Origin of the sequence: Micromonospora sp. NBC_01655 (assembly GCF_026339755.1) — a bacterium.
Lineage (GTDB): Bacteria > Actinomycetota > Actinomycetes > Mycobacteriales > Micromonosporaceae > Micromonospora.
In genome coordinates this window covers 4,468,186-4,929,558 of record NZ_JAPEQF010000001.1, presented here as the reverse complement: position 1 = coordinate 4,929,558, position 461,373 = coordinate 4,468,186, and the positions used below count along the sequence as shown (strand labels likewise).

Below are 461,373 nucleotides of genomic sequence, written 5' to 3'. Positions count from 1 at the left end.
GCTGCTGGAGTGGGTCGTGTTCAACCGTGTCTCCCCGCCCCGCCTCATCGGCATCGTCGCCCTGCTGTTGCTCACCCTGCCGTTGGCCTTCGCCCCACCGCTGGCGGCGGTCGCCACCGCGCCCGTTGTGCTACTCGCCATCGCCATCGCCGACGTGCGCCGCGCCGCTGGGCGGCCCTCTGAAGCACCCGCACCGCCCGGATAACCACGGGCCAGGCCATTCCTGCGAGGCCTCGGGCCAGCATCTTCCAACGGCCGGCAAAGCACGCTCCAGCCGCCGTTATTTGACAAGGGTTGACGGCTACGGGCGGTGCTACGGCGGTCGCCGGGGAACTCAGATGCGGTAGGTGCCGCCGCGGTCGGGGCTGTTGACGGTCTCGATGTAGCGCATGGCTCCGGCGGTGGACAGGCCGAACAGTTCGCAGAGCATGCGGAGGTCGCCGCTGGTGGCGTGGGCTTCGTCTACCCTCAGCCTGGGAACCGCCGGGGAGGCCACACGCGAACCCCATGGGCCCCCAGCAGCGAAAACAATCCCGCGACCGTACCGGACGAGGTGAACACGGGCGAACTGATTTCGGGCCGACCCTGCCCGGGCAGCCGGGCAGGGCCGTTGGCCATGCAGAAGGGAGGCTGACCTTGGGACACGATCTAGAACGCGAATCGGCCGCGGCGGACGTGCCAGTGGCGGCCGGCCTTCAGGTGGTCGACGATCGCGCGCTGGAGCACGGTGCGGCGCGGCAGCTGGTCGAGCGGCGTGGACAGGGTGCGGAACACGAACCGCAGCACCTCGACGTCGGCGTCCAACCCTTCCGGCTCCTCATAGGGCTCCAGCTCGAACCTCCGCTGGAACCGGACGATGTTGGAGTCCCCGGGCAGGTACTCCAGCAGCTGAGGGTCGAGCAGCCACGAGCCGCAGGAGAACGCCGTGTAGCGCTCGTCGGGAAAGTGGCGCGGGAAGAACGCGCGGGCCTCGTCGAGCGACGCCGCGACCGCCTCCGGGGTCATCGGCCCCGACTCGGGGATGTGCAGGTCGATGGCGGTGCCGCCGCGGTGGTGCTGCAGCCGGCCCAGCTCGTAGATGCCGCCGCGCGCGTGCAGCGTCAGCCAGCTCTGCATGACCGGCCAGCCCTCGCGGTGCATCCGCCGGTCGATCGCGAGGTTGCGGCCCAGGTCCGCGAGGGTCACCCACGACACGGCATCGGCGATGCCGTGGTCGCGGTGGTACCCCGTGACGACGTCGACCAGGGCCAGGTACGCGTACACGTAGAGATGACGCCAGGCGGGGCCCCGTTCGCGCGGCAGCGCCGGACCGGGCGGCAGCCAGCCGTGGCCCCCGAGATCGGCGCGGACCAGGGCGATCGAGCGGTCGAGCAGCCAGCGCAGCTCCGCAGTCCACAGTGGAGAGCCCGGGTCGGGCCAGCCCGCCATGATCTCGGCGGCGTCGTCCGGCCGCACCGCGAGCCGGTCGAGGATCGCGGGCGCGTCGGCCTTGGCGGGCAGCGGAGCTGACGGCTGGTCGCCGGCGAGCCGGTGCATGCGGTCGACGTCCTCGACGGGTACCCCGAGCCGGGCGGCGGTGTCGTCCAGATCCACGCGGACGACCCTACCGGCCGGTCGGCGTCTTCCACGGCCCGTACCGCTCGGGCAAATCCCGCCACGGCGACCCGGTCCGCTTCACCCAACAGATCGCATCGATTTCCTGCCGGTGATCACGCCACCGACCGCCCGACGACCCAGCTTGGGCGGCAACGGCGCCGATACCGCCCACTCATGATGTCGCCGGTGAGCTGTGCCGCGAAATGCGCGCTCGCCGCCTCAAGATCTCATTCGCCCGCCGCAGCTCCGCGGAAGCTCAGAGCCGCCCTGACCGCTCAACGGCATGCCGATCCACAGAGGATTTCTAGACCGCGCGGGCCACGCAGATCCTGGCGTCGAGGCGGGGCCCGGCCTCGTAGAGCATGTATTCCACGCCGCCGTCGGTGCCGAACGTCGGTGCCGCCACCCGGCCATTGTCCGACGCGATCGGCCGGTGAAACACTCCGAGGTGGACCTCGCGGTCGAAGTTGTTGCCGATCTCGGTCAGGTACATGTTGCCGCTGTTGCCGTGATACGCGAGGTACGCGGTGCCGTTGCGCTTCAACAGGTGCGGCGCGGAGATGTCGGTGAGCCCGTCGCCCGAAGGTGACACCAGCGGGTCCGGGGCGAACTGCCAGCCGCTCCAGCCATTCGGCGACCAGCCCCAGAAGATCTTCCGGACAGCCGGACGGATCGTGTGGAGGCCCATGAACACCATTACGTAGCGGTTCCCCTTGCCGGCCACCGAGTGCTCGAAGACCCGCGCGTACGAGGTCTCGGTCGTGTTGGGCACCAGCCTCGTCGACAGGATCGGCGTCTCGTCCGTGAAGTGGATGCCGTCGGTCGAGCGGGCGACCCGGGTCGTGTAGTTCTCGCCGTGGAAATACAGGTAGAACTGCCGGGTCGGCGCGTCCCATACAACGTGTGGCGACGACACGTGGCTTACCGTCGTGGTCGGCAGCACCCGGTCGATGATGGGGTTGTTGGCGTACTCGGTGTAAGGGCCCTCAAGCCGGTTGGCGTAGGCGAGGCAGATCCCGCCGGGCGCGTCGTGCGGCGCGTAGTAGAGGTAGTAACGGCCGAGATAGCCGCTGATCTTGTCGTAGACTCCGCGCACGCACGGGAAGATGAACTCGCCGGTCGGGTTGTAGCGCAACGGTCCGGCGAACGCGTCGCGTACGTATCGATAGTCGGGAAAGCCGGCCGGTCCGGCGAGCGCCGGCGTGGGCATCGCGGCAATGCCAGCGGTGGTGGTCGCGACACCGGCGGCCGCCGCACCACGCAGCAGCGTGCGTCGGGAGAAAGAGCCTTCAGGGGTACGCGTCATCGCGTTCCCTCCGTTCGTGAGGCGGGCCTACGGGGGTGGGGGAGCAGGCCGGCCGTGACGAGTCAGCGGGTGTCATTCGACCTCGCTGAGCGGCCGTACGGTGTGGACGCTCGTCGCGGACGGTTTCGTTGGTTGACGAGTCTGCGCGCGCCGTCTCGGCGGCGTCAAGATGCTAATGCGAATTAGCAAGGCGGGTTCGGCGGGCTTCGGCCGGTGCTGCCGCCAGCATCATCGGCCTTTCGGCTGAGCCCGGTTCGCTCGCCGTGAACCGCTACCCGCTTCCCCACGTGCAGGGAGCGTGGCTCGATGACGACGCGCATGTGCGCACAAGGCGGGAGCTGAATGTGGTGTTCGCACGTTCTGGCCGGATCACCCAGCCTCCATCCCGATGGCAGATCTCGCGACGCGGCGCCGCGAGGGTGGCGGCAGTCGCGGTGGTCGCCGCGACCGGTGTCTTTGCGTTCTCGGCGGCGCTAGCTCGCCTGCTGGCCGCGTTCGATCCCGAGGGGAAGCGCGACTTTCCGCAACTGACTCCGGACACGCCGATGTGGTTGGCTGACGTGGTCCGCCTCGCGCTGGTCTGCGGCGACCGTACGACCGCCACCGCCGCGGCCCGGGCAAATGCCGCCCCCCAGGCGTCCACGGCCGCTGCACACCGACGCCCGACTTGCCCGTAGCCAGCTTCACCGCTGGCCATGCATCCCCGGTGAGGTCAGGCAGACCCCTCAGATCCGTGAACGATCGAAATTAGTCCACGGTCGGCTTTCGGCCGACGCCGCCGAGGATCCAGACCTCCTCCGGAGTGATGTCGGTTTCGATGTCGGGGCGCCATTCCGGAACGAACACCAGGCCGGGGTCGATGAGGGGTGCGCCGTCGAAGAAGCGTTCGATTTGGTCGCGCGTGCGGTGTGTGGCCGGATATTTGGTGTTCTTGTAGACCTCTGCGGCGCCACCAGCGTTCTCCGGCCTAGGGTCGACGGTGGCGTGATTGATGACAAGGTAGCTACCCGGGGCCATCGAGTCGCGGAGGCTGGCGACGATCGCGTACGGGTCAGCTTCGTCGTCGATGAAGTGAAGGACGGCCACCAACAGGATGGCCATTGGCTGGTCGAAGTCGATCTGCGCCCGGGTCTCGGGGTGGTTGAGGATGACATCAGGATCGCGCAGGTCCGCCGTGATCACGCTCGTGTTCTTGGCTTCGGCGGTCTTCAAGGCGCGCGAGCGGGCCAGCACCTGCGGATCGTTGTCGACGTAGACCACGCGCGCGTCTGGCGCCTCAGCTTGGGCGATCTCGTGGACGCTGCCCTGGGTGGGCAGGCCACTGCCGATGTCGAGGAACTGGCGGATGCCCGCGTCGCGGGCCAGGAATCGCACCGCACGTTGGATGAACCCTCGGTTCTCCCGTGCCATGAGAATCACTTCGGGAGCCGCTGCGATCACCTTGTTCGCGGCTCGACGATCGGCTGCGAAATTGTTCCGGCCGCCCAGGTAGTAGTCGTACATGCCCGCAGCAGTGGGGACGGAGGGGTCGATGCCGTCCGACTGGACTGAGCTTTCCGTGGTCATCTGTTTCTGAGCCCTTCCCAAGAGCGTCCACATGGTTCGTCCAGATCCGATGTGACCTGGCAGCCCCGCGAAGCAGCCCGGTCCGGTAAGCGACGTTCAGTAACCTTGTGACGGAATCATCATCCGCGAGCGGTTACGAGCGTGATGTAGCCGGTGGAGTACACCGTTGTCGCCGCGTTCGGTCCGAGCGTGACGCGTCCCGCCGGCACCTTTTTGGCGAACACGACGAAGTGGCGCTGGTCCTTGTCGTTGGTCGGGATGATCATGTCAGTGCGTTTGAAGCCCTGCTGGTTCAGCCACGCCGGCCACCAGTTGTCCACCTCCGGTGCTCCGCGTCTGTCGAAGGCGGCGTACACGGTGGCGTCGCGTGCGACATCGAAGACCAGGTAGTCCGCCGGGGAGGTCAGTCGCTTGTCGTCGCTGGCGCCGGGGATCAGCACTGCTCCGGTGAGCGGGTCGGGAACGCTGGTGAAGACGGGCGGCCGGTCGACGAAATGCTTGGTACCTACTACCGCGGGGCGGACCGTAGTCAGCTTCGACGGTTTGTGTACCTGGACGTCCTCCAGTTTGAGCATTGGCCGTTTGCTCGGGGTGCTGGTCCCGGGCGTTGCGCTGGGTGTCTGCGGCCGGCCGCTCGGGGTGTTGGTCCCGGGCGTTGCGCTGGGTGTCTGCGGCCGGCCGCTCGGGGTGTTGGTCCCGGGCGTTGCGTTGGGCGTCTGCGGCCGACCGTCCGGGACGTCGGTCCCGGGCGTTGCGTTGGACATCTGCGGCCGGTCGCTCGGGGCGCCGTTGCCGAACACGATCCCTATGCCCAGCAGGCCGAAGACCACGACCAGCGCGACGACGACGCGCGCGATCGCGAGCCGTGACCACCGCCGCCGCGCCGGGGGCGGCACGGCCGCCCGGGGGGTGCGCCCGGCCGGGCCGCTGACCGGGCGTACCGACGTGGCCGGCGGCTGCGCCCGGTGCTTCGCGCCGCGCCTCGTCTTGGGCGCCGGCGCGTCCACGGCTGTGCCCGCGCCCGCGTCCACGGCTGTGCCCGCGTCCACGGCTGTGCCCGCGTCCACGGCTGTGCCCGCGTCCACGGCTGTGCCCGCGTCCACGGCTGTGCCCGCGTCCACGGCTGTGCCCGCGTCCACGGCCGCGGCTGTGTACGCGCCTGCGGCTGTGCCCGCGCCCGTGGCCGAGGGTGCGCCGCTGTCACCGTCGGCGGCCGTCAGCGGCGCGCCGGTCCGAGCCGCCGTGGTGGCCGGCGCGCCGGGCTTGAGCCGCCGGGGCGCCGGGATGCCGCGCTCCGCGCGGGCGTCGGCGCTGAGCATCGCGGCGCCCAGCGCGACCGCGTGCTTCGGATGGGTGTTGATCATGATTGGGCGCCGCAGTGTGTCCCGCAGCAACTGGGTAACCAGAGGGATCTGGGACGATCCGCCGACCAGAAGCACGGCGGTGAGGTCCTGCAGGGTGATCCCGGCGGCGGTCAGGGTCCGCCGGAACGTCTCGATGGTGGTTTCCACGGGCGGTGTGATCATCTGCTCGAACGTTTCCCGAGTCACGGTCACGTGCCGGACCGCGTCGGGCAGCGGCACCGTGATCTCCGCCTTCTCGCGGGTGGACAGCGCCTCCTTCGCGAGCATGCAGTCGCGATGCACGGTGGCCAGGATGGAAGCGGTACCGGGATCGGTCGGGTCCAGCGCGGTGATCGCACCGCCCAGTTGGCGGTCGACGTGGTCCACGATCGCCTGGTCGAAGTCGGCGCCGCCGAGCCATTCGATGCCCTCGGGCGTACCGATGATCTCCAGCCCGTCTCGGCCGTTGCGTACCACCGCGCTGTCGAATGTGCCCCCGCCCAGGTCGTAGACCGCCAGCAGGCCGTCCGGGGGCAGTGGCTGGGTGGAGCAGTAGTACGTGGCCGCAGCCACCGGCTCCGTGATGGTGACTACGGTCGGGCCGTCCGACCCGGCCACCGACCCCGGCTCGGCCTGCGGGCGGGGCAGGCCGGCCAGGTGCGGGATGGCGGCGAACTGCTCTCGCCGGTACGGGCCCCACACCGCCGGGTGGGTCAGCACGATCCGGTCGGGCGGGCCGCCCCGGGCCTCGCTGACGGTGTCCACCACGGAACGGAGCAGGGCGGCCATCAGGGCGGTGGGGGAGTACGGCGCCCCGTCCAGGATCACCGGGGTGGGATCACCGAGGCGGCGCTTGAACTCCCGCGCCGCCCGACTGGGGTCCTGCAGACCGAGGCGGTCGGCCGCCTCACCCGTCAGCAGCGCGCCCTTCTCGTCAAGGTAGGCGACCGACGGGGTGACGACCGCCTGCCCAGCCAGCGGCACCATGTCCAGGGCCCAGGCGGAGGCGGTCGCTGCGGCGGTGAAGCTGGTGCCCAGGTCGATACCCACCCCGTACATTCGCAGAGTCCCCTCGACGCGCCTACCGCCGCTAACATGCAGAAACGTCATCGTTGGTTAACAGCGCCATCACGATACGCTGCCGTATACGGGGTCACAAGATCGTCAGTGTTGACATCGGGGGGGCGAGCAGTGGACGTTGCGGTGGCCGACGACGGCGCGCTGTTCCGGGAGGGGCTGCAACTGCTGCTGTCCGCCGCGGGGCACGAGGTGGTCGGCTGCGTGGAGGACGGCGACCGACTGCTGGAGTTACTGGCCCGTACCCCCGTCGACGTGGCCATCCTGGACATTCGGATGCCGCCAGGCGCGGACGGCGGACTCCAGACCGCCCAGCGCATACGGGAGAGACACCCCGACGTCGGGCTGCTCCTGCTGTCTCAGCACGCCGAGGCGCACTACCTGTTCCGGCTGCTGGAGATCGGCACCGAACGGATCGGTTACCGGCTCAAGGACCAGGTGGCCGGGGTGTCCGTGCTCGCCGACACGCTGGTGCGCATCGCCGCCGGTGAGATCGTGATCGAGCCGGCGCTGGCCGCCAACCTGGTGGACCGGCCGAGTCCCCCGGTACGCAGTGTGCTGGCCGATCTCACCGAGCAGGAACGCGCCGTGCTGCGACTCATGGCGGAAGGACGGTCGAACTCCGGGATCGCGACGGAGTTGTTCCTGTCGGTCAAAACGGTCGAGAAGCGTATCGCCAGCATTTTCACCAAGCTGAACCTGCCGGCTGAGTCGGCAGCGCACCACCGGCGGGTCCTGGCGGTACTCGCGTACCTGCGCTCGAACCAGATGGCGGGCTAGCACCGTGCCCCGGAACACGGACAGCGAGCCGGGGCACCCACCCCGCCCGACCGGGCCGTTCACCGCCCTGGCCCGGCTGGCGTCCTCGGGTGCGCTGCCCGCTCCGGCCGGGCCGCGGGACCCGCTGGGCGGATACCGGCCGATCCTGCGCACGCTGCTGCGCGAACTCGCCCGGGCCCACGCGGTGCGCTACGCGGCGCTGTGGCTGCCGGCAGAAACGCCACCTGGCACCGGTGCTTCATCATGGACAGCCGAGATCACGTGGCGGCCCCGGCGCTGGATGCTGGGTGCGCTGCCGGACCCGATAGCCGACCCGGACCTGCTGCTCGGCACGGCCGGTGTGGTCGCGACCGCGGACGTGACCGCAAGCGGCGCCCGGTACGGGGTGCTGGTGCTGGCATACCCGGAGAATCCCCGGCACCCGCTGGCCGCGGCGCCGCCGCTGGGCGAGACGGCGGTCTGCGTTGGCCTGCTGCTGCGCCAGGCTGGCCACCGCGCGGCGTGCACCGCCGTGCGGGCCCGGGTCGACCGGGCGGTACGGCGGGTCAGCGCGACCCGGCTGGAACTGCTCACGGTGCAGGCGGTGGAGCGCGACCGGCTCGCCACCGCGGTCACCGCGACGCCCGGCCGGCAGCTACAGGCGATTCTGGACCGCACCGCGGACCTGGAGCGGGCGCTGTGGGCCGGCTCACCGCAGGCCACGGCGATCGCCGGCGACATCCGGGCCGGGCTGGGCGAGATGATCGAGCAGTTCCGGTCCGTTGTCCGCGGGGTGTACCCGCAGGTGCTGCGCAGTACCGGCGTGCGCGCGGCGTTGGAAGAGGTCACCGCGGCGCTGCCGGTACCGGTGGTCCTCCGCGGCGAACTGGGCCGGCGCCAGGGCTGGGAGGTCGAGTCCGGGCTGTACCAGGCCGGTGCGTCCGCGGCGGCTGCGCTAGGCGCCGACGGCGGCGAGCAGCCGGTGCACCTGGAACTGGGCCGGTCCAGCGGCGTGCTGACGATCCGCGCGCAGCGGGCCGGAGCCGAGCCGGCCCGGGTCGCCGCGACGCTGCGGGACGACTCCCGCCGGCTGGCCGCGTTGGGCGGCCGGCTGCGGGTGGAGCGGGCCGGTCGGGGCGCGCCGACCGTGGTGGACATCCTGCTGCCGGAGCGGCTCGGCGGTGACTGGCCGGAGCCCGCGCGTACCGCCGCGCCGGAGCCCGCCCGTACCGCCGCGCCGGAGCCGGCCGGGCCGCAGCCGGGCGAGGCCGACGCCGCGGCACCCGAGCTGTTGGTCGGGGTTTCCGCGCGCCGCCTGCTGACCCTGCTCGTGACCAGCCGGGAGGCGCCCGCGGGCAGCCCGCCGTTACGGGTCGCGGTCGACCGGCAGGACGGTCAGGCCCGGGTGGTGGTGGTCGGGGCCTCGGCACCTGAGCTGGTGTCGGTGCTGTACGGGCCGGCCGGTACCGCCCGATGGGAGCCGTCGGTCGGGGTGGTCCCGCCGACCGGTTACCAGTACCAGCCGTACCCGCGGATCACGCTGGACCCGGCTCGCGGGGCGCCGCCGTGGCGGCCGGTCCGGCTGCCCGGCTGGTCCGGCGCCGCGTGGCCGGGCGCGGCGGCCGGGGTGGACCGGATCCTGGTCGAGGGACCCGTGGACGCGTTGCGCGGGCTGCGGCTGCTGCACCACCGCGATCGGGTCGACGCCGATCTCGCGGCCCGGCTGCGCCGCTGGTCGGGTACTGCCGACGGGCCCCCCGACGCGGTCGTGCTGGTGCTGTCCGGGCCGGCCAGCGCGGCGGAGTCGGAGTTCCTGACCGCCCTGCGGTCGCCGTACGGGGAGGGGTTCTCCCCGGTGGCGATCTGTGCGCTGGAGGAGGGTACCGCCGCGACGGCGGGATCACAGCAGAGGCTGCGGTCGATGTGCGAAACGATCGTGGACTGGCGTGCGGCCCCGGGCGGCGGTACCGCGGTCGAGGCGGCGCTGCACGCCGGGGTACGCGCCTGGGCGGGGGTACTGGCCGCCCGGTGGGCGCTGCGCGCACTGGCGGCCTGCCTGACCGCGGGGCAGCTGGACGACCAGTTCGCCCGGGCGGTGGAGGCGGCCGTCGCGGGCGCGTACGAGGTGGCCGAGCTGGACCTGTTGCAGGCGTTACAGGGCCGGCGGATCCGGCTGCCGCGCGGCCACGACGAGGCGCTGCGCCTGCTCGGCGCGCACGGTCCGGACTCGCGTTCCCGGCTCGGCCTGACCGGCGACGCCGGCTCGGGGGAGGTGACCCGGGCCGCGACCCGGGCGCTGGTGTTCTGGCGGACCCTGTCCATGGCGCCGGACTCGGGACCTGCCGGGCGCGGTGCGTGCGCGCTACTGGTACGGGCGTGCGAGCGGCTGCTCACCGCAGGCGCCGATTGATCGGCGCGAGGAGCAGGCGGGCGGCCCGGCGGGACGGCTCAGATCGCCACGAACCCGCTGACCCGGGTACCGGTGTTCGGGCTCGACCGTACCGTGAGCGTGCCGTCGACCGAGGCCAGACGGGCGGCGAGCTGGCGCAGCGGCATCCGCCCGTCGGTGTCGAAACCCGGCCCGGTGTCGGCCACCTCGAAGCTCAGGCCCCCGGGGGAGGTACGTAGCGTCAGCGTGACCGCGGCGCCCGGGGCGTGCTTGTGCGCGTTGCTGACCGCCTCCAGGCAGGCCAGGTAGACGGCGGCCTCCACCTCGGGCGGGTACCGGTGGCCGGTCAGGCCCGGGTCGATGTCCAGGGTGACCGTGTCGAGCGTGTCCAGCCGGGCCGCCAACGCGGTCACCAGACCGTGGTCGGCCAACGGTGCCAGCAGGCCGGTCGCGGTGGTGTGCAGCACCTCCTCGGTGCTGGCCAGCAGCTCACGCAGCCGGTCGAGGTGCTTGCCCGCCTCGGCGGCGTTGCCGGCGTCCAGCTGGTGCTCCACCATGGCCAGTGACATCTGCAACGCGACCATGTGGTGCTGGGCGCCGTCGTGCAGGTCGCGCTCCAGTTGGTACCGCTGGCGCTCCATCTCGCCCGCGGCCCGCAGCCGGGTGTCGGCCAGCAGCAGGGCGCTCTGACCGATCAGCCGCTCGGCGCCGCCGGTGATGAGCTGGGCCTGGATGTCGCTGACCAGCAGGCGGGTCACCGCGTGTAGCTCGGGCCACCGGCGCAGCCGCTCGGCCGCCGCCGGCGGCTCGATCACGAGGTCGGCCAGGACCTGCTCGCCGTCGCACAGCCGGACCGGCGCCGCCTCGGTCACGGGTACCGCCGCCTCGGTGCCGGTGGCGGTCCACCGGTACTCCTGCACGGTGTGTTCGACCGGCGCGTCGGCGTCGTGGCCCGCCGGCAGGGGCAGCCACAGCGCGATGGTGACCGTGGCGGCCTCCAGGCACCCGCCCAGCGCCCGGGCCAGGGCTTCGGCCTGCACTCCCGGCAGCGGCCGACCCGGCAGTCCGTGCACCGCGTCGACCACCCGGGTCACCTTGTCCGATGGGCCCGGCACCGGGAATGACCCGCCAGGTCGCTGCGTCGAGCGGCGCATGCCCTCACTGTAGGCGACTCCGGTCGGGCCGGGCTGGCCCGGATCGTGGGCCGCGACGGCCTTCCGCCACGGTCGCGTCCAGGGGCTCATGCGGCGCAGAGCAGGTGGCTCTCCGTTGCCTTGCGAGCCGCCCGCAGCGCGTAGTGCAACCGGCTCTTGACCGTGCCGACCGGCACCCCGAGCGTCGCGCTGACCTCAACTGCGGTCCGGCCGTTCAGGTACGTCTCCACCAGCGCGGCCCGGTGCTCCGGCCACAGCCCGCCCAACACCTGCTCGACCAGCAGGGAGTCCACCACGCCGGCCATCGGGTCCGCCGTGGCGACCTCGGCGGCGTTCTCGATGTCCACCTCGGTCGGCCGGGCCTTCTTCATGCGGTACCCATCCATCACCAGGTTGTGCACCACCCGGCGCAGCCAGCCCAGCACCGATCCGCGGTCGGCGGTGAGCTGGTCCAGGTGCCGCCACGCCCGCAGGAACGCCTCCTGCACCACATCCTCGGCGCGCCCGGTGTCGCCGTCGGTCAGCCGCTGCGCGTACCTCAGCAGCGGCTGCTGGTAGGTGTCCATCAGTTCGCGTAGGCGGGAATCGCTCTCCAGCGCGCTGCTGTGTCGCTTGCTCTGCACCTGTTCGGCCATGCCCATGACAGTGCCGCCGCGGGCCGGCCGCCCGACATGGTGCGGCCCCTGCTCCCGCGGGTGCCAACCCGCGAGTTGGAGAGGGTTATCCCTACGCCCCGCGCTGGCACCTGCGGCCCACGCCGCGCCGCCGCTGGTTCCCGTGTCGAGCGGTGAACCCGACGATGCCGCGATGCCGTGACCCACGTGGACGACCTCGCACCCGGCGGCGGTACGGGCAAGGCGGTCGTCCGGACCGCCGCGCCGGCCGGTACCGCGGCCGGGTGGTGGCGGCCCCGAGTGACGGCGCCGTGGCGCCCCGACCGAAGAGGTGGGCATGCAGGAGACGGACCTCCCGACGGTGGGCATCGGGATCACGACGCACAACCGGGGCGTCGTGCTCCGTACCGCGTTGGAGGCGATCCGCAAGTACGCGCCCAGCGGCGCCGCGATCGTCGTGGTCGACGACGCCAGCGACGAGCCGGTGGAGGAGGCGACGTTCCGCTTCGACAGCAACGTCGGTATCGCCCGGGCCAAGAACAAGTGCCTGGAACTGCTGGTCGAGTTGGGCTGTACGCACCTGTTCCTGTTCGACGACGACTGCTGGCCGGTCGTGGACGGCTGGGAGCGGCCATACATCGACAGTCCCGAGCCGCATCTGATGTACATCTTCACCGACACCCCGCGTGGCCGGCTGACCGACTCGATGGAGATCTACCGGGACGGGCAGCTTCGGGCGTACACCCATCCCCGCGGTTGCCTGCTCTACTTCGAGCGGCGGGTGCTGGACCGGGTGGGCGGGTACGACACCCGGTACGGCCGGTGGGGGTACGAGCACCTGGACCTCTCCAACCGGATCTACAACGCCGGCCTGACCTCGTTCCGGTTCGCCGACGTGGTCGGCAGCGGAGACCTCATCTTCAGTTGCGACGAACGCACCAAGGTCGGCTCCAGCGTGTCCGACATCGAGCGCTTCCACCTGGTGCGCAACCTCAAGACCCGGTCGGAGGCCAGCTACACCTCGGCCGAGTACCGCGAGTTCCGCACCGTCCCGGTCGGCGCGGCGGCGGCGCAGAACGTGGTGCTGACCACGTACCTCACCGCGCAGCCCGACCCGCAGCGCGGCGTCACCTGGACACCGAACTACGCCGACCTGGCCGAGTTGCGCCGCTCCGTCGAGCGGCACGGGCAGCGGTTGGTGGTGCTGCACGACTGCCTCGACGAGCCGGACACCGACCTGGTCACGCACGTGCGGGTGGTGCCGGGCGGGGCCGGCGGTTCGCCGTACTTCCACCGCTGGCTGTGCTGGTGGCGGTACCTGCGCGAGCACCCCGAGATCGACCAGGTGTGGTGCGTCGACGGTACCGACGTGGAGATGCTGCGCGATCCGTTCCCGGAGATGGACGACCGGCTGTACGTGGGCGACGAGCCGGCCCCGCTGTGCATCCCGTGGATGGTGTACCAGCACGGCGGCAGCGCCAAGCTGTTGCAGTTCCTGTCCGACAACCGGGGTGCCCCGCTGCTCAACTGCGGGCTCACCGGCGGCCGGCGGGAGACGGTGCTGGAGTTCTGCCGGGACCTGTTCGACTTCTGCGTCACCAACGCCCGGGAGGCCGGCCCGGTCGACATGGGGCCGTTCAACTACGTGGCCCGCACCTGGTACGCGGGAATGATCGTGCACGGCCGCCAGGTCAGCACGGAGTTCCGTAAGGGCGACCGGGCCAGCACCGAGTCGTGGTGGCGACACAAGTAGGCGCATCCGGACCGTGGCAGGAGTGAACCCTGCTGGCGCACCGGGCGTGCCACAGATGAACCCTGGACGCGGTGAAGGAGGGCGGTGACCGTGGACGTGGACACGGACCTGGACGTGGCACCGGAGGTGACACGGGACGACGAACGTGACGAGTCGATGCACGCGTTGCTGCTGCGGTTGGCCGGCTCGCTGCCGGACCGGGTGCTGACCGCCGCGCGGGACGCGCTGGCCGCCGGCCGGCGGCTGGACGTCGTACAGGCGGTCGCCTTCGAGGCGGTCTCCCAGCCGCTGCAACTGGACGCCGACGAGATCGCGGCGATGCGTGAGGAACTGGCCCTCAGCGGCGGGGACATCGACCTCGGCCTGGCGCTGGAGGAGCTGCGCGGGGAACGCCCGCCGGCACCGTGGCAGTTCCTGTCCGACCTGCCGACCAAACAGGAGGACCTGGCGTCGATGGTGCTCCCGCAGGACCGCACCGCCGACCCGGTCGACGTCCTCGACCCGGCGGACCAGGCGCTGGTGGCCGCGGCGTCGGCAGTCCCGACGGTACGCGCGGTGTGGCGGGCGTGGCGGATGCCGTCCACCGCCCGCCCCTGGCAGGACCCGGTACGGGTGGTCGTGGTCAGCGTGGACGGCACCTCGGACTCCCTTCCCGCCACCAGCGCCCAGCTACGACAGGTCATGGTCGAGGCCGGGGACGACGAGGCCCAGGTCGAGGTCTGCTGGGCCGGGGTGGAGGCGCCGTACTATCAGACCCTGGCCCGCTCGTCCGGCTCCCTGCTGTGGGCGGCGCGGCCGGGCGCGCCGGTGGTCACCGCCCGGCTGTTCGACGGCGTCGATCCGGTGCGCGGCCCGTGGTTCGCCAGCAACCGGCCGGTGGTCTCCGATCCCACGGAACGCGACGACCTGCTCGACGCACTGCGCGGGGGGGTGGTCATCGCGTGGAGCAGCGCCGAGATGCCCGACATCCTGGCCCCGGACCGGGGCGACGTGGTGCCGATGCACCTGCGTACCGACGGGACCTGGCTGTGGAGCGAGGCGGTCGGTTACTACCTGGAACACTACGGCCTGGCGCCGGACCCGCAACTGGTCGCGCACCTGACCGGGGACGAGCCCGTCGAGCCCATGGACGAGATCTCCGTGCACCGTGCCCTGGTGCACCTGTGCCGACCGGACGCCGAGGCGGTCGTCTGGTCGCCGTCCGGTGCCGACGACGCCCCGGTCGACGCCCTCTCGTCCGACATCCCGTCGCCCGACGGCCTGGCGCCGGCCCACCTGGAGCTGCCGGACGTGACACCCGAGGCAAGGCCGGACGCCGGTACGCTCCGGCCGGTGTCGCCGTGACCGAAATGCTCGCCCTGCGGCAGCGGGCACCCCTGCCGTCGTCCTGGAAGGTGTCGCAGCCGGCCCAGGGCGAACCGGTCGGGAAGCACGTGGCGCGGTACCTGCGACAGGCGTCGCAGGCGGTGGGCGCCGCCGTGGCGCGCATCCTGCCGGACGCCGGTGCGCGGGTGCCGGTGCTCGGTCCGGGGCCGTGGGAGGCACCGGGATCGGTCACCCCCGGCCCGGCTGGTTGGTTCGCGCTCGCGGTCGAGGCCGGCCGGTCCGGCTTCCGGCTGGACGGCCGGCCGGTGGCCGCCGCCGACCTGGCCCGGGCGATCTGGCACTGCCCCCGCTGGCGGGGCCGGCCGGTGCTGCTGGTCACCCAGCCCTCCGCGTCGGCCGACGGGGTCGGACCGGTGCTGCACCAGCTCGCGGCCGACCTGGGGGCACCGGTCTACGCCTCGGACTCCGGGATCCGCTTCACCTTCGGGCGCGCCTCCGCGAACGGGCTGTTCTGGTGCTGGCGTCCGGGCGGCGGGGACGAACCGGAGCCGGCGGGCAACGTGCTGCCCCCGCTGGGACCGGTACGCGTCCGTCCCACCCCGACCTGCCGGGTGCCCGGCCGCAACCACCAGCCGCCGTCCCCGGTGCCGTCCCCCGCGACCCCCGATCCGGGAACCGCCCCGTCGCCCGCCGACCCGGCAGAGGCCACGTCACCCGCTGCGGCACTGGAATCCGGACCCGAGCTGCCTTCGCCGGTGGAAGCGGCGTTCGAGGTGCACAGCCTGGCGCTTCCGGTGATCGAGCTGCCCCGGCCCGACCTCAGCGTCCAGCGCATGGTGCTGACGGAATTCGACGTGCCCGGGCTGGAGCTGGACACCTGCCGGCCGCTGATCGCCGACCCGGATGCCGCCAGCCCGACCGTGTCCGTCCCGGCTGCGGCCACCCTGACGGCATCCGTGCCGGCTGCGGCCACCCTGACTGCGGTCACGGCGGAAGCCACGGACGCTCCGACGACCGGCCCGGGAAGCACCGATGCCCCGGCGAACGGCGCGGGCGGCGATCCGCCGCCGGTGTCACCCGCCAACCGGGGCGCGGCGTGGTTCGGGGTACGGGCCCGCACCGACGAGGCGGACCGGGAGCGGCTGCGTACCGTGCTGGGCTGGAAGTTCCAGGCCCACTGCCGGACGGTGGCCCGGGCGCTGTCGATGCACCCGGGGCTGCGCAGTGCGGTCGGCGCGCACGACGTGATGGCCGGGCTGGTCACGGTGCTGGCTCTGCTCGACGGGGTGGGCGAGCGGGTCAACGACGCGTTGCGCGGTGGAGGCACGCCCGACGAGGACGTCCAATTGCTGGCCCGGTGCGCCCGCGCCGGTCTGGAGCAACTGCCGGCCGTCGGGGGACCCGTCTTCGCCACGGTGCCCGCCGGACTGGACGTCGGCCGGTACCGGGCCGGGGACCTGGTGGTGGAGCCGGCGTTCACCACGGTGTCTTGTCACGGCGGCACCGAGGGCGACGCGGGCCGGTACGCGATCTGGTCGGCCACCGCGCGGCGGCTGGACCAACTGGGTATCGCCGACGGGCCTGGTGTCCGCGCCGGGCGGGCCATGTTCGCCGCCGGTTCCCGCTTCGCGGTGCTCGGCGTCGACGAGGGGCCGGACGGCGCGCCGTACGTACTGCTGCGGGAGGTCGTCTCCGGGCACCGCGACGGCGCACTCGACGAGCGGGTGGCCGGCAAGCTGCGCGGCGCGCTCGCCGCCCAGCCGCAACGCGCGGCGCCCGCGCCGCTGCCGTGGCCGCTCGGCTTCGCGGCCGGCGACCGCCCGTTCGCGCTCGAACCCGGACCGGGCGGCGCGTGATGTACGAGGAGACGATCCCCGGCTTCCTCCGGTCCGACCCCGGCGGCCCGGCCCGGCCCGGCCCGCCCCACGCCGGCAACACCCCCGGCGGCGACAGTCAGCAAGGAGCGAATCCGTGACCACCAGTGTGCTGTCGGTGTCGGCCAGGGACACCGGATGCCTCACCGACATCTCCCGGGCACTGGAGTCGGCGGCGCCCGGCGACACCGTCGCGGTACGCCCCGGCGTGTACCGCGAGGCGCCGCTGTTCCGCCGGAACGTCGTCCTGGTCGCCGAGGACGGCCCGGGCACCGTCACCATCGAGGTGCCCCCGGGCGGGGCCATCCTGGCGGCCGGGGGCGAGATCCTGATCCAGGACATCGCCATCCGTGGCGGCGACGAGCGGATGCCGCTGCTCCAGGTGGCGGCCGGCCGGGTTCGCCTGGAGGCGTGCACCGTCGACGCCACGGCGGCGGCCGCGATCCACGTGCGCGGGGGCACCGTGGAGATGCGCGGCGGCGCGATCGGCAACTCCGGCGGGGCCGGCGTGGTCCACGAGGCCGGCGCGGGCGAGTACACCCGCGTACGGATGAGCGGCATCGCCAAGTGCGCGATCATGACGGCCGGGTCGAGCGCCCCGGTGTTCCGGGACTGCACGTTCACCGGGGTCGCGGAGGTGGCGCTCCTGGCCGTGGGCGCCAGTGCTCCGCGCCTGGAGGACTGCCGCATCGACGAGGTCGGCCAGTACGCCGTCGTCGCGCAGCAGGCCGCCCGGCCGTACCTGACCGGGACCACGGTGTCCGGCGGCGAGGTCGGGCTGCTCGTCAGCGACCGGGCGACCCCGGTGCTGGAGCGCTGCGAGATCCGGGACGCCCGGGTGCACGCCGTGGTGACCATGGGACAGGCGGCGCCCGCGCTCTCCGACACGCGCGTCACCCGGGCCCGGGGCCACGGCCTCGACTGCCGGGACACCTCCGCGCCGCAGCTGACCAACTGCGAGGTGCGTGACTGCGGCGCGGCCGGGGTGGTGGTCAACGGCACGGCGACGCCGCACCTCACCGGGGGTACCGTGGCGGACTGCGCCGACGCTGGGGTGTTCCTGACCGGCCGGTCGAAGGCGCGGCTGGAAGGGGTCGGGGTCCGCGACGTCCCCATCGGCGTGGCGATCGAGCAGGAAGCCGACCCGCACCTGCACGGCCTGACCATCGAGGGCGTCCGCTACGGCCTGCACGCGACCGGTGGAGCCGGCCGGTTCTCCAACGGCCAGGTCACCGGGGCGCGGACCGCCGGGGCGAAGCTCGCCGACAGCGCGACCACCGTGCTGTCCAACTCCCGGATCACCGGCTGCCGGGTCGGCGTGGAGGTGGCCGGGAACGCCCGGCCCACCCTGTCCTCGATGGCCGTGGAGGAGTCGGGTGGGGCGGGCGTGCGGACCGGCGGCCCCAGCGCGGCCACCCTGTCCCGCAGCCGGATCAGCGGCAGTCGCGGCCCGGGGATCCGGGCCGGCGCCGGCAGCACCGTCACCGCCACGGACTGCGAGATCGTCGGCAACCAGGGGCCGGGTGTCGTGGTGGAGACCGACGCACCGGTGCGGCTCCACGGCGGGGTGGTGCGTGGCAACGGCGGCGTCGCCGTGGACGCGCCGAGCCCGACCGCCGCAGTCGAGTTGTCAGGAGTGGACACCGGCCACAACGGACGCCCGATCTCCCTCCCGCCGCCCGGGGCCGGGCGGCCGGACGCACCGGGGGCCGACGACCCGAAGTCCGCTCCCGCCTTGACCGGAGGCACCGGGTCGGACGTCACCCCGCCCGGGAAGCTGACCGGTGCCCGCCCGTCGGGCCCGCCGTCCGACGTCGGGTCATCCGCTCCGGCGGTGCCCGCCGGCGGCGGTCCCGGTCCCGGTGACGGGCCGCCGAGTGGCGGCGCGACGGGTGGCGGTGGGGAACCGGACGGGCCGGTGGCCGCGCTGCTGCGCGAACTGGACGGACTGGTCGGCCTGGCCGGCGTCAAGCACGAGGTGGCCACCCTGGTCGGGCTCAACCAGATCGCCAAGCGTCGCCGGGAGGCCGGGCTGCACGTACCGCCCATGTCCCGGCACCTGGTCTTCGCCGGGCCGCCCGGCACCGGTAAGACCACCGTGGCCCGCATCTTCGCCCGGATCCTGGCCACCCTCGGGGTGCTCTCCAGCGGGCAACTGGTCGAGGTGTCCCGCAGCGACCTGGTCGCCGAGCACGTCGGCGGCACCGCGGTGAAGACCACGGCCCGGTTCGAGGAGGCCCTGGGCGGGGTGCTGTTCATCGACGAGGCGTACACGCTCTCGACCGGCGGGGGCGGCGGCCACGACTTCGGCCGGGAGGCCATCGACACCCTGGTCAAGCTGATGGAGGACCACCGGGACGAGGTGGTCGTGGTGGTCGCCGGCTACACCCCGAACATGCGTACCTTCCTGGCCGCCAACCCGGGTCTGGAGTCCCGCTTCGCCCGTACCATCCAGTTCGACAGCTACTCCGACGACGAACTGGCCGAGATCGTCGAGCGGCTCTGCCGCGCCCACCACTACGCGCTGGAGTACGAGACGCGGCAGGCCCTGGTGCGTCACTTCAGCGAGATGCCCCGCAACGAGACCTTCGGCAACGCCCGGGTGGGGCGGCAGGTCTTCGAGGACATGCTGGGGCGTCAGGCGTACCGACTGTCGAACAACCCGCAGGCCCCGGACCTCGAACTGGCCCGGCTGCTGCCGGAGGACCTGGGCGACCAGGCGGCTGCGCCGTCGGCGGCGGCCGGCGTGGCGCAGGCCGTCCAGGACCTGCTCGGCAAGCTGAACGCGATGGTCGGCCTGGACGCGGTCAAGCGCGAGGTGACCGACGTCATCGACCTGATCGCCTCCACCGAGGCCCGGACCCGGGCCGGCCTGCCCGCTCCGACGATCTCCCGGCACCTGGTCTTCGCCGGGGCGCCCGGCACCGGCAAGACCAGCGTGGCCCGACTGTACGGGCAGCTGCTCAACGCGATGGGTGTGCTGCGCACCGGGCAGCTCGTCGAGGTCTCCCGGGCCGACCTGGTCGGTGAGTACGTCGGACACACCGCCGTCAAGACCACCGACGTGTTCAACCGGGCGCGCGGCGGCGTGCTGTTCATCGACGAGGCGTACGCGCTGGCCGGCCAGGGCAACGACTTCGGTCGGGAAGCCATCGACACGCTGGTGAAGCTGATGGAGGACCATCGGGACGACATCGTGGTGATCGCGGCCGGGTACACCGGGGACATGCGCCGGTTCCTGGCCAACAACGTCGGGCTGGCCTCCCGGTTCAGCCGGCAGGTCCCGTTCGAGTCTTACACCGCCTCGGAACTGGTGTCCATCGTGCAGACGCTGGCCCGCGACAGCGGCTTCGACTTCAGCAACGACTGCCTCCCGGTGCTGTCGGAGCACTTCGACAGCCTGACCCGGGACGAGACCTTCGGCAACGGCCGGTACGCCCGCCAGTTGCTCGAACGCACCATCACCAAGCAGGCCAACCGGCTGCGCCGCTCGGCCGCACCGACGGTCGACGACATGCGCCAGCTGTACGCGGCCGACGTACGGGCAGCCCTGGCCGCCTGACCCAGTAGCGACGAGAGAAGGTGCCCGGAGATGCCGGCAGTGAGTATGAGCGGTACGTGGCGGATCATCGTGGTGGGCAAGGAGTCCCTCTACGCGCAGCGGCTGGTGTTCTCCGGCGACGTCCAGAAGATCCTCGAACTGGAGGTCGGGACGTCGGCGTCCGCGAGTGGGCGGCGCTGGAGGCTGCGGTTCGAACACCACCGCGGGGACGGCGTCTGGCGGCCGAACGTCTCGGTGGAGGCGGGTGCCATCGTCCGGTGCGGCAACGAATTCCAGCGGCTGATCGCGACGAAGGACGTGTACTGGACCGGTGACCGCGGACACGACGACCTGAAGCTGCTGCTCACCCGGCCGGCGTCGGCGGGTGCCCCGGAGGAGGGAGTGGGCGGGGAGCCCTTCGCCGTCGACGTCAACCTGCACGGGCTGCCGGACATGCCGGTGCTCCCGTCGATAGACGGCGCGGATGTGACGCCGGAGAGGCTGCGGTCGTACAGCGAGCCGGGGTCGGCGGGAACTCCCCTGCGGAGACGGTCCTTCTGATCGCCGCGGGCCCCGGCTCGCCCCGCCCGGCCGACGGCGTTTCCGGAATCGCGCGGTGCGAACAGTATCGATCCCGGTACCGGTCAACCCTTTCCGGCTCGCAGCCGTGTAGTGGATGTGAGCACCAGACCTTTCCGGCGGCCGGCCCGCCGCAACGGACCCGAGCTGCCGCACGGCGAGATCACCCTGCAGGAGCCGCCGGTCGTCCCGGAGGTTCAGCCCGCCGGATTCCGCTCGCTCGGGATGGTCCTGCCGAGCCTGCTGATGACCGGCGGGTTCATGTTCATGATGATGAGCAACTCGCTCAGAGGCCCGATGGGCATGGTCATGCTGGTCATGATGGGCGGCGGCATGCTGGCCATGGCCGTGTTCCAGATGACGATGACCGGCGGCAACCGCAAGCAGCAGATCAACGGCGACCGGCGTGACTACTTCCGCTACCTGTCCCAGACCAGGGCGCAGGTCCGCCAGTACGCGGCGGAACAGCGGGACGCGCTGGCCTGGCGGCACCCCGACCCGGAGTCGCTGTGGTCGCTGGCGATGACCAGCCGGCTGTGGGAGCGCCGACCGACGCATCCGGACTTCGGCGAGATCCGGGTCGGCACCGGCGCCCAGCGGCTCGCGGTGCGTATCACCCCGTTGGACACCAAGCCGGTGGAGGACCTGGAACCGGTGTGCGCCAAGGCGTTGCGCCGGTTCATCAAGGCCTACACGACCGTGCCCGACCAGCCCGTCGCGCTGTGCCTGCCCGGCTTCGCGCACGTGCGGATCAGTGGCGACCGGGACGTGGCGCGGCGCATGGTGCGCGCCATGCTCGCCCAGTTGGCCACCTTCCACGCCCCGGACGAGCTGCGGCTGGCCCTCTGCGTCGGCGCCGAGCAGGCCGAGCAGTGGGAGTGGGCCAAGTGGCTGCCGCACGCCAAGCACGCCACCGACGTCGACGTGGCCGGGCCGGTACGGCTGTTCGGCACCACCCTGGAAGAGGTGGAGCGGCTGCTGGGCGCGGAGTTCGCGGGCCGCTCCCGGTACGACGACGACGCCCAGCCCTCCCGCGAGGAACCGTTCGTCGTGGTGGTCTGCGACGGCGGCGTCATCCCGCCGGGCGCCCGGCTGACCGTCGCCGGGTACCGCAACGCCGTCCTCGTCGACTTCGACGGCCGCGGCCTCGCCGACGGGGACAACGTGCTCAACCTGGAGGTGTCCGCGACCGACGTGGACATGATCGAGAAGGACCACGTGGGCCGGGATGTGCGTACCCGGCTCGCCGCACCCGACCACCTGGACCTGCCCCGGCTGCGGACGCTGGCCCGGATCATGGCCCGGCACGCCACCAAGGTCACCGGTGAGCAGCCGGCCAGCGGGCTCAGCGCCGTCCTCGACCTGCCCGACCTGCTGGACATCCCCGACCTGGACACCTTCGACCCGCGCGCCCGGTGGGAGTCCCGCTCGCCCGCCGACCGGCTGCGGGTGCCCATCGGGGTGGCCGCCGACGGCTCCCCCATCGAGCTGGACATCAAGGAGTCCGCCGAGGGCGGGATGGGGCCGCACGGCATGCTCATCGGCGCCACCGGGTCGGGCAAGAGCGAGCTGCTGCGCACCCTGGTCCTGGCCCTGGCGGCCACGCACTCCTCGGAGACCCTCAACTTCGTGCTGGTGGACTTCAAGGGCGGTGCCACCTTCGTCGGGCTGGACCGGCTGCCGCACGTCTCCGCGCTCATCACCAACCTGGCCGACGAGGCCGCGCTGGTCGACCGGATGCAGACCACCCTCCAGGGCGAACTGGTACGCCGGCAGGAACTGCTGCGCAGCGCCGGCAACTTCACCTCGGCGCGTGACTACGAGAAGGCCCGTGCCCAGGGCGCCGAACTCGACCCGCTGCCCACCCTGTTCGTGGTGGTGGACGAGTTCAGCGAGCTGATCGCGGCCAACCCCGAGTTCATCCAGCTGTTCGTGATGATCGGCCGGCTCGGCCGCTCGCTCGCGGTGCACCTGCTGCTGGCCTCGCAGCGCCTGGAGGACGGGCGCATCCACCAGCTCGAGGGCCACCTGTCGTACCGCATCGGGCTGCGCACCTTCTCCGCGATGGAGTCGCGGGCCGTCATCGGCGTACCCGACGCGTACGAGCTGCCGGGCGATCCGGGCAACGGATACCTGCGCTCCAGTGTCACCAGCATCACCCGGTTCAGGGCCGCGTACGTGTCCGGCCCGCACCGGGTACGCAGCACCGGGCTGCACCGCGAGGTGATCGCCAGCCAGGTGGTCGCGTTCACCGCCGGGGCCGCCGCGCCCGCCGTCCCGGCGCCGCGCCCGCCCTCGGACCCGACACCGGACGAGCCGACCGACACCGGCACCACCGTGCTGCACGCGCTGGTGGACCGGCTGGTCGACCAGGGTCCGCCAGCACACCAGGTGTGGATGTCGCCACTGGAGGACGCGCCGACCCTGGACGACGTGCTGCCGCCGCTGTTGCCCGACCCCGAGCACGGGCTGCGTCCGATCGACACCGGCCAGCAGGGGTACCTGCAGGTGCCGGTCGGTCTCATCGACAAGCCGTTCGAGCAGATGCGCGACCTGCTCGTGGTGGACCTGGCCGGGGTCGGCGGGCACGTGGGTGTGGCCGGCGGACCGCAGAGCGGCAAGAGCACCCTGCTGCGGTCGCTGGTGTGCGGGCTGGCCCTGACCCACTCGCCGCGACAGGTGCAGTTCTACTGCCTCGACTTCGGCGGCGGTTCGCTGGCCGGGCTGACCGGCCTGCCCCACATCGGCGGGGTCGCCGGTCGGCACGAACCGGAGCGGGTGGGCCGCACGGTGGCCGAGGTCCGCTCGATCCTCGTCGAGCGGGAACGGCGCTGCGCGGATCTGGGCATCCACGGCCGGGACGCCTACCGGCAGGCGCAGGCCGACGGTCGCATCCCGGAGGACCGGTTCGGCGACGTGTTCCTGGTCGTGGACGGGTGGTTCGTGCTGCGCCAGGAGTTCGAGCCGGCCGAGGAGATGGCCCGGGACATCGCGGCCCGTGGCCTGAACTACGGGATCCACGTGATGATCACCATGGGCCGCTGGTCGGAGCTGCACATGTCGATGCGGGACAAGATCGGGACCCGTCTCGAACTGCGCCTGGGCGACCCGGTGGAGTCCGGGATCGACCTGCGTGCGGCGGCCCAGGTGCCCCGTCGGCCGGGGCACGGGCTGACCGATGCGAAGCTGCACTTCCTCGGCGCGCTGCCGCGCATCGACGGCGTCCAGTCGGCCGACGGGCTCGCCGCGGCCACCGAGCACCTGGTGTCCGCGGTGGCGGACAACTGGGCCGGGGAACGTGCCGCCGCGGTACGCACCCTGCCGGCCTCGCTGCCGATGGCCGAGCTGCCGGCGCCGCAGGACGCCCGCATCGCGCTCGGCGTGGACGAGGACCAGCTCGCGCCGGTGTGGCACGACTTCCGGGCGATGCCGCACCTGACCGTGCTGGGGGACACCGAGAGCGGCAAGACAAACCTGCTGCGTCTCATCGTCCACGCGATCGTCGCCAGCCACACCCCGGCCCAGGCGCGCATCATGGCCGTCGACTACCGGCGGCAGCTCTTCGATGACGTGCCGGCCGCGTACCGGCTCGGCTACTCGGTCTCGGCGGACAGCACCCGGGACACCGCCGCCGAGGCGCTGGCCGGCCTCCGGCCGCGGGTTCCCGGCCCCGACATCACCCCGGAGCAGCTACGCGCCCGCGACTGGTGGTCCGGCCCCGCTCTGTACGTCCTGGTCGACGACTACGAACTGCTCGCCGGGCCCGACAACCCGTTGGCCCACCTGACCCCGTTGCTGCCCCAGGGCGGCGACATCGGGCTGCACGTGGTCGTCGCGCGGGCCGCGGCCGGGGCGATGCGGCTGTCGATGGACCCGCTGCTGCGGCGCATCCAGGAACTGAACACCCCGGACGTGGCGCTGTCCTGCCCGCCGACGGAAGGCCCGCTGCTGGGTAACACCAGGCCGCGTCCGCTGCCCCCGGGTCGGGCGCTGCTGTGCACCCGGCGTGGCAGCCGGCTGATCCAGACGGCACTGGTACCCGCGCCCGTGCCCACCGGGGCCGGCCGATGACCCGCACCGCCACCCGCCCGCGCCGTACGCCCACCCCACCGGCCCAGCCCGCCGAGCCCGCTGCGCCGGCCGAGCCTGCCGCGCCGGCCGATCCCGTTGCGACGGCCGAGCCCGCCGCGCCGGCCGATCGCGCCGCGGCGTACGCGGCGGCCGAGGAACTGGCCCGGCGGCTGCGGGCCCTGGCCTGCCTGCCCGGACCGTCCGCCGCGCCGACCGCCTGGCCCTGCGACACGGGGCTGCTGGACTGGCTGCGCCGGATGACCTACCCCGCCCTGTACACCTGGGCAGCCGAGGAGAACCTGTCGCGCCGCTGGATCGGCGGCGACATCTTCGGCTCCCGCCGGCTGTCGCGGGCACCGGAGTTCCTCGCCGGCACCGACCTACGCCGTCTCGCCCCGCACCTGGTCGCGCCGCTGTTGCGGCGGGTGAGCATGACGCGTCCGGCGCCGAGCGTTGCCGAGCTGACGCCTGCGGCCCTGGCCGCCGACGCCGGCCGGGTCAGCACGTTCCGGCGCGACGGCGCCGCCCGGCTCTGGGGCCAACCGGAGCACACGCCGCCGCTGCCCGACACCACCACCATCCCGCACGTCGTGCACGGCATCTGGCTCGGCCGGCCGCTGCCCGAGTCGAACGGCTTCTGGACCAACTACGGCGCGGCGGCCGACAGCTACGCCGGCCAGGTCGACTTCGTGCTGTGGACGGACATCCCGCGGGCCCGCTTCGACGCGGCCCGCGCCACCCCGCCCGCCCCGGCCGGCCAACCCGATCCGCTGGCCCCGGTACGCGCCCTGCTGACCTGGGCGAACACCCACGGCATCCACCTGGTGAGCGTGGCCGAACTGTTCCACGCGAACGCGCCGATGACCCTGCACAGCCCGTACGCCCTGGAGCTGAACCGGGGGCTGCCGCAGGGCTTCGCGGCGGCCAGCGACCACCTCCGGGTCGAGGTGGTGCACCGGTTCGGCGGCCTGTACGCCGACGGTGACCTGCACTTCCTCCCGGACGTCGCGCTCCCGCCGGACGAGCGGGCCGACAGCCCGGAGGGTCAGGGTGCCGAAAGCCCGCCGGGCGGTGGGTACCGGCTGTTCCGTGGCCGGTGGCACGGGCCGCCGGAGGCCGACGGGCCGGCCCGGTTGCCGGAGCTGTTCGACCGGGTCGCCGCGTCGACGCACGGGTTCACGCTGCACGCGCTCACCGACGAGATCGTCCTCAACGACGTCATCCTGGCCCCGGCGGGGCATCCCGCGCTGGCGTTGTGGCTGGAGGGCGCGCGGTACAACTACCTACGCGACCCGCGCGACCTGTACGCCGCCGACACCCCCCAGCCGGCCGGGTCGGACGCGCCGGCCGGGTCAGGTCCGCCGCCCCCGCCGGATCCGACGCCTACGTCGCCCCCGCCGCCCACATCGGACCCGCCGGCCGGGTCCGACCCGCCGGTCGCCGGGGCGTCGGAATGGCGGGGGGAGCCGGCCTCCTGGACCTGGGCGGTCACCGCGGTGCGTACCGGGCGGGTGCACCACTGGCTGCTGGCCCGGCTGGGCATCGGCGCGGCCGATCTGGTCAAGTCGGCGCCGGCGGTACGCGGGCACAGCGAGCTGAGCTGGCTGCCGCCGGTCGACGGCCAGCCGCCGGTCGCCTGCCCCGACCCGGACCCGCTGCCGACTCTGGTCGCCTGCGTGGACCTGCTGCGCTGGCAGCACCTGTCGCGCTCCGGGGACCTGTGCCTCACCGCGGTCGCTCCGCTGGTACGCGGGCTGCCCGAGCCGGACACCGCGTGGACCGCGCTGCTGCTCGCGTTCGGGCACCTCTCCACCGACCTCGGCCCGGTCACGTCGGTCACCGACCGGCGACGCAACCAGGACCAGACCCTCGACATCGTGATACTGCCGCCCGAGGCGGAGGCACTGCTGGACCGCACCACGACACCGGCCACCTGGTTCGGTTCCGCCCGCTTCGGCGACGCTGGCGAAGCCGGACCGGAGGCCACCGCCGGCCGGGAGTACTGGTTCCTGAGCGAGCGCACGGCCCCGGCCCGGCTGCTGCCCGCCGCCCCGTAGGCAGCACCCGGGGCGGACGAAAAACTTGTGAACTCCGGTCACCGTGCACACGTGTTCGGGATATGAGCGCCGAGCGCGGGGAACTCTGCCGACTGCTGGTCGTCGGACCGACCAGCCAGGTCGACGTGAGTCTGCCCACCCACATCCCTTTGGCCGACATGATGCCGGCCCTGCTGAGCGCGCTGGGACCGGACCTCGCCGATCGTGGGCTGGAGCACAGCGGCTGGATCGTGCAGCGGTTGGGTGGACCGGCCTTCGACGAGTCGCGCACCGTAGGCGATCTCGACCTGCTCGACGGCGAGGTCGTGCACGTACGCCCGCGTACCGACCAGATCCCGCCGCTGGCCTACGACGACATGGTCGACGGCGTCTCGGCCGGCATCCGCAAGCGGTCCGGGCTGTGGCGTCCGCAGACCACGCGGGTCACCGCCCTGCTGCTGTTGGCCGCCTGGCTGGCCGCCTGGCTGGCCGCCGCGCGGATGTGGCCGGCCGAGTCCCGGAACCCGGTGCTGCTCGCGGCGATGGCGGCGATGTGCTTCGTCGCGGGCTTCGCGGTGGTACGCAAGCTGGCCGACCGGGCCACGGCCGGCATCCTGGGGGCCGCCTGTGTGGTCGGTACGGTGGTCGCCGCGCTGGAGGCGGTCGCCGGTGCCTCCGTACCCTGGTTGATCTTCCTGGGTGCCAGCGCCGGCACCGTCGCCGCGTCGCTGGTGGCCGCGTTCGTCTTCCCGCGCACCGGCTGGCGGCAGGTCACCGTCGGCCTGCTGGCGGAATGGCTGCTGGTCGTCGCCGCGCTCTGGCTGCACACCAGGGCCACGCTGGACTGGACCACGATCGCCGCGATCACGGTCGTCGTCACCACGGCGCTGCGCCCGGCGGTACCGGCGGCCGCCTTCAAGCTCGCCGGGTTCGCCCTGCCGGAGATGCCCGTCGAACCGGCGGACCTGCAGAAGAGCATCGACCCGGAACCGGCCGCCGGGGTGCTCGCCCGGGCCGCCGCCGCCGACCAGTTCATGACCGCCCTGTACGCGGCACTCGGGCTGGTCTCCGGGGCCGCGATGGTGTGGCTGGCGATGGCACCCGGCTGGGCCGCACCGCTGGCCGCCTGGCTGGCCGCCGTCGCCCAGATCCTGGTCACCCGCCCGATGACGAGCATCTGGCACCGGGTGGCGCTGGCCGGTCCGGCGTTGGTCGCCATGGCGACCTGGTGCCTGACCGCGCCCACGGACCGGAGTCCGCTCGCCGCCCAACTGGCCATCGGCTGCTGCGTGCTCCTGGCGGTGGCGTGCGGGTTGGCCGCGCGGATCCCGGTCGGCCGGCGGTTCAACCCGATCTGGGGCCGGATGGGCGACCTGGCGCACACCGCGATGGTGGCCGCCCTCGGGCCGACCGTCGTGGTCATCACCGGCCTGATCGACGTGATCCGGGCGCGGGTGGGTTGACATGTCGTCGCGTCGTGACCAGGTGGACGCCCAGCGGTACATGATGACCCGGGTGACCGGTGCGCTGGTGCGGGCCGAGCCGGAGACCGCCGAGTCACCGACCCGCCGGGACCGCACCGGCACGATCGCCGGTCTCGTGCTCGGAATCCTGCTGCTGGCCGGAGTCGCGATCTGGGCGCTGATGCCGGGATCGGGCTCGACCAGTTGGCAGCAGCCACGGATGCTGGTGGTGGACTCCTCGACCGGAGCGCGGTACGTGCTGGTCGACGGCCACCTGCACCTGGTCAACGACGTGGCGACGGCCACCCTGCTGGCCGGCGGTCGACTCACCCCGGTCACCGTCTCCTCGTCCAAACTCGCCAAGGTGCCCCAGGGCCCGCCGGTGGGTGTCCCGACCGGGCCGCAGGTGCTGCCGGCGGCCAACCGGGTCAACCAGGGCGTGTGGCGGGCCTGTAGCCGGGACACCAGCCGGGTCGTGCTCGACGTCGACGTGCCAGCGGCCCCCGACCAGCTCGGCGACGGGCAGGCGCTGCCGGTCACCGCGGGCGGCAAGACCTACCTGCTGTGGAACGGGCGACGGCTGCTCCTTCCCCAGCCGTGGATGGCCGACGTGCTGGGGCTGGGGCTGCTCGCTCCCGTACCGGTGGCGACCGCCTGGCTGGAGTCGATCCCGCTGGGCGGCACGGTCGGCCCGCCGAAGGTGGCTCGGGCCGGCGGCACAGGCCCGAAAGTGGCCGGCCGGCCGACCTCGATCGGCCAGATGTTCGCCGTGGACATGGGCAACGGCACGGTCAACCACTACCTGATGACCGCCGACGGGCTGGCCCCGCTGACCGAGACCGAGTACCGGTTGCAGCGGGCCACGCCGGGCGCGGCCAGGGAGACCGCCGTCACCGCTGCCGATCTGGTCGCCGCCGGCCAGCGCAGCCCGGTGCGGCCGCTGACCACGCTGCCGGCCACCCCGCCCGCACCACCGTCCATGCCCGAGGACGCCGTGGTCTGCGTGGAGTACGCCGGGCAGGCCGACGAGAAACCCACGGTCGTCCTGGCCGGCGGGACCGGCATGCCGACCGGCGGCAGCGGCGGGAAGACCACCGTGACGGTGCGGGTGCCCTCGGGCGGGGGAGCGCTGCTGATGCCCCCGGCCGACGCCGACACCGACCGGTGGCGGCAGCAGGGCCTGCTCATCAACGAGCGGGGGATCGCCTACCCGATCATGGGCGGCGACGTCACCACCCTGGGCTACTCACTCGACCAGGCGGTGGTCATGCCCACCCCACTGGTCGCCATGCTGCCCCCCGGGCCGGCACTGGTCCGGCCGGAAGGGAGGTGAGGCCGCGGGATACCCGAACGTCCCGCCGCCGTGGCCCGCCCCTCCGGACGGCACGGCAGGCGCGAGCACATGTCCCACCGATCGCAACAACACGACCGATAGAAGACGAGGAGAGTCATGCCAGTCAACCAGCAGGGGATCGTCGCCGATGAGGCGACCATCAAGGGCATGGTCATGGCGTTCGGCCAGGCGCAGGCCGAGGCCAAGAACAGCCAGCAGGCCGTCACGGCCGCCAGCAGCAACCTGTCCGCCCAGTGGCAGAGCGACTCGGCCGCGCCGCGGTTCCTCCAGGCCGTCCAGCAGTGGCTGAACGGCTTCCAGAAGGTCCAGGCGGGCCTGGACATGCTCAACCAGAACATGCAGCAGTACGCGCAACTGACCACCACGACCGAAGACGACAGCGCCATGCGGGCCGGCGGCTGGGCCGTCGGCTGACCGCCGAGCCCTCACCTGTGAAAGCCGGGCCGACGAAACCCGGACCGACGAACGACAAGGAGGCCGGAAATGGCCAACTACAGCATTAACCCCGCTGCGGTTCAGGCGGTCGCCGACGAAATGGCCAGGGAGACCCGCGAACTCGACCAGTCGCTGGCGAACCTCCAGACCTCGGTGGCGAGGTTCACCGCAGCCAACAACGGTCAGGCGCCGGAAGCCTACAAGGCCGCCCAGGCGCTGTGGAACCAGGGGCAGCAGGAGATGAGGGCGGCCCTGGCCCTGGGGCAGCAGCGCCTTCAGGAGATCAACGTGAACTACCAGCACGGCGACAACCGGGGCGCGGCCATCTTCAGTTAGCAGCCCGCCGAACCGACGTCGCGCGAGGTCGGGACGGCAGTTCCGCCGAGCCGCTTCCGGGTCAGACGCGCTGGTCCACCGCACCGCCGGGTGGACCAGTGCGTCTGACCCACCGCTGTCCACGGACTCGCCCGGACTCCGGCTTCCGTCGGTTGAGGACAGCCGAGTCCCGCTGACCCGTCTCCATTCGAGAGGAACACACGATGAAGAACATCGTCATCAACGAGAGCTACCTGCGGAAGCTGCACGGCACCTACACCAAGCAGGTCGACGAGATCGATCTGATGTACGGCAAGAACTACCCGTACGGCTCCCTGCCGGATTCGACTGTCGACATCACCAAGCAGTTCAAGCTGCGCCTCGGCGGTAAGGGCTTCACCGAGGCGGAGGACCTGACGGGGGCGATCGACGTCGTCCGGGCCGGCCTGGCCAACCGGCTCAAGGGCGCGCGGGGCGAGCTCAACAACCTGGAGCACGGCATCAAGTTCCTGCTCGCCGACTCCGACGCTGTCGAGCAGACGAGCACGCTGAGCGCCGAGCAGTTCGAGTACTTCATGCCCAAAGCCGGGGGTTAGTCATGGCGAACACCGCGACGTTCGAGGATGCCCTGGCGAGCATTCTGGGGCTGGTGCTTGGCGGTGGAGAGGGCGGGGAAAAGGCTTCCATCAACGACAACTTCCGACCGCGGACCATCAAGGGGCCCGGTTACTGGCTGATCACCCAGACGAGCACGCTCAAGCACACCGGCAGTTGGATGCCGGAGTACAACAAGGACGCGGTCACCTTCTACCGGTGGAAGCAGAAGGGGGCTACCAAGCACATCACCCGGGTGACGGTGTGGGTGGGCGTGACCAGCAGGGACGACACCCAGGGGCAGAAGGGCAACTCCACCGACCCGGGGAACTCGACCAACGCCGACGGCAACCCGGTCGTCGCGCTCGGCAACGCGTGGGAGCGGATGATCGCCGACCTGCCCAAGGTGGCCGGGCCGAACAAGACGTTCGACCCGGACTCGATCGGGTCGGTCCGGGAGATCCTGGGCAACCTGACCACCCACGCGCTGGGGATCTCGAGCGAGCTGACCGATCAGGTCAAGTCGGTGAACGTGAAGAGCCCCGACTTCAAGGGCTCCGCCGAATCGGCCTGGCGCCACCGGGTGCAGGAGGCGAACAAGTACCTCGCCGACATTTTGCCCCAGTTCAAGCAGTGGGACACCTCGCTGGCCCAGGTCGAGCAGGCCATGAGGGACTTCATCACGGCGGTGGCCGACACCTTCGAGAAGTGGTCCTCGATCCACCCGGCCGGCATCTGGCAGCACCCGTACCGGGTCATCGCCACCATGTTCAACGAGAGCACCCTCCAGTACGGCGACCTGCACGACGGCCAGTCGAACGCCTGGGACCTGGGTCAGCAGTACGCCGACACCGGGGACAAAGAAGGAACCGAATACCGTGGCACCAAGTTCGGTGGATCGGACGCGGGTACCGTCATGTGGACGCCGCCCGCGTGGGTGAAGTACCACTCGTTCGACGCCTTCAGCATCCCCGAGTGGAACAAGCTGGACCAGCATCTGCGCCAGATGTGGGCCGACAACGCCCTCAAGACCTTCGAGCCGGCGGTGCTCGCGGCGAAGAAGTTGGTGTCGGTGTTCGCCGAGGCGCGCAACCCGATGAGCATCACCGACCCGAAGCCGGTGCCACCGAATCCGATGCCCAACGACGTGGGGATGCCCAACGGCGGCTTCCCCAACAACCCGTTCGGGAACATGGGTAACCCCTTCGCCAACTGGGGCGACCCGTTCGCGAACATGGGCAACCCCTTCGCGAACATGGGTAACCCGTTCGCGAACGTGGGCAATCCTTTCGCAAACGTGGGTAACCCCTTCGCGAACATGGGCAACCCGTTCGCGAACGTGGGTAATCCCTTCGCGAACGTGGGAGCGAACTTCGGCAACCCGTTCCCCAACGGCGGCGGCCTGGGTAACCCGTTCGCCAACGGCACCGGTGGCGGTGCCTTCTTCCCCACCAGCCTGGTGCCCAACTCGGGTGCCGGTGGTGGTGCGGGTAATCCGTTCGCCAATGGCTTGGGTGGTTCCTCTGCTGGCGGTGGCCTGGAGAATCCGTTCGGTGGTGGCGCCGGCGGCGGCCTACCCGCCGACCTGAAGGTCAAGTCGGGCATGCCGTCCGAGGGTGGTGGTGCGGGTAATCCGTTCGCCAATGGCGGCTTGGATGCTGTGGTTGGCGGCGGTGGCGCGAACGGTCTTCCTCCCGTTCCGACCCCCGAACCGGTCGTACCGTCTGCCGGCGGTGGCCTGGAGAATCCGTTCACCGGCGGTGGCGGGGGCAGTTCCCTGCCGACCAACAACTTCGGGATCTCCCGCAAGCCGTCCGGGCCGCAGTCGTTGGGTGACCTGACGCCGTCCCAGTTGGAGCAACTGGACAAGGCCGGGCTGCTGGACGATGTGCCGCTGACGGCTGAGCAGGCTGACTACCTGCGGAAGAACGGTCTGTCGCCGGGGGGTGCGACCAACCTCGGTCAGCTCAGTCCGGATCAGCTCGACGCGTTGGAGCGCGGCGGGCTGCTGGACGAGACCCCCCTCACCAACGACCAGCGGGCGAAGCTCGGCCTGAACGGGCCGCAGTCGTTGGGTGACCTGACGCCGTCCCAGTTGCGGCAACTGGACGGGGCCGGGCTGCTGGACGATGTGCCGCTGACGGCTGAGCAGGCTGACTACCTGCGGAAGAACGGTCTGTCGCCGGGGGGTGCGACCAACCTCGGTCAGCTCAGTCCGGATCAGCTCGACGCGCTGCAACGCGGCGGACTGCTGGACGAACTCCCACTGTCGCCCGCCGAGCGGGCGAAACTCGGGCTGCCGCCCAACCCGTCGGGGAGTTCCGGCGGGGCCGGATCAGTGCCGGGTCTGAACACGGGCAGGTTGCCGTGGCCCGACACCGGGCCGACGGCGCCGGTGGACCGGAATCCGTTCCCGACCACGGTCGACGGCAAGAACGTGTCGCCGAAGCCGGGTATGACCGGGAGCATCACCACCCCTCCGGCACTCGGCGACGTCACGAGACCCGGTTCGGCCAGCTTCCCGCACGTTCCCGGGGTGCAGGTCGGCACCGGGGGCCTGTCGGCGGTGCCGGGGGTACCCGGCTCGCCCGGGGCGCTGAACCCGGACAAGCTGGGGGTGCCCGTCGGAGGCCCGGTCGGGGCCAGCCTGACCACAGGTCCGGGTGCCGGCCCTGGTCTACCGCAGCCCGGCGGGGGCGGCATGCCGGGCGGTGGGATGCCGTTCATGCCCCCGATGATGCCGGGCATGGGTGGCGCACCCCAGCCCGGAAAGGACCGTGATCGTCAGCGCAGCACCTGGCTGAAGGAGGACGAGAAGGTCTGGGGTACCGACCCCGACTGTGCGCCCGCGGTGATCGGCCGGCGCGGTCGGGACACCCGGGTCGAGGACGACGAGTTCGGCATGCCGGTCGACGAGCGCCCCGGCAGCCAGGACGAACGCCGCCGGTACCGGGGCCGGTGAACACTGTTTCACCGAAGTGAACCCGGTGCCGCAGGTCAGCCGTGGGATAGCAGAGGAGGTAATCGGGATGAGCATGTTGGGCGACGAGGAACTGTTGGCCGAGATGCGTGCGGCCCTGAAGGACGTCGAGGAGGCGACCGACCGGGTACGCCGGCGTGTGGCTCGGGCGCAGACCACCGTGGAGGACAAGAAGAAGCTGTTGTCGGTGACCGTGGGTGGGCACGGCGAGCTGACCCGGATCACCTTCAACGGGGACGCCTACCGGCGACTCGCGCCAGCCGAGCTGGCCGACCTGATCGTGACGACGACGCGTACCGCTCGCGAGAAGGCCCAGCGTAAGACGATGGCCGGCACCGCCGAGCTGACGCGTCACCTCAGCGGCCTCGACGACGCCGCGCAGTCGGCCGCGAGCATCGAGGAACTCGTCGAGGGCATCGCCAGCATGGTTTCCCGCGGTGCCGACCGGCGGACCGGGTCGGCGGCGTCATGAGCGGATCACGGATCGAGTTCAACGGGGACGCCCTGGCCCAGCAGGTGCCGTTGGTGGGCCAGTTCAAGGAGCACCTGATCGGCACGGTGGACCCGGTGCGCCAGATCGCCGAGTGCCGGTGGGCGGCCGGCGTCCCCGCAAACGACGAACTGAGCCTGCAGGCCCGCGCGGCCGTGCAGCAAGTGCTCGCGGGCATCGTGCTCGCGGCGTACGCCAAGTTGGCAGAGGCGGCCGGATTCCAGGGCGAGAAGTTGGACCTGGTTCGCCGTGTCGGGGAGAACACCGAGGCCACCGGCACCGAACTGGTCCCGGACATGAGCGGTGGCACGCGGGGCTGATCCGCGCAGACGAGACAGCCGAGGGCTGGGGCGGTGTCTGCGCCGCCGAGTGATTCGCACTGAGTGCCCCTGATCGGGGGCGGGGAAGGGACGTTACGCGATGGGTGAGGCCCCCGTTCCTTCCGTTGGGCTCAGTGAGTCGTGGAAGCAGGCCCTGGAGGCGTTCACCGCAATGCGGTTGCACCGGTCGAAGCTGCCGGTGTTGGCGTACGACCTGAACGCGCTGGAGACGCTGGCGGATCGGGTGCGGACCCTGTTGGTTCCCGAGCTCACCCAGGCGATCAAGGCGGTTCGGGCGGCGGGGGAGGGCGAGATCTACGACCGGTTCGTGGCGCAGACCGCTCCGTTCGTGGAAATGCTGGACCGGGTTGCCGGCCTGAAGGTCAACCTCGCCCAGGCGATGCGGGGCTTCCTCAACCAGATGGAGCTCACGGATCGCCAGGCACTGGTCATGTTCATCTTCATGATGACCGAGTTGGCGGTCGCGTTCGCGATGGCGTTCTTCCTGCCGGTGGAGGCGGCGGCGCACATCGTGAAGGTTCGGACGATCATCCAGACGATCCTGCGGTCGTCGATGGTGCGGGCGGCGGCGAGCAGCACGGCGATCCAGATGTTGTTCATGCCGGGGTCGTCGCTGTTGGCGCAGATCAGCATGTTGGCTGACGGTCTGGTGCCGGAGATCGACTGGGGGCAGGTCGGCAAGCAGGCGTTGTACGGGCTGGCGGTGGCGGGTGTCACCACGGCGGCCGCGCCGGCGTTGGGCCGGTTCGCCGGTGCCGTCGGTGGTGGCTTGTCGCACCTCGGGGTCTCGGGTTCCACGCGTGACCTGTTGACCAGGCTGTGGATGGTGCCGGTGTCGGAGGTCGGCATGGAGGTGGTCGGCGGTATCGGCGCCAGCTACCTCGTCGACGGGCACTACGACACGGGCAGTCTCGGGCCGGACGCGGTCTCCGGGGCGCTGTCGGGGTCGGGTGAGCTGGGCGCGGCCGGGGCCGGGATGGGCGCGCGTCGCGGCGCGGTGAACCTGGGGTTCAACCCGACCCGGCCCCGGTGGCGGATGCCCGCCGGTACCGGCTTCACCGCCGACGGCAAGCCGGTCGCGCCGGTGCCGCCGCCCACCCCGGTCGCTCCGGACCCGTCCATGTACCAGCCGGAGGTCGGCGATCCTGCGGGTGCGGGGCCCGGGGGGCAGGCCCCGGTGCCCGTCCCGCCGGTGCCGGCACCGGCGCTGTCGGCACCGGCACCAGCGGCACCTGAACCGGTGCCGCCGGTACCGGCGTGGTCGGCACCGACCCTGTCCACGCCGTCGTGGTCGACGCCGGACCTGCCGGTGCCGTCGTGGTCCGTGCCGAACTTCTCGGTGCCGACGGTGCCGGTGGTGCCCGTGCCGGAGTGGGTAGCGGTCGCCGGTGCGCCGGTGGTGGAGCAGTGGCAGCGGTTCCAGCAGGAACTGGTAAACCACTACGGTGGGCTGCTCGCCGGGACGGGGCAGGCGCGGCAGTTCCTGGCCGCGCTTCCCGTGTCGGTCGAGCAGGTCTTCACCGAGTGGGCCGACGCCCGGCAGAACGACCCGACCGTCCCCGCCTTCCTGTCCCAGATCGGCCTGCCCGCCACCGCGCTCACCGAGGGGTACCTGTTCGGTGTCCGGGACCAGGCCGTCGCCCGGATCACCGAAGCCGTCGCGGCGCAGATTCCGGCGGGCGGGCAGATCCCGGCGGCGGTCCGTCCGGAGCTGGTCGTCGCCGCGCTGCCGGCGGAGTTCGACCGGCAGGCGTTGCGTTCGGCTGTGCATCTGGCCGCCCAGCACCACATCGACCAGTACCTCACCACCGGCACACCGACGCCCGTCACCCTGCAAGGCGGACTGGTCCTGCCAGGGGCCGTTCAGGTGCCGGAGGCGGGTGGCGTGCCGGGCGGTGCTGCCGTGCCGGCGGTCGTCGGTACGCCGGGGACCGCTGGTGTGCCGGGTGGCGCGGGCGTGCCGGGGGCCGCCGGGGCGGCGGCGGTGCCGTCGGACGCCGTGCGTGCGGAGGTCGCGCGTCACGTGGACCGGAGCCTCGACGCGATCCTCGGGACCAACCCGCTACCCACCACCGCACCACTCACCAAGCCGTCCACCATGCCGTCGGCCGTGCCGTCGGCTGCGGTGGCCGGTCCGGACGCCGCGCAGGTCAACGCCGTGGCGGACGTGGTCCGACAGGTGGTCACCGACCTGCCCGCCCGCTTCACGGCCGCGGTCATCCCCGACACCACCGCACCGGAGGCCACCCCAGCCGGCACGGACACCCCGGCACACGGGCGCACCGACGTGCCGACGGTGCCGGTGACCCCGGAGCAGCACACCGCAGCAGCGGCCAGCCTGGCGGAAACCCAGTTCACCGCCCTGGCCAGGAAGCACGGCGTCGAGCCGACCAGTCACGACACCCTCGCCGAATCCTTCCGACAGGACTGGGTCGACGGATACCACCAGGTACTCGCCCAGGCCACCGCCGCCCCCGGCACGGCGGGTATGCCCAGCGCGCCGGCCATGTCCAGCACGCCCGGCGTGCCGGCCACGCCCAGCACGCCCAGCACGCCCGGCGCGCCGGGCACTCCGGGCACGCCGGATGCGGGCGGCGTCCGCAGTACGGTGCCGGCCGGCGCGGCCCCCCGCACCGACGGCACGCCGAACCACCACGACGCCAGCGACCGGATGTCGGTCAGTGAACTCTCCGTCCCCAGCGACGACATCGTCAGCCGCGACAGCAGCTTCAACGACACCACGACGGTCAGTGACCTCTCCTCGCAGGACGAGCTGACCAGCCGCGACGACGCCATGACGGTCAGCGACCTATCCTCGCTGGACGAGCCGATCAGCCGCGACCCGGTCAAACGCGACGTCATCGACGGGGATTCGGTCAGTGGCGTCTCGTCCCTCGACGAGTCGGACAATGGTGAAGCGGCCAGGCGCGAATTCAGGGACACGGATCCGTTCAGGGACGCCTCCTCGCGGGACGGGTTGATCAGCGGCGACCCGGTCACGCGCGATTTCGGCGGCAGGGATTCGTTCAGCAACGTGTCCTCGCTGGACGAGCCGGTCGGTGGGGACCCGGGCGGACGCCGCGAGCCGGCCATCACGGCACCGGAGCCGGCGGTCGCGGCAACCGGGCAGCCCGTCGCGGCGACTGGGCAGCCCGTCTCGGCGGCCGAGGCCGCGCGGCGGGTCGCCGACTGGGTCGATCAGACGCCGGTGGGCTCCGACAACAGCCACGACCCGTGGTGGTGGTGCGTGCAGGCCACCCTCGACGCCTACACCACCGCCTACGGACGGCCGGGCAAACGGGCGGTACTCGACGACCGAATCATCGGACTCGACGGCCGACCCGCACCCACGCGGAGCTGGCCGCAACTCCTGGACATCCTCGGCGCGACAGACGAGAGCGTCGCCCACCCCGGCGGAGTCACCCCGGAGGACGTACTCGCCGCCCTGCGAGCGGCACCGGGCTCGATGGTCGTGGTCAGGATCGCACCACCCAACGAACCACAACACGTGTTCGCCCTCCACAGCCAGCCACAACCATCCGGACCACCGACTATCAAGGTGCGCGACGGCCTGGTGCCCGGCGCCGAGGACCGACCCGAACCGACCGACCCGGTACGCGATCCGTGGCTCCGGCACCTGTTCGCCTCGAGCACCCGACTCGCCGCGTTCGACAGCACCGGGCGACCCACCACGATCGCCGACCTCCTTCCCGACCGCACCACCGCGCACCCGCAACCGACCACCACGACCAGCATCGACCCCAGCGCCATCCTGCTCGCCTCCACCACCCCGCCACGCGGCCCGTCCCAGGCGATGCAGGCGGACGGCACCTCTCCCGAACCGGCCGGCTTCCCCGGGCAGCCGTCCGACCCGGCGGAGATGGACGACGCGCCTGGCACCGGCCCGGCGTTTGTCGAGCAGGGATTCCATGAACTAGACCCGGATCTGAGCGGGCTGAATCTGAACACACCACCGGCGGAACTCCCCTCGGACTGGGAGCCGCCGTGGGATGTCGAACCGGTCGAGTCGGACCTGTCGTCAGGAGGGGAATCACCGGCGTCCGACATGGACGGGGGAACGCCGAGGGGCGCCGAGCCGGTCGACCCCTCGGATCCGCTGGCGGGCGTGGATTCGCCGGCATCGGAGTCCGGCGCCGATTGGCTGGCGGATGCCGACCTGAACAACCCCTGGGAGCCGCTGGAAGGGCTGTCTGGCGTCGATTGGCGGGCGGAGTCCGGCCAGGTCGACTATTGGGATCCGCTGGCGTTGGTCGATTCGCCAGCACCGGTGCCCGACGTCGATCGGCTGGCTGAACCCGAACAGGTCGAGTCGGACCTGCCGGCAGGGGTCGATTCACCGACGTCCGAGGACGGGGAGCCGCCGGCGGGTACCGGCCCGGTCGACTCCGGGAATCCGTGGGCGGAGATTCGTATGCCGGCATCGGTGGCTGACACCCCTTGGCTGGCGGATGCCGACCCGGGCGAAGCCGTGCGGCTGCTGGCAGCGTGGGACCAGCGGGTCTCGGCGCGTGGTTTCGGGATCCTGCCGGAGAACCCCGCACCAATCGGGCCGGACCCGGGGTCGAGTGGGGCACCGGCGGTCGGTGGGGCCGGGGGTGTCCCGCAGGACTGGAAGCGGACTGTGGCTTCGGCGATCGCGCAGTTGTCGGCCGTGGGAACCCGTGGTGGGGCGGGTAGAGTCCCCGATGTCGCGGCGGAGTTCGTGCAGTGGACGCGCGACGTGCTCGGGGTCGATCTCTTGGCTGACCTTCCGAAGCCGGACGACTTCTACCGCGCTGTGGTGCGTCGCTTCGAGGAGAAGTTGAAGGCTGCGGGGGTCGAGCCCAGCGCTTCTGGACTCCGCGCCTGGGTGGCCCGCGAGTTGGCCGCTGACCTTCGCCGGGGTGGCGAGTCGGAGTTCAGCAGGTTGCTTCCGTATCCGGAGGTCATGTCCGAGCAGCGACGGGAGGACCTGCACCGGCAATGGCTCAACAAGATCGCGCGCGACCAGACCGGCGATTTCGACGTTGCGCATGTGGTTCCGCACGTCATCGCTTCGCGGTTGTCCCTGTCGATGCGGATCCACCATTCGTTCGGTGCTCCGCATGACATCGGCTCGGAGCCCCGTGCTGGCATCCGGTATCCGGTCGTGTTCCACAAGGGCGTTTACTACCTCGGCCAGCTACCTGACCCGGTAGATGTCGAACGCGCTCGCCGCATCGCTGAGGGCTTCCCTCGGACAGAGATATCCGAAGACGAGCAGCAGCGACTCGATCGACTGTTCGACGACGCACGCGACCTGCTGCGGGCGACGATCGCGGAGGCGGAGAACAACCCCCATCCGACCAACTCCGACCAGTGGCCCATCCTGCGGGAAACCTTCCACCGCCAACTCGCGGTCATCCGTCAACACCCTGACTCTCCCCACAACAAGAAGGCTCGGGAACTCGCTGACCACGTCCATTACCTTCGGAGACTCCTCACTGCCGGCAGATGGGAGTCCGGGAACCGGCAGGACCTGGAAAGCCAGTTCACCATTCACCTGCCCGTCTCCGTCGGCGCAAGGGGCGCGGGGTACCGGTATTTGCGCGTATGGTTGCGCAACAGCCAGTCGACCGCCGTTGATGTCGATCGGATGGCTGTCCCGGGCGATTCGGTCGCTGTCCATTTCGGCAAGGTCGGTGGAGTGGGCACGGGCTTTGCCGAAGTCTCGTACACCGCGGCTGACGGCACCGAAGTCCACTCTCGCCGAGAAATCGGCCGCAGTCTGAACGACTCGGAGCTGGCCAGGCTGAGGAGCAGGGCGGTCGGCAAGGTGTGGGACCTTGACCGTCCGCCACTGGTGCGCGATTTCTACACGACGACGTCCGTGCAACACAACGGGGAATTGAGCGTGGGGCTCGGCCAAGCTGGCCTCGGCCAGAATGTCCTGAAGCCGAGGATCCCGCCGGCCCCGGTGGCCGGCGGACTCCCGCCCGTTCTCACCAGGGAGCTGAAGGAGGCCCGGCTTCTGCTCGGGTATGCCCGGGACGACGGCCGACCCACTGCCGTAGTGGAAGCACCGGCCGGGAAGAACGTCAAAGGGCTTCCCCTGTATCTGGAATTGTCCAAACCTGCCACCACTCGATACGACGTCGAGCGGCTGCGTAAGAGGGCATTGTGGGAACCGGATGATCGGTGGGCTCTTTCCCAGCAGATGTCCTTCGATGTCGTGTTGCAGCCGGGGGCGTGGAGCCGACAGGGGCCTCTGTCGATTCGCGCTGTGTCGGGTCCACTGTCCATCGAGGTCAGCGGTAGTGGTCGGGCCAGGACCTTGGCTGGGGCGGAGGTGGATCTCTCCCCGGGGACGTCGGTCACTCTGTCGGTGGGGAAGTGGCCGGGGCAGGGGGAGGACGGGGCGGATGTCGCCGGCACCATTCCTGTCGTGGTCCGTGCGCCGTTGGTCGACGGGTCCGGACACGTCTACCGGCTCTTCGACACCGGTGTGGACAACGAGCGCTTCGACGACCTGACAAGAGAGATCAGCACGGCCCCGGCGGAAGTGCGGGAGGTTCCGGGGTCGAGTGGGGCACCGGCGGTCGGTGGGTCCGGGGGTGTCCCGCAGGACTGGAAGCAGGCCGTGGCTTCGGCGATCGCGCAGTTGTCGGCCGTGGGAACCCGTGGTGGGGCGGGTAGAGTCCCCGATGTCGCGGCGGAGTTCGTGCAGTGGGCGCGCGACGTGCTCGGGGTCGATCTCTTGGCTGACGTTCCGAAGCCGAACGACTTCCACGACGCTGTGGTGCGTCGCTTCGAGGAGAAGTTGAAGGCTGCGGGGGTCGAGCCCAGCATTTCTGGACTCCGCGCGTGGGTGGCCCGCGAGTTGGCCGCTGACCTTCGCCGGGGTGGCGAGTCGGAGTTCAGCAGGTTGCTTCCGTATCCGGAGGTCATGTCCGAGCAGCGACGGGAGGATCTGCACCGGCAATGGCTCAACAAGATCGCGTACCACAAGACCGGCGATGACGACGTTGCGCATGTGGTTCCGCGCGTCATCGCTTCGCGGTTGTCCCTGTCGATGCGGGTCCACCATTCGTTCGGCGCTCCGCATGACATCGGCCCGGAGCCCGGTGCTGGTGTCCGGTATCCGGTCGTGTTCCACAAGGGCGCTTACTACCTCGGCCAGCTACCTGACCCGGCCGATGCCGAACGCGCTCGCCGCATCGCTGAGGGCTTCCCTCGGACAGAGATATCCGACGACGAGCAGCAGCGACTCGATCGACTGTTCGTCCACGCACGCGACCTGCTGCTGGCGGCGATCGCGGAGGCGGAGAACAACCCCCATCCGACCAACTCCAAGCACTGGCCCGTCCTGCGGGAAACGCTTCAGCGTGAGCTCGCGGTCATCCGTGAACACCCCGACTCTCCGCACAACAAGAAAGCCCGGGAACTCGCCGCATACCGCCGATACTTCGACGACCTCCGTGCGGATCCCCGATGGGAGGAAGAAACGACGGACTTCCGTTACCACTTTACGCTCGACGTCGGCGTCAAGCGACTTAAGAATGGTAAGTCCATGGAGCTGAGCGTGCCGCTGGACGGCGGGGCCGTACCTCTGAGTATCGGCCGACTGGCCATACGGGGCGACCGGCTTCCTGTTCATTTCCGGGCGATAGGCGAAGAGGGCATCGCTTTTGCGGAATTCCGGTATACCGACGCGACCGACGGCACCGACAGGATCCTCTACCGAAAATTCGAACACAATCTCAGCGACGGTGACCTGCTCGAGTTGAGGGGGAAGGCAGCCGGCCGCGTGTGGGACCTTCACCACCGGCCGCTGTCGAGCGACCACTATCAGGTGGCAGTGCCTCTATCGGGACGCGGGTATTTGGCCGGTTACTACGGCGACCCGGCGGCCCGGAGGAACGACAGACAGATCACGGTCCCACACGTCCCGGTGGTCGGCGGGCTTCCGCCTGTTCTCTTCGCCGAGCTGAACGGCCGTCTCATCCTCGGGTACGCCGAGGACGGTCGACCCACTGCGGTCTTGGTAGCGCAGGCCGAAAAGAACGTCACAGGACTGCCCCTATACCTGGAAGTGGGCAAGCCCGCCCTCGTCGTCGACGACATCAAGCGGCTGCGCAAGGACGCGCTGTGGGAACCGGAGGATCGGTGGGCTCTCTCCGAGCAGATGTCTTTTGAAGTCGTATTGGAGCAGGGGAAATGGACGCCCGGTCCGCTGCCCATCGCGGTCGGCGGTCCTGACCCGGCCAGGACGTTGGCCGGGGCGGAAGTGGACCTCTCTCCGGGGACATCGGTCACCCTGTCGGTGGGGCAGTGGCAGGGGCGGGTCGGGGCGGATGTCGCCGGCACCATTCCTGTCGTGGTGCGTGCGCCGTTGGTCGACGGGTCCGGACACGTCTACCGGCTCCTTGACACGGGTGTGGACAACGAGCGCTTCGACGACCTGAAACGCGACATCACCGAGGCGCTGACAAACCCGGGGTCGGCTGCGGCGATGCTGGCGGGGAGGTCCGGCGATGCGGCGCAGGGCTTGCCGCAGGAGAACCTTGAAACGTCGGGCTCGTTGCCGGCGGTGGTTGCCACGGCGATCGAACAGTTGTCAGCCGTGGGCAACCTCGACGAGCAGAACTTCGTGCGGTGGACGGGCGAGGTGTTCGGAATCGATCTCACGCGAGCGAAACCGGGCAACTTCTACGACTCGGTTTTCCGCACCTTCAAAAAGCAGTTTGCGGACTTGGGGATCAACCGTCAAAGACTGCACGAGTGGACGGCCAGCAGCCTGGCCGCCGATCTCCGTCTGGGTGACGCGTCGGAGTTTCGGCGTTTGCTTCCGTATCCGGAGGGCGTGTCCGAGCAGCGACGAGAGGACCTGCACCGGCAGTGGATCGGCAAAATCGCGTACGGCTACAACAGCGATCACGACGTCGCGCATGTGGCTGTCCATGTCCTGGCCCGGTTGTTACCCCAGTCGGTGCGCATCTACCAACCGTTCGACGCCCCGTACGACATTGGTTCGGGGTCCGATTCCACCAAGCTGCCAGTTGTCTTCTACAAGGGCGCCTACTACCTCGTCCGGCCTGCTGATCCAAACGATGCTGACCTCGCCGCCAGAATCGCCAGGGGTCCCGAGCGGACGCCAATACCGGACGGTGAGAAGCGGCGACTGGATGGACTGTTCGACCAGGCGCTCGGTATGCTGCTGGCGCGAATCGGTGCGGTGGAAGAGAACCTCCGAACGGCCGGCAGCCACTGGCCCGTCCAGCGGGAACACCTTCAGCGTAGGCTCGCGGTCATCCGTCAAGGGGTCGGCGGGGTAGATCTCGCCGAGCGGCAACGCCCCGAATCGCCCCGGCAGCAGGCCGACATCCTGGCGGAATACCGCCGGTACCTCCACAGCATGTTTCAATCCAGCCCCTGGAGAGGAGAGGACCCAAGGCCTCAGGGAGGTCGGGTCACCCTCCACCTCAACGTCGCCTCCCAAGGTGATTCGATGGCAGTGGCGTTTGCCCAAGTGGGTGACAAGCGCCTGCGTATCCGCCATCTGAATGCTGTCGCCATCCCGGGTGACCGGATCGCCGTCGATTTCGGGATGGACGGTGAAAAGGTCTTCGCTGTTGCCAGAATCCCCTACACGGCGCCCGACGGAACCGAGAGATTCATCTACCGGGACTATGATACGGACTTTACTGCGGAAGACCTGAATGCTCTGAATGAGCGGGCAGTGGAGGCCCGGTGGCGGAAAGTGCACTCGGCCATCGACCAGTTGACGGCCAGGAAAACCCACAAAGGGTCGGAATTCAAGCGTTGGGCGTATGAGGTTTTCCGCATCGGTCGCGCGGAGGGCGGCGCGCGGCCGCTCGACGCCTTCTACGGGACGGTGTTGAGCACCCATCAGGACCGGTTGGCGCAGGCGGGCGTCACCACCGTGGCTGAACTGGGCGCATTGGTGGCCCGCCACCTGGACGGCGACCTCCGCCGGGGTGAGCAGTCGATGTTCGGAGCACTTCTCCCCTATCCGGAGAACATGTCCGAACAGCGACGGGAGACCCTGCACCAGCACCTGCTCAACAAACTCGTACACCGCCAGCCCGGCTATCCCGACGTCGTGCACGTGGTTCCCCACATCGTGGCCTGGGGTTTGGGTCTGCCGATGGCGATCCACCATCCGTACGGTGCCCCGTACGTCATCGGTCCGCCAACCGAAGACGGTGAAGTCCCGCAACCAGTCGTCTGGTTGGACGGCGCCTACTACCTCGGCCAGCCTCGTGACCCACACGATGCCCGCATCGTCGAGGGCTTCCCGTCACCGGCAGCCCTCACCGAACTGCGCCGACTGGACGCTGTGTTCGACGAGGCGCTCGAGGTGCTGAAAACCGAAGTCGAAACGGCGGAACAGAACACGGCGATCGGCCACTGGCCGCTCCTGCGGGACACCTTCCACCGGAACGTCGCGGCTATCAGCCAACGCCCCAGCTCCCCCCAGGGGCGCGCCGACGTACTCGAAGAACACCTCCGATACCGCAACGCCCTCCGCGAGGAGAGCAACTGGGAAGACGAGAACCGTTGGAACCTGCAAGACCCGTTCACCATCCCCGTCCTCGTCGAGGACACCGCGGGTCGTCCAACTCTTCGGCTCCGGCTTGACGGGGACGACACGATCCTCGGATATGCCGATCGAGTCGCCGTGCCGGGCGACAGGGTCGCTGTCGATTTCGGAAAGGTTGACGGCGAGGGTGTCGGTATCGCCAGAATCCCGTACACCGCGCCCGGCGGCACCGAGAGTTTCGCCTACAAGGAGATCGCCCGCAGGTTCACCGACAGCGAGCTGGCCGAACTGTGGAGCACGGCAGCCGGCCCGGTGTGGGAGACCGTCGACCGGTGGACTTTCGGCAACTTCTACCACATCACGGCGCCGGTGAGCGAAAGCGGAACATTTGACATCACCTTCGGCGGCCAGCGAGTCACGCTCCCACCGGTCGAGGTGGCCGACGGACTTCCGCCGGTCATCGCCGCCGAACTGAGGGAGGGGCGTTTCCGGCTCGGGTACGGCATGGATAGTCGACCCCTGGCGGTCCTGGAAGCACCGGCCGGAAGGAACGGCACCGGAGCGCCCCTGTACCTGGAGCTGTCCTCGCCGGCCCCCACCGCCTACGACATCGAGCGGCTGCGTTCGATGGCGCTGTGGGAATCGGCCGAGCCAGCGGCGCTCCTCGACGAAGTATCCATCGATCTCGTCATGCAGGAGGACAGGCGCACGCCCCACCCGCTGCCGCTCACGCTCGGCGATGACAACTCGGGCAGGACGTTGGACGGGCAGGAGGTGGATCTCTCTCCTGGGACGGAAGTCGCCCTGCGGGTCGGCCGATTTCTCCGGCTGGAGGAGTCGAACGTCGTCACGAGCATCGTCGCCGTGGTCAAGGCACCGTTGGCCGACCAGTCCGGATACGTCCACCGGCTCATCGACACGAACCTGTCAAGTGAGTGGTTCGACGAGTTCAAGGCGCAGTGGGAGACGACCGACAGCGGCAAACGCCCAGCCGTGCCGGAATGGCCGGCGGGCCCACTCGAGAAGCGTCCGCGCACCGGGGGCGGGCTGCCTGGCAGCCCGGCCGCGTTCGAGTGGGGTCCTGGGAAGGGCTCGTTCTCGGCTGGTGTGGGCGTGGAGACCCTGTCGTCTTCCGGATGGGCGGCTGGGGTGGAGCCGTCGGTGGAGCAGGTTGACGGTGGTTGGCGTGTGTCGTATCGCAGCATGGAAGGTTTGCCCCGCTGGGACGAGATGACGCGGGTGCATTCCGATCGGTTCACGTTCAAGAGCGCGGAGCCGCTGCGGTTTGTGGAGACGCCGGGGGCGGAGCGTCCGTTCCGGGTGGAGACGGCGGGGCAGGACGCGGGGGTACGGGTCCACGTCGATCATTGGGTGCATCGTGAGTCGGGGACGGTGGTGTTCCGTCTTCGGTTGGAGCCCGACGCGGACGTGGCCTCGGAGTCCATTCTGCGCACGCTGGGTGCTGTCGAGCAGTGGGTGGTGCAGACCAACGAGCGGTTGCGGCTGGAGGGTGGGCCGCCGGCGGTGGGGGTGGTGTTCGATCCGACCGCGGAGACGGAGGTTCGGCTCAGCCCTTACGGCAGTGACCTGAAGAACAGTAAGGATGTCTGGGTCAGCGAGGACGGTTCGGCGGGTCGGATCAACCAGTTGCACTGGCTTGCGGATCTTCCGTCCCGCGCTTACGGGCATGAGTTGAAGCATTTCGCCGGGGTGCCGCACGATGGTTCGCCGGATGATCTGCTCAGGACGTCCAGGACCGTCGGTGACGATCATCTCCACGAGCCGGGGTTCACCAAGTGGGAACTCGACCAGATCCGCGATACGGCTGCCTCGTACGTGGCTCCCACAGTCGAGCCCCGGCCGGCTCTGGTCCCGCTCGGCGTGCCCCGCGACGGTCGCGACCTGTTGTCCGCGTTCGTCGCCTCCGAACCGGCCCTGGTCCGCACCGCGCTGGACGCGCGGCTGCCGGCGGACCTGCGGGAGTTCCTCTCCGATCCGGCCGGGGTGCGGGCCGCTGTCGCCGAATCGGTTCGTACCGGAGTAACGCAGGGGTCCGAGCTCGGTCGGGTCACCGAGTTGTTGCGGGACCACGTGTCGGACTATCTGGCGGAGAACGCGGGGCGGTTGCCGGCGGACGTGACCGCGCAGCGGTTCGCCTTCCAGTCGCAACACGCGCGGGACGTGGCGGCGCTGAGCCCCGACCAGGCGCTGCGGCGCGTCGGTGAGCTCGTGGACGCCGGTCGCCTGGACCCGGACACCGCGCGGGCACGTCTCGACGAGACGCGGGCCAATCCGGCGGACGCCGGCCGTCACCTGCTCGAGGTGTTGACCGACCCCGATCGCCAGCTCGACTCCGGGGAACTGGCCGCGGTGAAGGCGGCCGTGAACGACTGGGCGAACCTGTCGGGCAGCCCGGCCGGCCAGTTCCTGGCACCGTTGCTGGCGCACGCGACCGATGCCCGGATGCAGGTTTCCCAGGTCGCCCCGGGCGGGGTGCGGCCGGTGGGCGGGTACGGCCCGGCCGGGGGCACCCCGGTCAACCTGGCCCAATCGGCCGCCGACCCGGAACGACCGGGCGTCCACTTCGACGCGCTCGTGCCGGAAGCCCCTGCGGCGGTCGAGCCGTCGGCCGTACCCCCGCAGCAGCTCGCGCCGACCCCGCAACCGCCGGCCCCGGCCGCCGACGACGGTCAACAGCAGGTCGTTCCGCTGGCCGCGTCCCCGGACGCGCCGCTGGTCGTGATGGCCGAAGGGCTGCCGGAGAACCTGCGGCTCCAGCGCGCGGTGGGCGGTGTGCTGCTGCACGACAGGGACGCCGCACCCGGCCCGATCAGCTCGCGGGTGTTGCCCCCGACCGGCCCCGGCCCGGCCATCCTGCTGCACTCCTCGGTGCTCGACCCGGACCGTCTCGGCACCGCGCTGGCCGGGATGCGGACGCAGGACGCCACCATGGCCGTCCTGCACTGGCCGCAGGACCAGCCGGTCACCGTGGCTCGGGCGCTGGAGGTCACCGCGCAGGCACTGGGACCGCAGTCCCTGGCCATGCTGTCGGTGCCCCGGTCGGCGCTGCGGGACCGGCCGACGCCCAGCCCGCAGATCGTGCCGCTGGACGCCAACGGTGAGGTGACCTTCTTCAGCGGGCGGCCCGAGCGGTACCTCTTCCTGCCCGAGGTCACCGGCGCACCGCGCCGGCCCGCCCCGTACGGCCTGCCCGAGCAGTCGCCCGGCGTGTACGGGCTCGGCGACGGCTGGGTGGTCTGGGACGGCGGTAGCCACCTGTGGATCGGGCCGGCGACCGAGCTGGACGGGGCGCGGCGGTTGCTGCCAAACACCGGTGGTTGGCTGGCCGAGCCGGCGGTGTTCCTGGGCTGGCGGGCGACCCCGCTGCCCGAGCGGGTACGCCACCGGGTCGGTCGGATCTTCGGGGGCATGCCGGCCGCGGCGCCGACGCACCTGATCACCTCCGGGATGGGGCTGGACCGACGCACTCTCGTCCCGTCGGAGGTGTCCGGCCTGCCGGCCGGCGTCCAATTGAGCCACGTTCCGGGTGGGGTGCTCGCCCACGCCGGTCCACGGCCGCCGGCCGGTGCCACGACCCTGCACTGGTCCGACCTGACCAGCCCGGACCGGCCCCGGCTGGTGGTGGACGAGTCGGTCGGCGACCCGGTCGCCGTCGTGGAGGCCGTCCATCGAGGGCTTCCTTCGGGTGCCGGCCCGCTCCAGGTGTTCGTCGCGCCGCTGGCCGCCGGCACCCCGGGCACGCCGTCCGGTGCGGTGGACGCTGCCCGGGTGGCGGAGCTGTTGCGGGAGCGGTTCGGCGGGCGGCTGGAGCTGGTGCTGCCGGTCTCCGTGGTGGGCCGGCAGCCGGCCGGTGCCGACGAGCTGATCCCGGTCGACGCCCGGGGGCAGGAGACCTTCCCGGCCGCCGCGCACGCCTGGCGGGTGCCGCTGCGTCCGGCACCGCCCCGGCAGCCGGGGCCGCTGGACCTGCAACCGGCTGCCGCCGGTGGGTTCGAGGTGTACCGGGGTTGGACGGTCCGGGAGCACACCGGGGTCGTCCTGTTCGCGCAGAACGGCACCAGCCCGAACACGCTGTCCCCCGACGCCCTGGCGGCCCCCGCGAGCGGGGTGGCCGTGGTGATCCAGTCCCGGGGTGGTCCCATCCCGCGCGAGGTGGCCGACGCGGCCGCCCGGCTGCTCTCCGGTGTTCCGGAGGCCGACCGGGATGTCCGGGTCTTCGGTAACGCGGCCAGCGCCGGACCGGCCGCACCCGATCCCGGCGGGTCGTCCGCGTCGGCTCCGGCGCGGCCGGCCACCCCGGACCGGCGGGCGCTGGCGCTCGGCGATCCCAAGGCCAACCTGCCGGACGTCGACCGTATCGAGCAGGGGCTGCGCGCGGAGGTGGCCCGTCGGGGCGTGACCGTGCGGGACAACGAGTGGGAACAGTTGCGTGAGCGGCTGCTCAACAACTACCCGCAGTTGGTCTCCGCGGACGGGCACCTGTTCACGCTGGGTGGCATCGAGGTGCGGGCCCGCCTGCGGCCGGAGGACCCGCAGTTGGTGTCGAACCCGGCCGGCTCGTTCGACACGGAGACGTCCGGTCCGTCGCTGGACGACACCGAGGGCCGGACGAGCGAGGACGGCCGTTTCCACGCCAACCAGTTCACCCAGGGTGTCTTCCAGACCGGTGCGCACAGCCAGTCCGACGGCACCACCACGCGGGCGATGCGGTTGCGGGGTGATTTCAACGTCGACGTGCCGCTCGGCCCGATGACCCACTGGGGGCCCCGCTTCAACGCCACCCTCAACAAGGTCGACCAGAAGTCCGCCTACCTCATCGACGCGGAGAAGGGCCGGGTGTTCGACACCCGCGCGGATTCGACGTTCTACTCGTACGAGCCGGGGTGGTTGATCGAGGCACGCGGCGACGCGCAGCCGTGGCAGGCGGTGGAGGTGCCGGAGCCGCCGGACGGGCAGGAGGCCGCCCGGCTGGTGGTGGCGATCCCCGACCACCTGCTGGAGAGCGCCGGCGAGCAGGTGGTCGCCGACCTGCCCGAGCACCTGCGGGACAACCTGACGCGGGTACCGGAGCTCTTCTCCGCCAGCAACATCACCGGTCTCAACGAGCTGTACGACCTCGTCATCGACCGGCTGCGCGCCGACGGCTTCGACATGTCCATCGAAAGCCCGATGCGCAACGAGTTGCAGCGCAAGCTGTGGAACCTGGAGACGCATTTCGACGAGGCGGTGAACAACCGGCGGACGCCGGAGACGGACGGCGACGCCGGCGCGCTGACCCGGGGCTTCGCGTTCACGTTGCACGACGACGGGCACGCGGCGGCCAGCATCCGGGTGTACGGCCGTCGTCTCGGCGGCTCCGTGCAGGTGGGCCTCGGCGGCGGCTCCACGCGGGTGGGCGCCAGCAGTGACAAGGCCCACATCGAGCAGGTGCGTACCGGCATCGTGGGCCAGGGCGGCGAGTTCACCCTCCAGCAGTCCGCCGGGCTGTCCCTCGGTGGCGCGGTGGATCTGCCCTTGGCCCGGCGTCTCGACGATCCACAGGCGTACAAGGAGAACGCCAAGCTCGGTCTCTCCGCCCGTGCGGGGATGAGCTGGACCAGCAACGACGGTGGTGGCGTCACGGTGGCGTCGCTGAACGTCGTGGTCGGCCGGTACACCGGTCAGACGGTCGGCCACGAGGTGCCCTTCGAGTGGCACGCCGAGGTGGCCACCTCCCGCCGCCCGCGCGAGTGGCCGCATCCGACGCCGGTGGTGAACGGGTCGGCGGTGCTCCGGATGTCCGAGCCGGACGCCTTCGACTACGGGTTCAGCGTCGACGCGGACGCCTTCGCCCCCGATACCGTCCCCGGTCTGGCGGACGGTGACCTGGCGGTGGTGCCCGCAGGCGGACGACCGCGGCCGGTGCCGCACGACCAGTGGCGGCCGAGGTTGCGCAACACCGGCGTGCACCCGGAGGACACCGGCGGCAACCTGCTGCCCCGGCACGTCATCCAGGGGCGGGGTCTGCTGGGTCAGGCCCTGCCGAGGATCGACAAGCCGGCGGTGCGGCGGCTCCGGGCCGGTCTCATGCAGGTGCTGGCCGGTGAGGGGTTCCTTCCGGCGGACGGGGACCGGCCGTGGGCGCACGGGGAGCAGAGCCGGCCGGCGACCCCGGATCCCGGTACGCCCATCGAGGAACGGCCGCTGCTGGGCCGGATGGTCGACGGGGCGCGGGACGCCTACGACGAGGTCGTCCACCGCGACACCGACGCCGCGATCGACAACCTGGACCTGTTCAACAAGATGGTGAGCGGCGACGGCCTGGAGTCGCACTTCGACTCGCTCGCCCAGGACGGCGCCGCGCTCGTCGACGACCCGGACGCGCCCGCCCCGGAGGCGGGCATGTCCTTCACCCTGCACAGTTGGCGCAACGCGGTGATGCGTACCGCCGAGGTGACCCTCTACGCGATCCCCCGGATCACCGCGGACGTGGACGCGGACGGCAACTCGGTGCACTTCGAACGGCTCAGCGACGAGGTGAGCACGGTCACCCTCGGGATGTCGCTCGGCATCGCCGGCCAGGGCGCGAGCGGCAACCAGGGCTGGTCGGTGGAGGGCGGGGTGAACACCGCGCTGCCGCCGAGCGTCAAGGAGCTCCGGTCCGTCGGACTCCTCGGCGGGTCGGTGAGCCGCAACGTCGGCGCCGCCGAGCGGGTGACCCGGGTGGTCAACCGGCCGGAGCTGAAGGAGTACGGCGGCCGGGTGATGTTCGTCAACGCGCCGTACGACCTGGGCTACGTAATCCGGATCAGCGACCGGGTCACCCCGATCGTCTCGCCGGAGCTGATCCCCGCCAAGGTGCACGCCGCGCTGCTGAAGTTCAACACCGACCCGGCCACCTTCAGCGAGGTGGCCCCCGGCGACACCGCACCGTCGGCGCTCAACCAGGGCATCGTGTACTTCGTCGACGCGCACGGCCTGCGCACCGCGGCGCAGAACCAGTTGCCACGGGACCTGACCCTGGCCGGCCGGCCGATGACCGGGCCGGTGGCCAGCCTGACCAACCACGTCACCTTCCAGGCGCGGTTCAAGGAGGCCATGCTCGGCCAGTACGGCGCGACCACCCTGGTCGAGCCCGGCTTCTGGGCGAACACCAACGCCGCGCTCTCGGTCAAGGTGCCCCGGATCCGGGGGGCGCGGTTCGTCGGTGCCACCCCGGACCAGTACGTCACCGGTCTGATCGAGCTGTACCTGGCCGAGACCGTCAACGTCGCCAACCGGTCGTTCGCGAAGGCGTTCAACCTGCCCAACATCGGCCTCGAGCACAAGTTCGGCCCGCTGAACGTCGGCTTCGGCGAGTCGGCGGGCGTGCGGGTCAGCGAGAGCGAGTCGGCGGAGACCAAGCGCGTCGGCGGCCTGGAGATGCTCAAACTGGCCTTCGGCCGGGGGTACGCCTTCGAGGCGGAATTCGACGTCAACGTCCGTGCCGGCGTCCGTACGCAGGTCGGGTTCGTCGTCAGCCGGGTCAACGTGCCACCCGGCGCCGACCTGCGGGGCCGCACGATGCTGTTCATCCTGCCGGAGGCGGAGGCCCTGGCGCAGTACGCGGCCGGGGAACTGCCGGTCAGCGATGTGCAGCTGGTCGACGCGATGGGCCGGTGGTCCCGCGGTGAGCTGGTGCTCAGCGGCAACACCGTGGCGGGGTTGCTCAGCCGGTGGCGTGGCGAGCTGGCCGACCGCGCCGACAGCCGCGCCGTCGCCGGGCTGCCCGACCTCGGCGCGTACCTGATCCAGCACCGGGTCCAGACGTGGGCGCTGACGCTCGCCGACCGGCACGTGGACCTGGCCCAGCGCGGCGCGGTGCTCGACCCGCGCCGCCGCGCGCAGTTCGCCACCGAATTCGGAATCACCCTGGACCCGAACGTCAACCCGTTCAGCGCGTTGACCCTGCCGCCCTACCTGACCCGGACCGGTGACCGGACGCTGGGCCACGCGGGCGTCGACGAGCTGGTGCTGTTCACCGGGCCGGCCCCGGCGGACGGCGGGCCGCGCCCCACCACGACCGTGCTGGACGCCGTTCGGGAACTGGTGGACGCCGGCCGGCCCGGGCTGCTCGGGGCCAGCCACGACAACTGGCCGGGGGCGGGGAACAGCTGGGGCGTGCTGATGGTCTCGCCCGACGAGTCGGTGGTCGGCGCGCTGCCCGGTGGCCTCGAAACGCTCCAGTCCACGCTCGCCGGCCAGCGCGCCAACATCGTGTTCGCCGACATGCTGCACCGCTACAACGGCGTGTCGTTCTACCTGGTCGACCAGCGCAACCCGGTGGCGGTCCAGATGTTCAAGCTGAAGGTCTCGGGCACCCTGGGCGGCCGACCGCGGTACACCGGCTGGCGGGCCGACTACGGCATCGAGAACTACGAGCACGCCTACGGCGCGACCGCTCGCATCATCGGGCAGGCGCTGGGCTGGAACCTCACGCCGGCCCGGATCGGCTTCTCGGTCGACGGCGTCCCGGTGTCCACCGCCGGGTCGCTGTCGTTCGCGCCGGGCGCAGGGCGCGGCGTCAAGGGTGCCGCGCAGGTCGTCCGGGAACGCACCGTCTACGACTGGACGGGGAACTACGAAGCCGAAGACGACATCGGCCTGACCATGGAGCTCAGCCGGGTGCAGATGTACGGCTGGCAGCCGAGCTACCTGGTGAACCACGTGATGACGGGTCTGAACAACGCGGCGGACTGGGCGTTGCACCGCGCGCCCGCCGGTTTCGCCGACTGGATCTCCCTCGCGCCGGTGGAGCCGGTGCTGACCCGTCAATACGAGGGGCGGATCGACTTCAAGGTGCCCCGGGGGCTGGCCGAGGCCACCCCCGTCCCCCGGTCGCCGCAGCTGGACCTGCGCGCGCTGCCGTCGCTGCCCGGCGACGCCTACGTCAGCGGCGCTCTGGTCGACGACCTCTACCCGGCCGCCCGGCACCTCATGGGCAACGTGCTCGGCCCGCAGGCCAACGCCCCGCTGTACCGGGGCAGCGTGGCGCTCGACGGACTGCTGTCCCGCCTCAACGTCGACAACCACCTCTCGGAAGGGCTGGACGACGGCGGATACCTGCTCGGCTCGCACCTCTTCGTCGCCGGCGCGTCCAACAACCGGGTCGCCATGCGGATGTACGTCAAGCTGCACTCGCTGGAGATCATCAGCGAGCTCGCCACCACCGGCACCGGCCGGTACGCCAAGTTCGCGTTCACCACCTCGGCCACCCAGTCGCGCAGCCGGTGGCGGCCCAACGTCGACGCGGGGATGGCCTACGGCGCGCCGATCGGGAAGACGAACATCGGCCCGCAGGAGGACACGACGGCCGCCGGCGGGATCTCCACCGGCGCGAACCGGACCGCGCCGGCCAGCCACAGCGCCACCTTCGACGACACCAAGCGGCTCGAGAACCACCTCAAGATGCAGGGGCGGACGTATCTGGTCCGGATCCGCACCCAGGCGCGTTTCGTCGCGGTCCCGCACCAGCACAGCGCGTACGACCGCGACGCCGGCCTGGCCCCGATGGAGCCGGCGCGGTTCGAGGCCGACGACGCCCCCGGCACCGGTTGGGTGAGCGGCGACGGGTATTACGAGATGTTCGCCGACGAGGTACACGAACTCCAGCGCGGGCTCTCCGAACGGTACGACTGGAAGGCGAACAACCCGGCCGACTGGCCCGCACCAGCGACCGACGCGCCCTCGATCGGTCTGGAGGGTCTGCTGCAACGCGCGACCCCGGCGGGCATGGCCGCCGCCCCGGTGGCCGGCCGGGTCATCGACGCCGGCACCTTCGACCCCGGCCAGGCGCCCCAGCACGTGGCTCTGCTGATCCGTGACCAGCTCGGCAACCACTACGACGCGGTCAGCCCGCTCCGGCTCACCGCCAGCGCCGCCGAGCAGACCCGCCTCCGGTACGAGGTGACCTTGGAGTGGGCGGTGGGTCACCTCCAGCAGCTCAACGCCACGCAGCAGGCCACCGCCGACCTCGCCGAGTTGACCGCCTGGAAGAACCGGGTCGGCAAGCTCGCGGTCGGCGCCGCGCTGTCCGCCGCCGACGTGCGGCAGTTCGCCGAGCGGATCCCCCAGATCGTCGAGCGGGTGCAGGCGGTGCTGCCGCCCGGCTCCGCGCCGATCACCCCACCGGAGGAGGTGCAACTGCTCGCCCAGGACCCGCGCACCGTGGCCCGGGTGGTGGCGTTCGAGCTGAAGACCCACCTCGACCTGACCGTCACCGACGACCAGGGCACGGCCAGCCGGTACCGGATCGACCCGCAGGGCTGGATCGTCGAGCTGCGGGAGGGCCCGGACGGCACGTTCGCCCCGGTCACGGCCCCCGAGGTGATCTTCGACCTGGACCGTGACCTGAAGCTGCGGGCCGACGCGGCCGGGATCCGCCTGCGGCGGCAGATGGCCACCTACCACGAGCTGCTGGGGCGTACCCCGGTGCAGATGGACGCCGCCGCGGAGCTGGGCCCGGAGCTGGAGACGCACATCCGGCAGGCCCGCGCCGACGCCGACGACCGCGCCCGCGAGTGGATCACCGAGGGCCTCCCCGCCCGATCGGCGAACCCCCTCGCGGCCCACGCCGCCCGGCACGACACCGACACCCCGCAGACGCGGGCCGGTCAGGCGCGGCGGCTGCTGGCCCCCGTCCTGCCGCTGGGATGGACCACCACCGGGCCGCTGCCCCAGGCACCGGCCACGCTGCGCCCCGGCACGCGACTGTGGATCACCCGTCCCCAGGGTGCCGCCGCGGTACGTGTCGACGCCGACGGCACGTACCGGCTCTACGACCCGTTCGCCCTCGGGACGGCCGAGCGGACCCTCGACGCCCAGCAGTTCCAGGACGTACTCGCCGGGGCGCCGGCCGTCACCCTGGTCGAGCCCGACGTGCTGACGAGCTGGCTCCTTCAGGACGGCAACTGGGCGGCGTCCCGGCAGTTCGCGGAGGCGAACCTCGGGACGCTGCGCGCCGACCCGAACGCGACGCGGCTGACGCGGGACCAGCAGCAGGCCCGGCAGGCGTCACCTCCGATCCCGCCGGCCCAGCCCGACGCGGCCCGGCCCGGGACGACCCCGGCACCATCCGGCGATCCGGTCCTCGACCGGCACCGTGCCCTGCTCGACGCGATCCGGGCCGGACACCTGGCCGCCGCGTACCGCTACCTCGACGCCGCCGACGCGGCGGCCCGGCACCGTGTGCTCGCCGGCGCGGTGGCCGCGGTGGCACCGACCGCCCCGACCGACTCGATCGACCCGACCGCCCCCGCCGGGCTGCGGGCGCTGGCCGGCCTCGTCGACGCCGACCCCCGGGTCACCCGGCCGGGGCCGGAGCCGGAGGCGGTCTCCGACGCCGGCATCCTGCGGGCCGTGGCCGACATCCTCGACCCGGCCGTCGGCGCACTGGACACCTTCCGGGCCATCGCCTCCGCCGCGTGGACCATCAACCCCCCGCAGAACTGGCCGGAGACCCTGCAAGCCCTGACCGAGCTGCCCACGGCAGCCGGCCGCGACGCGGCGACGCTCCGCGACGCGCTCGACATCATCGAGCGGCAGCGGTTGCACCGCGTCGCCAAGCTGCTCACCGACCTGACCCGGGACGACGCCGGCCGGGTCGCCGCCGGGGTGACCGCGTCCGGGGCGAGCGCGACCGACCTGGCCCACGCGTGGGAGGACGTCTCCACCCCCGCCGACCTGATCCGGGCACTACCCGCACCGGCCGACACCTGGGCCGGAACGGCGGACACCCCACTACCGCCGGCCCACGTCGTGCATCATCCGATGCCCCCGGCATCCGCCTCGCTCGACGAGTGGCTCGCCATCGGCGACTGGGGCGACTCCCGCGCCTTCCTCGACGACCATCGGACGGACCTGCTCTCCGACCGGGCGCACAGCGCGCTTCAGATCCGCCGGGCGGGACAGCCCCACGACGTCGGTCTCGCCGCCCGGGACGCGCTGCTCACCCTGGCCCGCTACGGCCACCTCGACGACGGATACCACTACCTGCTCGGCCCCACCCCACCGGCCTCGGCACCGACAGCGGCCGGGACCCCGGCGCCTGCCCCGGGGATGCCGACCGGGCGGCAGGAGTTGCTGACCAACCTGCTGGCCCGGCCGGATCTGGCCGACCCGGCCGCCGTGTCCGTCCTCGGCTACCTGGCGGCCACCCTCGACGGCCCGGTCGACGCCGTCGACGCGCAGATCCTGCACCTCACCGCCGACGCGCTCGCCGGCCTGAACGTTGCCGATGACGCCGTCACCACACTGGTGCGCAACGCCCGCGACACCCTCTCCGCCCCGCAGCGGCAACAGTGGGCCGAGACGATCGGCCACCTCGCGGACAACGCCACCGGCACCCGTGGGCCGGCACTGCGGCACCTCGCCGACCGGCTGTTCACCACGGCACCGGATCCCGATCCGGCGCCGGCCACCCCGGATGTCGAGGCTGCCCGGGTGCGGCAGGTGACGCGGGAGCGCCTCCAGCAGGCCACCCAGGAACTCCAGCGCGCCGAGGACGACCTCGACCAGGCCCGCCGGGGCGAACGGGTCGCGCAGGGTGCCCGGGAGGCTGCGGAGGAGTCGCTCGACGCCGCCAGGACCGCCGTCACCACCGCCGAGGGTGAACGTGCCCGCCTTGAGGAGAACATCGACCACCTCAAGCGTGCGATGCCGGAACTCGACGCGGAGGTGACCCGGCTACAGGAACGGGAGTCTGCGGCCCGGCAGGCGGTCGACGACCTCGCCACCAGCCAGGACGAGCCACGGCGGGCCGCCGCCCAGGCGCAGCTTGACCAGGCGCGGCGGGAACTGGACGAGGCCCGCACGGTGCTGGAGAAAGCCACCAGCGACCTCCGGGACGCCGGATCGCACCTCGACCGGGTCCGTTCGGAGCTGCCGGACCTGCGCCGGCAGGCCGAGACCGCGAGCGAGGAGTTCCGGGCCCGCGACATCGCCGCGCGGGCGCACACCAACACCGTCCGGGTGCTCGACGAGGCCAGGACCGCCCGCAAGGCCGCCCGGGACGCCGCACAACATCAATTCGACGCGATGGCGTTGCCGGTCCCACCGGTCCCGCGCGGCACCCCGGTCGTGGACGTGGACGTGAAGCTGGCCGAGATCGCCCGCTCCGGCCACGGCCGGTCCGTCGTCCAGGAACTGAAACGCGCGGTACGCACCCGGCACGGCGACGCACTCCCGGCACGCGTGGTGCTGAGCACCGACCCGACCCGGCAGGCCGACAATGCCGCGACCGCCCCGGCGGACGAGTCCGCCGTACACGAACTGGACCGGGTACGACTGGCCCGGGACCTCGCCGCGAGCCTGACGATCCCGGTCGAACTGCGGGTCGGCGACGGCACCACCACCCAACCCCCGTACCTCGCCTACCCGGGTGGAGAAATGGTGCGGCTGGACGTCACCGGCCGCCCGGAGACCCTCGACGACGCCGTGCGGCGGCTGCCGCAGCGCGTCCAGGACGACCTGGCCGCCCACCGGGGCCGGCCCGACGTGGACTCCCGGCTGGAGATCCTGCACGAGGCGGAGATCGGGTCGAGGCAGGACTTCGCCACGGCGGTGACCGGCCTGGTGGAGAACCTGAACCGCCACCAGGGGTACCTGGCCCACCGGTGGGTCACCCAGGCCGTCCCGCCGGTCGACGCCGCCGGCCTACGAGCATTGGCCGATGGCCTGGACACCACGGCCTGGCCGGAGCCCACCAGCACGCCGCCGGCTGGGCCGGTGGAGACCGGCCGCCCCGACGCCGTGGCCGCCGCCTGGTTGGCGTACGCCCCGCAGCACCGCGCCGACATGCTCGCCGACATGCTGGACGCCGTCCCCGGGCTCGGGTTCACCGTGAGCCGGCCGACCCGTGAACTGCCGGCCGATCAGCGCCCCGGTGCCCGGGTGCTGGCCGTGGCCGGGTCCACGGCCGCCGCCGGGGCGGTCCTCCTGGACCCCACGCAACTGCACTGGTACGAACCCGCCCGCAACCAGATCCACACCGGCAGCATGCGGATGCTCGGCACCTGGGCCAACGACCGGGCCGGCGAGGACGCCGGACCGGACGGCATCTGGTACATCGTCCTGACACCGGACGGGACCGACCGCCCCCGTGACCCGTCGCCCCTCGAACACCACGTGGACGTGGCAGCACGGACCACGTCGACGTCGACCCCGCCGGTCGAGGCGGACCCTTCGGCGGACGTGGCCGGTGCGGTACGCGGTGACGTGTCGCTGCCGGGGGGTGCGGCGGCGTCTGCGTGGGGTCCTGCGGGTGGTTCGTCCCAGGGCGGCGTGAAAGAGGTGCCGTCGTCGGGGTGGGCGGCTGGTGTGGAGCCTTCGGTGGAGCCGGTTGATGGTGGTTGGCGGGTGTCGTATCGGAGTTCGGGGGTTTTGCCTGCGTGGGATGAGATGACGCATGTGTTCTCGGATCGGTTTACGTGGCAGGGTCCGGAGCCGTTGCGCGTGGTGCCGACGCCGGGGGAGGCGCGTCCTTTCCGGGTGGAGGATGCGGGAAAGGACGCGGGGGAGCGGGTCTTCGTCGATTACTGGGCGCATCGTGGGTCGGGCGCGGTGGTTTTCCGTCTTCGGTTGGAGCCTGATGCGGACATGGACCGCGCCTCCATCGTGGGGACGTTGCGTGCGGTTGAGGAATGGGTGGTGGAGACCAACCGGGCTGTGAGGTCCGGGGGTGGACCGCGGGTCGAGGTGGTGTTCGACCCGGCGGTGAGTCCGGAGGCGCGGGCGGAGGTGCGGACGAAGGTTCGGCTGAGTCGTTTCGGCAGTGACCTGCGGGACAGCGACAACGTCTATGTGAGTGCTGACGGCACCGAGGGTCGGATCGAGCAGACGCACTGGCTTGCGGGTCTTTCCTCTCGGGCCTACGGGCATGAGTTGAAGCATTTCGCTGGGGTTCCGCATGCTGCTTCGGATCGGGATTTCCTGCGGAGGACCGGTCCGGTGGGTGAGGATCATCTGCACGAGCCCGGGTTCACGGGTTGGGAGATCGATCAGATCCTGGCGGTGGCGGAGTCGTTCGTGGCGCCCACCATCGCGTCCCGGTCGGTGCAGGCGTCCGGGTCGGAGTCGCCGGGGTCGGACTCGGAGGCGTCGGAGTCGTCCGCCGACTCGTTGCCGGGGCGGGCGGCGGCGATGGAATGGCACCCCCCGGACGACTCCGAGGCAGACGGACAGCCGTCCGGCCCAGCGGAAGGTGACCCCTCCGGTCTTGACCCGGAGTTCTTTCCGTTGTGGGATGACCCGCTGGCAGGACTCGATCTGACGACACCGGCGGCCGGCTCGGGATGGTCGCCGTCGGGCGGGCAGAGGTCGGACTGGGAAAAGGAAGTGGCGGAAGCCACCAGCTACTTGAAGCTCGCTGGAGCCGCTGCCGAGGCGGCATTTGGCAAGTGGGCGCGCGAGGTGTTCGAATTCGATCCCGCAAATCTTGACTGGAGACCGAACTACGTCTTTAACGAGTCGGTGTTGAACACCTACCGGGAAGAGTTGGGGAAGGAAGGCATCACCACCCCGACTGGATTGAGCGGATGGCTGGCCCGCCAACTGGCCAAGGAACTCGCCCTGGGTGGATCGTCGAGGTTCAGGGATCTTCTTCCGTATCCGGATCCGGAGAACATGTCCGAGCGGCAACGAGACGCCCTGCACCGGATCTGGCTCGACAAGATCGCAAACTCCCGATCTGTGGGTTACGAAGTCACGCATGTCGCTCTCCATGTGCTGGCCAAGGGGTTGGACCAGCCGATGCGGATCCACCATCCGTTCGGCGACCCGTACGACGACATCGGCCCGCCGCCCGATGACGGTGCCATCCCACACCCCGTCGTGTGGTGGAAGGGTGGTTACGTCATCCTCAAATCTCGTGACCCGACCGATGTCGACATCCTCGCCCGCATCGCCAGCGGCTACCAGCGGAAGTCGATATCCGACCACGAACAGCAGCGGCGGGATAGCCATTTCAGCAGGGCGCTCGGTCTACTGAAAGCCAGGATCGACACGGCGAAAGAGAACTTTCCCGAGCCTCACCGGTCCCTCCTGCAATACAAATTTGACCGCGACCTCGCGGCCATCGGTAAGCGCCCCTTTTCCCCTCGCCGCCAAGCCGAGGAACTGGACGCATACCACCGGTACCTCGCCGGCCTCAGCGGCGACGGTGTCTGGGAAGGTGACTACCGATGGGAACTCCAAGACCCGTTCACCCTCCGTGTCGCCGCCCTCGTCAAAGCCAACAGTGGCGCGTACGCGAGTTTACGCTTCCGGCTGGGCGGCAACGACGTGCAACTCGCTCGCGTCGACCACGTGGTCCTACCGGGCGATATGGTCGCTATCGATTTCGGATCGGTCAACGGGGTGGGTGTCGGTATTATCAAAATCCCGTATATGGCCAACGGCACCGAAAAGTTTGCCTACCGGGAGATCGACCGCGAATTTTCTGACAGCGAGCTGGTCGAACTGAGAGGCAAGGCGCCCGGCCATGTGTGGCAACCCGACGAGCCGACGGTCAGCGCCCTCTATCACATCGCGGCGGGCTTAGACCCCAAAACGGGTGTATTAAGCCGATTCTTCGGCAAGGGCTCCGAAGGTGAAAAAGGCCAGAGAGCCCGTATCCCAGCCGTCAGGGTGGCTGACGGAAGTCCATTTGTCATCCCGAGGAGCATGAAGGAGGTCATTCTCCGACTCGGGTATGGCCGGGATAGTCGACCCCTCGCGGTCGTGGTAATGCCGGCTGAGAAGAGCGGGGCCGGGCAGGACCTGTATCTGCAACTGGTCAATCCTGCCCCCACCATCGACGACATTGAGTTGTTGCGCAAAACGGCGCTGTGGGAGGAACGCGGGCATTGGTGGAGCATTTCCCAGGTGAATTCATTCGATGTCACAATTGGCTCGCATAGCCGATTGCCTAGTCCTCTGGGCTTTTCTCTCGGCAGCAGAACCTCAGCCAAGACGTTAGATGGGCGGAAGGTGAATCTCGCCCCTGGGACGCCGATCACGTTGGAGGTGGGGGAGCGGCGCCGGCCGGTCGGAAAGGATGTCCCTGTCGAGAGCGTCAAGGAGGTTGTCGTCGTGGTCAAGGCGCCGTTGGTCCCAAGACCGAACGCGCCGGCGTCCGAACCCGAATACGTCTTCCGGCTCTTCAGCAGGGATGCGACGGATTACGGTGCTCTCATAAAGCAGCTCGAAGACCGGCAGGCGTTGCTCAAACGGCGCAAAGAGCGAGCTGAGTCGGGAGCTCGGCGGGCCCCGAAGCGTCCGCGCATCCAGGATGGATCGTCCTTGCCCGCAGGGGCGGGCCCGGCGGACGCGGGTTCGAGCGAAACCATGATGGCCGGTGACGCCGGCGGTGTCGCGCCGGACTTGCGGGAGTTGCCCGGCCAGGCGACCCCGCCACACCAGCCGCCACCCCCACCGGATGTGGCTGGTGAGGCGGGACGCGGTGACGTGTTGCTCCCGAGTCAGCTGTCGGAGGATGACGTGTTGGCCCGGTTCGGGTGGCTGGGCAGTGTGAATCCGGGTCGTGGTGACGACCCGGACAGTCCGGATTCGCGGTGGCGGGATTCGGCCACGAACTGTGTGTTGGCGGCGATCGGTACTGACATGTCGTTGGCGGGCGGGGTGGGTTGGCAGGTGCCGCCGGAGGTGCCGTCGCCGGTGGTGTGGTTGCAGCGGTACGCGGGTCGGCCGTTGGTGGAGGTGGCTGACTACGGCGCGGTGGTGGAGGTGATGGCCGGGGCGGAGCCTGGTGCCCGGGGTGTGCTGGTCATGACTGGTGAGGGCGGCGGGATTTCCCATGCCGTCAACGTGGTGCGCACCGATGACGGGAGGGTGGTGTTCCTCGACGGTCAGCGGGGTGGGCTGGGTCGGGGGCCGGTCGAGCCTGGCCGGTTGCGGTTCGTGGCGACCACCGACGGCGTGGGCACCCCACGCCCGCCGGCGAGGGTGGCAGACGACACGACCACCACCCTTTCGGAGCATGAGGATCTGGCCGGGATGGACGGTTCGGGTTCTGTGCCGTTGCCGTCCCTGCCGGCCGGGCTGCTGCGGTCGGACGTGTGGGATCGGTTGTTCACGCAGTTCCTCGACAGGACGGGGGATGGGGTCGCGGCGTCGCTGGGTGAGCGGACACCGGACGCCGTCCGCGACCACCTGCGCGACTCGTTCAACCACTTCGTCGACAGAACCAACGTTCTCGACCAAGGAAGGGCCGGCCTGTCCCCGGGCGACAGGGCGTTGTTGCGGCAGGCCCTGGATGCGCGGGGGACGTCGGTTCCCCGCCTCACGGGGGCGCTACCACACCTGCTGTCCGAGGCGTTCTCCGTCAACGTCACCGTGGCCCCGGCCGGGTCCGGACCTCACGAGAACGGCGGTGTCGCCCCCTGGCATGACCGGACCGTCGCACTGGACCTTCCCGTCGCCCACCTGTCGGGTCGTGGGTGGATGGTGGTGTATCCGGAGGGTTGGGGCGCTGGGGCTGACGTGGAGCGTCTTGCTGCGGTGGCACGGGAGCAGGCGGTGACGGATGCCGAGGCGTGGGTGGCGAGGACGGGGAGGCGTCGGCCTGCGCGTGATGCGGTGTGGCGGGTGGTGGTGGCGTTCGAGGACCGTGCGCATGAGGACGTGCTGGATCTGGCGGAGCGGTTACTTGATGGTGCGGTGGGGGTGGAGGTGCCTGAGGCGGCGGTGATCGAGCTGTCGCCGTACAGTGCCGACCCGTCTGGTGTTCCTGAATTGCAGCCACGGACGTTGGTCGAGGTCGCGGCGTTGCGGGCAGCGCGTGACGAGTCGGGGGCGGTGGCGGTCCTCGGGCGGCATGTGGCGTACCCGGACGCGGGAGTGGTTCCGCGTGGGTTGGTCGCTGTCGATTTCTCGGGTCGGGAGACGTTCGCGACGTGGTTGTGGGAGTTCCAGGCGCGTCCGGACATTCCGGGGGCTGACCTTGAATATCTGACCCGTCGGGCGCTGGTTGGATTGCCTCTTGACCATGGGCCGTACCTCCTGCCTCTCGATGTGGATTGGGCGCGGTTGGGGCAGCGGGCGTTCTCGTATTTCCGGGGTTGGGTGTTCCTTCCGGGCGCGTCGTCGGAGCGTGGTTTGCGGGTGACGCAGTTACGGCAGGCGGAGCTGCTGGTCGGGGAGATCGCGGGGGAGATTCCGGCGGGGGTGCCGGATGTGGGGCCGGTGGGGTGGGTGCCGGCTGGTGCGCGGGTGTTGGTGGTGGGTGTACCGGGGCCGCATCCGGGCGATCCCAAGGCGGTCATGTCGTCGATGTTCGACATCCTGAATGGTGCGTTGCCGCCGGCGGGGTCGGGGTTGCGGGAGCCGGTGTATGTGGTGGTGCACGGGTTCGGTGGGTGGGCGTCGACGGTGGTGTTGACGCACGCGGCCGAGGATGACCTGTGGCCGGTGCGGATGGGTGAGCTGGTCCCGGGCGAGCCGATGGGTGGGGGCCTTCGGGAGGCGCGGGATCTGGTCGAGGCGGACGGGTGGACCCGTGTGCTGGCCGAGGCGGAGGGGATCGCGGAGGCGGTGGGGGCGCCGGGTGGGGCAGCGGCTCGGGGTCGGGTGGGTTGGGCCGGGGAGCTGAGGGCGGCGCTTTCCGACCTGGTGGGTGATCCGGCGGTGGGGGTGGATGGGCAGCGCCGGATGGGTGAGCGGGTGGACCAGTTGGTGGCGTTGGGAGAGCGGCTGGTCGGGCTCACGCGCGGATGGACGGGTGAGGATGCCCTCCCGGTGGGGACGGATCGGCCTGATCTGCGGCTGGAGAGGTGGGTCGGCGACGAGCGCAACCGGCGGCTGGCGGCGGCGTTGGTGGCGACTGACGATGTGGTGGCCGAGGAGGTGGTGGAACGGGTCGAGGAGGAGATCGACCGGGTGTGGACGGCGGTGGCGGAACCGGTGTCGGCGGTCCGGGAGGACGGGAGGGTACCGGAGGCCGCCTCGGACGTGTTGCGGGCGGTGTATCTGGGTGCCTGGGTCTTCTATACGGCACCGGGCCGGCCGGTGGTGACCGAAATATCTAAAGACCCGGACGAGAACCTGCCAGAGGGGGTCCAGAGAGAAGATGGGCGGCGGATCGTCGATCTGTCCGCTGTGCGGGATCTGGGGGTGGCGGACTTCGACCGGTTCCTGACGGATCATGGCCAGGACGTGGCGTCGTTGTGGTCGACGGACGGTGCGGTAGTGCAGGTTTCCGAGCTGCGGGCTGCCCTTGGCGTGTCGCCGCCGGTGCAGGACGTGCATGTGGTGGGGCGGGTGCCGGCGGTGTCCGATCAGTGGCGGGCGGAGCTGTTCTCCGCGGTGAGCGCGTTCGGCCTGGCGCGGCAGTGGTTGGAGGAGCGGATCTCGTCGTTGCCGGTGGGGCCGGCGGTGATGCCGGGGCAGGCCGGGGATGGTGCGGTCGGGTCGGGTGAGCAGGCGGTGCCCGTTTCCGACCTCGGGGTCGCCACTGCGCGTGCGGATCTGATCCGGCGGTGGCGAGATCTTGCCGGCGGCCACGCGACGCGTATGGGCGCCGCTGACCGGGTGTTGCGGCGGATGACCGCTCCCGGGCAGGACGACAGCCCGGAGCGGTCCGTCCTGGCGGAACGGTCCGACCGGTATCTCGGGGCGATGCAGGGCCTCAGTCGTGCGCGGATGCCGCGCACCGTGGACGCCTACGTCGATTCGTTGCCCGCGGGCGACCTCGGAGGGCTGGGGGACCGGCTCGGCCAGGTCGAGACAGCGGCCGCGGAGCTGGACCGGCACCTCGAACAGGTGCGCACCGATGTTGACCCATCATCGGCGGACGTGGTCGACGGTGTGGAGCGCCGGACGTTGGAGGGCCACGTCGGCCCGGTGTGGGCGGTGACGTCGTGGCAGGGGGAGTCGGGCCCACGGGTGGCCTCCGCCAGCGACGACGGGACGGTGCGGGTCTGGGACGCGGTCACCGGTGCGCCGCTCCTGACGTTGGCGGACCACACCGACGGTGTGGTGGCGGTGACGTCGTGGCAGACGGGGTCGGACCGGCGGTTGGCCACTGCCGACATGCAAGGGACGGTGTTGGTCTGGGATGCGGACAGCGGTGCGCGGCTCCGAGCTTTGGAGGGCCACGTCGGCCCGGTGTGGGCGGTGACGTCGTGGCAGGGGGAGTCGGGCCCACGGGTGGCCTCCGCCAGCGACGACGGGACGGTGCGGGTCTGGGACGCGGTCACCGGTGCGCGGCTCCTGACGTTGGGGGGCCACACCGGCGGTGTGGGGGCGATGGCGTCGTGGCAGGCGGGATCGGACCGGCGGTTGGCCACCGCCGACTGGGCGGACGGGACGGTGCAGGTCTGGGACGTGGCCAGCGGTGCGCGGCTCCTGAGGTTGGGGGGCCACACCGGCGGTGTGGTGGCCCTGACGTCGTGGCAGGCGGGGTCGGACTGGCGGTTGGCTTCCGCCAGTTGGGACGGGACGGTGCGGGTCTGGGACGCGGTCACCGGTGCGCCGCTCCTGACGTTGGGGGACCACACCGGCGTGGTGTGGGCGGTGACGTCGTGGCAGGCGGGGTCGGACCAGCGGTTGGCCACCGCCAGCGAGGACGGGACGGTGTTGGTCTGGGATGCGGTCACCGGTGCGCCGCTCCTGACATTGGGGGACCACACCAGCGGGGCGGTGGCGGTGACGCCGTGGCAGGCGGGGTCGGACCGGCTGTTGGCCACCGCTGACGCGCACGGGACGGTGCGGGTCTGGAACGCGGACAGCGGTGCGCTGCTCCTGACGTTGGAGGGCCACACCGGCAGGGTGCGGACGGTGACGTCGCTGCAGGGCGAGCCGGGCCGACGGGTGGTGGTCTCCGCCAGTGACGACCACACGGTGCGGTTGTGGTCCGTGTCCGGTGGTGCTGGCGGGCCGGCGGGGTTGCCCGAGGTGCCGGATGGGCCGGTTGATGCGGGGAACGACTCCGAGGCGGGCGGGTCGGATTCTCCACCGGATGTGGCTGGTGAGGCGGGACGCGGTGACGTGTTGCTCCCGAGTCAGCTGTCGGAGGATGACGTGTTGGCCCGGTTCGGGTGGCTGGGCAGTGTGAATCCGGGTCGTGGTGACGACCCGGACAGTCCGGATTCGCGGTGGCGGGATTCGGCCACGAACTGTGTGTTGGCGGCGATCGGTACTGACATGTCGTTGGCGGGCGGGGTGGGTTGGCAGGTGCCGCCGGAGGTGCCGTCGCCGGTGGTGTGGTTGCAGCGGTACGCGGGTCGGCCGTTGGTGGAGGTGGCTGACTACGGCGCGGTGGTGGAGGTGATGGCCGGGGCGGAGCCTGGTGCCCGGGGTGTGCTGGTCATGACTGGTGAGGGCGGCGGGATTTCCCATGCCGTCAACGTGGTGCGCACCGATGACGGGAGGGTGGTGTTCCTCGACGGTCAGCGGGGTGGGCTGGGTCGGGGGCCGGTCGAGCCTGGCCGGTTGCGGTTCGTGGCGACCACCGACGGCGTGGGCACCCCACGCCCGCCGGCGAGGGTGGCAGACGACACGACCACCACCCTTTCGGAGCATGAGGACCTGGCCGGGATGGACGAAGGTGCCGGGCCCCCGTCGGAGTCGCGGGTGCCGCAGGGCTCGACGATCGACTTCCAGAGGGCCGAGGAAGACTGGCACAAGATCGAGTTCCGCATGTCCCGCTACGACAAACTGTGGAACAACCGCGAGCTGCGAGATGCCTACGAGGACTTCAAGGAACAGATGACGTTCGAGCTCCGGCTGAAAGCTCAGGGTCGGACCAACGACGAGATCGACGCCGAGGTCGTCAACCGGTTCGGCGCCGACAGGGTCGCCCCGTTCGCACAGTTGATGGCGGACAACCACGCTTTCTCCGCTCCGGCCAAGTGGTGGTTCAAGCACCAGCGCGACAGCGACTTCGACGTCCAGTTCCCAGAAGCAGTCCAACAGTTCCGGTCGAAGCTCGCTCTATGGGGCAAGATCGGCCCCGCCGTCGCCGAACGGATCACCGAGCAGAGCGGCAACCGGATGCTCGAGGCGACGCCCGGTGGGCAGATCTTCGACAACATCATGCTCGGCACCGGCAGCTTCTTCAATTACCCGCCCGGGTTCAACCGCATGTGGGAACAGTTCTCCCACCAGCTCGTGGCCGTCACCGACGGTCTGGTCGACGCCCACGTGTACCGGGGGGTGATGATACCGAGCGTCCTGCACAACACCGAGGCGAAGATCCTCTTCGAGAAGGTCGACCGGCGCGAGATCGAGGGCCTCCGTGTCGTCGCGTGGGAGTTCGTCGGCAACAACAAGATCGCGAAGGCGGGCGAATACGTCGTCCGGTCCCAGGGGTCCTACGACGACCGGGTCCCGAAACTCGAAAAGGGCAAGACCTCGAAGACTTTCAACGAGCACCAGCAACAGCTCTACGAGCAGCTCTCCTACCGCCGGGAGGAATACAACCGGATCGGGCTACAGGACTCGCTTCCCGAGCTTCCGCCGCTCGAACGGAAGGACAGCAACTACGTCTTCGTGGTGTCGGACGCGAACCAACCCGAGGTCATGGAGAGCCCGGAGACCCTCACCAGAAAATGGTCGATGGCGCTGGAGAGCCAGACCGCCGACAACCCGTTGGCGCAGCTGGACCAGATGCTGGCCGTACTCGAGTACGCGCAGAGCAGCCAGGAGTGGCCGGGGAGCGAATCCTCGTCCGTCGATCTCACGGGCAGCCTCGCAAACCTGAACACGAGCGCGACCGGCAGCCTGTCCGGCTCGATCGCCAGCATTCTCGTGCCCCCGACCCGGCGCAACACCGCGCTGAACCCGACCGACGCCGAGCTCGGCCCGCTTCCCGAGGACCCGACTTCGAGCCTGTCCGGATCCGACTACTCGCCCACGCTCGATGCCGTACCGGAGGAGTGGCCCCCTCCGGCCGACCCTGACGCTCCGGTCGACGCCGAGGATCTGGCCGGCGCGATTGCGGGGAGCAGCGCCACGTCACCCGCGACGGGCACCGGCGTCGCCGGCGAGGCGGACGCGACGCCGGCCGGAGTCCCGTCTCCGCGTCCCGCGTCCGCCGAGATCGCCGGCCGAGCGGCGGAGGACATGTTGTTGCCGGGTGACCTGTCGCCCGCCGAGGTGTCGGACTGGTTCCCGTGGCTGGGTGGGGTGAACCCGTACCGGGACCGAGGGGAGCAGTTCGCGACGAACTGTGTGTTGGCGGCGATCGGCACCGACATGTCGTTGGTGGACGGGGTCGGGCACCAGGTGCCGCCGGAGGCGTACCTGCCGGTGGCGTGGCTGAAGCAGTACACGGGTCGCCCGTTGGTGGAGGCGGCCGACTACGACTCGGTGGTGGAGGTGATGCGGGCCGCGGAGCCGGGGGCCCGTGGTGTGATGGTGGTGACGCGTGAGGGTGACCGGATCTCACACCCGGTCAACGTGGTGCGGACCGATGACGGGAAGGTGGTGTTCCTCGATGGTCAGCAGGGTGGGTTGGCCCGGGGGCCGGCCCGACCCGGTCGGGTGCGGTTCGTAGCGACGACGGACGGGGTGGGTGTTCCGCGGGCGCCCTCGACGGCGGGAGACGATGCGACCGCGACGGTTCCGGCAGGTGAGGATCTGGCCGGTGCCGGCGGGGAGAGCGCCCCCGCGCCTTCCACGGCGGCCGGCATCCTCGAGGGTGGCGACGTGGCGGCGACGCCGGCCGGCAGCACCCTGGAGGTCGAACGGCTGACCCGGGAACTGGCCGGCATCCGGGACAGGACCACTGCCGTCGAGAGTGACCTCGCCGCAGCCCGGAACGAGCTGTCGTCGGCGCGGGAGGCCGTGGCGCGCCAGGTCGACGCCCGCGCGGCCGTGCCGCCGGCCCTCGCCGCGCAGACGCCGGCCGACACCGCGCAGACGCCGACCCCCGCTGATGGGGCGCCGGCCAGCGGTGATGCCGCGCAGGCGGTGGAGCGTGCGGCGTGGGAACGGCTCACCCGGGCCCAGGACCGGGTCGCCGAGTTGGAACGGCAGCGCGGGACGACGCGACAGCAGTCGGAGCGGGCGGTGCGGGCGGCGGACCGGACGCGGCACGCACTGGAGCAGGACGTCACCGGCCGGGAGGCGGACTGGCGGACGGCGGCACAGCAGTGGACGGACGGCATGCAGGCGGCGCAGGCCGGCGGGGCAGCGGCAGCGGACCGGGCGGCGGAGCGATTCCGGAGCGGAACGCGGCGCGGGCGGCTGCCGAGCAGCTCGCGGCCCACGCGGCCGAGATGAGCGAGGTCAACGAGCGCAACGTGGAGGCGAAGCGGACGTTCCATCAGTACCGCTACGACGTCACTGCTGTCATCTACGGTCCACACGGCACCCTGCTGGTCGACGCGGAGAGGGGCCTCTACGTCATGCGCGAGCAGGCGTCGACGGTTCCGGTGACCACCACCCCGTCGACCCGGCCGGTCGAAGCGGATCAAGTGGGGGATGTGGCCGGTGCGGCACGAGGTTGAACGGGTGTGGGCCGCGGTGGTGACACCGGTGACCGGCTTGGCCGGAGGGGGCGGGACGGTGCCGGACGCCGTCCGGGACGTGTTGCGGGCGGTCTATCTGGGTGCCTGGGTCTTCCATACGGCACCGAACTCGCCGGTCGTGGTCCGGGACGACGGTGGGCGGCAGATCGTTGACCTGTCCGGCGTGCGGTATCGGAGCGCGGCGGAGTTCACCCAGTTCCTGGTTGATCATGGCGGGGATGTGGCGTTGTTGTGGTCGGCGGACGGTCCAGGAGACCCGGTCTCCCGGCTGCGGGGTGCCCTTGGCGTGCCGCTGTCGCCGCGGGACGTGGACGAACTGGGGTGGGTGCCGGAAGTGTCCGAGCAGTGGCGCGCGGAGTTGTTCTCCGCGGTAAGCGCGTTCGGGCTGGCGCGGCAGTGGTTGGAGGATCAGATCGGGTTGTTGCCGGAGCGGGCGGCGGTGTTGCCGGGCCAGCAGCCGGCCGGGCCGGGTCAGCAGACGGTGTGGGATTCCGCCGTCGAGGCCGCTGGGCGCGAGGACCTGATCCGGCGGTGGGAGGCCCTTGTCCGTGACCACGTGACGCGAATGGACAGGCCGGAACACGCTGAGCGAGCGTTGCCGCCTCCGGCCGACCGCGACCAGGACCACAGCCAGGCGCGGTCCGCCCTGGATCGGCTGTCCGACCGGTACGTCAACGAGCTGCGGGTTCTCAGCCGCACGCGGGCGCCGCGTAGCGTGGGCGTCTACGTCCGATCGGTGCCCGCGGCCAACGTCGGGGATCTGATGGTCCGGCTTGACCAGGCCGAGACAGCGGCTGCGGAGCTGGACCAGCACCTCGGACAGGTCGTGCCGGATGGGCGGGTTGCTGCTGGAGACGCCGCAGTTGCCGCCCAACCATGACCCGACCGTCGTCGTTCCGATGGATGCCCCGGTACGGCGCCGCCGACGAGTCGGCGGGGTGATCAACGTGAGGCGGATTGGACCGCGCCGCACGTCGACTCAGCCCTGCCGTCGATCCGGATCCAGTCACCCACCGCCGCGAACGAGCAGCCGGGTGGCGCGGGTGCTTCGGTCGGATCGGTCAACCACCAGCCGGCACTGCCAGTGGCCACCCGGTCCCGGCCGACCTTGCGCCGCAGGCGTGAGATGACGCTGCCCACTGCCACGGCATCCTTCGGGCGCGCCCTGACGCTCATCCCGTCCCGGACCTGTGCACCGCTACGAGGTTCGCCCTGCGCATCGATCAGTACCTGCAACGCCTCGGCCTGCTGGGGGCTCAGCTTGACGGGCGCGTTCCGGCCGGCCAGCCAGGCTTCGCTCGTCGTGCGCTCCAATCGCACGCCGGCCCACTCCGCGGCGCCCGGCCGGGGCCTCGCCGGGCCGGCCAGCCGCCAGCCGCCCCCGCCGGTGACAATCCGGTTACGCCCGAGGCGTTCCCGGAGGTGATGGATGACCACGCCCACCGCGGCGATCGTGGCGGGCCGGTCATCCGGTGGCAACGACGACCAGATCCGACTCCTGCTGCGCGGCACTCCCCGCGCGTCGACGAGTACCCGCAGCACGGCGAACTCCTGCGGGCCGAGCCGGATGGGGCGAGCCGGCCCGTCGAGGACGTACCGATGCTCGACATCGAGTCGCAGGTCGCCGAACGACAGCACGTCGGTGCCGTCGATCGGGTCCGGCGCGATCGGGTCCCGCATCCACCAGCCGTCCGCGCTGGTGAGAATGCGTGCGGCACCGATCTTCTTACGGATGTTGGCGATCACCACGCCGATCTGGGCAGCCGTTGGCGGCCGATACCCGCGGGGCATGGCCGCCCAGATCGCCTCCCGGCTGAGGGGTGCCCCCCGCGCCGTGATCAGGACGGCCAGCACGGCGACCTGCTGACCACTGAGCATGACCGCGCTCGACTCGGCGTGCAGTCGGACCAGGCCGGTGGACGTCTGCAACTCCACCCCGGCGTAGCACAGCGGGACATCCAGCACGGGCATGGACAGCTGGCGCCGACCGGTGCTGGTCCGCAAGCGCCGTCCCTGACGGCACTGAGAGGTCGCCAACGCAGAGCCTGCCGCCGGAGAAGCGTCCTCCGCCGGGCGGCAGCAGACCGACCGGCCGACCATGGACTGATCAATCACCATGACTCACAACCCCGTCTTCCACTGGTACTTGGCGGTGGAGCACAATCCGGGCGACGGCCGGGGCCGTAACGTGGGCATGACCTTCGATGGGCAGCGACCGACCAGACGGCGTAGGACGGAGCCGGGCCCTGCCGCCGCCGGCGGCGGCGGTCCAGGCGGTCCCGGCGTACTTGCTGGCCTACTCAGACGGCTCGGGTGGCTTGCTGCCGACGGTGGAGTTCGAGCTGCGTCGCAGTGTGTCGGTGGGTGGTCAGGCCGCCAACCGGTAGCCACGCTTCATCACGGTCTGGATCAGGTCGACGCCGTCCAGCGGGGTGTCGTCGAAGGCTCGCCGCAGCCGCGACACCGCCATCTCGACGGCGTGGTCGTCGACATCGGCCCAGCTCGGCGCGGCTGCCCGGATCTCGGCCGGGGACAGTACCCGGCCGGGACGGCGGGCCAGCGCCCGTAACACCGAGATCGGGCCGGGCTGGACCGGAATCACCTGGCGGCCGATCACCATCGCCTGGCTGCGAATCTGAACCCGGTGACCCTGCATGTCGAGCTGGAGCGACCGTCCCGGGAGTTGGTTCGCCAGGACCTTGACCAGGTCCGGCAGGGCGGGACTGTTCGCCACGTACGGGCTGAGGCCGAACGCCCGCAGCGGCTCCGCCGCCAGGTAGCCCAGACAGGCCGGCACGATGTCGGCGGTCAGCGCGTTGAGCACCTCGCCGAGGACGCCGTCGGCCTCGGCCTGGCGCAACATGTTCTCGGTGGCGGTCACCCCGGTCAACGCGACGGCGTCGACCTGCCGCCGGACGATGACTCCGCACAGCCGGCGCAGGACGTCGGTCCGCAGCGGCGGGAGAAACCGGTTGGTGATGACCTCGACCACGGCCGCCCCGTTGCGGCGTAGGGCCTCGCAGTACTCCCGGTGTGGCTCCGACTCGATCTGCGCCACCACCCGGCGGCCGATCATCGGCTGGGCGAGGAGATAGCGGAACAGGTCCTCGGTGGTCGCGGAGGCGGTTGCCCATATCTGGCTCAGGCCGAGATCCCGCAGCGTGTCGGCGGCGTGCCCGTCGCGGACCAGCAGGCGGGCGTGCGTCAGCCGGTCGATGAGCGTGTCGAGATGACCGGTCTCCTGGACCACGCGCAGCCAGGCCCGCAGGCCCACGCCCGACGACACGATGACCTCGTGCACCTGTCTCGTGACACTGTCGCGGGTGGCGACCGCAACGGCCTCCGCCACCGGTTGGGCCACCGAGCGGACCGCCTGGACGTTGACCGTCCGTGCCGAGGTGGCCTCCAGCAGGGTGGCGAGGTCGTGTCGACGACGCTCCGACAGGACGGCGATCGTGTATCCCGCCAGGTCCTCCACACTGTCCTCCCCTCAACCCGGCCTACCTCAACAGTGTTTGAACGGTTCCGGACGGCGGTTGGCTCAATCCGGTGAGGATAATCTTCGTCGGAAAGAAGTTTCGCGGTAACAGCGCGGACATAGCAGTGATGTCGAGTTCCAACACCATGACGGTTCGTTCACCGACCCGGTGCTACCGAAATCTGGGACGGCGTGCCGATCCGGACGGTGTTTTCCCAGTCCAGAGCCGACCGTCCAATGGTTACCGGCGAGTCGGGGCCGGATCCTGGAAGTGGATCTTGTGAGGAACTCGTCGGTCCCGTCACGTAGCTCCCAGTTGACTTCCGGGAAACGTGGCGGTGTTGAAGACTCGGCGCAATCGCCGATCGGTTAATGGAATGTGATCGATGAGTGCCGGCCCGGATGGGGACGGATGAGGGTGGGGCGAATGCCGATCCGGAACCTGGGTCGGCGTCCGCCGACCTCGAACGCAGGGCGGGCGGCGGGTCGTCGCCCGCTCCGGTCCAGTCCCGATCCGCAGTTCAAATTCAGGAGGGTCCATGGTCCGACGATGGGTACCGCTCGCCGTGGCGGCGACGGTCCTCGCCGCCGCCGCAGGGTGCGGCGGCGATGCTGGCCCGGAGCCCGGCTCGCCGGACGGGAGCCTTGCCGGCAAGACGGTCGAGGTGGCCGCCACCTGGTCCGGTGCCGAGCAGGCGAACTTCCAGGCGGTGCTGGATGCCTTCGCCGCGAAGACCGGCGCGACGGTGAAGTACACCTCCGGTGGCAACGATCTGCCGGTGCTGCTCAACAGTCGGATCGCTGGGGGTTCGCCGCCGGACGTCGCGTTGATCTCGCAGCCCGGGGTGGTGGCCGAGTTCGTGAAGCGGGGCGCGATCAAGCCGCTGACCGGTGACGCGGCCGCCGCGATCAAGGAGAACTACAGCTCTGCCTGGCAGGAACTGGGCACGGTGAACGGGAAGCTCTACGGCGTCTACTTCAAGGTGGCCAACAAGTCGGTGATCTGGTATCGGGTCGACAGCTTCACCGACGCCGGGGTGCAGCCGCCGAAGACCTGGGACGAGCTCAAGACGGTCTCCGCCGCGCTCGCCGACTCCGGGGTGACGCCCATGGTCGCCGCCGGTGGCGACGGGTGGGTGCTGACCGACTGGTTCGAGAACGGCTACCTCCGGGTCGCCGGCCCGGAGATGTACGACAAGCTGGCCAAGCACGAGATCCCCTGGACCGACCCCAGCGTGGTCAGGACGCTGACCCTGCTGACCGACTACTGGCGTACGCCGCGGTTCCTGGCCGGCAGTCCCACGCAGACCGCCTTCACGCAGGCGATCGCCGACGTGTTCGGCAAGGCGCCGAAGGGGGCGATGCTGTTCGAGGGTGACTTCGTCGCCTCAGAGATCAACAAGCTGGGTGAGTTGAAGGTCGGCGAGTCGGCGAAGTTCTTCGACTGGCCGTCGATCGACGGCTCGAAGCCGGCGGTGGTGACCGCGGGCGACCAGGCGGTCGCCTTCAAGGACACGCCCGAGGCGAACGCACTGATGGCCTTCCTCGCCTCTCCCGAGGCAGCGAAGATCATGGCGGCCAGGGGCGGGTTCATCTCGGCGAACTCGGGACTGGACATCGCGACGTACCCGGACGACACCACCCGGGAACTCGCCGAAGCGGTGGTGAAGGCCGAATCGCTGCGCTTCGACCTGTCGGACCTCACGCCGCAGACGTTCGGCGGCGGGACCAGCGCCCACCTCTGGGTGCTGCTACAGGATCTCCTCGCCAAGCCGATCGCCCCGGAGGCGTTGGCCCAGCAGCTCGAGGCTGCCGCGAAGAAGGACTTCGGAGGCAACTGATGACGATCACGCCCGACCCGGCTGAGGGCATCCGTCCGTCCCCTGCCCAGACAACCATCGGCCGGGCGAGCGTGGCCGATGGTCCCGGCGGTCCACGGACCACCGCCGGGACCACGGGCCGCCGGCGGTCACGGGAGACCCGCCTGATGGTCGCGCTCTTCCTCGGCCCCGCCCTGGTGCTGCTGCTGGTGCTGGTCTGCTATCCCATCGTCTACACGCTGTGGCTCAGCTTTCGCAGCGGTGACGGGTCGAGGTTCGTGGGCTTCGACAACTACGTCACCATGTTCACCTCGCCGAACACCCGGCGATCCATCCTGAACAACCTCATCTGGGTGATCGTGGCACCCACCGTGGTCACCACCCTTGGGCTGATCTTCGCGGTGTTGACCGAGCGGCTGCGCCGGTCGGCCGTGCTCAAGGCCGTCCTGTTCATGCCGATGGCCATCTCCTTCCTGGCCGCCGGCGTCACCTTCCGGCTGGTCTACGACGAGAACCCGGACCGCGGCGTGCTCAACGCGGTCGCCGTGTCGGCGCACGACGCCTTTGTGCCCCCGTCGCGTTACCACGGCGTGGATGCCCGGGAGCAGGGCGAGTTGGTGCCGAAGAACGGTGGCTTCGAGTCCAGCGGGCCGGCGAACCCGGGTGAACCCGTCCACCTCGCCCTCGTGGGTCTGCCGCCGAACCGGATCCCGACCGACGCCAGGCCGGCCACGGCACCCGTCGGCGGCCCCGGACTGCAGGGGGTGGTGTGGCTCGACTTCAGTCGCGGCGGCGGCGGCCGGGCGGGGACCGTCGACCCCGGCGAGGTGGGGTTGCCCCAGATGACCGTCGAGGCGGTGGCCGACGGGGGCAGGGTGGTCGCCACCGCCCGGACCGACGCCGCCGGGCGGTTCGCGTTCCCCGAACTCACCTCAGGGCAATACGTCATCCGGCTGCCCGCCGACAACTTCACCGAGCCGTTCAACGGCATCACCTGGCTTGGGCCTTCACTTGTCACTCCCGCGATCATCGGGGCGTACATCTGGATCTGGGCCGGCTTCGCCATGGTGCTGGTGTCGGCCGGTCTGGCCGCCCTGCCTCGGGAAGCGCTCGAAGCGGCCCGGATGGACGGCGCAAGCGAGTGGCAGACGTTCCGGCACGTGACCGTCCCGCTGGTCCGGCCCGTGCTCGTCGTGGTGCTGGTCACCCTGACCATCAACGTCCTGAAGATCTTCGACCTCGTCTACGTGCTCGCACCCGAGTCGTCCCAGGACGAAGCGACCGTGGTCGCCCTGGAGATGTACCGGGTGTCCTTCGGCGGTGGCCTGGACTACGGGCTCGGCAGCGCCCTGGCGGTCCTGCTGTTCGCCCTGGTGCTCCCCGCGATGCTGTTCAACATCCGGCGCCTGAGGAGGGATAGCTGATGAGCCACGCCATCATCGACGACGGTGTACCGGAACTGGTGCCCGCCGGTACCGCGCGGGGCGGCCCGCCGCGACCGGGACCGTGGACCCGGTTCATGCTGCGGTTCGGTAAGGCGCTGCTGCGGCTGCTGGTGCTCCTGGTCGGCGTCTTCTGGCTGGTGCCGACCTTCGGTCTGGCCGTGGCGAGCCTGCGTAGCAGCGCCGACAACAGCGCCACCGGCTGGTGGACGGTATTCACCACACCGGCCCAACTGACCCTCGACAACTACGTCCAGGTGCTCCAGAACGAGCGGATCGTCGAATCGCTGTGGAACACGGTACTGATCACCGTCCCGTCGACCCTGCTCGTGGTGCTGCTCGGGGCACTCGGTGCGTACGCCCTGGCCTGGATGGACTTTCCCGGCCGGGACTGGCTGTTCGTGCTGGTCGTCTCGCTGATCGTGGTGCCGGTCCAGGTGGCGATCGTGCCGGACGCCCGGATCTTCCGCACCATCGGCATCTACGGTGAAATCTCGGCGGTGGTCGCGTTCCACGTGGCCTTCGGGTTGCCGTTCGCGATCTTCCTGCTGCGGAACTTCTTCCTGAACATCCCGCGCGACCTGCTCGAGGCGGCCCGCCTTGACGGCGCCCGGGAGTTGGTCGTCTTCGCCCGCGTGGTGCTGCCGGTCGGCTGGCCGGCCATCGCTTCGCTGGCCATCTTCCAGTTCCTGTGGGTCTGGAACGACCTGCTGGTCGCGCTCGTCTTCGCCACCTCCGACAATGCCCCGATCACCTACGCCCTGCGGGAGCAGATGCGGTCGTTCTCGTCCAACCTCGACACGATCGGTCCCGGCGCGTTCCTGTCCATGCTCGTGCCGCTCGCGGTCTTCTTCGCCTTCCAGCGCTACTTCGTGCAGGGCGTTCTCGCCGGGTCAGTCAAGTAGCGGGAGGTTGATCATGGACGGCTTCGGCGGGTGGTGCGCCTTGTACCGGATCTGCCCTGCGGGCGTGGCTGGTGCAGGGCCGGGATCACCGTCGCCAGCGAACGTGGCACCTCCGCCGCCTGTCAGGCGGGTTCGGGTCCGGTGAACGGCACAGGGCTCCGGTACGTCGTACGGCTAGAGCGCTCCGGCGTGGGCGGGAGGCAAGGCGAAATGGAACAACACCCGCCATCAGATCTGCCCGCTGGCTGGCGAGGGACCGACCGCGCGGCGGGCAGCGCAGCGGCAATCGCCGACCGGCCCCATGGTGCCGGCGAGCGGTTCCACCGGTTTCGTAGGGGTGCGCGGGTATCCGAGCGTGCCCGGCTGACGCCGGCGCGTTTACTGGCCTACGGCGGCATGAAGCTGAACACGTCGACGGGCAGGGTGCGGCTGTATCCAGAAATGCGCGAGGTGCTACTCAGCGGCCAGCAGGCCGAGGTGCTGGCGGTTTTGATCGAGCGGGCCGGCGAACCATGCCGTCGCGACGAGATCGCGGCTGCCGTGCCCAAAGGCTCCTGCCCGCCTACCATGGCGCAGGTTGGTGTGATCATTGCGAACATTCGCGACAAGCTCGGCACCCACCGCGTTCTCACGGGAGCCGGTGGCTGGTGGCTTGACGCCTCGGATGCTTCCCGCCCTCCGGCCTGGCCCGGCGCAATCTCTTTTGGCGGGATCCATCTGGACCTGCCCCGCCGACAACTGTGGGTGAGCGGGCGACGATCCATGATCCGGCTCGGGTGGCAGGAGTACCTTGTGTTGCGTGCGCTGATCGAGGCACAGGGGATGCCGCGAGGCCGCGACGAGATCTGGCTTTCCATGCCGGCAACGGCTCGTCCCGCAAGGCCCTCCCAGGTTGGCGTGATCGTCTACCGCCTGCGACAGCGCCTCGGTCGGGAGTCCATCCTCACCGATGGCGGTGGCGGTGGCGGTGGGTGGCGGCTGGCTGGCCGAACCGAAGACGCCGTCCTCTCCGCAGCCGCCTCCAACGTGTTGCTGCTGGACCCTGCGACCCGACGAGTAGGGCTACCGAGCAGGGCCACCTCAGTGCCGCTCAGTCCCCAGGAGGCCGCCACGTTGCAGGTTCTTATCGAGGCGCGAGGAGTAGCACTGAGCGCGAGGGACGTCTTCGCCAACACACCCACCACGGTGCGACCGAAGAGCCCATCGGCGGTCAGCACGGTCGTCTCCCGACTACGGCGCAAGCTGGGCCCCGACCACATCTGGACCGGCCGACGGGGCTGGTGGCTCGGCACCCCTGCCCGGGTCGTGGGTCCGATTTGCTGACACGCTCAGACATTGAAGGGCACCACCACGGGCAGTACCGCCCATTTTCCCCTCGCTGTATCAGCAAAGTATCCGGAGGCGATGCCATGTTCTTGTTCCTGGTCACAAGACGTCTACGTCGGGCTGTCGCAGCGCTGTCTCGAGCGGACGCCGGACCGGCATCGCACCTCCTCGCCCGCCGTTGCCATTTCAGCGCTATCGGCGTCGCCGGATTCGCAGCGCCCGTCAACAGTTCCGCTGCCATGCAGCGCCGCCTGCGGGCGGTGCTGACCAATTTCCCCTCGGTCAGGTTCGTTTGCGACCAGGTCGCTGTTCAGGGACCGGCCTGGGCGGCGGTGGTAGCCTGTCACCTGATCATGATTCCGTGCCCCAGCCAACACGAGGCAGCCCGTCGGTTCACCTTGTTGCTGACCTGGCGATGGACCAAAGCCTCCAGTGCCCTGCTTCTTTCCGAACGCACAGATGTCGCCACCGTGCTCCGGATGCTGGCTGCTGAATCGGCGCTTGTAGGTGCCGGTGCCGGACCAGATTCGGTGTAGGCAGTCGTCGCGGACGGTGTCGAGCTGCTCGGCCGCGGTCGGGAACTCGCCTCGATCGTCCGGCATCGCGTAGTTGCCAGGCCGTGCGGGGCAGGGCCGCCATTGGTTGCCCCAGGAGGGGCTGTGCCGGCGACAGCGGCGCCGGCACAGCCTACCCGTGGTTCGTCAGATCTCCTCGTGCCTTACGGGTCTAACGAGCGAGATTCATGATCCGCGCGACAGAATTCTGGGCGAGTGGACGTCGCACCGGTGAGCGGGTGTTACGGCTGGGCCGGCCGCTCTGGAGCGGCGAGCACCGCCACATCGAATGCGCGGTCGTGTGACTGTCGAGCGGGAAGGTGTCGCGGTGGGTGTATCCGTGCCGCTGGAGCAGTTCGCGGTCGACGTCGGTGAATGCCTCGGCGTACGTGGGGAGGCTGAGCGTGTCCATCCAGCGCTGCGCTCCGGCGAGGACCGCCGCGGCCCGGCCGGGCTCTGCGGGGCCGGGCGCGGCGAGCAGCGCCAGGTGGTTGTGCGCCTCGGTGGGCCGCCGGGCGGCGAGGGCCTGGTCGAGCTGAAGGAACCGGTCGCGGTATGCGCTGCACAGGTCGGTGAGCCGATCGGCGTACTGGGCCGGTGGCGGGATCGGCCGGTAGCGGTGGAACCAGACGGTCGCGGCCGTGCCGTCTGGGAGCAGGAACGCGTCGCCGAAGAGCAGCGCGTGTTCGGTCCAGATCTGGGCCACGGCGGCGAGGACGGTCGGCCGGTGTCGCTCGTCGGGGACGAGCCAGGCGCCGAGGTCGGTGGGTGCGAGGGCTTCGGTGACGAGAGCGGCGATCCGGCCGGTGTCGCACCAGCGGGCCCGGATGACGGGCGTGCTCATGTTCATGGGTAACTCCTGGTCACGATCGTGATCGGGTACGTCGGGGAGGATGCCGGCGTCGTCGCGGGACCGCCGCGCGGGCCGGCGCGGGCCACGAGGGGCCGTCAAGGCGTACGGGTACGCAGCGGCCGTCGGTGCCGCGCGGACGGCACGACGGCCCGCCGGTCAGGCGGGCCGGGTGCCTGGGCGGGGCGAGCGGGACGGGAGGGCGCCGCCACCGGTCGGGTGGCAGCGGCGCCTTGCCAGGCCGGGCGACGTCCAAATCGAAGCGGGGGCTTCGGCGGCGTGACCGTGGACGGTGCCGGATGAGCCGGATCCACTCGTGTTGGGAGAGGGCGCGGCTGGCGCGGAGCCGGCGTCCGGTCGGAGCGGGTTCGGCCCGTCCGGCCCGACGAGGCGCGGCGGGGACGAGAGCTCGGTTGCCGTCTGCGGGTGTGCTGAGGTGCTCGTGGGGGCGGGGGCCGAAACGGGCCCGGCCGGTTCGCCGACTGGTCCGGAGCTGGGTCCGGCGCAGCAGCCCGGGCCGGTCTGCGGCGGCGTGAGGAGCGGTGGCGTGGCCAGGGGCGGCGCCGGTAGGGTCGGCGCGGGCGGTGGCGTGGCAGGCGGGCCGGTGGGCGGGTCCAAGAGGTCTGTCACCGGTTCGAGGGGCCTGAGCACGGGGGCCAACGGCTCGAACAGCGGCTCCAGCCCTTGCCAGACGGGCGAGAGAATCGGGGTGAGCGGCTGCGTCACCGGGCTGAGGACGCCGGCCACGGGCACCAGGACCCCGGTGCGTACCGGGTCGGTGACCGGGCGGAGTGCCTCGCTGACCGGGGTGAGCACCCCGGCCCGGACTGGCTTCGTCCCCGGACGGAGAACATCACCCACCGGTTCCAGCACATCCCCGCCGGGTGGCCGGGTGGCCGGTCGGCTCGCACCGCCAGCGGCGGGCTTCGGCGGGCCGACCTGGCCGGGCCGGGCCGGCGGGGCAGTGACTCGGCTGGCCGGCCGGGTTGCCGGTCGGGTGGGCAGCCGGACGGGCGCCGGGGGAGGGGCGGCTCCGCTCGGCGGGGTGCCGGGGGCCGTCCCGGCGGCAGGCACTTCCGGAGCGGGCGGTGGTGGCGCCGTCTCGACGATCGGGCGGAGGACGCCGGTGAGCAGGTCGACGGCCGCGTCCACCGGCGCGGCCAGCGGACGGTCGGTGGCGTAGGCGACCGACGCGGTGGCGCTTTCGTGGACGCCCCACGTCACGACGACACCGCCGAGCAGCAGCGCGAGGCGCAGCGCGACCCGCGCCCACCGCCCGCCCCGTCGAGTCATCCGGCACCCCTCCGACCTTCGGCCATCGCCGACGATCAACGTCCGCACTCTACCGAACGCGGTCGGCCGATCACAGCCGGCCGCTTGTCGAAGTCGGGTGCGTCGACTTTGCAGTCATCGCCAGGCGCTGTGCCTGCGGGGCTATTCCCACGGTTGGCCTGTCGGGTCCCTCTCATGAGCAGCGAGCCGGCGATCGTCGCGGCTCCGGGGTCGCGATTCTCGGGAAGAGTGGTTGCGGGGTGGGCAGCCGTCCAACAGAAGGCGTGCATTGGGCGGCGATCCGGTCCGCAGTGTCGGGAAGGAAGCGTCGGATCTGCTCGGCGAGCGTCTGGCAGGAACGGACGAGGACATCAAGAGCGCTGTCGAGGTCCGTGGCCGCCCGGCTATCGCCGTCGCGTTCCGCTCTGGCGAGGTACCAGGGCCGGACGTGTTCGACGTAGCGGTTGGCCTCATCCACGATGGCCCATACCGCCGCGGTGGCGGTGCGGAAGTCGAAGGCGTCCAGGGCCGCCGCAATGAGGTCTGGCGCTTGCTGACAGGCGGTCGTCAGGCGGTGGGCGTCAGCGGCCGGCGGTGCGGCGCAGTCCGGTAGCTTCCCGTCACGATACCGGTGCACCATGGTGGTGACGCGGTTGATGAGGTTGCCCAGACCGTCGGCGAGGTCGCTGTTGGTGCGGGCGATGAGCCTGTCGATGGTGAAGTCGGCATCGCCGACTCGGGGCACGTCGCGCAGCAGCCACCAGCGCACGGGATCGGTCCCGAACTGCGCGACGAGCTCGACGGGATCAATGGCGACACCCGCCGATTTACTGATCTTCTTGCCGCCGACGGTGAGGTAGTCGTGTACGAAGATGTCGGTGGGCAGGGGCTCGCCAGCTGACAGCAGCATCGCTGGCCAATACACGGCGTGGAAGCGCAGCACACCCTTGCCCAGCAGATGTACCCGGCTGGGGTTGTCCACCCACCAGTGCTGGTAGTCGGGGCCGTGGTTGGCGTAGTCGAGGGCGGTGACGTAGTTGCCCAAGGCGTCCCACCAGACGTAGACGACCTGGTCGGGGTCCTCGGGCACGGGGATGCCCCAGCCACGGGCGCGCGTGTGTGAGCGGGAGATGCTCAGGTCGTGCAGTCCTGCCGCGATGAAGCTGAGCACCTCGTTGCGGCGCACCGCCGGTTCGATGCGCAACTGCCCGCCATCGATCAGATCATGGAGTTGGCCCTGATAACGGGACAGGCGGAAGAACCAGTTCTGTTCGGTGACCAGTTGCGGCGGGGTGCCATGTTCCGGGCAGCGGCCGTCGCGAAGCTCAGCCGCGTTGTAGAACTGTTCGCACCCCACGCAGTACAGCCCCTGATAGTGCTTGCGGTAGAGGTCGCCGGCTGCGGCACAGGCGCGCCAGAGCCGCTCCACTCCGGGGCGGTGACGGGGATCGCGGCTGGTGCGGATGAAGTCATCGGGGGACAGCGCCAGTGGTTGGCGCAGGGCTTCGAAAGCGGCGGCGTTGCGGTCGACGAGCTCCTGGGTCGGTAGGCCCTCGGCGTCGGCGGCCAGCACGTTCTTCAGCGAGTTGTCGTCCGTGCCGCTGAGGAACCGCACCTGGTCACCGCGCTGGCGCCGGTGCCTGGCCAACACATCGGCCTGCACGAGTTCCAGAGCGAAACCCAAGTGCGGACGGGCATTGACGTACGGGATGGTCGTGGTCACGTAGAATCGGGCGGGCATCGGAGCCTCCTGAAGGAACCGGGGCTCCGGCCCGACACGTGAACCGAGGCCCCGCGCTTGGGCCTCGGAACGTCATCCGTTCAGCGTCGACAGCCCCGCTGGCGGGGCATCATCACCTCAACGGAGAACGAACGCATAAGGAAAAGATAGCAGTCGCCAACGGTCACGCTCACTGGCTTTTCGTGCCGGACCCGGGATCGGCGGGTGACGGTCCCGGCAGCGGAGGCGAAGCCGGACATCGACGGGGTCAGCCGGTTCGGGCCCGCCGGGCGGCGAGTTCGGTGCGGTTGCGGACCCCGAGTTTGCGGAACCGCCGCAGGTCGTTCAGCACCAGCGCGAGCATGCCGCCGGCACCGGTTCGGGCGTACCCCGCGCACTGTCTGGGCCTGGTGACGACGGCACGTCGACCGCGTGCCCGGCCCGACCCCGCCGGGGACGGGCCGGGCACGCAATCTCCGGCGTCGGAACTGCTGTCGGCCGGTGACGCCGATCCATCTTGTCAGATATTTACATACCCGTATATTGTGCCGGTGGTTAGTTTCGGATCCGGACGAAGGGCGGTCGGATGGCAGCCAGCGGGGTGCCGGTGACACATCGGGCAATCGACAAAGGTCGGTTCCTGCTCGATGGGTCACTCGACCTGAGCGCACCGTTCACGTCCGTGGCCGATGTGACGATCGGCGGCCGACTGCACGAGTTCACGGCCGGATCGGTCGGGCTCGCGGACGACGTGGCCCGGACGCTCGGCGTCGAGAAGTTCGACGAGGAACTCACCTACCAGGGCGGAACGCTGCTGACCGCGCGCATCCGATCCTACGACCCGCAGATCCAGTTGGCCGAGGATCGGCTCGTGGCGGTCTGGCGGGGGCGGGGACACTGCTTCTTCACCGAGATGTACGGCGCGGCGACCGTCGACCTGCTCGGGGCGTTGCGGACCCTGCGCGTCGAGGAGCACGACGACGGCCTGACCCTGCGCCCGACCGCGAAGACCGGCACCGAGTTCGCCGCACCGGCCACCGTGCTCAAGGAGGTCCCCGGGCTCGGTCTGTTGGAGATCGCACCGCTCACCAGGCAGCGTGTTGGGCAACTGCCCTCCTGGCGGGGCCTGCAGACGCAGGCGGGCGAGCTCTTTCGGGACGTACTCCCCGACGGGACGCCCTACTTCGTGCTGGCCGCGGCGGACGCCTGGCTCAGCCTGGTGCCGTTCGCCGACACGGACCTGGAGCAGGTGCCCGCTCTGGTGAACCGGCTCCGTGTCCAGACGGCCGGGTAGGTCGGGATGTCCGGACTGCTGAGCAGCGTGGCCACGTACACCGTCCTGTTCACCCTGCTCGTCAGCACCGCCGAGCACCTGTCACGACCGGCGGCGCTCGCCGAGGCGTTGGCCGCGCACCGGGTGCTACCGGCTCCGGTCACGGTCGCCGTCCTCGCCATCGCGAGCGAAGGTCTGCTCGCCGGAGCCGGGCTCGCGGCGCTGCTCTATGACGGCGGCGAAGGCCTGCTCATCGCGGTCCTCGTCGGCAGCGGCGCGCTACTCGGCCTGTACGCCGGCTACGGCCGGCACCTGATGTCGACCGGGCGCACCGGGTCGTGCGGGTGTTCCCGGGTGGAACTGCCGATGACCGGTTGGGTGGTGGCACGAGCTTCGATCCTCGCCGGGCTGGCCCTGGTCGCACTGGCCCTGTCCGGCTCGATCATTCCGCTGAATCGAGCCGACGCCGCACTCGCCGTCGTGCTGCTGGCCTCCGCCACGTTCACCGCGCTGCTGTGGCATCTGCCCGCCGCGATGTACGAGCCGGCCACGGCGACAGCCGCGCGGCCCACGAACGGCCGGTCCGTCGGCATGACAGAGGGAGGCATACCCGGATGAGCTTCCAGACCAGCGCACTGATCCTGAGCTGGATCGCGATCCTCCTGTTGGCTCTCACGGTCTCGGGCCTGGTACGCCAGGTGCACGCGCTGTCGAGCGGGGCGGTCCAGCGTCGTCCTGAGTCGGTCGGCCTGCGGCCGGGAGCACCAGCGCCCGGATTCGCCCGGTTGGCGCCGGGGGCACCGGCGGTTCCGCTGGTGCTGCTGTTCCTGGAGCCCGACTGCGGGACCTGCACCGAGGTGCTGGCCGAGGCGAACGGCCACGTCGGCCGCCCTGGCCTGGAGTTCCGGGTCCTCTACCGGGACAACCCCTCGGCGCAGGCAGCGGGCCTGCCGATCACCGTGCTCGGCGGGCAGGCGGAGCTGTTCGAGCGGTACGACGCCCTCGCCACCCCGTTCGCCACCGTTGTCGACCCGGCCGGGCGGGTGCTCCGCGCCGAGCCGCTCGGCTCCCGCGCGGCACTGCGCCGCCTGCTCGACGAGATCGACAGCCAACCCGGCGGCTCCGGACCGGCGGTCGCCACGAATCAGGGAGGTCGGGCATGACCGGTCTCGACACCGTGCCCTGGCTGCGCGGAGCCGACCCAGGTACCGGGGCCGCCGTCCGGCGGGTGCCGGTTCAGCCAGGTGGCCGCAGGCGCGCGGGCTGGGAGCTGTCGCGACGCACCCTGCTCCGGGCGGGCACCGCGGTGGGTATGGCCGCGCTCAGCGTGTTTCCGGCAGCCCGCCGCGCGTACGCCGACGGCTACGAGATCTATGCCGCATGCCCGACGTACGCCAGCGATCACAACTGCTCGCCGGGGTGTGGCCCGAGCACGATCTTCGCCGACTCCTGCAACACCAGCGGGACGTACACCGGATTCCACAAGAACGACGGCGTCACCTGGATCCTGCGGCCGAACCAGTGCTACGGCGGGACGTACGACGGTTGGCTGTGGGCCTACAACGGGGCGTGCGGCGCCTGCGCCTGCTCGGTCGAACGCCGATGCCACGACGGATACAAGAAGACAAGCTCGGGCTGGGTGAAGTCGATCTGCCGGTGGAACACCAAGTGCGGATGCCTGGGCACGGTCGGCTGGCCCACCACCCAGCGGACCAACACCGGGGTGAACGTCTACACCGTGCAGCACCTGCTGACCGCCCGGGGCCACGCGACCGAGATCGACGGGATCTTCGGTGGCGACACCGAGGCGAAGGTGAAGAACTTCCAGGCGGCGGCCGGCATCGGGGCCACCGGTGTCATCGACGCGACCACCTGGCCGGCGCTCGTGATCACGGTCCGCTCCGGGGTCAGCGGCGACGCCGTCAGCGCCGCGCAGCGCCAGCTCAACAGGCGCGGCTACGTGCTGGTGACCGACGGGGTCTTCGGCCCGGCGACCGACAGCGCCGCGCGCGACTTCCAGCGGCAGAACGGGCTGACGGTCGACGGTGTGATCGGGGTCAACTCCTGGCGGACGCTGACCGGCGCCGCCGTATGACCCGAACGCTGCCCGGGCCCGTGCGGGCGGCACGCCGCTGGGGCGCCGATCCGCTCGTACCCCTCCTGCTGCTCACCGTCGGTGCGCTCGCCGCCGCCGCGTACGGGCATGTGCTCACCTGGGCGATGATCGGAGGGCTCGCCGGCTACGCGCTCTCCGGCTCGGTTTGAACGCACAACAGCGCGCACGCGCTGGCCTCGCCCGGGTGGCGAGATCGAGATCGGCAGGGCGTCGTCCTCACGCTGTTCGTCACCGGGTTGATCGTCGGTGGCTCGCTCAGCGGGTTGGTGCTGGGGTTGCTCTCCGGGCTGTCCGCTCCGCTGCCCGGCCCCTGGCGGTACGCGGGCATCGTGGCGGTGGCGGTGCTGGGGCTGCTCCGTGAGCTGGGCCTGGTGCCGATCCGGCTGCCGCAGAACGCCCGGCAGGTGCCGCAGGACGTACTTCAGCGCAGCCTGCGGCGCGGGGCGCTGCAGTTCGGCTTCGAACTCGGCACCGGGGTCCGCACCTACGTCTCGGCGACCGCCCCGTACGTGCTGGCGGTTGCCCTGCTCCTCGGCGGTCAGCGCCTGCACGTCGCGATGCTCGCCGGAATCGGATTCGGTGTCGGGCGCGCGTTGACCCCGCTGGCCCGCCGTGCCGCTGGCACCGGCGACAGGTGGGACACCGACCTCCGGGTCCGGATTCGGATGATCACCGTCGTGGCGGCCGTCGTGCTGGTGGCCGTCCTCAGCTTGCTGGCCGTGCGGCAGATCTGAGTGCGGCGCGGTGCTCTGTGGCCAGAGCCGGCCACTGGGCACCTCCGTCGACGGACCGGCGGGCTCGTGCCCGCCGGTCCGGACGTCAAGAAGGCCGACCGGGCGGTCTCAGACCCGGGTGACCCGCACCGCATCGGCGATCACGTATCCGGTGGCGTTGGTCCAGCGGCTCACGCCCACCAGGTCACGGTCGCCCGCGGCGAGGTTGAAGGTGCCGATCGAACGCCATCCGCCGCCGCCGGTGCGCTGGTCCACATTCACCGTCTGGTTTCCCGAGGCGGTGACGACCACGTGCGGCGCCGCGCTGTTGTACCCGGGGTCAGCCGGATTCCACACGTCGATCCGATAGTTGCCGGCCTGCGGGATGTTCACCTTGAACCAGGCCGCGTCGCTCGCGAGCACCGGGTTGGCGAAGCGGTACTCGGTTCCGTAGCGCTGGGCCGAGTAGGCCGAGGTGGACCAGTTGGTGCTCGCGGTGAAGCGGCCCGCGGTGGCGTTGTCCACAATGGTGCTGTACGCGGGCGGAGTGGTGCCGAGCCCCAGGTAGGCGGCGATGCCCTGGGCGTGCCCACGCGCGACAGCGGTGATGAAGTCGGCGCGCTTGAGCAGGTTCGCGTCGGCGACCGTGTCGATGAACAGGCTCTCGGTCAGCACCGCCGGCATGGTGGTCTCGCGAAGCACATGGAAGTTGGCCGTCTTCTGACCACGGTCGGTGACCGTTCCGATCGAACGCATGCCGGACAGGACCCGTGGATGGAGGGCATTGTGCAGGCTGACGGTCGCCGAGTCCGACGTGGGATACCGGTAGCTCTCGAAGCCGGTGCCGCCACCGGAGTTGATGTGGACGCTCACGAACAGGTTCGCGCCCCAGGCGTTGGCGTCGTCCGTACGGTAGGTGAGGCTGCGGGTGATGTCGGTCGTCCGGGACATCCGCACGTCGACACTCCAGTTGGCCTGCAGGATGTTGCGTAGCTGTAGCGAGATGTCGAGGGTGAGGCTCTTTTCCTGCAGACCGTTGCCGACCGCGCCGGGGTCGGTGCCGCCGTGTCCCGGGTCGATGTAGACGCGGGGGACGGCGGCGTGCGCCCGGCCGGCGAACATGGGCGCGACCAGTGCGCCCGCTGCGGTGGCGAGAAGGGTGCGGCGTCGCACGACGGAGTTACCAAAACTGGACATAGACGCCTCTCGACTACGGGGGATGGGGTGAGGTGGCGGGCTGGACCTCGCGTCGCGGCCGACGATGTGCTCGGCCCCGATCGGCGTCCCCGCTCACCCGTCGCCGCCGCCACGACGGGCCGGGTGTGCGTCCGCCTGGCGTGATCCAGAAGACGTTCCCGACGAGATCGTAACGAGCATCGATGCGTACGTGAAGAATGTTTACAGGAAAATATCTTGATCTTGGAAGTTTCCTACACGCCGAGCCCGCGGCGTCGGTCGAGTTGGTGACCGCATGCTTGCCGTTTGTGATCGGACGGCCGAGGGCGGCCAGTGCGCCGAAGCCGTGGTCGCCGGCGCCCGTGCACGGGTGCCCGTCCGCCGCCCTGGCCGCTGAGCGGCGCTCCGGTCGTCGACCGCTGCTTGCGGTCGGCGGCCCGTCGGTGCCCGCCCCGGGCGGCGCCGGCCCGATCCACCGTCCAGCGTGGCCCCGCCGGCCGTGAGTGACAAACGGGGCAGAAGCCATCAATTCGGGGCCATTTCGGAGGCCGGTCCATATCTGTCGTTAGAAAGTCGTGTCCTTTCAAGACAGGATCGATACCTTGCCGAAATGAGTCCATCTCGCTACAGTGACTCCACTCACGGCCTTGGCCTCGACGCAGCTCCAGGGGTCAGGTCGCATGGCCGATACAGATCAGCGGCAGGGCGTCGCCGCGGTGATGATCACCGCAGCTCGGCGAAGCTCATGGAGACACCCGTTCCCGAAGGGATGGACAGATGTCCGTACCGCAATACCGGAAGGCCGCGGCGTTAGCGCTCGTGGCCGGCGTGGGGCTCAGCCTCACGGCGTGCTCCACGAAGAACGACGACGCAACGACCGATGCAGGCGGCAAGGTCACCATCACCGTCGACTGCCAGCCGGTTGGCTCCCAGAAAGAGCTGTTGAAGAACTGGAACGACGATGTCGCCGAGTTCCAGCGGCAGAACCCTGACATCGTCATCAAGAGCGTGAGCGTCGGCGAGCAGTGCAACAACCCGCCGGACTTCACCGCTCGCCTCGCCGGCGGCACCGTGACCGACGTGTTCTACGGGTACATGACCGATCTCCAGCAGGTGCTCGACTCCGGTCAGGCGATGGACATCACCGAGTTCGCCAACAAGGACACGGTCCCGACCTGGGACAGCGTCGACCCGGCGCTCAAGGAGGTCTTCAGCGACGGTGGCAAGCTCTACGCCGTCCCGGTGAAGAACTACTCGATGGGCCTTGTCTACAACAAGGTCCTGTTCCAGCAGGCGGGGCTCGACGTGAACAGCCCGCCCAAGACGTGGGTCGAGGTCCGCAACGCCGCCAAGAAGATCTCCGCGCTCGGCAACGGGATCGCCGGCTACTCGGAGTACAGCGCCGGCAACACCGGGGGCTGGCACTTCACCTCCCTGCTCTATTCCCAGGGCGGCCAGGTGCTGACCGCCGACGGCAAGAAGGCCGACTTCAACAACGCGACGGGCAAGCAGGTCCTGCAGAACCTCAAGGACATGAGGTACGGCGACAACAGCATGGGCGCCCGTCAGCTGCTGCAGTGGGGTGACCTGCTGACCAACGCCGGCGCGGGCAAGGTCGGCATGTTCGTCGGCGCGCCGGACGCCACCCAGGCGATCGTCAGCCAGTTCCAGGGCAAGTTCCAGGACTGGGCGATGGCCCCGCTGCCCGGCCAGGACGGCGCGGCGAAGGGGACGCTCGGTGGTGGCGAGGGTTACTTCTTCAAGAAGGGCCTCACCCCCGAGCAGGTCAAGGCCGGCCTGAAGTGGGTCGCGTACCAGAAGCTGACGCCGGGCAAGGGCCAGTTCGACTACGTCCGGGCCAAGCCGCAGAACTACCCGGTGGGCCTGCCCCAGCCGTTGCTGTTCGCCAACGGCAGCGACGCGCAGAAGCAGGAGCTTGAGCTGCGCAAGGCGAACGCGAACGTCGACACCGCGAACTTCGCGATCTTCGAGGCGAACCCGGTCCCGATCAAGGGTGAGCCCCGCAACGCACAGGCGATCTACGCGGTGCTCGACGCCGCGATGTCCGGTGTGCTGACGAACCCGAACGCGAACATCGACGCGCTACTCAAGACGGCCGAAGACAAGGTCAACAAGCTCCTCGCCGCCGAGGGCTGATCCGCAGGTGTGGGGGCCGGCGCGCCGGCCCCCACACCCTCCGCGCCGCACCGTCGGCGTCACTGACTCATGCAGGAGTTGCCTTGGTGATCATCACCGCCCCGGGGACCAGGAAGGAACCGGGTCGCCCCGCGTCGCCGTACTCGGCGGGGCCGAAGCGTACGAGCCTCGGCCGCAAGGTACGAGACAACCTCGCCGGGCACGCGTTCCTGATCGGTGCGGTGCTCTGCTTCGCGTTCTTCTCCTGGTACCCGATGATCCGCGGCGTCGTCATGAGCTTCCAGCGCACCCGGCGCGGCGTCACGACCTGGGTCGGCTGGGACAACTACGAACGCATCATCGCCGACCCCAGCTTCTGGGCGGCCTGGAAGAACACGTTGTACTTTACGGTTCTCGCCCTCGTCCTCGGGTACGCGGTGCCGTTCTTCGTGGCGATCCTGCTCAACGAGTTCCGCCACGCCAAGGGGTACCTGCGGATCCTGGTCTACCTGCCGGTGATGCTGCCGCCAGCCTCGGCGCTCTTCCTCTTCAAGTTCTACGCGTACGACCCCAGCGACGCGGGACTGTTCAACTCGATCCTCAAGGCGCTGCACCTGCCCACCTCGCAGTGGATGCAGTCCCCCGAGATGACGATGCCGGCGATGGTGATCGCGTCGACCTGGATGAACATGGGCGGCGCGGTGCTGATCTACCTGGCGGCACTGCAGAGCATCCCCGGCGAACTCTACGAGGCGGCGGAGCTCGACGGCGCCGGGATCTGGCGGCGGATCCGCCACGTGACGATCCCACAGACCCGGCTGATCCTCGCGCTCCTGGCGATGCTGCAGATCGTCGCCACCATGCAGTTCTTCATCGAGCCGCTGATCCTCGCGAACGGCACCGGCGCGGAGGACTCGGCGACCTCGGTGGCGTACCTCATCTACCAGCACGGGTTCTTCCAGAACGACCTCAACGGCGCCGCGGCGCTGGGCGTGATCATGCTCGTCGTGCTGGCCGGCTTCTCCGCCGCCTACGTGCGGCTGAGCGCGAAACAGGACTAGGACGGGACGACCCATGGCACAGGACTCCGGGACCCGGACCCTCATCTCCCACGCCCAGCTCAGGCGGGGGCGCGGCAAGGTCATCTACTGGACGCTGCTCACCGTCGTCGTGCTGGGCTTCACGCTCGTCTTCCTCGGGCCGCTCTACTGGATGGTCACCGGCGCGCTCAAGTCCGGCCAGGAGATCGCGCAGACCCCGCCGTCGCTGTTCCCGAAGGATCCCCAACTGCAGAACTACGCCGACGCGTGGAACAACCTGGACCTCGCCAAGCTGCTGTTCAACACGTTCTACTACGCGGCCGGCGCGCTGCTGTTCCAGCTCGTCCTCGACACCGCCGCGGCGTACTCCCTGTCGAAGCTGCGCCCGATATTCGGCAACGTGATCCTCGGCCTGATGCTGGCGACGCTGATGATCCCGGCGATGGTCCTCATCGTCCCGCAGTACGTGACCGTGATCGACCTGCCGATCCTGCACATCAACCTGCTCGACTCGCCGTTCGCGATCTGGCTGCCCCTGGTCGCGAACGCGTTCAACATCTTCCTGCTGAAACGGTTCTTCGACTCGATTCCCGAGGACCTGATGGCGGCGGCCGTCATGGACGGGGCGACGCCGTTGCGCACGCTGTGGTCGATCATCCTGCCGATGTCGCGCCCCATCCTCGGCGTGGTCTCGATCTTCGCCGTGACGGCGGTCTGGAAGGACTTCCTCTGGCCGAAGCTGGTCATGCCCTCGCCCGAGACCCGGACGGTCAGCGTCGGCATCTACGCCTTCGCGGGTGGTACGCCGATGAACGTGGTGATCGCCGCGTCGGTCATCGCCGCGATCCCGACCGTCATCGTCTTCCTGACCTTCCAGCGGAACATCATGTCCGGTCTGACCACGGGCAGCCTCAAGGGGTAGCCCCGAACCTGCAGGCGCTGCGCGTGGCGGCCTTCAGGCGGGCCCGATGACGGGCCGACCGCACCGACCACCAGCGAAACCCCCTCGCCGCGGACCCGCCCGTTCGCCCGAGACACATCCAGGTCCGGCGAACCCGCCGACGTACTGACCCAGAAAGCAGGTGCTCGTGTCCACAGCAGACAACAGTCCGTGGTGGCGTGGAGCCGTGATCTACCAGGTGTATCCACGCAGCTTCGCCGACGGCAACGGCGACGGCATCGGCGACGTCGCCGGCATCCGGTCCCGGCTCAGTCACCTGTCCGCGCTCGGCATCGACGCCATCTGGTTCAGCCCCTGGTACCCGTCGCCGATGGCGGACGCCGGCTACGACGTGGCCGACTACCGGGACATCGACCCCGTCTTCGGCACCCTGCCGGAGGTGGAGGCGTTGATCGCCGAGGCGCACGCGCTCGGCATCCGGACCATCGTCGACGTGGTGCCCAACCACTGCTCCGACGCGCACCCGTGGTTCCAGGCGGCGATCGCCGGCGGACCGGGCGCCCCCGAGCGGGAACTGTTCTGGTTCCGGCCCGGCCGGGGCCCGAACGGGGACGAGCGGCCCACTGACTGGGTCGGCGAGTTCGGCGGCGAGACCTGGACCCGGACCACCAACCCGGACGGCACCCCCGGCGACTGGTACCTGCACCTGTTCACCGCGCAGCAGCCGGACTTCAACTGGGAACACCCCAGGGTGCGGGCCGAGTTCGAGGACACTCTCCGGTTCTGGTTCGACCGGGGCGTGGACGGCATCCGGATCGACTCGGCCGGACTGCTGGTCAAGGACGGGACGCTACCGGAGACCCTGCCGGACCGGCCGCATCCGTTCCGCGACCTCGACGGGGTGCACGACGTCTACCGCGCCTGGCGGCGGATCGCCGACGAGTACCCCGGCGACCGGGCGCTGATCGGCGAGGTGTGGATGCCCGACCGGCAGCGGTTCGCCAACTACCTGCGCCCGGACGAGTTGCACGCCGCCTTCAACTTCGACTTCCTCGGCTGCGCCTGGGACGCGGCGGCGCTGCGCGAGAGCATCGACGGCACGCTGAGCGCACACGCCCCGGTCGGCGCGCCGGCCACCTGGGTGCTCTCCAACCACGACGTGACCCGACACGTCACCCGGTACGGCCGGGAGGACACCACCTTCAGCTTCGCCAAGAAGCGGGAGGGCATCTTCACCGACCTCGAACTGGGCACCGTACGGGCCCGCGCGGCGGCCCTGCTCTCGCTGGCCCTGCCCGGTGCCGCCTACGTCTACCAGGGCGAGGAACTCGGGCTCTGGGAGGTCGACGTCCCGCCGGATCAGCGTACCGACCCGATGTGGCCGCGCTCCGGCTACATCGACCCGGGCCGGGACGGCTGCCGGGTGCCGTTGCCGTGGTCCGGTGACGCGCCCCCGTTCGGCTTCAGCCCGGACGGCGCGACGGCCGGTCCGTGGTTGCCGCAGCCGGCGGACTGGAAGGGCCGTACCGCGCAGGCGCAGGCTGAGGACCCGTCGTCGATGCTGACGCTCTACCGGGCGGCGATCCGGCTCCGGCGGGCCGAGCCCGGCCTGGGTGACGGTCCGATGAGCTGGTTGGAGGCTCCGGACGAGGTGCTCGCCTTCGCCCGGGGGGACCGGTTCGCCTGCGTGGTGAACCTGTCCGACGTACCGGTGCCGCTGCCGGCGCACCAGCACCGCCTGCTTGCCAGCGGGCCGCTCGACGGGGACCTGCTGCCCCCGGACACCGCGGTCTGGCTGCGGACCGGAACGGCATAGTCATGGCCCGCGGGGAACGCCGTCGAGGACACCACCGGGGTCCGGTGTGCCCGGCACACCGGCAGTCGGCGGCGGCGTACGCGGGCCAGCGGATCGCCGGGTGCGTCCAGCTCGGTCCCGGGCCGAGTGCGACGGCGCGGTGGTGTCCGCCGACGGTGGGGACGCCGACCCCACTGTCGGCGGACACGCCGGCACCCGACGTCTCCGGCGGCGGAGCGGCGCGTCCCCGCCGCCGCCACCGGCCGGTCCACCGACCCGGTTCCGGAACGGGAGGTCCACGCGCTCTGGCGCATTGCTGAACTGCGGCTCCACGCGGCTCCACGCACGGGGGAATTGGTTTTCCTGACGAAAGGGATCCAATGGCCATCCACACCGCCGGCGCGCCCACGCCCGGCACCGCCACCGCACCACGCACCAACCGCGCCCGAGTCGGGCTGGCAGTCATCGCCAGCGCCGCCCTGGCCGCGGCGTCGATCACCGTTCTCACCCTCACGTCGGCGGCACCCGCCCAGGCCGCCGGCCTCTCCCCGTTCGACATCGTCGGTCGCGGCGCGACCGTGCCGTTCGTCGAGCAGGAGGCGGAGAACGTCGCCCACAACGGTTCGAAGATCGGACCGACCCGTTACTACGGTCAACTGCCCTCCGAAGCCTCCGGGCGGGAAGCGGTGACCCTGGACGCGGTCGGTGAGTACGTCGAGTTCACCCTGACCAAGCCGGCCGACGCGGTGACCTTCCGGTACAGCATTCCGGACAGCCCGTCCGGCACCGGCCGGGACGCGAGCATCGACCTGCGGATCAACGGCAACCTGGTCAAGGCGGTCCCGGTGACCTCGAAGTACGGCTGGTACTACGGGGGTTACCCGTTCAACAACAACCCCGGTGACACCAACCCGCACCACTTCTACGACGAGGCCCGGACCCTGTTCGGGTCGACCTACCCGGCCGGCTCCAAGGTCCGGTTGCAGGTCAGCTCCACCGCCCAGTCGCCCACCTTCACCATCGACCTGGCCGACTTCGAACTGGTCGGCGGGCCGATCCCGAAGCCGGCGAACGTGATCGACGTGGTCACCGACTTCGGCGCCGACCCGACCGGCGCGACCGACTCCACCGCCGACTTCCAGGCCGCGGTCGACGCGGGCGCGGCACAGGGCAGGGCGGTCTGGATCCCGGCCGGCAACTTCACCCTCTGGGACCACGTCGTGGTCGACCGGGTGACGCTGCGCGGCGCCGGGCCGTGGTACTCGGTGCTCGGCGGCCGGCACCCGACCCAACGCAACCGGGCCGCGGGCATCTACGGCAAGTACGTCCCGGGCGGCGGCTACACCGGAGGGGTACGGCCGCACGAGGCGAACGGACCCAGCCGGAACGTGACCGTGCGCGACTTCGCCATCATCGGCGACATCCAGGAGCGGATCGACGACGACCAGGTCAACGCGTTCGGTGGGGCGATGACCGACTCGGTCATCGACAACATCTGGATGCAGCACACCAAGGTCGGGGCCTGGATGGACGGCCCGATGGACAACTTCACCATCCGCAACAGCCGGATCCTGGACCAGACCGCGGACGGGGTGAACTTCCACACCGGGGTCACCAACTCCACCGTGACCAACACGTTTGTCCGCAACACCGGCGACGACGCGCTGGCGATGTGGGCCCAGAACGTGCCGAACGTCAACAACTCCTTCACGCACAACACCATCGGTGTGACGTTGCTGGCGAACCACCTGGTCAGCTACGGCGGCCGGGACATCAAGATCACCGACAACGTGACCGCCGACTCGCTGAGCAACGGCGGCGGCATCCACGTCGCCAACCGCTATCCCGGCGTACAGGGAGCGACCTCCGTCCTGGGCACCTGGACGATCGCCCGCAACACCCTGATCCGCAACGGAAACTCCGACTACAACTGGAACTTCGGAGTCGGGGCGATCTGGTTCTCCGCGCTGAACCAGGACTTCCAGAACCCCACCATCAACATCACCGACACCGACATCCTGGACAGCTCCTACGCGGCGCTGCACTGGATCGAGGGTCGGACGAACGGCATCTTCCTCAACAACGTCAACATCGTCGGCGCCGGCACGTACGCGCTCCAGGTGCAGGCGGGCAGCCAGGTCTCCTTCACCAACGTGCGGGCCAGCGGCATCGCCCAGGCGAAGCCGATCCACAACTGCGTCGGCAGCGGTTTCCAGATCACCCAGGGACCGGGCAACTCGGGTTGGTACACCGCCACCCCGGACTGTGGCCCGTGGCCGGCACCGATCTGGGGTGGCGGGCCGACCAGCCCACCGACCGGGACACCGTCCACCCCGCCGACCACCGCCCCGCCGACCACCACGCCACCGACCACCGTCCCGCCGACCACCACCCCGCCGGGCGGCAACCTGGCCCAGGGACGGTCCATCGTGGCGACGAGCACGTCGCAGGGGTTCGTGGCGTCGAACGCCAACGACGGGAACGCCGCCACCTACTGGGAGAGCACGAACGGCGCCTTCCCGCAGTCGTTGACGGTCGACCTCGGCTCGTCGGCCAACACCAACCGGGTGGTGGTGAAGCTGCCACCGGGCTGGGAGACCCGTACCCAGACCTTCTCGGTGCAGGGCTCGACGGACGGCTCGTCGTACTCGACCGCGGTCGGCTCGGCCGGGTACACCTTCAACCCGGCCAGTGGCAACTCGGTGTCGATCAACCTGCCGGCGCAGAACCGCCGCTACCTGCGATTGACCTTCACCGGCAACACGGGTTGGCCGGCCGGCCAGGCGGCCGAGTTCGAGGTGTACGGCAGCGGCACCACGCCGCCGCCCACCACCGCGCCGCCGACCACGCCCCCGCCCACCACCCCTCCGGCGAACGGCAACCTGGCCGCCGGTCGGCCCACGACGGTGACCAGCGTGGCCGACGTCTACGGCGGCGGCAACGCGGTCGACGGCAACCCGAACACCTACTGGGAGAGCGCGAACAACGCGTTCCCGCAGTCGATCACGGTGGATCTGGGATTGGCCCGCTCGGTGTCGCGGGTCGTGCTGAAGCTGCCGCCGGCGGCGGCGTGGCAGACCCGTACCCAGACGCTGTCGATACTCGGGTCGACCGACGGCTTGTCGTACGCGACGGTCAAGGCATCGGCGGGCTACACCTTCAGCCCCGCCTCGGGTAACACCGTCACGGTCACCTTCCCGGCGACCGCGCAGCGCTACCTGCGCCTGACCTTCACCGGCAACACCGGCTGGCCCGCCGCCCAGCTTTCCGAGTACGAGGTCTACGCCTCCTAGGCGCGAGGAACGGCCCCTCCTCCTCAGGCTCGTTCGGAGCGGGGCCCTTCCTCACCACCGGGCTCGGGGTGCGCCCGTCGCCGGAAGATTTGTCCCATGTATCCAGTATCGGCACCAGTCGGGGTCGGGCAACGTCCGCCCGCTCCGTTGCCCTGTCCGGGCTTTCGCACCACCACCCATCTGACGTTCCAGCCCGAGTTGGAGGAACGCAATGAGAACCAACCCCGTCCCCTGGCGCCCGCTGGCGGCGATCCTCGCGACCGGAATGGTCGCGGCGCTCGCGCCGGCCGTCCCAGCCTCAGCCGCGCCCGCGGACCAGCCGCGCGCGACCAACCTCGCCGCCGGCAGGGCCGCCGCGGCGACCAGCTCCAGCACCGGCCACGCCGCCGCCTACATCAAGGACGGCAACCAGGCCAGCTACTGGCAGGGCAGCGGTGCCTTCCCGCAGGCCGCCGCCGTCGACCTCGGCAGCAGCACCACCATCGACCGGGTCACGCTGAAGCTGCCCAAGGGCTGGTCGAAGCGGACCCAGACGCTGGCCATCCAGGGCAGCCCCGACGGTACGTCGTACAGCACCATCGTCGGCTCGGCCAGGTACACCTTCAGCCCGACCTCGAACAACCTGGTGACGGTCAGCTTCCCGGCCACCAACACCCGGTACGTGAAGGCGGAGATCAGCGCCAACAGCGGCGCGTCCGCCGCCCAGCTCGCCGAGCTGGAGGTGCACCCGGCGGCGGTTTCGAAGGTCAACCTCGCCGCGGCGGCCGCGGTGGTGTCGCTGACCGCCAGCAGCACCGCCGACGTCTACGGTGCGGGCAACGCCGGCGACGGCAACGCCAACACCTACTGGGAGAGCGCCAACAACGCCTTCCCGCAGTGGCTCCAGGCCGACCTCGGCTCGGCCGTCGCGGTGAACCGGGTGGTGCTGAAGCTGCCGCCGGCCGCCGCCTGGCAGACCCGTACGCAGACGCTCAGCGTGCAGGGCAGCAACACCAGCGGTGGTCCGTTCTCCACCATCGTCGCGTCGGCCGGATACGTCTTCAACCCGGCCACCGGCAACACCGTGACCATCGACTTCAACCAGACCACGACCCGGTACGTCCGGCTGAACATCACCGGCAACACCGGCTGGCCGGCCGGACAGATATCCGAGTTCGAGGTCTACGGGCCGACCGAGGGCGACACCCAGGCGCCGTCGGCGCCGGGCAACCTGGCGTACACCGAGCCGGGGTCCGGGCAGATCCGGCTGACCTGGAACGCCTCCACCGACAACGTGGGCGTGACCGGGTACGACATCTACGCCAACGGGACGCTGCGCACCAGCGTCGCCGGGAACGTGTTGACGTACACGGACAGCCAGCCGGCGACCGCGACGGTCTCGTACTACGTGCGGGCGAAGGACGCGGCGGGCAACCAGTCGGGCAACAGCAACACGGTCACCCGTACCGGTAGTGGTGGCGGCGGCTCGAACCTCGCGGTGGGCAAGCCGGTCACCGCGTCCGGCTCGATCTTCACCTTCTTTCCCACCAACGCGAACGACAACAACGTCGCGACCTACTGGGAGGCGAACAACTTCCCGAGCGTGCTGACCGTGGCGCTGGGCGCCAACGCGACCATCAACTCGGTCGTGGTGAAGCTCAACCCGGACAGCTCGTGGGGTCCGCGTACCCAGACCATCCAGGTGCTCGGGCGTGAGCAGAGCAGCAGCACGTTCACCAGCCTGGCGGCGGCACAGTCCTACAGCTTCAGCCCGGCGTCCGGCAACACGGTGACCATCCCGGTCAGTGCCACGGTCGCCGACGTCCGGTTGCAGATCACCACGAACTCCGGCGCTCCGGCCGGACAGGTGGCGGAGTTCCAGATCATCGGCGTACCCGCGCCGAACCCGGACCTGACCATCACCGGCATGACGTTCACCCCGGCCTCGCCGGTCGAGACCGACGCGGTCACCCTGTCGGCCACGGTCCGCAACGCCGGGACCGCGGCCTCGGGGGCGACCAACGTCAACTTCTACCTGGGTACGACGCTCGCCGGCACCGCCGCGGTGGGCGGGCTGGCGGCGGGTGCCTCCACCACGGTCACCGCGAACGTCGGCCCGCGCAACGCGGGCACCTACCCGCTGAGCGCCAAGGTCGACGAGGCCAACAAGGTGATCGAGCAGAACGACGCGAACAACAGTTTCACCAACCCGTCGTCGTTGGTCGTCGCGCCGGTGGCCAGCTCCGACCTGGTCGTCTCGCCGGTGAGCTGGTCGCCGAGCAACCCGGCCGCCGGTAACACGGTCACCTTCTCGGTGGCGATCAAGAACCAGGGCACGGTCGCCTCCGCCGGTGGCGCCCACGGCATCACGCTGACCGTGGTCAACCCGGCCGACGGCGCGGTGCTGCGTACCCTGACCGGGTCCTACACCGGTGCGATCGCGGCCGGTGCGACCACGGCCCCGGTCAGCCTGGGCACCTGGACCGCCGTCAACGGCAAGTACGACGTCCGGGTGGTCCTGGCCGACGACGCCAACGAGTTGCCGGTCAAGCGGACCAACAACACCAGCGTCACCCCGTTCTTCGTCGGTCGTGGGGCGAACCTGCCATACGAGATGTACGAGGCCGAGGACGGCCTGGTCGGCGGCGGCGCGCAGGTGGTCGGGCCGAACCGGACCATCGGCGACCTGGCCGGTGAGGCGTCCGGACGTCGGGCGGTCACCCTGAACTCGACCGGCAACTTCGTCGAGTTCACCACCCGGGCGAGCACGAACACGCTGGTCACCCGGTTCTCCATTCCGGACTCGGCCGGCGGCGGCGGGATCGACTCGACGCTGAACGTCTACGTCAACAACGTGTTCCACAAGGCGATCCCGCTGACCTCGAAGTACATGTGGCTCTACGGTGCCGAGGCTGGCCCGGGCAACTCTCCGGGTGCGGGCGCCCCGCGGCACATCTACGACGAGGCGAACATCTTCCTGGACGCCACCATCCCGGCGGGCAGCAAGATCAAGCTCCAGAAGGACGCGGCCAACACCAGCACGTACGCGATCGACTTCATCAACACCGAGCAGGTCGCGCCGATCGCCAACCCGGACCCGACGCGGTACGCGGTGCCGGCCGGTTTCACCCACCAGGACGTGCAGAACGCCCTGGACCGGGCCCGGCAGGACGCCAACCTGGTCGGCGTCTACCTGCCGGCGGGCACCTACCCGACCCAGCAGAAGTTCCAGGTGTACGGCAAGGCGCTCAAGGTCGTCGGCGCCGGTCCCTGGTACACCCGGTTCGCCGCCCCGACCAACCAGGAGAACACCGACATCGGCTTCCGGGCCGAGGCGTCGGCGAACGGCTCGACCTTCGCCGGGTTCTCCTACTTCGGTAACTACACCAGCCGCAACGACGGTCCGGGCAAGGTGTTCGACCTGTCCCGGGTGTCGAACATGACGTTCGACAACATCTGGGTGGAGCACCAGATGTGCATGTTCTGGGGTCTCGGGGTCAGCAACATCACCATCAAGAACTCGCGGATCCGCAACACGTACGCCGACGGCCTGAACATGACCAACGGCAGCACCAACAACCTGATCAGCAACGTCGAGGGCCGGTCCAACGGTGACGACGCGTTCGCGCTCTTCTCCGCGACGGACGGCGGCGGCGGGGCGAACACCGGCAACGTGTTCGAGAACCTCACGGCCACGTTGACTTGGCGTGCGGCGGGCGTCGCAGTGTACGGCGGGCAGAACAACGTCTTCCGCAACCTGTACATCGCGGACATGCTGACCTACTCGGGCATCACCGTCAGCTCGCTGGACTTCGGCTACCCGTTCGCCGGATTCGGTCCAGGACTGACGACGATCGAGAACGCCTCGATCGTCCGGGCCGGCGGCCACTTCTGGGGCTCCCAGACATTCCCGGCGATCTGGATATTCGCCGCGTCCAAGGAGTTCCGCGCCATCCGGGTGAGCAACGTGGACATCGTGGATCCGACCTACCACGGCATCATGTTCCAGTCGAACTACAGCGGTGGCCAGGCGACCCAGGCGGTCACGGACACCGTCTTCACCAACATCTCCATCAGTGGCGCCCAGAAGAGTGGTGACGCCTTCGATACCAAGTCCGGTTTCGGTATCTGGGCCAACGAACTGCCCGAGGCGGGCCAGGGACCGGCGGTCGGCTCGGCCACCTTCAACAATCTCCGGTTCAGCAACAACTTCCAGAACATCCGGAACACCACGTCGACCTTCACCATCAACGTCAACCCATGATGCTCGCGGTAGGACGCGGGTAGGTAGGCGGTAACAGGTGCCGCCGGGAGTTCTCTTCCCGGCGGCACCGTTCGGCCCGCAAACCGGTCGTTCTCCATCGACCGCCCGGACGGCTCAGGCTCAGCACTGGCCCGGACCTGGGTGATCAGCGGGGCCATGAGTCGTACGGTGATCTTGTCGAGCGTGATCCCGGCGAGGTCGCCGGCCCGTTCGACGTGATGCCGGCATGGAAGGCGCAGCCCGACCGGGGCCGCACCCGCCACCGGCAGGTGCCTCACTCCACCTGACCCTTCCGACCCCTGGCCGGCCCGCCAGCCCCGGGGTGCCTGCTCCTCCTGATTCAATGGCTCCGTGTTCGAGCCAGGCTCACGTTCCAGGCAGACCTTGACATTCATGCTGCCTGCGGATGTCGACGCGTTCAGCGACGCGGTGGCGCCGTCGATCGGGGGGCTTGCGCAGTGGGCGACACACGACCGGGAATCGGGCGTCGTCCTGCACGATTCGCTGTCGTCCGCGGTGCGGCAGGCCGGCGTCCAGGCGTTTCTGCATCTCCTCGGCCGGGACGGCGGCGTGGTGGGGCCCGCCATCCAGTATCTGCACACGCGCGTGTGGACGACGGAGGCCGAGGTCCTCGAAGCGACGGGCGGCCGATACCGGCCGGTCACGGACCGGCCCGAGGAGATGCAGCCCGGCCGGCTGGCCTTCAAGTGGTTCCCGGCGGCTGAGGCGGACTCCGTTCACCGGGACTTCGTCGAGTTGGTCGGCCTGGCGTGGAAGGCGCTCAACGGAGTGACCTCCCCGCACCTGGTGACGGCAGCCGGCAAGCCGGTCCGCAACTGGCGTATCGGGCCGGCGGCGAAGGCATGGGCGCGGCGGGACCCGGGGCGCGTCATGCGCGACGGCGCACTGCACCTGCAGCTCAAGGAACCGGGCCGGCGCGGGCCGGCGTGACGACCGCCGGGCCGGCCGGGCCGGACGGGGGGCCGCAGGCGGGCTCGAAGATCACCCGGACCAGCCCGGCGAGGCGGGCCGCCGCCATCGGCGCCTTCATCACGGCGAGCACCTCTGGTCGGCGCCGCCAGTACGTCGGCATGGCGGCGTAGTACCTCTGGGGACCGTCGGCGTAACCGACCTGGCGCAGGTGGGGCAGCGGATCGGGCATGGACTCGAACAGGTTTTCCTCGCCCGCGACGAGCGGACGGATGACCAGATCGGTCATGGTTGGTCCTCCTGATCAGTTCGCGCCGTCGCCGCCCTCCTGTGGGGAGATCCTGGCCGGGTCGCGCCGTTGTCCGTTCCGGGATCCGCCGGTCGAGGGGGGTGCCGGATCGGCGGCGTGGACCTCCCGGGTCACAAGTCCGAAGCGGTGGCAGAACTCGACGCTCTCGTCGAACCTCAGGGTGGTGACCGGTGACTCTGCCAGGGGCGCCGTGTCGAGGCTGAGCGCGTAGCGCGTGTGCACGACGGTGTCGTCCGGGCCCTCGTCGTCGATCTCGACCAGGGTGGGTGGCGTCCCGGGGAACCAGTTGCCCGAGGCTGTCCAGGCGTAGCGCAACTCCACCTCGCCGGCTTGTGGGCAGGCCCAGGTGAGTCGGCTGACGGAGCCGCCGCCGACGTTGGCCCAGGCGGTCCACCCGGTGCCGTCGCGCCGTAGGCAGACCCAACTCGACTCCATCGCCCCGTAGTCGTACGGGCCGCTGTCCCACAGTCCCACGAGGTTCTCGTCTCGCACGCGTCCCATGCTCTCAGGGGGTGGCGTCAGCCGGTGGGTGGCGACAGCCGTATCAGCCGCGGGCTGTTGGGTCGCACCGACGGCGGGTGGCACCGTAGTCGTATCACGTCAACTCGATGACTCTTGACGTCACATCACTGTTTAGTTCTTGCAGCCGCGTGACGTAGCATTGCGGCGTGGCGAAGCGACTGACCGAGGTGGCCCGGAAGGCGGGCGTCAGCGAGGCAACGGTAAGTCGGGTGCTCAACGGTCGCGGCGGCGTCTCCGAGTCCACCCGTACCGCCGTGCTCACCGCGCTCGACGTGCTGGGCTACGAACGGCCCACCAAGCTGCGGGGGGAGCGGGCCCGGCTGGTCGGGTTGGTGTTGCCCGAGTTGCAGAACCCGATCTTCCCGGCGCTCGCCGAGGTGGTCACCGGGACGCTGGCCCAGCGCGGGTACACCCCGGCGCTCTGCGCCCGCACCATCGGCGGCGTGTCCGAGTCGGACTACGTCGAGATGCTGCTCGACCACCAGGTGTCCGGCATCATCTTCGCCGGCGGGTCGTACGCGCTGGCCGGCGCGTCGCACGACCACTATCGGCGGCTGACCGACCGGGGGCTCCCGGTGGTGCTGGTGAACGCCGGCGTCGACGCGCTGGACTTTCCCCGCGTCTCCACCGACGACGCGGTGGCGGTGGAGCAGGCGTACGGGCACCTGCGGTCGCTCGGCCACGAGCGGATCGGCATGGTGCTGGGTCCCGAGGACCATGTGCCGTCGCGGCGCAAGCTGGCCGCGTTGGCCCGGATCGCCGGCTGGGCGGACCCGGACGAGTACGTGGAGCGGTCCAGCTTCTCCATGGAGGGCGCCCGGGTCGCCGCCGCCAAGTTGGTCGACCGGGGTGTCACGGGGGTGATCTGCGCCAGCGACGTGGTGGCGTTGGGCACGATCCGGGCGGTGCGCCGGCTCGGGCTCTCGGTGCCCGACGACGTGTCGGTGGTCGGCTTCGACGACTCCGCGTTCATGACCTGTACCGACCCGCCGCTGACCACCGTGCGGCAGCCGATCGAGACGATGGGCCAGGCCGCGGTGAACCTGCTGGTCACCCAGATCGACGGTGCCGGTGTGCTGCGCGACGAGTTGCTCTTCGAGCCGGAGTTGGTGGTCCGCGGCTCGACCGGTCCCGCGGCCCGGCGCTGACCCGCTGAGCAGCGGGCCGGGGCCTTGCCGCCCCCGTCCCCGACCGCCCCGCCCGACCCCGCCCGGCACCCCCGCGCAAGTTCTGGGAAAGAGTGGCCTCTCGACGGCCGGAGACCACGCTTTCCCAGAAAGTGCGCGGCCGGGGGGCGATGTGCGTCCCCCGGGGGGGCGGTGACGTCTGTCACCTCTGCTACGACGGGGAATCAGATCAGCGGATCCGGGTTTGCAGCCAGGTGTGACTGCTGAACCGTTCCCCGCCCGGCGCTGCGCCCACCGGTCGGAGCCGTCCCGGTGACCGCCACCGGTGTCGACGCCTCGGCGGCGCCGCGCACGCCGGGCACGCCGGGGGACCTGATGAGCCGCCGGCAGCGCCTGCGCCTCGTCCTCGTCCTCGGCTCGCTGATCGCGGTGGGCCCGCTGACCATCGACATGTACCTGCCCGCCCTGCCCTCGATCGTCACCGACTTCGGCACCACGTCGGCGGCGGTCCAGCTGACCCTCACCGGCACGCTGGCGGGCCTCGCCCTCGGCCAACTGGTGATCGGCCCGCTGTCCGACGCCGTCGGGCGGCGTACGCCCCTGATCGCCGGCATCGCGCTGCACGTCGTGGCCTCGCTGCTCTGCGTCGTCGCGCCGAACATCGCGGTCCTCGGCGCGCTGCGGGTGGTGCAGGGCCTCGGCGTCGCCGCCGCGTCCGTGGTCGCGATGGCCGTGGTCCGCGACCTGTTCGACGGCACGGAGTTCGCCCGGCTGCTGTCCCGGCTGCTGCTGGTCATGGGGGCGGCGCCGATCCTCGCGCCGACCCTCGGCAGCGGGCTGCTGCGCTGGACGGACTGGCGTGGCGTGTTCGTCGCCCTGGCCGCCTTCGGCGTGCTGCTCGTCGTCGTCGCCGCGATCGGCCTGCGCGAGACGCTGCCGGCCGAACGGCGCCGGCGCGGCGGGGTGCTCGGGACGGCCCGGGTGTACGCCTCGCTGCTGCGGGACCGTACGTTCGTGGGTCTGGTCCTGGTCGCCGGGCTGGCCATGGCGGCGCTGTTCGCGTACGTGGCCGGGTCGTCGTTCGTCCTACAGGAGCAGTACGGGCTGGACGAGCAGCAGTTCGGGCTGGCCTTCGGCGCGGGAGCGGTCGGCCTGATCGCGGCGACCCAGGGCAACGTACGACTGCTGCGCCGCTACTCGCCGCAGCGGATTCTCGTGGCCGCCCTGGCCGTCGGGACCGTGGCCGGGATGGCGCTGCTCGCCTTCGCCGCGACCGGGCTCGGCGGGCTGCCGAGCCTGCTGGCGTCGCTGTGGGTGGTGCTGGCGGCGGCGGGCCTGGCGATGCCGAACGCGCCGGCCCTGGCCCTGTCCCGGCACGGCGAGGCGGCCGGCACCGCCTCGGCGCTGCTCGGCGCGGTGCAGTTCGGCGTCGGCGCGCTGGCCGCGCCCCTGGTGGGCGTGCTGGGCACCGGCGCGGTGGCGATGGCCCTGGTCGTCGCCGGTGGCATGGTGGCGGCGACGACGGTCCTGTTGCTGGTGGTGCGGCCGGCCCGGCTCGCCGAGCTCGAAGCGGACGCGGTGGTCGTGGCGGCGCACTGAGCCGCCGGGGCGCTCAGCGCAGCGCGGCGTACGCCAGCGGCAGCGCGGGCCGGCCGTCCCACGTCCCGGTCAGCCGGTGCCCGGTCAGCCCGGTGTCGGCACCGGGGCAGCGGACGACGGCCAGCTCGACGTACTCCTTCGGCTGGCCGCCGTCGGTGGGACCGGCGCGCCCGGAAACGGCGTGCTCAGGCCGGCTCGCGCGGCGCGCAGGTCCGTGGTGGCGGCCGGTCGACATACCGCAGTTCGGCGCAGTACCGCAGGACGCGCGCCGGGGAGAGGGTCCACTCGTACCGGGCGGCCTGGAAGCCCATGAAGGTGGTGCGTCCGCAGCACCGGAAGTACCCGGTGCCGTTGCGCAACTCCCGGGTCTGTTCCACCCCGTCGACCTCCATCCGCACCTGGAGGTAGTAGTCGGCGATCCCGGGCGGGAACGCCCGGTCGGGACCGGACGGCGGGTCCAGGTCGACCGGCAGTTCCACGGCCTGCCCGGCGGTGAGGACGTGCCGCTGGGCGCCGACGTACGCGGGACCGTCGTCGGCCGGGGAACTGGTGGCGGCCGGGGAACTGGTGGCGGCTGGGGGGCCGGTGGCGGCCGGGGCGGCGTCGCGGCAGGCCAGCTCGACCCACGGCCCCTGCGTGTCGAGGGAGGGCTGCGCGACCGGCACCGCGACGACGCCGATGAACTGCACGTCCACGCTGCGCCGGGCGTGCAACGACAGGATGTGGACGGGATCCGGGCCGGCCGGGACGCCGCCCTCCCGCTGCGCCCACGCCGCGAACTGGCGGCAGTCCCGCACCTCCGGCGGCGGGCTCACCGCGGCCCGCTCCTGCCGTACCTGGAACGTCGGCTCGCGCTGGTAGCGGGTGCCGACGAGCGTGGCGGTCAGGTCGAGCGCCTCGGCCGGCCCGGTCGCGTCGACGTCCCCGCCGCCGCTCGACCGTCCCCGGTGATCCTCGCCGTCACCCGCCCGCAGGGCGTGGACGACGACGAAGGCCAGCATCGCGGGCAGCACCCCGACGGCGACGAGCCGGACCAGCCGGTTCCGGCCGGCATTCACTTGCGCCACACCGGCGGGCCGGCGCCGTCGGCGCTCCAGCCGCCGGTGAGCCGGGCGTGGTGCCGGTCCTGGTAGCGGGGGGCCAGGCTGCTGCTCCGGAAGGGCCGGCCGTCGTCGTCGACGGTGAGCACCCGCTGCTCGCCACCGAGGTCGAGTTCCACCTCGATGACCCACTCGCAGTACGACCGGTCGGTCTGGGCCTGCACGTCCACGGAGAGCGGCTCGCCCGGCGCCAGGCTCAGCGAGTGCCGGTCCAGGTACGCCGCACCGAGCCGCCCGTCGGGTTCGAGGACCCGCGCGACGGCGTCGGTCGCGTCCAGGTCGAACCCGATCGGCAGCGGCTCCCCGCCACCCTCGCTCCCCTGGAACAGGAACGCGCCGGACAGCGGCGACGAGCGTTGCCGCACCCGGGCCCGGATCCGGGTGACGAAGACGGGACCGGTCCACTGGCCGACCACCGACAGCCGGACCCGGGTGAACGACCGGTACGGGTGCTGCTTGGCAACCCCCACCACCGTTCTGACCCCGCTGGCGGAGGCCAGGGCCGCCGGGGCGAGCAACTCCTCCGGCCGGGTGCGCAGGCGCTCCCGCTGCTCGGCGGTCAACGGCTGGGCGAACAGGTAGGCCACGGCGTCGTCGGACCGGTCGTAGTAGTAGGCGTTGACGGACAGGGGCGGCTTCCGCTGGGCCGTCGCCCGCTTGGCCTCCTCGACCGCGACGTCGTCGCGCACCGCCTGCTCGGACGAGGTGAGCCGGTTGGCAGCCTCGGCGACCACCGCGCCGACGACCGCGCTCACCAGCGCGCCTCCGGCCGCCCACAACACCCCGCGCCGCGAGAGGCGGGCCGGCGGGACGTCCGGCTGCCCGTCCGAGCGGGGCGGCTGCCCGTCCGCGGTGGCCGACCGTTCCTCCCGGCCTGATCGTTTCTCCCGGGGGGCCGGCTGTCCGGCCCCGGCCTGGTCGGCCCGGGGTCCGGCCTGGTCGGCGTGCTGGCCGGCGCGGTGCGGCGACCCCGCGTCGGGTGGCGAGTTCCGGCCGTCGGCCCGGGGCGGCTGCGACCCGCGCCGGCGCTCCGGCTTCCTGGCTGAGGACGGCGGCACGTGGATCACCTCGGGGCAGCGGGTCGGTCGACGTTCCGCATTGTATTGAACGCGGCAACTGGTTCGGCCCGATCGCGGCCGGGGCCGCCGAACCGCCGAACCACCTCTGCGGGTCTTCGTCGTGGTGCCGCCGCCCGGCGCCGGCCGACTGAGGTCGACGGTTCGGACGGGCGGCAGGCGCGGGCCTTGGCGGCGGGCGCGGGCCTTGGCGGCGCGCCCCGGCGGCCACCCCGGCCGGGCGGGACCGCCGACGTCGAAGCTCCGCAGGGCGGCGGGTCACCGCGAGGACGCCGCGACGGTGGCTGCGCCGCTGCCCTGCCGTACCCGGCGTGCCACACTGGGAGACGTCAGCCGCCGGTCGGCGGCGATCCGATGGGCACCGACGAGGACCCCGCGCGCCGCCAGCCATCGCCTCTGGAGCGCCTGTTGCCGCCGGATTCCGCGCTTTCCTCCTCCCACCACTGGCCGTACCTGGCGACCCTGCCCGTCCTGCCCAACGCCGGCACCGCGAGCGCCGAGGGTCGCCGCTTCGTCGCCGAGCACCTGCACCGGTGGCGGGTGCCGGACCAGGTCGCCGACACCGCCGTGCTGCTGACCAGCGAGATCATCACCAACGCCGTGCGATACGCAGCGCCCCCGCTCGGGCTGCGGGTGGGCCTGCGCGCCGGCCAGGTCCGGGTGGAGGTCACCGACTCGAACCCGGAGTTGCCGGTGCTCGCCCGCCCGGACTTCGAGGCGCTCGGCGGGCGGGGCATGTGGCTGATCGACACCCTCGCCGCCGCGTGGGGCTGCCACCCGGATCCCCGGGGCAAGATCGTCTGGTGCGAGGTGCACGTCCCGGCCCCCGACGGGAGCTAGGACCGGGCGCTCCGCCGGCGAGCGGACGAACCGTCCGAGGCACCCCGACGTGGAAGGGCGCCGGTCAGGCGGCGGGGGACCGGTGCCAGCGCACGGTCACCTGGAGCTGGCCCTGCACCCCCGTACGGGCGATCAGCGCGCCCGCCTCGGCGCTGAGCTGGACCCCGAAGCTGATCTCCACCTCGTCCGGCCGGTCGGCCATGGAGCGGAACTCGGTCAACGCGGCGGATGCGGCGTCGCGCGCCTGACCGATCGCCCGGTTGAAGCTCACCCCGGCCTTGCGCAGCACGTCCTCGGCGGCGGAGGCAGGAGCGATCCCCGGGGTGTCGTCCACCGCGACGAGCACGCTGCCGCCGCCGTCCAGGGCGAACTCGACCACCTCGGTCATCGGCCACGTCCTTTCTCGATCGACTGCCGTCAGGCGCTGAGGCAGGACAGCCTCATCCACTGGTCCTTCGGCGTCCGGCCCCGAACGGTATCGAGTTCGGTCAACAGCCTGTCGAGCAGCGCGGGGTCGTCCAGGAATTGCAGCGCCGCCGACTGGAACGCCGCGGTCATCGTCGCCGGCATCATGTCCGAGGCGTCGCGGCAGCGGGTGCCGGTGGTCAGGGTCCGCGCGATCCGGCGCGGCAGGCCGTCCGGGTACGCGGTCGGGTCGGTGCCCGCGTTCAGGGTGAACGCCAGGTGGCCGCTCGCCTCCTGCCACACCGCGCGGGCCGGGTCGCCGGCCAGGTAGCGGATCAGCTCCCGGGCCTCGGGCGTGTCCCGGAACATGCCCATCACGTCCTCGGCGATCTCCCGAACCGGGTCGGCCGCCGCCGGGCCGGCCGACGGGAACGGGAAGAAGTCGAACCCGCGGGGTGGGTCCTGCGACTGGTAGGACCGGACGATGAACGACGCCTGGTGGTCCAGGTGGCACCTCGGCGGCGCGGTGAACATGCCCAGCCCGGCCGCGTCGAAGGTGGTCAGCAGGGCGTTGTCGGTGCGCCGGCCGGCCGCCACCAGCTCGCCCCACGCCTTCCAGGCGGCCCGTACCCGCGCGGACGTCCACGCCTCCTGACCCGCCGCCCAGCTCTCGTAGAAGGCGGGCCCGGACTGGTGCAGCAGGATGTCCTCGATCCAGTCGGTGCCGGGCCACCCGGACACCGGCTGCGCGCCCATCCCGAGGCACCACGGCACGCCCCCGCCGGCCTGGATGTCCCGGGTGAGCCCGACCAGCTCCGCCCAGGTGGCCGGGGGGTTCTGCGCGGTGGGGCCGCCGGGTACCCCCGGGACGTACCAGACCAGGCTCTTGGCGTGGGCGCCGACGGACAGGCCGTAGACCCGGGGGCGCTCGTCGCGCGGGCCCTGGAGGGGGAGCAACTGCGGCGCGAGGTCCGCCCGCTCCTGCGGGTCGAGGACGTCGTCGAGCGCGCGCAGGTCGCCGCTCTGGACGTACGTCTGAAGGTCGTTGAGCCGGGGCAGCACGGCCACGTCCGGCGGCCGGCCCCGGTCGACCCCGGACCGGAGCACCTGGCTGACGTCCCGGGTGCCCTGGTAGATGACCTTGATGCCGGTCTTCTTGGTGAAGGCCTTCAGCACCGCCAGGAAGGGCCCGGCCTCGCTGCCGCTTCTCCGCTCGGCGTCGCCGCTGTCCACGTCGGACTCGTCGTCGTCGCCCGTGGTCCAGGACGCGACGACGTTCAGGGTGCGGGCCTGCGTGCAGGCGACGAGGCCGCCGGCGGCCAGCAGGACCGGGAGCAGGGCGAGGGCTACGCGTCTCATCGCTGTCGAAACCTGTATTCCTCTAGGCGGGGCAGGAGTCCGAGGGCAACCATCGCCAGGGCGAACAGGGCCGCGGCGAGCAGGACGACCTCGCCGGCCCGGCTGTCGGCGGCGCGCTCGGCGGATCGGGCGGCGTCCTCGCCGTGCCGGGCACCGGCCTCGGTGACCTGCGGTGCGGGCGTCGTCGCCGCGCTGCCCGCCGACGGTGCGGGCGCCGGGCTCGCGTCCTGCCTGACCCGCGCGATCGTCTCCGGGCAGCCCGGCGATCCGCAGGCGGCCGTCAGCAGGGCGGACAGGCGGTCGCTGTCGCGGGCGGACAGCGTCGCGAGCTGCGCCTCGCGGTCGTGGGCGGCCTGGCCCGTCTCGGCCCGGGCGTCGGCGAGCTGGTGGCCCGACCACAGGCTCATCGCCGCCGTCGCGCCCATCACCACCACCGCGAGCGTCGCCAGCAGCAGCGGCACGTTCAGCCGGCGCCGGAACCGGCGGCGCAGGAACCGCTGCGCGGCGACCAGCAGCGCGAGCAGGGCCAGCACCGGCACGAGCCAGAGGAGCGTCATCGCCCCGCTGGTCCACAGGCCGTCGGCCTGGCCGTCCAGCGCGTCGATCTGCTTGGCCCCGAGCCGGTCGAGGCGGCGCAGGATCTCCTCCAGCAGGATCGACGCGTCCCACAGCGTGGCGGTGCCCCGCGCGTTGCCGCCGTCCTGCGCGAAGTACGCGTGGGCCCGCTCGACCAGGCCGGTGTACGTCACCACCGACGCCTCGACCACCTGGATGTCCCGGCTGCCGTCCTCCCCGGCGGCGTTGTCCTCGGCGGCCTGGGCGAGCTGCTGGCCGGCGCGGGCGATCTGGTTCCGGTAGTCCTCGCCGGGGTCGGCGAGCAGTCGGGTGCCGCCGGAGAAGCCGGCCAGGGCCGCGCCGTGCGCCTGCCGGAGGGCGAGTTGGGCGTCGTACACGGCCAGCACCGCCGGCACGGACCGGTCGTGGGCGGCAGCGGTGCTCCGGTGCACCCCGACGAAGACCGCGAGGCAGCCGCCCAGCGTGGCCACGATGCCCACGAGCAGCGCGGCGAGGAACCCCAGCAGCGTCCGCCGGGTGGTGCTGGTCGGCCGGTCCGGGCTCACGCCGGCACCGGCCCGGCCTCGTCGCCGGTCGGCAACCGCTCGCCGCAGCGCTCGCAGAACCGGGCCCCGGGCGGCGACCGGTGGCCGCAGGGACAGAGCCGGGGCGGGTCGTCGGGGGCGGGCGTGGGCGGCGGCACCGATCCGGGCTCGCCGTCGTGCACCGTGAACGACGACCGGAGCGCCGCGTTGATCACGTCGAGCCGGGCGAGGTCCTCGCGCAGGCGTACCGTGCCGGTGTCGACGCCGTCGACGAGCAGCCGCAACTGCTCCAGGTGCAGGGCGTCCCCGGCGGCGGTGGCCACCTCGACCGCGCGGGCGAGCAGGCCGACGGCGGCCTCCCGGTCGCCCGTGTCGTACGCGTCGCACCCGTCGGCGATGAGCTGGCTGAGCTGCTCCTGCCCGGTGTAGTGGGCGACCCGGGGATCGATCCGGCTGGACAGCAGCAGGTCGTCGGTCCAGTGCGCCAGGACGTTCTCCGGCCGGGCGGCCGGAGTGTCGCCCACCCGCAGGTCGATCCGGGCGACCCGGACGTCCTCGCCCCTCGGCCGGTTCGTCCCGTCCACCTCCAGGCAGAGGTGGTACTCCCGGCTCTCCTCGGCCCAGGACCCGGTCGGGCACTCGACGGTCCGGGCGTCGACCGGGGCCACCGGCAGGTCCGTCACCGTGGGGTACACCTGCCGGCAGTACAGCACCCGGGCCGGCGGCACCAGGGCGATCCGCAGCCGGGCTTGGGCCACCTGCTTGGCCATCGCCGCCCGCATGGTTTCCCGGAAGTCGGACTCCAGTTCGGCGGGCTGGCGTACCGCGTCGGCGGTGCCGTGCAGCGCCCCGGCGACGCGCATCAGCTCGCGGGGCTCCCAGCCGTCGCCGATGCCCCGGGCGTCGCAGACGAACTGCCCCGCGCAGCCGGCCAGCACCTCCGCCAGCCGCTGCGGCGTCTCGTGCTGGTTGCGACCGTCGGTGAGCAGCAGCGTGTGCCGGATCGCCTCGGGGTGCGCGGCCAGCAGCTCCCGGGCCAGCTCCAGCCAGGTGCCGATCGCCGTGCCGCCGATCGCGACCAGCTTGCTCACCGCCTGCCGCGCCTCGCGGCGGGTCGCGGGAGAGGAACTGGCCAGGCCACGGTGCCGGGGGTAGACCACCCGGGCCTCGTGGGTCCCCTCGACCACGGCGAACCGGACCCCGTCCGGCAGCACGGCGACGGCGGCGGCGGTGGCCCGCCGGGCAGCGGCGATCTTGGTTGGGGGATACGTCATCGACTCGGAGCAGTCGATGACGATCACCTCGGCGTGTCGCGGCCCGTCCGGGTCCGCCCCGGCGCGGGCCTGTCCGGCCCGGGCGGTGACGGTGAGGATCGCGTGCAGGTCGCGGTCCCTGGTGGAGAGGAACTTGTCGTGGCCGATCGTCAGGTCGAAGTCGAGCCTGCTGCGCACTGTTTCGCTCCTCCGCGGGTCAGAGTCCGGTCAGCGGCCGGACCGCGTTCGCCCGGTCGACGAGGACGCCGTGGTCGTTGGGCGTGCGTGCCTGCCGGGCCAGGGCGCGCAGGGAACTTTCGAGCAGCGTCCGTACCGAGCGCTCCGACACCTCGCCGCCGAGCGTCCCGCCGCCGGCCAGCCCGTCGGCGCCGTCGGCCAGCAGCAGGTCCAGGGCCGCCTGCCGGATCGCCGCGGTCATCCGGTCCCGGGACTCCCCGTGCCGGGCGCCCGCGTCCAGCCGCAGCTCGTCGAGGCGGCGGACCGCCTCGTTGACCTCGGCCGCCTCGGGCGGGTCGGTGCCGAGCCACGTCCCGAGCACCCGGACGGCGGCGATCCGGGCGGCATCGTAGTGCCGCGAGACGCGGGGGACCTCGTCGAGACAGCGCACCGCCGCTGCCCGGTCGCCCTCGGCCAGCCGGAGCCGGGCCAGCCCGAACGCGGCGCTGGCCGCCGACTGGTCCCGGCGCCACACCGCGTGGTAGTACCTACCCGCCGGCTCCGCCTCACCCTGCTGCTCGTGGCAGTAGCCGAGCGCCAGCTTCGGCGTCACCTCGCCCGGCAGTTCGCGGTACGCCTCGTCGAACCACCTGGTGGCCCCGGCCACGTCGGACCGGGTCAGCGCCAGCAGCCCCTCGTGCCAGGTCAACCGCCAGTCGGCCACCGCGTCCTCGCCGAGCAGGGCGCGGGCGGCGGCCAGCGCCTGCCCGGCCGGGCCCGGCTCGGCCAGCTCCAGGTGGGCCCGGCAACGGGCCAGGTGCAGCTCGACCGACTCCGCCTCGACGGCCGCGAGCCGGGCCAGCAGGCCGCGCGGGTCCAGGGTGCCGATCAGGGCCAGAGCCGGCGTGGCCGGGTCGCCGGCCGCCGGCCGGGGCACCGGCAGGCCGACGGCCACGGCGGCCGGGCCCGGGCGGCCGTGGTGCGGCAGCTCATCGGTGGCCGGTTCGATCCAGGCGGCCAGCGGCGGCACCGCGCCGAGCCCCGCGTCGAGCAGCGCGGCGGTCGGCGCGAACACGGCCGACGGCTCCTGCGCCCGGTCCGCCGGCAGGTCCCGCAGCAGCTCGCGCAGCACCCCCCTGAGCTGTTCGGACATCTCCGTGGCGGACGCGAAGCGCCGCCGCCATCCCGCCTTGGCCCGGCCGACCAGTCGGCGGAAGGACTCCTCCCCGACCGGGTCGGGGGCGAGCGGTCGGGCGAGGGGCTTGCTCAGCTCCTCCAGCAGGACCCCGACCGCGTACAGGTCCGACCGCGCGGTGAACCCGTGCGTCGCCATCTCCTCGTCGCTGACCCGGTACGGGTGGGGGGTGCGGATCCGTGGGCTGGTGTCGTCGTCGGCCCGGCGCGCCCCGCCGAGGTCGATCAGCTTGATCCGGTCCCCGGTCCGGATGGCGTTGCCCGGGTGCAGGTCGGTGTAGAGCAGGCCCTTGCCGTGCAGGTACTCCAGCGCGGTGAGGATCTCGTGGCCGTACGCGAGGATGTCCACCAGCGACAGCGTGACGCCCGGCTGGCCCAGGCGGACGGCCAGGAGCAGCTCGTGCAGCGACATCCCGGCGAGGTACTCCATCACGATGTAGCTGGTCTGCCCGCCGAAGAGCCGGTCCTCGGCGGTGACGAAGTTGAAGATCCGGACGATGTTCGGGTGATCCAGCGTGGTCAGGAACCGCCGTTCGGAGACCTCGATCGCCAGCGCCCCCGCGCTGGTCTTGTTGAGCAGCCGCTTCAGGGCGACCGGGTTGCGGTCCAGGTGGGTGTCCTCGGCGAGGTAGACCTGCCCGAGGCCGCCCTGGGCCAGGTACCCGACCACCTCGTACTGGTCGGCCACCAGGTCGCCGGGGTGCAGGGCGGACACGAACGCGAAGGGCGTCCCGCAGGCGGGGCAGTAGCCATGGTCGAGCCGGTCGGCCCCACCCCGACCGACCCGGCCGCCGCACCGGGTGCAGGACCGGCTCTCCTCGGGCACGCTGAGCGGGGGCGAGACCCGGCCGTGTCGGGGGAAGGACAGCACCGGCAGCGACACGAGGCCGGCCACGGTCCAGGAGCTGTCCCCGACCGGCTCCCCGGCCGCCGGACCGTCCGGGAACGCGGGCGGCGTCGCCGGGCGCCCGGGCTCGGGCGCGAGGCCGCAGACCGTGCAGAAGCCGTCGGTGTCGACGGCGCCGGGGCATCCGGGGGTACGCGGACAGCGCATCAGGACGGCTCTCCCTCCTGCCGGTCACCGAGGGCGCGCCGGACCTGGTCGGCGTACCCGTGCACGGCGGCGGTGGCCTCGGTCAGCTCGCCGGGGCCGGCCCAGAGCAGGTCATGGGCCCGCCGGTAGGCCGCCCCCAGCCCAGGGTGCTCGGTGAGCCCGCCGGCCACCGCGCGGGCCCGTTGCGCGTCCAGCAGCCCCCGCAGCCGCTGGTGCGCGGACGCCAGTTCGGTCAGCCGCCGCCGCAGTTCCGCCATCTTGTGCAGGGCCCGGTCGGTGGCCCGCTCCACGGCGGCCAGGTGTTTGGCCAGCGCACCCGGGTCGGGCTGGCCGGCGGCGGCGCGTAGGGCGGTGAGCCGGACCCGCAGCCGGGTGGCCCGGGCGGGCACCGTCGGCAGCCCGGTCAGCAGCGCCGCCAGCTCGCTGTGCTGCGCGCGGGCCAGCTCCTCGGCGGCGCGCAGCCCGTTGATCCGCCGGGCGAGCAGCCCGAGCCGGACGTCGATCGCGGGGGCCCGGAAACCCAGCAGCACCCGCAGGTCGCGTTCGGCCGCCCGGTCGACGATCGGCCCGACCACCTCGGCGAGGAGCTCCTTGGGGTCGTTGGACTCGTCCACGCCGTCGATCAGCACCGATCGCGGCACCGCGGCGCCGACCAGGTCGCCCACCGGGCCCGTCGCCTGCTCGCCCGCGCCGACGAACTCCAGGATCCGCTCGGCCAGCTCCCGGGGCGGCTTGCCGGTGGCGTCCAGCGAGAGGTCGATGCTGCCCAGCGGCGGGACGGTGGGGTCGCCGTCCGCCTCGGCCGGGCCGGCCGAGGCCGGCCGCAGCTCCCGGTTGGACAGCACCACCGCCCGGCGCAGCGCGGCCGACACCGTGGACCCGGGTCGGCCGGTGACGATCACCAGGACGTTCTCGGGCGAGCGGCGGGCGTAGAGCCGGGCGATCCGCAGCGCGGCCGGGCCGTCCCGGTGGCCCGCGCCGAGCGAGGTGAGCTCCCCGTCCACCGAGGACCCGCCGACGACCCACCGCGCGACCGCCGGCACATGGCGCAGGATCGTCTCGACCGGGACCAGGTACGAGCGGCCGGCGGCCGGGTCGCTGTAGTAGGAGACCACCATGCCGACCACGTGGCCGGTCCGCTCGTCGACGGCCGCCGCCCCGCTGAAGCCGCTCCGCACCCACAGCCCGGGGTTCGCCGGGGTCATCTGCACCTGCTCCCCGCCCGGCCCGACCTGCCCGTCGAGGACGGCGTGGACGGTCTCGCCGTCGCTGAACTCCCTCGGGAAGCCGAAGGCGTAGACGTGTTGCTGCCAGAGGGGGAGTCGGCGCAACTCTGCGCCCTGCTGGTCGGGGACCGGATCCGCCAGTTCGAGCAGGGCGACGTCGCCGTGGCCGTCCTTGTCGAGCGGAGCCCACCCGCCGGGCGTCACGCGCGCCGACCGGGCGGCCAGGTGCGGCAGCCGGACCAGGTCGACCCTGACCCGGGTGGCGGGCGGGTCGCCCGTCGCCGCCCCCCGCCGGCCGGCCGAGCTGTCAATCACGTGGGCGCAGGTGAGGACGTGCCGGTCGCCCAAGAGCGTCCCACTGCCCAGGATCAGGCCGCTGTCGCCACGGATGCGGACCGGCCATGGCTGACGGCCATGACTCTCCTTCACCCAGAACATCCTATTCGCTCAGTCCCTACCCGGTGGGGCGCGGCATCGACCGGTGTAAGAAATGCGACTCGGGCGCGGAGCGTGGCTCCCGGCCAGGTGGCCGACTGTGGGTGGCGCAGTGCCACGGCCGCCGGGGCCGTCGGGGTACCGGGGGCAGCGACCACCTCGGGGAATCGGGCCCGATATCCGCTGGCGGCCCGGGCCCCGGGGTGGCTAGCGTGCCCGGCCATGGAGATTCGCGCGGAGCGGCCCGAGGACCACGAGGCCGTACGGGAGGTGCACCGGCGGGCCTTCGGCGACCACGGCGGCGTGGTCGCCGACCTGGTCGACGCCCTGCGCCGCGCCGAACCCGACGCGTTGTCGCTGGTCGCCGCCGACGAGGGCGGGGTGGCCGGGCACGTGCTGCTGTCCCGGAGCCTGCTCGACGCGCCGCGCCGGCTCGTCGGAGTGCAGGTGCTCAGTCCGCTCGGGGTGCTCCCCGAGCGGCAGCGGCGGGGCGTCGGCGCGGCGCTGGTCCGGCGCGCCCTGGCGGTCGCCGGCGAGCGGGGCGTGCCGCTGGTGTTCCTGGAGGGCGACCCGGGCTACTACCCGCGCCTCGGGTTCGTCCCCGGGGCGTCCCGGGGGTTCCGCAAGCCGTCGCTGCGCATCCCCGACGCGGCGTTCCAGGTCGCGGCGCTGTCCACGTACGAGCCGTGGATGACCGGGACGTTGGTCTACGCGGCGACGTTCTGGGAGCTGGACTGCGTGGGGCTGCGCGACCCGGGGCCGTGACGGTTGGCCGGTGGCGTCGCCCCCGCCGGGGTGGGTGGGCGGCTACGCTCGGCCCGGTGACGATCACGGGGCAGCCGGCCGCGCCCGCCTCGCTGGGGCGCAGCCGCGGCTTCAACGCGTTCTGGTCGGCGCAGATCCTCTCCGTGCTCGGCGACTCGTTCGCCCAGCTCGCCGTGCCGCTGCTGGTGCTCGACGCGACCGGCTCGATCGCCACGGCCGGCCTGCTCACCGGCGTGTCCGGCACGGCGGCGGTGGTCGCCGGCCTGTTCGCCGGAGTCGTGGTGGACCGGTGCGACCGGCGGGCGCTGCTGATCGGCGCCGACGCGGCGCGGATGCTGCTGTTCGCGGTGATCCCGCTGGTCTGGTGGCTGGCCCCGGCCCCGCCGGTCTGGCCGCTGTTCGTGCTGCTGCCCCTGGCCGCGGCGATTGGAATGGTGTTCCAGGTCGCCGCCGTCACCGCGATGCGCGGCCTGGTCCCCGGCGCGGAGCTGACCCGGGCGAACGGCCGGCTTTACGCGGGCGGCGCCCTGGCCTCCGTCGTGGGGCCGGCGCTGGCCGGCGCGGTGTCCGGCTGGCTCGGCCCGGCGGGCGCGATCGCCGTCGACGCCGCGAGCTTCGGGCTCTCCGCGGCCCTGCTGACGCTGGTCCGGCTGCCCCGGCGGACCGCCGCAGCAGCCGAGCAGGGGGAACGGACGGGACCCTGGGCGGAGTTCCTCGCCGGGGCGCGGTTCCTGCTGCGGCACCCGGTGCTGCGCCCGCTGACCGGGCTGCTGACCGTCTTCATCCTGCTCACCTACGGCATGGACGACGTGGTGATCTACCACCTCAAGCACGGGCTCGGCCAGAGCGACGGCACGGTCGGCCTGGTGCTGGCCGCCGGCGCGGCCGGGACGGTGACCGGCTCGCTGGCGGTCGCCTCGCTGCGCCGCCGGTTCGGCTTCGCCGCGTGCTGGACCGGCGCGGTGGCGCTCACCGGCGTCGCCGTCGTGGCGCTCGCGCCGACCCGCCGGCCCGCCGAGGTCGGCGCCCTGCTGCTGGTCTACTTCGGCTGCCTGAGCGTCGGCGGCATCTGCTCGCTGTCGCTGCGCCAGGAGGTGACGCCGGAGCACCTGCTCGGCCGGGTCACCGCCGCGTTCTGGACGATCCACTTCTCCCTCGGCGGCCTCGGCGCGGCGGCGTTCACCTGGCTGGCCCAGCACCACGGCACCACGCTGACGTTCGCCCTGGCCGGGACCGGTGGCGTCGCGGTCGCCCTGGCCGCCCTGTTCACCGCCGTCCGCCGCGCGGCCCCGGCCTGAGTGCCCCCGCCCCGGCCGGCGGGCGTCACCCGACCGGGTGATCCCCGGCAGTTCCCGCTCCGGGTCGGAACACCGCTGCCAGACTCGGCCGCATGTCCAGCACCGGGGAGATCATCACGCTCAGGGACGGTCGGCGGGCGATGGTGCACCGGCTCGGTGCGGAGGCCGGCAGGCGGGTGGTGGTGTTCTGCCACCCGGCCCCGGGCGCCGGAGCGTTCGATCCCGACCCGGCCGCCACCCGCGCGGCCGGGGTCACCCTGCTCGCCCTCGACCGGCCCGGCTACGGCCGCTCCGACCCGGCCACCGGGTGGGCCGACGTGCCGTCCGCCGCCGACGATCTCGCCGAACTGCTGGACCAGCGGGGCCTGGGCCCGGTGCCGGTGGTCGGGTGGTCGGCCGGCGGCCGGGTCGCCCTGGCGCTGGCCGCCCGCCGGCCGGAACTGGTGCGCCGGCTCGCGGTGCTGGCCACCCCCGCCCCGGACGAGGAGGTCCCCTGGGTCGACCCGGGGCAGCGGGAGCAGCTGGCGGCGCTGCGCGGCCAGCCGGTCGAGCAGGTCCGGGACCGGCTCGACGCCGAACTCGCGGGCCTGGTCCCGGCCGATCCGCAGGATCCGCAGGCGTTGCGGACGCTGCTCGGGGCGGGCCCGGCCGACGAGGCCGCGCTGGCCACCCCCGGTGCCGCCCGGCAGTTCGCCGACCTGCTCGCCACGGCGTTCGCGCAGGGCGCGCGGGGGCTGGTCGACGAGATCGCCGGGTACGTGCTGCGCCCCTGGGGCTTCACGCCCGACCAGGTGCGCGCGGCCACCCTGCTGCTGTACGGCGCCGACGACGCCCTGGCCGGCCCGGAGCACGGTCGCTGGTGGCGCGACGCGCTGCCCGACGCCCGCCTGGAGGTCGTCCCGGACGCCGGTCACCTGCTGGTGGTGCCGTCCTGGGCGCGGGTCCTCGACTACCTGGTCGGCCCGCCGACCCGGGCCACCTCTGCCCGGGAGGCGGTCGCGTACATCCTGCGTGCCCCGTGACCCCCGTGGCTCCGGCCGGCCCGTGCCGCCCACCGGCCGGTGGCGCCGATCGTCGGCACCAGCCGCCGGGCCGCCTGCGACCCCGCGACTGGGCACGGGCCGGGGCGACCACTGCGAGCAGCAGCCGGGCGCCCTCCGGTGGCGCGGAACGTCAGCGGATGTTGGCGGTGTGGCCGAGGGAGTAGCGGCCGGGCTGGGGCCAGACGGTGAGCCCGTGCGGGCCGGCGCCGACCGGTATCCGGGCGAGCAGCTTGCCGTCGCTGGTGCGGATCGCGTAGACCTCGTTGTGGAAGCGGCCGGACAGCCACAGGGTGCCCCCGTCGGCGGAGAGACCGCCCATGTCGGGGCTCCCTCCACCGGGGATCTTCCAGGTGGTGACGGGTTTGAGGGTGGCCAGGTCGAGCACGGTGATGCTGCCGGCGTCGCGGTTGGTGACGTAGGCGAGCCTTCCGTCGCGGCTGAAGTAGATGCCGTGGGCGCCCTTGCCGGTGGGAACGAACGCGGTCTGCCGGGTGGCCTGGGCGTCGAAGACGTACACGCCGTGGGCGTGCATGTCGGCGACCAGGAAGTGCTGTCCGTCCGGGGTGAGCCGGGTGTCCTGCGGCATCCCGTCGGGCGTCTCGGTCAGCCTGAACTCGCGCAGCTTGTCCAGCGTGGTGGTGTCCAGCACGATCATGCGGTTGGCGAACTCGCAGCTGAACAGCATGACCTTTCCGTTCGCGGAGTAGTCCATGTGGTTGATGCCGCCGCACGAGGGGAACCGCACCGACCGGGTCCGCTGCCAGGTGCCCAGGTCGTACAGGTCCAGTCGCTGGTACGCCTCGGCGACCACGATGGCCTGCCGGCCGTCCGGGGTGAAGTAGAGGTTGTAGACGTCCTCCAGTTTCCGGAACGTCCCCGGCTTGCCGGTGCGGGGGTCGATGGGCACCAGGCCGCCGTCGGGAATCTTGCTGGAGGCCACGTACAGCGTCCGCAGGTCGTAGGCGGGCACGACGTGCTGCGGCTCGGGGCCGCCGGGGAACGTGTCGACCACCTGGTACGTGGCCGGGTCGATCACCGACACGTCGTTGCTCTTGGTGTTGGGCACGTAGACCAGGGCCCGGTCGGACCGCACCGGCTCGGCCAGCATGCCCGGTCCCACGGCCGCGTAGACATCGCCCGCCTTCGGGTACGCCGGCATGCCCGCGACCAGCGGGCCGAAGGGCGACCCGGTCGACGCCGGTGCGGCGGAGGGCGGCTTCCGTTGTTCGCCGTCGGCGACGGTGCAGCCGTGGGCGGCCAGCAGCGCCACTCCCAGCAGGGTTACGAGCTGCACTCTCCGCACGGATCCAGCGTAGCGCCTGATAATACGCAAAAGGGTTCTTTGTGAACGGAGTGGACCGACCGGGGCTCTCCGGCCGCGGTGCCGGCCCGGCGCCGGCTCAGCTCGCCTCCTCCGGGGCGGGAAGCAGCGCCAGGGCCAGCGTCAGGTCCAGCACGGTCGCCGGGTCGTGCAGCCGCTCGCCGTACAGCTCCCGCACCTTGGCCATCCGGTAGCGCACGGTCTGCGGGTGTACGAACAGGGCCGCCGCCACGTCGTCGCGGCGGCCCTGGTGCAGCAGCCAGGCGCGCAGCGTCTCGGCGAGCCGGTGGGCGGTGGCCGGCGGCAGCGACGCCAGCGGACGCAGCACCTGGGCGCGCAGGTCGGCCAGGGCCTCCGGGTCGGTGCTGAGCAGCAGCTCGGCGAGGTGCTGCTCGGTGTCCAGCGGCGCGTCGGCGCCGGCCCGGGGCAGCCCGAGCAGCAGCGCCCGGGTCGCGCGCTCGTACGACCCGGCCACCCGGTGCCACGGCCGGGCGGGCCCCAGCACCGCCCGGTGCCCGCGCAGCACCCGGGTGAGCTGCCGCCGCCGCCCGCCGTGCGCGTCCGGCACGAGCAGCACGGCCAGCTCCTCGGTCGGGTCCACCCCCGGCATGTCCTCCCCGCTCTCCAGGGTGTGCGGGCTCAGGGCGGTCAGCACGGTGCGCAGGCCGCTGCGGGGCAGCAGCACGACGGTCAGGGTCTGCGGCACCGGCCAGTCCGCCCGCTCGGCGCCGCGCCGCAGCACGTCCTCGGCCTCGCCGGCCAGTAGCTGTTGGGTCAGCCGTTCCAGGGACCGCCGGCGGGCCCGGCCGACGCTGGCCAGCTCGTCGGCGTGCCCCGCCACGCTGGCGGCGGACAGCTCGTCGATGTAGGCGAACATCAGCTCGGCGAACTCGGCGACGGTCGCCGCGGCGAGGCCGCTGCGCACGGTGGTGGTGGAGACCTCCCGCCAGGCCACCCGCGCCCCCACCCGGTACGCGGCCAGCAGCGCGTCCATGCTGCGACCGGAGCGGGCCTCGCCGCTGCCCAGCGCGTACGCGGCCTCCAGCGCCGGGGCCAGCGGGGTGCTCGGGTCCGACGCCTGGGGACGCCCGATGAGCTGGAGGAACGTGCCGAGCGCGATGCGTACCGCGTTCTCGATCTTCTCCCGCATCTGCCCGGTCAGGGTGCCGGAGTAGGCGGGCACCTCGGCGGTGATGGCGGTGATCGTACGCTCGGCGACCAGGGGCAGCGCGGCGCGCAGCCGGGCGGCCATCGGCTCGTCCAGTTCGAGGTGGGCAGCGCGGCGGCTGGTCCCGGACCCTTCCGACATCGATTGTTCTCCCGGAACAAACCCCTGCGGTTGTTTCACCTTCCTTGGCCAAGATGTTATGCGATCGTGCCCGTCACCCTGGTCGTATGACCACCACCGTCCCGCGCCCGTCCGGCAAGCTCACTGTCCGGGACAGGCTGTTCCGGCTCGCCGAGACGGTCACCACGCCCCTGCTGCCCGAGGACTACCTCGACCTGGTCGCCCCGCTGCGCTCCGGGGCCGCCCTGCGCGGGCGGATCGTCGACGTCCGTCCCGAGACCCGGGACGCGGCGACGGTGACCATCCGCCCCGGGCGGGGCTGGCGCGGGCACACCCCCGGGCAGTACGTCCGCCTCGGCGTGGACGTCGACGGGGTCCGCCAGTGGCGGGCGTACTCGCTCACCTCCGTCCCCGGCCGCCGCGACGGGCTGATCTCGGTCACCGTGAAGGCGATCCCGGACGGCCGGGTCAGCAACCACCTGGTCCGCAGGGCCACGCCCGGCACGCTGGTCCAGCTCGACCAGGCGCAGGGCGACTTCGTGCAGCCCGCGACCGCCCCGGAGCGGATCCTGTTCGTCACCGCCGGCAGCGGCGTCACCCCGGTGATGGGGATGCTCCGCGCCGGCGCGACCGGTTCCGCCGACGTCGTGCTGGTGCACTCCGCGCCGACCCCGGCCGACGTGGTGTTCGCCGACGAGCTGCGCGGCCTCGCCCGGCAGGGCGCGATCCGCCTCGTCGAGCGGCACACCGACACCGACGGCGTGCTGGGCGTGGCCGAGCTGGCCGACCTGGTGCCCGACCACCTCGACCGGCAGACCTGGGCGTGCGGCCCGGTCGGCCTGCTCGACGCGATCGAGGCGCACTGGGCCGGCCACGGGGTGGCCGACCGGCTGCACACCGAGCGGTTCCGGCCCACGGTGATCTCCCCCGGCGCCGGGGGCACGGTCACCTTCACCCGGGCCGGGGTCACCGTCGGCGCCGACGGCGGCACCGCCCTGCTCGACGTGGGTGAGGGCGCCGGGGTGCTGATGCCGTCCGGGTGCCGGATGGGCATCTGCTTCGGCTGCGTGGTGCCGCTGCGCCAGGGCGCCGTCCGCGACCTGCGCAACGGCGACGTCACCACCGCCGTCCCCGGCGACGGCGTGCTCATCCAGACCTGCGTGTCGGCGGCGGCCGGTACCTGCGACATCGACCTCTGACAGGAGAACCGGATTTGACCGCGATCCAGAAGAAGCCCGTCAACCCGATCGCCCACCTCACCGCCGAGGACATCGAGACGCTGGGCCGGGAACTCGACGCCATCCGCGACCGGGTGATCGCCAGCCGGGGAGAACGGGACGCCGCCTACATCCGTCGGGTGATCTCCACCCAGCGCCGGCTGGAGCTGGGCAGCCGGGCCGTGCTGCTGTTCTCGCTGTTCCCGCCGGCCTGGCTGGTCGGCACCGCCGGCCTCGCCGTGGCCAAGATCCTGGAGAACATGGAGATCGGCCACAACGTCCTGCACGGCCAGTGGGACTGGATGCGCGACCCGAAGATCCACTCGACCAGCTGGGAATGGGACCACGTCTCCCCGGCCGAGCAGTGGAAGCACTCGCACAACGAGCTGCACCACACGTACACCAACGTGCTCGGCAGGGACAACGACCTCGGGTACGGCATCATGCGCGTCGACGAGGACCAGCGGTGGCACCCGATCCACCTCGGCCAGCCGCTGTGGAACCTGATCAACGCCTGCTTCTTCGAGTACGGCATCGCCGCGTACGACCTGGAGCTGGGCCGCAACCTGCGCAAGGGACGGCACAAGGCCCCGGAGTTCCGGGCCCGGGCCCGGGCGGTCGGCCGCAAGATCCGCCGCCAGTTCCTCAAGGACTACATCGTCCACCCGCTGCTGTCCGGCCCGTCGTTCCTCAGCACCCTGGCCGCCACCTTCACCGCGAACCTGATCCGCAACCTGTGGAGCCACTCGGTGATCATGTGCGGGCACTTCCCGGAGGGGGTGGAGACCTTCGAGAAGACCTCCATCGAGGGGGAGACCCGGGGCGAGTGGTACCTGCGGCAGATGCTCGGCTCGGCCAACATCAGCGGCAGCCGGCTGATGCACATCATGACCGGCAACCTGTCGTTCCAGATCGAGCACCACCTCTTCCCGGACCTGCCGAGCAACCGCTACCAGGAGATCGCCCCGCAGGTGCGCGCGCTGTTCGCGAAGTACGGCCTGACGTACACCACCGGGCCCCTGCCGAAGCAGGTCGCCTCCGCCTGGTGGAAGGTCATCCGGCTCTCCCTGCCCGACCGGGCCACCCCGGCCGCCAGCCGCCCGGCCGACGACCTGCCCACCCCCGCCCTCGCCGAGGTGTAGGGCGGCCGGTGTCCGACCCGGGCGCTATCGTCCCGGCATGGCCAACCGCTGCTACCTCTTCGTCACCGACCACGAGGGCATCTGCCCGGACTGGGCGGACGTGCCGGACATCGCCCGGCAGGTGCTCGCCGAGGACGTGTGCGGCGTCCCGCTGCTGTGGCTGGCGATGTTCCGGCCGGGCGACCTGGTGACCGCGACGTTCCCCGCCGACTTCGACGACGAGGAGGACGTGACGGTCACCGCTCCGCTCGCGCCGAAACAGCGCGCGCTCGACCAGCTCGACGCGGCGCTGCCCGTGCTGGCCCGCGTCTTCGCCGACGAGGGGCCGCTGGACGGGCACGCCGCGCTGCTGCGCGCGGGCGTGGCGGCCATGCCGGGCGCGTTCGTCACCGTCAACCCGTACGAGATCGCCGTGCTCGACGACGAGCGGGCCTGGTACGACAACCTGCGCGCCGGCCTGGCCGGCCTGGACCGCCCCGGTGGCCCGCAGGCCGACCGGCGGCGCCTGGCCGACCTGGCGCAGTTGCGGCCGGGCCGGCCGTTCCCGCCGGCCCGGCTGCTGCTCGACCAGCTCGACGCGACCGACGACGACTGGTGGAACCACACCCGCCTGCTCGGTTCCGGCTTCGGCCGGCCGGCACCGTGGGAGCAGCGCGACGCCACGCCGCAGGGCGCGCCCGCCCCGGCCTGACCCCGTCCCGCGCCGTCAGCCCGCCGGTCGAGCGGGGGCCGCCGGGTCGGACGTCGCGCCGGCCGGGGTGGGCCTGGTCGGGGCAGCCGGTCGGGCGCCGCCGCCGCCGCGCCGGCGGCGCAGCACCAGCCAGGTGCCGAGGATCGCCAGGGAGACCAGCGGGGCGGGGTGGCCGAGCAGCGCGGCGACGGCGAGGTCCGCCGCCACTCCGGCGACCGTGGCGACGAAGACCCAGCGGGGCGCGGTGTCGTGGGCGGCCCGGCGGCGGTCCCTCGGCATCCACCGGGTGGTCGACCAGGGCTTGGCCACCGACACCCAGGCCTGGAACGCGATGGCCCCGGCCATCAGCGCGGATCCGGCAGCCAGCGGCACGGCCGGCCCGGCCCGGCCCGCGGCGGCGGCCGAGGCGGACCCGGCCAGGGCATCGCTGAGGACGAAGATGCCCAGGTGGAGCTGGACCAGGGTGATCGCGAACTTCACCAGCACCCAGCGGTACCGGAAGAACCCCCACGGGGTGGCGGCGGCGAGCATGAACCCGGTGAACGCCGAGGCGTTGGCCAGCGGCGCGAGCAGCCTGCCGTCGAGTACCTGGGCCATGGCCGTGGCGCTGACGGCGACGTCCCGACTCGGGGTCGTGAGGCTGGTGGTCACCAGGACGAAGATGGCCAGGGCCTGCGCCATCCAGCCCACCGAGGTCGTCACGTGCAGCCACAGGGCGAGCTGACGCCAGCCTCGCACGGATCGAGATGCCATGTGCCCCACGCTGCCACCGCCGTCGTCCGTCCTCCATCGGAGGAAACCCGCGATCGCGACGCGCACCGTCTTAAGGGGATTCCCTGGGCCGCCCCCTGTTCGCCAACCCTACTGACTGAGGTCTGGCCGGCGGCATGACCACCTCCAAGCCCTGCCGGGCGCGGCCGGTCACCTAGGCCCGGGCGGGCGGCTGCCCGGCGCGCAGCCGGTCGCGGACCTCCCGGTGGAGGACCTTGCCGAACTGCGAGCGGGGCAGGTCCTCGACCACGAACACCCGGCGGGGGACCTTGTAGCCGGCCAGCCGCTCCCGGCAGCCGGCCCGCAACGCGGCCTCGTCGGTGTGCGCGCCGGGACGCAGGACGACGGCGGCGACGACCTCCTCGGCACCGTGTTCGCCCGGCAGGCCCACCGCGGCGGCGTCCCGGACGCCGGGCAGCCGGCGCAGCGCGTCCTCCACCTCGGACGGATAGACGTTGAAACCGCCGGTGACGATCAACTCCTTGATCCGGTCGACCACGGTGACGAAGCCGTCCGCGTCCATCGTGACGACGTCGCCGGTGCGCAGCCAGCCGCCGGGCAGCAGCGCCCGCGGGGTCTCCTCGGGCCGCCGCCAGTAGCCGGCGAACACCTGCGGGCCGCGGACCAGCAGCTCGCCGGCCTCGCCGAGGCCCCGGTCCCGCGTCGGGTCGTCGGGATCGACCACGCGTACGTCGGTAGAGGGGAACGCCACCCCCACGGTGCCGGGCCGCCGGGCCGGGGAGACCGGATTGGCCAGGGTGATCGGCGAGGACTCGGTCATGCCGTACCCCTCGACGAGCAGGCCGCCGGTCACCGACTCCCACAGCTCGACCGTGGCGGGCGGCAGGGCCATCGCGCCGGAGATGGCGTACCGCAGGGAGGTGAGGTCGACGCCGCGCTCCCGGGCTGCGGCGGCGAGCTTCTCGTAGATCGGCGGCACGGCGGGCAGGAAGGTCGGCGGGCGGCGGCGGACCGCGTCGAGGACCTGGTCGACGTCGAAGCGGGGGAACAGCACCATCGTCGCGCCGATGCCCATCGAGAAGGTCAGGCAGAGCGTCACGCCGTAGACGTGGAAGAGCGGCAGCACCGCGTACACCGTCTCCTCGCCGTCGCGCAGGCCAGGCACCCACGCGCGGCCCTGCGCGGCGTTGGTGCGCAGGTTGCGGTGGCTCAGGATCGCGCCCTTCGGGGCCCCGGTGGTGCCGCCGGTGTACTGGAGCAGCGCGGTGTCGTCCGGGTCGGGCGCGGGATGGTCGGCGGGCAGCGGCTCCGCGGCGGCGAGCAGGTCGGCCCAGCGCAGCGCCCCCGGGGCGGGGCCGGTCAGCGCCGCCCGGGTCGCCCTGGTGCGGCGCAGTGGCAGCCGCAGCGCCCACCGTTTCGCCCGGGGCAACGCGGCGGTGAGGTCCACCGCGACCACCGTCCGCACCGCGCCCCGGTCGCGCACCAGCGGGGCGACCTTGTCCCAGACCACCGCCACCCGGGCACCGTGGTCGGTGAGCTGCCGATCCAACTCTCCGGCGGTGTAGAGCGGGTTGTGCTCGACCACCACCGCGCCCAGCCGCAGCGTCGCGTAGAAGGCGACCGCGTGCTGGGGGCAGTTCGGCAGCACCAGCGCCACCCGGTCGCCCCGGGAGACGCCGAGTCGGCGCAGCGCCTCCGCCGCGCGGGTCACCTGGTCGGCCAGCTCCGCGTACGTGGTGGTGGCGCCGTAGAAGTCCAGGGCCACCCGGGGACCGAACCGGCGGGCTGCGTCCCGGATCAGGCCGACCAGCGACCCGGCGGGCTCGGCGACGGTGGCCGGCACGTCGGGCCCGTAGCTGCGCAGCCAGGGGCGGTCGGCGGTGTCGTGCACTCGGATCTCCTCGAAGGTGGGCGCCGGGGCCGTCGCCCGCCTCTCGGCCCGACCCTGCGGGTCGGTGGCCTGCGGGTCGCCGGATGGCCGCCCGTGGGCGGCCCCGGACGCCTTTCCCGGTCCGGCCGGCACCATGCCTGCCGCGTCCAGTTCCGCCGGTGTCGGTTGGGCTGGTCGGCTACCGGCGGGCGACGTAGACGGTGTTGGCGGACTCCCGGCCCTGCAACGGGTTGGGAAAACGGACGACGTGGGCCAGCGAGGTCGGGAACACCCCGGTGAGCACTCGCTGGAAGTCGGTGTCCGGCGGGTCGTTGGACCACAGCGCGAAGACCCCGTCCGGGTGCAGCAGGTCGGCGAGCCGGCGCAGGCCGTCGGCCGTGTAGAACGGGGCGTGACTCGGGTGCAGCACGTGCCGGGGGGAGTGGTCCACGTCCAGCAGGATCGCGTGGAACCGTCGGCCGGTCTCGTCCGGGTCGAAGCCCGCTCCGTCGGCCACCGCCGCGAAGAAGTCCGCCCGGACGAACCGGGTGCGCGGGTCGTCGGCCAGCCCCGACGCGAACGGCAGCAGGCCCCGCCGGTGCCAGTCGATGACGTCCTCGATCGCCTCCACCACCACCAGGGAGCGGACCCGGGAGTCTTCCAGGGCGGTGCGGGCCGTGTAGCCGAGGCCCAGGCCGCCGACCACGACGTCGAGGGCCTCGCCGGCCAGCGGCGCCAGCCCCAGCCGGGCCAGCTCGATCTCCGCCACCGGGAACAGGCTGGACATCAGGAACTCGTCGTCCAGCTTGACCTCGTACACCTCGCGGTCCAGCGCGGGGTCGTGCCGCCGGCGCAGGCTGATCTCGCCGATCGGGGTCTCCCGCCAGGCCAGTTCCTCGAATCGCACGCCCACGCGGTGTCCTCACTTCGGCCGGGGTCCGAGCGGATGCTACCGCCCGCGCCGGGCGGGCCGTCGCAGCAAACCGCCATCCGGTACGCCCGCGGCGCATCCTCCGATCCGTCCCGGGTAACCCTCGCGGGAGGCGATCATGCCGGCGCGATCGGTGGAAGGGTGGTGTTGGTGGTGGCGGACATGCTGGCCGGACGGCTGCACGTGGCGGACCGGAGGCTGCGGATGGAGACCGTGCCGGTCCCCGAGCCGGACCGGGGACAGGTGCGGATCAGGGTCGAGGCGGCCGGGGTGTGCCTGTCCGACGTGCACCTGATCGACGGCACCCTCACCCCGCTCTACCTGCCCGACGACGTGGTGACCCTCGGTCACGAGGTGGCGGGGGTCGTCGACGCCCTCGGTGACGACGTCGACGGTTGGGAGCCGGGGCAGCGGGTGCTGCTCCAGGCGGGGGAGCGGGACCGCGTGGGCACCGTCTTCACCCGTGGTGTCGACTACGACGGCGGCTGGGCCGAGTACGCCGTGGCCCGTCAGGACACCATCGTGCCGATCCCCGACGACCTGCCCTTCGAGCAGGCGTGCATCATCCCCGACGCGGTCTCCACCCCGTGGGCGGCGGTCACCGATACCGGCCGGACCCGCCCCGGCGAGGCGGCCGGCGTGTGGGGCGTCGGCGGCCTCGGCGCGCACGCCGTGCAGTTGCTGCGGCTGGTCGGGGCCGCTCCGGTCATCGCGGTGGAACCTCTCGCGGCGGCCCGCGAGCGGGCGCTGGCCCTCGGCGCGGACGCCGCCCTCGACCCGGGTGACGCCGCGTTCCGGGACGCCGTCCTTGAGCTGACCGGCGGGCGTGGCCTGGACGTCGCCTTCGACTTCGCCGGGGTCACGCCGGTACGGGAGCAGGCGCTCACCGTCCTGACCCGGCGGGGTCGGCTGGTGCTCGCCGGCATCGCCAACAAACCGGTCACCATCGCCTCGGACAGCACCTTCAACTACCTCCAGCAGGCGCTGCTCGGGCACTACGGCTCGGAGGCCGAGCACGTCGAGCAGCTCGTCGCCCTGGCGGGGCAGGGCCGGCTGAACCTGGCCGCCTCGATCAGCGACGTGCTGCCGCTGGCCGAGGCGGAGCAGGCGGTGGCGCGGGTGCAGTCCAAGCAGGGCAACCCGATCCGCCTGATCCTGAACCCCTGACCACCCCGCCCACCCGCTCCGCGTGCGCGAAGGGGCGGGGTGGGTGGGGGTCAGGTTGGGGTGGTGAGCCGGGATTCGAGGGCGTCGAGGTCGGGCAGGAACCACACGTGCTCGGCCCGGTTCGACTCGTGGACCAGGGCGCGCAGGGCGGAGCTGGCCGCCAGGTGCCGCGAGATGTCGCCGAGGACGGCCAGGCGTAGCCGGTAGTTGACGAACTTCTGCATGACCTCGCCCGCGAACCGGGTGCCCAGGGAGAAGAAGTCCTCGTTGAGCCGGCTCGCGGGCACGGCCACCACCTGGGCGCCGAGGAAGGCCGCGCCGATCAGGTCCAGCGCGTCCTGCACGGTCGCCACCGGCGGGCCGGCCGGGTCGCAGACCAGCACGGTCACCCCGGCCAGCTCCCGTACCTCGTCAGGCATGCTCGACCGCCCCGGCGAACAGGCCGTTGTCGCCGTCGAGCACGGCGTCGACCAGGCGCAGCAGGTCGGCGGTGGCGCCGGCGGCGCCCAGGATCACGATCTTCATCCGGTCTCGTTCCTCGTCGTAAACGGTCTGGACGCGTAGCGGGCGCGCGGGGTCGTGGTTGGTGTTCGCTGCGGCCAGGACGAGCGTGCCCAGCCGGTCGGCCGCCGCCCGGTCGACGCCGTCGACCTGCACGATGCTGGACACCTCCACCGACGCGCCGCCGGCTCGGGCCGCCGCCGGCCGGGACCGCCCGGTCAGCGCGTCGAGATCGGCGCGGGCGATCCGGTACTGCTTGCCGATCCGCACCGCCGCGAGCCGGCCCGAGCGGATGTAGCCGCGCACCGTGCGCACGTGCAGGCCGAGCAGCTCGGCCACCTGCTCGACCGAGTAGATTTCTTCCTTCATCGTGCCCAATCATAGGCATGTCAGGGAACGATAGGGAGGGTTGGGGGCACGTTTTCATCACCCGGTCCGATCCGCTCCCGGCCTCGGCGGCCGCCCAGGGTCGGCTCTCCGGGGTGGCTGCCGTCGTTGGCGCGTCCCGGCGAGCGTCGCTGGTCGAAGTCGCCGGCGGAGCACCGATTCAACCCTTATCTCTTGCATTGATGCACATCGCATTGTGGGCTATTCTCGGCTCGCCAATGATCCAGGGTGATTGCGAAGTCGGGCGGGAGCGCTTTGATCAGGGAGTCCGGGGGGTTCCTGGCGTGGGGCGTCGCTCCACCGCAGGTATGCCTACCGGCTCCTTTGGAGCTGAGTCGAACACGACATCACCCACGCCCGTCGCGATCGGCGACCGCAGGCGGACGGCCCGACGGGGTGGTGGGTGACGCGACGGCAGTGGCCCGACCGGCGGTGATGACGTGGACGACTCAGCTCCATAGGCGGCGTACCACGGCATCGAGCCGCCGCGCCCACGGCTCCGTCCGGGCCACGGTCCCCGGCCGACCGGGGACCGCACCCGCGACAACGCAATGACCCTGGTCAATGATCACCTGCGACCGCACGGAGGAACGATTATGGACCCTGAATTCCCGTCCGGCTGCTGCGGCGGTGAAGAGGACCGGACGCCGGTCGGGCTCAGCCGCCGTACGCTGCTGCGCGGCACCGCCCTGACCACCGGCGCCCTCGCCGTCGGCGGTGTCGTCGGCCTGCCCGGAATCGCCCACGCCGCGCCGGCGATCTACAACCCGTTCACCGGTTACCCGATCACCGGAACCTGGCAGGACCACCTCAACAGCGGCTCGCTCGGCGGCATCGACTTCGGGATGGGGGTCGGCACCAACCTGCCGGCCTGCGGCGCCGGCACGATCCAGAACATCCCGAACAACGGTACGGGCGGGCACACCGTCACGATCTACCACGCGGACGGATACCGCAGCCAGTACATGCACCTGTCGCAGTTCCTGCTGGGCAACGGTGCCGCGGTCGGCGCCGGTACGATCGTGGGACGCTCGGGTGGTGCTGTCGGCGCCCCCGGCTCCGGCAGCTCCACCGGCCCGCACCTGCACTGGCACATGATCAACCCGAGCGGGGTACGCATCAACCCGCTGACCTACATCGGCCAGAACCCCGGCGGCGGCCTGCCCAAGACGTCGACCGAGCAGGACGGCATCCCGGGCCCCATCTTCTACAAGCGAATGCAGAACTGGCTGCGGATCACCTCGGGCTACATCGGCCCGATCGACGGCGTACCCGGCGTGAACACCTACGCGGCACTGCAACGGGCCATGCGCGGCTACGGCTACACCGGCCCGATCGACGGCGTACCCGGAACCAACACCTGGAAGGCCGTCCAGCGACTCGCCGCCGGCTGGGGCTACACCGGCCCGATCGACGGAGCGATGGGACCGAACTCCTGGCGGGGCTTCGCCCGGTTCCTCAACCAGAGCCAGTGGGACTGACCCGCGACGCCGGCTTCTCCCAGATCGAGACGTGCCCGGTGCTCTCGTGGGTGAAGGGCTCCCCGGCCCAGCCCGCCCAGCGGTCGCGCAGGCGTAGCCCGGCGAGCTGGGCCATCAGGTCCAGTTCGGCGGGCCACACGTACCGGAAGGGGATCGAGCGGAACTCGCCGCGCCCGTCGACCACCTTGACGTAGTTCGAGCTGGTCGCCTGGGTCGCGGTGTCGTAGACGTCGTACGCCCACCGGGTCGGGCCGGTGTGCCACAGCACGACGTTCTCGCCGGGCGGGAGTTTGCGCAGCAGCGGCACCTCCACCTCGACGACGAAGCAGCCGCCCGGCGCGAGGTGCGCCGCGACGGTGCGGAAGCAGGCCACCTGCTCCGCCTGGCTGGTCAGGTTCATGATCGTGTTGTAGACCAGGTAGGCGAGCGAGAACGTCCCGGCCACCCTGGTCGTGGCGAAGTCGCCGATCGTCACGCCGATCGCGTCGCCGCCGGGCTTGGCGCGCAGCCGGGCCACCATCGCCCGGGACAGGTCGACGCCGTGCACCGGCACCCCGCGACCGGCCAGCGGCAGCGCGATCCGTCCCGTCCCGACACCCAGCTCCAGGGCCCGGCCGCCGCCGGCCAGCTCCGCCAGCACGTCCACCGTGGCGGCCACCACGCCCGGGTCGAACCGCTCGTCCGCCGGGTCGTCGTACCTCGCCGCCACCCGCTCCCCGAAGTACCCGTCCCCGTCGTCCATCGGCGGACCGTACCGCGACCGTCTCCCGGGACGCCGGGAATTACCGGCGGGTCAGCTCCGGCCGGCGACCCGGGCGACGAAGGTGCGCCACGCCGCCGGGGGGAAGGTGAGGGCCGGGCCGGTCGGGTCCTTGCTGTCGCGTACGCCGACGACGCCCGGGAGGTTGTCGGCCACCTCGACGCAGGCGCCGCCGTTGCCGCTGCTGCGGCTGCTCTTGCGCCACCGCGCGCCGGTCAGGTCCATGTCTGCGCCACCTCCGTGATCAGGTCCACCGATTGCCAGTGGGACAGCGCCTCGCCGCGCACGTTCTCCCACGCCCCCAGTATCGCCGCGATGTCGTCCGGGTCGCTGACCACCTGTCCCTGGAGCTGGTTGTCCAGGTAGCCGGCGAGCCGGTGGTCCACGCTGGCCGCGATGACGAACGGCCCGTTCAGGCCGGCGTACGCGCCCACCCGGGACGGCACGACGTGCACCCGCACGTGCGGCTGCCCGCACGCCGCGACCAGGGCGTGCAACTGACCGCGCATGGTCTCCGGGCCGCCGACCGGCCGGCGCAGCACCGCCTCGTCGACGACGGCGGTGAACTGCGGCGGGTCGTCGCGGCGCAGGATGTCCTGGCGGGCCAGCCGGGTGGCCAGGTGGAGGCAGTAGGCCCGGCGGTCGCGCCCGTCGGCCGCCCCGCGCACCCGGCGCGGGGCGGCCCCCAGCGGAGTCGAAAGGGGAGAGCCATGCCGCACAGGTCAAGCCGGCACCGGTCGCGCCGTGGATCGCGCTGCGGATGCGTACGCTGCCGTGAGTACCGGGCCAGGAAGCCACCGCCGCCGCAGCCGCCGCCCGCCCCGGGCGTGCTGCACACCCGCTTCCTCGGCTGGCTGTCCCCCCGGCAACGCCCGGACGAACCAGCTCCACCGCAGCGGCGAACCCGTCCGGAATGAACCGGGACACGGCGCGCGGGCGGGACGCCGACCTCGTCCGCCGGGCCTGGGCCGGTCAGCCGTAGGCGGGATTCCCACCGTTCGCGGCGGGTGCCAGACTTCCTCCATGCGGCACGGCGTCGTCGGGCGGGACGAGGTGTTCGACCAGGCCTGGCGGCTGCTGGGCCGCCCCGGACCGGTGCTGCTGGAAGGGCCCGCCGGCATCGGCAAGACCGAACTGTGGCGCGCGCTGGTCGCCGAGGCGGCACGCGCCGGCTGGCTGGTGCTGAGCTGCGCGCCCACCGAGGCCGAGACCGAGCTGCCGTACGCCGCCCTGGCCGACCTGCTGGGCCCGCTCGCCGACCGGGTGGCCGAGCTGCCCCGGCCGCAGCGGGTCGCGGCCGAGGTGGTGCTGCTGTCCGGCGACGCCGACGAGACGGTCGACGTACGGGTGGTCGGGGCGGCCACCCGGTCGCTGCTGGAGGCCGCGACGGCGGCGAACACCCACCCGGCGGTGCTCGTCGCGGTGGACGACGCGCCCTGGCTGGACCGGCCCAGTGAACGCGCGTTGCGGTTCGCGCTGCGCCGGGTGACCGGCCTGGCCACCCTGGCGAGCCGCCGGCCCGGCGGGACCGCCCCCGGGGAGGTGCCGCTCGGGCTCGACGAGGGCCGCGACGGTGGTCGGCTCGGCCGGGTCGAGGTGCCTCCGCTCGACGTCGGCGCGCTGCACCACGTCCTGCGGGAGCGGCTCGGCGTCACGCTCAGCCGGCCGATGCTCGTCCGGGTAGCCCGGGAGGCCGAGGGCAACCCGCTGCTGGCCATCGAGGTGGTGCGCGCCCTGCAACGCCTGCCGCGCCAGCCCTCGCCCGGTGAGGACCTGCCGGTGGCGGCGTCCATGCACCACCTGCTCGCGGACGTCCTCGCCGGGCTGCCGTCGGAGAGCCGCGCCGCGGTGCGGCTGGCCGCGCTGCTGACCGTGCCCGCCGTCGTCGACCTGGCGGCGGCGGGGGTGTCCACCGCCGCGCTGGACGCGCCCGAGGAGGCCGGGCTGCTCGTCGTGACGCCGACCGGGGTGCGGTTCACCCACCCGGTGTACGCGGCGGCGGTCCGGGCCGGCATCCCGCCCGGGGTCCGTCGCCGGCTGCACCGGCAGCTCGCCGGCCTGGTCACCGACCAGGACGAGCGGGCGCGGCACCTCGGGCTCTGCACGACCGATCCCGACCCGACCGTCGCGGAGACCCTTACCGCCGCGGCCGGCCGGTGGCACAGCCGGGGCGCGCCCGACTTCGCCGCCCAGCTCTACGAGCGCGCCGCCCAGCTCACCCCGGCCGACGACCGGGACTGGCTGGGCCACCGGCGGCTGGCGGCGGCCCGCTGCCGGTTCGACAGCGGGGACTTCCCGGCGGCCCGCACCGCCGCCGACGCGGTCGCGGCCGAGTTCACCGATGACGTACGGGCGGAGTCGCTGCTGCTGCGCGCCGTGGTGGCCTGGTGCGGCGGTGAGGCCGGCCGGGTGGCGGTGGACAACGGCACCCGGGCGCTGGCGGCGGCCCGGCCCGGCTCGGCCCTGGCCGGCCGCATCCACGCCCACCTCGCCGTCTTCGACGACCGCCCGGAGCAGGGCCGGGCGCACGCCGAGGCCGCCGCCGTGCTGCTGGACGGGCGCGACGACGACCACGAACTGCTCGCCGCCGCCCTGGTCCTGCTCTTCTTCCAGGAGGTACGGCTGGGCCGGGCGCCGCGCACCGACCTGCTGGACCGTGCCCTGCGCCTGGAGGGCGACGAACCGGCCTGGCTGGCGGGCACGGTGCCCGCCATCTGGTGGAAGGCGATCGACGACGCGGAGCGGGCCCGGCGGCGGCTGCACCGGATGCTCGGCCGCGCCGAGGCCCGGGGCGACGAGCCGCTGCAACACGAGCTGCTCTCCCACCTGGGAGAGGCCGAGCTGCTGGCCGGCCGCTGGGCCGAGGCCGAGCGGCACATCACCGCGGCCCGGGAGCTCGGTGACCAGCTCGGCACCGGCCTGGTCGGCGAGACCTGGCTGGCCGGACTGCTCGACGCGCACCGGGGCCGGCTGGCCGAGGCGGCCCGGGTGGCCGAGTCCGGCCTGCGGCTCGCCGACGAACTGGACGACGACTGGTGCCGGCGGATCCACCAGCAGCTTGCCGGGTTCGTGGCCCTAAGCGCCGGCCGGATGGTGGAGGCCGCCGCCGCGTACTCCAGCCTGGCCGCGACGATCGACGGGACCGGCCTGGTGGAGCCGCTCGCCATGCGGTTCGAGCCGGACTGGATCGAGGCGTGCGTCGGAGCGGGGGATCTCGACCGGGCGGCGGCCGTGCTGGACCGGTTGACGGCCCGGCACCACCGGTTGCCGCGGCCCTGGACGACCCTGGGCTCCGCCCGGGCCCGGGCGCTGCTGGACAGCGCCACCGGCGTCGACCCCGGCGACGCGCTCGACGCGCTGGCGGCGGCGCGGGACGCCGTGCCACCGGCGGTGCTGCCGCTGGACCGCGCCCGCTGCCTGCTCGTCGCCGGGATCGTGCACCGCCGGTCCCGCCGCAAGCTGCCGGCCCGGCAGGCGTTGGAGGCGGCGGTCGGGGAGTTCACCGCGATCGGCGCGGCGGCGTTCGCGGACCGGGCCCGGGCGGAACTGGCCCGCGTCGGTGGCCGCCCGCCGACGCCCCGGCACCTCACCGCCACCGAGGAACGGGTGGCCCGGCTCGCGGCGCGCGGGCGGACCAACCGGGCCATCGCCGACGAGCTGTTCGTCAGCCCGAAGACCGTCGAGGCGAACCTCGCCCGGATCTACCGCAAGCTCGGCATCACCACCCGAGCCGAACTGGGCGCCGCCATGACCAGGGGCGACGCGCCGACCATGGGCGACGTCGGCGGATAGGGAAACACCCGATTCCTCGCCGCCCGCGGCGGCCTAACCTCGGCCCATGACCGTGCGCCGTCTGCTCGTACCCGTGTTGTGCTCGTTCCTGTTTCTCCCGCTCGTCGGGTGCGGCGCCGAGGACACCGGCGGCACCGACCCGGCCACCGGGGCGGGCGTGGAGGTGGACGCCGGCGGGGACGTGGCGGACGCGCCCGCGCCCCCGTGCCCGTTCACCGCGACCCGGGTGTCCGAGATCGTCGGCCAAGCCATGGTCGACCAGGGCAACTGCTCGTTCGGGGACGGCAAGGGCGTCGCCCAGCTCACCGTCACCACCGCCTCCCGGCTGGCCGGCGGCAGCACCTACGACTACCAGCGGAACCAGGCCACGAAGGTGTACCGCGAGGTGACGGACGTCGACAAGGGGGAGAAGGCGTACCTGGCGGTCAAGGACATCGAGGCCGAGGCCGTCGTGGTCAGCGGCGCCGGCAGCTACACCGTGATCCTGAGCAGCTTCGAACGGCTCGGCGCCAGCCCCGACGGGTACGAGCGGACGCTGCGCGAACTGCTCGACGCCCTCCCGCTGTGACGCCGGTCCAGGACAGGAAAGTGAACCCACGATGACGTATCCCGCAACCTCTCGGCGGCGCACCGGCCCCGGCCGCGCCGTCGCCGTCGCCGTCGCCGGGCTGACGGTCACCGCGCTCGCCGGCTGCGGCATGGTCGGCGTCGGCGGAGCCGGCGACGGCGGGGCCGCCCCGGCGGCGGGCGGCGGCCCGGGCCTGGCGGCCACCCCGCCGCCGGGCGGCGACCCGCTGCCCACCGCCACCTCGCAGGCGCCGGAGGAACCGCCGGCAGCGCCCCCGGTCGACGCCTGCGACCTGGTGTCCAAGCGGGAGGCCGAGAAGCTGGCCGGCACCCCGCTCGACGACCCGGTGGCGATCCGGGAGACCTGCACCTACACCGGACCGGTCACCGGCCCCACCGCCCAGGTGGAGGTGTTCGTCGGCGACGGCGCGAAGAAGTTCCTCGACATCGAACGCGAACTCGGGCACGAGTTCACCCCGATCGCCGGCGCGGGCGACGAGGCGTACGCGGAGGACGGCACGGTCTTCGTCAACAAGGGCGGGGTGTGGGTCTCCATCCGGCTGGTCCGCACCGACGACCCGGCGAGGTACCACAAGCCCCTGGCGGACCTGGCCCGTACGGTCGCCGGCCGGCTCTGAGCTGCGAGGGAGTCAACATGCCGGCATCCGGGACCCGGCGTGGCCGCGCGACGGCGGCGCTGCTCGCGGCGGTCCTGCTGCTGCCCGCGGCCTGCGGTCGGTCGGGACCGGGCCCCACGCCACCCGGCCCACCCGCCACCGGCGACCAGCGGTACGGGGCGGCGCCGGCCCGCGATCCGCAGGTGACCTACCAGCCCGACGTGGTGTTCGTGGGCGGTGGCGGCGGGTCGGTGCGGGGCCTGTCCGACGACGCGCTCACCTGGCGCATCGATCCCGCCGCCAGCGGCGCCGACCAGCTCGCCCGGGGCCGGGTCATGTTCCTCACCGGGCGGGCGGTCGGGCGGGTGCTGGACGTTCGCCGCGCCGGGGACGACCTGGCGGTGACCCTCGGGCCGGTGGACATCACCGAGGTGATCCGCGACGGCACCTTCGCCGGCGACCGCCCGGTCTCCCTCGACTCCCCGACCCGGTACGACGCGGGCACGCCGTTCTGGGCCGAGTACGACGCCGAGTCGGGCGCGGGCGGCGGCGGGCGCATGATGCCCGTGGTGGCCCGGCGGCGGGCCGCCGGGTTCGCGGTCACCCCGGTCTGCTGCGCCGACGGCGTCGGCGCGCGGTTCAGCTACGACGGCGGCGGGATCCGCGTCGCAGGCACGGTGACCCTGCTGATGAAGAGCCCGTCGGCCCGGTTCCACCTGGAGATCCGGGGCGGTGCGGTACGTCGGGCGGAACTTCGGATCGCGGGCATGGCCGGGCTGCGGATCGAGATCGCGGGCGCCACCGACGCGGGGCGCAACATCAACAAGCGGATCCCGATCCCGCTGGACTTCAGCGTGCCGGTCGGTGAGATCCTCGGCGTGCCGTTCTCCGTCACCGCCAACCAACTCGTCGGGGTGCAGACGGCGTTCAGCTCCAGGGACGGCAACATCAAGGCGGCCGGCGAGTGGTCGCTGGGCGGCGACCTCGGGTTCGGCTACGCCGACGGCGCGTTCGGCGTCACGAAACCCTGGAACCTCACCGTCCGCAACAGCATCACCGACTCGATCTACGGCCCGTCGGTCGGGGTCAGCGGGATCATCGTCCACTACCAGGCGGCGTTCCGGGTCGGCCTGGGCATCCTCGGCTTCACCTCCGGGCTGTACGCCACGGTCACCGCCACGGCGGGACTGACCGTCGGCTCCGCCCTGGGCGCGCCGATCGAGCTGTGCCGCAGCACCCAGCTCGGGCTGTGGCTGGACTACGGCGTCGGCTACCGCATCCCCGCCGGCCTGGTGAAGGTGATCAACGCCTTCCTGGACCTGGTCAACGCCGGACCGATCGAGGAGAAGGCGGGCATCGGCCGGGTGGACAACGTCTTCAACAAGCTGGACGTCCAACCGGACGTGAGGATCTGTCGCGGCTGACGGCCCCCGCGCACGCCGTACGCCGCCCGGCCCGGCGGCGTGGGGAAACGGCCGTGCCGGAGCCCACCCGGGCCGTAGGGTCGATCCACAGGCCCGGAGCCGGCTCCGGGGAGCGACCGTCGGAGTCGAGGACTGGTGATGGCCCGGACGCACCGCCCGTCACCGGCGCTGCTGGTCAGCCTGGTCACCTCGACCGGCCTGCTGGTCGCGGTGAGCCTGGCGGTGCGCCACCACCCGGTCGCCCGCTGGGAGCGGGACCTGTTCACCCTGCTCAACCGACTGCCGGCCGGGCTGACTCCCGGGCTGGTCGTGGTCATGCAGCTCGGGTCGTACGTGGCCGTCTTCGTCGTCGCCGCCGTGGCCGCGCTCATGCGGCGCCTCGCGGTCGCCCGCGACCTGCTCCTGGCCGGCAACCTGGCGTACTGGCTCGCGGTGCTGGGCAAGGCCGCGGTGGCCCGGGAGCGACCCACGGCGCTGCTGGCCGACGTACGGACGCACGACACGATCACCGGAGCGTTCGGCTACCCGTCCGGGCACGTCGCGGTCGCCTCCGCCCTGTGCCTCGTCACCGCCCGCGCCGTCGACCCGCGCTGGCACCGACCGCTGTGGGCGGTGATCGTCCTGGTCGCCCTGGCCCGCGTGCACGTCGGGGCGCACCTGCCCGCCGACTCGGTCGGCGGGTTCCTGGTCGGCTGGCTGGCGGTGTGCCTGACCCGCCTGATCGTCGGCGAGGTCGGCCCGGAGCGGTCCACCTCGCGGCTGCGCCGGGTGCTCGCGCGGCGCGGGATCGACGCCGTGCGGCTGGAACCGATCACCGGGGACGCCCGTGGCTCACGGCCCTGGCGGGTGGACACCGCCGACGGCCGCCGGATGTTCGTGAAGGTGACCGGTGGTGAACAGCGCGACGCCGACTGGGCGTACAAGTTCTACCGGCGACTGCGCTACCGGCATGTGGCGGACGAACCACCATATGCCACTGCGAAGCAGAAGAACGAGCACGAAACCTACCTGGTCCTGCTGGCGCAGCGGGCCGGGGCGCGCGTGCCCGCAGTCGTCACCACCGCCACCACCGAGGGCGGTGACGCCCTGCTGGTGCAGGAGTTCGCCGACGCCCCCGCGCTGGACTCGGCGATCGGACCGCTGCCGCTCGCCGCGGTGGCCGACGTCTGCCGACAGGTGGCGCTGCTGCACCGCGCCGGGATCGCGCACCGCGACCTGCGCGCGGCCAACATCCTCGTCCGCGGCCGGACCGTGTACCTCGTCGACTTCGGCTTCGGCGCCGACAACGCCTCGACCGACCAGCAGTCCCGGGACGTCGTCGAGCTGCTGGTCACCCTCGCCAGCCGGGTCACCCCACGGGCCGCGGTCGACGCGGCCGTCGTCCAGTTCGGCGGCGGGCCCGTCGCCGACAGCCTGCCGTACCTACAGAAACCGGTGCTCTCCCGGGCGGGACGGAGCACGCTACGCCGGTTCCCCGAACTGCTGGACCAGGTACGCGACGAGATCCTGCGGCACTACCCGGCCCGCGACGACCGGCTGGCCCGTGTCGTGCGGGTCAGCCCCCGCGGCATCGGGCTGCTGCTCATCCTCGGCCTGCTCGTACACCTCCTCCTTCCCCAGGTCGGGCAGGTGCGCACCGCCCTGCACCTGATGGCCCACGCGAACCCGGCGGCCGTCGCCGCGACCCTGCTCGCCTCCGGGGCCACCTATGTGCTCAGCGCGGTCGTGCTGCGTCTTGCCGCCGCCGACCGGATTCCGCTGGGGGAGGCGACCGTCGTGCAGGTCGCCGCGTCCTTCGCCAACCGGCTGGCCCCGGGCAGCGTCGGCGGTGCCGCCCTGAGCCTGCGCTACCTGCACCAGAAGGCGATCCCCACGGCAGAGGCGGCCACCGCCGTCGCCGTGTCCCGGGTCGCGGGCGTCGGCTCCGTCGTGCTGCTGCTGCCCGTGCTGCTGCCCTTCGCCCGCGAGCCCGCCCGCACCCTGACCCACGAGGCCAGCGCCAGGGCGCTGCCCATCCTGCTGACCGTCGTGGCGGTGCTGCTGGCCGCGGCGGCGGCCCTCGCCATCCCCCGGCTGCGCCGGCAGGGACGCGCCGCGGTCGGTCAGGTGCTGTCGGCCCTGCGCGCCCTGACCCGCCAGCACCGGCTGGTCCGGCTGGTCGTGTCCTCGCTCGCCCTCACCCTCTGCTACGGCGCCAGCCTCTACCTCGCGGTGCTCGCCGTCGGCCAGCCGGTCGACTTCACGCTGCTGCCCCCGGTGATCCTGGTGTGCGTCGTCGGCGAGGGCGTCGCCTCCGCCGCCCCCACGCCCGGTGGGCTCGGGGCGACCGAGGCGGCGCTCGTGTCCGGGCTGCTGCTCTACGGGCTGACCGCGGAGACGGCGGTCGCGGCGGTCCTGATCTATCGGCTCGCGACGTTCTGGCTGCCCGCCGTCCCCGGATTCGTGGCCCTACGGGTGCTCGTCCACCGGCGGCTGGTGTGACCGCAGGAGACCCGCGCCCGGCTCGGGCCGCCGCCGGTCAGGACAGGGCCAGGAAGAGCTTCTCCAGCTCCTCCTCGGTCATCTCCGGCTCCTCGCCGCGGTCCCGGGCGGCGGTGCAGTGCCGCATCCCGGAGGCGATCAGCTTGTAGCCGGCCCGGTCGAGGGCCTTGGAGACGGCGGCGAGCTGGGTCAGGGTGGCCCGGCAGTCCTCCCCCGACTCGATCATCTCGATCACGGCGTTGAGCTGACCCCGGGCCCGCTTCAGGCGGGTCAGGGCGTCGGACGTCATCTCCGGTCGCAGCCTCACCACGTCACCTCCACGTCGAAGGTACCCCGGGGGGTAATCCGCCGGCCACCGGGCCGGCCCCTGCGGCCGGCGACGGAGGGTCTTCGAGGGATCGACGCAGCGTTTATCCTGTGCCCCGACCGACCCGTCGGAGGGGACCGCATGCCGTCGCGGCAGGACCAGCTTCACTCGTACCAGTTCACCGTCCAGCGGGCGGTGGCCGCCCTGGTGATGCGGGAGACGGACCCGGCGCGGTCCCCGTTCCGGCGGCTGGCCGGGGCCGGGCTGGCCAGCGTGCTGGTGGCCGCGATCACCCTGGGCGGCTTCGCCCTGTACGGCCTGTTCACCGGCGGCGGCACCAGGTGGCGCGACCCCGGCGCGGTGATCGTGGAGAAGGAGTCCGGCGCCCGGTTCGTCTACCGGGACCGCAAGCTGCACCCGGTGCTCAACTACGCCTCGGCGCTGCTGATCATCGGCGCCGAGCGCCCGCAGACCGTGTTGGTCTCCCGCCGCTCGATCGAGGGGGTGCCGCGCGGCCTGCCGCTGGGCATCCCCGACGCCCCCGACTCGCTGCCCGACCGGGCCCGGCTGTCGACCGCGCCCTGGACGGTCTGCTCGGTCGCCACCACCGAGGCCGAGCGGACCGCCCCCCGATCGGCGGTGCTGATCGGGGTGGCCGCCACCGGCGGCCGGGCGCCGGGCGACGACGCGGTCCTGCTCCGGCACCCGGACGGCGGCCTGCACCTGGTCTGGCACGCCCGCCGGTACCTGCTGCGCGACACCGCCCGGTCGCTCGCCGCGCTCGCCGCCACCCGGCAGCGCGCCGTGCCGGCCGCACCCGCCCTGATCGACAGCTTCCCGGCCGGGGCCGACCTCGCCCCGCCGGACCTGCCCGGCCTCGGGCGGCCCTCGGCCGGGGTGCCCGGCGCAGTGGTCGGCGGCGTCTTCCTGATCCGCAACTCCGGCGGCGGGCGGCAGTACGCCGTCGCCCTCGCCGATGGCCTCGCCGGCATCACCGAGTTGCAGGCCAGCCTGCTGCTCGCCCGCACCGGCCAGGGCGAGCCGGCGGCGTTGACCCTCGGCCGGTTCGCCGCGCTGCCCAAGCAGCCCGACCTCGTGCCGACCGGGCCGGCCGCCCCGCCCACCAGCCCGCCCCGGCTGGCCGCCCCGGACGGCGGGGCACTCTGCGTCGGGGTGGCAGCCGACGGGGAGGTGCGCGACCTGCGGCTCGGCGCGGCCGTGCCCGACCTGAGCGGCAGCCCGCGTACCACGGGCGCGGCGGTCGCCGACCACGTGGTGGTCGAGCCCGGGCACGGCGCTGTCGTGGAGTCGGCCGCCGCGCCGGGGGCCACCGGCGGCGCGGTGTCCGTCGTCACCGACCTCGGCCGGCGGTACGTGCTGGCCGACGCTGAGGTGCTCGGCATGCTCGGCTACCGGGACGTGACGCCCGTCCGGTTGCCGGCCGGCGTGGTGAGCCGGGTGCCCGCCGGCAGCCCGCTCGACCCGGCCGCCGCCCGCGCCGTCGCCGCCGGGTGAGGGCGAGCCACCCGTCGGCGCCTCGGGTGCCGGCTCACGCCGTAGCCGCCGGGCGGCGCAGCACGGTGACCGCGAAGTCGGCGTCGTCGGTCCAGGGGCGCAGGTCCCAGGTGGCGAAGCGGTGCTCCCGGCGCAGCCCGGCGGTCACCGCGTCGGCGTCGAAGTCGGCCAGCGGGTAGCCCCGTTCGGTGCCGAAGCCGACCACGACCACGCCGTCCGGGCGCAGGTGGGCGGCGACCCGGCGGAGCACCTCCGGCTCGGTGCCGGGGGCGACGAAGGCCATCACGTTGCCGGCCACCACGGCCGCGTCGAACGGCTCCGGCTCGCCGGCCGCCGCGAGGTCCAGCTCGGCCAGGTCGCCGACCAGCCAGCGTGGGCCGGGGTGGTCGGCGCGGGCGGCCTCGACCAGCGCCGGGTCGGCGTCCACGCCCACCACCGTGTGGCCACGGGCGGCCAGCGCCGCGCCGACCCGCCCCGTGCCGCAGCCGGCGTCGAGGATCCGGGAGCCCGGCGGCACCAGCGCGTCCAGCAGCCGGGCCTCCCCGGCCAGGTCGGCGCCCTCGGCCGCCAGGCGGCGAAACCGGTCGATGTACCACTGCGAGTGCTCGGGGCCGGTGTCGGTCACCCAGCGGGTCGGTCTGGCCATCACCCCACGCTATCCGGGGCGCGGACGGCCCGAGCGGCCACCCCCGGCTCGGGCCGCCGGGTCAGCCCTGCTCCACGCCGCTGGTCAGGCCCTCGGCGGGCAGCGGCAGCCCGGGCGCGACGGCATCGGCGGCACCCCCTGCGAAGGGTAGGTAGCTGATTCGTACCTTCAATTGATCAATTGCGAGACATCTGCTGATTTTTTGTTCGACACTGGAGCCCAGTGCTACCGGGATGTGACTCATGGTCAATCACCGTGCTCGGGCCCACCGAGCCGGAGCGGACGGCGGCGTGCGCGCCGGCGCCGCCGCCGACGGCGCGCCCCCGGGCGGGCCGCCCGGGGCCCGGGACCTCGGGGCGCTGCGCCGGCTGGCGGTGGCCACCCTCGACGGCAACTGGGAGCACGACCACACCGTCCCGTCGCGCACCCTCTACCCGCACCAGCGGAGCTGGGACTCGGCGTTCATCGCGATCGGCCTGGCCACGGTGCGTCCCGCCCGCGCCTGGCGGGAGCTGCGCACCCTGTTCGCCGCCCAGTGGGCCGACGGGCGGGTGCCGCACATCGTGTTCAACCCCGCGCTGCGCGCCGGGTCGTACTTCCCCGGGCCCGGCTTCTGGGACTCCGCCCGCGTCCCGGGCGCGCCCGCCGTGGCCACCTCCGGCATCGTCCAGCCGCCCGTGCACGCCCTCGCCGCCTGGCTGGCGTACCGGCGGTCGCCGTCCGAGCGGGGCCGGGCGGAACTGGCCTGGCTCTACCCCCGGCTGGTCGCCCAGCAGCGCTACCTGACCGGCCGGCGGGACGTGGGCGGGGCGGGGCTGGCCTGCCTCGTGCATCCCTGGGAGTCCGGGCTGGACAACAGCCCCGCCTGGGACCCGCCGCTGGCCGCGGTGCCCGCCGACGTGGCGGTGCTGCGGGCGTACCGGCGGCACGACACCGTGCACGCCGACGCCGCGCACCGGCCCACCGACCTGGACTACGCGCGGTACGTCGCGCTGGCCGACGCCTACCGGGCGGGTCGGTACGGCGACGACGGGCTGGCCGGGCGGCACCAGTTCCTGGTGGAGTGCCCGCTGTTCAACACCGCGCTCGGGCTCGCCGAGCACGCCCTGGCGGCGATCGCCGGCGCGGTGGGCGGCGATCCCGGTCCGCACCGCGAGCGGGTGGCCCGGATCACCGCGGCCCTCGTCGACCGGCTGTACGACCCGGCGACCGGCGCCTTCCACCCCCGGGACCTGCGCGCCGGCCGGCTCGTGCCGGCCCGGACCGCGCTCGGCGTCGTCCCGCTGGCGCTGCCCGACCTGCCGCCCCGGCAGGTCGCCACGGTGCTCGCGGAGGCGTGCTCGCCCCGGTTCGGGCTGGCCGCGCGGATGGACCGGCCGCTGCCCAGCCACGACCGGACCGCGCCGGACTTCGAGCCGCTGCGCTACTGGCGGGGACCGAGCTGGCTGAACCTCGACTGGCTGCTGTGGCGTGGCCTGCGCACCCACCACCGGCTCGACCTCGCCGCCGGGCTGCGCGCGTCCATGGTGGACCTGGTCGCCACGGCCGGCTGCCACGAGTACTTCCACCCGGACACCGGCGTCGGCCTCGGCTCGCCCGCGTTCGGCTGGACCGCCGCCCTGCTGCTCGACGTCCTCGCCGCCGATCCGGCCGGCGACTGAGCCGCCGGCCGGTCCGTCGGCCGGAAGTCCCGGGGCGCGCGGTCAGTCGGTCTCGGCGCGCGGCGTCAGCCGGTGGGGGCAGCTCGCGCGCCGGTCGTCCGCAACCGGGACCGGCCGTTTGGCGGCGCCGGGCCCGGGTAAGCGCGGGCCCGGTCCGAGGACGGGGGGACGCGGTGCGGTATCCCCGCTTCGTCGACGCGGTGTCCCGGGGTGCCGGGATCCCGGTGGCGCAGGCCGCCGCGGTGACCGGCGCGGTGCTCGCGACGATGGCCGAACGGGTCGAATCCGACCCGGCTGGCCCCCAATGAGAGGAAGCGAAGCCGAAGCCATGACAGATATTCCACCGGGGGCACCCGCCTGGGTCGACCTGGTCACCAACGACCTCCCCGGCGCGGCGCGCTTCTACGCGCCCCTGTTCGGCTGGGCCGTCGCCGAGGCGGACCGGCAACCCGCGGCTGACGGTCACCTCGTCTTCCACCAGCAGGGCAAACCGGTGGCCGGTGCCGGGCCGGGGGCCGGCCCGCAACGGCCGCCTGCCTGGATGCCCTACCTGGCGACCGACGACGCCGAGGGGGCCTGCCAGCGGGTGACCGCCGCCGGCGGCCGGATCCTGACCGAGCCCTTCGACGTCCCCGGCTCCCGGCGGACGGCGCTCTTCGCCGACCCGGCCGGGGCGCCGTTCGGGGTGTGGCAGTCGCTCGGTATGCCGGGGGCCGAGGTGTTCGACGTGCCCGGCTCGCTGACCTGGCCCGAGCTGACCACGCGGGAGTGGGACCGGGCGAAGGAGTTCTACGGGTCGGTGTTCGGCTGGACGGCGGACGACCAACCGATGGGCCCGATCACCTACACCACCTGGCTGCTGGATGGCCGCCCGGTCGCCGGGATGATGCCCATGCTCGGCGAAGATTGGGGTGACCTCCCGTCGCACTGGATGGTCTACTTCGCGGTGTCGGACACCGACGCCGTCGCCGACGAGGCGCAACGGTTGGCCGGGCTGGTGTCCGTGCCGCCGACCGATCTGACGCGGGGCCGGTTCGCGGTGCTCACCGATCCACAGGGGGCGTTCTTCTCGATCCTCGGGGCTACCTCGCCAGCCTGACCGTACGCGGCTCCGGTCACGTACCATGACGCCCGGTCGGCGGCAGACGAGTGAGTCACTGTCCGAGAGATTTGGCAAGAAGGATCTCCAGCGGTTCGCCCGGTAGCAGGAGGCATCCGCGATCGACGTAACCCAGGCGGCGGTATAGATGCTGGGCTTCTTCGCTCGCCAGGGTTGATGTCATCACCGAGCCACAGCCCGCTGCTCGCTGCTGGTTCTCCCAGTGCTGGATCAGCCGCGTGCCGAGGCCCTTGCCGCGGTGCTGCTCGAGAACGAACAACATGTTCATGAAGGGGATCTCGTCCCAGAAGAGGCCCCACCTGAGCCATCCCTGGATGGACGTGTCTTCCACGGCAACGGTGACTCGACCAGCCTCGATGACCCTGTGGAGTTCCTGCCGGCCGACGTGAAGGTCCGCCTGGACGAGGAACGACACATCCCGGTTGTCCGCCACGCGCAAGTCGATCGACATGGAAGGACGATGCCACAGGCCGCCTGCGACCCGCGTTCGCACATCGGCAGAGTCGCTTGTCATGTTCCGGAGGCCATGTGGGCGGCCAGGATGTAGGTGGGGTGGCGGTCGAGGTTCTTGCGGGCGCGGTCGTAGCGCATCGTGGTGCGGGGGTCGGCGTGGCGTGCGGCGATCTGTTTGACGGGCTGGCGGCGCTCGCTGCGGCCGGGGCTGTCGTTCGCCGGGGGCTGACAGGCTAGTTTGCTCGGATGAGTCTCCTCGATGACGTCGCGCGGCGTGACAGTTGGCGATGCTGGGTGTGCGACGAGCCGGTCGACGCCGACATGTCGGTGAACGACCCGCGTGGTCCCAGCGTCGACAGCCGCACCGCCGACAAGAAGGCCAAGGTCGCCGAGCGACTCGCGCACCGTGCCTGCAACACCCGCAAGGGCGCGGTCAAGGTGGTCATCGCCTGGCCGGACCGTCTGCACGTGGTGGAGCCCGCGCCGCTGATCGCCGTCGCCGAGCGACTCGAACGCAAGGGTGGCCGCGAGCTGGTCGCCCGCTGTCCGAGCAAGAAGGACGCCCAGGAGGCGGCGGACTGGCTGGTCGACCGGTTCTCCCGGCTGGTGCCCGGACTGCCGGTGACCGCAAGCGTCGACGCAGGCGGGGGACAGTACCTCGTCGCCCTGGCCACCGGCCGCCGCTGACCGGTGGCCCTGGTCGGCGAATGTCCGTCACCGAAGCGCTTGATGGTGGAAATGGTCCCTGGATGCCCGATGCGATCTTTGCCCACCCCCTCCTCGCACGTGTCTACGACGCCTTCGATGGAGACCGCGACGACCTGGCCGCCTACCTCGCGATCGCCGGCGAGTTGACCGCGAGTCGGGTGCTTGACGTCGGTTGCGGGACAGGATCCCTGGCGATCCTGCTCGCTCAGCGCGACTATACGGTCGTGGGCGTCGACCCGGCCGAAGCCTCACTCAAGGTCGCGAAGCTGAAAGACCAGGCGGGGAGGGTCCGCTGGATCCACGGCGACGCCACGGTACTGCCGGCGCTCGATGCCGACCTGGCGACGATGACCGGGAACGTGGCCCAGGTCTTCCTTACCGACACCGACTGGGCGCAGACCCTCCAGGGCATCCACGCCGCCCTTCGCCCGAACGGCCATCTCGTTCTCGAAACCAGACGCCCCGAACATCGCGCTTGGGAGGAGTGGGCGGCGGACGGCGATCCGGTCACCCTCGATATCCCGGGCATCGGACGGGTGGAACGGCGCCTTGAGGTCACCGACGTCAGCCTTCCCTTCGTCTCCTTCCGATACACCTACCGGTTCCTGACCGACGGCGCGATCGTCACGTCGGACTCGACCCTCCGGTTCCGCAACCACGACGAGGTCGAATCGAGCCTGGCCGCCAACGGCTACCGAGTCCTCGACGTGCGGGAGGCATCCGACCGCCCAGGTCGAGAGTTGGTGTTCATTGCCGAACGTTCGACCTGAGGCAGCCAGCCCGAGCAACCTGAAGGACCGGTCCGAGGCGGGAAACGGCCGGAGTGTTAGCCGGCTCGCAGCGTGCCCAGCGGGGCGTCGTCCACGGCGAACCCGAGCGCGTCGACCACCTCGACCACCCCGCTGACCTGGGCGGTGAGCCGCAGCGCGAGGTGCACCGTGGACCTCCGGTCGAGCTGGCCGGTGAGGGTGACCACGCCGTCGTGCACGGTGACGTCGACGGCCCCGTCCGGGACGGCCAGCACCCGGCGCAGCACCTCGCAGACCACGTCCCGGCGGATGTCGGCGTCCGGGCGCAGGTGCACCCGCAGCAGGTCGCCCCGGGTCACGATGCCCACCAGCCGGCCCAGGTCGTCCACCACCGGCAGCCGCTTGACCCGGCGGTCGGTCATCAGCCGGGCGGCCTCCACCAGGGAGGCGTCCGGAGCGACGGTGACCGCGGGCGCGGTCATCAGGTCGCCGGCCAGGGTCGCCCCCGCCTTGACCCGTGCCTCGCGGTGCCGCCGGCCGGGGAACACCCGCCGCTCGTGCGGCTGCCCCAGCAGCTCCACCTTGTGCAGCAGGTCCGCCTCGGAGACCACTCCGAGGACCCGCCGCGCGTCGTCCAGCACCGGCGTCGCGGTGACGCGCCGGCCGGTCAGCACGTCGACGATCTCCCGGTACGCCGTGCCCTCCCGTACCGCCGCGACGTCCGTCGTCATCACGTCCCGTACCTGCCACGTCCGCATGGTGACCTCCTCGTTCCCACCTCGACGGTAGGAGCGGGCCGGCCGGCTCGGGCAGGGCCGGGCGGCCCGCCGGGGCGGGGCCGGGGGCCCGGGCCGCCCGGACCGGAAGTCCCGGGACGTACCGGGTGCGGGAAGGACTTTCGTCGATCGACCAACGACGAGAGGCAGGGGCGACGGCCGACCGCACCGGTTGCCCCCATGGCGCCGGCCGGTGCGCGGCCCGCGTGGCAGCCGGCCGGCCCGGCACCGACCGTTTGGCGACGGCGGGTCCGGGTAAGCGCGGGCCCGGTGCGAGGACGGGAGGGCATCGTGCGGTTTCCCCGTTTCGTCGACGCGGTGTCCCGGCGCGCGGGCGTGTCGCCGGCCGAGGCCGCCGCGGTGACCCGGGCGGTGCTGGGCATGCTGGCGCAGCGGGTCGAGGGCGGTCCGGAGCGCGGCGTCGAGGCGTCCGACGGTTCCGCCGAGGACTTCCTGTCCCGGGTCGGGGTGCGGGCGGGCGTCGACCCGGAGACCGCGCGGGCCGGCGCCGAGGCCGTGTTCGCCACCCTCCGGGAGACGATCACCGTCGGGGAGTTCCGCGAACTGGTGACGCGCCACCCGGACGGTTGCGACGGGGCCGTCGATCCGGCCGAGTCGCCGTACGATGACTGACGCCGACGGCGGGCGACGCCCTTCCTGAGCTGCCGTTCAGGGCCGGTCGCCTAGGAAAAACCCCTGCCTGCGGGGGTCTTCGCCGCAAAAACACTTGTGGGTACCTGTCTATTCCGAAGCTCCTCTATGCGCTAGGGGGATGATCGGGTGAACTTCGCCGACCTTCCCGGGTCGCCGCGTTCGGCCGTTCGGTCCGATCTCTGATCGATGATCTTGCCGCCCAGGTATCGAGTCCTATGCTGCATCCATTGTGAAGTCCTGGGGGGGATCGTGATCACAGTTACCCGATGCTGCGCGCCTGCCGGCGGTGCGCCGCCTCGCCGCGGCTGACATGGAAACGTACGCGGTCATCCATCGTTTCGCCGACCTGGCGGCCACGGTTCCCGAGCGGCCCGCCCTGCTCGGCGGGGCGAGTCCGGTCAGCTACGCCGACCTCGCCGCCGCCGCCGGGGGGCACGCCGCGCTGCTCACCGCCGCCGACGCCCGCCCCGGCCACCGGGTCGCCCTGCTCACCCCGCACGGTGCGCCGACCGTCGCGGCGCTCCTCGGCGCGCTCGCCGCCGGCTGCGCGTACGTGCCGCTGGATCCCGGCTTTCCCGTCGACCGGCTGCGGCACATGCTCGCCGCCGCCGACGTGCACGCCGTGCTGGCCGCCCCGGAGCACCGGGAACTGGCCGACCGGCTCGCCGCCGACCGCCCGGGCACCGCCGTGCTGACCACCGACGCGGTGACCCCCGCGCCGCTGCGCCCGACCCCGGTCGACCCGGACGCGCTGGCGTACGTGCTGTTCACCTCCGGCTCGACCGGGCTGCCGAAGGCGGTCGGGCAGACCCACCGCAACCTCGCCCACGTGGTCGACAACCAGATCGCCACCCTGGCCGTCGGCCCGGACGACCGGCTCAGCCTGCTCGCCTCGTTCAGCTTCGACGCGGCCATCCCCGACCTGTACCCGGCGCTGCTCACCGGCGCCGCCGTCGTCCCGGTCGACCTGCGTCGGCACGGCCTGGCCCACGCCGTCGACCAGATCGTCCGGCACCGGGTCACCGTCTACCACTCCACCCCCACGGTGTACCGGTTCCTGCTCGACGCCCTCGGCGACCGGCGGCTGGCCGCCGTCCGGGCGGTGCTGCTCGGCGGCGAGCAGGCCACCTGCGCCGACGCCGCCCGGGGGCGGGACCGGTTCGCCCCCGACTGCGTCCTGGTCAACGGCTACGGCGCGACCGAGATGACGTTCGCCGCCCGGTACGCGCTGCCGCTGGCCGACGTCGACCCCGCCGCCACCGGCCCGCTGCCGATCGGCGCCGCCCTTCCCGGCTACGAGGTGGACCTCGCCGGCGACACCGGCGAGATCGTGGTCCGCGGCCGGCACGTCGCCCCCGGCTACCTCGACCGGGCCGACGACCGGTTCACCCGCGAGCCCGACGGGGTCTGGTCGTACCGGACCGGTGACCTCGGCGCGCGGCTGCCCGGCGGCGCTCTGGTCTGCCTCGGCCGCCTCGACCGGCAGGTCAAGGTGCGCGGGTTCCGGGTCGAGCTGACCGAGATCGAAGCCGTCCTCGCCGCCCAGCCCGGCGTCGGCGCGGTCCGCGCCATCGCCCGCGACGGCGAGCTGCTCGCGTACGCCCGGCCGGCCGGCGGGCCCCTCGACCCGGCGGCCCTGCGCGCCGCCCTCGCCCGGCGGCTGCCGGAGTACGCGCTGCCCCGGGCCGTCGTGGTGGTGGACGAGTTCCCGCTCACCGTCACCGGGAAGATCGACGAGCGCGCGCTGCCCGACCCGGCCCGGGACGTCCCGGCGGGGGAGGAGCCGGCCACCGCCACCGAGCGGGCCGTGCACGACATCTGGTGCGCGTTGCTGGGCCGACCGGCGGTCGCCCGTACCGCCAGCTTCTTCGACGTCGGCGGCCAGTCGCTGCTGCTCGGCGTGGTCCAGCAGCGGCTCGCCGAGCGGTTCGGGGTGCGCCCGCCCCTGCTGCGGCTGTTCGAGAATCCCACGGTCGAGGCGCAGGCCCGCCTCGTCGACGCCCCGCCGGTGTCCGGCCGCGCCCCGGTCGGGCCGGCCCCGGCCGCCCCGGCCACCGCCGCCCGCGAGTACACCGGCGACGAGATCGCGGTGGTGGGGATGGCCGGCCGCTTCCCCGGCGCCCCGGACCTGGCCACCTTCTGGTGGAACCTCTGCGCCGGGGTCGACGCGATCCACGACCACACCGACGAGGAGCTGGCGGCCCTGGGCATCGGCCCACGGCTGCTCGGCGACCCCCGGCACGTCCGGGCCGCCGGCCGGCTCGACGACGTGGCCGACTTCGACGCCGACTTCTTCGGCTTCGGCGCGCAGGAGGCCGCCCGCACCGACCCGCAGCACCGGCTGTTCCTGGAGACCGCGTGGGAGGCCCTGGAGGACGCCGGGCACGACCCGTCGCGGTTCCCCGGGCTGGTCGGCGTCTACGCGGCCAGCTCCGCCAACCGGTACTTCCTGTTCCACCTCATGGACAATCCGGCGGTCGTCGGCGACGTCGACCCCGACGACTGGGAGGCCCGGCTGGTCGGCCGGCAGTCCACCGACCACCTGCCCGGCCAGGTGGCGTACCGGCTCGGGCTGACCGGGCCGGCGATGGCCGTGCAGAGCGCCTGCTCCAGCTCGCTGGTCGCGGTCTGCGTCGCCGCCCAGAGCCTCGCCGACTACCAGTGCGACATCGCCCTGGCCGGCGGGGTCAACGTGACCTGGCCCCGGTACCGGCACACCGCCGGCGGGATGGCCTCCCCGGACGGCCGGTGCCGGGCCTTCGACGAGGCCGCCAACGGCTCCGGCTTCGGCTCGGGGGCCGGCGTGGTCGCGCTGCGCCGGCTCGCCGACGCCCAGGCCGACGGGGACCGGGTCTACGCCGTGCTGCCCGGTTGGGCGGTCACCAACGACGGCGCCGACCGGGCCGGCTTCGCGGTGCCCGGCCCGGCCGGGCAGGCCGCCGCCGTGGCCGGCGCGCTCGCCGCCGCCGAGGTCGCCCCCGGCGAGGTCCGGTTCATCGAGGCGCACGGCAGCGGCACCCCGCTCGGCGACGCCCTGGAGGTCGCCGCGCTGCACGAGGTGTACGGGGGAGCCGCCCCCGCCGAGTCCTGCGCGCTGGGCTCGGTGAAGACCAACATCGGTCACCTCGACGCCGCCGCCGGCATCGCCGGGCTGATCAAGACGGTGCTCGCCGTCCAGCACGGCGTCATCCCGCCGAACCTGCACTTCACCCGGCCGCACCCGGAGATCGACCTGGCCAGCGGCCCGTTCCACGTGCCGACGAAGGCCCGGGACTGGCCGCAGGCGGCCCGCCGGGTGGCCGGGGTCAGCTCGTTCGGGCTCGGCGGCACCAACGCCCACGTGGTCGTCGAGCAGCCGCCACCGGTCGAGCCGGCGGACGCCCCGGACGCCCCGGACGCGGCGGAGCACCTGCTGCCGGTGTCGCGCTCGGCCGCCGGGCCTTCGCCTGCCGGGCGGCGGTCGTGGCAGCCGACCTCGCCGACGCCCTGGCCGGCCTGGACGCCCTGCTCGCCGCAGACGCCCTGCCCGCTCCAGACGTCCTGCCCGCCGCGGACGGTCGGGTCGCCGGCCCGCCCGGCCAACTGCGCGACCTGGCCGCTGCCTGGGTGGCCGGGCGGGCCGGCGACCTCCCGGCCCCGCACCCCGAGGGCCGCGTCCGGCGCACCGGGCTGCCCACCTACCCGTTCCAGCGCCAGCGGTACTGGATCGACCCCCCTCAGAGAGGCACGCGGTGAACTGGTTCGTCTCCGCCGGAAGCCGACCCCAGGCGCCGGTCCGGTTGTTCTGCCTGCCCTACGCCGGGGCCGGGGCCAGCGCGTTCCGCGACTGGCAGCGGGAGTTCGGCGACGACGTCGAGGTGCTGCCGGTGCAACTGCCCGGCCGGGAGAACCGGATCAGCGAGGACCCGAACTTCACCGTCGCCGAGGTCGCCGCCGCGATCGCCGGGCGGGCCGACCGGCCGTACGCGATCTACGGCCACTCGATGGGCGGGCGGGTCGGCTTCGAGGTGGTCCGCGAGCTGCGCCGCACCGGCGGGCCGCTGCCGCTGCGGCTGTACGTGGGCGGCGCCCGGGCCCCGCACGTCGACGACGCCAGCCTCTTCGACGGGCTGTCCAAGGTGGACGACGACGAGCTGCTGCGCCGGCTCGGCGACGGCGGCGGGCTGCCGGCCGGCGTGCTGGAACATCCCGAGCTGGTGGAGCTGCTGCTGCCGCTGCTGCGCGCGGACTTCGGCCGGGTGGACAGCTACCGGCACGTCCCGGGCGAGCCGCTGCCGGTGCCGGTCGTGGTGTTCAGCGGGCGGTCCGACCGGGCGGTCAGCCACGCCCAGAGCGTCGGCTGGGACCGGCACACCGCCGCCGGGTTCACCCTGCACGAGATCGACGGCGGGCACTTCTTCCTGCACGACCGCCTCCCCGAGTTGGCCGCGACGATCCGGGCCGACCTCACGACCGCCGTCCGGGTCGCCGGCGCGAACGGGACCGCACCGGCCCCGGACGGCCCCCCGGCGACGGCGGGGCACCGGGTGCCGCTGGGCGACACCGGTTGGTCGGTGTGGCGCGACGCGATCCTGCGCACCACCGGCTTCCCCGCCGACGGGCTCACCGCGCTCGGCGCCCCGCAGGCCGCCGCGGCGGCCGACGAGCTGATCGCCACCGGCGCCGGGGAGGAGCGGTTCGACAAGGAGTTCGGCGAGGCCCTCACCGCCACCGCCGGCCGGCTCAGTGAGCTGGCCGCCGACCCGCTGCTGCGCGAGGCCGTCACCTGGCAGAACCGCAACGCCCTGCTCGCCCTCGACGGGCTGGCCCGTGGCGGCGCGGACGCGTCCCGCAACGTGCGCCGCCGGGACCGCGAGCGGGCCCTGCTCAAGTACTGGCAGCGCTACTGCGGCAAGAACGAGACCGTCGGCTTCTTCGGCCCGAGCTGCTGGGTCACCCTCGACCCGGAGCTGGCCGACATGGCCCGGGTGCGGCCCGGCGCGGGGCTGACCCGGCGGCGCTGGGTGTGGTTCGAGTCGTGGGCGCTGTCCGCGTACGGCGACCGGCTCGGCGCCGACCTCGCGGTGCGGCAGTGGTGGCCGCCGATGCTCCAGCCCCACCTGAGCCTGCGCGACCGGTCCGTGCTGCGGCCCGGCCGCCCCCCGGTCACCCTCACCCCCGTCGAGGCGGCCCTGCTCGCCGCCGCCGACGGCCGCCGCCCCGCCCGGGACCTGGTCACCGACCCGGCCGTCGGGCTGCGCCGCGCCGAGGACGGCTACGCGCTGCTGGACCGGCTGGTCGAGCGGGAGCTGATCACCTGGGACGCCGCCCTGCCGGTCGCCCCCGACGCCGAGGACGTGCTCGCGGCGCGGATCGACGCCATCGGCGACGAGCCGGCCCGGCGGGCCGCCCAGGCCGGGCTGGACCGGCTGCGCGCCGCCCGCGACGAGGTGGCCACCGCCGCCGGCGACCCCGACCGGCTGCGCGCCGCCCTCGACCGGCTCGACGAGACGTTCACCGAGCTGACCGGCCAGCCGGCCCGCCGCCGCGCCGGCCAGATGTACGCCGGGCGCACCCTCTGCTACGAGGACACCGCCCGCGACCTCGACGTGGCCTTCGGCGCCCCGCTGCTGGCCGAGCTGGCCGCCCCGCTCGCCGTGCTGCTGCGGGCCGCCCGCTGGCTGGCCGGCGAGCTGGAGCAGGCGTACGGGGCCACGTTCCGCGAGCTGTACGACGAGCTGCGCGCCGAGGCCGGCGACGGCCCGGTGTCGCTGGCCGACCTGTGGTTCCTCGTGCAGGGCCTGTTCTGGGGCACCGGCGAGCGGCCCGTCGACGCGGTCGCCGCCGAGTTCGCCGCCCGCTGGGCCGGGCTGTTCGGCCTGGCCGACCTGCCCCCGGGCGGCACCGAGGTGCGGCTGTCCGTCGCCGACCTGGCCGACCGGGCCGCCGAGGTGTTCCCGGCCCGCGCGAGCGAGTGGACCAGCGCCCGGCTGCACAGCCCCGACCTGCAGATCTGCGCCACCGACGCCGACGCCCTCGCCCGTGGCGACTACACCGTCGTGCTCGGCGAGCTGCACGCCGCCTGGCCGTCCTTCGACTGCCAGGTGTTCACCCCGTCCCATCCGGACGTCGAGCGGCTGCGCGCGGCGCTGGCCGCGGACCTCGGCACGCACCGGATGCGGCTGCTGTTCCCGGCCGACTGGCCCCGCCGCACCAGCCGCACCGCCGAGGCGCTGGTCGGCCCGACGGACCGGCAGCTCGCGTTCCTGCCCGCGCCGGGCGTCGACCCGGACCGGGTGCTGCCCACCGTGGACCTGACCGTGTCCGACTCCGACGGCCGGCTCGTGGCCACCGCCCGCGACGGGTCCCGCTGGCCGCTGACCGAGGTGTTCGCCGGGCTGCTCAGCGGCCACGCGGTCGACGGGTTCAAGCTGGTCGCCGCCGCCCCGTACACACCCCGGATCACCCTGGACCGGCTGGTGGTGGCCCGACAGACCTGGCGTACCACGGTGGGGGAGTGCGGCCTGGCCGACGTCACCAGCGAACGGGACCGGTTCCTCGCCGTCCGCCGCTGGCGGCGCGAGGAGGGCCTGCCCGAGCTGGTGTACGTCAAGCTCGGCACCGAGACCAAGCCCTGCTTCGTCGACCTGGGCAGCCCCGCGTACGCCGCGATGTTCAGCGCCATGGTCCGGGCGGCCCGCAAGGACGGCGGGGACGGGGTGTCGCTGACCGTCAGCGAGATGCTGCCGACACCGGACGACGCGTGGGTGCCCGACGGCGCCGGTCGGCGCTACTTCAGCGAGCTGCGGCTGCACATCGTCGACGACGAGGGGCGGTCCGGCCGATGAACCATCTGCTGCCACTGGGTGACACCGGCTGGTCGGTGTGGCGGGACGTGGTGCTGCGCACCGCCGGCTTCCCCGCCGCCGGGCTCGACCGGTTCGCCGCGCCGGAGGCCGCGGCCACCGCCGACGGGCTGCTCGCCGGCCAGTTCACCGCTGAGGTCTGCGAGAAGGTGGTCCTCGAGGCGTTCGCGCGGTCCTCCGCCACGCTCGGCGAGATCTGCGCCGACCCGCTGCTGCGGGAGGCCGTCACCTGGCAGAACCCCGACATGCTGGTGGCCCTGGACGGGTTGCTGCGCACCGACCCGGGGGCGCGCAACGCCCGCCGCCGCAGGCGGGAGATCGCGGTGCTGCGCTACTGGCAGCGCTACTGCGGCAAGGCCGAGACCATCGGCTTCTTCGGGCCGGTCTGCTGGGGTGTCATCGACCCCGACACCGCCGGGACCCGGCTGACCCCGGGGCCCCGCCTGGTCAACCGGCGCGAGGTGCACTTCGAGGCGTGGGCGCTGATGGCGTACGCCGACCGGCTCGCCGACGACCTCGCGGTGCGCCGCTGGTGGGCGCCGGTGCTGCCACCCCACCTGGCCCTCGACGGACGCCGGCTGCGTCGGGCGCTGCACCCGCCGGTCGAGCTGTCCGCGCTGGAGGCCCGGCTGCTGGCCGGCTGCGACGGCCGCACCCCCGCCGGGGAGCTGGTGCGGCGGCTGTGCGCCGACGGCGACGCCGGGCTGCGCCGTGCCGACGACGGGTTCCTGCTGCTCGACCGGCTGGTCGAGCGCGGCCTGCTCACCTGGGACGCCGGCCTGCCGAACAGCCCCCGCGCCGAGCAGGTGCTCGCCGCGCGGATCGCCGCGATCGGCGACCCCGCGGTGCGGGCGGGGGTCGCCGGCGACTTCGACCGGCTCCGCGCCGCCCGCGACGAGGTGGCCGCGGCGGCCGGTGACCCCGACCGGCTCGCCGCCGCCCTGGCCGCCCTGAACGCCGAGTTCACCGCCGTCACCGGCCGGCCGGCCAGCCGGCACGGCGGGCAGATGTACACCGGCCGCACAGTGGTCTACGAGGACACCGGGCGGGACCTGGACTTCGCCGTCGGCTCCGCCGTGCTCGACGCGCTCGCCGCGCCGCTGGCGATCGTGCTGCGGGCCGCCCGCTGGCTCACCGCCGAGATCGGTGCCGCCTGCGAGCGGATCCTGGCCGAGCTGTACGCCGAGCAGGCCGCCGAGGGGCCGGTCCGGCTGGCCGACATCTGGCCGCTCGCCCAGGGGCTGATCCTCGCCCCCGACGGCCCGGTCGCGGTGGCCAGCGCCGGCTTCACCGCCCGCTGGGCCGAGCTGTTCGGGCTCGACACCGTTGCCGCCGGGCAGCCGGAGCTGCGGCTGCGCAGCGCCGACCTGGCAGCCCGGGCCGAGGCGATCTTCCCGGCCACCGCCCCCGGCTGGCCCACCGCCCGGTCACACAGCCCCGACCTGCAGATCAGCGCCACCGACGTGGCGGCGCTCAACCGGGGGGAGTTCCTGCTCGTCCTCGGTGAGCTGCACCCGGCGATGGTGCCGTTCGACAGCGCGGTGCTCAGCCCGTTCCACCCCGATCCGGCGACGCTGCGCGTCGGCATCGACGCCGACCTGGGTGCGGCCCGCGTCCGGCTGCTCTACCCGGAGGAGTTCCCGCGGCAGGCCACCCGCACCACCTGGCACTTCGACGGGCCCGCCGACCGGCAGTTCGGCATCGACACCGCCCGCGGCGCCGACCGTGAGCGGCTGGTCGCGGCCAGCGCCGTGCGGGTGGAGGACACCGGGGACGGGCTGAGCGCGGTCACCCCCGACGGCGGCCGGTGGCCGCTGGTGGAGGTCTTCGCCCACCTGCTCGGCGTCCTGCTGCTGGACAGCTTCAAGCTGCTCGCCCCGGCCCCCACCACCCCCCGGATCACCATCGACCGGCTGGTCGTGGCCCGGCGCACCTGGCGCACCACCGTCGCCGACAGCGGCCTGGCCGGGGTCACCGGCGACACCGGGCGGTACCTCGCGGTGCGCCGCTGGCGGGAGCGCCTCGGCCTGCCCGAGCGGGTGTTCGTCAAGGTGGGCACCGAGGTCAAGCCCTGCTACTTCGACCTGACCGGCCCGCTGTACGCCCAGTCGCTGTGCGCGATGGCCGACGCCGCCGCCCGGACCGCCCCGGACGTCTCGCTCACGGTCAGCGAGCTGCTGCCCGCCCCCGCCGACGCCTGGGTCACCGACGCGGCCGGGGACGGCTACGTCAGCGAGCTGCGCCTGCAGATCACCGATCCAGCCACCTACCGGGGAGAACACGGGTGACCGACATCCTGTCCATCAGCGCCGCGCACGGGGAGCCGCTGCCCTGGCCCGACGCCACGCTGGCCGAGCTGATCACCGCCCAGGCCGCGCGGACCCCGGATGCGGTGGCGGTGCGCCAGTGGGACGAGCGGCTCACCTACCGGGAACTGGTCGACCGGGCCGCCGGCGTGGCCGCCGCGCTGCGCGAGCGCGGCGTCGGCCGGCAGAGCCGGGTCGGGGTGTGCGGCGAGCGCCGGCCCGACCTGGTGGTCACCGTCCTCGGCGTGCTGCTCGCCGGCGGCTGCTACGTGCCGCTGGAGCCGGGCGGCCCGCGCCGGCGGCTGCGCGAGATCGCCGCCGACGCCGGGGTCCGGGTCGTCGTCGGCGACGCCGCCGAGGCCGAGTTCGGCGACCTGCCCGGCGTCGAGACCGTCGCGCTGCCCGGCCCCGCCCCGCTCGCCCCCTGCCCGGCCCGCCCCGGCGACCCGGCGTACGTGCTGTTCACCTCCGGCTCCACCGGCCGGCCCAAGGGGGTGCTCACCACCCACCGCAACGTCGTCGAGTTCGTCACCGGCTGGGCGGCCCTGTCCGGCGCGGACGCCTCGATGCGCAGCGTCGGCATCGCCTCGCTCGGTTTCGACGCGGCCGTCATCGACCTGTTCGTCCCGCTGCTCCTCGGCGGCGCGGTGCAGCTCCTCGGCGCCGACGACCGGTCCGACCCGGCCCGGCTGACCCGGTTCGTCGCCGAGCACGAGGTGAACTGGGGCTTCATCACCCCGACCGTGCTGGCCATGTTGGATCCGGCCGAGCTGCCCGGCTGGCGCACCGTGCTCTGCGGCGGCGAGGCCGTGCCCGCCGAGCTGGCCACCCGCTGGGCGCCCGGCCGGCGCTTCATCAACAGCTACGGCCCCACCGAGACCACGGTGGTGGCGGTCAGCGGCGAGCTGACCGACGCCGAGACCGACCCGGTGCCGATCGGTGTTCCGCTGCCCAACCACCGGGCGTACGTGGTCGACGCCGAGCTGCGCCCGGTGCCGCCGGGGGAGACCGGTGAGCTGCTGATCGGCGGCCCCGGCCTGGCCGACGGGTACCTCGGCCGGCCCGGCCTGACCGCCGAGCGGTTCGTGCCCGACCCGTTCTCCGGGCAGCCCGGACAGCGGCTGTACCGCACCGGCGACCTGGTCATCCAGGCCCCCGACGGGCGGATCGTCTACCACGGCCGGGCCGACCGGCAGGTCAAGATCCGTGGGCAGCGCATCGAGCTGGGCGAGGTCGAGGCCGTCCTCACCGGGCTGCCCGGCGTCGACCGGGTCGCCGTCGAGGCGGTCGACGGGCCGACCGGCGCCGAGCTGGTCGCGTTCCTCACCCCCGCCGACGCCCCCGACGACGCGGCGCTGCGCGCGTACGCCGAACCCCGGCTGACCGCCGCGATGCGCCCGGCCCGGACGGTGCGCCTGGCCGCGCTTCCGGTCAGCCCGACCACCGGCAAGCTGGACCGGCCGGCGCTGCGCGCCCTGGCCGCCGCCGCCCGTCCCGCGCCGGTGGCCGACGACGGGCCGGTCGGCGCCGACCCGGTCACCCGGGCCGTGGCCCGGGCCTGGGCCCGGCTGCTCGGCGCCGCCCCCGGCCCGGACACCGACTTCCTCGCCGCCGGCGGGAACTCCATCGCCGCGATGCGGCTGGTCGCCGCGCTCCGGGCCGAGCTGGGCCGGCACGTCGACACCCGGGACGTGTTCGCCGGCCGCACCCTGACCGGCATCGCCGCGCGGATCACCGCCGCCGCCCCGGACCCCGGCGACGGGCTGAGCACCGGCAACCCGCCCACCCTGTCCCCGCCGCAGCGCCGGCTGTGGTTCGTCGACCAGCTCGCCCCGTCCAGCGCGCCCTACAACATCGCGGTGGCCCACCGGCTGCGCGGCGAGCTGGACGTCCCCGCCCTCGGCGCGGCCCTGCGGGCGGTGGCCCAGCGGCACGACGTGCTGCGCTGGCGCATCCCGCAGACCGCCGGGGTGCCGTACGCGGTGTGCGAGGAGCCCACCGACGTGGCGGTGCCGGTGGTCGACCTGACCGGCGGGGCCGACCCGGAGGCGGAGCTGGCCGGGATGCTCGCCGCCGGGGCGGCGCACGCGTTCGACCTGGCCACCGGGCCGCCCTGGCAGGTCGCCGTGTACCGGCTCGGCCCGGCCGCGCACGTGCTCGCGATCACCTGGCACCACGCCGTGTTCGACGGCTGGTCCGAGGCGGTGTTCTACGACGACCTCGCCGCCGCGTACGCGCAGGCCGTCGCCGGGACCGCCCCGGGGCTGCCCGCCGTGGCCGCCCGGTACGCCGACTACGCCGTCTGGCGGGCCGAGCGGGACCGCCGGCGCGGCGCCGACGACCTGGCCTGGTGGGCCGAGCACCTGCGCGGCGCGCCGACCGTGCTCGACCTGCCCCGCGACCGGCCCCGCCCCACCGTGCAGACGTACGCCGGCGTGGAGGCCGCGGTCACCCTCTCCGCCGAGGCGGACCGGGCGGTGCGGGCGCTCGCCGAGCGTCGCGGCACGGGCGTCGCGGCGGTGCTGCTGGCCGGCTTCGGCGAGCTGCTCAGCCGGCTCACCGGCGGCGACGACCACGTCGTCGGGGCGATCGTCGCCGACCGGCGGCTGGCCGCGTTCGACGACGTCGTCGGGTTCTTCATCGACACCGTCCCGGTGCGGGTACGCACCGGCGGGGCGAGCTTCGCCGAGCTGGTCGACCGCTGCGCCACCGAGCTGCACGAGGTCACCGCCCACCCCGGCGCCCCGCTGGAGAGGATCGTCGAGGCGCTCGGCGTCGGCCGGGACACCTCCCGGGCGCCGCTGGTGCAGGTGCTGTTCAACGTGCTCAACTTCGCCGAGCCCCGGCTGGCGCTGGCCGGGCTGACCGGCGAGCCGGTGCCGGTGCCCAAGCCCGGTTCCCCGTTCGACATCACCGTGTACGTGGTGGAGCGGGCCGGCCGGCTCGGCGTCGAGGTGGTGCACAACCCGGACCTGTTCGAGGCCGACCGGATCGACGCGTTGCTGGCCGACCTGGCCGCCCTGGTCGGGGCGCTGGCCGCCACCCCCGCCGCGCCGGCCGCCGAGGTCGCCGCCGAGCTGCCCCGGCCGACCGTGCGTACCGCCCAACTCGGCGCGATGACCGTCGCCGCGACCGCCGAGCCCGCGCGGCCGGTGGCGCTGCCCGCCGGCCCGGACGCGCTCACCGACACCGAGGATCTGGTCGCCGGCGTCTGGCGGGAGGTCCTGGAACGCGACCAGGTCGGGGTCACCGACAACTTCTTCGACATCGGCGGGCACTCGCTCGCCCTGGCCGCCGTGCACGCCCGGCTGACCGCCGCCACCGGCCGGTCGATCGCGATGCTCGACCTGTTCCGCCATCCCACCGTCCGGGCCCTCGCCGCCCACCTCGACGGTGCGGCCGACCGGCCGGAACTGGCCCGCGCCGCGCTGCGGGCCGCCGCCCGCCGCAGCCGGACCCGACGTATCCCTCCCCGCCGCCCCGGCGGCACCGCGTGACGAAGGACAACCTGATGGACAACGCGATCGAAACCGACAATCCCGCCGCCGACGGCATCGAGCCGATCGCGATCGTCGGGCTGGCCGCCCGGCTGCCCGGCGCCGCCGACGTGCACGAGTTCTGGCGCAACCTGGTCGACGGCGTCGAGTCGGTCACCGAGCTGACCCGCGACGAGCAACTCGCCCGGGGCGTCACTCCCGAGGAGCTCGACGACCCGGGCTGGGTCAACAAGGCCCCCCTGGTCGACGGCTACGACCAGTTCGACGCCGGGCTGTTCGGGATGACCGCCCGGGAGGCCGACATCACCGACCCGCAGCACCGGCTGTTCCTGGAGACCTGCTACACCGCCCTGCAGGACGCCGGCTACGACCCGGCCCGCTACGACGGGGCCGTGGGCGTGTACGCCGGCGCCGGCGGCACCGGGTACCTGCACCGCAACGTGCTGCACAACAAGCGGGTCGGCGGCAACCCGCACAACGCCGTCTCCATCGCCACCAGCAACTCGCCCAACTACGTGGCGACCAACGTGTCGTACCGGCTGGACCTGCGCGGGCCGAGCCTGACCGTGCACACCGCCTGCTCGACCTCCCTGGTCGCGTTCCACCTGGCCTGCGAGGCGCTGCGCAACGGCGAGTGCGACATGGCCCTGGCCGGCGGCGTCAACATCGAGCTGCCGCACGCCGGCTACCTCGGCATGGACGGCTTCACCTCTCCCGACGGGCGGTGCCGGCCGTTCGACGCGGAGGCGAACGGCACCGTGTGGGGCAGCGGCGTCGGGGTGACCCTGCTCAAGCGGCTCTCCGACGCGATCGCCGACGGCGACCACATCCGCGCCGTGGTGCTCGGCAACGCCATCAACAACGACGGCGCCGGCAAGGTCGGCTTCACCGCCCCCAGCGTCGACGGTCAGATGGAGGCCGTCGCCCAGGCCGTCGGGATGGCCGCGGTCGACCCGCGCACCATCAGCTACGTCGAGGCGCACGGCACCGGCACCGCGATGGGCGACCCGATCGAGGTCGCCGCCCTGTCGGCGGTGTACACGAAGGACACCGACGACCGGGGCTGGTGCGGCATCGGCTCGGTCAAGTCCAACATCGGCCACCTCAGCCAGCCGTCCGGCATCGTCAGCGTGATCAAGACGGTGCTGGCGATGGAGCACGGGCTGATCCCGCCGACCATCAACTACGAGACCCCGAACCCGGCGATCGAGTTCGCCGACACCCCGTTCTACGTGGCGAACACCCTCACCAAGTGGGACACCGACGGGACGCCCCGCCGGGCCGGGGTCAGCTCCTTCGGCATCGGCGGCACCAACGCCCACGTCGTCCTCGAAGAGGCGCCGGAGGCACACCGGGGCGACCGGCGGGTGCGGCCCGCGCAACTGCTGCACGTGTCGGCGAAGACCGGCACCGCGCTGGAGACCGCCGTCGACCGGCTCGCCGAGCACCTCGCCGGCAACCCCGACGGCGGGGTCGCGCACCTGGCCGACGTCGCGCACACCCTGCGGGTGGGCCGGCAGCAGTACGCGCACCGGGTCGCCGTGGTCGCCGCCGACCTGCCCGACGCCGTCGCCGCGCTGCGCACCCCGCGGCGCCGGCAGGCCGGGGTCGCCGACGGGCCCGCCCCCCGGGTCGCCTTCCTCTTCTCCGGCCAGGGCAGCCAGTACGCCGGGATGGGCGCGCAGCTCTACGCCGAGGAGCCCGGCTACGCCGCCGTCGTCGACGAGTGCGCCGAGCTGCTCCGCCCCGAACTGGGCCTGGACATCCGGGACCTGATCCTGGGCCGGGACGCGGAGGCCGCCGAGAAGCTGCTCCAGACCCGCTACACCCAGCCGGCCCTGTTCGTCGTCGAGTACGCCCTGGCCACCCACTGGCAGCGCGCCGGGGTGCGGCCGGCGGCGATGGCCGGGCACTCCATCGGCGAGTACGTCGCCGCGACCGTCGCCGGGGTGCTCGACCTGCCCGACGCGCTGCGGGTCGTCGCCGCCCGGGGCCGGCTGATGCAGTCCCTGCCGGCCGGGTCGATGCTGGCCGTCCCGCTGGACGAGTCGGCGGTCGCCGGGCTGCTGCCCGAGGGCGTCTCGATCGCCACCGTCAACGGCCCGGGCACCTGCGTGGTGGCCGGCGAGCCCGACGCGGTGGCCGCGTTCGCCGAGACGTTGAAGACCACGAAGAAGGTCAAGAGCAAGGCGCTGCGTACCTCGCACGCCTTCCACTCGCCGATGATGGATCCGATCCTCGCCGAGTTCACCGCGCTGATGGCCGCCGTGCCGCTGCGCGCGCCGAAGGTCCCGTTCCTGTCCAACGTCTCCGGCACCTGGATCACCGACGCGCAGGCCACCGATGCGGCGTACTGGGCGGCGCACCTGCGCCAGCCGGTGCGCTTCGGCGACTGCGTGGCCGCCCTGCTCGCCGAGGGCACCTGGGCGCTGGTCGAGTGCGGCCCCGGCCGGCAGTTGGCCAACCTGGCCCGGATGCAGGTCGCCAAGGGCTCGCCGGAGCAGCGGGCGCTCGTCCCGCTGGGCAGCCTGCCCGGCCCGGGGGAGCCGACCGGGGACCTGGCCACCCTGCTCACCACCGCCGGGGCGCTGTGGTGCGCCGGCCTGCCCGTGCGCACCGGCTCCGACCCGCAGGCCCGGCGGGTGTCGCTGCCGACGTACCCGTTCGAGCGGCGCCGCTACTGGGTCGACCCGGACCCGGTGCAGGAGGTCGCCGCCGCGCCGGCCGAGACCGGCCCGCGGGCGCTGCCCGAGTGGTTCGCCGTGCCGGTGTGGCGCCAGGCCGCGCCCGCGCCGGCCAGCGCCGCGCCCGGCCGCTGCCTGGTGCTGGCCGACGGCCCGCGCGGCGACGCGCTCGTCGCCGGCCTGCGCGCCGCCGGCACCGAGATCGTCGAGGTACGCGCCGGCGCCGCCTTCGCCGCCACCGACGGCGGCTTCGTGCTGCGTCCCGGCGCCCGCGAGGACCACGACGCGCTGGTCGCCGCCCTCGGCGACGACCTGCCGGGGCGGCTGGTGCACGCCTTCGCCCTCGACGGCGGGCCCACCGGCACCGACATCGCCGCCGGCTGGGCCGCCCAGGACCGGGGCTTCTTCAGCGCCCTGCACCTGGCGCAGGCCCTCGCCGGTGCCGGCCGGACCGCCGAGGACGGCTCGCTGACCCTGGACCTGGTGACCGCCGGCATCGGCGACGTGACCGGCGCGGACCTGACCCGGCCCGAGCACGCCACCCTCACCGGTCTGGCCCGGGTGCTCCCCGTCGAGCTGCCCGGGCTGACCGTCCGGCTGCTCGACGCCGACCCCGCCGCCACCGGGGCGGACGCCCTGGTCGCCGAGCTGCGCCGCCCGGTCGACCCGGAGCACACCGAGGTAACGCTGCGCGGGACCCGCCGCTGGGTCACCGGCTACGAGCAGGTCACCGTCGACGCCGAGGGCGAGCCCGGTGCGCTGCGCGACGGCGGCCGGTACGTGATCACCGGCGGCCTCGGCGGCATCGGCATCACCCTGGCCGAGGACTTCGCCCGGCGGGCCCGGGCGAAGCTGGTGCTGCTGGCCCGCTCCGGCCTGCCGCCGCGCGAGCAGTGGGACGACCACCTCGCCGTGCACGGTTCCGGCCAGGCCGACCGGGTGGGCCGGGCGATCGCCGCGATCCGCCGGATGGAGGCGGCCGGCGCGTCGGTGCTGGTGCTCGCCGCCGACGTCACCGACCCGGCCGACCTGCGCCGGGTCCGGGCCGCCGCCGAGGCCGAGTTCGGCGGGATCGACGGCCTCGTGCACGCCGCCGGCCTGCCCGGCGGCGGCATGGCCGAGGTCAAGGAGCGGGCCGAGGCCGAGCGGGTGCTCGCCCCGAAGCTCGCCGGCACCCTCGCGCTGGCCCAGGTCTTCGGCGACCTGCCGCTGGACTTCGTGGTGCTGTGTTCCTCGATCACCGCCGTGATCGGCGGCTTCGGCCAGGTCGACTACTGCGCGGCGAACAACTTCCTCGACGCGTACGCCCGCGCGGGCGCCGGCTGGGCCGCGCCGGTGGTGTCGCAGAACTGGGGCGGCTGGGCCGAGGTCGGCATGGCGGCGGAGAGCACCGCCCCGGCCGGGTTCCGGGCGTTGACCCGGGACACCGTCACCAGCACCGTCGACCACCCGGTGCTCACCACGAAGGTGACCGGCCCGGAGGGCACCGTGCTGCACGGCCTGGTCTGCGCCGCCACCCACTGGCTGCTCGACGAGCACCGCATCGGCGGGGTGCCGGTGGTGCCGGGCACCGCCCACCTGGAGTCCGTCCGCGCCGCCGTGGCCGCCGCCGTCCCCGCCCCCGGCCCGGACGCCGCGGTGGAACTGCGCGACGTGGTGTTCTTGGAGCCGTTCTCGGTGCCCGACGGCTCGGTCGCCCAGTACCGGGTGGCGCTGACCGCCGCCGAGGACGGGTCCACGGAGTTCGTGGTGCAGAGCCTCGCCGCCGGGGTGCTGCGCACCCACGTGCGTGGCGCGGCCGGCTGGACCGACGAGCCCGCCCCGCCGCCGGCCGACCTCGCCGACGTGGTCGCCCGGTCCCGCCGGGTCGACGACGACGCGTCGTTCGGTCGGGGCCGCACCAGCATGCTGACCTTCGGGCCGCGCTGGCGGTCGCTGGCCGAGCACCACCTCGCCGACGGCGAGGAACTGGCCGTCGTCGAGGCGCCCGCCGAGGCCGTCGCCGATCTGGCCGGGTGGGGGCTGCACCCCGCGCTGCTGGATGTGGCCACCGCGTTCGGCCGGGGCCAGGGCTCCGGCACCTACCTGCCGCTGTCCTACGGGCGGATCGTGGTGCGCGCCGCGCTGCCCGAGCGGTTCCACAGCCACCTGCGCCACCGCGTCGGCGGCACCGACGAGGTGGTCTCCGCCGACCTGACCCTGACCGACGTGTCAGGCCGGGAACTGGTCTCGATCAGCGACTTCGTGCTGCGCCGGGTGGACCAGTCGGCGGTCACCGGCGGGCTCACCGCCGACGCCGCCCCGGCCGAGGCCCCGGGCGCCGACGGCCCCGGCGAGGACATCCGGCCGGTGGACGGCGCGGAGGCGTTCCGGCGCAGCCTCACCGCCGGTCTCGGCGCCCAGGTGGTGATCACCACCCGGTCGGTGGCCGACATCCGGCGCCGCGCCGCCCGGGTCACCACCGAGAGCCTGGAGTCGGAGACCGACCCGTCCGCGTCCACCGCCACGGGGGAGGCCGGCGGCTCGGCCGCGCCGCGCACCGAGCTGGAGGCCACCATCGCCCAGGTGTGGCGCGACGGCCTCGGGGTGCCGGTGGTGGGCGTGGACGACGACTTCTTCGCCCTCGGCGGCAACTCCCTCGTCGCGGTGCAGCTCATCGCGTCGATGCGCAAGGCGACCGGGGTGCGGCTGCCGATGCGCAGCCTCTTCGAGACGCCCACCGTCGCCGGGCTGGCCGCCCGGATCGAGGAGTTGCGGGCCGAGGCGTCCGCCGTTGCCGAGCCGGCCACCCCGGCGGCGTCCACGAGCATCCCGCGGCTGCCCCGCGCGTGAGCACCGAGGAACAAGGGAGTACAGAGCAATGAGCGACACGATCGCCACGCTGCCGGTGGTCGTCGAGAGCGACGGCCGGGCGTTGACCGACCTCATCGACGCCCGCCGGGCCGAGCTGCGGGCCACCCTCGTCGAGCACGGCGGGCTGCTGTTCCGCGGCTTCGACGTCGGCGGCGTCGACGGCTTCGACGCGGTGGTGCGGGCGCTGGCCGGTGAGCCGCTGGCCTACACCGAGCGGTCCTCGCCCCGGCACTCCATCAAGGGCCGGGTCTACACCTCGACCGACTACCCGCCGGACGAGGAGATCTTCCTGCACAACGAGAACTCGTACCAGGCGCGCTGGCCGCTGACCCTGTTCTTCTGGTGCGTCACCCCGCCCCAGACGCGGGGCGCGACCCCCCTGGCGGACGTGCGCCGGGTGTACGAGCTGATCGACCCGGCGGTGCGGGAGGAGTTCGTCCGCCGGCGGTGGATGCTGGTGCGCAACTTCCACACCGACTTCGGCACCCGCTGGCAGGACGTGTTCAACACCGCCGACCGGGCCGAGGTCGAGGCGTACGCGGCGGCCAACCGGATCGCCGTGGAGTGGGTCGGCGGGGACGGGCTGCGCACCCGCGCCGTGCGCGACGTGGTGCACCACCGGCCCGGCTCGGAGACCCCGCGCTGGTTCAACCACGCCACCTTCTTCCACCTGAGCACCCTGCCGAAGGACTACCAGGAGGGGCTGCTGGCGATGTTCGGCCCCGACGGCTTGCCGTCCAACACCTACTACGGCGACGGTGGCGAGATCCCCGCCGACGTGCTGGACCACCTGCGGGCCGCCTACCGGGCCGCCAGCGTCCGCTTCGACTACCAGCGCGACGACGTGCTGGTGGTGGACAACATGACCGCTGCGCACGCCCGGGAGCCGTTCACCGGCCCCCGCAAGATCGCCGTCGCGATGGCCGAGCCGCACACCCCCGAGAGCACTGGAGACAACTGATGGCCGAATCCCGATTCCTGGTCGTGCGCAACGACGAGGAGCAGTACTCGATCTGGTCGGCCGACCGGGAGCTCCCCGCGGGCTGGAACGCCACCGGCTTCGCCGGCACCCGCGAGGAGTGCCTGGCGCACATCGACACCGTGTGGACCGACATGCGACCCCGCTCCGTACGCGAGGCGAGCCTGTGAGCGTGAGGAGTGCAGCGCAGCGGAGCCCCGCAGTCGTGAACGGAGGGTGGGCCCAGTGAGCGTGAGGAGTGCAGCGCAGCGGAGCCCCGCAGTCGTGAACGAGAGGTGGGCCCAGTGACCCGGGAGTGGACCTTCCCCGCCTCCTTCGCGCAGGAGCGGGTGTGGATGGCCAACCAGCTCGACCCCGGCTCGCCGGTCTACAACGTGTCCAACCGGTGGCCCTTTCCGGCCGAGCTGGACGCCGACGCGGTCACCGAGGTGTTCTCCCAGGTCGTCGCCCGGCACGAGGCGCTGCGCACGTACCTGCGGATGGACGACGGCGCCCTGGTGCAGGTGGTCCGTGAGCACGAGCCGGTCCGGCTGGACGTCGAGGACCTGTCGGGCCTGCCGGCGGCCGAGCTGGCCGCCCGGTACCTGGCGCTCCACGAGGAACTGGCCCGCACCCCGATCCCGCTGGACGCCCCGCCGCTGTGGCGGGCCCGGCTGGTCAAGGTCCACGAGAGGTGGTCGTTGCAGTTCGTGGTGCACCACGCCGTCTTCGACGCCCACTCGGCGGTGGTGCTCACCAGCGAGCTGGCCGCGTTCACCACCGCCGCGCTCACCGGCGCGCCGGCCGACGTGCCCGAGCTGCCCATCCAGTACGCCGACTTCGCGGCCTGGCAGCGCGACCAGCTCGCCGGGCCGGAGCTGGACCGGCAGCTCGCCTTCTGGACCGGCCACCTGACCGGGGCCCCGGCGGTGACCGCGCTGCCGCTGGACCGGCCCCGCCCGGCCCAGCTCGGCTTCGCCGGCGACGAGGTGCGCTTCGACCTGCCCGACGGGCTGCTCGACTCCGTCGGGCGGCTCGCCGCCGCGTCGGCCGCCACCCCGTACATGGTGCTGCTGACCGGGTTCGCCGCGCTGCTGTCCCGGATCTCCGGCGACGACAGCGTGGTGGTCGGGGTGTCCACCGCCGGCCGGGACACCGCCGAGGTGACCCCGCTGATCGGCATGTTCGTCAACCCGGTGGCGCTGCGCTGCGACCTCACCGGCGACCCCACCGTCGCCGAGCTGCTCGGCCGGGTCCGAAGCGGCCTGCTGGACGCGATGGAGCACGGGCAGACGCCGTTCCAGAAGATCGTCGAGGCGGTCGCCCCGCAGCGGGACCCGTCCGTGCAGCCGATCTTCCAGACGGCGCTGAACTTCATCCCCGACTCCGGCCTGGACCCGGTGCCGCTGGGCACCACCAAGGACGACCTGGCCTTCGACGTCACCGCCGGGGAGAGCCGGCTGGTCTACCGCACCGACCTGTTCGACCGGGCCACCGCCGAGGCGGTCGTCACCCGGTACGTCCGGCTGCTCGTCGCCGCCGTCGCCGACCCCGGCCAGCGGGTCTCCGCGCTGCCGCTGCTCGACGACGCCGAGCGGCAGCTCGTGCTGGACACCTGGAACGCCACCGCCCACGACCGGCCGGTCAGCACCGTCGTCGACGAGGTGCAGCGGCAGGCCGCCGCCACCCCGGGCGCGGTCGCGCTGGTCTGTGACGGCGCCGAGCTGACGTACGCCGAGCTGAACGCCGCCGCGAACCGGCTGGCCCGGCTGCTGGTCGCCCGCGGGGCCGGCCCGGAGACCCGGGTCGCCCTCGCGCTGCCCCGCTCGATGGACCTGCTGGTGGCCGTCCTCGCGGTGCTCAAGTCCGGCGCGGCGTACGTGCCGGTGGACACCGGCTACCCGGCGGCCCGGATCGCGTACCTGCTGACCGACGCCGAGCCGGCGCTGGTGCTGACCGGCGCCGACACCGCCGCGCTGGTGCCCGGCGACGCCCTGGTGCTCGACCCGCTCACCGCCAGCGACCTCGACGCGGCCGACCTGACCGACGCCGACCGGGCCGCCCCGCTGCGCCCGGAGCACCCGGCCTACGTGCTGTACACCTCCGGCTCCACCGGCCGCCCCAAGGGCGTCGTGGTGGAGCACCGGTCGGTGGCCGCGTACCTGGCCTGGGCGCGGGACGCCTACCCGGGGCTGGCCGGCACCGCGCTGCTGCACTCGCCGGTGTCGTTCGACCTCACCGTCACCGGGCTGCTCGGGCCGCTCACCGCCGGCGGCACGGTCCGGCTCGCCGCGATCGACGACCCGGCCGCCCGGCTCGGCGGCCGGCCCGCCTTCCTCAAGGTCACCCCGAGCCACCTGCCGCTGCTCGACGAGGCGCTGTCCCCGACGGCCGACCTGGTGATCGGCGGCGAGGCGCTCACCGGCGAGCAGCTCGCCGGCTGGCGGGCCGCCCACCCGGGCGTCGCGGTGATCAACGAGTACGGCCCGACCGAGGCCACCGTCGGCTGCGTCGCCGCCCGGATCGCGCCGGGGCAGGAGCTGCCCGCCGGGCCGGTGCCGATCGGCGTGCCCACCTGGAACACCCGGGCGCTGCTGCTGGACGCCGCGCTGGACCCGGTGCCGCCGGGCGTGGCCGGCGAGCTGTACGTCGCGGGCGACCAACTCGCCCGCGGCTACCTGCGCCGCCCCGGCCTGACCGCCGAGCGCTTCCTGCCCTGCCCGTACGGGCCGGCCGGGCAGCGGATGTACCGCACCGGCGACCTGGCCCGGTGGCGGGCCGACGGGACGCTGGAGTACCTGGGCCGCCGCGACGACCAGGTGAAGGTGCGCGGCATGCGCATCGAGCTGGGCGAGATCGAGTCGGCCCTGCTGGGCCGGCCCGGCGTCCGCGAGGCCGCCGTCGTGGTGCGCACCGACTCCGGCGAGCCGACCCTGGTCGGCTACCTGGTCGGCGACGCCGACGCGGCCACGCTGGCCGCCGACCTGGCCCGGGAGCTGCCCGCGCACCTGGTGCCGGCGGCGTTCGTCGCGCTCGACGCGCTGCCGCTGACCCCGAACGGCAAGCTGGACCGGGCCGCGCTGCCCGCCCCGGCCGCCGCGGCTGCCGACGACGCGTACGTCGCCCCGCGCACCGACGCCGAGACCCTGGTGGCCGAGGTGTACGCCGACATCCTCGGCGTGGAGAAGGTCGGCGCGACCGACGACTTCTTCGCCCTCGGCGGCAACTCGCTGCGCGGCATGCGGGCGATGGCCCGGATCCGGGCCGAGGTGGACGTCGACCTGCCGATGCGGGCGCTGTTCGGCAGCCCGGTGGTGGCCGACCTGGCCGCCCAGATCGAGAGCCTGATCGCCGCGGAACTCGACGAGCTCTCCGACACCGAGGTCGCCGCGCTGCTGGCGACGGAAGAGGGACACACCATATGACCGACCTGAAGGATCCGGCCCGGGAGGCGGCCCGGCAGGCGCTGATCGCCAAGCGGCTGCGCCGGCGTCAGGCCGCCCCGGCCGCCCGGATCACCCCCCGGCCCGCCGGGGCCGAGGTGCCCCTGTCGTACGCCCAGGAGCGGGTCTGGTTCATGGACCAGCTCGCGCCGGGCGAGGCGGCGTACCACATCGCGGTGCCGCTGCGGGTGCGCGGCCCGCTCGACGTGGCGGCCCTGCGCGGCGCGTTGGCCGGGCTGACCGCGCGGCACGAGTCGCTGCGCACCCGGTTCCCCGCCGACGCCGACGGCCGCCCGACCGTGCTGGTGGAGGACGCCGTCGAGGTGCCGCTGACCATCACCGGGGCGGCCGACGAGCGGGCCGCGCAGGCGCTGGTCGAGGCCGCCTCGATGGAGCCGTTCGACCTGGCCACCGGGCCGCTGCTGCGTGCCCTGCTGATCCGGCTGGCCGACGACGACCACGTGCTGTTCCTCGGCCAGCACCACATCGTCGGCGACGGCTGGTCGGTGGACGTGCTGCTGCGCGACCTGATCACCCTCTACCACGGCGGCGAGCCGCCCGCCCTGCCCGTGCAGTACGGCGACTTCGCCGCCTGGGAGGCCGGCGAGCTGGACGGGCCGGCGGCCCGGGGCCACCTGGACTGGTGGAAGTCTCGGCTGGCCGGGATCACCCCGCTGGAGCTGCCGCTGGACGCGCCCCGCCCGGCGACCCAGACCTACCGGGGCGACTTCGTCGAGTTCCAGCTCGACCCGGCCGACACCGCGCGGCTCAACGCGCTCACCCGGGCCGGCGGCGGCACGCTGTTCATGACGCTGCTCGCCGCGTACCAGGTCCTCCTGGCCCGGCACGCCGGCCAGGAGGACTTCGCCGTCGGCGCGTCCGTGGCCGGCCGGTCCGCCCCGGAGCTGGAGAACGTCGTCGGCATGTTCATCAACATGCTGCCGCTGCGCGCCGAGCTGGCCGGCGACCCGACGTTCGCCGAGCTGCTGGAGCGCACCCGGCGCAGCGTGCTGGACGGCTTCGAGCACGCCGAGGTGCCGTTCGCGAAGGTGGTCCACGAGCTGGGGCTGGCCCGCGACGTGAGCCGCTCCCCGGTGTTCCAGGCCATGTTCGTGCTCCAGAACTACGAGATGGGCCGGTTCACCGACGTCTCCGCCGCCGCCGACGTGCGCTTCCAGTGGACGCCGATGGAGCTGCGGGCCACCCGGTTCGACTTCGAGCTGCACGCCGTGGAGACCACCGAGGGCCTCTGGGGGAAGCTGGTCTTCAACACCGACCTGTTCAGCCGGGAGACCGTCGAGCGGATCGCGCGGCGGTGGACGACCCTGCTGCGGGCGGTCGTCGCCGCACCGGACACCCGGGTCTCCGCGCTGGCGCTGGCCGCCCCCGGCGAGCGGGAGCTGCTGGCCGGCTGGAACGACACCGCCGCCGACTTCCCACGGGCGCAGACCCTGCACGGCCCGTTCGAGCAGCGGGCCGCGGCCACCCCGGACGCGGTGGCGCTGACCTTCGAGGACCGCTCGGTGACGTACGCCGAGCTGAACGCCGCCGCGAACCGGGTCGCGCACCGGCTGCGCGCCGCCGGGGTGGGCCCGGAGACCCTGGTCGGGGTCTGCGCGCAGCGCTCGGTGGAGCTGGTCGCCGGGCTGCTCGGCGTGCTCAAGGCCGGCGGCGCCTACCTGCCGCTGGACCCGGAGTACCCGGCCGACCGGCTGTCCTTCATGGTCACCGACGCCGCCGCCCCCGTCGTGTTGGTGCAGGAGCAGCTACGCGACGTGCTGCCCGACACCGGCGCGACCGTGCTGGCCCTGGACGACGAGTCGGCCTGGGCCGACCAGCCCACCGCCGACCCGACGCCGACCGCGGGGCCGGGCAACCTGGCGTACGTCATCTACACCTCCGGCTCCACCGGCCGGCCCAAGGGGGTGCCGAACACCCACCGGGGCATCGTCAACCGGCTGGACTGGAAGCAGAAGACGTACCGGCTCGGCGCCGACGACGCGGTGCTCCAGAAGACCCCGGCCAGCTTCGACGTGTCGGTGTGGGAGTTCTTCTGGCCGCTGCGCGAGGGCGCCCGGCTGGTGCTGGCCCGGCCCGGCGGACACAAGGACGCCGCCTACCTGCGCGACCTGCTGGTCACCGAGCGGATCACCACCGCCCACTTCGTCCCGTCGATGCTGACCGTCTTCCTCGGCGAGGACGGGATCGAGGCGGCGACCGGCCTGCGCCGGGTGATCTGCTCCGGCGAGGAGCTGCCGCTGACCTCGGCGGTGGAGTTCACCGCCCGGCTGCCCTGGTGCGAGCTGCACAACCTGTACGGCCCCACCGAGGCGGCCATCGACGTCAGCGCCTGGCACTGCGACCCGGCCCGGCTGGCCGGGCTGACCAGCGTGCCGATCGGCGGCCCGATCGCCAACCTGCGGCTGCACGTGCTGGACCCGGCCGGCAACGAGTGCCCGGTCGGCGTGGCGGGGGAGCTGCACATCGGCGGCGTCGGGCTGGCCCGGGGCTACCACCGCCGGCCGGCGCTGACCGCCGAGCGGTTCGTGCCCGACCCGTTCTCCGGCGAGCCGGGCGCCCGGCTGTACCGCACCGGCGACCTGGCCCGCTGGGTGGCCTCGCCGGACGGGTCGGGCGTCGTCGAGTTCCTGGGCCGGATCGACCACCAGGTGAAGCTGCGCGGCCTGCGCATCGAGCTGGGCGAGATCGAGAGCGCCCTGCGCGAGCAGCCCCAGGTGACCGAGGCGGCGGTGATCGTCCGCGAGGACACCCCGGGCGACAAGCGGCTCACCGGGTACGTGGTCGGCGACGCCGAGCACGCCGCGCTGAAGGCGGCGCTGAAGGAGACCCTGCCCGAGTACATGGTGCCGACCGCGTTCGTCACCCTCGACGCGCTGCCGCTGAGCCCCAACGGCAAGCTAGACCGCCGGGCGCTGCCCGCCCCCGTGGTGACCCGCGAGGCGTCGGTGGCGCTGGTCGAGCCGCGCGACGACACCGAGCGGCTGCTGGCCGGGATCTGGTCGGAGGTGCTGGGCGTCGACACCCTCGGCATCGACGACGACTTCTTCGACCTGGGCGGGCACTCGATGCTCGCCACCCAGGTGGTGGCGAAGATCCGCAAGGCCGAGCACGGCGGCCGGCCGGTCGGCGTGATGGACCTGTTCCAGCAGCGGACCATCCGGGAGCTGGCCGCGTTCATGACCGGCGATCCCGCCGACGACGGCCCGCGCCGGCTGCTCTACGAGCTGACCAAGCCGATCCCGGCCGGCCGGCGGGTGCGCACGTACGTCTGCGTCCCGTACGGCGGCGGCAGCGCCATCGTCTACCAGCCCCTCGCCGACGCCCTGCCCGCCGGCAACGCCCTGTACTCGCTGGCCATCCCCGGCCACGACGTCGGGCTCAGCGAGGACGGCCTGCCGTTCGAGGAGCTGACCCGCCGGGTCGCCGACGAGATCGTCGAACGGATCGAGGGCCCGCTCGTGCTGTACGGCCACTGCGGCGTCGGCAGCGCGATCGTCGCCGAGGTGGCCCGCAAGGTCGAGGCGGCCGGCCGGGAGCTGGAGGCGCTCTACATCGGTGCGATGTTCCCGTTCGCCCGGCCGAAGGGCTTCTTCGCCGCCGCCCGCAACCGCCTGGAACGGCTGCGCAGCAACAAGCACTACGCGAGCTGGCTCAAGTCGATGGGGGTGGACACCGACGAGCTGGACCCGGAGCAGGCCGACCGGATCATCAGCAACATGCGGGCCGACTCCCGCGCCTCCGAGGAGTACTTCACCGGCCTGCTCGACTCCGGCGTGACGAAGCTGCGCGCCCCGATCGTCTCGGTGGTCGGCTCCGAGGACCCGGTGACCGACTACTACACCGAGCGGTACGCCGAGTGGCAGTTCCTCACCGACACCGTCGGCCTGGTCGTCCTCGACCAGGCGGGGCACTTCTTCCTCAAGTACCGGGCCGACGAACTGGCCGAGATCGTCACGGCGGCGCACCCGGCGGTGCGCGCCGGCGACACCACCGCGCTGGAGGCGCCGGCCCGGGGCGAGGACGCCGGCTGGGTGGTCGCCGACCACCAGCGCATCGGCACGGACCCCCGCCCGGAGCGGGCCGTGGTGAAGCCGAGCATGGGCCGGTTCGTCGCGGTCACCGCCGGCCAGCTCGTCTCCACCACCGGCTCGGCGCTGACCGCGTTCGCCGTGCCGATCTGGCTGTTCACCCGGACCGGCTCGGTGGCGAACCTGGGCCTGCTCTGGGCCCTGGCGCTGGTCTGCGGCGTGCTGATGCTGCCGATCGCGGGCGCGATCACCGACCGGGTCAGCCGCCGGAAGATCATGATGATCGCCAGCTCCAGCGCCGGGACGATCCAGCTCGTGCTGGCGGCCCTGCTCTGGACGGACAACCTGCGACTGTGGATGATCTACGCCCTGGTGGCGCTCAGCCAGGTCGCCGGGTCGTTCCAGCGCATCGCCTTCCAGTCGGCGGTGCCGCAGCTCGTGCCGAAACGCTTCCTCGGGCACGCGATGGGCGTCACCCAGCTCACCAACGGCTTCGCCATGCTGCTGATGCCGGTCTTCGCCGCCGGCCTGCTGGCCGCCATCGGGCTCAAGGGCATCCTGCTGATCGACGTGGCCAGCTACCTGGTGGCGGTGCTGACCCTCGCGGTGGTCCGCTTCCCGGACCTGCTCGGCTTCCGGCCCCGGGAGCGGCTGCTGACGGCGATCGCCAACGGGCTGCGCTACTCGTGGCAGCACCGCGGCTTCCGGCTGATGCTGGGCTACTTCGCGATCGGCAACATCTTCCTGGCCCCGGCGCTGGTGCTGACCACCCCGCTGGTGCTCTCCTTCGCCACCGCCACGCAGGTGGCGCAGGTGGCCCTGGCCGAGGCGCTCGGCGCGGTGGCCGGCGGCGTGCTGATGTCGCTGTGGGGCGGCCCGCGCAACCGGCGGATGATCGGCGTGCTGATCGGCAACCTCGGCACCGCCGTCGGGTGCGTGGTGATCGGCCTGGACGCCTCGGTCACGGTGATCTGCCTCGGGGCGTTCTGGCTGGCCATGGCGATGACCACGGCCCAGTCGATCTACGCCACCATCGTCCAGGTGAAGGTGCCCCAGCGGTACCACGGCCGGGTGTTCAGCCTGAACCAGACCATCTCCTGGTCCACGCTGCCGATCGGCTTCGCGCTGATCGCCCCGGCGGCCACCGGCCTGTTCGAGCCGATGCTCGCCCCGGGCGGCGCGCTGGCCGGCTCGGTGGGCGCGCTGATCGGCACCGGTCCGGGCCGCGGCATCGGCTTCGCGTACGTCTGCTTCGGCACGGCGCTGGTGCTGGTCACCGTGGGCGGCTTCGCGATCCGGCTGCTGAGGCGCTTCGACATGGAGGTGCCGGACTCGCTGCCGGACGACCTGATCGGCGCCCAGGAGCGCGAGCGGCGGCTGGCCGCCCGGGCCGCCGAGCGGCAGGAGGAGAAGGTGCCGGTCGCGGCGTGACGGCGTCGTGAGCGACGGTCGGGGGCCTCCGGTGCGCTGCCGGCGGCCCCGACGCGTCCCCGGCCGGATCCGCGCGGCCCGATCGACCGCCCCGGCGCCCCGGGACCGGCCCCGCACCTGGCGGGCCCGGCCCCGCGCCGGCCGGGTACGGGGCCTACGCCACGGGCGGGTCGGCGAGTTCGCCCTCGGCAACGTCGTCGGGCTCGGCCACCCAGCCGGAGAAGACCGGCACCCCGTGCCACGGGCCCACCCCGCCGCCCCGCCGGTCGGTGGCGACGGCCACCACCGCGTACGGGTGGCCGAAGCGCAGCTCGGCGGTGCGGGCCACCCCCTCCGGGGGCAGGCTCACCGCCGCGAACGCCGCGGTCACGGCCGCGGCCTCGAACCCGTACCGGCTGTACCGGGCGACGACGGCCTGCCGTGCCTCGACCTCGGTGCCCCCGACCAGCGGGGCGAGGACCCGGGCGAGGGCGGGGAACCCGAGCCCTGGCCCGGCGAGGTCGTGCTCGTCGCGGGCCGACCAACAGGGCAGCGCCGCCGTGTGCCGCTCCTGCCGGCCGTCGCGGGCGTGGGTGCGGACGGTCTCCTCGCGCAGCGTCCACAGCGGCGTGGCGCCCAGCGGCAGGTCGAACAGCGACCGCCGGCCGGCGGGCTCGTCGGCGTCGGCGTCGGCGGCGATCCGGTACGCGGCGGCGAGCACGTCGGCGGGGGCGACCCCGGGCGCGGCGGCCACCGACACGACCAGCAGCCCGGCCCCGGCCCCGGGCCCGGCGGTCCCGGCCCCCGGTCCGGCCGCCGCCGCGTGCACGGCGACGTCGCCGGCCTCCGGCGTCGCGGCGATCCAGGCCCGGTGCCCGTATCCCGGGGTGCGCAGCACCCGGGTCAGCCGCCCGGCCCAGGGGCTGTCCGGCCCCAGCGCCGTGGCCGGGGCGAGGTCGAACGGGTCGGCCCAGGAGATCCGGGTGGCCACGGCCGAGGCCAGCGCGAGCACGACGCGGGACGAGCGGGTCAGCGGGAACCTGTCGAGCAGACCCGCGCTGTGCCTGCGCGCCCAGGCGTCCAGGCCGGCCTGGTCCGGCAGCGGGCCGGTCTGCGTGGCGCGGGGGAGGGTGCCCCGCCAGGCGGCCAGCGCGTCGGTGTCCGCGTCCGGCCGGTGCCAGACGGCGGTGGCTGCCGGCACCAGCGGGTGCGGGGCGTCGAGCAGCGCGGCGGCCGTCCGCGCCGCCGTCGCCGGGTCGGTGCCCAGCGCGTCGGCGAGACCGTCGGCGTCCCGGTCGGGACCGGTCGAGCCGCCCAGCGCGAGCAGCAGCCAGGCGCCCAGCGGGGACGCGACGTGGTGCCGGTCGCCGACCGAGCCGTGCAGCCGGGCGGCGTAGCGGGCCAGCGGGCCGTGGAGGTTCGTCGTCATCGGATTCCTTCCGTGGATACTCCGGCTTTCAGGCCGGGGAGGAAACGGAACTCCTGCGGAGCAGGGCAGGAAAAGCCGATCCGCCGGCAAGGCGGATAGGCGTCCATCCGTGTCACTGCAAGGTTCAATCGTTGGCCGGCTAGCTTGTGAGTCATGGTCAGTCGTGGGGTGAAGCGGGCGTTCAAGTACCGCTTCCACCCGAGCGACGCGCAGGCGGCGGAGCTCACGCGGACGTTCGGGTGTGTCCGGCTGGTCTACAACGGGCTGGCGTTCCTCAACGAGGTGTCGTCCGTGCCGTTGCAACAGGCGCTGCGGCACCTGGCTCGCAATATGGTCAAGAACCACAGCTTGGCTCGCGCGATCAGCGACGCGGCCTGGCGGCAGTTCCGCACCCTGCTCGAATACAAGACCGACTGGTACGGCCGGAACCTGGTGGTCGTGGACCGCTGGTTCCCCAGCTCGAAACTGTGCTCGACGTGCGGTGCCCGCGCTGAGCGGATACCGCTGACCGTACGGTCGTGGACGTGCCGGTGCGGCACCGTCCACGACCGCGACGTCAACGCCGCCCGTAACATTCTGGCCGCCGGGCTGGCGGTGACCGCCTGTGGAGACGGTGTAAGACCTCAACGGGGGAACCTCCGTTCGGGGCAGCTGTCGGTGAAGCAGGAACACCTGAGGGCGACCACGGGAATCCCCGTCCTTTAGGACGGGGAGGATGTCAAGCCTCCACTGTGCCCGCCCGGGCCGGTCCACACGACCACCGCTCGAGGGCCTGTGGAGCTGAGTCGGATACGACATCGGCCACGCCCGCCGCCATCGGCGACCCCGGGCCCCGCCCGTCGGCCAGGACCCCGACGGGGTGGTGGGTAACCGCGAACGGTGGTGGCCCGACCGACGGTGATGACGTCAACGACTCAGCTCCATAGGCACCGCCCCCGCACATCATCGACCGCCGCCCACAGTTCCGCCCGGGCCACGGTTCCCCGCCGACCGGGCACCCACGACCAGGCAATGGCCCTGCCCCGCGTCACCGGCCAGCCAGGCCACGGCATCGCGTACGCGGCCGGGATAGAACCGCTCCCGGCTGCTGACGACGTCGGCGACCGGCCACCCGCGGAACCCGCGGAACCCGAAGCAGCCCTCCCGCTCGGTCGGTCCCGTCGACCTCCGGGCCGGGCCGGGGCCGTCCAGTCGTACCGCGACGACGACCTCGTCCTGCACGTGGCGCAGCCGCCGGTCGGCGTCGAGCACCACCAGCCGTACCGCGCGCCGCTCGATGACCGGCAGGTCGTCGGGGCCAGCCGTCAGCCGGAGTGCGCGGGACTCGCAGGCCAGCCGGTGGGCGCTGCCCGGCCGTCAGTCGGCGTGGGCGGCGACCGCGTCGCCCACCCCGGTCGGCAGTGGGTAGGGACGCTCCGCGGGGAGCAACGCCTCGGCCGAGGCGTCGTCGCCCGCGTCCAGCGCCGCCCGGATCGCGTGCGCCGTCGCGGTGACGTCGGTGATCCCGACGATCCACTCGTCGACGTACCGCCGGGCGGCCTCGCCGGCCAGGCCCACCTGTAGCGACCGGTGGGGCAGCGGCTGCGCCCGCACGGTCCGCTCCGGATCCCACTGCACCCGGACCGGGCTGGTGCGCAGCCGCCGGGCCCAGCCGTCCCGGTCGGCGTGCAGGCCGGGCTCGTAGCCGCTCAGGCAGGCGTGCGCCAGGGCCCACTCGAACCCGGCGCGGCTGATCTCGACGGCGAGCACCCGCTCCTGGCCCGGCTTGCGGGCCCAGCCGCAGCGGTACATCATCCAGCGGAACGACGGCTTGATCCAGGTCATCCGGTCCCGCTTGAACGGGGGCACGAATCGGCCCGCCGCCACCGCTGGCCCGGCGATCTCCGGCGGGTACGCCTGGTACACGGTCAGCGTGCCGGCGGTGTACCGGGCGCGGATCTGGCGTGGCGGGACGGTCACGACGGCATCGTCGCGGGTCGGGCCGTCCGCGTCCACCGCTTTCCGCCCCGCCGACGCGGGTCGCCGGTCGGCCGGGGGAGGGGTTAGGCTGCCCGCTGTGGCAGGTCTGTTGAGGAGTGTGGCGTCCCGGCTGGGGCGGGTGACCCGCGGGGCCGCCCCGACGCCTACCCCCGGTCCGATTCCGGCCCAGGTCGCGCGACGCCGGCAGGTCGCGGCGTTGCAGCGCCGGGAGCTCAGCTACGCCCCGGAGCCCGACGGGCAGGCCGACCCGGGCGAGGTCGTCTGGACCTGGGTCCCCTACGAGGACGACCCCCGGCAGGGCAAGGACCGGCCGGTCCTGGTCGTCGGGCGGTCCAGCCGCACCCTGTTCGGCCTGATGCTGTCCAGCCAGGGCGAGCGGGACGGCCAGCGGCACTGGCTCTCCCTCGGCCCCGGCGCCTGGGACCGGGACAACCGGCCGAGCTGGGTGCGGCTCGACCGGGTGCTCACCATGCGGGAGGACAGCATCCGGCGCGAGGGCGCGGTGCTGGACCGGCCCCGCTTCGACCGGGTCGGCCAGGCTCTGCGCGCCGGCTACGGCTGGCGCTGACCCCGCGCTGCCGTACCCGCCGGGGCCCTCACCACTCGGCGAGGTACGCGCTGTCCACGAGCTGGCGGGTGGGGCGGGACGCGCCGACGCTCTTCGCCCGGTACATGGCCGCGTCGGCGCGATCGAGCGCCTCGGTGAGCTGGGCGGGGCCGGTCACCGGGGCGAGGCCCACCGAGGCGGTGACCCGGAGGCTGAGACCGTTGAGCGGGATGGGCGCGGCGAGCGCCTCGCAGAGCCGGCGGGAGGAGTGCTCGATCCACCGCCGGTCGACCGTCGGACTGGTCAGCAGGCCGGCGAACTCGTCGCCGCCGAGCCGGGCCACCAGGTTGTCCCCGGCGAACGCGGCCAGCCGCTCTGCCACGCTGATCAACACCCGGTCCCCGGCGGCGTGCCCGTAGCGGTCGTTGACCTGCTTGAAGTTGTCCAGGTCGAGCACGACGGCGATCAGCGGCTGGCCGGCGGCGTCGGTGAGCAGCGTGGCGGCCAGCCGGAAGAAGGCCCGCCGGTTGGGCAGCCCGGTGAGCGGATCGTGGCTGGCGGCGTGCCGTTCGGCGGCCAGCTCCGCCTGGAGGTGCTCGATCTCCGCCTCGGCCAGCAGGGCGCGGCGGCGTAGCTGCCACGCGGACACGAGGGCCCCGGCGGCCGAGATGCCGGACGCGATGGTCAACGGATCCGGCACGAACTCTCCCCTCGCCCCGTCCGCCCGCCGGCCCCGTCCGGTGCCGGCCGGCGCCTCTGCGCGCTCTCGTTTTCCCTGGTGCGGCCCCGATTCGCGTCACCCAAAGTGAACGAATGGGTACACCGCACGTGCGTTATCATGCTCGCTGTCCGGTGCAGATGCAATAGCAGATGCACGTGCAGCAAAATCGTCCGTGACCCGTTCCCTCTCGCCAGCACCGCTCCTCCCCGCGGCATAGGCAGGCGCTCGAAGAGAAAGACGCCCCCATGCAGCAGCCCCACAACGGCGTTCCCGCCGCGCACCTCCCCCCGCTGAAGTGGCAGAAGAGTCGAAGGAGCAACCCCAGCGGCAACTGTGTCGAGTTGGCCGAGCTCCCCGGTGGCGCCGGGATCGCCCTGCGCAACTCGCGCCACCCGGAGGGCCCGGCGCTCATCTACACGGTGGACGAGATCGCCGCCTTCGTGCTCGGCGCCCGGGACGGGGACTTCGACGACCTAATCGCCTGACCCAGCGTAACCGGTTGGTTCCGTCCCGTCGATGGGACCAAAACCCCCCTCGGGCGGGTTCACCTCACTGTCGGTCCATGGCATGCTTACACGTCGGCCGGGGTGGGGCCCGGTTGACGGAGGCGGGCAAGCGGAGGTCGGCGCGTGACGATGGTTCCCACGGAGGGTGGCCCGGCCACCGGCCCGACCGTGCTGCGCATGCTGCTCGGCGCGCAGCTGCGCCGGCTGCGCGAGTCCGCCGGGGTGACCCGGGAGGGCGCCGGCTGGGAGATCCGGGCCTCCGAATCGAAGATCAGCCGGATGGAACTGGGCCGGGTCGGTTTCAAGGAGCGCGACGTCGCCGACCTGCTCAGCCTCTACGGGGTCACCGACCCCGAGGAGCGTGATGCCCTGCTCAAGCTCGCCCGGGACGCCAACAGCCCGGGCTGGTGGCACCGCTACGGCGACGTGTTGCCGTCCTGGTTCCAGTCCTACCTGGGCCTGGAGGCGGCCGCCGCGCTGATCCGCAGCTACGAGGTCCAGTTCGTGCCCGGCCTGCTCCAGACCCCGGAGTACGCCCGGGCGGTCGTCCTGCTCGGCCACCGGGGCGCCGACGCGGACGAGGTCGACCGGCGGGTGGGCCTGCGCATGCAGCGCCAGGAGTTGCTGCGCCGCCCGCAGCCGCCCCAGCTGTGGGCGGTGGTCGACGAGGCCGCGCTGCGCCGGCCGATCGGTGGCCCCGAGGTGATGCGCGGCCAGTTCACCGCCCTGATCGAGGCGACCCGGTCGCCGCACGTGCGGTTGCAGATCATCCCGTTCGCGGCGGGCGGGCACGCCGCGGCGGGCGGCGCCTTCACCATCCTGCGCTTCGGCGACCAGGACCTGCCCGACATCGTCTACATCGAGCAGCTCACCAGCGCGATCTACCTCGACAAGCGCGAGGACCTCGACTACTACGCGGCGGCCATGGAACGCCTCTGCGTGGAGGCCGAGCCCCCGGAGCGGACGCCGGAGCTGCTGGCCCGGCTGCGTGACGAGCTCTACCCGCGGTGACGGGTTCCCTGGCGCGGAGCCGGCCCGGGGAGCCTCTACCATGATCGGGACCGGCGACAGTGGACGGAAGTCGGCGTTGAGGTCGGCACAGAGTCATGGAGGAGCCTTGACCACCGATGCCCCCGGTGCCCCGACCGGCCCCGCCCACCCCAGCGACCGGATCGACACCTCGGTGGCGCATCCCGCCCGCCGCTACAACTACTGGCTGGGCGGCAAGGACAACTTCCAGGCCGACCGCGACTCCGGGGACGCGCTGGCCGAGGTCTTCCCGACCATCCGCGTCACCGCCCTGGAGAACCGCCGCTTCCTCCAGCGGGCGGTGCGCTACCTCGCCCGCGAGGCCGGCGTGCGGCAGTTCCTCGACATCGGCACCGGAATCCCCACCGCCGACAACACCCACGAGGTCGCCCAGGCCGTCGCCCCGCACACCCGGGTGGTGTACGTCGACAACGACCCCATCGTCCTCGCCCACGCGCGGGCCCTGCTGACCAGCGCGCCCGAGGGCGCCACCGCCTACATCGACGCCGACCTGCGCGACCCGGAGAAGCTCCTCACCCACCCCGACCTGCGGCGCACCATCGACCTCGGGCAGCCGGTGGCGCTGATGCTGGTGGCGGTCCTGCACTTCCTGCCCGACCCGGACGAGCCGTACGCGCTGGTCCGCCGGCTGCTGGACGCCCTGCCCCCGGGCAGCCACCTGGCCGCCTCGCACGCCACCTACGACCACCTCCCGGCGCAGGTTGCCGAGGAGGCCAGGGCGGCGACGAGGAACGGGGGCGAGTACGGCGCGATCCACCTGCGCGACCTGGCCGATTTCACCCGGTTCTTCGACGGCCTGGAGGTGGTCGAGCCGGGCATCGTCTCCGCCGCCGAGTGGCGCGCCGACGCGGAGCCGCAGCCCCGGCCCTCGGCGGGCGACGTCAGCCTGTACGGGGCCGTGGCCCGCAAACCCTGACCGTCCCCGGCGTGCCCCGCACCGGGGCCGCCGATCCGGGGCACCGCCAGTATCCGGACATCCCGGCGGGCCCGGGCACCGCGGCTGGTGTCCGGCCCCGGCCGGCAGGCAGACTGGACCATCATGTCGCCGCTCACCCCTGGCCTACGGCTGCACGACCGGTACGTCCTGCGCGAGCGCATCGGCCTCGGCGGGATGTCCGAGGTGTGGCGCGCCGACGACGAGGTGCTGCACCGTCCCGTCGCGGTCAAGGCGCTCGCGGGACAGCCCGCAGCCGACCCGCAGCTACGCGCCACCATCCAGCGCGAGGCCCGGGCCGCCGCCCGGCTCACCCACCCGCACGTCACCCAGGTGTACGACTACGGCGAGGCCGCCCTGGCCGCCGGCACCGTGCTGCCGTACCTGGTGATGGAACTCGTCGACGGGCACAGCCTCGCCGACCGGCTCACCGCCGGCCCACTGCCCTGGCCGGAGGCGGTCCGGGTGGCCGGGCAGGTGGCCGCCGCCCTGGCCGCCGCGCACCGCATCGGCGTGGTGCACCAGGACGTCAAGCCCGGCAACGTCATGCTCACCGAGACCGGCGCCAAGGTGTTGGACTTCGGCATCGCCGCGCTCGCCGGCCCGCGCCACCCGCTCGCCGGATCGCCCGGCGGCCAGACCGGTGAGCTGGTGATGGGCACCCCCGCGTACTTCGCGCCCGAGCGGATGAGCCCCGGGCCGCCGAACCCGGCCAGCGACGTCTACGCCCTCGGCGCGCTGCTCTACCAGTCCCTCACCGGTGCCACCCCGCTGCCCGTGCAGACCTGGGAGGACGCCGTCGAGGTGCACGCCCGGCGCCCGCCGGTGTCGCCGCCGCGGGTCACCGGGCTGCCCCCGGACATCGCCGCGCTCACGCTCGCCTGCCTGGACGCCGACCCGGCCCGCAGACCCACCACCGCCGAGTTGGCCGCCCGGCTCGGCGCGGCACCGCCGGCGGAACCACCCACCGCGCTCCTGCCCGTCGTGCCGCGGGCCGCCCCGCACCCGCCCACCATGGTCGACCGCGCCACCCGTTTCACCCCCGGCCGGGCGACCCGGTCCACGTCGCCTTCGGCCGCGTCGCCGTTCTCCGCCTCGCCTTCGGCCGCCTCGCCGTTCTCCGCGTCGGCGTCGCCTTCGGCCGCGTCGTGGCCGGGCGCGTCGTCGGATGCCCCGCCCGGGCGGTCGCGGCGCGGGAACCGTTCGCTCGGCGTCCTCCTCGCGGCCGGAGTGGCGCTGCTCGTCGGGCTGATCGGACTGCTCGTCCTCGACGACGACTCTGCGACCCCGCCGGCCGCAGCGCCCGGCGCAACCACTGCCGCCCCCCGGCCGACGGCGGCGTCGGCCGCGCGGACCACCACCGCGCCGATCCCGGTGCCCTCGACCACCGCGCGGAACCGGCCGGCCAGCCTGCGCGAGTTGGCCGCCGAGTTCATCGCCGTGGTCGACGAGGCACAGGCCCGCGGCGAGATCGACCGGAAGACCGCCAACGAACTGCGTGACAAGGCCGAGGAGCTGAACCGCGGCAAGCCCAAGGACCGGGTCAAGCGGCTCGCGGACCTGCGCGAACGGGTCATCGAGGCGGCCGAGCGGGACCGGATCGGCGCGGCGGTGGTGAACCGGCTCCGCGACCTGCTCACCGGGTACGGTCAGGTGCGCGGCGACGAGGACGACTGACCGCCCTCGGCCCAGCGCGCCGGCGTCCCCACCGCCACCCGACCGTCCCGTACCACGGCCAGGGCGACGAAGGGGACACCCGGCCACCGTATCCGTCCTGGGCGGGAGCCGAGTCCCCCCGTCCGCCCGCTCTGGCCGGCATCGACGCCCACGGCACCCGAGCCGCACCGCTGCGCCGACGAATGCGGCGGCGACGCGGCGGGTGACGGCATGGCGGTCGGCGAAGACGGTCATTAACTTTGTCAGATGATCAGCACGCAGCCGCTCCTGCCCTTCCCCCGTACGGTCGCCGCCGGTCCCGAGCCTGGCTCCGACGGACCGGTGGGGTTCGTCACGGGTCTGGTCGAACGGCTGGGTGGTCCCGGAGCCGGATTGGCAGTCGCGCTCGAGAACCTGTTCCCGCCCATCCCCAGCGAGGTGATCCTGCCGCTGGCCGGTTTCGTCGCCAGCCAGGGACGGATGAGCCTGGTCGGGGCGATCGGGTGGACCACCCTCGGCTCCGTGGTCGGTGCCCTCGCCCTGTACGCGATCGGCGCCATGCTGGGCCGGGACCGGATGCGCGCCATCGTCGCGCGACTGCCGCTGGTCAAGCTCGACGATGTCGACCGGACGGAGGCGTGGTTCCTCCGGCACGGCGTCAAGGCGGTGTTCTTCGGCCGGATGATCCCGGTGTTCCGCAGCCTCATCTCGATTCCGGCCGGCGTGGAACGGATGCCGGTGCCGACCTTCCTGCTGTACACGACCCTGGGCAGCCTGATCTGGAACACGATCTTCGTGATGGCGGGCTATCTGCTGGGGGAGAACTGGCACGTCGTCGAGGGCTACGTCGGCACGTTCCAGAACGTGGTCATCGTGGTGTGCGCGGCGGCGCTCGGTTGGTTCGTGGTCACCCGGGTACGGCGTGCCCGCGCCGCCCGACGGGCGGTCGACGCCCCTGCCGCCCCGCCCTCCCCTGCCGCCCCTGTCGCCCCGCCCTCCCCGCCCTCCCCGCCCTCCCCGCTCTCCCCGGTCGACGCTGTCCGCGCGTCGGACGCGGAGGCGTCGCCGTCTGCCGGGCCGGAGTTCGGTGGGGCGCGTGAGTACCGGGGGACCATCTACCGCAGCGGGTCCTGGCGAGCAGGGCCCGAGCACTGAACCCGGAGACGTCGCCCCGCCCCGCCCCGCCCCGTGCAGCCCCGCCTCGCCCCGTGCCCCCACGTCCGGCGGCGGTGATCAAGAGGTTTGCGTCAGGTTTGTGCCCGGATGCCGGCGCAAACCTCTTGATCACCGCGTAGGGCCGGGGTGGGGTGGGTGGGGGTGTGAGCGGGGGCATGGTGGGGGTGGAACATGGGGGTGGGTGGGGGCGTTACACATGGCGGACGATCGAGTAGCGCATGCTGCTGAGCTGCCCGAGCGCATCTCCCCCGGGATGGAATGCGGGCCGGCTGTCGGTCGTTACATCTGGACCCGGCGCCACGAGCCTTCGCAGGCCGGTGCCGTCCCCCCCCTTGATCTTCTTGGGCGCCTCGATGTGGTGCTTACACGCCTGCCCTCCCCGGGGTGGGGTGTGTCGACCCCCGAATTGGAGTCACCCCCATGAACACGATCATGCGTAAGAGCGTTCTCGGTATCGCTGGTCTCGCGTTCGCCGGTGGTGTGTTCGCCGGTCCGGCCACCGGCCACGCCGCCCCGGCCGTCGAGTCGGCCCCGAAGGCGGTCGCCGTGCAGGCCGACAAGCCGGGCGTCGACAAGCCGGGCGTGGACAAGGGCAAGCTGATCCCGCACGGCGTGCGGGGCGAGCAGTCGCGTATCACGCTTGACGGTGAGCAGACCGCCAACGTCAAGGCGATCATCGCCGCGACGAAGAAGGCCGGCCTGGACGAGCGGGCCGCCGTCATCTCGGTCGGTACCGCGTTGCAGGAGTCGAAGCTGGAGAACCTGGGCCACCTGGGCGACCGCAACGACCACGACTCGCTGGGCCTGTTCCAGCAGCGCCCCTCCAGCGGCTGGGGTTCCCCGGAGCAGATCACCGACCCCGAGCACTCGACCCTGGCGTTCCTGAAGGGCCTGAAGCAGGTCGACGGGTGGCGGGACATGCCGCTGACCGAGGCCGCCCAGACGGTGCAGGTGTCGGCCTACCCCGACGCGTACGCGCAGTGGGAGCAGCAGGCCGCCGACCTCGTCGCCGAACACTGGAACAGCTGACCCGTACCGAACAACGCCGCCGGCCGGTCCCCGACACCCCGGGGACCGGCCAGCGGCGTCTGCGCGTCTGGAGCCAGCGGTTCCCTGCCGGGGACCGCAGTGGGAGCGCAGCGTCGACCTGGTGGCCGGGGCGAACGCGGTGACCATCGAGAGGGCCTGAGCGTACAGTCGGGCGGTGGACCGTACCGAATCCCTGCCGGCACAGACGCGACCGCCCGGTGTGGCGGCCACCGATCCGGGCAGCGTGTTGCTGCCCGGGCACGACGTGCCGCTCGGCCGCTACACGACGGTGCGCCGGCTGCTGCCGCAGCGCCAGCGCCGGATGGTCGGGGCCTGGTGCTTCGTCGACCACTTCGGGCCGGACGACGTCGCCGAGCGGCCCGGGATGGAGGTTCCGCCGCACCCGCACACCGGGTTGCAGACGGTCACCTGGCTGCTCGACGGGGAGATCGTGCACCGGGACAGCCTCGGCAACGTCCAGCCGATCCGGCCGGGGCAGCTCAACGTGATGACCTCCGGCCACGGCATCGCCCACTCGGAGCGGTCGCCGGCGGCGCATCCGCCGGTGATGCACGGCGTACAGCTCTGGGTGGCCCTGCCGGACCCGGCGCGGGCCGCGGCACCCGACTTCGCCCACCACGCGGACCTGCCGGTGTGGCGCGACGGCGGCCTCGACGTCACGCTGCTGGCCGGCGAGTTGGGCGGGGAGCGGTCCCCGGCGGCGCTGCACACCCCGCTGGTCGGCGCCCAGCTCACGGCCCGGGGCGCGGCGCCGTCCCGGCTGCCGTTGCGCCGCGACTTCGAGTACGGCCTGCTGGCGATGTCCGGTTCCGCCCAGGTGGGTGAGGTACCGCTGGAGCCGGGCGCGCTGCTCTACCTCGGCGCCGGCCGGGAGAGCCTCACCCTGGGCGCGGCGCCGGGCAGCCGGCTGTTGCTGCTCGGCGGCGCGCCGTTCGAGGAGCCGCTGGTGATGTGGTGGAACTTCGTCGGCCGGTCGCACGAGGAGGTCGCCGCGGCCCGCGAGGACTGGATGGCCGGCGACCCGCGCTTCGGGACGGTGGCCGACGACGGGGCGCCGCCGCTGCCGGCGCCCGCGCTGCCGACCACCCGGCTCAAGGCCCGCACCCGGCACGGCGACGTCCGGGCCTGAGCCCGGGCGGGGCCGGCCTGCCCCGGGGCGCAGGCGTGGCGGCCGGCGGCGCGGGTAGTCGCGGGCATGCCGACCACCACGATCTCCAGCATCGAGGACAAGAAGCGCATGGTACGCCGGCTCGCCGGCAGCGGGCGCGGGTTCGCCGAGCAGTACGGGTTCCGCGTCACCAACAACCCGTCCAACCTGTTCCAGCTCCTCGTCCTGTCGGTCCTGCTGGCCCGGCGGGGCGACTTCCGGCGGGCCGTGGACACCGCCGTCGCGCTGCGCGACGCCGGCTGGGACAGCGCGGCCCGGATGGCCCGTTCGCTGCACGCCGACCGGGTGCGGGTGCTGCGGGCGACCGGGCAGCGCGGCGACGTGGACGCCCTCGCCGACACCCTGGGCGACCTCGCCCGCGCCGTGGTGGAGCGGTACCGGGGCGACCTTCGTCGACTGCGCGCCACGGCGCACCACGACCCGGCCGGCGAGCGGGTGCTGCTGGCCGAGCTGCCCGGGGTCGAGGCCGAGGTGGTGGACCTGTTCCTGCGCGAGGCGCAGGCGCTGTGGCGGGAGGTGGCCCCGGTGGCGGACCGGCGGGCGCTCGCCGCGGCCCGCCGGCTCGGCCTGGGGCGGTCCGCGTCCGACCTCGCCCGGCTGGCCGGCAGCGGCGAGTCGGAGCGGCTGGCCTGGCTGGTCGGCGCGCTGGCCCGGGTGGACCTGGAGAAGCGGTACGCCGAGCTGGCCGGCTGAACGTGTGCCGGCGCACAGTTCCTCGAAATCTGACCGTAAGTACGATGGCAGACGCTATGATGATCTCGGCAGTCGAGTCCGCCCGGTTCGGGTGGGCGGGGGGCCGCCCGGCGGTGCGATCCGGTTCGGGTCGCGGTTTCCGTCGGGAGACAGGTTCTGCGTGGCGCCCCGGGTCGCGGTTCGTGGCCCGGGGCGCCCGCCTGTCTCCGACCCGCTCAGCCGACCAGTCCGGCCAGCAGGTTCACCGTCGCGGCGATGATCACCGCGCCGAACAGGTACGACACCAGCGCGTGCCGTAGCACGGTCGTGCGCATCTCGTTGCTGGTCAGGTTCGTGTCGGAGACCTGGAAGGTCATTCCCACCGTGAACGCCAGGTAGGCGAAGTCCGAGTAGCGCGGGCGCTCCACCTGGTGGAACACCACCCCGCCGTCGGGTCCGCCGTAGTAGATCCGGGCGTACCGGGCGGTGTAGACGGTGTGCACCACCAGCCAGGACAGCAGCACGCTGGCCACGCCCAGCGCGCTGTAGGCGTCCCGGGGCGGCCCGGGACGGGCGCTGTGCGCGGTGACCAGCACGACCGCGACGGCGACCAGGCTGGCCAGGCAGGCGACCAGCAGCAGCAGGTCGCGGGTGGGCCGATTCGGGTCCTCCCGGACGGCGAGCCGGGCGGTCCGCTCGGCGTCCGACGACCACAGCGTGCGCCAGACCAGCACCAGCCAGCTCAGCGCGGCCGTGTCCCAGCCCACGATGGGGCCGAGCGACGGCGGGCCGACCAGCGCGAACAGGCCGCCGCCCAGCCCGCCGGCCAGCCCGAGCACGGCGAGCTGGACCGCCGCCGGGGTGTGCCCGTCCCTGCCGCGCACCGGTCGCGCCCTCACCCGCCCGCGCCGGCGCGGTGCTCAGATCCGCCGCAGGTGCTGCGCGACCCGGGTGTGCGGCTCCCGGGCCTGCGCCGCGCGTTGCGACCGGCCGACCTCGGGGGCGGCGTCGATCCCGGCGGACCGGGCCACCTCGTTGCCGTTGGCGTAGTCGACCGGGGGCAGGGCCCGCAGCGCGCGCAACACCTCCGGCGGCGCGCCCTCCCGTTCCGCCTCGCGCACCACGTCGGCCTTCCCGGCCGGGTAGTCGAGGCTGGACAGGTACCGCAGGACGTCGTCGTAACTCGCCATGGTGTGGGCTCCTCGCCGGTTCGATCCGGTTCGCGACCGGCCGCGGTTACCCACCTGTCGGCGGCCCACGCCCGTCCGTGGCGGGCAATCGCGTACCGGCCGGTCGCCGTTTCCGGCCCCGCGCGGCGGGTACGCGACCGGCCCGAGGCAGCGGAAGGAGCACCGCCATGAACTACGACACGTTCGTCGACCAGGTGGCCCGGCGGGCCACGGTCCCCGCCGAGCGGGCCGTGGAGCTGACCCGGGCCACGCTGGAGACCCTGGCGGAGCGGCTGACCGGCGGCGAGGTGCTCGACCTCGCGGCGCAACTGCCGAAGCCGTTGCAACTGGTCCTGCGGCCCAGCCCGGACACCGAGGCCGCCGACCGGTTCGGCGCGGCCGAGTTCGTGGCCCGGGTCGGCCAGCGGGCCGGGCTCGACGAGCGGGCCGCCCGGGAGGCGGTCCGGATCGTGTTCGTCACCCTGCGCGAGGCAATCGCCGGCGGGGAGTTCGACGACATCGTGGTCCAGTTGCCGCGCGACTACCGGGAGATGGTGGAACCGGCGCTCGCCCCGGGGGCCGCCGCCCCGCGCCGACCCTGACCGCCCGTCGGCAGCGGGCGACCCGGCTGATCCGGCCACCCGCGGCACCCGGCCGGCCGGGTGCCGCGGGTGGTGTCGGCGTCGTGCCGGGGGCCGCTGGCCCTCAGGCGACCGCGCCGGCGGCGCGCAGCGCGGCGATCCGGTCGGCGGCGAGGCCAGCCTCCGCCAGCACCTCGTCGGTGTGCTCGCCAGGGTGCGGCGGCGGCCGGCGCAGCGCCGTCGGCGTGCCGGAGAACCGGGGCGCCGGCGCCGGCTGGGTCGCCCCGGCGTGCTCCACGAACACCCTCCGGGTCGCCAGGTGCGGATGCTCCGGTGCCTCCCGCCAGCCCAGCACCGGCGCGACGCAGGCGTCCGAGGAGCCGAGCAGGGCCGTCCACTCGTCCCGGGTGCGGGTGCGGAAAAGTCGCGCCCACGCCGCGCGCAGCGCCGGCCAGTTCGCCGGGTCGTCGCGGTCCGGCGCGTCGTCGCCGGGCAGCGGGAAGCCGGTGCGCCGGACCAGCTCCGCGTAGAAGCGGTGCTCCAGCGCGCCGACGGCGAGGTGGCGGCCGTCGGCGCACTCGTACGTGTCGTAGAACGGCGCGCCGCCGTCGAGGAGGTTGACCCCGCGCGGGTCCCGCCACATGCCGAGCCGGCGCAGCGCGTGGACCTGGGTGGACAGCGTCGCCACGCCGTCCACGACCGCCGCGTCGACGACCTGCCCGGGCGCGCCGGCCCGGACGGCGTACAGGGCCGAGACGATGCCCAGGGCCAGCATCATCCCGCCGCCGCCGAAGTCGCCGAGCAGGTTCAGCGGCGGCACCGGGCGCTCACCGGCCCGGCCGATGCCGTGCAGCGCCCCGGTCAGCGCCAGGTAGTCGATGTCGTGCCCGGCGTACGGGGCGAGCGGACCGTCCTGCCCCCAGCCGGTCATCCGCCCGTACACCAGGCGGGGGTTGACCGCGTGGCAGTCGGCGGGGCCCAGGCCGAGCCGCTCGGTCACCCCGGGGCGGAAGCCCTCGACCAGCGCGTCCGCGCGGCCGACCAGGGCCAGCACCGCGTCCCGGCCGCCGGCCGACTTCAGGTCCACCGCGACGGAGCGGCGGCCCCGGTTGAGCAGGTCCGGGTGCGGGGTGCCGAACGCCGCCGGGTCGACGTCGGTGGTCCGGTCCACCCGGACCACGTCGGCGCCCAGGTCGGCCAGCATCATCGCGGTGAACGGGCCGGGGCCGATGCCGGCCAGTTCGACCACCCGCACCCCGGCCAGGGGACCGGCCCCGCCGGCCGCCGGCCGGTCCGCGTCGGGGTGGCTCGCGCGCTCGTCCATCGGGCCACCATAGGCGTTCCGTGTTTGTCCCGTGGGGTGCCGGGAGTCCGCCCGCGCGACCACCGCGAGGCCCGGCGGGCATGGCCCGGGCCGTCCCGGGCGTCCTCGCCGCGATCCCTGGGCGGCCGGTTCCGCCCCGATCACCGCTGGTGACGGCCGGGATGGTGGCTTGGCGAGTCGGCCGAGGCTGGCCTAACCTTGTCGCACGAGGGGAGTACTTCCCACGAACCATTCCGGTCAGTACGGCGTGCCCGGAGCGCGCCTCGGGTGGTTGCCCACGACACGGTGGGTGAAGGAGACCTCGAACATGACACGGTGTTCGAGGGGACCCCATGACCGAATTGTCGTATCTGTCTGCCGGTGAGTTGTCGTCGGTGGGCACGCCGACGCTCTGGGCGGTCACCATCGCCGGCGTGCTCGCCCTGCTGGTGCTGGACTTCCTCGTCACCCGCAAGCCGCACGAGGTGTCGATCAGGGAGGCGCTCGGCTGGTCCGCCTTCTACGTCGCCCTGCCGCTGGCCTTCGGCGCCTGGATCTGGTCCCGGTTCGGCTCCCAGCAGGGCGTGGAGTACCTGACCGGCTACCTGGTCGAGAAGTCCCTCTCGGTCGACAACCTGTTCGTCTTCATGCTGCTGCTGGCGGCGTTCGCGGTGCCCGCCGTGCTCGCCCAGCGGGTCCTGCTCTACGGCATCACCGGCGCGCTGGTGCTGCGGGCGATCTTCATCGCCCTCGGCGCGGCGGCCCTACAGACCCTCGACTTCGCCTTCCTGGTCTTCGCGGTCATCCTCATCGCCACCGCCGTCAAGCTGCTCCGCGACGCCCTCTCCGGCCACGAGCAGGAGGTGGACATCAACCGGATGCGGTCGGTGAAGCTGCTGCGCCGGTTCATGCCGGTCGTCGAGGAGTACCAGGGCACGAGGATGACCGTCCGGCAGAACGGCCGTCGGGCGCTCACCCCGCTCGCCCTCGTGGTGGTCGCGGTGCTCGCCACCGACATCGTCTTCGCCGTCGACTCGGTGCCCGCGGTGTACGGCATCACCGAGGACCCGTACCTCGTCTTCGCCACCAACGCCTTCGCCCTGCTCGGCCTGCGGGCGCTGTACTTCGTGCTGCACGCCGCGCTGAGCCGGCTGGTGCACCTCAGCTACGGCCTGGCGGTCATCCTCGCCTTCATCGGCGTCAAGCTCGGCCTGCACTGGGCGCACGGGATCTGGCCGGGCGTGCCGCAGATCCCCACGCTGGCCTCGCTCGGGGTGATCATCGGCGTGCTGGTCGTCGTCACGCTCACCAGCCTTCGGGCCACCCGCGACGCCGCGCCGGGCGACAGGGAGACCGTCGTCGACCGGCACTGACCACCCCGGCGGGTCCGGGTGAACGGGACCGCCGCGATCCCGCAGGTGGTACGACTGACTCGTGGGAATCGTGTCACCGGGCTTCCAGGGCCGGCCCCGCTCGGCGGAGCCGGCCCTGCCACCGGGTCAGTACCTGACCGAGGACTTCCCGGTGCTCTCCGCCGGACCCACCCCGAAGGTGCGGCCGGACACGTGGGAGTTCGTCGTCACCACCGAGACCGGCGCGGAGCGCCGCTGGTCCTGGGCGGAGTTCACCGCCCTGCCCCAGGACACCCCGACCGTCGACATCCACTGCGTCACCCGCTGGTCCAAGCTCGCGACGACCTGGCAGGGCGTCTCGCTGGACGTCCTGCTCGACGGCGTCGACACCGACGCGGCCTACGCCCTGGTCCACTCCTACGGCGGGTACACCACCAACCTGCCGCTGGCCGACCTGCTGGGCGGCCGGGCCTGGGTGGCGCACCGCTTCGCCGGCCGGGACCTGCCCGCCGAGCACGGCGGCCCGGCCCGGCTGCTGGTGCCCCACCTGTACTTCTGGAAGTCCGCGAAGTGGGTGCGCGGCATCCGGCTCAAGACCATGGACGAGCCCGGCTTCTGGGAGACCGCCGGGTACCACGACTACGGCGACCCGTGGCGCGAGCAGCGCTACGCCGGCGATTGACCGCCCCGCTGGCCGCCCCGCTGACCTGGCGGGTGGCCCGGCTGGTCGAGCGCCGGGTCGAGACGCCCACCGCGCAGACCCTCGTCCTCGACGTGCCCGGCTGGCCCGGGCACCTCCCCGGCCAGCACGTCGACGTCCGGCTCACCGCGTCCGACGGGTACCAGGCCGCCCGGTCGTACTCCCTCGCCGGGCCGGCCGACGGCGACCGCATCGCGCTGACCGTGCAGCGGGTGCCCGACGGGGAGGTGTCGCCGTACCTGATCGACGTCTGGGCGCCGGGCGACCCGGTGGAGGTGCGCGGCCCCGTCGGCGGCTGGTTCGTCTGGCGGCCGGCGGAGACCGCACCGGTGCTGCTGGTCGCCGGCGGCTCGGGCGTGGTGCCGCTGATGGCGATGGTCCGGGCCCGCCGGGCCGCCGGCAGCCGGGCGCCGTTCCGGCTGGTCTACTCGGTGCGCACCCCGACCGACGTGTTCTACGCCGGGGAGCTGCGCCGCCGCGCCCGCGACGACCAGGGCCTCGACGTGGCGTACGTGTACACCCGGGCCGCGCCCGACGGGTGGCGGGGCGAGCCGCACCGGATCGGGCTCGCCGACGTGAACACCCACGGCTGGCCGCCCGACCTGGAGCCGCTCTGCTACGTCTGCGGGCCGACCGGCTTCGTCGAGACCGTGGCGGACCTGCTGGTGGGCCTGGGCCACCAGCCCCGGCGGGTCCGCACCGAACGGTTCGGCCCGACCGGTTGACCCGAAGGCCGGGCCGGCCGGTCGCCAGCCGCCGGGCGCGGCCGGCACCAGCCGATCCGGCCCTGACCCTGCCGAGGAGACCCGATGACCGAGATGTCCTACCTGGACGGCAACATGCTCGACGGCCCGCTGCGCGAGCTGTTCGCCGTCGACCTGAGCGCCGCCACCGGGCGCTGCCAGTCGTGCGGCATGACCGGCCCGCTGGCCGGCCTGCACGTCTACCCGCACGCCCCCGGCCTGGTCGCCCGCTGCCCGGCCTGCGCGGCGGTGATGCTGCGCCTGGTCCGGGCGCCCGACCGGGCCTGGCTGGACCTGCGCGGCACCACCTACCTCCAGGTCCCCATGCCCCCCGACCAGCCCCAGCCCCGGCCCCTCTGACCCACCCCGACCGAAGGCGGGGTACCGATCGGTAACCGTTCGGCCCCGGGGTGTTGCGTTGCCGGCTCGGCTCCGCCAGTCTGATCCTCGGGACAGCGATCTGCCGTTCGGGGGCGAGGATCGATGGCACTGGCGACGTCCGGATGGTATCCCCAGGTCAAACCCGAGCACGGCCTGCACCGGCTGCCGGGCGGTCGGGTCCGGGTGGGCGGCTCGGTCTACGGCATCGCGGCCGAGGTGCTCGATGCCACCGGCGCGATCTGGACGACGCTGTGCGCCGCCGACGGCACCCGCAGCGCCGAGGAGATCGTCCGGCACGTGCTCGCCGCGCACCCGGGCGAGAACGCCGGTGCGGTCCGTACCGCGCTCGACCAGTTCGCCGCCGCCGGGTACCTCGACGACGCGGCGGCCCCCGACCCGCCGGAACTCACCGACCGCGACCGGGAGCGCCACGATCGCGGGCGGCGGTTCCACCGCTGGATCGACCTGGTTCCGCGCGCCACCTCGTGGGAGCCGCAGCTCGCCTTGAAGCGCGCCCGCGCGGTCGTGCTCGGGCTGGGCGGCACCGGCGGGGCCGCCGCGCTCGCCCTGGCCGCCGGCGGGGTCGGCCGGCTGCACTGCGTCGACCCCGACGTGGTCGAGCTGTCCAACCTCAACCGTCAGACCATGTACGTCGAGGACGACATCGGTCGACCCAAGGTGGACGCCTCGGTGGCCCGGCTGCGCCGGCTCAACTCCGACATCGAGGTCACCGGCGAGCGGTCCGAGGTGCGCGGGCCCGGTGACCTGCTACGGCTGGTCGCCGGCTGCGACGTGCTGCTGCTCTGCGCCGACCGGCCGGGCGCCATCCGGGCCTGGGCCAACCGGGTGTGCCTGGGCACCGCGACCCCCTGGGTGGACGCCGGGTACCACGGGCCGGTGGTGACGGCGGCGGCGTACCTGCCCCGGGTGGGCCCGTGCTACGAGTGTTTCTGGCTCGCCGAGCACGACAAACGCTGCCGCGACGACCCGGCCGCCGAGTACACCGTGGAACGGGAGAGCAGCAGCGCGGTCAGCGCGTCCTCGGCCGGTCTCTCCGGGCACCTCGCCGCCCACCTGGCGACTGCCCTGCTGACCGGCGTGCCGGCCGTCCGGCCCGGTCAGCTCCAGGGGATCAACCTGGTCGCCCCCGACCAGCACTTCCTCATCGCCCACCCGCCGCACCCGAGCTGCCCGGCGGGCTGCGGCGGGACACCCGTCGAGGCGGCGGTCGTCGCCGGCCGGGGGGCGCGCCGATGAGCGTCGAGGTCGCCGGCTCCGGCCGGGTCCTGCCGCACGTGCTGCGCCCGGAGCGCGTCCGGTGGCTGGTCGGTCGGCCGGTCACCGGGCGGGCGCGGCCCGTCCCGACCCCCTCGGAGGGAGGTGAGAACCGTGGAGCAGATCGTCATCCGGAAGCTGGACAAGGTGGAGACGACCAGTGCGAGCAACCCCAGCGGCAACTGAAGCCGGGGCCGACCGGCGCGCCACGGGGCGTGCCGGTGCCGGCGGCGGGACGGCGACGTGCACCGTCCCCAGCCCCGCCGCCGGAACCGACCGACCATCCACCACCGCGCGCGACCACCCGCACCTTCGACCGGATCGACCAGACAGGGACCAGCCGTGCCGGAGACCAGCCCCCGCATCGACCGCCTGCTGCACGACCTCAGCGCCGACGGCGCCCCGGTGCTCGCCGAGTTCTGGCGGGAGGTGGCCGACCGGGGCACCCCGCTGGTCGAGCGGGTCGACAGCGACAGCGCCCTGGTCACCTTCCTGTGGCGCGGCGAGGCCGCGCAGACCAGCACCGGCTGGGGGATCAACCTGCCGTTGCGCCGGGTGCCGGGAACCGACGTGTGGCACGGCTCCGAGCGGCTGCCGCTGGACCTGCACACCATCTACTTCCTCCGGCACGGCGCGACCGACCTGCCCACCGACGCGACCGGCCGGGGCCCCACCCACCTGGACCCGCTCAACCACCACCCGTTCCGCTTCCCGGCCGACCCCGCCGACCCCAACGACCGGGAGCTGTGGGCGTCCCTGCTGGAGCTGCCGCGGGCGCCCGACGATCCGTGGAGCCGGCCCCGCCCCGGCGTGCCACGGGGCACCCTGCTGAGCGCGAGCGTGCGCACCACCGCGTGGGGCGGGCGGCGGCGGGTCGCGGTCTACCGGCCGGCCGCCGCTGCCGACGGGCCGCTGCCGCTGCTGGTGGTCTTCGACGGCTACCTGGCCCGGGCGCTGCTGCGCGTCCCCACCACCCTGGACAACCTCATCGCCGCCGGCCGGATCCCGCCGACCATGGCGCTCTTCGTCACCGCCTCCAGTGGGACGCGCCGGATCGACGAACTGCGCCCGTCGGCCGCGCTGCGCGCGTTCGTCACCCGGGATCTGCTGCCCTGGGCCCGGCGCCGCTGGCCGGTGACCGACGACCCCGCCCGCCGGGTCGTCGCCGGCTCGTCGCTGGGCGGGCTCGCCGCCGCGTACGTCGCGTTGGCCGAGCCCGGCGCGTTCGGCGCGGTCATCGCCCAGTCCGGCAGCTTCTGGTGGCCGGCGTCGGCGGAACCGGCCGAGCGGGAGTGGCTGACCCGCGCGTACGCCGGGTGGCCGGCCGCGCCGGTGCGGTTCTACCTGGACGTGGGGGACCGGGAGAACACCTGCCCCCGGCCCGGCCAGCTCGACCAGCTCTCGGTCAGCCGCCGCTTCCGGGACCTGCTGGTCGCGCGGGGCCACCAGGTCAGCTACGCCGAATACCGGGGCGGCCACGACTACGTGAACTGGCGGCGCACCTTCGCCGACGGCCTGCGCACCGTCCTCGGCGCCGGTCGGCGGGAGCCCGCTCCGCCGGGGCGGACGACCTGATCCGCCGGTCGGTCCCGGGCCGGCACCGTCGGCGCGGACGGGCCGCGCCGTCCGCTCGCCCGGCGGCGGCGGTAACCGGCTGGACAGCGTCCCGCTCCGCCGGTCAGAGTGGTTGGCCCTGAGATACCTGAGCACCGGTGGGCTCGCCGCGATCCGCCGACCCCGACCTTCCGACGAGGCCGAGTTCGTCGCCGCCGCCCGGCGTAGCCGGCCGCTGCACCACCCGTGGCTGTCGGCCCCGGACACCCCGGAGGCGTACGCCACGTACCTGGGCTGGATCCGGCGCCGGAACCACGCCGGGTACCTGATCTGCGACCGGGCCGGCGGGGCGATCGCCGGGTACGTCAACATCAGCGGCATCCTCCTCGGCGCGTTGCGCGGCGGCTACCTCGGCTACGCGGCGTTCCTGCCGTACAGCGGCACCGGGCACGCGTCGGCCGGGATCGGCCTGGTGGTGCGGCACGCGTTCGACGTGTTGGGCCTGCACCGGCTGGAGGCGAACATCCAGCCGGGCAACGAGCCGTCCCGGCGGATCGCCCGCAAGCTCGGCTTCCGGCTGGAGGGCTACTCGCCGGACTACCTGTTCATCGACGGGGCGTGGCGGGACCACGAGCGGTGGGCGATCACCGCACCCGACCCGACCTGAGCCCGTCGGTGACCCCGGACGGGGTCGAGCTGCGGCTCGCCGTCGCGGCCGACTTCGCCGACCTGTTCGAGGCCGAGTCCCGCGTGCGGGACCGCTCCGTCCGGGCCCGCCCACGTCCGGCTCCAGCCGGACCGACCCCTGACGTTTGCCCGGGCCGGCGGCGGGAACGGCACTCCCCATGACGAAGCCTCGGGTGGTGATCGTGGGGGCCGGGTTCGCCGGTTACCACGCGGCGAAGACGTTGAGCGGGCTCGCCCGGAGCCGGGCCGAGATCGTCCTGCTGAACTCGACCGACTACTTCCTCTACCTGCCGCTGCTGCCCGAGGTGGCGGCCGGGGTGGTCGAGCCCGGACGGGTCTCGGTGCCGCTCAGCGGCACCCTCGACGGCGTGCGGGTGGTCGTCGGCGAGGCCGACCGGATCGACCTGCAGAACCGCTGGGTCGGCTACACGATGCCGGAGGGCGACCAGGGCCGGCTCGCCTACGACCGCCTGGTGCTCGCCGTCGGCAGCGTCAACAAGCTGCTGCCCATTCCCGGCGTCACCGAGTACGCCCACGGCTTCCGCGGCCTGCCCGAGGCGCTCTACCTGCACGACCACGTGGTACGCCAGATCGAGCTGGCCGAGCTGACCGACGACCCGGCCGAGCAGCGGGCCCGCACCACCTTCGTGGTGGTCGGCGCCGGCTACACCGGGACCGAGGTGGCCGCGCACGGCCAGCTCTTCACCGACCGGCTGGTCGCCCAGCGCCCGCACCTGGGCGTCCGGCCCCGCTGGATGCTGCTCGACGTGGCCCCCCGGGTGCTGCCCGAACTTGACCAGCGGATGTCCGCGACCGCCGACCGGGTGCTGCGTCGGCGCGGCGTCGACGTGCGGATGGGCACCTCGGTGGCGGAGGCCACGTTCGACGGGGTGCGGCTGACCGACGGGGAGTGCGTGGCCACGTGCAGCCTGGTCTGGTGCGTCGGGGTGCGCCCGGACCCGTTCGTCGCCGAGCTCGGCCTGCGCACCGAGAAGGGCCGCCTGGTGGTCGACGAGTACCTCACCGTCCCCGGCTTCCCCGAGGTGTACGCCTGCGGCGACGCCGCAGCGGTGCCCGACCTGACCCGCCCCGGGCAGGTGTGCACCATGACCGCCCAACACGCCCAGCGTCAGGGCAAGCTCGCCGCCCACAACATCGCCGCCTCCTACGGGCAGGGCCGGCGCCGGCCGTACAAGCACCACGACCTGGGCTGGGTGGTCGACCTCGGCGGCAAGGACGCCGCGGCGAACCCGCTGAAGGTGTCGCTGTCCGGGTTGCCGGCCAAGGCCGTCACCCGCGGCTACCACCTGCTGGCCATGCCGGGAAACCGGGCCCGCGTCGGCGCGGACTGGCTGCTCGACGCCACCCTGCCCCGCCCGGCCGTGCAACTCGGCCTGGTCCCGGCCAACGCGGTGCCGCTGGAGAGCTCGTCGCCGGAGGTCCCGGCCCGGCGCGGCTGAGGGCCGACGGCGCGCGGGGGTGAACCGACTTCCGCCGCCGCGGCGGATCACCGGTCCCCGGCCGGTCGCGGGCGGCGGCCCCTTGGCCAGAACTCGCGCAGCAGGAGCTGCCCGATCCCGGCGGCCGGGACGGCCAGCAGCGCGCCGACCAGGCCGGCGAGCTCCGCCGCGAACAGGACGCTGGCCAGCACGGTCAACGGGTTCAGCCGGACCGCCCGGGCCATGATCACCGGTTGCAGCAGGTGGTTCTCCACCTGCTGGTAGACCACGAAGAACACCAGCACCACGATCCCGGCGGTGGGGGAGTGCAGGAACCCGGCGCCGCCCGCGAGGATCGCCCCCAACGTCGCGCCGACCAGGGGCACCAGGTCGGCGATCGCCACCAGCAGCGCGATCACCCCGGCGAACGGCACCCCGGTCAGGATGAGCACCAGGAAGGTGAGGACGCCGCAGATCACGCTGATCAGCAGGTTCCCGGTCAGGTAGCCGGTGATCACCCGGGACACGCCCCGGCCGATCCGCCGGGCCCGGCGGGCCGCCCGGTCGCTGAGCAGAGCGGTCACGCCCGCGGTGATCTTCGGTGCCTCCAGCACCATGAGGTACGCCAGCACGATGACGGTGAGCACCCCGGCGAGGGCCTCCAGTACGCGCCGGACCAGCCCGACGCTCGGTTCGCGCAACCGGCTGCCGTACTGCTGGATCTGGTCGGAGTGGCCGTCGAGGTACCGCCGCAGCCGCAGTCGCTCCAGCGCCTCGCCGGCTGGCCCCCGCCCCGCGCGGGTCTCTCGCAGCAGGTCCGGGGCCCGTTCGGCGAACCGGCCCAACTCGTGCACCAGCGGCAGGAAGATCACGGCGGTCAGCGCGGCGAGCACCCCGAACGCGGCCAGGAAGACGACCAGGGTGGCCAGCGCGCGGCGTCGCACGAAGCGCCGTTGCGCGCCGTCGACCAGGGGCTTCAGCGCGACGGCGAAGAACGCGGCGACCACGGCCCAGACCAGCACCCGCCGGGTGGCCCAGATCAGGGCCAGCCCGAGCAGGGTGGCCAGCACCAGGCCGATGACGATCGCGGCCCGCCGGGCGGTGACCCTGTCGTCGGCGTCGCTCATCCGGCGCGGCTACCCCCGCCGCCGGGCCGGAAACCCGTCCGCGCCCGGGGCGCGGCTCAGCTGACGCCGAGGGAGGCATCCGTGCCCGGGCGGGCCCCGCCGACGAACTCGTCGAGCGCCGGCCCGTGCAGCACCTGCCCCGGTACCGGGTCGCGGGCCGCCCGCGCGGCCAGCCGGTTGGCCGGCAGCCGTCCCGCCCGGCCGGCGGCGGCGAGCACCACGTTGCCGTAGCGCCGCCCCCGCAGCATCCGCCGGTCGGCGACCAGGCACACGTCGGCGAAGACGGCCCGCAGCGTGGCCACCCTCGCCCGGGTGAACACCAACGGCGGCAGGTCGGTGACGTTGACCAGCAGGATGCCGTCCGGGCGCAGCACCCGAGCCGCCTCGGTGGCGAACTCCACGCTGGCCACGTGCCCCGGCATCCGGGCCGCCCGGTACACGTCGGCGAGCACCAGATCGTACCCGCCCGGCGGGGCCCCGGTCACCGCCTCGCGGGCGTCGGCGAGGTCGAGGCGTACCCCCGGCGGAGGCGCGGGCAGCTCGCGGCGGACCAGCTCGACCACGGCAACGTCCCGCTCCACCACGAGCTGGGCGGAGCCCGGCCGGGTCACCCCGACGTACCGGGGCAGGGTCAACGCGCCCCCGCCGAGGTGCAGCGCGTCGACCGGGACGCCGGGCGGCGCCGCCAGGTCGACCACGGCGGCCATTCGGCGGACGTACTCGAAGTGCAGGTGTCGGGGGTCGGCCACGTCGACGTACGACTGGGCCACCCCGCCCGCGAGCAGGGTGCGCCCGGTGCGCCGGGCCGGGTCGACCACCAGCAGCGGGCCGTCGGCGGCGGAGTGCATCCCGGCACCGTAGCCGCCGTCCGGTCGGGCCCGCACCTGGCGGCGGCGGGCCGGCGGCAGGCGCGCCCGCCGGCCCGCGCGCTCAACCGCCGGCCGCCGGGCCGAGCAGGTCGCGTAGCCCGTCCGGTACGTGCAGGGAGGCGAGCAGGTCGCCGTCCCGCTCGGCCAGCGCGGCGAGCGTCGCCTCCGCCTGGTAGCGGGCCTGCTCCGGGGTACGGCCGCTGAGCCGGGCCACCTCGGCGAGGAAGCCGGGCAGGTCGTGGTGGCGCTCGATGCCGTCCACCGGGACCACGTCGTGCAGCGACACCGGCACCGCCGTCAGCAGCCGCTCCCGGGCGGCCTGGTCCAGCGCCCAGGCCAGGGTCAGCACGGTCGCCTCGGCCGCCACCTTGGCGGTGCGGAAGTCGACGCCGGCCCGCCGGCCGACGTCGTCGACCAGTTCCCGGTAGCCCACGCCGACGGCCCCCGGCGCCCCGGCGGGGCCGCGCCGCGCGCGCGGCTGCGACGGGGTGGCCGGCGCGGGGGCGGCCGGCGGCGGGGCCGGCCCGCCCCGGGTGCTGTCGGGCTTGTGCCGGCCGGCCGGCGGCGGCCCGGCGCGCTTGCCCCGGTCCAGGTGCGTGAGCTGTTTGGACGCGCTGAGGCTCGCACCGGTCTCACTGGCCTGCCGGCCGCGCTCGCGGGCCTGCCGGGCCAGCGCCCGGCGGCGCTGGTTGTCACCCTCCATCTGCTTACGCATGGCACACCTCGCCCTTCTCCGGTCCGTTGTCTCGACCGCCTTCCCGGCCTGGTCGGGGCCGAAACGGGTCGCGCCCCCGGCAGAAGCGGGGCGACCGAGGGGCGGGCCGGACGGCCGGCCGCGTCATCCCGGGCGGGTGAGCCAGGCTCACCCGCCCGGGCTCCATGATCGGGGCGGACCGGAGTACTTCCGACACACGCGGAAGGGAAGGTCGTCATGAAGAAAATCGTCGAGATTGTCCCCGCCCGTCCCGGCTGGTACGCCCGCTGGCGGCTCACGCCACAGGCGACCAGGTGCTACCCGGTGAGCCTGTGGGCCCTGCTGGAGGAGGCCGACGGCGTCGGTCGCGAGGTGGTCGGCGTCGACTGCACCGGGCAGTGGCCCGGGGCGGACGACAACGAGGCGGGTGGGGAGTTCGTCCGTTACCTGTTCCAGACGCCCGGCTCCGGGCCACCGGAGGACGCGGAGCCGCCGCCCGGCGACGCGCAGCGCCGCCCCGACGGGCCGCGCCTGCAACCGGTGACCGCCACCTGAGGCTCCCGGCCCGCCACCTCGCGTCGCAGCGGTGCCGCGGTGGTGAAGGCGAGATCGCCGCCGACCCGGATGAGAGGTGCGTCCGGATCGGAGAGATCGACGGACATGGTCGGCGGCGTCGCGTCGGGCTGTCTCCGGTGGAGTACCACGATCACGCCTTTCCGCGGGGCTGCCGGCCGGGCGGCGGTGGGGTGGCGGTGCCGGCACACCGGCGTAGGGTGGGTGGAAGGATTGGAAAACATGAGCGGTTTCCGGTCACCGTCAGGTGCCGGCGGGTGTCCGTGGTGCGCCACCTGAGGCCGGTCGCCGAGCGCCTGCTGCCCGAGGTGGCCGCCGGCGAACTGCTCGCCGCGGCCGCGGCGGGGGCGTCGCTCGACGCGGGGCGGGCCCGCGGTCGCGGTGATCGCGCGGGGCCGCGGGGGCCTCCCCGACGCACTGCTTATACTTGCTCCACTGCAAGCATTTGCCCATGGTGAAGCGAGGGGGACCACGTTGACGTTCACCGTCACGTACGCCCAGCGGGACGGCGCCGGGGCGTGCCTGCGACTCACCGGCGAGCTCGACCTGAGCACCGCGCCCGAGTTGAACGCGGTCCTCGACCGGCTGGCCGACCAGGGGGAGCGGCATCTCCTGGTCGACCTCACCGAGCTGACCTTCTGCGACTCCACCGGCATTGCCGCGTTCGTCCGGGGCGACAACCGGGCCGCGGCCCGGGGCGGCTGGCTGCGGGTCACCGGGGCCACCGGGCGGGTGGAGCGGGTGTTGCAGGTGACCGGGTTGGCGGAGGTGCTGGGGTACCGGTCCGACACGGCGCACCCGAGGTCGCAGTCCGCCCCGTGATGGGCTAGATTTCCCCGCCAGCAGGCGATCGTGAGGTCGCCGTCCGCGTTCAACCCGAGGCAGGTCACTGATGGCTGGAAACACCCCCGGCCCCGTTCGTATCCTCGTGGTGGACGACGATCCCGGCGACGTTCTGATGATCGAGGAGGCCCTCGTCGACTCCGACGTCGACAAGGTCATCGATGTGGTCGGCGACGGCCAGGAGGCGATGGAGTTCCTGCGCCGAGAGGGGCGGCACACCGAGGCCCGCCGGCCCGACGTGATCCTGCTCGACCTGAACATGCCCCGGATGGACGGGCGGCAGGTGCTCGGCGAGGTCAAGCAGGACGACGACCTGCGTACCATCCCGATCGTGGTGCTCACCACCTCCAACGCCGACACCGACATCGTCGGCAGCTACACCCTCCAGGCCAACGCGTACGTGACCAAGCCGATCGACCTGGACGACTTCAACGACGTGGTGCGCCGGATCGACGAGTTCTTCGGCCGCGTCGTGGTGCTGCCCAAGCGGGTCTGACCCGCGCCCCGGGCGGCGGGTGTCGTTGCCCGGATGCCGAACAATTTTCCCGAACCCCCTCGGCGTGCGTCGGCACCGCCGAGGATCGGCAGGTGGGAAGTAGCACCGGCTGCCTGGGGGCGACAGGATGAGATTCTCCGTCGTGGAGTTCGGCTACGACCGGCGGCAGGTCGACTCCTGCCTCGATGAGCTGGCGGTCCGGCTGAGCCGGCTCGCCGCGCGGGCGGAGGCTGCCGCCGGGACGGGTCGCGAGTGGGACCGGATCCGGCAGGACGCGACCCGCCTGTGTGACCTGGTCGAGCGGCGCCGGGCCGAGGCGGCCGGGGCGGGCCCCGGCCGGTCGTCGCCGCCGGACGCCGAGCGGGAGGCCGCCGAGCTCCTGGCCCGGGCCCGGGTCGAGCTGGACGCGGCCCGCGAGGAGGTCCGGCAGCTCCGCGAGCAGGCGTACGCCGAGGCGGTGCGGGCCCGCCGGGACGTCGAGGCCGCCCTGGTGGCGCGCCGCCGGCGGGCGACCCGGGTCGACGAGATCCTCACCGGGCCGGTCGGTGAGCCGGTGGCCGCCGACACGCCGACGGCCGCCGCGTCCGTGCCGTCCGGCGGGGGGCCCACCACCTGGGCGGTGGCCGGCGCCGAGCCGCCGGGCGGGCGCGACATTCGGGTGGTCTGAGCCGGCTCAGACCAGCGCCGCCACCACCGCGGTGGCCCGCTGCTCGTGCCGGGCGTACGCGTCGGGGAACGCCGAAACCTGCACGGACTGGGCGGCGGCGGTGACGCTCATGTCCTGCCAGCCGGGCACCTCCAGCAGCGCCTCGTAGAACACCCGCGCCGCGTACGCGGGGCGCATCAGGTCGCGGATGCTGCCCCAGCCGCTGCTGGGCCGCTGCTGGAACAGCCCGACCGAGTCGTGGTCGGAGCCGCTGCCCTGGTGCGGGTAGTCGGAGGACTCGGGCAGCACGTCGCTGGCCAGGTTGTGCAGGTCGCTCTCCTGCATGGCGGTGGCCACCGCCACCACCAGGCCCCGGCGGGGCAGTTTCAGGTCCCGCCCCACGTCCACGATGATCTTCGCGTTGTCCATCTGGAGCTGGTCGAGACCGGCGACCGGGCGGGGGCGTGACGGCCTGGCCGGCTTCGGCTTCGGCTTCCGGCTGGCGCTGGGGCTGGGCTTCGCCGTCGGGCTGGGGGAGACCGTCACCGCAGCGCCCGGGGCGCGGTCGAGGGAGCGGGAGGCGCGCCGCTCGGCCTCGGCGGCGACCGCCGCCCGGTCGGCGAGGGTGTCGCGGAGCGGCTCAGGGTCGGAATCGGCGTGCCGGGTGCCGGCGAAGGCGGCCACGCCGAGGCAACAGGTCACGCCGGTGGCCAGGGCCACGCGCACCGGGGCCGACCCGAGCAGCGCGCGGCCGGCGCGGCGCGGCGGTTCGGGCCGGCGGTGCCGGCCGGTCGTCCGCCCGGCCGATGCGGCATCGGTCGGACGGTCAGCCGGTCGGGCGGCGGTTTGCTTCTGCTCAGCGGGTTCGTCGGGACGCACCCGCCGAGGCTAGAGAGATCGGCGCGCCTTGCCATCGGGGTGGTTGGTGGCATCCGCCACAATTCGCGGAATGCTGACCCGCCATCTCCCCCGCCGAGGCAGCAAACCGACTCTCCCGGTGTAACGGTTATGTCAGGCATGACCGTTATGGAGAGACAAGGCGGGTGTTTCGCCCGGGAGTCGTGGCCCGTCACGGTCGCATGATCGACTCGTTCGTTCGGAGGATGATCGAATATCCGATCGGAGGAGGCGGCGCCGCGACCGTGGACGCGCTCGTCGCCTCCGACGCCGATCTGATCGCCCTGCAGGAGGTCAACCCGCGCGGTCACCGCCGGGTTCCGCTGGTGAGGAGCGAAGCGCCGGGCGGAGCGGTTCAGCGCCCGCCGTTCTCCGCCGGGGTGACTGTGAGCCGGTGGCGGGTGCTGTCGCCGCTGGAGAACGGCCAGAGCCGATCGGCGTGCTCGACCAACTGGGCGAGCTGCTGTCGGCTCAGCCCGGCCGACGAGATGGAGGCGCGTACGTCGGCCCGGTAGCGTCCGTCGTCGTCGCGGCCCAGCCGGGCCTCGGCGCGCACCTGCACGGTGTGCGCCTCGTCGGTGATCTCCCCGGCCGCCTCGACCGCCGCGTGGTGCAGGCAGGACGCGAAGGCGGCGGCCAGTAGCTGCTCCGGCGTCAGGCCCGTGCAGTGCGGCGCCAGCGGGGAGGCCAGGGTGCTGGACAGTCCCCCGTCGTCGGTTCGGACGTGGCCCCCCGCGGCGGTCGCGGTGGCCTTGTGCAGCCAGGAACTCGGATCCGGCATCGCGTTCCCCCCTCAGTCACCCGCCCGGCTACCCGGCCCGGGCCCCGGCGAAACCGCCCGGCCCCGGCCACCGGCCCCGCTCCGGCCCAGCCGTGGACGCCGCCTTACCTGCGGGGACGGCACCGTCACGGCCACGGTCGCGGGGCGGCACCGTCGCCGGCTCCGCGACAGGCGGCCGGGACTCAGGACGCGTGGTGGCGGCCCGGTCCGGCCGACCGGCAGCCGACGGCCGCCTGGGTCGCCTCGGCGGCAGCCTGCTCGGTCCACGGGGACACCTGCCCGTCGCGCTGGCGGGGCCGGGCCGGGCCGAGCATCGGCACGTACACCCGGGCGTCGACCGCCTCGGCCAGCAGCAGCGCGGCCATCAGGCTGGTCGGCCGGTGTGCCGGATCGTCGGCCATCAGCTGCCCGTAGAGTCCGGCCACCTCCGGCGGCAGGCCGTCGACCGGCGGCAGCGGCGCCGGCGGCTGCCGCCGGCGCGCCCCGAGCAGGTCGCTGGTGCTGTCGGCCGGGTACGGCAGCCGGCCGGTGAGGCAGTAGTAGAGCAGCACGCCGAGGGCGTACATGTCGGCGGCCGGGGTGGCGGGTCGCCGGTCGAACTGCTCCGGGGCCAGGTACGCGGGCGTGCCCACCACCATGCCGTCCGGCAACTCGTCGGGCACGCCGGCCGGGGTGGCGATGCCGAAGTCCAGCACCTTCACCCCGCTCGGGGTGAGTATCACGTTGGCCGGCTTCACGTCGCGGTGCACGATGCCGTGCGCGTGCGCGGCGGCCAGCGCCGCGGCGATCTCGGCGCAGACCCGCACCGCGATGCGCCAGTCCAGCGGCCCGGCGCGCAGGTGCGCGGCGAGCGTCTCGCCCTGCGCCAGCTCCATCACGATGTACGGCGCCGACCGGTCGTGCACCGTCGACGAGGTGCCGAAGTCGTGCACGCTGGCCACGTTCGGGTGCACCAGCCGCGCGGCGGAGCGGGCCTCGGCGCGGATGCGTTCCACCGAGGCCGGTCCGTCCCGGCCGGGGGAGATCAGCTTCACCGCGACCGGCCGGTCGAGCACGACGTCGTGGGCCTGCCACACCTCCGACATCCCGCCGATGCCGATGCGCTGTTCGAGCTGGTAGCGCCCGTCCAGCGTCCGCATCGACCGCTCCTCGTCTCGCTCGCCACCGTCGGTGGGCGGCAGTCCCGTCACGTCCGCCCCGGTACCCGGCCCCGGAACAGCGCAAACCGCCGGAAGTGTCGGCCCGGCGCCGCCCGCGTCGCCCGGTGCGGTGCGGTAGCTTCCACCGGGAAGGCCGACCCGGGGCGCCGGCGGTAGAACGGAGGGCGCGATGACCGAGGTGACCGTACGGTTCGTCGGCGGGCCCGCGCACGACCTGGTGCGACAGGTGCCGGCCGGGGCCGACGGGGCGCCCCCGCAGCGCTGGGTGCTGCGCCACCCCGGCGGCTCCCCGGCGCCGGCCGCCGACCACCTCTACCGGCGCGACCGCCCGGACGACACCGGCACCTGGACCATGCGCTTCGTCCGCACCGACCCGCTGGGCATGACGCAGTGAACCGCCGGGCCTGAGCCGGTGGCCCGCTCGGCGTGATCCGCCCCGCCGGTCCTGGCGTCAGGCCGGGGCCGCGCCGGTGGTGGCCGGGATGACCGAGGCGACCAGCGCCGGGTCGTCGCGCATCGGCACGTGGCCGCAGCCGGTCAGGTCGCGGGGTCTGCCGTCCCGTCCCGGCCGTCCCGCACAGCTGGTACACAGGGTCTGCCGAGGTGGGGCACAGCCGTCCGTCCCACGATGGGGGGCATGGTCATGGAGTGGCAGGCCGCGCAGGGCCGCATCGAGCTGCGCCGACCCGACGGGGAACCCGTCCGGGTGCTGGTGGTCGACGACGAGCCCACGCTCACCGACCTGCTCTCGATGGCGTTGCGCTACGAGGGCTGGCAGGTCCGCACCGCGGGCAACGGGATGACGGCGCTGAGCGCCGCCCGGCAGTTCCAGCCGGACGCGGTGGTGCTCGACGTGATGCTGCCCGACCTGGACGGCTTCCAGGTGCTGCGCCGGCTGCGCGAGCACACCCCGACCGTGCCGGTGCTCTTCCTGACCGCCCGGGACGCGGTGGAGGAGCGCATCGCCGGGCTCACCGTCGGCGGCGACGACTACGTCACCAAGCCGTTCAGCCTAGAGGAGGTGATCGCCCGGCTGCGGGCCCTGCTGCGCCGCTCCGGGTTCGCGGTCGCCACCCGGGAGGACGCCGTGTTGACCGTCGGCGACCTCAGCCTGGACGAGGACAGCCACGAGGTGCGCCGCGGCGACCGGATGATCACCCTCACCGCCACCGAGTTCGAGCTGCTGCGGTACCTGATGCGCAACTCGCGTCGGGTGCTCAGCAAGGCGCAGATCCTCGACCACGTCTGGAACTACGACTTCGGCGGGCAGGCCAACGTGGTCGAGCTGTACATCTCGTACCTGCGGAAGAAGATCGACGCCGGCCGGGCGCCGATGATCCACACGCTGCGCGGCGCGGGGTATGTCCTCAAGCCCGCGGACTGACCGGCTGCGCCGCTGGCTGGCCGGCTGGTCCCTGCGTACCCGGCTGGTGGCCGCCGTGGTGGCGCTGCTCGCCCTGGTCAGCATCGGGATCGGCGGGCTGACCACGGTGGCCCTGCGACACTTCCTCGTCGCCCAGGTCGACGACCAGCTCACCTTCGACGATCGCCGGTCCGGCGGCGACCGGCGGCCCCCGACCGCCGCCCTGCCCCCGCTGGCCCGCGGGGTGAACCTGCCCCCCGGCTTCCCGACCGGCTCGATCGCCATCCGGGTGACCGACGGCCGGGTGATCCAGGCGAAGATCCGCACCTCGACCGGTTCGGACGAGCCGCTCGCCACCGACACGACGGCCCGGCTGGTCGGCCTGGCCGCCGACGGCCGGCCGCGCACGGTGGACCTCGGCGACCAGGGCGACTACCGGGCGGTGGCCCGGCAGCTCGGCCCCGACAACGACGGCGACGGCGTCGGCGGCACCGGCGACGTGCTGGTCTTCGCGCTGCCGCTGGCCGGCGTCCAGGACACCGTCTGGTGGATGGTGCTGGCCCAGGCCGGGGTCGCCGCCGCCGGGCTGCTCGTCGCCGGCAGCCTCGGCGCGCTGATCGTCCAGGCCACCCTGCGCCCGCTGCGCCGGGTCGCCGCCACCGCCGCCCGGGTCACCGAGCTGCCGTTGGACCGGGGCGAGGTGGCGCTGTCCGTGCGGGTCCCGGCCGCCGACACCGACCCCCGCACCGAGGTCGGCCAGGTCGGCGGCGCGCTCAACCGGATGCTCGGGCACGTCGCCGCCGCGCTCGCCGCCCGGCAGGCCAGCGAGACCCGGGTACGCCAGTTCGTCGCCGACGCCAGCCACGAGCTGCGCACCCCCCTCGCGGCCATCCGGGGGTACGCCGAGGTGGCCCGCCGGGGCCGGGACCGCGTCCCGCCCGACGTCGCGCACGCCCTGCGCCGGGTCGAGTCGGAGAGCACCCGGATGACCAGCCTCGTCGACGACCTGCTGCTGCTGGCCCGGCTCGACTCCGGCCGGCCGCTGGCCGTCAAGCCGGTGGACCTGACCGCGCTGGTCGTCGACGCGGTCAGCGACGCGCACGTCGCCGGCCCGGAACACCGCTGGCAGCTCGACCTGCCCGAGGCGGAGCAGGTGGTGCCGGGCGACGCCGCCCGGCTGCACCAGGTGGTGGCGAACCTGCTGGCCAACGCCCGCGTGCACACCCCGCCGGGGACCACCGTCACCACCCGACTCGCCCCCGCGCCGGATTCGGTGGCGCTCAGCGTCACCGACGACGGACCCGGCGTCCCGGCAGACCTGCGGGACGACGTCTTCGAGCGCTTCGCCCGGGGCGACAGTTCCCGCTCGCGTGCCCACGGCAGCACGGGCCTCGGGCTGGCCATCGTGGCGGCCGTGGTGGACGCCCACCACGGCCGGGTCGAGGTGTCCAGCCGCCCCGGGCATACCGTGTTCACGGTTTCTCTGCCGGCGGGCACGGACTCCACGGCACCCGCACAGGGCGCCGGCTGGTGATGACGACCGGGACCCCGCGCCTGTCGGCCTCGCGGACGGCCTCGGCCCGCCCGGGATGGCAGACTCCGGGGCGTGTACCGGGAACGCGCAGCCAGGGTGGCCGGTGCGGTGCTCTGGGAGAGCGTCGGCACCCGGGACGGGGTCGCCCGGGTGCTGCCCGACGGGTGCCTGGACCTGCTGTGGTCCTCGCGGCGAGGGCTGTTGGTCGCCGGGCCGGACCGCACGGCGCAACTGTCGGTGAGCGCGGCGGGCGACCGCTGGGTCGGGCTGCGGCTGCCGCCCGGCACCGGGCCGGCCGTGTTCGGCGTGCCCGCCCACGAGTTGCGCGACCGGCGGGTGCCCCTGGCGGACCTGTGGGGGCCGGCCGCCGCCGCCGTCGCCGAGCGGACGGCCGACGGGCGGGCCGTCGGCGCGGCGCTGGAGGAGGCCGCCCGGGACCGGCTGCGCGCGGCGGGCGGCCCCGACCCGCTCGGCGCGCACCTGGCGGGCCGGCTGGCCGCCGGGGCGCCGGTCGGCGTGGTCGCCGCCGAGGTCGGCCTCGGCGCGCGGGCGTTGCACCGCCGCTGCCAGCGCCTCTTCGGGTACGGCCCGAAGACCCTCGCCCGCATCCTGCGGATGCGTCGGGCGCTCGCCCTGGCCCGGGCCGGGACGCCGCTGGCCGAGGTGGCCGCCCGCGCCGGGTACGCCGACCAGGCCCACCTGACCCGCGACGTCCGCGAACTGGCCGGGGTGCCGCCCGCCGCCCTGCTGCGCGGCTGAGTCGAGTCCCCGGCCGTCGGTGCTCCCGGGTCAGCTCACCGGCAGCGGGGCGAACAGGTCGACGGCGGTGCCGTCGGGGTCGTGCAGGACGGCGTACCGCTGGCCCCAGACCGCGTCCCACGGTGCCAGGTGGCCGTGGAAGCCGGCCCCGGTGAGCTCGGCCCAGCACCGGTCGACCTCGGCCGGGTCGGCGCAGCGGAACGCGAGGCTGACCCGGGAGCCGCCGGTCGGCGGGGCCCAGCCCGGGTCGAAGCCGCGGATCGTCTCCACCGTGTCCCAGGCCAGCCGCAGGCCGTTGGCCAACGTGAACTCCACGTGCGGCTCGGCCTCCGCGCCGGGCGGGACGTCGAGGCCCAGGCGCCGGTAGAAGTCGAGGGTCCGGGCCATGTCGGCGACCGTCAGGCCGACGAGGTCGAAGTGAGGTGTCATGCCGCCGACGGTACGGCGGGACCGGGCGTGGCGTCTTGAACGGAACGGACGCGGTCGGAGTGGCCGGTGTGGCCTCGACGCGGCCGGTCGTCGCGTACGGTGGCAATGAGACAAGTCCGGCCTTTCCGGGTGAAAACCCTCAGCGCGGCGGGGCCGGGAGCTGACTCCGAGACGGCGAGGGGAAGGAGCGACCGTGAGACACCTGGCCTACCTGGACGCGGGATCCGGCAGCCTGATCGTGCAGGCGGTGGTCGGAGGGGTGGCCGGAGCGGCGGTGGCCGCGAAGCTCTACTGGCGTCGGCTGACGGCCCGGTTCCGCCGCCAGCCCAGCGACCGTCCCTGAGCCGGGCCGTCGGCATGACCACCCCCGACACCGGCGTCCGGGTCGAGCCGGGCTCCTTCCGCGACCCGGCCAACCGCGTCTTCTACGCCGACGGCCAGGTGCTACGCGGGCTGGACGCGCGGGCGGCCGAGGACTGGCGGGCCCTGGCCGCCAGCGAGTTCTTCCCGCCGTTGCTCGCCGCCGGCAAGGTCTGCGGCACCGAGCCCGTCGCCCCGGACCGGTTCCGCGCCCCCGACGGCGGGCCGTGGGCGGCGGTGCTGCGCCACGAGCGCATCCCGTTCGTCTCCCACCCGTACGAGTGGTCGTTCGGCATGCTGCGCGACGCCGCGCTGCTGCACCTGGAGGTCCTGCGCGCGGCGCTGGCCGCCGGCTTCACCACGAAGGACGGCTCGGCCTACAACCTCCAGTGGCACGGGGCCCGGCCGGTCTTCATCGACGTCGGCTCGTTCGAGCCGGCCCGTGACGGCGAGCCCTGGGCCGGCTATCGGCAGTTCTGCCAGACCCTGCTCTACCCGCTGCTGCTCACCGCCCACCTCGGCGTGGACTTCCAGCCCTGGCTGCGCGCCCAGGTCGACGGCATCCCGCCGGAGCAGATGCGCCGGCTGTTCACCGGCACCCGCCGGCTGCTGCCCGGCGTCCCCACCCACGTGCACCTGCACTCCGCGATGCAGCAGCGGCACGCCGCCGCGACCACCAGCGACGTGCGGGCGCAACTGCGCACCGCCGGGTACTCCAGGCAGTTGGCCCTGGCCACCGTGCGCCGGATCGAGAAGCTGGTCCGCCGGCTGGCCCCGCGCCATGCCCCCAGCCACTGGATCGACTACCAGCGCACCTGCACGTACTCGGCGGGGGACCGGGCCGCCAAGGAACGCTTCGTCACCGCGGCGCTGACCGCCGGCCCGCCGCCCGGCCTGGTGCTCGACCTGGGCGCCAACGACGGCCGGTACGCCCGGATCGCCGCCCGGCATGCCGGCTACGTCGTCGCCGTCGAGCAGGACCCGGTCGTCGTCGACGAGCTGTACGCCGCGCTGCGCGCCGAGGACCAGCGGCGGGTGCTGCCGCTGGTGATGGACCTGGCCGACCCGTCGCCCGGCGGCGGTTGGCGCGGCGTCGAGCGGGCCCCCTTCGCCACCCGGGCGCGGGCCGACCTGGTGCTGGCCCTCGCCGTCGTGCACCACCTGGCGATCGGGCGCAACGTGCCGTTGGCCCAGGTCGTCGACCAGCTCGCCGCCGCGTGCGCCCCGGGCGGCCGGCTGGTGGTCGAGTTCGTCCACCCCGAGGACCCGATGACCCGGCGACTGCTGGCCAACCGGCCGCCCGGCCTCTTCGGCGACTACCGGCCCGACGAGTTCGCCCGGCTGCTGGCCACCCGGTGCCGGATCGAGCGGCGCGCCGAGCTGCCGTCGGGCACCCGCACGCTGTACCAGGCGGTGGTGGGTGGCTGACGCGACCCTGGCTCCGCCGGCCGCCCCGGCCGCACCGGCCCCCGACCCGGCCCGCACCGCCCCACCGGGCGGGTGGCGGGCGGAGCGGGAGCGGCTGCTGGAGGTGGTGGCGCTGGTCGGGCTGGTGGTCACCCAGCCGATGCTGGACGTGCTGGGCCGCAGCCCCGACTTCTTCCTGTTCCACCGGGCCAGCCGGGGCGAGGTCCTGACCCTGGTGGCGCTGGTGGCGCTGGCCCCCACGCTGCCGGTGGCCCTGCTCGGCGCGGCGAGCCGGGTGGCCGGCCGAGCCGTCCGGGCCGCCGTGCACACCGGGGTCGTCGGCCTGCTGCTCGCCGCCCTCGCGGTGCAGGTGGGCCGGCACGGCACGCCGCTGCGGGGCGTACCGCTGCTGCTGCTCGCGGCGGTGGTGGGCGCGGCCGGGGCCGCCGCGCACCGGCGGTGGCGCGGGCCGGGGCGGGCGCTGCGGGTGGCCGCGGCCGGGCCGCTGGCCTTCGTGGCGCTGTTCCTGTTCGCCTCACCGGCCTCGGCGGTGGCGCTGCCGCGCGGCCACGCCGGCACGGCCGGGGTGGCCGCGGCGGGGGAGCATCCACCGGTGGTCATGCTGGTCCTCGACGAGCTGCCGTTGGTCTCCCTGCTCGGCCCCGACGGCCGGATCGACGCCGCCCGCTACCCGCACTTCGCCGAGCTGGCCGCCGGCTCCACGTGGTACCGCAACGCCACCGGGGTCAGCGGCTGGACGCCGTACGCGCTGCCGGCCATGCTCACCGGCCGCTACCCGGCCGAGCCGGTCGCGCCGCACTACTCGCAGTACCCGGACAACCTGTTCACCGCCCTCGGTGGCCTGTACGACATCCGGGCGCAGGAGAGCATCACCCGGCTCTGCCCACCCAGCCGCTGCGACCAGCCGGCCAGCCCCCGGCAGGGCCTCGGCACCCTGATCCGGGAGAGCGGGAAGCTGCTGCGCCAGGTGACCGCCCCGGCGGACAGCCGGGTCGACCCCGAGGAGTCGTACCGCGAGCTGACCGCCGCCGAGGCGGGGCTGGACGCCGCCGAGCCGGTCCCGGCCGACCCGAAGTTCCGCTGGGACAGCCTCAACGACAACCAGCCGGCCCGGTTCACCACGTTCCTGGCCGGGCTGCGTCCGACCAGCCGGCCCACCCTGCACTTCCTGCACCTGCTGATGCCGCACGCGCCCTGGGTGTTCCTGCCGTCGGGGGCCCGCTACGCCGCCCCGGACGACCTGCCCAACGACGGCGCGGGCTGGGTGGAGCTGGCCCGGCAGCGGCACCTCGCCCAACTGGCGTACACCGACCGGCTGGTCGGCGAGACGCTGCGCGCCCTGCGCGCCACGGGCCTGTACGACAAGGCCCTCGTGGTGGTCACCGCCGACCACGGGGTCAGCTTCGACAAGGGCTTCCAGGGGCGCGGGATGGACGCCATCCGCGCGGCGGCCGGGCAGGTGGCCTGGGTGCCGATGTTCGTCAAGGAGCCCGGCCAGCGGGCCGGGCGGGTCGACGACCGCAACTGGGAGCACGTGGACCTGCTGCCCACCGTCGCCGACCACGCCCGCATCCGGATCCCGTGGCACGTCGACGGGCGCTCCGCCCGGCAGGCCCCGCGCGAGCGCGCCGACAAGCGCTTCTACGACCAGCCGGGCGAGCCGGTCAGCTTCCCCGGCGGGGTGCCGGCACCGCTGCCTGAACCGTCGTCCCATCCGCTGGTCGGTACCGAGGTGGGGCAGCGACCGGCCGGCGGCACCGCCCGGGTCGCCGACCTCGCCGCGTTCCGCGCCGTCGACCCGGACACCGGCGAGCTGCCGGCCCTGGTCTGGGGCACCGTCCCGGCGGCGGTGCGCGACGGCACGCTGCTCGCCGTCGCGGTCAACGGCCGGATCGGCGCGGTCGTCCCGGTCGTGCCGCCCGATGCCGGCGGGCGGCGGTTCGCCGCCCTCCTCCCCGACGACCGGCTGTTCCGGGCCGGCGCCAACCGGCTGGACGTCTACCGGGTCGGCCCCGGCGACGAGCTGCGCCGGCTGAGTGTTTCCTGAGAGTTTCGCGGCCCTCGAGGCAAGGGCCCCCGGCCGACGCGTGACGCGCGGTGGGGGCCTTCTTGGTGCTTTGCCCGGGTTCGTCGCCCACCTCGCGCCCGCCGGGTTTCCGCGCCTGTAGGTCGGGAACCGGGTGACGCATACCTCACCGCCGAACCACGGCGGGCGGTGTCCCCGCAACCGTGTTTACGGTAAAAGCGAAGGCAATTTCAAAGTAGATCTGCCGGCGAAGCGAGGAACCACATGACGGAAGTCAAGCTCGATCACCCCGGTGGGCAGCTGTCGATGCCGGTGCAGTCGGCGGTCGAGGGCCCCGCCGGCATCGGCGTGAGCAAGCTTCTCAAGGAAACCGGGATGACCACGTACGATCCCGGTTTCGTCAACACCGCGGCCTGCTCCTCCGCGATCACCTACATCGACGGCGACGCGGGCATCCTGCGGTACCGGGGCTACCCGATCGAGCAACTGGCCGAGAAGTCCTCCTTCCTGGAGGTCTCCTACCTGTTGATCTACGGCGAGTTGCCCGGCCAGCAGGCGCTGACCGAGTTCAGCGAGCGGATCCGGCGACACTCCCTGCTGCACGAGGAGATGCGCCGGTTCTTCGACGGCTTCCCGCGCGACGCGCACCCGATGGCCGTGCTCTCCTCGGCCGTCAGCGCCATCTCGACCTTCTACCAGGACAGCCTGGACCCGTTCGACTCCGACCACGTCGAGATGTCCACGGTCCGGCTGATGGCCAAGGTCCCCACCATCGCCTCGTACGCGTACAAGAAGTCCATCGGCCAGCCGCTGCTGTACCCGGACAACTCGCTCGGCTACGTGGAGAACTTCCTGCGGATGACGTTCGGCGTGCCGGCGGAGCCGTACGAGGTCGACCCGGTCATGGCCAAGGTCCTGGACATGCTGTTCATCCTGCACGCCGACCACGAGCAGAACTGCTCCACGTCGACCGTGCGGCTGGTCGGCTCCAGCAACGCCAACCTCTTCGCCTCGGTCTCGGCCGGGGTGAACGCGCTCTTCGGGCCGCTGCACGGCGGGGCCAACCAGGCCGTGCTGGAGATGCTGCAGAAGATCCAGGCCGACGGCGGCGACGTGCAGTCCTTCGTCCGCAAGGTGAAGGACAAGCAGGACGGCGTGAAGCTGATGGGCTTCGGCCACCGGGTCTACAAGAACTACGACCCGCGCGCCGCCATCGTGAAGAAGGCCGCCCAGGACGTGCTCGGCCGGATGGCCAAGCCGGACCCGCTGCTGGACATCGCGATGCAACTGGAGGAGATCGCCCTCGCCGACGACTTCTTCGTGTCCCGCCGGCTCTACCCGAACGTGGACTTCTACACCGGCCTGATCTACAAGGCCATGGGCTTCCCGACGAAGATGTTCACGGTGCTCTTCGCCCTCGGCCGGCTCCCCGGCTGGATTGCCCAGTGGCGCGAGATGATCAACGACCCGGAGACGAAGATCGGCCGCCCCCGGCAGCTCTACACCGGGTCCCCCGAGCGGGCGTACACCCCGCCCGCGGAGCGCTGACCCGCAGTTTCCCGACCGGGAACGGGCCGCCGACGCCATCCGGGGTGGGCGGCCCGTTCGGCGTTTCCCACCCCACCCCGCTTCGGTGACCTTGCACTTGCCGCCCCGGCATGCGGGGCAAACCCGACGAAACCAGGGCCGGAAGTGCAGGATGGCCGAAGGGGGCGGGGTGGGTTCGGTCAGCGCAGGCCGGCGGCGGCGAGGAGGTTGCCCTCGGCGATCCGCACCGGGGAGCGGCCCTCGGCCATCCGGCGCTCGGCGCGCTCGGCGGTGAACGCCGGGGCCTTGGCGATCGCCGCCGCGTACGCGGCGGCCGTGCGGCGCGCGATGGCCGCCCAGCCGTACTGCTCGTGCACCATGGCCCGGGCCCGCCGGGCCATGGCCCGGGCGCGCTCCCGGTCGGACAGCAGGGCGTGCACCGCCTCGGTCAGCCCGGCCGGGTCCTGCGGGGCGAAGGTCATCCCGGTGACGCCGGGCTCGACGATCTCGGCGAGGCCGCCGGTCGCGGCGACCGCCAGGGGCGCCCCGGCCGCGGCCCCCTCCAGGGCCACCATGCCGAAGGGCTCGTAGATGCTCGGCACCGCGAAGCAGTCCGAGGCGGCCATCACGGCGGGCAGGTCGGTGCCGCCGAGGAAGCCCGGCATGCTGACTGTGCCGCCCAGGCCGAGCCGCCGCACCTCGGCCTCCAGGGCCGACCTGTGCGGCCCGTCGCCGACGATGACCGCGCGCAGCCCGGGGTGCCGCTCGCGCAGCCCGGGCAGCCCGGCGAGCAGGTGCTGCACGCCCTTCTCGTAGACCAGCCGGCCGGCGAAGGTGACCAGTGGGCCGTCCCCGGCGAACCGGGCGCGGGCCTTCGCCACCGCGGCGGCCGGGGCCCGCCAGCGGTGTGGCTCCACCCCGTTGGGCACCACGTCGACCCGGCCGGCCGGTACGCCGAACAGCCCGGTCACCTCGTCGCGCATGTAACCGGAGCAGACGATCACCCGGCCCGACTCGCCGGCCAGCCAGTGCTCGACGCCGTGGATGGTGCGGTTCATCTCCTCGGGCAGCCAGCCCTGGTGCCGGCCGGCCTCGGTGGCGTGGATGGTGCTGACCAGCGGGATGTCCAGGTGCTCGCGCAGGGTCATCGCGGTGTGTGCGACGAGCCAGTCGTGGGCGTGGATGACGTCGTAGGAGCCGGCTTCGGTGGCGCGTAGCGCGGCGCGGGTGAGGGTGTGGTTGAACGCCATGGTCCAGGCCAGCAGGGAGGAGGTGGCCAGTGGGAAGGTGACCGGGTCTTCGGCGGCGCGGATGATGCGGACGCCGTCGGCGTACTCCTCCAGGGGTGCGCCGTCGGTGTGTCGGGTGACGACGGTGACCTCGTGCCCGGCGGCGGTCAGGGCCACCGACAGGGCGTGCACGTGCCGGCCGAGGCCGCCGACCAGGACCGGCGGGTACTCCCAGGAGAGCATGAGGATGCGGCGGGTCTGCGGGGGCGTGCCCGACCCGGCCTGCGTCGGGACGTGGGGCCGGGAGGTGAGGGTGGGCCGGTGGACCCGGCCCGGGTTGGTGGTGGGCTGCTCGTCGACCCGCAGGGTCGTCACATCAATCTCCGTCCATGCATGGTGGAACGCGCCGGCAGCGGTGGCGGCGAGACAGTGGTGGGGGTGGCCGAGGGGCCGAGGGGGAGACGCGCGTACGCGTCTCGCGAACAAGCAAAGGGCATCGAGCCCGATCCCGCATCTCGAAAAGGGCCAAGGTGACGGAGGACACCCGCAGGCCCAGTCCTTGTCGGTCGGGTGGATTCCGGGCAGCCGCCGAAGGGTGGACGGTCAGCCACCGAAGGGTGGACGGGGCGCCGACGGTGCGGCGAGCGTTGCCGCGGGCGCCACCGACGACACCGGCCGCTGACCCCCGCACACGGGGGTCAGCGGCCGGTGTCGTCGGCCGGCTGGGTGCCGTCGTTGCACTCAGTGGTGGTTGTCCTCCTCGTGGGCGGTGTCCGGCAGGTTGCCGAGCACCTTGTTGATCACGTGGATCCGGGCGCCGGCGGCCCGGTAGTCCGCGCAGACCGTCTCGGCCCGGTCGCCCAGCCGGGCCCCCGGCTGGGCCGCAGTGACGGCGAGGGTGGTGCCCGCGAGGGTGGTGACGGAGCCGGCGGCCACCAGTTCGGCGGCCGAGCGCGCCCCGCCGGCCAGGTGCTCCTTCAGCAACCCGCGCAGCGTGTCGGTGTCCTTGAGTAGCAGGTGGTCCAGGTTGGCGGTGGAGAACTTGGCCCGGAAGGCGTCGTCGGTCGGGGCGAGGATGGTCAGCCCTCCGGCGGCGGACAGCTCCTCGGCCATCCCGGTGGCCCGGACCGCCGCCTCGAACGTGGTGAGCACGGGAATCCAGGTGAGGGCCTGGTCGGGGGACTGGCCCACCAGCGAGCCCGGACTACCCGGCTCGGCCCCCGAGGGCAGCACGTCGCACAGCGGTCCGGTGACGGCGACCGGTGTGGCGTCGCCGGTGCGGTCCGTCGCGCCGTGCCTCTCCTGCTGCGAGTTGGTGCATCCGGTCACCGCGACCAGGAGGGCCAGAGCCGCCCCGGCCACCGTCCGCCGGCGGCGGGCGACCCGGGACCGGGGTCCGGAGCATGGCCCCGGGGTGAGGGTGTCGGACACGGTCTTCTCCACTTCAGAACCGGTACGGGCGGTGCCGGCAGGTCGGCGGGAGGCCGACCTGCCGGCACCTCGTTCGGGCGGGGCTCAGCAGGTCACAGACGCGCGCACTGGCCGAAGTTCGGACCCCGTACGGAGTTGGCGACCTCCATGTTCATCGGCTCGGGGGAGTTGCCGGTGCAGGTCAGCGGGCCGTTGACGGTGTTGCCGGCCACCAGCGGGGCCACGCCCTTGCTGCTGAGCACGCTGACCGGCCCGGTCACCTCGTTGCCGACCAGGACGACGGGGCCCTGGGTGCCGGTGGCGAGCACCGGACCCTTGACCGTGCTGTCGGTCATGATGACCCCGGCGGCGCCGGTGGCGTTCACCGGACCGTCGATCGAGCTGCCGGTGACGATCAGCGTGGCGCCGGGCTGCACCTGGATCGGGCCCCGGACGGTGGCCCCGTCCAGGCAGGCGACGCCGGAGACGACCAGCGGGCCCTTGCGGGTGCCGGTCAGGGTGGGGGCGACCCGCTCGCCGGCGACCAGGCCCTCGACGGCCCGCTCGTCCAGCAGCAGCGGGATCAGGCCCCGCTGCGGCTGGGACAGCGGAACCAGGTAGCCGTCGGCGACCTTGATCACCTTCCAGCCGTGGGCGGCGATGCGCTGGGCCGCCGTGGTGCGCTTGCCGTCGGGGCCGTCGGTACGCTCACCGTGGTACTGCTCCTCGGTCAGCCGGTACGCGCACGGCGGCTGCTCGAGGATCTGCTCCGGGGCGGGGGCGTCCACGGGCGGCGGGGCCTCACCCGGGTGCGGGGCGGGGTACGCCTCGATCTTCCGGGAGCCCCGGAACACGATCCGTCCCTCGTTGGCGGACTGGAACGTGATCGCCTCGGCGCGGGCCTTGGTGATGTCCTTGACGTTGGCGCCGTGGTACTTGAAGAACTCGGTGAACGTCCACAGCGCTGAGTACGTCTTGCGCCGGCGGTTGTTGGCGGTGTTGCTCTCGTCCGGCCGCGTCGGGCCACCGGAGCTGCGCAGCTCCAGCAGGGAGTTGACGACGTTCTTCAGGCCGAGCGTGTTGCGCAGGATGGTCTCCTCGCTCAGGCCCACCGTGGCGTTGGAGGTGCAGCCGTACGGGCAGGCCCACCAGCCGTCCTTGGCGCCCTGGCCGTACATGTGGCCTTCGATCATCTCCTGCGACTCGTCGAAGATCCCCTGCGCCACGTTCTGGTGCCGGGGCGGCAGCATCGGCAGGTCACCGGCGTTGGTGTTGCCGTACTCGTGGCCGTCATAGCCGGCGATCGGCCGGTAGTCGCGGACCATCGCGGCGAGGGAGCGGGTCTCCGGCTGGCGGATCAGCGAGTGGTCCCGGTTCAGGTCCTGACCGGTGGAGTTGCCCCGGGTGTTGGCTGCCCGCCCGTCGCCGTTGAGCGTCGGCACGATCAGCATGGTGGTCTTCGACAGCAGGTCGAGGGTCTTGCTGTCCTTGGTGAAGGCCAGCTGCCGGGCCATGATCAGGCAGGCCTCGCGGTCGCCCGGCTCGTTGCCGTGCACGTTGCAGTTGACCATCAGGGGGTTGGTCGCGGCCACGGCCGCCGGCGTCGCCGGCGGCTTGGGGTAGCCGATGACCAGCATGTTGATCGGCCGGTCCTGGACGGTGCGGCCGATCTCCACCACCCGGACGCGGTCGCTGGCCTGGTCGATCGCGGCGGTGTACGCATACTCGTTGACGTCGCTCGTGTACTGGGCGCCCAGGGTGTCCTCCCACTGGGTGCGAAGGTTCTCACCCGGGGTGGCCGGGTCGCCCCAGTGGGCCCTGGTGGTGCCGCTGACCGGCGCCGAGTAGGGCTGGGCCTCGGTGTCGAACCGGGCCCGGACCCGCCACTGGAAGCCGTTGCCCGGGGCGAAGCCGGCGTCGGCGAAGGTCGGCTCGGTGTTGTTGACCTGGCGGTTCGGGCGCCAGACACCGACGATCACCGGCGTGCCGGGCGTGCCGTCCCCGGCCAGCGGGGTCCGCTCGATCTGGTAGTCGGTGGCCCCTTCTACCCGGGTCCACGCCAGCGTGGCGTACCCGTCACCCTGCACGACCGTGAGGCCCTGCACCTGGTTCGGCTCCGCCTGCTGCAGGGCCGCGCTCGGCTGCCCCTGCGCCTGCCCGGGCACCGCCGTCGCCACCAGGGTGGCGGCGAGCAGGGCGGAGAACACACCGGCCGTTGTCCGTCTGTATCTCAAAAGGGATCTCCAAACAGGAGGGATGGCTGGGGTGGGCCCAGCACACCCGCACTCGGCCCACCGTTGGCCCACAACCCGCGTTTCTTGAGGATCATCTGAGGTTTCCGACCTGGTCACCGGTGTCGGCGGGCGGTCGTGGCCCCTCGTCGCTCACCGACCGTCGTCATCCCGCGCGCAGCCGGTAGCCGACGCCGCGGACCGTCTCGACCAGGCCGGCGTCATCGAGCTTGCCCCGCAGGGCCGCGACGTGGACGTCGAGGTTGTGCCGGGTCCCCCAGGTGGTCCGCCAGACGTCCAACTGCAACCGGTCCCGGGGCACCACCGCGCCGGCCTGCCGGGCCAGCGCCACCAGCAGGTCGAACTCCTTGCGGGCCAGGCTGACCTCCCGGTCGCCCACCCAGACCCGCCGGGCGTCGACGTCGATGCGCAGCGTGCCGACCCGCAACTGGCTCGTGGTCCGGGCGCTGCGGACGGTACGCCGCATCACCGCCTCGATGCGGGCCTGCAACTCCACCATCGAGAACGGCTTGATGACGTAGTCGTCGGCGCCGGCCCGCAGGCCGGCCACCCGGTCGTACTCCTCGGCGCGGGCGCTGACCGCGATGATGGCGACGCCCTCGTCGGTCTGACGAAGCCGCCGGCACACCTCCAGGCCGTCCCGGTCGGGCAGGTTGAGGTCCAGCAGGACCAGGTCGACCGGTTCGGCCCGGACCGCTTCGGCGGCCGTCAGCGCCGGCACCACCTCGTATCCCCGGCGGCGCAGGGCATTGGTGAGGGCAGACGCCACGCGTAGGTCGTCTTCTACCAGGAGTACCCGCACGCACATCCCCCTCGGACCTCGTCCCAGCCGGGTCCTGCGAGTCTGTCCGATGATCAACGCCCTGACCAGTGCGGATGCAAGATCGTAACCGCGGCGTGCGGCCCGTGCGGTGGTGTGCGCCGGCGCCTATCAGTCGGGTGGATTCCGGTCATCCGCCGATCGGGTGGACTCGCTCGGGCAGAAGCTGATCCAGTTCCCCATGCCCGGGGTGCCCGACACCTACCAGGGCACCGAGCTGTGGAGAGCTCCCTGGTCGACCCGGACGACCGCCGGCCGGTCGACTTCGCCGTACGCCGGGACCTGCTGGCCCGCCTCGACGGCGGCTGGCGGCCGGACGTGGCCGCCGACGGCGCGGCCAGGCTGCTGGTGGTCTCCCGCGCGCGGTGGCTGGCGCGACACGGTCCTGTCACTTCCCGGTAACGAGGTTGCCGACCTGTTCACCGGGCGGGTCTACAGTGGCGGTGCGGTGCTCCTCGCCGATCTGCTCGCCACCCTTCCCGTCGCACTGCTGGCTCCCGCCGAGTCCGTGGAGGCTTCATGACCGAGTTCGCGGTGTGGGTGCCCGGGGCCGCCCGGGTCCGGCTGCGCCTGTCCGCCGTCGGCGACCGGGAGATGCGCTCCGCCCCCGGCGGCTGGTGGCGGGCCGACGTGCCCGACGCCGGCCCCGGCACCGACTACGCGTTCGTGCTCGACTCCGACGACCGGGCGCTGCCCGACCCCCGCTCGGCCTGGCAGCCCGCCGGGGTGCACGGGCCGAGCCGGGTCTACGACCACGCCGCCCACTCCTGGGCCGACGCCGGATGGACCGGCCGGCAACTTCCCGGCAGCGTCTTGTACGAGCTGCACATCGGCACGTTCACCCCGCAGGGCACCTTCGACGCGGCGATCGGCCGCCTCGACCACCTGGTCGACCTGGGCGTCGACCTGGTGGAGCTGCTTCCCGTCAACGCCTTCAACGGCGAGCACAACTGGGGCTACGACGGGGTCTGCTGGTACGCCCCGCACGAGCCGTACGGCGGCCCGGACGGACTGAAACGGTTCGTCGACGCCGCCCATGCCAGAGGGTTGGGGGTGATCCTCGACGTCGTCTACCACCATTTCGGGCCCTCCGGGGCCTACGCGCCGATGTTCGCGCCGTACCTGACCGAGCAGAGCAACACCTGGGGGCGGACCGTCAACCTGGACGGCCCACACTCCGACGAGGTGCGCCGCTACATCGTCGACAGCGTGCTGATGTGGCTGCGCGACTACCACGTCGACGGGCTGCGCCTGGACGCCGTGCACGCGATGCCGGACTCCCGCGCCACCCACCTGCTGGAGGAGATCGCGGTGGCGGTGGAGACGCTGTCGGCCCACCTGGGCCGGCCGCTGTCGCTGATCGCCGAGTCCGACCTCAACGACCCCCGGCTGATCACGCCCCGGGAGGCCGGCGGGTACGGCCTGGACGCCCAGTGGAACGACGATGCCCACCACGCCCTGCACACCCTGCTCACCGGGGAGCGGCAGGAACACTACGGCGACTTCGGCTCCCTGGAATGCCTCACCGACGTGCTCACCGGCGGCTTCTTCCACAACGGCACCTGGTCCAGCTTCCGCAGCCGCCACCACGGGCGGCCCATGGACCGGCAGCGCACCCCCGGCCACCGGCTCGTCGCGTACCTCCAGAACCACGACCAGATCGGCAACCGGGCCACCGGCGACCGGCTCTCCGCCAGCCTCTCCCCGGGGCTGCTGCGGGTGGGGGCGACGCTGCTGTTCACCGCGCCGTTCACGCCGATGCTGTTCATGGGGGAGGAGTGGGCCGCCAGCACCCCGTGGCAGTTCTTCACCAGCCATCCGGAGCCGGAACTGGCCACCGCCGTGGCCACCGGCCGCAGGCGGGAGTTCGCGGCGCACGGCTGGCCCCCCGGTGACGTGCCGGACCCGCAGGACCCGCGGACCTTCGCCCGCTCCCGGCTCGACTGGGCGGAGCTGGACAAACCCGAACACCGCGAGATGTACGAGTTCCACCGCCGGCTGATCGCGCTGCGCAAGAGCCGCCCCGACCTGTCCGACCCGAGGCTGCACGCCATCGACGTACGGCACGGCGACCAGTTCCTGGTGATGCGCCGTGGCGAGTGCCTGGTGGCCGCCAACCTGGCCGCCAAGCCGCAGCGGATCACCCTGCCGGGGGTGGCGCGGCGGGTGCTGCTGGCCACGGGGAAGGGGGTCACGGTGACCCGGGACCGCATCGACCTGCCGGCGGAGACGGCGGCAATCGTGGCGCTCTAGGGCCTTCCGGCCGTCACCGTGATCGTTTGCTGATTTGTGAGACGACACGCCGGGCGAGTTCTCCAAAAACAGCAGACGTTCATGGAGCCCCAACCCGGACACCGCGAAGGTCCGCGCCCGTCAGCCGGCGTCGAGCACCTCGCGCAGTCGCGCCGCGAACTCGGCGGGCTTGCCCGCGTAGCCGAAGTCGCCGCCGAGGAAGCCGCCGTGGTGGCTGGGGAACACGGTGGCCTCCTGGCCGAGCAGCGCTGCGGTGGCGACGGCCGTACGTGCGGTGTACGTCCCCGCCGTCTCCTCGCCGACGGCGATCACGATCCGGGTCGGTGCTGCGGTGAGCGCCTGCGCGTCGGGGCGGTAGTCGATGATCGCCCAGGAAGCCTTCGACAGCAGTGGGTCGTCGCGGGTGCCGTCGTCGTCGGTCGGCAGGCCGAACGCCTCCGGGTCGGGCGCGGGCTGGGCGAAGTAGGCGTCGGTGAACTCGCCCTGCCAGGACGTCATCGCGATGAACGCGGCCATCCCGGCGCCGTTGCCCTTCGCCTGGTACGCCTCGTGGAAGGCGGCCCGGGCGCGATCGGCGGCGTCGGCGTCGGGGAGCACGGCGTTGATCGGCGGCTCGTGTGCGACCAGCGTGACGACGTCGCCGGGGTGGGACGCGACCAGTTCGAGCGCGGTCACCGCGCCGCCGCTGCTGGCGAAGACGTCGACCGGGCTGGTGCCGAGCGCCTCGATCAGCAGATGCAGGTCGCCCGCCTGGGTCTGCGGCGTGTGGTCCGACCGGCCGTCGGTGCGGACGCTGCGGCCCAGGCCGCGGGGGTCGTAGGTGACAACTGTGCGGTCGGTGAAGTGCGCGGCGAGCGAGCCGAAGCCCTCGGCGGTCATCGGCTGGCCGACCATGAGCAGCGTGCGGTGCCCGGCGGCCGCGGAGAGCGGGTCGCGCACGTCGTAGACCAGGTCGACGCCGGGTGCGGCAAGGGTGCGCGTCTCACTCTTTGTCATGCCGGGAGCGTACGGCCGACGTACGACGTCATGGGCCGTGGCGCTGCGAGAGTCGCGCCGGTTTCGCGGGCGAAGGCGGCCGGGTCGACGCCGAGATGAACCGGTCAAGGAGACCCTCACGGATCACCCGCCGATGCTCGAAGATGTTCGCGCTGCCAGGTGAGGCAACCGTCACCGACGAGGGCTGTCGGGGGGAGTGGGTCGGTGACGTACTGGCGTTGACCGGTTGACAGACAGGGTGGGCGCTGGCGTCGTCGCCGGTCTGCTGGTGACACCTGTATCGGCTCCTTTGCTCTGCTGCCCCCTGTGCAACGCGCGCGGTGCGCCGCGTTTCCTGTCGTTCGTTCGTGCTGGCCCGTGCCATGAAGCGGCTTCGTGCTGGTGTTGCGGTGACGGCAGCAGAGCAAAGGGGCGAGTGGTCAGGACCCGTCCGCGTCGGTGTTCGGCGCGTGGAGGGCAGGATCTGGGGCATGGAGTTCTTCTGCTACCACCGTGATCGGCGCGGCTCTGCGGCGATCCGGAGCGAGTTGCTACAGGAGCACTGGTCGTACATGGACCGGTACGCGGCGCAGATGATCGCTCGCGGCCCGACCTTCGCGGCCGACGGTGCCACGCCCACGGGCAGTGTGCACATCCTGGACCTGCCCGATTCCGCCGCCGCTCGGGCCTTCGCCTTCGACGAGCCCAACTACCAGGCCGGCGGGTACCGCGATGTGCTTTTGCGCCGGTGGCGCAACACGCTGGGGCGCACCATGTGGGACTTTTCCGGCGCCCGGGCGGGTGGTAACCGGTATCTGGTGCTGGGCCTCGGCGCGGGGGAGGCCCTCGATCTCTCTCCGCAGCGCGACCGGGACGACCTGATCGCGTACGGGCCGTTGCTGTCCGACGACGGTGCGACCTGGCTGGGTACGGCGGTGCTGCTCCGGGCGGAGGATGCGGACGAGGCGCGTGCCGTGCTGACCCCGGACCGGTACGCCGACATCGAGGTCCACAACTGGGCGTTCGGCGGACGGCCGTCATGACCCCATAGCTGCCGTCTCTGCTCGGCACGATGGCAGCATGCGTCTGCCGGTGCTCGGCGGAACCTGGTTCGCGGGCCGCGCGATCGTCACGGCCGCCGTTGGACGAGCCACCGGTCGGACCGCTCGACGGAACTGCCGACCACACCCGGCGTGCGACACGGCAGCAACTGCCCTGGTGGAGCGGCGACTTGCGCTGTACGACCCCTGGGGCGCGCACGAACCCTCGACAGGGGAGGATGGCGTCGGGCGGGAGTGGCGATGTTGATGTCGACGTAGACGGCGGCCTTGTCGCCGGTCTGCGGGTGACACCAGTGGGGACTCCTTTGCTCTGCTGCCGCCTGTGCAACGCGCACGCAGAGCGCGGCGTTTCCTGCCGTCCGTTCGTGCCGGCCTGCGCGTGGAGCGGCTACCCGGCGCTGGTGTTGCGGTGACGGCAGCAGAGCAAAGGGCCGAGTTGGCATGACCTGTCTGGCAACCCGTCCGCCTGGTCGCCTGGCCCACCAGAATGAGGACCGGGCCGGCGAACTACGTGAGCGCCAACTGTCCGAGTTCCTGGGTGCATCGGGTGAGCGCGACGTAGAGCCCATTCCAGCCGCGTGGTTCAGCGGCGATGCCCTGGGGGTCGACGAGTAGCGTCGCGTCCCATTCCAATCCCTTGGACTGGGTGGCGGTGAGCACCGGCACATCGCTCAGCGCGGCCAGGAGTTCGGCAATGCGATCGGTGGGGGCGATGACGCCGACCGTGCCGCCATGCCACCGTTGCTGCAGCTGCCGTACGGCTTGGGCGGCGGCGCCGGCAAGCTCGGCGGGCGTGATCGTGAGCTCCCAGGGGGCGATGCCGGAGGAGCGTACCGCCCGTGGCGGCGCGTTGTGGCTGCCGGCTTTTCTCAGCACCGGTTCGGTGAGGTCCATGACCTCGCGGGGGGTCCGGTAGCAGATGGTCAGTTCCGCGGCGGTCCAGCGGTCTCCGAAAACAGCCTGTACCGCTTGTGCCCAGCTGGTGTGCCGGTGCGCTGCCTCCGCCTGGTCGATGTCGCCGACCGCGGTGATGGAGCGACTGGGACAGCGCCGTAGGACCATTTGCCACTGCATCTCGGACAGCTCTTGCGCCTCGTCGATGACGACGTGGCCGTACACCCAGTCGCGCTGTCGGCGAGCGCGGTCGGCGACGAACTCGCCCTGTGGTTGCGGGGCTTCGACCCCGCCCAGCAGATCGGCGAGGGCGTCGAGCAGGGGAATGTCGCTCGATGCCCACGGGGCGGGCTCGGCCCGGACGGCGGCGATCTCCTCCGGGGACAGCTGCGGGGCGAACCGGGCCAGCAGGGCGCGGTCGGTCAGGAGATCGCGCAGCAGGCCCTCGGCGTCGCGGGTGGGCCACCATGCCTCGATGAATCGGCCGATGGTGGCGTTCTCGGCGATGCGATGACGAAGTTGCTCGACTTCTTCCTCGGAGAGCAATCCGTCGACGTCGCTGCCGGTGGACGTCCTGCCGAAGTGGTGGTCCTGCTTCATGCCCCTGTCGAAGCGGGCGAGGATGTCCTCGAAGCCCTCCTCCATCTCGTTCATCAGCGCCTCGCGCTGCTCGACGACGGCCTCGGCGAGGAGATGGTGCAGCTGCTCGGCGAACGCCGCGCGGGCGCGATGGTACGGCCGTCCCTGCACCGCCGAGGCGAGCGCCTGTGCCACTGTTGCGGCGGTGAGGACGTAGAACTCGCCCTCCCAGCGCAGCTTCAGCTCACGGGGCCGGGGGAGCAGCGACGTGACGTAGTTTTCGAGTGCGGGTTGCCAGAGGGCGCGACCCTTGATCTCGGCGAGAAGCCGGCTCTCGTCGCGGCCCACGCGGATCTCGGTCAGCAGAGTGTCGCAGGTCGCCGAGACGACAGCGGTCTCACCGAGCGCGGGCAGCACCTGGGCGATGTACTGGAGGAACCGCGGCGAGGGGCCGAGGACCAGGACCGCCTGGTCGGCCATCTTCCGGTGAGCGAACAGCAGGTAGGCGACGCGGTGCAGAGCAACCACGGTCTTGCCGGTGCCGGGACCGCCCTGAACGATCAGCGGGCCGGTCGCCTCGGCCCGGATGATGTCGTCCTGCTCGCGTTGCAGGGTGGAGATCGCCGTCGACATGCGGCCGGTGCGCCGCTGGTCGAGGGCGGCCAGTAGAGCGCCCTCACCGACGAGTTCCGCCGTTATGGTGCCGTCCAGTGGCTCGTCGTCCACACCGACGACGACCGATCCCGTCGTGCGTACGTGACGGCGCCGTGCCTGACCTTGTGGGTCGACAGCCGTCGCGGTGTAGAACGGCCGTGCTGCGGGAGCGCGCCAGTCCACCAGCAGTGGCTCACTGTCCTCGCCGTCGTTGCGGAGACCGACACGGCCCACGTGTCGCACGGTGCCATCGAGGCCGTCGAGGCGGCCGAAGACCAGCCCTTCCCGTGCTCGCCGTAGCTCTTCGTACTGCTGGCGGAGCATGCGCTGCCGGGCCCGTTCCAACGCGTCCAGGGCGTCTGACGAGAGCTCGGCCTGCAGGTGGTCGGCCAGCCTGTCGCGCCGGGCCGTGGCCAGGTTGAGAAACTCCTGTTCCTCGGCGATCGCGGAGCGGCGGGCGCCGGCAGCGTCGTTGTTCAGAGCAGAATTCCGGCTCATACGCAAATCCTTGTACTGGTTTTTCCCCTCGGCCCGGATGTGCCGGAGTGTATTCCGGCGGCAAGCATAGAACCAGCTCCTCCTCGTCAACCAGGAACTCTGTCGGAAGAGATGAAAATCTATATGCCCTTGCGATTCTGGGCCGTTCGGCCTAACCCAATTCTGAGTCGCCTGTTGACAGTTCGTTCTTTATCTGGTCTAGATGCCGGCCGGTGGGCAGTTCGCTGCTCACCGGGGTCGCGCGCGGTACGGCGCGGAGCGGTGGGTAACGCTCCATCTCAGCTCGTACCCTGGCGTATCCGGCGAGTCCCAGCACGGGCGGACTGAGAAGACGGACTCGGCCCGGGGCGGGGCCAGCCGGACGGTACGGACCGGTACACCGTGGCAGAAGACCGCGTCGGGCGTGGCGGCTCCTCGACGCAGAGGTGCTCGTGCGGCAGCACACTCGCTGACTCCAGGTGAGCGGTCACGGTTGACGTGGTGCGTAGGCGCCGATCACGACCGAGCGGGAGCACCGCCGGCCATGTACACCGGGGCGTGTTGGGCCCGGGCGTATATCGCCGCGTGGACTCGTGGAGCGACGTTGCCGGGAAGACGCTGCTCGGCCTCCTGGTCTGAGAAGAAGCCGACGTCTTCCAACTCCTGCCCGGACAAGTTCAGGCCGTCGAGGCTGGTGATGGTCCCGCAGTCGAACGTGAAGCTGATTATCGCGCGTGGCCTCTGTCCTGCGGACGGTGCCCAGTCCACGACGAGGAGCTCGCCTACCGCGACAGCCATCCCAAGCTCTTCCTGGATCTCGCGGACGCAGGCGTGGTGCGGATACTCACCCTCCTCCACATACCCACCCGGGAAGGCCCAGTGGTCGCGGTAGGAGGGTTTGACGAGCAGTATGTTGCCGTTCTGGTCGGTGATGAAGGCGGCTGCGGCAGCGTAGAAGGCGGGCAGGTTGGCGTACCAGGTGGCGGGCTCCGTCCAGGTCACCTCAGGGACGCTAGCCGACATGTCTCGATGAGGGCTCGCGTTACTTGTGCACTGTCGGAGCAGAGAGGGCCAACAGGAGTTCCTTGACCTGGGGCATTGCCTGGTGAGGGCCCAGAGTGGCGGTGAGTTCGCGAACGCGGTGCGTCACGCGAGCGGAGTGGACGGCGGGTACGCACTGCGCCAACTCCCGACCCCAGTCGCAGGCGGCTTCGATGTCTCCGGATCGTGCGTGGGTCGTGGCGATGAGGGCGGTGTGAAGGGCACGTGTCCGCGCGTTCTGGTTGGCGAGGGTGACCGCCGCGGGCGCGTGTCGAAGGGCCTTTCTGAACAGACTCAGGTCGCTCAGGCATTTCAGGGCGGTGCCGGCGAAGTGTGCCGGGCTGAAGTAGGTGGCCCAGCGTGGGCTGCTCGCTGGGTCCGCGCGATCGATTGCGCGCTCCGCCTTGAGAAGTGCAGTCTGGCAGGCGCGTTGTTCGCCCGACCGGCCGTAGGCGCTGGCGGCGGTCGTGTACAGCCGGGCGCGAACGGCGGCAGGGGCGCGGCCTGCCCCGTCGATGGCAGCTTCGGCGAGCCGGGCGGCGTCCTGGGCGTGCCCGAGATAGACGGCCTGGGTAGCGAGGTTGGCCAGCAGATGGGCACCGTACAGGCGGTCGTCGGCGGCCTTGGCGAGCCGTAGCGCGATGGTCAGGTGGCGTTGGGCAGTGCCGTGGTCACCTGCGTCGTAGGACATAAATGCGAGTTGGCCGGAGAGCGTCGCGGTCGCGCGCATGAGGTCACGCCCGATGGTGTCGGTGTAGGTGCCATGCAGCATCGGGGCGACCTGGCGGACGAGTAGGTCGATCATGAGCGCGCGGGTGCGCGGGAAACCACCGCCGTGGCGTCGGTCGAGATCGGTGAAGTGGCCGGCGAGGGCGTACAGGGATTCAATGTCCCCACTCGTCACCTGTTGGCGGCCGTTGCAAGTGATCATGCCGTCGGGCAGGTCGTACCGCCAGGCGAGCGCTGCCTGTAGGGCGTAGCCGGTCTGGAATGTCCCGCCAGGCTCTGTGTTGACCTGTTCGGCGAGCACCGCCCAGAGCCGTTCGGCGGCGTCGATGGCGTGAACGGCAGAAGTGGGGTAGCTGGCATCCGCGGCGACTTCGGTTGTCGTGAACCCGAGTTCCGTGCCGGCAACGGGGCGTCCGAGTCTGCGGGCGAACGTCTTGGCCATTGTGGCCTGGACGTGCTCAGCGGGTCGGCGTCCACGTAGCCACCAGTAGACGCTGGCGGCGTCGTAGCGCCAGGTGCCGTGGGTGCGACCCGCGTAGTTGAGCTGGCGTGCGAAGGCAGCGTGGGCGTTGCCGTAGCCGGCGGCACGGAGAAGTGCGTCGAAAGCCGCATTCGTGATCGGCCGCACCATGGACATGCCTCCAGGTATCGAGTGGCTACCGCCAGTGACGACTCTATGGCTTACAGCGGTGCCCGTGGGGCCCCACGCAATCCGACGCAACACGGCACCGAGGACAACGCAATGGCGCGCATCGTCTGCCATCTGGCCCGTCGACCAGCGATCGACTTCGCTGGCCTCAGGAGCCCTGGGGGATGGCGGCAGGAAGACCTACCGTCGCGCTCCAAGAAGCGGCTGCTCGACCTGGCCGAGGCGGAGCGCGTACCGGTGGAGGAGACCACCCGGGCGGTTCCGGACCGGCGGTGGCGGCGTGACCAGCGTTGACGAGCCGATCGGGCGTCGGGTGGCGCGCTGGCGGGTTCGGCGGCGGATGACCCAGCAGGTGCTCGCGGATCGGCTCGGCCGGTCGAAGAGCTGGATGGACAAGGTCGAGCGGGGGAGTCCGCTCGCTGGATCGGTACGCGGTCATCCGGGAGGTCGCCGAGGTGTTGCGGGTCGATCCGTTGGTGCTGCTCGGCGAGGACCGCCCGCAGCCGATCAGCGCCGGCCCGCTGGACGGGGTGGACGAGGTCCGCGCCGCCCTCGCCCGCTACGACATCCGCCGGGCGACGGCGTCGGTGGTGGAGACGGGCCGGCACGTCGAGCACGCCTGGCTGACCTACCAGCACGCGCACTACGCCCAGGTGGTACGGCTGCTGCCAGGGCTGCTCGATGCCGCCCGGGGCCTGCGCGCGGACGCGCCGGAGCTGCTGGTGCAGGCGTACCGGATCACGTCGTCGGTGCTGGTGAAGCTCGGCGAGGCCGAGCTGGGGTGGCTGGCCGCCGACCGCGCGGTGGCCGTGGCCGGGGGTGATCCGGTGCTGGCGGCATCGGCGGCTGTGTCGGTCGGGCAGGCGCTGCGGGCGCTGGGCCGCGACCGGTTGGCGCTGGCGGTGACGGCCGACGCCGCGCGCCGCCTTGCGCCGTCGACCGTGCATGGGGCCCTGCTGATCCAGGGGATCCTGGCCGCCGCCGGTTGCGTCGATGCCGGCCGGGCGGGGGAGCTGGCCGACCGGGCCGCCGGCGTCGCCGCCCGGGTCGCCGGTGACGACCCGCACCGGACCGGCTTCGGGCCGGTCGCCGTCGAACTGGCCCGGGTGGTGGCGGCGGTCGAGCTGGGCGACGCCCGGGCCGCGGTGGGCAGGCACGAGCAGGCGGTACGGCGACAGGCGTGGCGGCGGCTGCCGGCCGAGTACCGGGCGGCGTACCTGGTGGACGCCGCGCGGGCGTACCTCCAGGCCGGTGACCTGGGTGGAGCCGGGCGCGCGCTGGTCGACGCGGACGGCGTCGCGCCGGCCGAGGTCCGGTGCCGGCCGGCGGCGCGTACGGTGCTCGCCGAGATCGCCCGGGCGCACCCGGTGCCGGCCGGCGTGGCGCGCCTGGCGACGCTGGTGGGCCTGACCCGCTGAGCACGCCGGCACCGTCGCGGGGCGGTGCGCCCTGGATGATCGTCACGCGTCGGGAGCTGTCACCGCCGGCCGCTATCCTTCGCCGGTGCGTCGGGACGGTCCTGGCGACGAACGCCGGTGGACGGGCTGCCGCACCGGGACTGGAGGGGCACGTGCCGGTCGGGGATGCAGGCGTCGAGGCGTTTCGGACCGCCGTCCGGCAGGTGGCGGAGACGACGGGCGAGCAGCGGGAGACCGCCCTGCGGCGGCTGGCGGCGCTCGGCGCGGCCGACCCGGCGCTGCGCCAGGGCGCGGTCGACGCGATCTGCGCCCTCCTGCGGACATCCCCTGCCGAGCCTGCGGGTGCCGGCGCGGATCCCGGCGCGTGGCGGGAGGCCCTGCGGGCGCTCGGCGGGCTGCTGCGCCCCGCCGCCTCCGCCGCTGCCTCCGCCTCCGCCTCGGGCGAGGGTGCGGGTGCGGGTGCTGGAGCGGGCGGGGCGGCGCCGGCGGCGGGCGGGGCGGCGCCGGAGATCGTCGTGGACCTGTCCGGCGCGACCCTCGTGGACGCCGACTTCGGCGGCTGCGAGCTGGCCGAGGCCCGGTTCGCCGACACCCGGTTCCTCGGGGCGGCGTCGTTCGCCGACGCCCGGTTCACCGGCGAGGCGGTCTTCGCCCGCGCGCTCTTCGCCGGCGAGGCCCGGTTCGACGGCGCCCGGTTCGCCTCCGACGCCGTGTTCGGGCGCGCCCGGTTTCGGGGCCCGGCCAGCTTCGAACGGGTCGGGTTCGACGGGATGGCCTGGTTCGGGCGGGGCGAGGAGGAGATCTGGGAGGACGACCCGACCTGGGAGATGGTCGAGGACGTCCACCCCGCCGCGTGGGACGAGCCGAACGAGGACGACCCGGACTGGCCCGTCGCGGTCCTGATGGGCGACTACCAGGGCTGGAGCGAGGGCGGGGACGGGGCCCGTTTCGTCGGTCCCGTGTCGTTCCGGCAGGCCCGCTTCGCCGGTCCCGCCTGGTTCTTCAAGGCGCGGTTCGGCGCGGACGCGGCGTTCACCGACGCCCGGTTCGGCGGGCCGGTGCACCTCGACCAGCCCGCCGTGGACCTCGCTGGCGCCCGGTGGGGCGGCGCGGCCGACGACGAGCCGGTGTGCTGGCCCCTCGGCTGGGCGCCGGAGCCCGGGCCGGACGGCGCGGGCGCGCTCGTGCCGGACCGTTCCGCCGCGCCCTACGCGCGCCAGCTCGCTGATCCTGATCCCGACGTCCGCCGTGCGGGGCTGGCCGTCCTCGGCGCTCTCGGTGACGCGAGACCGGAGCTGCGCCAGCGCGTGGTCGACACCGTGTGTGGGTACCTGCGCGGGCCGCTGCCGTTCCCGGTGACCGGCGACCTCAACCCCGGGCAGGCCGGGGAGGTGGAGCTGCGACGCGGCGCGCAGCGGCTCCTCGCCGAGCGCCTGCGCCCGGTGGACCCGACGCCGGACGGGGCGGAAGCGGGCCTGCGGCACTGGGCGGGCATGAGTCTGTCCCTGTGCGGCGCCACCCTGATCGACTTCGACCTCAGCGGCTGCCACGTCGGCTACGCGGACTTCATGGCCGCCCAGTTCCACGGCGTCACCAGGTTCGACGCCAGCTCCTTCGAGGGCGCCGTGTTCGGGCTCGGTGGCCCGGATGGTCGGGCCTCGTTCCACGGCGACGTCACCTTTGCCGGGGCGCGACTCGACCGCTGGCGCGGGGCCCGGGACGTGCTCGGCGGCGTCGTGTTCCACGCCGGCGTCGTGCTCGACGACGCCGAAGCCGGCGACGGGACGCCGCCCGGGCAGGAGTGAACGACGCGGGCCGCGCGTCCGCCCAGCCACCCGGTCACGATCGGAATCCAGCCCCGCCACGGGCGGGAGCGGGATCTCGACAACCTGAACCGGGGCCGGGACCGGTACGGTCACGCGGTGACCGACGAGACCCCCGACACCCGGCTGCTGGACCTCATCACCGGCACCCCGTGGATCGCCGAGTTGCTGGCCCAGTTCGACTTCGACCTCGCCCGGGCGGCCAACGGTCCCGCGGAACCGGTGCGGCTGCCCGGCGGCGAGCCCCTGGAGATGATCGCCGGGGATGCCTCCGGTGGGGCGTTCATGCTGGTGGGAACCGGTGTCGAGCGCCCCGTGCTGTACGTCGGCTCGGAGGGCGAGGGTGGCCTGGTCGCCGCCGGCCTGCGCGACGCGCTCGCGCTCGTCGTCGGGATCTCCTGCATCCACGACGCGACGGCGGTGCCGTTCGGCGCCGACGGCGCACGGCTGCGGGACTGGCTGGCCCGCACCGACGAGGAGATCCGCGAGTACTGGCCGGAGCTGGACGCCGAGCGGCTGCGGCTGCGCCGGGCGCTCGACCTGCCGGAGGCGGACGGGCTGCTGGAGTCGCTGCACCGACTGGCGGCCGACGAGGAGTACCGGCCGGTCAGCGACGCGGGCGACCGGTACGAGTCGATGGTCGTCGCGCCCGGGGCGTGACGGGCACCCGGCAGATCATCCCGTAGCCGAGTTCCTCCGCGGCGACCGACCAGAAGGCGTTCTCGTCCGCGACCGCCACGGGGGCGATCTCGCGGAACCGGTCGGCGAGCCGCTCCCCGACGGCCTCGATCCCGTCAACGGCGAGCCGGGACAGCCCGTCGTCCTCGGCGAGGACGACCACCGCCGCCTCGGCGCGGGCGGCCGGGAGCCAGGAACCGGGATAGGGGAGCTGCTCCCCGAGGGACCGGAGTCGGGTCAGGGCGGCGTCGATCGCCGCGCTGTCGGTCGGCACCGGCCCACCCTGGCCCGCTCCAGGCCCCAGGCGGTCAAGGGATCGGCCACTCGTGGACCGGGCGGTTGCTGTGCATCAGGTCCACGTAGTGCCGGACCACCTCGCGCAGCGCCGCCGGCCGGTCCAGGTGGTCCGCGGACTCCAGCCGGTGCAGCGTCTCCACCTGCCAGGTGGCCCCGTTGCGGCCGGTCAGGCAGCGCTGCTCGACGATCCCGAGCAGCCGGTCCCGCTCGACCGGGTCCAGCCCCCACCGGTCCAGCCCCTGGTGGGCCATCGGCAGCAGCCGGCGCAGCACCAGCTCGGCGACCGGCAGGTAGCCCAGGCCGGGCCAGAACACCTGGGCGTCGATGCCGTGCCGGGCGCAACTGGTGAAGTTCTCCTCGGCGGCGCTGAACGACATCTGCGACCACAGCGGCCGGTCCGCCTCGGCGAGGGCCCGGACCAGTCCGAAGTAGAACGCGCCGTTGGCGACGGTGTCCAGCACCGTCGGGCCGGCGGGCAGCACCCGGTTCTCCACCCGCAGGTGCGGGCGGCCCTTGAACACGTCGTACACCGGGCGGTTCCAGCGGTAGACGGTGCCGTTGTGCAGCCGCAGTTCGGCGAGCTTCGGCACGTCGCCGCGGGCGAGGGCCTCGGCCGGGTCCTCGGGGTCGCAGACCGGCAGCAGCGCCGGGAAGTACCGGACGTTCTCCTCGAACAGGTCGAAGACCGAGGTGATCCAGCGTTCGCCGAACCACACCCGCGGGCGTACCCCCTGGGCCTTGATCTCCTCCGCCCGGGTGTCCGTGGCCTGCTGGAACAGCGGGATGCGGGTCTCGCGCCACAGCTCCCGGCCGAAGAACAGCGGCGAGTTCGCGCCGAGGGCCACCTGGATGCCGGCGATCGCCTGGGCGGCGTTCCAGTAGTCGGCGAACTGGGCCGGGCTGACCTGGAGGTGGAACTGGGTGCTGGTGCAGGCGGCCTCCGGGGTGATGGTGTCGGCGGTGACGGAGAGCCGCTCCACCCCGCTGATCGAGATCCGCAGGTCCTCGCCCCGGGCGGCGAAGATCTGCTCGTTGAGCAGCTCGTAGCGCGGGTTGGCCGACAGGGTCTCGGCGGTCAGGTGCTCGGGGCGCAGCGTCGGCAGGATGCCGATCATCACCATGTGCGCGCCGACGGCCCGGGCCTTCGTCTCGGCGGCGTTCAGGCTGGCCCGAACGTGCTCCTCGAACGAGGCGGTGCCCGCGTCCGCCAGCCGGCGCGGCGCCACGTTGATCTCGACGTTGAACTGCCCCAGCTCGGTCTGGAAGCTCGGGTCCGCGATGGCGGTCAGCACGTCGGCGTTGCGCATCGCCGGCATCGAGTCGTCGTCGACCAGGTTCAGCTCGATCTCCAGCCCGGTCATCGGCCGCTCGACGTCGAACCGGGACTCCCGGAGCATCTCGGCGAACACGTCCAGGCACCGCCGCACCTTCTCGCGATAGCGGGCCCGGTCCTCGCGGGTGAATGTCCGCACGCCGACGTCCTCGCCCATGGTCACCGCCCTGTCACCGTTGGTCCCCCAACCTTGCACGTGGCGGCCGGCCGGGGGAAGACCCGAAGGTCCCTATACGTACCCAGCAGGGGCCCGCGTGATCCCTGTCGCTCCGCCCGTCGCTGCGTGGATCGGCCGGCCGGACTGGTTAGCATGGCCGGCAACCGGTGGGGGAGTGACGATGCGCGAGAAGATCACCAAGCTGTTCGTGGCGGCGGCGATCGCCGAGGCCTGCTCCTGGCTGGCCCTGCTGGTCGGCATGGCCGTCAAGTACGGGCCGCCGGACAACGAGATCGGGGTGAAGATCTTCGGGCCGATCCACGGCGCGCTCTTCGTCGCGTACGGCCTGCTGGTCCTCGCCGTGGCCCGGCTGCACCGGTGGCGGCTGTGGCCCACCGTCGTGGCGCTGGCCTGCGCCGTCCCGCCGTTCGCGACCCTGTTCTTCGAGCGCTGGGCCGCCCGGCGGGGCATGCTGCGCACCGCGCCCGAGCCGGACCGCCCGCTGACCCCGGTCGGCTGACCGCCGCCGACGCCGGGACCACTGATTCCGTGAATTGGCGCGACCTTGGCGCGGGGCGGGCGCGGGGGTGTCAGGTCAGTACGGTGATGATGGCGATCGTGGCGATCAGCAGGGCCCCCAGCACGGCCTGGATCAGCAGCGGCGGGCCGAGGTGGCTCCACAGGGTGGCGGTGCGCGGCCGCAGTAGCTGCCCGGTGGTCAGGTTGACGATCCGCTCCACCCGGGGCGGCAGGTCCGGGTCCTGCGGCCGGAGGGTGATCTGCACCCAGTCGGCCGGGTGCAGGGCGCTCTGCGGCAGGTGCCCGTGCAGCTCCACCTCGCAGAGCTGGTCGGCGGAGTCGCGCAGCCGCAGCGGCGTGACCAGGAACTCCGGGCCCTTGCGCAGCTCCTTCCAGCTCCGCCGGGCCCCGCCGCCGCCGCTGGACAACAGCGAGCGCAACGCCAGCAGCAGCAGGCCCATCACGCTGGCCGCCGTCACCACCGCGACCAGCACCGGCTGGCCGATCCGCAGCTCGCGGGGATAACCGTCGAGCAGCCGGACGACCCGACCGGTGACGATCCGCTGCGTGGGGCGAGCGATCCGCCGGTATTCGAGGTCGCTGTCCATGTGCACCACCGTGAGTCGTTCACCACCGAGAGTCCGGTTCCCTGCACCGATCGTATCCGGTGGTCCGGCTGAACGACGTGAATGAACGCGAGTCACGTTCACGGTGGCCTCAGGTGACAAGGCGACCGACGCGGGTAAGCGGGGGGCCGAGCTGGAAAGGGGTCGAGCATGCAGCTGTCCTTCCTGCGCCCGCTCTACGACCGTCCCGGGCCCTGGTGCTCGGTCTATCTGGACGCCTCCCGGGACACCGAGGACGCCCGCCCGGCGCTCGACCTGCGCTGGCGGGCCCTCAAGGGTGAACTGATCGAGCAGGGCGCCGACGCGCCGACCGTGGACGCCGTCGAGCGGGTGGTCCGCGGCCACGACCCGATGCCGGGCGACTACGGCATCGCCGTGTTCGCCGCCCGGGGCCGGGCGGTGCTCACCGAGTACCTGTCCGCGCCGCCGCTGCGGGACCTCGCGGCGGTGTCGGAGCTGCCGCACGCCATGCCCCTGCTCGCCCAGCGCGGCGAGCAGGTCGCCTGGGTGCGGGTGCTTGCCGACCGGACCGGCGCGGACGCCGTCGCGGTCAGCGCCGGCGGAGTGCCCCGCCGCGCCCACGTCACCGGCCGGGAGGACTTCCAACTGCGCCGGGTCAACCCCGGCGGCTGGTCGCAGTCCCGGTACCAGCGGGCGGCCATGGAGGCCTGGCACCACAACGCCGGTGACGCGGCGGCGGCCACCGTGGAACTGGCCGAGAAGGTCGGCGCGGAGGTGCTGGTGGTCGCCGGCGACGTGCGGGCCACCGGCATGATCGCCGCCCAGCTACCGGAGCGCTGGCAGGACCTGGTGGTCCGTACCGACGCCGGCTCGCGGCACGCCGGGGCGGACCCGGCGCTGATGGACGATCTCACCGTGCAGACCATCGCCGAGGTGGCCGACCAGCGGGTGACCGCCGCGCTGGACCGCTTCGGCATGCAGGAGGACGTCGGGGCGGGCCTCGACGCGGTGGTGTCGGCGCTGCAACGCAAACAGGTCGACACCATGCTGATCGTAGACGACCCGTCCTCCACGGAGGAGCTGTGGATCGGCCCGGAGCCGACCGACATCGCCACCGACGCGGGGCAGCTCGGCGCCATGTCGGTGCCCGACCCGCACCGGGCACGCGCCGACGCGGCCCTGGTCCGGGCGCTGGTCGGCACCGACGCGGAGCTGACCGTGCTGGCCCCGGACGAGGCGCCGGAACTGACCGACGGGGTGGGCGCGGTGCTGCGCTACGTCGACGCCGCCACCCCCGGGCGGGGCGATGGTTGATCGTACCGTCGCCGACCTGGTGGTGGAGCGGCTGCGGGCCTGGCGGGTGCCGCGCGCGTTCGGCTGTCCCGGCCCGGCCATCGCACCGGTCGTCGCGGCCCTTGACCGTGCCGGCGGCGACCCGCAGTTCGTCCCCGCCCGGCACGAGGAGACCGCCTCCTTCATGGCCAGCGGGCACGCCAAGTTCACCGGCGAGCTCGGGGTCTGCCTGGCCACCCAGGGGCCCAGCGCGGTGCACCTGCTCAACGGCCTGTACGACGCCAAGCTGGACAGCAAGCCGGTGGTCGCCATCGTCGGCGAGGACATCACCGGCCCGCTCGGCGGCGCCCACGAGGAGATCGGGCTGAGCCGGCTCTTCGGCGACGTGTGCAACCAGTTCGTCCGCTACGGGCGCACGCCCGAGCAGGTGCCCGCCGTGCTGGACCAGGCGTTCCGGACCGCCGCCGCCACCCGCAGCCCCACCTGCGTGGTGCTGCCCCTGGCCGTGCAACTGGCGCTGGTGCCCGACCGGCTGCCGCAGGTCACCGGCGTGACGTCGGCGACCCCGGGGGAGCCGCTGGCCCGGGTGCTTCCGCACGACGCCGACCTGGCCGCCGCCGCGTCCCTGCTGGGCGCCGGCAACCGGGTGGCCATCCTGGTCGGCCAGGGCGGGCACGGCGCGGCGCGGGAGATCGTGGCGCTGGCCGACCGGCTCGGCGCCGGGGTGGCCACCAGCCTGCTCGGCAAGCCGGTGCTGGACGAGCGGCTGCCCTTCCACACCGGCGTGCTGGGCGAGGTGGGCACCAGCGCCGCCGCCCAGCTCATGGGCGGCTGCGACACCCTGCTGATGGTCGGCACCAACGACCCGTGGACCGACTACTACCCGGTACAGACCCGCACCATCCAGATCGACATCGACGGCCGCCGGATCGGCACCCGCTACCCGGTGGACGTGCCGTTGGTCGGCGACGCCGCCGAGACGCTGCGGGTGCTGCTCGACCGGGTGCCCGTCCGGCCCCGGCGGGACTGGCGCCGGACGGTGGAGAGGTCGGTGGACCGGTGGCGGGAGGAGGCGGCGGCCCGAACCGAGGAACCCGGCGAGCCGGTCAACCCGCAACTGGTGCTGCACCAGCTCTCCGTCCGGATGCCCCGCTCGGCAGCGGTCTCCGTCGACGTCGGCTCGGTCATCTACTGGTACGCCCGGCACCTGGAACTGCCGCCCGGGGTGACCGCCCAGCTCTGCGGCACCCTCGGCTCGACGGGCTGCGCCCTGCCGTACGCGGTGGCGGCGAAGCTGGCCCGCCCGGACCGGCCGGTGATCGCGCTGGCCGGGGACGGCGCGATGCAGCTCAACGGCCTGGCCGAGCTGATCACCGTCGCCCACCACTGGCGGGAGTGGGCCGACCCCCGGCTGGTGGTGCTGGTACTCAACAACCGCGACCACTCGGGCACGGGCGGCGGCCAGGCACCCACCGGGGCGTCCGCCCGCCGGCCCGACGTGCCGTACGCCGGGTGGGCCCGGCTGCTCGGCCTGCACGGGGTGCGGGTGGACCGGCCCGAGTTGGTCGGCGCGGCGTGGGACGAGGCCCTCGCCGCGGACCGGCCCAGCGTGCTGGAGGCCGTGGTCGACCCCACCGTGCCGCTGCGCCCGCCGGAGCCGGCCCTGGCCGACCTGCGGGGCCTGGTCGCCGACGGCGACGCGGCCCGGCTGGTCCGGGAGCGGCTGCTCGCCAGGCGGGTGGCCGTCGAGGCCGACGGTCTCGGCTAGCCCGTCCGGCCACCAGGCTGCCGACCTCCGCCAGGCGGCCGCTGCCGACCTCCGCCAGGGGTGGCGCCATCCGCCGTCTCCCGTCGCCACCGCAGGGAGACTATCGGCCCCGTCGCCACGGTCCGGGCCCCTCCGAGCAGCCATGATCGACTTTAGGTCATTGACAAGGGGCCCTGCCGCGCTCTCGACACCGCGATGTCAACGATGTCGAGTTGACCATGTAGCCGGGTCACCCAGCCCCGGGCGCCGCCAGTCCGGGCGCCCCAGTCAGTCCGGGCGCCCCAGCCCGGGTCGGCCCAGTCCGGCCGGCCAACCCGGCCGGGGCGACCCATCCGGGGCGGCCCCGGACGCCACGCCCAGCCGGCACGGCGGGGACCGCAGGGGGCAAGCGCCCGTCCAACGGGGAATGCCCCCGCCGGGTGGCGGAGGCCCCGTTTAGACCCCATCGGGACGGGAAGCCGGGCCGCGTGGCGAACGAACGAAGCGGGCTGGGACCCGCGCATCCGGTGCGCGGGGGACTCACGGCGGACGGGGCCGGACTGGCCGGCGACCGGGTGGTGGCGGTGGGCAGCACCGGACGCGTCCTGGTCGCCGCCGCGGCCCGGGCCCTACGCGGGGAGGACTGCGCCGACATGGGCCAGCCGGGCGTGTTGTCCCGGTTCACCGGCGCGCCCGAGCCGGTGCGCCGGGCAGCCGCCGCCCGGGCCGCCGGACGGGTCGCGCTCACCCCCGACCAGACGGCCGAGGTCGACGCCGCCCGGGTGGCGCGGTGGATCGTCGACCAGTACCCGCGCCGCCGCTACCCGGGCGTGGTGCTGGGCTCCCCGCACGGCGCGGCGGCGCACCTGGCGGTGGCCCTGGGCGTGCCCTGGCTGCCCGCCGCGTTCGAGACGACGGTGCACTGGACCCGAGGCGCGGTGGACAGCCCCGCAGCCGCCCTCGGCCACGGCGCGGCGCTCGCCGCCCGGCTGCTCGCCGGCAACCCCGACGTGCACGTGCGGCAGGTGCACTGCCCGGCCAGCCGGGGCGCGCTCGCCGGGGCGACGGTATCGCTCGGCGTGCGCTGGCAGCACCTGCCCGCGGCGTACGCCCGGTTCCTGACCGACCGGGTCGAGCCCGGAGCCCCGCTGCTGCTGCTGCGCGATGCCCGGACCTGGCCGGTGCACGACGTCGGGCTGGGGCACAGCTTCCAGGCCGGCTCCCCGGCCAGCGGGCTGGACCCGGTGGACTTCCACCCGGACTCGCACGCGCTGCGCCAGGTGCTCCGCTCCGCCGGTGGCGACGGTTCCCGCTGGGAGCCGCCGGAGGTCGGCGCCCCGCAGGGCTACGCCGAGCACGGCGTGGAGCCCGGTTTCGAGCTCGCCGTCCGGGCGTGGGCCGGGCGGCGCGGGCACCTGCTGCACCGGGTGCTGTTCCCCCGGGCGGAGTCGCTCAGCGCCGCGGTCGCCGACCTGTACCGGGCGTGGCTGCGGCGGGCCGGCAAGACAGGCGACCGGCTGGTCGTCGAGTGCGGGCGGCTGCTCGACCCGTGGCAGGTGCTGCGGGCCGGGCTGGTGCCGTACTGGTGCGAGAACGCCACCCGGCGGGCCGTCGACGCGGCGGAGTGGTGGCTGGCCGGCAGCGAGCCGTTCAGCTCGGTGGACGTGCTGCCGGAGTCGCCGGGGATGCGCTCGCCGGCCCTGGCCGGGCTGCCGCAGTGGCTGGCCGTGGCCGCCTTCGGCCGCCGCCGTCGGGCCCTGGACCGCACCGCGGCCCGGGGCTACCCGGTCACGGCGGTGCCGACCCGCCGCGCCACCGAGGTGCTGCGGGCCCAGCCGTACGACCTGCCGGTGCCGCCGCCGCTGCCCGTCGCGACCGCCGTCGAGGCCCTGCGCGACGGAGCCGGCGACCAGGGACTGGTGGTCTGCTGACCCGATCCGCCGCGCGCGGAGTGCCGCCCCGGGCGGCGCCGACCCGCCCGCCGCGCGCCGCGCCGAGGCCGGTCGCACCAGCCGGCCGAAACATCCTCGCGAACCCGGGCTGCCGTGATTGAGTACCTACGGAGCGGGAACACCGCTGGCTGCGACGGCCCGGCCACGCTGCGCAGCTCGCGGTCGACGCTCCTCGACGATTCACGTCAGGTGACCCACTTTCCGGCCCGGTGCGTGGCTCGACCACGCGCGCGACCGGCTTTCCCGATCAGGCGGGGACCTTCCTGAGGGAGGCGCGGATGTTCGGACAGACCACCACGACCACACCACCACCCACCGAACGGGGTCTGGAGGACCTTGACGCGGCGGCGCTGGCGTACGCGGCGCGGATCGAGGGCCTGCCCCCCGAGCGGCGGCAGGAGGCGCGTGACGACCTGGTCCGCTTCGCGCTGCCGTTCGCCGGCCGGCTCGCCCGCCGGTACCGGGGGCGGGGTGAGCCGTTGGAGGATCTGGAGCAGGTGGCCCGGCTCGGACTGGTCAACGCCGTCGACCGGTACGACCCGGAGCGGGGCTCGTTCACCGCGTACGCGGCGATCACCATCGTCGGCGAGATCAAGCGGCACTTCCGGGACCGGACCTGGGGCGTGCACGTGCCCCGCCGGCTGCGCGACCTGATCCTGGAGGTCGGGCAGGCGACCGCGGCGCTGACCAGCGAGCTGTCCCGGGCCCCGAGTGTGGCCGAACTCGCGCAGCGGCTGGAGACCCCGGAAGAGGAGATCCTCGCCGCCCTGGAGTCCGCCGCCGGGTACAGTCCGGCCTCGCTCAACGCGCCGGTCGGCGGGGAGAGCTCGGCCGAGTTCGGCGACCTGGTCGGCGAGAGCGACAACGCGCTGGAGTCGGTCGACGACCGGGTCACCGTCAGTGGGCTGCTGCACCGGCTGCCCTGGCGGGAGCGGCGCATCCTGGCGATGCGCTTCTACGGCAACCAGACCCAGGCCGAGATCGCCGCCCGGTTCGGCATCTCCCAGATGCACGTCTCCCGCCTGCTGTCGCGGGCGCTGACCTGGCTGCGGCAGGCGATGCTCGCCGACGCCCCGCCGCCGTGGCAGAACGGCGCGGCCGAGTCCGGGCCGGGCAAGGCGCGGATCTCGGTGCGGCACAACGGCGACCGGGTGGTCGTCGAGGTCGGCGGCGAGGTCGACCGGGACGGCGCGGACCGGCTGCGCAGGGCGATGCTGGCGGCGGTGACCGGGCAGCCCCGCGAGGTGGTGGTCGACCTGGTCGGCGCGGGCGGCTTCGACGCCGGCGGGATCGCCGCGCTGATGGCCGGCCGGGACGCCGCGGAGCGTACCGGGGTGCCGTTGCGGCTGACCCGGGTGCAGCCGGCGGTCCGCCGGTCGCTGACCGCCGCCGGCCTGCCTCCGCCCCGCGACTGAGCGGCGATCCGGCGCGCGGCGGGCGATCCGGCGCGCGACGAAAGGACCTCGGCGGGACGAAAGGACCCCGACGGGACGGACGGACCTCGACGGCGGTGGGACGGAGCTGTGCGGCGGGGCGGAGGGGTTTACCCCGGTCCGCCCCGCCGCGCGTCACCCGCCGGGGTCAGCGCTCCGGGGTCTCGCCCCGGCCGTGCGGGTGGCGCCACCGCTCGTCCTCCGGCGGTCCCGGCTCCTCGCCCGGCGCGTCGGTGTGCTCGAAGCTGGGCCGACGGATCTCCTCCGGCTCCGGCACGTCCACCGGCCGCGCCCCCGACTGCGGCGCCGGCTGGTAGTCGGCGGCCCGGCGGGCGCCGTGCGCCCCCTCGGCCGCCGGCGACTCGGGCACGTGCCGCTCGTGGTGTAGCTCCTCGGCGAAGCTCTGCGGCGGCTTCGTGGCGCGCTGCGGCAGGTCCCGGCCGAGGTCGGCGACCAGGTGGCCGTACTTGAAGTCGAACGCCGGGCGCTCGGAGCGGATTCGCGGCATCCGGTCGAAGTTGCGCAGCGGGGGCGGGCAGGTGGTCGCCCATTCGAGGGAGTTGCCGAAGCCCCAGGGGTCGTCCACCGTCACCATCGCCCCGTACCGCCAGGACTTCCACACGTTGTACATGAAGAACAGCGTGGACGCGCCGAGGACGAACGACCCCACCGTGGAGATCATGTTCAGCGTGGTGAAGCCGTCGCCGGGCAGGTAGTCGGCGTACCGGCGGGGCATGCCCTCGTTGCCCAGCCAGTGCTGCACCAGGAAGGTGGCGTGGAAGCCGAGGAACATGGTCCAGAAGTGGATCTTTCCGAGCCGCTCGTCGAGCAGCCGGCCGGTCATCTTCGGGAACCAGAAGTACACCCCGCCGAACGCGGCGAACACGATGGTGCCGAACAGCACGTAGTGGAAGTGCGCCACCACGAAGTAGGTGTCGGTGACGTGGAAGTCCGCCGGCGGGCTGGCCAGCAGCACCCCGGTGAGCCCGCCGAGCAGGAAGGTGACCAGGAAGCCGATGGCGAACAGCATCGGCGTCTCGAAGGTGAGCTGGCCCTTCCACATCGTGCCGATCCAGTTGAAGAACTTCACTCCGGTGGGCACCGCGATCAGGTAGCTGAGGATGCTGAAGAACGGCAGCAGCACCTGGCCGGTGCCGAACATGTGGTGCGCCCACACGGTCATCGACAGGACGGTGATCGCGATGGTGGCGAGCACGAGACCCGTGTAACCGAAGATCGGCTTGCGGGCGAACACCGGAATGATCTCGGTGATGATGCCGAAGAACGGCAGCGCCACGATGTAGACCTCGGGATGGCCGAAGAACCAGAACAGGTGCTGCCACAGCATCGGCCCGCTGGTGGCCGGGTCGAACACGTGCGCGTCGAGCAGCCGGTCGGCGGCGAGCGCGAGCAGCGCGGCGGCCAGCAGCGGGAAGACCAGGATCACCAGGACGCTGGTGAGCAGCAGGTTCCAGGTGAAGATCGGCATCCGGAACATGGTCATCCCGGGGGCGCGCAGGGTCAGCGTGGTGGTGATCAGGTTCACCGCGCCGAGGATCGTGCCCAGGCCGGAGAGGACCAGGCCGACGATCCACATGTTCCCGCCGACGCCGGGGCTGTGCTCCGCCCGGCTCAGCGGGGTGTACGCGGTCCACCCGAAGTCGGCGGCCCCGCCGGGGGTGGCGTAGCTGGCGACCACCAGCGTTCCACCGAACAGGTACAGCCAGTAGGCGAAGGCGTTGAGCCGGGGGAAGGCCACGTCCGGGGCGCCGATCTGCAACGGCACGATGTAGTTGCCGAACGCGAACACCATCGGCGTCGCGAACAGCAGCAGCATGATCGTGCCGTGCATGGTGAACGCCTGGTTGTACTGCTCGGGGGACAGGAACTGCATCCTCGGCCGGGCCAGTTCGGCCCGGAGCAACAGCGCCAGCACCCCGCCGATGAGGAAGAAGCCGAACGAGGTGATCAGGTACAGCAGGCCGATCTGCTTGGCGTCGGTGGTGCCGAGCAGCTTGATCAGCTTGGCCCCGGGCAGCGCCGGCCGCAACGGACCGGGGTAGCCGCCGAAGCGGGCGGGCGCGAGGATCGCGGGGCCCCGATCTCGTCCGGGTTCCGTGGTTACCCGCTTGGGCATCGCTTCTCACCCCGTCGTCACGACAGAAAGGACGGGCGTGCCTACCCTGCCCTCCCACCATGTAACCAGGCGAGAGCGGTAATTTCGGTCAATTCGGGGTGAGAGGCCTCAGGTGGCGGGCATCATCGCCCACGGCCCGCCGGTCATGCTTCTCCGGTGATCCGGCTCGACATGCGCCGGTCCTCGCTTCCGTGTCGGGGTGACCGCAGATACCCGGCACGGGGTGGGGCGAAACGGGGGCCGGATCCCGGCGCGGCCCCCGTCAGTGGCGGCTCGGGCGGCGGGTGGTGAGCACGCCCAGCGCGATCATCCCGACCCCGAGGAACAGGTGCAGCCAGTTGTCGGCGCCGTTGACGGGGATGAAGTTGGCCCCGCTGGAGTGGTCGACCACCAGGCCGTAGAGCCACAGCACGAGGTAGATGGCCCCGCCGCCGACGAGGAACGTGCGCGCCCCGGAGACCGTGCGCGACAGCGCCAGGCCCGCGACCCCGAACAGCAGGTGCACGATGTTGTGCAGGACCGACACCTGGAACAGCCCGAGCAGCTTCGCCTCGGAGTCGTGCCCGGCGAAGCGCAGGTCGCTGTAGTACGTGGTGATCCCCGGGATGAAGCCGAGCACCCCGACCACCAGGAACACCACGCCGACGGTGGCCGCGGCGCGGCGTACGGGGGCCCGGCCGTCGGCGGGGTTGCGTCGGGCCCGCGAGTGGGCCATCGGACCGGTCACCGCGATCTCCTCACCGTGTGCGGGAAGTCTCTCGCGGCGCGGCGTTCCCGCTGCCGCCCGTGACAAACCCGCCGCCCCGGTCAGGCGGGCAGCAGGTGGCGTGCGGCGGCGCCCTTGCGGACCCGCTCGTACAGCCCGACGTACCGCTGGGCCATCACCGCCGGGGTGAACCGCGTCGCGGCCTCCCGCCGGCACTCGTCCGAGTCCAGCACGCTCGCGGCCAGGACCAGGTCGGCCAGCTCCTCCTCGTCGGTGGTGAGCAGGCCGGTGCGGCCGTGCTCGATCAGCTCCGGCAGGCAGCCGCGGGCGGTCGCCACCACCGGCGTGCCCAGGGCCAGCGACTCCACCACCGCCGTGCCGCCGGGCTCCTCCCAGCGCAGCGGGAACAGCGAGGCGCAGGCGCCGGCCAGCAGGTCGTCGCGCTCCTGCCCGGCGACGGTGCCCACCCAGCGGACCAGGTCGCCGTCGACGTGCGGGGCCACCTCGTCGTAGAAGAACCGCACGTCCGGGTTTTGCCGGGCCTCGTCGCCCGCGGCGGCCAGGTCCTCCGGCCGGTGGTACGGCCCGACCGGGCCGGCCAGCACCAGCGGCACGCCCACCCGCTGGGCGAGCCGGGCGCCGAGGTCCTGGCCCTTGCCGGGGTTGATCCGGCCCAGGACGATCAGGTAGTCGCCCTTGTCCGGCCGGGGGCGCCGGCCCGCGTCGACCGCGAGCGGGGTGGACAGGTGCACGTGGCCGACCGAGTGCTCGCGCAGCGCCCGGGGGGCGCGGGCCAGCTGCGAGGCGGACACCCCGTTGACCCGGACCCGGTCGCCGCCGTCGAGGTTGCCGTAGAGGGCCGGGTGCTTGGCGAGGTCCCAGTGCAGGGTGTGCAGCACCGGCGGGGCGGCGGGGCCCATCGCGGCGAGCGTGGCCAGGCCGACCGCCTCCACGTGGTCGTGGACCAGGTCGATGTCGTCGCGGCTGCGCAGCGCCCGCGCCACCCCGCCGAGGTGCGCCTGGGAGATGCCGCAGACCTGGTTGTACGGCCGCTGGAGGGCGTGGAACTGGCCGTCGGGGAAGACGGAGATCTTCTCGTCCACCGGCAGGGTGCTGCTGTCGACGGAGGCGAGCACCACCCGCACACCGAGCATGCGCAGCTCCGGCACCAGGGTGGCGATCACGTTCTCGATGCCGCCGTAGCCGGGCGGCGGCACGGACAGCCACGGCCCGGCGTTCATCAGGACGGTCAGGCTCATGTGGGGTTCCTTCCCTCGGCGATGGTCACGCCGCCACCCGGCGGCGCGGCAGCCGGTGACGCAGCTCCGCCAGTGGGGGACGCTCCTCGACCGAGACGTCGCTGACCACGATCTCGCGGTCCAGGTTGGGCAGCGCCTCGGAGCCGCCCCGCCGGAACTGGGTGAGCAGGGTCGCCGGCGCGGTGCCGGGGCTGGCCCAGCCGCGCCGCTGCAACCGCGACCACGCGGTCAGCATGATCTGCGCCGACATCCGGCCCAGCGCCGCCGTGTCCTGGTGGCGGTGCTTGCGCTCACCGAGGTCCACCTGGGCCAGCGCGTCCAACCCGACCAGGTCCAGCAGGTCGATCAGCATCGCCGTCTCGACCCCGTACCCGGAGACGAACGGCACCCGCTCCAGCACGGCGCGCCGGCCGGCGTACTCGCCGGCGAGGGGCTGGACGAAGCCGGCCAGCTCCGGCCAGAACAGGTTCAGCAGCGGGCGGGCCATCAGCTCGGTGACCCGGCCCCCGCCGTCGGCCTCCACGCTGGTCGCGCCGACCAGCGGCCGGTGGTAGAAGCCCTTGACGAACTCCACCGACGGGTCGGTCAGCAGCGGGCCGAGCAGGCCCGTGACGAAGTGCGGGCGGAACTCGCGCAGGTCGGCGTCGACGAACGCGACCACGTCCCCCTCGGCCGCGGCCAGCCCCGCCCACAGCGCGTCGCCCTTCCCGGTCAGCGGGGGCAGCCCCCGGGTCATCTCGTCCTGGCCGACCACCTCCGCGCCCGCCGCCCGGGCCACCTGCGCGGTTCGGTCCGTGGACCGGGAGTCGACCACGATCAGCTCGTCGACCAGCGCCACCCGGTCCATCAGGTGCTCCCGGATGGTCGCCACGATCGCGCCGACCGTCGCCTCCTCGTTGCGCGCCGGCAGCACCACGCTGACCCGGCTGTCGCCCTTGGCGCGCACCAGCCGCCGCGGTGTCCAATCGGTCGCCGAGGTGGTCCGGTAGGTCGCCCACGCCTCCACCACGGGTGAGACGCTCGATTCGGTATCTCGCACAGACACACCCCCAGATCGCTGCGGAAACGCGGGGTGGTGTTTTCCCAGTACCGCCCACGCGTTAACCGAATCATCCCTAACAGCTTGATCACGGCCCGGGCACCGGGCCGTTCCTGCGAGGTGAACGTTTGATTGCGCCGTCCCGGGGGGAGTGCACTGCGCGGATACGTGAAACCGTGGCGAGAGGGTCTGTCGATGCGCGCGTGCCGGGTGGGACTGGTCGGGGCCGGCGGGGTGGCGCAGCGCCACGCCCGGGTGTTGGGCGGCTTCGAGGACGTGGAGATCATCGGCGTGACCGACGTGACGCGCGGCGCGGCGGCCGTACTGGCCGACGCGCACGGGGCCGCGACGTTCGCCGACGTCGACGAGCTGCTCGCGGCGGGACCGGACGCGGTGTACGTCTGCGTGCCGCCGTTCGCGCACGGCCCGGTGGAGGAGGCGATCGTCGCCGCCGGGGTGCCGATGTTCGTGGAGAAGCCGGTCGCGGTGGACCTGGACACCGCCGAGCGGATCGCCGACCTGGTGGCCCGGCGTGGGCTGCTCACCGGGGTCGGCCACCACTGGCGGTACCTGCACGTGGTGGACGAGGCCCGCGAGCTGCTCGCCGGCCGGCCGGTGCGGATGGTCGGCGGGGCCTGGCTGGACAAGGTGCCCCCGGTGGCCTGGTGGGCCCGCCGGGACCACTCCGGCGGCCCGGTGGTCGAGCAGGCCGCGCACGTGCTGGACCTGATGCGCGCGCTGGTCGGCGAGGTGACCGAGGTGACCGCGTACGGCGACGGCGCCCCGCCGCCGGTCGAGGGCGCCGACATCGACTCGGTGACCACGGCCGCCCTGCGCTTCGCCGGCGGGGCGGTGGGCACCCTCGCCGCCGCCTGCGTGCTCGGCTGGAAGCACCGGGCCGGGCTGGAGATCCTCGCCGACGGGCTGGCGCTGTCGCTGGCCGAGGACGGGCTGACGATCCGCGACGCCGACGGCGAGCGGCACCTGCCCGCCGACCCCGACGGCGCGCGGACCGCCGTCGACCGGGCCTTCGTCGACGCGGTGCGTGGCGTCGGCGACGACGTCCGGGTCCCGTACGCCGAGGCGCTCGGCACCCAGCGGCTGGCCCTCGCGATCGCCGAGTCGGCGGCCACCGGCCGGCCGGTGGCGCTGCCCACCGGTCCGGCCGCGACGCCTCGGACCGCCGCCGCGGCGGCCCCGGCGGGGGTGGCCGTCGATGCGTGACCGGGTGGTGGTGGTCAGCGGCCCCGGCCGGGTCGAGCTGGTCGAGCAGGAGGCCGGCGAGCTGCGCGACGGCACGTTCCGGGTGGAGACGCTGTACAGCGGCGTGTCCGCCGGCACCGAGCTGAGCTTCGTCAAGGGCACCAACCCGTACCTCAACGTCACCTGGAACGCCGGCCTCGGGCTGTTCCAGCCGGGGGAGGCCAGCACCCCGTACCCGGTCACCCGGCTGGGCTACATGCAGGTGGGGCGGGTGGTGGCCAGCCGCACCCCGGCGGTCGCCGTGGGCGCCGTCGGCGCGATGACCTACGGCCACCGCAGCGGGTACGTCGCCGACCCGGTCGCCGAGCGGTTCGTCCCGCTGCCCGACGACCTCGACCCGCTGCTCGGCGTGTACGTCGCGCACATGGGCCCGATCTGCGCCAACGGGCTGCTGCACGCCGCCGCCGACCTGTGCGGCGCCGACGTCCGGTCGCTCGGCGACGGGGTGCGCGGGCGCCGGGTCGCGGTGGTTGGCGGCGGGGTGGTGGCCCTGCTCACCGCCCTGTTCGCCCGGCGGCACGGCGCGGCGTCGGTGGTGGTGCTCGACCCGACCCCGCAGCGCCGGGCGGTCGCCGGGGCGCTCGGCCTGGAGACCCTCGACCCGGACGCCGACGACCCGGCGGTGGCGCTCAAGACCCGGTGGAACCACGCCGCCGGGGACCGGGGCGCCGACGTGGTCTTCCAGTGCCGGGGGCAGGCGTGGGCGTTGCAGCTCGCGCTGCGCCTGCTGCGACCCCAGGGCACCGTGGTCGACCTGGCCTTCTACCAGGCCGGCGCCGACGCCGTCCGGTTCGGCGAGGAGTTCCACCACAACGGGCTGGCGCTGCGCTGCGCCCAGATCGGGCGGGTGCCGCGCGGGCTCGCCCCGACCTGGGACCGGGAGCGGCTCTCGGCCGAGACGATCGGGTTGCTGCGGACGTACGGCGACCAGATCCGCGAGCACCTGGTGTCGGCGGTGGTGCCGTTCGCGCAGGCCCCGGCGCTGCTCACCGACCTGGCACGAGGCCGTCGCCAGGAGCTCCAGGTGGTGCTGGCCGGCTGATCGAGGCGGGTCGTGGCGGACGCCTCGCCCCGTCGTGGCCCGACCGGGCCGCGAAAGTCGGCCCGGGTCGCGTACCGTTGCGGCTCATGGGTGTGTCGCAACGGTTGAAGAGCAGGTTCCGACGGTTCCTCCAGCGGCCCGGCAGCACGGTCGACCTGGGACCGCTGGAGAAGCTGCTGCCGGCCATCGAGGCCCGCGAGGAGGAGCTGTCGGCGCTGACCGACGCCGAGCTCACCGAGGCCGCCGGCGCCGCCACCGGGTACGAGGAGATCTGCGCCGTCGGACGGGAGGCCGCCCGGCGTGGGCTGGACCAGCGGCCGTACGACGTGCAGCTGCTCGGCGCGATGGCCCTGCTGTCCGGCAAGGTCGCCGAGATGGCCACCGGTGAGGGCAAGACCCTGACCGCCACGATCGCCGCGTACGGGCACGTCCGGCTCGGTAACGGCCCGGTGCACGTGCTCACCGTCAACGACTACCTGGCCCGGCGCGACGCCCAGTGGATGGAGCCGGTCTACGCCCTGCTCGGGCTGACCGTCGGCTGGGTCAACGAGGCGTCCACCCCGCAGGAGCGGCGCGACGCGTACGCCTGCGACGTCACCTACGTCTCGGTCAGCGAGGCCGGCTTCGACTACCTGCGTGACCAGCTCGTCACCGACCTCGACGACCGGGTGCAGCCGCCGCTGGCCACGGCCATCGTCGACGAGGCCGACTCGATCCTGATCGACGAGGCCCGGGTGCCGATGGTCCTCGCCGGCGCGGTCGGCGGCGAGCAGGACCCGGTGCACGCCGCCGCGGCGCTGGTCCGGGGTCTGCGCAAGGGCAGGCACTACACGGTGGCCGAGGACGGCCGCAGCGTCGCCTTCACCTCCGCCGGCCTGGCCGCCGTCGAGGCCAAGCTGGGCGGCATCGACCTGTACGACGCCGAGCACGTCGGGCAGCTCTCCGCGGTCAACGTGGCGCTGCACGCGCACGCCCTGCTGCACCGCGACGTCGACTACATCGTCCGGGACGGCTCCGTGGAGCTGATCGACGAGATGCGGGGCCGGGTGGCCCAGCGCCGCCGCTGGCCCGACGGCCTCCAGGCGGCGGTCGAGGCCAAGGAGGGCCTCGACGCCACCGCCGAGGGCGAGGTGCTGGGCACCATCGCCGTGCAGGCGTACATCGCGCTCTACCCGAAGGTGTGCGGGATGACCGCGACGGCGGTGCTGGTCGGCGACCAGCTCCGCGAGTTCTTCGGCCTGGAGGTGGCGGTGGTCCCGCCGAACACCCCCTGCATCCGGGAGGACGAGCCGGACCGGATCTACGCCACCCGGGCCGAGAAGGAGGAGGCGCTGGTCGACGAGATCAAGCGCTGCCACGACAAGGGACGGCCGGTGCTGGTCGGCACCCTCGACGTCAAGGAGTCCGAGCAGCTCGCCGCCGGGCTGAACGCCGCCGGGGTGCCCTGCGTGGTGCTCAACGCCAAGAACGACGACGAGGAGGCGGCGATCATCGCCGAGGCCGGCGCGTACGGCGCGGTCACCGTCTCCACCCAGATGGCCGGCCGGGGCGTCGACATCCGCCTCGGCGGCAGCGACCAGGCCGACCGGGACCGGGTGGCCGAGCTGGGCGGCCTCTACGTCATCGGCGGTGGCCGGCACGACAGCCGCCGCGTCGACGACCAGCTCCGCGGCCGGGCCGGCCGGCAGGGCGACCCGGGCGGGTCGGTGTTCTTCGTCAGCCTCGAAGACGACCTGGTGGTCCGGCACGCCGGCGACGCCGTTCCGCCGTCGCCCCGGATGAACGCCGACGGCCTGGTCACCGACCCGCAGGTCGACTACGCGGTGGAGCACGCCCAGCGGGTCGCCGAGGGCGTCAACCACGAGATCCACCGCAACACCTGGCGCTACAGCGTGGTGATCGAGCAGCAGCGCAAGGCGCTCGCCGAGCGGCGGGAGCGCCTGCTCACCAGCGACATCGCCGCGCTGATGCTGCTGGAGCGGGTGCCGGAGCAGGCCGAGGAGATGGACGAGGACCTGCTCGCCCGGGCGGCCCGGTCGATCGCCCTCTACCACCTCGACCGGTTGTGGGCCGAGCACCTGGCCGAGCTGTCGGAGGTGCGCGAGGGCGTGCACCTGCGCGCCCTGGGCCGGCTCGACCCGCTCGACGAGTTCCACCGGGCGGCGGTGCCGGCGTTCAACGCGCTGGTCCCGGAGATCGAGACCCGCACCATCGCCACCTTCACCGAGACCGAGTTCGACGACGACTGGGAGCCGACCGAGTCGACTCTGGTCCGCCCCAGCGCCACCTGGACGTACCTCGTCCACGACAACCCGTTCGGCTCGGAGCTGGACCGGCTCATCGCCTCGGTCGGCCGGCGGCTCAGCGCCGCCCCGCGCTGACCGCCGTCGGGCGGTTCCCCGCGACGAGGGGGAGCCGCCCGACAGCGGTGATCCGCCTCCATCTCCGGAGCCGACCAGGGGGATGAGGCCGCTTTTCAGCCGTTTCGACCCGGGTTGGCGAGGGTAGTAGCCCGGGTCGGATTGATCGGGAGAGAGCAGACCATGACACAGCCGAAGGTCGACGTGCGCCGCCGCCGGTCACCAGCCGTCCCCACGACGGGGGCGGGGCCACGGTGAACCTGGAGACGCAGGCGCCCGACACCGAGACCCTGAGCGTCCTGGAGACCGCGGCGCTGCTGCGGGAGCTGACCGCCGGCCTGATCGCCGTGACCGATTTCGACGAGGCGCTGACCCAGTTGGTCCGGATTGCCCGCGCCGCCGTCGCCGGGGTCACCTGGTGCGGCTTCACCGCCCTGCGGGCCGGCGAACCGGCGGGGGTGGCCGCCTCCGACCCGGCCCTGGCCGGCCTGGACGACCTCCGCCACGGCCCCGACTCGCCGGCGATGAGCGCCATCCACCGCCGCGAGATGATCCTCGCCGAGGACCTCGCCCAGGAGTCCCGCTGGCCGGCCTGGACGACCCGGGCCCGCGACCTCGGGGTGCGCGGGGTGATCTCCGCGCCCGTCGACGTCGACGAGCAGGTCATCGGCGCGATCAACCTGTACGCCTCGGCGTCGGCGGCGCTGACCACCCGCCACCAGCTCACCGCGATGCTGGTCGCCGAGCACGCCGGGCTGCTGCTCGCGGCGGTGCGGGACCGCGAACGGCGGGCCGCCCAGGCCCACGAGCTGGACGCCGCGCAACTCGTCGACGGGGTGGTCGGGCAGGCGATCGGGGTGATCATGACCCAGCGGGGCTGCGCCGCCCCGGAGGCGCTAAAGGTGCTGCGCAGCGCCGCGCTGTCGCTGGACATCCCGGTACGGCAGGTGGCCGAGCGCCTCGTGGTCACGGTCTCCCGCCCCCGGGAGAACTGACCCACCGCCGATCCGCTCGACGGCGGCACCCGGCCCCGGCGGTGTCCGATGTGCGTCTCACGTCGGTCGGCCCGTCGTTTCCCTCCCGTCGTCCGGGGGTAGCACCCTGGACTGGTGAGCTGAGACGACCCTGGGGAGGCACGATGGAGAGCCGGCTGCGGGTGCACGGGCACCCGATCCAACCGATGTTGGTGACGTTCCCGTTCGGGCTCTTCGTCAGCGCCACGGTCTTCGACCTGGCCGACGTGGCGGGCGGCCCGGTGTTCCTCGGCGAGGTCGGCTACTGGACGGCGGTCGCCGCGCTGGTCGCCGCCGGGCTGTCCACCGTGGCCGGCCTGGTCGACCTGTGGGACGCCACCGGCGGCCGAACCCACCGCACCAAGATCACGTTCAACCTGGTCAACGTCGCGATGGCCGCGCTGTTCCTGCTGACCTGCCTGGTCCGGTCGCACTCGCCGCAGCGCGGTGCGACCGGCGCGATGTTCGCCACCGAGCTGGTCGCGCTGGGCGTGGGCGCGGTCGGCGTGTGGCTCGGCGCCCGGCTGATGCGTCAGTTCGAGTCCGCCCGCGTCGAGGCGGACACCCCGGACGCGCTGGGCGGCGTGGCCGGCTCGACCGTGGAGATCGTCCGTCCCCGCGCCTGAGCTTTCGCCGGCCGCCCGCGTCCCGGCGGCGTGATCGCGCGTCCCCGCCCGGGGAAAATCGCCTTGCCGGCCGGTCGGCCAGCGGCCAGGCTGGCCGGATGAGCGGGAATCGGGCCTTCGAGGAGCTGCTGGCCGAGGGCGCGGCCGTGCCCGTGCGGGGCTGGGACTTCTCCTGGCTGCACGCCCGGGCCTCCGAGGAACGCCCACCCTGGGGCTACGCCCGGCTGGTCGCCGACCGGATGGCCCGGGCCGACACGGCGCTGGACGTGGACACCGGCGGCGGGGAGGTGCTCGCCGAGGTGCCAAACCCGCCCCGGGTGCTGCTGGCCACCGAGGCGTGGCCGCCCAACGTGCGGGTGGCCCGGCGCACGCTGCGCCCGCTCGGCGCGACCGTGGTGTGGGTGGCCGAGGGCGGCGACCTGCCGGTGCGGGACGCCACCCTGGACCTGGTGGTCAGTCGTCATCCCGTGGACACCCGCTGGGACGAGGTCGCCCGGGTGCTGCGGCCGGGCGGGACGTTCCTGTCCCAGCAGATCCGCGGCGGCACCGTACGGGAGCTGAGCGAGGCTCTGCTCGGCCCGCTGCCCCCGCCCGCGCGGCAGTTGCCCGAGCAGGCCGTGGCCGCCGCGGCGGCGGCCGGGCTGACGGTGGTCGACCTGCGCGAGGCGACCCTGCGCACCGAGTTCCACGACATCGCCGGGGTGGTCTACTTCCTGCGCAAGGTGGTCTGGACGGTGCCGGGGTTCACCGTCGAGCGGTACCGGCCGCAGCTCGCCCGCCTGCACGCCCGGATCGAGGCCCAGGGCGGCTTCGTGGCGCACGCCCGGCGGTTCCTGATCGAGGCCGTCCGGCCCGCCTGAACCATTCTCGCGATGGGCCCGAACCGGCGTCGTGGACCACCGAACCAGCGTCGCGGCCCGTCCGGGTGGCCGGCGGCCCGGTCCAGTTCAGCCGTGTGCCTCGGCGTGGTGCGCCGCGAGCACGTCCGCGCCGAAGTCGCTGGCCGGGCGGCGCAGCACGGTGTGCGCGTGGTTGCCGTCGTCGCTCGTGTTGTCGTACTCGATCAGCAGGTCGTCGCCCTGCACCCGGTAGTAGTGGCGCTGGCCGGGCCGGGTCGGGCCGGCCCAGGCGAAGTGCAGCGGGCCGCCGGCGAGCCGGCCGGCCTCCCGGACGGCGAGTTCCGGCGGCAGCCGGTCGAGGTACACGGCGACGAGCTGGTCGAGCATGGCCCGGCCGGTGGGGCCGAGCCGGTCGGCCGGCACCCCGAGCGGCGTGATCGACCCCGGTGCGTCCGGTCGGGTGGCGCTGATGATGTCGGCGGGCGCCTCGTCGGCGACGACCGCCGCCGCCCGCCCCGCCGGACCGATCGCGTCGAGCAGGGCGCGGGCCAGGTCCTCCTCGACAGCGAGGGGTCGGGACACCGGATGCCCGGCGTGCCGGACGGTGGCCGGGTTCGCGCCGAGGAACACCGGGGCGGGGGAGACCTGGTCGTCGACCACGGTCATGCTCACCGACAGGTGGTGCCCCTCGAACCGCCACGCCCACCGGTCGTCGCGGGCCGGGTCGCCGAAGACCGCCACCCAGTAGTCGCCGCTGTGCCGCCCGCGTCGCCAGCCCTCGGCCCGGTCCAGCACCTCCTCCAGCGCGACGACGGCCATCGCCTGCGCGTACGCCGCCGGGCTGAGCGCGGTGGCCAGTAACCGGTGTGCGGCCTTGCGGCCGGCGCGGTCCAGGTCGGCCAGGCAGACCCCCGGTCGCGGTCGGGGCCGGTACTCCAGCCACCGCCGGGCGGCGTCGTCGAAGGGGCGGGCCGCGGCGGCCCGGGCCGCCGCGTCGAGCGCGCCGAGCAGCGCGGTGCCGGCCGTGCGCATCTGTTCGGGTACGGGATCCTCCACCGCCCCTGTATACCCCGGCCCGCTGCGGCCCGGGATCAGCGGGCGGTGAGCAGGTTGAGCATCTCCGGCAGGTCGAAGAAGCGTGCGGTGTCCAGCGCGGACGGGCCGCCGTGCTCGGGGTCGGCGCCGGCGGCCAGCAGCGCGCGGACGGTGTCGGGGTTCTTCCGGAACACCGCGGCGGCCAGCGCGGTCTGGCCCCGGTCGTTGACCCGGGCGTGGTCGGCGCCGCGGGCCAGCAGGGCGGCGACGGTCTCGGGGTGGTCGTGGTACGCGGCCAGGATCAGCAGCGTGTCGCCCTTGTCGTTGGTCATGTTGACCGGCAGCCCGGCGTCGACGGTCCCGCTCAGCTCCTCGGTGGCCCCACCGCGGGCGAGGTCGAACATGCGGTGGGCGAAGGCGAGGGTCTCCGCGTCCAGGTCGTCGCTCATCCGTCCAGGTTAGTCGGCGGGGGCGGCGGGCGGCCTGCTGGCCTGCCGAGCCGGTACCCCGCTGCTGGTGCTGGTGCCAGTCGGGGGCGGCCGGTTCCGGGTGGAGCCCGCCGGTCCGCCACTGACCGCCGCCGCGCGGACCTCGGCGGACCCGACGGGAAATCGGGTGTCCCAGCATCTGGTATTACCTACTAACCCTATAGGGTTTGCATTCTATGCTGTCGGGGCACGCGTCACCGATTCCCCGTGAGGTCCCACCATGGTCACCAGCCGTCGTTCCGAGCCCGACCTGCTCGCCGTCGCCGCCCGGTACGCCGCCGACCCGGCCGGCTGGCCGGTCCCGCTGCGCTTCGACCCCGACGAGCGGTGGTACGCCCGGCTCGCCGTCGCCGCCGACCACGAGGTGTGGGCGCTGAGCTGGCTGCCCGGCCAGGGCACCGACCTGCACGACCACGGCGGCTCCTGCGGGGCGTTCCTGGTCGTCGAGGGCGTCCTCACCGAGGAGACGGTCGGTGGCGGCCGGCTGCGCCAGCACCGCCTCGCGGCCGGGTCCGGCCGCCGGTTCGGTGTCCGGCACGTGCACACGGTGACCAACCGCGACGACCGCCCGGCGGTCAGCGTGCACGTCTACCGGCCCGCGCTGACCCGGATGACCCGCTACCGGCTCGTCGACGGGCGGCTGCGGGTGGCGGAGGTCGCCGAGGCCGGCATCGCCTGGTGAGACCCTGAACGACTCCGACCGGGCGGACGACCGCCCGCCGTCCCTGGAAGGACCGAGAATGACGCACCACCACGCCCAGGACTGTCCCGCCCCCGTGCCGCCCCCGGGCTCCCGGGGCATCGACGACATCCTCGCCGAGGCCCGGTCCCGACTGCGCCGGCTCGACCCGGAGCAGGCCCACGTGGCGTACCGCGGGGGCGCGCTGCTGGTCGACATCCGGCCGGCCGCGCAGCGCGCCGCGCACGGCACCGTGCCCGGCTCCCTCGCGATCGAGCGCAACGTGCTGGAGTGGCGCTTCGACCCCCGCTGTCCGGCGCGGCTGCCCCAGGCCGTCGGCTACGACCTGCCGGTGGTGGTCCTCTGCCAGGAGGGCTACACCTCCTCGCTCGCCGCCGCCGCGCTCCAGGACGTCGGGCTGCACCGCGCCACCGACGTGGTCGGCGGCTTCGCCGCCTGGCGGATCGCCGGTCTGCCCACCCTCGGCCCCACGCCCCCGCTCCGTTCCCCGTCCGTCGCGTCGCCGGTGACCGCCGGCCGAGCGCACCCCTGACCGCCGCGCCCCACCGGGCGCGGCGGACGGCACTGCCATCCCAGGAGGCACCATGTCCGTCGTCGCCATCTCCCCGCGTCCCCATCCGTCGGGGCGGGCCGACCGGGCCCCGCAGGGCCGTCCCGACCGCGCCCCGACGGGGCGCACCGACCGCCTTCCGCCGACCCACCTCCGGTCCACACCGACGCTGACCGTCACCGTCGAGCTGACCCCCGGGCAGTTGACACCCCGGCTCGCCCGGCTCGTCGAGCTGCTGCGCGAACTGGCCGAGTCGGGGGAGGGCACGCTGCTGGCCTGCCCGCCGGAGCACCGTAGGGCGGTGGCGGAGTCGTGGGCCCCGGCGGGGCGTGGCCACCCGGCGGAGGCCGGGCCGGCGCCCGCCGGCGGCCCCACCGCGGCGCGCCCCTTCGCCGTCCCCCCGCCGCCGGAGAACCCGGACGAGGTGCGCATCCTGGCCGCGTCCCGGGTGGTGCGGCAGGGCTCGCGGGTGATCCCGCTGACCCGCATCGAGTTCGACCTGCTGCACTTCCTGGCCGCGCACCCCCGCCGGGTCTTCACCCGCCTCCAGTTGCTCAGCAGCGTCTGGGGCTACGAGCACGCCGTGGCGCGCACCGTCGACGTGCACGTGCGCCGGCTGCGGGCCAAGCTCGGCGACGTCACGCCCCTGGTCACCACCGTCTACGGCGTCGGGTACCGGCTCGCCGACGAGGCCCGGGTCAGCGTCGACCCGCACCGCTGAGCCGGTCCGCCGCCCCGGTGGGCGCACGCGGCGTGCCCCGGCACGGGGTGCGCCGCGTCCGCGTGTCGGACGGCGGCGAGGTCCTGCCGGGCGTTCCCGCCGCCGAAGCCGCAGGGCAGACCCGGCGGGTACCCCCCGTATCCGGTCATGATGACGACTCTGCTGTAATCATCAAACCTCGTACTCAGAGCGAGCGTCCGGCTCCGATGTGTTCGCCAATTGTCACATTCATGCAACGTAGCTGCCCCTTGACCCTCACCCGGGCGCCGGGAAGCATCGATGCAGCGGCGTCCCGGGCCGTGGGGAGATACCCGGACCAGCCAAGGAGGACCATGTCGGTCAGCCCCGCCTCGTCGCGCGCCGGATGGCATACGTCCCAGCCCGCGGTCCCTGGTCGTCCCCCCGGTGGGCAGCGCCGCCCCGCGCACACCACCGCGCCCGTGCTCACCGTGACCCTCAACATTCCGCTGGCCGCCGAGGAGTCGCTGACCCCGGCGGCCCGCCGCCTGCTCGACGCGGCCCGGGAGATGCTCGAACGGGGTGAGGCGGTCGTGTCCACCGGTCCCGCGCCGGAGCGCCGGCCCGACCAGGTGCCCGGCGGGCGGTCGCCGTCCCGCCCGCTGGCCTCGATCATCCCGGCGCTGCACATCCTGGCGTCGTCCCGGTCGGTGCTGCGCGACGGCGAGCCGCTGCCCCTGACCCGGCTGGAGTTCGACCTCCTGCTGCACCTGGTCGCCCACCCGCGCCGCGTGTTCACCCGGCTGCAACTGCTCAACGCCGTCTGGGGCTACGAGCACGCCGGGGTGCGCACCGTCGACGTGCACGTGCGCCGGCTGCGCGGCAAGGTCGGGGTCGACGTGCCGCTGGTCACCACCGTCTACGGCGTCGGGTACCGGCTCGCCGACGACGCCCGGGTCACCATCGACCGCAGCGCCTGACCCGCCCGCCCGCCCGCCCGGCCGCGCGCCACGCGACCGGGCACGATGGTCGGATGCGGGTACGACCCATCTCCCCCGAGCGCCTCGTCACCGAACTGACCGACCGGCTCGTCGCCGCCGAGGCGCCCGGCCGGCTCCGGGTCGCCGTGGACGGGGCCCCGGCGGCGGCCCCCGCCGCGTTGGCCGCCGCGCTGATCGACCCGCTACGCGCGCTCGGCCGGTCGGTGCTGCACGTGCGGGCCGAGGACTTCCTGCGGCCGGCGTCCGTCCGGCTGGAGTTCGGCCGGACCAACCCCGACGCGTACTACGAGGGCTGGGTCGACGAGCCCGGACTGCGCCGGGAGGTCCTCGACCCGGCCGGACCGGGCGGTTCCGGGCGGCTGCTGCCCACCCTCTGGGACGCCCACGCCGACCGGGCCAGCCGGGCCGGGTACGTCACGCTGCCGCCCGACGGGATCGTGTTGCTCAGCGGCGCGCTGCTGCTCGGCGGCGGGTTGCCCGTCGACCTCGCCGTGCACCTGGAACTCTCCCCGGCCGCCCTGGCCCGGCGCACCGAACCCGCGCTGCGCTGGACCCTGCCGGCCTTCGCCCGGTACGCCGAGGAGGTCGCCCCCGCCGGCTTCGCCGACGTGGTGGTCCGCGTCGACGACCCCCGTCACCCCGCCCTGGTGGAGCCCGCCCCGCCCGGCTGACGGCCGACCCGGGACCCGGGGGCCGGGAACCCGCCGGGCCTGGTTTGGGACGGGGGCCCGAGGGTCGGAGAAATCGCCGGTTTGCCGCGTCCGCCGACGGGGTAATCGCCCGGCTCACAGAGCGCGGGTGATCTCGCCCGCGCACGCACGCAAGCGGGGTCCGGGACACCCCCGGAGCACCAGGCCACACGAAAGGCAGGCAGCGATGCTCGTCCACGACACGGTAGCCACCGGCCGATCGCAGTCGGAAGCCGACCAGATCCGGGCGTCCCTGCGGGCGCGCTACGACGAGCTCTCCGCGGAGTACGAGCAGGCGGTGTTGCAGAGCCAGGTGCTGCGGCTGGTGGAGGTCGGCGACACCGCCGGCGACGACCAGGCCGACAGCGGCACCAAGACCGCCGAGCGGGACACCGCCCAGTCCCTGCTGCGCACCATCCTCGACCGCCGGGCCCAGTTCGAGCACGCGCTGAGCCGGCTCGACGAGGGCACGTACGGCTTCTGCGAGGGCTGCGCGGCGCCGATCCCGATGGAGCGGCTGGAGATCTTTCCGTCCGCCACCTCCTGCGTGGCGTGCAAGCAGAGCCGGGAGCGGCGGGCCGCCTGAGCGCGCCGCCTCCGGAAGCCGGTCGGATGTGGACGCGGTGAACCCCACCCGTGGGTGAGATCAAGGTGGGCACCGCGTCCTGGACCGACCGGACCCTGCTCGACTCCGGCTGGTACCCGCAGGCGGCGGACACCCCGCAGCGGCGGCTGTCGTACTACGCGCGGCAGTTCCCGCTGGTCGAGGTGGACGCCACCTACTACTCGCCGCCGGCCGAGCGCACCGCCCGGCTGTGGGCCGAACGGACCCCGGCCGGCTTCACCTTCAACGTCAAGGCGTTCAGCCTGCTGACCGGCCACCCGACCCGGGTCTCCGCGCTCTACAAGGACCTGCGGCCGGACACCGACAAGTGCAACGTCTACCCCGACGACCTGCCCGGGCAGGCGTACGAGGAGGTCTGGACCCGGTTCCTGTCCGCGCTCGACCCGCTGGTCGAGGCGGGCCGGCTGGGCGCGCTGCTGTTCCAGTTCCCGCCCTGGTTCACCATCAAGCGGGACAACAAGCAGTACCTGCTGGAGGTGGTCCGCCGGTGCGCGCCGCTGCGACCCGTGTTCGAGTTCCGGCACGCGTCCTGGTTCGACGGGTCCAACCGGGAGGAGACCCTCGGCTTCCTGCGCGGGCACGAGCTGGCGTACGTCTGCGTGGACATGCCGCAGGGGCACCGCTCGTCGGTACCGCCGGTGCTGGAGGCGACCGCCGACCTGGCGGTGGTCCGCTTCCACGGCCACAGTGACAAGTGGACGAGCAAGGACATCCACGAGAAGTTCGGGTACGACTACTCCGACCGAGAGCTGAAGGACTGGGCCCCGAAGCTGCGGAAACTGGCCGACCAGGCGAGCGAGACGCACGTGCTCATGAACAACTGCTACCGCGACAACGCCCAGCGCAACGGCCAGCGCCTCCAGTCCCTGCTGGACGCCTGACGGTGGGCTGCGTCAGTCCGCCTCGACGCCACCGGCGCGGAGGATCTGCCTGATCCGCTCGCGGGTGTAACCGGTGGCCCGGACGATGTCCACCTGACGCGTGCCGCTGCGGGCGGCTTCGACAATGGCCTCCGCCAGCCGGGACCGTGCGGTGGCGATTTCGTCCTTGGCCTCGGCCACGATGCGGTCCGCCTCAGCCTGCGCACCGGTCAGCGCTGCCCGCGCCTCTTCGTAGGCGCGGACCGCCGCCGTGAGATCGTCCGCCACGACGCAATCGTCCCACGATGGATCTTGGCCAAATTCGACCGCCGTAAAATAGGCCAAGCAAGTCTTGAGTTATTTGGCCAAATTGGGGAGGATGATTCCGTGGTGGCCTTGACGTCTGGCCACCCGTCCTCGGGAGGTCGTCCGTGATTGTTTTGCCGCTGTTACCCGGATGCGGGGAGCCGGCCACCGTCCGGATCGAGGTGTACGGGGGAGACAGCCTCGACGCCGCCGCGTACGCCTGCGCCGAGCACGTGACCGCGTTCGTCGCGACGATCGGGGCCGCCGGGTGGTCCGCCCATCCGGTGCCACGCGTGCCCGAACCGGGCCGACCCTGCGGGTACGTCTACCGGTACCCGACCGGAGGGTTGGCCGACCCGCCCGGCGACGCCCATCCCCGCTGGTGCGACCGGGACGGTTGCACCGCCCGGCGACGGCACCGCTCGGCGCGCCTCCCGCTGACCCCGCGGTCGCCCGAGTCGCCCGTCAGTCCGTTCGCCGGACAGGCCCGCGCCGACGTGGCGTTGGCGCAGGCGCTCGTGTCCGGCGCGGAGCCGATGCTCGTGCTCGCCGTGGGTGGGGCCGAGCCCGGTGAGCTGATGCTCACCCTCAACCAGGGGCTGGTGCTGTCGTACCGGATTCGCCGCCTGCTCGGCCTCACCACCGCGACCCCCGCCCGCCGCCCCCACCCCGGCTCTCGCCCGCGCAACCGCCGCGGCTGCCCCTGACCGGGCGAGGTCAGCTCGTCTCGCCGGCCACGCTGAACGAGCGCAGCCGGTCGATCGCCAGCACGGTGAAGCCCACGCTGATCAGCGCGCTCATCACCGCCGCCACCGGAACCGAGACGTCGCCCTGCAACAGCCCTGTGGGGGCGAGCCGGTCGGCGAGGGCGATCACGTACTGCTGGATGGAGAGCACCTTCGTGCCGCTGACGACGCTGCCGAGCAGCCCCTCCCAGATCAGCACGTAGACCAGGCCGAGCAGCACCGGCCGGCGGGTGAGCAGACTGAGCGCCAGGAACAGCGCCGAGTACGCCAGCGCACCGACCGCCGACGCTGCGGCGAGCGACAGGCCGAGACGTACGGAGTCGGCCAGCACGCCCGCCACGAAGAGCGGCACGGCGACGGTGACCGCGGTGACGCCGGAGGCCACCGCCAGCTTGGGCAGCACGATCTGCCAGCGCGGCAGCGGCTTGGTCAGGATGTGCACGATGGTGCCGTCGTCGATCTCGGCGCCCAGCACGCCGGTGCCGACGATCAGGGCGACGACCGGGAGCACCACGGCCAGGCCGAGACCGACCAGCACCGGCGGGCCCCAGTCGCCCGGGTCCACCCCAAGCGACCGGGAGAGCGCCGCCAGCAGCACCAGCACCACGGGCAGCGGCAGCAGCAGGAGGAACCGGCGACGCCCCAACAGCCCGCGCAGGGTGATCCAGGAAACGGTAGACATGGGTTCAGGCCTCCACCAGGTAGGAGAAGACGCTCTCCAGGGACTCGTCCTGGGGCACCAGTTGTCGCACCCGGATGCCCTCCCTCAGAGCGATCTTCGGCAGGACGCGGGTGAACGCGCCGTAGTCGCCGGCGCGCACGGTCAACCCGGCGCGGTCCAGCTCGACACCCGTCACCGACGCCTCGGCCATCAGCGCCACGGCGAGCGCCCGGTCGTCGGTGGACTGCACGGTGAAGACGTGCGGCCGATTGGTCATCAGCCGGCGGATGGTGCGGAAGTCACCGGAGGCGGCCAGCCGGCCGGCGACCATCACCTGCACGGTGCCGGAGACCTGCTCGACCTCCTCCAGGATGTGTGAGCTGAACAGGATGGTGCGGCCGGCGTCGCCGAGGCGGTGCAGCAGCTCCATCATGTGCAGCCGCTGACGCGGGTCCATCCCGTTGAACGGCTCGTCGAGCAGCAGCACCTGCGGCTCGTGCACCAGCGCGGCGGCCACCCGGGCGCGTTGCCGCATGCCCTTCGAATACGTGCCGATCCGGCGGTCCTGCGCGCCCGCCATCTCCACCAGGGCGATCGCCCGGCGGGCCGCCGCCGCCGGGTCCGGCAGTCGGTGCAGCTTCGCGCTGGCCAGCACGAACTCGTACGCGGTGAGGAAGGTGTGCACCGCCTCCCGCTCGCTGACCAGGCCGAGCCGGCGGTAGACGTCGGGGTTGCGCCAGGTGGGCCGGCCGTCCAGGGTCACCACCCCGCGCGACGGGGCCAGGAAGCCCGCCATCATGTGCAGCAGGGTCGTCTTGCCCGCGCCGTTCGGACCGAGCAACCCGGTGACCCCGGGGCCGAGGCTCATGCTGACGTCGTTGACCGCCACCACGTTGCCGTACCAGCGGGAGACGCCCGCGAGATCGAGGGTGCTGGTGACGGCGGTCGGTGTCCCCGCCGCCTGGTCGGTGCTGATCGTGGTCATCGCGCGGCCACCTTCCGGTATCGCAGCAGCAGCAGGGCGACGCAGCCGGCCACGAGCAGCACGGCGGCGACCGCGTAGACGGGACCGAAGCCGCCGATCGGGACGCCACTCTGGCCCTCGGGCACCAGCAGGTCGCCGAGCGCCCAGGTGCCCACGCCGCCCACCAGCGTCGACGGCGAGGCGAGGAAGGCCAGCTCGTTGACCGCCCGGGAGGGCATGATCGACAGGGTGCCGACGATCGGCGTGGTCATCAGGAACACGGCCACGACCCCGCCGGCCGCGAACGCCCGCTTGCCGGTGAGGGAGGCGACCAGCAGCCCGACCGAGGCGAAGACCACCGCCCACAGCCCGGCGTAGAGCAGGCCCGGAAGCAGGTCGAGCAGCTCGTTCCAGACCCCGCGCATGCCTGCGCCGCTGGTGAAGGCGGCACCCAGGAACATCACGAGCTGCGGCCCGCCGAGCAGCAACCACAGCGCGGTCGCCAGCGCCAGCAGCTTGGCCAGCGGGTAGTCCGAGCGGGGCAGGGGCCGGGAGAAGTAGAGCGGCAGCACCCCGCTGCGCAAATCGCGGGAGACCAGCTCGGGCGCGACCACCGCGACGAAGAAGATGACCAGCCAGCTCATGTTGTCGGCGAACTGGGCGTACGTCATCACCACCTCGCCGATCTGGCTGCGCACCGCGGCAGCGGCAGCGGCGACCAGCGTGACGATGCCGACCACCAGCCAGGGGAAGATCTTGGCCTTCGCGCTGCGGCCCAGCCCGAACGCCGTCCGCAGGCCGTGCAGGTAGAGCGCGCCGAAAACGTGCCGGCGGCCCAGCCGGGGGCCGGTGTAACGCTGGTAGCCGATGTCGTGGATGACGCCGGTCGGCTCAGGCATGGCTGGGCTCCCTCGTGGCGAAGAGTTCGGCCACCCGGTGCCGGCGCTGGTCGAGCCGGTGCAGCGGCAGGTCCAGCTCGGCGACCGCGCCGAGGATCAGGTCGTAGGTGGCGTCGTCGACGAGCTCGACGAGCAGCAGCCGGCCGTCCCGGCGGACCGGCAGGTCGAGCGCGGCCAGCCGCGCGGCCAACTCCTCCGTGCCCTCGCTGACCTCGACGGCGAGCACGTCGGTGGCGGAGGTCATGGCGGAGATGTGGTCGGCGCGCAGCAGCCGCCCGCCGTCGATGGCGACGAGGGTGTCGCAGATCCGTTCCACCTCGCCCAGCAGGTGCGAACAGACCAGCACGGAGATGCCGAACTCGGTGCCGATGCGGTGCACCAGCGCCAGCATGGCGTCCCGGCCGGCCGGGTCGAGGCCGTTGGTCGGCTCGTCGAGCAGCAGCAGGTCGGGGTCGTGCACGAGGGCTTGGGCGAGCTTGACCCGCTGCTTCATGCCCGTGGAGTAGCCGCCGACCGGGCGGTAGCGCTCCTCGTAGAGCCCGACGTGCCGCAGCGCCTCGGAGGCCCGCTCCCGGGCGACCGTACGCGGCAGGCCGCTGACCCGGCCGAGGTGGGTGACCAGCTCCGCGGCGGAGAGGTCCGGTGGCAGGGCGTCGTGCTCGGGCATGTAGCCGACCCGGGCGCGGACCTGGGCGGAGTCGGTGGTCGGGTCGAAGCCGAGCACCCGGGCCCGGCCGCTGGTCGGGGCGAGGAGGCCGAGCAGAATCTTGATCAGGGTCGACTTGCCGGCGCCGTTCGCGCCGACCAGCCCGATGATCCCCGGCTCGACCGCGACGGTCAGGTCGGCCAAGGCCGTGACCCCACCCCCGTACGTCTTGGTCAGCGACTCGGTCGCGATGAGTGTCACGTCGTACAGCGTAGGGAGCGGGGGTCACCCATGGGTGGCGGCCGCCCCCGGCAGGTCCCTGATCTTCCCGGCCGGGTTCCCCTAAGGTCCCGGGACCGCGCCGGCCGTTGTCCACACCCGAATCGGCGCGCAGCTCGCAGGCGAGGGCTCGATGCCGAGCACGTCTGCCGGGAAGTCACCCGGAGAGGGTGAGGCGGGGTCATCCTCGCCGGGCGCAGCATGGGCGTGTCCGTCGCCGTGGCCGGTCGGCGGGAGACGGGCGCGACGGCGCACACGGGTACGGAGGTGCGGAACATGACGGTTCGGGACACGGCGGGTCGGCGGCGTGGCGGCGTGCTGCACGTGGTCGGGTCACCCGGTGGCCCCCGCCCCGGCGGGGCACGGCCGGGCCTGGTGGGCCTCACCTCGCAGTGGCGGGGCCCGGCCGGGCCGCCGCGACGTGACGACGACCGACGGTGGCACGACGACCTACGGGGGTGGACAGATGGCTGAGCAGTTGATCTCCGCGTTCGAGAGTTCCCTGGACAAGACGAACCTGATCCTCAAGGACATCGAGGCGGCGTACGGCTGGCCGAAGGCGCAGCGCAACCAGTCGTACGCGGCGCTGCGCACGGTGCTGCACCTGCTGCGAGACCGGCTGCCGGTGCAGGAGAGCGCGGAGTTCGCCGCGCAGCTTCCGGTGCTGGTGCGGGGCATCTACTTCGACGGCTGGCGACCGGAGGACGTGCCGATCAAGCTGAACCGGGACGACTTCCTCTACGAGGTCCGCCAGGGCTTCCCGTACGACGTGGAGGGCGGCCCGGAGCGGGTGGTCCAGGTGGTGCTGGACACCCTGCGCCGGCACGTTACCCAGGGGGAGTGGGAGGACGTCAGGTCCGCCATGCCCCGGGACCTGGGCCAGTTGATCCCCTGACCGCCTTGTCGGCCGGCCGACCCTCGGGTCGGCCGGCCCCGTCGCGCACCGTGTCGTGCCCGCCCGGTGCGCCGGGGTCGAGGCCGTGCAGCACCACGAGGGCGGCGAGCGGGAACAGCGCGGTGACGGCGAACCCCGGCCCGAAGCCCAGCGCCGCGACGGCCAGCCCGAACAGCGGTGGGGTCGCCGTGGCGGCCACGTTCTGCACCACGGTCTGGGTGCTCGTCGCCCGACCCGCCCAGCTCGGCGGTGCGGCGTCCGCGACGGCCGCGTACGCGACGCCGTGCCAGCTCACGGTGGCCACCAGGGCGGCCAGCAGCAGCGGTGCGGCGGCGGGAGCCCGCAGGGACTCGGCGACCGCCAGGGCGCCCAGCGCGCCGGCCGTGCCGACGGCGATGATCCGCAGCGGGCGGAGCCGGCTGGCGGACCGGTCGGACCAGCGGCCGGCGAGCACCCGGGCCGCCGCCGCGGCGAGCTGCGCCCCCGCGATCAACGGCCCGGCGGTACGCGCCGACCAGCCACGCTCGGTGACGAGGAAGTCCAGGGCGAACGCGCCGACGACGAACTGCGCCACGACCAGCAGGGCGCTCGCGCCGTGCACCCGCCACAGCGTCGACGACCGGTAGGGCGACGCCCGCTCCGACCTGCCGCCACCCGGTCCACCCCCCGTCCCCGGCGACGCGGAGCCAGCGGCGGGCGGGGCGACCCGCGTGGTGGGGACGGCCGCCGATCGCCTGGCAGGGGTGCGGCCGGGGGCGTCGACCAGCAGCAGTGCGCCCAGGATCCCGGCCAGCGCGGAGACGCCGGCGGCGGTCAGTAGGGCCAGCCGGGGGCCGCCGGCCTGCGCCAGCACCGGCAGGGCCGCCGACGCCGCCGCGACGCCGAGCGGCTGGGACGTCTGCCGGATGCCCATCGCCAGGCCGCGTTCGCCCGGCGGGAACCAGCCGGTCACCACCCGGCCGCTCGCGGCGTACACGGCTGATCCGGCCGCGCCGGCGAGGGTCAGCAGCACGAACAGCGCCGGCCCACGGGTGACGGCCGCGCCGGCCAGGAACGCCGCCCCGAGGGTCAGCCCCAGCCCGATGACGAGGCGCTCGCCCCGGCGGTCGGCCAAAGTGCCCCAGCCGATGAGGGCGAGCACCATGCCGAGGCTCGGGCAGGCGACCAGCAGGCCCAACTCCCACAGGTGCAGGCCGGTGGTTCGGCGCAGCGCGGGCAGCAGGAACGGCAGCCCGTACAGGTAGAGGGTGCCGGCGGTCTGCGCGGTGGTGCCGATGCCCAGCATGACCCACCGTCGGGAGACGGTCATGATCCCGAGGCTAGGCCCCGTCCCGCTATAAGAGACAACCTTCCTGAAGCATGAGATGGCGACCCGGAGCCCCCCACCCCGTCGATCATGGACGCGGGGTGCCGGACGGAACGTGCGTCGCGGGAGGTGTCGGGCACCAGGGCTCCATGGTCGCCGGCGCTGGGGTGGCCGTACCGGGCGAACCGGGCGTGCCGACGGGGCCCGACGTCTACGGTGTGGTTAGAGAAGATCGCGCCTGGGTACCACCGGCCGTACGACGGACCCCGCCGCGCGGCGGGGCGGCACTTCCGAGGGAGCACCGAATGGCACTCAACGACGACGACATCCAGACGAGCGGCGGCGGCGGCCTGGAGGGCCCGGCCGACGGCGGTGCCACCCCGGGGCAGCAAGACGGTGGCGCGGACGGTGGCGCCGAGGGCCCGGCCGACGGTGGCGCGACCCCGGGGCAGCACGACGGTGGCGCGGACGGTGGCGCCGAGGGCCCGGCCGACGGCGGCGCCACCCCGGGGCAGCGGGACGGCGGCGCGGACGGTGGGGCGGAGGGGCCGGCCGACGGCGGCGCGACCCCGGGCAACCGGGACGGTGGCGCCGACGGCCGCGCGGCCTGACGGACCGTCGTGACGATCATCGACCCGCCGGGCGGCCACCACCGCCCGGCGGTGTCGTCCGCCGCCGCCCGGGCGTTCGCCCGCTGCGCCGCCGTCGAGCCGGGCAAGTTCGCCGCCGCCCACTGGGGACGCGCGCCGCTGCTCTCCCGCGCCGCCGAGCTGCCCAACCCCGACGGCTTCACCGACCTGCTCAGCCCCGCCGACGCCGACGAGCTGCTCAGCCGGCGCGGCCTGCGTACCCCGTTCCTGCGGATCGCCAAGGACGGTCAGCTCGTGCCGGCGGCGCGCTACACCGGCGGCGGCGGCGCGGGCGCCGAGATCGGCGACCAGGTCCTCGACGAGCGGGTGCTGGAGCTGTACGCCTCCGGCGCCACCCTGGTGCTCCAGGGGCTGCACCGCACCTGGCCCGCCCTGGTCGACCTCGCCCGCGACCTCGGCGCCGCCCTCGCCCAGCCGTTGCAGGTCAACGCCTACCTGACCCCGGCCGGCAGCCAGGGCTTCGCCACCCACTACGACACCCATGACGTCTTCGTCCTCCAGGTCGACGGGCGCAAGCGCTGGCGGATTCACCCCCCGGTGCTGCCCGACCCGCTGGAGCGCCAGCCCTGGGGCGGCCGGGCCGACGAGGTCTCCGCCACCGCCGAGGGGCCCGCCGCGCTCGACGTGGTGCTGGAACCGGGCGACGCGCTGTACCTGCCGCGCGGCTGGCTGCACAGCGCCCAGGCCCAGGAGTCCAGCTCCCTGCACCTGACCGTCGGCATCCGGGCGCTGACCCGGTACGCCATCGTCGAGGAGCTGCTCGCCCTCGCCGCCACCGACGCCCGGCTGCGTGCCGGCCTGCCGTTCGGCACCGACGTGGCCGATCCGGACGCGATCGAGCCGGAGCTGACCGAGACCGTCGAGGCGCTGCGGGACTGGCTGCTGCGCGCCGACCCGGCCGCCGTCGCCGCGCGGCTGCGCGACCGGGCCTGGCCGGCGGCCCGGCCCGCGCCGATCCGGCCCCTGGCCCAGGCCGCCGCGCTGGCCGCCCTCGACGCCGACACCCGGCTCGCCGTCCGCCCGGGGCTGCGCTGGCAGCTCGAACCGGCCGGGGACGACACGGTCGCGCTGCGGCTGTTCGACCGTACGCTCACCCTGCCCGACACCTGCGCGCCGGCGCTGCGCGCGTTGCTCACCGGCGCGGTGGACCGGGTCGGTGACCTGCCCGGCCTCGACGACGACGCCGACCGGGTGGTCCTCGCCCGACGCCTCCTGCGGGAGGCGGTGGCCATTCCCGCCGACCGGTAGGGGAAAGGCCACCTGCCCGGTGGTCCCGTTCAGCGGGTGAGCACCAGCAGCACGCCGGTGGTGACCAGGCCCGCCACCAGGACGACGGTGACCGGCCGGGGCGACAGGACCGCGTGCCGGCGGTCGGCGAGCCGCTTGGCCAGGGCCAGCCCGACCAGCGGGCCGAGCAGCGTCACCACCAGCGCCAACACCGGCAGCCCCACTGCCAGGTCGCCGCCGTTGCGGGCGCCGAGCGCGCGGGCGCCCGCGCCGAGGGCGAACATCAGCGCCGCCCCCAGCACGCCGCACAGCGCCAGCAGCGGGTTTGCCGACGCGGGCAGCTCACCGGGCTGCCGGGTCCGGTCCAGCAGGCCGCGCACCCCGTGCAGCAGCAGCAGCGGGTCGCCCGAGGCGTCCCGGGCCGGGCCGGGCGGGTCCCCGACCCGGCGGGCGCCGGAACCCAGCCTGGCCCGTAGCTGCTGCCACAGGTGGGCGGCCTCGGCGTCCACCCGCTCCACCAGCTCGCGCGCGGCGACCGCCTCCTGCTCGGCGTACCGGAGCTGCTCGGTGGCCTCGGCGACGGCCCGCTCGGCGGCGGCGCACTGCTGTTCGTGCCAGGTACGGGCCTCGGCGCGCTGGGTGCGCACCCGGTCGGTCAGCTCGGCCAGCCGACGCACCTGCGCCGCGTACGTCTCGCTGGTCACCGGTTCGTTCATGCCGACGGTCCGTAGGGGATGATGACCTGGCCGGTGCGGTGCGCCGCCCGGTCGAAGAAGAGCCCCCGCCACGGCCGGGGGTACCAGTCCGGCCCCCCGGTGCCCGGGTACAGCGACGAGCCCAGCTCGGCACCCTGCACGTCGAGGGCCACCCAGGCGCCGATCTGGTCGGTGCGGGCGGCCGGCCCGCCGAGGTCCACCCGCATCCGGGCCACGCCGCGCCACCAGGCCAGCACGTGGGTCCGCCGCTCCGGCCCGTCGTGCAGGATCCGGCGTAGCTGCTCCAGCCCGGTCCGCCCGCCGGCCCGCGCGGCCAGCCGGCCGGCCGCCGCGTCGACCGCGTACAGCAGCAGGTAGTGCGGGTTGGCCGGGGTGCCCGGCCGGTCCAGGGCCGCGGCCGTCTCGGCCATCAGCTCCGGCACGGTCTCGTCGTCGTACCAGGCGGCGTCGTCGGCGAGGTCGGCGTACAGCTCCCGGGCGGCCGGGTCGGCGTCCGGGTCGAGGCAGGCGATGGAGAACCGGGCCGTGCCGGGACGGTGCTGGCGGGCCAGGGACCGGGCGGCGGCGTCCAGCACCGCGCACGCCTCGTCGACCCGGGTGCCCAGCACCGCCAGGTTGCGTCCGGGCGCCCGGGGCAGCCGCAGCACCGCCGAGCGGGCCTGCACGTCGATGATCTCCCCGAGCAGCGCGACCGGGCTGCGCGGCGGCCCGTCGCCCTCGGGCGGGGTCAGCGCCCGGAAGTCCGGGGCGTCGCGCAGCCGGGGGATCGCGTCGCCGTCGAACAGCCGGGCCGGCTTCGCGTCCTGCGGGCGCATCCGCCACAGCCGGTGCTGCAACTCGCTCCAGGCGTCCCAGTCGCTGGCCGACGGGATGCGGGCCACCTCGTTGCCCTCCGCCAGCCCCGACTCGGCGTTGACCACGGCGTGGTGGCGGGGCAGCGACTGGGCGGCATCGTTGCGCTCGGCCAGGATGCGCAGCGCCTTGGGCAGCGCGATACGCAGGGTGAACTGGGCGACCAGCGCCGGACGCCCCCACAGCGCCTCGATGCCCCGCACGTCCTGCGAGGCCAGCACCAGGTGGATGCCCTGGGAGCGGCCCCGGCGGGCCAGGTCCTCCAGCAGGTCGGCGGCCTCCCGGGCCACCACCTCCCGGCCGGCCAGCAGCGCCTGGAACTCGTCGACCACGGCGACGATCCGGGGCCAGTGCCCGGTCGGGTCGACCGCCCGCAGCTCGGCGAGCTTGGTCACCTCGTGCTTCTTCGCCGCGTCGGCCCGCCGGCGCAGCTCCTCGGCGAGGAAGCGCAGCAGGGCCAGCCCGAACTCCCGGTCGGTGTTGACGTTGATCCCGACCAGCCGCATGTGCGGCAGCCAGCTCGGGTCCCGCCGGCCCTGGGCGAACCGGGCGAAGGACACCCCCTCCTTGAAGTCGAGCAGGTAGAACTCCAGCTCGGCTGGGGAGTACCGGGACGCCAGCGCGCCGATCCAGGCGAAGATCAGATTGGTCTTGCCGGTGCCCGAGGGGCCGCCGATCAGCGCGTGCGGCGGGTAGTCGCCGAGGTTGAGTAGCACCGGCCGGCCGTGCGGGCCCTCGCCGATCGGCGCGGTCAGCCCGGTGGACGAGTCCTCCCGCCACATCTGCTCGGGCGGCGGCAGCAGGTCGGTGAACGGAGCCGGCGGGGGACCGGCGTTGACCCGGGCGGCGACCTCCCGGCAGGTCTCGGTGACCAGCGTGGCCGGGGGCGGCGGGTCCAGGGTCACCGGCAGGCCGGGCGGCCCGCCGACCCGGGCGCCGTCCGGGCCCACCACGACCCGGGTGACCGTGGGGTCGGCGGGCACCAGCACGCCCCGCACCACCAGGTGCACCCCGCACGCCGCGCCGGTGCGGACCACCCGGTCGAGCTGGCCGCGCTCGTGCCGGGACAGCTCGTCGCCGCCGAGCAGCACCGCCACCCGCCACGGCTCCGGGCGGCGGCCGGTCGCGGCGGCCAGCTCGCGCACCGAGCGGTACTCGCCGGCCAGCACCGTCTCGTTGATCCGGCGGATCTGCTCCACCAGGTCGTCCAGCAGCCGGCCCAGCCCGCCGGGCCCGACGAAGGTGAGCAGCCCGGCGGTGCCCAGCGGGGCGAACCCGGCCAGCCCGCCGCCGAGGTGCTCCGGGTCGTACCCGAACAGCCGCACCGCGCCCGGGTCGGCCCGGCCCAGGCTGCGCAGCAGCAGCGCCGGCACCACGGCGGCCCCGCCGTCGGCCTCGGCCCCGGTCAGGTGCACGTGCCCGGCGTCGAGCAGCGGCACCAGCGCCGGCACCGGCTCCGCGCCGGGGATGCGGACGGCGCCGATCCGGACCGCGCCGGGCGGCTCGCCGCGCCCGGCCGGCGTGGCGGTCCACCGCGCCCAGTCGGCGGAGGCCGCGCCGGGGGCCTCCCGGTGGGCGGCGTCGACGGCCCGGCCGGCCAGCTCGGCGATCCGGGCGGCGTGCCGGGCGTCGATCTCGGCCAGCCGCCGGTCCCGCTGCGCCCCCACCCGTGCCGGCACCGCCGCGGCGGCGTGCTCGACCCGGGCCAGCCGGTCCCGGGCGGCGGCGAGTTCGGCATCGGCGGCGGCGAGCCGGCCCCGGGTGGCGCCCAGCGCCTCGGAGAGCATGCCGCGCACCCGGGTCACCAGTTGGGTGCGCCGGTCAGCCATCGGAGTCCCGGCGGGCGGCGCTCCCGGCGGGCGGCGCGGGCGGGCGGCCCCGGGCGGCCCGGTCCCGGGCGTCCCGCTCCCGGGCGGCGCGCTCCTGCGTCGCCTGGTCCCAGGCGTCCCGCTCGGCCTCGCGGCGCTTCTCCCGGGCGGGCTCGCCGGCCGGGTCGGGTTCGCGGTCGTCGCGGGGCAGATCCCTGCCGAGGCGGACCAGCAGCACGGCGGTCGCCACGCCGGCGGTGACCGCCGGGTCGGCGGCGTGCGGCTGTTCCTCGCCGCTGCCGCGCTGCGGCGGGGGCATCCGGCAGATCCTGGTCAGCAGCGTCTCCAGCGCCGGCGGGGGCAGCCCGGGGAGCAGGTCGCGGACCCGGCCCTCCAACTCCCGGCGCAGCCGGGCCAGGTCGTCGGCGCGGGGCGGGTGGCCGAGCAGCTCGCCGGCCAGCTCGCGCAGCAGCGGCGGGGCGATCGCGGCCAGGCCGAGGCCGACGTCGGCGTGCGCGCCGCGCAGCTCCCGGTGCAGCCGGTCCCGGTCGCCGGAGCGGACCCCGTCGACCACCCGGCGCAGCAGCTCACGGGAGTCGCCGACCTTCTCGTCCGGCGCGTCCGGCGCGCCCTCCCGGTCGCCGGTCAGCTCCGCCACCCGCACCGCCCACCAGCGGCGCAGCACCGGGTTGTCGTCCTGGGCGGGCGGCGGCTGCTCCCCGGCGGCGGGCGGCGCGCCGCGCGGCGCGTCGTGCACCTGCCGGTCGCCGGCCGGGCGGGCCGCGGGGGCGCCGTCGGGGGCCAGCCCGATCGCCGCCAGGTACGCCGACAACTGCTCCTGCGCCACCCGCAGCGCGTGCCCGGCCGACTCGGCGTGCTCGGTGGCGGCGGACAGCTCGGGCACCCCCATCGGGTTGGCCGACTCCTGCCGTACCCAGCGCAGCCGCTCGGTGGCCTGGCCGAACTTCTCCAGCGCCAGGGCGAGCTGCGCGATCGGGAGCTCCTCGGCGGCGGCCCGCACCTGCGCCCCGACGTCCTCGATGATGGACACGCCCGCCCCTACAGGGTCGAGACGTAGAGCTGCGCCTGCTCCACCGCGACGAGGGTCGCCGCGAGGCACTCCTCCAGCTCCTGGCTGGCCTGCGTCAGCGAGGCCTGCGCCGCCTCGACAGTCTCGTGCCCGCTGCCCTCCAGGGCCCCGGCCAGGGTCTGCTGCGCCTCGGCGAGCTTTTCGCCGGCCGCCTGCACGGCGCTCTGCCCGTCACCGATCTGTTGGAGGGCGACATCGATGGCTGCCTTCAGCTCGGCGACGCTCGCCACGTAGACCTCCTGGGGGCGGGGAGATCTCCATTACAACCCATCCCCGACAGGGAGAGAACATCCGCCCTGTCGGTGTTGCCGTATGCCTGTCCGCTCACCGTCCTGACGTGCGGGAAGTCCGCCCGGCGGCGCGGCGGTGGTCCCGTCCGTGGGTCGTTCGGTCCCGTCAATCGGACCGGCGGCGGGGCTGCCGCCGCGGTCGCGGCCCGCTAGGACCCGCCGCGCAGCCAGCGCGGGCCCCGCACCTCCGCCCCGAGGACGCCCACCCGGCCGCGCAGCTCCCGGTCGGCGGTGACCACCAGCCGTCGGCGGTTCGCGGTGGCGCCGACCAGCTCCACGATGGCGTCGTCGCCGGAGCCCGGCGCGGCCACCACCCGGACCCCGGGCACCGCCGGCACCCCCCGCGCCGCGCCCTCCACCACCAGCACCACCTCGGCGGGCCCGGGCAGCAGCGGCGGCAGCCCGCCGTCGGCCACCGGGGCCAGGGCGTCGCGCAGCCGGGCCGCGGCCCCGGCCCGGTCCCGCCACCAGCCGTCGGGGCGGGACCCCACGACGTTGGCGGCGTCCACGATCAGCAGCGGCCTCGCATCCATGGGTCCAGCCTGCCATCCGGGGGCGTTTGTCGCGCCGGTCGCCGGGTAGCCACCGCCGTCCGTGCCGGCGGAGACTGCACCGGCGAGCGTGCCCGACCGCGGGAGGCAAAGACATGATGGGACCCGGCGACTTCGGCTCCGACCCGTGGGACGAGTTCCTGGCCCGGTACTTCGGCCGGGGCGAGGGGGGACGCCGGCCGGCGCACCGGGTCGACATCACCCGGCTGATGACCGCCGACGCGCGGGAGATGCTCGCCGACGCGGCCCGCCGGGCGGCCCAGCGGCACAGCAACGACCTGGACACCGACCACCTGCTCTGGGCGGCGTTGCAGCGGGAGCCGCTGCGCGACCTGGTCCGGCGGGCCGGCGCCGACCCCGACGCCCTGGTCAACGCCCTGGGCGGGCGTGGCGACGGCGCACCCCGGGGCGAGGTGCCGCCGAACCTGTCGCTGACCCCGGCGGCCAAGCGGGCGCTGCTCGACGCCCACCAGCTCTCCCGCGCGATGGGCGCCAACTACATCGGCCCCGAGCACATCCTGATGGCGTTGCCGCTGAACCCGGAGTCGCCGGCCGGCCGGATGCTCGCCGCCGGCCGGATCCAGCCCGAGTCGCTCCAGGCGGCCAGCGCCGAGCGTGGCCCGATGACCGGTCCGAGACCCGACCGGGGCACCCCGACCCTCGACCAGTACGGCCAGGACCTCACCGAGCTGGCCCGCAACGACCAGATCGACCCGGTGATCGGGCGCTCCGACGAGATCGAACAGGCGGTGGAGATCCTCTCCCGGCGGACCAAGAACAACCCGGTGCTGATCGGCGAGGCGGGCGTCGGCAAGACCGCGATCGTGGAGGGGCTGGCCGAGCGGATCTGCGACGGCGACGTGCCGCAGACCCTGCTCGGCAAGCGGGTGGTGCAGCTCGACCTCGCCGGGCTGGTGGCCGGCACCCGCTACCGCGGCGACTTCGAGGAGCGGCTGAAGAAGGTCATCGACGAGATCCGCGCCCACCGCGACGAGTTGATCATCTTCCTGGACGAGATCCACACCCTGGTCGGCGCCGGCGGGGCGGGCAGCGAGGGCGGCATGGACGCGTCCAACATGCTCAAGCCGGCGCTGGCCCGCGGCGAGCTGCGGGTGATCGGCGCGACCACGCTGGACGAGCACCGGCGCAGCATCGAGAAGGACGCCGCGCTGGCCCGCCGGTTCCAGCCCGTGCTGGTGCCCGAGCCCACCGTGGAGGACACCGTGGCCATCCTGCGCGGCCTGCGGGACCGCTACGAGGCCCACCACCAGGTCCGGTTCACCGACGAGGCGCTGGTCGCCGCCGCCGAGCTGTCCGACCGGTACGTCACCGACCGGTACCTGCCGGACAAGGCGATCGACCTGATCGACCAGGCCGGCGCCCGGGTCCGGCTGCGTACCCGGACCCCCGCCTCCGACGTGCGGGAGCTGGAGCAGCGGCTCGACGAGGTACGCCGGGACAAGGAGCAGGCGGTCGCCGACGAGCAGTACGAGCGGGCCTCCGCCCTGCGCGACCAGCTCGCCGACCTGGAGGCGCAGATCGGCCGGGCCAAGGGCGACGACGGCAGCGGCTCCCAGGTGCCGGCCGTCGGTCCGGAGGAGATCGCCGAGGTGGTCTCCCGGGCCACCGGCATCCCGATCGCCCAGCTCACCGAGGAGGAACGGGACCGGCTGCTGCGGCTGGAGGGGCACCTGCACGAGAAGGTGGTCGGCCAGGACGACGCGGTCGGCGCGGTCGCCGAGGCGGTGCGCCGCTCGCGGACCGGGTTGGCCGACCCGAACCGGCCGATGGGCAGCTTCCTGTTCCTCGGCCCCACCGGAGTCGGCAAGACCGAGCTGGCCCGGGCCCTGGCCGAGGCGCTGTTCGGCGAGGCCGACCGGATGGTGCGGCTGGACATGAGCGAGTTCCAGGAGCGGCACACCGTCGCCCGGCTGGTCGGCGCGCCCCCCGGCTACGTCGGGTACGAGGAGGCCGGCCAGCTCACCGAGGCGGTGCGCCGCCGCCCGTACGCGGTGGTGCTGCTCGACGAGATCGAGAAGGCCCACCCCGACGTGTTCAACGTCCTGCTCCAGGTGCTCGACGACGGCCGGCTCACCGACAGCCAGGGCCGGACGGTCAACTTCAAGAACACCGTCCTGATCATGACCAGCAACCTGGGCTCGGAGCTGATCACCGGCAGCCAGCGCGCGGTCGGTTTCGGCGCCGGCGCTGCCGGCGCGGAGGGGGAGAACGAAGAACTGCGCGAGCGGCTGATGCGCCGGCTCCAGGAGAACTTCCGGCCGGAGTTCCTCAACCGGATCGACGAGGTGATCATCTTCCAGCGGCTGGAGCAGCAGCAGCTGCGCCAGATCACCGAGCTGATGCTGGAGGAGACCCGGCGCCGGCTGCACGCCCAGGACATCGGGGTGGACTTCACCGTCGCCGGGATCGACTGGATCGCCGAGCACGGCTACCAGCCGGAGTTCGGCGCCCGCCCGCTGCGGCGGGTGATCCAGCGCGAGGTGGACAACCGGCTGTCGCGGATGCTGCTGGAGCACGCGATCTCGCCGGGACAGCGGGTGACCGTGGACGTCCGCGACGACGCGCTCGCCTTCGAGGTGGCCGCCGGCGACCGGGACTACTCCGCGGCCACCACGTCCCACCCGCGGTGAGCCGGCGGGGGGCGGAGATGACCGAACCCGAGGAGAGCGGCGAGGAGAACCCACCCGACGCGGCCCGGACCGAACCGATCCTGGCCCCGCCGACGGCCAACCCCGCCCGGGTGCGGGTGCCGCCGGAGGGCCTGCATACCCACACCGGCGAACCGGAACCGTCCGGGCCGCCGCCCGCAGAGGAGGCGTGATGGCACGCGAGGCGCGACTCGATCCCGAGGTCGAGGTGCTCTGGGAGGACTTCCACGCCGAGGTGAACGTCACCTCCGAGCAACTGCGTAGCTGGCTGCTGACCCGAGGCTCCGGCGAGGAGTCGTTCGGGCCGGACCCAGCCCTCGACCTGCCCGAGCCGGGCCGGCAGATCCTCGCCGTGCTGCGCAAGCGCAAGGTCGACCTGACCCCGGAGGACATCGAGGTGATGCGGGACGCCATCGACCGGATCCGGGCGCTGACGGCGGCCCGCCCGAAGGGCGGCAACAGCGACGACGAGTGGCGGCACTCGCTGCTCGACCTCGGCCACGACGTCCTCGTGGAACGCTGACGCCGCCGGCAGGGCCCGCGTCGGCCGCTCACCGACCTCCTGCGGCCCGCCCGCGCCGTTCGCCGGACCGGGCCCGTCGGTCAGCGGTCCCCGCGTGCGGGCCGCACACGGGGACCGGGGTGGGCGACGGTCACTCCGACTCCATGCTGCCGATCTGCAACCCGGCGACGTCCGCGGCGGCCTGGCGCTCGCCGCGCGCCCGTTCCTCCCGGCTGAGCAGGGTGGCGTACTCGGTGATGTCGGCGGGGTCGGGGACCTGGGGCAGCCGGCGCAGGAACGCCTCCACGTCCCGGGAGGCGGCGGTGTGCGCGGCGGCGGCCTCCCGCAGCGTCTCCCGGTCGTCGGCGGTGGGGTAGAGATCGGTCATGCCGCCCAGTTACCCACCGTCAGGCGGTTCGCACCCCGGAACCCGTCCCGCCGGGCACCGGCCCGGCCGGGGCGGGTCGGCGCACCCCGAACTCCGGGTGCCGCAGCAGCCAAGCCAGGTAGTCCGGGTGCGCGGCGAGCGAGTCGGTGTACGCCGACACCGCCGCGTCCAGCACCTCGCCGGCGAAGCCCACCTCGGACGAGTCCGGGTGCCAGCCCAGCATGAGCCGCCAGCGCAGCGGCGTCCCGGCCAGCCGGCGGGTCACCAGCCCGGGAACGGCACGGAAGGTGGCCTGGCACAGCGCCACCGCCGCGCCGGTCTCCACCAGGTCGATGCAGCCGCGCACGTCGGCCTCGTACATCTTGCTGGGGGTGAAGCCGTCGCGGGCGCAGGCGGCGGCGAAGCAGTCGCCGAAGCAGCCGTCGCCGGGGGCCGCGACCCACTGCTCCCCGCGCAGGTCCACCAGGCGAACCTCGTCCCGCTCGGTTACCGGATGCCCCTCGGGCAGCAGCACCTGCACCGGCTCCATCGCCACCTCCCGCCAGGTCAGCCCGTTCCCGGCCGGCGGCAGCGAGTCGCCGCAGACCCCGACCAGGGCGTAGTCCAGCCGGCCACCGCCGACGAGCTGGGCCAGCTCGTCGGCGGACCAGGAGGCGTACGTGGTGATCTGGGCCTGGGGGTGCTCGGCGGCGAGCCGGTGCACCAGCCGGCCGAGGATCGGGCTGTTCACCCCGCCGAACCGGTACCGGGCGGGCGTCGGGCCGGCGCCGGCCAGCCGGGCCGCCTCGTCCTGTAGGCCCTGCATGGCCGGCAGCAGGACCCGGGCCCGGGACAGCACCAGCTCGCCGAGGGCGGTGGGCCGGGAGCCCCGCCGGTCCCGTTCGAACAGCGGGCCGCCGAGGGCCCGCTCGATGCGTTGGAGCTGGGCGGTGAGCGCCGGCTGGGCCAGGCCGAGCGTGGATGCCGCCTTGGTCACGCTCCCCGTCTCCGCGATGGCGCAGACCACCCGCAGGTGTCGCAGCTCCAGATTCATAGGGTGACGGTATGGCCACCCGGGGATCGACGGAAGGCCCTGGGTGTATCGGAGTTGACCGATATCCGGTCTGGCCCGCCCGGTATTCGGTCAGGCCGGCGGTCGCCGCGCCTCCGACGCGGCCTCCGACGTGGCCTCCGACCGGCCCGTCCCCGGCTCCAGATCCGCCGGGTACGTCGGCCTGCGGGTCACCGCGTCGCGGACCTTGTCCACCACGCCCATCGCCGGTTCGACGATGCGGTTCCACGGCGGCGTCGCCGGGGTGCCCGGGTGCGGCCGGCTCGGCGCCGCCTCCTCGGCGATCTCCCACCGGTTGCCCAGTCGGATCAGCTCCGCGTCGGTGGCCACCTCGCGCAGCGGGGTGACCAGCTCGGTGACCCGGGCGGCGTGCCGGCGCACCCGCTCGGCCACGTCGGCCAGCGCGGGATCGGCCGAACCGGTCAGCGCCTTCAGGGCGGTCAGCAGCGCGCCGGCCGCCGCAAGCTCCCGGTCGACCTGCTCGCCGGCCTGCGGCAGGGCGGCCCGCACGGCGGGGAACAGGTACTGCTCCTCCGCCGACAGGTGCCGGGAGACCGCGGCGGTGAGCACCTGGACCAGGTCGCCGGGCGCCGAATCCGGGTCACCGACGCGGTCGGCCAGGTCCAGCAACTGCCGGTGCTCCTGGTCGACGATGTCGACCAGGCTGCGTCCGCCGGGCCGGTATCCCTGCTGCTCGGGCACGGGCGGCAACGGGGGCAGGGGGACGGTCATGGTGCCCTCCTCGGTGGCGGGCGCGACCGCCGGCGGGGTGCGGCGGGCACGGCCCGGTGGGCGGTGCGGGACGCGACCGGCGGTACCCGGCGCGCGCCCACGCGAAACGGGGTGCCGGCCGGGCGACCTGCCCGACGGTGGCGGCTGGTATGAAGAACCGATGACCAGCGACCCCGCTTCCGCCCGACCCGACCCCGCCGACGAGGTCGTCGGCCTCTGCCGCGACCTGCTGCGCATCGACACCACGAACACCGGGGACAACGCCACCAGCGTCGGGGAGCGCGCCGCGGCCGAGTACGTCGCGGAGAAGCTGGCCGAGGTCGGCGTCGACGTGGTGCTCCACGAGTCCGCCCCGGGCCGGGCCAACCTCGTCGCCCGCATCCCCGGCACCGACCCCGGCCGGGACGCGCTGCTGGTGCACGGCCACCTCGACGTCGTGCCCGCCGACCCCGACGAGTGGTCGGTGCACCCGTTCTCCGGGGAGGTCCGCGACGGCTACCTGTGGGGCCGGGGCGCGATCGACATGAAGGACTTCGACGCCATGGTGCTGACCGTGGTGCGGCACTGGCAGCGCACCGGCGTCCGGCCGGCCCGCGACATCGTGCTGGCGTTCACCGCCGACGAGGAGGCCGGCGGCGACTACGGCGCGCACTTCCTCACCCAGCACCACCGCGACCTCTTCGACGGCTGCACGGAGGCGATCGGCGAGGTCGGCGGCTTCTCGTACTCGGTCGACGAGTCCCAGCGGCTCTACCTGATCGAGACGGCCGAGAAGGGCATCGACTGGCTGCGGCTGCACGCCAAGGGCCGGCCCGGCCACGGCTCGATGGTGCACGACGACAACGCGGTCACCGCCCTCGCCGAGGCGGTGGCCCGCATCGGCCGGCACCGCTTCCCGGTGGTCGTCACCGACACCGTGCGGGCGTTCCTGGAGGAGGTCTCCGACCTGCTCGGCGTCGAGCTGGACCCGGAGGACCCGGAGGCCGCCATCGCCAAGCTCGGCCCGATCGCCAACATCATCGGCGCGACGATCCGCAACACCGCCAACCCGACCCGGCTCGCCGCCGGCTACAAGGACAACGTCATCCCCGGCCGGGCCACCGCCACCATCGACTGCCGCAGCCTGCCGGGCCAGTCCGAGCTGCTGGAGCAGCAGCTACGCGAGCTGGTCGGCCCGGACATCGCGATCGAGTACATCCAGCGCCAGCCCGCCCTGGAGACCACCTTCGACGGCGACCTGGTCGACGCCATGTCCGTGGCCCTGCGCGCGGAGGACCCGGGCGCCCGGCCGGTGCCGTACATGCTCTCCGGCGGCACCGACGCCAAGGCATTCTCCCAGCTCGGCATCCGCTGCTTCGGCTTCGCGCCGTTGCGGCTGCCCGCCGACCTCAACTTCTCCGCCCTGTTCCACGGCATCGACGAGCGGGTTCCGGTGGACGGACTACAGTTCGGCGTGCGGGTTCTCGACCGGTTCCTCCGGAGTTGCTGACCGTGTCCGTTGCCCTACCGTCCGGCGCGGAACATCCCCCATTGCGAAGGGAACGCACATGACCGACCAGCACGGTGAGCTGGACGCCGCCCTGGAGCGGGTGATCGACGCCGCCCGCGCGCACCTGGCCGCCGTCCGGTCCGCCCAGGGCCGCATCGACGACGACAACGTCTGGCAGGCGTACGTCGCGCTGAACAACGCCTCCTTCGCGTACGACGAGCAGTTGCTCGACGCGTTCGGCGAGGTCACCCCCTGGGACGTGGAGTCCATCGACCCCGACGAGGCCGACGAGCGTTTCGGTGCCGTCGAGGGGGTCGAGGCCACCGACCCGCACCCCCGGGTCATCTCGGTGCGCCAGCGCCGCGACTACCGGGTGCCCAGCGTCGCCGCGCTGATCCGGGTCGCCGAGGCGGCCCGCCGCGAGGGCACCCCCGAGGACGACGAGCCGGCACCCGTCGAGGGGGTCGGCGAGGCGGTGCTGGAGCTGCTCCAGAGCGGCGACGGCTCGCTCAGCGCGCTGGACGTCCCGGAACTGGAACCGCTCGACGGCGTGGTCATGGTCAGCGAGGTCGGCACCCCCGTCGACCTGGAGTCGTTCGACGACGACGACCCGGTGGGCCCGTTCCAGCCCGCCGCCGACGACCGTCTCGTGGGCCGCCTCGACGAGCACCCGTTCCTTGACCTCGACGACGAGGAGCACGACCACGCGGGGCACCGCCACTAGGCCGTGGCCGCCCCGGGGCCCGAGCTTTCGCTCGCGCCCCGGGGCGGCGCCGCCGCACCGTGTTTGCCCCAGGGCCCGAGCTTCCGCCCACGCCTCGGGGCGGCGCCGCCGCACCGTGTTTGCCCCAGGGCCCGAGCACCCGCCCACGCCCCGGGGCAGCGCCGCACCGCGGTCGCCCGGCGGCGACCCGGCGCTCAGTACGACAGGCCCGGCTGGGGCTGGTTGACCCGGCGGCGGCGCAGCACGACCTGCCGCGTGCCGTCCCGGTACAGCCGCACCCGGGCCAGCTCCCAGCCCGAGAACTCCGCCTGGATCGCCAGCTGCGCCGCGGCGGTCAACCGGTCGACGTTCGAGGGCAACCGTAGCGGCGCGTATTCGTAGTCCATGAGTACCATGCTGCCCAGCCCGCCGGCCGTTCGCCACCCTTCCCCAGGTGACCGCCGCCTCCGCCCCGACCTGCGCGGCGGTCGGGGTCAGCCGTCCCGCTCGGGGTAGCCCACCGGCACCGCCGACACGTCGTCGAGCGCGACCACGATCTCGTCGGGCAGGGCCATCCGCTCCACCTGGAGCGCGCCGAGGAGCTGCCCGACCGTCCGGGCGCCGAGGATCGGGGCCGTCACCCCGGGCCGGTCCCGGATCCAGGCCAGCGCCACCTCCAGCGGCGACACCCCCAGCCCGCCGGCCGCCGTGGCCACCGCCTCCACGATGCTGGAGCAGCGCGGCTCCAGGTAGGTCGCCACGAAGGGCTCGAAGTGCGCCGACGCGGCCCGCGAGTCCGCCGGCCGGCCGTGCCGGTACTTGCCGGTGAGCACCCCCCGACCCAGCGGCGACCAGGGCAGCATCCCCAGGCCCAGCGCCGCGCAGGCCGGCAGCACCTCACGCTCCACCCCCCGCTCCAGCAGCGAGTACTCCACCTGGGCGGCCACCACCGGGGCCCGCCCCGGCCAGGCCGCCTGCCACGCCGCCGCCCGCGCGGTCTGCCAACCGGAGAAGTTCGACACCCCGACGTAGCGGACCCGGCCGCTGGCCACCGCGTGGTCGAGTGCCGCCAGGGTCTCCTCCAGCGGGGTGTCCGGGTCGTACCCGTGCACCTGCCACAGGTCGACGTGGTCCGTGCCGAGCCGGCGCAGCGAGGCGTCCAGCGTGCGCAGCAGGTGGCCCCGGGAGTTGTCCCGGCGCCGGGCGCTGCCCGGCCGTAGCCCCGCCTTCGTCGCGATCAGCAGCTCGTCGCGGGGGACCAGGCCGCCCAGCAGCGACCCGATCACCGCCTCCGCGTCCCCGTCGCCGTACACGTCGGCGGTGTCCACCAGGTTGCCGCCCGCGTCGAGGAAGCTCTTCAGTTGGGCGGCCGCGTCGTCGGCGTCGGTGTCCCGGCCCCAGGTCATGGTGCCGAGCGCGAGCCGGGAAACCGCCAGCCCGCTTCGGCCGAGCGGTCGCTGTTGCATGGGTGAACCTTATTTCGAACCCGCCGCCACCGATATCCTCGCTCCCGTCAAGTTCCTGCCAGCCCCTTCGGTCGGCGGGATTCCCACCCCACCGGCCGGTTCGCCCCGGTTGAGACGTTCCGGGTGAGCCGGTGATCGGCTCCGCCGCCGGCATTGCGTAACCTGATGCGACCTGTGCTGCGGATGGGGGAGGACCAGTGCGACTCGGGCTCAGCCTCGGTTACCAGACGGCGTGGAGCACACCCGCCGACCACCTGGCGCTCGCCCAGGAGGCGGACCGGCTCGGCTACTCGGTGGTGTGGGCCGCAGAGGCATACGGCTCCGACTCGCCGAGCATTCTGGCCTGGATCGCCGGGCAGACGGAACGGATCGACGTGGGCAGCGCGGTGATGCAGATCCCCGCCCGCACCCCGGCGATGACCGCCATGACGGCGGCGACCATCGACGCGCTCTCCGGTGGCCGGTTCCGGCTCGGCCTGGGCGTCTCCGGGCCGCAGGTCTCCGAGGGCTGGCACGGCGTGCGCTTCGCCAAGCCCCTCGCCCGCACCCGGGAGTACGTCGACATCGTCAAGCTCGCCGTCGCCCGCAAGCCGGTCGCGTACGACGGCGAGTTCTACCCGCTGCCGCTGCCCGACGGCCCGGGCAAGGCGCTGCGGCTCGGCTTCCACCCGCCCCGCGAGCAGGTCCCGATCTACCTCGCCGCCGTCGGTCCGAAGAACCTGGAGCTGGCCGGCGAGATCGCCGACGGCTGGCTGGCCGTCTTCTACGCCCCCGAGTACGCCGAAGAGCAGCTCGCCGCCGTGCGGGCCGGCCGGGCGAAGGCCGGCAAGGAGTTGGCCGGCTTCGACGTCGTTCCCTCGGTCCCGGTGGTCATCGGCGACGACGTCGCCTCCTGCGCTGAGCTGGTCCGTTTCTACGCCGCCCTCTACGTCGGCGGCATGGGCAGCCGGCAGCAGAACTTCTACAACCAGCTCGCCACCCGGATGGGCTACGGCGACGCCGCCCGCGAGGTGCAGGACCTCTACCTGGCCAAGCGGCAGCGCGACGCCGCCGCCGCGGTGCCGACGGAGTTCATCGACCGCACCTCGCTGCTCGGGCCGAAGGAGCGCATCGCCGAGCGGCTGGGCGAGTACGCCGCCGCCGGCGTCACCACCCTGTCGGTGACCCTCTTCGTGGCCGACCGGGACAGCGGCGTGCAGACCCTGCGCACCGTCGCCGAGGCGCTGGACCTTGCCGGAGTCGGCGAGTGACCTGGATCGAAGCCATCGTCCTGGGCGTCGTCCAGGGCCTGACCGAGTTCCTGCCGGTCAGCTCGTCGGGGCACCTGCGGATCACCTCGGCCATCTTCTTCGGCCGCGACGCCGGAGCCTCGTTCACCGCCGTCACCCAGCTCGGCACCGAGGCGGCCGTGCTGATCTACTTCGCCAAGGACATCTGGCGAATCACCCGGGTCTGGCTGGTCGGCATTGTCGACCGCTCGGTGCGCAGCAGCCTCGACTACCGGATGGGCTGGTACGTGATCGTCGGCTCCGTCCCGATCGGGGCCTTCGGCTTCCTGTTCAAGGACCAGATCAAGACCGCCGGCCGGAACCTGTGGCTGGTCGCCACCACCCTGATCGTCTTCGCCTTCGTGCTCGCCTTCGCCGAGTACTGGGGCCGGCAGGCCCGCACCCTGGAGAACTTCCGGATGCGCGACGGCATCGTGATGGGCTTCGCCCAGGCGATGGCGCTGATCCCCGGGGTGTCCCGATCCGGCGGCACGCTCACGGCCGGACTGCTGCTCAACCTCACCCGGGAGACGGCGGCGCGGTACTCGTTCCTGCTGGCCATCCCCGCCGTGGTGATGTCCGGGGTGTTCAGCCTCGGCGACGTGTTCGAACCGTCCGCGCCCGGCACCGCCGCGCCGAGCGGGGCGCAGTTGGTGGTCGCCACGCTGATCGCCTTCGCCATCGGTTACGCCGCCATCGCCTGGCTGTTGCGCTACGTCGCCCACCACACCCTGTACGTCTTCGTGCTGTACCGGGTCGCCCTGGGCACCCTGGTCCTCGCCCTCCTGATGACCGGCACCCTCTCCGCCACCTAGCACGTCCCCCCACCCCACCCCCGTCCTTTTGATCACCGCCGCCCGGGGGTGGGGCCGGTGGCCGTGGGGGAGCGCAACCTCGACATAGGCTGGGCGGCGTGGCGACTCTTCTCCTCCTGCGGCACGGCCGCACCACCGCCAACGCCGACGGCGGCCTCGCCGGCCGGCAGCCCGTCGAACTGGACGACACCGGGCGGGCCCAGGCCACGGCGGTGGGCGAGCGGCTGCGCGGGCTGCCCCTCGCCGCGGTGGTGACCAGCCCGCTGATCCGCTGCCGGCAGACCCTGGAACTCGCGCTCCCGCAGGCCAGCCCGACCGTGGACGAGGGGCTGATCGAGTGCGGGTACGGCAGCTGGGAGGGGCAGCCGCTGAAGAAGCTGGCCAAGGAGCCGCTCTGGCCGGTGGTCCAGCAGCACCCGAGCGCCGCCACCTTCCCCGGGGGCGAGTCGATGGCCGCGATGGCGGCGCGGGCGGTCGCGGCGGTACGCACCTGGGACGCGCGGATCACCGCCGAGCACGGTCCCGAGGCGGTCTGGCTGGCATGCAGCCACGGCGATGTGATCAAGGCCATCGTGGCGGACGCGCTGGGCGTACACCTGGATCTCTTCCAGCGCATCGTCGCGGACCCGGCGTCGGTGACGGCGATCCGGTACACGCCGCTGCGGCCGTTCCTGGTGCGGCTCAACGACACCGGTGGTGACCTGGCCGCGCTGGTGCCGCCGCCGCGCAAGCGGCGGCGGGCGGCGAAGTCGACGGACTCCGACGCCGCCGTGGGCGGGGGAGCCGGGGCGGCGCGGTGAGGCGCCCGGCGGGCCCCGCCGGACCGGGGCGGACCTCACGGTACGCGCGCGGGTGCGCGCGGGCGCGTTTCACGGTCGGTGGGGTGCGCGACGCCGTGGCGGGCCGGATAGGGTCGTGGGTATGACCCACCAGGTGCACGCCTTCGAGCCGCCGGAGCGGTTCGTCGCCGGGACGGTCGGGGCGCCCGGGGAGCGCACGTTCTTCCTGCAGGCGCGCGGCGGTGGCCGGCTGGTCAGCGTCGCGCTGGAGAAGGTCCAGGTGTCGCTGCTCGCCGAGAAGCTGGAGGAGTTGCTGACCGAGGCGCAGCGCCGCTTCGGTGTGCAACTGCCCGAGCCGCCGGCCTCCGTGGGCGACAACGACCCGCTGGACACGCCGGTCGACGAGGAGTTCCGGGTCGGCACCCTCGGGCTGGCCTTCGACGTCGACACCGCCACCGTGGTGATCGAGGCGATCGCCGCCGGTGAGGGGGAGGCCGAGGTCGAGCTCGGCGGCCCCGAGGAAGACGACGAGGAGGACCCCGACGACGAGGAGCCGGACGAGGACCTCGACCGGCTGCGCGTCCGGTTGACCCCGGAGGCGACCCGCGAGTTCATCGAGCGGGCCCGCCGGGTGGTCAACGCCGGTCGCCCGCCCTGTCCGCTCTGTGGGCAGCCGCTGGACCCCGCCGGGCACCTGTGCCCGCGGCACAACGGTTATCACCGGTGACGTCGTCCGAACTCCAACCCCGCCAGGACGGCGCGGCGACCCTGCGGTTGCTGCGAGACGGTGAACTGACCGTCGAGGGCCGGCTGGTCGACGCCTCGAACGCCACCCTGCTCGGCGCGCTCACCCTCGACGGGATGAGCGCGCGTTGCGTCTACAAGCCGGTGCGGGGCGAGCGGCCGTTGTGGGACTTCCCCGACGGCACCCTCGCCGGGCGGGAGGTCTCGGCGTACCTGGTCTCCCGGGCCACCGGCTGGGACCTGGTGCCGCCGACGGTGCTGCGGGACGGCGCGTTCGGCCCGGGCTCCTGTCAGCTGTGGATCGACGAGCCGTCCGACGCCGAGCCGCTGGTCGGGTTCGTGCCCGCCGGGACGGTGCCGCCGCGCTGGTTCCCGATCGCGGCGGCCCGGGACGACGACGGCACCCCGTACGCCCTGGCGCACGCCGACGACCCGCGCCTGGCCCGGCTGGCCGTGCTCGACGCGGTGATCAACAATGCCGACCGCAAGGGGGGCCACGTGCTGGTCGGCCCGGACGACCGGATCTACGGCGTCGACCACGGGGTGAGCTTCCACGTGGAGGAGAAGCTGCGTACCGTGCTGTGGGGCTGGGCCGGCCGGGGGCTGCCGCCGGACGCGCTGGAGATGCTCGCCGACCTCGCCGACCAGCTCGCCGGCGCCCTCGGCGAGGAACTCGGCGAGCACCTGACGATCCGCGAGATCGCGCAGGTCGCCGCCCGGGTGGGCCGGCTGCGCGACGCCGGCCACTTCCCGCAGCCGCCGGAGGACTGGCCGGCGATGCCCTGGCCACCCATGTGACGGTGGGCCGGCGGCCGGGCCGAGGCGAGAGGCTGTCATGTTGATCACCCATGGGGTGGCTCCGGTGCGCCGGGTGGCTCGTTAGGCTGACGGTCATGGAGTCTTGGGTGGGGCATGAGGTGCCACGGCTGCCCGGCAGAGGCGGCCCCCTGATGTTGTTCGACTCGGCGCGGCGCGGTGTCCATCCCAGTCGACCCGACGGCACCGCCACCATGTACGTCTGCGGCATCACCCCGTACGACGCGACCCACCTGGGCCACGCCGCCACAATGATCACCTTCGATCTGGTACAGCGGGTGTGGCGGGACTCCGGCCTGACGGTGCGGTACGTGCAGAACGTCACCGACATCGACGATCCGTTGCTGGAGCGGGCCGAGCGCGACGGCGAGGACTGGAAGGTCCTGGCGATGCGGGAGACCGCGTTGTTCCGGGAGGACATGGAGGCGCTGCGGATCATCCCGCCGGCGCACTACGTCGGCGCGGTGGAGTCGATCCCGGACATCGCCGACAAGGTCCTCCTGCTACTCAAGGACGGCGCGGCGTACCGGCTCGACGACGGCACCGGCGACGTGTACTTCGACATCACCGCCGTCCCGGCGTTCGGCTACGAGTCGAACCTGTCCCGGCCGGAGATGCTGGAGATCTTCCCCGAGCGCGGTGGCGACCCGGACCGGGCGGGCAAGCGGGACCCGCTGGACCCGCTGCTGTGGCGGGGGGCCCGCGAGGGCGAGCCGTCCTGGCCCGGCGGCGACCTCGGCCCGGGCCGCCCGGGCTGGCACATCGAGTGCGCGGTGATCGCGCTGAACCTGCTGGGCGAGACCATCGACGTGCAGGGCGGCGGGAACGACCTGATCTTCCCGCACCACGAGTGCTCCGCCGCGCACGCGGAGCGGCTGACCGGGCGGTCGCCGTTCGCCAACCACTACGTGCACGCCGGCATGATCGGCCTGGACGGCGAGAAGATGTCGAAGTCCAAGGGGAACCTGGTCTTCGTCTCCCGGCTGCGCGCCGACCGGGTGGACCCGGTGGCGGTCCGGCTCGGGCTGATGGCCGGGCACTACCGCGCCGACCGCACCTGGACCGACGAGCTGCTGGCCGCCGCGCACGAGCGCCTGGCCCGGTGGCGTCGGGCCGCCGCCGCCACCGCCGGCCCGTCCGGGGTCGAGCTGCTGGCCGCGGTACGCGCCCGGCTCGCCGACGACCTCGACACCCCCGGCGCGATCGCGGTCGCCGACGCCTGGGCCGAGCGGGCCCTCGCCGGCGAGGGAACGGACCGGGAGGCCCCGCCCCTGTTCGCCGCCACCCTGGACGCCCTCCTGGGCCTCCACCTCTAGCCCCACCCCACCCCCACCCCCACCCCACCCGCCCACCCACCCCACCCCACCCGCCGATCATGGAGGCGTGGTGCCCGGCGAAGGGCGCGAAGGGGGCGTTCCGGCCGCCACGGCTCCATGATCGACGGGGGCCGGCTCAGCCCAGGACGAGGCCGGGGTCCGGGTCGGGGTCCGGGGCCGGGGCGGGGACCCGGTACTCCTCGGTGAGCGTGGTCATCGGGCCTGGCCAGGTGGCCTGGGCCACCTCGATGGGCTTGCGCCGGTCGTCGTAGGCGACGTGCAGCAGGTGCAGCACCGGGGTGTCGGGGCGGATCTGGAGCGTCTCCGCCTCCTCCCGGCTGGGCTGACGGGCGGTGATGGTGTCGGTGGCGGTGACGTACCGCCGGCCGGTGGCCTCCTCCGCCTCCTGGTAGAGGGGGCGGCCGAACGCCTCGCCCCGCTCCAGGGAGGTGCCGGCGGTGTCCGCCGGGAGGAACCAGGAGGCGCCCACCTCGACGGGGGAGTCCTCGGTGCGGACCAGGTGCCGGCGGCACAGCAACTCGGTGCCGTCGGCGACGCCGAACGCGTCGGCCACCTCGGGCGGGGCGGGGGCCCGGCCGACCGAGACGAGCTGCTGGCGGTATCGGGCGGCCAGATCGGTGTGGTAGCCGCGGAAGCCGCCGTACCGGCCCCGGGCGAGGCGGTTGAGCCGGCGCCGGGTGCCCCGGACGTACGTACCGGAGCCGGGCTTGGTGATCAGGATGCCCTCGACCCGTAGCTGGTCGACGGCGCGCTGCGCGGTCTGCTTCGCGACGCCGAACATCTCGGCGATGGCCGGGATGGACGGCAGCCGCTCGCCGGGGCCCCAGTCGCCGCGGCGCACCTGGGCCTTGAGCTGCGCGGCGATCTGCCGGTGCGGGAACTCGGCCGCGCCGGGGTTGATCTGCATGCCCGCCTCCTCGAATGACAGCTAGGTTCCTAGGATGCCGCACGACGCGTGATCGCGCCACCCGGACACGCGTGAGGCCCCGGATCGCGGCGATCCGGGGCCCTCGGCGAGCGGCGCGGGCGACTACCAGGAGCCGGCGGTGGGGCCGGCCGAGCCGCCGCGCCGGCGCAGGTACTTCTCGAACTCCTGGGCGATCTCGTCACCGGTCAGCGGGGTGATGCCCGCGTCGCCGACGCGTTCCTCCAGCTCGCGGACGTACTCGCCGAGTTCGGCGTCCTGCTCGGCGGCGCTGCGCACCCGCTGCTCCCACTCGGCGGCCTCCTCGGCCAGGTCGGCCATCGGCACCGGCAGGTCGAGCACCTCCTCGACCCGGTGCAGCAGGGCCAGGGTGGCCTTGGGACAGGGCGGGTTGTTGGCGTAGTGCGGCACGTGCACCCAGAACGAGACCGCGTCGACCTCGGCCCGGGTGCAGGCGTCGTGCAGCACGCCGACGATCCCGGTCGGGCCGTCGTAGCGGGTGGGGGTGAGCTGGTAACGCCGGGCGGCCTCCGCGTCCGAGGCGCTGCCGCTGATCGGCAGCGGCCGGGTGTACGGCACGTCGGCCAGCAGCGCACCGAGCAGCACCACCCGTTCGACCTCCAGGCTGTGACAGATCTCCAGCACCTGCTCGCAGAACGTGCGCCAGCGCATGCTCGGCTCGATGCCCCGGATCAGCACCACGTCCCGTTCGGTGCCCTCGGGGCTGGCCACCATGAACCGGGTGGTGGGCCACTCGACCCGGCGGGTCTCGCCGTCGGCCATCGTGATCGTCGGCCGGCTGACCTGGAAGTCGTAGAAGTCCTCCGGGTCCAGTTCGGTGACCTGCCGCGCCTCCCAGACCTGCTCCAGGTGCTCGACCGCGGCGGTCGACGCGTCGGCGGCGTCGTTCCAGCCCTCGAAAGCGGCGATGGCCACGGGGGACCGCAGTACCGGCAGTCCGTCGAACTCGGTCATGCCGTCACCTCACCCTGTTCGTCGGGGGTGGCCGCGGGCGACGGCCCTGTCGCCCGCCCGCCGGGCACGGTGGCGTCCCTGTTGTCCTTCACGTCCGTCAGCCTACGTGTCGGCGCGTGATGCGGCCCGCCGGCCGCGCCGTCCGGCCCCGGCGTCGCGGCCGAGCCCGGCCGGGCCGTCCCCGCCGGAACGGCCGGACGGGACGAGGCGGTGCTCCCGGCCCCCGCCCAACGGGGTGATCCGGCCGACACAATGTGGGAGCGCGAGTGGGCGGTGACCCGGCCAGGGGTCCTCGCACTACCCTGAATCCGTGCGGACTTCGTTGCTGGATGTGTTGTCAGACCGGATCCTCGTCGCCGACGGCGCGATGGGGACGATGCTCCAGGCGGCCGACCTGACCCTGGACGACTTCGAGGGCCACGAGGGGTGCAACGAGATCCTCAACGTGACCCGCCCGGACGTGGTCCGGGGTGTGCACGAGGCGTACCTGGCCGCCGGGGCGGACTGCGTCGAGACGAACACCTTCGGCGCCAACCTGGCCAACCTGGGCGAGTACGACATCTCGCACCGGATCCGGGAGCTGGCGGAGGCCGGCGCGCGGATCGCCCGGGAGGCCGCCGACGCGTGGAGCACCCCGGACCGGCCCCGGTTCGTGCTCGGCTCGATCGGCCCCGGCACGAAGCTGCCCACCCTCGGGCACACCGCGTACGCGACGCTGCGCGACGCATACCAGGAGAACGCGGCCGGCCTGATCGACGGCGGCGCGGACGCGCTGATCGTGGAGACCTGCCAGGACCTGCTCCAGGTGAAGGCGGCGGTGGTCGGGTCGCACCGGGCGATGGCGGCGGCGGGGCGGACGGTGCCCCTGATCTGCCACGTCACCGTGGAGACCACCGGCACGATGTTGCTCGGCAGCGAGATCGGCGCGGCGCTGACCGCGCTGGAGCCGCTGGGCATCGACCTGATCGGGCTGAACTGCGCGACCGGGCCGGCGGAGATGAGCGAGCACCTGCGCTACCTGTCCCAGCACGCCCGGGTGCCACTGTCGGTGATGCCGAACGCCGGCCTGCCGCAGCTCGCCGCCGACGGGGCGGTCTACCCGCTGACCCCGGTGGAGTTGGCCGACGCGCTGGAGCGGTTCGTCGTCGAGTACGGCGTCTCGCTGATCGGCGGCTGCTGCGGGACGACGCCGGAGCACATCCGGGTGGTCGCCGAGCGGCTGCACGGCGCGCGGCCGGGTTCGCGGCATCCGCAGGCCGACGCCGGCGTCTCCTCGATCTACCACCACGTGCCGTTCGCGCAGGACGCGAGCGTGCTGATGGTGGGGGAGCGGACCAACGCCAACGGGTCGAAGGCGTTCCGGGAGGCGATGCTGGCCGGGGACTGGCAGGCGTGCGTGGAGATCGCCCGCAGCCAGGCCCGGGACGGTTCGCACCTGCTGGACCTGTGCGTGGACTACGTGGGCCGCGACGGCACGGTGGACATGCGGGAGCTGGCCGGCCGGTTCGCGACCGCGTCCACGCTGCCGATCATGCTCGACTCGACGGAGCCGCAGGTGGTCGAGGCCGGGCTGGAGATGCTCGGCGGCCGGTGCGTGGTCAACTCGGTCAACTTCGAGGACGGCGACGGGCCGGGCTCCCGCTACGCCCGGGTGATGCCGATCATCGCCGAGCACGGTGCGGCGGTGGTGGCGCTGCTCATCGACGAGGAGGGACAGGCCCGCACCGCCGAGTGGAAGGTGCGGGTCGCGCAGCGGCTGATCGAGGACCTGACCGGGCGGTGGGGGCTGCGCCGGGCCGACATCCTGATCGACGCGCTGACCTTCCCGATCGCCACCGGCCAGGAGGAGACCCGGCGCGACGGCATCGAGACCATCGAGGCGATCCGGGAGATCGCCCGCCGCTGGCCGGGGGTGAACTTCACCCTGGGCATCTCGAACGTGTCGTTCGGGCTGAATCCGGCGGCCCGGCAGGTGCTCAACTCTGTGTTCCTGCACGAGTGCGTGCAGGCCGGCCTGACCTCGGCGATCGTGCACGCCAGCAAGATCCTGCCGATGTCGAAGATTCCGGACGAGCAGCGCGAAATCGCGCTGGACCTGGTCTACGACCGGCGCCGTGAGGGCTTCGACCCGGTGCAGCGGTTCATCGAGGTCTTCGAGGGGGTGGACGCCTCCTCGGCGCGGGCCACCCGGGCGGAGGAGTTGGCGGCGCTGCCGCTGGAGGAGCGTCTCAAGCGGCGGATCATCGACGGCGAGCGCAACGGCCTGGAGGCCGACCTCGACACGGCGATGGCCGAGGGCCGGTCCGCGTTGTCGATCATCAACGACCTGCTGCTGGACGGGATGAAGGTGGTCGGCGAGCTGTTCGGCTCGGGGCAGATGCAGCTGCCGTTCGTGCTCCAGTCGGCCGAGGTGATGAAGACCGCGGTGGCGTACCTGGAGCCGCACATGGAGAAGGCCGACGACGGCGGCAAGGGTCGGATCGTGCTGGCCACGGTCAAGGGCGACGTGCACGACATCGGCAAGAACCTGGTCGACATCATCCTGTCCAACAACGGCTACGAGGTCGTCAACATCGGCATCAAGCAGCCGATCACCGCGATCCTCGACGCGGCGGAGCAGCACCGGGCCGACGCGATCGGGATGTCCGGGCTGCTGGTGAAGAGCACGGTGATCATGAAGGAGAACCTGGCCGAGATGGCCGAGCGCGGGGTGGCCGAGCGGTGGCCGGTGCTGCTCGGCGGGGCGGCGTTGACCCGGGCGTACGTGGAGGACGACCTGCGGGCGGTGTTCCCGGGCCAGGTGCACTACGCCCGGGACGCGTTCGAGGGGCTGTCCCTGATGGACCGGGTGATGACGGCGAAGCGGGGCGGGGCGCCGGTGGTGGACCCGGAGCGGGAGGCGGCCCTGGCGGCGCGTCGGGAGCGCCGGGAGCGGCAGCGGGCGATGGTGACCGAGGCGCTGCCGGAGCTGGACGACGCGTCGGTGCGTTCCGACGTGGCGCGCGACGTGGAGGTGCCGAGGCCGCCGTTCTTCGGCACCCGGGTGGTGAAGGGCCTGCCGCTGGCGGAGTACGCGGCGCTGCTGGACGAGCGGGCGACGTTCCTGGGGCAGTGGGGGCTGCGGGGCGCCCGGGGCGGCAAGGGCCCGTCGTACGAGGAGCTGGTGGAGACCGAGGGCCGGCCGCGGCTGCGGTACTGGCTGGACCGGCTGACCGCCGACAAGGTCCTCGAGGCGGCGGTGGTGTACGGGTACTTCCCGGCGTACTCGGAGGGCAACGACCTGGTGGTGCTGGACGAGAACGGGCATGCCGAGCGGGCCCGGTTCTCGTTCCCGAGGCAGCGCCAGGAGCGGCGGTTGTGCCTGGCGGACTTCTTCCGGCCCAAGGGCGACCAGCTCGACGTGGTGGCGTTGCAGTTGGTGACCGTGGGGCAGCCGATCAGCGAGTACACGGCGAAGATGTTCGCCGGCAACGAGTACCGCGACTACCTGGAGGTGCACGGCCTGTCGGTGCAGCTCACGGAGGCGCTGGCGGAGTACTGGCACCGGCGGGTCCGGGCCGAGCTGACGCTGCCGGGCGGTCGTACGGTGGCCGACGACGACCCGGGGGACCTGGCGGGCCTGCTGCGCACCGACTACCGGGGCTGCCGGTTCGCGTTCGGCTACCCGGCCTGTCCGGACCTGGAGGACCGGGCGAAGATCGTGGACCTGCTGGGCGCGGATCGGATCGGGGTGCAGCTCTCGGAGGAGTTCCAGCTGGTGCCGGAGCAGGCGACCGACGCGATCGTGGTGCACCACCCGGAGGCGAACTACTTCAACGCCAAGTGACGCGGTGGTCGGCGGCGGCGGTGGGCGCACGGTGGTGACGAACCTGCCGGCGGTGTCCGGGCGACGGTGGCTGGCCGGTTCGCCTCGCGGTGGGTCGGTGCTGACCGCGTCAGGGTGAGGGGAACGGGCCGTGCCGGAGGGCTGGGTCTGGGACGAGTCCCTGTTCGAGGGCGCCGCCGCGTACTACGAGCGGGGGCGGCTGCCGTACGCGGAGGGTTTCGCGGCGGTGCTGGCGGAGGCTCTCGACCTGGACGGGTCGGGCCGGTTGCTGGACGTGGGGTGCGGCCCGGGAACGGTGACGCTGCCGCTGGCCGGGTGGTTCGCGGAGGCGGTGGGGATCGACCCGGACCCCGGAATGCTGGCGTGGGCGCGGCGGCGGGCCGCCGCCGCGGGCGTGGGCGACGTCCGGTGGGTGCGGGCGCGGGCGGAGGATCTGCCGGCCGGGCTGGGTGTCTTCCGGGTGGCGGTGTTCGGGCAGTCCTTCCACTGGATGGAGCGGGACCGGGTCGCGGCGACGGTGCGCCGGATGTTGTTGCCGGGCGGGGCGTTCGTGCAGATCAGCGATGTCAAGGAGCCGGTGTCGACGGCCGGGTTGCCCGCCCCGGCGCCCCCGTACGCGGCGGTGGCCGAGCTGGTGCGCGGGTATCTGGGCCCGGTGCGGCGGGCCGGTCGGGGGTTCCTGCCGAACGGGACGCCGGGCGGCGAGGCCGCGGTGCTGGCCGCCGCGGGTTTTGTCGGCCCGCGGCGGCTGCGGGCGCCGTCCGGGGTGGTGCTGCGGCGCTCGGTCGACGACGTGGTGGCGTGGGTGCACTCGCGGTCGGACGCGGTGCCGCACCTGTTCGGGGCGCGGCTGGCGGAGTTCGACGACGACCTGCGGGGCCTGCTCGCCGTGGCGGCCCGGGACGGGTGGTTCGCCGAGCGGGTGCCGGACACGGAGCTGGTGGTCTGGCGGGTTCCCGGGGCCGGGTCGGGCGGCGGCGTCCCGCCGGTCGGGGAGGCGCGCTGACCGGGCCGAGGGTTCCTAGGATGAGCCGGTGGACAAGATGCAGTTGCGGCGGCTTCCGGTGACCTCCCCGCCCATCCCGCAGGGGGGCGGGCGGGTGCGGTCCGCGGCGGGCGAGCTGGCCAAGATCGTCGATGGTGGGAGCTACCGCTACCTGGCGTACCTGGAGTTCCTGCCGGAGGCGGGCAAGCCGCGGGGCAACCACTACCACGCGGCGCGGACGGAGACGCTCTATGTGATCTCGGGGCGGTTGCGGGGGGTCTTCCTGGATCTGGACTCGGGCGAGCGGGTCGAGGCGCTGCTGGAGGCGGGTGAGCTGGTGACGCTGGCGCCCCGGTGTGCGCACGTCTTCCAGGCGCTGGAGCGGGCGCAGGCCGTCGAGTTGGCCGACCGGCCGTACGACCCGGCGGACACGTTTCCCTGTGCGGTGTCGGACGCCGCTTCCTGAGGCGGTCGCGCCGCCCGGGCGCGCGCCGGCCGGCAGTTCGCCGCCGCAGCCGAAGAGGTCGAGGCCGCAGGCGGCGAAGGTGGGGTGGCGTGCGTCCTGGAAGGACGGCAGGGCGCTGAACCGGCGGACGATCTCCTCGGGCACGTGGGTGCGGACCGCGGCCTCCAGGCCGGGGGCGGGCGTGGACGGCCAGGTCCTCCTGGGAGTGGTAGCGCAGGCGCAGTCGTCCGGCGAACGCCGCGACGGTCTGCCGGGTGTCGTCGGTCGACCTGGGTCTTCCCGGTGCTCGGGCGGCACAACTTGGTAGCCGTCGGAAGGCCGGCATATCGCCGTGCGGGTTATTCATCTCTCTTTCCACAATGCGAGAAGCCGTGGGTTGCGGCGTCGCCGTGTGACGTCCCGGCATTGTCTGGCGTGATTGGGGGGTTCGCGATCGTCATCGCGGTCGGACCGGCTCCCACCTGCGCGGTTCCGTCGGGGCGCGGGATGCGGTTCAGGTGGGCGATGATCACGATTTCTGGCAGGGTTGACGGCATGCCCGCCCTCCTGCGTACCCGTGTCACCGACTGGACCGTCGTCGTCCCGCTGCTCGCCGTCGTGGTCCTGGCGGCGACCTGGGGCAGGGAACTGCCCCCGGTGGTCGTGGTGATCGTGGCGGTGTTCCTGGCCGGGGCGGTGCTGGCCGCCGTGCATCACGCGGAGGTGGTCGCCCACCGGGTGGGCGAGCCGTTCGGCTCGCTGGTGCTCGCCGTCGCGGTCACGGTCATCGAGGTGGCCCTCATCGTCACGCTGATGATCAGCGGCGGTGACAAGACGCAGGCGTTGGCCCGGGACACCGTCTTCGCCGCGGTCATGATCACTTGTAACGGCATACTCGGCCTGTCCCTGCTGCTCGGCGCGCTGCGCCGTCGGGTGGCGGTGTTCAACCCGGAGGGCACCGGTGGGGCATTGGCCACCGTGGCCACCCTGGCCACCCTGAGCCTGGTGGTGCCGACCTTCACCACGAGTCGTCCCGGCCCGGAGTTCTCCCCGGCCCAGCTCGCCTTCGCCGCCGTGGCCTCGCTGGCCCTGTACGGGCTGTTCGTGCTGGTGCAGACCGGCCGGCACCGCGACTACTTCCTGCCGGTGAGCGCCGACGGGACCGTGGTCGACGCCGACGGGGACGGGCACGCCGACCCGCCGTCGCCCCGGGCCGCTCTGGCCAGCCTCGCCCTGCTGGTGGTGGCGCTGATCGCCGTGGTGGGCCTGGCGAAGATGGTGTCACCGGCCATCGAGGCCGGGGTGTCCGCCGCCAACCTGCCGCAGGCGTTCGTCGGCGTGGTCATCGCGTTGCTGGTGCTGCTGCCGGAGACTCTGGCCGCGGCCCGCGCCGCCCGCCGCGACCGGGTGCAGATCAGCCTCAATCTGGCGCTCGGCTCGGCCATGGCCAGCATCGGCCTGACCATTCCGGCGATCGCCATCGCCTCGATCTGGCTCGACGGGCCGCTGCTGCTCGGGCTGGGCGGCACGCAGTTGGCGTTGCTGGCGTTGACCGTCGTCACGGGCGTGCTGACCGTGGTGCCGGGCCGGGCCACCCTGCTCCAGGGCGGCGTGCACCTGGTCCTGCTGGCCGCGTTCGTGTTCCTCGCCGCCAGCCCCTGACGGCTGCCCGGGCGCGCCTGTCCGGCCGGGACGTGGGCGACACCGGCCCTCGTCGGGCGGGCGGTGCCGACGCGGGCCGATCGGAGGGTCACCGGGAAGCCCCGCCGAGGGGCATGATCGAAGGGGAGCCCGGGTACCGCCCCGGTGAGGACGAACCGGGGAGGACGCTGTGACGGCACGCGCGGGACGTCGGCCGCGAGGGCCGCTGGCCGGTCTGCTGGCCGCGCTGGTGCTGGCCGGCGGCTGCATGGTCGGCGGGGTGGACGAGGGCGCGCCGCAGCAGCCCGGCCCGGAGCAGCCCCAACGGTCCGCGGCACCGGGTGCGGAGCGGACCCGGGCCGACGGCACCACCAGCGTCGCCGAGTTCAAGGAGGACTTCGCCGTCGCGGTGGACAAGGCCGAGGTGTACTGGGCCGCGCAGTTCCGGGAGTCGGGCCGGCGGTTCGAGCCGATCCGGCGGGTCGTGGCGTACCAGCGGGAGGGCGAGGTCTCCTGCGGCGGGCAGGCGCTGCCGCGCAACAACGCCGTGTACTGCTCGGCGGGCGACTTCATCGCCTACGACGTCAACTGGTCGGTGGCGGCGTTCCGGCAGGTCGGTGACGCGTTCCTGTACTACCTGCTCGGCCACGAGTACGCCCACGGCGTGCAGGTGCGCCTGGGCATCCGCTACGACTTCACCATCCAGCAGGAGTTGCAGGCCGACTGCATGGCCGGGGCGTACCTCGGCGGCTCGATCCAGGCCCAGCAGTTGGCGCTGGAGGACGGCGACCTGGAGGAGTTCCGGGAGGGGCTGCTCGCCGTCGGTGACGACCCCGACCAGCCGTGGTTCGCCGAGGGTGCGCACGGCACCGCCGAGCAGCGCACGGACTCCTTCTTCCGCGGCTACGAGTCCGGCCTGTCGGCCTGCGGCCTCGGCTGAGACGCGCACCGGGTCGCCGGCGCGGGAGGGTCGCCGAGGTCACCCCGGGCGGGTCCGGGCGGCGGCGGGCCCGGGTCGGCTGAGAGGATCGCGGCGACCGCGCGACCCTGGAGGACCCGCTGAGCAGCCACCATCCCGCCGCCGTGCTCTTCGACATGGACGGCACCCTGGTCGACAGTGAGAAGCTGTGGGACGTCGCCCTGCGCGAGCTGGCGGCCGAGTACGGGGGCACCCTGTCCGTCGCCGCCCGCCTGGCGATGATCGGCACCAGCATGGCCGACTCGATGCGCATCCTGCACGAGGACCTCGGACAGCCGCACCGCGACCCGCTGGTCAGCGGGGCGTGGATCGACGTGCGGATCCTGGAGCTGTTCCGCACCGGGCTGCGCTGGCGGCCCGGTGCGCTGGCGCTGCTGGGCGCGGTCCGCGCGGCGGGCGTCCCGACCGCCCTGGTCACCTCCAGCGTTCGGCCCCTGGTGGAGGTGGCGCTGGACACCCTGGGGCGGGACAGCTTCGACGCGGTGGTCTGCGGCGACGAGGTGGACGCGGCCAAGCCGCACCCGGAGCCGTACCTGACCGCCGCCCGGCTGCTCGGCGTGCCGATCGCCCGGTGCGTGGCGATCGAGGACTCCCCGACCGGGGTGGCCAGTGCCCTGGCCGCCGGCGCGGCGGTGCTGGCCGTGCCGGCGGAGGTGTCGATCGCGCCGGTCGACGGCGTACACCAGTTGGAGAGCCTGACCGGGGTGGACCTGGAGTTGCTCGCCGCCCTGCTCGGCGAGCGGCCGGCCTGACCTGCCGGCTGACCGGGGTCACCGGGCGACCGGGGCGTCAACCCACCGTCGACAAGGGCCCCCTGCCCCGCCGTAGGCGGTGGCAGGGGGCCCTTGCCCGCGACTCAGTCGTGGGCGATCGCGCCCAGGACGTTGATCCGGGCGGCCCGGATCGCTGGCAGTGCCGCCGCGACCACCCCGATCAGCGCGGCCAGGCCGAGGAAGATCCCGATCTGGGACCAGGGCAGTGCCAGGTCGGTGATCCCCTCGTCCTTGAGCGCCCGGACCACCGCCGCGCCGAGGCCGGCGCCGACGACGACGCCGAGCAGCGCGCCGAAGACCGAGATCACCACGGCCTCCACGGTGATCATCCGCATGGTCTGTGCCCGGCGCAGCCCGATCGCCCGCAGCAGGCCCAGCTCCCGGGTCCGTTCCAGTACCGACAGGGCCAGGGTGTTGATGATGCCCAGCACGGCGATCACGATGGCCAGCGCCAGCAGGATCTGGATCATCGTGAGCAGCGTGTCGAAGCCGCTGGTCTGCTGCTCGATGAAGGTGGCCCGGTCGGCCACCGACACCTCTGGGCTGTCCGCCACCAGGGCCTCCAGCTGCGGCTGCACCTGCGACACCGTCGTGCCCGGGGTGAGCTGCACCAGCGCCGTGAACGGCTGCGGGCTGGTGAACTCCGCGCCCGCCTGTTTCGGCAGGATGATCGACCCGATGGCCCGGTCGTCGGGCAGCACCGCCGTCACCGTGTACGTGCGTGGGCCCTCGCCCCGGGCGAACTGGGCGGTCAACCGGTCACCCACCGACTTGCCCAGCTCCTTCGCGCCGGAGACGCTCAGCGCCACCTGGTCCGGCCGCAGCGTGGCGATCGTGCCCGACTGCGCGGTGGTGTGGTAGATCTGCCCCATCGCGGCCAGGTCGGTCAGCGCCACCACGTACGCCCGGTCGCCGTCGACGATCGCGTTGTCGTTGTAGACGCCCACCACCGCGTTCACCCCAGGCACCGCGGCGGCCCGGTCGACCACCGCCGGGTCGAACACCGGCGGCCGGGGCCCGGTCTGTGCCCCGGAGATCACCAGCTGCGCGTCGACGGTGCTCGCCGCCCTGCCGGCGATGCTGGACTTGGCCGAGTCGAGGATCACCGTAACCCCGGTGACCAGGGCGATGCCGACCATCAGGGCGGCGGCGGTGATGGCCGTGCGGCGCGGGTTGCGCCCCGAGTTGAGCCGGCCCAGCCGGCCCGGCACCGACCAGGCGAACAGCCCGCCGAGCAGGGACACCACCGGGCGGCTGAACAGCGGGGTCAACAGCGCCACCCCGATGAACGTGAACAGCACCCCGCCCAGGATCACCGACAGCGTGGCGTCGCCGGCGTTGCCGGTCAGCCCCACCGCCAGCAGCGCGCCACCGACGGCGGTGACCACCGCGCCGGCGACGGTGAGCCGGGTCAGCGGCCGGTCCGGGGTGGCCACGTCCTGCATCGCCGCGATCGGCGGGATGCGGGCGGCCCGCAGCGCCGGCAGCAGCGCCGCCACCACGGTGATCAGCATGCCGACCGCGAAGGCGCTGACCACGGCGGCCGGCGGCACGCCCAGCCCGGCCAGGGTCAGCCCGCCGGCGAACGTGCCGAACGCCCAGGCCAGCAGCGCGCCCACCCCGATGCCCGCACCGAGGCCGAGGACCGAGGCGATCAGCCCGACCGCGAGGGCCTCCAGCACCACGGAGCCGATGATCTGCCGCCCGCTGGCCCCGATGGCCCGCATCAGGGCCAGCTCCCGGGTCCGCTGCGCCACGATGATCGAGAACGTGTTGAGGATCAGGAACGTGCCGACCAGCAGCGCCACCGCGGCGAAGCCGAGCAGCACCTTGTTGAAGAAGGCCAGGCCCTCCTTGAGGCCGGCCGCGGCGTCGGTGGAGAGCTGCTCGCCGGTCTTGACCTCGTAGCCGGGGCCGAGTGCCCGGGTCAGGTCGTCGCGCAGCGCCTCCGGGGTCACCCCGGCGGCGGCCCGCACCGTCACGCTGTTGAACGTGTCGGGCTTGCCGAGCATCAGCCGCTGTGCGGCCGGGGTGGTGAACGCGATCTCGTTCACCCCGCCGACGGAGTCCCGGCCGCCGCTGTAGCCGAAGGTGCCGACCAGGGTGAAGTCGCGGCGCTTGGACTCGAACGCGGTCAGCGCACCGACCCGGTCACCCACCTTGACCTTGGCGGCCGTCGCGAGGGCGGCGTTGACCACGATCTCGTCGTCGGCCTGCGGCGCGCGGCCCTCCCGCAGCTTCACCAGGTCGCTCTCGCCGGTCCAGTTCTCCCCGAGCTGGGGCGGGCCGAACGAGGTGACCACCTTGCCGTTGCTGCCGATCAACCGCGCGCCGTCGGCGTTGACCACGCCGGTGGCCTCGGCCACGCCGGGCACCGCCCGGACCCGGCCCACCACGTCGGCCGGGAACGCGGGGGCGACCTGCTCGCCCTCCGCCTCGTCCACGGCGATCTTCGGCTTCGCGGCGACGTTGACGTCGATGCCGGCGTACGCGTCGGCGAAGACCGCGTCGAAGGACCGGCCGAGGGTGTCGGTGAGCACGAACGCGCCGGAGACGAACATGACGCCGAGCACCACGGCCAGGCCGGAGAGGATCAGGCGCACCTTGCGCGCCAGCAGGCTCTTGAGGGTGGCCCGGAACATCAGTTCCCCACCTCGGTGATGACCGGGGTGTCGAGCTTCTTCATGGTGTCCAGCACCGTGTCGGCGGTCGGCTCGATCAGCTCCGAGACGATCTGCCCGTCGGCGAGGAACACCACCCGGTCGGCGTACGCGGCGGCGGTCGGGTCGTGGGTCACCATGACGATGGTCTGGCCGTGCTCGCGTACCGAGTTGCGCAGGAAGTTCAGCACCTCCGCGCCGGAGCGGGAGTCGAGGTTGCCGGTCGGCTCGTCGGCGAAGATCACCTCAGGGCGGGCGACCAGCGCCCGGGCGCACGCCACCCGCTGCTGCTGACCGCCGGAGAGCTGCGCCGGGCGGTGGTCGAGCCGGTCGCGCAGCCCGACCGTGTCGATCACGGTGTCGTACCAGGCCGGGTCCGGCCGGCGGCCGGCGATCGACATCGGCAGCAGGATGTTCTCCTTCGCCGTCAGCGTGGGCAGCAGGTTGAACTGCTGGAAGATGAAGCCCACCTTGTCCCGGCGCAGGTTCGTCAGCCCGGCGTCACCGAGCCCGGTCACCGTGGTCTCGCCGATCGACACCGTGCCCCGGGTGACCGAGTCCAGGCCGGCCAGGCAGTGCATCAGCGTCGACTTGCCCGACCCGGACGGGCCCATGATCGCGGTGAACTGGCCCCGCTCGAACTCGGCGCTCACCCCCCGCAGCGCGACGACCTGCGCCTCGCCGCTGCCGTACACCTTCCACACGTCGCTTGCGCGGGCCGCGGCCTGCGCGTGGCGGCCTATCGTCGCGGTCACGTCATCTACCTCTTCCGTCTGGGCTGCTCTGGCCGCACCGCCCCCGCTGGTCGGTGCGGCATGTCCTCATCCTCGGTGCCGGCCGGCACCGATCCGTCCGTCTTCGGAGGGAGCGATGGCGGATTTCCCGGTGCGGGTCGGCCCGGAGGCCGGCTCAGGGTTGCCCCTGACCGATTCCGACCACGGCGCGCCACGTCGCCCATCGCGCACGGTAGGACCTCGCGCCACGTCAGGATCAAACCGCGACCACCCGCCTGTGGTCACTGTAGGTGACGACCACAACACTTTCGTTGCCCGGGTGGTGACCCCGCCGGTACGCGGGGCGGCGGGCCCGAGGCCGCCACGGCTACGCCCGGGGACGCACCAGACCCGACTCGTACGCCAGCACCACGGCCTGCACCCGGTCGCGCAGCCCCAGCTTGGTCAGCACGTGCCCGACGTGGGTCTTGATGGTGGTCTCGCTGACTGACAGCGCCCGGGCGATCTCCGCGTTGGACAGCCCCCGGGCCACCTGCACGAGCACCTCCCGCTCGCGGTCGGTGAGCGTGTTGAGCGCCTTCGGCGGGGTGGCCGCCGGGTCGGGCAGCGCGTCGGCGAAGCGGTCCAGCAGCCGCTTGAGGATCCGCGGGGCCACCACCGCCTCCCCGGCGGCGACCGTGCGGATCGCCGTGACCAGGTCCTCCGCCGGCACGTCTTTGGCCAGGAAGCCGCTGGCCCCGGCGCGCAGCGCCCCCACCACGTACTCGTCGAGGTCGAACGTGGTCAGGATCAGCACCCGCACCGGCAGCCGGGCGTCGACGATGGCCCGGGTCGCGGCGACCCCGTCCATCCGGGGCATCCGGATGTCCATCAGCACCACGTCGGGCAGCAGCCGGCGGGACAGCTCCACCGCCTCCAGGCCGTCGCCGGCCTCGGCCACGATGTCCAGGTCCTCCTCTGAGCCCAGCACCATCCGGAAGCCGGTGCGCAGCAGTGGCTGGTCGTCGGCGAGCAGGATCCGCACCGGCCGCGCCGTCGTCGCGCCGTCGCTCATCGCCTGTCCCCCCGTCGTGTCGGGCCCGCCGCGGGCCCCCTGGTCGTGGCGCGGTCCCCGGTCACGCCGGCACCGCCCCGAACTGCTCCACCGGAATCCTCGCGTACACCCGGTAGCCGCCGCCCGGGCGGGCCCCGGTGCGCAGCGTCCCGCCGTAGAGGCCGACCCGCTCCCGCATGCCCACCAGGCCGTGTCCGATCCGGTCCGGAACCGGCCCCGGACCCCGGCCGGTGTCGGTCACCTCGACGGCCAGGAACGCCGCGCCGAAGGTCAGCCGGACCACGGCGGTGGCGTCCCCGGCGTGCTTGAGCGCGTTGGTCAGCGCCTCCTGCACGATCCGGTAGACGGTCAGCGCGACCCCCTCCTCCAGCGGCCCGGGCGTGCCCTCGGTGCGCAGCGTGACCGGCAGGCCGGCCTCGCGCACCTGCTCCACCAGGATCTCGATGCCGGCCAGGCCGGGCTGCGGGGCCAGGTCGGCGGCCGGTTCGGCGTCGGTGCGCAGCACGTCGAGCAGCCGGCGCATCTCCCGCAGGGTGGCCCGGCTGGTGTCCTCGATCGTGGCGATCGCCTCGTCGGCGGCGTCCGGGTCCCGGCGCAGCACCCGCCGGGCGCCGGTGGCGAGGACCCCCATCACGCTCACGTGGTGGGCCACCACGTCGTGCAGCTCCCGGGCGATGCGGCGCCGCTCGTCGGCGACGGCCTGCTCGGCCAGGGACCGCTGGTTCTGCTCGGCGGAGCGGGCCCGCTCCCGCAGCGCCTCCGTGGAGGCGCGCCGGGCGTGCACCGCCCGCCCCACCGCGTACGCCACCACGGCGGTGAGCAGGTTGTTGAGCAGCAGGTACGCCGGGCCGACCTCGAGCACCGCATCGTCGACGGGGGCGAGGACGTTGACCGCCGCCACCGGCAGCCACAGCACGACCGTGGCCGCCGCGGCGGTCCGCACCGGCCGGTGCGCCGCCATCGTGTAGGTGAGCACCACGAAGGTGAGGCTCTGCGTGGTGGGGGCGGGCCCGAGCAGCGCCGGCAGGGCGAGGGTGGCCACGGCGGCGGCCACCGCCGGCCACGGGGCGACCCGGCGCAGCGCCACCGGGGCGGCGCACAGCACGCTCCAGCCGACCGCGCCGGGCACCGGGCCGGGCTGGAACTCCTGCGGGGTGAGCAGGACGAGCACGGTGTCCAGCAGCACCAGGGCGACGGCGGACAGCGCGTCGGCGGCGAGCGGGTGGCGGCGCAGCAACGCCCTCGGCCCTGCGGTCATACCGGAACGCTAGCCGCCGCCACGCGCGATCGATCGTCGCCAGCGGTGAACCCGGTCTCCTCCTCAGGGAGGATGCCTACTCGTCCGCGCCGGGCGGCGCGGGCCGGGACCGGGCGTCGACCAGCGGGTCCGCGGCGCCGGCGGCCGGGAACGGCGGCGGGGTGCCGCCGAAGCTCGGGCACAGCGCCTGGTGGTTGCACCAGTCGCAGAGCCGGCTCGGGCGGGGCCGGAAGTCCTGCCGGGCGGTGGCCGTCTCGATCGCCTGCCACAGCGCCACCACCGTCCGCTCGAAGCGCAGCAGCTCGTCGGCGTCGGGGGCGTAGTCGCAGACCTCGGCGTCCTTGAGGTAGAGCAGCCGCAACACCCGGGGCACCACGCCACGGGTGCGCCACAGCACCAGCGCGTAGAACTTAAGCTGGAACAGCGCCCGGGCCTCGAACGCCTCCCGGGGCGCACCGCCGGTCTTGTAGTCGACCACCCGCAGCGCCCCGTCCGGGGCCACGTCCAGCCGGTCGAGGTAGCCCCGGATCAGCAGCTCGTCGTCGACCACGGCGGAGATCAGCGTCTCCCGCTCGGCCGGCTCCAGCCGGCGCGGGTCCTCCACCGCGAAGTAGCCCTCCAGCAGCCCGGCCGCCGCGCGCAGGAACTCGGCCGTGCCGACCGGGTCGCCGGCGTCGAACAGGCCGGCCAGCTCCGGCTGCTCGGTGACCAGCCGGTCCCACTGCGGGCCCACCAGGTCGCCGGCCGCCTCCGGGGTGCGCCCGGCCGCCGGCAGGTCGAACAGCCGCTCCAACACCGCGTGCACCAGCGTGCCCCGGGCCTGCTCCACGCTGGGCCGCTCGGGCAGCCGGTCGATGCTGCGGAACCGGTAGAGCAGCGGGCAGGTCTTGAAGTCGGCCGCCCGCGACGGCGACAGCGACGCCCGGACCGTGGCCGGCACCTCCGCCGTGGCCCGCGCCTGCTGCTGGTCGATCACCGGTTCCGCCGTCATGCCCGGAAGGTTAGGCCACCGGTCCGACAACCCCGGCCCCGCCGCTCCGAGCGGTGGGTGCCGGCGGCGGGTACGTAGCATCGGGGCGATGGAGCAGCAGACGACCCGGCCGCCACGGCGGCCCCAGCGGTCCGCCGGAATCACCGTCGGCCGGGTGTTCGGGGTCCCCCTGCACCTCAACGGGTCGATGGTGCTGCTGACCCTGCTGGTCACCGTCCTGTACGCCGAGTTCGCCCGCCGCCAGCTCGACCTGTCCCAGCTCGGCGGTTACCTGATCGGCTTCGGGTTCGTGGTGTCGCTGCTCGGCTCGGTGCTGCTGCACGAGCTGGGCCACGCCCTGACCGCCCGCCGCTTCGGCATCGGTGTGCGGGGGATCACCCTGGAGCTGCTCGGCGGGTACACCGAGATGGACCGCGACGCCCCCAGCCCCCGGATCGACCTGCTGGTGTCGCTGGCCGGACCGGCGGTCTCCGCGGCGCTCGGCGCCGCCGCCGTGGTCGCCACCCTGGCCCTGCCCGACCGCACCCTGGTCAACCAGCTCGCCTTCCAGCTCGCGGTGAGCAACGTCATCGTCGCGGTGTTCAACCTGCTGCCCGGGCTGCCGCTGGACGGCGGCCGGGCGCTGCGTGCCGCCGTGTGGGCGCTGACCCGGGACCGGCACACCGGCACCGAGGTCGCCGGCTGGGTCGGCCGGGCCGTCGCCGTCGGCACCGCCGCGCTGGTCGTCGTGCTGACGGTCAACCGGCTGCTGGTGCCGCTGGCGCTGCCGCTGATGCTGCTGGTCGCGTTCACCCTGTGGCGCGGTGCCGGGCAGTCCGTGCGCCTGGCCCAGATCAGCCGCCGGTTCCCGCTGATCGACCTGCGCCGGCTGGCCCGCCCGGTCTTCCCGGTGCCCACCGGCACCCCGCTGGCCGAGGCGCAGCGCCGCCGCGCAGAGGGCCCCCGGCCCGACGCGGCCCTCGTCGTCACCGACGGCTCCGGCCGGCCGGTGGCCCTGCTCGACCCGGTCGCCGCCGCCGCGGTGCCGCCGCAACGGCGGGCGTGGATCGCCGTCGACGCGGTGTCCCGCTCCCTGGCCGCCCTGCCCGGCCTGCCGGTCGGCCTGGACGGCGAAGCGGTGATGGAGGCCGTGCAGACCCACCCGGGCGCGCAGTACGTCGTGACGGCAGGCGAAGATGTCGTCGGCGTTCTGCACATCGCGGATCTGGCGCAGCTCCTGGAACCCAAACGGAAGATGAACACGTGACCGCACATCCCTCCGCCCTGCCGGCCGACCCTGGCACACCGGTGCCTGCCGACACCCCGGCGCCGCCGCCCGTGCCGCCGCCTCCGGGTCCCGGCGCGGCGTCAGACGCGCCGGGCCGGAGCCATCGCAGGGGGCCGTTCCGCACCGGCGACCGGGTGCAGCTGACCGACCCGAAGGGTCGGATGCACACGGTCACCCTGGAGCCCGGCAAGGCGTTCCACACCCACCGGGGCATCCTGGAGCACGACGCGCTGATCGGGCTGCCCGACGGCAGCGTCGTGACCACCTCCGGCGGCGGGACCGCGTTCCTCGCGCTGCGTCCGCTGCTGTCGGACTACGTGCTGTCCATGCCCCGTGGCGCCCAGGTGATCTACCCGAAGGACTCGGCGCAGATCGTCGCCATGGGCGACATCTTCCCCGGCGCGAAGGTGCTGGAGGCCGGCGCCGGCTCCGGGGCGCTGAGCTGCTCGCTGCTGCGGGCCGTCGGCGCCACCGGCGAGCTGCACTCCTACGAGGTGCGCGACGACTTCGCCCAGATCGCCCGGCGCAACGTCGAGGCGTTCTTCGACGGCCCGCACCCGGCCTGGAACCTGCACGTCGGTGACGTGGCCGGGTGCGCCGAGACGGGCTTCGACCGGATCATCCTGGACATGCTGACGCCGTGGGAGACCCTCGACATGGTCGAACGGGCACTGCTGCCCGGCGGGGTGTTCATCGGGTACGTGGCCACCACCCCGCAACTGTCCGAGCTGGTGGAGGCGCTGCGTGAGCGCGGCGGTTGGACCGAGCCGCGCGCCTGGGAGTCGCTGGTGCGGGACTGGCACGCCGAGGGCCTGGCCGTGCGCCCCGACCACCGGATGATCGCGCACACCGCGTTCCTGGTCTCCGCCCGCAGGCTCGCCCCGGGGGTGACCGCGCCGCCGCGGCGGCGCAAACCCAGCAAGGGCGCCGAGGCGTACGCCGAGCGGCGGCAGGCGCTGCGGGAGGCCGAAGCGGCCCGGCAGGCCGTCGCGGCCACGGCCGCCGGGGCGCTGCCCGAGGCCACGGAGGAGCGGGACACGCCGTGACCAGCCAGCGGGACGGTCGGGCGTGAGCGGTCGGGCGACCGGGTCGGGCGGGACGCGGCCCGGCGGGCCGGCGGGAGGTGGCGTGGGCGAGCGGACGGCCCGGACCGGCGCAGCCCGGACCGGTGACGGCGGCGGGTGGGGGGCGGCATCGTGAGTCAGCCCGGCTTCGGCGGTCAGGACGTTCCGGCGGTCTTCCCCGACTGGTCGCCCTACACCGACCTGGAATCGGCGGCCCGGGCCTACCTGCGGGACCCGGACGTCGCCCTGGAGGCCCTCGGCGGGGTGCTGCGCGGCGCGTCCGTGCTCGGCTTCACCCTGGAACGCTTCGTCAACGAGGTCAACGGGGTGTGGCAGGAGGTGGTGGTCTGCGACGGCAGCCGCCTCGTGCTGTGGCACGGCGAGGACGTGCCGCCGGGGGAGGGGCCGCCCGGGTCGATGACCTCGTCGCTGCGGGTGGTGCCGGTGTCCAGCGTCACCGAGGTGGGCTGCCGGCGGCGGCTCACCCGGGGCGACGACGGCGGGATCCGGGTCGACAGCATCGACGTGTACCTGCTGCTCACCTCGCTGGACGAGGCGCCGCCGGGCGACGAGGCCGGCGGGGCGCCCCGGCACGACGCGCTGCGCTTCGGCAAGACCCTCGACGACGGCGGGGCGGGGCAGATCGGCCGGTTGGAGGAGTTCGCCCGGTTGGTCGCCTCGGTGGTCGGCCGTCCGGTGCTGTGAGACACCCCGGCCGCCCCGTCAGGGGCGGCCGGGGTCGGTCAGTCGTCCTCGGCCTCCGGGCCGGCGACCTCGACGCCGTCGCTGCCGCGCACCACGTGGATGCACTCGCCCGGGCACTCCTTGGCCGAGTCAATCACCTCCAGGCGCAGGTGGGCGGGCACGTCCACCCGGCTGCCCGGGGCGAGCCGGAGCTCGCCGTCGGGGCCCTTGACGTACGCCAGGCCGTCGACGTCGAACTCGAAGACCTCCGGCGCGTACTGCACGCACAGGCCGTCGCCCGTGCAGAGGTCCTGATCCACCCAGACCTGCAACGTGTCGGTCGCGACCTCGGCCATCGGCGCACCCCCCATGTTCTCCCGTCCCACGCCACGACGGTACCCGAACGCCCGGACCCGCCCCTGCGGCCACCCTTGGCGATCAAGGTTCGGTGACGAGGGCGTTGCGTGGGACCGAATCGGCCTCATAGCGGCTAGTGTTAGGGCAGAACGTTCAAGCCCCCCGGGGAGGTGGGACGTGGCACGCAGCGACGACGCGGACTCGCGCGCCGCACGGTGGGAGAAGGAGGCCCACGATCTCTCCACGCAGGTCGCGTTCCTTCAAGAGGAACTCGCTCTGGTGCGGCGCAAGTTGACCGAAAGCCCCCGACACGTCCGGCAGCTCGAAGAGCGGCTGGCGGCCACCCAGGCACAGTTGGCGCGGCTGACCGAGAACAACGAACGGCTCGTCGGCACTCTCAAGGAGGCCCGGGCGCAGATCGTGACGCTCAAGGAGGAGATCGACCGCCTCGCGCAACCGCCGAGTGGCTACGGTGTCTTCCTGGCGGCGCACGAGGACGGCACGGTGGACGTGTTCACCGGGGGGCGCAAGCTCCGGGTCGCCGTCTCACCCTCGCTGGACGTCGCGGAACTGCGGCGCGGCCAGGAGGTCCTGCTCAACGACGCGCTCAACATCGTCGACGCGTTCGGCTTCGAGCGGGTCGGCGAGGTGGTGATGCTCAAGGAGATCCTCGCGGGCCCCGACGGCGCACCGGGCGACCGGGCGCTGGTCGTGTCCCACTCCGACGAGGAGCGGATCGTGCACCTCGCCGAGACCCTGATCGGTTCGCCGATCCGGGCCGGTGACTCGCTCATGATCGAGCCCCGCTCGGCGTACGCGTACGAGCGGATCCCGAAGAGCGAGGTCGAGGAGCTGGTCCTGGAGGAGGTGCCCGACGTCGACTACACCGACATCGGCGGCCTCCAGTCGCAGATCGAGCAGATCCGCGACGCGGTGGAGCTGCCCTTCCTGCACGCCGACCTGTTCCGCGAGCACCAGCTCCGCCCGCCCAAGGGAATCCTGCTCTACGGGCCGCCCGGCTGCGGCAAGACGCTCATCGCCAAGGCGGTGGCGAACTCCCTGGCCAAGAAGATCGCCGAGCGGCTGGGCAAGGAGAGGCACACCAGCTTCTTCCTCAACATCAAGGGCCCGGAGCTGCTCAACAAGTACGTCGGCGAGACCGAGCGGCACATCCGGCTGATCTTCCAGCGGGCCCGGGAGAAGGCGGGCGAGGGCACCCCGGTCATCGTGTTCTTCGACGAGATGGACTCGATCTTCCGGACCCGTGGCTCCGGCGTCTCCTCGGACGTGGAGAACACCATCGTCCCCCAGCTGCTCAGCGAGATCGACGGCGTGGAGGGCCTGGAGAACGTCATCGTCATCGGCGCCTCCAACCGGGAGGACATGATCGACCCGGCCATCCTGCGACCCGGCCGGCTCGACGTGAAGATCAAGATCGAGCGGCCGGACGCCGAGGCCGCCAAGGACATCTTCTCGAAGTACATCCTCACGGGCCTGCCGCTGCACGGCGACGACCTGACCGAGCACGGCGGCGATCCCCAGGCCACCGTCGCGGCGATGATCGACGCGGTCGTGCTGCGGATGTACTCCGAGACCGAGGAGAACCGCTTCCTCGAGGTGACCTACGCCAACGGTGACAAGGAAGTCCTCTACTTCAAGGACTTCAACTCCGGCGCGATGATCCAGAACATCGTCGACCGGGGCAAGAAGATGGCCATCAAGGAGTTCCTCACCTCCGGTCGCAAGGGCCTGCGCCTGCAGCACCTCCTCGACGCCTGCGTCGACGAGTTCCGGGAGAACGAGGACCTGCCCAACACGACCAACCCGGACGACTGGGCCCGGATCTCCGGCAAGAAGGGCGAGCGGATCGTCTACATCCGTACGCTCGTCTCCGGCGGCAAGGGCACGGAGGCCGGCCGGTCGATCGAGACCGCCAGCAACACCGGTCAGTACCTGTAGACCGACAGCGCGCTGCGGGGCCCGCGACAGCACTGTCGCGGGCCCCGTCGCGTCCCGGCACCCGGGACCGTCCTCGGGCGACACCCGGCGCAGCCCGCCCGCCGCGCCCCCGCACGGCGCGGCGCGGACTACGCTCGACGTGACGGGGGACCGGGTCGGCGAGTGGAGCGGGTAGGTCGATGAGCGTAAGACGGATCATGGGCACCGAGGTCGAGTACGGCATCTCCGTGCCCGGCCAGGCGGGCGCCAACCCGATGGTCACCTCGTCCCAGGTGGTCAACGCCTACGGGGCGCGCCCCGAACTCAACCGGGGCGGCCGGGCCCGCTGGGACTACGAGGAGGAGTCGCCGCTGCGCGACGCCCGGGGCTTCACCTACTCCGGCGCCGCGTACGACCCCGCCGAGGCCCTCGCCGACGAGGATCTGGGACTGGCCAACGTCATACTCACCAACGGCGCCCGGCTCTACGTCGACCACGCCCACCCGGAGTACTCCACCCCGGAGGTGACCAACCCCCTGGACGTGGTGCGGTGGGACAAGGCCGGCGAACGGGTGATGGCCGAGGCGTCCCGCCGGGCGGCCACCATCCCGGGCACCCAGCCCATCCACCTGTACAAGAACAACACCGACAACAAGGGCGCCAGCTACGGCGCCCACGAGAACTACCTGATGCGCCGGCAGACGCCGTTCGCCGACATCGTGACGTACCTGACGCCGTTCTTCGTGACCCGGCAGATCGTCTGCGGCGCGGGCCGGGTCGGCGTCGGCCAGGACGGCGGCCAGAGCGGCTTCCAGATCTCCCAGCGTGCCGACTTCTTCGAGGTCGAGGTCGGGCTGGAGACCACCCTGAAGCGGCCGATCATCAACACCCGGGACGAGCCGCACGCCGACGCCGACAAGTACCGGCGGCTGCACGTCATCATCGGCGACGCGAACCTGTCGGAGATCTCCACGTACCTGAAGGTCGGCACCACGGCGCTGATCCTCACCATGATCGAGGAGAAGGCGCTCGGCTCCGACCTGGGCATCGCCGATCCGGTCTCGGAGCTGCGCGCGGTCAGCCACGACCCGTCGCTGAAGCACCGGATGCGGCTGCGTGACGGGCGTCGGCTGACCGCCCTGGACTTGCAGTGGGCGTACTTCGAGCGGGTGCGGTCCTTCGTGGACGACCGGTACGGCACGGACGCCGACGCGCAGACCAACGACGTGCTGGACCGCTGGGAGAGCGTGCTGGACCGGCTCGGCCGTGACGCGTTCCTGTGCGCCGACGAGCTGGACTGGGTGGCGAAGCTGCGGCTGCTGGAGGGCTATCGGGAGCGGGAGAAGCTCGGCTGGGGCTCGCACAAGCTCCAGTTGGTCGACCTGCAGTACTCCGACGTTCGGCCGGAGAAGGGGCTCTACCACCGGCTGGTGCAGCGCGGCTCGATGAAGACGCTGCTGACCGACGAGCAGACCCGCACCGCGATGACCGAGCCGCCGGAGGACACCCGGGCCTACTTCCGGGGCCGCTGCCTGGCCCAGTACGCCTCGGAGGTGGTGGCCGCGAGCTGGGACTCGGTCATCTTCGACGTGGGCCGGGAGTCGCTGGTGCGGGTGCCGATGATGGAGCCGGAGCGGGGCACCCGCAAGCACGTGGGGGCGCTGTTCGACCGGTGCGTCAGCGCCAAGGACCTGCTGGAGACGCTGACCGGCGGCTGACCCGCCGGGGACGAAAGCCCGTCGCGCTCCGGAGAAGCCGGCGCGCGACGGGCTTTTCGTCATCTCCGCGAGGTAAGTTCATCGGAGACGATCGTGGAGGAGGCGGCAATGGCCACTCATGACAGCGGCGGGCAGTCGCAGTCGGGCAAGGCCCGGCAGGGCGAGGAGATCGAGGACGTCACCACCGAGGCCAACCCGGAGGTCGCCGAGCGGCACGCCGAGATCACCGAGGACGTCGACGACCTGCTCGACGAGATCGACTCCGTCCTGGAGGAGAACGCCGAGGAGTTCGTGAGGGGTTACGTCCAGAAGGGCGGAGAATAGGCGTAATGTCCGCTCTGCCTGAGGGTGGCTCACCTCGCGCGACGGTCGTGGGCGCCGACAGTTGACCGCGCGCCGGGCGTCCCGGCCGCGGTCGGCAGCGCCGCGCGCGGGTACCCACGCGAGCGGTCGATGACCGGCGGCGGCCGTGCCCCTGCGTGGCGATCCCGATACGGAACATCTGGACCACGATCATCGCGCGGGATCATCGCGCGGGATCATCGCGCGGGATACTCTGCTTCAACTGCAACGGTGGTCTTGGCCAGTTCCGTGACAGTCCCACGAGGCTGGCCAGGGCGATCACGTACCTGAGAGGAACCACGTGGCAGCGGGCTTTGATCCATCCGGGCGTCTACCAGATGTGTTCACCAACGCGGGGACGTCCTCCTTCACCACATTCCTGAGCAGGGTCGCTCCCGAGATGCTGCCCGGCCGCCGGCCGCTGCCCCCGGGCATGGCCGCCGACCTGGCGCCGCACGCGACCACCATCGTGGCCATCTCGGCCGCCGGTGGCGTGGTGCTGGCCGGCGACCGACGGGCCACCATGGGCAACCTGATCGCCCAGCGCGACATCGAGAAGGTGCACCCGGCCGACGCCTACTCGCTGGTCGGCATCGCGGGCACCGCGGGCATCGGCATCGAGCTGATGCGACTGTTTCAGGTGGAGCTGGAGCACTACGAGAAGATCGAGGGCGCGATGCTCTCGCTCGACGGCAAGGCCAACCGGCTCGCCTCGATGATCCGCGGCAACCTGGGCGCGGCCATGCAGGGCCTCGCGGTCATCCCGCTGTTCGCCGGCTTCGACCTGGCCGCCAGCGACCCGGCGCGGGCCGGCCGGATCTTCAGCTTCGACGTCACCGGCGGCCCCTACGAGGAGACCGGCTACGACGCGATCGGCTCCGGCTCGATCTTCGCCCGGTCCGCGCTGAAGAAGCGCTTCCGCGCCGGCCTGTCGATCGACGACGCGGTGCGGCTCGCGGTCGAGGCGCTCTACGACGCGGCCGACGACGACACGGCGACCGGCGGGCCGGACCTGACCCGTCGGATCTACCCGGTGGTGATGACCGCGACGGCGGAGGGCACCCACCGGCTCACCGACGCCGAGACGGCCGCCGTCGCCGAGGCCGTGGTCGCCGGCCGGATGGAGAACCCGGGCGGCTGAGCCAGCCCGCCTAGTCAGCAGTCGTCAGCACAGCGCCCAGAAGGAGAACCGCCGCCGTGGCCATGCAGTTCTACGCCTCGCCCGAGCAGATCATGCGCGACCGCTCCGAGCTGGCCCGAAAGGGCATCGCCCGGGGCCGCAGCGCGGTCGTGCTGAGCTACGAGGGCGGGGTGCTCTTCGTCGCGGAGAACCTCTCCAGCACCCTGCACAAGGTCAGCGAGATCTACGACCGGATCGGCTTCGCCGCCGTCGGCCGGTACAACGAGTTCGAGAACCTGCGCCGCGCCGGGGTCCGGATGGCCGACCTCAACGGCCTGAGCTACGACCGGCGGGACGTCACCGGCCTGGCGCTGGCCAACGCGTACGCGCAGACGCTCGGCGCCATCTTCACCGAGCAGTCCAAGCCGTTCGAGGTGGAGATCTGCGTGGCCGAGGTGGGCGCGACGCCGCAGGACGACGCGCTCTACCGGCTGACCTACGACGGTTCGGTCAACGACGAGCCGGGCCGGATGGCGATGGGCGGGCAGTCCGACGCGATCTCCGGCTCGCTCAAGTCGCAGCACCGTCCGGACATGTCGCTCGGCGAGGCGGTCCGGCTGGCCCTGTCGGCGCTGAGCAGCGTCGGCGGCGAGGGCGGCGCGGCCCGCACGATCGCGGCCAACCAGCTCGAGGTGGCGGTCCTGGACCGGCGCCGGGTGGGCCGGACGTTCCGGCGGATCACCGGGGCGGCCCTGACCGCCCTGCTGGACGCCGACGCGGACGCCGCGAACGGCTCGGCGCCGACCGAGGAGCGCCCGGAGCCCCCGACCACGCCAACCGAGGAGGCGAAGAAGCCGACCACCTCGGCCGGCTCCGCGGACCTGGAGGGGCAGCGGGCGGACGACACGCCCGAGGCATAACGCGGCCGTCCCGGCCGACGTGACCGTCGCGCGACCGGCCGCCCCCACGAGGGGGCGGCCGGTCGCGTGTGTCCGGACGCCACCCAGCGGCCCGGACCCGTCGGCGAAGACCCGGCCCGCCCACCGGGCCCGGTGGGCGGGCCGCCCGGCGGGAGCGCGCCGGCCGGTCGTGGCATCGGGGCGGTCAGCCCTGCCCATTCGGGGCCGGAGGGGGCTAATGTCACATCATGGAGCGGCGAATCTTCGGCCTCGAGACCGAGTACGGCGTCACCTGTACCTACCGTGGGCAGCGGCGGCTGTCCCCTGACGAGGTCGCGCGATACCTGTTCCGTCGGGTGGTGTCGTGGGGCAGATCGAGCAACGTGTTCCTGCGCAACGGCGCCCGGCTCTACCTGGACGTCGGTTCCCACCCCGAGTACGCGACCCCGGAGTGCGACTCGGTGGTGGACCTGGTGGCCCACGACCGGGCGGGGGAGCGGATCCTGGAGGGGCTGCTCATCGACGCGGAGAAGCGGCTGCACGACGAGGGAATCGCCGGCGAGATCTACCTGTTCAAGAACAACACCGACTCGGCCGGGAACTCCTACGGCTGCCACGAGAACTACCTGGTCTCCCGGCACGGCGAGTTCGGCCGGCTGGCGGATGTGCTGATCCCGTTCCTGGTCACCCGGCAGTTGATCTGCGGCGCGGGCAAGGTGCTGCAGACGCCCCGCGGCGCGGTGTACTGCCTGTCCCAGCGCGCCGAGCACATCTGGGAGGGCGTGTCGTCGGCGACCACCCGGAGCCGGCCGATCATCAACACCCGCGACGAGCCGCACGCGGACGCGGAACGGTACCGGCGGCTGCACGTCATCGTCGGCGACTCGAACATGAACGAGGTCACCACGCTGCTGAAGGTCGGTTCCGCGGACATCGTGCTGCGGATGATCGAGGCGGGGGTGGTGATGCGGGACCTGACGCTGGAGAACCCGATCCGGGCGATCCGCGAGGTGTCGCACGACATCACCGGCCGGCGCAAGGTGCGGCTGGCCTCCGGCAAGGAGGTCAGCGCCCTGGAGATCCAGCAGGAGTACCTGGCGAAGGCGACCGAGTTCGTGGAGCGGCGCGGCGGGGACCAGACGGCCAAGCGGGTGGTGGAGCTGTGGGGCCGGGTGCTGCGGGCGGTGGAGACCGGTGACCTGGAGCCGGTGTCCCGGGAGATCGACTGGGTGTCGAAGCTGCGGCTGATCGAGCGGTACCAGCGCAAGCACGACCTGCCGCTGTCGCACCCCCGGGTGGCGCAGATGGACCTGGCGTACCACGACCTGCGGCGCGGGCGGGGCCTGTACGGGCTGCTGGAGCGGCGCGGGGAGGTGGACCGGGTGGCCACGGATCCGGAGATCTTCGAGGCCAAGGAGACGCCCCCGCAGACCACCCGGGCCCGGTTGCGGGGCGAGTTCATCCGGCACGCGCAGGAGAAGCGGCGGGACTTCACCGTCGACTGGGTGCACCTGAAGCTCAACGACCAGGCGCAGCGCACCGTGCTGTGCAAGGACCCGTTCCGGGCGTACGACGAGCGGGTGGAACGCCTGATCGCCAGCATGTGACCGGCCGGGTCCCCGTCCGCGGCGCTGGTCGCGGCGGGCGGGGACCCGCCGGGTAGGCTGGCCCTGCCATGACGACGTCTGAACCTCCCGAGCGCGACCGCGGCGCCGAGAAGCTGAACTGGGTCGAGCGCCGGCGCGAGAAGATCCGGGCCGAGGTCGAGCGCAACCGCCGCGGCGAGTACACGGTGCCGACCTGGGTGCTGGCGGTCGCGCTGGTGGTGATCGTCGGCGGCTGGCTGGCGTTGATCTTCCTGGCCTGACGGGCCGCCGCCCTATCGCCTACCGCACCGCCCTACCGCCTACCGCACCGCCCTACCGCCTACCGCACCGCCCTACCGCCGCGAGCGTGGCGGCGTGCCGGCCGGCGGCGGCGGCGGCCAGGAAGTAGGCGTGGTCGGCGTCCAGGCCGCGCCCCATGGTGGACAGCGGCACGGCGCTGGCGCGCAGCGCGGCGTCGAGCCCGTCGGTGGGCACCCGGACGATCCGGTGCCGCCGGGCGAGCGGGGCCAGCGCGGCGTCCACGTCCCGGGCCAGGCCCGGGCCGAGGCCGTCGGGCACCACCAGGTCCGCCGGGGCGAGCGCCACCCGGCCGTACGCGGTGAGGCTGTGGTGGGACACCCCGCGGTGCCGGGGCCGGGGATCGGCGTCGGAGATCCGCAGCGAGCCGACCGGTCGCCCGCCGAGGGCGGCGATCGCGTTGACCGCCTCGCCGACGGCCACCCCCGAGTACCCCCACCGGGTGCCGGTGCCGAGGTTGCCGGGGCCCTGGGCGAGGACCACCACGTCGGCGGCGAGCACGTGCCGGGCGGCGAGCAGACCGCTGTGCACGGTGCTGGCCTCCAGGTCGCCGCCGAACGCCTGCCCCACGCTGACCGTGCCGACGAGCTGGTCGCGCAGCCCGTCGAGGGTGCGGGAGAACCACGCCGGCAGCGCCCCACCGTCGGTGAGCACATACGCCACCCGGGCGTCGGGGGCGTCGGCGTGGACCCCGGCGAGGATCGCCGGGAGGGCCGAGTGCAGGTCGGCGGTGACCACCGGCAGCCCGGCGACGTCCTCGGCGGCCTCCAGCGCCGCCCGGTGCGGGCTGGCCTCCTCGTCGACGCCGAGCAGGATCGGTTGCAGTGGGGTGTAGCGCGCCTTGACCAGGTGCCCGGCATCGCGGGTGTCGCCCGCCTCTGGCGGGTCCGCCGGCAGCCGGTCGGGCAGCGCCACGACCAGCGCGTACCCGCCGGTGCCGAGGCCCATCAGCAGCGCGCCGGCGTTGAGCAGCACCCGGTCGCCGGGTACGGGCCGACCGACCAGCTCCGGGTAGGCCAGGGCCCGCATGGTGGCGCCGTCGGTCAGCTCGACGTCCAGTTCCACCGCGCCGGTCCACTCCCGCCGCAGCGCCGTCACGGTCCCCGCCCGCCATCGCACCATGCCCGGCACGCTAGCGACCCCCGGGTGCGCGCCGCCACGGCGGGGTCAGCGGGGCGGGTCCTCCTGGGTGTGCCGGGCGCGGCGGTTGCGGGCCTCGGGGCGGGAGGGGGTGGGGTCGAGGAAGACATAGCCGATCTCCGGGTAGCGGTCGATGAGGCGCCGCTCGGCCTCCTCGGCGGCGGCCTCGATGTCGGCGCCGGTGGCCTCGTCCCGGAAGTCGACCTTGGCGGCGACCAGCATGTCGTCCGGGCCGAGCTGCATGGTGAGCAGGGTGTCGATGCGCTCGACGGAGGGCAGCCCGTTGAGTTCCTGCTCGATCTCCAGGCGCAGCCGCTCGGGGATGGCCCGGCCGACCAGCAGGGAGACGTTGGCCTTGGCGAGGGTGATGGCCACGACCAGCAGGAGCACGCCGATGGCGACGGAGGCGAGGCCGTCGTAGAGCTCGTCGCCGGTCCAGTGCGACAGGGTCAGGCCGGCCGCGGCCAGCAGCAGGCCGACGAGGGCGGCGCTGTCCTCCAGGAAGACGGCCTTGACGGTGGTGTCGGCGGTCAGCCGCAGGAACCGCCGGGGGGTGGTGCGCCAGCGTCGCGACTCGCCGTGGATCTGCCGCGCCGCCCGGGCCAGGGAGACCGACTCGACGGCGAACGAGACCGCCAGCACGACGTACGAGACGAGGAAGTCGCCGGTGTGCTCGTGCACCAGGATGGTGGTGACGCCGTGGGTGATGGCGAAGCCGGCGCCGGCGACGAAGGTGAACAGCGCGGCGAGGAAGGCCCAGACGTAGCTCTCCTTGCCGTACCCGAAGGGGTGCCGGACGTCGGCGGGGCGCGCCCCCCGGCGCAGCGCCAGGTACAGCAGCGCCTCGGTGGTGGTGTCGGCCACCGAGTGGGCGGCCTCGGAGAGCATGGCCGCGGAGCCGGAGATCAGGCCGGCCACCAGCTTCGCCACGGCGATGGCGAGGTTCGCCGCGCCCGCCACCAGCACGGTGCCGACGCTCTCGGCCTTGACGTCAGCTTCCGACATGGGGTCACCATATGACCGTCCGCCGGGGGCCGCCCGGCGAGCGGCGGTGACCCGCGCCGCGGCGGTCGTCCGGGGGCAGTGGGCGTGTCGCGGTGGTCCCCCGGCGACGGAGAGTCACCGTCTGAGGTGTTGGTGCGACGCGCCCGCGTGGGTGCGCGGGCCCGCTGCGCGGGCTGCTAGCGTTCACACGTGTCGCGGACCCGCACCGAACGCCTGGTCAACCTGGTGATCTGCCTGTTGTCGACGCGACGGTTCCTGACCGCCGCGCAGATCGCCGCGACCGTGCCCGGCTACGAGCACGATCCGGACGACGTGAAGGATCACGAAGCGTTCCAGCGCAAGTTCGAGCGGGACAAGGCCGAGCTGCGGGAACTCGGGGTGCCGCTGGAGACCGGCACGGCGAGCGTCTTCGACGCCGAGCCCGGCTACCGGATCGCCCACCGGGAGTACGCGCTGCCGGACATTCCCCTGGAGCCCGACGAGGCCGCCGCGGTGGGCATCGCCGCGCGGCTGTGGCAGCACGCCGGGCTGGCCGCCGCGGCGTCGTCCGGGCTGGCGAAGCTGCGCGCCGCCGGGGTGGACGTGGACCCGCAGGCCACCCTGGGCCTGGAGCCGATGGTCACGGTCGACCCGGGGTTCGCGCCGCTGACCGCCGCCGCCCGGGACCGCCGCGAGGTGAGCTTCGACTACCGGGTGCCCGACCGGGACGCCCCTACCCGCCGCCGGGTGCAGCCGTGGGGGGTGGTCTGCTGGCGCGGCCGGTGGTATGTGGTGGGTCACGACCTGGACCGGGCGGCGACCCGCTGCTTCCGGCTCTCCCGGGTCGTCGGCGCCGTCCGGGTGACCGGCGCGCCGGGCGGCTACCAGCCGCCGACGGGGGTGGACCTGATCAGCCACGTGGCCCGCTGGTCGGGGCCGGTGGAGCGCACCGGACGGGCGACCGTGCTGGTCGCCCCGGGGCGCGCGGCCGGGCTGCGCCGCTGGGCGGTGGAGGCCGCGTCCGGCCCGACCGGCGATCGGCTGGTCCTGCCGTACGCCGACCCGGAGTCCCTGGCCGGCCAGCTGGTGGGATACGGCCCGGACGTGCGGGTGGTGGACCCGCCGGAGGTGCGCGAGGCGGTCATCCAGCGGCTCAAGGAGATCGCCACCCGACACGAGGAGCTGACCGCCACCGGAGGTGCCCGATGACCCGCCCGGCGACCCGTCCCGCCGCCCGCTCGTCCGCTGCGCGCCCGGCCGGCAACCGGGCCTCGGCGGACCGGCTGGCCCGGCTGCTGAACCTGGTGCCGTACCTGCTGGCCCGCCCGGGGATCGAGATCGCCGAGGCGGCCGGGGACCTGGGGGTCACGGAGCGGCAGTTGCGGGAGGACCTGGAGCTGCTGTGGGTGTGCGGGCTGCCCGGGTACGGCCCGGGCGACCTGATCGACATGGCCTTCGACGGCGACCGGGTGACCATCACCTACGACGCCGGGATCGACCGGCCGCTGCGGCTGACCCCGGACGAGGCCCTCGCGCTGGTGGTGGCGCTGCGGATGCTGGCGGAGACCCCGGGGGTGACCAACCGGGAGGCCGTGGAGCGGGCCCTCGCCAAGATCGAGGACGCCGCCGGTGACCTGGTCGCCGCCCCGGTCGAGGTGCGCATCCCCGTCGACAGCCGGCGGGTCGAGGAACTGCGCGCCGCGGTGGAACGGGGCCGGGCGCTGCGGATCACCTACTACGCGGCGGCCCGGGACGAGACCACCGAGCGGGTGATCGACCCGCTGCGCATGCTGATGGTGGGCGGCCGGGCGTACGCGGAGGCGTGGTGCCGCCGCGCGGAGGCGGTGCGGCTGTTCCGGGTCGACCGGATCGACGCGGTGACCGAGCTGGACGAGCCGGCGGCGGCGCCGCCGCAGGCCCGCCCGTACGACCTCTCCGAGGGGGCGTTCCGGCCCTCGCCGGACCTGCCGCTGATCACCCTGCGGATCGGCCGGGGCGAGCGGTGGATCACCGAGTACTACCCGTGCGAGCGGGTCGAGGCCGGCGACGGCGACCAGTGGCTGGTGTCGCTGCGGGTGACCGACCTCGGCTGGGCCCGGCGGTTCGTGCTGGGGTTGGGCCCGGACGTCGCGGTGGTGGCCCCGGGGGAGCTGGCCGAGCAGGTCCGCGCCCAGGCGGTCGCCGCCCTGGAGGCGTACGCCACCCCCGACGCCGCGCCGTCGGCCACCCCGGCGGGGTCCGTGCGGCCCCGGTAGGCTGGCGGCCGTGGTGAAGTGGATCGTGGTGGCGGTGGTGCTGTTCGCGCTCGTGGTGCTGGCGTTGGCCGTGCGGCCGGTGGTGGCGCGGCTGCCCCGGCTGCGGCGGGCCGCGGTGGCGTTGCAGGATCGGCAGGCCGAGGCGGAGGCGCTGCGGGTCAGCGCGGAGGCGCTCCAGGAGCGCGCGGAGGCCCTCCAGGGGCAGGTGACCGTCACCCAGCAGCGGCTTGAGGTGATCAAGGCCAAGCGCGGCCACTGATCGATGATGGTCGGTCCCGTGCGCGGTTGCTGCGCGCTCGGGCCCGAAAGCGCGCAGGTACGGCCCGCCGCCGATGGTTGACGGGACGCGCGGGGTTGGTCAAGACTTCACCGACCGGCCGTAACCACCAGCGGCCCGGCGGGTGGCAAAGGTCCCTCACGCACGTACGATGGGCTCCGGTACACCCCTCAAGACGACACAGAGCGACTGGAGCTTCCCATGGGTGCCCTCAAGCCGTGGCACATCGCCGTTCTCGTGGTCGTGCTGATCCTGCTGTTCGGCGCGAAGCGGCTCCCGGACGCGGCCCGCTCGCTGGGCCGCTCGCTGCGGATCATCAAGGCCGAGACGAAGAGCCTGCACGACGACGACCGCGATCTGGCGGAGAAGGCCGACGCCCAGGCCGGCTACCAGCCGCTGCCGCCGCAGGCCGCCGGGCAGCAGTCCCAGCAGCCGTACGCGCAGCAGCCCTACGTCCAGCAGCAGCCGTACGCCCCGCCGCAGGCTCCGCAGCAGCCGGTCATCGACCCGGTGCAGCGCGTCCGCGACAACTGACCGAAGGGCCCCCACCGTGGCCTTCGCTCTGCTCAAGCGCGGTCCGACCAACTTCGAACGGGCCTCCGACGGCTCGATGACGCTCATGGAGCACATCCGCGAGCTGCGCAACCGGCTGTTCCGGGCGTCCCTGGCGATCCTGGTCGGCTTCGGCTTCGGCATCTGGCTGGCGGAGCCGGTGCGGAAACTGCTGTCGAAGCCGTACTGCGACCTGCCGGCGTCGATCGACCCGGACACGGGCAAGTGCCTCTTCGTGCAGCTCGGCGTCGCCGACGTCTTCCTGCTCAACCTGAAGATCGGTCTCTGGGTCGGGTTGATCATCGCCGCCCCGGTCTGGCTCTACCAGCTGTGGGCGTTCATCGCCCCGGGCCTGCACCGGCACGAGCGGCGCTACGCGTATGTCTTCACGGCGCTGGCGGCGCCCCTGTTCGCCGCCGGCGCGGTGCTGGCCTTCTTCGTCACCACGAAGGGGCTGGAGTTCCTGCTCAACATCTCCGGCGACGACATCGCGACGACCCTTGAGGTCACCCGGTACATCTCGTTCGTCACCAACCTGATCCTGCTCTTCGGGGTGGCGTTCGAGTTCCCGCTCATCGTGCTGATGCTCAACTTCGTCGGGCTGGCCAGCGCGAAGCGGCTGCTCAGCTGGTGGCGGGTCGCGGTCTTCGTGTTCTTCGCCTTCTCCGCCGTGGTCACCCCCACGCCGGACCCGTTCGGCATGACGGCTCTGGCCATCTGCCTGTCCGCGCTGTACTTCGGCGCGGTCGGGGTCGCGTTCCTCAACGACCGGCGGCGCGGGCGGGGCAAGGAGGTCTACGCCGGGATCGACGACGACGAGGTGTCGCCGCTGGAGCTCGACGACGAACCGGTGGCCCCCGGCCAGCGGGTCGAGGCCGCCGACCCGATCGGCGCGCCGGAACCGGTCGCCGCCCCGACGCCGATCGAACGCCGCTACGACGACATGACCTGACGGGCGTACGCCCGCCCGGACCCACGACGACGGGTCGCCCCACCCGGGGCGGCCCGTCGTCGCGTCGGTCGGTCCGGTTAGGGTGCGACGCCATGAGGCCGATGACGATCCTGCCGCCGCCCGTCCGCTAGCGCGCGGCACCACCTGACGCACTCCACACCGGACGGCCCGCCCGCCCGGTCGATGGACGCCGCCCGCGTACCCGCGGACCTTCTCTTCCCGGCTTCCATTACGGAGTTGTCTTGACCACACGTTCCGTCGTGCCGTACCGGCGCGACCTCGTCCTCATCTCGTCCGCCGCCGTCGCCTGGGGCGCGGGCGGCGCTGCGGCGGCGGTGCTGTTCCGGACCACCGGGCTGGGCCCGCTGGCCGTGTCCTTCTGGCGGGTCACCGTCGCCGCGCTCGTGCTCGCGCTGGCCTGCGCCTGCCGCCCGGGCACACCCCGGTCCACCACACCCCGCCGCACGGCGGTGCTGCTCGGGATCGGCCTGGCCGGCTACCAGGGCGCCTACTTCGCCGCCGTGGACCACGCCGGGCTGGCGCTCGGCACTCTGGTCACGCTCGGGGCCGGGCCGGTGTTCGTCACCGTCGGTGCCCGGGTGCTGTTCGGCGAGCGGACCGGCCGGCGCGGCGTGCTCGTGCTCGTCGTCGCCCTCGCGGGGCTGGCCCTGCTTGTCGGTGGACCGGTGTCGGCCGGGCCGGGGCAGGCGTGGGGCATCGGCGCGGCGCTGCTGTCCGCGCTCGGCTACAGCGGGGTCACCCTGTACACCCGGGCCGTCGGCGGTGGGCAGGCCGACGCCGTCTCGTTCGCCGCCGGTCTGCTGGTCCTGCTGCCGCTGGCCCTGGCCGAGGGCGTCTGGCCGCGTACCGGCGCGGCGCTGCCGGTGCTCGGCTGGCTGGTGTTCCTCGGCGTGGTGCCCACCCTGCTGGCGTACCGGTGGTACTTCGCCGGCCTGGCCACCGTCCCGGCCGGGACCGCCGCGGTGGTCGTGCTGCTGGAGCCGCTGACCGCCGCCGTCCTGGCGGTCGCGCTGCTCGGTGAGCGGCTCACGGTGAACCTGGTCGTGGGCTCGGCCGTGCTGCTCACCGCCGTGGCGCTGCTGCCGCGCGAGAGCGGCCCGACGGGGGCGGCCGACCGCTGACCGTCGAGGGCGCCCCGCCGGGCCCCGGTGCGGGCGCCCGCCCGGCGCGTCCTGTTCGGAACCGGTCGGCGGGGGAGGTGACCGGGGCCACCATGCGCTGCTGAGCCTGCGTTCGGGACTCGCGATATGGTGACTGCGCCCCCTGATCGGCACCGACCGTCCCTTCGGCAGGAGAAGCCCTGATGGCAGAAACGCCCCTTACCGTTACCGTCACCGGCGCAGCCGGCCAGATCGGCTACGCGCTGCTGTTCCGGATCGCGTCCGGGCAACTGCTCGGTGGCGGGAGGCGGGTGAAGCTCCGGCTGCTGGAGATCCCGGCCGCGGTGCGCGCGGCCGAGGGCACCGCCCTGGAGCTGGACGACTGCGCGTTCCCGCTGCTGGCCGGTGTGGACGTCTTCGACGACCCGAAGCAGGCGTTCGAGGGCGCCAACGTGGCGCTGCTGGTCGGCGCGCGGCCCCGTACCAAGGGGATGGAGCGCGGGGACCTGCTGGAGGCCAACGGCGGCATCTTCAAGCCCCAGGGCCAGGCGATCAACGCCGGCGCCGCGCCGGACATCAAGGTCCTCGTGGTGGGCAACCCGGCCAACACCAACGCCCTCATCGCCCAGGCGCACGCCCCCGACGTGCCCGCGGACCGCTTCACCGCGATGACCCGGCTGGACCACAACCGGGCGACCGCGCAGCTCGCGCGCAAGCTCCAGGTCACCGTCGGGCAGGTGAAGAAGCTGACGATCTGGGGCAACCACTCGGCCACCCAGTACCCGGACGTCTTCCACGCCGAGGTCGACGGCCGCCCGGCGGCCGAGCTGATCGGCGACCGGTCCTGGCTGGCCGACGAGTTCATCCCCCGGGTCGCCAAGCGCGGGGCCGAGATCATCGAGGTACGGGGGGCGTCGTCGGCCGCGTCGGCCGCGTCCGCCGCGATCGACCACGTGCACGACTGGATCAACGGCACGCCGGAGGGCGACTGGACCTCGGCCGCGATCGTCTCCGACGGCTCCTACGGGGTGCCGGAGGGCCTGATCTCGTCGTTCCCGGTGGTCGCCCGGGACGGCCGGTTCGAGATCGTGCAGGGCCTGGCCGTCGACGAGTTCTCCCGGCAGCGCATCGACGCGTCCGTGGCCGAGCTCCAGGAGGAGCGCGCGGCCGTGCAGGGGCTCGGCCTGCTCTGACCCGGGCGGCACCGACCGTGACGGTGGCCCGCGGAGCGATCTGCTCCGCGGGCCGCTTCCGTCCCGCCCGAAGCCGGACGGATGACCGCGGGCCCGGTCAGGCCAGCACGCTGCGGTGGGCGCGGATCAGCTCGGCGTACCGGCGCCCGCTCGCCTTGACGGTGCGCCGCTGGGTGGCGTAGTCGACGTGGACCAGGCCGAACCGCTTGTCGTAGCCGTACGCCCACTCGAAGTTGTCCAGCAGCGACCAGGCGAAGTAGCCGGCCACGTCCACGCCCCGCCGGGCCGCCGCGGCACACGCCGCGAGGTGCTCCTCCAGGTACCGGGTGCGCTCCGGGTCGTCGACCGTGCCGTCCGGGGCCACCCGGTCCGACCAGGCGGAGCCGTTCTCCGTGACGTGCACCGGGCCGGCCCCGTACTCCTCGGCGACACGCACGAGCAACTGTTCCAGGCCCGCCGCGTGGGTCTCCCAGCCCATCGCCGTCTCGACGGCGCCGGGCACCGGCACCTGGCGGGCGTACGGCGGGGGACCGTCCGGGTCGGCGACGACCCGCTGCCGGAAGTAGTAGTTGAGCCCGAAGAGGTCCAGCGGGGTGGCGATCGCCTCCAGGTCGCCGGGGCGGACCGGCGGTGCGGTGCGGTAGACCTCCAGCATGTCGGCGGGGTATCCGCGGCCGAAGATCGGGTCCAGCCACCACCGGTTGACGTGCCCGTCGGCGCGGGCGGCGGCGGCGACGTCCTCGGGGCGGTCGGTGGCCGGCTCGATCGGGCTGAGGTTGCACACCACGCCGACGGCGGCGGGCGCGGTGGCGTGGGCGCGGATCGCGGCAGTGGCCAGTCCGTGGCCGAGCAGCAGGTGGTGGGCGGCGGGGACGGCCAGCGCCAGGCCGGTGTCCCCGGGCGCCATCCGGCCCTCCAGGTGGCCGATCCAGGCCGAGCAGAGCGGCTCGTTGACCGTCGTCCAGTCGCGGACCCGGTCGCCGAGCGCGCCGGCGACCACGGCCGCGTAGTCGGCCAGGGCGTACGCGGTGTCCCGGGCCGGCCAGCCGCCCCGGTCCTGTAGGGCCTGCGGCAGGTCCCAGTGGTAGAGCGTGACGAACGGCCGGATGCCGGCCTCCAGCAGGGCGTCGACCAGCCGGTCGTAGAAGGCCAGCCCGGCGGGGTTGACCCGGCCGGTGCCCTCGGGCAGCACCCGGGGCCAGGCCACCGAGAACCGGTACGTGTCGACGCCGAGGCCGCGCATGAGGGCGAGGTCCTCGGGCCAGCGCCGGTAGTGGTCGCAGGCGACGTCGCCGGTGTCGCCGTTGGCGATCGCGCCGGGCACCCGGCAGAAGGTGTCCCAGATGGAGGGTGCGCGGCCGTCGGCGTCGACGGCGCCCTCGATCTGGTACGCGGAGGTCGCCACGCCCCAGCGGAAGTGGGCGGGTAGGGCGGTCAGGTCGGCCACGGGCGTACTCCTTGGGTTCCGGTGGGGTGGCGCGGGACGGCAGGAGGTGGGTGGGACAGGGGTCACGGCGGCGCGCGCCGGCCGGGCTGCCGCGCCGGGGCGCCGGCCGGGCAGGGCCGGCGCCCCGGCCGGTCCGCAGCATACTTCAAAGCTTAGTTCATAGCATTAATTGTGGTGTTGATGCATGCTGGTGGGGGTGCCCGGTCGGCGGCGCCCCGGGGGAGGACGCGGACCGATGGACGCCAGACGCACCACCGTGCGGGACATGCGTCGCGCCAACCGCGCGGTGCTGCTCACCCGGATCTGGCTGGACGGGCCGTTGAGCCGGCACGAGCTGGGGCAGGCCACCGCGCTGAGCCTGGCCAGCGTGAGCAACCTGGTCGGCGAGATGATCGACGAGGGGTTGGTCGAGGAGGCCGGCTCGGTCGAGTCCGACGGCGGCCGACCGAGGGTGCTGCTGCGGGTGGCCCCCGGCTACGGCTACCTGGTCGGCGCCGACGTCGGGGAGACCCGGATCCAGGTCGAGCTGTTCGACCTGACGATGACCGCCCTGGCCAAGGCGGAGTACCCGATCGCCGCCGCCGAGCCCGACCCCGGCGCGGTGGTGGCCCACCTGCTGCACGGGCTGACCGCCGTGACCGAGCAGGCCGGCGTCGACCCCGACGTGGTGCTCGGGCTCGGGGTGGCGGTCTCCGGGACGGTGGAGCGCACCGCCGACGCTGTCGTGCACGCCCAGACCCTCGGCTGGGAGGGGGTGCCGCTGGGCGCCATGCTCCGCGCCGGCACCGACATCCCGGTGCACGTCGACAACGGGGCGAAGACGCTCGGCCAGGCCGAGATGTGGTTCGGGGCCGGCCGGGGCGCCCGGCACGCCGTCGTCGCGCTGGTCGGCTCCGGAGTGGGCGCCGCCGTGATCACCGACGGGGTCAGCTACCGGGGCGCGCACAGCAGCGCCGGCGAGTGGGGGCACACCACCATCGCGTACGGCGGTCGCCAGTGCCGCTGCGGCAACCTGGGCTGCCTGGAGGCGTACGTCGGTGCGGAGGGCATCCTCGACCGGTACCGGCTGGCCAACCGGGGCCGGCCGGCGGCCGGCGGCGACGAGGAGAGCGCGCTGGGCGAGCTGCTGCGCTCCTCCACGGGGACGGCCGCCACGGTGCTGGACGACACGGTCGGCTACCTCGGGGCCGGGGTGGCGACCCTGATCAACCTGTTCAACCCCGAGCGGGTGGTGCTCGGCGGGTGGGCCGGGCTGGCCCTCGGCGAGCGGTTCCTGCCCCGGATCCGGGAGGCCACCGCCCGGCACGCACTGCGCCAGCCGTACGCCCAGGCCTCGATCGAGCTGTGCCAGCTCGGGCCCGACGCGGTCGCGATGGGCGCGGCCACGCTGCCGATGGTCCGGCTGCTGCGCGACGGCGGGGTGTCCCGCTCGGCCGGCGCCGCCCGCATCGAGGCGACGCCGCGCCCGGGCCGCCGCCCGCGCACCCGCTGATTCGGCACACCCTTACCCGGTGCCTGGTCAGCCACTGCGGCGATGGCGAAGAACTTGCCCAGCTCGGCCCGAGCCTGCTCGGTGGTCGGTCGCTCGATCACCGGCGTGGTGCTTGCTGCTCACGGCAGCCTCCTCCGCGTCCCACCGCATCGGTATGCGCAGGCCAGGTCCAACGATCGCCGGGCCGAACGCCGGCAGGAGACCGACCGCGAGGCTCTGCTCCCCAAGCGTGTAGGCGCCGAAGGCGGCCCTGAGCAGCGCTTCGGTCCCCGACTCGGCCGCGTCCGGAAGCGCCCGCTAGCATCGGGTCCCCCGGCCCGCCTCGCGAAATCCCCACCGCGACGGACGCTCGGCCGACTCGCGAGGGGAGCCCGCGTGCCAACGATCGACCCCAGACGTCTCCTCGTTCTGCGTGCTTTCGTGCTGTCCGACTCGGTCACCGCGACTGCGGCGGCGCTGCACCTGACGCCGTCCGCGGTGTCGCAGCAGCTCGCGGCGCTTGAGCGCGAGGTCGGCCACGCGCTCGTCGTACGCACGGGGCGCAAGCTGGCGCTCACGCCGGCCGGGCGCATCCTCGCCGGGCACGCCGAGGAGATCAGCTCCCGGCTGAAGATCGCCGAGGCCGACCTGGCCGCGCACGCGGGCGGTGTCCTCGGGCAGCTCCGGATCGGCGCCTTTCCCACGGCGATCAGCTGGTTGGTGGCGCCCGCCATCGTCGAGCTGCGCCGTCAGGCGCCGGGCGTCGACGTCACGGTCGTCGACGCGGAGGCGCACATGAGCCACCGGATGCTGATGCGCGGCGACATCGACATGACCGTCAGCCTGGAGTACGAGTCCGACCCCGAACGCGACTCCCCCGACATCGTGAAGTTCCCGCTCTACATCGAGCGGTTCAAGGCCGCCCTCCCCCACGGCCACCCGCTGGCCGGCGAGGAGGGCATCGGGCTCGCCCAGCTCACCGAGGAAGGCTGGATCATGCCCTCGCCCGGTAACCCGTGCCGCATGATGGTGCTACAGGCGTGCGCCGAGCTCGGCTTCCACCCGCCGATCACACACGTCTCGGACGACTACCGCGCCGCGCTGGCGCTGGTCGCCGCCGAGGCCGGGATCTGCCTGGTGCCGGAGTCCGCGCTCTCCGCGCGTGACGCCGACTGGGTTACGATCCTGCCGACGCGCGGCGTCGCACCGCTGCGCAAGGTGATCATGACGACGCGGCGCGACAACCAGGGCCACCCCGTCGTACGCGCGGGGCTGAAGGCGATGCGGGCCGCAGTCGCCGAGCCGGGCTCGGAGATCTACGGCCCGCTCGCGCGGTCCGACACCTTCAGCGTCGAGTGACGGCTCCGGCCAACGGCGTTCTCGCGGAGGAAGGCGTCGACGTGCCGGTGGTACTCGTCCGGCTTGTCACGGCGCACGCAGTGGTGGCCGCCCTCAATCACGACGACGTCGAAGCCGGGCGCGACGGCCGTGAGGCGCTCACGGGAGTGCTTGTCGACGATGACGTCGCCGGTGCCGGTGACGAGCAGCGCCGGTACGGCGGTCGGGCCGACCGTAATCTGCCGCGCGGTCGGCGTCCAGATCCGGCGCTTCTCGTGGACCCGCTGCTTCATGTAGTCGATGTCGACGGCCTTCATCGCCTCGGCGAGCGGGCGCAGCTCCTGCTCCGCCCAGTGGGGCTTGAGTTCACGCTGCATGTCCATGAGCTCCTCGACCGACGCCGTGTCGGCGTAGTCGAAGGGATCGATGGTGGTCTGCTCGACGCTGAGCCACGGGTTGGGACCGGCCTCCGGCACCCACCACGGTGGGTCCTCGAGCACGACGCCGGCCACGAGGTGCGGGGCGTCGGCGGCGACGAAGGCGGCGATCCGCGCGCCCATGGAATGCCCGACGACGAGCGTCTTGCGCCCGGTCTCGTCGAGCATGTCCTTGAGGATGTCGATCGCGTCCTGCACCATCACGTCGGTGGACGGCACGCCCTCGTGCTCGGGCAGGCGGCTGGGCGACTCCCCATGGCCCCGGGCGTCCGGCGCCACGATGTGGTAGTCGCCGCACCAGCGGTCGACGGCGTCGCCGTAGCACGCGCCGGACTCCACAGCGCCATGCAGGATGAGGATGGCGGGCGCATCTGCTGCGTCCCGCCCGTACTTTCGGACGAACAGGTCGGTTCCCACGTGTCCTCTTTCAGTACTCTGTCGCGTCGGCCTCCGGCCGACTCACGCCGGGATGGTCGTTCGGTTAGTCATGGTCATGATCGTGGCAGGCCTGGTCGGCATCGCGCAGCGCTCCCGCAGGTCAGGCCGGCAGCTCCGCCTCCGGTGTCGCCTCGACCAGCGCGCGCGTGCAGGAGTGCTGCGGGGAGCGGAAGATCTCGTCGGACGGGCCGGTCTCGACGATGCGGCCGCGCTGCATGACGGCGACGCGGTCGCTGTAGAGCCGGATCACCGCCAGGTCGTGGCTGACGTGGAGGAACGAGATCCCCTGGTCGCGCTGCAGGTCGGCCAGCAGGTTGAGGATCTGGGCACGCACCGACACGTCGAGCGCCGAAGTCGGCTCGTCCGCGATGATCAGGTCCGGCTTGAGGGCGAGTGCGCGCGCCACGGCGACGCGCTGGAGCTGCCCGCCGGATGCCTCGTGCGGGTAGCGCCCCAGGTAGTCGGCGTCGAGGCCGACCGACTCCAGCAGCGCGACCAGCTCGGCGGTTGACGTCGCCTCGCCGTGCGCATGGAAGACGTTCGCCAGCGTCTGCCGCACGGTCTGCCGCGGGTTCAGCGACGCCAGCGGGTCCTGGAAGACCATGGCGACGTTGCGCCGCAGCCGCCGCAGTCCACGCCGACTGAGGCAGGCGACGTCCTGCCCGTCCGTACGGACGGTGCCGGACGTCGGCACCACCAGGCCGTTGGCCATCCGCGCCAGCGTGGACTTGCCCGAGCCGGACTCGCCGACCAGGCCGAGCGCTTCGCCCCGCCCGATGCGCAGCGAGACGCCGTCGACGGCGAGGAAGCCCTTGCGCCTGCGGCCGAAGCCACCGGCGGTGCGGTAGCGCTTGCTGACGTTGGTCATCTCCAGGATCGGCTCACTCACCGGGCGACCTCCTGAAGTGCGGGTAGACGATCGAGGTGGCAGGCCGCAAGATGCAGGCCGCCGTCCTCGCTGGTCGGCCGGACGGTGGGCAGCGGTACCTCGACGACACAACGCTCGCCGACCTGGTCCGCGAGGCCGCAGCGCGGCGCGAAGGCGCAACCCGGTCCGGCGTCGCGCAGCGACGTGGGCGCGCCGGGGATGGCGCGGAGCCGGGTCCGCTTCCCTCCAGAGTCGAGCCGAGCGTCCAGCCGCGGCGTGGCAGCACGAAGACCGGTGGTGTACGGGTGGGCGGGCTGCTCGAAGATGTCGCGGAGGCTGCCGTACTCGGCCTGGCGCCCGGCGTACAGCACGAGGACGTCGTCCGCCGCGCTCGCCACCACCCCGAAGTCGTGACTGATCAGCAGCATCGCCATGCCGTACTCCTGCTGGAGCTCGCGGAGCAGGGCCAGGATCTGCGCCTGCACCGTCACGTCGAGCGCGGTGGTCGGCTCGTCGGCGATGAGGAGCGCCGGCCGGTTCACCAGGGCCATCGCGATCACCGCGCGTTGCCGCATGCCGCCAGAGAACTCGTGCGGGAAGCGGCGTACGGCGTCCGCGGGCTCGGGGATGCCGACCCGGTCGAGCATCTCGACCGCACGGGCCCGCGCAGCGCGTCGGGTGACCGATGGGTCGTGCAGGCGGACCGCCTGGGCGATGTGCGCGCCGATGTCGAGGTACGGGCTGAGCGCGGACATCGAGTCCTGGAACACCATGGCCACGTCGGAGCCGCGGGCCCGGCGCAGCTCGCGCTCGTCGGCGGAGAGCATTTCCCTGCCAGCGGCGACGATCCGGCCCCGGGCGCTCGCCCCGCGCGGCAGCAGCCGCATGATCGCCCGGCCGGTGATCGTCTTACCCGACCCCGACTCGCCGACCACGGCGAGCGTGCGGCCGCCGTCCAGCCTCATGGACAGGTCCCGGACGACATCGGTGGTGACGCCGCCGCTGGTGAACGAGACAGACAGGTCCTCGACCTGGAGCACGGGGTCACGCACGGCGGATCCTCGGATCGAGAAGCGGCATCAGCAGGTCGACGATCAGGTTGCCGACGATGATGAGGAAGGCGGAGAAGAGCGTCACCCCGACGACGATGCTCAGGTCGGACTCGTTCACGCCGGACAGCAGCAGGTCGCCGAGCCCGTGCAGGCTGAACACCCTCTCCGCGATCACCGACCCGCCCAGGAGAGCGGTGACGTCGAGCGCGAACATCGCCACGACCGGCACCATCACACCGCGGACGGCGTGCCGGTTCACCTGCCGGGTCGACGCGCCGCGCGCGGTCATCGCGACAAGGTGGTCGGCCGAGAGCTCGTTGAGGAGTTGGGTGCGGGCGACCCGGATGTAGCTGGCGGCGAGGATGAACGACAGTACCATCCACGGGCCGATCAGGTGCCAGGCCCAGTCCGTCGGTGACTCCGAGAACGACACGAAGCCGGAGTACGGCAGCGCGTTGAGCATGAAGCCGAAGACCTGCACGACGAGTAGACCGACGAGGAAGGTCGGCACCGACAGCCCGAACATCGCGAACCCGGTCGAGAACCGGTCGACGATCCCGCCCTTGCGTATCGCCGACAACGCCCCGAGGCCGATGCCCACGACGAGGCACAGGACGGCCGCACCGAACGCGAGCGACAACGTGACGGGCAGCCGCTCGGCGATGAGCGTCGTGACGTCGCTGCGGTTCGGGAAGGAGTAGCCGAAGCACGGTGCGTGGCAGTGCACCTGCCGGGCACCCTCGCCGTAGGTACGGCCGACGAAGAGGCCCTTCACGAACTCGGTGTACTGCCACACCACGCTCTGGTCGGTCTGCATGTAGGCGCTGACCTTGGCCCGGGTCTCGGGCGGGCACGGCTTGCCGCACATGGCGCGGGCCGGGTCCTTCGAGGCCCCGAAGAAGAGGGTGATCGTCACAAAGGCGATCGCGAGGAGCATGAACACTGCGGTGACCATGCGGCGGGCGATGTAGGCGATCATGCGGCATCCTCCGTGCGCACGTCGAGGACGTCGCGGAGCGCGTCTCCGGCGAGCGTGGCGCCGAATACGATCAGGAACACCACGGCGCCCGGGAAGAGCATGTACCAGACGTCCGCACCGCTGTAGATCCACGGCAGCGAGTCCGAGAGCAGCTTGCCGAGGTCGGGGACGTCGCCACGCAGGCCGACGCCGAGGAACGAGAGTCCTGCGACGACGCTGACGTTGGCGGGCAGCGACATCGCGAACAGGACGACGACCAGGCCGAAGAGGTGCGGCAGCATCTCGCGGCGGATGATCTGCCAGGGCGGAGCCCCGGTCGCGCGCGCCGCCTCGACGAAGGCGCGGGCGTTGATGGCGCCGGCCTGGGCGCCGATGATCCGGGCCGGGACGGTCCAGCCGAAGAAGGCCAGCACCAGCACGAGGACCAGGCCCCGCGGCATCTCCGGCGGCACGATCGCCATGATCGCGATGACGAACATCAGGCCCGGGAAGCCGAACATGAAGTCGATCACCCGCCCCGCAACGGCGTTGAGCCAGCCGCCGAAGTACCCAATCGCCGTACCGAGGACGGCGGCGAAGGCGATCGACAGGATGCTCGCCCCGAACGCGATGAACAGGGACGAGCGGATGCCGTAGACGATCTGGGCGAACAGGTCGACGCCCGTCACCGGGACGACGCCGAGCCAGTGGTCGGCGCTGACGCCACCGATGGCGCCCAGCGGACGGCCGCCGTCCGGGTCGAGCAGGTTCGTGTGCAAGGTGCTCGGGTCCTGTCCCTCGAGACGCGCGAGCAGCGGGGCGCAGAGCCCTGCGACGAGCGGCACGACCAGCATGACCAGGCCGGCGACGCCGGACGGCTTCCGAAGGAAGCGGCGGAGGAGCGGCGTACGCCGGCCCTCCGCCTGCTGGATCTCAATGATCGACACCGACGACCAGCTCGTTCGCGAACGGCGGGTAGGCGGGGATGAAGTAGTTCAGGATTTTCGAACCGGCCAGGGCCTGCGTGTGCTGCACGAGGATCGGCACCACGGGGGCGTCCTCCATGATCTGCTTGTCGATCGCGGCCCACATCTTGGCGGCCTTGTCGAGGTCCGGCTCCGAGATCGCGGCGTCGATCGCGGCGTCCACCTTGGGGTTGGAGTATTGCGAGGCGTTGCCGCCACCGTTGCCGATCTCGCTGGACGCGAACAGCGGCTGGATGGTGCTCGTGCCGCTCGGGAAGTCCGCTCCCCAGCCGTTCGTCGTCATGTCGTAGTTGCCGTCGGCGGACGAGACGAGCTCGTGCCAGGTGTCGCCATCGAGGCCCTTGAGCTCGACCTTGATGCCGACCCGCGCCAGCGAGTTCTTGATGCTCTGGGCTTCCTTCTCCTCGATCGCGCTCACGTCGGTCGGGTAGGTCAGCGTGAGCGTCAGGTTGGAGACGTCGGCGCCGGCGAGCAGTTCCTTCGCCTTGTCGACGTTGCCGGTGTCACCACCGTCGTACAGGTTGTACTCGGTGTAGCCGGGGATGCCAGGCGTCATGATGGTCGAGGTGATCTGGCCGCCGAACTTCGGGCCGCCGTACACGCTCTGCAGCTCGGCCTTGTTGATCGCGTAGTTGATCGCCTGCCGCACGCGGACATCGGAGAGGCCCGGGCGCTTGACGTTCATGGCGAGGTAACGGAAGTAGCCTGACGGGCTGTTGGCCATGCGGTGGGAGATCGACGGGTCGGACTCGATCCGCTGGAACTGCGACGGCGAGATGAGCGCGTTGCTGATCGCGGTCTGATCCTCGCCCTTGTCATCGATGAGGCGCTGCACGATCGTGTCGTTGTTCAGGCCCATGTCGAGGACGATCTTGTCCGGGCCGGCGAACCGTGCCTGGTCGGTGTCGGCCTTCCAGTTCGGGTTGCGTTCCAGCACCGCCTGCGAGCCCTTGCGGAAGCTCGTCACCTTGTACGGGCCGCTGGCGACCGGGTGCTCGCCGTACGTCTCCGGCTCGGTGTCGGCTGCGGCCGGCACCGGCGCGAAGGCCGGCATGCTGACGATCCACGGCCAGTTGCCGAATGGCCTCGTCAGGTGGAAGACGATCTTGTGGTCGTTGATGACCTCGATGGAGTCGAGCTCCTTGCCGTCGTAGGGGCCGTCGTAGTCGGTGCCGCCGACCAACAGCGTCTTGTGGTAGCCGAGGCCACCCTGGAACATCGGCGCGAACGACCGCTCGATGCCGTACTTCACGTCCTGCGCGGTGATCGGGCTGCCGTCGGAGAACTTCAGGCCCTCCTGCAGCGTGAAGGTCCACGTCTTGCCGCCGTCGTCCGTCGAACCGGTGTTGGTGGCGAGGTCCGGCACGAGGATCGTGTCCTTGTCCGGGAACGTCTGCCACGACGTCAGCCCGCGGTGCACCCACCGCAGCCGACTGGTCGGCACCATCTGCGCGTTGGCGGTCTCAAAGGACTCAGTCCTGCGCCGCGAGAGGTAGTGCAGGGTCCCGCCCTGGGGCACGGACTCGAGCGCCGTGTTCTTGTCCTTCGTCGGCTCGGTGGACTGCGAGTTCGCGTTGCAGCCCGCCATCACGAGGGCTAGGACGAGCGCGAGCCCTGCGGGCACCACTCTCCGGGATCGATTCGCCATAGATCGCGCTTCCTATGAGGCGGTCCCGATCGGTCCGGTCCGCAGCTTGGATCTCAGGAAGGCAGTCTGTTGGCGGGCGAGAGAGCGCGTCTATCGAGGAGTTCTGCAGGGGACCTTTCAGAAAATCTTAAAGGTCGCGTAGATCCGCGCGCGACGCGGAATCTGTCGAGATTTTTGCGGGCGAAGGCGGCGGCGAGGACCTCCGCGCGGCCGGCGGGGATCTTCTCGGTGGTTGCGAAGTGGCTGGATGCGGGGTGTGCAGACCGAGCCCGGAGTGGTAGCGCTCGTGGTGGTAGTAGTCGACGAACTGCTTGCAGAACGCGCGGGCGCGGGCGGGGAAGGCGGGGTCTTGAACGCCACCTCGCCGTAGGGGTTGTCGTTGCTCACGTGGGGCCGGGAACGGCTGCGGACCACGTCCAGGTCGATGAGTAGTTGGGCGACGGATTTGCTGGTCATGGACGTGCCCCGAACGGCGTGCACCACCCGCGAATTGCCATAGGTCCGTATCATATCGTCGATGGACTCGGTGGCCAATTGAACGGTCTCGGTCTCGGTCTCGGTCTCGGTCTCGGCGGGCATCCATCCGACACCGTCGCCCCAGCCCCGCGAAGCGCACGGAACCGGCGCAACTCCACCGCTGCGGGTCGAGCACCATCCCGCCCAGGATGGTGCGACGGTCAAGATCTTCTACGAGGGGCGCACCACGAAGGCGGGTATCCGCGACGCCGACGACATCGACGAGTTCATCGACCTTTGGGCTCTTCACAATGCAAAGTGTCTTCGGTGACGCTGATGGCGTCTGCGATGCTGTGGGCGTGGAGTACGTGTCCAGAGTGCCGCGACCGCCGCTGGACGGGCTGATCGACGACCTTTACTACCTGGAGGGTGCGCCGCCGTACGCCCGGCTGACGCTGCCGCCGATGCCGTCGGCGTTGCTCATCGTCAACCTCGGGGCGCCGTTCCGCATCCGCGCCGGCACCGACATCGAGACGACCGAGTACGCCGACGGCTGCGTGGTCACCATGCCCACCCGCGCGTTGGAGTTCGGCTACCCACGCCGGACCCGGTCCGTCGGCGTGCACTTCAAGCCGTGGGGGCTGGCGCCGTTCCTGCCGATGCCTGCGGCCGAGCTGTGTGACCGGCCGGTGACGGTAGAGCAGGTTTGGGGCCGGCCCGCCATTGCTGAGCTGCGAGACCGGCTGGCCACGGCGGACGGACCGCACGAGATGCTGACGCTGCTCGAGGAGGAGCTGATGCGACGGCTGTGCGAGACCGCCGGCCTGGGGCTGGTCCGCCATACGAGCAGCGTCATCGCGGCGACCAGCGGGGCGGTGGCGATTGGCGACCTGAGCGTGGCAGCCGGTGTCAGCAGCACCCATCTGGCACAGCGGTTCAAGGAGCACATCGGCGTCACGCCGAAGCGGCTGGCCCGCACCTACCGCTTCGCCGCCACCGTGTTCGCGATCAACCCCGCCGGGCCGATCGACTGGGGCGACCTCGCCGGTGGCGCAGGCTACTTCGACCAGGCCCACTTCGGCCACGAGTTCCGGGCGTTCACCGGGCTCACGCCGACTCGATACGTCGAAGTCCGGCGGCGGTTCCTGCGCGAACATCCCGGCCACGTGCTGGACAGTTGGCCGCTGCCGGCCGATTGATTTCTTACAAGAGCGACAGCTCACGACACGCTAATTTGGGGGCATCCCAAGGCAGAGGAGAGCCCCGTGGGCAAGGTGGTCATGTACAGCTCGGTGTCGGTGGATGGCTTCGTCGCGGACGAGAATGACCAGCCCGGACCTCTGTTCGACTGGTTGTCCAGCGGTGACGTCCCGTTGGACGAGAGCGGCGAGGTGAAGGTGTCGCAGACGTCCTACGATTACACCCGGCCGTACTGGGACCAGATCGGGGTGACAGTCGTCGGCCGCCACGTCTTCGACCTGACGGACGGCTGGGACGGGAAGCCGCCGGGCGGGATCGACCACGTGGTCGTCGTGACGCACCGGCCGGAGCCCGAGGGCTGGGACCCCGAGGCGCCGTTTCACTTCGTCGACGGCGTCGAGGCAGCCGTGGCCAAGGCGCAGGAGCTTGCGGGTGACCGCATGGTCGAGGTCGCCGCTGGCGACGTCGGTGGCCAGGTGCTTGCCGCGGGTCTGGTCGACGAGGTGCGCATGGACGTCGTACCCGTGGTGTTCGGGTCCGGCAAGCGCTACTTCGGGTCGGTCCACGCGCAGCACCTGCTGGAGGATCCTGACGTGGTGATTCACGGCAACCGGGTGCTTCACCTGCGCTATCGGGTGCGCCGTTGACCGATCTGAGCGGGTACGCGAAGAAGTCCCCTGCGAACGGTGCCACAAGATCGGGCCTCCGGCTGCGTTTGCACATCGCTGTCCCTGGTCGGGCAGCCGACGTCGATCCGCCCCGGCACCTCACCTGCGGCAAGTTCAACTCAAGATCACTGGTTGCCGGTTTCCGTCGAATCTTGACCGACCCCCAGGAAGAGCGGATCTTCACCAATGCAGGGTGTAGTCGGGTCTGAATCCGCCTGTCTCGAGTAGGATCGGGCAATGTAGTTGGTGAGGTTGCGGAAGCCGAGGGCGGAGCCGCGCAGGTGCTTCAGGCGGCCGTTGATTGCAAGAGCCACGTGACGAGTGGATCAGCCTCGGGGTATTCGCCCAAGACCAATCTGCGTGGGCTCTAAGAGTCCGCTGGCCGACACCCGGAGTGGGTCGTGCCAGGGCTTCCCGTCCCGCGCTGCCCGGTGCGGCCGGCGGCACCCTGCCCCGGGTGCCGCCGGCCCTCGGCCGTCAGGCCGGCAGGGTCCACTTCTGGTTGGCACCGCCGGTGCACGACCAGATCTGCGTCTTCGTGCCGTCGGCGGAGGTGTTGCCGATGACGTCAAGGCACTTGTTCGCCTGCGGGTTCACCAGGTCCCGCCCCGAGGTCCACGTCCACTGCTGGGCGGCGCTGCCGTTGCAGGTCCACAACTGCACCCTCGTGCCGTCGGCGGTGCCGCCGCCGGAGACGTCGAGGCACTTGCCGAGCGCCCGCAGCGTGCCGTCGGAGGCGCGGGTCCAGGTCTGGTTCGCGGCGCCGAAGCAGCTCCAGACCTGCGCCGCGGCGCCGTCGGTGCTGCTGTTGTCGGTGACGTCCAGGCACTTGCCGCCGAGGCCGGTGATCGGCCCGGTGGGCGTCCCGCCGCCACCGCCGGACTGGGTGCCCGACCAGGTGAAGGTGGCGGTGGTCCGGGCCGGCAGGGTGTAGGTGAACGACTGCCCGCCCCAGACCACCTTCACCGACTGGGCGGACGTGCCGCCGTTGTGGGCCAGCAGCGCCTTGGTGCCGTCGGAGTTGCGGTACGCGACGTTCTGCACCGTGCCGTTGGCGGTGGAGGCGATCCGCTGCGCCCCGGGGCGGACGAACTTGGTCAGGTGCCCGGTGGTGTAGTACTCGATCGTGTAGTCGACCTGGCCGGCGCGGGAGCCGCCCTCCTGCACGGTGATCAGGCCGGTGCAGGTGCCGCAGCCGCCGTTGTGCGGGCCCATGTTCTGGTTGAGCGCCAGGCTCCACTTGACGATGCTCCGGCTCCAGTTCCGGGCGTAGTTGACGATGTCGGCTATGTCCTCGTTGTGCTGGTTGGAGATCCAGGTGCCGCCGGAGTGCTCGGTGCTGAACTGCGGCACCGACGGGTACTGGCCCTGCACCTGGCTGCCGACCGCCGGGTCGCCGAAGTAGCCGTGCCAGGCGATCCCGCCGAAGAGCGGGTCGTTGCGCACCGCGGCGTCGCCGAGTACCCCGGAGCCCATGGTGGCGTAGTCGCCGTAGTTCCAGTCGTGCACCAGCACCTTGGTGGTGATGCCGGCGGCCCGGAACGCCGGGTAGACGAAGTTCTTGGTCAGCTCGGCCAGCCCGGAGGAGTTCCAGCTCATCCCGGGGTAGTCCATCGCCGTCGGGTTGCCCGACTGGCAGCAGTTCGGCTCGTTCTGCACCGAGAGGTAGTCCACGTTCACGCCGCGCGCCGCGTACGCCTGGATGGTCTTGACGAAGTACTGGGCGTAGGTGCCGTAGTACTGGGACTTCAGCCAGCCCATCTGGTCCATCCGACCGTTGTCCTTCATCCAGCCGGGCGCGCTCCACGGCACGACCTTGACCCGCAGGGCGGGGTTGAGCTGCCGGGCCTGGGCGGTCAGCAGCTCGACGTTGGTGTCGTAGCCGTTGCTGCCGAAGTCGCCCAGGTCGCAGCAGGTGTCGTCGAGGGATACGTGGCCCGGGCGGGACAGGTCGGAAGCCCCGATCGGGTTGCGGACGAAGGACAGCCCGATGCCGTCGGTGGGGCTGAACAGCTTGCGCATCACCTCGTCGCGGGTGGCCGCGCTGACCGGGCCGCCGCGCAGCAGGTACGCGGTGGTGTCCGTGATGGACGCGCCGGCGCCCTCGAACGGCTGGTAGCGGCTGTTCTCGTCGACGGTGATGGTGTGCGTGGCCCCGCCGCTGGACGCCGCGAAGCTCACCGCGGCCTGCTGTTGCAGCCCGCGGGTGACGGTGCGACCGCCGCCGTCGGAGGTCGTGGTGAGCCAGACGTTCACGCTCTCCCCGGCGGCCTGGGCGGCCGGGGGCGCGAGGGTCAGGACGCTGGCGGTCAGGCAGAGCGCGAGGGCGCCGGCCCGCGTCGCGCGGGCCGGCGAGCGGCGGGGGGTGGGTGGGGTGGGGGACACGAAGTGCTCCCTTCGACGGGCGCGGTGCCCGGCGGTGCACCCCGTGCGGGGGCGTGGACGGTCCGCCGGCACCGGGGACGGGGCAAGCGGCGCGCGGCCAGCGGGCCGCGACCATTGCCGGGGTTGCCGTCGCCCGGCCCTGCCCGGCAAGGAATCGACGGTTGTGACTGAGCAAACACTGTCGCAACACTTAAGTCAAGCAATGTAAAAAGACCTGGGGCGGATCGTGGCCGTGCGGGGGCGAGCCGGGGCCGGAGCGCACGCCGGCATCCCGGTGCGCCGGCGGCCCGATGCCGGCCCGTCGGCGGCTACCAGCGGTTGCGGGCCTCCTCGGCCCAGCCGACCAGGCCGTCGAGGTCGACCCGCTCGCCGTCGGCGGTGGCCGCCCAGCCGGTGAAGTGCCCGAAACACTGGTGCGTCTCGTTGGCCAGCACCGCGAGGTTGGTCCGGGCGACCCGCTCGTGGAACGGGTGGAACGCCACGTCGACCCGTTCGCCGGTGATCTGCCACGGCCGCAGCCAGTCGGACCGGTCGTAGTCCCAGCGCAGCTCGTCGCCGATCTTGTGCAGCCGACCGTCGACGAACAGGCCGTTCTCGGTGCTACCGGTGCCGTCGGTCCACTTCCCGCCGAGCTGGATCGACCGGCCGGGGCCGCTGCCCGCCGCCCAGTTCCAGGTGATCGAGTACGGCCACCGGCCGCGCCCGTGGTCGAGCACGGCGAACGAGTCCCCGGCCCGCACGTCGTGCCACGCGTCGCCGACCCGGAGCCGGCCGTGCACCGGCCGGCCGACGTCCTTGACGGTGTACTGGAAGCGGCGGGTGCCCCACGGCACGACCACGCCGAGGGACTCGTGGCCGGCGGGCAGCGGCACGGTCAGGTCGACCTCGACGTCCCCGGCGGCGGCCCGCAGCGTGGTGCCGTCGGGGCCCTGGTCGATCGCGACGGTCAGCCCTCCGCCCCGGGCGGCGACCCGGCCCGCGCCGCTGCGCTCGGGCAGCACGGCGCCGCGGGCCAGCGGCACCACCGCCTCCGTGTCGTGTTCGACGCCGCTGGCGCGGTCGAGCACGTAGAGGCTGTGCACCCCGGCGTAGTCCAGCGACGACACGACGATCCCGACGATGTGGGCGGGGGTGACGACACCCCAGTACTCCCAGCGCTTGGTCCGGCCCCAGCCCCGCAGGTTCGCCCGGTGCAGGGGCCGGCGGGTCCAGCCGACGGCCGCCGGGTTGAGCCGACCGTCGGGCAGGCAGAGATCGACGGGGGAGGTGATCTCGCGCTCGTGCGTCATGGCGGGCAGGCTACCGGCCGGCGCAGGCGGCCCCTCGGGCCGGCCGCCCGGGCGCTCAGCCCCGCCCGCGCACCCGCCGGACGGTGTCGCGGAACCACAGCGCGCTGCGCTTCGGGACGCGTTCCTGGGTGTCGTAGTCGACCCGGACGATGCCGAACCGCTTGTCGTAGCCGTACGCCCACTCGAAGTTGTCGAGCAGCGACCAGGCGAAGTAGCCGCGCACGTCCGCGCCGGCCTGCCGGGCCCGGGCCACCGCGCGCAGGTGCTCGGCGAGGTAGTCCACCCGGTCGTCGTCGGCGACGAAGCCGCGCGCGTCCGGGCGGTCGTCGAACGCCGCGCCGTTCTCGGTGATGACCATCGGCAGCCCGGGGTAGTCGCGGCTGATCCGCAGCAGCAGGTCGGTGAAGCACTCCGGGACGATCTCCCAGTCCATCGCCGTGCGCGGCCGGCCCCGGGGGACCGCCCGGCGCACCGGCCGGCCGGCGGCGTCCCGGTCCCGGCCGTCGGCGTCCACCCCGGAGAAGAGCTGCCCGAAGTAGTAGTTGACCCCGAGCACGTCGAGCGGGGCGGCGATCACCGTCAGGTCGTCGTCGCGCACCGGAACCGTCACCCCGTCGGCCGCCAGGTCGGCCAGCACGTCGGCCGGGTACCGGCCGTGCACGAGCGGGTCCAGGTAGAGCCGCGCGCCCAGCCCGTCGGCGGCCCGGGCGGCGTCGTGGTCGGCGGCGCTGTCGGTCGCCGGGTCGGCGGTGCCCAGGTTCAGCGTGATGCCCACCTCGACCGGCCCGGTGGCCGCCGCCCGGATCCGCCGGGTCGCCAGCCCGTGGCCGAGCAGCAGGTGGTGCGCCGCCGCGATGGCGTCGCCGAGGTCGCGGCGGCCCGGGGCGTGCTCGCCGTACGCGTAGCCGAGCATCGCCGAGCACCACGGCTCGTTGAGCGTGGTCCACGTCGGCACCCGGTCGCCGAGGGCGTCGAAGACCAGCATCGCGTAGTCGGCGAACCGGTAGGCGGTGTCCCGCTCCGGCCAGCCGCCGGCGTCCTCCAGCTCCTGCGGCAGGTCCCAGTGGTAGAGCGTGACCCACGGGTCGACACCCCGGCCGAGCAGTTCGTCGACCAGCCGGTCGTAGAAGGCCAGGCCCGCCGGGTTGGCCGGGCCGCGCCCGCCCGGCTGCACCCGGGGCCAGGCCACCGAGAACCGGTACGTGTCCACGCCGAGGTCCGCGATCAGGGCCACGTCCTGCGGCATCCGGTGGTAGTGGTCGCAGGCCACGTCGCCGTTGTCGCCGCCGGCCACCGCGCCGGGCACCCGGCAGAAGGTGTCCCAGATGGACGGGGTGCGGCCGTCCTCGGCGACCGCGCCCTCGATCTGGTACGACGAGGTGGCCACCCCCCAGCGGAACACCGGCGGGAGGGTGTCGATCGGGTCGGCCGTCGTCGATGGGCGGGCGGTGGGCTCCATGCTGCTCCTCGGGTGGGCGGGGTCGACGTGGCGGATGCCGCCGCGGGGCGGGGCGGTGCGGGCCGGCGGTGCGGGCCGGCGGGTGGTCAGCGGGTCGCCGCCTCGGGCGCCGGGTGCAGCCAGCAGGCGACCGCCCGGTCGGGGGCGTCGGCCGGCGGGCCGAGCCGCGGCAGCCGGCTGTCGCAGGGGGCGAACGCCCGGGGGCAGCGCGGGTGGAACGCGCAGCCGTCGGGCATCGCGCGTAGGTCCGGCGGGGCGCCGGGAATGCCGGTCAGCTCCCGGCGCGGCCCGCGCAGGGCGGGGAAGGAGTGCAGCAGCCCGTCGGTGTACGGGTGCAGCGCCGCGCCGTACAACTGCGCGGCCGGGGCCTGCTCGACGATCCGGCCGCCGTACATGATGGCGATGCGGTCGGAGAACTCCACCAGCAGCGACAGGTCGTGGGTGATGAACAGCACCGCGAAGCCGAGCCGTTCGCGCAGCTCGGCGAGCTGGCTGAGGATCTGCCGCTGCATCACCACGTCCAGGGCGGTGGTCGGCTCGTCCATGATGACGACCTGCGGCTCCAGCGCCAGCGCCATACCGATCATCACCCGCTGCCGCATGCCGCCGGAGAGCTGGTGCGGGTAGCTGTCCAGCCGGTCGGCGGAGATGCCGACCAGCCGCAGCAGTTCCCGGGCCCGGGCCAGCCGGGCCGGGCGGCCCAGCCCCGGCTGGTGCGCCCTGATCACGTCCATGAGCTGCGTGGAGACCTTGTGCACCGGGTTGAGGGAGTTCATCGCGCCCTGGAACACGATCGACGTCTCCGCCCAGCGGAACGCCCGTAGCTGCGCGGGGGACAGGGTGAGCACGTCGACCGGCGGGCCGTCGACCGGGTGGTAGACCACCTCGCCGCCGCTGATCACCCCGGGCGGCGGGAGCAGCCGGGTCAGCCCGTACGCCAGGGTGGACTTGCCGCTGCCGCTCTCCCCGGCCAGGCCGAGCACCTCGCCCCGGTGCAGGGTGAGGTCGACGTCGCGGACGGCACGCACGGCCGAGTCGCCGAGGCCGTAGTCGACGCTGAGCCGACGGATCTCCAGCACCGGTTCGCTCATCGCCCGGCCTCCTCTCGCTGTCCGGACCCGGCCGGCGACGCCGGCCGGGGCGCCAGCACCGGGGTGAAGCCCACCCGCATCCGCACGGTGCGCCCGTCGGCGGTGCGGGCCCGGGACCGCCCGGCGCCGCGCAGGCGGGGGCTGACGAACTCGTCGATGCCGAAGTTGATCAGTGCCAGGGCGGTGCCGAGCAGCGCGATGGCCAGCCCGGCCGGCACGAACCACCACCAGGCGCCCTGCGCGAGGGCCTGCTGGCTCTGCGCCCAGAACAGGATGGTGCCCCAGTTCCACGACGAGACCGACGAGATGCCGATGAAGGCCAGGGTGATCTCCGACATGACCGCGAAGATCACCGTGCCGACGAAGCCGGAGGCGATGATCGCGGTGAGGTTCGGCAGGATCTCGAAGCCGATGATCCGCCAGGTGCGCTCGCCGGTGGCCCGCGCGGCCTCCACGTAGTCGCGCCGGCGCAGCGACAGCGTCTGGGCGCGTAGCACCCGGGCCCCCCAGGCCCACGACGTCAGCCCGATGACCAGGGCGACGACCAGGTCGCCGGCCCCCGCGACCGTGGACGTGACGATGATGATCAGCGGCAGTGCCGGGATCACCAGGAACACGTTGGACAGCGCGGACAGGCCGTCGTCGGCGAGCCCGCCGAGGTAGCCGGCGGTCACCCCGACCAGGACGGACAGCGCGGTGGCCACCATGCCCGCGGTCAGGCCGACCAGCATCACCCCGCGGGTGCCGACCAGGATCTGGCTGAACACGTCCTGGCCGAGATGGGTGGTGCCGAACCAGTGCGCCGCCGACGGCGGCTGGAGCAGGTCGGCGCTGCGGGCGTCCGGGTCGTACGGTGCGATCCACGGGCCGATCACCGCGAGCAGCACGTACCCGGCGACCACGGCCAGCCCGGTCGCGGCCTTGCCGCCGCTGACGAACCGCAACCGACGACGGCGGCTCGGCCGGACGCTGGGCTGGGCCATCGCGCCCTGCTCCGGGATGACCTGCTCCACGCTGGAGGTGGGAATGCTCACGGCTCAGCCCTCCTTGCGGGTACGCGGGTCGAGGAACAGGTACGCCACGTCGGCGAGCAGGTTGGCCACCAGCACGGAGAGCGTGATGACCAGGAAGATGCCCTGCATCAGCGGGTAGTCCTTGGCGCTGACGGCCCGGAAGAGCAGGAACCCGAGCCCCGGGTAGGAGAAGACGATCTCCACGAGCAGGGTGCCGCCGACGATCAGCCCGAGCGACAGGGCGAATCCGGCGACGTTGGGCAGCAGCGCGTTGCGCGCCGCGTAGCTCACCGCGACCCGCCGCTCGGGCAGGCCCTTGGCGTGCGCCACCGTGATGTAGTCCTCGGCGGCGACGGTGACCATCATGTTGCGCATGCTGAGGATCCAGCCGGCCATCGAGGAGATCAGGATGGTGGCGGCGGGCAGCAGGCTGTGCCGCACCGCGCTGCCCAGGAAGATGGTGTCCAGGGCGGGGACCAGGCCCGGCTCGTAGCCGCCGGAGGACGGGAAGAAGCTGCCCGGGCCGGCCAGCACCGCGATCGCCACCAGGCCCAACCAGAAGTACGGCACCGAGGACAGGAACGTGGTGACCGGCAGCAGCCCGTCCACCCAGGAGCCGCGCCGCCAGCCGGCCAGCACCCCGAGGCCGGTGCCGAGGAGGAAGCTGACCGCGGTGGTGACGCCGACCAGGGCGAGGGTCCAGGGCAGCGCGTCGCCGATGACCTCCGACACCGGCGACGGGAACGCCGTGAACGACAGCCCCAGGTCGCCGTGCGCGAGTTGCCGCCAGTAGTCGACGTACTGGTCCCACAGGCTGTCGTCGGAGTCGAGGCCGAACAGCACGTACAGCGAGTGGAGGGCGTCGGTGCTGAGCTGCCCCTGGAAGCGGGAGATCAGCGACTTCACCGGATCGCCGGGGATCATCCGGGGGATGAAGAAGTTGATGGTCAGCGCCGCCCAGGCGGTGAACACGTAGAAGGCGAGACGCCGCAGCAGGAAGGTCACCGGCCGGCCTCCCCGCCCACCGGCGCAGCCGCCGCGCCGGCCCCGGTGACGTCGGGGTGGTAGAGCCAGCAGGCCGTCCAGTGCCCGTCGTGGTCGCCGACGGTCAGCCTCGGGGGCAGTTCCTCGGCGCAGCGCGGCATGGCCACCGGGCAGCGCGGGTGGAACCGGCAGCCGGCGGGCGGCCGGATCAGGCTGGGCGGCTCGCCGTCGCCGCGCTCGGCCACGTCCGTTCCGCCGTCGCCGGTGATCCGGTCCGGGTCGGGCGCCGAGCCGATCAGCAGCCGGGTGTACGGGTGCGCCGGGCGCTGGGTGACCGTCTCGCTGTCCCCGCCCTCGACCAGGCGGCCGGCGTACATCACCAGCGTCTCGTCGGCGAAGTAGCGGGCCGAGGCGATGTCGTGGGTGATGTAGAGGATCGCCAGGTCGAACCGCTCCTTGAGCTCGTGCAGCAGGTTGAGCACGCCGAGCCGGATCGACACGTCGAGCATGGACACCGGCTCGTCGGCGAGCAGCACCTCCGGGTCGGCGCCGAGCGCGCGGGCGATGGCGACCCGCTGCCGCTGCCCGCCGGACAACTCGTGCGGGAAGGCGTCCAGGTAGCGCTCGGCCGGGGTGAGCCGGACCCGTTCGAGCAGCCGCCGCAGCGCCGCGTCGAGGTCGGCGTCGGTGCGGCCGGCGTTGCCGTGCACGCGCAGTGCCCGGGTCAGGTGGTAGCGCACGGTGTGCACCGGGTTCAGCGACGCGAACGGGTCCTGGAAGATCAGCTGGACCCGCCGGGCGTACGCCCGGAACGGCCGCCCGCCGCGCACGGTGACCGGCTCGCCGTGCAGCGCGATGGTGCCCGCCGTACGCGGATAGAGCTGCGCGAGCAGCCGGGCGACGGTCGACTTGCCGGAGCCCGACTCGCCGACCAGGGCGGTGACCCGGCCACGGTGCAGGGTCAGCCGCACGTCGTCGACCGCGTGCACGGCCGTTCGGGTACGGGAGAACAGGCCGCGCAGCCGCCTGCGGACGGGGAAGTGCTTGGTCAGGCCGATCGCCTCCAGCACCTCCGCGCCGGCGGCCGGGGCCGACGGGGTGGGCGTCGTCATGCCGGGTTCCTGTCTGCTCAGGGGTGGTCGCGGCGTGGCCGCCGGTGGTCCGGGCGGGGGTGGACCGCCCGGACCACCGGCGCCCGGCTCAGGATCCGGCGGGCCGCAGGTGCTGCACGACGTCCGCCGCGTTGGGCTGGGTCGGCTGCCCCGCGCCGTAGGCGTTGGCGTCGTCCGGCCAGCCGGTCCAGTTCTTCGTGCTGTACGCGGCCCCGACGTTGTCCGCGCCGACCGGGATCATCGGGGCCTGCTCGACGAAGACCTTCTGGAGCGTGGCCAGGGCCGCGGTGCGGGCGGCGTCGTCGGTGGCGTTGGCGTACGCCGCGAGCGCGGCGGTGGCCTGCGGGTTGTCGAAGCGGCCGAAGTTGCCGGCGGGGGAGGCCTTGCCGACCGGCTTGAGCAGCCGGCCGTCCATCACCGTCTGGTAGATGTCGTACGGGGTCGCGCCGCCGTTGGTCCACCGGAAGGTCGCGTCGAATCGGCCCTCCTCGACGTTGCGGAACCAGGCGTCCTGGTTGGCCTTGTCCACCGTGGCGGTGATGCCGATCGTGGACAGGTTGTCCTTCACGATCTCCAGGCTCGTCTGGTAGTCCGACCAGCCGGACGGGTCGGTCAAGGTGAGGGTGACCGGCTTGCCGCTCGGGTCGACCAGCTTGTCGCCGGCGTACCGGAAGCCCGCCTCGGTGAGCACCTTCTTCGCGCCGTCGACGTCGACCCGCTGCTGCTGGCGCTTGAACTCCGGGGCGACGTAGGCGTCGCCGGCCGGGCTTGGCAGCCCGGTCACGCTGGTCACCACCGGGTGGAAGTACCCGGCCGAGGCCTGCTGGAAGATGTCCTCCCGGTTGACCACCATGTTCATCGCTCGGCGCAGGGCGGGGTTGTCGAACGGCTTGCGGGCGGTGTTGATGTACAGGCCGTGGATGCCGAGCACCGCCGGCGCCCACACCTTGTGGTTGGCCGGGTCCTTGCCGACGAACACCGTCTTGACGTTGGGGATGAAGACGAAGCTCCACTCCGACTCGCCGTTGGCCAGCGCGGTGGTCTGCGCGTTGTTGTCGGTGAACGAGGTGTAGCGCAGCTCCTTGACCTTAGGCAGCTCCTGCCAGTAGCCGCTGGTGCGCACGGCCAGGGTGGTGGTCTGCGGGGTGAACGACGTGAGGGTGTAGGCGCCGCTGCCCACCGGGTTCTTGTTGACGTTGGTGCCCGGGTCCTTGATCGCCGACCAGATGTGCTGCGGCACGATCGGCACCTGGGCGATGATCTTCTGCTGGTTGACGAACTGCGGCGAGGCGAAGCCGAGGGTCACCTGGTTGCCGGCGGTGGTGACCGAGGTGTACGGGGTGGCCGCGATGTTGAGCGCCTCGTTGGCCTTGAGCAGGTTGTAGGTGAACGCCACGTCGGCGGCGGTGACCGGCTTTCCGTCGGACCAGGTGGCGTTGTCCCGGACGGTGACGGTGACCGAGCGGTAGTCCGCCGTCCACTCGGCCTTCGTGGCCAGCCACGGCTTGAACGGCTCGGCGGGCTTTACCGGGTTCCACATCATCAGCGGCTCGTAGATCTGCCACCGGTAGCCCAGCGACGCCGCCGACGAGGTGGTCAGGAACGGGTTGTGGTTCTCCGTCTGCGGGCCGTTCGGCATGCCGACGTTGAGCACGGTCGCGCCGCTGCCGCCCTTGTCCCGGGCCCGGGTGTTCGCGGTCTCGCTGCACGCGGTGCCGGTGGCGGCGATCGCGCCGGCCAGCGCGACGGCGACGAACTGGCGTCTTCTCATGATGGTCTCCCTCGGTGCTCCCGGCGGGGAAGCGGGGTCGGTGGTGGGGACGGGTGTGCGCTGTCGCGCCCGGTCGGTTCGAAGCCCCGACAGGTGGCGTGGAGGGTGTTTTCTCTGGGGTTGCGGGTGGTGCGGCCGGCTCAGGTCCCGGTGGTCGAGCCGCGGACGGTGAACGTCGTGGGTATGACGGTCGGTGCGTCGGGCAGCGGGGTGCCGTCGAAGTGGGCGATGAGGGCGTGGGCGGCGGCCTCGCCCATCTGGCGCAACGGCTGGTGCACGGAGGTCAGTGGCGGGTGGGTGTGCGCCGCCAGGGGCAGGTCGTCGAAGCCGACGACCGCCACGTCCTCGGGAACGTGGCGGCCGGCGGCGCGCAGCGCCTGGAGTGCCCCGGCGGCGGACAGGTCGTTGTGGGCGAAGACGGCGTCGAAGGGCGTCCCGGCCGCCAGCAGCCGCTGCGCCGCCGCCCGCCCGCAGTCGAGGGTGAAGTCGCCCTCGACCACCAGTCGCGGGTCCAGCGGCAGGCCGGCCTGGGCGTAGCCCTCGGCGAAGCCGGCCAGTCGCTCGCTGGTGCAGCCGAACCGGTGCAGGCCGGTGACGACCAGGGGGCGGTGCCGGCCGAGGGCGAGCAGGTGCTCGGCCGCGGCCCGGGCGCCGGCCCGGTTCGTGGTCCGGACGGAGGGGAACTGCGGCTGGTGCCCCCGGTCGTCGATCAGGATCACCGGCAGCCCTCGGTCGTGCAGCGCGGTGATGTAGTCCAGGGTGCCCTCCGGCTCGACCACCAGCAGGCCGTCGAAGGACTTCGCGGAGACCTGGGAGGCGAACCGCCGCATCGACTCGTCCCCCCGGTTGCAGGTGAACAGCAGCAGGCCGTAGCCCTCGCTCTCCACCACGTCGACGGCACCCTGGAGCACCTCGCCCATCCACGGCCAGGTGAGCGAGGGGACCAGCATGCCGACCACCCGGGCCCGGCCCCGGGCCAGGCCGACGGCGCGGGCGCTGGGCACGTAGCCCATCTCCTTGATCACGGCGCGGACCCGGGCCGCCGTGGCCTGACCGAGTTCGCCCTTGCCGTTGAGGACCCGGGAGACGGTCGTCTTGCTCACCCCCGCCCGGGTCGCGACGTCGGCGATGGTGATCGGCACGTGACGCTCCCGGGTCGCAGGGATTGAGGGAGTGTTGCGGAACCGGTTGCGGAAGCGGTTCCGGTCGAAGTCAACCGGAGTGACGCGGGCCACGTCAATAACGGCCAGGTAACGAAACATGGCTAATTTCAAGAGGTTAAAGAAGCGTTCGGTCGATGTCCGCCCGCCCCTTCCGATCGGATGTCCCCGCTGTCGCCGGCGCCCGTCCCGGCCTACTTCGGGCGGGCGCCCTGCGCTCGGGCCCCCGCCGCCGTCAAATGAGGTGGCGGACGCCGGGCATCGTCGTCACCCCTGGTCGCCGCCGGCTGCGTCGCCGGGACCGAGCTGCCCCTGTTCCCCGTGCTCCGGGGCCGCCAGCACCAGCCTGGCCAGCACCGCGTCGGCGACTGCCTCTGCCCGCTCCCGCTCCAGGCCCTGCCGCACGCCCACCTCGATCACCTGTTGGTGCACACTGGCGAGCTGCGCCTGGGTCAGCGCGGGGACGACCGCGGCCGGGGACCGGCGGCGGAACAGCCTGCGCCAGAGGGCACGCACGCCGGTGCCCGCCCGGTCCGCCACGGAGCCCGCCGCCTGCTGTGCGACCTGGTCCAGCACCAGCCACACCACCGCGGTCACCAGCGGCACGATCTCGCCCAGACCGAACCCCAGCGGCTCGCGCCGCCGGGACCGCCGGCCCAGCCGCCGCACCACCACGGCGTCGTCGAAGGTCGCCAACCCCGCCACGACCGGCAACTCGGACGGGGCGACCTCCGTGACGACGTCGCGAACCACGTCCCGAACCCTGACGCCCGCCGTGTCGTCCCCTACGCGGTCGTCGCGTTCCAGCCACACCATGCTCTTATACTGGTCGATCCGGGCAATGGGAACCGCGACGGTTTCCCGACACACCACCGCCCACCACGCGCGCGGCGGGCCCCGCCCGGACGGCCGTGCGGCACCGCGGGGTCGCCACGGAGATCGAGTTGGCCGGCGCGCCTGCCGCCGCGTCCACCGCGCGCCTCGTCCGTTAAGCCCTCCGTGCGGCAACGCTCGCCGACAGGTGTCCGACACTGCCCCCGTCCGGATCCGGGGCGGGCGGACCGCCGGCCGGCCCGGTAGCGGGCTGCCGACGGTGCCGGCCGCAGCAGTGCGGAACGGAGGAACGGCCATAGCTGGCAGCAATCCGGCCTCGCTCCCGGACGATGGCGCGGGCGGGCCGCCCGGCAGCGACCCGCCGGGTACGTCGCCCGGGACGGGCGGCACTCCGTCGGCGTTCCCGCGTCGGCTGTGGCGCGTCCTGGACCGGCACCCGCCACCCGGGATCGCCGGGCTCGACCGTCGGTGGCGCAGCCCGCTGCGCGGCCCCTGGCTGACGTCGGTGTACGGGCTGGCGCTGCTGGTCAGCCTGCCCCTGGTGATCGTCACCGGCCTGCTCGACTACGCCGCCTACGGCCCCCAGTTCGGTCAGGCCCTGCCCAGCGACGTCGGCTGGCTCCGGCTGCCGCCCTTCGACTGGCCGACCCGGCCCGCCTGGTTGTTCCGACTCACCCAGGGGCTGCACGTGACGCTCGGCATCGTCCTGGTGCCGGTCGTGCTGGCCAAGCTGTGGTCGGTGACCCCGAAACTGTTCGACTGGCCGCCGGCGCGCTCCCTGGCTCAGGTGCTCGAACGGCTGTCCCTGCTGCTGCTGGTCGGCGGAATCCTGTTCCAGATCGCCACCGGGCTGCTCAACATCCAGTACGCGTACCTGTTCGGCTTCGACTTCTACACCGCGCACTACTTCGGGGCGTGGGTGTTCACCGCCGCGTTCGTCGTCCACGTCGTGCTGAAGCTGCCCCGGCTGGTGTCCGCGCTGCGTTCCCGGTCCCCCCGGGGCGAGCTGCGGGCCGCCCGCGCCGCGACCCGGGCCGAGCCGGCCGACCCCGACGGCCTGGTCGCCGCCCGCCCCGGGCCCGCTACGGTGACCCGGCGGGGTGCCCTGGCCCTGGTCGGCGGGTTGTCCCTGCTGCTGGGCGCGTTGACGGTGGGCCAGAGCCTGGATCCGCTGCGCCGCACCGCGCTGCTGCTGCCCCGCGGCCGAGCGCCGGGCGGCGGACCGAACGGCTTTCCCGTGAACCGGGCTGCGGCGGCAGCGGGCGTCGGCGAAGCCGACACCGGCCGGCAGTGGCGGCTGGCGTTACGCGGCGGCCAACGCACCGCCACCCTGGACCGGGACCAACTGCTCAGCCTTCCGCAGCACACCGCGGAGCTGCCCATCGCCTGCGTCGAGGGCTGGTCGACCCGGCAGACCTGGACCGGCGTGCGGCTGCGCGACCTCGCCGCCCTCGCGGGCGTGCCCGCCCCCGTCTCGGCGACGGTCCGTTCCCTGGAGCGGGCCGGCCTGTTCAACCAGGCCGTGCTGGCGTCCCACCAGATCCTGGATCCCGACGCGCTGCTGGCCCTGCGGGTGAACGGCGCGGACCTCTCCCTCGACCACGGCTACCCCGCCCGGGTCATCGTGCCCGCCCTGCCCGGCGTGCACTGCACCAAGTGGGTGAACTCCATCGAGTTCCGGGCCCGGAATGCGTGAGTCGACCGGCGGGTTCCGGGCCTGGTACGGCACCGGGCTGCGGCATCTGGTCCTCATGGTGGCCTGCTTCGCGGTGACCGGATGGATCGTGCTGCGGCTCGTCGGGGAACCCCGGGCCGAGCGGATGCTGCTCTGGTTCGTCGGCGCGGCCGTCGTCCACGACCTGCTCCTCTTCCCGGTCTACGCCACGGCCGACGCGGCCCTGCGCCGGCTGCTGGGCGTCGACGCGCACCCCGGATCGGGGGCGCGGGTGTCGGCGCTGAACCACATCCGACTTCCCGCCCTCGCCGGGGGGCTGTTGTTCCTGGTGTACCTGCCCAGCATCCTCGGGCAGGGCGGATCCACGTACCTCGCCGCCACCGGCCAGCATCGGCAGCCCTACCTCAGCCGTTGGCTCGCCATCACCGCCGCCCTGTTCCTGGTCAGCGCCGTCTGGTACGCCATCCGGATCAGCAGGCGCCCGCGCCGGTCGCCCTAGACCGCATCCCGCCGGGGTGCTCAGCGGGCCGGGACGGGTAGCCGCAGGCGGCCGTCGTCCACCTGGGCGACCTGTTCCACGGCGGCGAGGTGGGTGCGGTCGTGGGTGACCAGGACGGTGGCGGTGGCCTGCTGGTGGGTGAGGCGGGTGATCAGCTCGATGACGGCCGCGCCGCGTTCGTGGTCGAGCGCGCTGGTGGGTTCGTCGACCAGCAGGACGGTGGGGTCGTTCATCAGGGCGCGGGCGATGTTGACGCGCTGGCGCTGACCGCCGGAGAGCTGGTGGGGGCGCCGGTCGGCCTGGGCGGCCAGGCCGACGGCGTCGAGCAGTGCCATGGCGCGACCGCGCGCCCTGCCGGGGGAACGGCCGGCGAGGTGGGCGATGACCTGGAGCTGCTCGGCGGCGGTGAGGGAGGGCAGCAGGTTGGGCTGCTGGAAGACGATGCCGATCTTGTGGCGGCGCAGGTCGGTGAGTTCGCCGCGGGTCATGCCGGTGGTGGTGGTGCCGTCGACGGTGACGGTGCCGGAGTCGGGGGTGATCAGGGTGGCGGCGACGGCGAGCAGGCTGGACTTCCCGGAGCCGGAGGGGCCGATGACGGCGGTCAGCGTGCCCTTGGGGACGTCCAGGCTGACGTGGTCGAGGGCCGTCAGGCGGCCGTCCCCGTCCGGGTAGGTGAGCGTGACGTCGGTCAGGTTGAGGCTCATCGGGCACTCCCCAGGGCGGTCAGCGGGTCGACGGAGGTGATCCGGCGGATGGACAGGGCGGCCCCGAGCGCGCCGAGCAGGATCATCACGGCGGCGGGGGCGAGGACGGTGGCGGGGGTGAGCAGGAACGGTACGGCGGTGCCGGCGAGCAGAGCGCCCAGCGCGACGGCGACGACCGTGCCGACGAGCGTGCCGCCGACGAGCAGGACGACGGCCTGGCCGAGCGCGTCGCGTAGCAGGTTGGCGGTGGAGGCGCCCAGGGCCTTGAGCACGGCGACGTCGGCGCTGCGCTGGATCGTCCACACGGTGAAGAAGGCTCCGATGACCAGGGCGGAGATGGCGAACAGAAAGCCCCGCATCAGTTGCAGGGAGCCGTTCTCGGAGGTGTAGGAGCCGATCGCGGACAGCGAGTCGTCCGTGGCGACCGTCCTGGTGCCCGTGGCCTCGTCGGTGGCCGGGACGTCGACGCCGGAGGTGGTGGCCAGGGCGATGACGGTGGCGCTGGGGCCGTGGCCGGCGCCGGTGGTGGGCGTGATCTCCTGCCAGGCGTCGAGGCTGATCCAGATCACCGGGGTGTGGCTGAAGGAGGCGTCACCGCTCACGGCCGCGACGGTCAGCGGGTGGCCGGCGACGGTGAGGACGTCGCCGGGCCCGAGCCCGAGTTCGTCGGCGGCGTCGCGGGACAGCACCGCCGAGTCGCCGTCGATCCGGTCGCTTTCCGGGGCCAGCGGGGCCCCGGGGCGGACGCCGAAGGCGGACACGCCGATGCTGCTGTCCCCGGCGGTGGCCTTGGTCGTGGTGATCCCGAGCGGCTCGGCGCTCGTGACGCCGGGGGCTCTGGCCCACTGCTGCCACTGCTCCTCGGTGACCGTGGAGTTGGCGTAGGACAGGTCCTGCCCGCCGTTCGGCGCCCCGAAGGCGATCCTGTCCACGGGCAGGCCGGTGATCGCGGAGACGTTCTGCCGGCCCAGCCCGGCGGTCAGCCCGGACAGCAGCCCGACCAGCAGGGTGATCAGCACGATGACGGCCCCGACGAGGGCGAACCGCCCCTTGGCGAACCTGAGGTCCCTCCAGCCGACAAACATGTCATTACCTGCGCTTTCATGCGGTGGAAGCGGTACTGGTCCACCGTCGCAGCCGGTCCCTGGTCGGGACATCTGGCGCAGGGGGCCAGTTCCCGGATCGGAAGGTGGTGGCCGGGCTCTAACTTTTGATCGACGCGCGGGCGGGTCGGCGTCTCCTAGGCTGGAGGGACCGTGAACACAACCGCTCCCGCGCCGACCCCCACCACCCGCACGCTCGAGTGGTGTCTGCACCTGCTGATCGTCGGCCTGCTCGTCCTGGCCGCGGCCCGGTCCGTGGCCGACGGGGCGCCGCGGTCCACGGCCGTCGTCGCGACGGCCGCCGCGACGGCGGTGGTGTACGCGGCCGGCCGGCTGCTGCCGCGCGTGCGCGCCGACCGCCGCGCCGCAGCGGTGTGGCTGGCCGCCGTCGGCGCGTTGTGGCTGGTACTGCTGGCCCTGTCTCCCGACGGGGTCTGGGTCGCCTTCCCGCTGTACTTCCTCGAGCTCCACCTGCTGCCGCGCCGCGCCGGCCTGGTCGCGGTCATCGCCACCGCCGCGGCGGCAGTCGCGGCCTTCGCCGCCCACACCGGCGCGTTCACCCTGGCCACGGCGGTCGGCCCGGCGCTGGGGGCGGCCGTGGCCGTGGCGGTGGTCTGGGGGTACCAGGCCCTCTACCGGGAGAGCGAGCAGCGCCGCAAGCTGATCGAGGAGCTGACCACCACCCGCGCCGATCTGGCCGAGGCCCAGCACACCGCCGGCGTGCTGGCCGAACGTGAACGGCTGGCCCGCGAGATCCACGACACCCTCGCCCAGGGGCTGTCCAGCATTCAGCTACTGCTGCGCGCCGCCGAACGCGCCCTGCCCGGCCGACCCGACACCGCCGCCCGCCACGTGGACCAGGCCCGTCAGGCAGCCGTGGACAACCTCGCCGAGGCCCGCCGTTTCGTCGCGGCGCTCACCCCGCCAACCCTGGAGGGCGCCACCCTGGCCGGCGCCCTGGAACGCCTGTGCGCCACCACCTCCACCCGCCACCAGCTCACCGCCCGCTTCCACCTCACCGGCGATCCCGTGCCCCTGCCCACCGCGCACGAGGTCGCCCTGCTGCGCATCGCCCAGTCCGCCCTGTCCAACACCGTCCGGCACGCCCACGCCGCCCACGCCGAGGTCACCCTCAGCTATCTCGGCGACCGCGTCGCCGTCGACGTCGTCGACGACGGAGTGGGCTTCGCCCACGACCGGCCACCCGCCGCCGGCCCGCCCCACGGCGGGTTCGGTCTGGCCGCCATGCGCGCCCGCGTGCGCGCCCTGGGTGGCTCCCTCACCATCGAGTCCGCGGCCGGCCACGGCACCGCCCTGGCCGCCCAGCTCCCGCTCACCGCCGCCGGGACCGCCGGTGACTGAGACCGAGGCGCTCATCCGGCTGCTCCTGGCCGACGACCACCCGGTGGTGCGGGCCGGGCTGCGGGCCGTGCTGGAGACCGAGCCCGGCTTGACCATCGTGGCCGAGGCGGCCACCGCCGAGGCCGCCGTCACCCGCGCCGCCGAGGGCGACATCGACGTCGTCCTGATGGACCTGCAGTTCGGCAAGGGGATGAACGGGGCCGAGGCCACCGCCGTGATCACCGCCCGGCCCGGGGCCCCCCGGGTCCTGATCGTCACCACCTACGGCACGGACGCCGACGTCGTGCCCGCCATCGAGGCCGGCGCCACCGGCTATCTCCTCAAGGACGCCCCGCCCGAGGACCTGGCCGCCGCCGTGCGCACCGCCGCCGCCGGCCGCAGCACCCTGGCGCCCACCGTCGCCGACCGGCTCATGAACCGGCTGCGCGCCCCCAGGGCTGCCCTGACCAGGCGCGAGACCGAGGTTCTCGCCCTGGTCGCCGAGGGACTGTCCAACCAGGCCGTCGGCCGGCGGCTGCATCTCACCGAGGGCACCGTCAAGTCCCACCTCGCCCATGTCTACGCCAAACTCGGCGTCGACTCCCGTACCGCCGCCGTCGCCGCGGCGACCGATCTCGGTCTCATCCGCCGCTGAGCCGGTGGGCCCGAGCCCCTGACCGTGCTGCCTGCCGGTCTCGGGCCGGTGCGCCGCTGGCGGTTGCCTGGCCCGGTGGGGGCCGGCCGGTAAGCTTCATCCTCCAGCGCGCGTACTGTCGGCGGGTGAGCACGCGCGGGCGGACCGGTCGCCCGGCCGGCCCGGTCGACCCGGGGAGACCCGGCGGTGACGCCGGGCGTGGTGGGTCGTGACGCGGGCGGACGAGCCGGGGTGGGAGTGGTCGTGACAGTGGACTGGCAGGCAGCCGGTGCCGGCGGGTCGGGGCTGGCGCTGGTGGCCCTGCAGGGCCGGCTGAGCCTGCGCGAGGAGGTGGCCCAGGCGCTCCGCGCCGCGATCGTGGCCGGCCAGATCCGGCCGGGCATCATCTACTCGGCGCCGACCCTGGCGACCCAGTTCGGCGTCTCCCCGACGCCGGTGCGGGAGGCGATTCTCGATCTGGCCAAGGAGGGCCTGATCACGATCGTCAAGAACAAGGGCTTCCGGATCAAGTCCCTCTCCGACCGGGAGCTCGACGAGATCACCGAGATCCGCGAGCTGCTGGAGATCCCGGTGGTGGCCGACCAGGTGGGCCGGCTAGGCGAGGAGCAACTCCGGGAACTGCGGACCCTGGCGGAGGCCGTGGTGACCGCCGCGAGCCGGAGCGACATCGTCGCGTACATCGAGGCGGACAGCGCGTTCCACCTGACCCTGCTGCGCGCCGGTGGCAACCTGCGGCTGGTGGAGACCGTGGCCGACCTGCGTAACCGCACCCGGCTGTACGGGCTGGACGGGCTGGTCGAGAACGGCCAGTTGGTCGGCTCGGCGGACGAGCACGTCCAGCTCGTGGACCTGCTGGAGGCGAAGGACCGGCCGGCGGTCGTCGAGCTGATGCGCCGGCACCTGCAACACGTACGGGGGATCTGGGCCGCCCGGCCCGAGCAGTAGCGGCGCGGCGGCCCTCCGCGCCGCCCTCGTCCCGACCGCCGCCACCCACCCCGCGAACCGGGGCGCGGGTGCCTGCGCCTGGCGGGAGACATTCATGGCTATTGGTCGGTCTGGTCGACCGTGATACGGTGCCATGTAACATACTACTGGAGGTTCGGTGGAACAGATTCCGTGGCGGGGCGTCCTGGTGGCGACCGCACTGCCGTTCCGGCTCTCCGACCTGGGCGTCGACCACGAGGCCTACGCCGCGCACGTGCGGTGGCTCGCCGACAACGGCTGCCAGGGCGTCGTGCCGAACGGCTCGCTCGGCGAGTATCAGGCGCTCACCGCAGTCGAACGCGCGGAGGTGGTACGCACCGCGGTCGCGGCGGCCCCGCCCGGCTTCTCGGTGGTTCCCGGCGTGTCGGCCTACGGCGCGGACGAGGCACGGCGCTGGGCCGACCAGGCCGCCGAGGCGGGCTGCCCGGCCGTCATGCTGCTGCCCCCCACCGCCTACCGGGCGGACGACGCCGCCGTGGTGGCGCACTACCGCGAGGTGGCCAAGGCGGGCCTGCCGGTGGTGGCCTACAACAACCCGCTGGACACCCGGGTCGACCTCGGCCCCGTCCTGCTGCGCCGGCTGTACGACGAGGGCCTGATCGTCGCGGTCAAGGAGTTCAGCGGCGACGTGCGCCGGGCGTACGAGCTGGCCGAGCTCGCCCCCGGCCTCGACCTGCTGGCCGGCGCCGACGACGTGTCCCTCGAACTCCTGCTCGGCGGGGCGGTCGGCTGGATCGGCGGCTACCAGAACGTCGTCCCGGCCAGTTGTGTCCGCCTCTACCGGGCCGCCGTCGCCGGGGACCTGGCGACCGCACTGCCGCTCTACCGCACGCTGCACTCGTTGCTGCGCTGGGATTCCCGGCCCGATTTCGTCCAGGCGATCAAGCTCGCCATGGACGTGGCCGGCCGACCGGGAGGGCCCGCCCGCCAGCCGCGCCAGCCGCTGGCCCCGGCGGTCGCGACGGTCGTCCGGGAGACGACCGAACGGCTGCTCGCGGCGGGTCACCGCTGATGCGCAGCAGCCGGGTCATCCACGTGGTCGACTCGCACACCGAGGGGATGCCCACCCGGGTGGTGACCGGCGGCGTCCCGGTGATCCCGGGCGACACCATGGCGCAGCGCCGGGAACACCTGATCGCGCACCTCGACCACCTGCGGACCTTCCTGATGTACGAACCCCGGGGCCACTCGGCGATGTCGGGCGCGATCCTGCAACCCCCGACCCGGCCGGACGCCGACGTCGGCGTGGTCTACATCGAGGTTTCCGGCTGCCTGCCGATGTGCGGCCACGGCACCATCGGGGTGGCGACCGTGCTGGTCGAGACCGGAATGGTCGAGGTCACCGAGCCGGTCACCACGGTACGGCTGGACACCCCGTCCGGGCTGGTGGTGGCGTCGGTGGCCGTGACCGGCGGTCGCGCCACCGCGGTGACCATCCGCAACGTGCCGTCCTTCGTGATGGCGCTGGACGCCTCGGTGCAGGTGCCCGGCCTGGGTCGGGTCCGCTACGACCTGGCCTACGGTGGCAACTTCTACGCCATCGTGGACCTCGCCGAGGTGGGACTGCGGCTGGACCGGGGCGACCGGCAGCGGCTGCTCGACGCGGGCCTGGCCATCATGGCGGCGATCAACGCCGCCGACCGGCCGGTGCACCCCGAGCAGCCGGAGATCTCCGGCTGCCACCACGTGTACCTGGCCGGGGAGGGATCCGACGCGCAGCACTCCCGGCACGCGATGGTGATCCACCCGGGGTGGTTCGACCGGTCGCCCTGCGGCACCGGCACCTCGGCCCGGATGGCGCAGTTGCACGCCCGGGGGCAACTCCCGCTGGAGCGGGACTTCACCAACGAGTCGCTGCTCGGCACCCGGTTCGTCGGCCGGCTGGTCGACACCACCACGGTCGCGGGCGCTGCGGCGGTGGTGCCGACGGTGACCGGGCGGGCCTGGCTCACCGGCACGGCACAGTTCTTCCTCGACCCCGACGATCCCTTCCCGGCAGGATTCCAGCTGTGAGCGAACTGATCCGTAGCTGCTCCCCGCAGCGCCCCACCGAGCTGGTCGTCGAGCGGGCGGCGGTCGCCCCGGACCAGGTCCGGGCGCTGGCCGCGCGGGCCCGGACCGCGCAGGCGGGCTGGTGCCGGGAGCCGGTGGCCGGCCGTGTCGCCGCCCTGCGCGCCGCCGCCGACCGGCTGCGGGAGCGGGCCGACGTGCTCGCCGACCTGATCGTCCGCGAGGTGGGCAAGCCGATCGGCGAGGCCCGCGCCGAGGTGGCCCGGGGCGCGGCGATCCTGGACTACTACGCGCAGGCGTGCCTCGCCGCCACCGGCGAGCTGCTGCCACCGTCCATGCCGGCGGACCAGCCCGGCCTGCTCTACACCGAACGCCGGCCGCGTGGCGTCGCCGGGCTGCTCACCCCGTGGAACTTCCCTCTGGCCATCCCGCTGTGGAAGGCCGCCCCGGCCCTCGCCACCGGCAACGCGGTGCTGCTCAAGCCCTCCCCGGACGCGGTGGCCTGCGGCGAGGCCGTGCAGCGGCTGTTCGACGGGCTGCTGCCGGACGGGCTGCTGGAGGTCGTGCCGGGTGGGCCGGCGACCGGGCGCGCGGTCGTCGAGGCGACCGACGTCGTCTCGTTCACCGGCTCCGCCTCGGTCGGCGCGCAGGTCGCGGTCGCCGCCGCCCGTGCCGGCCGGCCGGTGCAGGCGGAGATGGGCGGCCAGAACGCCGCCGTGGTGCTGCCCGACGCCGACCCCGGCCCGACCGCCGCCCTGCTGGCCGGCGCCGCCATGGGGTACTCCGGGCAGAAGTGCACCGCGACCCGGCGGATCGTGGTGGTGGGTGATCCCGCGGAGTTCACCGAGGCGCTGGTGGCGGCGGTCGAGGCGGTCCGGGTCGGTGATCCCGCCGACCCGGCGGTCGCCGCCGGTCCGGTGATCAGCGCCGCCGCCCGGACCCGGATGCGCGACGCCGTCACGGCGGCGCGGGAGGCCGGGGCGCGGGTGCTCACCGGGGGCGGACCCGGGACCGGGGACGGCTTCTTCGTCACACCGGTGCTGCTGGACCGCGTCGACCCGACCCACCCGGTGGCCCAGGAGGAGACCTTCGGCCCGCTGGCGACCGTGCTGTCCGCGCCGGACCTGGCCCGCGCCGTCGAGCTGGCCAACGGCGTGCGCTACGGCCTGGTCACCTCGGTGCACGGCCGGGACGTCGGTGCGCTGCTGCACGCCGTACGTGGCCTCGACACCGGCCTGGTCCGGGTCAACGCGCCGACCACCGGGGTGGACTTCCACGCGCCGTTCGGCGGCGAGAAGGCGTCCAGCTACGGCCCGCGCGAGCAGGGCACCGCCGCCCTGGACTTCTACACCGCCACCCGCACCGTCACCTTCGCCGCGCCGCCGCAGCCCTGACCGGGCCACCGGCCCCGGCCGACCGCCCCACCCCGTCCCGTGAAGGAGCCGCTGTGACCCGTACCGACCTGCGTACCGGCAGCCACGACCTGCCGGTCAGCCCCGCGCTCGAGGAGTTCATGCTGACCGGCTGGGCGGACACCGAGCACCGTGACCTGCCGGTCGACGAGGTGGCCGACTGGGCCGCCGCGCGCCGCGACCGGCTGCACCGGATGTTCCCCGGCGAGCGGCTGGTGGTGCCGGCCGGTGGCTACCAGCGGCGCGCCAACGACCAGAACCACCGGTTCCGGCCGCACTCGGCCTACGCCTGGCTGACCGGTGACCAGTCCTCCGACGGGGTGCTGGTAATCGATCCGGACGGGGAGGTGACGCTCTTCCTGCGTCCCCGCTCCGGCCGGGCCGACGGCGAGTTCTTCCGGGACCGGGTCTACGGCGAGCTGTGGGCCGGTCGGCGCCCGACGCTGGGGGAGAGCAGCCGGCGGCTGGGGCTGCCGACCCGGCACGTCGCCGAGCTGGCCGGGGCGCTGGCCGTGGCCGCGCCGACCCGGGTGCTGCGCGGCGTCGACGGGCACGTCGACACCCTGCTGCCCGGCCGAGCCGGGGGCGTCGACGCGGAGTTCGCCTCCGTGCTGGCCGAACTCCGCCTGGTCAAGGACGACTGGGAGATCGCCCAGTTGGAGGAGGCGGTGGCGATCACGACCCGGGGCTTCGAGGACGTGGTCCGGGCGCTGCCGACGGCGATGCGCACCTCCGAGCGTCACCTGGAGGGGGTGTTCTGGCAGCGGGCCCGGCTGGAGGGCAACGACGTCGGCTACCACTCGATCGTGGCGGCGGGCGCGCACGCGGCGACCCTGCACTGGACCGACAACGACGGGCCGGTCCGCGACGGGGACCTGCTGCTGCTCGACGCCGGGGTGGAGACGCGGTCGCTCTACACCGCCGACATCACCCGGGTGCTGCCGGTCTCCGGCCGGTTCAGCCCCCTGCAACGGGACCTGTACGAGCTGTGCCGGCGGGCGAACGACGCCGCGCTGGACTGCCTGCGGCCGGGCGCGGAGTTCCGGGCGTTCCACCGGGCGGCGATGACGGTGCTGGCGCACGGGCTGGCGGACCTCGGGGTGCTGCCCTGCCCGCCGGAGCAGGCGCTGGCGGAGGAGTCCGGCCTGTACCGGCGGTGGACCCTGTGCGGGTCGGGCCACATGCTCGGTCTGGACGTGCACGACTGCGCCGCCGCCCGGGCCGACGCCTACCTGGACGGTCGGCTCGCGGCCGGGCAGGTGCTCACCGTGGAACCGGGGCTGTACTTCCAGCCGGACGACGAGCTGATCCCGGGCGAACTGCGCGGACTGGGCTTCCGCATCGAGGAGGACATCCTGGTCACCGACGACGGCTACCGGGTGCTCTCCGACGGCCTCCCCCGTCGGGCCGACGACGTCGAGGCGTGGATGCACCGGATCGGGTCATGAGCGCCACCGGCGCGGACGTCGTCGTCATCGGGGCGGGAATGGTCGGCGCGGCCTGCGCCTACTACGCGGCAAGGGCCGGGCTGGCGGTGACCGTGGTCGACCGGGCCGGGGTGGCCGGCGGCACCACCGGCGCGGGTGAGGGCAACATCCTGCTCTCGGACAAGCCGCCCGGGCCGGAGCTGGCGCTGGCCCGGCACTCCGGGCGGCTCTGGCACGAGCTGGGCGACGCCCTGGGCGGCGAGCGGATCGAGCTGGAACGCAAGGGCGGGCTGGTGGTGGCCGCCTCGGCGGCGGAACACGCCGCGCTGCGGGCGTTCGCCGCCGGCCAGCGCGCCGCCGGGGTGGAGGTGGTGCCGGTGCCCGCCGAGGCGCTGCCCGAGCACGAACCGCACCTGGCCCGGGACCTCGCCGGCGGCGCGTACTACCCGCAGGACATGCAGGTCCAGCCGATGCTGGCCGCCGCCCACCTGCTGCGCGCGGCCGGGGTGCCGGTGCTGACCGGGACCACGGTGACCGGCCTGCGGCGCGACGCGGCCGGCGCGATCCGGGGCGTGGTCACCGACCGGGGAGCGCTGCCCACCCCGGCGGTGGTCAACGCCGCCGGGGTGTGGGCGGCCGGGATCGCCGGCCTGGCCGGGGTGGGGCTGCCGGTCCTGCCCCGGCGCGGGTTCGTCCTGGTCACCGAGGCGCTGCCGCCGCTGATCCGGCACAAGGTGTACGCGGCCGGCTACGTCGCCGGCGTCGGGCGCAGCTCCGAGGGACTGGAGGTGTCCCCGGTGGTGGAGGGAACCCGGGCGGGCACCGTCCTGATCGGCTCCACCCGGGAGCGGGTGGGCTTCGACCGGACCGTCCCGCTGTCGGCCCTGCGCCAGCTCGCGGCCGGGGCGGTGCGTCTGTTCCCGGTCCTCGCCTCGGTGTCGGTGATCCGCGCGTACCGGGGGTTCCGGCCGTACAGCCCCGACCACCTGCCGATGATCGGGGCCGACCCCCGGGTGCCGGGCCTGTTCCACGCCTGTGGCCACGAGGGCGCCGGGATCGGTCTCGCCCCGGCGACGGGGCACGCCGTCGCGGCCCTGCTGACCGGGCGTGCCCCGCAGGTCGACCTCCGACCGTTCGCCCCGGAGCGCCACGATGTTCACATTTGACGGCCGGCCGGTGCCCACCGACGGGGAGCGGAGCATCGCCGCCGCGCTGCTGGCCGCAGGCGTCCGCTCCTGGCGGCGCAGCCGGGTCGACGGCCGCCCCCGGGGCGTCTTCTGCGGCATCGGGGTCTGCTTCGACTGCCTGGTGCGGGTCAACGGGGTGCCGGCGCAGCGGGCCTGCCTGGTGGTGGCCCGCCCGGGCGACGTGGTCGACAGCCAGGACGAGGGCGAGGAGCGGGAATGACCGAGTACGACGTGGTGGTGGTCGGCGCCGGCCCGGCCGGGCTGGCCGCGGCGGCCGGCGCGGCGCGGGCCGGCTGCCGGGTGGTGGTGCTGGACGCCGCGGCCCGGCCCGGCGGGCAGTTCTGGCGGCACCGGTCCGGGGCCGACGGCCGCGAGCACCACGACTGGGAGGCGTTCACCCGGCTGCGCGACCAGCTCGGCCGGGCCGCCTACCGGGCCGACGCCGCCGTCTGGTTCGTCGAGGCCGGCACCACCGCCGGGGCGCCGGGCTTCACCGTGCACACCCGCGCCGGGACGGTGCACGGGCGGCGGCTGGTCGTCGCCACCGGCGCTTACGACCGGGTGGTGCCCTTCCCGGGCTGGGACCTGCCCGGGGTGGTCACGGCCGGCGGCGCCCAGGCGTTGCTCAAGGGGCAGGGAGTGGGCTTCGCGCGGCGGGTCGTGGTGGCCGGCACCGGCCCGTTCCTGCTGCCCGTCGCGACGGGCCTGGCCGCCGCCGGCAGCGTCGTGGTCGGCGTCTGCGAGGCGAACGACCCGCTCGGGTACGCCCGCCAGCTCCGCCCGGTGGCGGGCGCGGTGGGCAAGCTCGCCGAGGCGGGCCGGTACGGCTGGCGGATGCTGCGGCACCGGGTGCCCTACCGGCGCCGGACCGTGGTGCTGGCCGCGCACGGCGCCGACCAGCTCACCGGGGTCACGGTCGCCTCGGTCGACGCCGGCGGCGCGGTGCTGGCCGGCACCGAGACCGAGCTGGAGTGCGACGGGCTCGCGGTGGGCTTCGGCTTCACCCCGCAGGTGGAGCTGGGCCTCGCCCTGGGCTGCGCGACCCGGCTGGACGGCGACGGGAGCCTGGTGTTGGCCGTCGACGCGGCGCAGGCGACCTCGGTGCCCGGGGTGTACGCCGCCGGTGAGGTGACCGGGGTGGGCGGGGCCGGGCTCGCGCTGGTCGAGGGAGAGCTGGCCGGCGCAGCCGCGGCGCTGTCGCTGGGCCGCCCGCTGCCCTGGTCGGGCCGGCGGCACGGCCGGCTGCTGCGGGCCCGGCGCCGGCTGCGCCGGTTCGCCTCGGCGCTGCACGCGGTGCACCCGGTGCCGGCCGGCTGGCCGGACCGGTGCGCCGACGACACGCTGGTCTGCCGCTGCGAGGACGTGCCGGTCGGGGCGGTACGGCAGGCGGTGCGGGAGTTGTCCGCCGCCGACGCGCGGGGCGCGAAGCTGCTGACCCGGGTCGGCATGGGCTGGTGCCAGGGGCGGATCTGCGGGTACGCCACCGCCTGCCTGACCGCGCGGGCGGCCGGCCGGGCCCTCAGCGCGGCGGACCTGGCCGGGTTCGCCACCCGTCCGGTCGCGCAGCCGGTCACCCTCGGCCACCTCGCCACCGGCGACTGACCGCCGTGGCCGCCTCGGCGAGGGCGGAGGAGCCGCACGGCCGCACGGGCCGCGCCGCCCTCGCCGAGGCGGCGGCCCCGCCGGGGCGGGAGTCCACCGGCTCCGGAGAGGACGGCGCGGTGCTGCTGCGGCGTGCTCAGTACTCCGAGGTCACCGTGACCCCGGTGAACGCCTGCCTGGCGTGCAGGCTCACGTAGTGGTAACCGGCCGCCGGGTTGCTGACCGTGATCGTCTCGCCGTTGCCGGTGTCGACCGACCGGCGGGTGTAGCTGGTCGTGGTGGCCCAGCCGGTGGAGCTGTAGTACAGGTCCGCGTCGCCGGTGCCCCCGGACGACGTGATCTTCAGGCTGGTGGTGCCGGCCGGGACGTAGACGTAGAGGTAGTAGAGGTTCCCGGCGGTGGCCTGGAGGTTGCCGCGCTGGCAGTTCTTGCCCAGCGTCCGGATGTCGCTCCCGGTGCACTCCGGCAACGGCGTGGTGCCACCGCTGACGGTGACGTTGCGTGAGGTGGTGCCGGTCGCGCCCTTGTTGTCGGTGACCGTCAGCGTGACGGGGTAGGTGCCGGCGGCGGCGTACGTCCTGGTGGGGTTGGCCGCCGTCGACGTGGTGCCGTCGCCGAAGGTCCAGGCCCGGGAGGCGATGCTGCCGTCGCCGTCCGTCGACTGGTCGGTGAAAGTGGCGGTCAGGCCGCTGGTGGTCGCCGTGAACGCGGCGACCGGGGCCTGGTTGCCGGGCGGGTTGGTGCCGCCGGCGCAGTCGCCGGCCGCGCAGGTGGCCAGCCAGGCGTACCAGTCGGTGTCGTAGCGGCTGCCGATGGTGCTGGTCAGCAGCGTCCGGGCGGCGGCCCAGTTGCCGGCGCGGTAGTGGCCGAGCAACGTGGTCATGTCGGCGCGGTGCGACTGGAGCATGTACCGCACGGCCAGGTAGCCCCAGCGGTAGACCCGGGTGCTGTCGTGGTCGTAGGTGGTGTCGAAGAGGGTGCGCAGGGCGTACGTCTTCTTCCCGGCCTCGGTGATCGCGGCCTGGTAGGTCTGCTTCCGGTACGAGTACGACACGTACTCGGCGAAGCCCTCGATCCACCAGATCGTCGGGGTGGAGATGTTCGCGGTGAAGTCGCCGTACATGTCGAAGCGGCCGTCGAGGTAGTGGGTGTACTCGTGGTTGAGGTTCCAGATCTCGAAGGTGGGGCGCAGCCACTCCGCCTCGTAGGCGATGAAGCGTGGCTGGTTGCCGGTGGCGGCCGGGTCGCCTTCGAGGTACATGCCGCCGTTGTTGGTGTCGATGCCGAACATCGGCCCGCCGTACGTCTGGTAGTCGGTGCTGGAGTCGAAGACCACCACTTCGAGGGTGGTGTTGCGGTCGTTGGCCACCGGTCCGGGGTCCGCCACCACCGAGTGGAAGTACGCGTCCTGGTCGCGCATGCTCGCGCAGGCCCGGTCCAGCTCCGCGGAGGTCATCTGCTGGGCGCGCAGGCGGATGCTGGTGCCGCAGGTGTAGGTGATCGGCAGCACCGCGGCGGCCAGCCGTGCCTGGAGGTCGCAGGTGTCGTAGTAGGCGCAGTTGGCCCGGTCGTAGTAGTCGCTCATCTCGGCGACGCCGACCCAGAGGGCGGCGGTGGGGCCGGTGATCGCGCTCAGGTCGAGCAGCCCCCGGGCCAGTGGCCGGGCCTTGGCCTGCAACGCGGTGTGCTGGAGGAAGCGGCCCAGCTCCCGCCCGGCGTTGGAGACCAGGTAACCCTGGTCGGTGCCGAGCAGGGCGCGGTGGCCGGAGCCGAAGGCGTACAGGGTGTCCAGCACGCTCGGGTCCGCGGTGACGGCGGTGACGAACTCGGGCACCTGGTGGCCCCGGAACAGCACGAGGTAGCCGTTGTTGACCGCGTTCAACATCCACCAGGACGAGTTGTAGGAGCTGTCGTAGCTGTTCAGCAGCCGCTTCACCACGTACAGGTAGCGGGCGTTCTCCTCGGCGCTGTCGATGAGGGTGACCGCCTCGGCCAGCACCTCGCCGTTGGCGTCGCTGACGTCGCCGGAGCGGCTGTTGGCGAAGAAGGCGTCCAGGCCGGCGCGGATCGCGGTGCGCAGGCCGCTGCCGTACGTGCCGACCGTGGACGGGTAGTACCAGTGCACGTAGTAGCCGGCCCGCAGGTAGAGCACGAGCTGGGCGGTGCCGGTGCGGTTGGTGCCGTCGTAGGTGGCGGCGTCGTCCCGCAGGGCGTACGCGACGCTGGTCATCTGCGCCTCGCGGAACGCCTGGTAGGCGTCGTTCCCGGTCAGGTTGAACAGGGTGTTGACGCAGTCGGTGCTGGACGCCTTGATCTGCTGCACCAGGGCGCTTCCGGTACGGCTGGTGAAGTCGCTGGTCACGCAGGCGGCCATGGCGGCCCGGCCGCGCGTCGACGGGGCGGTGCCCCGCTGCCCGCCGTCGGGCTCGTCGTAGTCGCGGCGCAGCTCGTCGCGGACGGCGGGCAGCGGGGCGCGTTCGTCGAGCGGCAGCGGGTTCCGCTGAACGTGCCGGTCGCCGGTGCCGGCGTCGGCCGGAGCGGTGCCCTGGGCGGGCTTCGCCGCCGGTGCCGCGGCCGCGGCGGCGGGGGTGGCCAGCGGGCTCATGCCCAGCGCCAGCGCCAGTGCCAAGGGCACGGCGGCCAGTCGGGCACGTCGCTCTCGTAACAGTCTGATCGTCACGGGTCGCCTCCTTGGCGGGATGTCGGCCAAGCTCGGGGCCGGCCGGCGGGGAGTGGGGGTTGGGGTCGGCGGGGACCGGACGTCGCCGGGCGCGGGGGAGTTTCTGCGGACCTCCGCGCAGGTCAGCGGGCGTTGGTAGGGCGGTTCCTCCGCTCCGGAGGGTGTCGTTCGCATTCGACGTTCGTCGATATAGATCGGCGTCGCGCCGGGTGTGGCCAGTACAATGGCACACATCACACACCATGTAAAGAATTGTTGATGATCGATCTTCGGGGCCGCTGGTGGGCCCCGCGTGGCCCGGACCTTCGACCGCACGCGCGGGCCAGGAGCCCGCCGTGGTCCGGGTAGGACAGTCGGCGCCGCATCGTTGACACGTGTTCGGCCGGTCGCCTAGGGTCGCGGGCAGCATCGCCCACAACTACACAGACACCGTTCGAACCCGCGCGGGAGAGCCCCCGGCCATTCGTCGGGGCGCCGAAGGAGCAAACTCCCAAGAAACTCTCAGGCCCCGTTACCGCGCGGGCGAGGTGAACTCTGGAAAGCAGACGATCCGTCGTCTCACCCACGGTGCAAACCGCCGCCCGGCGGTGAAGCTCTCAGGTCCATGACAGAGCGGGAGGCAACCGACCGTACGACGCGACCGCGTCGGGACGAAGGAGTGCCTCCATGTATCAGAGTCCGACGACCCTGACCCGCCCACCCCTGCACGCCGTGCACGTCGAGCTGGGCGCCCGGTTCACCGGGTTCGCCGGTTGGTCCATGCCGCTGCGCTACGGCAGCGAGACCGCCGAGCACCGGGCCGTACGAGAACGGGCCGGCCTGTTCGACCTCAGCCACATGGGACAGATCGAGGTCCGTGGACCGATGGCCCCGGCCGTGCTGGACCACGCGCTGGTCGGGCACCTCTCGGCGGTACCGGTCGGCCGCGCCCGCTACACCATGCTCTGCGACGACAGCGGCGGGGTGCTGGACGACCTGGTCGCCTACCGACTCGCCGCCGACCGCTACCTGCTGGTGACCAACGCCGTCAACACCGGCGCGGTGCTGACGGCACTCCGGCAGCGCCGCGCCGCGGCGGCCACCGTCAGCGACCACACCGCCGAACGGGCGATCATCGCGGTGCAGGGGCCGCGCGCCGCTGACACGGTCGGGGCGGTGACCGGGGCGGAGCCGACCCGTCTCGGCTACTACAGCGCCGTCACCGTCGAGGCCGCCGGCCGCCCGGCGCTGGTCGCCCGCACCGGCTACACCGGCGAGGACGGGTTCGAGCTGTTCGTCCGGGCCGAGGACGCGGCCGGGACCTGGCGTGCCCTGCTCGCCGCCGGTGCGCCGCACGGGCTGACGCCGGCCGGCCTGGCCTGCCGCGACACGCTGCGCCTGGAAGCCGGGATGCCGCTGTACGGCTTCGAGCTGCACGCCGGGGTCAGCCCCTTCGAGGCGGGCCTGGGCCGGGTGGTGGCCTTCGACAAGCCGGGCGAGTTCGTCGGCCGGGCCGCGCTGACCGAACGCCGCGCCGCCGGCGCCGCCAGCACCCTCGTCGGGCTCACCGCCGCCGGCCGGCGCGTCCCGCGCTCCGGCGACCCTGTGGTGCGGCTGTCCGAGGCAGCCGAGCCCGAGCCGGTCGGCGTGGTCACCAGCGGCGCCCCGTCGCCGACACTGCACCGGCCGATCGCGATGGCCCGGCTCCGCGCCGACGCCGCGCGGGTGCCGGCCCGGCTGGGCGTCCAGGTCCGGGGGCACACCGAGCCGGTGGAGATCGCCCCGCTGCCCTTCTACCGCCGTCCGCGCTGACGCGCACCCCTGCGGGAAGAGACAGTTGACATGGATGTTCCCGCGCGCCTGCGCTACAGCGCCAACCACGAGTGGGTCGACGACAGCGTCGAGCCGGCGTCGGTCGGCATCACCGCCTTCGCCGCCTCGGCGCTCGGCGACGTGGTCTACGTCGAACTGCCCGACCCGGGCACCCACCTGGTAGCCGGGGAGGTCTGCGGCGAGGTCGAGTCCACCAAGTCGGTGGCCGAGCTGTACATGCCGGTGACCGGCCGGATCCTCGCGACCAACGAGGCGGTCGTCGCCGACCCGAGCCTGATCGGCAGCGACCCCTACGGGGACGGCTGGCTGTTCCGGCTGCGGGTGACCGACCCGCCGGAGCTGATGACGGCCGACGAGTACCGCACCTACCTCACCGAACCCACTGACGGAGGCCACCGTGGCTGTAATCGACGACGACCTGCGCGACGCCGAACCGGAGATCGCCACGGCGGTCACCGCCGAGCTGCGGCGCCAGCAGCGGACCCTCGGCATGATCGCCTCGGAGAACCTCGCGCCCCGGGCCGTCCTGCAGGCGCAGGGCTCGGTGCTCACCAACAAGTACGCCGAGGGCTACCCGGGCCGGCGGTACTACGGCGGCTGCGAGCATGTCGACGCCATCGAGCGGCTGGCGATCGAACGGGCCCGGCTGCTGTTCGGGGCGGCCTACGCCAACGTGCAGCCGCACTCCGGCTCCCAGGCCAACGCGGCGGTGATGACGGCCCTGCTCGCGCCGGGCGACGCCATCCTCGGCCTGGACCTGGCGCACGGCGGTCACCTGACGCACGGGATGCGGGTCAACTTCTCGGGCCGGCTGTACCGGGCGGTGGGCTACCGGGTGGACGCCGAGACCTTTCTGATCGACATGGACGAGGTCGAACGGCTGGCGCGTGAACACCGGCCGAAGCTGATCGTGGCGGGCTGGTCGGCGTACCCGAGAGTGCTGGACGTCGCGCGGTTCCGGCGGATCGCCGACGCCGTCGGCGCGTACCTGCTCGTCGACATGGCGCACTTCGCCGGGCTGGTCGCCGCAGGGTTGCATCCCAACCCCGTACCGCACGCGCACGTGGTGACCCTGACCACGCACAAGACGCTCGGCGGCCCCCGCGGTGGCGCCATCCTCAGCGCGGACACCGAACTCGCCCGCCGGCTGGACTCGGCGGTGTTCCCCGGCCAACAGGGTGGCCCGCTGGAACACGCGATCGCGGCCAAGGCGGTGGCCTTCCGGATCGCTGCCGGGGAAGAGTTCCGCGACCAGCAGCGGCGGGCGCTGCGGGGAGCCCGGATCGTCGCCGAACGCCTTGCCGCGACCGACGTGCGCGACGCCGGGATCCGGGTGGTCAGCGGGGGCACCGACGTGCATCTGGTCCTGGTCGACCTGAGGCAGGCCGAGTTGGACGGCGCCCAGGCCGAACGGCTGCTCCAGGAGGTCGGGATCACCGTCAACCGCAACGCGGTGCCGTTCGACCCCCGCCCGCCGATGGTCACCTCGGGGCTGCGGATCGGCACCTCGGGGCTGGCCACCCGGGGCTTCGACGAGCACGACTTCGTCGAGGTGGCCGACGTCATTGCCACCGCGCTGACCGAGCCGGAGGTCGGTGAGGCGCTGCGGGCGCGGGTCGACCAGCTCGCCGACCGGCGTCCGGTCTACGGAGGACAACTCAGATGACCGACCACCCACCGGCCGCCGTCGTCAGCGTCTTCGACCTGTTCCGGGTGGGCATCGGCCCGTCCAGCTCGCACACCGTCGGCCCGATGCGGGCCGCTCGTACCTTCGCCGTCGAGTTGCGCGACCTGGGCCTGCTGGCGCGGGTCGCCCAGGTGCGGGTCGAGCTGTTCGGCTCGCTGGGCAGCACCGGCATCGGGCACGGCACGGACCTCGCCGTGATTCTCGGCCTGGAGGGGGAGTCACCCGACGAGGTCGACCCCGACGCGGTGCCGACCCGGATCGCGACGGTCCGGACCACCGGTGTGCTCCGCCTGCTCGGCACGCATCCCATCGCCTTCCGCGAGGCAGAGCACGTGCGGCTGCACCGGCGTGAGTCGCTGCCGATGCACCCCAACGGGATGCGGCTGCGGGCGTTCGACCGCCACGGCGGGGAGCTGTGCGGCCGGGACTACTACTCGGTCGGGGGCGGCTCGGTCGCCGACCACACCGGCCGCATCCGTCAGCAGGAGGCAGCCGACGCCCGGTACCCGTACCGCACCGCCACCGAACTGCTTGCCCACTGCGCGGAGACCGGCCTGCCGATCAGCGAGATCAGCCTGGCCAACGAGCTGGCGCTGCGGACCGAGCAGGAGGTTCGCGACGGACTGCTGCGCGTCTGGACCGCGATGCAGGACTGCGTCGTGCGTGGGTTGACCCGGGACGGGGCGCTGCCCGGTCCGCTGCGGGTGCCCCGCCGCGCACGGCACCTGCACGAGCGGTTGCTGCGCGAGGAGGACCCGGCCGATCCGCTGCGGGCGATGGAGTGGGTCAACCTCTTCGCCCTCGCGGTCAACGAGGAGAACGCCGCCGGCGGCAGGGTGGTGACCGCGCCGACCAACGGCGCCGCCGGGATAGTCCCGGCCGTCCTGTCCTACTACCTGCGGTTCGTGCCGGGCGGCGACGACGCCGGGGTGGTCCGGTTCCTGCTGGTCGCCGGTGCGATCGGTGCGATCTACAAGCAGACCGCCTCGATCTCCGGCGCCGAGGTGGGCTGCCAGGGGGAGGTCGGCACCGCCTGCTCGATGGCCGCCGCCGGGCTGACCGAGGTGCTCGGCGGCACGCCGCAGCAGGTGGAGTGTGCCGCCGAGGTCGCCATGGAGCACAACCTCGGTCTCACCTGCGACCCGGTCGGCGGCCTGGTGCAGATTCCGTGCATCGAACGCAACGCCATCGGCGCGGTCAAGGCGATCAACGCGGCCCGGATGGCGCTGCGCCGGGAGAGCCGGCCGCTGGTCTCGCTGGACGTGGTGATCAAGACCATGCGGGACACCGGTGCCGACATGAAGACGAAGTACAAGGAGACCGCACAGGGGGGACTCGCGGTCAACGTCATCGAGTGCTGACCCCGGGACACCACGACTGGGGCTGGCAGTCGGGTCCGTTGTCCGACTTTCGTCGACGGCCGGCCCCAGACCCCCTGGAGGGAGTACCGCGGCGACCGGCAAGGTCCGGTCGACGGGCGGCTGACCGGCGGCCCCGCCGCCGGGCGACGCGGTGGACCGACGGCTGCGGTGGGAGCGGTACCGTTACCGGCGAGAGGGGTGGAAGAGCCGGCGGCCCACCGCTCGGCGGCCCGCCCGTCGCGGTCAGACGGCTTCCGGTGCGATCCCGGCGTACCGCCGGCGCAGCAAACCGATGATCGGGTGACCGGTCGCGAACGTGGCCCCGTCGACGGCGGCGATCGGCCGGATCGCGCCGGCCGCGTTGGTGGCGAAGGCGGTCGCCATGCCGGCCAGCCGGGACAGCTCGACCGGCTCGGTGCGCTGCGGGCCGTGGTGAGCCGCGGCGAGCAGCCGCATGGTCACGCCGGGCAGCACGTCGGCCAGCGGCCAGACCACGGTGCCGCCGTCGACGAAGCCGACGTTCCAGGTCGGCCCCTCGGTGACCCGTCCGCCGCCGTCGGTGAACAGCGCGTCGTCGTAGCCGTCGAGCTGGGCGCGGCGGCGTTCGAACAGCGGGCCGAACAGGCCGGCGTGCTTGACCGCGGGCACATCGCGTACGTAGGCGGTGGTGCGCACCCGCATCGGCGGCTGCGCCTGCGGCGTGGCGGCGCGCGTGGTGACCAGCACGTGCGGCTCGGCCGGGGCGGCGGGGTGGCTGAGCCGCAGGCCGGGGTCGGCCACGGTGACCCGGACCGTCAGCGGGCCGTCGGCTTCGGCGATCGCCTCGCGGATCCGCTCCCGGACGTACCCGCGGGACAGCTCGGCCCCGAACACCGTGGCGCAGTCGGTGACCAGCCGGTCGAGGTGCAGGCCGAGGCCGCGGACCGCGCCGTCCTGCACCCGCATCGTGGTGAAGTGCCCGTAGTTGGTCAGCGCCAGGTTGTCGATCGCCGTCATGGCGGCCAGTCTGGCACCGCCGGGCCCCGGGGCGTCGCCGGTACGGGCAGCACAAGCTGGACGGTGGTACCGGGGCGGGCGTGCTCGGGATTCGCCCGCGCGATGGTGAGCGCGGCCCCGATGCCCTCCGCGCGTTCTCGCATCGACGCGGTGCCGACGCCGGCGACCAGCGGGGCGGGGATGCCCACCCCCTCGTCCGTGACGCACACGACCAGGCGGCCGGACCCCACCGAGACGTCGATGGCGCAGCGGTCCACACCGGCGTGCCGGCGCACGTTGCGCACGGCCTCGCCCACGATGCCGTACACCGCGGTCGCCACGGTTTCGGGCAGTGCCACCTCGGACGCCCGCACCAGCACCGTCAACCCGGCATCGGCGTACCGCTCCCGCAGGCGGTACAGCGCCGGCCGCAGCCCGCCGCCCTCCAGCATTGGCGGCACGATCTCCCGGGCGATCTCCCGGATTCCCGTCGCCCGGCGGTCCATCTCGGCGACGAGCTGTCCGAGCAGGTCGTCGGCTGCCGTGATCTCCGGCAGGCAGCGGTGCGGGCGCAGCATGTTGCGCCCCGCGGTGAGCGCGAGCGCGCCTCCGCTGATCGCCGGCCCCAGTTCGTCGTGCAGGTCGCGACGCAGCTTGCGGCGCTCCTCGTCCCTGCTCTGCGCCAGCCGTACCCGGGAGCGGTCCAGGTCGCGCTGGGCGATGGCGAGTTCGGCGAGCGCGGTGACGACCGGCGCCAGGTCGTGCAGCAGGGCGGCGGTCCGCCCGTCCAGCCGCTCACCGGGGCGGGGCCAGGCCCACAGCTCTCCCACCGGCCGGTTCCCGCTGGCCAGGCACACCACCAGGGCCGGCCCGCCCGCCGCCGGACCGTCCCAGGCCGGGGGCCGGCGCGGCGGCACCGGCGGGGCCCCGGTGAGGGTGACGGCGACCGCGGCCAGCCGTAACGAGTCGGCGATGCCGTCCGCCACCGCGTCGAGCATCCGGGTGCTGCGCTCCGCCGCGCGCAGCCGGTCGGCGACCTGCCGGATCAGGCGCTGCCCGTCGTCGCCGTGCACCAGCCGGTCCACCCTGCGTTGCACCCAGGCGCGGGCGGGTTGGAAGCCGGCGGCGAGCAGTGCGGTCACCACGGCCTCGGGCACCGCCGAGGTCGCCGGCGTGACCGCACCGAGCAGCAGCACGCCCACGACGTACGCGCTGATCACCAGCCCGGTCATCAACGCCCAGACCAGGGTCCGGCGGATGGTCAGCTCCAGGCCCCACAGCCGCTGACGCAGCACCACGACCAGCACGGAGGCGGGGAAGAACGCCTGGGCGCCGAGCATGAGCAGCGGGGCGAACGGCACCGGGACGGCGACCTGGAAGGCCGGGTTCAGCGCGAGCGGCAGGAAGGCCGCCGCCAGCAGCAGGGTGCCGATGGCGAGCCAACCGAGACCGTGCCGCTGCTGCCGGGGCAGGGTACGGCGACGGGCCAGCACGCCGACGGCGGCGGCGACGCCGAGCACGACGAGCGCGGGCTCCAGCCATGGGTCGACCGCCGCGCGGGCCGCGAGCAGGGTGGCGTCGGTGAGCGGGATCGCGTGCAGGCCACCGGGCAGGGTGAGGGCGCACGCCTGTGCGACCACGATGAGGACGGCGCCGACCCCGACGGCGACCCGGGTGCTCCGGTCGAGCGGCCGTACCGGCAGGAGCCAGGGCAGCACCACGACGAGGGCGTAGAAGCCGGGCACCCAGGCCCAGTACGCGACGCCGGCGAGCTGCCCGGTCATCCACAGGTCGGGCCAGCGGTACGCCACCATGCCCCAGCAGGCCGCCGCCGCCGACAGCGACCCGCCGACGCCCGCCGCGGCCATGATCCAGGCGGCCAGGTGGGTCCGGCGCAGCAGGGTCAGCCAGGCGACCACCCCGTAGACCGAGCCGACCACCAGGTCCACCAGCGTGTAGAGCATCCACGGGTGCCAGGGCGGGGCCGCCGCGCACCAGGCCACCACGGAGGCGGTGGTCAGCCCGCTGGTACTGGTCAGCACCGCCCAGGCCGCGACCCGCCACCGGTGCCCGGTCCCGGCGGCCGGTCCAGCCGCGGCCGGGTCCGGCACGATCGCCGGGACCACCTCGCCGTCCACCTGACCGGAACCGGTCAGGCCGAGCCGGCGAGCGTCTGGCACACGTTGTCCTGGTTGCCGAGGGCGACCGCCATCCGGCGGGTTCCGTCACCGTCGAACGTGATGACGTGCAGCCCGTCGAGCAGGTAGTAGCCCTGCGGGTAGCGGTCCCCGGGCCGGAACCCGAAGCCCGCGGGACCGACGATGGTGTACCGCAGCCACCCGCCGTCCGGGCGATACTCGGCCACGCCGGACCCGCCCGCGTCCTGGCGCGTCGTCCGTCCCGTGGTGTCGTCGACGAAGTCGACCACGAGCGGGCCGGCGAACTCCTCCCGCCGGACGGCCCCGTCGGGATACCGGTCGACCACCCGGACCCGGACGTCCTGCGAGACGACGTGGACCCGTAGCGGAAACGCGCAGTACCGGCCGGCCGGAGCGGCCCACTCCTCCTGTATCCAGGGCCGCCAGGGCTCGGGCTGGCGCGACCGATCGGCGGAACGGTCGGTGCCGGCCGTCGCGGCGGGCGCGGGGGTCACCGCCGCCGTCACCGCGGCGAGCATCAGCACGACCCGTAGGGCCGGGGACATGACCTTGGACAGCAACATGCCTCACCTAACCAGTCTCATAGGGCTAACCGGTGTGTAGAGAGTGTCTGGTTAGTGGAGGGTCGGTCAAGGCATACTGGTGTCGTGCATTGGACCGATGTCGACGGCCTCCGGATGCCAGTGCTGCTCGCCGGCCATCCGGGGCTGGAGCTCTGCAACACCTGGGCCGGCTGGGACGAACCCCCGGGCCCGCACCGGGAATGGCTGCGCGGCTACGACCACCTCGCCACCTGGGCCGGGCACGCCTCGCTGCTCGACGGGCCCACCGTGCGGCGGCTGCGCACCACCGCGCGCCGGGAACCTGAAGCGGCCGAGCGGAGCCTGGCCGCGACGCGGTCCTTCCGGGCCCGCCTGCGTACCCTCCTCCTCGACCCGGGCGACGCCGTGGCGTTCGGCGCCGTCGCCGCCCAGGCCCGGCGGGCCGCCGCCGCCGCACGCCTGACGGCGGGCCCGGACGGCGTCGCCTCCTGGACCCTCGCCCCGGACAACCCACTCGACCTGCCGCTGCTCGCGTGCGCGCGGGCCGCCGCGGATTTGCTCTGCACGCCGGCGAGGGCCCACGTCCGGGCCTGCCCCGGCACCGACTGCGGGTGGCTGTTCCTCGATCCCCGGGGCCGGCGGCGCTGGTGCACCATGGCCATCTGCGGCAACCGGGCCAAGGTCCGGGCGTACGCCAACCGCCACTGATCAGCGGGCCCGCCGGCGGGGCCCGGCGTCGCCGGGCGGGGCGGGGAATCCCGGCTGCCGATCGCCTGCTCCGGGCTCCGTAGGGCCGCAGCGCAGCCGCCGCCGACTCGTCCGGCATCGGGTGGTGGTGGCCGGGCGCTCCGGCCTCCGGCCGCGCCGATCCCGACCACCTGTCGGAGCCACCGCCCGAGTCGGCGCGGGTGGTCGTCGTCGGTCCGGCCCCGTCGGACGGCGAACAGGTACGACCGCGGTCGCCGCTGCTCGCGGTGGCACCGCAGGCCGGCCCGCCTACGCCAGCCCGAACTCCACCAGGTCGAGGTCGTCGCCCTCGCCCCAGTTCTCGACCTTCCAGTCACGCCCCTGCTTCACCAGCAGGAAGACGTAGTCGGTGCCGGAGCCCGCCCGGTCGACGATCCGGATCACGAACTTGCCGAGCCTGCCGGACCCGCGCGGCCGGGACCGGTCCCGAACGATCTGGGCCCGCCGAACCTCGCAGTTGACCACGTGCCCGGGAAAATGGCTGGCGAGTGACTCCGGCGGCACGATCTGGTGCTGCTCCGGGGGCATCTGCCGCACGACGGCCTGGTGGTCGCCCCGGTTGGCCGCGTCGACGAGGTCGGCCACCACGGACCGGGCCGCCGCCGTCTCGCGGCGGACGGCGAGTCCGGCTGCGAGGCGGCCCGCGACCAAGGCCAGCACGACCAACCCGACGGCCGCCAGGGCCGAGACCGTCCCGGTCAGCGCACCGATCGACCCGCCGGCGCAGGCAGCCACGGCGACGGCCCCCGAAACGATGACACCGGCGGCGGCGAACTGCCCGCCGCCGCGTCCAGACACCAGGTCAGCGATTACCCGGACCCCCATCCTGGTTCCGGCGGATGTCCTCGACCAGTTCCGCCACCAACGCCGCCCGATCCGGCATGGCGGCGACGACGACGTACTCGCCCTCGGAGTGCGCGCCGTCCCCCACCGCGCCGAGACCGTCGAGTGTGGGACAACCCGCCGCCGCGGTGAAGTTGCCGTCCGACCCGCCACCGACGCCGGTGCCCCGCAACGGGCCGAGGCCCAGCGCCGGCGCGAGGGCCGCGGCGCGCGCGAACAGGGCCGCGGTGGAGGACGCCGGCAACGGCGGCCGGCTCGCCCCACCGGCGAGGGAGACGAACACGTCGGGCAGGATGGGCTTGAGGGAGCGCAGTTCCTCGTCCACCCGCTTCGCCTCGTCCTCGACGGCGACCCGGACGTCGACCCCCAGCCAGGCGTGCGCGGGCACCACGTTGCCGGCGGTGCCGCCACCGGCCAGGGTCGGCGTGACGGTCGTGCCGAGGTCGGGCCGGGTGAGTTCCCCGACGTCGAGCAGCAGGCGACCCAGCACGGTCAGCGCGTTGCGGCCGAGCTCCGGGTCCAGCCCGGCGTGGGCCGCGCGTCCGTGCACGTCGAAGCGGTACCGGCCGATCCCCTTGCGACTCGTCTTCACCGCTCCGTCGACGGAGGGTTCGAGGATGAGAGCGGCGTCGCAGCGGCGGGCCGTCTCCTGCACGAGCTTGTGGCTGGTGGGGGACCCGATCTCCTCGTCGCCGGTCAGCAGGATCTCCAGGCCGGCGCGGTCCGGCAGCGCCGCCACGGCGTGGAAGAGCTGCACGATCCCGGCCTTCATGTCGAAGCAGCCGGGGCCGGTCGCGGTCCCGGCTGCCTCGTCGATGGTGAACGGCCAGCGGTCCAGGGTGCCCAACGGCCAGACGGTGTCGTAGTGGCCGATCAGGGCGGCGGTCGGCTGGCCCGGCGCGGCTGGCCAGCGCCACCGCAGGTGGATCCGGCCGTCGATCTCGACGGGTTCCGGGGGCCCGCCGACGATCTCCTCGCCGAGGGCGGACACCGCCTCCGCCCCGGCCCGGCAGGCCGACAGGTCATCGGAGGGCGTCTCGACCGAGACCAGGCGGCCGAGTTGCCCCACCATCTCGGCCGTGCGCGTCCGTAGGGCGCGGAGGCGGGCAGGGGACACACTCGTAGCCATGCATGGATCATTCCCCGGCTGAAGCGCGACGGCAAACCCCGAATCGATCGAAGTCGGTCGCGGAACTCGTCGACGCGCGGTGGCGGTACCGGGATCCGCAGGTCGGGCACTCGACGGGCACGCGAGCGAATCGAGGGTTGTGATCGTCATCAGGTGGACCTCTCAGCCGAGCGGACGGAGTCCAGCGCGCCGAGACCGCCGTCGGCGGGCGAAAGACCCCACTCGTCCCTGCGACGGTTGGTCTTCGGGCTCCCGAACCCCTCCTCACCCGTCGACAGGCCGGTGCGGTCGGGACCCACCGGGATCATGATTGTCGGGCCCGGGCTGGATCGAGGCCATCTGTAGCAGCAACACCACGGCCACGACCATGAAGGGCGCGGACACGAACCACAGCAGCAGCTTCGTGCCGGGGCTGGCCCCGAGCGCGACCGGAAGCTGCGAGACGAGGGCGGCCACGCCGGTGGCGCCGAGCAGCAGGCTCACCTGGCGGACCGAAGGCCGGACGCCGCGGGCTGACCCAGCCGTTGCCCGGGTTGAGCAGCTCCCCGGCCCTGGCCGGGGCCAGTGCGTACCAGTCCCGGTAGTACGACCGCACGCCCTGGCGGAACCGGCGGTAGCTGCTGGTCGAGCCGTGGGTCTCGATCTAGCGGTGCTCGTCCGGGGACACCGCCTGCGAGGTGAGCTGCCCCCCGATCCACGTGCACGGTTCGACGACCACCACCCCGCCGCCGACGACCAGCACGTCGGTGTGTTCTTCGTTGGTCCTTCCGGTGCGGCTCATCAGCCGCTCTCCCCTCGTCGTGCGGTCAGCGAGAAGTGGTACCGATCGCCGCGGTAGAGCGAGACCGCCCGTTCCACCGTCCGGCCGCGACCGTCGAAGCCGATCCGCCGTACTTCGAGCAGCGCCGAGGTGGGTGGGATCTCCAGTAGCTCGCACTGCCGCTGGTTGGGCACGACGGCGGCGATCATCTGCTGGGCCACGGTCACCTGGATCTGGTACCGCTCCCGCATGGTCTCGTAGAGCGCCCCGTCGAGGTTCTCGACCAGCAGGCCGGGGAAGAGTTCGGCGGGCAGGTGCACCTCCTCCAGGCACATCGGCGCGCCGTCGGCCATCCGCAGCCGCTCCAACCGGTAGAGCAGGGACCCCTCGGGCAGGCCGAGTTCGCTGGCCAGGGCCTCCCTGGCGACCACCGCGTCCGTCTCGATGGTCTTGCTGCTCGGAGTCAGTCCCCGGGTCAGCATGTCCTCGGTGAATCCACTGAGGCTGGTGCCCTTGGCGATCCGGGTGTCGGAGACGAAGGTGCCCTGGCCCCGAATGGTGTAGATCAGCCCGTCGTCGAGCAGTTCGCGCAGGGCCTGACGCAGCGTCGTCCGGCTGACGCCCAGTTCCTCGGCGAGGTCCCGCTCCCGGGGCAGGGCCGCGTGGGCCGTCAGCTCGGCGACCCGGCGGCGCAGTTCGGTGCGAGTCCGGCTCAGTTTGGTGGTCATCACGACTCCACGGGGGAATGTGGGCAGGCGTACGCGAACCGGCGGGTGGTGTTGACCGGGTCGGAGATCGCGGTTCCGACGACGACGGCCCACGCGCCCTCATCGAAGGCCGCCGCGACCTGGGCAGGGGTACGGTACCGCCCCTCCGCGATGACCGGAACGGGACAGCGTCGGCTGATCGCGCCGACCAGCGCGATGTCCGGGTCGTCCGGCACGGCCGGGCCGGTGGTGTAGCCGGCCAGCGTCGTACCGACCAGGTCGGCTCCGGCGTCGACCGCGGCGAGGGCGGCGTCCAGACCGTCCACGTCGGCCATGAACAGCGCGCCGCCGGCGTGGGTCGCCGTGATGAGGTCGGCCAGTTTCTCCCCGCCCGGGCGGGGCCGTCCGGTCGCGTCGGCGGCCACGATCCGGGCACCGGCCCCGGTCAGCGCCGTCACGTCGGCCTCGGTCGGGGTGATGTAGACCGGGCTGCCGGGGGTGTTCCGCTTGATCAGTCCGATCACCGGTACCCCGAGCTCGGACATGCCCCGCACGTGGGCCACCCCCTGACCGCGTAGTCCGGCGGCGCCACCCAGCACGGCCGCGCTCGCCATCGCCATCATGTGCGGGACGTCCAGGAACGGGCTGGGTTCCTGGGCCTGGCACGAGACGACCAACCGTCCACGGATGGCCTCGGCCACGTTCATCGGTGTTCTGCCCTTTCCTCGATGTCGACATGAGTGGTCAGTCCGGTCAGAGCCGGCGGACCGGTGGCGGGTCCGGCCAGGGCCAGCGCCCCGGCGAGTGGATCGCCGGTGGCCGGGACCGGCCGCGCGGTGGGTGCCCCGGCTCGCAGCACCCGGGTGAAGGAGGGCAGCAGCAGGTCGGTGGCCTGGAAGAGGCCACCGGTGCCGGAGACCGGCACCTCGGCGTCGGCGAGCCCGGCCCGGCGCAGCGCGCCGACCGCCGACTCGGCGAGCAGCCGGCCGGCCGTCCGCCAGATCAGCCGGGCGGCGGGGTCCCCGGCCCGGGCCAGCTCCGCGACCGTGACGGAGAAGCCGGCGACCCGTTCCGGGGTCGGTGGGCTCTCCCGCCAGCGGGCCGGCAGGGTCGCTACCGGCCCCCAGGCGGCGCTCACCGCGTCGCCCAACGGCCCGGGCGTGCCCCGGTCGAGGTCGCGCAGGGCCCGGCGGACGGCGGCCCGGCCGATCCAGTGGCCAGATCCCCGGTCGCCGAGTGCGGCGCCCCAGCCGTCGGCGCGGGCGGCGCCGCCGTCGGCCCCGACTGCCAGCACCACCACCCCGGTGCCGGCGGCGACCACCGCGCCGGGAACCGGGCCGAGGGCGCCGAGGTAGGCGGTGACGCTGTCGTCGGCGATCCGCAGGGTGCCGCGCAGGCCGGCCGCCCGCAGCCGGCGCCGAAGCGGTGCGGTGGGCGGCGACTGGCCGTTGAGACCGGTCATGCCGACCCCGACCCGCACCAGCGAGCCCCGGGTCGGCCCCAGGTCGGCCAGCGCGGCGGTCACCGCGTCGGTGACCAGGACGTCCGGGTCGGCGCCCCAGAATCCCTGGGTACGGGCGTGGCCGGTGTGGGGGCCCTGGCACGCGACCGCGCGGCAGCCGCCCTGGCCGAGATCGACGCCGACGCGGACGGCGTCGGTGCCGCCGGTCACCGGGCCGCCCCCGTGGCGGCCGGCACCCGGCCGGCTTGGCTCTCCTCGGCGTAGTGGCAGGCCACCTCGCGGCCGGCGACGACGCGCAGTTCGGGTGTCCGCTGCGCGCAGCGGGGCTGGGCGAGCGGACACCGGGTGCGGAACCGGCAGCCCGACGGGGGCGCGGCCGGTGAGGGCACCTCGCCGGTGAGCACGATGCGTTCGCGCGGTGGCGCCGCCCAGGGCCGGGGCACCGGCGCCGCCGAGATCAGCGCTCGGGTGTAGGGGTGGGCCGGCTCGTCGTAGACCCGCGCCGCCGGGCCGAGCGCGGTCAGTGAGTCCTGGAAGACCATGGCCAGTTCGGTGCTGGACAGCTCCCGGGTGCGGCGTGCCGGCTGCGCGGAGAGGTCCTCCCCGTCGTAGCGGATGGTGCCACGTTCGATCTGCGCGCTGTGCCGGGGCAGCAGCGCCATCACCGCCCGCATGGTGACCGACTTGCCGGACCCGGATTCGCCGAGGATGGCCAGCGTCTCGCCGGCGTCGACGTGGAACGAGCCGCCGTTGAGCGCACGGTAGGCGCCGAGCGGGCCGCGGAACGAGACGACGAGGTCGTCGACCGCCAGCAGCGGTTGCCGGGCGTGCGGTGGTGCCGCCATCGCAGGGTCCTCCGGGTCCGGTTCGTGGTGAGCGATGTGGTGGGCGGGAGAGCCCGTCAGTCGAGCGAGACGTCGGCGAAGTCGGGCAGGTCGTTGGCGGTGGGGGTGAATCCCAGATGCTCACCGCGTCGACCTCGTCGAGCAGCGCCTCGATCTCCGGGACGCCCGGACCCCCAGGTTGCTCTCGCCCAGCCGCGGTTCTGCGGTGAGACGCCGGCCACGGCCACCAACTGAGGCGGTCCACGCCAAACCTCCCACTGGTGCATGCCGGTAGCTAACTAGGTATGTACCTAGCCGCATGTAGTTGTACACCTCACCCGGAGCCGTGGCAAGGCCCGTCCCGCTCCGCAATCGGGCGCTGAGCTGCGACATCGCGGCGATCGGTGGCGGACGGGGCCGGTCCCGGGGCGGGACCACCGCGCAAGCCCGGACGGCGGGCGGCGGGTTCGGCACGGCGTGGCATGATGGCGCGGCCCTCGGTCCGCGCCGGGGCGATCCGACGCACGGACGGTGAGACGAATGCTGCACTCCGGCCTGAGGCTCGGCGGCCGTTACCGGCTGGACACCCGGATCGGCGCGGGCGGCATGGGCGAGGTGTGGCGGGCGGTCGACGAGGTGCTCGGCCGGGTCGTCGCGGTGAAGGCCATGCTCCCGGAGGTGGCCGACGAGCCGGACTTCGCCCGCCGCTTCCTGGCGGAGGCGAAGGCCATGGCCAGCGTGAACCACCCCGCCGTGGCGTCGATCCACGACTACGGACGCGGCGACGGCGTCACCTTCCTGGTGATGGAGTTCGTCGACGGCGAGTCCCTCGCCGGGTTGCTGCGTCGCACCGGGCGGCTGGCGCCCGAGGACGCCATGCGCCTGATCGCCCAGGCGGCCGACGGCCTACAGGCCGTGCACGACTGCGGGATCGTGCACCGGGACGTCAAACCGGCCAACCTGCTGATCCGCCGGAACGGATCGGTGCTGATCACCGACTTCGGGATCTCGCGTACCTGGGACGGCACCCATCTCACCGTCTCCGGCGCGGTCCTGGGCACCCCCTCCTACCTCTCCCCGGAGCAGGTGCTCGGGCAGCCAGCCACCGCTCTCAGCGACGTCTACGCCCTCGGGCTCACCGCCTACGAGTGCCTCGCCGGGCATCGCCCGTTCGCCGGGGACAGTCCGTACGCGATGGCCCTTCAGCGGGTGCGGACCGTACCGCGCCCCCTCGGCGGCGACCTGCCCCACCCGGTGCTCGCCGTCGTCGACCGTGCCCTGGCCACCGATCCGGCCGGCCGCTGGCCCTGCGCCGCCGCGCTGGCCGACGCCGCCCGGGCTGCCGCCGACGGACGGTCCGGCCCGGGTGGGCGGCGACCGCCACCGGCGGCCCCGCCGGGTGTCGCCGTCCCGTCTCCTGCGGGACCGGCCCGGCCCGGGGCGGCACCGGTCCCCGCCGTCGGCCCACGGACGGCGCGCCGGCGGTGGCCGCTGCTCGCCGCGCTGCCGGTGATCGCGCTGGTCGGCGGGGTCGCGCTCTGGCAGGCCACCGGCCCCGGCGGGCACGACGGGCCGGCGTCCGGCGCCGGGCCGCGGCAGCCGAGCACCGCGCCGACGGACGACGCCGCCCGGCAGGCCGGATTCACCTCCTGCGGCGCGGCGTTCTGCCCCACCCGACCGCTCTGCTGGCGAGGTTTGACCTCGATCAGTGGCAACGCCATGCCACCCCGCCGGGTCGACTGCACGACCGACCACGCCTGGGAGACCTTCTCGGCGACGTACCTGCCCGCCGACGCGGTCGACATCCCCCAGGACGAGCTGCTGGCCCGCGCCGACATCGGTGCCGCCTGCTCGGCGTCGGTGATGGCCGCGCGCACCGCCGGCCGGCCCACCACGGGCTGGGTACGCGAGGCGTGGCCGATCCAGCTCACCGGTACCGACGTCTGGCTCGTGCACTGCCTGGCCCGGCCGCAGACCGGTGACCCGTCCGGATCCGCCTTCTCGACCCGCTGACCACGCCCGGTTCGCCGGCCGTGCGGGCCCCCGCCTCGGCCACCGGCGAGCGGGGCGGCGGCGGTGGGCGGTCAACCCCGAGGGCGCCCGCGTCCCGACCGACCCGGTGTGCGGACCGGTACCTGGTGCACCACCACGCTCAGCGGAAGATCGCTTCCCCCATGCCGGGCACGTCCTGCCCGAGCGACACCAGCCGTCGGATCGCCGTGAGGTACCCGGCCCGGTCCCGGCGCCCGATGGCGAGGTCGCAGTCGCCGCCCGCCCGCTCCGCGCGGGTCAGCAGGGCGTTCCAGGCAGCCTGGCCCGGGGGGTCGGGATGGCGGAAGTACCGGCGGGCGCCGGCGACCCGTTCGGAGATGGCGGCACAGCGGGGCCGCACCTCAGCGTCGATCAGTGTCCAGTCGGAGAGCACCCGGTCCGACCCGTCGGCGGCGAGCTGGTCGAGCCGGTGGAGCAGGCCCAGCACGACGGTCAGGACCTGGCCGCCCCGCTCGTCCCCGCCGAGCGCCCGCCAGGCCTCCACCTGCGCCGTCCGCACCCCGGGTGAGGTGGCCTGTGCACCGAACACCGGATCCAGCGCGGCGGAGGCGGCGGGCGTCCGGGTGGCTGACCGGAGGTCGGCCACGGTCACGGCGATGGTCGTCGCCGTCATCAGCAGGCACGGCACCACCACGGCAGCCCGGCGCAGCGCCAGCCGTCCGAGGTGGGCCGGGACGGGGGAGTCGTCCCCGGCCCGTGCGGTGGACCCGGCACGGGCGCGGATCCGGCGCAGCGAGCGTCCTGCCAGCGTGCCGAGGGCGGCGACCGCGACGGCGAGGAACCCGCCCAGGCCCAGCGTCGTCGGAGTCAGCAAGGTCACCAGCGACCAGCCGCCCAGGGGATCGGGCTGGCACGACGACGCCAGGATCGTGAGTGGACGGACGCAGCCGTCCACCGAGGCCAGCGCGGCCAGGGTGAGCAGTCCGACCAGCCCGGTGGCACCCGCCACGACCAGGGCCTGGACCAGCGGGTAGCGCTCCGCCAGCGCGGCGGTGACCCCGGCCGCCAGCCACATGACACCGATGACGACGACCATGAGCCACATCGTGTAGCTGACGAAGTGGGCCTGTTCCCGACCGGCGACCACCGGCGACCACGCACGCACACCGGCGGTCGCCGCCACCACCGCCACCGCCGAGCAGAGCGCGCCGGTGCCGGCGGCGGGCAGAACCGGCCGTGGCCGGGTGGCGCCGGCCGAGCGGGGGAGCCAGGCCAGGAGCGGAAGGACCCAGAGTGCCCCGGACGCCCAGAGCAGCTCCGGGCGCTTGCTCAGGGCCAGCAGCACCGGCAGACCGGGAGCCAGGGCCAGCAGGGGTCCCTCGTACCCCTGGCCGTCGGTCAGGCTCTGCTCGTGTGCGCCGACGAGATCGCCGTTGAACGACAGAAAGCCGCCCGCGAGGATGGCGCCCTGGGCCTCCCACCAGTGCCACCACAGAGCCAGCACGAGACAGCTCACACCGAGCCCCACCAGCAGCGGCCACCGCCGTCGCACGCCCGCCGGCCGGGTGGCCGAGACCTGGGCGTACTCCGTCGTCCACCAGACGGCCGCGAGTCCCGCGAGCACGGGCGGGACCAGGAAGGCGGCCTGCTCGGGGAGCAGGTCCCAGACGCTGCCGGAGCGACCCACCGCCAGCTCGCCCACGATCAGGCCACCCCCCAGCCAGCAGCCGGCCCGTAGCCCGGACGGCGCCGGGCCGTGGGTGAGCGCCGCGTGGGTCACGGCGGGCCACAGCAGCAGCCCCGTGATCGTGCTGACCAGGACCGCGACGAGCACCGCCACGACCCAGTTCTCCCAGTGGCTGGCGATCCCCAGCAGGGACAGCAGCGCCGGCATCCGGGTGGCGGCGATCGCCGCCGTCGCGCCGGTCAGGAAGAAGGGCAGCGCCTGCGGCGCGAACACCGTCCCCGGATCGGCCAACGACCTGAGCCGTCGCTCCCAGCTCGGATGGGTGTGCCAGAGGGACGCCCAGGACGCCATCAGCCGCCCTGCGGCGATCCGGTTGGACGGGGCCCGTCCCGTCGCGTCCCGGCCGGCGGCGGTCTCCCAGAGCCGTACGTCCGCGCCCCAACGCCGAGCCGTCAGGTCGGCGTGGAACTCACGGGTGCGCAGGATGTCCGCGCGCGCCAGGTAGACCAGGACGACCGTGACGGCCAGCATCGCCACGTGGTGCGCCACCCGGGACTGTTCCCGCGTCGCCATGGACGAGCCGGCGGTGCCCGGCAGGCTCACGGCCGCGATGTACGCCAGATCGAGGGGGACGACCACCCAAAGCAGGATCCGCCACAGCGCGACGGTCGCGTACGTGATGTCGACGTCTCGGTTGCGCAGGTGCGCCAGTTCGTGCAGCACCACCGCCCGGAAGCCCTCGGGCGCACGGTGCCGCCGGGCGACCAGGCCACCGTCCAGGCAGACGGTGTAGCGGCGCAGCCGGCCGAAGACCACCGCCCCGCTGGTCGGTACGGCGGGAGCGATGACGAAGCGGGGCGGGCGGCGCAGCCCGGCCACGGTGACCAGTTCGGCCAGGGTGCTCGCCAGGTCGGCGTGGCCGTCGACCTGCTCGACCTGCTCGACCGGCACGACCCGGCTCCGCCGCCCCTTCCACCTCGGCAGCGCCCAGTACAGTGCCGCCGCGCAGACCGACACCAGCAGCAGCGCCGCCGGCTTCCACCACCACGCCTGGGCCGGCACGAAACGGTCCACGCAGTCCTCGAACGCGGACTGCTGGTCGACGATCCGGAACCGCACGTCGAGGTCGCTCAGGCCCGGGTCGCCCCCGGCGGCGAGCCCACAGCCGACCCGTGCGCCGTTCGGGTCGGTGTGCGCCTCGACGAGGCTGGCCGTGATGACCGCGGCGATCCCCACGAAGAGGACGATCAGCAGGACGAAGCGTGGGAGGGTGCCGGCGTTCGACAGCCTCTGGTGCGCGGGCGGCGGCTGCGCCGGCAGCACGCTGTCCGGGGGCGCCGACATCGTGGGGCTACCGCCCGCCGGCCTGGTCGACCGGACCCGCCGGCGACGGGTCGTCGTCGCCGGCGGGGGCCGGCCGGGCCACCGCCCGCTCGTTCTCGCGTCGCGCCACCGGCTCCATTGCCGACTCCCCGTGATGTCGCCGTCGCTCACCGCTGACGATTCTATTGACTGGCGTCAAGTGCGGTGACCATGCCGATCGCTACGGAGAGTTCCGCCGCGGTGAGCGAACGACGCACCGGGCGGGTGTGGCGTGATCCCGTCCTGTAACGAGGGCCACCAACGGGATGACCGGCGAGAATGGCCGGGTGATCGGTGGTAAGGATGGCCCTATGACGAAGATCGGCTCGGGTGATCCGGTCGCCTGGCACGCCGTCCCGGCGGATGACGTCGCCACCGCGCTCGTCGTGCAGAGGTCGTGCGGCTTGAGCTCGTCGGAGGCCGAGCGACGGCGGAGCCGGTACGGGCCCAACCGCCTCGCCGAGGTGCCTCGGGAGCCGCGGTGGCGGGCGTTCCTCCGGCAGTTCCAGGACCTGCTCATCGTGATCCTGCTGGTGGCGGCCGTGGTGAGCCTGCTCGTCAGCAGGGAGTGGGAGACACCGGTCGCGATCGCCATCGTGGTGTTGCTCAACGCGACGATCGGATTTGTGCAGGAGTCCCGGGCGGAGGCGTCGCTGGATGCCCTCCGGCGGTTGATCGTGGCAGCGGCGACCGTGCGTCGGGACGATCGACTGCTTCGGATCAACGCCGAAGACCTCGTGCCGGGTGACGTGATCGTGGTCGAGGCGGGCGACCGGGTGCCGGCCGACGCCCGACTGCTGGAGGCGAGTTCGCTGGAGGTGCAGGAGTCGTCCCTGACCGGTGAAGCGCAACCGGTGACGAAGAGGGCAGGTGCCGACGTACGGGCCGACGCCGCGTTGGGTGATCGCCTCACGATGCTGTTCATGAACACGATGGCGACGCGTGGCCGCGGCGAGGCGGTCGTCACCGCCACCGGTATGGGCACGGAGATCGGCCGGATCGCCGGGCTGCTGCACGAGGCCCGGTCCGGCCTGACCCCGCTGCAACGGCAGATCAACGCCCTCGGCCGAACGCTGGCGGTGACCGCCGGCATCGTCATCGCGGTCGTGTTCGGCCTCGGTCTGGCGCGGGGCCAGCAGTTCCACGAGCTTTTCGTCACCGCGGTCTCGCTCGCGGTGGCGACCATCCCCGAGGGCCTGCCGGCGGTCGTGGCGTTCACCCTGGCGATGGGAGCCGGCCGCCTGGCCCGACGCGGAGCGATCGTCAAGCGGTTGGCATCGGTGGAGACGCTGGGCAGCACGTCGCAGATCTGCACCGACAAGACGGCACGTTGACGTTGAACGAGATGACGGCGCGGGAGCTGGCACTGGCCGGGCGGCGGTTCACCATCTCCGGTGAGGGATACCGCACCGACGGGCGGATCCGCACCACCGATGGAGCGGCCCTGCCGGGCAAGCTGGAGGACGCGCTCACCGCGATGGCGTTGTGCAGTGACGCCGTGCTACGGGACGAGGAGTTGGTGGGTGACCCCACGGAGGGCGCCCTGGTGGTGCTCGCGGAGAAGGGCGGCGTCGATGTCGCGAGCCTGCGCACGCGGCGTCCCCGACTGGCCGAGGTGCCGTTCGACCCCGAGTACAAGTACATGGTCACCTTCCACCCCTGGATCGGCGAGAACGGAACTGAGGTCGTCCGGGCCTTCATCAAGGGTGCGCCGGACGTGCTCGCCGAACGCGCCGACCGGCACCTCGAAGGCGAGAACGTCGTCGCCTTCGACGACGCCGCGCGAGCCCGGTACAACGAGACCAACTCGGACCTGGCCCGGCGGGGACTGCGGGTACTCGCGGTCGGCGTGCAGGACTTCCCGGCGGCGCAGTTCGACGTGGGAGCGGACCCGCGGAAACTGCTCGATCGCGTCGTGCTGCTGGCGCTGGTGGGTATCGTCGACCCGCCACGTCCGGAGGCCCGCCAGGCGATCGCCGCCTGCCGCGACGCCGGCGTCCGGGTCCGGATGATCACCGGCGACCACGCCGTCACCGCGGCGGCCATCGCCGAGGACCTGGGCATCCAGGGGAGGGCCATCACCGGCAGTGACCTGGACCGCATCGATGACGGCGACCTCGCCGAGTACCTGGCCGACGTCGGCGTCGTCGCCCGCGTGTCCCCGACCCACAAGATTCGGATCGTGCAGGCACTACAGGGCACCGGCAGCGTGGTCGCGATGACCGGCGACGGAGTCAACGACGCCCCCGCGCTACGAGCCGCCGACATCGGCGTGGCGATGGGCGTCACCGGCACGGAGGTGGCCAAGGAAGCCTCCACCATGATCCTCACCGACGACAACTTCGCGACGATCGTCCGCGCCGTCCGTGGCGGGCGGGGCATCTACGACAACATCGTCAACTTCACCCGCTTCCAGGTGTCCACCGCGTTCGCGTTCGTGATCACCTTCCTCGTCGCGTCAGTGACCGGCATCGCTGGCGGGGCACCCTTCACCGCTCTCCAAATCCTGTTCGTCAACCTCGTCATGGACGGTCCTCCCGCCATGTCGTTGGGCGTCGACCCGGTCAGCCCGGACGCGATGAACAGGCCGCCCCGGCCCGCCGGGGAACACATCCTCACCCGACAGCGAATGGGTCGGATCGTGCTGGCCGCGGCGGTGATGGCCGCAGGTACGGTCGCGGTGCTGCACTGGGCGCCAGGGCCTGCGCCGGCCCCGGCGCAGGCCACCGTCGCCGGCACCATGGCGTTCGTGACGTTCGTCTTCTTCCAGGTGTTCAACCTGCTCAACGTCCGTAGTTTCACCCGCAGCGTGTTCGCACGGGAAACGCTGCGCAACCGGTCCGCCTTCGTCGCCACGGGCCTGGTCCTGGCCCTACTCATCCTGGTCGTGGAGTTCGACGCGCTGAACCGGCTCTTCACCACGGCCGACCTCAGCGCAGGGCAGTGGCTGACCTGCGCCGCTGTCGGCTCCACCATCCTGATCGCCGGCGAAGCCGTCAAAGCGCTGACGCGCGCTCACCGACGCCGTCTGAGGATGGCCGCCACCGGCCTGTCGTGACGGGCCGGTGGCGGACGTGCCGCGTCCTACTCGGCCTCGATGGAAGGGGTCTGCGGAACCACCATGACGGGCCGGTGAGCGCTGTGCAGCGTGGCCATGGCGACGCTGCCGAGCAGGATCTTCCGCACGGCGGAACGTCCGCGCGAGCCGACCACGAGCAGGCCGGCCTCGCGGTCCACCGCCACCGCAGCCAGCGCGTCGGCCACCGCCCGCCCGGGCGTGCCGAGCCCGGCCCGCACGCGCACCGTGGTCGTGGACGGCTCACCGGCCGCCGCCACCGCTGGCGCCTCCTCGGTGCCGCCGCCGTCGCTGTCGACAGCGACCAGAACGAGATCACGTTCAGGGAGGAGCCGCTGGGCGGTGGTGAGCGCGGCCTCGGCTCCGGCCGAGGAGTCCCAGCCGACCAGGACCGGCCCCCCGGCAAGCGCCGCATGCTCGTCGGTCAACAGCGGATGCGGTACCACCAGCACAGGACGCGGGCTGTAGTGCACGGCCATGTCCGACACGCTGCCGAGCACCGCCCTGGCGCCGCCCAACCCCCGAGAGCCGACCAGCAGCACATCGGCCTGCTTCTCGTCGGCCAGCTCGGCGAGCTGCAGCCCTTCCCCGCCGTAGCTGCGCCGGACCAGCGGCTCGGCATCCCAACCCGCGGCCCGGGCCAGCATCACTCCCATCGACACCAAGCGATCGGCCTCACGGCCGCCTTCCCTCTCCACCGCCTCCACGAACACGTTGATGTTGCGATTACCCGTCCACAGCCGCCGCCGCAACTCCTCACTGGCGAACGGAGGCGTCCACAAATGCGCGATCCACGCACGCGCACCGGGAAACAGCAGCGCGCCGGCTTCAATTGCGGCGCTCGCGGCCGGAGAACCGTCGTAACCCACCACCACTTGCCTGACGTCCACGCCGTTCACCGCACAACCCCCTTCAACACCATGACCCATGAACGTCGCGCCTTGGAAGAGAGCGCGCGCCGCATGTCGGTTGCCTGCGGCGGCCCGTCGACCGGCCCGTCGACTGGACAAGCTCGGCAGCCAGGCACAACCTGATCATACCCGCGGTGCAGGTCGCCGGCTGGTGACCGCACCCTCCGCCCGGCGGGCGAGGCATCACCGGGGTACCGGCGCGACGCCCAGGCGACCGGCTCGGGTCTGCCTACCCGATCGCCCGTTCATGGACGAGAATTCCCGGCTGCGTGGCACCGCCACCGGCGCCCGACGGCGAAATCGAGTGGGCCGTTTCCGGGGCGGATCAACCGGACGGCAGAACGACTGGCCCAGCACCATCGAATTCCGAAAGCAACCCGAGTAGCGTTTCATCGATTTGCTCGGTGTTTTCCCGGCGGTTCGGGAAGCGCTCGTTATCGCCGGTCGGGGCGATGCGCCCGGCGCTGTCCGTACCGTCGCGGTGACGGCGGCTTCGGCTGTCGCAGACCGGCCCCCTGTCCGTCTTCGGTCATCCCGGTCGCTCCGGCCGGCGTACCTGGCCCGGGCCGGTCGCCGTGTCCCGCGGCCCGAACTCGTCGTTCCAGGTCGATACCGTGCCCGCAGCAGGCGGCCGGAGCGGGACGAACGCCCCGGTGGGGCCGGTGCGGCGGCCTCTCGCGCCGAGGGTTCGAAGTGGACGCCGCGGCCACTTTCGTTCACATCGATAAAAGTCCCGGCTCTGCTGCCGAAAGATGTGGACACTTCGATGGTAAGTCCGTTAGGGTCATGCCACGAGATGTTTCGAAGAGGTAACCGGCGGCGCGGTTATCTCGCGGGACCTGGCAGGTGGGCGAGCCTCACGCCCCCGGCCACGGTTGCTCCGCCGGAGTGGTACCTCCGCGGAGAGACGTAGTCACATCCGACCCGGCGCGACGGCGCGCGCCACGTCCCTGGACCTGCCACCCCTGTCCGCCTGACCAGCGCGGCGAAGCCCAGCCCGGAGACCCACCCACCCCGCCTGCCGTACACCACCCGCCTGAGCCCCCGTCGGGTTCAGCCAGTTCGCCGCACATCCCGTCGGCTTCACCCCGGGCAAGCCTGCCCAGCTACCGATGCCGGGTGGCTATCCAGCCATCCGGTGACGGACCTGGGCAGGTGAGGCTGCCGCGCGCCCATCACCCCCACCACCACCCGGCATCCCCGGTGAAACCAGCCATCGGCCTGCCCGACAAGTCTGACAAGGACCTTGATGAAAGGTATGCGGGACATGCCATTCCGCTCGCTCTGGCGCGGCACATCGAGTCGCCGCCCCCGTCCTCCGACAGAACCCGCCGGCCGGTACCGGCGACCGCTCGCCGCACTCACCCTGGCCGTCACCCTGCTGCTCGTTTCCGCGCTGAACGCCATGCCGGTGGGCGCCCAGGAGAACGGCAACAGCCAACAGCAGGAGCAGATCCTGACCTGGACGGCGGGCAACGACGTCACCGCCTACCGGTCCGTGCCCGCCACCGCCGTGGCCGGGCCGGCGACGCTGGTCTTCGAGAACAGCGCCGCGACCGGCAACACCAGCGGCATGCAGCACACGCTCACGTTCGAGACCGGGGACCCGAGGTACAACCAGGACGTCGCCGTCAACATCCTGGCCGACCCGTTGGACGCCAACGGCGGCCGGTGGTCGGTGGACGTGGTGCTCACCCCGGGCACGTACCGCTACTTCTGCGCGATTCCCGGGCACGGCATGATGAACGGCCTGCTGGTCGTCACCGGCGGCGGGGGCGAGGACACCACCCCGCCGACGGTGAGCGCCTCGGTCGCCGGGCAGCAGGACAACACCGGCGCCTTCGTCGGCGCGGCCACCGTCACCCTCACCGCGGCCGACGCCCAGTCCGGTGTGAAGTCGGTCGAGTACTCCCTCGACGGTGCGTCGTACGCCACCTACTCGGGACCGTTGACCGTCAACGCGCCGGGTGAGCACAGGGTCGACTACCGGGCCACCGACGTCGCCGGGAACACCTCGGGGACGCGGTCGGTGGACTTCACCGTGGTGGCCCCTCCGGACCCGGACACCACGGCGCCGACCGTGACGGCGGCCCTCAGCGGCGAGCGGGACGGTGACGGCGCGTACGTCGGGGCGGCCACCGTCACGATCACCGCCACCGACACCGAGTCCGGCGTGGCCACCATCGAGTACTCGCTCGACAGCCAGCCGTTCACCGCCTACTCCGGAGCCTTCGCGGTCAACCGGCCGGGCCAGCACACCGTCAGCTACCGGGCCACCGACAACGCCGGCAACACCTCGACTGCGGGGTCGGTCACCTTCACGGTGGTCATGGGCGGCACCGACCCGGACTGCCCGGTGCTGGACACCCGTGCCACGGTCTGGCTCGGCACGGTGAACAGCGGGCTGCCCAACCGGGCGGTGGGGACCGGCTGCACGATCAACAACCTGATCCAGAGCGAGCGGATCTGGCTCAACCACGCCGAGTTCATGACCCACGTCCGGGCGACCACCCAGCACCTGATGCACCTCGGGGTGATCAACCGGGACGAGCGCCAGGTCCTGGTGGACGCGGCCTCCTCCTCGAACGTCGGCAAGTCCGACGAGCAGACCGGATACCGGTCGCTGCTCAGCCGCTCGGGTGCCTCGTTCGACCAGTGGGAGCACGTCGGGGCGGGCGGCTTCAGCCGCAACTCCGACGGTTCGATCACCAGCAAGCCGGTCAACGGCCTGGGCATGCTCTGGTTCCCGATCCGCACCTACGGTGACTTCTCGTTGAAGCTGCAGTGGCGCGACGACGCGCCCGGCGACGGTCGGGCCAACAGCGGCGTCTTCGTCCGGTTCCCCGGGGTGCACCAGCACCCGCAGGAGTCCCGGCCGGAGTGGGTGGCGATCAAGTACGGCCACGAGATCCAGATTCTCGACCGCGCCGACGGTGACCAGTACAAGACCGGTTCGGTCTACGGCTTCGACCAGGTCGACCTGGACGCCGCCGGGGTCACCCCGAAGGGCACCTGGAACGACTACGAGATCCGGGTGGTCGGGCAGCACTACTCGATCTTCCGCAACGGCCTGCTGATCAACGAGTACGTCAACGACCCCGGCGCGGTCTTCACCCCGCCCAGGTCGGACGACCCCGGTGGGGCCGGCCGGCAGAACACGCACGGCTACATCGGCCTGCAGGTGCACGGCGCCGCCGACATCGTCAGCTTCCGCAACATCCGGGTCGCCCCGCTGACGCCGTGATCCCGACGGGCGTCCACCGCCCGTGACACCCGTCCCCACCACCTCGTCAGCCGTGGCCGGCAGGGCCGCCGGCCACGGCTGACCGACCCGATTGGAACAGCCGTGGAGCAGAACGACGTGATCGAGATCCGACCCGAACCCAAGAGACCGCCCCGAACAAGCGGCCTGCGGACCCTGCTGGCGCTGGCCGTGGCGACGATCACCCTGGGCAGCGCGGGTACGGCCCTCGCGGTCCAGTCCGGGTTCTTCGCCGATAAGCCGGAGGGGTGCGTGGCACCGGACCGCAGCCTCCAGATGTACGCGGTGGAGCTGCCCAAGGACCCGTCGACCAACCAGATCCGGCTCGGCTACGGGCTGACCCCGCAGACCGCGTCGTACCCGGGGCCGACGATGGAGATGATCGAGGGCGAGTGCCTGGAGATCACCCTGCACAACCAGGTGCCGGAGGCGACCCTGGCGCAGTTGCGGACCGACCCGAACCATCCGCTCGGCGTCTCGTTGCACGTGCACGGCGTCAAGTACACCCAGACCTCCGACGGTACGGTGCACAGCGGCTCGTACGTGGCCTCGGGCCAGTCCCGCAAGTACACCTGGTACGCCAAGCCGCGCAACAGCAAGACCGGGTCGCCGGGCACCGCCGGCTACTGGTGGTACCACGACCACGTGGTCGGCGGCGCCCACGGTACCCAGGGCCTCAGCTCTGGGCTCTTCGGTGGTCTCGTGGTACGCCGCCAGGGCGACCCCCGGCCGGACCGCACCTACGTGAGCGTCTTCGGCGACCGGCAGTCGATCAACCTGCGGCGCGGCGCGGAGGCCGACACCTGCGACGCGGTGAACCCGCAGCCCGGGCCGACCTGCCTGGTCGCGAAGGTCGGCGAGCGGGTGGAGTTCATCGTGGTCGGCATCGGCAACGACATGCACACCTTCCACCTGCACGGCCACGCCTGGGCGGACACCCGGACCGGCCTGGTGGCCGGGGACAACAAGGCGTTGATCGACTCGATCCCGGTCATCGACAACAAGACCCTGGGACCGGGTGACTCCTTCGGTTTCCAGATCGTGGCCGGTGACGCGGTGGGTCCGGGGCACTGGATGCTGCACTGCCACATGCAGTTCCACTCCGACCTGGGCATGGCGACCACGCTGCACATCCTCGACGAGTCGGGGCAGATGCCGCCACACACCGCGCACGGCCCGGCGCAGGTCAACGGCCCGGCCGCCGGCTCCGGCGCGACCTCGGCACCGCCGGCCGGCGGGTCCACCGCCGCCGGGGCACCCGCGCACGCCGGGCACCAGCCCGCCGGCTCCTGACCGTCCCGCCACCCCCACCCCCACAGAAGGAGCAGAAATGGCCCAAAAACGCCATTTCCGATCAGGTCCACTGGCCTTGTCCGCCCGACGCGCGCTCGCCGTGACCTCCGCCGCCGTGCTCACCGCCGGCCTGCTCACCGTGGCACCGGCCGCGACCGAGCCCGCCAACGCGGCAGCCCCGACCTGGGGCGGCCAGGCGGTCAACGTGCTGGTCTTCCACGGACCGGCGGCCAACCAGGAGGACCCGGTCAACCGGGCCACCAACATCATCCGCAAGCTCGGCAGCGACCACGGCTTCTACGTCCACTCGTCCGACGACCCGGGTGTCTTCACCGCGGACAACCTGGCCAAGTACCGCAGCGTCGTCTTCCTCTCCGCCAACGGGGTGACGCTCGACGACAACCAGGAGGCGGCGTTCCAGGCGTACGTCAAGGGCGGCGGCGGCTTCGTCGGCGTCCACGACGCCGCGTACGCCCAGCCGGGCTCGGAGTGGTTCACCGGCCTGATCGGCACCCGGCCGGCGCCCAGCCTGCCCGCCGCCGAGAAGGTGGTGGCGGCGACCGCCAACGGCAGCAACCCGCCGAACGAGACCGAGCGGCACGCCTTCGACGGTACGACCAGAACGAAGTGGCTGACCCGGACGCCTACCGGCTGGCTGGCCGGCAAGCTCGCCGAGCCGACCGTGGTCAACCGGTACGCCCTCTCCTCGGCCGACGACTCCGCGGGCCGGGACCCGAAGGACTGGACCCTGCAGGGCTCCGCCGACGGGCAGACCTGGACCGACCTGGACCGGCGTACCGGGCAGAGCTTCCCGCAGCGCTTCCAGACCAAGCAGTACACGGTCGACAACACCCAGGCGTACCTGCACTACCGGCTGAACATCACCGCCAACAACGGTGATCCGCTCACCCAACTGGCCGAACTCTGGCTGATCGGCGCCGACGCCGCCCCGGCCCCGGAGACGAAGGCGCAGGCGGCGAAGGTGGCCCTCACGGACCGCCAGCACCCGGCCAACAAGGGCATGCCGCTCACCTGGACCCGCTCCGACCAGTGGATCAACTGGGACCCGAGCCCGGTGGGCCGGGTGCACACCGTCGCGCAGGTGGACGAGACCAGCTACGACGCCGGACTCGCCGGCAACGGTCCGTTCCACCCGATCTCCTGGTGCCGCGACTACGACGGCGGCCGGTCCTTCTACACCGGCATGGGCCGCACCGAGGAGAGCTGGACGAAGGACACCCAGTTCCGCAACCACCTGCTCGGCGCGATCCAGTGGACCGCCGGCACGGTCCGCGCCGACTGTCAGGCGACCATCGCGGCCAACTACCGGGTCGAGCGGCTCACCACCACGAACCAGTCCGGGCAGCTCGACCAGATCGGCGAGCCGCACGGCCTGACCGTCGCCGGGGACGGCTCGGTCTTCTACGTCGGCAAGGCGGCCTGCCCGTCCGGCCCGATCGCCGACTGGAACAACCCGAAGGTCGGTCTGGGCTGCGGCACGATCCACCGCTGGGACCCGACGACCAAGCGGGTCAAACTGCTCACCACCCTTGAGGTGATGGGCAACCGGGGCAGCGGCAGCGAACTCGTGAAGAACGAGGAGGGCCTGCTCGGCCTCACCCTCGACCCGGACTTCGCCGACAACGGCTGGGTGTACGCGTACTGGATGCCGCACTCCTCGATCGACCGGGAGAAGCGGATCGGCAAGCGGACCGTCTCCCGGTTCACCTACGACAAGCAGGCCGACTCGATCGACCAGAACACCCGCAAGGACCTGCTGAGCTGGGACACCCAGATCCACAGCTGCTGCCACGCGGGCGGCGGGATGACCTTCGACAACGAGGGCAACCTCTACATCGGCAGCGGCGACAGCAACTCCTCCCAGGGCTCCGACGGCTACTCCGGCAACAACTGGACCCAGGAGTACGCCGGCACCTCCTTCCAGGACGCCCGCCGCACCTCGGGCAACACGAACGACCTCAACGGCAAGATCCTGCGGATCCGTCCGAAGGACGACGGCACCTACACCGTCCCGGAGGGGAACCTCTTCACCGGCCAGGAGGAGGGCGGCGGCAAGACCCGCCCGGAGATCTACGTGATGGGCGTACGGAACATCGCCCGGCTCAACTGGGACCCGGTCAACAACTGGCTGACCGCCGCCTGGGTCGGACCCGACGCCGCCGCGCCGAGCCCGGAACTGGGCCCGGCGAAGTACGAGACGGCCACCATCATCACCTCGGCCGGGAACCAGGGCTGGCCGTACTGCATGGGTGACAAGCAGCCCTACCGTGACCGGAGCAGCACCGACGCGAGCGTGCTGACCGGCTGGTACGACTGCGACAACCTGAAGAACACCTCGCCGCGCAACACGGGTCTGGTGAACATCCCGCCGGCCCGGGACAACATGATCTGGTACTCGCCGCAGGGCGGTGGCCCGGTCTACCCGACCCGGACCGACGGCAGCGGACTGCCCTCGTACGTGCTCGGGGAGGAGACCTTCACCCGGCCGTACCTGCGTGGTGGCGGGCAGGCCGTGATGGACGGCCCGACCTACCACCGGTCCAAGGTCGACACCGACAGCGGCGTGGCCTGGCCGGCGTACTGGAACAACAAGTGGTTCATCGGTGACCAGTCGAACTCCAACAACCGGATCGCGGTCACCGTCGACCCGGGCAAGGTGCCCGAGCAGGGCGCCCCGGCCTTCGCCGAGGACCTGCGGGCGATCATCCCGGGCGGCAGCGGGGGCACCCAGCTCCAGTCCTGGATGGACGCCAAGTTCGGCCCGGACGGCGCGCTCTACATGCTCGACTACGCCGGCGGCTTCTTCAGCCTGCACGGCAACCAGAAGCTGATCCGGATCACCTACCAGGGCGGGGAGCCCACCCCGGGTCCGAGCCGCGCCGCCGTGCAGGTGACCGGCACCGACAACTACCGGACGGTCTCCTTCTCCAGCGCCCGGGTCGGCGGCATCGCCTGGGAGTGGGACTTCGGTGACGGCACGAAGAGCTCCACCCAGCCGCACCCGACACACACCTACCGCACGCACGGCTCGTACCAGGCCACGGTGAAGGTCACCTACGCCGACGGTACGACCGCCACCAGCACCGTCGGCGTCAGCACCGGCTGCGTCGCGCCGGACAGCCGCAGCACGGTCTGGCTGCTCGACACCGACACCGGCCTGACCAACCGGAAGGCCAACGGCAACTGCACCGTCAACGACCTCGTCGACGACGAGCGGAGCTGGCCCAACCAGGGGTCGTTCCTCAGCCACCTGGACGAGGTGATCGACCACCTGATCAAGACCCGCGTGATCAACAACGAGGAGGCCACCGCGCTGCGGGCCGCCGGGGCCGCGTCCCCGATCGGACGTACCCCCGGCTACCAACCCATCTTCGACGGGACGGCGTACTCGCTCGCGGACTGGCGGCAGGCGCCCGGCGGGTCGTTCGCGCTGAACCCCGACGGCACCATCCGCAGCGTCGGGGGACTGGGCATGCTCTGGTACGCCGGCCAGGAGTTCGCCGACTACTCGATCAAACTGAAGTTCCGGGACTCCTCGCCCGGCACGGTACGGGCCAACAGCGGCGTCTTCGTCCGGTTCCCGGACCCCCGGACCCCGCTGGAGCAACGCCCGCCGGACAGTTGCGCCACCACGGGCTCGGCCCGCACCTCCCAGGCCTGGGTGGCGATCTACTGCGGCCACGAGATCCAGCTCTACGACGGGGAGACCGGCGAGACGCAGAAGACCGGTTCGGTGTACAACTTCCAGCCGTTGACGCTGGACCAGTCTGGGGCGACCCCGAAGGGCCAGTGGAACGACTACGAGATCCGGGTGGTCGGGCAGCGCTACACGATCATCCGGAACGGGGTCACGCTGAACGTGTTCGACAACGTGCCGGGCAAGAAGTCGTCCCGGGCCGGTGACCCCTCGACCGACCTGCGCCAGTTCACCAGCGGGTTCATCGGGTTGCAGAACCACGGCACCAACGACGTGATGGACGTGCGGGACATCCGGGTCCGACCGCTCTGACCGATCGAGCGCCGGGTACGGGAGTTCGCTCGCGTACCCGGCGCACCGGGGGGAACCGGGGCCGGCCCCCGCCTGGCGCGCGGCCGGCCGCGCGACCCGGTTGGCACCGGATCCGTGGCCCGCGGGCGCGGGCCGTTAATCGCTTGTCGGCCGCCTTGCGCGCGCCGATGATTGCGGCCGTCCGCTGCCTGTGATCGCTGCGTACGGGCCCGTGCCCGGCCGCGGGGACAGCCCTCAGGCGCTGGGTGAATGTGCCAGCGGTCCCTGCCATCACGACCGGATCGGGAAACCACCATGGATGTCACCAATCGTCGTGAGCTTGCCCGCAGGGCGCTCGACGGGTACGTGAGCGGCCCTGCCGCCCCGACCCTGGCGACGGCCCGCGGCCTGGCGAAGGTCGACAACGCTGAGGCGGTGGTGCTGGTCGAGGGCATCAGTGACCAGATCGCGCTGGAGACGGCCGCGGTGGGTCGCGGCCGGGATCTCGATGCGGAGCGGGTCGTGATCGTGCCGATCGGCGGGGCGCACGCGATCGGCCGTTTCCTGACGAGGCTGGTCCCGCTGGGCACCGGGGTGCGACTTGCCGGCCTGTGCGACCTGCACGAGGAGGAGATATTCCGGCGCGGACTGGTCGCGACCCAGGTCGGCGCGCCCCGCACGCGCACCGACATGGAGCACCTCGGGTTCTACGTCTGCGCCGACGATCTGGAGGACGAGCTGATCCGCGCCGTGGGCACCGCAGGGGTCGAAGCACTCTTCGACTCGCAGGGCGACCTCGGGTCGTTCCGCTCGTTCCAGAGCCAGCCCGCCTGGCGCGGCCGGGAGCCCGAAGCGCAGATGCGGCGGTTCCTGGGCAGCGGCTCGCGCCGCAAGCTGCGCTACGCGCGGCTGCTCGTCGCGGCGGCAGTCGGCCGGGATGCCCTGCCTCGGCCGCTCGACGCGCTGCTCGCCGCCGTTCGACCCACCGAAGGTCAGGCCCTCGACCAGCGGCACGACAGGCAGCCCGTCGCGCAGTCCACCCAGGCCGGGCCCGCCGCCCGGGAACGCACATGATCTGCCGCAGATTCTGCGGATCCGGCTGGTCGTCCTCGCCGCCCTCGGCGGCGGGCAGCGCAGCCGGGTCGTGACGTAGGTTCAGCGCCCCGCCGCACCGCCATGACCGGCGCCAGTTCCGGGTGTGGGCGTCACCGGGCTCGGTACCCCTCTTCCGCCCGGTGTCCTGCTCGTGGGACCCGCGGCCGATCTTGCCTTGGCGCCTCTTTCCGTCGGGAGTCGACCGGGCGTGGCGCGGGTGAACAACGACTCACTCGTCTTCCGCCTCCTTTGATCTTGGTGGTAGCTTTTGCCAAGTCTTTGCAAGAGCCAGGATGAGGCATCTGGGGGAGTGGCGATGGCGACCGCCCTGCTGAAGGGCCAGCAGGACCTGCTCGGCGTCGCGGCTCAGCGACGCCGGACCGGGCTCTGGCTGCTCGCGCTGACGGTCGGGCTGGTCCTGACCGGGGTGGTCGCGGTGGGGTCCGGCGCGATCGGGATCGCCCCGACGACCGTGGCCCGGATCATCGGTCATCAGCTCGTCGGGGTGCCCGGCGAGGTGACCTGGACCCTGCCGCAGGAGGCCATCGTCTGGCAGGTCCGGCTGCCCCGGGTGCTGCTCGGCATGCTCGTCGGTGCCGGACTGGCGGTGTGCGGGGTGGCGTTGCAGGCCATGGTGCGTAACGTGCTGGCCGACCCGTACCTGCTGGGCATCAACTCCGGGGCCTCCAGCGGCGCCGCCGCCGCGATCCTGTTCGGGGCCGGCGCCGGCTTCGGGCAGTACGCCCTGTCCGCCAGTGCCTTCCTCGGCGCGCTCGCGGCGTCGCTGCTGGTCTTCCTGATCGCGCGTAGCGGCGGCCGGGTGACCTCGATCCGGCTGCTCCTGGCCGGCGTCGCGGTCGGGTACGCCCTGTACGCCACCACCAGCTTCCTGATCTTCGCCTCCGGATCCGCCGAGGGCTCCCGCTCGGTGATGTTCTGGCTCCTCGGGTCCCTCGGACTGGCCCGCTGGAACGCCCTGCTCGTGGTGGCCGCGGTCGTGCTGGGCGGCGCGATCCTCTACCTGACCGTCGCCGGGCGGCGACTCGACGTGCTGGCGATCGGCGACGAGACCGCACAGACCCTGGGAGTGTCGCCCGACCGGTTTCGGATGCGGCTGCTCGTGGTGGTCTCGCTGAGCGTCGGCGTGCTGGTCTCCGCAGCCGGCAGCATCGGCTTCGTCGGGCTCGTCGTCCCCCACCTGGCCCGACGCATCGTCGGGGCCCCGCACGTGCGGGTGGTGCCGGTTGCCGCGCTGCTCGGGGCCATCCTCCTGGTCTGGGCCGACGTGCTCGCCCGGATCCTGCTGGCCCCGCAGGAAATCCCGATCGGCATCATCACCTCCCTGCTCGGCGCGCCGTTCCTGGTGATCCTGATCCGTCGTCTGCACGCCACCGGCGCCTGAGCGCCCGACCCGTCGAGGAGAAACATGAAGGCGATCCGCCTGGCCGTCGCCGCCGCCGCGTCCGCCACCGTGCTGCTCGTCGCCGCCTGCGGCGGCGCCGGTGACGCGCCGACGGCCGCGGACGAGGGTTACCCGTTCACCGTCACCAACTGCGGCGTGGACGTGACCTTCGACGCCGCGCCGCAGCGGGTCGTCCTGCTCAAGAGCGCGGCCGTGCCGTACCTGCACGCCCTGGGGCTGATGGATCGGGTCACCGCCCGGGCCGGGCAGTACCCGAAGGAGTACTACGACGCGGCGACCCGCACCGAACTGGATCGGATCCCGCTGCTGACCGACCGGACCGACACCAGCGGCCACCTGCAGATCTCCAAGGAGGTGGTGATCAGCCAACAGCCGGACCTGGTGCTCGGCGAGGTGGACAACCTGTCCCGCGACACCCTCTCGGCAGTGAACATCCCCCTGCTGGAGGAGCCCGCGATGTGCCCGGCCAGCGCGGCCGTGCCGAACTTCGACGACATCTACTCCCAACTGCGGACCTACGGCAGGGTGTTCGGCCGCGAAGCCGAGGCCGCCACCGCGGTCACCGCTCTGCGGGAGCGGATGACCAAGATCCAGGCCCAGGAGGATCCGGCGTCCGGGCGCACGGCGGCGGTGCTGTATCCGACGGTCGGTGGCGGCGTCACCTACGCCTACGGGGCGGCCAGCATGGCGCACCCCCAGTTGGAGGCTGCCGGCTTCCGCAACGTCTTCGGCGACGTCAAGGAACGGGTCTTCGAGGTCACCGTGGAGGAACTGCTCGGCCGCAACCCCGACGTGCTGATCCTGCTCCACGGCGACGGCGACCCCAAGGCCGTCGAGCAGGGGCTGACCGGCCTCCCCGGGGCGGAGAACCTCGACGCCGTCCGCAACGGCGACGTCATGACCCAGCTGTTCAACTTCACCGAGCCGCCGACCCCGCTGTCGATCGACGGCCTTGAGCGGATCGTGCGACGCTTCAAGGCCGGCGCGTGATCCAGGCGACCGGGGTCACCTGGCGCTACGGGGCGAACCTCGTGATCGACGGGGTCGACGTCACCGCACGGCCGGGCCGGGTCCTCGGGTTGATCGGCCCGAACGGCAGCGGCAAGACCACCCTGCTGCGGCTGCTCTACGGCGCCCTGCGCGGCGGCACCGGACAGGTCGTCGTGGACGGCGACGAACTGTCCGCCCTGCCGGCGCGGGATGCCGCGCGGCGGCTGGCCGTGGTGGTGCAGGAGAGCGGCGGGGAGACCGCCCTGTCCGTGGCGGAGCTGGTGCTGCTGGGCCGGGGACCGCACCTGTCGACCTTCCAGCGCGCGGGGCGGGCCGACCACGAGATCGCAGCCCGGTGCCTGACCCGGGTCGGCGCCGCCCACCTGGGCGCGCGGCCCTTCGCCCAGCTCTCCGGCGGGGAACGCCAGCGGGTACTGATCGCCCGCGCCCTTGCCCAGCAGGCCACCCACCTGTTGCTCGACGAGCCCACCAACCACCTGGACATCCGATACCAGCACGAGATCCTCCAGCTCGTACGCGACCTGGGCACCTGCTCCATCGTCGTGCTGCACGACCTCAACCTCGCCGCCCGCTACTGCGACGACCTGGTGCTGCTGGGGCGGGGCGGGGTCGTCGCCGCCGGCCCCACCGGCGAGGTGCTGGACCCGACGGTCCTCATGCCCGTCTACGGCATCGGGATCCGACGCCTGGATCTCGACGGCGCCATCCACCTGCTGTTCCAACCGATCGACCAGACCACCGACGAGAGGACCGCCGCATGACGGTGCAGCACCGCATCAACGCGTACTGGACCGGCCGCGCGCCGAGCTACGACGAGTACGTCCAGCGTCCCGACCGTTTCGCCGCCGACCAGCAGGCCTGGTCCGCGGTCTGGGCGCAGGCGCTGCCGGCGGGCCCGCTGGACGTGCTCGACGTCGGCACCGGCACCGGGCAGGCCGCGGTGCTCCTGGCCGGCCTCGGCCACCGCGTCACCGGCATCGACCTCGCCGAGGGGATGCTGGAGCGGGCCCGGCAACACGCTGCGGCCATGGCGAACGGTCCGGTCATCCAGCACGGCGACGCCGTTCACCCCGACTTTCCGGCCGGCAGCTTCGACGCGGTCACCAGCCGGTACCTGATGTGGACCCTGCGCGAACCCGAGGTCGCCGTGGCGAACTGGGTCCGCCTGCTGCGTCCGGGCGGCACGGTCGCCGTCGTGGACAGCACCTGGTTCCCCAACGGCCTCGACAACGCCGCCGAGAACTTCGCCGACCACTACGACCACCAGGTGCAGGCCGTGCTGCCCCTGGCCACCGCCCAGTCCATCGACCAGACCGTGGCGGTCCTGGAAGGTGCGGGTCTGGCGCAGGTCACGGTCACCCCCCTGGCGTCGATCTTCGAGCTGGACCGGCGCTTCGGGGTGGCCCCGAACCACGAGCACCAGATGCAGTTCCTCGTCACCGGCCAGCGGTAGGGCCGCGCCACAGGTCCGCTCGCCTCGCTGTCGGTCGTCCGCTGCGCTCGGGTAGCCATCCCGGCGCCACCGCGTCAGCCTTCGCGCCGCCGGGCTGAAGCTGTTGGGCTCAGAACCCGGTCAGTTGACCGGAACCGCCGAGCTGCCGCTCCCGTGGGCGGGGTTGTGGGCGGGGGCGTTGATCTCGACCGGCGGCGGGAAGCGCGTCACGAAGTCGCAGAGCGTGATGTGGGTCGGGACGATCGTGACCACCACCATGTCCGTCGTGTGCGCACGCTTCTGGCTCTCCCACCCCGGCGCCAGGCTCTTGTCCGCGAACATCCGCCAGGACGCCTGGACGTGCTCGTCCGGGACCCCCGGCCGAAGCTCGATCGACGCCGTGCCGCGTACCAGCATGACAACCGGCGTGTAGTCGGCGACCGGATCCGCACCCAGCTTCGCCGCCACCTTCCTGCGCACCTCGGCCGAGTACGTGTCGACGCTGAAGGACACCTGCGGGTGCGCCGCGATCGCCCTGACCTTGTAGGCGGTCGTCGGACTGGCGAAGACGAACGCCTTGCCGTTCCACAGGTAGGCGACGGGTACGGTGCGCGGGTGGCCGTCCAGTCCCACATACCCGAGCCGCATCGCGACCGGCGACTCCAACAGCGTCTGTGCCACCGGGTCGGTGTTCACCAGATGCACGATCTCCGCGTAGTCCACAGCTGCCCCTTCCCAGAAGCGGATGCTGGCACCCGCTCCGTCATGGTGCTCACCCGCGACGACGGCCGCGATCTCCCGCGTCACCGGGTGTAGCCCGATCACTACCTGGCAAGTATCGGCACCGTGCGGGTTCCACGTCTATATTGCTGATTGCCATTGCGGTATTGCCCTCGGTCATTCCGCAAGGACGGACGTCGTGTCGGTCGGTGGACAGGAAAGTGCCCGCCGAACTGGATGGTGGGCACTCCCGGGCGATCTCCCGGGCCGACGGGCTGGGGTGCCGGTGCGGGCTGACCACGACGACAGGAGTGCGGTGGACCAGAAACCACGCCGGACCCGGGAACTCGGCATCGCCGTCGGTACGCTGCCGACCGGCCCGCTCAACGCCATCACCGACGTGGCCGACGTCCTGGTCGGTCACACCACCATCGATGACGGTGCCGACCTGCATACCGGCGTCACCGCCGTCGTACCTCGTCAGCTCGGCGTCGGGTGCCGGGCGCTTCCGGCCGCCGTGTACGTCGGCAACGGGTACGGCAAGCTCGTCGGCTCGACGCAGGTGGCCGAACTCGGCGTCCTGGAGTCACCGATCGTGCTGACCGCGACCCTGTCGGTCTTCCGCGCCGCGGACGCCCTGCTCACCTATCTGATGGACCGGGATCCGGCCGGGGTGTCGTTCAACCCGCTGGTGGGGGAGACCAACGATGCCCACCTGTCCGACATCCGCCGTCGCCCGGTGACCGAGGAGCACGTGCTCGACGCCGTCCGGCACGCCTCGGCCGGTCTGCCGGCGGAGGGATGCGTCGGTGCGGGCACCGGCACGGCGGCGCTGGGTTTCAAGGCCGGCATCGGCACCTCGTCGCGGCGGGTCGGCGTCGAGGGCTCCTCCTGTACCGTCGGGGCTCTCGTCCAGTCGAACTTCAGTGGCGTCCTCACCGTGCTGGGAGTCTCGATGCCCGCCGCCGAGCTGCTGCCGCGGTGCGACCGGGAGGAGCCGCCCGGCAACTCATGCATGATCATCGTGGCTACCGACGCGCCGGTGGACGCCCGCCAGCTCGGCCGGCTCGCCCGCCGGGCCGTGTTCGCCATGTCCCCGGGTGGGCGCGGCGTACAGCAACGGCAGCGGCGACTACGCGATCGCCTTCACCACGACACCGCGACCGCAGCAGCCGCTACCCGACGGGATGCTCGATCCGATCTTCGCCGCCGTCATGGACTCGGTCGAGGAAGCCCTGCTCAACTCGATGTTCACGGCCGTGACCACCACCGGTGTCCGGGGCAGGGTGCGGCATGCCGTCCCGCACCAGCAGGTGCTCCGGCGGCTCGTCACCGCCGGTCGGCTGCCCACCGGCGCGGGACCGGGCCTGCGACCTGGTGCGTGCTGGGGCGGGTGACACCAGAGGCCGGTCCCTCGTGCCACCGCTCCGGGGTCGCCGGGGCAACGAGCACGGTCCGACTATCCTCGCCGCCGTGAACGCAGTGGAGATCGAAGCACCCGTCGTCGGTGTCACCGTCTATCCGGACCGTGCCCGGGTCACCCGTCGGGGCAGTACCCGGTTGGCCGCCGGTGAGCACCGGGTACGTATCGCACCGTTGCCGCTGGGCCTGCGGCGGGACTCGCTGCGGGTCGGCGGCGGGGGCGCGGCCACCGTGCTCGGTGTGGAGGTGACGACGTGGCGGCAGGCCCGCAGCACCGACGGACAGGTCCGCGAACTGGAGCGGCGGAGCCGGGAGCTGGCCGACGAGCTGGCCGGGGTCGACGACACGTACGAGATCGAGGCACAGCGGGGGCAGTTCCTCGCCCGGCTGGCCGAGCGGGCCGGCGGCACGTACGCCCGAGCGCTGGCCTCCGGTGACGCCGGCCCGGCCGACGTGGCCACCTTCGCCGACTCGGTGGCCGGCCAGCTTGCCGACTCCCACGGCCGCCGGCGCGGGTTGGCCCGGCAGCGCACCGATCTGACCGAGGAACTGGCGGCTGTCGAGCGGGAGCTGGGCGCCGCGAACGGCAAGCGGGAACCGGACCGGCTGGCCGCCGAGGTGACCGTGTCGGTGGACGTCGACGACGCCGAACTGGACCTGGAGCTGACCTACCTGGTCGACGGGGCCCGCTGGCAGCCCTCCTACGACCTGCGGCTGGTCGACGACACCATGACCGTCACCTGGTTCGGCCTGGTCAGCCAGGACACCGGCGAGGACTGGCCGGAGTGCGTGCTCCAGCTCTCGACCGCCCGACCGGCGGCCGCGGCGGGCGTACCCGAACTGTCGCCCTGGTATCTCGACCGGATCCGGCCGGCACCGCGGCCGGCCATGCCGGCGGCGAGTTTCGGCGCGGTGCCGGCACCCCCGGCGCCCGGGGCGGCACCGGCCGGCGCGGGCGACGCGGTGGCCCGGTCCGCCCCGCCGCGCCCCAGAATGCGGGAGAGCGTGGCCGTCGTCGAGCAGGGGGTCACCGCGGCCACCTACCGGCCGGCCCGCCCGGTCGCGGTCCCGGCGGACGGCAGCGCGTACCGGGCCACCATCGCCGTGCTGGACCTGCCGGCCCGGCTGGACCATGTGACCGTGCCGGTCCGCGCGGCCGAGGCGCACCTGCGCGCGACGGTCCGCAACACCTCGGCACACACCCTGCTCCCCGGCCCGGCGGCGGTCTTCCACGGTGCCGACTTCGTCGCGGCCACCCGGCTGCCGACGTGGGCCCCCGGTGAGGAGACCGAACTGGCGCTCGGGGTGGACGACCGGGTACGGGTGGAACGGAAACTCAGCCGGCGCGCCGACACCCGGGCCGCGCTCGGCTCGACCCGGCGGCGGGACGTGGAGTACCGGATCAGCGTGGCCAACCACACGCCCCGGCCGGCGACCGTGGAGGTACGCGACCAGCTTCCGGTGTCCCGCGACGAGGCGGTGGTGGTACGGGAACCCAGCCTCGCCCCGCCGCCGGCCGAGCGGACCGAGCTGGGCGAGCTGACCTGGCGGCTGCGGCTCGGGCCGGGGGAGAGCGACGAGATCACCATGGGCTTCCGGGTCGAACTCGCCAAGGGAGTCGATCTGGCCGGCTGGCGGGAGTGACCGGCCCGTGCGGGCCGGCGAGCGTCGTCCGCGAGTGACGCACATCAAATTCGTGCTGCGGGTTTGTCGGGGCCAGGACGGGCTAAACAGGCCCGGCCCGAGGATGACAGCGCAGGGAGAGTGGGTGCCCGTGGGGGTGGACCCGGGTTGTGAGTTGTGCGCCGGGGACCTGCCCGACGGCTGGATGCTGACCTACCTCGACGGCGACCCAGCGGGTGAGGCGACGCGGGAGACGATGCTGACCTTGGGCAACGGGTACCTGACGACCCGGGGGGCGCCGCCGGAGGCAACGTCCGACGGCGTCCACTACCCGGGCACCTACCTGGCCGGCTTCCATAATCGGCTGTCCGACCCAGGCCGGGCAGACGGCGAGGACAGCATCGTCAACCTGCCGAACTGGCTGCCCCTGACGTACCGCCCGGCCGGCGGCGACTGGTTCGCCCCTGGCCAGGGGCGGCGGGTGCACGAGCACCGTGTGCTGGATCTACGCAACGGGATCTACCTGCGGGAACTGCTGGCGGTCGACCGCCAGCAACGGCGGACCAGGATTCGGCAGCGGCGCCTCGTGTCAATGGCGAACCCGCATCTGGCGATGTTGGAGACGATCCTCATCCCCGAGAACTGGTCGGGCCGGTTGGAGATCAGGTCAGCCGTCGACGGCGGGGTGGTCAACTCGAACGCGGCAGCGGAGGCCGGAACCTGCGGTCGACATCTCACCGAGGTCGCCAGCGGGAAGGACGATCCGGAGACGGTGTGGCTGACCGCGGTGACGACCAGCTCACGGCAGCGCGTCGCGGTCGTCGCCCGTACCCGGGTCGGCGTTGCCGGTGCCCCCGCGGCACACACCTCCCGGGTCACGGCTCCCGGGCCGGACGCCGTCGGTCACGTCTTCGGCATCGACGTGGCGCCGGAAGGACGGGTGTCGGTGGAGAAGACGGTGGCTGTCTTCTCCAGCCGGGATCGGGCGGTCGACGCGCCGCTGACCGCCGCGCGGGAGGAACTGCGGTACGCGGGTACGTGTGACGTGTTGCTGGCCGAGCACGCCGGAGCCTGGCACCGGTTGTGGGAGCGGTTCCGGCTCGATGTCGGCGAGTCGCACCGGTGGCAGGCCCCGATCCGGGTGCACACCTTCCACCTGCTGCAGACCCTGTCGCCGCACACGATCGCCCTGGACGCGGGCGTGCCCGCGCGAGGGCTGCACGGCGAGGGCTACCACGGGCACATCTTCTGGGACGAGCTGTTCGTCTATCCGTACCTGAACCTGCGGCTGCCGGAGCTGACCCGGGCACTGCTGGAGTACCGGCACCGGAGGTTGACGGCGGCGCGGCGTGCGGCGGAGTCCGCCGGGATGGTGGGTGCCCTGTTTCCCTGGCAGAGCGGCAGCAGCGGTCGGGACGAGAGTCCCAGCCGGTCACCCTCCCCGGTCAGCGGCAGGTGGCTGGACGACTACACGGGCCGGCAGCAGCACGTCAACCTGGCGGTGGCCTACTGCGTGTGGCGGTACTGGGAGACGACTGCCGACCTGTCGTTCCTCGCGGGGTGCGGCGTCAAGTTGCTGATCGAGACGGCGCGGTTCTGGGCCGGTCTGGCCACCTATGACCCGTCCGACGACCGCTACGACATCAGGGGCGTGCTGGGACCCGACGAGTACCACGACGGTTACCCGGGTCGCCCCGGCCTGGGGTTGGACAACTGTGCGTACATCAACGTGATGGTCGCGTGGGCGCTGGCGCGCGCCGAGGAGGCGTACGCGATCACCCGCGGGCAACCGGGTGCGGTGCCGTGGCGGGAGGTCGCCGTCGATGACGACGAACGTCGTCGGTGGGCGCACATCAGCCACCGGTTGCGGCTGGTCTTCCTCGACCACGGGATCCTCGCCCAGTTCGAACGGTACGGCGACCTGGCGGAGCTGGACTGGGACCGGTACCGGCGGCGGTACGGCGACCTGCGGCTGCTGGGGTCACTGCTCCAGGCCGAGGGCGACGACCCGAACCGCTACAAGATCTCCAAGCAGGCCGACGTGCTGATGCTGCTGTACCTCTTCAGTGCCGACGAGCTCACCGGGCTGGTACGCCGCCTCGGCTACGACTTCGACCCGGCCCGGATCCCCGCCACCGTCGAGCACTACCTGTCCCGCACAACTCACGGATCCACCCTGAGCCGGATCGCGCACGCCTGGGTGCTCGCCCGCACCGACCGCCGCCGGTCCGTCGAGATGCTGCAGACCGCGCTCGGCACCGACCTCGCCGACCCGGCGCACAGCTCGACGCGGGAGGGCATCCACCTCGGCGCCACCGCCGGCACGCTGGACATCCTGCAACGCTGCTACACCGGCCTGGAGGTCCGCGACAACGTGCTCCGGCTCGATCCGCTGCTGCCTGAGGAACTCGACCACCTCGGTTGCGTCATCCGGTACCGCAATCTGCTGATCACTCTGCGCGTCGAGCGCGACCGGGTGCAGATCTCCGCCGCCGCCGGGGCGGACCAGCCCGTACCGCTGACCGTTCGAGAACGGACTGTCATGCTTGCCCCCGGCGACACCATCACCGTCGCGCTGCACCGCGGCATCGGGCGATGATCACCTTTTCCCCTGGAACCGATCGGTTTTCCCTGGCCGGCCGCCACCGCGCCGGAGCGGGCGCTCACCGTCGGACCGGCGCTGTCCCGGGCCGAGCTGGGTCAGGGGGCTCCTGGGCCGTTCGGCCCGCGCCGTCAGGCGGCCACGTTCACCGCGTGCCGGACGAGCCGGTCATCGGTGAGGGCTGACAGCATGGCGGCGGCCAGGTCGCCCCGGCGCAGCGTCCAGGCCCGGGGCAGCGGCGCCTCGACGGCGGCGCGGCAGGTGCCAGTGGTCGGGCCGTCGCGCAGGTACGGCGGACGGAAGACCGTCCAGTCGCGGTCGCTGGCGGCCAGGATCAGCTCCATCCGCCGCATGTCCTGGTAGGCGCCCCCGAAGAACCGGTGCAGGACGGGATCGACCAACCGGCGGTGCAGCGTGTCCTGCTGGGTGGCGGGGGCGATCGGCAGTGCGGTGACGGCCACCACCCGCCGGATGTCGAGGTCCCGCATCGTCGCCAGGATCGCGCTGGCGCCCGCCGAGTACACCCGGGTGGGTCGGCTGGCCCTCGCGGAGCCCAGCGCGGAGAGCACGGCGTCGGCGTCGTCCAGCACGGACCGCAGCGATCCAGGGTCGAGGACGTCCGCGACGGCGACCCGCAGGTCCGGATGGGGCGGACCGGGCCAGCCCCGGCGCGCGACCGCGGTCACCTGGTGACCGGCGGCCAGGGCCTGCTCCACGAGGAGCGCGCCGGTCCCTCCGGTCGCGCCGAACACGGTCAGTCGCATGGGGATCCTCCTGGCGGCAGTGTCCCGATGCGGCGGCGTCGCATCCGGGCCGGTCAGGTCGTGGTGGGCTTGCGAGCGGGCCCCTTTCCCAGAGAAGGCCGGTCGCCGTAGGAGGTGTGTTATGTGACCGACGTCACCGTCCTTGGGGTTTGGTGGGCCCGGCAGGCGTCTCTGTCCAATTTATGCACCTAAATACCCCTCGATCTATGCCACGTATCGCGCTTTCGGTTGAATCCGGACATTCCGAAGAGTGTTCAGGTGATTACCGGTTCGGTTGACGAACGGGTCGATCGGTTTTCTTATGGGAGTTGCCGAGTGTTGTCGGCCCGTCCCGGACGGCTCCGTCGGCCGGGCGACCGAGGTACGCGGCTCGGGGGAGATGGCTGCCAGGCGGCCAGTGACAAGCGTTCCGCGCCGACTGTCGGCCGCGGTCGAGGAGCGCAGCGGCTCGTCGCCCCGGAGCGTCAGTGCCCCGGTTCCACGGGACCGGTCCGACCGCCGGTATGCCGTCTCGTAGATCCGGGAGATCCGAATGCACGTTCTTGCGGTTGAGCACGACGGTTTCGCGGCGGAGCGGCTGGTCGGCTGCGTACGCCGACTCGGCTATCGCGTCACCTCCGTGCCCACGGGCAGGGAGGCGCTCTCGTCGTTCGACGGCAGTGACCTCGTCTTGCTCGATCTCGACCTGCCCGACATCGACGGGCTCGACGTCTGCCGGAACATCCGCGCCGCGGGCGACACGCCCGTCATCGCCTTCACCAGTGGCGGCGGTGAGGCTGATCGGGTGCTCGGTCTGCAGGCCGGGGCGGACGACTGCATGGGCAAGCCGTACGGCCTGCGTGAACTGTCCGCCCGGATGGAGGCGCTGCTGCGGCGCGCCAGCCCGGCGCGGGACGCCGGCGCACTACAGCGCGGCGCCCTGCGGATCGACCCGGCCATCCGGCAGGTCAGCGTGGGCCGGTGCCTGGTCCCGCTCACCCGCAAGGAGTTCGACCTGCTCTATCTGCTCGCCTCCGACCCCGACCGGGTCTTCACCCGGGAGGAGTTGATGGCGCGGGTCTGGCAGGACGGCGGCGCCGTCGCCCGGTCCTCGCGGGCCAGTCGGACGCTGGACACCCACGTCGGCACGTTGCGTCAGAAGATCGGGTCGGGTGGCTGGATCGTCACCGTCCGCGGCGTCGGATTCCGGCTCGGCCTCGGCGAGTCGCACGCCCTCGTGTCCTGAGCGGTCACCGGTCCCGGCGGGCTGACGAGTGGGGGAGGCGTGTGCGTCGTGTGCTGCCCCGGGCGCCCACCGGCCGGGCGGCCCCGCACCTCCGACCGGCGAGCATCCGCGCCATCCGGCACGCTTGGTCGCCGGTCCGTAGGTCGTGGGCCCGGCCGACGTCTGGTACCAGGCTGCCCGTCAATTCTCCGGTCATTCTGCCCCGTTTCCCGAGCTGCCTCCGGCCTCGTCCTTGACACTTATCTTTCACAATGCCCGCACACTTTTTGCATGCCGTCACCTGTTGTCCGCAGGCGCGGCCGCCTATCGTGTGATTTTCAGGCATGAATGAGCTTCCCTCCATCGGATCAATTGTCGACACGCTGTCGGTCGCCGGGCTGGGCGAGAGCAATCGACAAAGGGCGGTGCGCATGGACGCCGAGGTCATTGGCGGTCGGAGCAGTCCCGGCAGGTCCGATGCTGGCCGGTGAGCCGCCGTGCGGTGGAACACGATGTCGCCGCGCCGGCCGAGCAGGTGTACCGGCCCGTCGCCGAGGCCCGCCGAGTTCGTCCGTGACGCGCTGAGCACCAACAGTCGCGCCGCACTCGGGCAGGTCGGGCAGCACGCCGAGGCCCGACGTCGACCGCCCGGCGGTGCCCGCCGCCGGAGGAGAGGACAGGGACATGCGTACCGAGGTGATCGTCGTCGGCGGGGGCCCGGTCGGCCTGCTGCTCGCCGGAGAACTGCGGCTCGGCGGCGTCGGAGTGACGGTGCTGGAGCGACGTACCGGGGCGAGCACCGAGTCCCGGGCGTCGACCCTGCACGCCCGCACCATGGAGCTGTTCGACCAGCGTGGCCTGCTGGAGCGGCTCGGCACGCCGCCCAACGACTCCCGGGGCCACTTCGCCGGCCTGCCGCTGGACCTCGGGGGGACCGACTCCCCGTACCCCGGTCAGTGGAAGGTGCCGCAGGCCCGCACCGAGGAACTGCTGCGGGAGTGGGCCTGCGGTCTGGGCGCCGAGGTGCTGCCCGGCCGGGAGGTGACCGACCTCGCCGACCTCGGCGACCAGGTGGCGGTGACCGTCCGGGGCCCGGCCGGCCCCGCGCGACTGCGGGCCCGTTACCTCGTCGGCTGCGACGGTGAGCAGAGCATGGTACGGGCCCTGGCCGGATTCGAGCTGGCCGGCACCGACGCCCGCCGGGAGATCCTGCGGGCGGACGTCACCGGGGTACAGATCGGTCCCCGCCGGTTCCAACGGCTCCCGGGCGGCCTCGCGGTCGCCGCCCGCCTGCCCAGCGGGGTGACCCGGGTGATGGTGCACGAGTTCGGCCGGTCGCCGACGTCCCGGGCCGGTGCCCCGGACTTCGCCGAGGTGCGCGCGGCGTGGAGCCGGGTGACCGGGGAGGGGCTCGACGGGGCGCGGCCGGTCTGGGTCAACGCCTTCGACGACACCTGTCGGCAGGCGACCGCGTACCGGCGGGGCCGGGTCCTGCTGGCGGGGGACGCCGCCCACCGGCAGCTCCCGGTGGGCGGCCAGGCGCTCAACCTCGGCCTGCAGGACGCCGCGAACCTGGGATGGAAGCTGGCCGCGCAGGTGCGTGGCTGGGGCCCGGACGAGCTGCTCGACACCTACCACGCGGAGCGGCACGCGGTAGGTGCCCGGGCGCTGACCAACATCGCCGCGCAGGCGCTGCTGCTTTTCGGCGGCCCCGAGGTGGAGCCGGTCAGGGCGGTCGTCGGTGAACTGCTCGGCCATCCGGTGGTGCGGGCGCACCTCGCTGCCATGGTGAGCGGGCTCGACGTGCGCTATCCCGCCGACCCGGAGCACCCGCTGGCCGGGGCGCGGATGCCGCCCTGCACGGTGCACACCGGCGCGGGTCCGCGCACCCTCGCGGAGGCGCTGCGCCCGGGGCGCTTCGTCCTGCTCGACCTGACCGGTGGGCCCGGTCCCGACCTGGGCTCACGCGTACGGGTGCTGCCGGCCACCGTGACCGACAGCGCGCTGGAGGGGATGCGGCACGTGCTGGTGCGTCCGGACGGCCACATCGCCGCCGCCGGGCCGGAACGCCGCCCACCGCTGGCGGAGCTGCGCCGCTGGATCGCCGCGCCGCGGTGAGAACCCACCCGGCTCCCGCGCGACGACGATCCCCGTCGGCCTCTCGCGACTCACCCCTGAACGGTAGATCCGCCATCATTCGTACAGCCCCCACGGGCGATTAACCTGCTGATTTGTCGTCGATTTTGAAGACCCCTCACAGAGACCTGGCATGGGAACTCTTGACGTCGCGTTTTGGTCAGAGAAAGCTGTTGTAAGCGATTCGTCGCCTCGTGGCGGCCCAGTCCACGTCTTTCTGGATGAAATTCTGTGTCGAGCGCCGCTCCAGGGAAGGTAGGAACGAAATGAAGCTCGGACTCCTCTTCGATCTGCGTAATCCGGCGCAATGGGAGAGGCCGTGGGCCGACCACTATGCGCGTACGCTGGAGTTCTGTGAGGAAGCCGATCGGCTCGGCATCGGGGGCCTGTGGTTCACCGAGCATCATCGCTTCGAGGACGGCTACCTCCCGCAGCCGCTCACGTTCGCGGCGGCGGCTGCGGCGCGCACGAAGCACGCGCGCATCGGCACCTCGGTGGTCATACCGGCGCTGCGCAAGCCCGCACAACTGGCCGAGGAAGCCGCGATCGTCGACCTGATCAGCGGTGGCCGCCTGGAGCTCGGAATCGGCGCCGGATACCGGATTCCGGAGTTCGAGCTTTTCGACGTCTCGTACGAGCGCCAGGTCACGCGTGCCGGGGAGGCCGTCACGGAGGTGCGCCGGCTCTGGAGCGAACAGGTCGTGACCCCGCTGCCGATTCAGAATCCCGTACCGATATGGGGAGGGTTCTACCGCCCCCGCGGCGCGCGGATGGCGGGCCGGCTCGGAATGGGATACCTCGACGTGTCCCTTCCGATGTTCGAGCACTACCTGGCCGGACTCGAGGAAGCCGGACACGACGCGAGCCAAGCGCGGGTGGCGGGCCTCTTGCCAATTGTGCTGGCGGATGACCCCGAGGCCGCCTGGGCGCGGATCGTGCCGCATCTGGCGCATCAGAAGAACACCTATCGGCAGGGCTGGTCGGAGGGCACCGACCGGCCGAAGCTGCCGTGGCTGGAGCCGGATCCCACCTCCGAGGAGCTACGTAAGATGCTCGAGGTCCTCACCCCGGACCAGGCCGCAGAGCGGATCAGGGCGCTCACGAAGGACCTGCCCGTGGAGCACCTCATCTTCTGGGCGAGCATCGGCGGGATGCCGGACGACCTGGTGGTCCGCAATATCGAGCTTTTCACCGAGAAACTCGGTCCACTGCTCGCCTGACAGGGCCCACATATCGCCGATACCCGAGGAGTGGAGGTCCCTGTGGTTGCCTATTTCGATGCCGTCAACGACGCGCTGGAACGCCTGGACGACATGGGGTACGAGCGCGGCGAGCGCAACGAACTCGTCAATCACGGCCCGATGGCGACCGAAACGCTGGCCACCCTCGGCCACGGTGACCAGATCGGCGCCTGGGTCCAGGTCTACCGCGCCAAACCCCACCACGACAGGCCCGCTCCCCACTTGCCGATCAATGCCTCGGACGAGGGCTCCTGGCGTCCCGCGCTGGGCGATTTCGGCCGGGCCGGGGACTGGGAGCAGCTATTCGTCCGGGAACTGGCCGACGCTCCCTGGCGCGACGTGGTCGTCCGATGGTGGCCGCGACTCATCTCCGGCCTCCTGGCGGGCATCACGCACGGCGCGATCCGAACGGCGCACGCTGTGCGCAGCCTGGCCGGCACCCCGAAGCCGAGTCGGGCGCAGCTTACCGAGCTGGCGCGCGGGCTTGCCTACTGGGCGGCCCGTCACCGCAGCCTTCCAGGGCAGGCGGGCTTTCGGGGGAGGGCCAGCCTGGCGCAGGCTGTGGCGGCGCTTCCTCGCGAGCAACTGGAGGATTCCCTGCTCCCGCCGCGGGCGAGGGTGATTTCCAGGGAGCGGCTTCGCCGCATCGATGAGCTCTCCGGATATGACGAAGCGTTGCAGGCGGTAGCTCCGGAGGGACCCCAGCTCCTGCTGAGCGAGATGACAGCCGAGTTCGCCGGCATCTATCTCGCCCACACCGACATCTACCCCATCCCACTGCTCCACGGTGTGACACTTCCGGCCGCCGTCCGGATCGTCCTGCCGTACCTTCCGGTAGAGATGCACCTGCCCACGGTGGCCGCCGTCTGGCAGCTCCATGTAGCGCTCCTGCTCGCCTTCACCGGCGATCCCCGTGGCGAGGACACGGCGCGCGAGGTCGCGCTGCAAGCCGACGTCCCACCCTTCGACGAACTGGTGGCCCGCGCCGTGGAGCACAAGGACGAGCACGTCATCAAGTTCACCGAGGCGTGCCTACGCGAGAACGGCCTGCGCCCCGACCCCCGCTACGCCGCCGCCGTCCAGACCGCCCAGGAGCGCATTCCGGTCCCCGAACTCGGCCTCATTCCGTGACGTCCTGCGAGCCGTACGGCCTGCGGAGTCGCTGCTGTGCGGCTGCGGAGTGCTGATCCAACGCTGGTCCTTAGGCGGTACCGCCGGCCGGCGCCCGGCCGGGGCGACCGGTTAGGGTTCCGATGTGTTCCGCGCCGTCGTGATGATCGCTGCTGTGGTGCTCGTGTCTGACCAGGTGACGAAGTACTGGGCCCAGTCCTCGCTGTCCGCCGGGCAGACCGTCCCCGTCGTCGGTGAGCTGCTGCAACTGCGGCTGGTCCACAACCCCGGCGCCGCCTTCTCCATCGGCTCCGGGCACACCTGGGTCTTCACGATCGTCGCGGCTGCGGCGGTGGTCGTGCTGGCAGTCGTGGCGCGGCGGGTCGCTTCGCGTCCCTGGGCGGTGGCGTTGGGGATGGTGCTCGGCGGTGCGGCGACGCATCTGCTGGACCGCCTGTTCCGTGAGCCAGGATTCGCCCGCGGACACGTCGTGGACTTCATCGACTATGCCGGGTTCTTTGTCGGCAACGTCGCTGATATCGCCCTGGTCGTCGGCGTCGGCCTCGCCATGCTGCTCAGCGCGCGCGGCATTCCGCTGGGCAGGCAGCCCGCTTCCGCCGAGGTCCGCACTGACAACTCCTGATACTCCGGTCGGAGGCGACGTCCCACTGCTGGACAGGACGATCGCGTACGACGGGCGAGTCCTCCGGCGGCAGCGACGGGCCGGTGTCCCCTGCGACGGTGGCGGGTGGTCAGCGGGTGGGCGGGACGAACCCGGGCTGGTCGAGCATGCGTAGCCAGCGCATCGAAACACCCGCCCTGCTCGTCCTGATCCGGAGTTGCTTTTCCGACAGATCGGGTCCGGTGCCGTTCCCCGCGACATAGGTTGTTGTCCTGGTCCGACTACGGGGGAGGCGCCAGTTCATGGCCGCAGTGCGGGATTCCCAGTTGAGCCCAGGGCCTCGCCGATCTGCCGCCGGGCCCGCCGCCGGGCCGGAGGGAACCAACTGGCGGGGATTCCTCCGACTGGCCCGACTACGTTTCCTGCTGTACAACCTTTTGCCGGTGGGCCTCGCCGTAGCGGTGTCGGTACACCAGGGCTACCCGCTCGACCTCCCGTGGTACGTCGTCGCGCAACTGTTCGCGTGGACGGTCCACGTCATGACGCACTACTGCAACGAGTACTTCGACCTGGAGGCGGACCGGGCGAACGTCTACTTCACCCCGTGGACGGGTGGCAGCCGGGCGCTCGTGGACGGGTCGGTCGCCCCCGTGGTGTCGCTCGGCGCCGGGTTCGTCCTGTTCAGCGCGTCGATCCTGATGGTGGCTGTGATGCCGTCCTGGCAGGCGCGCGTGCTCGCCACCGCGGCCGTGGTGCTGGCCTGGTTCTACACGGCGCCGCCGGTGCGGCTGAACTACCGAGGCGCGGGGGAGCTGACCGTCGCCGCGATCCTCAACGGTCTGTGGCCCGCCGTCGCGGTGGTGCTCCAAGCCGGCACCGTACCGGTGCTGCTGCTGGCCGTGCTGGCGCCCACCGCGGTGCTCCAGGTGGCCCGGATGATGGTGATGAACCTGGGCGACCGCCGGTCGGATGCGATGGTCGGCAAGCGCACGCTGCCTGTCATCATCGGTTACCAGCCGGCGGTGCACCTGATCGTCGGCGCGCAGTTGGTCGCGTACGTGACGCTCACTGTCTTCGCGCTGCTCGACTGGGTGCCGTGGCTGGTCTGGGCCGCGATGGCCGGCACCGCCCCACTGTCGGCCTGGCTCGTCAGGCAGCTCCGTGGCGGCGCGATGCGTGACCTCGAACCCGGGCGCATGACACCGGTGGTGTTCTGGGCCTCGAACCACGTGTCCCTGATCGTCGCGGCGGCGATGCTGGGCGTGCTGCTGGACGCGGCGCGCCGTTCCGCCGACACCGGTGCGCTGGCGGTGCTCGGCGCGGTCCTCGCCGGCTACGGGGTGCTGTTCGCCCACCGCCTGTGGTTGGCCCGCCGCGCGGAACCCCGACACCTCCTGGAGCCTGGCCGCGACGGCGAGCGGCGGGCGGGTCCGGTGGCGTGATCGGGTGGGTCGGGGGTACGTCGGTGGCGTGGGGCATCCCGACGGTGGTGGCCGGTCCGGGCGTGGGCGCAGGTCCCTGCACGACGGCGCGGTTGACCGGGTTCTACTGGTGACCACTGTGGAGCGATAGTGGTCGTACGGACCGATGTGTATGGAGACTTTACGGAGAGAGACCGTTGGTTGAACTCCACTAGCATCGCCAGTTACCGATGCCACCGGCAGCGGCGATGTCTGGTGCGGGGGAGGAAGCGGTGCAGGGATCCGGCGAGTACACCTTTCCGGCGTCCTCGGCCCAGGAATGGATCTGGCTGGCCAGCCAGGTCGACACGGAGGCCGCCGCCTACAACCTGCGGGGCTACGCCCGGCTCCCGGCGCGGGTGGACGCCGGCATCGTGCACGCCGCGCTGGCCGAACTGGTCCGGCGGCACGAGCCGCTGCGTACCGCGCTGCGGCTGCGCGACGGCGCGCTGACCCAGGTCGTGCACGCCGAGGTCCCCGTCGAACTGGCCCACCTGGACGTCGCCGACCTGCCCCCGCAGGAGCGGGCCCGCCGGCTGGCCGAGACGGAGGCGGCGGACCTTGCGGAGCCGTTCCCGCTCGACCGGGCCCCGCTGTGGCGGGCCCGGCTGATCCGGTTGCCGGAACACAGCGGGCTGCTGCTCGTCGCCCACCACTCGATCTTCGACGGCAACTCGGTACCCGTGTTCGACACCGAGCTGCGGGAGCTGTGCCAGGCGGCCCTGGAGGGCCGGCCGGCCCGGCTGCCCGAGCTGGAGATCCAGTACGCCGACTACGCCGCCTGGCAGAGCGAACAGCTCCGCACCGGCGCGGGCGACGCCGACCTCGCCTACTGGCGGGACCGACTGGCCGGGGCGCCGCTCGTGCACGCGGTGCCCACCGACCACCCGCGTACCGCCGGGCCCGGCCGTCCGGGCGCGGAGATCGTCTTCGCGGTCCCCGAGGAGCTGCGTACGGCGCTCGGCGGGCTCGGCCGCCAGCACGCGGCGAGCCCGGCGATGGTCCTGCTCGCCGGCTACGCGGCGTTGCTGCACCGGCTCTCCGGCGACCCGGCCGTGCTCGTCGGGCTGCCCGTGGCCGGCCGGGACCGCCCGGAACTCGTGCCGATCATCGGCATGTTCGTCAACACCCTGGTGCTGCGGATCGACGTGTCCGGCGACCCGAGTTTCGGCCGGCTCGTCGAGCGGGTCCGGGACACCATGCTGGCCGCCTGGGAGCACCAGGGACTGCCCCTGCCCCGGCTGGTCGAGGCGCTCTCACCGCCCCGCACGCCCGGGGTGCAGCCGCTCTACCAGCTCGGGTTCAACTACCTGGGCAAGGTGGACCTGGACACCAGCAACGGCACGGCGCACGAGGAACTGCTGCTGGAGGTCAACGAGACCAGGGGGCGGCTGGAGTACCGCTCGGACCTGTTCGACGCCGGCACCGCCGAGCGTCTGGTGCGCCGCTACCTGTGCCTGCTGCGCGGCGCCCTGGCCGGGCCCGACACCGCGCTGTCCGCGCTGCCGCTGCTGGACGAGACGGAACGGCTGCTGCTGGCCGGCTGGAGCACGGCCGGCCCGGCGGCCCGGCCCGACGGCGGCCCGACCGTCGTCGACCTGGTCCGGGCCCAGGCCGTCCGGTGCCCGGCGGCGGTCGCCCTGCGCGACGGCGCCATCTCGCTCAGCTACGCCGAGCTGGACCGCCGGGCCGCCCGGCTGGCGGCCCGGCTGCGCCGCGCCGGGGTCGGCCCGGAACACCTGGTCGGCGTCGCCCTGCCCCGGTCCGCCGACGTGGTGGTGGCCATGCTGGCCGTGCTCCGCTCCGGCGCGGCCTACGTACCGCTGGACCCGGCCTACCCGCCGCAGCGGCTGGCCTACCTGGTGGCCGACTCGGCCGCGTCCGTGGTCGTCACCGCGACCGGCCTGCGGGAGACCCTGCCGCCGGGGCCGTACACCACGATCTGCGTGGACGACCCCGACGCCGACGCCGCGGACCAGCGGCCGGACGACGCCGGCACGGTCGCACCCGCGCCGGGCGACCTGGCGTACGTCATCCACACCTCCGGCTCGACCGGCCGGCCCAAGGGGGCGATGATCGAGCACCGGTCGCTCGCCGCGCACGCCACCTGGTTCGTCCAGCGGCTCGGCATCACCCCGGCGGACCGCCTGCTGGTCCTCGCCTCGCCCAGCTTCGACGTGTTCGGGCAGGAGGTATTCCCGGCGCTCGTCGCCGGCGCGACCCTGGTGATCGCGCCGCCCGACGGCGCGCTGGACGCCCCCGCCCTGCTGGACGCCGTGCGCCGGGAGCAGGTCACCCTCCTGTCCTGCGTGCCCACCGTGCTGCAGCACCTGGTCGCCGAGCCGGGCCTGGCCGCCTGCCGGCACCTGCGCCAGGTCACCTGCATCGGCGAGCAGCTCACCGGTGACCTGGCCGCCGACCTCGCCGCCGTCCTCCCGGTGCCGCTGCACAACCTGTACGGCCCCACCGAGACCACCATCGCCGTCTCCGCCCACACCGTGCCGCCCGGCGACCGCGTCACCGGCCCGGTGCCGATCGGCGTCCCCATGGACGGCGCCGCGCTGCACGTGCTCGACGAGCGCGGCGAGCCCACCCCGGTCGGGGTGCCCGGACACCTGCACATCGCGGGCGTCCCGCTCGGCAGGGGCTACCTGCGTCGCCCGGCCGAGACGGCGGCGGCCTTCGTCCCGGACCGGTTCGGCCCGCCCGGCTCCCGCCTCTACCGCACCGGCGACCGCTGCCGCTGGCGCACCGACGGCACCCTGGAGTTCCTGGAACGCCTCGACCGCCAGGTGAAGGTCAACGGCGCCCGGGTGGAACTCGGCGAGATCGAGACCGCGCTGCGGGCCCAGCCGGGGGTGCGGGAGGCCGCCGTCGTGGTGCGTACCGACCCGCGCGGCGGGCAACGCCTCGTCGGGTACGTCGTGGGCGACGTCGAACCGGACGCCCTGCGGCCGGCCCTGCGCGCGACCCTGCCCGGCCACCTCGTCCCGACCGTCCTGATCGGCCTGCCCGCGCTGCCGATGATGCCCAGCGGGAAGCTGGACGCCGCCGCCCTGCCCGCGCCCGCCGACCAGGCGTCTGCGCAGGCCGCGCCCACACCGCCGCGCACCGGCGCGGAGGAGATGGTCGCCGCCGTCTGGGCGGAGGTGCTCGGCACCGGCTCCGGCGACGTGCACGCCAACTTCTTCGACCAGGGCGGACACTCCCTGCTGGCCGGCCGGGTCACGGCCCGGCTGGCCGACGCGCTCGACCTGGACCTGCCGATCCACGTCCTGTTCGCCCATCCCACCGTGGCCGGGCTCGCCGCCGAGGTCGAGCGGCGGCTCGTCGCCCGGCTCGACCAGCTCACCGACGACGAGGCCGCCGAGTTGCTCACCGCCCGCGAGAGGTAACCACGCATGTCCCTTGCACCGGACTCGGCCACCCGGGACGTCCGGCTCTCCGCGACCAAGCAGGCCCTGCTAGAACGGATGCTGCGCCCCCGCGCGGACTCCGGCCCCCGGGTCACGGCCCGGCCGCCGGACGAACCCCACGTGCTGTCGTACGCGCAGGAACGGCTCTGGTTCGTCGAGCAGCTCGGCGCCGGCGCCACCGCGTACCACGTCTCGGTGGGGGTGTGGCTGGACGGCGAGCTGGACCCGGCGACCCTGCGGGCCGCCCTGGACGACGTGGCCGCCCGGCACGAGAGCCTGCGGATGAGCTTCCCGCCGGTCGCGGACGGCGAGCCGTCCGTCGCCGTCGCCGCCACGCTCGCCGTGCCGCTCCAGCTCGCCGAGGTGACCGCCGAGGACCCCGCCGACGCCCGCCAGCAGGCCCTGGACCTCGCCCGTGCCGACGCGGCCAGCCCCTTCGACCTGGCCGCCGGGCCGCTGGTCCGGGCCCGGCTGATCCGGTACGGCGCGCAGGCCCACCTGCTGTCCCTGGAGACCCACCACATCGTCAGCGACGGGTGGTCCATCGACGTGCTGGTCGGCGACCTGCTGACCGCGTACCGGGCCCGCCGGGCCGGGACCGCCCCGACCTGGCCGCCGCTGCCCGTGCAGTACGGCGACTACGCCCACTGGCAGCGCCACCACGACGGGGCCGGGCGGGGGCTGGACCACTGGACAGGGCACCTCGCCGGCGTACCCGCCCTGGAGCTGCCCACCGACCGGTCCCGGCCGCCGACCCAGCGCTTCGACGGCGCGACGCACCGGTTCGAGGTCGACGCGGAGCTGACCGGTGCCCTCACGGAGCTGGCCCGCCGCCGCGACGCGACGCTCTACATGACCCTGCTGGCGGCCTACCAGCTGCTCCTGGCCCGCTACAGCGAGCAGGACGACTTCGCCGTCGGCTCCCCGGTCGCCGGGCGCAACCACCCGGAGCTGGAGGGCCTGGTCGGCATGTTCGTCAACATGCTGCCGATGCGGGCCCGGCTGGACGACGCCGAGTCGTTCGGCGGCCTGCTCACCCGGACCCGGCAGGCGGTCCTTGACGGGCTCACCCACCAGGAGGTGCAGTTCGAGCAGATCGTCGCGGAGCTGGGCGTGCCCCGGGACGTCAGCCGCTCCCCGCTGTTCCAGGTCACCTTCGCCCTGCAGAACTACCAGATGCGCGACCACGCCGCCGGGGCCGGCCGGGACGGCCCGGCCGCCCGGTGGGAGGTCCTCGACCTGTCGGCCACCCGGTTCGACCTGGAACTGCTCGCCGTGCAGACCGGCGACGGCCGGCTGTGGTGCGAGTTCACCTACAACGTGGCGCTGTTCGACGCCGCCACGGTCGAGGGGATGAGCCGGCACCTGACGCAGCTGCTGCGCGCGGTGACCGCCCGCCCGGACGCCCCGCTGCGGGACCTGGACCTGCTCACCGACGACGAGCGGACGCTCGTCGTCGGCGAGTGGTCGGCGGGCGCCGCGCGCCACCCGGTCGAGCACACCCTGCACGGGCTGTTCGAGGCGCAGGCGACCCGCCGGCCGGACGCCGTCGCGCTGGTCTGCGACTCGACCCGGGTCACCTACGGCGAACTCGACCGGCGGGCCGACCGGCTGGCGCACCGGCTGCGCGGCCTCGGGGTGGGTCCGGACACCCTGGTCGCCCTGCACCTGCAACCCAATGTGGCGACCGTCGAGGCGATCCTCGGCGTGCTCAAGGCCGGCGGCGCCTACGTACCGCTGAACCTCGCCTACCCCCGGGAACGCCTGGAGTTCATCCTCGCCGACACCGGGGCGTCGATCCTGATCACCGAACGCGAGCTGCGCGACCGGCTGCCGGGCCACGGGGCGCGGGTGATCTGCCTGGACGACGACGAGCCGCCCGCCGAAACGGCCACCGGGGGACCGGCCGACGACCCGGCACCGGCGGCTGGCCCCGGCCACCTCGCGTACGTCATCTACACCTCCGGCTCCACCGGCACTCCGAAGGGGGTGCTGGTCGAACACCGCCAGGTGGTGCGGCTGCTCACCGCCACCGAGGAGCACTTCGACTTCGACGACACCGACGTCTGGGCGATGCTGCACTCGTACGCCTTCGACTTCTCCGTCTGGGAGATGTGGGGCGCGCTGGCCTACGGCGGCCGGCTGGTCGTCGTCCCCGCCGACGCCGTACGCGACCAGGAGCGGCTGCTGGACGTCCTGGCCGAGCAGCGGGTGACCGTGCTCAACCAGACCCCGGCCGCGTTCCGGGGGCTGCGCGCAACCCTCACCGAGACCGACCGGTCCTTCGCCGACCTCGACGTGCGCACCATCGTCTTCGGCGGCGACGCGCTGCACGTGCGCGAGCTGCGGCACTGGCTCAACCAGTACGGCGACGACCGGCCGGCGTTGGTCAACATGTACGGCATCACCGAGACGACCGTGCACGTCACCGCCCAGCGCCTGCGCCGCGCCGACGTCCGCCGCAAGGTCTCCTCGCCGATCGGCCGCACCCTCGACGACCTGCGCGGCTACGTGTTGGACCGGCACCTCAACCCGGTGCCGGCCGGGGTCCCCGGCGAGCTGTACGTCGCCGGCGCCGGCCTGGCCCGCGGCTACCTCAACCGGGCGGGGCTGACCGCCGAGCGGTTCCTGCCCGAGCCGTTCAGCGGGACGCCCGGCGCCCGGATGTACCGCACCGGGGACCGGGTGCGCTGGCTGGCCGACGGGACGCTGGAGTACCTGGGCCGGGTCGACCGGCAGGTCAAGATCCGCGGGTACCGGATCGAACTCGGCGAGATCGAGGCGGACCTGCGCAGCCACCCGGCCGTGGGCACGGCGGCGGTGCTGGTCGACGAGGACGCCGGCGGCGACCGGCGGCTGGTCGCCTACGTCGTGCCGGCCGCCGACGGCGACCGGCCGACCGCCGCCGGGCTGCGTGACCACATCGGGCACAGCCTCGCCGACTACATGGTGCCGGCGGCGTTCGTGCTGCTCGACGCGTTGCCGCTCACCCCGAACGGTAAGCTGGACCACCGCGCGCTGCCGGACCCGGACGCGGGTTGGCAGGCGGAGCACGAGTTCGCCGAGCCGCGCACCCCGCACGAGCGGCTGATCGCCGGGATCTGGGCCGAGCTGCTGACCGTCGAGCGGGTCGGCATCGACGACGACTTCTTCCTGATCGGCGGGCACTCGCTGCTGGCCACCCAGGCCGTCACCCGGATCCGGCGCGGCGTCGAGGCCGACGGCGGCAGCGGCGCGATCTCCCTGATGGACCTGTTCCGCTGCCGGACGGTCCGCGAACTCGCCCGGCTGCTCGACGAGCCGGCCGGCGAGGCCGCGCCGGCCCGGCTGCTGCACGAGCTGACCCGGCCGATACCGGCCGGTGACCTGGTGTCGTCGCTGGTCTGCGTCCCGTACGGCGGCGGCAGCGCGGCGGTCTACCAGGCGCTGTCCGAGGCGATGCCGGCCGGCCACCGGCTGTACTCGGTGGCCATCCACGGGCAGGAGGCCGGCGGGTCGCAGGACACGACCGAGTTCGCCGACCTGGTCGACGGCTGCGTCGCCGAGATCCTCCGCGACGTGACGGGGCCGCTGGTCCTCTACGGGCACTGCGGCATCGGCAGCGCGCTCGTGGTCGAGGTGGCCCGCCGGCTGGAGGCCGCCGGCCGGGTGATCGACGCCGTGTACGTCGGCGGCATCTTCCCGTTCGCCCGCCCCCGGGGACTCCTGGAACGGATGTCCCGGCTGGCCGAGATGGAGGCGTTGCGCAGCAACCGCACCTTCATCAACCGGCTCGTCGGCCGGGGCGTCGACATCGAGGAACTCGGCCTCGACGAGGTCAACCGGATCATCCGCAACATGCGGCACGACACGCGCAGCGCGGAGGACTACTACAGCGGGCTGCTGGACCGGCGCATCACCAAGATCAACGCTCCGGTGATCTCGGTCGCCGGCGAGCAGGACCCGGCGACCGACTACTACGAGGAGCGCTTCCGCGAGTGGGACTTCCTGTCCGACACGTGCGCGCTGGTGCTCCTCGACGAGGGCGGCCACTACTTCAACCGGTACCGGGCCGCCGAGCTGGCCGAGATCGTCACCGCCACCCACCCGGCCCTCGCCGAGGACGACGGCGCGGCGCTGACCCTGGCCCGCCGGGGCCCGGACAGCGACTGGTGGCTGCACGGCGTGCACCGCGCCGACCGCGTCGCCCCCGCGGACCCCGCCGACCCGGCGGGCCGGACCCCCGCGCCGGCCGCGGCCCGGCGCCGGCCGGCCGAGCCGAGCATGCGCCGGTTCCTCGGCGTGGCCAGTGGCCAGTTGGTCTCCCTGATCGGCTCGGCGTTCACCGCCTGGGCCATCCCGATCTGGATCTACCTCAACACCGGGTCGGTCGCCCAGCTCGCCCTCTTCGTCACGCTGGGCCTGGTGCCGGGCCTGGTGGTCGCGCCGCTGGCCGGCGCGGTCGTGGACCGGTCCCACCGCCGCGCGGTGCTGCTCGGCGGCGACATCGCGGCCTGGGCCCTCCAGCTCGCGCTCGGCGTCCTGCTGTGGACCGACACGCTCCAGACCTGGCACCTCTACAGCCTGATGGTCGGGCTGTCGGTGGCGACCGCGTTCCAGCGCCTGGCCTACGTCGCGTCCGTGCCGCAACTCGTGCCGAAGCGGTTCCTGCGGCACGCCATCGGCGTGGTCGAGATGGTCAACGGCTTCGGCACCCTGTTCGTACCGCTGCTCGCGGCCGGGATGCTGGCCACCATCGGCCTGGACGGCATCCTGGTGCTCGACATCGTCAGCTACACCTTCGCCATCGCGGTCACCGCGCTGATCCGCTGGCCGGCGATGCTGGGCTGGCACCGGCGCGAGCCGCTGCTCGCCGAGATCGCCAACGGCTTCCGGTTCTCCTGGGGCCACCGGCACCTGCGCGCGATGCTGATCTTCTTCCTGGTGCTGAACGTCTTCCTGGCCCCGCCGCTGATCCTGACCAGCCCGCTGGTGTTGTCCTTCGGCACGTTGGGCGACGTGGCCCGGGTGTCGTTCGTCTCCGGGCTCGGCGCCACCGTGGCCGGCCTGGTGGTGGCCGTCTGGGGCGGGCCCGCCCGCCGGCCGATGCGGGGCGTGCTGCTGTCCATGCTCGTCATGGCGCTGTCCTGCATCCTGGTCGGCCTGCGCCCGGACCTGCTGCTGGTGGCGGCCGGCGCCTGCGGGATCGCCGCCGGGCTGACCCTGACCACCGGCATCTACCGGGCGATCGTGCAGGTGAAGATCCCGCAGCGGTACCACGGCAGGGCCGCCGCCCTCAACCAGATGATCTCCTGGTCGACGCTGCCGCTCGGCTTCGCCGTGCTGGCCCCGGCCGCGACGGCGTTCTTCGGGCCGAGGCTGATGCCCGGCGGGGCGCTCGCCTCGACCGCCGGCGCCGTGGTCGGGGTGGGCGAGGGACGGGGCATTGCGCTGGTCTACGTGCTGGCCGGGCTCGCCATCGTCGTGCTCGTCCTGGTGGCGTCCCGGATCGACGCGATCGCCCGGTTCGACACCGAGGCGCCCGACGCCATCCCCGACGACCTCGTCGGCGTGCAGTCGCTGCACGACCGGCGCAGCCCCGCGCCGGCCGGGCCGGTGCTCCCGTCTCGGCCGAGGGCGTCGAGCGGCAGTGCCGGGGAACGACCGTGACCGCCACCGACGCGGCGGCCGGGCCGGTCGAGGTGGAGGTGATCGTCGCCTCGGCAGACCGGGCGCGGATCCTCGGCCGGCGCGCCGGCGCCGGTCCCGCCCTGCCCCGGCTGCGGCTGGCCTCCTCCTGGCCGCCGCCGAGCAGCCAGCTCCCGGCGGCGGTGGCCGCCGCCACCGGGGTCGCGGTGGCCCTGCTCGACCCGCTCGACGCGACGGTGTTCGTGGCCGAGCCGCTGGGCGGGGAGCCGACCGGCGGGTACGCCTGGTTCGACGCCCGCGCGTTCGGCGCCGGCACCGTGCGGGATTGGCTCGACCGGCCCGCGCCCGGGACGCGACCGCCGTGGTTCCGGCCGGGCTGGTACGCCGGCGCGGTCGACTGGATCGACGCCGTCCTGGCGCAGCGGGGGGAACGGCGGACGGGGCCGGTCGCCCAGATCCGGCACTGGACGACATCGTGCGTGCTCTGTGCCCCGACCTCCGCCGGCCGGGTGTTCCTCAAGGCGGGACTGCCGCACCTGGCGCACGAGCCGCAGCTCGTCGGCCACCTGGCCCGGTCCTGGCCCGACGCCGTCCCCGAGGTGCTGGCCCACTCGCCCGACCACGGCTGGTGGCTCAGCGCGGACTTCGGCGCCCAGCCGCCGGTGCGCGACGCCGCCAGTGCCCTGCGGATGCTGGCCCGCATCCAGGTCGGCACGGTCGATCGGACCGGGCCGCTGCGCGAGCTGGGCTGTCCGACGGTCACGCTCGACGACCTGGCCGGCCGGGTGCCGGCGCTGCTGCGGCGCGCGGAGCTGTGGCAGCCGTCCGGGGCGCCGGACCGGGGCCAGCTCACCCGCGTCGGGATGTGGTTGCAGGACCGGTGCGCCGAACTGGACGACGTCGACCTGCCGCTGAGCCTGGTGCACGGGGACTTCCACCAGCACAACGCGGCCAGCCGGCCGGCCGGCCCGCTGCTGTTCGACTGGAGCTTCGCCGCCGTGTCCCACCCGCTGCTCGACCTCGGCGGCTGGCTGCACGCCGTTGGCGAGGCCGACGCCCGCAGGCACGTCGCGGCCTATCTGGAGGGCTGGCGGCGGTTCGCGCCCCCGGGCGTGCTGCTGGAGGCGTGGCGGGTGGCCCGGCCGGTCGCCGCTCTGTTCGAGCTGGTCAAGTTCGCCGACCTGGCCGAGCGGATGGGGCCGGCGTACGAGTTCGACTACCTGCCGATGGCCTTCCGCTGGGCCCGCCGGGTCCGGGACGCGTTCGCGGGCCGGGATGGGCAGCTCACCGGCTGGCCGGGCCCGCAGTGACCGGTGGGCCGGCGGTGGCGTAGGCAGTGGCTGTCGTTGATTCGACAGCTGCCCGGTATCGACCCGAGAGCCGACTTTTGGCAGACTTCGCACCATAGGTGATGTTCGATCGGTCAGGTGTCAAGCGTGATCGTTTGAATCCGATCATTCACCAGCCTGGCCGGAGTGGGTCTCCGGTCAGCGTCGCTGATCCTCCACAGGCAGGCTCGACATCGCCTTGTCCGTCCGCGAGCTTCGCCTCAGCCGGCAAGCGCAACGAAGGGATCAGGTCTTGCGTCACGTCCGCAGGGTTTTCGCACTCCTACTGGCCATGGTGACCATGAGCGGCGTATTCGTCGTCACCACGTCGTCACCCTCGCAGGCCGCCGTCTCGTGCTCCGGGACCGTCAGCTACAGCGAGACCTACGGCCCAGGCGAGTTGACGATCTTCTACAACACCTCCAACGGCGGCACGAACAGCGCGTGCTTCTACCACAAGGGTGCCGCGTACGGCGTTGCCGCGCCGACCTACGTACGCGCGTACCGATGCACGGAACAGTCCGGCGAGGGGCAGCCGTGCACCGTGGCGGCCAGTTCCAGCGAGGACCTCGGCAACTACGCCTACTACGCGGGACCGCGAGGTGTCACCAACACCGCGAACCACTGCGTCGCCGCGGTCGGCTACATCGACTGGCAGGGCTCCCGGTACCTGATCAGCAGCGGGCGACAGGGCTGTTGACCCGGGCTCGGTCCCGCTGACGGGGCCTCCGCCACTTCGGCCGATCGGCGCCGATGCGGAAGGCCCTGCTTCGAGCCGCGGATCGGGCGAAGGCAAGCCACGGCACGGCAGACCTGCGGGACGGCTGGTGTATCTGGGCCAGGGCCGCGCGCAGGTCTGCCGGCGCCGGGGCTCACTCGTTCCGGGCCGCCTCCGGACCGGTGATCCGGCGCAGCTGCGGCAGCGTCGAGGCGATGATGCCCAGCGACACCGTCAGCCCGCCGGCGACCATGAGGTAGAACGACGGGCGCGGCGGCAGCAATGTGTAGCCCAGTTGCGCCCGCAGGAAAAGATGCGCGGCCAGGAACCCCATCCCGGTCGCCACCGCCGCGACGACGAGCAGCGGTACGACGGTCTCCAGGGCAACCACTCGGCGCAGTGTGCGTAGCTGCACCCCGGTGAGCCGCAGCATGCCGAACGGCCGTTTCCGATCGGTGAGTCCGCCGGCCACGCTCACCGCCAGGCTGCAACCCGCGATCGGCAGGCTGGCCAGCATGACCACGTTGGCCAACTGCTGGAACTGCGTAAGCTGCCGCGCGGAGTCGGCCTCCCACTCGCCGACGCTGGCCGGGAAACGTCCCAGCGGAAGCGCGTCGATCAGCATCGTGCGGGCCTGTTCGAACGCGGAAGGGCTGGTCGTGTCGACGACCACCGACAGGATCGGCTGCCGGTCCACCTCGGTCGGCGCGGCGCTGGCGGCGTCCCAGACGTACTCGTCGCCGGTCAGGCCGAACGCGCGCCTGCCGATGAGATCAGCCGGCACGGCCGCGACCTGCGCGCCGGTGGGGCAACTGCCGAACACCGCCAGGCGGGCGAGTTCGGCGCAGGTGATCACGCCATGCCACCCGTCCCGGTCGGGGTTGAGGTGCACGAGGGTCACGCTACGCACCCCAGGGATCGCCGACAGCCCGGCCGGGATCTGCTCGACGGCCGGGGCCGGTCCGTCCTGCGGCCAGAAGACCTTCGACAGCGACGTCGCGGCCACGGAATCGGCGCGCGGTTCGCCGTGGTTGGCGACGAACGTGGTGATCGCCCCGGTCGCCACGCTGGTCACGAACAGCGCCACGATCAGCCCGCTGACGGACCGGAACCCCGCCTGCGGGTTGTCGGCCAGCCGCCGGCCGGCGATGAGCGTGGCGGGCCGGCTCCCCCGGTCGGCCAGCACCCGCGCACCGACCATGGTCAGCCACGGCCCCGCCAGCAGCAGCCCGATCAGGATCAGCACGAATCCGGAGAGATACGCGGTGAGCTGGCCATTGGTGCTGTCGGGCCGCCGGCCGATGAAGTAGGTCAGCTCGGCGAGCCCGGCGATCAGCGGGATCAGCCGCCACGCGCGCGGCGGGCGAGGCGTCACGCGCCGGCTCACGCCGAGCGGTGAGATCTGTACCCTGCGCAGCGCCAGCCAGGAGGCCAGCACCGCACCGGCCGGGATGCCGAACGCGACCAGCAGCACGTCGACGACACCGAGCGACAGGTCGGCGGCGTAGAACGGCTCGCCGGTGAACGGGATGGCGGCGAGCCCGGGCCGGAACGCGAAGAACAGGGCAAACCCGGCAGCGGTCCCGGCGGCGGCGGCGAGCGCCGCCTCGACCGCCGAGATCACCGAGATCTGCCGCGGCGTCGCACCGATCAGCCGCATCGCGGCGAAGCGCTGCTCCCGGCGGGTGGCGGCGAGGCGGGTCGCGGTGCCGATGAAGATGAGCACCGGGAAGAGCAGCGAGGCCGCCACGACGGAAAGGACGAGCGTCATGGCAGCCGCGTTGAGCCCGACGTAGCAGCCGTTGCTGCAGTCGCTCGGGGAGGTGGTCATGATCTCCGTGACCTGCTGGGCTCCCAGTTGCTCCAGCTCGGCCGGGGTTCGCCCGATGACGACAAGCAGGGACTCGGGGGAGGGCAGCCCCGACCGGCCGATGACGCCGATCTCGCGGCCGGGGAGGCGGTCGCTGAGTTCCGCGGCCGGGGTGGTCCGCAGTAGCTCGCCGAGGGCGGGTGAGACGTAGTACTCGCCCGGCCCGGGCAACTGCGGGATGCCCGGCGGGACGGGCGAGTGCGGGCCGAGCGCCGCGACCTCGACCCGGCCGATGGACTGGCCGTGGTAGTAGTCCTCCCGGATCAGCCACCACATCGGGTCGACGGACGCGTCGGAGGAGGCCCCGGCGACGGAGGTGTTGAGCCAGGCGTACCGCTGGTTCTGCGTGCCGACCGCGTTCATTCCGGCGAGTGTCGTCAGGAGCATGCCGACGCCGAGTGCCACCGCGGTGGCGATGACGACGAGCCGGGTGGCGGCCTCCCGGCCCCCGGACAGGGACAGCCGCAGACCGAACCGGATCATGACCGCACCAGCGCGTTCACCTTGCCGTCGCGCACGATGACCTGGCGGTCGGCGTACGCGGCCACGCGGGCGTCGTGGGTGACGAGGACGACGGTCGTTCCTTGCTCGCGGGCCGAGACGACCAAGAGGTCCATGACCTGTTCGCCGGTCAGCGAGTCGAGCGCCCCGGTCGGCTCGTCGGCGAACAGCGCCCCCGGCCGGGCGACCAGGCCGCGGGCCAGGGCGACGCGTTGCGCCTGCCCGCCGGACAGCTCACCGGACCGGCGCCGCTCCAGCCCGGCGAGGCCGAGCCGCTCGAACCAGGGCCGCGCCTGCTTGAGCGCCGCCGTCCTCTTGACACCGCCGAGCAGCAGCGGCAGCGCGACGTTCTCCTCCGCGGTCAGCTCCGGCACGAGCTGTCCGAACTGGAACACGAACCCGAAGCAGTCCCGGCGCAGGGCGCTGCGCTGGTTCTCGTCCAGGGTGTCGATCCGGCGGCCGTCGAAGTGGATCTCGCCGGCGTTCGGCACCAGGATCCCGGCCAGGCAGTGCAGCAGGGTGGACTTCCCGGAGCCGCTCGGCCCCATGATGGCGACGATCTCGCCCGGGGCCACCGAGACGCTGGCGCCCCGCAGTGCCGGGGTCTCGCCGAAGGACAGGACGACGTCTCGTGCCTCGGTCGCCTTCACCCCCGCACCACCTTTCCGAGGGCGTCCAGCCGGGCGACCGTCGTGTCGATCCAGTGCAGGTCGGCTTCCAGATGGAACAGGCCATGGTCGGCCAGCATGACGTCGACCAGGTTGCCGCTGCGTTTGGTCTCGGTGAGCTCCTGCATCCGCCGCAGGTGCGCGGCGCGCTGGATGTCGAGGTACTCCTCGGCGGGGCGGCCGAGCATGAGCGCCAGCACGACCTTGGTGAACAGCACCGTCTGCAGGTTGGGCTCGGCCCTGACCGGCTCGGTCAGCCACGACTCGACGTCGGTCGCGCCCCGTTCGGTGATGACGTAGCGCTTGCGCTCGGGGCCTACGCCCGGCTCGACCTCGGTCATCACGATCTTGCCGTCGCGGGCGAGGCGGCCGAGGGTCGAGTAGACCTGGCCGAACGGCAGCGGCTTGCCCCGGCTGAAGAAGTTGTCGTAGTCGCGCTTGAGGTCGTAGCCGTGGCTGGGCTCGCGTTCGAGCAAGCCGAGAAGGGTCAGGGGAACACTCATGCCGGGACCATACACCGGGTGTATACCCCGCGTGTGTACCCGGGGTGTGTGCGGATGCTCCGTGGGACGTTGCTGGCAGGCCGCCCGACCGGGTCACGGCCGGTGATCGGCCCACGGCCGCGAGGCATGGGTGTGGGCGTCGGGCCGGCCGGAGGCCGGGTTCAACCGTCCGTCGAGGTCGGACGGACTCCGCCGCTGTTGGCCGACTTCTCCGGATGGAACTGGGCGGCCGACAGCACGCCGCGCGGGTCGGCCGACCGGGCGCGGAACAGCGCTCGGCGACCTGGGCGACCGGTGGCCGGACAGGTCGAACGAGTGGCCCCGGTCGCCGGGCTGTCCGCCCACGACGCGACCAGGCGTGCCCGGTCAGCGATCCGGGGCATCCTCCGCGAGGTACATCTCGAGCTGGATGTTGTCCGGGTCACGGAACGCGATCAGCGTGAAGCCCGTCGCCGGGGTGACCGTGATCCCGGAGTGCGCGACGCCGGCATCGGTCAGCCGGGAGGCCCACGTCTCCAACTCGGCCCGGGTCGGCACGGCGAACGCCAGGTGGTCGAGCCCCGTGCGACGTTCGTTGAACCCCGTGCCCGCATCCGCGTGCTTGTGCGTCGTCAACCCGATGACGACCCCGCTCGGGTGACGCATGAGCCGCCGGTCGAAGCTGTCGGTGTCCCAGGGAAACAGCAGCGAGAAGCCCAGGACATCGCCGTACCAGCGCACCGAGGCGTCGAGGTCGCACACGTTGAGCGCGATGTGGTGAATCCCTGAGAAGCCAGCTACCACCACGTCTCACACCTTTCGTAACCGTCGTGCCCGCCGAGCTGTAAGGGTGGATGGTACGGGGCGGGAGAGCGTTCCGGCCAGGCGGTCGCGGTGCCGAGGTCGCCGGTGAGACGGGCGGGGGCGGGCAGGGTCAGGACCGTCGGACGGCGGGTGCCGGAGCGCTGTCGCGGATGCGCTGGATCAGCACGACGCAGGCCAGCACCACCAGCGCCGCCCCGATCGAGGCGGGGGTGACAGTCTCGCCGAGCAGCAGCACCGACCAGACGAGGGTGAGCACCGGCTGGGCGAGCTGGATCTGGCCGACCTGCGCGATACCGCCCCGGGCCAGGCCCGCGTACCAGGCGAAGAAGCCCAGGAACATGGAGACCGCGGTGAGGTAGCCGAAGGCCAACCAGGCGGCGGGATCGGCGTGTGGGGGACGGGTCGCGGCGGACAGCACAGTGCTGGGCACGGTGACGGGCAGCGACAGCAGCAACGCCCAACAGATGGTGCGGGCACCGCCCAACTCGCGGGCGAGCGCGCCGCCCTCGGCGTACCCCAGGCCGCACAGCACGACCGCCGCGAGCAGGAACAGATCGGCGGCCGACAGCGCGCCGCGCGATCCGGCAGCTGGTGGCCCAGGGCCTGATCGAGGCGCGATCCGGCAGGGGCACCTTCGTGGCCGCCCGGCCGGACTAGCGGCGCGCACCCGACCTGTCGTGGCAGACCGTGGCGCTCGGCCCCCGCCCGGCGGGGGAGGAGGAGATGCAGGCGCTACTGGCGTTACCTCCTGCTGGAGCGATCGCGTTGTCCGGCGGCTACCTGGACGCGGATCTGCAGCCGGCCGCCGCGCTCGGCGCCGCGCTCACCCGGGCCGCCCGGCAGCCCGCCGCCTGGCAGCGTGGGCCCGTCGAGGGCCGCGAGGACCTGCGCGCCTGGTTCGCCCGCGAGTCCGGGGGCGGGCTGCGCGCCGAGGACATGGTGATCTGTCCCGGCGGGCAGGCCGCGCTGTCGTCCGCGCTGCGCGGGCTCACCGCGCCCGGGGACACCGTGCTCGTCGAGTCGCCGACCTACCTCGGCGCGCTGGCCGCAGCCCGAGCCGCGGGACTGCGGGTGGTGCCGGTGCCCGCCGACGCCGACGGCGTACTCCCCGACCAGCTTGCCGCGGCGTTCGCCCGTACCGGCGCGCGATTGTTCTACTGTCAGCCGCTGCACGCCAACCCGCACGGCGCGACCCTGGCGGGTCACCGCCGGGCCGAAGTCGTCGGGGTCGTCCGCCACTCCGGGGCGTTCCTGATCGAGGACGACTACGCCCGCGACCTCACCATCGACGGCGAGGCCCCGCCACCGCTGGCCGCCGACGACCCCGACGGGCATGTCGTCTACCTGCGTTCGCTGACCAAATCCGCCGCTCCCGGGCTGCGGGTCGCCGCGATCGGCGGCCGTGGCCCGGCCGGCGCCCGGCTGCGGGCGGCCCGACTGCTCGACGACTTCTTCGTGGCCGGCCCGCTGCAACAGGCCACGCTCGAGTTCGTCACCGCTCCCGCCTGGGCGCGTCACCGCCGTGCCCTGCGCACCGCGCTACGCACCCGGCGCGAGGCGTTGCTGACCGCGCTGCGCCGGCAGCTGCCGGAACTCGTCCCACCGGCGGTCCCGCGTGGCGGTCTGCACCTGTGGAGCCGCCTGCCCGACGGCACCGACGACGTCGCGCTGGCCGCCGCTGCGGCTGCGGAGGGTGTCATCGTCTTCCCCGGCCGTCCGTGGCACGCCGCCGAACCCCCGGCCCCGCATCTGCGCCTCACCTACGCCGCCGCCCCAGCCGAACTCATGGACGAGGCCGTCGACCGCCTCGGCCGCGCCCTCCGGCGGGGCGCGGCACGTTCCTAGCCGCTCGTCCCGGTGCTGGCTGTGGGGACAGCCACTCGACGGTTTCGTCACTGATCGTGATGGATCCCGGATCTCCTGGGCTGTCCCGCGTGGCGGGCCGGCGGCTCCGTTCTTGTCGTCCGGGTGGGCTAGCCTCCGGTATCTTTTCCCGTCGAGCGTTGGATGTCCACATGGGATGGTCAGAGGTGGCGGGTGGCTATCAGGTCACTCTCCGCGATGGCGAGGTCGTCGCCCGTAATGCCAAGGGCAGGGAACTGCGCTCCCTGCCGACATCGTTGCGGGACGACCCGGCCGTGGTCGGGCTTCGGCAACTCACCGAGTGGTTGGCCCGGCACGAGGCACAGTGCCGCACGGACATCGAGCGCTGGATGGTGCGCTCGCTGCCGGTGCCGGTCGCGGTCCTGACCGAGGTGTGGCCGGACGAGGCGTGGCGCAACGCCCTCACCGATCTCGTCGTCGCGGTGCTCGACGACGACGGCGGTTGGGACCCCGACGAGGTGGGCCTGCTCCGCGAGGCGGGCGACGGCCAGATCGGCCTGGTCGACCTGGACGGTGACACGGTCCGCCGGGCCGCCCGGCGGGTCGTCGTCCCGCACCCGGTCGCGCTCACCGACCTCGACGACCTGCGTGAGTTCGCCGCCGACCTCCAGGTTCGCCAGTCCGTCGACCAGCTCTTCCGGCAGACGTGGGTCCGTGGGGCGGACGTGGACCCGAAGGCGTTCCGGTTCAGCGAGTACTCCGGTGGCCGGTACGGCCAACTGAGCCACCTGACGGCCCGCGCGACGAAGCTCGGCTACCCGGTGCGCGGCGGCAACGCGGTGTGCCGGGTGTTCGAGAACGGCCGCACCGTCGAGGCCCGGTCGTGGGTCGGCGCCGACGACCCGTACTACGAGACCGAGACCGGCGACCTCGTCTTCACCGACCGGCACGGCACCGCCCTGCCGTTGGGGACGGTCGGCCCGGTGGCCTGGTCGGAAGGCACCCGGATGGCTGCCGCGCTGTACGCCGGACGGATCGTGGCACAGGAGCAGGAGGAGGAGCAGTGAGCGCGGACGCGATGGACCTGTTGGATGCGGGTGCCGTGCTGCCGGCCGGCACGGTGGTGGCCAAGGACGACACGGTCGACACCCTGACCGCCCGCCGGTACGCCCACCCGGTGCTCGCGGAGCGGACCGTGGTGCGGCTGGTCAGCGGCACGCTGGGCGAGGCCGAGGACCTCTCCATGGAGTTCCTGGGCTTCGCCCGCCCGGAGCGGGTGGCCCAGGTCGGGGTGGTCCGCCAACAGGCGCTCGGCTTCCCGGCGTGGGCGTTGGTCCACGATCCGGCCAACGGGCACCACGCCCTGGCCCTGGTCAAGGAGATCGAGCGGCTGGCGCGGACCGCCCGATCCCGGGTCGGCCCGGCGAAGGACGGCTTCAACGCCCTCGGGGAGCGGCTGGCCCGGTCGGTGCCGCACTTCCTGCCGACGTTCTACGAGGAGGCCGGGCGGGCGTTCCTCGCCGCCGACAGCGTGACGTACGCGGCGAGCATGTTCGGCAGGGCGCGCGAGGCCGAACGGGCCTACGCGCTGACCATCGACGAGGAGCGCCAGCACGCCGTGTTCCTGGAGTTCGCCCTGGCCGGCGCGTTGACCGCGAAGGCGCTCTCCAACCACGCCCGGGACCTGGCGACGCGGTGCGAGCCGTCGGCCGCGTACGACCGGTTCCTGCGGCTGTGTGTGGAGCGCACCCTGGGTGGTCTCCCGCCGTATGCGGCGATGCACACCGACCTGCGCCGGCTGGCCCGCAAGGCCGGGGTCGACCCGGTCGCCACCGACGAGCGGGTGCTCCGCGAACTGCTGGACGCTCCGGCGATCAGCCGGGCCCCGGAGGCGTTCTGGGTGGCCTACCGGGCACCGTTGGCCCGGCTCGCCGCCGCCGACCCGGCCCTGCGCGGCCGGCTACTCGGTCTCGTGCCCGAGCACTGCGGCGACGACGTCTGGCTGGGTGTGCTGGAGGACGCCGGAGCCACGGCGGCGCTGACCGAGCCGGCGGGAAGCGTCCCCGCCGGGGCCGACTCACCGGACGGCCCCGCCGGCTGGCTGCGCCGCTTCGACGAGCACCGCGAGAGACGCTCCTGGCGGACCCGCAACCGGCACCCGGGGCTGCTGGCGTTGGTCGAGCGGATGGCCGGTCGGCTGAAGTCCGACGGTGCGCCGGTCGCGCTCTGCCGTAAGCACGACGGCGTGGACCTCGACCTGCTCGACACCTGCCTGGCGCTGGGGGTGCCCGTCGCGGATCCGGCCCGCGCCGCCCGGTACTGGGTGGAGCAGTGGCTGTCGGATGAGACCGACGGTCGGCGTGACCTGGTGGCGACCGCCGCCGACCCGCGCTTCCTGCCGGCGCTGCGGGAGGGCGTGGAGAGCCAGCTACAACCCGGCTGGCGCGACGAGAACACCGACCCGACGGCGCGGGTGGGTAAGGTGATCGCGGTACCCGGGCTGCGGACGGCCCTCCAGAGCTGGCTGGACACCGTCGCCGACGCCGTCGCGCGGCAGGGGCTGCCGACGCTGGACAGCCAACTCGACCGGGTCGGCACCGTCGCCTGCCCGGCCGGGTTCGCCGTCAATCCCGAGGCGGTACGCCGGGTCGTCGACCACGACCTCGGCCCCGTGCTCGGCCGCACGCTGCGGGCCGGTCTGCTCGACGAGTACGGCTGGCCCGCCCTGGAGTCCGCCGCCGAACGCCTCGGCCTGACCGGCGAGCAGGACAAGGACCTCCAGGTCATCGGGCAGTGGCCGTACCTGCTGCTCCGCCGCGGTGACCTGGTGCTGGTGGTCGGGCGCGACGGGGTGGAGTACGAGCACCTGATGCGGATCCCGGCCGACGAGCGCCGCTACATGTGGCGGCTGGTGCTGCGCTACGTCGACGGCCAGTTGCTGGTCTGCTGGGACCGGGGCCCGGACCGGGCCGGCTACTGGAGTGGCGCGCCGGAGGACGTCTTCACGGTCGCCGACGACGCCTTCGCCATGAACGCCGCCCTGTCGCTGCCCCTGCCCGGTGGCGGGCGCACCTTCGGCCGGCGCCCGCTGCGGGTGGGTGACCGGGGCGAGCGGACCGCCGGCCGGATCATCAGCGACGGCAGCACCTACTGGGTGCGCTCCGGCGACCAGGCGCCGCGATGGCGCGAGTACGACCCCGCGACCGGCGAGCCCGGCCGGTTCTCCGTGCCGGCGTTCTTCGAGGACGGCGCCGTCGACGGCCAACCGTTGGACGCCGACCTGTCCTGGCTGCGCCCCACGGAGTCGTCCGAAAGCCCGCTGGGCCGGGCCGACGGGCTCGCCGGGTGGCGGGCCCGGCGGCGGCCCGACGGCGGCTGGGCCGGCGAGGCCGTGGACGGCCGGTCCTTCGCGTTGCCGGCCGGCACCGACCTCGACGGGAAGCTGGCGGGAGCGGTGCGGTTCCCGGGCGCAACCGCCACCTACGGTCTGTTGTCGGGTGGCCGGGGCCGCAACGGTGAGCTGCTGCTCTGCGCCGACGACGGCTTCCTGCTGGGGCGGTACGCGCTCGACGGCGAGGCCTCGACGTCCGTCACGGGCACCCGGCTGCTGCCACCGGTGGCGTTCTGGCACTTCCTGCGTCCCCGCGACGAGGCCGGTTCGGCGGCGCTGCGGGCCGTGACCGACGAGCAGGCCGGGGCGCTGCTGGCCGAGGCGGCCGGCCTGGACACCGCACAGGTGCGCGCCCTGGTCGGCCGGTACCTTCCGCAGCTCACCGCCCCGGCCCTCGTCGCCGGGGTCGCCGGCATCGTCGAGCAGGCCGCCGGGCAGGCGGCGAGGCTACGCACGTTGGCCGGCGTGCTGGCGGGCCGGGGGAGTCTCACGGAGCTGGCCGGGTCCGCCGGGGATCAGGGTTCCGCCGGTACCGAGGACGCGGCCTCGGACAAGCTGCTCGCCGCCGGACTGTCCGGGCTCATCCGGTACTGCTACTGCCGGGGGAACAGCGCGCGGCGGCTCATCGCGCGGGCGGGAGCCGCGCTCACCGGCGCCGTGCCGGTCCCGGTCGACGGGGTCGAGCTGGACGGTGACGTCGACTGGTTCTACGCGCTGGAGCTGCTGCCCGCCGCGATGTACCGGGCAGCGGCGCCGCTGACCACGCCCGACGTGCGCGACGCCCTGCTGACGCTGCTGGAGACCTGCGCCCGGTCCGGGCTCGTCGCCCCGGGCAGCCGGGTACGGCGGGCCACCCTGGTGGCCGACGGCACCGGCCAGCTCAGCCAGGACAAGGGTCAGGTGTTCGAGGCCGACGGGCGTCGGCTGCTGGTGCTCGATGTGGACACCGACGACCGCGAGGTCGACGTGCTCGAATGGGCACCCACCGGGCGGTTCGGGGCGGTGCCGGGCTTCCGGATCACCCGGGAGCGGATCCTCCTGGGCGGTGCGGTCACTCCGGAGCGGATCGGCGAGTTCGTCCGGCTCGTCCGGGAGAACGGCCCGGTGGCCTGGCGCGCGGACCGGGCGCGGGCGTTGTCCGAGGAGGCGGGCATGGGTCACGCCGAGGCGGTGCTGCTGCTGGCGGGCCTGCCCGAGGCCGCCTGGGAGAGGGCGGAAGCCGAGCCGGCCCGTACCACGCTGGGGTTGCCCGACCCGGTGGCCGCGTCGGTGGCGGCCAGGTACTGGGGCTCCGGCCGCCGTCGGGGCGGCGGTGGCCGCGTCGCCGAACTGCTGGGGCTGCTGTTGCCCGAGGACCCGGCGGCGCTCTGGGCCGACGGGCCACGATGTCACCTGATCGTCGAGGAGTGGACCCGGCTGCGCGGGCGGCGCCGCCCGGTGCCCGACGAGCTGATCGTCGCGGCGCACCGGGCCAATGTGGCCAGCCCGCTGGCGGCCTCGGAGGTGATCCACGGCGTAGCCAACCCGACGACCTGCCGCTGGCTGGCCGGCTCCGTGCCCAGGATCGACGACGACGACGTGCTGACGGCGTTGACCAAGACGCTGCCGTGGCTGGCGTACCACCTGCCCGCCACCGACCCGATCCGCTCGGCGCTGCCGGTCGCCGCCCGACTGGTCCGGCAGCGGCTGGCCGATCCCGATTTCGCCGTCCCGGTGGGCCACCTCGACGGGAAGAAGATCCCGGCGTTGGCCGCCGCGCTCGGCGTCCCGGCGGTGGCCAACCCCGCCGGGACCGAGATCGGCCCGGTGCTGATCCCGCCCGCCGACGTTTGGCACCGGGTCCTGCTGCGCCCGGCCGGGCTGCGGGGGGTGGACGATCCGGTGCTCGTGGTGCTGCAGGCCCGCCTCGACCAGGTCGACGAGTCGGTGTTCGCGGCGCTGCGGGCCCTGATCGGTGACCAGGTCACCGAGGTGGTGTCCTACGCCGTCCCGGACGCGGCCGAGGGGTTCGCGCAGGATCCGACCCGTTCCGCGCCGGACCTGGTCGCTGCGGTCGGCGCCAGGCTCGGCCTGGGTGCCGACGCCTCGGCGTTGTACCTGCAACTGCTCGCCCTGCCCGACCCCACCGACCGCAACGTCGCCCGGTGGACCGGCTGGAAGCCGGCGCGGCTCAAGGCGGCCCGGACGGAGCTGGCCGCGACCGCGCACGTCGTGGCGGCGAAGCGACCCCGAGCCGGGCGGTCGCTGTTCCTGCCCGGTGGCTGGTTGGCGCTGAAGGCGCCGCTGCTCCCGCTGGAGCGGTGGAAGCTGCCGCTGCTGATCGGGGACGAGGGCGGCGTCTCCGCCCTGGGCATCATCACCCCGGTCGCCCCCGCGCCCCGGCTGTTCGAACTCGCCTGGGCCCGGCTGCTCGCCGGTGACGCACCCCGCTTCGACGATCTTGTTACGGAAAGGCGCTGATGACCACGACCACCCCGGCGGTTCGGCAGGTGGATCCCGCCGAGCACGCCCACGCCACCGAGTTGGAGTTCCTCGCCGCGTACGACGACGGGCCCCGTCCCCCGGGCTGGCGGCTGACCCCGCGCGCGGTCGTCACGTTCATCGCCGGCAGCGCCGGCGGCGAGCTTGAGCTGCCGAAGGAGGCGCGCCGCGAGGGCCTGCCCCGCAAGCTGGTCATCGCCGCCAAGTTCGTCGGCGAACGGGCCCTGGTCGAGCGCTGTGTCGTCACCCTTGCCGGGGAACGGGGCCTGCTGCTCGTCGGCGAGCCGGGCACCGCGAAGTCGATGCTGTCGGAGTTGTTGTCCGCGGCGGTCTGCGGCACCAGCGAGCTGGTCGTGCAGGGCACCGCGGGCACCACCGAGGACCAGCTCCGCTACGGCTGGAACTACGCGCTGCTGCTCGCGCACGGCCCCAGCGCCGCCGCGCTGGTGCCGTCGCCGATCCTGTCGGCGATGCGTACCGGCGCGGTCGCCCGGGTGGAGGAGATCACCCGTTGCCTGCCGGAGGTCCAGGACGCCCTGGTGTCCATCCTGTCCGACCGCCGGATCGCCGTGCCCGAGCTGTCCGGTACCGCCGACGCCACCGTGCCCGCCGCGCCCGGTTTTACGCTGATCGCGACCGCCAACCTCCGGGACCGGGGCGTGTCGGAGATGTCCGCCGCGCTCAAGCGACGGTTCAACTTCGAGACCGTCGGCCCGATCCCCGACCTGGCGCAGGAGACCGCGCTGGTCCAGCGGCAGGCCCGGGCGGCGCTGGACCGGGTGCGGACCCCGTTCGCGGTCGACGACGCGGTGCTGGAGGCGCTCGTCACCGCGTTCCGGGATCTGCGCGCCGGGCGCTCGGTCGAGGGCTGGGAGGTGGAGCGGCCCTCGACGGTGATGAGCACCGCCGAGGCGGTGGCGGTCGCGACGTCGCTGGGGCTGGCAGCGGCGTACTTCCCCGGTGACCGGGACGTGTTGTCGCTGTTGCCGGGGCACCTGCTGGGCGTGGTCCGCAAGGACGACCCCGCCGACGGGGCCAAACTGCTCGGGTACTGGGACGGCGCGGTCCGGCGCCGGGCCGAGGACGGCGCACGGCTGTGGCGCCGGCTCTGGGAGCTGCGTGATGTCCTTGCCGACTGAGCCGCCGGACCTGACCGGGCCGCCAGCCGCCACCGGGCTGGTCGACCCGACCGGACTGGTCGATCCGGTGGTCGCGGTCACGGAGCTGGCCGGGCACCGCCGGCCGTACCTGATCGGGGTGCGGCACCACTCACCCGCGCTGGCGGTGGCACTCCCGCGACTGCTGGCCGAGTTCCGGCCCGAGGTGCTGCTCCTCGAACTCCCACCCGAGCTGGGCGAGTGGCTGCCGTGGCTCGCCGACCCGGCCACGATCGCACCGGTGGCACTGGCCGGGGTGGTCGGCGACAGCGGGGGACCCGCGTTCTACCCGTTCGCCGACTTCTCCCCCGAACTCGTCGCGGTGCGCTGGGCCGCCCGCAACGGGGTCCAGGTCGTACCCTGCGATCTGCCCCTGGCCGACGAGGCGTGGCGGCAGGGCGGGCCCGCACCGGGCGACGTCGCGGCGGCGGGCCGGTCGTTCGCCGACTCGCTGCGGGCGGCGGGCACCGGGCGCTGCGACGAGGACCTGTGGGACCGGTCCGTCGAGGCACGGGCGCCGGGCGCGAGTCCGGAGGCGGTCCGCCGCGCGGCGCTGGCGGTCGGCTGGGCGCTGCGCGTCGACGCCGAGCGGGGCGCCGGGGTGTCCGCACTCGACCTGCGCCGGGAGGCGCGGATGCGGCAGTGCCTGGCCGAGGCGGGCCAGCGGCGGGTCGCCGCCCTGGTCGGCGCCTTCCACGCCCCGGCGCTGCTGACCGGGGCGGGCGCACCGCCGCAGGACGGCCCGGCCACACCGCCGGTGGTGACCTCGCTGGTGCCGTACACGTTCGGGCTGCTGGACGCCCGGTCGGGCTACCCGGCCGGGATCCGCGATCCGCAGTGGCAGCAGTCGGTCCTCGCGGCCGACGGTGACCCCACCGCCGTCGAGTCGGCGGCGGTGTCATCCGTGGTGGCCGTGTGTGCGGCGGTCCGCCGGGCCGGTCACCCGGCGGGCCCCGCCGAGGCCCGGGAGACGGTCCGCCTCGCGGTCGACCTGGCCCGACTGCGGGGCCTGCCCGCACCGGCCCGGGGCGAGCTGGTCGAAGCGATGCAGAGCGTGCTGGCCCACGGCGAGGTGATGGGCCGGGGCCGGGTGGTGGCCGGGGCCATGGAACAGGTGCTCGTCGGCGATCGGCGCGGCGCGTTGGCCCCCGGCACCCCCCGCTGCGGGCTGGCACCGGCGGTGCGGAAACTGCTGGCCGGGCTGCGGCTGCCCGGCGCCGGCGACCCGGCCAAGGAGCTGCGGCTGGATCCACTCCGTTCCGATCTGGACCGGCGTCGGGAGATCACGCTGCGCCGGCTCGCGGTCTGCGGCGTCGCCTACGCCGAACCGGTCGCCAGCGAAGGGGTCGGCGGTGTCGACCCGGTCACCGCGCGCTGGCGGGTGGGCTGGTCGCCCCGGACCGAGGCGACGATCGAGGTGGCCGGCCTGCGTGGGGTGACCCTCGCCCAGGCCGCCGAGGGCGCCCTGGTGGAGCAGCGGCGGCGTGCGCAGGCCGACGGAGGTCCGACCGCGACCGCGGTGATCAGTGGTCTGGAGGCCGCCGCGCGCTGCGACCTGGCCGACCTGGCCGCGCGCCGACTCACCGAACTGTCGGTCACGGTACCGGCGGAGGGCACCCTCACGGAACTGATCATGGCGTTGGCGCTGCTCGACCGGCTGCGCCTCGGCCACCTGCCCGGTGGGTCAGGGTTGCCGGTGAGCGACCTGAGCGCGGTGGCCGAGGCGCTGGAGAGCGCGGCGATCCGGCAGGTCGACGGGCTGACCGGCTCCGAGGAGGTGACCGACGCCGAGGCGTTGGCCGCGCTCGCCCAGCGGGCCGACACCGCCGGGGCGGGGCTGCGCCTGGCCGACTGTCTCACCCGGCTCACCACCCAGGGCACGCCGATGATGGCCGCCGCCGCCGGGGCGGTGCGGGTCCTGTTGGGCCTGGGGAAGCCGGCCGCGTTCGGGCGGCGCATCGCGTCCTGGCTGGACACCGCGACCACGCCCACGGCGCGGCACCAGCTCCAGGGCCACCTGACGGGGCTGCTGGCCGTCGCCGAGCCGCTGCTGCGGGCCAACGACGATGTGCTGGGTGGGCTCCTCGACCGGGTCGAGACGCTGCCCGACGAGGAGTTCTTCACCCGGCTGCCGGCGCTGCGCGCGGGTTTCCACGTGATCAGCCCGGCCGGCCGGGACCGGCTGCTGGACGTGGTCCGGGAACGGCTCGGCGGCAGCGATCCGGCCACCGACATCTCCGTGGTCGACGATCCGGACACCCTGTTGGTCCGGCTGCTCGCCGACCGGGCGGGCCGGTCGGCGCTGGTCGCGCAGGGTTTTCTCGCCCCCGAGCCGAACGACCCGCCGGCCGACCCCGGCGCCCCGGGGCCGCCCACCCGCCGGGCCCCGGCCGGTGAACTCTCGACCGTCGACCGTTGGCGGCTCGTGCTCGGCCGGGACACCGCTCAGGTCCGGCCGGGCGTGCGCCGGTACGCCACCGCTCTCGACGAGCTGTACGGGGCTGGCCGGGGCGAGGGCGCCGGCGCCGAGGCGGCCGGACGTGCCGGCCGGGAGGCATCGTTTCCCGGCGTACGGCAGTGGACGGAGGAGCTGTCCGCCCTGTTCGGGCCCGGGGTCCGGGAGGAGGTGCTGGCCCGGGCCGTCGAGGCGGGCCGGCTGGACGTGCTCACCGAGCTGGATCCCGAGGCGGTGCGCCCCTCCGTCGAGCTGCTCCGGGACGTGCTCACCCTCGCCGGTGGGCTTCCGGAGTCCACCGTGGCGCGGCTGCGACCGCTGGTGGCCCGCATCGTCGAGGAGCTGACCAGGGAGTTGGCCGCCCGGCTGCGGCCGGCCCTGACCGGGCTGACCACGCCACGTCCCACCTACCGGCCGGGCGGGCCGCTGGACCTGCCCCGGACGCTGCGGGCCAACCTGGCCACGAGCCGCCGCGACGAGCGGGGCCGGATCACCCTGGTACCCGAGCGGCCGGTGTTCCGGACCCGGGCCCGGCGGGGGGTGGACTGGCGGCTGGTGCTCGTCGTGGACGTCTCCGGCTCGATGGAGTCGTCGGTGATCTGGTCGGCGCTCACCGCCGCCGTCCTGGCCGGTGTCCCGGCGCTCACCACGCACTTCGTGGCCTTCTCCACCGAGGTGGTGGATCTGTCCGAGCGGGTGGACGACCCGCTGGGCCTGCTGCTGGAGGTCAGCGTCGGTGGGGGTACGCACATCGCGGCCGGGCTGCGCTACGCCCGTTCGCTGGTCACCGTCCCGCAGCGGACCATGGTGGCCGTGATCAGCGATTTCGAGGAGGGATTTCCCATGGGTGGGCTGCTGGCCGAGACCCGGGCGTTGGTCGAGGCGGGCTGTACGGTGCTGGGCTGCGCCAGCCTGGACGACACCGGGCGGCCCCGGTACTCGGTCTCGGCAGCGGGGCAGCTGGTGGCGGCGGGGATGCCGATCGCGGCGTTGAGCCCGTTGGAACTGGCCCGGTGGGTCGGGGAGCAGGTGCGCCGGTGACCGGCCTGCCCGCGGTGACCGCGCCGGTGCTGGCCGAGGCGCTGGACGCGCTGCCCGGGCGGTTGCGCAAGAAGGTGGACGACGCGGTGGCCCGGGCCGGTGGCTGGCCGGTCACCGGCGGGGCCGGCGAGGTGACGGTCCAGGTCGACGACGCGACCACCGTGACGCTGGTGGCGACCGACGGAGTGGTGCGCGACGCCGCCGCCGCCCGGTGCAGTTGCCTGCTCGCGCCCAACTGCCTGCACCGGGTAGCGGTGCTCGCCCTGGCCCCGGTGGACGACTCGGCCCCGGTGGACGACTCGGCCCCGGTGGACCCGGCGCCGGAGACCGTCGGGCCGGCTGCCGTCGCGGTGCCCGGGCCGACCAGCGGTTCGGCGGCCGAGGCGCCGGTCGGGCCGCCGGTGGGCGGAGAACTGACCGAGCGTCAGCGGGCCGCCGCCGCCGGACTGTGGCAGGTGGCGGTGACCGTGCTCGCGGCGGGGATCGTCGGCTGCGGGGTCGTGCTGCGTACCGCCCTGCTCCGGGCCGTGCACGAGGCCAGGGCCAACGGCCTGCACCGCGTCGCCGCGACCGGCACCCGGGTCGCGGTGGGACTACGCGCAGCCCGGGCGGCCGAGCCGCAGTACCGGCTGACCGACCTGACCGACGACCTGCGCGAGCTGCTGGCCGTGTCGCGTCGCCTGCGCGGGACCGGGCTGCCAGCCGGGGAACTCGGGCACCTGCTGGGCACCGCCCGGCGGGCGTACGACCCGCAGGCCGGCCTGCGGCTGTACGGGCTCTGCGCCGTGCCCGTCGTGGCGGACTCCGGGTACGGCGGGGTGGTCACCTATCTGGTGGACCGGGACGGTCGGCTCTGGACGGTCGCCGACCTCGCCCCGGGTGATGTCGGGCGGGCCGCCGGTGCGGGTGACTCGGCGGTGGCGGTGGGCGAGTCGGGGCTCAGCCACCGGCAGCTGACCCGGGCTGGGCTGGTGGTGTCCGGCGGCACCGCGTCGGCGTCGGGGCAGTTGGGCACCGGACGATCGGTGCGCGCGGTACGGGCCGGCGGGGCCGGTTGGGCCGACGATCCGCTGGTCGGGTTGTGGGCGCAACCGCTGGCTGACCAGGTACGGCGGGCCTTCGCCGCGTCGGCGCTGCCGGTGCCGGAGCGGCCCGCCGGTGCCGACCTGCTCTTCCTGACCGTGCGCGTGCTGGGTACGCACGAGAACACCGTCCTGGCCGCCACCGGAGACGGTGGGGTCTTGACGTTGACCGTCGCCGACGAGCACGCCGAACTGGCCCACCGTCACAACCTGCGACTGCTGGGGCAGGCGGTGGGGGTGGAACTGCGCCTGGTGGGCCGGCTCGATCCGACCCGACGGGCGACGGTGCAGGCGCTCGCCGTCGCGCCGGTACCCGCCAGCGGGCCCGGGCTCGGCCTGCCGGAGAGCTGGGCGGGGCACGTCGACCTCGGCTACGACCGGCTGCACCACAGCCAGCTCAGGACGGCAGGTGAGCCGGCGTCGACGCCGGTCGGCGGTCAGCGCCCGGGCACCGGCGATCCGGCGCTGCGCCTGCTGCGCCGGCACCTGGAGCGGGTCGTCTCGGGCGGGCGGGCGGTCCAGGCACTGGCCGACTCCTCGCAGCGCGGACTGCGTCGGGCCCGCCTGGATCTCGGCGCGTACCTGCTCGGGGCAATGAGCGTCGCGGCGCGGGCCCGTCCACGGGACCCGTTCGGCCGGGTCACCGACGACGACGGGCAGGCGTTCGCGGAGTCCTGGCTGGCGTTGGCGGTCTACGAGGAGGCGGCGTCCCGTGCCCTCGCCGAGGCGTCCTGGCTGCCCTGACGGCCGGGTCGGTCGACGTCGCGCTTCGTCATCGTCGAACGTGGGACAGCGCCGGCTGACGACGGCCCGACCGCAACGGTTGACGTCCGGGACGGGGGAGGTGGCTCGCTCGGTCGGCGGGGCACTGCGCTCCTCGCCAGGTTCTCGCCGCCACCGACGTTCGGAGCTCCGGCCTGGGCCGGAGCTCCGAACCGACGCGGGCGGCACCGTCGCAGGGGGTCAGGCGGCGCCACCGTTGACGTACAGCACCTGGCCGTTGATCCAGCGGGCCGGGCCGGCGAGGAAGGCCACCACGTCGGCCGTTTCGGTCGGGTCGCCGAGCCGGTTCATCGGCGACATCGCCGCCATCCGGGCGATCATCTGTTCGTCCTTGCCCTCAAGGAAGAGCGCGGTGGCGGTGGCGCCGGGCGCGACCGCGTTCACGGTGATGTCGCGTCCCCGTAGCTCCCGGGCCAGGATCAGGGTGATCGAGTCCATCGCGGCCTTGCTCGCGGCGTAGGCGGCGTAGCCGGGCAGGGACAGCCGGGGCGTCGTGCTGGAGATGTTGATGATCGCGCCGCCGGGCCGGACCCGGCGGGCCGCCTGCTGGTCCACCACGAAGGTGCCGCGGACATTGGTGCGGTGCACCCGGTCCAGGTCGGCGAGGTCCAGCTCGGCCACGGGGGA

Annotated in this window: 352 protein-coding genes, 6 pseudogenes and 1 riboswitch (2 of these 359 cut by a window edge); of the genes and pseudogenes, 220 read left to right on the top strand and 138 right to left on the bottom strand. The window is 73.2% G+C overall.

Annotation, left to right across the window (positions count from 1 at the left end; translation table 11 throughout):
• Positions 1–205: the 3' portion of a low temperature requirement protein A gene (locus tag OOK41_RS22180; RefSeq protein WP_266266572.1), read on the top strand. The gene continues 1,007 nt to the left of window position 1, outside the view; the window shows 205 of its 1,212 coding nt (coding positions 1,008–1,212); its start codon lies off the left edge, out of view; its stop codon occupies positions 203–205.
• Positions 206–648: 443 nt separating this feature from the next.
• Here OOK41_RS22180 and OOK41_RS22175 read toward each other — a convergent pair whose 3' ends face one another.
• From OOK41_RS22175 to OOK41_RS22165, 3 genes and pseudogenes are all read right to left on the bottom strand, one after another.
• Positions 649–1,593, bottom strand: a complete 945-nt coding sequence (locus tag OOK41_RS22175) for an acyltransferase domain-containing protein (protein WP_117672856.1) — start codon at positions 1,591–1,593, stop codon at positions 649–651.
• Between the two features lie 25 nt (positions 1,594–1,618).
• Positions 1,619–1,711 (bottom strand): annotated as a pseudogene (locus OOK41_RS22170) (transposase); the annotation flags it as partial.
• Positions 1,712–1,900: 189 nt separating this feature from the next.
• Positions 1,901–2,902 carry a hypothetical protein gene (locus tag OOK41_RS22165; protein WP_266266571.1) on the bottom strand — a complete coding sequence of 334 codons (1,002 nt, stop codon included), beginning with the start codon at positions 2,900–2,902 and terminating at the stop codon, positions 1,901–1,903.
• Between the two features lie 263 nt (positions 2,903–3,165).
• On the opposite strand from OOK41_RS22165, the gene OOK41_RS22160 reads away from it, so the two are divergent.
• Positions 3,166–3,579 carry a hypothetical protein gene (locus OOK41_RS22160; RefSeq protein WP_128763695.1) on the top strand — a complete coding sequence of 138 codons (414 nt, stop codon included), beginning with the start codon at positions 3,166–3,168 and terminating at the stop codon, positions 3,577–3,579.
• Positions 3,580–3,649: 70 nt separating this feature from the next.
• On the opposite strand, the gene OOK41_RS22155 is transcribed toward OOK41_RS22160, so the two are convergent.
• Together OOK41_RS22155 and OOK41_RS22150 are read right to left on the bottom strand one after the other, a co-directional pair.
• On the bottom strand, positions 3,650–4,468 hold the full coding sequence (locus OOK41_RS22155; RefSeq protein WP_266266570.1) for an SAM-dependent methyltransferase: 819 nt from the start codon (positions 4,466–4,468) through the stop codon (positions 3,650–3,652).
• Positions 4,469–4,587: 119 nt separating this feature from the next.
• Positions 4,588–6,870: an Hsp70 family protein gene (locus OOK41_RS22150; RefSeq protein WP_266266569.1), complete on the bottom strand. Its 2,283-nt coding sequence runs from the start codon at positions 6,868–6,870 to the stop codon at positions 4,588–4,590.
• A gap of 132 nt (positions 6,871–7,002) precedes the next feature.
• Here OOK41_RS22150 and OOK41_RS22145 point away from each other — a divergent pair, with 132 nt between their 5' ends.
• A complete protein-coding gene (locus OOK41_RS22145; RefSeq protein WP_117672866.1) occupies positions 7,003–7,668 on the top strand; it encodes a response regulator transcription factor in 666 nt (221 codons plus the stop codon).
• A gap of 4 nt (positions 7,669–7,672) precedes the next feature.
• A complete protein-coding gene (locus OOK41_RS22140; protein ID WP_266266568.1) occupies positions 7,673–10,057 on the top strand; it encodes a hypothetical protein in 2,385 nt (794 codons plus the stop codon).
• Between the two features lie 38 nt (positions 10,058–10,095).
• Here the strand turns inward: OOK41_RS22140 and OOK41_RS22135 are convergent, their stop codons facing one another.
• Both OOK41_RS22135 and OOK41_RS22130 read right to left on the bottom strand, forming a co-directional pair.
• Positions 10,096–11,190: an ATP-binding protein gene (locus OOK41_RS22135; RefSeq protein ID WP_266266567.1), complete on the bottom strand. Its 1,095-nt coding sequence runs from the start codon at positions 11,188–11,190 to the stop codon at positions 10,096–10,098.
• An 86-nt stretch (positions 11,191–11,276) separates the two neighbouring features.
• Positions 11,277–11,825, bottom strand: coding sequence for a sigma-70 family RNA polymerase sigma factor (locus OOK41_RS22130; RefSeq protein ID WP_243640202.1), 549 nt, complete (start codon positions 11,823–11,825; stop codon positions 11,277–11,279).
• A gap of 316 nt (positions 11,826–12,141) precedes the next feature.
• Here OOK41_RS22130 and OOK41_RS22125 point away from each other — a divergent pair, with 316 nt between their 5' ends.
• The 18 genes from OOK41_RS22125 to OOK41_RS22040 all read left to right on the top strand — a co-directional run bounded on the left by OOK41_RS22125 (position 12,142) and on the right by OOK41_RS22040 (position 71,884).
• The gene (locus OOK41_RS22125; protein ID WP_266266566.1) at positions 12,142–13,557 is read left to right on the top strand and encodes a glycosyltransferase family 2 protein; all 1,416 of its coding nucleotides are present in this window, start codon (positions 12,142–12,144) and stop codon (positions 13,555–13,557) included.
• A gap of 84 nt (positions 13,558–13,641) precedes the next feature.
• Positions 13,642–14,901 carry a hypothetical protein gene (locus tag OOK41_RS22120; RefSeq protein WP_266266565.1) on the top strand — a complete coding sequence of 420 codons (1,260 nt, stop codon included), beginning with the start codon at positions 13,642–13,644 and terminating at the stop codon, positions 14,899–14,901.
• A complete protein-coding gene (locus tag OOK41_RS22115; RefSeq protein ID WP_266266564.1) occupies positions 14,898–16,739 on the top strand; it encodes a hypothetical protein in 1,842 nt (613 codons plus the stop codon). Before OOK41_RS22120 ends, OOK41_RS22115 begins: the two co-directional genes overlap by 4 nt.
• 115 nt (positions 16,740–16,854) lie before the next feature.
• On the top strand, positions 16,855–20,319 hold the full coding sequence (locus tag OOK41_RS22110) for an AAA family ATPase (protein ID WP_266266563.1): 3,465 nt from the start codon (positions 16,855–16,857) through the stop codon (positions 20,317–20,319).
• Between the two features lie 30 nt (positions 20,320–20,349).
• Positions 20,350–20,859, top strand: a complete 510-nt coding sequence (locus OOK41_RS22105; RefSeq protein ID WP_266266562.1) for a hypothetical protein — start codon at positions 20,350–20,352, stop codon at positions 20,857–20,859.
• A gap of 117 nt (positions 20,860–20,976) precedes the next feature.
• Positions 20,977–24,948: a type VII secretion protein EccCa gene (eccCa, locus tag OOK41_RS22100; RefSeq protein WP_266266561.1), complete on the top strand. Its 3,972-nt coding sequence runs from the start codon at positions 20,977–20,979 to the stop codon at positions 24,946–24,948.
• On the top strand, positions 24,945–27,005 hold the full coding sequence (locus tag OOK41_RS22095) for a hypothetical protein (protein WP_266266560.1): 2,061 nt from the start codon (positions 24,945–24,947) through the stop codon (positions 27,003–27,005). Before eccCa ends, OOK41_RS22095 begins: the two co-directional genes overlap by 4 nt.
• 62 nt (positions 27,006–27,067) lie before the next feature.
• Entirely contained in the window at positions 27,068–28,447 is a 1,380-nt protein-coding gene (gene eccD, locus OOK41_RS22090) for a type VII secretion integral membrane protein EccD (RefSeq protein WP_266266559.1), read from the top strand.
• 1 nt (position 28,448) lies between these two features.
• Positions 28,449–29,780, top strand: a complete 1,332-nt coding sequence (eccB, locus tag OOK41_RS22085; protein ID WP_266266558.1) for a type VII secretion protein EccB — start codon at positions 28,449–28,451, stop codon at positions 29,778–29,780.
• Positions 29,781–29,897: 117 nt separating this feature from the next.
• Positions 29,898–30,215 (top strand): WXG100 family type VII secretion target, encoded by a 318-nt coding sequence (locus OOK41_RS22080; protein ID WP_117672888.1) that lies wholly within the window; start codon positions 29,898–29,900, stop codon positions 30,213–30,215.
• Positions 30,216–30,284: 69 nt separating this feature from the next.
• The gene (locus OOK41_RS22075) at positions 30,285–30,572 is read left to right on the top strand and encodes a WXG100 family type VII secretion target (RefSeq protein ID WP_091644242.1); all 288 of its coding nucleotides are present in this window, start codon (positions 30,285–30,287) and stop codon (positions 30,570–30,572) included.
• Positions 30,573–30,775: 203 nt separating this feature from the next.
• On the top strand, positions 30,776–31,147 hold the full coding sequence (locus tag OOK41_RS22070; RefSeq protein WP_117672890.1) for a hypothetical protein: 372 nt from the start codon (positions 30,776–30,778) through the stop codon (positions 31,145–31,147).
• 2 nt (positions 31,148–31,149) lie between these two features.
• Positions 31,150–34,107, top strand: a complete 2,958-nt coding sequence (locus tag OOK41_RS22065; protein WP_266266557.1) for a hypothetical protein — start codon at positions 31,150–31,152, stop codon at positions 34,105–34,107.
• A 67-nt stretch (positions 34,108–34,174) separates the two neighbouring features.
• Entirely contained in the window at positions 34,175–34,597 is a 423-nt protein-coding gene (locus tag OOK41_RS22060) for a YbaB/EbfC family nucleoid-associated protein (RefSeq protein ID WP_266266555.1), read from the top strand.
• A complete protein-coding gene (locus OOK41_RS22055; protein ID WP_266266554.1) occupies positions 34,594–34,935 on the top strand; it encodes a hypothetical protein in 342 nt (113 codons plus the stop codon). The genes OOK41_RS22060 and OOK41_RS22055 overlap by 4 nt, the downstream gene beginning before the upstream one ends.
• Positions 34,936–35,035: 100 nt before the next feature.
• Positions 35,036–70,756 carry a toxin glutamine deamidase domain-containing protein gene (locus tag OOK41_RS22050; RefSeq protein WP_266266553.1) on the top strand — a complete coding sequence of 11,907 codons (35,721 nt, stop codon included), beginning with the start codon at positions 35,036–35,038 and terminating at the stop codon, positions 70,754–70,756.
• On the top strand, positions 70,753–70,983 hold the full coding sequence (locus OOK41_RS22045) for a hypothetical protein (protein WP_266266552.1): 231 nt from the start codon (positions 70,753–70,755) through the stop codon (positions 70,981–70,983). Before OOK41_RS22050 ends, OOK41_RS22045 begins: the two co-directional genes overlap by 4 nt.
• A 4-nt stretch (positions 70,984–70,987) precedes the next feature.
• On the top strand, positions 70,988–71,884 hold the full coding sequence (locus OOK41_RS22040; protein ID WP_266266551.1) for a hypothetical protein: 897 nt from the start codon (positions 70,988–70,990) through the stop codon (positions 71,882–71,884).
• Positions 71,885–71,946: 62 nt separating this feature from the next.
• On the opposite strand, the gene OOK41_RS22035 is transcribed toward OOK41_RS22040, so the two are convergent.
• Together OOK41_RS22035 and OOK41_RS22030 are read right to left on the bottom strand one after the other, a co-directional pair.
• A complete protein-coding gene (locus OOK41_RS22035) occupies positions 71,947–73,104 on the bottom strand; it encodes a winged helix-turn-helix domain-containing protein (RefSeq protein WP_266266550.1) in 1,158 nt (385 codons plus the stop codon).
• Positions 73,105–73,372: 268 nt separating this feature from the next.
• Positions 73,373–74,482 carry a uroporphyrinogen-III synthase gene (locus OOK41_RS22030; RefSeq protein ID WP_266266549.1) on the bottom strand — a complete coding sequence of 370 codons (1,110 nt, stop codon included), beginning with the start codon at positions 74,480–74,482 and terminating at the stop codon, positions 73,373–73,375.
• A 539-nt stretch (positions 74,483–75,021) separates the two neighbouring features.
• Here OOK41_RS22030 and OOK41_RS22025 point away from each other — a divergent pair.
• From OOK41_RS22025 to OOK41_RS22005, 5 genes are all read left to right on the top strand, one after another.
• On the top strand, positions 75,022–76,323 hold the full coding sequence (locus tag OOK41_RS22025) for an ABC transporter substrate-binding protein (protein WP_266266548.1): 1,302 nt from the start codon (positions 75,022–75,024) through the stop codon (positions 76,321–76,323).
• Positions 76,324–76,469: 146 nt separating this feature from the next.
• The gene (locus OOK41_RS22020; protein WP_266266547.1) at positions 76,470–77,726 is read left to right on the top strand and encodes an ABC transporter permease subunit; all 1,257 of its coding nucleotides are present in this window, start codon (positions 76,470–76,472) and stop codon (positions 77,724–77,726) included.
• Complete coding sequence (locus tag OOK41_RS22015; protein ID WP_117667862.1) at positions 77,726–78,649, top strand: carbohydrate ABC transporter permease; 924 nt, start codon at positions 77,726–77,728, stop codon at positions 78,647–78,649. Before OOK41_RS22020 ends, OOK41_RS22015 begins: the two co-directional genes overlap by 1 nt.
• Before the next feature lie 396 nt (positions 78,650–79,045).
• Positions 79,046–79,972, top strand: a complete 927-nt coding sequence (locus tag OOK41_RS22010; protein ID WP_266266546.1) for a winged helix-turn-helix domain-containing protein — start codon at positions 79,046–79,048, stop codon at positions 79,970–79,972.
• A gap of 86 nt (positions 79,973–80,058) precedes the next feature.
• The gene (locus OOK41_RS22005; RefSeq protein ID WP_128763549.1) at positions 80,059–80,511 is read left to right on the top strand and encodes a hypothetical protein; all 453 of its coding nucleotides are present in this window, start codon (positions 80,059–80,061) and stop codon (positions 80,509–80,511) included.
• 190 nt (positions 80,512–80,701) lie between these two features.
• Here OOK41_RS22005 and OOK41_RS22000 read toward each other — a convergent pair whose 3' ends face one another.
• A complete protein-coding gene (locus OOK41_RS22000; RefSeq protein WP_266266545.1) occupies positions 80,702–81,379 on the bottom strand; it encodes a hypothetical protein in 678 nt (225 codons plus the stop codon).
• A gap of 1,465 nt (positions 81,380–82,844) precedes the next feature.
• Positions 82,845–84,392, bottom strand: a complete 1,548-nt coding sequence (gene metG, locus OOK41_RS21995; RefSeq protein ID WP_266266544.1) for a methionine--tRNA ligase — start codon at positions 84,390–84,392, stop codon at positions 82,845–82,847.
• A gap of 661 nt (positions 84,393–85,053) precedes the next feature.
• Here metG and OOK41_RS21990 point away from each other — a divergent pair.
• The 6 genes from OOK41_RS21990 (at position 85,054) to OOK41_RS21965 (ending at position 88,494) form a co-directional block, all read left to right on the top strand.
• Positions 85,054–85,665, top strand: a complete 612-nt coding sequence (locus OOK41_RS21990; protein ID WP_266266543.1) for a hypothetical protein — start codon at positions 85,054–85,056, stop codon at positions 85,663–85,665.
• A 6-nt stretch (positions 85,666–85,671) separates the two neighbouring features.
• On the top strand, positions 85,672–86,262 hold the full coding sequence (locus OOK41_RS21985; RefSeq protein ID WP_117667856.1) for a MauE/DoxX family redox-associated membrane protein: 591 nt from the start codon (positions 85,672–85,674) through the stop codon (positions 86,260–86,262).
• A complete protein-coding gene (locus tag OOK41_RS21980; protein WP_266266542.1) occupies positions 86,259–86,807 on the top strand; it encodes a hypothetical protein in 549 nt (182 codons plus the stop codon). The genes OOK41_RS21985 and OOK41_RS21980 overlap by 4 nt, the downstream gene beginning before the upstream one ends.
• Positions 86,804–87,739 carry a peptidoglycan-binding protein gene (locus OOK41_RS21975; protein WP_266266541.1) on the top strand — a complete coding sequence of 312 codons (936 nt, stop codon included), beginning with the start codon at positions 86,804–86,806 and terminating at the stop codon, positions 87,737–87,739. Before OOK41_RS21980 ends, OOK41_RS21975 begins: the two co-directional genes overlap by 4 nt.
• A 20-nt stretch (positions 87,740–87,759) precedes the next feature.
• Positions 87,760–87,909, top strand: coding sequence for a hypothetical protein (locus tag OOK41_RS21970; protein ID WP_165878068.1), 150 nt, complete (start codon positions 87,760–87,762; stop codon positions 87,907–87,909).
• An 87-nt stretch (positions 87,910–87,996) separates the two neighbouring features.
• The gene (locus tag OOK41_RS21965) at positions 87,997–88,494 is read left to right on the top strand and encodes a hypothetical protein (protein WP_207892690.1); all 498 of its coding nucleotides are present in this window, start codon (positions 87,997–87,999) and stop codon (positions 88,492–88,494) included.
• A 108-nt stretch (positions 88,495–88,602) separates the two neighbouring features.
• Here the strand turns inward: OOK41_RS21965 and OOK41_RS21960 are convergent, their stop codons facing one another.
• Positions 88,603–89,595, bottom strand: a complete 993-nt coding sequence (locus OOK41_RS21960; RefSeq protein ID WP_266266540.1) for an N-acetylmuramoyl-L-alanine amidase — start codon at positions 89,593–89,595, stop codon at positions 88,603–88,605.
• Positions 89,596–90,426: 831 nt separating this feature from the next.
• Between OOK41_RS21960 and OOK41_RS21955 the strand changes: the two genes are divergently transcribed.
• The 7 genes from OOK41_RS21955 to OOK41_RS21925 all read left to right on the top strand — a co-directional run bounded on the left by OOK41_RS21955 (position 90,427) and on the right by OOK41_RS21925 (position 104,008).
• On the top strand, positions 90,427–91,806 hold the full coding sequence (locus OOK41_RS21955; RefSeq protein WP_266266539.1) for an ABC transporter substrate-binding protein: 1,380 nt from the start codon (positions 90,427–90,429) through the stop codon (positions 91,804–91,806).
• An 83-nt stretch (positions 91,807–91,889) separates the two neighbouring features.
• On the top strand, positions 91,890–92,846 hold the full coding sequence (locus tag OOK41_RS21950) for a carbohydrate ABC transporter permease (protein WP_266266538.1): 957 nt from the start codon (positions 91,890–91,892) through the stop codon (positions 92,844–92,846).
• A 13-nt stretch (positions 92,847–92,859) separates the two neighbouring features.
• Positions 92,860–93,747: a carbohydrate ABC transporter permease gene (locus tag OOK41_RS21945; RefSeq protein ID WP_266266537.1), complete on the top strand. Its 888-nt coding sequence runs from the start codon at positions 92,860–92,862 to the stop codon at positions 93,745–93,747.
• Between the two features lie 166 nt (positions 93,748–93,913).
• Positions 93,914–95,542: a glycoside hydrolase family 13 protein gene (locus tag OOK41_RS21940; protein WP_266266536.1), complete on the top strand. Its 1,629-nt coding sequence runs from the start codon at positions 93,914–93,916 to the stop codon at positions 95,540–95,542.
• Between the two features lie 359 nt (positions 95,543–95,901).
• Entirely contained in the window at positions 95,902–98,814 is a 2,913-nt protein-coding gene (locus OOK41_RS21935) for a discoidin domain-containing protein (protein ID WP_266266535.1), read from the top strand.
• Positions 98,815–99,025: 211 nt separating this feature from the next.
• A complete protein-coding gene (locus OOK41_RS21930) occupies positions 99,026–103,057 on the top strand; it encodes a discoidin domain-containing protein (protein ID WP_266266534.1) in 4,032 nt (1,343 codons plus the stop codon).
• 393 nt (positions 103,058–103,450) lie between these two features.
• Positions 103,451–104,008: a hypothetical protein gene (locus tag OOK41_RS21925; protein ID WP_266266533.1), complete on the top strand. Its 558-nt coding sequence runs from the start codon at positions 103,451–103,453 to the stop codon at positions 104,006–104,008.
• On the opposite strand, the gene OOK41_RS21920 is transcribed toward OOK41_RS21925, so the two are convergent.
• Both OOK41_RS21920 and OOK41_RS21915 read right to left on the bottom strand, forming a co-directional pair.
• On the bottom strand, positions 103,977–104,276 hold the full coding sequence (locus tag OOK41_RS21920; protein ID WP_266266531.1) for a hypothetical protein: 300 nt from the start codon (positions 104,274–104,276) through the stop codon (positions 103,977–103,979). The two genes, OOK41_RS21925 and OOK41_RS21920, sit on opposite strands and share 32 nt — an antisense overlap.
• A 15-nt stretch (positions 104,277–104,291) precedes the next feature.
• On the bottom strand, positions 104,292–104,789 hold the full coding sequence (locus tag OOK41_RS21915; RefSeq protein WP_266266530.1) for a hypothetical protein: 498 nt from the start codon (positions 104,787–104,789) through the stop codon (positions 104,292–104,294).
• Between the two features lie 176 nt (positions 104,790–104,965).
• On the opposite strand from OOK41_RS21915, the gene OOK41_RS21910 reads away from it, so the two are divergent.
• Together OOK41_RS21910 and OOK41_RS21905 are read left to right on the top strand one after the other, a co-directional pair.
• Positions 104,966–105,967, top strand: a complete 1,002-nt coding sequence (locus tag OOK41_RS21910) for a LacI family DNA-binding transcriptional regulator (protein WP_266266529.1) — start codon at positions 104,966–104,968, stop codon at positions 105,965–105,967.
• Positions 105,968–106,258: 291 nt separating this feature from the next.
• Positions 106,259–107,545 (top strand): multidrug effflux MFS transporter, encoded by a 1,287-nt coding sequence (locus tag OOK41_RS21905; RefSeq protein ID WP_323136207.1) that lies wholly within the window; start codon positions 106,259–106,261, stop codon positions 107,543–107,545.
• 13 nt (positions 107,546–107,558) lie between these two features.
• On the opposite strand, the gene OOK41_RS21900 is transcribed toward OOK41_RS21905, so the two are convergent.
• From OOK41_RS21900 to OOK41_RS21890, 3 genes are read right to left on the bottom strand one after another with little or no spacing between them, the layout of a single operon-like run.
• Positions 107,559–107,780, bottom strand: coding sequence for a hypothetical protein (locus OOK41_RS21900; RefSeq protein ID WP_266266528.1), 222 nt, complete (start codon positions 107,778–107,780; stop codon positions 107,559–107,561).
• Positions 107,731–108,603: a hypothetical protein gene (locus OOK41_RS21895; protein WP_266266527.1), complete on the bottom strand. Its 873-nt coding sequence runs from the start codon at positions 108,601–108,603 to the stop codon at positions 107,731–107,733. The genes OOK41_RS21900 and OOK41_RS21895 overlap by 50 nt, the downstream gene beginning before the upstream one ends.
• Positions 108,600–109,703 carry a hypothetical protein gene (locus tag OOK41_RS21890; RefSeq protein ID WP_266266526.1) on the bottom strand — a complete coding sequence of 368 codons (1,104 nt, stop codon included), beginning with the start codon at positions 109,701–109,703 and terminating at the stop codon, positions 108,600–108,602. Before OOK41_RS21890 ends, OOK41_RS21895 begins: the two co-directional genes overlap by 4 nt.
• Before the next feature lie 426 nt (positions 109,704–110,129).
• On the opposite strand from OOK41_RS21890, the gene OOK41_RS21885 reads away from it, so the two are divergent.
• Complete coding sequence (locus tag OOK41_RS21885; RefSeq protein WP_165878070.1) at positions 110,130–110,561, top strand: ATP-binding protein; 432 nt, start codon at positions 110,130–110,132, stop codon at positions 110,559–110,561.
• Positions 110,562–110,625: 64 nt separating this feature from the next.
• On the opposite strand, the gene OOK41_RS21880 is transcribed toward OOK41_RS21885, so the two are convergent.
• From OOK41_RS21880 to OOK41_RS21855, 6 genes are read right to left on the bottom strand one after another with little or no spacing between them, the layout of a single operon-like run.
• Positions 110,626–110,949, bottom strand: coding sequence for a CU044_2847 family protein (locus tag OOK41_RS21880; protein ID WP_117667849.1), 324 nt, complete (start codon positions 110,947–110,949; stop codon positions 110,626–110,628).
• 29 nt (positions 110,950–110,978) lie between these two features.
• Positions 110,979–112,325, bottom strand: a complete 1,347-nt coding sequence (locus OOK41_RS21875; RefSeq protein WP_266266525.1) for an ABC transporter substrate-binding protein — start codon at positions 112,323–112,325, stop codon at positions 110,979–110,981.
• The gene (locus tag OOK41_RS21870) at positions 112,322–113,446 is read right to left on the bottom strand and encodes a hypothetical protein (RefSeq protein ID WP_117667847.1); all 1,125 of its coding nucleotides are present in this window, start codon (positions 113,444–113,446) and stop codon (positions 112,322–112,324) included. Before OOK41_RS21870 ends, OOK41_RS21875 begins: the two co-directional genes overlap by 4 nt.
• Positions 113,443–114,876, bottom strand: a complete 1,434-nt coding sequence (locus OOK41_RS21865; protein WP_266266524.1) for a VWA domain-containing protein — start codon at positions 114,874–114,876, stop codon at positions 113,443–113,445. The genes OOK41_RS21870 and OOK41_RS21865 overlap by 4 nt, the downstream gene beginning before the upstream one ends.
• Before the next feature lie 19 nt (positions 114,877–114,895).
• Positions 114,896–117,103, bottom strand: a complete 2,208-nt coding sequence (locus OOK41_RS21860; protein ID WP_266266523.1) for a serine/threonine-protein kinase — start codon at positions 117,101–117,103, stop codon at positions 114,896–114,898.
• On the bottom strand, positions 117,103–118,767 hold the full coding sequence (locus OOK41_RS21855; protein WP_266266522.1) for a trypsin-like peptidase domain-containing protein: 1,665 nt from the start codon (positions 118,765–118,767) through the stop codon (positions 117,103–117,105). The genes OOK41_RS21860 and OOK41_RS21855 overlap by 1 nt, the downstream gene beginning before the upstream one ends.
• A 219-nt stretch (positions 118,768–118,986) precedes the next feature.
• Between OOK41_RS21855 and OOK41_RS21850 the strand changes: the two genes are divergently transcribed.
• The 3 genes from OOK41_RS21850 (at position 118,987) to OOK41_RS21840 (ending at position 121,849) form a co-directional block, all read left to right on the top strand.
• Entirely contained in the window at positions 118,987–119,529 is a 543-nt protein-coding gene (locus OOK41_RS21850) for a GNAT family N-acetyltransferase (RefSeq protein ID WP_266266521.1), read from the top strand.
• Between the two features lie 56 nt (positions 119,530–119,585).
• Positions 119,586–120,827, top strand: coding sequence for an MFS transporter (locus OOK41_RS21845; protein ID WP_266266519.1), 1,242 nt, complete (start codon positions 119,586–119,588; stop codon positions 120,825–120,827).
• Positions 120,828–120,919: 92 nt separating this feature from the next.
• A complete protein-coding gene (locus OOK41_RS21840) occupies positions 120,920–121,849 on the top strand; it encodes an alpha/beta fold hydrolase (protein ID WP_117667842.1) in 930 nt (309 codons plus the stop codon).
• Positions 121,850–122,000: 151 nt separating this feature from the next.
• Here OOK41_RS21840 and OOK41_RS21835 read toward each other — a convergent pair whose 3' ends face one another.
• Together OOK41_RS21835 and OOK41_RS21830 are read right to left on the bottom strand one after the other, a co-directional pair.
• Positions 122,001–123,173: a YncE family protein gene (locus tag OOK41_RS21835; protein WP_243639399.1), complete on the bottom strand. Its 1,173-nt coding sequence runs from the start codon at positions 123,171–123,173 to the stop codon at positions 122,001–122,003.
• Between the two features lie 97 nt (positions 123,174–123,270).
• On the bottom strand, positions 123,271–124,500 hold the full coding sequence (locus tag OOK41_RS21830) for a CdaR family transcriptional regulator (protein WP_266266518.1): 1,230 nt from the start codon (positions 124,498–124,500) through the stop codon (positions 123,271–123,273).
• 86 nt (positions 124,501–124,586) lie between these two features.
• Here OOK41_RS21830 and OOK41_RS21825 point away from each other — a divergent pair, with 86 nt between their 5' ends.
• Genes OOK41_RS21825 through OOK41_RS21815 form a run of 3 tightly spaced genes read left to right on the top strand, consistent with a single transcriptional unit; the run spans position 124,587 to position 127,529 of the window.
• On the top strand, positions 124,587–125,678 hold the full coding sequence (locus OOK41_RS21825) for a ferredoxin reductase (protein ID WP_266266517.1): 1,092 nt from the start codon (positions 124,587–124,589) through the stop codon (positions 125,676–125,678).
• Positions 125,679–125,692: 14 nt separating this feature from the next.
• Entirely contained in the window at positions 125,693–126,838 is a 1,146-nt protein-coding gene (locus OOK41_RS21820; protein WP_266266516.1) for an acyl-CoA desaturase, read from the top strand.
• Between the two features lie 37 nt (positions 126,839–126,875).
• Complete coding sequence (locus tag OOK41_RS21815; protein ID WP_266266515.1) at positions 126,876–127,529, top strand: hypothetical protein; 654 nt, start codon at positions 126,876–126,878, stop codon at positions 127,527–127,529.
• Between the two features lie 15 nt (positions 127,530–127,544).
• Here the strand turns inward: OOK41_RS21815 and OOK41_RS21810 are convergent, their stop codons facing one another.
• From OOK41_RS21810 to OOK41_RS21800, 3 genes are all read right to left on the bottom strand, one after another.
• Positions 127,545–128,282, bottom strand: a complete 738-nt coding sequence (locus OOK41_RS21810) for a hypothetical protein (RefSeq protein ID WP_266266514.1) — start codon at positions 128,280–128,282, stop codon at positions 127,545–127,547.
• A gap of 172 nt (positions 128,283–128,454) precedes the next feature.
• A complete protein-coding gene (locus OOK41_RS21805; protein WP_266266513.1) occupies positions 128,455–130,152 on the bottom strand; it encodes a long-chain-fatty-acid--CoA ligase in 1,698 nt (565 codons plus the stop codon).
• 178 nt (positions 130,153–130,330) lie between these two features.
• Positions 130,331–131,044: a spermidine synthase gene (locus OOK41_RS21800; protein ID WP_117667837.1), complete on the bottom strand. Its 714-nt coding sequence runs from the start codon at positions 131,042–131,044 to the stop codon at positions 130,331–130,333.
• Positions 131,045–131,212: 168 nt separating this feature from the next.
• Here OOK41_RS21800 and OOK41_RS21795 point away from each other — a divergent pair, with 168 nt between their 5' ends.
• Positions 131,213–132,229 carry a zinc-binding dehydrogenase gene (locus tag OOK41_RS21795; RefSeq protein ID WP_266266512.1) on the top strand — a complete coding sequence of 339 codons (1,017 nt, stop codon included), beginning with the start codon at positions 131,213–131,215 and terminating at the stop codon, positions 132,227–132,229.
• 50 nt (positions 132,230–132,279) lie between these two features.
• Here the strand turns inward: OOK41_RS21795 and OOK41_RS21790 are convergent, their stop codons facing one another.
• Together OOK41_RS21790 and OOK41_RS21785 are read right to left on the bottom strand one after the other, a co-directional pair.
• Positions 132,280–132,648, bottom strand: a complete 369-nt coding sequence (locus OOK41_RS21790) for a DUF4180 domain-containing protein (protein WP_117667836.1) — start codon at positions 132,646–132,648, stop codon at positions 132,280–132,282.
• The gene (locus OOK41_RS21785; protein ID WP_117667835.1) at positions 132,641–133,099 is read right to left on the bottom strand and encodes a helix-turn-helix domain-containing protein; all 459 of its coding nucleotides are present in this window, start codon (positions 133,097–133,099) and stop codon (positions 132,641–132,643) included. The genes OOK41_RS21790 and OOK41_RS21785 overlap by 8 nt, the downstream gene beginning before the upstream one ends.
• Positions 133,100–133,713: 614 nt before the next feature.
• Here OOK41_RS21785 and OOK41_RS21780 point away from each other — a divergent pair.
• A complete protein-coding gene (locus tag OOK41_RS21780; protein WP_266266511.1) occupies positions 133,714–134,598 on the top strand; it encodes a peptidoglycan DD-metalloendopeptidase family protein in 885 nt (294 codons plus the stop codon).
• Here the strand turns inward: OOK41_RS21780 and OOK41_RS21775 are convergent.
• The 3 genes from OOK41_RS21775 to OOK41_RS21765 are packed head-to-tail and all read right to left on the bottom strand — an operon-like array spanning position 134,576 to position 136,026.
• Positions 134,576–135,340, bottom strand: coding sequence for a class I SAM-dependent methyltransferase (locus OOK41_RS21775; protein ID WP_266266510.1), 765 nt, complete (start codon positions 135,338–135,340; stop codon positions 134,576–134,578). The genes OOK41_RS21780 and OOK41_RS21775 overlap by 23 nt on opposite strands.
• A 51-nt stretch (positions 135,341–135,391) precedes the next feature.
• Positions 135,392–135,583 (bottom strand): DUF397 domain-containing protein, encoded by a 192-nt coding sequence (locus OOK41_RS21770; RefSeq protein ID WP_266266509.1) that lies wholly within the window; start codon positions 135,581–135,583, stop codon positions 135,392–135,394.
• Positions 135,574–136,026 carry a DUF5753 domain-containing protein gene (locus tag OOK41_RS21765; protein WP_266266508.1) on the bottom strand — a complete coding sequence of 151 codons (453 nt, stop codon included), beginning with the start codon at positions 136,024–136,026 and terminating at the stop codon, positions 135,574–135,576. The genes OOK41_RS21770 and OOK41_RS21765 overlap by 10 nt, the downstream gene beginning before the upstream one ends.
• A gap of 355 nt (positions 136,027–136,381) precedes the next feature.
• Here OOK41_RS21765 and OOK41_RS31945 point away from each other — a divergent pair, with 355 nt between their 5' ends.
• From OOK41_RS31945 to OOK41_RS21735, 5 genes are all read left to right on the top strand, one after another.
• Positions 136,382–139,150 (top strand): AAA family ATPase, encoded by a 2,769-nt coding sequence (locus tag OOK41_RS31945; protein WP_323136205.1) that lies wholly within the window; start codon positions 136,382–136,384, stop codon positions 139,148–139,150.
• Between the two features lie 46 nt (positions 139,151–139,196).
• Positions 139,197–139,718: a hypothetical protein gene (locus OOK41_RS21750; protein WP_266266507.1), complete on the top strand. Its 522-nt coding sequence runs from the start codon at positions 139,197–139,199 to the stop codon at positions 139,716–139,718.
• Positions 139,719–139,749: 31 nt separating this feature from the next.
• Positions 139,750–140,355, top strand: coding sequence for a hypothetical protein (locus OOK41_RS21745; RefSeq protein WP_266266506.1), 606 nt, complete (start codon positions 139,750–139,752; stop codon positions 140,353–140,355).
• 17 nt (positions 140,356–140,372) lie between these two features.
• Positions 140,373–141,758, top strand: a complete 1,386-nt coding sequence (locus OOK41_RS21740; protein WP_266266505.1) for a hypothetical protein — start codon at positions 140,373–140,375, stop codon at positions 141,756–141,758.
• 138 nt (positions 141,759–141,896) lie between these two features.
• On the top strand, positions 141,897–144,239 hold the full coding sequence (locus OOK41_RS21735) for a flippase-like domain-containing protein (protein ID WP_266266504.1): 2,343 nt from the start codon (positions 141,897–141,899) through the stop codon (positions 144,237–144,239).
• Positions 144,240–144,276: 37 nt separating this feature from the next.
• On the opposite strand, the gene OOK41_RS21730 is transcribed toward OOK41_RS21735, so the two are convergent.
• Complete coding sequence (locus OOK41_RS21730; protein ID WP_117667870.1) at positions 144,277–144,546, bottom strand: metal-sensitive transcriptional regulator; 270 nt, start codon at positions 144,544–144,546, stop codon at positions 144,277–144,279.
• A 141-nt stretch (positions 144,547–144,687) separates the two neighbouring features.
• Here OOK41_RS21730 and eccB (OOK41_RS21725) point away from each other — a divergent pair, with 141 nt between their 5' ends.
• Entirely contained in the window at positions 144,688–146,061 is a 1,374-nt protein-coding gene (eccB, locus tag OOK41_RS21725; RefSeq protein ID WP_266266503.1) for a type VII secretion protein EccB, read from the top strand.
• Positions 146,062–146,095: 34 nt separating this feature from the next.
• Here eccB (OOK41_RS21725) and OOK41_RS21720 read toward each other — a convergent pair whose 3' ends face one another.
• Both OOK41_RS21720 and OOK41_RS21715 read right to left on the bottom strand, forming a co-directional pair.
• The gene (locus OOK41_RS21720; RefSeq protein WP_266266502.1) at positions 146,096–146,707 is read right to left on the bottom strand and encodes a bifunctional 2-polyprenyl-6-hydroxyphenol methylase/3-demethylubiquinol 3-O-methyltransferase UbiG; all 612 of its coding nucleotides are present in this window, start codon (positions 146,705–146,707) and stop codon (positions 146,096–146,098) included.
• 61 nt (positions 146,708–146,768) lie between these two features.
• Positions 146,769–146,951: a hypothetical protein gene (locus tag OOK41_RS21715; RefSeq protein ID WP_128763547.1), complete on the bottom strand. Its 183-nt coding sequence runs from the start codon at positions 146,949–146,951 to the stop codon at positions 146,769–146,771.
• Between the two features lie 115 nt (positions 146,952–147,066).
• Here OOK41_RS21715 and OOK41_RS21710 point away from each other — a divergent pair, with 115 nt between their 5' ends.
• The 3 genes from OOK41_RS21710 to OOK41_RS21700 all read left to right on the top strand — a co-directional run bounded on the left by OOK41_RS21710 (position 147,067) and on the right by OOK41_RS21700 (position 149,467).
• Positions 147,067–148,368 (top strand): hypothetical protein, encoded by a 1,302-nt coding sequence (locus OOK41_RS21710; RefSeq protein ID WP_266267929.1) that lies wholly within the window; start codon positions 147,067–147,069, stop codon positions 148,366–148,368.
• Between the two features lie 173 nt (positions 148,369–148,541).
• On the top strand, positions 148,542–148,676 hold the full coding sequence (locus tag OOK41_RS21705; RefSeq protein ID WP_266266501.1) for a hypothetical protein: 135 nt from the start codon (positions 148,542–148,544) through the stop codon (positions 148,674–148,676).
• Between the two features lie 20 nt (positions 148,677–148,696).
• Positions 148,697–149,467: a VOC family protein gene (locus OOK41_RS21700; protein WP_266266500.1), complete on the top strand. Its 771-nt coding sequence runs from the start codon at positions 148,697–148,699 to the stop codon at positions 149,465–149,467.
• Positions 149,468–149,522: 55 nt separating this feature from the next.
• Here OOK41_RS21700 and OOK41_RS21695 read toward each other — a convergent pair whose 3' ends face one another.
• A complete protein-coding gene (locus tag OOK41_RS21695; protein WP_266266499.1) occupies positions 149,523–149,939 on the bottom strand; it encodes a GNAT family N-acetyltransferase in 417 nt (138 codons plus the stop codon).
• 248 nt (positions 149,940–150,187) lie between these two features.
• Here OOK41_RS21695 and OOK41_RS21690 point away from each other — a divergent pair, with 248 nt between their 5' ends.
• Both OOK41_RS21690 and OOK41_RS21685 read left to right on the top strand, forming a co-directional pair.
• On the top strand, positions 150,188–150,628 hold the full coding sequence (locus OOK41_RS21690; protein WP_117667822.1) for a hypothetical protein: 441 nt from the start codon (positions 150,188–150,190) through the stop codon (positions 150,626–150,628).
• A gap of 62 nt (positions 150,629–150,690) precedes the next feature.
• On the top strand, positions 150,691–151,419 hold the full coding sequence (locus OOK41_RS21685) for a class I SAM-dependent methyltransferase (RefSeq protein ID WP_266266498.1): 729 nt from the start codon (positions 150,691–150,693) through the stop codon (positions 151,417–151,419).
• Positions 151,420–151,475: 56 nt separating this feature from the next.
• Here the strand turns inward: OOK41_RS21685 and OOK41_RS21680 are convergent, their stop codons facing one another.
• Positions 151,476–152,156, bottom strand: a complete 681-nt coding sequence (locus tag OOK41_RS21680; RefSeq protein ID WP_117667820.1) for a CBS domain-containing protein — start codon at positions 152,154–152,156, stop codon at positions 151,476–151,478.
• A gap of 309 nt (positions 152,157–152,465) precedes the next feature.
• On the opposite strand from OOK41_RS21680, the gene OOK41_RS21675 reads away from it, so the two are divergent.
• The 10 genes and pseudogenes from OOK41_RS21675 to OOK41_RS21630 all read left to right on the top strand — a co-directional run bounded on the left by OOK41_RS21675 (position 152,466) and on the right by OOK41_RS21630 (position 180,894).
• Positions 152,466–152,807, top strand: coding sequence for a DUF2267 domain-containing protein (locus OOK41_RS21675; RefSeq protein WP_266266497.1), 342 nt, complete (start codon positions 152,466–152,468; stop codon positions 152,805–152,807).
• A 331-nt stretch (positions 152,808–153,138) separates the two neighbouring features.
• Positions 153,139–156,195 (top strand): annotated as a pseudogene (locus OOK41_RS21670) (AMP-binding protein); the annotation flags it as partial.
• Between the two features lie 364 nt (positions 156,196–156,559).
• The gene (locus OOK41_RS21665) at positions 156,560–159,655 is read left to right on the top strand and encodes a thioesterase domain-containing protein (protein ID WP_266266496.1); all 3,096 of its coding nucleotides are present in this window, start codon (positions 156,560–156,562) and stop codon (positions 159,653–159,655) included.
• Positions 159,652–161,961 carry a lantibiotic dehydratase gene (locus tag OOK41_RS21660; protein WP_266266495.1) on the top strand — a complete coding sequence of 770 codons (2,310 nt, stop codon included), beginning with the start codon at positions 159,652–159,654 and terminating at the stop codon, positions 161,959–161,961. Before OOK41_RS21665 ends, OOK41_RS21660 begins: the two co-directional genes overlap by 4 nt.
• Positions 161,958–165,476, top strand: a complete 3,519-nt coding sequence (locus OOK41_RS21655) for an amino acid adenylation domain-containing protein (RefSeq protein WP_266266494.1) — start codon at positions 161,958–161,960, stop codon at positions 165,474–165,476. Before OOK41_RS21660 ends, OOK41_RS21655 begins: the two co-directional genes overlap by 4 nt.
• A gap of 14 nt (positions 165,477–165,490) precedes the next feature.
• A complete protein-coding gene (locus tag OOK41_RS21650) occupies positions 165,491–170,992 on the top strand; it encodes a type I polyketide synthase (RefSeq protein ID WP_266266493.1) in 5,502 nt (1,833 codons plus the stop codon).
• 28 nt (positions 170,993–171,020) lie between these two features.
• Positions 171,021–171,974, top strand: a complete 954-nt coding sequence (locus tag OOK41_RS21645) for a TauD/TfdA family dioxygenase (protein ID WP_117667811.1) — start codon at positions 171,021–171,023, stop codon at positions 171,972–171,974.
• On the top strand, positions 171,974–172,162 hold the full coding sequence (locus tag OOK41_RS21640) for an MbtH family NRPS accessory protein (RefSeq protein WP_117667810.1): 189 nt from the start codon (positions 171,974–171,976) through the stop codon (positions 172,160–172,162). The genes OOK41_RS21645 and OOK41_RS21640 overlap by 1 nt, the downstream gene beginning before the upstream one ends.
• A 114-nt stretch (positions 172,163–172,276) precedes the next feature.
• Positions 172,277–175,396 (top strand): amino acid adenylation domain-containing protein, encoded by a 3,120-nt coding sequence (locus OOK41_RS21635; protein ID WP_266266492.1) that lies wholly within the window; start codon positions 172,277–172,279, stop codon positions 175,394–175,396.
• Complete coding sequence (locus OOK41_RS21630; RefSeq protein WP_266266491.1) at positions 175,393–180,894, top strand: non-ribosomal peptide synthetase/MFS transporter; 5,502 nt, start codon at positions 175,393–175,395, stop codon at positions 180,892–180,894. Before OOK41_RS21635 ends, OOK41_RS21630 begins: the two co-directional genes overlap by 4 nt.
• Before the next feature lie 154 nt (positions 180,895–181,048).
• Here OOK41_RS21630 and OOK41_RS21625 read toward each other — a convergent pair whose 3' ends face one another.
• A complete protein-coding gene (locus tag OOK41_RS21625; RefSeq protein ID WP_266266490.1) occupies positions 181,049–182,302 on the bottom strand; it encodes a hypothetical protein in 1,254 nt (417 codons plus the stop codon).
• Between the two features lie 153 nt (positions 182,303–182,455).
• Here OOK41_RS21625 and OOK41_RS21620 point away from each other — a divergent pair, with 153 nt between their 5' ends.
• Positions 182,456–183,007, top strand: a complete 552-nt coding sequence (locus OOK41_RS21620; protein ID WP_266266489.1) for an RNA-guided endonuclease TnpB family protein — start codon at positions 182,456–182,458, stop codon at positions 183,005–183,007.
• A gap of 237 nt (positions 183,008–183,244) precedes the next feature.
• Here OOK41_RS21620 and OOK41_RS21615 read toward each other — a convergent pair whose 3' ends face one another.
• Both OOK41_RS21615 and OOK41_RS21610 read right to left on the bottom strand, forming a co-directional pair.
• Positions 183,245–183,556, bottom strand: coding sequence for a hypothetical protein (locus OOK41_RS21615; protein ID WP_266266488.1), 312 nt, complete (start codon positions 183,554–183,556; stop codon positions 183,245–183,247).
• Between the two features lie 102 nt (positions 183,557–183,658).
• Positions 183,659–184,261: a DUF4291 domain-containing protein gene (locus OOK41_RS21610; RefSeq protein WP_117667816.1), complete on the bottom strand. Its 603-nt coding sequence runs from the start codon at positions 184,259–184,261 to the stop codon at positions 183,659–183,661.
• Between the two features lie 97 nt (positions 184,262–184,358).
• On the opposite strand from OOK41_RS21610, the gene OOK41_RS21605 reads away from it, so the two are divergent.
• Positions 184,359–184,850, top strand: coding sequence for a type II toxin-antitoxin system PemK/MazF family toxin (locus OOK41_RS21605; protein WP_266266487.1), 492 nt, complete (start codon positions 184,359–184,361; stop codon positions 184,848–184,850).
• Between the two features lie 28 nt (positions 184,851–184,878).
• On the opposite strand, the gene OOK41_RS21600 is transcribed toward OOK41_RS21605, so the two are convergent.
• Entirely contained in the window at positions 184,879–185,529 is a 651-nt protein-coding gene (locus OOK41_RS21600; RefSeq protein WP_117667804.1) for a GGDEF domain-containing protein, read from the bottom strand.
• Positions 185,530–185,795: 266 nt separating this feature from the next.
• Here OOK41_RS21600 and OOK41_RS21595 point away from each other — a divergent pair, with 266 nt between their 5' ends.
• The 8 genes from OOK41_RS21595 (at position 185,796) to OOK41_RS21560 (ending at position 193,783) form a co-directional block, all read left to right on the top strand.
• Positions 185,796–186,035 carry a DUF397 domain-containing protein gene (locus OOK41_RS21595; protein ID WP_117667803.1) on the top strand — a complete coding sequence of 80 codons (240 nt, stop codon included), beginning with the start codon at positions 185,796–185,798 and terminating at the stop codon, positions 186,033–186,035.
• Positions 186,036–186,179: 144 nt separating this feature from the next.
• Positions 186,180–187,067 carry a helix-turn-helix transcriptional regulator gene (locus OOK41_RS21590; RefSeq protein WP_117667802.1) on the top strand — a complete coding sequence of 296 codons (888 nt, stop codon included), beginning with the start codon at positions 186,180–186,182 and terminating at the stop codon, positions 187,065–187,067.
• Between the two features lie 106 nt (positions 187,068–187,173).
• Positions 187,174–188,022, top strand: coding sequence for an SAM-dependent methyltransferase (locus tag OOK41_RS21585; protein WP_266266486.1), 849 nt, complete (start codon positions 187,174–187,176; stop codon positions 188,020–188,022).
• A gap of 123 nt (positions 188,023–188,145) precedes the next feature.
• Entirely contained in the window at positions 188,146–189,717 is a 1,572-nt protein-coding gene (locus tag OOK41_RS21580) for a serine/threonine-protein kinase (protein ID WP_266266485.1), read from the top strand.
• 246 nt (positions 189,718–189,963) lie between these two features.
• A complete protein-coding gene (locus tag OOK41_RS21575; protein WP_323136204.1) occupies positions 189,964–190,851 on the top strand; it encodes a DedA family protein in 888 nt (295 codons plus the stop codon).
• Positions 190,852–191,292: 441 nt separating this feature from the next.
• Positions 191,293–191,901, top strand: a complete 609-nt coding sequence (locus tag OOK41_RS21570) for a hypothetical protein (protein WP_266266484.1) — start codon at positions 191,293–191,295, stop codon at positions 191,899–191,901.
• A 175-nt stretch (positions 191,902–192,076) separates the two neighbouring features.
• Positions 192,077–193,051 carry a pirin family protein gene (locus OOK41_RS21565; RefSeq protein WP_117667705.1) on the top strand — a complete coding sequence of 325 codons (975 nt, stop codon included), beginning with the start codon at positions 192,077–192,079 and terminating at the stop codon, positions 193,049–193,051.
• A 66-nt stretch (positions 193,052–193,117) separates the two neighbouring features.
• Positions 193,118–193,783: a hypothetical protein gene (locus OOK41_RS21560; RefSeq protein WP_117667704.1), complete on the top strand. Its 666-nt coding sequence runs from the start codon at positions 193,118–193,120 to the stop codon at positions 193,781–193,783.
• Positions 193,784–193,998: 215 nt separating this feature from the next.
• Here the strand turns inward: OOK41_RS21560 and OOK41_RS21555 are convergent, their stop codons facing one another.
• Complete coding sequence (locus tag OOK41_RS21555; RefSeq protein ID WP_266266483.1) at positions 193,999–194,646, bottom strand: DUF1345 domain-containing protein; 648 nt, start codon at positions 194,644–194,646, stop codon at positions 193,999–194,001.
• A gap of 36 nt (positions 194,647–194,682) precedes the next feature.
• Positions 194,683–194,952, bottom strand: coding sequence for a DUF2795 domain-containing protein (locus tag OOK41_RS21550; protein WP_117667702.1), 270 nt, complete (start codon positions 194,950–194,952; stop codon positions 194,683–194,685).
• A gap of 167 nt (positions 194,953–195,119) precedes the next feature.
• Between OOK41_RS21550 and OOK41_RS21545 the strand changes: the two genes are divergently transcribed.
• On the top strand, positions 195,120–195,533 hold the full coding sequence (locus OOK41_RS21545; RefSeq protein ID WP_266266482.1) for a DUF2267 domain-containing protein: 414 nt from the start codon (positions 195,120–195,122) through the stop codon (positions 195,531–195,533).
• A 103-nt stretch (positions 195,534–195,636) separates the two neighbouring features.
• Here OOK41_RS21545 and OOK41_RS21540 read toward each other — a convergent pair whose 3' ends face one another.
• Complete coding sequence (locus OOK41_RS21540; protein ID WP_266266481.1) at positions 195,637–196,836, bottom strand: CaiB/BaiF CoA-transferase family protein; 1,200 nt, start codon at positions 196,834–196,836, stop codon at positions 195,637–195,639.
• Positions 196,837–197,168: 332 nt separating this feature from the next.
• Here OOK41_RS21540 and OOK41_RS21535 point away from each other — a divergent pair, with 332 nt between their 5' ends.
• The 8 genes from OOK41_RS21535 to OOK41_RS21500 all read left to right on the top strand — a co-directional run bounded on the left by OOK41_RS21535 (position 197,169) and on the right by OOK41_RS21500 (position 204,967).
• Positions 197,169–198,188 carry a TerC/Alx family metal homeostasis membrane protein gene (locus OOK41_RS21535; protein WP_117667696.1) on the top strand — a complete coding sequence of 340 codons (1,020 nt, stop codon included), beginning with the start codon at positions 197,169–197,171 and terminating at the stop codon, positions 198,186–198,188.
• 70 nt (positions 198,189–198,258) lie between these two features.
• On the top strand, positions 198,259–198,849 hold the full coding sequence (locus tag OOK41_RS21530; protein ID WP_207892685.1) for a sulfite oxidase-like oxidoreductase: 591 nt from the start codon (positions 198,259–198,261) through the stop codon (positions 198,847–198,849).
• Positions 198,846–199,592: a ferredoxin reductase gene (locus tag OOK41_RS21525; RefSeq protein WP_266266480.1), complete on the top strand. Its 747-nt coding sequence runs from the start codon at positions 198,846–198,848 to the stop codon at positions 199,590–199,592. Before OOK41_RS21530 ends, OOK41_RS21525 begins: the two co-directional genes overlap by 4 nt.
• A gap of 84 nt (positions 199,593–199,676) precedes the next feature.
• Positions 199,677–199,970 (top strand): DUF6510 family protein, encoded by a 294-nt coding sequence (locus OOK41_RS21520; protein WP_266266479.1) that lies wholly within the window; start codon positions 199,677–199,679, stop codon positions 199,968–199,970.
• A 123-nt stretch (positions 199,971–200,093) separates the two neighbouring features.
• Positions 200,094–201,248, top strand: a complete 1,155-nt coding sequence (locus OOK41_RS21515) for a ThiF family adenylyltransferase (RefSeq protein WP_266266478.1) — start codon at positions 200,094–200,096, stop codon at positions 201,246–201,248.
• 360 nt (positions 201,249–201,608) lie between these two features.
• Positions 201,609–202,841: an alpha/beta hydrolase-fold protein gene (locus tag OOK41_RS21510; protein WP_266266477.1), complete on the top strand. Its 1,233-nt coding sequence runs from the start codon at positions 201,609–201,611 to the stop codon at positions 202,839–202,841.
• 112 nt (positions 202,842–202,953) lie between these two features.
• Entirely contained in the window at positions 202,954–203,487 is a 534-nt protein-coding gene (locus tag OOK41_RS21505; protein WP_266266476.1) for a GNAT family N-acetyltransferase, read from the top strand.
• Between the two features lie 178 nt (positions 203,488–203,665).
• Positions 203,666–204,967, top strand: a complete 1,302-nt coding sequence (locus OOK41_RS21500; RefSeq protein ID WP_117667685.1) for an NAD(P)/FAD-dependent oxidoreductase — start codon at positions 203,666–203,668, stop codon at positions 204,965–204,967.
• 47 nt (positions 204,968–205,014) lie between these two features.
• Here OOK41_RS21500 and OOK41_RS21495 read toward each other — a convergent pair whose 3' ends face one another.
• From OOK41_RS21495 to OOK41_RS21485, 3 genes and pseudogenes are all read right to left on the bottom strand, one after another.
• On the bottom strand, positions 205,015–206,073 hold the full coding sequence (locus OOK41_RS21495) for an AI-2E family transporter (RefSeq protein WP_266266475.1): 1,059 nt from the start codon (positions 206,071–206,073) through the stop codon (positions 205,015–205,017).
• Positions 206,074–206,129: 56 nt separating this feature from the next.
• Entirely contained in the window at positions 206,130–206,921 is a 792-nt protein-coding gene (locus tag OOK41_RS21490) for a spermidine synthase (protein WP_266266474.1), read from the bottom strand.
• Positions 206,922–207,018: 97 nt separating this feature from the next.
• Positions 207,019–207,657 (bottom strand): annotated as a pseudogene (locus OOK41_RS21485) (DUF2267 domain-containing protein); the annotation flags it as partial.
• A 216-nt stretch (positions 207,658–207,873) separates the two neighbouring features.
• On the opposite strand from OOK41_RS21485, the gene OOK41_RS21480 reads away from it, so the two are divergent.
• The 4 genes from OOK41_RS21480 (at position 207,874) to OOK41_RS21465 (ending at position 210,215) form a co-directional block, all read left to right on the top strand.
• Positions 207,874–208,191, top strand: a complete 318-nt coding sequence (locus tag OOK41_RS21480) for a hypothetical protein (RefSeq protein ID WP_266266473.1) — start codon at positions 207,874–207,876, stop codon at positions 208,189–208,191.
• A gap of 492 nt (positions 208,192–208,683) precedes the next feature.
• Positions 208,684–209,031 (top strand): STAS domain-containing protein, encoded by a 348-nt coding sequence (locus OOK41_RS21475; protein WP_266266472.1) that lies wholly within the window; start codon positions 208,684–208,686, stop codon positions 209,029–209,031.
• A 70-nt stretch (positions 209,032–209,101) separates the two neighbouring features.
• The gene (locus tag OOK41_RS21470; protein WP_117667675.1) at positions 209,102–209,548 is read left to right on the top strand and encodes a response regulator; all 447 of its coding nucleotides are present in this window, start codon (positions 209,102–209,104) and stop codon (positions 209,546–209,548) included.
• Positions 209,549–209,675: 127 nt separating this feature from the next.
• Complete coding sequence (locus OOK41_RS21465; RefSeq protein ID WP_266266471.1) at positions 209,676–210,215, top strand: ATPase; 540 nt, start codon at positions 209,676–209,678, stop codon at positions 210,213–210,215.
• A gap of 6 nt (positions 210,216–210,221) precedes the next feature.
• Here OOK41_RS21465 and OOK41_RS21460 read toward each other — a convergent pair whose 3' ends face one another.
• The 3 genes from OOK41_RS21460 to OOK41_RS21450 all read right to left on the bottom strand — a co-directional run bounded on the left by OOK41_RS21460 (position 210,222) and on the right by OOK41_RS21450 (position 213,011).
• Complete coding sequence (locus OOK41_RS21460; protein WP_266266470.1) at positions 210,222–211,073, bottom strand: hypothetical protein; 852 nt, start codon at positions 211,071–211,073, stop codon at positions 210,222–210,224.
• Positions 211,074–211,446: 373 nt separating this feature from the next.
• On the bottom strand, positions 211,447–211,872 hold the full coding sequence (locus OOK41_RS21455; RefSeq protein WP_266266469.1) for an OsmC family protein: 426 nt from the start codon (positions 211,870–211,872) through the stop codon (positions 211,447–211,449).
• A gap of 182 nt (positions 211,873–212,054) precedes the next feature.
• Complete coding sequence (locus tag OOK41_RS21450) at positions 212,055–213,011, bottom strand: serine/threonine-protein kinase (protein WP_266267928.1); 957 nt, start codon at positions 213,009–213,011, stop codon at positions 212,055–212,057.
• Between the two features lie 190 nt (positions 213,012–213,201).
• Here OOK41_RS21450 and OOK41_RS21445 point away from each other — a divergent pair, with 190 nt between their 5' ends.
• The 4 genes from OOK41_RS21445 (at position 213,202) to OOK41_RS21430 (ending at position 216,688) form a co-directional block, all read left to right on the top strand.
• Positions 213,202–213,426, top strand: a complete 225-nt coding sequence (locus OOK41_RS21445) for a hypothetical protein (RefSeq protein WP_117667669.1) — start codon at positions 213,202–213,204, stop codon at positions 213,424–213,426.
• A gap of 249 nt (positions 213,427–213,675) precedes the next feature.
• Complete coding sequence (locus OOK41_RS21440) at positions 213,676–214,416, top strand: response regulator transcription factor (RefSeq protein ID WP_266267927.1); 741 nt, start codon at positions 213,676–213,678, stop codon at positions 214,414–214,416.
• The gene (locus OOK41_RS21435; RefSeq protein WP_266266468.1) at positions 214,394–215,929 is read left to right on the top strand and encodes a cell wall metabolism sensor histidine kinase WalK; all 1,536 of its coding nucleotides are present in this window, start codon (positions 214,394–214,396) and stop codon (positions 215,927–215,929) included. Before OOK41_RS21440 ends, OOK41_RS21435 begins: the two co-directional genes overlap by 23 nt.
• A 72-nt stretch (positions 215,930–216,001) precedes the next feature.
• On the top strand, positions 216,002–216,688 hold the full coding sequence (locus tag OOK41_RS21430) for a helix-turn-helix transcriptional regulator (RefSeq protein ID WP_266266467.1): 687 nt from the start codon (positions 216,002–216,004) through the stop codon (positions 216,686–216,688).
• A gap of 30 nt (positions 216,689–216,718) precedes the next feature.
• Here OOK41_RS21430 and OOK41_RS21425 read toward each other — a convergent pair whose 3' ends face one another.
• The gene (locus tag OOK41_RS21425) at positions 216,719–217,117 is read right to left on the bottom strand and encodes a VOC family protein (protein ID WP_117667663.1); all 399 of its coding nucleotides are present in this window, start codon (positions 217,115–217,117) and stop codon (positions 216,719–216,721) included.
• 193 nt (positions 217,118–217,310) lie between these two features.
• On the opposite strand from OOK41_RS21425, the gene OOK41_RS21420 reads away from it, so the two are divergent.
• The 4 genes from OOK41_RS21420 (at position 217,311) to OOK41_RS21405 (ending at position 222,479) form a co-directional block, all read left to right on the top strand.
• Positions 217,311–217,460: a hypothetical protein gene (locus tag OOK41_RS21420; protein WP_266266466.1), complete on the top strand. Its 150-nt coding sequence runs from the start codon at positions 217,311–217,313 to the stop codon at positions 217,458–217,460.
• 14 nt (positions 217,461–217,474) lie between these two features.
• Positions 217,475–218,905: a bifunctional 2-polyprenyl-6-hydroxyphenol methylase/3-demethylubiquinol 3-O-methyltransferase UbiG gene (locus OOK41_RS21415; protein WP_266266465.1), complete on the top strand. Its 1,431-nt coding sequence runs from the start codon at positions 217,475–217,477 to the stop codon at positions 218,903–218,905.
• A gap of 7 nt (positions 218,906–218,912) precedes the next feature.
• Positions 218,913–220,952 (top strand): sulfatase-like hydrolase/transferase, encoded by a 2,040-nt coding sequence (locus OOK41_RS21410; RefSeq protein ID WP_266267926.1) that lies wholly within the window; start codon positions 218,913–218,915, stop codon positions 220,950–220,952.
• A 243-nt stretch (positions 220,953–221,195) separates the two neighbouring features.
• Positions 221,196–222,479: a citrate synthase gene (locus tag OOK41_RS21405; RefSeq protein WP_117667659.1), complete on the top strand. Its 1,284-nt coding sequence runs from the start codon at positions 221,196–221,198 to the stop codon at positions 222,477–222,479.
• A gap of 179 nt (positions 222,480–222,658) precedes the next feature.
• On the opposite strand, the gene OOK41_RS21400 is transcribed toward OOK41_RS21405, so the two are convergent.
• The 4 genes from OOK41_RS21400 to OOK41_RS21385 all read right to left on the bottom strand — a co-directional run bounded on the left by OOK41_RS21400 (position 222,659) and on the right by OOK41_RS21385 (position 228,157).
• On the bottom strand, positions 222,659–224,062 hold the full coding sequence (locus OOK41_RS21400) for a glycosyltransferase family 4 protein (protein ID WP_266266464.1): 1,404 nt from the start codon (positions 224,060–224,062) through the stop codon (positions 222,659–222,661).
• 366 nt (positions 224,063–224,428) lie between these two features.
• Positions 224,429–225,130, bottom strand: coding sequence for a fasciclin domain-containing protein (locus tag OOK41_RS21395; RefSeq protein WP_266266463.1), 702 nt, complete (start codon positions 225,128–225,130; stop codon positions 224,429–224,431).
• A gap of 80 nt (positions 225,131–225,210) precedes the next feature.
• Positions 225,211–227,331 (bottom strand): M14 family metallocarboxypeptidase, encoded by a 2,121-nt coding sequence (locus tag OOK41_RS21390; protein ID WP_266266462.1) that lies wholly within the window; start codon positions 227,329–227,331, stop codon positions 225,211–225,213.
• Positions 227,332–227,494: 163 nt separating this feature from the next.
• The gene (locus OOK41_RS21385; protein ID WP_266266461.1) at positions 227,495–228,157 is read right to left on the bottom strand and encodes a response regulator transcription factor; all 663 of its coding nucleotides are present in this window, start codon (positions 228,155–228,157) and stop codon (positions 227,495–227,497) included.
• Between the two features lie 231 nt (positions 228,158–228,388).
• Here OOK41_RS21385 and OOK41_RS21380 point away from each other — a divergent pair, with 231 nt between their 5' ends.
• Both OOK41_RS21380 and treZ read left to right on the top strand, forming a co-directional pair.
• A complete protein-coding gene (locus tag OOK41_RS21380; RefSeq protein WP_266266460.1) occupies positions 228,389–228,571 on the top strand; it encodes a hypothetical protein in 183 nt (60 codons plus the stop codon).
• Positions 228,572–228,688: 117 nt separating this feature from the next.
• On the top strand, positions 228,689–230,422 hold the full coding sequence (treZ, locus tag OOK41_RS21375) for a malto-oligosyltrehalose trehalohydrolase (RefSeq protein WP_266266459.1): 1,734 nt from the start codon (positions 228,689–228,691) through the stop codon (positions 230,420–230,422).
• Positions 230,423–230,542: 120 nt separating this feature from the next.
• On the opposite strand, the gene OOK41_RS21370 is transcribed toward treZ, so the two are convergent.
• Positions 230,543–231,418 carry an alpha/beta fold hydrolase gene (locus OOK41_RS21370; protein ID WP_266266458.1) on the bottom strand — a complete coding sequence of 292 codons (876 nt, stop codon included), beginning with the start codon at positions 231,416–231,418 and terminating at the stop codon, positions 230,543–230,545.
• Between the two features lie 449 nt (positions 231,419–231,867).
• Here OOK41_RS21370 and OOK41_RS21365 point away from each other — a divergent pair, with 449 nt between their 5' ends.
• Positions 231,868–232,440 (top strand): YciI family protein, encoded by a 573-nt coding sequence (locus OOK41_RS21365; protein ID WP_266266457.1) that lies wholly within the window; start codon positions 231,868–231,870, stop codon positions 232,438–232,440.
• A 525-nt stretch (positions 232,441–232,965) separates the two neighbouring features.
• Here the strand turns inward: OOK41_RS21365 and OOK41_RS21360 are convergent.
• The 3 genes from OOK41_RS21360 to OOK41_RS21350 form a co-directional block, all read right to left on the bottom strand.
• A complete protein-coding gene (locus tag OOK41_RS21360; protein WP_266266456.1) occupies positions 232,966–235,083 on the bottom strand; it encodes a UvrD-helicase domain-containing protein in 2,118 nt (705 codons plus the stop codon).
• Positions 235,084–235,578: 495 nt separating this feature from the next.
• Positions 235,579–236,064: an NUDIX domain-containing protein gene (locus tag OOK41_RS21355; protein WP_266266455.1), complete on the bottom strand. Its 486-nt coding sequence runs from the start codon at positions 236,062–236,064 to the stop codon at positions 235,579–235,581.
• Positions 236,065–236,104: 40 nt separating this feature from the next.
• Positions 236,105–237,463 (bottom strand): hypothetical protein, encoded by a 1,359-nt coding sequence (locus OOK41_RS21350; protein WP_266266454.1) that lies wholly within the window; start codon positions 237,461–237,463, stop codon positions 236,105–236,107.
• 111 nt (positions 237,464–237,574) lie between these two features.
• On the opposite strand from OOK41_RS21350, the gene OOK41_RS21345 reads away from it, so the two are divergent.
• The 4 genes from OOK41_RS21345 to OOK41_RS21330 all read left to right on the top strand — a co-directional run bounded on the left by OOK41_RS21345 (position 237,575) and on the right by OOK41_RS21330 (position 241,382).
• Entirely contained in the window at positions 237,575–237,775 is a 201-nt protein-coding gene (locus tag OOK41_RS21345; RefSeq protein ID WP_266266453.1) for a hypothetical protein, read from the top strand.
• Between the two features lie 161 nt (positions 237,776–237,936).
• Positions 237,937–238,899, top strand: a complete 963-nt coding sequence (locus OOK41_RS21340) for an XRE family transcriptional regulator (protein WP_266266452.1) — start codon at positions 237,937–237,939, stop codon at positions 238,897–238,899.
• 203 nt (positions 238,900–239,102) lie between these two features.
• Entirely contained in the window at positions 239,103–240,704 is a 1,602-nt protein-coding gene (locus OOK41_RS21335; protein WP_266266451.1) for a pentapeptide repeat-containing protein, read from the top strand.
• Positions 240,705–240,821: 117 nt separating this feature from the next.
• The gene (locus tag OOK41_RS21330; protein ID WP_266266450.1) at positions 240,822–241,382 is read left to right on the top strand and encodes a hypothetical protein; all 561 of its coding nucleotides are present in this window, start codon (positions 240,822–240,824) and stop codon (positions 241,380–241,382) included.
• Here the strand turns inward: OOK41_RS21330 and OOK41_RS21325 are convergent.
• Together OOK41_RS21325 and OOK41_RS21320 are read right to left on the bottom strand one after the other, a co-directional pair.
• Complete coding sequence (locus tag OOK41_RS21325) at positions 241,330–241,674, bottom strand: hypothetical protein (RefSeq protein ID WP_266266449.1); 345 nt, start codon at positions 241,672–241,674, stop codon at positions 241,330–241,332. The genes OOK41_RS21330 and OOK41_RS21325 overlap by 53 nt on opposite strands.
• Positions 241,675–241,708: 34 nt before the next feature.
• A complete protein-coding gene (locus tag OOK41_RS21320; protein ID WP_266267925.1) occupies positions 241,709–243,187 on the bottom strand; it encodes a glutamate--cysteine ligase in 1,479 nt (492 codons plus the stop codon).
• A gap of 181 nt (positions 243,188–243,368) precedes the next feature.
• Between OOK41_RS21320 and OOK41_RS21315 the strand changes: the two genes are divergently transcribed.
• Positions 243,369–243,707 carry a DUF3817 domain-containing protein gene (locus tag OOK41_RS21315; RefSeq protein ID WP_117667783.1) on the top strand — a complete coding sequence of 113 codons (339 nt, stop codon included), beginning with the start codon at positions 243,369–243,371 and terminating at the stop codon, positions 243,705–243,707.
• 70 nt (positions 243,708–243,777) lie between these two features.
• Here OOK41_RS21315 and OOK41_RS21310 read toward each other — a convergent pair whose 3' ends face one another.
• On the bottom strand, positions 243,778–244,323 hold the full coding sequence (locus OOK41_RS21310; RefSeq protein WP_266266448.1) for a hypothetical protein: 546 nt from the start codon (positions 244,321–244,323) through the stop codon (positions 243,778–243,780).
• 159 nt (positions 244,324–244,482) lie between these two features.
• On the opposite strand from OOK41_RS21310, the gene OOK41_RS21305 reads away from it, so the two are divergent.
• The 4 genes from OOK41_RS21305 to OOK41_RS21290 all read left to right on the top strand — a co-directional run bounded on the left by OOK41_RS21305 (position 244,483) and on the right by OOK41_RS21290 (position 250,700).
• Positions 244,483–245,607, top strand: a complete 1,125-nt coding sequence (locus OOK41_RS21305) for a Vms1/Ankzf1 family peptidyl-tRNA hydrolase (protein WP_266266447.1) — start codon at positions 244,483–244,485, stop codon at positions 245,605–245,607.
• Positions 245,600–247,354, top strand: a complete 1,755-nt coding sequence (locus tag OOK41_RS21300) for a thiamine pyrophosphate-binding protein (RefSeq protein WP_117667638.1) — start codon at positions 245,600–245,602, stop codon at positions 247,352–247,354. The genes OOK41_RS21305 and OOK41_RS21300 overlap by 8 nt, the downstream gene beginning before the upstream one ends.
• Positions 247,355–247,860: 506 nt before the next feature.
• Positions 247,861–249,264: a hypothetical protein gene (locus tag OOK41_RS21295; RefSeq protein WP_117667636.1), complete on the top strand. Its 1,404-nt coding sequence runs from the start codon at positions 247,861–247,863 to the stop codon at positions 249,262–249,264.
• A gap of 299 nt (positions 249,265–249,563) precedes the next feature.
• Positions 249,564–250,700 carry a SigB/SigF/SigG family RNA polymerase sigma factor gene (locus OOK41_RS21290; RefSeq protein ID WP_117667634.1) on the top strand — a complete coding sequence of 379 codons (1,137 nt, stop codon included), beginning with the start codon at positions 249,564–249,566 and terminating at the stop codon, positions 250,698–250,700.
• 166 nt (positions 250,701–250,866) lie between these two features.
• Here the strand turns inward: OOK41_RS21290 and ctaD are convergent, their stop codons facing one another.
• From ctaD to OOK41_RS21270, 4 genes are all read right to left on the bottom strand, one after another.
• Complete coding sequence (gene ctaD, locus OOK41_RS21285; RefSeq protein WP_117667632.1) at positions 250,867–252,855, bottom strand: cytochrome c oxidase subunit I; 1,989 nt, start codon at positions 252,853–252,855, stop codon at positions 250,867–250,869.
• 262 nt (positions 252,856–253,117) lie between these two features.
• Positions 253,118–253,570, bottom strand: a complete 453-nt coding sequence (locus tag OOK41_RS21280) for a DUF4383 domain-containing protein (RefSeq protein ID WP_266267924.1) — start codon at positions 253,568–253,570, stop codon at positions 253,118–253,120.
• 92 nt (positions 253,571–253,662) lie between these two features.
• A complete protein-coding gene (locus OOK41_RS21275) occupies positions 253,663–254,820 on the bottom strand; it encodes a glycosyltransferase (RefSeq protein WP_266266446.1) in 1,158 nt (385 codons plus the stop codon).
• A 25-nt stretch (positions 254,821–254,845) separates the two neighbouring features.
• A complete protein-coding gene (locus OOK41_RS21270) occupies positions 254,846–255,826 on the bottom strand; it encodes a glucosyl-3-phosphoglycerate synthase (RefSeq protein WP_243639383.1) in 981 nt (326 codons plus the stop codon).
• Between the two features lie 228 nt (positions 255,827–256,054).
• Here OOK41_RS21270 and OOK41_RS21265 point away from each other — a divergent pair, with 228 nt between their 5' ends.
• The 6 genes from OOK41_RS21265 to OOK41_RS21240 all read left to right on the top strand — a co-directional run bounded on the left by OOK41_RS21265 (position 256,055) and on the right by OOK41_RS21240 (position 263,023).
• Positions 256,055–257,083: a Gfo/Idh/MocA family protein gene (locus OOK41_RS21265; RefSeq protein WP_266266445.1), complete on the top strand. Its 1,029-nt coding sequence runs from the start codon at positions 256,055–256,057 to the stop codon at positions 257,081–257,083.
• Positions 257,076–258,164, top strand: a complete 1,089-nt coding sequence (locus OOK41_RS21260) for a zinc-binding dehydrogenase (protein WP_266266444.1) — start codon at positions 257,076–257,078, stop codon at positions 258,162–258,164. The genes OOK41_RS21265 and OOK41_RS21260 overlap by 8 nt, the downstream gene beginning before the upstream one ends.
• A gap of 86 nt (positions 258,165–258,250) precedes the next feature.
• Positions 258,251–260,545: an accessory Sec system translocase SecA2 gene (gene secA2 / locus OOK41_RS21255; RefSeq protein WP_266266443.1), complete on the top strand. Its 2,295-nt coding sequence runs from the start codon at positions 258,251–258,253 to the stop codon at positions 260,543–260,545.
• A gap of 233 nt (positions 260,546–260,778) precedes the next feature.
• Positions 260,779–261,519: a GAF and ANTAR domain-containing protein gene (locus OOK41_RS21250; RefSeq protein ID WP_266266442.1), complete on the top strand. Its 741-nt coding sequence runs from the start codon at positions 260,779–260,781 to the stop codon at positions 261,517–261,519.
• A 143-nt stretch (positions 261,520–261,662) separates the two neighbouring features.
• Positions 261,663–262,163, top strand: coding sequence for a DUF2231 domain-containing protein (locus OOK41_RS21245; protein WP_117667615.1), 501 nt, complete (start codon positions 261,663–261,665; stop codon positions 262,161–262,163).
• A gap of 98 nt (positions 262,164–262,261) precedes the next feature.
• The gene (locus OOK41_RS21240; protein WP_266266441.1) at positions 262,262–263,023 is read left to right on the top strand and encodes a methyltransferase domain-containing protein; all 762 of its coding nucleotides are present in this window, start codon (positions 262,262–262,264) and stop codon (positions 263,021–263,023) included.
• Positions 263,024–263,110: 87 nt separating this feature from the next.
• Here OOK41_RS21240 and OOK41_RS21235 read toward each other — a convergent pair whose 3' ends face one another.
• Positions 263,111–264,058, bottom strand: a complete 948-nt coding sequence (locus tag OOK41_RS21235) for a DUF3500 domain-containing protein (RefSeq protein WP_266266440.1) — start codon at positions 264,056–264,058, stop codon at positions 263,111–263,113.
• 35 nt (positions 264,059–264,093) lie between these two features.
• Positions 264,094–264,486 (bottom strand): ankyrin repeat domain-containing protein, encoded by a 393-nt coding sequence (locus OOK41_RS21230; protein ID WP_266266439.1) that lies wholly within the window; start codon positions 264,484–264,486, stop codon positions 264,094–264,096.
• Positions 264,487–264,745: 259 nt separating this feature from the next.
• Between OOK41_RS21230 and OOK41_RS21225 the strand changes: the two genes are divergently transcribed.
• The 7 genes from OOK41_RS21225 (at position 264,746) to OOK41_RS21195 (ending at position 269,650) form a co-directional block, all read left to right on the top strand.
• Positions 264,746–265,207 (top strand): cysteine dioxygenase family protein, encoded by a 462-nt coding sequence (locus tag OOK41_RS21225; protein WP_117667606.1) that lies wholly within the window; start codon positions 264,746–264,748, stop codon positions 265,205–265,207.
• A gap of 58 nt (positions 265,208–265,265) precedes the next feature.
• Entirely contained in the window at positions 265,266–265,757 is a 492-nt protein-coding gene (locus tag OOK41_RS21220; RefSeq protein ID WP_266266438.1) for a rhodanese-like domain-containing protein, read from the top strand.
• A gap of 52 nt (positions 265,758–265,809) precedes the next feature.
• Complete coding sequence (locus tag OOK41_RS21215; protein WP_117667602.1) at positions 265,810–266,496, top strand: winged helix-turn-helix domain-containing protein; 687 nt, start codon at positions 265,810–265,812, stop codon at positions 266,494–266,496.
• Between the two features lie 332 nt (positions 266,497–266,828).
• Positions 266,829–267,434, top strand: a complete 606-nt coding sequence (locus OOK41_RS21210) for a winged helix-turn-helix domain-containing protein (RefSeq protein WP_266266437.1) — start codon at positions 266,829–266,831, stop codon at positions 267,432–267,434.
• A gap of 53 nt (positions 267,435–267,487) precedes the next feature.
• Positions 267,488–268,126, top strand: coding sequence for a uridine kinase (locus OOK41_RS21205; RefSeq protein ID WP_266266436.1), 639 nt, complete (start codon positions 267,488–267,490; stop codon positions 268,124–268,126).
• 205 nt (positions 268,127–268,331) lie between these two features.
• Positions 268,332–268,730 (top strand): TraR/DksA C4-type zinc finger protein, encoded by a 399-nt coding sequence (locus OOK41_RS21200; protein WP_117667596.1) that lies wholly within the window; start codon positions 268,332–268,334, stop codon positions 268,728–268,730.
• A 50-nt stretch (positions 268,731–268,780) separates the two neighbouring features.
• The gene (locus tag OOK41_RS21195) at positions 268,781–269,650 is read left to right on the top strand and encodes a DUF72 domain-containing protein (protein ID WP_266266435.1); all 870 of its coding nucleotides are present in this window, start codon (positions 268,781–268,783) and stop codon (positions 269,648–269,650) included.
• A 12-nt stretch (positions 269,651–269,662) separates the two neighbouring features.
• Here the strand turns inward: OOK41_RS21195 and OOK41_RS21190 are convergent, their stop codons facing one another.
• Positions 269,663–269,917, bottom strand: coding sequence for a hypothetical protein (locus OOK41_RS21190; RefSeq protein ID WP_117667592.1), 255 nt, complete (start codon positions 269,915–269,917; stop codon positions 269,663–269,665).
• A gap of 143 nt (positions 269,918–270,060) precedes the next feature.
• Here OOK41_RS21190 and OOK41_RS21185 point away from each other — a divergent pair, with 143 nt between their 5' ends.
• Positions 270,061–270,642 (top strand): hypothetical protein, encoded by a 582-nt coding sequence (locus OOK41_RS21185; protein WP_266266434.1) that lies wholly within the window; start codon positions 270,061–270,063, stop codon positions 270,640–270,642.
• Positions 270,643–270,652: 10 nt separating this feature from the next.
• Here OOK41_RS21185 and OOK41_RS21180 read toward each other — a convergent pair whose 3' ends face one another.
• From OOK41_RS21180 to OOK41_RS21165, 4 genes are read right to left on the bottom strand one after another with little or no spacing between them, the layout of a single operon-like run.
• Positions 270,653–271,363: an ABC transporter permease subunit gene (locus OOK41_RS21180; RefSeq protein WP_117667588.1), complete on the bottom strand. Its 711-nt coding sequence runs from the start codon at positions 271,361–271,363 to the stop codon at positions 270,653–270,655.
• 4 nt (positions 271,364–271,367) lie between these two features.
• Positions 271,368–272,327, bottom strand: coding sequence for an ABC transporter ATP-binding protein (locus OOK41_RS21175; protein ID WP_266266433.1), 960 nt, complete (start codon positions 272,325–272,327; stop codon positions 271,368–271,370).
• Positions 272,324–273,205 (bottom strand): ABC transporter permease, encoded by an 882-nt coding sequence (locus OOK41_RS21170; protein ID WP_266266432.1) that lies wholly within the window; start codon positions 273,203–273,205, stop codon positions 272,324–272,326. The genes OOK41_RS21175 and OOK41_RS21170 overlap by 4 nt, the downstream gene beginning before the upstream one ends.
• On the bottom strand, positions 273,198–274,112 hold the full coding sequence (locus OOK41_RS21165; RefSeq protein WP_266266431.1) for an ABC transporter ATP-binding protein: 915 nt from the start codon (positions 274,110–274,112) through the stop codon (positions 273,198–273,200). Before OOK41_RS21165 ends, OOK41_RS21170 begins: the two co-directional genes overlap by 8 nt.
• Positions 274,113–274,596: 484 nt before the next feature.
• Between OOK41_RS21165 and OOK41_RS21160 the strand changes: the two genes are divergently transcribed.
• Positions 274,597–275,025 carry a DUF2267 domain-containing protein gene (locus OOK41_RS21160; protein ID WP_266266430.1) on the top strand — a complete coding sequence of 143 codons (429 nt, stop codon included), beginning with the start codon at positions 274,597–274,599 and terminating at the stop codon, positions 275,023–275,025.
• Here the strand turns inward: OOK41_RS21160 and OOK41_RS21155 are convergent.
• Positions 274,982–276,334: an MFS transporter gene (locus OOK41_RS21155; RefSeq protein WP_266266429.1), complete on the bottom strand. Its 1,353-nt coding sequence runs from the start codon at positions 276,332–276,334 to the stop codon at positions 274,982–274,984. The genes OOK41_RS21160 and OOK41_RS21155 overlap by 44 nt on opposite strands.
• Before the next feature lie 302 nt (positions 276,335–276,636).
• Here OOK41_RS21155 and OOK41_RS21150 point away from each other — a divergent pair, with 302 nt between their 5' ends.
• Positions 276,637–276,942: a hypothetical protein gene (locus tag OOK41_RS21150; protein ID WP_266266428.1), complete on the top strand. Its 306-nt coding sequence runs from the start codon at positions 276,637–276,639 to the stop codon at positions 276,940–276,942.
• 9 nt (positions 276,943–276,951) lie between these two features.
• Complete coding sequence (locus tag OOK41_RS21145) at positions 276,952–278,229, top strand: cupin domain-containing protein (RefSeq protein WP_266266427.1); 1,278 nt, start codon at positions 276,952–276,954, stop codon at positions 278,227–278,229.
• Between the two features lie 29 nt (positions 278,230–278,258).
• Here OOK41_RS21145 and OOK41_RS21140 read toward each other — a convergent pair whose 3' ends face one another.
• From OOK41_RS21140 to OOK41_RS21120, 5 genes are all read right to left on the bottom strand, one after another.
• Complete coding sequence (locus tag OOK41_RS21140) at positions 278,259–278,924, bottom strand: hypothetical protein (RefSeq protein ID WP_117667572.1); 666 nt, start codon at positions 278,922–278,924, stop codon at positions 278,259–278,261.
• Positions 278,921–281,605, bottom strand: coding sequence for an FtsK/SpoIIIE domain-containing protein (locus tag OOK41_RS21135; protein ID WP_266266426.1), 2,685 nt, complete (start codon positions 281,603–281,605; stop codon positions 278,921–278,923). Before OOK41_RS21135 ends, OOK41_RS21140 begins: the two co-directional genes overlap by 4 nt.
• A complete protein-coding gene (locus tag OOK41_RS21130) occupies positions 281,598–282,635 on the bottom strand; it encodes a hypothetical protein (protein WP_266266425.1) in 1,038 nt (345 codons plus the stop codon). The genes OOK41_RS21135 and OOK41_RS21130 overlap by 8 nt, the downstream gene beginning before the upstream one ends.
• 8 nt (positions 282,636–282,643) lie before the next feature.
• Positions 282,644–282,904, bottom strand: a complete 261-nt coding sequence (locus tag OOK41_RS21125; RefSeq protein ID WP_074473389.1) for a hypothetical protein — start codon at positions 282,902–282,904, stop codon at positions 282,644–282,646.
• Between the two features lie 209 nt (positions 282,905–283,113).
• Positions 283,114–283,497 (bottom strand): hypothetical protein, encoded by a 384-nt coding sequence (locus tag OOK41_RS21120; RefSeq protein WP_117667568.1) that lies wholly within the window; start codon positions 283,495–283,497, stop codon positions 283,114–283,116.
• A 113-nt stretch (positions 283,498–283,610) separates the two neighbouring features.
• Here OOK41_RS21120 and OOK41_RS21115 point away from each other — a divergent pair, with 113 nt between their 5' ends.
• The 3 genes from OOK41_RS21115 to OOK41_RS21105 are packed head-to-tail and all read left to right on the top strand — an operon-like array spanning position 283,611 to position 286,707.
• The gene (locus tag OOK41_RS21115) at positions 283,611–286,166 is read left to right on the top strand and encodes an ATP-dependent Clp protease ATP-binding subunit (RefSeq protein ID WP_266266424.1); all 2,556 of its coding nucleotides are present in this window, start codon (positions 283,611–283,613) and stop codon (positions 286,164–286,166) included.
• A 17-nt stretch (positions 286,167–286,183) separates the two neighbouring features.
• Complete coding sequence (locus OOK41_RS21110) at positions 286,184–286,357, top strand: hypothetical protein (RefSeq protein ID WP_266266423.1); 174 nt, start codon at positions 286,184–286,186, stop codon at positions 286,355–286,357.
• Positions 286,357–286,707 (top strand): DUF3140 domain-containing protein, encoded by a 351-nt coding sequence (locus OOK41_RS21105; protein ID WP_117667562.1) that lies wholly within the window; start codon positions 286,357–286,359, stop codon positions 286,705–286,707. The genes OOK41_RS21110 and OOK41_RS21105 overlap by 1 nt, the downstream gene beginning before the upstream one ends.
• A 130-nt stretch (positions 286,708–286,837) precedes the next feature.
• Here the strand turns inward: OOK41_RS21105 and OOK41_RS21100 are convergent, their stop codons facing one another.
• From OOK41_RS21100 to OOK41_RS21090, 3 genes are all read right to left on the bottom strand, one after another.
• The gene (locus OOK41_RS21100; protein ID WP_117667560.1) at positions 286,838–287,074 is read right to left on the bottom strand and encodes a hypothetical protein; all 237 of its coding nucleotides are present in this window, start codon (positions 287,072–287,074) and stop codon (positions 286,838–286,840) included.
• A 19-nt stretch (positions 287,075–287,093) separates the two neighbouring features.
• Entirely contained in the window at positions 287,094–288,107 is a 1,014-nt protein-coding gene (locus OOK41_RS21095; RefSeq protein WP_117667558.1) for a LysR family transcriptional regulator, read from the bottom strand.
• Positions 288,108–288,197: 90 nt separating this feature from the next.
• Positions 288,198–288,857: a hemerythrin domain-containing protein gene (locus OOK41_RS21090; RefSeq protein WP_266266422.1), complete on the bottom strand. Its 660-nt coding sequence runs from the start codon at positions 288,855–288,857 to the stop codon at positions 288,198–288,200.
• Between the two features lie 160 nt (positions 288,858–289,017).
• On the opposite strand from OOK41_RS21090, the gene OOK41_RS21085 reads away from it, so the two are divergent.
• Entirely contained in the window at positions 289,018–290,346 is a 1,329-nt protein-coding gene (locus OOK41_RS21085) for a M20/M25/M40 family metallo-hydrolase (protein ID WP_266266421.1), read from the top strand.
• Positions 290,347–290,404: 58 nt separating this feature from the next.
• Complete coding sequence (locus OOK41_RS21080; RefSeq protein WP_117667555.1) at positions 290,405–291,070, top strand: hypothetical protein; 666 nt, start codon at positions 290,405–290,407, stop codon at positions 291,068–291,070.
• A gap of 194 nt (positions 291,071–291,264) precedes the next feature.
• Here OOK41_RS21080 and OOK41_RS21075 read toward each other — a convergent pair whose 3' ends face one another.
• Together OOK41_RS21075 and OOK41_RS21070 are read right to left on the bottom strand one after the other, a co-directional pair.
• A complete protein-coding gene (locus tag OOK41_RS21075; RefSeq protein WP_036378156.1) occupies positions 291,265–291,456 on the bottom strand; it encodes a DUF5703 family protein in 192 nt (63 codons plus the stop codon).
• A gap of 87 nt (positions 291,457–291,543) precedes the next feature.
• Complete coding sequence (locus OOK41_RS21070) at positions 291,544–292,515, bottom strand: aldo/keto reductase (RefSeq protein ID WP_117667554.1); 972 nt, start codon at positions 292,513–292,515, stop codon at positions 291,544–291,546.
• 197 nt (positions 292,516–292,712) lie between these two features.
• Between OOK41_RS21070 and OOK41_RS21065 the strand changes: the two genes are divergently transcribed.
• From OOK41_RS21065 to mshC, 6 genes are all read left to right on the top strand, one after another.
• On the top strand, positions 292,713–293,765 hold the full coding sequence (locus tag OOK41_RS21065) for an LLM class F420-dependent oxidoreductase (RefSeq protein WP_266266420.1): 1,053 nt from the start codon (positions 292,713–292,715) through the stop codon (positions 293,763–293,765).
• The gene (locus tag OOK41_RS21060; RefSeq protein ID WP_117667552.1) at positions 293,762–294,598 is read left to right on the top strand and encodes an undecaprenyl-diphosphate phosphatase; all 837 of its coding nucleotides are present in this window, start codon (positions 293,762–293,764) and stop codon (positions 294,596–294,598) included. Before OOK41_RS21065 ends, OOK41_RS21060 begins: the two co-directional genes overlap by 4 nt.
• An 89-nt stretch (positions 294,599–294,687) precedes the next feature.
• A complete protein-coding gene (locus tag OOK41_RS21055) occupies positions 294,688–295,398 on the top strand; it encodes a histidine phosphatase family protein (RefSeq protein ID WP_266267923.1) in 711 nt (236 codons plus the stop codon).
• A gap of 121 nt (positions 295,399–295,519) precedes the next feature.
• Positions 295,520–296,104 (top strand): DUF3090 domain-containing protein, encoded by a 585-nt coding sequence (locus tag OOK41_RS21050; RefSeq protein WP_266266419.1) that lies wholly within the window; start codon positions 295,520–295,522, stop codon positions 296,102–296,104.
• Positions 296,101–296,919, top strand: coding sequence for an SCO1664 family protein (locus OOK41_RS21045; RefSeq protein ID WP_266266418.1), 819 nt, complete (start codon positions 296,101–296,103; stop codon positions 296,917–296,919). Before OOK41_RS21050 ends, OOK41_RS21045 begins: the two co-directional genes overlap by 4 nt.
• Positions 296,920–297,014: 95 nt before the next feature.
• Positions 297,015–298,253: a cysteine--1-D-myo-inosityl 2-amino-2-deoxy-alpha-D-glucopyranoside ligase gene (mshC, locus tag OOK41_RS21040; RefSeq protein WP_266266417.1), complete on the top strand. Its 1,239-nt coding sequence runs from the start codon at positions 297,015–297,017 to the stop codon at positions 298,251–298,253.
• A gap of 136 nt (positions 298,254–298,389) precedes the next feature.
• Here the strand turns inward: mshC and OOK41_RS21035 are convergent, their stop codons facing one another.
• A complete protein-coding gene (locus tag OOK41_RS21035; RefSeq protein ID WP_266266416.1) occupies positions 298,390–299,181 on the bottom strand; it encodes a GntR family transcriptional regulator in 792 nt (263 codons plus the stop codon).
• 123 nt (positions 299,182–299,304) lie between these two features.
• A complete protein-coding gene (locus OOK41_RS21030; RefSeq protein ID WP_117667546.1) occupies positions 299,305–300,174 on the bottom strand; it encodes a PAC2 family protein in 870 nt (289 codons plus the stop codon).
• Positions 300,175–300,484: 310 nt separating this feature from the next.
• Between OOK41_RS21030 and metH the strand changes: the two genes are divergently transcribed.
• The 6 genes from metH (at position 300,485) to OOK41_RS21000 (ending at position 308,802) form a co-directional block, all read left to right on the top strand.
• On the top strand, positions 300,485–304,000 hold the full coding sequence (gene metH, locus OOK41_RS21025; RefSeq protein WP_266266415.1) for a methionine synthase: 3,516 nt from the start codon (positions 300,485–300,487) through the stop codon (positions 303,998–304,000).
• 130 nt (positions 304,001–304,130) lie between these two features.
• On the top strand, positions 304,131–305,006 hold the full coding sequence (locus OOK41_RS21020; RefSeq protein ID WP_266266414.1) for a class I SAM-dependent methyltransferase: 876 nt from the start codon (positions 304,131–304,133) through the stop codon (positions 305,004–305,006).
• A gap of 37 nt (positions 305,007–305,043) precedes the next feature.
• Positions 305,044–305,451 (top strand): cupin domain-containing protein, encoded by a 408-nt coding sequence (locus OOK41_RS21015; protein ID WP_266267922.1) that lies wholly within the window; start codon positions 305,044–305,046, stop codon positions 305,449–305,451.
• A 534-nt stretch (positions 305,452–305,985) separates the two neighbouring features.
• On the top strand, positions 305,986–307,092 hold the full coding sequence (locus OOK41_RS21010; protein WP_117667535.1) for a calcium:proton antiporter: 1,107 nt from the start codon (positions 305,986–305,988) through the stop codon (positions 307,090–307,092).
• Between the two features lie 169 nt (positions 307,093–307,261).
• Positions 307,262–308,011: a neutral zinc metallopeptidase gene (locus OOK41_RS21005; RefSeq protein WP_117667533.1), complete on the top strand. Its 750-nt coding sequence runs from the start codon at positions 307,262–307,264 to the stop codon at positions 308,009–308,011.
• Between the two features lie 143 nt (positions 308,012–308,154).
• Complete coding sequence (locus OOK41_RS21000) at positions 308,155–308,802, top strand: HAD family phosphatase (RefSeq protein WP_117667532.1); 648 nt, start codon at positions 308,155–308,157, stop codon at positions 308,800–308,802.
• 104 nt (positions 308,803–308,906) lie between these two features.
• Here the strand turns inward: OOK41_RS21000 and OOK41_RS20995 are convergent, their stop codons facing one another.
• From OOK41_RS20995 to OOK41_RS20975, 5 genes are all read right to left on the bottom strand, one after another.
• A complete protein-coding gene (locus OOK41_RS20995) occupies positions 308,907–311,465 on the bottom strand; it encodes an ABC transporter permease (RefSeq protein WP_266266413.1) in 2,559 nt (852 codons plus the stop codon).
• Positions 311,465–312,238, bottom strand: a complete 774-nt coding sequence (locus OOK41_RS20990) for an ABC transporter ATP-binding protein (protein ID WP_117667528.1) — start codon at positions 312,236–312,238, stop codon at positions 311,465–311,467. The genes OOK41_RS20995 and OOK41_RS20990 overlap by 1 nt, the downstream gene beginning before the upstream one ends.
• A 346-nt stretch (positions 312,239–312,584) precedes the next feature.
• Positions 312,585–313,271, bottom strand: a complete 687-nt coding sequence (locus tag OOK41_RS20985; RefSeq protein WP_266266412.1) for a response regulator transcription factor — start codon at positions 313,269–313,271, stop codon at positions 312,585–312,587.
• 61 nt (positions 313,272–313,332) lie between these two features.
• Positions 313,333–314,529, bottom strand: coding sequence for a sensor histidine kinase (locus OOK41_RS20980; protein ID WP_266266411.1), 1,197 nt, complete (start codon positions 314,527–314,529; stop codon positions 313,333–313,335).
• A 76-nt stretch (positions 314,530–314,605) separates the two neighbouring features.
• Complete coding sequence (locus OOK41_RS20975; protein WP_117667523.1) at positions 314,606–315,520, bottom strand: PD-(D/E)XK nuclease family protein; 915 nt, start codon at positions 315,518–315,520, stop codon at positions 314,606–314,608.
• A gap of 88 nt (positions 315,521–315,608) precedes the next feature.
• Between OOK41_RS20975 and OOK41_RS20970 the strand changes: the two genes are divergently transcribed.
• The 3 genes from OOK41_RS20970 (at position 315,609) to OOK41_RS20960 (ending at position 318,556) form a co-directional block, all read left to right on the top strand.
• Positions 315,609–316,766 carry a M50 family metallopeptidase gene (locus OOK41_RS20970; RefSeq protein WP_266266410.1) on the top strand — a complete coding sequence of 386 codons (1,158 nt, stop codon included), beginning with the start codon at positions 315,609–315,611 and terminating at the stop codon, positions 316,764–316,766.
• 71 nt (positions 316,767–316,837) lie between these two features.
• On the top strand, positions 316,838–317,833 hold the full coding sequence (locus OOK41_RS20965) for a tRNA (adenine-N1)-methyltransferase (RefSeq protein WP_117667772.1): 996 nt from the start codon (positions 316,838–316,840) through the stop codon (positions 317,831–317,833).
• A 150-nt stretch (positions 317,834–317,983) separates the two neighbouring features.
• Positions 317,984–318,556, top strand: a complete 573-nt coding sequence (locus OOK41_RS20960; protein WP_117667774.1) for a hypothetical protein — start codon at positions 317,984–317,986, stop codon at positions 318,554–318,556.
• A gap of 38 nt (positions 318,557–318,594) precedes the next feature.
• Here OOK41_RS20960 and OOK41_RS20955 read toward each other — a convergent pair whose 3' ends face one another.
• Positions 318,595–318,891: a ferredoxin gene (locus tag OOK41_RS20955; protein WP_117667519.1), complete on the bottom strand. Its 297-nt coding sequence runs from the start codon at positions 318,889–318,891 to the stop codon at positions 318,595–318,597.
• 178 nt (positions 318,892–319,069) lie between these two features.
• On the opposite strand from OOK41_RS20955, the gene arc reads away from it, so the two are divergent.
• The 8 genes from arc to OOK41_RS20915 all read left to right on the top strand — a co-directional run bounded on the left by arc (position 319,070) and on the right by OOK41_RS20915 (position 326,776).
• Positions 319,070–320,851: a proteasome ATPase gene (gene arc / locus OOK41_RS20950; RefSeq protein WP_117667516.1), complete on the top strand. Its 1,782-nt coding sequence runs from the start codon at positions 319,070–319,072 to the stop codon at positions 320,849–320,851.
• A gap of 179 nt (positions 320,852–321,030) precedes the next feature.
• Positions 321,031–322,548 (top strand): depupylase/deamidase Dop, encoded by a 1,518-nt coding sequence (gene dop, locus OOK41_RS20945; protein WP_353962208.1) that lies wholly within the window; start codon positions 321,031–321,033, stop codon positions 322,546–322,548.
• Between the two features lie 108 nt (positions 322,549–322,656).
• Positions 322,657–322,872 carry a ubiquitin-like protein Pup gene (locus tag OOK41_RS20940; protein ID WP_117667512.1) on the top strand — a complete coding sequence of 72 codons (216 nt, stop codon included), beginning with the start codon at positions 322,657–322,659 and terminating at the stop codon, positions 322,870–322,872.
• 155 nt (positions 322,873–323,027) lie between these two features.
• Positions 323,028–323,273 (top strand): endonuclease domain-containing protein, encoded by a 246-nt coding sequence (locus OOK41_RS20935; RefSeq protein ID WP_266266409.1) that lies wholly within the window; start codon positions 323,028–323,030, stop codon positions 323,271–323,273.
• Positions 323,192–324,031 carry a proteasome subunit beta gene (prcB, locus tag OOK41_RS20930; RefSeq protein ID WP_207892668.1) on the top strand — a complete coding sequence of 280 codons (840 nt, stop codon included), beginning with the start codon at positions 323,192–323,194 and terminating at the stop codon, positions 324,029–324,031. Before OOK41_RS20935 ends, prcB begins: the two co-directional genes overlap by 82 nt.
• Before the next feature lie 56 nt (positions 324,032–324,087).
• Positions 324,088–324,930 carry a proteasome subunit alpha gene (prcA, locus tag OOK41_RS20925; protein ID WP_117667508.1) on the top strand — a complete coding sequence of 281 codons (843 nt, stop codon included), beginning with the start codon at positions 324,088–324,090 and terminating at the stop codon, positions 324,928–324,930.
• Between the two features lie 227 nt (positions 324,931–325,157).
• Entirely contained in the window at positions 325,158–326,516 is a 1,359-nt protein-coding gene (gene pafA / locus OOK41_RS20920) for a Pup--protein ligase (protein WP_117667506.1), read from the top strand.
• Positions 326,517–326,584: 68 nt separating this feature from the next.
• A complete protein-coding gene (locus OOK41_RS20915; protein WP_117667504.1) occupies positions 326,585–326,776 on the top strand; it encodes a hypothetical protein in 192 nt (63 codons plus the stop codon).
• A 52-nt stretch (positions 326,777–326,828) separates the two neighbouring features.
• On the opposite strand, the gene OOK41_RS20910 is transcribed toward OOK41_RS20915, so the two are convergent.
• The gene (locus OOK41_RS20910) at positions 326,829–327,935 is read right to left on the bottom strand and encodes a DUF3866 family protein (protein WP_266266408.1); all 1,107 of its coding nucleotides are present in this window, start codon (positions 327,933–327,935) and stop codon (positions 326,829–326,831) included.
• Between the two features lie 45 nt (positions 327,936–327,980).
• Positions 327,981–328,958: a cation diffusion facilitator family transporter gene (locus OOK41_RS20905; protein WP_266266407.1), complete on the bottom strand. Its 978-nt coding sequence runs from the start codon at positions 328,956–328,958 to the stop codon at positions 327,981–327,983.
• Between the two features lie 189 nt (positions 328,959–329,147).
• Here OOK41_RS20905 and OOK41_RS20900 point away from each other — a divergent pair, with 189 nt between their 5' ends.
• The 7 genes from OOK41_RS20900 (at position 329,148) to OOK41_RS20870 (ending at position 335,287) form a co-directional block, all read left to right on the top strand.
• A complete protein-coding gene (locus OOK41_RS20900) occupies positions 329,148–330,146 on the top strand; it encodes a YafY family protein (protein WP_117667500.1) in 999 nt (332 codons plus the stop codon).
• Positions 330,143–331,192: a YafY family protein gene (locus tag OOK41_RS20895; protein WP_117667498.1), complete on the top strand. Its 1,050-nt coding sequence runs from the start codon at positions 330,143–330,145 to the stop codon at positions 331,190–331,192. The genes OOK41_RS20900 and OOK41_RS20895 overlap by 4 nt, the downstream gene beginning before the upstream one ends.
• 10 nt (positions 331,193–331,202) lie before the next feature.
• Entirely contained in the window at positions 331,203–331,451 is a 249-nt protein-coding gene (locus OOK41_RS20890) for a hypothetical protein (protein ID WP_266266406.1), read from the top strand.
• Between the two features lie 219 nt (positions 331,452–331,670).
• Complete coding sequence (gene tatA, locus OOK41_RS20885; protein WP_117667494.1) at positions 331,671–332,003, top strand: Sec-independent protein translocase subunit TatA; 333 nt, start codon at positions 331,671–331,673, stop codon at positions 332,001–332,003.
• Between the two features lie 16 nt (positions 332,004–332,019).
• Positions 332,020–332,973, top strand: coding sequence for a twin-arginine translocase subunit TatC (tatC, locus tag OOK41_RS20880; protein ID WP_117667492.1), 954 nt, complete (start codon positions 332,020–332,022; stop codon positions 332,971–332,973).
• A 242-nt stretch (positions 332,974–333,215) separates the two neighbouring features.
• Complete coding sequence (locus tag OOK41_RS20875) at positions 333,216–334,115, top strand: DMT family transporter (protein WP_117667490.1); 900 nt, start codon at positions 333,216–333,218, stop codon at positions 334,113–334,115.
• A gap of 182 nt (positions 334,116–334,297) precedes the next feature.
• Positions 334,298–335,287 carry a malate dehydrogenase gene (locus tag OOK41_RS20870; RefSeq protein WP_266266405.1) on the top strand — a complete coding sequence of 330 codons (990 nt, stop codon included), beginning with the start codon at positions 334,298–334,300 and terminating at the stop codon, positions 335,285–335,287.
• A gap of 97 nt (positions 335,288–335,384) precedes the next feature.
• Here the strand turns inward: OOK41_RS20870 and OOK41_RS20865 are convergent, their stop codons facing one another.
• Complete coding sequence (locus OOK41_RS20865) at positions 335,385–336,734, bottom strand: GH1 family beta-glucosidase (RefSeq protein WP_266266404.1); 1,350 nt, start codon at positions 336,732–336,734, stop codon at positions 335,385–335,387.
• 235 nt (positions 336,735–336,969) lie between these two features.
• On the opposite strand from OOK41_RS20865, the gene OOK41_RS20860 reads away from it, so the two are divergent.
• The gene (locus OOK41_RS20860; protein ID WP_266266403.1) at positions 336,970–338,226 is read left to right on the top strand and encodes an ROK family transcriptional regulator; all 1,257 of its coding nucleotides are present in this window, start codon (positions 336,970–336,972) and stop codon (positions 338,224–338,226) included.
• A gap of 375 nt (positions 338,227–338,601) precedes the next feature.
• Positions 338,602–339,564: a LysR family transcriptional regulator gene (locus OOK41_RS20855; protein WP_266266402.1), complete on the top strand. Its 963-nt coding sequence runs from the start codon at positions 338,602–338,604 to the stop codon at positions 339,562–339,564.
• Here the strand turns inward: OOK41_RS20855 and OOK41_RS20850 are convergent.
• The 7 genes and pseudogenes from OOK41_RS20850 to OOK41_RS20820 all read right to left on the bottom strand — a co-directional run.
• Complete coding sequence (locus tag OOK41_RS20850; RefSeq protein ID WP_266266401.1) at positions 339,522–340,397, bottom strand: alpha/beta fold hydrolase; 876 nt, start codon at positions 340,395–340,397, stop codon at positions 339,522–339,524. The two genes, OOK41_RS20855 and OOK41_RS20850, sit on opposite strands and share 43 nt — an antisense overlap.
• A 121-nt stretch (positions 340,398–340,518) precedes the next feature.
• Positions 340,519–341,307: an ATP-binding cassette domain-containing protein gene (locus OOK41_RS20845; protein WP_243639351.1), complete on the bottom strand. Its 789-nt coding sequence runs from the start codon at positions 341,305–341,307 to the stop codon at positions 340,519–340,521.
• The gene (locus tag OOK41_RS20840; protein WP_266266400.1) at positions 341,304–342,338 is read right to left on the bottom strand and encodes an ABC transporter ATP-binding protein; all 1,035 of its coding nucleotides are present in this window, start codon (positions 342,336–342,338) and stop codon (positions 341,304–341,306) included. The genes OOK41_RS20845 and OOK41_RS20840 overlap by 4 nt, the downstream gene beginning before the upstream one ends.
• The gene (locus tag OOK41_RS20835) at positions 342,331–343,317 is read right to left on the bottom strand and encodes an ABC transporter permease (protein ID WP_117667478.1); all 987 of its coding nucleotides are present in this window, start codon (positions 343,315–343,317) and stop codon (positions 342,331–342,333) included. The genes OOK41_RS20840 and OOK41_RS20835 overlap by 8 nt, the downstream gene beginning before the upstream one ends.
• Entirely contained in the window at positions 343,314–344,243 is a 930-nt protein-coding gene (locus tag OOK41_RS20830) for an ABC transporter permease (RefSeq protein WP_117667476.1), read from the bottom strand. The genes OOK41_RS20835 and OOK41_RS20830 overlap by 4 nt, the downstream gene beginning before the upstream one ends.
• Positions 344,230–345,930, bottom strand: coding sequence for an ABC transporter substrate-binding protein (locus OOK41_RS20825; protein WP_266266399.1), 1,701 nt, complete (start codon positions 345,928–345,930; stop codon positions 344,230–344,232). The genes OOK41_RS20830 and OOK41_RS20825 overlap by 14 nt, the downstream gene beginning before the upstream one ends.
• A 250-nt stretch (positions 345,931–346,180) precedes the next feature.
• Positions 346,181–346,416 (bottom strand): annotated as a pseudogene (locus tag OOK41_RS20820) (IS3 family transposase); the annotation flags it as partial.
• A gap of 329 nt (positions 346,417–346,745) precedes the next feature.
• On the opposite strand from OOK41_RS20820, the gene OOK41_RS20815 reads away from it, so the two are divergent.
• The gene (locus OOK41_RS20815; protein WP_266266398.1) at positions 346,746–347,585 is read left to right on the top strand and encodes a helix-turn-helix domain-containing protein; all 840 of its coding nucleotides are present in this window, start codon (positions 346,746–346,748) and stop codon (positions 347,583–347,585) included.
• A 66-nt stretch (positions 347,586–347,651) separates the two neighbouring features.
• Complete coding sequence (locus OOK41_RS20810; RefSeq protein ID WP_266266397.1) at positions 347,652–348,233, top strand: dihydrofolate reductase family protein; 582 nt, start codon at positions 347,652–347,654, stop codon at positions 348,231–348,233.
• Between the two features lie 146 nt (positions 348,234–348,379).
• Here OOK41_RS20810 and OOK41_RS20805 read toward each other — a convergent pair whose 3' ends face one another.
• From OOK41_RS20805 to OOK41_RS20755, 11 genes are all read right to left on the bottom strand, one after another.
• Complete coding sequence (locus OOK41_RS20805; RefSeq protein WP_266268068.1) at positions 348,380–348,568, bottom strand: hypothetical protein; 189 nt, start codon at positions 348,566–348,568, stop codon at positions 348,380–348,382.
• 163 nt (positions 348,569–348,731) lie between these two features.
• Entirely contained in the window at positions 348,732–350,639 is a 1,908-nt protein-coding gene (locus OOK41_RS20800) for a ricin-type beta-trefoil lectin domain protein (protein ID WP_323136196.1), read from the bottom strand.
• A gap of 308 nt (positions 350,640–350,947) precedes the next feature.
• Positions 350,948–351,928: a DUF2804 domain-containing protein gene (locus tag OOK41_RS20795; RefSeq protein ID WP_117667465.1), complete on the bottom strand. Its 981-nt coding sequence runs from the start codon at positions 351,926–351,928 to the stop codon at positions 350,948–350,950.
• A gap of 55 nt (positions 351,929–351,983) precedes the next feature.
• Entirely contained in the window at positions 351,984–353,387 is a 1,404-nt protein-coding gene (locus tag OOK41_RS20790) for a GH1 family beta-glucosidase (RefSeq protein WP_266266396.1), read from the bottom strand.
• A gap of 86 nt (positions 353,388–353,473) precedes the next feature.
• Positions 353,474–354,478: an ABC transporter ATP-binding protein gene (locus OOK41_RS20785; RefSeq protein WP_266266395.1), complete on the bottom strand. Its 1,005-nt coding sequence runs from the start codon at positions 354,476–354,478 to the stop codon at positions 353,474–353,476.
• Positions 354,475–355,512, bottom strand: a complete 1,038-nt coding sequence (locus OOK41_RS20780) for an ABC transporter permease (RefSeq protein WP_266266394.1) — start codon at positions 355,510–355,512, stop codon at positions 354,475–354,477. Before OOK41_RS20780 ends, OOK41_RS20785 begins: the two co-directional genes overlap by 4 nt.
• Positions 355,513–355,515: 3 nt before the next feature.
• The gene (locus OOK41_RS20775) at positions 355,516–356,496 is read right to left on the bottom strand and encodes an ABC transporter permease (RefSeq protein ID WP_266266393.1); all 981 of its coding nucleotides are present in this window, start codon (positions 356,494–356,496) and stop codon (positions 355,516–355,518) included.
• On the bottom strand, positions 356,493–357,587 hold the full coding sequence (locus tag OOK41_RS20770; RefSeq protein ID WP_266266392.1) for an ABC transporter ATP-binding protein: 1,095 nt from the start codon (positions 357,585–357,587) through the stop codon (positions 356,493–356,495). Before OOK41_RS20770 ends, OOK41_RS20775 begins: the two co-directional genes overlap by 4 nt.
• An 88-nt stretch (positions 357,588–357,675) precedes the next feature.
• A complete protein-coding gene (locus OOK41_RS20765; RefSeq protein WP_266266391.1) occupies positions 357,676–359,358 on the bottom strand; it encodes an ABC transporter substrate-binding protein in 1,683 nt (560 codons plus the stop codon).
• A gap of 140 nt (positions 359,359–359,498) precedes the next feature.
• Positions 359,499–360,500 carry a LacI family DNA-binding transcriptional regulator gene (locus OOK41_RS20760; protein WP_117667761.1) on the bottom strand — a complete coding sequence of 334 codons (1,002 nt, stop codon included), beginning with the start codon at positions 360,498–360,500 and terminating at the stop codon, positions 359,499–359,501.
• Positions 360,501–360,785: 285 nt separating this feature from the next.
• Positions 360,786–361,271, bottom strand: coding sequence for a hypothetical protein (locus OOK41_RS20755; protein WP_207892664.1), 486 nt, complete (start codon positions 361,269–361,271; stop codon positions 360,786–360,788).
• A gap of 493 nt (positions 361,272–361,764) precedes the next feature.
• On the opposite strand from OOK41_RS20755, the gene OOK41_RS20750 reads away from it, so the two are divergent.
• Positions 361,765–363,048 (top strand): molybdopterin-dependent oxidoreductase, encoded by a 1,284-nt coding sequence (locus OOK41_RS20750; protein WP_266267916.1) that lies wholly within the window; start codon positions 361,765–361,767, stop codon positions 363,046–363,048.
• Positions 363,041–363,526: a hypothetical protein gene (locus OOK41_RS20745; protein WP_266266390.1), complete on the top strand. Its 486-nt coding sequence runs from the start codon at positions 363,041–363,043 to the stop codon at positions 363,524–363,526. Before OOK41_RS20750 ends, OOK41_RS20745 begins: the two co-directional genes overlap by 8 nt.
• 20 nt (positions 363,527–363,546) lie before the next feature.
• Here the strand turns inward: OOK41_RS20745 and OOK41_RS20740 are convergent, their stop codons facing one another.
• Positions 363,547–364,230, bottom strand: coding sequence for an ABC transporter ATP-binding protein (locus OOK41_RS20740; protein WP_266266389.1), 684 nt, complete (start codon positions 364,228–364,230; stop codon positions 363,547–363,549).
• Positions 364,227–365,315 carry an ABC transporter permease gene (locus OOK41_RS20735; protein WP_266266388.1) on the bottom strand — a complete coding sequence of 363 codons (1,089 nt, stop codon included), beginning with the start codon at positions 365,313–365,315 and terminating at the stop codon, positions 364,227–364,229. Before OOK41_RS20735 ends, OOK41_RS20740 begins: the two co-directional genes overlap by 4 nt.
• Positions 365,316–365,486: 171 nt before the next feature.
• On the opposite strand from OOK41_RS20735, the gene OOK41_RS20730 reads away from it, so the two are divergent.
• The 10 genes from OOK41_RS20730 (at position 365,487) to OOK41_RS20685 (ending at position 375,951) form a co-directional block, all read left to right on the top strand.
• Entirely contained in the window at positions 365,487–366,695 is a 1,209-nt protein-coding gene (locus tag OOK41_RS20730) for a sensor histidine kinase (RefSeq protein ID WP_266266387.1), read from the top strand.
• Positions 366,688–367,329: a response regulator transcription factor gene (locus OOK41_RS20725; protein ID WP_117667439.1), complete on the top strand. Its 642-nt coding sequence runs from the start codon at positions 366,688–366,690 to the stop codon at positions 367,327–367,329. The genes OOK41_RS20730 and OOK41_RS20725 overlap by 8 nt, the downstream gene beginning before the upstream one ends.
• 243 nt (positions 367,330–367,572) lie before the next feature.
• On the top strand, positions 367,573–368,274 hold the full coding sequence (locus OOK41_RS20720; RefSeq protein ID WP_266266386.1) for a GntR family transcriptional regulator: 702 nt from the start codon (positions 367,573–367,575) through the stop codon (positions 368,272–368,274).
• A 157-nt stretch (positions 368,275–368,431) separates the two neighbouring features.
• Positions 368,432–369,325 carry a dihydrodipicolinate synthase family protein gene (locus OOK41_RS20715; protein ID WP_266266385.1) on the top strand — a complete coding sequence of 298 codons (894 nt, stop codon included), beginning with the start codon at positions 368,432–368,434 and terminating at the stop codon, positions 369,323–369,325.
• Positions 369,325–370,326 (top strand): proline racemase family protein, encoded by a 1,002-nt coding sequence (locus tag OOK41_RS20710; RefSeq protein ID WP_266266384.1) that lies wholly within the window; start codon positions 369,325–369,327, stop codon positions 370,324–370,326. Before OOK41_RS20715 ends, OOK41_RS20710 begins: the two co-directional genes overlap by 1 nt.
• Positions 370,323–371,717, top strand: coding sequence for an aldehyde dehydrogenase (locus tag OOK41_RS20705; RefSeq protein ID WP_266266383.1), 1,395 nt, complete (start codon positions 370,323–370,325; stop codon positions 371,715–371,717). Before OOK41_RS20710 ends, OOK41_RS20705 begins: the two co-directional genes overlap by 4 nt.
• A gap of 53 nt (positions 371,718–371,770) precedes the next feature.
• Positions 371,771–373,183, top strand: a complete 1,413-nt coding sequence (locus tag OOK41_RS20700; RefSeq protein WP_266266382.1) for an aminopeptidase P family protein — start codon at positions 371,771–371,773, stop codon at positions 373,181–373,183.
• Positions 373,180–374,328, top strand: coding sequence for an FAD-binding oxidoreductase (locus OOK41_RS20695; protein ID WP_266266381.1), 1,149 nt, complete (start codon positions 373,180–373,182; stop codon positions 374,326–374,328). Before OOK41_RS20700 ends, OOK41_RS20695 begins: the two co-directional genes overlap by 4 nt.
• Positions 374,315–374,569 (top strand): (2Fe-2S)-binding protein, encoded by a 255-nt coding sequence (locus OOK41_RS20690; protein WP_266266380.1) that lies wholly within the window; start codon positions 374,315–374,317, stop codon positions 374,567–374,569. Before OOK41_RS20695 ends, OOK41_RS20690 begins: the two co-directional genes overlap by 14 nt.
• Complete coding sequence (locus tag OOK41_RS20685) at positions 374,566–375,951, top strand: FAD-dependent oxidoreductase (RefSeq protein WP_266266379.1); 1,386 nt, start codon at positions 374,566–374,568, stop codon at positions 375,949–375,951. The genes OOK41_RS20690 and OOK41_RS20685 overlap by 4 nt, the downstream gene beginning before the upstream one ends.
• A gap of 136 nt (positions 375,952–376,087) precedes the next feature.
• Here the strand turns inward: OOK41_RS20685 and OOK41_RS20680 are convergent, their stop codons facing one another.
• Positions 376,088–378,556, bottom strand: coding sequence for a collagenase (locus tag OOK41_RS20680; protein WP_266267913.1), 2,469 nt, complete (start codon positions 378,554–378,556; stop codon positions 376,088–376,090).
• Between the two features lie 509 nt (positions 378,557–379,065).
• Positions 379,066–379,158: riboswitch (glycine riboswitch) on the top strand.
• Positions 379,159–379,297: 139 nt separating this feature from the next.
• Here OOK41_RS20680 and gcvT point away from each other — a divergent pair.
• The 4 genes and pseudogenes from gcvT (at position 379,298) to OOK41_RS20660 (ending at position 383,491) form a co-directional block, all read left to right on the top strand.
• Positions 379,298–380,422 carry a glycine cleavage system aminomethyltransferase GcvT gene (gene gcvT, locus OOK41_RS20675; RefSeq protein ID WP_266266378.1) on the top strand — a complete coding sequence of 375 codons (1,125 nt, stop codon included), beginning with the start codon at positions 379,298–379,300 and terminating at the stop codon, positions 380,420–380,422.
• Between the two features lie 30 nt (positions 380,423–380,452).
• Positions 380,453–380,812: pseudogene (gene gcvH, locus OOK41_RS20670) on the top strand (glycine cleavage system protein GcvH); the annotation flags it as partial.
• Between the two features lie 28 nt (positions 380,813–380,840).
• On the top strand, positions 380,841–382,109 hold the full coding sequence (glyA, locus tag OOK41_RS20665; protein WP_323136195.1) for a serine hydroxymethyltransferase: 1,269 nt from the start codon (positions 380,841–380,843) through the stop codon (positions 382,107–382,109).
• Positions 382,106–383,491: an L-serine ammonia-lyase gene (locus OOK41_RS20660; protein WP_117667415.1), complete on the top strand. Its 1,386-nt coding sequence runs from the start codon at positions 382,106–382,108 to the stop codon at positions 383,489–383,491. The genes glyA and OOK41_RS20660 overlap by 4 nt, the downstream gene beginning before the upstream one ends.
• A 243-nt stretch (positions 383,492–383,734) precedes the next feature.
• Here the strand turns inward: OOK41_RS20660 and OOK41_RS20655 are convergent, their stop codons facing one another.
• The 3 genes from OOK41_RS20655 to OOK41_RS20645 are packed head-to-tail and all read right to left on the bottom strand — an operon-like array spanning position 383,735 to position 387,188.
• The gene (locus OOK41_RS20655; RefSeq protein ID WP_266266377.1) at positions 383,735–384,487 is read right to left on the bottom strand and encodes an aminotransferase class IV; all 753 of its coding nucleotides are present in this window, start codon (positions 384,485–384,487) and stop codon (positions 383,735–383,737) included.
• On the bottom strand, positions 384,484–386,646 hold the full coding sequence (locus tag OOK41_RS20650) for an ATP-binding protein (RefSeq protein ID WP_266266376.1): 2,163 nt from the start codon (positions 386,644–386,646) through the stop codon (positions 384,484–384,486). Before OOK41_RS20650 ends, OOK41_RS20655 begins: the two co-directional genes overlap by 4 nt.
• Positions 386,619–387,188, bottom strand: coding sequence for a hypothetical protein (locus tag OOK41_RS20645; protein ID WP_266266375.1), 570 nt, complete (start codon positions 387,186–387,188; stop codon positions 386,619–386,621). Before OOK41_RS20645 ends, OOK41_RS20650 begins: the two co-directional genes overlap by 28 nt.
• Before the next feature lie 84 nt (positions 387,189–387,272).
• On the opposite strand from OOK41_RS20645, the gene OOK41_RS20640 reads away from it, so the two are divergent.
• Entirely contained in the window at positions 387,273–387,875 is a 603-nt protein-coding gene (locus tag OOK41_RS20640; protein ID WP_128763541.1) for a CGNR zinc finger domain-containing protein, read from the top strand.
• 288 nt (positions 387,876–388,163) lie between these two features.
• On the opposite strand, the gene OOK41_RS20635 is transcribed toward OOK41_RS20640, so the two are convergent.
• The 8 genes from OOK41_RS20635 to OOK41_RS20600 form a co-directional block, all read right to left on the bottom strand.
• A complete protein-coding gene (locus OOK41_RS20635; RefSeq protein WP_117667396.1) occupies positions 388,164–388,712 on the bottom strand; it encodes a hypothetical protein in 549 nt (182 codons plus the stop codon).
• Positions 388,713–388,716: 4 nt separating this feature from the next.
• The gene (locus tag OOK41_RS20630) at positions 388,717–389,886 is read right to left on the bottom strand and encodes a M20/M25/M40 family metallo-hydrolase (RefSeq protein WP_117667394.1); all 1,170 of its coding nucleotides are present in this window, start codon (positions 389,884–389,886) and stop codon (positions 388,717–388,719) included.
• Between the two features lie 264 nt (positions 389,887–390,150).
• On the bottom strand, positions 390,151–390,369 hold the full coding sequence (locus OOK41_RS20625) for a hypothetical protein (protein WP_266266374.1): 219 nt from the start codon (positions 390,367–390,369) through the stop codon (positions 390,151–390,153).
• 160 nt (positions 390,370–390,529) lie between these two features.
• A complete protein-coding gene (locus OOK41_RS20620) occupies positions 390,530–390,667 on the bottom strand; it encodes a hypothetical protein (RefSeq protein WP_266266372.1) in 138 nt (45 codons plus the stop codon).
• Entirely contained in the window at positions 390,667–391,374 is a 708-nt protein-coding gene (locus OOK41_RS20615) for a GntR family transcriptional regulator (protein WP_117667392.1), read from the bottom strand. The genes OOK41_RS20620 and OOK41_RS20615 overlap by 1 nt, the downstream gene beginning before the upstream one ends.
• On the bottom strand, positions 391,374–392,060 hold the full coding sequence (locus OOK41_RS20610) for an N-acetylmannosamine-6-phosphate 2-epimerase (RefSeq protein WP_266266371.1): 687 nt from the start codon (positions 392,058–392,060) through the stop codon (positions 391,374–391,376). The genes OOK41_RS20615 and OOK41_RS20610 overlap by 1 nt, the downstream gene beginning before the upstream one ends.
• Positions 392,057–393,025 (bottom strand): BadF/BadG/BcrA/BcrD ATPase family protein, encoded by a 969-nt coding sequence (locus tag OOK41_RS20605; protein WP_207892663.1) that lies wholly within the window; start codon positions 393,023–393,025, stop codon positions 392,057–392,059. The genes OOK41_RS20610 and OOK41_RS20605 overlap by 4 nt, the downstream gene beginning before the upstream one ends.
• A complete protein-coding gene (locus tag OOK41_RS20600) occupies positions 393,022–393,660 on the bottom strand; it encodes an oligopeptide/dipeptide ABC transporter ATP-binding protein (protein ID WP_266266370.1) in 639 nt (212 codons plus the stop codon). Before OOK41_RS20600 ends, OOK41_RS20605 begins: the two co-directional genes overlap by 4 nt.
• Positions 393,661–394,179: 519 nt before the next feature.
• On the opposite strand from OOK41_RS20600, the gene OOK41_RS20595 reads away from it, so the two are divergent.
• Entirely contained in the window at positions 394,180–395,652 is a 1,473-nt protein-coding gene (locus OOK41_RS20595) for a serine/threonine-protein kinase (protein ID WP_266266369.1), read from the top strand.
• 139 nt (positions 395,653–395,791) lie between these two features.
• Here OOK41_RS20595 and OOK41_RS20590 read toward each other — a convergent pair whose 3' ends face one another.
• Complete coding sequence (locus OOK41_RS20590; protein WP_266266368.1) at positions 395,792–398,662, bottom strand: M48 family metalloprotease; 2,871 nt, start codon at positions 398,660–398,662, stop codon at positions 395,792–395,794.
• Positions 398,663–398,991: 329 nt separating this feature from the next.
• Between OOK41_RS20590 and OOK41_RS20585 the strand changes: the two genes are divergently transcribed.
• Both OOK41_RS20585 and OOK41_RS20580 read left to right on the top strand, forming a co-directional pair.
• On the top strand, positions 398,992–400,014 hold the full coding sequence (locus OOK41_RS20585) for an HAD-IC family P-type ATPase (protein ID WP_266266367.1): 1,023 nt from the start codon (positions 398,992–398,994) through the stop codon (positions 400,012–400,014).
• Positions 400,015–400,025: 11 nt separating this feature from the next.
• Entirely contained in the window at positions 400,026–401,738 is a 1,713-nt protein-coding gene (locus OOK41_RS20580) for an HAD-IC family P-type ATPase (protein WP_266266366.1), read from the top strand.
• Between the two features lie 26 nt (positions 401,739–401,764).
• Here the strand turns inward: OOK41_RS20580 and OOK41_RS20575 are convergent, their stop codons facing one another.
• Positions 401,765–402,655 carry a universal stress protein gene (locus OOK41_RS20575; RefSeq protein WP_207892662.1) on the bottom strand — a complete coding sequence of 297 codons (891 nt, stop codon included), beginning with the start codon at positions 402,653–402,655 and terminating at the stop codon, positions 401,765–401,767.
• Between the two features lie 1,279 nt (positions 402,656–403,934).
• Between OOK41_RS20575 and OOK41_RS20570 the strand changes: the two genes are divergently transcribed.
• The 8 genes from OOK41_RS20570 (at position 403,935) to OOK41_RS20535 (ending at position 416,213) form a co-directional block, all read left to right on the top strand.
• Positions 403,935–405,911, top strand: coding sequence for a family 16 glycoside hydrolase (locus OOK41_RS20570; protein ID WP_117667752.1), 1,977 nt, complete (start codon positions 403,935–403,937; stop codon positions 405,909–405,911).
• 102 nt (positions 405,912–406,013) lie between these two features.
• Entirely contained in the window at positions 406,014–407,222 is a 1,209-nt protein-coding gene (locus OOK41_RS20565; RefSeq protein WP_117667376.1) for a multicopper oxidase domain-containing protein, read from the top strand.
• Between the two features lie 76 nt (positions 407,223–407,298).
• The gene (locus OOK41_RS20560; RefSeq protein WP_266266364.1) at positions 407,299–411,252 is read left to right on the top strand and encodes a ThuA domain-containing protein; all 3,954 of its coding nucleotides are present in this window, start codon (positions 407,299–407,301) and stop codon (positions 411,250–411,252) included.
• Positions 411,253–411,546: 294 nt separating this feature from the next.
• Positions 411,547–412,305, top strand: a complete 759-nt coding sequence (locus OOK41_RS20555; RefSeq protein ID WP_266266363.1) for a TOPRIM nucleotidyl transferase/hydrolase domain-containing protein — start codon at positions 411,547–411,549, stop codon at positions 412,303–412,305.
• A 337-nt stretch (positions 412,306–412,642) separates the two neighbouring features.
• Positions 412,643–413,728 (top strand): iron ABC transporter permease, encoded by a 1,086-nt coding sequence (locus tag OOK41_RS20550; RefSeq protein WP_266266361.1) that lies wholly within the window; start codon positions 412,643–412,645, stop codon positions 413,726–413,728.
• Between the two features lie 24 nt (positions 413,729–413,752).
• Complete coding sequence (locus OOK41_RS20545; RefSeq protein WP_266266360.1) at positions 413,753–414,739, top strand: ABC transporter substrate-binding protein; 987 nt, start codon at positions 413,753–413,755, stop codon at positions 414,737–414,739.
• Positions 414,736–415,521: an ABC transporter ATP-binding protein gene (locus tag OOK41_RS20540; RefSeq protein ID WP_266266359.1), complete on the top strand. Its 786-nt coding sequence runs from the start codon at positions 414,736–414,738 to the stop codon at positions 415,519–415,521. The genes OOK41_RS20545 and OOK41_RS20540 overlap by 4 nt, the downstream gene beginning before the upstream one ends.
• On the top strand, positions 415,518–416,213 hold the full coding sequence (locus OOK41_RS20535) for a class I SAM-dependent methyltransferase (RefSeq protein ID WP_266266358.1): 696 nt from the start codon (positions 415,518–415,520) through the stop codon (positions 416,211–416,213). Before OOK41_RS20540 ends, OOK41_RS20535 begins: the two co-directional genes overlap by 4 nt.
• Positions 416,214–416,333: 120 nt before the next feature.
• Here the strand turns inward: OOK41_RS20535 and OOK41_RS20530 are convergent, their stop codons facing one another.
• Entirely contained in the window at positions 416,334–416,915 is a 582-nt protein-coding gene (locus OOK41_RS20530; protein ID WP_117667746.1) for a pyridoxamine 5'-phosphate oxidase family protein, read from the bottom strand.
• Positions 416,916–416,937: 22 nt separating this feature from the next.
• On the opposite strand from OOK41_RS20530, the pseudogene OOK41_RS20525 reads away from it, so the two are divergent.
• The 4 genes and pseudogenes from OOK41_RS20525 to OOK41_RS20510 form a co-directional block, all read left to right on the top strand.
• A pseudogene (locus OOK41_RS20525) lies at positions 416,938–417,960 on the top strand (P1 family peptidase); the annotation flags it as partial.
• Positions 417,961–418,012: 52 nt separating this feature from the next.
• Positions 418,013–418,309 (top strand): P1 family peptidase, encoded by a 297-nt coding sequence (locus OOK41_RS20520; RefSeq protein WP_266266357.1) that lies wholly within the window; start codon positions 418,013–418,015, stop codon positions 418,307–418,309.
• Between the two features lie 76 nt (positions 418,310–418,385).
• Entirely contained in the window at positions 418,386–419,978 is a 1,593-nt protein-coding gene (locus OOK41_RS20515) for a mucoidy inhibitor MuiA family protein (RefSeq protein ID WP_266266356.1), read from the top strand.
• A gap of 124 nt (positions 419,979–420,102) precedes the next feature.
• Positions 420,103–422,556, top strand: coding sequence for a glycoside hydrolase family 65 protein (locus tag OOK41_RS20510; protein WP_266266355.1), 2,454 nt, complete (start codon positions 420,103–420,105; stop codon positions 422,554–422,556).
• A 134-nt stretch (positions 422,557–422,690) separates the two neighbouring features.
• Here the strand turns inward: OOK41_RS20510 and OOK41_RS20505 are convergent, their stop codons facing one another.
• Positions 422,691–423,323: an NAD(P)-dependent oxidoreductase gene (locus tag OOK41_RS20505; RefSeq protein ID WP_266266354.1), complete on the bottom strand. Its 633-nt coding sequence runs from the start codon at positions 423,321–423,323 to the stop codon at positions 422,691–422,693.
• Between the two features lie 532 nt (positions 423,324–423,855).
• Between OOK41_RS20505 and OOK41_RS20500 the strand changes: the two genes are divergently transcribed.
• The 10 genes from OOK41_RS20500 to OOK41_RS20455 all read left to right on the top strand — a co-directional run bounded on the left by OOK41_RS20500 (position 423,856) and on the right by OOK41_RS20455 (position 442,168).
• Positions 423,856–424,548: a response regulator transcription factor gene (locus OOK41_RS20500; protein ID WP_266266353.1), complete on the top strand. Its 693-nt coding sequence runs from the start codon at positions 423,856–423,858 to the stop codon at positions 424,546–424,548.
• A 663-nt stretch (positions 424,549–425,211) separates the two neighbouring features.
• Entirely contained in the window at positions 425,212–426,645 is a 1,434-nt protein-coding gene (locus OOK41_RS20495; RefSeq protein WP_266266352.1) for an FAD-dependent monooxygenase, read from the top strand.
• A gap of 284 nt (positions 426,646–426,929) precedes the next feature.
• Positions 426,930–427,883 carry an LLM class flavin-dependent oxidoreductase gene (locus OOK41_RS20490; protein WP_117667356.1) on the top strand — a complete coding sequence of 318 codons (954 nt, stop codon included), beginning with the start codon at positions 426,930–426,932 and terminating at the stop codon, positions 427,881–427,883.
• Positions 427,884–427,925: 42 nt separating this feature from the next.
• On the top strand, positions 427,926–429,035 hold the full coding sequence (locus OOK41_RS20485) for a questin oxidase family protein (RefSeq protein WP_266266351.1): 1,110 nt from the start codon (positions 427,926–427,928) through the stop codon (positions 429,033–429,035).
• A 124-nt stretch (positions 429,036–429,159) separates the two neighbouring features.
• Complete coding sequence (lspA, locus tag OOK41_RS20480) at positions 429,160–429,657, top strand: signal peptidase II (RefSeq protein WP_266266350.1); 498 nt, start codon at positions 429,160–429,162, stop codon at positions 429,655–429,657.
• Positions 429,658–430,079: 422 nt separating this feature from the next.
• A complete protein-coding gene (locus OOK41_RS20475; RefSeq protein ID WP_266266349.1) occupies positions 430,080–431,078 on the top strand; it encodes a prenyltransferase in 999 nt (332 codons plus the stop codon).
• Positions 431,079–431,329: 251 nt separating this feature from the next.
• Positions 431,330–434,491 (top strand): amino acid adenylation domain-containing protein, encoded by a 3,162-nt coding sequence (locus OOK41_RS20470; protein ID WP_266266348.1) that lies wholly within the window; start codon positions 431,330–431,332, stop codon positions 434,489–434,491.
• A 6-nt stretch (positions 434,492–434,497) separates the two neighbouring features.
• Complete coding sequence (locus OOK41_RS20465; protein ID WP_266266347.1) at positions 434,498–440,161, top strand: non-ribosomal peptide synthetase/MFS transporter; 5,664 nt, start codon at positions 434,498–434,500, stop codon at positions 440,159–440,161.
• A complete protein-coding gene (locus tag OOK41_RS20460; RefSeq protein WP_266266346.1) occupies positions 440,158–441,450 on the top strand; it encodes a phosphotransferase in 1,293 nt (430 codons plus the stop codon). The genes OOK41_RS20465 and OOK41_RS20460 overlap by 4 nt, the downstream gene beginning before the upstream one ends.
• Positions 441,451–441,769: 319 nt before the next feature.
• Positions 441,770–442,168 carry a hypothetical protein gene (locus OOK41_RS20455; RefSeq protein WP_243639330.1) on the top strand — a complete coding sequence of 133 codons (399 nt, stop codon included), beginning with the start codon at positions 441,770–441,772 and terminating at the stop codon, positions 442,166–442,168.
• Between the two features lie 172 nt (positions 442,169–442,340).
• On the opposite strand, the gene OOK41_RS20450 is transcribed toward OOK41_RS20455, so the two are convergent.
• From OOK41_RS20450 to OOK41_RS20430, 5 genes are all read right to left on the bottom strand, one after another.
• Positions 442,341–444,539, bottom strand: coding sequence for an FtsX-like permease family protein (locus OOK41_RS20450; protein WP_266266345.1), 2,199 nt, complete (start codon positions 444,537–444,539; stop codon positions 442,341–442,343).
• On the bottom strand, positions 444,536–445,207 hold the full coding sequence (locus tag OOK41_RS20445) for an ABC transporter ATP-binding protein (protein ID WP_266266344.1): 672 nt from the start codon (positions 445,205–445,207) through the stop codon (positions 444,536–444,538). The genes OOK41_RS20450 and OOK41_RS20445 overlap by 4 nt, the downstream gene beginning before the upstream one ends.
• Positions 445,204–445,728 (bottom strand): PadR family transcriptional regulator, encoded by a 525-nt coding sequence (locus OOK41_RS20440; protein WP_266266343.1) that lies wholly within the window; start codon positions 445,726–445,728, stop codon positions 445,204–445,206. The genes OOK41_RS20445 and OOK41_RS20440 overlap by 4 nt, the downstream gene beginning before the upstream one ends.
• Before the next feature lie 366 nt (positions 445,729–446,094).
• A complete protein-coding gene (locus OOK41_RS20435; protein WP_117667338.1) occupies positions 446,095–446,514 on the bottom strand; it encodes a VOC family protein in 420 nt (139 codons plus the stop codon).
• Positions 446,515–446,641: 127 nt separating this feature from the next.
• A complete protein-coding gene (locus OOK41_RS20430) occupies positions 446,642–447,079 on the bottom strand; it encodes a DMT family transporter (protein ID WP_353962219.1) in 438 nt (145 codons plus the stop codon).
• 44 nt (positions 447,080–447,123) lie between these two features.
• On the opposite strand from OOK41_RS20430, the gene OOK41_RS32105 reads away from it, so the two are divergent.
• The 7 genes from OOK41_RS32105 to OOK41_RS20400 all read left to right on the top strand — a co-directional run bounded on the left by OOK41_RS32105 (position 447,124) and on the right by OOK41_RS20400 (position 460,707).
• Positions 447,124–447,189, top strand: coding sequence for a hypothetical protein (locus tag OOK41_RS32105; RefSeq protein WP_353962218.1), 66 nt, complete (start codon positions 447,124–447,126; stop codon positions 447,187–447,189).
• A gap of 66 nt (positions 447,190–447,255) precedes the next feature.
• Positions 447,256–448,377, top strand: coding sequence for a PLP-dependent aminotransferase family protein (locus OOK41_RS20425; RefSeq protein ID WP_266266340.1), 1,122 nt, complete (start codon positions 447,256–447,258; stop codon positions 448,375–448,377).
• A 170-nt stretch (positions 448,378–448,547) separates the two neighbouring features.
• Positions 448,548–449,423, top strand: a complete 876-nt coding sequence (locus OOK41_RS20420; RefSeq protein WP_117667332.1) for a DUF4132 domain-containing protein — start codon at positions 448,548–448,550, stop codon at positions 449,421–449,423.
• Entirely contained in the window at positions 449,420–454,207 is a 4,788-nt protein-coding gene (locus tag OOK41_RS20415; protein WP_266266339.1) for a hypothetical protein, read from the top strand. Before OOK41_RS20420 ends, OOK41_RS20415 begins: the two co-directional genes overlap by 4 nt.
• Positions 454,207–455,367: an AAA family ATPase gene (locus OOK41_RS20410; protein ID WP_117667328.1), complete on the top strand. Its 1,161-nt coding sequence runs from the start codon at positions 454,207–454,209 to the stop codon at positions 455,365–455,367. The genes OOK41_RS20415 and OOK41_RS20410 overlap by 1 nt, the downstream gene beginning before the upstream one ends.
• Positions 455,351–458,881: a DUF5682 family protein gene (locus OOK41_RS20405; RefSeq protein ID WP_266266338.1), complete on the top strand. Its 3,531-nt coding sequence runs from the start codon at positions 455,351–455,353 to the stop codon at positions 458,879–458,881. The genes OOK41_RS20410 and OOK41_RS20405 overlap by 17 nt, the downstream gene beginning before the upstream one ends.
• The gene (locus tag OOK41_RS20400) at positions 458,878–460,707 is read left to right on the top strand and encodes a hypothetical protein (RefSeq protein ID WP_266266337.1); all 1,830 of its coding nucleotides are present in this window, start codon (positions 458,878–458,880) and stop codon (positions 460,705–460,707) included. The genes OOK41_RS20405 and OOK41_RS20400 overlap by 4 nt, the downstream gene beginning before the upstream one ends.
• A gap of 219 nt (positions 460,708–460,926) precedes the next feature.
• Here OOK41_RS20400 and OOK41_RS20395 read toward each other — a convergent pair whose 3' ends face one another.
• Positions 460,927–461,373: the 3' portion of an SDR family oxidoreductase gene (locus OOK41_RS20395; protein WP_117667324.1), read on the bottom strand. It continues 288 nt past the right edge of the window; only the last 447 of its 735 coding nucleotides appear in the window; the start codon falls outside the window, past its right edge; its stop codon occupies positions 460,927–460,929.

Bases quoted from the DNA above. Each gene is read 5' to 3' on its own strand.
- OOK41_RS22165 (WP_266266571.1), bottom strand. From the start codon at position 2,902: ATGACGCGTACCCCTGAAGGCTCTTTCTCCCGACGCACGCTGCTGCGT.
- OOK41_RS22155 (WP_266266570.1), bottom strand. From the start codon at position 4,468: ATGACCACGGAAAGCTCAGTCCAGTCGGACGGCATCGACCCCTCCGTC.
- OOK41_RS22150 (WP_266266569.1), bottom strand. From the start codon at position 6,870: ATGTACGGGGTGGGTATCGACCTGGGCACCAGCTTCACCGCCGCAGCG.
- OOK41_RS22135 (WP_266266567.1), bottom strand. From the start codon at position 11,190: ATGCGCCGCTCGACGCAGCGACCTGGCGGGTCATTCCCGGTGCCGGGC.
- OOK41_RS22130 (WP_243640202.1), bottom strand. From the start codon at position 11,825: ATGGCCGAACAGGTGCAGAGCAAGCGACACAGCAGCGCGCTGGAGAGC.
- OOK41_RS22125 (WP_266266566.1), top strand. From the start codon at position 12,142: ATGCAGGAGACGGACCTCCCGACGGTGGGCATCGGGATCACGACGCAC.
- OOK41_RS22105 (WP_266266562.1), top strand. From the start codon at position 20,350: ATGCCGGCAGTGAGTATGAGCGGTACGTGGCGGATCATCGTGGTGGGC.
- OOK41_RS22095 (WP_266266560.1), top strand. From the start codon at position 24,945: ATGACCCGCACCGCCACCCGCCCGCGCCGTACGCCCACCCCACCGGCC.
- eccD (WP_266266559.1), top strand. From the start codon at position 27,068: ATGAGCGCCGAGCGCGGGGAACTCTGCCGACTGCTGGTCGTCGGACCG.
- eccB (WP_266266558.1), top strand. From the start codon at position 28,449: ATGTCGTCGCGTCGTGACCAGGTGGACGCCCAGCGGTACATGATGACC.
- OOK41_RS22080 (WP_117672888.1), top strand. From the start codon at position 29,898: ATGCCAGTCAACCAGCAGGGGATCGTCGCCGATGAGGCGACCATCAAG.
- OOK41_RS22075 (WP_091644242.1), top strand. From the start codon at position 30,285: ATGGCCAACTACAGCATTAACCCCGCTGCGGTTCAGGCGGTCGCCGAC.
- OOK41_RS22070 (WP_117672890.1), top strand. From the start codon at position 30,776: ATGAAGAACATCGTCATCAACGAGAGCTACCTGCGGAAGCTGCACGGC.
- OOK41_RS22065 (WP_266266557.1), top strand. From the start codon at position 31,150: ATGGCGAACACCGCGACGTTCGAGGATGCCCTGGCGAGCATTCTGGGG.
- OOK41_RS22060 (WP_266266555.1), top strand. From the start codon at position 34,175: ATGAGCATGTTGGGCGACGAGGAACTGTTGGCCGAGATGCGTGCGGCC.
- OOK41_RS22055 (WP_266266554.1), top strand. From the start codon at position 34,594: ATGAGCGGATCACGGATCGAGTTCAACGGGGACGCCCTGGCCCAGCAG.
- OOK41_RS22050 (WP_266266553.1), top strand. From the start codon at position 35,036: ATGGGTGAGGCCCCCGTTCCTTCCGTTGGGCTCAGTGAGTCGTGGAAG.
- OOK41_RS22045 (WP_266266552.1), top strand. From the start codon at position 70,753: ATGAGCGAGGTCAACGAGCGCAACGTGGAGGCGAAGCGGACGTTCCAT.
- OOK41_RS22035 (WP_266266550.1), bottom strand. From the start codon at position 73,104: ATGGTCGGCCGGTCGGTCTGCTGCCGCCCGGCGGAGGACGCTTCTCCG.
- OOK41_RS22025 (WP_266266548.1), top strand. From the start codon at position 75,022: ATGGTCCGACGATGGGTACCGCTCGCCGTGGCGGCGACGGTCCTCGCC.
- OOK41_RS22020 (WP_266266547.1), top strand. From the start codon at position 76,470: ATGGTCGCGCTCTTCCTCGGCCCCGCCCTGGTGCTGCTGCTGGTGCTG.
- OOK41_RS22015 (WP_117667862.1), top strand. From the start codon at position 77,726: ATGAGCCACGCCATCATCGACGACGGTGTACCGGAACTGGTGCCCGCC.
- OOK41_RS22010 (WP_266266546.1), top strand. From the start codon at position 79,046: ATGAAGCTGAACACGTCGACGGGCAGGGTGCGGCTGTATCCAGAAATG.
- OOK41_RS22005 (WP_128763549.1), top strand. From the start codon at position 80,059: ATGTTCTTGTTCCTGGTCACAAGACGTCTACGTCGGGCTGTCGCAGCG.
- OOK41_RS22000 (WP_266266545.1), bottom strand. From the start codon at position 81,379: ATGAACATGAGCACGCCCGTCATCCGGGCCCGCTGGTGCGACACCGGC.
- metG (WP_266266544.1), bottom strand. From the start codon at position 84,392: ATGCCCGCCCGATTCTACGTGACCACGACCATCCCGTACGTCAATGCC.
- OOK41_RS21985 (WP_117667856.1), top strand. From the start codon at position 85,672: ATGTCCGGACTGCTGAGCAGCGTGGCCACGTACACCGTCCTGTTCACC.
- OOK41_RS21980 (WP_266266542.1), top strand. From the start codon at position 86,259: ATGAGCTTCCAGACCAGCGCACTGATCCTGAGCTGGATCGCGATCCTC.
- OOK41_RS21975 (WP_266266541.1), top strand. From the start codon at position 86,804: ATGACCGGTCTCGACACCGTGCCCTGGCTGCGCGGAGCCGACCCAGGT.
- OOK41_RS21960 (WP_266266540.1), bottom strand. From the start codon at position 89,595: ATGTTCGCCGGCCGGGCGCACGCCGCCGTCCCCCGCGTCTACATCGAC.
- OOK41_RS21955 (WP_266266539.1), top strand. From the start codon at position 90,427: ATGTCCGTACCGCAATACCGGAAGGCCGCGGCGTTAGCGCTCGTGGCC.
- OOK41_RS21945 (WP_266266537.1), top strand. From the start codon at position 92,860: ATGGCACAGGACTCCGGGACCCGGACCCTCATCTCCCACGCCCAGCTC.
- OOK41_RS21935 (WP_266266535.1), top strand. From the start codon at position 95,902: ATGGCCATCCACACCGCCGGCGCGCCCACGCCCGGCACCGCCACCGCA.
- OOK41_RS21930 (WP_266266534.1), top strand. From the start codon at position 99,026: ATGAGAACCAACCCCGTCCCCTGGCGCCCGCTGGCGGCGATCCTCGCG.
- OOK41_RS21925 (WP_266266533.1), top strand. From the start codon at position 103,451: ATGCTGCCTGCGGATGTCGACGCGTTCAGCGACGCGGTGGCGCCGTCG.
- OOK41_RS21920 (WP_266266531.1), bottom strand. From the start codon at position 104,276: ATGACCGATCTGGTCATCCGTCCGCTCGTCGCGGGCGAGGAAAACCTG.
- OOK41_RS21900 (WP_266266528.1), bottom strand. From the start codon at position 107,780: ATGTCGACCGGCCGCCACCACGGACCTGCGCGCCGCGCGAGCCGGCCT.
- OOK41_RS21880 (WP_117667849.1), bottom strand. From the start codon at position 110,949: ATGACCGAGGTGGTCGAGTTCGCCCTGGACGGCGGCGGCAGCGTGCTC.
- OOK41_RS21875 (WP_266266525.1), bottom strand. From the start codon at position 112,325: ATGAGACGCGTAGCCCTCGCCCTGCTCCCGGTCCTGCTGGCCGCCGGC.
- OOK41_RS21860 (WP_266266523.1), bottom strand. From the start codon at position 117,103: ATGCGCTGTCCGCGTACCCCCGGATGCCCCGGCGCCGTCGACACCGAC.
- OOK41_RS21855 (WP_266266522.1), bottom strand. From the start codon at position 118,767: ATGTTCTGGGTGAAGGAGAGTCATGGCCGTCAGCCATGGCCGGTCCGC.
- OOK41_RS21850 (WP_266266521.1), top strand. From the start codon at position 118,987: ATGGAGATTCGCGCGGAGCGGCCCGAGGACCACGAGGCCGTACGGGAG.
- OOK41_RS21840 (WP_117667842.1), top strand. From the start codon at position 120,920: ATGTCCAGCACCGGGGAGATCATCACGCTCAGGGACGGTCGGCGGGCG.
- OOK41_RS21830 (WP_266266518.1), bottom strand. From the start codon at position 124,500: ATGTCGGAAGGGTCCGGGACCAGCCGCCGCGCTGCCCACCTCGAACTG.
- OOK41_RS21825 (WP_266266517.1), top strand. From the start codon at position 124,587: ATGACCACCACCGTCCCGCGCCCGTCCGGCAAGCTCACTGTCCGGGAC.
- OOK41_RS21815 (WP_266266515.1), top strand. From the start codon at position 126,876: ATGGCCAACCGCTGCTACCTCTTCGTCACCGACCACGAGGGCATCTGC.
- OOK41_RS21810 (WP_266266514.1), bottom strand. From the start codon at position 128,282: ATGGCATCTCGATCCGTGCGAGGCTGGCGTCAGCTCGCCCTGTGGCTG.
- OOK41_RS21790 (WP_117667836.1), bottom strand. From the start codon at position 132,648: ATGCCTGACGAGGTACGGGAGCTGGCCGGGGTGACCGTGCTGGTCTGC.
- OOK41_RS21785 (WP_117667835.1), bottom strand. From the start codon at position 133,099: ATGAAGGAAGAAATCTACTCGGTCGAGCAGGTGGCCGAGCTGCTCGGC.
- OOK41_RS21780 (WP_266266511.1), top strand. From the start codon at position 133,714: ATGGACCCTGAATTCCCGTCCGGCTGCTGCGGCGGTGAAGAGGACCGG.
- OOK41_RS21775 (WP_266266510.1), bottom strand. From the start codon at position 135,340: ATGGACGACGGGGACGGGTACTTCGGGGAGCGGGTGGCGGCGAGGTAC.
- OOK41_RS21770 (WP_266266509.1), bottom strand. From the start codon at position 135,583: ATGGACCTGACCGGCGCGCGGTGGCGCAAGAGCAGCCGCAGCAGCGGC.
- OOK41_RS31945 (WP_323136205.1), top strand. From the start codon at position 136,382: ATGCGGCACGGCGTCGTCGGGCGGGACGAGGTGTTCGACCAGGCCTGG.
- OOK41_RS21750 (WP_266266507.1), top strand. From the start codon at position 139,197: ATGACCGTGCGCCGTCTGCTCGTACCCGTGTTGTGCTCGTTCCTGTTT.
- OOK41_RS21745 (WP_266266506.1), top strand. From the start codon at position 139,750: ATGACGTATCCCGCAACCTCTCGGCGGCGCACCGGCCCCGGCCGCGCC.
- OOK41_RS21740 (WP_266266505.1), top strand. From the start codon at position 140,373: ATGCCGGCATCCGGGACCCGGCGTGGCCGCGCGACGGCGGCGCTGCTC.
- OOK41_RS21735 (WP_266266504.1), top strand. From the start codon at position 141,897: ATGGCCCGGACGCACCGCCCGTCACCGGCGCTGCTGGTCAGCCTGGTC.
- eccB (WP_266266503.1), top strand. From the start codon at position 144,688: ATGCCGTCGCGGCAGGACCAGCTTCACTCGTACCAGTTCACCGTCCAG.
- OOK41_RS21720 (WP_266266502.1), bottom strand. From the start codon at position 146,707: ATGGCCAGACCGACCCGCTGGGTGACCGACACCGGCCCCGAGCACTCG.
- OOK41_RS21715 (WP_128763547.1), bottom strand. From the start codon at position 146,951: ATGAGTCACATCCCGGTAGCACTGGGCTCCAGTGTCGAACAAAAAATC.
- OOK41_RS21700 (WP_266266500.1), top strand. From the start codon at position 148,697: ATGACAGATATTCCACCGGGGGCACCCGCCTGGGTCGACCTGGTCACC.
- OOK41_RS21695 (WP_266266499.1), bottom strand. From the start codon at position 149,939: ATGTCGATCGACTTGCGCGTGGCGGACAACCGGGATGTGTCGTTCCTC.
- OOK41_RS21690 (WP_117667822.1), top strand. From the start codon at position 150,188: ATGAGTCTCCTCGATGACGTCGCGCGGCGTGACAGTTGGCGATGCTGG.
- OOK41_RS21685 (WP_266266498.1), top strand. From the start codon at position 150,691: ATGCCCGATGCGATCTTTGCCCACCCCCTCCTCGCACGTGTCTACGAC.
- OOK41_RS21680 (WP_117667820.1), bottom strand. From the start codon at position 152,156: ATGCGGACGTGGCAGGTACGGGACGTGATGACGACGGACGTCGCGGCG.
- OOK41_RS21660 (WP_266266495.1), top strand. From the start codon at position 159,652: ATGAACCATCTGCTGCCACTGGGTGACACCGGCTGGTCGGTGTGGCGG.
- OOK41_RS21650 (WP_266266493.1), top strand. From the start codon at position 165,491: ATGGACAACGCGATCGAAACCGACAATCCCGCCGCCGACGGCATCGAG.
- OOK41_RS21645 (WP_117667811.1), top strand. From the start codon at position 171,021: ATGAGCGACACGATCGCCACGCTGCCGGTGGTCGTCGAGAGCGACGGC.
- OOK41_RS21640 (WP_117667810.1), top strand. From the start codon at position 171,974: ATGGCCGAATCCCGATTCCTGGTCGTGCGCAACGACGAGGAGCAGTAC.
- OOK41_RS21630 (WP_266266491.1), top strand. From the start codon at position 175,393: ATGACCGACCTGAAGGATCCGGCCCGGGAGGCGGCCCGGCAGGCGCTG.
- OOK41_RS21625 (WP_266266490.1), bottom strand. From the start codon at position 182,302: ATGACGACGAACCTCCACGGCCCGCTGGCCCGCTACGCCGCCCGGCTG.
- OOK41_RS21620 (WP_266266489.1), top strand. From the start codon at position 182,456: ATGGTCAGTCGTGGGGTGAAGCGGGCGTTCAAGTACCGCTTCCACCCG.
- OOK41_RS21595 (WP_117667803.1), top strand. From the start codon at position 185,796: ATGCAGCAGCCCCACAACGGCGTTCCCGCCGCGCACCTCCCCCCGCTG.
- OOK41_RS21580 (WP_266266485.1), top strand. From the start codon at position 188,146: ATGTCGCCGCTCACCCCTGGCCTACGGCTGCACGACCGGTACGTCCTG.
- OOK41_RS21575 (WP_323136204.1), top strand. From the start codon at position 189,964: ATGATCAGCACGCAGCCGCTCCTGCCCTTCCCCCGTACGGTCGCCGCC.
- OOK41_RS21570 (WP_266266484.1), top strand. From the start codon at position 191,293: ATGAACACGATCATGCGTAAGAGCGTTCTCGGTATCGCTGGTCTCGCG.
- OOK41_RS21560 (WP_117667704.1), top strand. From the start codon at position 193,118: ATGCCGACCACCACGATCTCCAGCATCGAGGACAAGAAGCGCATGGTA.
- OOK41_RS21550 (WP_117667702.1), bottom strand. From the start codon at position 194,952: ATGGCGAGTTACGACGACGTCCTGCGGTACCTGTCCAGCCTCGACTAC.
- OOK41_RS21545 (WP_266266482.1), top strand. From the start codon at position 195,120: ATGAACTACGACACGTTCGTCGACCAGGTGGCCCGGCGGGCCACGGTC.
- OOK41_RS21540 (WP_266266481.1), bottom strand. From the start codon at position 196,836: ATGGACGAGCGCGCGAGCCACCCCGACGCGGACCGGCCGGCGGCCGGC.
- OOK41_RS21535 (WP_117667696.1), top strand. From the start codon at position 197,169: ATGACCGAATTGTCGTATCTGTCTGCCGGTGAGTTGTCGTCGGTGGGC.
- OOK41_RS21520 (WP_266266479.1), top strand. From the start codon at position 199,677: ATGACCGAGATGTCCTACCTGGACGGCAACATGCTCGACGGCCCGCTG.
- OOK41_RS21515 (WP_266266478.1), top strand. From the start codon at position 200,094: ATGGCACTGGCGACGTCCGGATGGTATCCCCAGGTCAAACCCGAGCAC.
- OOK41_RS21500 (WP_117667685.1), top strand. From the start codon at position 203,666: ATGACGAAGCCTCGGGTGGTGATCGTGGGGGCCGGGTTCGCCGGTTAC.
- OOK41_RS21495 (WP_266266475.1), bottom strand. From the start codon at position 206,073: ATGAGCGACGCCGACGACAGGGTCACCGCCCGGCGGGCCGCGATCGTC.
- OOK41_RS21490 (WP_266266474.1), bottom strand. From the start codon at position 206,921: ATGCACTCCGCCGCCGACGGCCCGCTGCTGGTGGTCGACCCGGCCCGG.
- OOK41_RS21480 (WP_266266473.1), top strand. From the start codon at position 207,874: ATGAAGAAAATCGTCGAGATTGTCCCCGCCCGTCCCGGCTGGTACGCC.
- OOK41_RS21470 (WP_117667675.1), top strand. From the start codon at position 209,102: ATGGCTGGAAACACCCCCGGCCCCGTTCGTATCCTCGTGGTGGACGAC.
- OOK41_RS21465 (WP_266266471.1), top strand. From the start codon at position 209,676: ATGAGATTCTCCGTCGTGGAGTTCGGCTACGACCGGCGGCAGGTCGAC.
- OOK41_RS21455 (WP_266266469.1), bottom strand. From the start codon at position 211,872: ATGCCGGATCCGAGTTCCTGGCTGCACAAGGCCACCGCGACCGCCGCG.
- OOK41_RS21450 (WP_266267928.1), bottom strand. From the start codon at position 213,011: ATGCGGACGCTGGACGGGCGCTACCAGCTCGAACAGCGCATCGGCATC.
- OOK41_RS21445 (WP_117667669.1), top strand. From the start codon at position 213,202: ATGACCGAGGTGACCGTACGGTTCGTCGGCGGGCCCGCGCACGACCTG.
- OOK41_RS21440 (WP_266267927.1), top strand. From the start codon at position 213,676: ATGGAGTGGCAGGCCGCGCAGGGCCGCATCGAGCTGCGCCGACCCGAC.
- OOK41_RS21435 (WP_266266468.1), top strand. From the start codon at position 214,394: ATGTCCTCAAGCCCGCGGACTGACCGGCTGCGCCGCTGGCTGGCCGGC.
- OOK41_RS21425 (WP_117667663.1), bottom strand. From the start codon at position 217,117: ATGACACCTCACTTCGACCTCGTCGGCCTGACGGTCGCCGACATGGCC.
- OOK41_RS21415 (WP_266266465.1), top strand. From the start codon at position 217,475: ATGACCACCCCCGACACCGGCGTCCGGGTCGAGCCGGGCTCCTTCCGC.
- OOK41_RS21405 (WP_117667659.1), top strand. From the start codon at position 221,196: ATGACGGAAGTCAAGCTCGATCACCCCGGTGGGCAGCTGTCGATGCCG.
- OOK41_RS21385 (WP_266266461.1), bottom strand. From the start codon at position 228,157: ATGTGCGTGCGGGTACTCCTGGTAGAAGACGACCTACGCGTGGCGTCT.
- treZ (WP_266266459.1), top strand. From the start codon at position 228,689: ATGACCGAGTTCGCGGTGTGGGTGCCCGGGGCCGCCCGGGTCCGGCTG.
- OOK41_RS21370 (WP_266266458.1), bottom strand. From the start codon at position 231,418: ATGACAAAGAGTGAGACGCGCACCCTTGCCGCACCCGGCGTCGACCTG.
- OOK41_RS21360 (WP_266266456.1), bottom strand. From the start codon at position 235,083: ATGAGCCGGAATTCTGCTCTGAACAACGACGCTGCCGGCGCCCGCCGC.
- OOK41_RS21350 (WP_266266454.1), bottom strand. From the start codon at position 237,463: ATGGTGCGGCCGATCACGAATGCGGCTTTCGACGCACTTCTCCGTGCC.
- OOK41_RS21345 (WP_266266453.1), top strand. From the start codon at position 237,575: ATGGCGCGCATCGTCTGCCATCTGGCCCGTCGACCAGCGATCGACTTC.
- OOK41_RS21320 (WP_266267925.1), bottom strand. From the start codon at position 243,187: ATGGGCGAGGACGTCGGCGTGCGGACATTCACCCGCGAGGACCGGGCC.
- OOK41_RS21315 (WP_117667783.1), top strand. From the start codon at position 243,369: ATGCGCGAGAAGATCACCAAGCTGTTCGTGGCGGCGGCGATCGCCGAG.
- OOK41_RS21305 (WP_266266447.1), top strand. From the start codon at position 244,483: ATGCAGCTGTCCTTCCTGCGCCCGCTCTACGACCGTCCCGGGCCCTGG.
- OOK41_RS21300 (WP_117667638.1), top strand. From the start codon at position 245,600: ATGGTTGATCGTACCGTCGCCGACCTGGTGGTGGAGCGGCTGCGGGCC.
- OOK41_RS21290 (WP_117667634.1), top strand. From the start codon at position 249,564: ATGTTCGGACAGACCACCACGACCACACCACCACCCACCGAACGGGGT.
- ctaD (WP_117667632.1), bottom strand. From the start codon at position 252,855: ATGCCCAAGCGGGTAACCACGGAACCCGGACGAGATCGGGGCCCCGCG.
- OOK41_RS21280 (WP_266267924.1), bottom strand. From the start codon at position 253,570: ATGGCCCACTCGCGGGCCCGACGCAACCCCGCCGACGGCCGGGCCCCC.
- OOK41_RS21275 (WP_266266446.1), bottom strand. From the start codon at position 254,820: ATGAGCCTGACCGTCCTGATGAACGCCGGGCCGTGGCTGTCCGTGCCG.
- OOK41_RS21265 (WP_266266445.1), top strand. From the start codon at position 256,055: ATGCGCGCGTGCCGGGTGGGACTGGTCGGGGCCGGCGGGGTGGCGCAG.
- OOK41_RS21260 (WP_266266444.1), top strand. From the start codon at position 257,076: ATGCGTGACCGGGTGGTGGTGGTCAGCGGCCCCGGCCGGGTCGAGCTG.
- secA2 (WP_266266443.1), top strand. From the start codon at position 258,251: ATGGGTGTGTCGCAACGGTTGAAGAGCAGGTTCCGACGGTTCCTCCAG.
- OOK41_RS21245 (WP_117667615.1), top strand. From the start codon at position 261,663: ATGGAGAGCCGGCTGCGGGTGCACGGGCACCCGATCCAACCGATGTTG.
- OOK41_RS21240 (WP_266266441.1), top strand. From the start codon at position 262,262: ATGAGCGGGAATCGGGCCTTCGAGGAGCTGCTGGCCGAGGGCGCGGCC.
- OOK41_RS21230 (WP_266266439.1), bottom strand. From the start codon at position 264,486: ATGAGCGACGACCTGGACGCGGAGACCCTCGCCTTCGCCCACCGCATG.
- OOK41_RS21225 (WP_117667606.1), top strand. From the start codon at position 264,746: ATGGTCACCAGCCGTCGTTCCGAGCCCGACCTGCTCGCCGTCGCCGCC.
- OOK41_RS21220 (WP_266266438.1), top strand. From the start codon at position 265,266: ATGACGCACCACCACGCCCAGGACTGTCCCGCCCCCGTGCCGCCCCCG.
- OOK41_RS21215 (WP_117667602.1), top strand. From the start codon at position 265,810: ATGTCCGTCGTCGCCATCTCCCCGCGTCCCCATCCGTCGGGGCGGGCC.
- OOK41_RS21210 (WP_266266437.1), top strand. From the start codon at position 266,829: ATGTCGGTCAGCCCCGCCTCGTCGCGCGCCGGATGGCATACGTCCCAG.
- OOK41_RS21205 (WP_266266436.1), top strand. From the start codon at position 267,488: ATGCGGGTACGACCCATCTCCCCCGAGCGCCTCGTCACCGAACTGACC.
- OOK41_RS21200 (WP_117667596.1), top strand. From the start codon at position 268,332: ATGCTCGTCCACGACACGGTAGCCACCGGCCGATCGCAGTCGGAAGCC.
- OOK41_RS21180 (WP_117667588.1), bottom strand. From the start codon at position 271,363: ATGTCTACCGTTTCCTGGATCACCCTGCGCGGGCTGTTGGGGCGTCGC.
- OOK41_RS21175 (WP_266266433.1), bottom strand. From the start codon at position 272,327: ATGACCACGATCAGCACCGACCAGGCGGCGGGGACACCGACCGCCGTC.
- OOK41_RS21170 (WP_266266432.1), bottom strand. From the start codon at position 273,205: ATGCCTGAGCCGACCGGCGTCATCCACGACATCGGCTACCAGCGTTAC.
- OOK41_RS21160 (WP_266266430.1), top strand. From the start codon at position 274,597: ATGGCTGAGCAGTTGATCTCCGCGTTCGAGAGTTCCCTGGACAAGACG.
- OOK41_RS21155 (WP_266266429.1), bottom strand. From the start codon at position 276,334: ATGACCGTCTCCCGACGGTGGGTCATGCTGGGCATCGGCACCACCGCG.
- OOK41_RS21150 (WP_266266428.1), top strand. From the start codon at position 276,637: ATGGCACTCAACGACGACGACATCCAGACGAGCGGCGGCGGCGGCCTG.
- OOK41_RS21140 (WP_117667572.1), bottom strand. From the start codon at position 278,924: ATGAACGAACCGGTGACCAGCGAGACGTACGCGGCGCAGGTGCGTCGG.
- OOK41_RS21135 (WP_266266426.1), bottom strand. From the start codon at position 281,605: ATGGCTGACCGGCGCACCCAACTGGTGACCCGGGTGCGCGGCATGCTC.
- OOK41_RS21120 (WP_117667568.1), bottom strand. From the start codon at position 283,497: ATGGATGCGAGGCCGCTGCTGATCGTGGACGCCGCCAACGTCGTGGGG.
- OOK41_RS21115 (WP_266266424.1), top strand. From the start codon at position 283,611: ATGATGGGACCCGGCGACTTCGGCTCCGACCCGTGGGACGAGTTCCTG.
- OOK41_RS21110 (WP_266266423.1), top strand. From the start codon at position 286,184: ATGACCGAACCCGAGGAGAGCGGCGAGGAGAACCCACCCGACGCGGCC.
- OOK41_RS21105 (WP_117667562.1), top strand. From the start codon at position 286,357: ATGGCACGCGAGGCGCGACTCGATCCCGAGGTCGAGGTGCTCTGGGAG.
- OOK41_RS21100 (WP_117667560.1), bottom strand. From the start codon at position 287,074: ATGACCGATCTCTACCCCACCGCCGACGACCGGGAGACGCTGCGGGAG.
- OOK41_RS21095 (WP_117667558.1), bottom strand. From the start codon at position 288,107: ATGAATCTGGAGCTGCGACACCTGCGGGTGGTCTGCGCCATCGCGGAG.
- OOK41_RS21090 (WP_266266422.1), bottom strand. From the start codon at position 288,857: ATGACCGTCCCCCTGCCCCCGTTGCCGCCCGTGCCCGAGCAGCAGGGA.
- OOK41_RS21085 (WP_266266421.1), top strand. From the start codon at position 289,018: ATGACCAGCGACCCCGCTTCCGCCCGACCCGACCCCGCCGACGAGGTC.
- OOK41_RS21080 (WP_117667555.1), top strand. From the start codon at position 290,405: ATGACCGACCAGCACGGTGAGCTGGACGCCGCCCTGGAGCGGGTGATC.
- OOK41_RS21075 (WP_036378156.1), bottom strand. From the start codon at position 291,456: ATGGACTACGAATACGCGCCGCTACGGTTGCCCTCGAACGTCGACCGG.
- OOK41_RS21070 (WP_117667554.1), bottom strand. From the start codon at position 292,515: ATGCAACAGCGACCGCTCGGCCGAAGCGGGCTGGCGGTTTCCCGGCTC.
- OOK41_RS21050 (WP_266266419.1), top strand. From the start codon at position 295,520: ATGACCCACCAGGTGCACGCCTTCGAGCCGCCGGAGCGGTTCGTCGCC.
- mshC (WP_266266417.1), top strand. From the start codon at position 297,015: ATGGAGTCTTGGGTGGGGCATGAGGTGCCACGGCTGCCCGGCAGAGGC.
- OOK41_RS21035 (WP_266266416.1), bottom strand. From the start codon at position 299,181: ATGCAGATCAACCCCGGCGCGGCCGAGTTCCCGCACCGGCAGATCGCC.
- OOK41_RS21030 (WP_117667546.1), bottom strand. From the start codon at position 300,174: ATGACCGAGTTCGACGGACTGCCGGTACTGCGGTCCCCCGTGGCCATC.
- OOK41_RS21015 (WP_266267922.1), top strand. From the start codon at position 305,044: ATGCAGTTGCGGCGGCTTCCGGTGACCTCCCCGCCCATCCCGCAGGGG.
- OOK41_RS21010 (WP_117667535.1), top strand. From the start codon at position 305,986: ATGCCCGCCCTCCTGCGTACCCGTGTCACCGACTGGACCGTCGTCGTC.
- OOK41_RS20995 (WP_266266413.1), bottom strand. From the start codon at position 311,465: ATGTTCCGGGCCACCCTCAAGAGCCTGCTGGCGCGCAAGGTGCGCCTG.
- OOK41_RS20985 (WP_266266412.1), bottom strand. From the start codon at position 313,271: ATGAGCGACGGCGCGACGACGGCGCGGCCGGTGCGGATCCTGCTCGCC.
- OOK41_RS20980 (WP_266266411.1), bottom strand. From the start codon at position 314,529: ATGACCGCAGGGCCGAGGGCGTTGCTGCGCCGCCACCCGCTCGCCGCC.
- OOK41_RS20975 (WP_117667523.1), bottom strand. From the start codon at position 315,520: ATGACGGCGGAACCGGTGATCGACCAGCAGCAGGCGCGGGCCACGGCG.
- OOK41_RS20970 (WP_266266410.1), top strand. From the start codon at position 315,609: ATGGAGCAGCAGACGACCCGGCCGCCACGGCGGCCCCAGCGGTCCGCC.
- OOK41_RS20955 (WP_117667519.1), bottom strand. From the start codon at position 318,891: ATGGCCGAGGTCGCGACCGACACGTTGCAGGTCTGGGTGGATCAGGAC.
- dop (WP_353962208.1), top strand. From the start codon at position 321,031: ATGAGCGTAAGACGGATCATGGGCACCGAGGTCGAGTACGGCATCTCC.
- OOK41_RS20940 (WP_117667512.1), top strand. From the start codon at position 322,657: ATGGCCACTCATGACAGCGGCGGGCAGTCGCAGTCGGGCAAGGCCCGG.
- pafA (WP_117667506.1), top strand. From the start codon at position 325,158: ATGGAGCGGCGAATCTTCGGCCTCGAGACCGAGTACGGCGTCACCTGT.
- OOK41_RS20915 (WP_117667504.1), top strand. From the start codon at position 326,585: ATGACGACGTCTGAACCTCCCGAGCGCGACCGCGGCGCCGAGAAGCTG.
- OOK41_RS20910 (WP_266266408.1), bottom strand. From the start codon at position 327,935: ATGGTGCGATGGCGGGCGGGGACCGTGACGGCGCTGCGGCGGGAGTGG.
- OOK41_RS20905 (WP_266266407.1), bottom strand. From the start codon at position 328,958: ATGTCGGAAGCTGACGTCAAGGCCGAGAGCGTCGGCACCGTGCTGGTG.
- OOK41_RS20895 (WP_117667498.1), top strand. From the start codon at position 330,143: ATGACCCGCCCGGCGACCCGTCCCGCCGCCCGCTCGTCCGCTGCGCGC.
- tatA (WP_117667494.1), top strand. From the start codon at position 331,671: ATGGGTGCCCTCAAGCCGTGGCACATCGCCGTTCTCGTGGTCGTGCTG.
- OOK41_RS20870 (WP_266266405.1), top strand. From the start codon at position 334,298: ATGGCAGAAACGCCCCTTACCGTTACCGTCACCGGCGCAGCCGGCCAG.
- OOK41_RS20860 (WP_266266403.1), top strand. From the start codon at position 336,970: ATGGACGCCAGACGCACCACCGTGCGGGACATGCGTCGCGCCAACCGC.
- OOK41_RS20835 (WP_117667478.1), bottom strand. From the start codon at position 343,317: ATGATCGCCTACATCGCCCGCCGCATGGTCACCGCAGTGTTCATGCTC.
- OOK41_RS20825 (WP_266266399.1), bottom strand. From the start codon at position 345,930: ATGGCGAATCGATCCCGGAGAGTGGTGCCCGCAGGGCTCGCGCTCGTC.
- OOK41_RS20795 (WP_117667465.1), bottom strand. From the start codon at position 351,928: ATGACGCACGAGCGCGAGATCACCTCCCCCGTCGATCTCTGCCTGCCC.
- OOK41_RS20790 (WP_266266396.1), bottom strand. From the start codon at position 353,387: ATGGAGCCCACCGCCCGCCCATCGACGACGGCCGACCCGATCGACACC.
- OOK41_RS20785 (WP_266266395.1), bottom strand. From the start codon at position 354,478: ATGAGCGAACCGGTGCTGGAGATCCGTCGGCTCAGCGTCGACTACGGC.
- OOK41_RS20770 (WP_266266392.1), bottom strand. From the start codon at position 357,587: ATGACGACGCCCACCCCGTCGGCCCCGGCCGCCGGCGCGGAGGTGCTG.
- OOK41_RS20765 (WP_266266391.1), bottom strand. From the start codon at position 359,358: ATGAGAAGACGCCAGTTCGTCGCCGTCGCGCTGGCCGGCGCGATCGCC.
- OOK41_RS20745 (WP_266266390.1), top strand. From the start codon at position 363,041: ATGCGTGAGTCGACCGGCGGGTTCCGGGCCTGGTACGGCACCGGGCTG.
- OOK41_RS20740 (WP_266266389.1), bottom strand. From the start codon at position 364,230: ATGAGCCTCAACCTGACCGACGTCACGCTCACCTACCCGGACGGGGAC.
- OOK41_RS20735 (WP_266266388.1), bottom strand. From the start codon at position 365,315: ATGTTTGTCGGCTGGAGGGACCTCAGGTTCGCCAAGGGGCGGTTCGCC.
- OOK41_RS20710 (WP_266266384.1), top strand. From the start codon at position 369,325: ATGCGCAGCAGCCGGGTCATCCACGTGGTCGACTCGCACACCGAGGGG.
- OOK41_RS20695 (WP_266266381.1), top strand. From the start codon at position 373,180: ATGAGCGCCACCGGCGCGGACGTCGTCGTCATCGGGGCGGGAATGGTC.
- OOK41_RS20690 (WP_266266380.1), top strand. From the start codon at position 374,315: ATGTTCACATTTGACGGCCGGCCGGTGCCCACCGACGGGGAGCGGAGC.
- OOK41_RS20685 (WP_266266379.1), top strand. From the start codon at position 374,566: ATGACCGAGTACGACGTGGTGGTGGTCGGCGCCGGCCCGGCCGGGCTG.
- OOK41_RS20680 (WP_266267913.1), bottom strand. From the start codon at position 378,556: ATGAGCCCGCTGGCCACCCCCGCCGCCGCGGCCGCGGCACCGGCGGCG.
- gcvT (WP_266266378.1), top strand. From the start codon at position 379,298: ATGTATCAGAGTCCGACGACCCTGACCCGCCCACCCCTGCACGCCGTG.
- OOK41_RS20660 (WP_117667415.1), top strand. From the start codon at position 382,106: ATGACCGACCACCCACCGGCCGCCGTCGTCAGCGTCTTCGACCTGTTC.
- OOK41_RS20655 (WP_266266377.1), bottom strand. From the start codon at position 384,487: ATGACGGCGATCGACAACCTGGCGCTGACCAACTACGGGCACTTCACC.
- OOK41_RS20645 (WP_266266375.1), bottom strand. From the start codon at position 387,188: ATGTTGCTGTCCAAGGTCATGTCCCCGGCCCTACGGGTCGTGCTGATG.
- OOK41_RS20630 (WP_117667394.1), bottom strand. From the start codon at position 389,886: ATGGCTACGAGTGTGTCCCCTGCCCGCCTCCGCGCCCTACGGACGCGC.
- OOK41_RS20620 (WP_266266372.1), bottom strand. From the start codon at position 390,667: ATGAGCCGCACCGGAAGGACCAACGAAGAACACACCGACGTGCTGGTC.
- OOK41_RS20615 (WP_117667392.1), bottom strand. From the start codon at position 391,374: ATGACCACCAAACTGAGCCGGACTCGCACCGAACTGCGCCGCCGGGTC.
- OOK41_RS20610 (WP_266266371.1), bottom strand. From the start codon at position 392,060: ATGAACGTGGCCGAGGCCATCCGTGGACGGTTGGTCGTCTCGTGCCAG.
- OOK41_RS20600 (WP_266266370.1), bottom strand. From the start codon at position 393,660: ATGGCGGCACCACCGCACGCCCGGCAACCGCTGCTGGCGGTCGACGAC.
- OOK41_RS20595 (WP_266266369.1), top strand. From the start codon at position 394,180: ATGCTGCACTCCGGCCTGAGGCTCGGCGGCCGTTACCGGCTGGACACC.
- OOK41_RS20590 (WP_266266368.1), bottom strand. From the start codon at position 398,662: ATGTCGGCGCCCCCGGACAGCGTGCTGCCGGCGCAGCCGCCGCCCGCG.
- OOK41_RS20585 (WP_266266367.1), top strand. From the start codon at position 398,992: ATGACGAAGATCGGCTCGGGTGATCCGGTCGCCTGGCACGCCGTCCCG.
- OOK41_RS20580 (WP_266266366.1), top strand. From the start codon at position 400,026: ATGACGGCGCGGGAGCTGGCACTGGCCGGGCGGCGGTTCACCATCTCC.
- OOK41_RS20570 (WP_117667752.1), top strand. From the start codon at position 403,935: ATGCCATTCCGCTCGCTCTGGCGCGGCACATCGAGTCGCCGCCCCCGT.
- OOK41_RS20555 (WP_266266363.1), top strand. From the start codon at position 411,547: ATGGATGTCACCAATCGTCGTGAGCTTGCCCGCAGGGCGCTCGACGGG.
- OOK41_RS20550 (WP_266266361.1), top strand. From the start codon at position 412,643: ATGGCGACCGCCCTGCTGAAGGGCCAGCAGGACCTGCTCGGCGTCGCG.
- OOK41_RS20545 (WP_266266360.1), top strand. From the start codon at position 413,753: ATGAAGGCGATCCGCCTGGCCGTCGCCGCCGCCGCGTCCGCCACCGTG.
- OOK41_RS20535 (WP_266266358.1), top strand. From the start codon at position 415,518: ATGACGGTGCAGCACCGCATCAACGCGTACTGGACCGGCCGCGCGCCG.
- OOK41_RS20505 (WP_266266354.1), bottom strand. From the start codon at position 423,323: ATGCGACTGACCGTGTTCGGCGCGACCGGAGGGACCGGCGCGCTCCTC.
- OOK41_RS20500 (WP_266266353.1), top strand. From the start codon at position 423,856: ATGCACGTTCTTGCGGTTGAGCACGACGGTTTCGCGGCGGAGCGGCTG.
- OOK41_RS20495 (WP_266266352.1), top strand. From the start codon at position 425,212: ATGCGTACCGAGGTGATCGTCGTCGGCGGGGGCCCGGTCGGCCTGCTG.
- OOK41_RS20490 (WP_117667356.1), top strand. From the start codon at position 426,930: ATGAAGCTCGGACTCCTCTTCGATCTGCGTAATCCGGCGCAATGGGAG.
- OOK41_RS20465 (WP_266266347.1), top strand. From the start codon at position 434,498: ATGTCCCTTGCACCGGACTCGGCCACCCGGGACGTCCGGCTCTCCGCG.
- OOK41_RS20455 (WP_243639330.1), top strand. From the start codon at position 441,770: ATGAGCGGCGTATTCGTCGTCACCACGTCGTCACCCTCGCAGGCCGCC.
- OOK41_RS20450 (WP_266266345.1), bottom strand. From the start codon at position 444,539: ATGATCCGGTTCGGTCTGCGGCTGTCCCTGTCCGGGGGCCGGGAGGCC.
- OOK41_RS20440 (WP_266266343.1), bottom strand. From the start codon at position 445,728: ATGAGTGTTCCCCTGACCCTTCTCGGCTTGCTCGAACGCGAGCCCAGC.
- OOK41_RS20425 (WP_266266340.1), top strand. From the start codon at position 447,256: ATGCAGGCGCTACTGGCGTTACCTCCTGCTGGAGCGATCGCGTTGTCC.
- OOK41_RS20420 (WP_117667332.1), top strand. From the start codon at position 448,548: ATGGGATGGTCAGAGGTGGCGGGTGGCTATCAGGTCACTCTCCGCGAT.
- OOK41_RS20410 (WP_117667328.1), top strand. From the start codon at position 454,207: ATGACCACGACCACCCCGGCGGTTCGGCAGGTGGATCCCGCCGAGCAC.
- OOK41_RS20405 (WP_266266338.1), top strand. From the start codon at position 455,351: ATGTCCTTGCCGACTGAGCCGCCGGACCTGACCGGGCCGCCAGCCGCC.